The sequence below is a fragment of the Arcticibacterium sp. SM2516 genome, assembly GCF_057914865.1.
The window spans coordinates 1730146-2191518 of the sequence record NZ_CP195290.1 but is presented as its reverse complement, the minus strand read 5'-3'; the positions used below and the strand labels follow the sequence as shown (position 1 = coordinate 2191518).

The following is a 461373-nucleotide window of genomic DNA, read 5'->3' as shown; positions in this document are numbered from 1 at the left end:
ATTATGTTTTTGACCAAAAATATAAATTGTCGCCTTTATATGAACTGGAAAAATATATAAAAGAACACCGTCACCTGCCTAATATTCCCTCGGCCATAGAAATTGAAAAAGAAGGAATAGAAGTAGGTGAAATGCAAAGAAGAACCATGGAGAAAGTGGAAGAACTTACGCTATATATCATTGAGCTAAAAAAGGAAATTGACGAACTAAAAGCCTCTCAGAAATGAAAAAAATTATCATATTTTTCGCAGCAATCGCTTTTAACGCCGAAGCCCAGCAAGATCAGTTTCAATGCTTTACTCCTGCTGAGCTAAAGGCTTTCAAGGAGCATATTGTTTCTTTAAAAAAAGCCTACCTAGAATCCAATTTGGGGTCTAATTCAAATTATCGAATGAGGAACACCAATGAGGGACATGTACTTTTGGGTTGGCCAATTCAAGCATCTTCTGACTATGATTTTACATATGATAGTTTTGTGATTAGTAACTTTGTAGATCAAAATAGCGTTTCAGATCCCGAAGGGGATGATGACGTGCGAGAGCCTGAATTTATAGAGGATTATAACTGTGGCAAACGTACTTATGATAGGCATGATGCCGAGGATATCGCATTATTTCCATTTTCATGGCGAATGATGGCAAATGAATCGGTGCAAATAGTAGCTGCTGCTCCAGGAACTATAATTGAAAAAGTCAATGGGAATGATGACATGAGCTGTGAAGTGAATGGAGCAGGTAGTGCCAATTATGTTAGTATTTTACATGATGATGGAACTACCACCAACTACCTTCACATGAAAAATGGCAGCCTAACTTCAAAACCTAAATTTTCTAGGGTAGCTGAAGGCGACTATTTGGGTCTAGTTGGAAGCTCAGGCCGATCTACAGGGCCTCATCTTCATTTTTCCGTGTATGATATCAATGACGATCTCATAGACCCATTTACTGGCGACTGTAATCTTTTAAATAACGATAGCTGGTGGAAAAATCAAAGGCCATACAGAGAGGCAGGAATAAACAGAATCATGACTCACATAGCTACACCTGTTATTGGTAACTGTTATGGCAGGGAATCTGCAGGCTTTACAGCTGAAAATGTTAATGAATTTAATCAATTTCCATCAGGAGCCAGTTTTAAAGTTTCGGTGGCATTCAAAGATATTCAAAGTTTCGATGAAGTAACTTTCCAGCTTATTAAGCCCAATGGCGATTCCTATAGTTCTTGGTCCCATCAATTTGTTCAGGAAAGAACCTCTTATTTACACATAAGTAGCCATCAGTTGCCCAATGGCAATACGGGTACTTGGATTGTGAAGGTGGTTTATAGGAACAAGAATTATTATCACTTTTTTACGGTAGGTTGTAATAGCAACGAAATCGTATTTGGCAATGCTACAGGAAGCAAAGGTTATATTGCTGGAAGTGCAATTACCTCCTCGGTAGAACACTTTACCAATGACCAAACAAGAGTACTTTATCAAGCAAATGAAGAAATTGTTTTTACCCCTGGTTTTGAAATTAAATCAGGTGCTACTATGAAAGCCCGCATAAAAGCCTGTGATTATGTAGAATAAAATCAGTGAAAGCGGACTCAAAAACACTGATTTAAGTTTAAATTTGGTAGTATATGTAATCAGCCATTGGGGAAATGTAATATACTAATATGCTATTTCTTATTAATGCTTTTTTTTAGCATCAAACTAGAACTGTGTGCTCAGAATAATGTCAACGAAAGCATTAGTAATCGAAAAGCTATAGATTCCTTATATCAGGAAGCTTCTGCTTTACGCAAGAATTCGGATTGGATAGGCTTGATTGAGTTTGGGGATAAAAACTTAGCCTATTTAGAAAATCCGAAACATAATTTCACAGCTTATCAAAAAAGTATGATAACTGATGAAGTGGTTTATGCTTATATATTTCTATCCGATTTATATCAAGTAAAAAAAATCTGTTTAACAGCAATCGAAGAATTAAAAAAGGAAAATAATTCTCAGGTTTACAAGGAGCAAATCGCTCAGGTTTATCTTAGTTTGGCTCGCGGATATGGCTACAATGAAGCGTTCAAAGAAAGCATGAAATATTTAGACTCCGCCAGCTTTTATCTGCTAAATTCCAACGATGAAATAAAAAAGTTCTATGTGAAAAATGATATTGTAAGCATATACATAGAACTATCCGAGATTGATAAAGCTTTTGAATTGGCAAAAAAATGCTTTGATTTTTTCGAAGGAAGGCCAAGTTACAGAGGATTAGCAGAAGTTGAAATGTTGTTGGGGAGAATTTATTTAAGAAAGAAAGATTACTCAAAAAGCATTTATTTTTCTAATTCGTCTGTAACGAAAACGGAAGATCCAAGAATACTGTATCGTAGTCACCAAAACTTGTATGAATCTAATAAATCAATAAAGGAAGAGGGTTTGGCACTCTATCATTTTGAATTGTATCACAAATATTTGGGTCAAATATTCAATGTCAAAATAGCCAATGATAAATTGGCATTTGAGAAAAGGATATTAGAACAAAAATCTGAAGCTGATTTACAGATACAAAAGCAAAAAGCGGAAGTTCAAAAGGCATTAAAAAATTATTTTCTTGTGGCTAGCTTCCTAATTACACTGGTGGCCCTAACCCTGTTTAGAAGTAGGCATATTTTACACAGAAAAAATAAAGAAATAGCGATACAAAAAACTAAAATAGAGGATCTTAATTCTGGGTTGGAACAAAAAATTATAGATCGAACATCCGAGTTGCAGACAGCCTACGATGATATAAAAAATGCTATGCAAAAGGGGCAAAATATTGAACGAAAAAGAATAGCGGTTGACTTGCACGACAATCTCGGTAGCTTACTATCTGCGGTCTCGATTAGCTTAGAAACTTTAGATATTGCAGGATTAAACCCCCATGAAAAACAATTGTATCGTAAAATTGCCTTATTGATAGATGATGCATATGCTGAGGTTCGGAGTTTGTCACATAATCTACAACCAGCCGATATAGAAAAAGGACTATTGGGCGAAGCTCTGAATAAGTTAGTAGATAAACTCAATGCACAAAGTCGCCTTTATATACATATCAATAACGAATTAGGGAGTCGTGTTTTTCCGAAAGGTATTTCCTTGAATGTTTATGCCGTAGTACTTGAGCTATGCAACAATATGTTAAAGTATTCTGGTGCTGAGGAAGGCCAAGTTCAGGCTTATTTACAAAACCAGGAACTTGTGATTAAGGTCTCAGATGAAGGGAAAGGCTTAATTATAGCGAAGAAAGGCCAGGGACTTCAAAATGTAGAGCAAAGAATCGAAGAAATAAATGGGCAAATCACCCTTGTGCATGGACCACAGCAAAATACGGAATATGAAATCCGCATACCTTTAGATTATAATTCAATAAGTTGATTTAGTAAAGCGTATTTCAAAAGGCCAAAGGAATTTTTAACACCTGTTTTTTTGAAAATATTTTTTCTATGGGTTTCTACTGTATTTAATGAAATGCAAAGTTTATCAGCAATCTTGAGAGAACTGTATTCTTCCGCTATTAATTTGATCACTTCAATCTCTCTAGTACTTAATGAATCATGCGACAGTTGGTCATGTTTTTTTAATTTTTGATGTACCGAAGGGAAATAATATTTATCGCCCTTCGCTATCGTATTTATGGCTTGTTCAAAATCAACTTTTTTTGCATTTTTTAGCAAGTAACCCTTTGCTCCAGCTTTGAAGGCTGCTTTTATAGTTTCAATATTTTCAACCATGGTGAGGATCAAAACGGAAATTTCGGAATGTTTTTCAAGAACCTTTTTGGTCAATTCCAAACCGCTCATTTCGGGCATTTGATAGTCCGTAATTAATATATCACAAGGATAGAATGGTAGATTTCGTAAGGTTTCAGAGGGGGAGTCTGATTTAAAAACGAGCTCTACACCATCGATGCATTGTATTAAAAGAGCCAAACTCTCTAAAAAAAGGGAGTGGTCATCAACGATACTTATTCTTATCTTCATTGATTTGCAATTTGGTCGGAAACCATGAATATTCAATCACCATTTACCGTGATTGTTTTAATCGGGCAAATTGGATTTCATAGCATTTGAATTTTCTTATTTCTAATATTTTGATTTCAAACAGCTCTGTTTTCGATGAATATTTGTAAATATAATAGTATGTCTAGCACAATTTAGAGCAATTGAATCTGAAACTTCAGGCTTCATAGGCTTATAATATAGTTGAAGTATCTGAGGTCTTTCTGGTGCTTTAGTTAACGTGACTCATTTTAAATTGGATGTATAAAATCCTATTTAAGTCAGGCATTCATTGTGATTTATTGCCTGAATGACGAGGAAAGTATTGCGGAATTTTGTAGTATCCATTTTGCGAGGAACAATTTAGAAGAAATTAAACTTAATGTAGTATCTGTGTTATCAATGAGAACAAATCGGGCTTTTTAATTTATAGAAATACCAACATTCCCAAAAAACCTTTTTCTTTGCATAGAATTTAGGTGTCGGTGAGCCGACATTAAACATCTGATTTAACAAGAAAAGCTAAAATCATAGACAATTAAAAAACAAACATGTCAAAAGTAATCATCATAGGTGCGGGCGGGGTAGGAACAGTAGTTGCTCATAAATGTGCCATGAATAATTCGGTTTTTACAGATATTATGTTGGCGAGTCGTACTAAATCAAAGTGCAATAAAATAGCGGCAGATATCAAAGAAATGCATGGTGTGGAAATTTCAACAGCCAGTGTAGATGCCGATAACGTGCCTGAATTGGTGGCTTTAATTAAGTCATTCGGTCCTAAAATGATCATCAATGTGGCATTGCCATATCAAGATTTGACTATTATGGATGCCTGCTTGGAAACAGGTGTACATTACATGGATACGGCTAATTATGAGCCTAAAGATGTAGCCAAATTTGAATACAGCTGGCAGTGGGCATATCAAGAGCGTTTTAAAGAAGCGGGGTTGATGGCACTTTTGGGCTGTGGTTTTGATCCAGGTGTTACGCAAGTATTTACGGCTTATGCCAATAAGCATTACTTTGACGAAATGCATTACTTGGATATTATCGACTGTAATGCAGGTGACCATGGAAAAGCTTTTGCTACCAATTTTAATCCTGAAATAAACATCAGAGAGATTACCCAGCCAGGAAGATACTGGGAAAACGGCGAATGGAAAGAAATAGAAGCTTTAAGTGTTCATAAGCCTATAGATTATCCAAATATTGGTGAAAAGGAATCTTACGTACTTTATCATGAAGAGTTGGAGTCTTTAGTAAAAAACTTCCCAACACTTAAGAGAGCTCGTTTTTGGATGACTTTTGGTCAAGCTTATATTACGCATTTACAAGTATTAGAAAATATAGGAATGACGAGCATAGCTCCAATCAATTTTCAGGGACAACAAATAATACCTTTAGAATTTTTGAAAGCAGTACTTCCGCCACCGGAGTCTTTAGGTGAGAATTATACGGGTCAAACGTCTATCGGATGTCAAATAAAAGGTATCAAAGACGGTAAAGACAGAACGTATTATGTCTGGAATAATAGTGACCATGCCTTGGCTTACAAAGAAGTGCGTTCGCAGGCGGTTTCTTATACCACTGGTGTGCCAGCTATGATAGGTGCCATGCTGATGCTAACTAACGAAGAATGGATGAAACCAGGGGTTTATAACTGCGAAGAACTAAACCCAGACCCTTTCATGGAAAAGTTAAACATTCACGGTTTACCATGGAATGAGAAGGTAGATATAGAATTACCGCATACGTATTAACTAGAACTATTAGTTTTATTTGAAAAAGACGCTTCCATAAGGGGCGTCATTTTTTGTTATGCAGAAGTTTAATGAATGTCTAAAATATCAATTTTCTCTACGGTCAATCCTCCGTTTGCCGTGTAGCCTAGACAAGGGCTCGTTATGGGATGTGGAGTTTAAAAATGTCAAAGTGTAAGACCGTTCTCGACGGCAAAGGTCGTTGCTTGGCTCCCCACCTGCTGTGTGGGCAGGGAACTGACAATAGTTATAAGGTTCAAACTAGAAGGGTATGACAATTAACTGTCAGTCCCGCCCATTGCGGGCAGGAAGCGACAGGCGAGGTCTTGTTATCATACATGGAGTTTAGAGTTGGAATATGAATTAAGATTTATTGATATTCAAAACCCAAAAGAAATGGTTTTTAAACGGTAATTTTGGACTATAAACTTCAACCCAAAAGTCCTTTCTATGATAAACAAACTACTTTTACCGCTATTCTTTTTTATTGCTTTGAGCACAACTGCCCAAAAAAAAACCAAATGGGATGTAACAGAACCTGTTCTTCCATATTCAGAAGTAAAAATAGAAACCGATGAAGGCACTTGGATGAACGTAGATGTCAGTCCTGATGGTCAGCAGCTGGTATTTGACCTCTTAGGAGATATTTATACAATGCCAGTTAAAGGTGGAGAAGCGAAATTAATAAGTGGCGGACATGCTTTTGAGGTGCAGCCTAGGTTTAGCCCAGATGGTAAGAAAATAAGTTTTACCAGCGATAGAGACGGAGCAGATAATATCTGGATGATGAATACAGATGGCTCAAATGCTAAGCAGATTACCAAAGAAGATTTTAGATTGGTTAATAATGCGGTTTGGAGTTTAGATGGCGATTACATTTTCTGTAAAAAGCATTTTAGCTCTGGACGTTCTTTAGGAGCAGGGGAAATTTGGATGTACCATACCTCAGGAGGGAAGGGGATTCAATTGACGAAAAGAAAGAACGACCAACAAGACGTAGGAGAGCCTTGGTTATCGCCCGATGGGAAATATGTTTATTTTAGTGAAGACATGTACCCAGGGGGTAGTTTTCAATACAACAAAGACCCCAACAGCCAGATATATGTCATTAAGAGATATGGTTTAGAAGATGGGAAAACAGAAACGGTCACAGGCGGTTCGGGTGGAGCTATTCGTCCAGTTATTTCGCATAATGGGGAGTTGATGGCATTTGTGAGACGCATCAGAGAGAAATCTGTTTTGTTTTTACACGACCTCAAAACGGGCAGAGAGTGGCCTATTTATGGAAAGTTAAGTCAAGACCAGCAAGAAACATGGGCCATTTTTGGAGCCTTTACAGGGTTTAACTGGACACCAGACGATAAACATATCATTGTCTGGGCTGAGGGTAAGATTAGAAAAATAGATGTGAGTTCTGGAGAAGCAAGTGTCATTCCTTTTAAAGCGAGTGCCAATCATAAAATAGTGAACGCTTTAAGGTTTAAAAACGAAGTAGCTCCAGACCAATTTACGACTAAAGCAATCAGACATGCTGTTACATCACCAGATGGGAAACTTTTAGTTTTCAATGCGGCGGGTTATCTATGGAAAAAGCAATTGCCAGATGGCAAACCAACGAGGGTCACCAATGGCGAAGACTTGGAGTTTGACCCTTCTTTTTCAAAAGATGGTACAAAGCTACTTTATGTCAGTTGGAATGATGAAAATATGGGAGCAATTCAGTTACTAGACTTGTCTAGTATTAATGCTCGGTCGCAAAAAATAAGCACAGAAAATGGTATTTATAGAATGCCTGCCTTTTCACCTTTAGAAGAAAATTTGGTTGTTTTTCAAAAGGAAGGCTCCAGTAGGGAGTTGGGTTATGAGAACACGAAGTACCCTGGTATTTACCTCTTAAATACCAATACCAAGGAAATAGAAAAGGTGACAGACGAAGGTGATTTTCCGTCTTTTAGCCAAAATGGAAAACGAATTTATTATCAATCTGGCGGTCTGACCAAAACCTTATGTTCTGTAAACTTGGCAGGCGAAGACAAGAAGGAATTAGTAAAGTCAAAATATGCTTTCAGGCTGCTACCAAGTCCTGATGAGAAATGGGTGGCCTTTACAAACTATTTTAAGCTATACGTAGCTGCAATGCCTCAAACGGGTCAAACGATTGAAATAGATAATGATGCCAAGAATTTACCTATAGCCCAACTAGCGAAAGACGCCGGAATTAACATACACTGGTCGGCTAATAGTGAAAAGCTCCATTGGACGCTGGGAGATGAATATTTCAGTAAAGAAATTAAGGAACGTTTTGCTTTTTTACCCGGTGCTCCAGATTCCATTGCAGGGCTAGATTCTGTAGGTTTAAGAATAGAACTTCTACTAAAAGCAGATAAACCAGAAGGGAAAATAGCCTTCACAAATGCCCGAATTATCACCATGAAAAATGACAAGGTCATTGAAAACGGTACAGTGCTTATAGAAGGAAATAAAATATTGGGTGTAGGACGAGTTTCTATTCCAAAAGATGCTAAGATTATTGATGTCACTGGCAAAACCATCATGCCTGGTTTTATTGATGCACATGCTCACTTAGGGCAGTTTGGAACCGGTCTTAACCCTCAAAAGCATTGGGAGTATTATGCTAATTTAGCCTATGGAGTCACCACTACACATGACCCTTCATCGAGTTCAGAGTTGGCTTTTTCACAATCTGAAATGGTCAAGGCCGGGAATATGGTTGGGCCTAGAATTTTTACAACCGGTACTATTTTGTACGGAGCAGATGCTCTTTTTAAAGCCAATATCAATGATTTTGAAGATGCCAAATCGGCCGTTTATAGAACTAAGGCTTTTGGTGCATTTACGGTGAAAAGTTATAACCAACCCCGTAGAAATCAACGCCAGCAGGTCATTAAAGCTGCTCACGATTTAAAAGTGGGTGTGGTTCCAGAAGGAGGTTCCACTTTCTATCATAATTTGAGTATGATATTGGACGGGCACTCCAGCATTGAACATAATATTCCGGTGGCACCCTTGTACAAAGATGTTATTCAGCTTTGGGGAGCTAGCAAAACTTCTTATACGCCTACCTTAATTGTGAATTATGGTGCCATCAATGGGGAGTATTATTGGTATCAAAATACCAATGTTTGGGAAGACAAGAAACTGTTAACTTTTACACCGAGAGAGGTCATAGATGCTAGGGCAAGACATAGAACCATGATTCCGATGCAAGAATATGAAAATGGCTATATCAAAGTCTCAAAAAGTGCCAAGAAGTTAAATGACGCTGGGGTTAGGGTGAATCTTGGAGCTCATGGGCAGCTTCAAGGGCTCGGAGTGCACTGGGAATTATGGATGCTAGCACAAGGTGGCATGACCAATTTGGAGGCCTTAAAAGCGGCAACTACAAACGGTGCTTTACTCTTAGGAATGGAAGATGAAATAGGTTCCCTAGAAAAAGGAAAACTAGCCGATCTGATAGTTTTGGATAAAAACCCTTTGGAAAATATCCGAAACTCAAATTCTGTTATATGGACAATGATAAATGGCAGACTTTATGATGCCAATACCATGCATGAAAAAGGTAACTATGATAAACCCAAAGGTGTTTTCTTTTGGGAGGAGGAAAATGCTGTTTTAAACTTTGATAAATAGGGTTTAAGCATCTTATTGGCACTCCTGGGGTAAAACAAAGCCTATAACTAAATATTTAGTTATAGGCTTTGTTTCTTGAAATATTCCATCTACATTAGGTCTAAGAAGGGCCGGCTTCCTGTATTATACTAGTTAATTTCTTATTAAATATTCCAGAATTTCTGGCAGGAGATTTCTTTGACCAAAAAACAAATTTCAATAATGAAAAACTTACAAACACTGGATGATATAATATTTGAAAATAGGAATAAAGCATATGGTGCTTATGACCTTCGTAAGAAGTATAGTTCACATTTATCAAAAGCTTTTGTCCTTGGGGTTTCTGGTGTATTATTTATATCATTGAGTAGCTTTTTTGTGGTGAAGTCTCAAAAGGCACCAAAGGTTATAGATGACGCCCCGTATAGAGTACACGATATAGAAAACTGGTACGAACCACCGATAGAAATACCCAAAGAAAAAGAGGTGGCACTTCCAGTAAAACAGGAAGTATTAAAACAGGTAGTTATTCCGGAATTAGTAGAACCAGTACCGGACACTAAGGAAATTGTAGAAGCGGAGGTTCCTACGGACGAAGAAATAGAAACTGCTGTAATCAGTACCATTAAACAAGAAGGAAAGCCTTCTGAGTATGTTTTTGAGCTCTCTGGGCCTATAGTTCTGGAAGGTTTAGCGATTAAAGCACCCGAACCTCCAAAAGAGTCCAAAGAAGAAGTAGCGTTTTCTAGGTCGGAGATCATGCCGGAATTTAATGGTGGCCTGAAGAAAATGTATAAATGGTTAGGGAATAATCTGCAATACCCCAGAAACGCCTCGGTAAATGGGATAGAAGGTAAGGTTATTGTCACCTTTATTGTGGAAAAAGATGGAAGCATCTCAGATGTTAAAGTCTTAAAAGGGATAGGTTTCGGCTGCGACGAAGAAGCGGAACGGGTTATTAAAAAAATGCCAAAATGGAAAGCAGGTATTCAAAATGGGAAGACTGTGAGAGTGAAGTACACTATTCCATTAAATTTTCAAATCAATAATTAACTATAAGTGCCCCAAATGTCGAGTTTGGGGCACTTTTTTGTTCTGAAGTAGACAAGGCAGAATTTTAGGAATTATGTCTTAATAATTGTATTATTGCTAGATATAGTTTAAACATTAGGTTTTTAGGATATGAGTATGAAAAAGTGGGCTTTTGGGATAAAGGGCAAAGTGAAAATTGCGGCAGTGATGACTGTTGTATTGTCTTTGTTGTTATGGAACAACCTTATGGATAGAAAAAGAATAGGTCAGTTGCAGTCCTCTTTTTCGGCTATCTATGAGGATAGGCTTATGGTAGAGAGTTTTATTTTTGAACTGTCTTCTATTTTGCATGAAAGAGAAGAGTTAGTCAATAACCTTATTTCAGAGGGTGTAAACAGTCAAAAAAAAGCACACCTGAATGCTTTGGACCAAAAGATGGATGGTTTAATTACAAATTATTCTGAAACTAAATTTACGGATTTAGAAGCCAGTGTTTTTCAAGAATTCCGTTTATTGATCCCATCTATTTCTGTCATTGGAAACCAATTAGACCTAAATGCCAATGGTGTATCTCAGAAGAATAAGTCACTTACCAGTAAGGCTTTGGCTAATTTGGCGGTGCTGTCTAATATTCAGACCGCCGAAGGGCAGCGTCTCATTGAGGAGTCCAACGGTATCATGCTACAGAAGAAATCTTCTGCTCAGTTTGAAATCATTTCTTTGATAGCCTTGGCTGTTATCATCCAAGTTTTGCTATTCTCTTCTGCTTCTTTATTAGAAAAAATCCAACATAAACCGCACTTGAACTAAGAGAAATTGCAAATTTGCAGGAAAATAAACTAAATCTAAATGGATTTTTCTCAAATACCTTCTCCATGTTATGTTTTGGAGGAAGTTAAATTAGTTGATAATTTGAAGCTTATCAGCTCAGTTCAGAATGAAAGTGGCGGCAAAATTATACTGGCCTTGAAGGGCTTTTCTATGTATAAAATGTTTCCACTTGTTAAAAAGTATTTGAGCGGAGCTACTGCCAGTAGTTTAAATGAAGCTCGCCTGATATTTGAGGAAATGCATTGCAAAGCCCATACTTACGCTCCTGTATATAAGGAGGAAGAGTTCGAAGAATTAATGGGATATAGTTCGCACATTACTTTCAATTCCCTGAATCAATTTGAGCGTTTTAAAGATAAAGTAGATGCTCACAAAGAACCTATATCAATGGGTTTGCGAATTAATCCACAATATGCCGAGGTAGAAACGGACATGTATAATCCGTGCATTGTGGGTAGTCGACTAGGTATTACCAGAGCGGCATTGGGAGAAAAGTTGCCAGAGGGAATTGAAGGTTTACATTTTCATTCCTTATGCGAAAACGACTCCTTTGTTTTGGAGAGAACCTTGGTTCATGTAGAAGAGAAATTTGGAGATTTGCTGCATCAAGTAAAATGGCTAAATATGGGCGGAGGTCATTTAATGACACGTTCTGGTTATAATATTGGACATGTAGCAAAGCAAATTGAAAGACTAAGAAAGACCTATAATATTGAAGTGATTTTGGAGCCAGGTTCAGCCATAGCATGGGAAACAGGTGTGCTGATTTCTACGGTTCAAGACATCGTGGATGCTCAGGGCGTTAATGTCGCCATATTAGATGTCAGTTTTGCAGCTCATATGCCCGATACCTTAGAGATGCCTTATAAACCGAGAATTATAGGGTCTTATCCAACAGCATTAGAAGGGAAACATAATTACCGTATGGGTGGAACCACCTGCTTGGCAGGAGATTTTATGGGCGATTATGCTTTTGACGAGCCGCTAAAAGTAGGGGATAGGGTCATTTTTGAAGATATGATTCATTATACCATGGTCAAAACCACAACTTTTAATGGTGTCGGTTTGCCTTCTATTGGTGTTTTGAAATCTGACGGTAGTTTTGAATTGCACAAGAGCTTTGGTTACGAAACCTTCAAAGAAAAATTGTAATATTTAAAAATAGTTGACAGGCTTTTGATTTAATCAAAGGCCTGTTTTTGTATAAATAGAGGGTATTTTTCCCGTTGAGGTTCAAAGGAAAATATCCTTATTTTTGTGATACAAAATTTGACCCTTTAATGAAAAAAATCTTCTGCGTACTTTTTCTATTATCCAACCTTCAAGGTTTTTCGCAGCTAACTGCGAATAATATTATCAATAAAATCAAAGCGGAGGTCAATTGCGATTGGGCAGAGCAAACCGTTGATAACATAAAGGCTGGAGATGGGAATACGGAAGTTAAGGGTATTGCCACCACTTTTATGGCCACTTTGGAAGTTTTACAAAAGGCAAATGCCCAAGGTCTGAATTTTGTAATTACCCATGAACCTACTTTTTATTCGCATACAGATGATTTGAAACTGCATGAATCCTCTCCAATTCAACAGGCTAAACTGAAGTTTATCAAAGACAATAACATGGTGGTTTGGCGTTTTCACGACCATATTCATAGGAACAATCCGGATATGATTTATGAGGGTGTGGTGGACGTATTTCAATGGCAGCAGTACAGAAAAGACAACGTTTACTTTGAAATTCCAGCGATGAGCTTGGAAGATATTGTGGCACACATAGAAAAGCAATTTGGAGCTAAGACGCTAAGAATAGTAGGAAATCCTAAAGAGAAATTTACCAAAGTGGGTATGGCTTTGGGAGCTTCAGGTTCTGGGAGTCATTTTGCTAGACTAGATAATCCCAACACAGAGCTATTGATAGTGGGGGAGAGCAACGAATGGGAAACAATACCATACGTACAAGATGCCATCACATTAGGACAAAAGAAGGCTGTAATCGTTATGGGACATGCAGATTCAGAGGAGGCGGGAATGAATTACTTTGCGAAATGGCTGAAAAGCCTTTATGGAGGTCTACCTATTGCGTTTATTGAGGCTAAAAACCCCTATTGGAGAAGCAAATAAGAGAAGCATGTGTGATAATAGTGTATTGATAAAACCGTTTCAATAAGAACCCCAAATTTGTTTTATTTGCTTAAGTCTATTTCCCATAAAACTGTTCTTTCAAAGTGCCATTTAAATCTATACTTTCTATAAAGCGTTTTACTCTGACCGTCTTAGGACTTTTTCTTTTCTTTTTTGCTCAAGGCCAAATGGAAATTCATTTTCCCACAGAAAGAGCCGTTTTTCAGAGAGATTTAAAAAATGAGGGCACGATATACATCAGTGGGAGCATTGGGGAGCGTGTAGACAAGTTGGAAGTGCGTCTTAAAGAGTATAAGAATGGTGTGTTGGTGGATTTTAAAGATTGGGAAGAAATTCAGAATAACTCACAAGTTGGTGGTTTTAAAGGGGCTGTAAAAGTAAAGGGTGGTTGGTATCAGCTACAAATAAGGGCCATTAAAGGAGAACAAGAATTATATCTACGTGTTCTTAATAAAGTAGGGGTAGGGGAAGTCTTTGTGATTTGTGGTCAATCAAACGCCCAAGGAATCTCTGGCTTAGGTGCTACAGGAGCAAAAGATGACAGAGTAAATTGTGCCAATTTTTTAAATGAAAACTATAGCAAAGAACCCAATACATCCCTTGTGTTTAGTCAGCTAAAGGATAATACTAATATTGGCCCAATTGGACTCTCCCCATGGTGTTGGGGGCAGGTGGGAGATAGTTTGGCGAGTCAATTGGGGGTGCCAATCATGTTTTTTAATGCGGCTTTAACACGTACGCTGAGTAGTAATTGGTATCAAAGTTCTGTTGGAGAACCTACCAAAGATGCTATTTTTCAAGGGCTATTTCAGCCAGGTTTCCCTTATCAATATCTTAAAACCACGATGCAATATTATGGTTCCCTGTTTGGGGTAAGGGCTGTTTTATGGCATCAAGGAGAAACGGATACATATCCGGGTGTACCCGTGGAAGAGGAGATTTTTGGGTATTATAAAGGCCTTATTGAGAATATAAGAAAGGATTTTGGTCAGAATATGGCATGGATGTTCTCGCGAGTTTCTTATAGTGAAGGCAGAACATCTCAGGTGGTTCTTAAATCTCATGATAGAATAATTAAGGAGCCGAACTTTAATATTTTTGAGGGACCTTCTACAGATAGTTTAATGATTCCGCGGTACGACGAAGTGCATTTTGGCAATAAAGAAAATATCAAGGGTTTAGAGATTTTGGCAGGTGCTTGGATAGAAAAGCTGAACACCAGTTTTTTTGGTGCTTGTCAGCCTATTTTAAGTAATCCTTTGGTTGATTTAGGGGTTATGTGTGTGAATGAAAACCAAGCAAGGATATTATTGCCCAGTAAACATAGTTTGTATCAATGGGCAGACGGAGATGACAATGTAGATAAAGTGGCTACATCTGGTGTTTTTAATGCAGACTTGAGAGACAGTCTAGGCAATTATAAAATAAGTTCTTCTATAAATTTAAATGCCGTCATTTTTGAAAGGCCTACAGTTTTTTCTGAGAAAAGTACCCTTTGCAAGGACGAAAAGTTGATTTTGTCAAGTAACGATGGCTTCGAAAACTTGGTTTGGAATAATGGCATTGAAGCCAGAACACTAGAGGTCTCTGAAGGTGGACTTTATACCTATTCTGCTCAAAATGCGGTTGGTTGTACTTTTTTGTCCACCGAAAAAATAATAACAGCTATTCCCGAACCAGAGTTTGCCAAAGAACTGGGTGTAGGAATTAATGGAAACATCACAAAAGCTGACGCTATATTGGGCATTTGTGAAGGAGATGTAGTGAATGCAAAAGCCGTAGATGGTTTTGATGGATATATATGGTCTGACGGACAAATAGATAAAGAAAGAGAACTAGCAACAGATACGGAATTGACTTATAAAGGGTTATATGGTCCAAACTGTATTTCAGACGCCTCCTCTAAAATTACCGTGAATGTCTATGCCTTGCCCCCTAAACCGTCTTTGGTCTCTGAGGCTTTGTTTGAAATAAATGTGGTTAATGTAGAGGACTTTGATGGTTTTGTCTGGGAGAGAGATTTGGTGGTCTTAGATAAAGAAACCGCAATTATAAAATTTAGAGAAAGTGGTAATTATGCGGTAGTAGGTTATAAAGATTATGACGGTAAAGCCTTTTGCCTTTCTGAAAAGTCAGAAGTGATCTTTAAGGACCTGCCAGAGGTGGAAATGAATTTGGCTTACCCTAATCCTGCTATAGATTTTGTGCATATAGAGTCACCCGAAATTCAGAAAAATGTAAAAATTAGACTTTATAATGATCTGGGTAAGCTGGTCAGTGAAATTCCCTTAATACGTTCATGGGAAACCAAAATCTCCATACCCCTTAGGGGATTACCTGCTGGGGTCTACATCTTACTTTTAGAAAGCAAGGAAAGTTTACTTCGAAAGAAAATAATCATTCTATAAGCTTATTTTATCTATTCTTATAAAGTAAACAAGAGAAACTTGTATTTATTGGCGAAAAGAGTCTAATTAATCCTGCTTTTCGATAGAACGATCTTAACCCTATAGAAGTATTATGAAGTTAGCCTTTATTGATATCGCTATTATTCTGCTGTATTTAGCATCAACCGTAGTGATTGGTTTAGTATTAAAAAAGAAAGCAGAACGCTCTAAAAGCGACTATTTGCTTGGTGGAAATAAAATCCCATGGTATTTGCTCGGTTTATCAAACGCCTCTGGTATGTTTGATATTTCTGGTACCATGTGGCTGGTTACTTTACTTTTTGTCTACGGACTTAAATCTGCTTGGATTCCTTTTCTATGGCCCGTTTTCAATCAGATATTTTTGATGGTTTTCCTTTCCATGTGGTTAAGGAAATCTAATGTAACCACAGGTGCCGAGTGGATAAATACCCGTTTTAGTGGCAGAGGGGCTTCTATGTCACATTCAGTGATAGTAGTTTTTGCTATTATCTTAGGCTTAGGTTATCTGGCCTATGGCTTTATTGGCATTGGAAAGTTTGTTGAAATCTTTGTGCCTTGGGAGGTGGTTTCTGCCTACATCCCTTTTGATATTCCTTTAGAATATGTGCCGCATTTTTACGGAATCATTTTTACTTGTTTTGCCGTGTTTTACTCGCTTTTAGGAGGGATGATGAGTATTGTTTGGGCTGATGTGATGCAATATAGCTTGATGGCCGTTTCTGGAATAGTAATAGGCGTAATTGCGATGAATGCGGTGGCTACCAATGGTCTTAATGTACCCGATGGCTGGATGAGTCCATTTTTTGGAACACATCTAGATTTAGATTGGACTAACATTATTCCTGAAGTAAACGATAAGATAGCGAGTGATGGCTATAGCTTATTTACCGTCTTTTTTATGATGATGCTCATGAAGGGCTTGTTGGTGTCTTTTGCTGGGCCGGCACCTACCTATGACATGCAGAAAATATTATCAACAAAGTCGCCTAGAGAAGCCGCCTTAATGAGTGGCTCAGTTAGTGCTATTTTGATGCCTTTGAGATATTTCATGATTGCTGGTTTTGGGGCTTTAGCTTTGGTGTTTTATGATAAGCTTGATTTGGTCGTAGGAGGTGCTATTGATTTTGAACAAATATTACCTTCAGCTATTAATGAATTTGTACCGGTAGGTTTATTGGGTTTATTATTGGCTGGTTTACTGGCTGCTTTTATGTCTACGTTTGCTGGTACGCTAAATGCCACACAGGCTTACATTGTGAATGATATTTATCTCAAACATATTAATCCCACGGCAGATAATGATACCATAAAGAAGACCAACTGGGCGGCTGGTATCATCATGGTGCTTATCAGTATTGTAATGGGTTTTTATGCCAAAGATGTCAATGATGTTTTACAATGGATTGTGTCTGGTCTTTATGGCTCTTATGTGGCTTCTAATATGCTAAAATGGTACTGGTGGAGGTTTAACGGAAGTGGCTTTTTCTGGGGTATGGTTGGGGGCTTAGTGCCTGCTTTATCGTTTCGATTTATTTTCGATGGCGTTTTAGATTTATACACGTTTCCGTTGATGCTATTGATAGCTCTGATAGGAGCCATAGCTGGAACCTATGCCGCCCCTCCTACGGATGAGGCAACGCTGAAATCATTTTATAAAAACGTAACTCCATGGGGTTTCTGGGGACCAATACGTGAGAAAGTAATGGCTGAAGATCCGTCCTGGACAGGAAAGACATTCTTCAAAAGAGATATGTTTAATGTGGCTGTCGGAATTGTATGGCAAACCTCCTTAGTGATATTCCCTATTTATCTGGTTTTCTTAGAAACACTGCCTATGCTCGTTACACTTGGCATAGCCATTTTGTGCACCCTGATTTTGAAAAGAACTTGGTTTGATAATTTACCAAAAGATAATTAATTAAGATACTTCCTTTTTGAAACCATATTTAGCTTGGCGTTTAAACCAAGTCTAGTAAGGAGGTGTGTTTTACAAAACAAAAGAAATGAAAAAATTCCCAAAAAATTTTACATGGGGTGGAGCCACTTCTGCGTATCAAATAGAAGGAGGCTGGAACGAAGATGGTAAAGGACCTTCTATCTGGGATGTGTTTTGTATGACGCCAGGTAAAATAGCCAAGGGAGATACTGGAAATATAGCCTGCGACCATTATCATAGGATAGAAGAAGATGTGGCTCTAATGAAAAAATTAGGATTAAAAGCTTATAGGTTTTCTATTTCTTGGTCGCGTATTTTACCAGCCGGTGTAGGAAAAGTAGAACAAAGGGGAATTGATTTCTATTGTAGATTGATAGACGAACTGCTTAAAAATGACATAGAGCCATGGGTAACGCTTTATCATTGGGATTTACCTGCATCTTTGCAATTTGAGATGGATGGTTGGATTGGGGATGATATTTCTGATGCTTTTGCGGCTTATGCAGATGTCTGTTTCGAGGCTTTTGGCGAAAACGTGAAGCATTGGATTACCATAAATGAAGCTTGGGTGGTGGCTATTTTAGGCTATGGACATGGTGTTTTTGCTCCAGGGAAAAAGTCTGGTGATTTGCCATATATTGCAGGGCACAATCTACTAAAGGCACATGGTAAGGCCGTAGATGTTTATAATAGGAAATATAGAGCTACGCAAAAAGGAAGAATAGGAATTACGAACAATTGTGATTGGCGTGAGCCACTAACAAACTCAAAAGAGGATAAGGAAGCTGCAGAAAGGGCTTTGGAGTTTTTTCTTTCTTGGTTTGCAGACCCAATTTATAAAGGCGATTATCCGGAATCAATGAAAGAGAGGCTGGGAGATAGATTACCAACATTTACAGTAGAGGAGAAGGCATTACTAAAAAACTCCTCCGACTTTTTTGGACTGAATCACTACACCACCATGTTTGCCTCAGATGCCACAGACATTACGGACAAAGGAAGTGTTTATGGTAATGGAGGACTTTCGGAAGATCAGAATGTGAATCTGAGTGTAGACCCTCACTGGAAACTGACAGATATGAAATGGGCCATAGTGCCTTGGGGCTGCCAGAAGTTACTGGAATGGATAGCCGCCAGATACGACAATCCAGAAATCTATATCACAGAAAATGGCTGTGCCTTTGATGATAAACTGGTGAATGGAAAAGTGGAGGACAAAGACCGAATAGCCTTCTTTGATGGTTATCTTTCTGCTGTTCATGGTGCCATAGAAAATGGTGTGCATATGGGTGGTTATTTTATATGGTCGTTGATGGATAATTTCGAATGGGCTTCGGGTTATGATAAGAAGTTTGGCATAACTTACATAGAAGAGGAAACGCTAAACCGTGTGCCGAAAGACTCGGCACTGTGGTATGCGGAGGTTATTAAAAACGCGGGATTATAGGCCATTTGTCGTTAAACAAAGGTTTTATGATGGGTAATTCGGGTTTCTGCCGAAAAAGTTTTGAGCAATTAGAATTTTTTCAACTTATTTAGGGCGTGAAAACTTTAAAATTATCCATACTTCTTTTGCTGGGAAGTAATCTCGGCTTTGCCCAGAATGCCTTTATTGAGGGCGTTATTGTCACCATAAGTAATGATACTATTCTTTGTAAGGTTCCAAGCGAAAGGTCTTTCGGTAAAAGAATACCAATTTATAGGAATGAAACGGGTAAAAAAGAAAGCATAAAGACCAGCGATGTACAGTACCTGGTTACTGAGTCAGTAGGTTATCAAAATATTCGATTCAAACAAGGTAATAAAGAAGTTCAGAAATTAATGGAAATATTTGCCTTAGGAGCCATTAACTTATACATTGAACATAAGATTTTGGACGCCCCCACGCCAACAGTCTTTGTGGTGGCGAACAAAGCGAGGAGAAGAATTAGGGTGAAAGCAACTATTTATGCTAAGAAGTTTTCGGTTATTTATGTCTTGAATAAGAAAGGAATGGTCTACTTTCTTTCTGAAGAGAATTTTCTGCAAACCATTGTTCCGTTGATTGCTGATAACAAGGATTTAAAGCGAAAAATTGAAAAGGAATACTATCGATACGAACATATCAAAAAGATTATTGATACCTATAATAAATATCATTCACTGGAACAATAATCTTTACGCTCCCTTCTTCAATAATTCTGGAAACTTAGCTTTAAACTTATTCAATCTCGGTATAGAAACCGACCTCACATAAGGCTGATTTGGATTAAGCTTCTCATAGTTTTGGTGATAATCCTCTGCTTTCCAAAACTTCTCAAAAGGTATTATTTCAGTTACAATTGGTTTTTTGTAGTCTTTCGCTATGGCTGCTTTAGCGGCATCTGCAATCGCTTTTTCTTCGGCATTTTTATAGAAAATTACGGAGCGGTAAGAGTCTCCAAAATCGGGCTGCTGACCTACAGTAGTAGGGTCTTGCGAACCGTAAAATACTTTTACTAAGGTCGCATAACTTATCACGGCTGGGTCGTAAAATACTTCTACTGCTTCTGCATGACCTGTTCTGTGTGAACCAACTTGTTGATAGGTCGGGTTTTTCTCTTTACCTCCAGAATAGCCAGAAACTACTTCCTTTACGCCTTCTAAGCTTTCATAAATGGCTTCTACGCACCAGAAACAACCAGAGGCAAAGTAGGCGGTTTCATATTTGGCAAGTTCTGCTGCTGGTGTTTCTACCACGTTTTGTGTTTGATTGGTGCTTTCACATTCTTGAAGGTTGAATAAGAACAGCATCGCGATTAATACACTTTTCATAATTTATTCTTTTTAGATAACACCTGTTTTTACAGGCGAATGATTTTCAAATTCTTTGGAGTCCACTATTTCTACTAACCTTATTACAGCTTCACAGAGTTCCGAAAAACTTAAATATAAAGGCGTAAGAGCTATTCTAATGATGTCTGGTGGACGATGGTCAGTAATGATGGTCTTTCTATTTATACGTGGATGAATCAGAGAAAGATTTATTCGGTAGGCTTCTTTATGTGTTAAAGCGATGTGTGATCCTCTTTCAGCAGCTGCTATTGGGCTTGCTATTTTGTAATTCCTTTCTTTCAGAAATAATTGAAATAACTGTATGAATAATTCAAATAATAATTCCGATTTGTTTTGAATGTTTTGAATTCCTGCTTTTAAGAAGATATCAACACCAGGCTCAATCGCTTTGGTAGACAATATTGGAGGTGTGCCTACGGCAAAGTTTTGTATGCCATCTGAGGCTCTAAAAGTAGGACTAAAGTCAAAGGGAGCAGCATGTGAAAACCAACCCGTAATCGGGTTTTGAAGTCGACTTTGCCATGCTTTTGAAACGTAAAGAAAAGCAGGAGCACCAGGTCCGCCATTCAGGTATTTATAGGTGCAGCCTATGGCCATTTCCATTTTTAAAGCTTTGACATCAATAGGCACCGCACCAACAGAATGGCTCAAGTCCCAAAGGTTGAGAGCTCCGTTTACAGTCGCTTTCTCATTGATAAGCTTCACGTCATATCGGAAGGCATTTTGAAAAGTGACATGGCTTAAACTTACCAGAGCAGTGTTTTCAGAAATGGCATTTAAAATATTCTTATTGGCTTGCTCAAAGTTCTCCTGATTTACCACATGGGATGTTTTATCTTTAAAAGATTGTTGACATAATTCATGAAGGATATATAGATCGCTGGGGAAGTTGAAACTATCTGTAACTATCTCACTTTTGTGGCTTTGATAAGACAGACTAGCGAAAGCCAGTTTATACAAGTTAACAGAAACACTGTCGGTTATAATGACTTCGTCGGGTTCTGCATTAATAAGTTTGGCTATTTTTCCGGCTATCCTTTGATGGCTTTTTAGCCAGTCTTGATTCCAGCTTCTTATCAAACTGGAGCCCCATTCTTGATTGATGGTTTCTTCTAAAACTTGCTTTGTTTTCTTAGGCAAAACCCCCAAAGAGTTACCATCCAGATAGATTGTTTTTGCGTCTAAAACAAAGTCGTTTCTGAATGCCTTTAGTGGGTCTTCTTCGTCTAATCGAGCTACTTTGGCTTTGATGTTTGTCATGGTTTTACCAAAGATAGAACATCATTTAGCATTAAATCAACCCACTGACCATACATTTTAGCAGAAGGATGTAGTCCGTCGCCGGCTACTAAATCAGTATCTTGAAGTCCTTTCCTAGAAATGGGGGTAATGTCAAAAAACGCAATGTTTCTTGCCGTACAAATGTCTTTCTGAATTTGGTTATATTCATTTATCTCTTGTGTTATTTTTTGAGGGTTTCTGCCTTGACCAAAAGGCGTAAAACCATAATCTGGAATAGAAACCACAAATACTTTTGATTTGTCCCCTCCTGCAAAACCTATCGCTCTATCTAATAAAGGTTCAAATTCTCTTTTAAAATCTGTAGCCGATCTACCTCTGAATTGATTATTGACCCCGATAAGCAAGGATACCAAATCGTAATTATTCTTGGGAGCACTGTGGTTAATGGCTTTATCGAGTTCATCTGTAGTCCATCCGGTTTGAGCTATTATTTTTGGGTCATCCATTTCTAAACCTTTTCTGGTGAGCTGTTCTGCAAGCTGAACTGGCCATCTGCCAGACGGGCTAACGCTTTCACCGATAGTGTAAGAATCTCCCAAAGCTAAATATTTTATGGAAGAGCCGGAGCTTTCTGTTGAGGCGGGCACGGTATTTTTTTTGGTACATTGAGCCATCAAGGCAACGGTAACGAGGAGTAATATGCTTTTCAATTTTCTATGTTTAATATTTTAATGCTCAAAGTTCTTTCAGCAGGCATTGGGCCTCTTCAAGGAATGCTTAATCAGATACGTTCAAATGGTTTATTTTGTCTATTTGGCCTGTATTTTTCCTAAATTGAACTATTATATATAAAACCTTATTAAAAGACATGAAAAAAACACTACTTATTTTACTAAGCTTTTTTGCTTTTCAGGTTTCTGCTCAAGATTTTGAACCCATAGATAAAAGTATCATGGATGTGGCTTATTATCCAAATGGGGCACATAGAGCTGCTTTTGCTAAAACGGCAAAAGAGAAAGCGGCTATAATGCCGAGAATTAGAATTACATATTCTAGACCATTGGCCAATGGAAGAGAGATTTTTGGAGGTTTGGTGAAGTTTGAGGAGCCATGGAGAATGGGAGCGAATGAATCTACCGAAATTATTTTCTATTCGCCCGTTATGATAGGACAAACCGTTTTATCCGCTGGTAGATATTCGCTTTACTGTGTACCAACTAAAGATAGTTGGACTTTAAAAGTACATCCTACTGTAGACGGTTGGGGAAGTTACGGTTACGACTATTCCAAGGATTTGGCAAGTGTAACAGCAAACGTTATTAATGTTCGCCAAACTATTGAGGCTTTATCTATAGCCATGTATAAAGCTGAATCTGGTCAAGTAATGATAAAAGTTGGTTGGGGAGATTCAATGGCGGAGTTTCCTATTACCGTACTGTAATTAGTTTTTTAAGTCATCTTTAGAGCCACTTGTGAAATGAAATCAAGTGGCTCTTCTTTTTGATCTAAATCACATTTCCGGCAGCCAAAGCTTTGGCATCCATATTTCGACCTATTATTAAACCAACTATCATTCCTATAGAAATACCAAGAGCTATACCGATAGACCTTTCAAAGCTGGATAAGACTGCTATTCCAAAGACAACTCCAAAAGACATCCCTAAACCTAAACCAATATTGGTATAATGGCCTTTTGAGATTAAGGAAAGACTCTCTTTTAAGAATTTTTCAAAATCGATTAGTGCCTTTTTGAAGAATTTGATACTTTGATTTTGCTCAGATGTAAAATTCAAATTGGTAAGTTTGTTTTCCACCGATTTTAGCTCCTCGCTTGAAAGTGCTCGGGTATTTAATTCGCTTAGAATATGAATTAACTTGTCATATATCTTGATTTCGGACTTTTTGCTTGCTTCGTCTTTTAAGTTTTCAAAAAAGTTTCTGGCTTCTTGTAATGTCATGATTGTTTGTTTTTTTCTTGGTTAGTGGCTCACAGCTTGAATTATTACACCTTGAGGCAAATTATTTTTTAATAATAGTGATTTTTTATGCCCTCAAGGTTTCCAAATCGGCCAATAGTTCTTCCAGTTTTTTGAATACCCTTCCGTAAATCAGATTTAAGTCCCATTTATAAATTCTGCCACCGAAGATTGCCAATATGCCCATAATTAAAATGATTGCTGCTATTCCTATCAGCGGAATTCCAAATATTAGGTAGAGGTCAGGGAAGTGTTCTAAGGTTTTGGTGACTAACCTTTCTCCTAAAAAAACGCCATGAGCATCCTTAAACCAAAGACCTAGAATAATGGACAAGAATATGATAGGGTACAGAAATGTTGCAATGCTTTTATTAATAGTCACTTGTTTGTTAAGCCATTCGTTAAATGCTTTTAAATAGTGGTAGCTGCTTTCTCCTTTGTCTATTTTATATAATCCATTCAGTAATTGCTTATTGATTACTACCAGCACACTCAGCGTTACAAAAAAGATAAGACCCATTACTGGTATGCCTACCAAAAATGATATAAGCAAGAAAACAAGAGAGAAGGCTACTATCGCAATCAGGTTTATTCTAAACATCCTTGTAAACTTGTCAATGATGTGAATTGACTTTTTATTATACAGGTTATTGACTTTTGGAGCTATCAAGGCATCACTTTTAAGAAAGCCTTCTTTCCATATATTTTCAATTGATTTTTCCATCGAGAAGTTTTTTTAATCTTGTTTTAATTCTTGTCACACGTACACCAATGTTGTTTGGGTTGGTGCCTATAATATCTGCGATTTCTTGATAGGTTTTTTCTTCCAAATAAAGCATAATGATGGCCCTATCAATCTCGGATAACTTTCTAATGGCATCATAAAGTAGGTTTAATGATTCGTCTGAAAACGCAAAATTATTTTCTGTTTCTTCGCTGGGTATGGAGTCGGAAACAAAATGTTGTGTCTTGCTTTTCTTCTTTTTAAGTAAGGTCAAACAAACATTTAATGAAATACGGTAAACCCATGTGCTCCATTCTGACTCCTCACGAAAGTTTCCCTTACTCCTCCAAATTTGTAAACAAACCTCCTGAAAATAATCTTCAAAGTCTTCTTGGGAGTTGGTATAAGCCCGACATAACTTGATAATTATTCCTGAGAATGGTAGAATAGATATTTTATAAAAGTCGCTACTCAATATTTCTTTTTCTTACTTAGTGGCAAAAATCCCAAATCATTACACCTTTGTTTAAATTTATTAAAAGAAAAGGGTTTCAGCATTAAAAGCTGAACTAAAACCAAACCTTGGGCATTATGAATTCGTAACTCTAAATCAATAAAAAACTAATCAATGAGAAAACTAACCTTTGTGCTTTTTGCACTTATTTCGATTCAACTTTCCGCTCAAGACTTCCCTAAGCTAGACGCCAGCCCTTTAGATGCGTCTTACTATCCTAATAATGCGGCACATGACCTTACTTTTGCGGAAACCGCAGACGAAAAGGCGGCTTTAATGACGCAAATTAAAATCGTTTATTCTCGTCCTCAGGCCAAAGGAAGAGAAGTTTTTGGAGGATTGGTGAAGTTTGGAAAAGAATGGAGAATTGGTGCCAATGAAACTACCGAAGTTACCTTCTATTCTCCAGTAAGAATAGGCGATGTTATGCTTTTTCCAGGAACTTACGCAATGTACATTATTCCTCAGGAAGACAGTTGGACACTGAAATTTCACCCAACAGTAAATGGCTGGGGTGTTTATAATTTTGATTTATCAAAAGAGTTGGCAAGTGTGACCAGCAAAGTGTCAAAAACCACAGAAAATGTAGAAGCCTTATCCATCACGATGTATAAAGCTACTACTGGAGCTGTACATATTAAGATTGGATGGGCAGACAGCTTTGCGGAGTTTCCTGTGAGCTTATTATAAAAAAACAAAAAGCCGTCTGTTGGATTCAGACGGCTTTTTTATGCATTTCTCTTGAACTACACCGCTTCTCTCTTCCCCAACTTCCACATTAGAATACCTCCAGTTACAAACATCCAGATAGAATACGCTCCTGTAGGAATTCCTAATTCAACATTATTAAGGATGGTTGTAGCTATCACAAAAGCCAGCGTGCCGTTTTGAATACCACTTTCTATCGTAATGGAAATAGCACTTTTAAAATCAAGTTTGAAGATTTTCGCGGTCATAAAGCCAATGCCCATGGTCGCTAGGTTAAGGAGTAAGGTGACGATGCCAACTCTTTTTAGAGCTTCTCCTAAAAGGTTAAAATTAGCAGCGATGACGGCTAAAAATATAATGATGAAAATTACGGTCGAGGCTGTACGCATTGGTTTTTCCATTCTATCAGCGAAGTTCTCTTTATATTTCCTGATTATCATACCTATCGAAATTGGAATGACGGTAATCACCATGATTTGAAGTATGGTATCTAGTATCGGTAGTTTAATGGTTTGACCAGTACTTGAACCAAAATACTCAAGAGCATTGGAAAGGATAAATGGAATAGTAAGCATGCTTACAAAACTTGCTAAGGCCGTTAAAGTAACCGAGAGGGCAATATTTCCTTTACACACTTGGCTAATTAAATTACTGGTAGGCCCGCCAGGTGCAGAAGCCAAAATCATGATTCCTACCGCCATGGTTGGGTCAAGGTCAAAGGCAATAGCTAACAAGAAACCAATAATAGGTAGAAAAATAAGTTGATTGGTAAGGCCAATGATGACGGCTTTTGGGTATTTGATAATTCTACCAAAATCGCCTGGAACTAGGGTCATGCCCATTCCGAGCATGATGATGGCAAGAGAAAGAGGCAAAAAGACTTTGCTTAAAAGGGTGGCTATCATGGGTTATTTTTATAGTTTTCAATAGGGTATTAATTTAAAGATATTCATAATAAGTGAATTGCAATCCATGTTTTAAAAAAGAATTATTTCTTAACGGAGGAAAAGTAAACCCAAGCAATAAAGAGCAACTGTAGCGGTATTCTGAACCATAGGTAGGAGAGGCCGTGTCCGTCCAGTTTTCCTGTTTGGTAGTTTAAACCATCCAGAGAAGCGTTGATATTGGCAGGTAAAATTAGCACGAAAAATATAATCAGAATTATGCCTGTTAAGTAGCTGTATTTGGGATAAAGTAAACCTATGGCAAAGAGAATTTCCATTAAACCTGTTGCGTAAACAAGTTCAGTTTTAAAAGGAATGGCTTCTGGAATCATCCCTGCCATGCCTTTGGTAAACATAAAATGCCCCAAAGCTGTAAAAAGCAACATGATAGCCATGCTTATTTTACCCGCCAACTGAACGTCAACTTGTTTGTTTATTAGTTTTAAAACGAGCAGGCTAATCAGAAAAGAACCGATAAGAATAAAGAGTGGCTTCATATTGTTTGATTTTTTAACAAAGGTCATGCTTTGCAAAACACAAGACAATGAACCCAAGTTAAGAAATCCTTTTTCTGATACGGCTTAAAGCTTGGGGCGTAATCCCAATATAGGAGGCAATATACCGAAGCGGTATTTGACGGATTAACTCAGGTCGTTCTGTAAAAAGGTTGAGGTATCTTTCTTCGGCAGTTTCGTTTAAGAGCGATAATTCTCTATTCGCTTTCTTTAGAAATAAGGCTTCACTGGCTTTTCTACCTATAGTATTTCCGGCTGCTGTGTTTTTATAAATATCTTCTAGGTCTTGATAGGTTAATTGCCAAAGGATGCTATCTGAAATGGTTTCTACAGTGTATTTGGAGGGAGATTGGCACAGAAAAGAGTCGTAGGCACAGCTAAATGAGTTTTCAAAAACAAATGCAAATGTGAGGTCAGACTCTACATTAGGAATATAATACCGGATAATACCACTTTGAACAAAAGAGAGGTGGTTCTCTACATTTCTAGCGTTTAAAAGTACTGTTTTTTTAGGAACTTCTAGACGCTTTAGCTTTGACAAAAAGTAAGTCCAGTCTTCGTCAGAGAGCTTTGTGTTTTCCTCAAAAATCTTACGTATCTCTTCCAACTGCTATAAAGTTTTGCTGATTCAAATGTAAAAAAAGAATCCGCTCAGTATAAACCAAGCGGACCAATTTTTTGAAAGCTTTAATAACTATACTTATACTTTCTTTAGTTCGTAAACGTCTTTCCTTCTATCTCTTAAATTTCTTACTGCACCAAACTGGTTCAGCTCACGAAGCATATCAATATCCACATCTGCTATCAAAATCATTTCCGTATTTGGGGTAGCTTCTGCTTTTATACCATTGGCAGGGAAAGCGAAATCGCAAGGTGTAAATACCATAGATTGAGCGTATTGGATATCCATGTTATGCACTTTTGGCAAGTTTCCTACACTTCCGGCAATAACCACATAGCATTCGTTTTCAATGGCTCGGGCCTGAGCACAGTAACGAACTCTGGAGTAGCCATTCTGAGTATCTGTTAAAAACGGAACGAAAAGGATATCCATGCCTTCGTCTGCCAGTAATCTACTTAGCTCAGGGAATTCGGAATCGTAACAAATTAGGATACCAATTTTTCCGCAATCAGTGTCAAAAGCCTTTAGACCAGTTCCGCCTTGCATACCCCATACTTTGGCTTCATCTGGCGTTACGTGAATTTTCTCATAACGCTCCACGGTACCGTCTCTTCTGCAGAGATAACCCACATTATAGAGTTGCTCATCTTTCATTTCGGGCATACTCCCCGAGATGATGTTGATATTATAGGAAATAGACAGTTCAGAGAATTTTTTAACTATTTCTTCGGTGTATTTCGCCAATTCTCTAATGGCATCAGGCTCAGACATGTGATTGTTGGCTGCCATTAAAGGTGCATTGAAAAACTCTGGAAATAATGCAAAATCTGAACGATATCCAGATACCGCATCCACAAAGTATTCCACCTGTTCCAGAAGCTCCTCTAAATTATCATAAGGACGCATTTGCCACTGAATAAGACCAATTCTTACAACTTTTTTCTTTGTAGTTGCCTTTTTAGATGGTTTCTCGTAATAAACGTTGTCCCATTCCAGCAATACCGCAAATTCGTTTGAAGCCTCATCTCCCTCTAAATAACCTCTTAAAATTCTTGCAGGGTGAAAGTCATTTGATATTTGAAAGTTTAAAACGGGATCATGGATTTCCTTTCTTTTTACTTTCTCAATATATTGTAAAGGTGTGAGCTCAGTGGCATATTTGTGATAATTCGGTATTCTACCTCCAAAGGCTATACTCTTTAAGTTTAATTTTTCGCACAGTTCCTTTCTGTAATCATAAAGTCTTCTTCCCAGTCTTAATCCTCTGAATTCAGGTTTAATGAAAACATCAATACCGTATAATACATTTCCGGCATTTGTGTGAGAATCAAAAGTATAATTCTGCGTAATTTCTTTATAAGTATGGTTACCTTGAAGAATTTCGTCGTCTATAATAATGGATAAAGCACATCCAGCTAATTCGCCATTTATTTTCATAACCACCTGTCCTGCAGGGAATTTGGAAATTAAAGATTTAATGTGATGTCTTTTCCAGTAAGAATCTGGCATAGAATTATACGACGTTATCATGGCAGCTTTAAGCTCCTCGTAGTCGTCTTCTGATAGATATTCTAATTCAATATTATCTATGTCTATTTTGCTCATTTTATTGGTTATCGTCTGTAAATTAAGTTCTTCTGTAAAAGGTGTTATTTTGGTTTGTAAATGTACTGGTTTTGAGACTGTCATAAACTTCAGTGCATGCCAAAATCATGCGAAAGATATGTTCTTTTTTTCTTTACTTTTCTTAAAAAGTATCTCATTGAATGAAAGATTTTTTTTATCCTAATTTGTCTTTCTTTATAACCATAGTTTTGATGCTAGAAGATATCTCTTAAACCTATTCAAGCTCGCTTTAAAGTACATGAATAGTTTGACTTTGGTTTATAAAATCTTCTTTTATTGTTTTAATAGTAGCTTAGAGATGAGCTAATCTTGTTGATTTTTTTTATAGTCTCATTTAGTTTTACCCAGTTACCATACAACCTTCAGAACGAGTTATGAGTTTTAAAAGCAGTTAAAATATCAAATATGAAAATCTTATTATTAATCAGTGCAATTTTAGGTACGGTGTATTCTTGTGGTTCAGGAAATACCACAAGCCCAAAGAAGGATCTCATTGGAAAATGGGATAACGCTTATGAAGTTAAAACCAAGGATGAATCAGGGAAGTGGACAGAATGGACCACCATCAATACCTTAGTGGCACTTCCTCAATTAGAATTCACCAGTGATGGGAAAGTATTATGGGATGGAAAACCATCTGAATTTTGTTGTAACTATTTGAATTATGAACTGTTTAATGACAGCATTAAATTCAATACTTCTGCAGGAATACCAGAAGAGTGTGCTTTGGTATTCTGTGCTGGTTGTGATGCATGGACTATTGAAAAGTTAACAGATACAGCCTTGGAAGTTAATATTTGTGACAATTCAATGATTAAATATCGTAGGGGTAAATAAAGGTTTAGAATTTATAGAAAGGAAGCTTATGAAAACGGTACTTGGTATTTTGTTGGTGGTTTTGGTGGGAGCTTGTGGGAAAAACAATATCAAACCGAAAGAACTGGTAGGGAAATGGGAAAACGCCTATGAGAAAAAAACAAAGGATGAAAAAGGAGAGTGGACAGATTGGACTCCTGTGACCAACTATATTCTGCTTCCATCTTTAGAATTTACCAGTGACGGTGATATTTTATGGGCTGGGGAAACTCCAACTGTCTGCTGCACTTTCACAAAATACGTTCTTAAAGGATAGACAATAAAACTAAGTGTACCACCTTTAAATGCGAGCTGTGCAGCTATTAATTGTTTATCATGCAGTGACTGGTCCATTGTGTCGCTTTCAGATTCAGTGCTTGAATTAAATAAGTGTGATGTGATAATTGAAAGATACCGCAGAGCGGATTAAGATTCTTTAGTAGAAAGGCATCAGAAATCGTAAGAAAAGTATCAAAGCCTTATTTATCTAGTTTTAAGCCTTTGATACAGGCTGAGTTTTAGCAAAAGTCTGATTAATTTGCATTCATAAATACTCAACCCTCTCTGAAATGAAAATAAAAATATCCTCTTTTCTTGCACTTGGCCTTTTGGCATTTTGCGGCGTATTAAATGCTCAAAGTTTACCAGAAGTAGAACTGAATAATGCATGGCTTAAAGAAATTAAAGACAAGGCCCCTGCCAAACTTACATATCCAAGTAAGGAAACGCGTAAAGTTTTAGTTTTTTCGCTACATACAGGGTTCAATCATTGGGTTATTCCTCACACTGAGGCAATGATTAAAACTATAGCGGAAAAAGCTGGTGGTTTTGATATGACCTATACCAAAGACATATTCGCTTTAGAGAAAGAAAACTTGAAGCAGTACGACGCCGTTGTGATGAATAATAACTGTAGCGTAGGAGACCACCGAGATATGTTCTGGGACGTACTTAAAAATAAGGCCGGTTTAGACTCTGTTCAGGCGATGAAAAAGGCACACCAAATGGAGAAAGACTTTATAACTTATGTGAAAAAAGGTGGTGGAGTAATGAGTTTGCATGGTGGTATAGTGATGCAGAATAAGTCCATGGCTTTCAGTGAAATGATGGGTGGTAGTTTTGAATACCATCCTAAACAACAGAAAATTGATGTTGAATTGGTGGATGCCAATCACCCTTTAGTTGCGGCATTTAATGGTAAAGGTTTTACACATAAAGATGAACCTTATATTTTCGACAAAGCGTATACAAAAAAGAACTTTAGGCCTCTTCTATATTTTGAAGCTTCGAAAATAGAAGGATTAAGAAATCCTGATGGAGATGCTATTCGTTACGTTTCTTGGATTAAAAATCATGGTAAGGGACGTATCTTTTATTCTTCTCCATCTCATAATGCACAAAGCTTTACGCCAGAATTATTGCAGTTTTTCTTAGACGGCTTACAATATGCTGTAGGCGATGTGGATTGTGATGCTTCGCCAATGGGTAAATAGCGTTATTACTCGTTTTATAAGAAGAAGACCTTCCTTTTGGGAGGTCTTTTTTTTGGTTAATACCCGATGGTAGATTATTTTCTGCCTTTGGTAGAGGAAGCTGCTTGATAGGTAGAATACGCTAAAAAAGAGACTAAACCTTTTCATGCCGATTGGGTCAAAGAAGCAGATTATTTAAAACAATTAGAAACAATTTTATGAAAAAGCTAACAGCATCAATCGTTCTTATTTTAGGTTTAACTACCTTTTCTTTTCAATCTAAAGCCGCTAACAATATAGATTTGGGTGGAACGGAAATCAAAATGGAAAACCCATGGCACACATTTCAAGAAGTAGTGGGAAAATATAATACTGCCAGTGGTAGTTTCTTGAATTTGAGTATAGCGGAGCAAACTCAGTTTCTGAATGCAGCGGAGGTGATGAAAGGAAGAATATTAGAGCACCCTAGAAGGGATAGTGAAAAACATTTGAATAGGATTGATGTTACGGTTAACGTATTCAAGTTTGTATGGGATAGCAAATCTCATCTTGAAACAATAGAAACTATTACTGAAATTCCGGTAGCTCCAGCACTAGGTTAGGAAAAAAGGTATTTTTAAAGAGGCTGTCTCACATTTGTGGGGCAGCCTCTCTTTTTGTCCTATGATTAATGCATGACATGAATTTTAAGCATGTTCTTACGAAATTGTAGCACAAACGCTTGTCAATCCAGCTCCTTATTTGGGATATCATTAATCATTAAGAAAACCCCATTCTTGTTGGAGATAATGATATCCGTTTTGAAATCATTATTCATATCTGCCACGGCTAAATTTAATCCTGAACCAGAGTCATTGTCAATTAAATGCTCTTTATAGTATGGAGCGGTATCCGGGGTAAATTCAAACCACATTAAAAGAGGTGCGTCTCCATCTCCAGGGTCATTTCCATTATGAGCGAGGTACCTTTTCCCGGTAAGAAAGTCTTCTTTACCATCATTATTGAGGTCCACCATTATAGAGGAGTGCGTTTGCGAGGTCGTTTCGCTCATTAAATGTTTCTTGAAATTGCCATCTTCTAACTGTTCAAACCACCAAATGCCCAGTTTGTGAGCAGAAGCTGTAACAATATCGTTTCGGCCGTCTTTATTGATGTCTAAAACCTGCATATGAGAACAATCTTCGCTAAGTTTAATTAAATGGAAACGCCAGTCTCCAGAAGATTTATCGGCTTTACCTTCAAACCAACCATCTTTAATAACTACATCTTTAATTCCGTCGCCATTAATGTCTCCATAACCAAGTCCGTGAGCAAATCTTTCTGTACCATAAACTTTTTCGGCCGTGAGGGCGTGCCGTGTCCATGAAGTTTCACCTTTTTTTGTAGGAGCCTGAAGCCAAATTATCTGATTCGTCTTTACGTCGCCACAGAGTAAGTCTATTCTGCCATCACCGTCTATGTCAACAAAACCAGGCGATTCATTTCCTATACCTATGGAGTCGCCAATGATATGTTTGGTCCAATACCCTCCTTCATTCTTTGGGTTTTCAAACCAATAGGCTGGAGTGCCCGGGTAGTCAATATTCACGACATCTTCCCAACCATCAAGGTTGACGTCAAGCGTAAAATTCAAAAAAGACTTACTGTATTCTTTTCGTGGGTCAAATGCCCTTGCTGGAGCCATTTCATGTTTGGTCCAGTTTGGTGCTTCAAACCAGTAATAGCCGGCCACGATATCTTTTAAGCCATCTTTGTTTAAGTCGGCCACGCCTACACCTTCAGAGAGGAACTCTCTGGTGATAACTGTTTTTTGAAAGGTCTTTGGTTGGGCTAATTCTGTTTGACAATTGGATAAAAAAGGTAAGAGTATGATTGCCAGAATTACGCCAGTTTTGTTTCTCATTATTTCTATATTTTGGGCTATACAAAGTGCCACTAAAAAAGAACTTTGTTTAAGGGAGATGAATTTACGCACTTATAAGAAAGGAGATGATGAAAACTTAGATTTATTTCTTGTTAACGAACAAGGGATCGATTTTCATTTATTAGGACAGGTTTATTTATTATTAGAGCAAGCGAGCAAAGGATTTTTCGGTCTGTCTTTGCATAAAGCAATCATTTGCACAATACCACAGTTCCTTGTGAGTAAGAGTTTTAGGCATTTGATAAAAGATTGGATCTACCGTTATCTCTTTGTCGCAGGTTTAACAGTAAAAACCTATGAATCAATAGTTTTATCTTTGAATTTAATTTTAGCATTCATCCCATCTATTAACAATGTCCAATAAATACTTAGCCCTTCTAAGCCTTTTAACGCTGTTTTCTTGTTCCCAAAATCAAACTGCTGATGTACAGGAACTAACAGAATATTTCAACCCAGCGAGTTTTAACCCTGCTACTTTTGAGCCAGACAGCACGGCTTTGATCATGGAAAATATTGCAGGTCCAGATGTAGTACCCAGCCCGGCTTGTTTAGCTGTTTTACCTACAGGGGAGGTCTTTGTGGGCGTCGATATGATGGGTTCTTTAGGAAAAGATCCCGGTAAAGGAAGTATTGTAAAATTGATTGATGCCGACAATGACGGAATTTACGAGAAGCATATAGAATTTGCAAAAACGGATAACCCAAGAGGTATTATGGCCGTGGGTGATGAGGTTTTTGTGTTACATACAGTTTTTGACGCAACCACTGGAGAAGCTGCTAGAATGGATTTAGTGGTTTTTGAAGATCAAGATCAAGATGGCGTGGCCGATGGTCCTTCTAAGCCGATCATAAAAAACATTTGTTCGCCTGAATCGCTAAGAAGCAGAGGAACAGACCATGCTACCAACGGAATCCGAATGGGTATTGATGGTTGGATTTATGTTGCTGTTGGTGACTTTGGTTTCCACGAAGCAGAAGATGCCTCTGGCAATAAAATGACCATGTTAGGTGGTGGAATAGTACGTGTGAGGCCTGACGGTACAGAAATGGAGGTTTACGCTCATGGTACGCGTAATATTTATGATGTGGCTATTGACCCATTTATGAATATTTATACCCGGGGAAATACCAATGACGGCGGTGGTTGGAACATTCGTTTTATTCACTATCAGCAGAGTGCTGAATTAGGATATCCTACTTTATTCAAAAACTTTACAGACGAAATTATTCCTGCTCTAAAAGATTTAGGTGGCGGGTCTGGAACGGGTAGTTATTTTATGGACGACGACAGATGGCCAGTAGCGTATAATCATGTGCCTATGATGGCAGATTGGGGTAAAAGTCAGCTCTACATTCACAGAGTAACGATGGATGGTCCAACTTTCACACAAAGCGACGAGGAGTTTATTAAACTTGCCCAAATTTCTGATGTGGACGTAGACGGTTCTGGAAGAATGTTTTTAGCAGCATGGGACGGAGCAGGATATAAAGGGAATCCAGATAAAGGCTATGTGGTGAAAGTAGTTCCTAAAGGTTGGAAATATGAAGCCTTCCCGGATTTGAAGGCTGCTTCTGTAGATGAATTAGCGGAACTTTTAAAAGCTGGAAATTCTGTAACGCGTTTCCATGCCCAGCAAGCCTTATTGAAAAGACCAGCGGCCGAAGCTGCGGCTGCAGCCTTGAAAGTAGCAACCGACAAAACATTGTCATTGCAAGTACGTGTGGCAGGCGTATATACTTATGCTCAGGCCGCTTGCGGTAATGGCGTGTCAGAATTATTGAAATTAAGCGAAGAAGATAAGATGCGTGAGTTTGCTCTACGTGCCTTGGCAGATAGGAAAACTTGTTTGGATGCAGTGCCTGTGAAACCCTTTATAGCCGCGGTGGAAGATGCAAATCCTCGTGTTCAAGCTACTGCGATTATCGCTTTAGGAAGATTGGGCAACAAAGAAACGGCTAAAACTTTATTAGAAATTCAGGTTCCGGCATCTGCCAAAATACCAGAAACAGGAAAGGAAGGGCCACATGCTACACCAAATTCGGCGATTGTTTTACCCCATTTAGCAGTACGCTCTTTAATCGCATTGAATGCGGTCGATGAAACTATTGATGCCATTGATAACAATCCTAAACTGGCCCTATGGACTTTAAGATACATGCACGATACCAAAGTGGTTGATGGTCTTATTGCCGCTTATGAGGATGCTGAAGATAAAGATGCTGTACTTAGTACACTTGCTAGAATTTATACCAAAGAAGCCCCTTATGATGGTAGCTGGTGGTGGAGTACAAGACCAGACACGCACGGACCATATTATAAAGGAATCACTTGGGAAGGTTCGGATGCCATAAAGGATTTCTTGTTGAAAGAAATGGAAGCAGGTGGTGCTGAAAAAGCAGATTTCTTTGCTTGGTTAAACGACCGAAATAGAATGGACATAGCCGAACTAGGGACTGCTTTGGCGGAGGAAACAGAAGAAGTAGTGAACAAAGTAGATTTTAACGCCATTAAAAACAAGAAAGGTCAAGTAGGAGAGGCGTCCATAGAAGATGTGATTCTGGCCATGGGTGAGATTAAAGGAGATGCTTCAAAGGGTAAGGCATTATTCATGAGTCAAGGTTGTATTGCTTGTCATAGCATAGAAAAAGGGCAAGTGATGAAAGGACCGTTTATGGGTCAAATTGGTTCTATTATGAATAGAGACCAGATTACGGAGTCTATCTTGAAACCAAACGCTTCTATTTCTCAAGGTTTTGCCTCTTTCTTGATTGAAACCAAAGATGGTAAGTCGTTCATGGGTTTTGTGACTTCAGAATCTGCAGATGAACTAACGTTAAGAGACATCGGTGGTAATGCTTCTAAAATTGCCAAAAAGAACATCAAAAGCCGTGAAGAAATGGAAAACTCCATGATGCCAGCTGGCTTGGCAAATTCACTTTCATATGAAGAGTTAGCTTCTTTAGTGACTTATCTGCAAGGGAATAAATAAGCGTTTGTTTTTTTTGTAATTAAAGCCTCTGGGTAATTGTTTTTTTTAATTAATCAGAGGCTTTTTTCTTGGTTTTAGGCTACAGTATTGTCGTTAATCTAACACTACTTCAGCATTCATTTTTTCGTCATCTAATTCGCCCTCCCATCTGGCAATAACGGTAGTTGCTAAGCAATTGCCGAATACATTTACCGAGGTACGAGCCATATCCATTAATTCATCAATCCCGATAATTAAGAGTACAGGCCATTCTGGAAGACCGAAAGATGCCAACGTTCCTAGGAGTATGACTAAGGTAGCCCGTGGTACACCTGCCACTCCTTTACTCGTGAGCATGAGGGTGAAAATCATGATTAATTGCTGTTCTATAGGAAATGTTACATTGGCGGCTTGTGCGACAAATATTGCAGCCAGAGAAAGATACAATGTTGAACCGTCTAGGTTAAAACTATATCCAGTAGGCATTACAAAAGAAACAATATGCCTTGGCACGCCAAATTTCACCATTTGTTCCATGGCTTTAGGTAAAGCAGACTCTGAACTGGTTGTGGCAAACGCAATAGAAAGAGGTTCAGAAACGGTCTTTAAAAAATTTAAGATAGGGACTTTAATCAAAAGCATGACTGGCACCAAAATGATTAAAATAAATACAATTAATGCCAAGTAAAGGGACATCAAAAGCATTGCTAAGTTTTTTAAGACGTCAAAACCCATGTGACCTACGGTAACTGCAATGGCAGCACCAACCGCAAATGGAGCAAAATACATGACGATGGTTGTGAATTTAAACATCACCTCAGAAAGTAATTCAATACCGGCGACCATCTTCGCTCTTTTTTTATGCTCGAGCATGGCTAGAGCAATTCCAAAAAGAACAGAAAATACCACAATTTGAAGTGTAGAACCCTCCGCAATAGATTTCGCAATATTCTCGGGAAAAACGTGAAGTAAAACATCTTGCCACGTTTGGGCTTCAGCATGCGGAAGCTCTTCTGATATACCGGGCATCTGCATAATTCCGGCTCCTGGCTTCAACCAATTCGCAAAAAATAAACCTATAAATAGGGCAAATGTGGTAACTACTTCAAAGTAAAGCAGAGATTTCCATCCCATTCTTCCAACCTGCTTTAAATCTGAATGCCCAGCAATTCCCGAAACTAGTGTGGCAAAAAGTAATGGGCCAATAATAGTCTTGATTAACTTGATGAATATTTTACTAATCACTTTGAGTTCCACAGCAAAAGCTGGAAAGTCATTTCCTATTTCTGCACCAATGATCATACTTATTAATATCCAGGCGGTCAAAGACTTTTTCTGAAAACCAAAATAGATCATGGACAGTATAAACAACCATCTGCTTAATGTAGGAACTAGTTCGGGTAATGTGATATAGTTTAAATTTTGTAAAACGTTAATTATGGAGGCTATTGCAAGGGATATTGCAATGAAAAGAAAGGTATTCTTTTGTGATAGCATTATTTACTATTGTTAAATTTTGCTGCGAATTTGATTCTAAAAAAGTACATTCCAATACGTCAGCTGGGAATTAATTTTAGACTGATTTCTAGAAGAATTTAAATACACTTTTTAGCTTGTTTTTTGACATTAATTTGTGAGTTTGTGGTCATAAAATAGTACTGGATTTTTTTCCTGGTTTATGCATTGTAGAATCGCAATAAGTTTTAAAGTGGAATAAATGGGTTAACGTCTATACTGAGCTTGTCGAAATGTGCTGATTTTAAGCAATTTAGCTACGGTACTGATAAAATCGGGAGATTGTCTAATGCGGGTTAAATCAAGGTGAAAGTGTATTTGAATAGATTGATTGGAGGGTTGAAACGTAAATCTATACGTCAATGTTTTCTTTTGAGAACTGTCAAACTGTTTACTGATAGTTATTTATGATGTATTATACAATGTCTGAAACAAAAGTGTCGCCGTTAAATAATTAATTAGCCATATTTTAGTGTTATATGTGGTTTTTTCGTAGTCAAAAGACCAAATTGTGTAGAAAATAATTTCTTTTGACAAACCACACTACTTTAATGATGAAACATGGAAAACTGAATTTGCGTCAAAAACTGAATAGAAGGCCGTATGACAAACCATCTCTTTTAAAACTTGGAAGGGTGAGAAACCTAACATTGAAAACGGGCTCAGTCTCTGATTTTGGCTCTAATCAATTTCAAGCATAAATTTTAAGGCGATAAGTGGGAAACATGTAGTGATATTTTAAGGCATTGGCTCATTGAAATTAAATCCGCTTTATAGGCTTTTTTCAATTATAATAGTTCAACAAGATTAAACTTATTGAGACTATGAATATCCCCTCAAAACCGCTACCATGATGGCAAAGCCACATAGCAGTAAAATGAACATCAGAGGTTTTAGTGCAAAATTCAGCCATTTGTTATAAGGAATTCCTGCTATGGCCAAAATAGCCATTAATGCACCATTGGTGGGTACAATCATATCTGCCATAACCGCACCGTATTGATAAGCCAAAATACAGGTTTGTCTGCTAAGGCCTATTAAATCTGAAAGCGGTATTAAGATGGGCATGGTCATGACGGCCTGTCCAGAATAACTGGGGATAGGAAAATGCAAGACAAAATGAGAAACCATCATAATAACTGCCGAAACTGACGGAGAAAGCGATTTTAAAGGAGCAAAAAGTCCGAAGACAATAGAATCAATAATCATCCCTTCTTTTAAAACAAGGGAAATACCGTTTGCCAAACCTAAAATCATAGCAGCAAAAATCATTTCTTTAAAACCGGCTATATAGGATTCTGAAGTGCCGTTAAGTCCCATTTTTGCTATTAAACCTGCGGCAATTCCCAAGGCAAAAAAGCAAGCCGACATTTCATTAAAGCCCCAGTCGAGTTTTAATAAACCATAAATCACGACTATAAATGTAAGACAAAGTAAAATCAAAATGATTTTACTTCTAAGACTAATAGAGTTGCCATGAGACTCCATTTTCACTTTGGCTATCCTGTTTTTATTGGCATAATAAATCAGATAAGAAATCCATATTAGAAATGCTATGAACAGTACAATTAAACGGAATTGCCCTCCAGAAAGTAAAGGAAGTCCTGCCTCTTTCTGAGCAATAAATACAGCAAAAGGATTAGACGGACTTAGTGAACTTCCCAATACCGTGGAGCCGTAACTCATATAAACCACCGTAAAGGTATTATAGCCTAAACTCCGTCCAAAGAGCAATAAGATAGGCGTCATGGCAATGACTTCTTCTTGCATGCCAATTGTAGCTCCTGCAGCCACAAAAAGAGCGGTGACAATAAGCAAAGCCAGAACTTCCTTGCCGTTTAGAATCTGAACCAATTTGTTCAAACCTTCAGTTAAGGCTCCCGTTTTTTCAATGACATAAAAGCAGCCTCCGAGTAGTAAAATCAAAACGATAATATCTGCTCTGCCAAGAATACCACGAGGGATGGTCAGTAGCATATCAAAGGCTGAAAGCTTGTCGACTTTGATTTCTTGGTATGAATTATTAACCACCGTAGTTATGCCCGTTTCACTATTGGTCTGTCTTTCATATGTACCTTGTGGTATCACATAGGTAAGAAGCCAAGAAAGCAAAATGGCGGCTATGATAATGACTAAGGCGTTAGGGAACTTATTCATTTTACGGCTATAAGGGGCTGTTATTTGTTCAAATTACGCCGAATAGTCATGAAATGCTATTATTTTTATCGAGTGGTAAATTCTGCTTTAAGTGCCTTTTATAGCCAACTTTTATCAAGAGAAAGAAGCTTAGCTCCCGCTGTCTTAACCTTTGATTTGCCTGATTTTCCGTTGAGCCGCTTGTTTGAATTTGATTAGTCTTTTGAATTCTAAACTTTTTGTTCCAAAATTTATCAAGAGACCTACTTCTAAGTCATAGGCTTCTAAATAGTTTATGGCTTGAGCTAAATGAACATCTTCTGTTTTAATTACAGCTTTAAGTTCAACAGAAATAACATCTTCTACTAAAAAGTCCACTCACCTAGTTCCTATATGCTGCTCTTTATAGAAGATGGACATTTCGTATTCTCGGCTGAAACGTATTCCATTTTCCGCAAATTCTATTTGTAATGCTCTTTGATAAATAACCTCTTGAAAACCATTTCCCAAGGCACTGTGGACAGTCATTGCACATCCAATAACCTTAGATGTTAAATCAGAATATTTATATTTCTCATTTAATCAACTTAATCATAGTGCAGAAAGTTACTGCCAAACCATCACTCCAACTCCCTATTCGCCTTAACGTATTCTGTGATTTCTCCTACGGGTGCTACCCAAATAGCTTCTGTTTTGTTGAGGTATTTTAGGAGTTTTTCTAAGGTTTTTGTTTTGGTGGTTTGTAGTCCACCTTTGTTGATTTCATGACCAGCTAAAACAAGCCAAAGTCCATCTTTTCTTGCTGCATCAATGATGGCCAAGATTTCTTTAAAGCTTTTACCATCCATCTCTACACCCGTTAATTGATACAAATCGCAGTAAGCAGGGTCGTTTGGAACCTCGTCTAGCCATGTTCTGCCAGACAGGAATTTATTTGCTACAAGCGGAACATAACTTTTTGTTTCTGTACCTCGCTGAATAAACGTTTGTCCGCAAGGATAGGCAAATTGAGTAGGGGTAACACCCAGCATTTGGGCTATTTTCTCATTTGAAGCCTCAAATTCCAACTCCATTTTTGATTCGCTGTACTCTTCCAGTGCGTTTTTACGTGCCCATAAAAAATTACCAGAGCAAGGATGATTATAACTATGATTTCCTATTTCATGACCATCTTTTACGGCTTGCTTCCAGCCGCTAAGTTCATCATACACAGGGCTAGGTAAAACATAGAAGGTCGCTTTGGTATCATATTTATTCAAAATAGCTGTGCCAATTTGTACCTGACTTGGTCGGGCATCATCCCATGTAAGGCTCAGTGCCATTTGTTTGCCTTTTGGCCATTTGAATTCTTGTTCTTGAGCACTAATGTTAAAACTTAGTAATAGGAGGAATAAGGCAATAAGGTTTTTAGACATTTTCTAATTGGTTTGGGGCTTGTTTTAAAAGAAACAAGTTAAGTAGATTTTATTAGTTCAGAGCTTTATTCTGGTAGGAAATTAGTTTTTACTATGTTCCATTTCGCTTGATATGAAAGAGTCTATTGCTGAAAAAAATGAGACCTTATAAATTGGCTTTAAGGGATAATGAAATTTGTTTATAAAAGCGTTTTTATTCGCTCGCTTTCCAGCGGGGAGGCTTGCCGCCAGCGTTCATTTTTTTTCAAAAAAACGAACCAAAAAAAGTTACCCGGCAGCGGCCGACCGTCTGTAAACTCACACCTACAAAACTCTAACAAAGTAAGGGCGGAAAATCATTTGTCTAAAGAGTTTTGTACGTGCTCAGACAGTACAGGCGGAAATAAGGTAATCATTCTTTATGTTCATCTTAACTAGAAAATAGTAATTCGGCGTTACTTTTTCCCTTAATTAGCTCTTTAATCAACATCATTTCTTCATGATGCTCATGAGAACCAGATTTTGACCATTTTTCGCTTAGGTTTTTGAGGGCTTGTTTTGATGCTAGGGTATTAATAGCTCCAACACGTTGAATCATGTAATTTAGTATCTTAGGTACTTTGGACTTTTCGGCAAGAGCTAAGGCTTTGCTAGCATCTAATTCTGCTAAAGGTTCTGTAGCGTACCAATACATGAGTGGTAAATTTTGGTCCTCGGCGTCTTCTGTTTTTTGAACCAGAGTTTCCATCACTTTCCATCTTTGGCTTGGGTCTAGTCTTAGCATTCCTGATGTCAAATAAAGTCTGACCAAAGGAGATTTATCTTTTCTAGCCATGGTTTCAAAAAGTTCTAAAGTGGTTTTTGAAACCGTTTTTTCTTCTGTCAATAATTGAATAGCCCAACTTCTAAGGTTTTCATCTTTGTGCGTAAGCAGTGCATTTAACTCTTTTTCTGAAATGCCATTGGTCACATAAAGTGTCCATAAGGCTCTGAGTTTTTTTGCAGTATCTGGATTAGTTTTAAGCATGTTTTTTAATGCTTTATAAACCTCAGGACTTCCGCCACGCTCTTGCAAAATGGTGCGGGCCGTTCTTACATACCACTCGTTTTCGTGTAATTGATAGTTGACCAATTCCATGTCTGTGGCTTTTGACAAGTCCACTTGCACCCATTGGTCGCCTTCATAAGTTATTTTGAAAATTCGACCTAAACTTTTGTCGTGTACATCAGGGTTTGGGCTGTGACATTGATTTTGGTCATACCAGTCAATGGCCCAGACAGAGCCGCTGGCGTCGTATTTAAAATTGAGCCACTGAGACCAAGAATCGTTCATGGCCATAAAGTCTTTTTGATGCGAAGCCACATATCCAGAGCCTTTTCTGGTGAGCTCGTCCACATTCATTATAGCTCCATTAATGTTATTCATGAAGATGTTATTATGATATTTTTCTGGCCAATTGCTTCCACCAAGATATATCATAGCACCAGAGTGAGCGTGTCCTCCGCCAGCCGCTGCCGACCTAAAATTACCCGCATGTGGCCCTCTGTTTCCTAAATAATGAACATGGTCGCCAATGGTCTTGATGTCGTCATAAGTAAATGGGTTAAAGTGCTGGCCGCCTTGGCGATGATACCTGGCACCTTGTATGACATGAAACATGTGCGGAATCACACAAACGGTAATAAAAGGATGTCCGTAATTATTGAAATCCAAGCCCCAAGGGTTGCTGGTGCCGTGGGCAAATACCTCAAATTCATGACGAGTGGGATGATATCGCCAAACCCCGCCGTTTATTTTGACGCGTTCGGCATCTGGTATGTTTGGTTTTCCTACATTTGAGTGGGTAAACAAGCCATGTGTGCCATATAGCCAGCCATCTGGTCCCCATCTAAAGCTGTTTAGTACTTCGTGTGTGTCTTGCGTTCCCCATCCGTCTAGTAATACTTGTGGTGACCCTGCAGGTTTGTCAGTTTCAAAGTTTACAGGTACAAAAAGGAAATTAGGAGCAGCTCCTAACCAAAGTCCACCCATGCCTATTTCGATGCCACTAACCAAGTTTAGTCCTTCCATAAAGACCTTCTTTTTGTCCAAAGTGCCGTCTCCATTGGTATCTTCTAAAATCAATATTCGGTCTTTGCCTTCTCCTTCTGGTGCGGGAGTAGGGTAGGTGTGGCCTTCTACCACCCAAAGCCTGCCTTTAGGGTCAATGGTAAAACAGATAGGTCTGATGATTTCTGGTTCAGCTGCCGCCAAAGTAATAGTAAAACCCTCAGGAGGAGTCATAGCCTTAGTGGCTTCCATACCAGATAAACCCGAATTTAAAATGAGGTCTAGCGGTGGCATTATGATGATATCCTCTTTGTTAAGTTCGTTAGTGAAGTTTGGGCGTTCTGGATAAAAAAGGAAATTATCAAAGTTTATGTGAGCCCATTTATCTTTACCAATATAAGCGATTGGCGATACGCCAGTTTCATTATCAATGATTCGGATAAACATTTCTTCTCTGAAATATGACCGTAAATCCACCACTACAGGTTGTAAATTTGAGCGACCTTGACCAGTTGAACTGAAAACTATCTCGTTATTATCTTTCAAAACCAGTTCTACACGGGTATCTGCTAAAGCACCTCCAGAAATACTAAAAGCGGCATAAGGTGCGGTAACTGTAAAAGAAGTTGAGGTCAAAGTGCCCTTAAGGTCATGATGTAATGTGCCGCCACTGCTCAAGAAATATTTGCCTTCACCTCCGATACTCATGTCTTTGTCATGAACTGGAGAAGGATTTTGTAAGAAAACGGGGTTTATAAACGCATCTCCTTCTGCCGTCCAATCTTGTAGTGTCCCTGTTTCAAAGTTTAGGTTTAGCAGTCTGCCATCTTTGGTAGGCAGACTTCCTATAATTTTCGGAAGGTTTAAATCGCCTTCTACTACTTCAAATTTGCCCAGCATCCCCGCAGCCCTATGACCTGGCACGGTACAGTAATAGATGTCGCTCTCTACAGCCGTGAAAGTGATGCTGGTCCTACTTCCTTTTTCGTTTAAGGTGTTACTTTTTATGTCGCGTTTTTCCATGGCGATGTCGTGCGTCATGGTTTCGGTGTTTGTAATTGTGATTTTTACTACATCGCCTTTATTGGCTTTTAAAGTCGGGTTTCGAGTGCCGTCTTTAGAGAAGAAGCCTAGCATGGATGCTTCTAGAGTATATTCTCGGTCTATTTTTTCTTGGGCAAATGTTATTTGGCTTATAAGCAGGAATGACAATCCGAGTATCAGAATTTTCTTTTTTAGCATTTTTATCGGGTTGAAGCTTTTTGTCAATTAAAGATAATGGAAATGTTTTGATAGTGTTGGACAATTGCTTTACTCTGTTTCTAAATGTTTTATTGAAAACTTTTTCTTGTCAGAGAGGTCGTCATTCTACTAGAGCCGTCTGTCCGTTCAAAAAAACGAATCGTAGAGGAACTCCTTCAAGAAAAACAATTCACGCAAACTTAGAGATCTAAAATGCCTTAAGAACAGCTATTTATAATTCATTCAGTCTATTTGCACGTTAGCTGCATGGGAACAGTCGATTGTGATATAGAGGATGAATATTTTTTTGACACAAAATCTCATATTCATATCAACTTTTTATTTCTAAGGATTGAAGGTTAAATTAAATGTTAGCCATCTAGCAAATTGAATACAAGCGATGTTCAGAGAAATTATCTTAAGATTGTCTGGAAAAATAGGTAATGTTTTTTTTTTTGGTTTGTTTTATCACCCAATAGCCCTATTTAAAAAACTAAAAGTGCAATACTTGCCAAAATAAGTCATGGCCAAACTATTCGAAATTAATGAATTTTCTACTGGGAATGGTAACTTATCAGTACTTGAAAAGATTTTAACTGGCTCCATAAAAAGAGTTTATTATATTAAAAATGTTGATAATAAAGCAATTCGAGGAGGGCATAGGCATAAAAAAACAAGTCAGTTATTAGTAGCTATAAAAGGATCATGTGAGGTTTACTGCGATAATGGCAAAAACCAAAATTATTTTCTGCTAGAAAACAATAAACATGGATTGCTTTTATACCCGGAAGATTGGCATCAGATGAAAAATTTTACGGAAGATTGCATTTTGCTGGTTTTGGCAAACGAATATTATAATATTGAGGATTACATTGACGAGCCCTATGAGTTTTCTTTCGTTGATGAAATGTTTAAATAAGCTAATCAGCTTAAGCCTTGTTTTTAAGATTACGAATATTAATAATAGCTTAAATGACCATTCCTTTTCTAGATTTAAGCTTAATTAATCAGCCATACCTCGCTGAAATTAATGATAAAATTCAAGATGTTGTAAATTCGGGTTGGTATATTTTGGGTAAAGAGCTTATTGGTTTTGAAGAATCTTTTGCTCAGTATTGTAACTCAAAATATGCTATTGGTGTGGGCAATGGATTGGATGCAATTGAACTAATTTTGATGGCGTCTAATCTTCCAAATAACTCGGAAGTGATTGTTCCAGCCAATACTTACTTTGCCACAATTTTGGCTATTGTAAATGCTGGATTAATACCAGTTTTAGTAGAGCCCGATCCATACACCTATTTAATAGATGTCCATAAAATAGAGGCCGAAATAACGCCAAAAACAAGTGCAATATTTGCAGTGGAATTATACGGAAAATGTCCTGATTATGTCATTCTTAGAAATCTCTGCAATAAGTTTGGATTAAAATTATTCTCGGATAATGCACAATCGCATGGAGCAACTTTTAAGAATAGAAAATCTGCTACATTTTCTGATGCTTCTGCATATAGTTTTTATCCTACCAAGAACCTTGGTGCACTGGGTGATGCCGGGTGTGTTATTACTAATGATAAGGCACTTAATGATCAAATAAGAAAATTAAGAAACTACGGGTCAGATAAAAAGTATTCGTTTCAGCTCTTAGGAAGAAATAGCAGATTGGATGAAATACAAGCAGGAGTTTTAAATTTGAAACTAATGTATTTGGAGGAGATTACAACTAAAAGACGATTGATTGCGAAAAGGTATCTGTTAGAAATTAATAACAAAAAAATAAGCTTACCCAAAAGCGATACTATAGATGAAGACTCTTGGCATTTGTTTATTGTTACTTGTAGTCGTAGAGATGAATTGAAAACTTATTTATCTAATTGTGGGATTGGTACGGAAATTCACTACCCAATTCCCCCGAACAAACAAATGGCTTTAACTTTTTTATCAAACTTGTCACTTCCAATTACTGAAAAGTTACATAAAGAAACCTTAAGTATTCCGCTCAATCAAAGCCTTACAGATGCTCAGATTGACTATATTATTATGTCGGTGAATTTATTTTAATTCTTATGAAAGAACTTTCAGTTGTAATTCCCATTTATAATAGTGCATTAAGATTGGAGTCCTTGATTTCAGTTCTGGAACATGAGTTAAAAGACCTTGATTACGATATTGTTTTGGTGAATGATGGAAGTAAAGACAATTCAGAGACCGTTTGCTTAAATCTTGCAAAAAATAGACCTAGGATTAATGCTTTATCGCTTTCCAAGAATTTTGGCGAGTTCAATGCGGTTATGTGCGGGCTTAATTATGCAAAAGGCAAATTTGTTGTCATCATTGATGATGATTTTCAAAATCCACCCTCTGAAATTCTAAGGCTTATTGAATGTGCAAAAAACGAAGATCATGATGTGGTTTACAGCTATTATCCTGAAAAAAAACATTCATTTTTCCGAAAGTTAGGAAGTGTTATTGTAAATTATTGTGCTACATATTTACTCAAAAAACCTAAGGATTTATATTTATCTAGTTTCAAGCTTTTAAGTCAAGAAATGGTGAAAGAAATTATAAAATTTAAAACTCCTTACCCTTACTTAGATGGCATTATTTTCTTTTTAACAGATAGAATCGGTAAACAAGAAGTCATTCATAATGCAAGAGAAGACGGCCAATCTGGATACACTATTCGCAAATTAGTATCCTTAGTCTTTACCGTATTTTTTGGATATTCTCTTTTGCCTTTACGACTCATTATGAGCTTAGGAGTTTTGTCAATTTTCCTTTCTATATGCTATATGCTTCTTTATTTTTTAAGTGTTATTCCAGAATGGGGCTCACCTGTAATTATTTTTTTCTGCGGGGTAATTTTATGTTCCTTGGCTTTGGTAGGCGAATATGTTGGTAAAACATATATGTTGCTAAAAGGGAATCCACAGTATTTGGTCAGGAAAAAAATCATAAAATAGTATGCTTATTAACAGAAGCGAATACCAAAAAATGTTTGAAACTGAACAAACGCTATGGTGGTATAAAACACTTCACAATAAAGTATTAAGAGCCATTCAAGATGAATTTCCTAAGGACAAAAGCATCTCAATTTTAGATGCCGGGTGCGGAACCGGTGGCATGTTGGAAGTACTCAAATTGGAAGGATATACTAATATTCAAGGTTTTGATTTTTCAGAAGATGCCGTGGAGTTTTGTGGTTTAAGGGATATAACTGTAAATAAAAGAAATATCCTTGAATTGAAAGAGGACAAAGATTTAGGCCAATTTGATGTGGTCATATGCAATGATGTCTTGTATCAATTTGAAGATACGAGTTTTGAAACTGCTTTCAATGGTTTAATGTCTAAGGTGCTTAATGAAGGGGTGTTAATTGCTAATAACCAAGCCTTTGAAGTTTTAAGTGGGATACATGACATCGCAGTAGGTGCTAAAAGAAGATTTGTTTGGAATGATTTTAATCTATTAATATGCAAAATGGAAAAGGTACCCCAAATTAAGCAAAGCATTTATTGGAGTTTATTTCTTTCGCCTTTAATATTTTTTATACGTGCATTTCAGCGATTTAAATTGCGTTTTTTGAAAGTCGATTTTGAAAACATCCAATCAGACGTGGAAGTACCAGCTCCAATTCTTAATAAATTATTATACTATATTTCAGACTGGGAAGACCGATTTATCCCATCAACTATCTTCGGAAGTTCCTTGTTTATAGTTTTGAAAAAATGATTTATATAAAAACATTTAAATGAATTTAATATATTTTCAAATTTTCTTTTTTATAGGATTAATCTATTTTTCTTTCTTTTCTAAAGGTTTTGGAAAATGGAAATACGATCGGGCTTTTATATCTTTTGCACTATTATTATTTATTTCTTTCAAAATAGTATTTCTGTTTTACAACAGGCCTCTTAATGAAGACGAAGCCATTAATTTAAGTGAAGTTTTGGGGATTTTTAAACTTGACCCCGTCTTATGGCGAAGTATCGATTTTTTTACATTGGGTCCAATTCAAGTATTATCTTTTGCTATACCATCTGTTCTAGGATTTGAAACAGATTTTGCAAGCTCAAGAGTCGTTTGGATAATTTATTCGATCTTAATTCTTGCCTTTTTAATAGCAGCTTTCACTAATATTTTCAATAAAAAAATTGCCGCACTTTCATCTATTTACTTAATAGTTTTCTTTTCTGTAGCCCCTACGATTGAGATTAATCATTTTTATAATGAAGTTACCGGAATACTTTTTTTATCTATTGGTTTTTTCTTGTTATCGTTAAGTTATTCAACAGATTATAAGATAAATAGCTATTTACAAGCTCTTTTTTATTTCTTAATGGGATTGGTTCCATATACTAAGCTACAAGTGGTGCCAATTGCCTTAATTTTGGTGTTTTTTAGTTTCTATCTCTACCTCTTCAAAAATGAGAAGTTTTCATATAAAAAACTTCTATGGTTTTCCTTCTGGGGAATTTTGCCATCGATTATACTCCTGGTATATCTCTGGTATTATGATCAAATAAATAATTTCTTTCAGTTTTATATAGTGACTAATTTTTCCTACGGAAAACCAGCTTCTATTTGGAAAAACATTTATTTTTCCTTCTTATCTAGATCCAGCACTGGTGCTATAATGGGGTATTATTTCAAATACATCTTTGGAGTGATAGTGCTTATTAATACGGGTAAAGTTGTTTATAAACGAAGAATTACTGAATTAGAAATTTTCTTTTTTCTCATAACGATGGCTTCGGTTTATGCGGTCTCAAAACCAGGGATGGCTAATGGACATTACTATTCTATATTAATACTTCCTTTTATTTTTGGTATTGCTTTACTGTTTAATGGGCTCGATAAGAATGTTTTAAAAACAGCTAACTATATCTATTGCTTTCTAATTTGCTCCGTATTTTATTTCTTCATACAAATTTGGTATACATTCGAAACGACTAAACAAAATTCGGAAAACATAGACTTTAAATATCAGCCTATATATAAAAGTGAACTTTCAAAAAGATTAATATACATTGGAAATAAAAGCCCTGAAACCCCCAAGATGGTTGTATTTGGATGGCGACCACGGCTGCATGTAGAAACAGGTTTTTATCAAGCTGTCCATCAAAATGTTCCTGAAAGGTTATTTGGTAACCAAACGCAAGATGCCACAGTTTTTAGTGAGAATATATATTATTTAGATTTAGTAAGAAATAGACCTGAATTTTTCTTGGTTGAAAATAATAGGAGAGAAAGCTATTATGATTACACCTTAACGGCCATGGCCAAATTAAAAAATGTCTACCCTTATTTTAAGCAAAATTATATTTATGTAGAAAGCTTAGAAGAATATGATATTTTTTTAAGAAAAGATCTGGAAAATTGGATTGAAAAATAGCGGTATAATTGCCATTTTCCAGGCGATATTTTCAAGATTTTATATGACGTCATTTGGTCTCAAGAAACATAAGAATTCTGTGTGATTCACTTAATCATAATGCTTCAATAGAAATATCCTTAAATGCGGCCTCGGCTTTAGCTCCTCCATGAATCTGTAAACCTATTAAGCCTGACTGCGGAATGCTTTCGTCTTCTTCGGCGTAATCTATGGATTGGTGACCATTGATGTATAGTCTGATTCTTTTGCCTTCTGCTTTTATCTCGTAGTCGTTCCAGTCGTTTAATTTTATCCAAGTGAGCACTTCGATAGAATCTGGAGCTATGAGTGTTACATTCCTTCTAGATTCGTCGTAGAGGCCGGCCCAATATTTGTCACCCCAGTCTGCCTGATAGCCAGTCATTTCATAGGCTGGCTCTTTTAGTCTTTCGCTTCTAAACTGAATTCCTGAGTTGACGAAGCCTTCGCTTCCAGTAAGTTTTATTTTAAGCTTTAGGTGGAAATTGTCATACGCCTTTGTGGTACACAAAAAGTCATTATGAGGAACGGTTTCATTTAGGCTGCCACCAATAATTATCCCGTCTTCTATTCGCCAAGTGTTCAATGTGTCGCCTTCCCAACCATTAAACGTTTCACCATCAAAAAGTGAGACACTGCTTTCTGTTGATTGATTTTGACAAGAAATGGTCAATAAAGAAATGAAAAGTAGGCAGTAGAAAATTGACTTCATTGAGGCTTTACGTTTTGGGTTAGTTCAATAGAACCATACATTTAGCTAAAATATTTTCAGCGTCCACATACGGAAGGGTAGGTAAATTTAGCGAATTATACCTTTCAATTGGGAAGTTTTGAAGGAAAATAAGGACTAGCATAGCTAGTCCTATCAGTCTATTTATTGCCGTTTACTATTACATTTTTTAAATGAAACATCATTGATAATACTTTTGTCTTTTGCAGTATTCTAATCATGTCCTCTAGAAAGCTGGTGGAAAATAGGGAGATGGATTTTGACAGCTTGTGAAAGAGCAAAAACATCTACCCATCTTTTTAATATTTGAGATAAGTAGATGCTTTACTTTAGTAAAACTAAGTTTGATTTGGAGCTCAGGAAAGAGTTATTGTTACTTTACCTTCTCTTTTGGAACGCTTGATTCAATTACTGAGCTTGTACTAAGTACTTGACAAGGATTTATAATCTTAGCTGAGAAAACTGCTCCTGCCTCTACCTCAAATCCAGGGTTAAGTATGATGGCATTTCCTGCTCGATATTCTGCTTTTCCATTTGGTGCTAAAATATCATTGAGTCCCAAAATGTAGCCAACTGCCTGTGTTACACCATCATCAGTGATGATAGGAGAATGATATACGATGGATTGTGCCTCTGCGGAAACGCCTATACTAATGCTAGCAACTGCCGATGTGTCTGCCACGATATCGCACGAAGAGCTACCTGAGACTACACAGCGGTATTGATAATTATTGACAGCAGCAGATGGGAAGTTTAAACTCAAGTTTGCCGAAGTAGCTCCTTGATAAACCCCTCCATCTGTCAGGTTTGTAAAACCAGAACCGCTGTTTACTTGCCAACGATAAGTAAGCCCTTCACCTGCTGCCTGAATACTGAAGTTTGCGTTATTGCCCACACATATTTGCTGATTGACTGGATTTTGAGTGACATGAGCTACAGGAATTACATTTAAGGTTTTAGGAACTGTTTGGCAATAGTCGTTTATTAAACAGCGGTACTCGTAATTATTCCAGCTGGCAGGTGCATTATTGATGAGTAGGAGGGAGTCGTTTACAAGGTATCTGCCCCCTGTATTTATATCAATCCAAACGCCTAATTCTGCCTTTCTTTGCCATTGATAATTCAGAACTCCTGGTGTTAATTTAACTGCTTGAGCAATGAATTGGGCTGTACCAAATTCACAAACGGTTTGACCCATGGGTTGAGCTAAAATCGTGACATCGGTATTGATAGTGATGGTGGCTGGGTCTGATGGAATTTGGAAACAAGGGGTATAAACCAAACATCTAAAAGCTTTGCCACTTTTTGCATAATTAAAATTACTGATGATGAGTTTTTTGCTGTTTTGACCAAAATATTCTGTACCACTCACATTCACAAAACCACTGCCATTGTCAATTTGCCATTGGAATGAAATTCCAGCACCATTGACATCCACTTCCAAAATGGCCTCATTATTTGGGCAAATAATTTGACTTACAGGTTGCAAACTTATAAATGGTGTTGCATCCACCTTTAGTGTGAAGGTATCAGAAATAATGGTTTTGCAACCATTAGAAATCATAGCTCGGTATTGGTAACCGTCCAATGAAACCGATGAAGGATTAATAGACAGGCTATCATTTGTTACATGGCTATATGGTGTTGATTCCGTTAAGTCTGCGAATGTACCACCTGTGCTAAGCTGCCATTGGTAGGTGAAAGTACTACTGCTTATTCCTGAACTTAATTTTAGGCTTCCGTTCTCGCAAGCATAGATATTGTTAAATTCGGCGGCTATTGGGTTTCTGAAAACCAATTGTTTTTCTTGAAATTCGTAGGCTCCTACATCAATTCTATCTTCAAATACACGCACGTTTCCGTCCAAATCTAAAAGGCCTAAAGCAAGCCCCATAGTGTCTAATTTTCCGGTATTTATAGCTGGTGAGCAGGGTTGGAGCCTTAAATTTCCTTCTGTGGATGGTGCGGTTGGTACATTTTGAACAAAGAGTGGGTCTAAGTTATTTCCGTCGGTAATGTTATGTCCACCATCTGGGTCAAAAACTAAATTTCCACCATTATCTGTAAAGGTGCCGTCATATATATACACATCATTTCCAAAAAGGTCATCAGCATCATTCTTGGAGACAATGGTATTAGTTAAACTAGTAGTTCCGCCGTTCATGAAAATACCTCCTCCTTCCGCCCAAGTTGCGGAGGGGTCTTCTCGGTTAACTGCCTGGTTTCCTGTAATAGTAGAATTATAAATGGTAAGTGTACCTAATCTATTATTTATTCCTCCGCCATAAGATGACGTAGAATTAGTGCTTCCTACTAAATTACCACTTATAAGGCTGTTTTTAATTATTAGCTCTCCCAAAACATTATAAATGCCTCCGCCATAAGCTAACGAACCAGATAAGGCTTCAGATCTGTTTCCACTGATTTTACAATTAACTATTGAGAGGAAAGCAGGCGTTCCATTATTAGAAATCCCTCCGCCCCAACAAGATGCGGCTGACGCGACGTGGTTATTCAAAATTGCAACACTCGTAAGGTATAAACTCCCAGAATTATAAATACCTCCACCTTTATTCGTTCCACCGCCATTTTGGATGCTTAGCTTTTGAATGTAAACCGCTTTTCCCAAACCAATTTCAAAAACCCTGTCATTCGCCTGCCCATCTATTATTGTATTTTGTCTCCCATTTCCGAGAAACACTAAATCTTTGTCTATTAATATCTGACCAGTAGTAAGTTTGATGGTATCTCCATCAATTATATTATCAAAACGTATGGTATCTCCTGCGACAGCATTTTCTACTGCTAACCGTAGCGAACCGCAGCCATTGTCATTAGTATTGATTACCAATAAAGGTTCAAAAACAGGTACTGACTGAAGCTCAAAAGCTCCGATGTCTATTCTATTATTATAGACTCTGGTGTTTCCGGCAATATCTACCAAACCTAAGTTAAGACCTGTGGTGTCTGCCGTACCAGAATTAACAGCCTCTGAACAAAACTGTAGTCTAAAGTCTCCTAAGTTTGACGGGGCCGAAGAAACATTTTCTACAAAAAACGGATTCACATTAAGTGTGTTTGTTAGCGTATGATTTCCAACAATCTCATTGATTAGATTATACTCCCCTGAAAATACACTCGGATTATTATTTATGATATAAATGTCATTCCCGCTGGTGAAACTTTTATTTTGGGCAACTATACTATTACGTAAATCTACATTTGCATTATAAAAAACGGCTATTCCTCCGCCAGTACTGGCCTCATTACCACTAATAGTGCTATTGTATATTTTGACATCGGATTCATATATGTATATTGCTCCACCAGAACCATTGCCAGAACCATTGCCAGACTTGTTGCCAGAAATGATTGAATTAGTGATTTCAGTCTGGCAGTTTTTTATCAGTATGGCTCCACCATATCCTATATAAGCCTGATTTTCGATGCTGTTACCTCTTACGTGTACTGATTTTAATATAAGACTACCCGCTGTGCTATAAATGGCACCACCGCTACCTTGTGTTGTGGCAGGAACAGCATTATTTGTTAATGCCACTTCTATTAAACTCAAGTGTCCACTATTATAAATACCTCCACCCTTGGACTGGTTCCCAACTATTTTAGCCTTCCCATTTTGAATAAGTAGGCCTGCAATTAATACATTTTTGGTGGACGTTATCTCAAAAACCCTGTCATTGGCTTGCCCATCAATAATGGTGTTTTCCATCCCGTTACCCAGAATGACAAGATTTTTGTTTATTAAAATCTGCCCAGAGGTCAATTTTATGGAATCCATGTCAATTACATTATCAAAACGGATGGTATCACCCGGGCTGGCGTTTGCTACTACATACCGTAGTGAACCGCAGCCATCATCCTTCGTATTGTAAACTAACAGAGGGTTTGGAAGTATGCTTTGATACTCATAGGCTCCTATATCTAATCTGTTTTCAAAAACCCGTGGATTACCTGCCAAATCTTTGTTCCCAAGATTAAGGCCAATAGTATCTGCTAAAGCTGCATTTATGGCAGGTGAGCAGGCTTGTAGACGTAAATCACCTAAAATAGTAGAACTCGTAGTGGTTGTAGATGGCACATTTGATACAAACTCTGCACTTAATGGTGCACTAGTTGTTCCTACTAAATTACCATTTACTCCATTTTGTACTCCATTTCCTTCATCACTACCTATCAGGCTGTAAGCACTTGTTAAGCCAGATACATTAAATGTAGATATGTCTGGACCGAAATCAGAATAATTACCCGCAACAATGCTATTCTTTAAGTTAAAACCATTAGCAGCATAAATTCCGCCACCCTCTTGTGCTCTATTTCCACTTATTACGCAACTTTCAATTGAAACATTAGAATTTTGTAAATGAAGTCCCCCGCCAATTAAACCTGAAGAAGAACCACCACCTATATATGCAATATTCCCTGTTATTGAAGATTGTTTTAATACTAGGCTTCCCCTAAAGTGGAAAACCCCACCACCCGTGATGTCAGTTTTATTCCCTGAAATTGTGCTTCTTAAGACTTGCAGATTTCCCGTATTTAATATACCGCCGCCAGATACATTCGCTTGACAATTAATAATTTTAGAATTTCTAAAAACCAGATTACCGTAATTAATAATTCCACCACCAGACTCCCCGTGTGCTATTCCGTTTTGAATCCTGATACCTTCCATGATGACACTTTTAGCGGTTTTAATTCTAAAAATATTACTATTTATTTGTCCGTCAATAATTGTACTGCTTATATCGTTTCCAATTATGACCAAATTTTTATCAATCAAAATGTGCCCAGTAGTAAGCTTAATAGTATCGCCATCGATGGTAGGGGAGAAACGAATAGTGTCGCCAGAGAAGGCATTTTCTACAGCAAATCTTAGCGAGCCACAGCCATTGTCATTTGTGGTAGAAACTAACAATGGGTTATAATCTAGGTTGATATATTCATAAGCTCCCATATCTAGGAAGCATCCAATTAGTCTATCAGAGCCAATTAAATCTTCATTTATACCATCGGGGATAGCTGTATTTAGCCCCGCATCAATTGCTACTGAAATTGCCTGCAAACCAAAATTATTGTCCGCATTTATAAATAAAGGGTTTTGATTAAGGTTTCCAGTGCCCGTATATCCGTTTTCAATAATAGAATAGGAAACATTAAGTCCACTTGTAGGATAAATATCAGAGGCTGAAGTATTGAGATTGTTCCAAAAAATAGAATTTGTAATGGTGGGCGAAGTACCATCTACATAAACAGCGTCTCCTAAAGTCCCATTATTTTTACTAAAAGTGCTGTTCACAAAGGCCATATTGCTGTTTGAGCTATGAATAGCTCCGCCATTGGTACCAGCTGTGTTATTGACAAAAAGACAATTGGTAAATGAGCAAGAATTATTGGAGCCAGCTACTCCACCACCATCCGTTAAAGCAGCATTATTTTTAAAAATGCAATTGATAATCTTGGAGCGACTGGCACTGCTTAAAAATATTCCCGCTCCGCTAACAGCCGAATTAGATTCGACGGTACAATTTTGAATAATAGCCTTAGAGTTTAGTCCTAATATTCCGCCACCACTGGTAATAATTGCGGCGGTTTGTGCATTTCCATTCTTAACAATGAAGCCGTCTAAAATAGCGGTTTGGAGTATGTTTTCACTTTTAACTACATGGTAACTATTGTCTGAATTATCGTTTATAGTACCCAAATCACCACTTAATATGGTAGGATAGTTTGTGATATTTCTTTGAGAAAGGGCAGTTTCAGTACCTTCAAAACCTCCATAAATAGCCAAGTTGTTTTTGAGTTCGAAAGAAATGGCTTGGTCGGAACCTGAGGTAGGATAATAGGTTCCTTTGGCCACCCAAACTTGATAGTTAGCACAGTCTGACTGAAAAGTTTCTAAGACGGATTGAATATTTGAATATGCATTTATCCATGAGGTTCCATCTGCTAATCCACCCACTACAGCCGAGTCTACATAAATAATATTTTGAGCATTAAAATTTGTAAAACTTAAGGTCGCATTTGACTGTGCATGCAAGTAATTTGAGATATTCTCTACTGCACTACTTGAAATGTTAATATTCCTTTTGCTAGCATCAAATTCGGTACGGTTTGGTGCAACAGCCGGAAAACCATCCACCACTACGGCATTACTATAGACAGACTTAGGATTCTCTTCAGATGTTAAAAATCCTCCTGTATGATTAGATGGGTATGTGCCACCAGTATTAAAAACGGCATGAATTTGTGTAATGCCATTTGTTTGGTCTTCATCATCATCTTGATATACATGGTAACGCGTACCGATATCTAAAAAATCAAAGACATTTCCACTACCAATTATAGTAGCTGTACCGCATTCAGGGAGGTCAGAAGTATTGTTACAATTTACAGTTAAAGGCCCATTCAAGCCACCAGTAATAGTTAATACAGTTCCTTTAAGAATACAAGTATTAGGGGTAACCAGTTTGTATTTTCCGCCGCTTTCAAAAGTAAGGCTACTCTTGTCAAACTGATTTCTTAAAAAGTAGAATGTTGAATTGGCCGGAATATTATCCATAGCCACCAAAGACATGCTGGCGGGGCTTAAGTGATTAATGCCTATGATGGCTAGTTTTGACGTGGCATTATTAGTATCATCATTCAAAATATTTACACTTGCATTTCCAGGAGAACCACCGTCGTAAGCAATACCTGAAGTAATGCTTATTAAAATATTTTCGGTTTTTTCTAAGATGTCATCAGCTTCTGGATTTATGGTTAATTGTGCTGAAGAGGCTCCATTGGGAATGGTAATGCTGCCCACTGATGTAGTATAAGAATTGGCACCAGAAACGGTATAATCTGAAGGAAATGTGGCAGTACCTGCTACTGAAAAGTTTATTGTAATATGAGAAGTGGCCGTCTCATCTAAACTAAATGTATAAACAGATGTTTCTGAATCTTCTAAAATGGAAGCAGAAGAAATTGTTACTGTAGCTTTTGGATTTGCAGAGCCTTCGCTAACAATAATATTATTAAAGGGCACAGGAGATAAATCTTGCATTGCTTCTGCATACAACCAATTTGCTGGATTTTCAAAACCGGCTTGGTCTACCGTAGTGGCTGGTCTTAAAGTAGGTTTGTATTCTAACCTTTGCGGTGAAGTATTGGGAAATCCATCTACCAAAACCGACCCAGGGTATAGTGTTGATAGGTCTAAGGAAGCTGGCATATTTCCACCAAAATTGGGTGATGAATATGTGAAAATCTGACTATGTATAGCCGTAATGCCATTATATGGATTGTCATCTGTATCAGTATGAGCTCTGAAAAAGCCTTCATATTGAGAAATATAAAAGTTCTTTGAAGGGCTTAATTTTATTACTGTTCCAGCCGATGTAGCAGAACCATTTCTAGTTACTGTAAATGTATTGTGAGCGGTTTTTTTAACCACAATCACATCACCACGTGCTATGCCTCCTGTAGGAACTGTCCATTTTAATTCTGACGGGTAGGTGGAAACATTGGAAAAGAGTAGCGTACTTTTGTTAAAGGGATTGCTAGAGAATACATACGAAGCTCCCGCCGATAAACCTTTTAAGGCTGTAAAAGAGAATTCGCTAACACCATCTTCATTGTCTGTATAATGTCTGGTGCCTGTAATGGCAACATCAGGTACCACTGTTAATACATCATCATTCTTAATAATAGAGCTTGCTACACTTGGACTACCAGCCGTATATTCTGAGCCAGAAGTAATGCTCAGTTGAAGTGTTTCATCAGGTTCTAAAACAAAATCTCCTGTGGGATTTATGACTATGCTTTTTGACGTGGTTCCAGACGAAATAGTTACGGTGCCAGATGTGGAGTTCATTGAGGTAGCTCCTGTTTGGGTATAGTCTGTACCGAAATTTGCAATGCCGTTTGCTAAACTTCCATTTACTGAAAAATTGACAACTAAATTACTTGTGGGTGCTACATCTACTTCAAATGTATATGTGAAATTACTGGAGCTGTTTTCATTTAACTGGCTTAAATTTCGGGTAAGTGTAACAACAGGTTTTGAGCCTACAAGATTAAAGTTTGTAAATTTGGTGGTGGATAAATCTTGGTCACTGCCAAACATAACATAGTTGCTAGAGTTTTCTAAATCTACTTTTGTTACATCTGTTCTGTCTAAAACGGAGGTTTTATATTCTACTCTATTTAGTCCGTCATCATATGGCGAAACAGTATAATTTTGTTGAGGGAAATTATGTACCACTATAGCATTTGCAAAATCTGGGCTAGGGTTTTCTGAGGCGGGCATAGGGCCACCACTTAGGTTAGTGCTTGTTAAAGTTCCCGCGAAAAAAGCACCATGAATCTCCGTAACACCATCAGCAGGGTCTTCATTATTATCAGTATAAACGTATATAGACTCTCCAAATTTGCCTAAAGAGTAGGAGCCACTACTTCCAACATGTACCGCTGTAACAGCACCAGAACTAGGAGTAACAGATGCTGTAAAAACATTACTGGAACTCGGTGCTGATTCTTTGAAATAGATAACACTTCCCTTTGGAATAGCAGTTGTAACCGTAATTTTCACTACAGACTCTTTTATTGGACTGCCACCACCGTCTGATTCATAGACAAACTTGTCCGATGTATTATCATAATTATTATCTGTAAAATAGTAAACCTCTCCTATAGCCAAATCATCTAAGGCTAGAATTGAAACACCATCTTCAGTGCTATTTAAGTGTTTTGCCCCGATAATGGCCACTTTTTGGGCATTAGCGGTATAAAAAATTATGCTTAAAAGTAAACTCAGTATTACTTTTTTCATTTTAAGAATTATTAAAGTTCTGTACCAGAATTATTGAAGTATGCTGTCTTTTAGTGGGTAGGTCTTATTGGGAAAGTACCATTGATACAAATGAGATAATTGATACCTAGAAAAGGGTTTCGAATATCAATTTCTTCGCCCACAAATTCATGCTCTTTTATACCTGCTAAATAGGTGTTTTCAGATTCTTTGGTACTAAACATACCTGCATCTTTATTTAGAATACCATCTGAAATATTTACTCTTCTACCATCTGCCCCATGGTTAGCTGCTAATTGCACATTATGATTATGTGCAGGCAAGTTTTCAGAAGTTAGTTTTATAGCATTAGCTCCGCCAGATTTACCTACTTCAACAAGCTTAGAAACACAAAGTGGTATTTTATTTCTTAAATCAGGTAAATCAAAATTTGAACTTCCGTTTCCGCCATAAGAGGTGCCTAATAAACTAAACAAAGCCTGATTTGACGAAATACTTATTTTCTGCCCGCTACATAAAGTGTAGTTTGAAAATGGAGCTCGGAACCCCGCGAATAATATAATTTCACCTAATACACCCTCTCCACCTCCGTTCCTTCCTGCAGATGGGAAAATGCCTTCCGTACAAATAATGTAATTTAGCCCTAAAGAAGAATTTGTAACATCAATATCTTCATAACTCCCTTTGTCTTCTTGAGAGATTCCTCCCAGAGTGGCTAAAGCAGAAACTTCCTCGCTAAATGGTCCAGCATTACTATTTATAAATGCATTGTTAGGTAATTGTGTGTGGGGAGTACTATCTGTATTATTATTTACACCTAATTTTACAGAATGATTATGTGGAGGTAAATTATTTTTATCTAATCTAATGTTGGTTTTACCGCCAGTTGCACCTACTTTTTCAGAGTTTAATACTCCAGTAGCAAAATGGTTTCTGAAATCTGGTAGTTTGAATTCGTTTCTAGCTATACTTCCTCCATAATGGTAGCCAATTATACTATACAAAGCTGAATTTTGGGAACTTGCCAATAAATCTCCATTACAGAGTCTCCAGCCATTAGGTATTGCACCAAGGCTGCCATCTGTTTTGTCATTAGGCCAGATTTTAATTTCGCCAATAGTACCTTCATTAGGGTCATTTTGAATACACATGGCATATACCATTTTCACATGTGCATTTTTTATTTTTACAGGCTCAGAATTTCCTACATTGTTTTGAGAGATACCAGCCAAAAAGGTATCCGTAGAAGGTTCTGTACTAAAAACACCAGCTTGATTATTCAGAAAAGCACCTTTGGGCAAAATAACGGGCTCACTGCCTCCACTTATATTGTCTACTTCTAATGACACATTATGGTTGTGTTCTGGCATTTGTTCCATAGACAAAACAATTTCATCAGCCCCCTTTTTTACTCCCAACCCGTTACTAGTTTCAGGTTGAAGTACAAAACGATTTCTTAAATCAGGTATGGCAAAGGTAGTATCATCGCTATTGTCATAAGTGTATTTGTCACCTACAATAAGGTGTAGTTGATGATTACTTGTTTTCTTTAATCTTCTTCCATCACACAACACATAGTTAGTAGGGATAAAGTTAAAAGCTACTATTTTGATTTCTCCAAGATGTCCTGTCATGATTCTTTTAGTTTTATTATTGAAAAAAAAGTCTTTTTTGAATATGACTAAAACAATCAGCTAGACTTGACTATAGGTTTTCCTATAGTTTAAGAAGTAAATGTTTTATTCATGGCTATATAATTCCTATATCAATCTCGATGCAACCCATTTTACAGAATTATGAAAGAAAATGGTTTGACTTTATTGGTTAAGTCGTCTCGTTTTCTAAATATCGTTTTTGATATAGATTAAAGGTAGTAGGGCTATGCAGGAGGCAATAGAAAAACTGTGGGACAAATGTGACATTTCTCCGGAAATTTGTGACAGTTGGTTTAACTAGTTAGTAGTGAGTTAGATAAGGTGTGCTTGAGGAGGGGCGGATTCAATTTAGCTTTGTGCCAAATCGGTTAAAATAAAGTTTCTTGAAGTACCTTACTTCACGGAATCCCACTTTTTGAACTACATCTTCCAATTGCAAACTCTCGGTTTCTAGCAGTTGTCGAGCCACGTTTAGGCGTATCTCTGAAATGTATTCTTGTGGATTTAGACCAATCTCTTTTTTTACTAATCGTATAAAATGTCTTCGACTTAAATTCATTTTTTCTGCCAAGAATGTGGTTGAAAACTCTACGTTACCTAAATGAGTTTTAACCAAGAATTCCAAGTTTTGGGCAAAATCAAAGGTAGAGTCAGGCTCTTGGCTTTCATCTTCTTTGTGAGCAGCTAAGCGGTTTAAATAGTTTTTATAAACAGCTCGTAATCTAAAAACGAGCTCGTCTTCGTCAAAGGGTTTAGTCAAGTAGTCGTCTACACCTATACGGAAAGCTTCTAGCTTGCTTTGCTCATTATGCTTGGCAGTAAGAAAGACAAATGGAATGATACGCAGCTTAGGGTCTTTTCTTACGTGGTTTAACAGTCCAACACCGTCTAACTCTGGCATCATGATATCTGACAAAATACAATCTACCTGGACATTCTTTTCCAGAATTTTAATAGCTTTTGCTCCGTTTTCAGCCTCGATGATTTGATACTCTTTTTCTAGAATGCTTTTTACATAAGCTCTAAGTTGAGGATTGTCTTCCACCAATAGTAAATTCGGTTTTGACTGGTTCTTTACATGTTGTGGAGTTTCTTCAAGAGAGTTTTGAGAATGTTTCTCCTCTAAGGTTTCAAACTTTTCAAAATCAGTAAGTTCAACATTTAATAGAACTTCAAAAAAACTTCCTTTTCCTTCCTCACTTTCTATGTATAGTTGCCCATTCATCAAATCTAAATACTCTTTTACCATGGTTAGGCCTATTCCTGTTCCAGGATTAGCCATGGTGTTGTCTTGTTTTACTTGATAAAAACGGTCAAATATTTTCTCTTGATTTTCGTCACTTATCCCTATACCGTTATCCTTAACCGAAAAACGTAGTTCCGAATCCTTTAAAGTTGCTTTAAATCTCACGAGTCCATATTCTGGTGCAAATTTAAGTGCATTGGATAGCAGGTTCTGAATGATTTTGCCAAGTCGCCGTTCGTCTATTTTTAAGTAAACCTCGGGTACATCTATTTCTATTTGATAATCAATGTTCTTTTTTTCTGCTAGCGGAATGAATATTCGGCTATTCTTTTTTAGTAATTCTGGTAAAAAGACAGTTTGACGACTAAGTTTAACTTTGTTGGCTGTTAATCGGCTAAGTTCCAGCATTTCCGCAATCCTGTCTTTTAGGATTAGACCATTCTCATGCATGAGGGTCAAATGCTTTGGGATGTCCTTTTCCGGGATTTTTGATTTCAATAGTCTTTCCAGCGGGGATATAATAAGGGTTAATGGCGTGCGAAGCTCATGAGAAATGTTGGCAAAAAACTGATTTTTTAACTCATCTAATTCGCTAAGTTTCAGGGCTTGGCTTTCAATGGTCTCTTTGTCTTTTTTTAGTTCATCTGTACGTTCTGCTACCGTAATTTCTAGCCTTTTATTTTCCGTTTTTATTCTTTTGTACCAATAGTATATAACGCTGATAGCAATCAAAACTAGTATCAAAATAAACCACCATTTTTGATAATAAAAGGAATCTACGTTAATGCTAGCTTTAAGGATATTTGAGCTTTTAGTGTTTTCGGAGTTTTCGGCATATATCTCTATTTCATGCTTTCCAGATTCAAGAAAAGGGAATAATAGCTCGTTTTGTTTTCCATTGTCTATCCATGAGCCATTATTTATTCGATAAAAATAATTCAGATTTTTATTGTTTACAGCTGAGCTGGCCGAATACCGAAGTCTCAAATACCTTCGTTGTGCTGGTATTTCTAGGTTAATATTATCTTCAAAGTACGCACTTGATTCTGCATATTCCTCTTGGTCTTTTTGACTTTGTGAAATATTGCTGAAAAACAACTGAAAGGCTGAATTCTGGCTTTCAAATTTATCAGTTTGAATAATACTTAATCCGTCCACCGTTCCAATGTACATTTTGTGGTAGGCCTCATCGTAAAAAGATGAAAATCGGTTACTTTCTGGGTGACTTAAACTGGATTTATCCAGAAAGCTAAAACCTTTTGTGATGGGGTTAAAAACTGCAACACCTTCGAAAGTGGCAATCCAAAGTTTACCATCTGGTGACGGTGTGATGGTGGCTACTCCACTATTTAAGTTATAGGCCTCCAGTTCTTTTAAATCCTCCCCATTCCATTTATTCTGGCTAAGTTTTCCGTTTTCATACCCAAACCAGAATATATCATCACTTTCTTTATATCCAGAAATTACGTCTTTAGTAGTAGTGTCTATAATGCTTATGGAACCAGCCACATCATCGTATAACAAAAAACCACCATCGCCAAAAAGTAAAGCTTTGTTTTCATCTTTTAGTGTAATCTGGCTTTGAATATAGCCGTATGAAGGATAAACACTGGTGCCTTTTCTTGTCCTACTAATTGGGTTTATACTAAGCAAATAGTTTTTATCAATAACCGCTATAATAGACTTATTTGCCATACGGAATGCATTCCGTAAGTTCTCTAATGGTATGCTTTCTTTACTTTTAAATCCATCAGAGAATATTGTAAACCCCTTTAAACTACTAATCCAAATGTTTTCTTTTTGGTCTTTGTAAAAGCCTCTGTTCTGTGTGAAGATATCATCTTCCTTGAATTCCTCCAGAAACGCCTTAGCTTTTCCCGTTTGGCGGTCAATAAGAAAAAGGCCATCATGCTCAGAGCCCACCAAAACTTCTTGGTCGTTTAGTGGGTAAATAGCTCTTAAACTGGCACCTCGTAATAAAGTTGTAACGTAGTTATTCTTAAAACTAACTTTGAAAAGGCCACCTTCATGGCCTATCCAGACATTTTTATCAAAGTCCGTAGAGGCTAATGAAAGCGGAGTATTTGGCAGTTTATGTTCTACACATCTACCTTTCTCTGATTTGAAATAGAAGGTTAAGTCATTGTCACAAGCGTTTTTTCCTACGGTTTGACGAACAACGGAGTTTCCATGATTATCGGAGTACCATTGCCCATAATTTTCGCCTAGAGAAGCATTAAATGCTCCAAAATCCCCTGTTTCTGTATTTAGAACTTGTATAGAAGGAATAATATGTTCAAAGTTTATAACCAGTTTGCCTTCCACAATTTCTTTTGTTTCAAAAAAGAAATCCGGCATTTGATAGCGATGTGCATCTACTTGAATATTGCTACTATTGAATTCTCTGACCTTTTTTCCCATTAGGTCAAAAACCTCTAAACCGTTTTTGTTTTTGAAAGTGTAAATAAGTCCGTTGGCCTGTGCTATGTTTTGATATCGACCTGTTTTTTCAAACAACAAATGCTGTTGACCATCACGGTATTCATAAAAACTTGTCTTACCTGATTCTGAATTACCAATCGAAAAAAGGCCTTGGCTTGAAGGATGAATGGCATTGATATCCATCGTTTTTTCTCCTACTTCACTAAGGGAATTCGTTAGTATATCATAGATGTAGAGGTTTATAATTCCTTCTTTAGAAATGGCGGGATGGAAAATTAGCAGTTTGTTTTTTTTGTACGGATATATAGTAAAACGAACCGAGGAAGGGAATGAACCAGGTAAGTTTATAAGTTCGTAAGAATGGTACCCATCAAAAAGGTTTAAGGACGCTGTGATTTTATATTTTTTAAAAATCCTTTTTTCTAATCGGGTAATGTAATAGATTTTCCCTTCTTCGGTAGGATGAATAGCATATACCTGACTTTGGTCAATTAACTCCGTACTGACTTGTCCAAGAGCAGTTAGATTAAAGAAGACAAGACAAGCAAAAAGAGAAAGTTTTATAGGCATATAAATAGCTCTTTTTATTCTAAGTAAGAAATCTAGGGAAATTAGAGAATAAAATCCTAAATCAGATCAACTTTCTAAAGAGATTGGACTATTTGAAATATGCTGAATAAGGTATTTCAGTTATGATGGCAACGTATTCTGTCTATTACCAGTCCGTAGGCTTATAATCTTTCAGGAATTTGCCACACCAATGCTTGCCTGTATTAATACCGTCAAAGAGAGGGTCCAGCACTCTGGCGGCTCCGTCTACAATGTCTAATGGAGGTTGAAAATCATGCAGTTCTTGTTTTCTTTTTGCGAGTAAAGCAGGGTCTTCATCTGTTACCCACCCCGTATCTACCGCATTGGTATAGATGCCGTATTTGGCAAAATCGGAAGAAGAAGTAAGCGTCATCATGTTCAATGCCGCTTTGGCCATATTGGTATGTGGGTGCCTATCTTCCTTATGCCATTTGTGGAATTTACCTTCCATGGCAGATACATTGATAATATGTTTCATGCCTGTATTTTCTTTTTTCATGATATTGACCAAACGGTTGCAAAGCACAAAGGGAGCTACAGAATTAACCAACTGAACTTCCAACATTTCGTTGGTATGAATTTCACCGAGTTTCAGTCGCCAGCTATTTGTTTTTCTTAGGTCTACCTGCTGTAAATCGGCATCTAATTGCCCCACAGGGAAAACTTCATCCGTTGGCAAGGAATCATCAATACTATACGGAATTTGCGAAAGCTGAGCGGAAGCACTTAGGCCTATACCGAGTTGTTTTCCATGCCAACTTACGGGCAAATTCTTTTGTTCTTTGTCAGAGAAGCTACTGCTCAATGTTCTTAGTTCGCTTAGGCAAGATATATGGTCTGATAGTAGTTTCTGAGCCAAAAGCGGTAATTTATCTGTTGGCAAAAGCTCATTGGCCATCATGTGATGGTAAAAACCTGCTGGTCTTCTTACCGTTTGAGCCGCATTGTTAATCAGAATATCTAATCTAGGATAACGCTGTTCTATGAAATTACAGAATATCTCCACGCTAGGAATATGTCTAAGGTCTAGGCCATGAATTTTCAAACGGTCACCCCATTCCGCAAAATCAGGTTCTTTAGCAAAACGTATGGCAGAGTCTACAGGAAAACGGGTTGTGGCTATCACAGTGGCACCAGCACGAAGCATAATAAGCGTGATGTGATACCCTATTTTTAGTCTAGAGCCTGTGACTAAAGCAAATTGCCCAGTAAGGTCTGCCGTTTGAAAACGTTTGGCATAGTTGAAATCGCCGCAGTCAGGGCACATGGTGTCGTAAAAGTGATGAAGAACGTCAAATGACTCTTTGCAAACGTAGCATTGTCTGGGAGAATCTAATTTTACTTGCTGCGTTTCTTTACCCGTTAGGGCTACCATGGTAGGAGCCGTGAAAATACTGGCTTCCCTAGCCGAGCGTATTCCAGTGGTCTTTCTTGCTTCCTTGTCTTTTTGTTTTGACCGCTGTTTGTAAATCTTTTTGGCCTCTTTTTTTCTTCGAGAAAGCTCTTCTTTATCTGGCAGTGCAAATAAACCGGCAGCCTTAATTAGAGCAAGGCGTTTATCCTCAGGAATGTCAATAATCTGTGTAGTATTGGCATTTAGTTTTTGTAAAACTGCCAAACATTCATCCACCTGCTCCTGACTCACCTTTTCTGTATTGCCCATTTTCTAAATAAATTGAAAGGCAAAATTAGGGATAAATATCATTGTAACCTTTGAATGTTAAGGTACGATAAATTTATTCTGCTTAAAATACTTTTCCTACGGACAGGCTAATGGTGTCGCGGTTAAAATACCTGCATCACTCACTTGTATTCTAAAGCAAGAGCCATTTGGAGATTTCATGATTACACCTCTTGTGCTATCTTTTATAAAGAAATCGCCAGATGCCACTTCTAGTTCTTTGCTGGCAGCTGGAGGAGGTAGCGTTAAAGCCAGTTGACCTCTAATTTCACCACCGCCAAATGAACTGCTATGTAAATTGATGTATACGTTTCCAGCAATAAGATCAGCCTCATCAGATTCTGACACCGAAAATGTGCCAGCAATGGTACCTGAATAGTTTCCGGTGGTTGGATTAAGATTAATGATAACACCGCCATTTATGCCTGCTGCAGCTTTGTGCAAATGAGAAGCCGTGAGCGTTCCTGTTAAGTTAGCGTAGGAGGCATTGATGGTAATTTGATTGGTGGTAGCATCGTATGTTCCAGTCAAACTACCCGATCCTTCGGTCTCTGTAGGTGGCACTTCATTGTTTCCATTGATATTCGCTATTACAGAATAAGTCTGAGACTTGCCTAAAGAGCTTATAAATAGGAAAAAGAATAGTAGAGATAGTGATTTCATAAATTAATGTTGAATAAGTTTTATAACAAACGGAGTCAAAATATACATTTAATCGCTTGTTTAATGGTATACATAAACAGTTTTTACGGAGTGTTAAGTGTTTTCTTCTTGTTAGTCGCTCTAGATAAAGGTCTTATAAGCAGAAAGGCGACCTAGGTAAAACCTAAATCGCCTTTTTGTATACTGGAAGAGTAAACCTACTTTTGGGTAATTTCTTTCATTTTATTGAAGAAAGATTTCTTTCTTTCTGAGCTAATAGCCCAGTCAACTGGTACACTTTGGAAACCGTTTTCAAAGCCTTCATTTTCCATTCTGAAATCAAAATAACCCCAAGAAACATAGTTCTTAGTGGCAGTAACAAAATTGCAGGTATCAGACTCAAAGTTAAAATGGTCGTCTTCGTTTATCACGATTGGCTTAGGCGTTTTTACTATAGCCTTTACATTTTCAATAAAGCCAAGCATTTTGGTTTGTGTTGCCACTCCATTTCCGTGAATTAAAATAAAGTCGGCAATATCTGCTACTTCTTGACTCGGTACTTTCCCGCCAGAGAAAGAAGTACTTGCCAATAGTTTTTGTCCATTGATTTCGGTGTCTTGTACACGTTTTATCAATTCGTGAATTCTTGCTGTTTGCAAAATTTCGTGGTCGTATTGAATGTCCGTTTCATTATTAAGTTCAATGATAACATTGGTGTATCCATGCTCTAAAATCCATTTGGTAATATTATCTGTGGCATTTATTACTGCCGCTTCGTCTTCTAAAAATTGGTCTTGACCAAAGTAGAAGTAACCTAGAATAACGACCATGTTTAGTTCGTCAGCCTTGTTTAGAATACGCTCCAGTCTGGTAATATAATCTGCTTTTAGCTCACCTTTTGGATCAAAGGCGGTGTTTATCCAGCCTTTGTTTCCGTAACCTAATGGACTTCCGCCTTGTAAGTTTAGGGTGAATGCATCCAAGCCATGGTTTTTCCATGAAGGCATGGCGGCTATAAACTCATTGGTGTTTCTGTCAGCATCCCATGTTTTAGTATCTGGGTAAACAAAATTATCTTTTGTCTCAGGATTGGTGTCATTGAAAATTCCTTGCACCATGCGAGAGTTAAAAAGCAACCCTTCAATTTTTTGGTCTTGATATACGAGGCCCTTATGCGTAAGTTCACCATTAATTAGAAATTGATTCCCTGAGATACTTACTTTAGTACTCTTCTTAGCAATAGTACTGTTTTTGGAGTCGGCACAGGAAAAAATAATGAATGGAAGGAGAAGTATTAAAAGTGTTTTTTTCATTTGAATTATATTTAACTTGAGTTGAATTTATTTGGCGACTAGCACCTTTTTAAAAAGATTAATAGTTGATATGAGGTTTTATAAATGACTGGACGAAATATCAATTTCTTGTTTCGTTTTTGAGCTCAGATAAATGGCTTCTTGTACTTGCAGGTTTTTCAAATAGTCTTTGGCATTGGTTTCAAATTCTTTTCCTGACACTAAGGCATCAATGAAATGTTTTTGTGTCGCGTATACACAGTCTGAAGCGAAGTTTTTATCCTCATGCTTGTAGTCAATTTTGATTTCATCTTGACCCAATTTTTGAATAAAAATGGAACCATCGAGCTCAAGCCTTATAGAACCGCCATTTCCTTCAATAAGCATTTCGCCAAAAGTGTATCTGGGGTTTTTACTTGTTGATTCGTTAAAACGATTGCCATCAAAAACGCCTTGGCAGCCACTTTCAAAATCAAATAGAATTAAGCCGCAGTCTTCGCCAGCAATATGCTTGTTAAGTTTCCTAAGTCTTGAGTAAATGCTTTTAACATCACCCAACAGAAAACGGAAAACATCTACAAAGTGTATACCCGTTTCATGAATAAGCAGCCTTGGCATACTTCTGAAATAAGGTTGCCTTTCAGCATAAGCGTTTTCAGACCAGCCATCTCCCATCCGCATTCTATGGTTTAAAGAGAATAGCTCATCACCAATTGCCTGCTCATCTAACAGCTCTTTGATTTTTCTATACCATGGTTGAAACCTAAAGTTTTCATGAATCATGAATCTAGTCTTAGCAACATTCATGGCAGTAATAAGCTCCTGAGCTTCTGCAAAACTAGGGGATAAAGGCTTTTGACAAATGATATGCTTTCCTTTAGCCGAAGCTTCCATACACAGGTTTAGATGCGTGGCAGGAGGCGTAATAATATCCAGTATATCAAAAGCTAAATTTTCATAAAGCTCCTTTGTAGTTGAAAAAACCTGCTTTATGTCAAATTGTTCGGCGAGGCTCTGAGCCTTCGTAATGTCTAGGTCGCAGATAGCCACTAGCTCTACCTCTGGCATTCTCTTCCAAGCTTCTACGTGGTATTTTGAAAAATACCCTGCACCCACACATACTACTTTAAAACGTGTCATTTAATCTTAATTACTTTAATAAGCCAAACCTTGGTCTGCTTTGGTTTTTGACCATAGATACATGGCTATTACATTTAAAATGGCCGCTATGTAAAAGAAAGAATCTGATGAACCCGTCCATGCTGCCAAATATGGAAAAGCAAGAGCGGTAAGAAATGAGCCAATGTTTCCAGCCATATTCATGGTTGCAGAGGCTGCTCCAGAGCTTTTCTTGCCTATGTCTACACAGAGTGCCCAAGATGGAGATATGGTCATATCTACACCCAAAATGGCAATACTTAACATGATAACGGCCGAAAGGGGAGTGGTCATGAAACTACATCCTATTAAGCCGACAGCTGCCATTCCAAAACCTATAATAGCTGGTAGGCTACGCGACTTGTTCCAGTTTCCTTTTGAATAAATGCGGTCAATGGCGGCACCGGCTATCCAGTTGCCAAATGCACCGGCTATAAATGGAGCTATGGCATACCAACCCGCTTCCATGGTGTTTAGGGAATAGGTTTCTTTTAGATACGGGAAGAGCCACGTCAAAGCAAAGAAATTAGTGAAGTTGCTACTGAAATACTGCACGATGGCAATTTTCATATTCTTCGATTTTAGCAGCTCCCACAAAGGTACTTTTGACGATACTGTTTCGTCTACCTGCTGACGTCCTGCTAATATTTCGGCTTTTTCAGCATCGCTGATTTTAGCATGTTCTTCTGGTAAATCGCGGAAGGCCATCCACCATAATACGGCCCAAACGATACCCACCACTCCTAAAATAATAAAGGCGTTTCTCCAGCCGTAAGAGGTGATAAGCCATGCTACTAAAGGCAGGGCAAATGCAGCTCCAATTCGTGAGCCTGAAAAGTTAAGCCCTAAAACCAAGCCTCTTTCTTTTAGAGGCATCCAAGAAAAAACGGCTCTAGACATACTAGGGAAGGCTCCTGCTTCACCTGCACCAAATAGGAATCTTACCGTTAATAATGAAACAGCATTCCAAGCCATTCCCGTGAATGCTGTAAAGACAGACCAAATAGAAACGATACTGGTCAAAACTATTCTAGGCCCTAAACGGTCTACAAGCCTTCCAGATGGAATTTGGAAAAGTGCGTAGCCTAAAGCAAAGGAAGAAAGTACCCATCCCATGGTTTTGTCGCTTAAGCCAAGGTCTGAACCTATCGCGTCTTTTGCCACAGAAATGCATACACGGTCAATGTACAAAAGGAGGGATAAAATAAACATCCCTACCACCACATAATGCCTTCCTTTAAATTTCATGCTTACGTTTTTAATATTTCAATAACTTGACTAAGTCCAGATTCATCTCCTACGTTTCCTGGGTAAACTATAAATGGCATGTACGGAAACTTACTTCCTTCAAATGTCTTCCAAACGGGCACGCCAGGTATCATTTGCCCCATGACCAATGCTCGTTTTATTCCGAGACTTTTGACTGCTAAGTCGCTAGAGGTAATTCCACCTTTACCTATGACGTACTTTGGGGTAACTTTTAGTGCAGCTACTATGTCTGTTAAAAAAGTAGATACCACGGAGCCAATATTCAGATTATTCTCCTTTTCAGAAGAGCTTATCAGTTTACGACTGGTATATAAAATAACATCTTTACCTTCAGAGATAAGGCTATCAACTTGCTCCGCAAATTTCTGAATACTAGGTCCAGTTCCTTTCAAAAGCCTTTCGATGTCAACTTCGATAGATACTATTTTGACGTTTTCTAAAACATGAGCCAGTTGACTTGTGGATTTTGGTACGTAAGAGCCCAAAACAGTTAAACCACCATTTTTAGAATCTAGAGGCAAGTCTTTGCCTGCTATTAGTTTAGGTTTTTGACCAGCTAAAGCTGCAATTAATGAGGCCGCAGACCTAAAGAATGGATAAACATTGGATGAGAATATGCAATAGATGGCTTGATTAAGGTCATCATAAGAGACCGCATTGATAATACAAACATCGCCAGACTGAAATTGATTAATTTTCTTTATGGTTTGGCTACTTGATACGTTTTGTAATTCATCCAAAGAAATGGCGTGAATTTGAGAATCTTCTATTTTCGCGTTGTATTTCTCTTTTATCCATTCTTTAAGGTTGCTGGATTTAAAACCAAAGACTTTATCCTGAGCAAAGGGGGTATTTGCGGCAGGTATCATTTGTTCACCCTCGCGTACATAGTGAAAATTGTCAATGGTGTACCTTCCGCCTTCAAAAAAAGCAGGAACTATAAAATGAACACCCCTTTCTTTTTGGAATACCTGGCTTAAAATGTTTATTTCTAAAGGATAATGGCCTCTTAAAGTACTGTCTGACCTACTAATCACTAAACAGTTCTTGTTAAGCTCGTCTTGTACATGCTTTATGTTTCTGGCTATTTCTAAACCAAGTATTTTAGCCTTTTGAGCCGTTAATGCTCTAGAATTGGTCAGAATATAGAAAAGCTTTGTACCGTTTAAAAGTTCGTTTGCTATTAGGGTTTTAGACCATTCTGTCAGCACTGGAATGTCATGCACCGTCTGGGTACCCGTAGGGTCATCGTCTAAAACTATAATGGCATCAAATGCCTCATGAACTTTAGCACTCAATTCCTCTTTTGAATAAGAAAAGTGAGAAGTCTTAAGGCTTTTAGTGAGTTGATGATATGTAATATCGTTTTGTTTCAATTTATCTTTCTTCAAAAGCGATAACTCTGGCAGGAGCACCGTCTCCGTTTTTGATTTTTAAAGGCAATGCAATTAAAAAAACACTTTCCGATTTGATACTATCTAGCTTATTCAAACCCTCAATAATGGTGACATAACCACCCAAAAGGATTTGATGAATTTTGGTGACTTCGATTAGGTCTTCCACATCTGCTACAGATAAAGGTTCTACGCCTAGCATCTTTACTTTATGCTCTACGCACCAATTTGCCAGTTCTTCATTTATTCTAGGTAAGTCTGGTTTGAAATTGGTGTCCTCGTATTTTTTTGACCACAGTGTTCTGATGAGCAAACTATCACCGCTTTGAAAATTACTTAACTGACTGAGAACATCTTCCAAAACAATTAACTGTTTTGGCTGTGTTACCGAAACATCAATTATCCATGCCTTACCCATAAATTCGTCTGGACGATATTGGTCGATGGTATGCTCACTTACACCAAAATGAAAGGGAGCATCCATGTGAGTACCCGCATGAGAATAGATAGTCAGCGTTTTGGCATTCCATCCATCCTTAGAGAGCGTACGAGCAGGTTTCTCTGAATAGCCCGCTATTTTCTCGTCAAGCGTATGCGTGAGGTCATGGATAATATATTTGCTAGGGTCAAACATTTATGCGTTTAAAGCTGCTATCGTTGCTTTGGTCATTTCTTGGGTAGAGGTATTGCCTCCTAAGTCTTTGGTTTTTAAACCAGAGGCTGTCATCGTATGAATGGCTTTCATTAAGTCAGCCGCTGCATCCGCTTCTCCTAAATGCTCCAGCATTAAAGCTGCAGACCAAAACTGACCAATTGGGTTAGCGATGTTTTGTCCAGCGATATCTGGAGCAGAACCATGGATAGGCTCAAACATTGAAGGGAAATCTCCTTCTGGATTAATATTTCCAGAGCCTCCTAAACCTAAACTTCCCATGATGGCACCACCTAAATCAGAAAGAATATCCCCAATCATGTTGGTGGTAAGAATAACGTCAAAGTACTCAGGATGTAGCACGAAGCTAGCAGAAGCATTATCTACGTACATTTTTCTATACACCACATCTGGGTATTCCTTCGCCACTTCTTCAATAACTCTATCCCAATAAGCTAAGGAATGAATCAATGTGTTTGATTTGGTAACGTTAGTCAGGTGTTTTCTTCTTTTTTGAGCCAATTGGAATGCATAATGTGCTACTCTAGTGGTACCTGCTCTAGTGAAAATGCTGGTGTCTGTCGCAAAACCCTCTGGGCTGTCTGCATACATTTGACGACCACTCTGCACAAACTCACCTTCATTATTCTCACGGATAATTACAAAATCAATATCCTCTTTACCTTTATTAGCCAATGGACTAGCAATGCCATCCCAAAGGTGAACAGGTCTAAGGTTTACGTATTGTTTAAACTGCGTTCTGATGTAATTAGTAAACAATTTAAAAGGAAGTGTATCATCAACTTCTGGAAGTCCTACAGCCCCAAAATAAATGGCATCGTACTTTTTCATGGTCTCTAAACCATCTTCAGGTAAGAAACAACCATGTTTTTTATAGTGCTCCGCACCAAAATGATAAGTGTCTGAAGTGATAGTGAAACCATGCTTTTGAGCTACAGCTTGCAATAACTCCATTCCCGCAGGTACTATTTCGTTGCCAATACCGTCACCATTGACGGCAGCTATTTTGTAATTTTTCATTATTTAATTTGACATTTAGAACTTAAGAAGATGTTATCTCTTCCGGATATCGTGTGACAAACCTATGTTTTTGTATTTTGAATTCAAAATACAATTTGATATTTTTTGAAAAGATGTAATTTGCGTCCTTAATTAGAAACCGTACCTTTTAACGTGGAGCACTTAGAATTAGTAGACCGTATTTATTCGGAGGTGAAACAGATGATTTTTGACCAAAGGTTAAAGCCAGGTGAAAAAATCATTCAAGAGAAAATCTCTGCACAATTGGGTATAAGCAGGAGTCCTCTTTTGAAGGCATTACATAGATTGCAAAATGAAATGCTTGTGGAGAGTATTCCAAGGCGTGGGATTTTTGTAAAGTCTATTGATATTAATGAGCTGATTGATATTTTTGAATGCAGGGCTGTTTTGGAAGGTTTGTCTGCAAGACTGACTACAGAGCACATTGATGCATCGCAAATCCTAAAACTAAAGGCGTGTTTTAAACCTTTTATAGGAGTATCTAACATAGATTCGGAAACCTACGCTGAGGCGGATAGAAAATTTCATGCATACATTCTAGAATGGAGTGGTAATAAAGTCATAGCCCAATTGGAAATGCTTAGTAATGTGCATTTGAAGGCTTTTCAAGCAGGACTTTTACGGAAACCAGAGCAAACGCTAAAAGAACACTTGTCTATTATTGCGAGCATGGAAGAAAAGAATCCTGAAATGGCTGAGGTTCATATGCGAACTCACATTCTAAAATCACTAGAAGCGTTTAGGTCTAAAAATAGGGTGCAGGTCTAGTTGTACTTATTTTTAACTCGGATTATGGGTGAGGAGAATCGTTATGAGTTTTAAAATACAATAAATCAGACCATTAAAGGAAATGAGCATAGCGTTTACCCTGAGCTAATATAGAAGGCTATGGTGATTGAGTTTAAATCGGTTTACGCCTGCACTGAGTCTGACGGAGTGTGCTGATCTGAAGCAATTTAGCTACGCTCCCGATAAAATCGGGAGATTGCCTAATGCATAAAGTGGGTTTAATTATGGTGGTACTTAAAGCTTATTTGACTTTACATTTTAAAATCTCAATTGAAATGAGTTTCAAGTTTACTGGCTATTCTAGCTCTACCCTGGTTATTGCGGAATAGTCTTCAAAATCTGTATTATTCAGGGCTTGAACTATCACATCTTTGGCTATTTCAAAATCAATAACGATACAATTGACCGTCATAATTCCTGCTCCCATGTTTCCTAGACTTATTTGGCCTAATCCAGTAGTTTTTAATATTAGGCCTAGTTTTTTTTCTAGAGCGTGTTTCTTGTCTAAGTCATACTCGGTACCTAATCCTTCAATTTTGTATACGATTTCTAGATATGAAATATTGAATTCCGAAAACTCTATAAAACCCTCCTTAAGTTTTTCATCAATTTGTTTTCTAATTACTTTTTTGTAGTTGGTAAAAAGGGTGCTTTTTACCTCTTTTTGCTTTCCTTCTTCTCCTACTATACCCCAGTGAACAACGGCGGCATTAAAGTCGCTGTCCCATGTTTCCCAATAAAGCAATTGATCGTTGCTGCATTTATAAAGTGTTAGCATAGTTTTAGTTTTAGCCCATACCTTTGTGTGACAAAGGGCTTATTTACAGATTATTCCAATTTCCTCTGGGTCTAGAGAGAAACTAAAAATACTTTTTTTGTTGATTTTAAGTGTTGGTCATCAGGCTATAACGACCATGTAAATCTGGTCACTTTCTGAAAGATCTCAAAATGCTATTTATTATACGGTGAAAAATGAACCATAAAATACTTCTAAGTATTGAAATAATTATATATAAGAATATGCTATAAACGCCTTTTGGGGTTTAAAGTACTGATTGTGATGATGTGTTAGCCAAATGTAGTGTAAGCCATATGGCGGCTTTAGGTTATCTAAGTATCAGGCTAAAATTTCTATTTCAGGATTAATTTGTTTCAGATTCCTTAGGAATAAGGCTCGTTCTTTTGGCGAAATTAATACAGAACCATAGTTGCTGTAAGAAACTTCTAACCTGTCAAGCGAAAGGGCAGGGGAGCTTAATAGGCTTCTGCTCGGTTTGATACTTTTTATGGAGGCTATTGGAATGTCGATGTTTACTAGGAAACTTGATTTGATAATAAGGTTAGCTTCTGAAACGCGATAAGAAGTACTGGAGTAAATATGAAAAATGAAGGCACATGTCAGCAGCATGACAAGGATTGCTGGCCAATTTTTGACCATTATGGTCATTACCAGAGAGCCTAATAAAACTACTGCTAAGGGAACAGCCAGTCCCCAGCTAATTTCAGATTTGTATGTCTTCATGTTTGACTTTTATCTGATAAATCTACAAAATAAATGCTTGTTCCGAGATGAGTTTCGCTCACATGCTAGAGCATAAAAAAAACATGGTCTCCAAAAAGAAACCATGTTTTTTGTATAAAGTCTACTGTCTGATATCTAGATTTTAGTATCTAAAATCTAACACTAAATCTTGCTTAACTCAATAGCTCTGTCATAACAAGCAATAGCTCCTTTCTTAATGCCTTCTCTCACGTTTTCCTCATCAAATTTATTAAGAGCGGCACGGGTTGTTCCACCTTTAGAGGCCACTCTGTCCATCCATTCAGTAGGCGTGAAAGTCCCTTCTTTATATTGTTGCACAGCACCTTCAAAAGTCTGTGTAACTAACAATTTTGCGGTAGCTTCATCATAACCATAATGTTCTGCGGCATCCATCATGGCTTGCATGAAATAGAAAATATAGGCAGGCCCACTTCCGTGAATGGCTGTGGAGGTATTAATGCCGTCTTCTTTGTCTAGTTTTAAAGATTTACCTGTAGAGCCCAATAGTTTCCCCATGAGCTCTTGCTCTTCTTCAGAAACAGATTTGTCAGCGAAATAGGTGGTCATACCTAAACCTAGCTGTGCAGGCAAATTAGGCATAGCTCGCACCACTTTAGAAAGACCCAAAGCATTTTGCATGCTTTCAATGGTAACACCTGCCATCACGGATATAATCAAAGCGTCAGCTTTTAAAAGAGGTTTCATTTCTTCAAAAAGGCCATCTTTATGTTGCGGCTTTACGGCCACCATAATCATCTGTGCCTGTGGTACACAATCTGGCAATTCTTCGAAAACTTCAAAAACACCGTCTGCTCTTAGTTCCGCCAGTTTTTCTGGGCTTTTGTCCAGAATCATGATTTTGTCATCTCCTAAAATTCCGAAATCGTTTATGGCTTTGGCATAAGTCAAACCCATATTTCCGGCTCCAATCACTAGTAATTTCATATCATATTAATTTAGTCCAGGCCGAGTCTCATTTCTACAAGGAGTTTCTCAAAACCTGCTTTTTCATAAGCTTTTATAGCAGCTTCGTTTTCAGTATAAACGGTTAGTCTGGCCTCTGACAAGCCTTTGGCTTTCGCCCAATTTTTCAGCTCTGCTATAATGCCATTATTAAGACCCCTTCCTCTAAACGCTGGTTTTACAAACATGAAACCGAGGTAGGCATACTTTTCATGTTTAAGATATGGCTTGGCATCTTTAATTAAGACACTAGCCGAACAAACTATTTCCTTATCAATAGTTCCAACAATAACTTCAGAATCATCAGCTTCAATAATGGCTTTCAGGTCATAATAATTGATATGACCTTCTTTTAGCGTGCTATTGAACGGCCTTTCAGCTTTTACAATACCTTGCTCAAATTCCAAGAGCGTTTCAAGATCATCTGTATTAGCTGTCCTGAATTTAACGTCTTCCATTATTAAACAGATTTTACAGTATAAAACTTTTTGCTTTAGTTATTGCTTTATCTAATCCACCAACATCACTTCCACCGGCAGTAGCAAAATGTGGTTGACCACCACCACCGCCACGCATTTCTTTGGCTGCTTCTTTCACAATATTACCCGCATGTAAGCTTTTGGCTTTCATTAGCTCTTCATCAATGATGACAGCCAGTAAAGGCTTTTCGCTAATCTCTGCACCCAAAACGATGAATGCATTGTTCATTTTAGCTTTAAGGTCATAAGCCAGTTGTTTCAGTCCGTCTGCATTTGGGACATTCACTTTTGCGGCTATGACCTGAACTCCGTCAATAGTTTCAACTTTTTGAAGCAATGCTACTTTAACACCTTGAAGCTTCTCGTTTTCTAGACCATCTACTTTTTTCTGTAAAGCTGATTTTTCTTCCAATAATGTTTTTACAGAAGCTACCACGTCTGTAGAACCTTTCAATAATTCTTTCAAATTATTTATTGTGGCCTCTTGCTCCCGCATTTTCTCCAGGGCTCTAATACCCGTGATGGCCTCAATACGCCTTACTCCAGCAGATACAGAACCTTCCGTGGTGAATTTGAAAAGACCAATCTCCCCAGTAGAACTTACGTGAGAACCCCCACATAGTTCCAAGGAATATTTAGGGTCAAAGATGATGACTCTTACAAAATCGCCATATTTCTCACCAAAGGTAGCTGTGGCACCTAATTTCATGGCTTCGTCAATCGGCACATTTCTACGCTCATCTAGAGCAATGTTTTCTCTAATTTTTTGATTGACAATGTCTTCTACTTGTTTTAACTCTTCATCGGTCACTTTTGAAAAGTGTGAGAAGTCAAAACGAGTCAATTCATCATTTTGATAAGAACCACGCTGTACAATATGATCGCCCAAAACATGTTTAAGAGCAGAAAGCATCAAATGCGTAGCGGTATGGTTTTTTTTTATATTACTATGCCTTTCACTATTAATGCTAGCTGTAATTTCGGCTGCCTTTAGGTCTTCATGAGAAATGTCCTCAAAAGGAGCTTTTAATGCAATATGTACATGCAATCCAGCTTCTAATTGACAGTCAACAATATCAATTTTGAAAGCATGATGTGGTGTCCTTAGTTCTATAATACCTGTATCACCCACCTGGCCACCCATTTCGGCGTAGAAAGGTGTTTTTTCTAAAATTATCTGATACTCACTACCTTTCTTAGTTTTAACTTTTCTGTATTGAACTAACTTGGTTATAGCAGCTTCGTGGTCATAACCAATATATTCTGGATTATCCAGTTCGTTTACGGTTATCCAATCCGCCGCTTCCTTGGTGGCATCTTTACGGCTTCTTGCTTTTTGCTTTTCTAGTTCTGCTTTGAAACCGGCTTCGTCAATGTCAAAACCTTTTTCTTTGGCTATTAGAGCGGTTAAATCTACTGGAAAACCAAAGGTGTCTGACAGTTCAAATACAGTTTTACCTCCAATCGTTTTTTCATCAGAACCTTCGCTAAAAATAACATCGAGTCTTTTTAGTCCAAGTTCCAAAGTTCTTAAGAAGGTTTTCTCTTCTTCCTCAATCACTTTTTTGACAAATTCTTCCTGAGATTTTAGCTCAGGGAATACGTCTTCAAATTGCTTAGCCAAAACAGGCACCAGCTGACACATGAAAGGCTCTTTGAAGTTCAAATAAGAGTAACCATAACGAATGGCTCTTCTTAAAATCCTTCTTATAACATATCCAGCTCCAGTATTAGATGGCAACTGACCATCAGAAATAGCAAAAGCTACGGCTCTAATATGGTCGGCTATAACTCTCATGGCCACATCGCTGTAGCTGTCTGAATTCAAAGTGCCATTAACGCCATATTTCAGACCGCTCATTTCCTCTAAAACATGAATGGTATTTTGGAAAAGGTCGGTATCATAGTTGGATTGTTTTCCTTGAATGGCCATACAAAGACGCTCAAAGCCCATTCCGGTATCAATGCATTTGTTTTCCAAGGCAATAAGCGACCCGTCGGCTTTACGCTCAAACTGCATGAATACATTGTTCCAAATTTCCACTACTTGTGGATGGTCTGCATTCACCAATTCTTTACCTGAGATTTTATCTACTTCTGACTGCTCTCTCAAGTCTATGTGAATTTCAGAACATGGTCCGCAAGGTCCCACATCACCCATTTCCCAGAAGTTGTCCTTTTTATCTCCGAAGATAATTCTTTCGTCGGAGCCTAAAATCTCTTTCCAAATGTCAAAAGCTTCTTGGTCAAACGGAACACCGTCGGCTTCGTTTCCTTCAAAAACAGAAACGTATATTCTGTCTTTAGGCAGTTTATAAACTTCTGTCAAAAGCTCCCAACTCCAATTTAATGATTGCTTTTTGAAATAGTCTCCAAAAGACCAGTTTCCAAGCATCTCAAACATGGTGTGGTGGTAGGTGTCAAAACCTACTTCTTCCAAGTCGTTATGTTTTCCGCTAACACGCAAACACTTTTGAGTATCTGTGATTCTTTTTGACGGTGGTGTGGCGTTACCTAAAAAGTAGTCTTTAAACTGTGCCATTCCAGAATTATAGAACATTAAAGTAGGATCGTTCTTTGCCACCAATGGAGCAGAAGGAACCACCAAGTGTTCTCTAGAGCTAAAGAAGTCAAGAAATGCTTTTCTTATTTCGTGCGAGGTCATTCTAAAAGATTTTATTGCCTTAAACGGATATGTTTGAAAAATTCCTGCAAAAGTAGGGTTTATATAGGGCTTTTGGAAGGAAAAGGTGAACCTATTTCATTTGAAATTTGAGCCAAAGGCTGCGGAAGTCCGTACATTTTCGATTAAAAAGTCTGGGATAAAGAATAAATAAAAATAATTGAACTAAAATTATAGTTATACAACTAAAGTTTCCTTATTTAGAAGTATGAAACATATCCTAACACTTTTACTGCTGATTAGCATGCCCAGTTTAGGGCAAATACAAGTACTGTCTGAACTTGACTTTCAGAGTCAATATGGCAAAAGCCTAGCCGAAGTGCTCATGATGGAGGGTGCTACACCTCATTCTAATGATGGTGCAGTCATAGCTAGAAAACAAAGACTTCAGTATGTGCTAGAGGCTCAAATGAAAGATAACGGGCTGTTTTTAGCTGAGATAAATGGCAATTTAAGTATGACTTTTGGGTATATTAAGCAGCAAAATTTAAGTTTGGCGACCTTTACAGTTATGCGATTTAGTATCTTAAAAGAAACAGGAAGTTATGAAAGAATTATAGATACATTATCTCTTAAGTCCATTGCTCCTAAATTGAAGCCTATTATTGAGGCGTTTCATGTTAGTCATATGGATGAAATCAAAAGTTTTGGGGAAGGGCCTATTGGTTTTAGTTTTTTCAATGATGACAAACTAGGGAGTGCTAGCTTAGCCAATTTAGAGAATAAGGACTCGCTTGGCACTTTAAGAAGCTTAGATTTATCTAATCTAGGTCTTACTAAAATCCCTAAAGCAGTTTATAAATGTAAGAATTTGGAGAAACTTGACTTATCAAATAATGCCTTGAAGAAGGTTACAAGGAAGCTTTGGTCGCTTAAGAATTTAAAGACGGTGACTTTGACAAAAAACTTATTGACGGATAAGTCTATAAAAACCAAGCGACAGGATTCTTTGTCATTGCTAAATCTGCAGTTTAATAGAATTACAAAAATGCCCAAGTCATTGAGAAAGTTTGGTGGCTTAAATGACTTGTTTCTGGGTAATAATTATTTATCAAACTTTCATAATCAGAAATTTGAAAAGCTCCCACCTCTAAAGAATCTAAATCTATATAATGCTGGTTTAAAGTACTTTCCTGAAAATATAGGGGCTTTTGTTTACTTAGAGGAGCTGGATGTTTATTATAATGAGCTACATGCTTTATCAGGTACTATTGGCAAGTTGAAAAACCTTAAAACATTGGCGATAGCTAACAATGACTTATCGGATTTACCGCTGGAAATTAGTAAATTAGAAAAACTTGAAACGCTTTATGCCCATCATAATAAGCTAGAGAAATTACCTTTACTTCCGGTTTCCATAAAGTTATTTGACATAGGGTATAATCATTTTAAATTTCTTCCTGAGCAAATATTGAACTTAAAACAATTAAAGGAATTGGATGTTTCTAATAATTCTTTTGAGAAGCTACCGCAGAGCTTGTTGGAGATTCAAAATCTAGAAGTCCTTTTTATGACAAATTGTACTGTTCCGCTTAAAGAATCAGAAAAAGTAGACTTGCATAGCCTAAAGGAGAATTTAGAAAACAAGGGTGTGGATGTTCGCTAATTTTTTTAGCTAAATTGCTATAAGGATATTTGATACTTTTTTGAATGACAAATAGAACATACTTTTGAATCCACAATGAAAGATATTAAACTGTTTTACAGCACAGAAGAAGTAGCACAGCACTTTGAAGTAGCCCCTTCCAAAATTCGTTTCTACGAAAGAGAATTTAACCTAAAAATTCAAACTCGTGGAAAGAATAAGGCTTTTACCAAAAAGGATCTTGAGAAGCTAAGTGAAATTATAGCCCTGGCAGATGAAGAAAATTATACGCTTCAGGGCGTTAAAGAGCAACTTAAGACCAAGAAAGAGTCGAAAAATAGCAATAAGGAGGTGATTGAAAGGCTTAAGTACGTTAAAGAGGTATTGATAAAAATTAGAGGTTAATCCATGCAAGAGGACTTAATTTATAAATTGGCTCTAAAGGAAGTAGATGGCATTGGTGGTGTTCTTTTTAGGCATTTGATAAGTTATTTAGGCTCGGCTAAAATAGTTTTAGAGGCAGCAGATGGCAAATTGTTGAAAATACCAGGCATAGGGCCGAGTGTTATTTCTGGTATTAAAAAAGCTAAAAAAGGTCTCCCCGCTGCAGAAAAGCTATTACAAGATTCCGTAAAAAAGGGGTTTCAAATAATCTCTTTTCAAGATGCTAATTATCCCTTAAGGTTTAAAGGCATTTATGATGCTCCACCTGTTATCTTTTGTCAAGGTTCTACAGATTTGAATTATAAAAGGACCGTTGGTATTGTAGGAACAAGAAAGGCCACAGATTATGGGAAAGAGGTAACAGAAAAGATTGTATCAGAATTGGCAGCATATGATGTGGCGGTTATTAGTGGATTGGCATATGGGATAGATATAGCCGCTCATAAGGCCGCTTTGAAAAACAATCTACAAACGGTGGCGGTAATGGCAGGAGGTTTTGACCACATTTATCCAGCAGCTCATAAAAGATATGTAGGAGAGATTTTGGAAAAGGGAGCATTAGTAACGGAAAATAAAAATGATATCAAGCCCATTGGTCCGCAATTTATCGCTAGAAACAGGATTATTGCGGCTCTGAGCGATGCCATTATTATAGTGGAATCTGCCAAAAGGGGAGGAGGCTTAGTAACCGCAGAATATGGCAATAATTACCACAGGGAAGTTTACGCAGTGCCGGGTGCTTTGGGTATGACTTACTCAGAAGGCCCTAACACCCTTATTAGACTCAACAAAGCTAAAATATTTACATCACCCAAAAACATCATCGGAGATTTGGGCTGGACATTAAACGGGGAACCTTCTTATAGTAGTCATGTTTCTGAACTAGACCTATCAAGGTTTACCGATGACGAAAGCAAAGTGCTTTCACTATTAAAACAAAAAGGAGGCAGCCAAATTGACGATCTTAGCTTTGAGACCAATATCCCATTAAATAAACTGGCATCCCTTTTACTTAATCTTGAGTTTCAAGACCTCGTAAAAGCGATGCCAGGGAAGAAGTTTAAACTGAAATAGTTTATCTCTTTTTAATCTCCTGTATAACCACTTTCTTACTTTCCAAAACTTGAGTTGCTTTTTCCAACTCTAATCTGGCTGTAATAAGTTCGTCTGTCAAGTCTTCGAACTCATCTTCTCTACTTTTAAGTTTTTTAGAGTTTTTAACTTTAAGTTTCTTAGTCTGTACTATCTTCTTTTCCTGTTTAGAAAATTCCTTATCAAGCTCATCTGGCACATCGGAAGTAGTGGTATCAGCCACATCTCTTTTTAAGATTTCTTGATAAACCTCATCCTTACTTTTAATGATTTCTGCTAGTTTATCTGGACTTTCAGAAAGTTTTTTGCCAAGCTTTTCTTGAGCTTTTAAATTTGCTGACAAGGCTCTCTCCGCTCTTGATTTGCTTTTTTCTGCATTATCATGAAGCTTTTCTGCCAGTTCCAGATCTATTTCGGCCATTCTCTTCTCTTCAGCATAATAGGCCAAATCATAGAAGTCATAAAGTAATCTTTCCAATGCTTCAAGGTTAATTTGATTATCTAAAGACCTACCATTTCCGTCAAGCAAAATTAAATGTACAGCAGAAAAAGACTTATGGTCTTCTATATAGCTGATAATCTTATCTAAATCTCTGCTGATGTTAGAAGAATTTACTTTTACCGTTAGCTGACCTTTATCGTCAGAAACACTTCCTGTTTTAGATAAATAGGTTTTCCAATCTTTTTCTAGATCCTTAATGTCTGATCTGATAAAAATGTACTTTGTGGTATGTACTTCACCATCATAAATGGTGGAGCTTGTTAGGATATGCTGAGCAAAAACGCTGGAAGCAATACCTATAAGCACTAAAAGTGCTGTTATCTTTTTCATGTTTTTTGGTTAAAAAGTTCTAATGCAAGTTAAAATTATCTTTTCGTTTCTGAGATTCTGTGTGAATATTAAATACTTGTCTCCTCCTGTATTAAGATGGTGTTTCTTGCAAATAGTCACAGAATTTAGAGGGAAATTTCTTGCTAAAACGTTAAATCGCCGATTTTTTAATGGTTTTAACACTTTAGAGTTATAAGATTCTATTTTTTCAACTTTGAATGTCTTGCCTGGGAAATCCTGTACAAGGTTATCGGAAGTATAATAATGACTGTGCTGAGCTATTTTGAAAATATCAAACTTTACAGCCACCATGTTAAATGCCCCACTTTTCATAATAGCGGCATTGGGCTCATAAAGATAACATAGAGGTTCATGGTAGGTGGCCATGGTGTTTTTTTCCTCTTCAATAGTATGACTAAAGCTTTCCGTTTTCTCTTTGGTGATATTCGTGGAAATAATCAAAGGAGTGTCATTGGCATCCTCAGAAATAGTGAAAAGTAATTCTTTGACCTCATTTTTTAATGCTACTATCTCTACAGTTGACACATGGTCTATTTTCTTCAAGGCCAAGTGAATATCTAGGAGAGGCGAGTATTTAACCAAAACTTTTGGAGCTAGACTCAAAAGTTTAGATTGAATTTCTATAAGATTAGGACTGCACTCTTCTAGTAGCACCAGTTTTTTATTGGCTTTATTTCTTCTATCTGGGTCTAGATAAATGAAGTCAAACTTGGTTTCACAATCTTTCAGGAAGTCTTCAGCAGTTTTATTAACAAATTCAGTATTCTTGATATTTAACTTTTCAAAATTATACCTGACTACTTCTTGAAGCTCTTGATAAGATTCTACCGAAATTATTCTTTCAAATTTCCGACTCAAAAAATAACTGTCTACACCGAAACCACCCGTTAAGTCTATAGCCGTAACACCAGAATGGTTTCTAAATTTATGACTCCCTGTTTCATCAGAAGAGCACTGCTCTATATTTAAAAGTGAGGCTCCTATAATTTCCTTGTTAGTAGCCCATGAAGGGATTTTTATGGTTATTTTTTTTAAGATTTGATACTGGTTTAGGACCTCCCTTAGAAATTCAGATTCCCACTTCATTGGGTTTTTTAAAGCAAATGAACTTGGTTCTATTTCTTCTAAATTTCGTGCTTCTAAGTTCGCCTTAATTAGGTTTTTTATATGCATAGATTATTTATTTCTCTATTCGATGAAACTTTTTCTAACGTTTTTATCTTTATTTACATGAATTATGATGTCAAAACGCATTTGTAAAAATATTGCTTTACTTTTCTTTCTCCTCGCTTTTCTTGGCGGGCAGGTATATGTATTGCGTATGGTTACGATTAGTAATGCTACTACTTTTCTTCAAATTAATGAAGAACATGACAATGATGACGACTCTAGGGATGAATTAGATTCAAAAAAGTTGGCAAACGTAAGTTTAGTCGATGTTTTGGCTTTGTCTTTTCAGAAACCTAGTTTCTACAAATATTACTGTCCGTCATACTATGATGGAGACTTCTCGCCTATTTTTGGGCCACCACCCGACCTTTCATAAATTTTAATTAGTTTATCTTAGATCTGCTCTCTTTTCAAAGCTTTGGAGGAAGAAGGTCTGTATACATCTTAATTTTCAATTAATTATTTTTATGAAAAACGACTTTTCGTTTAAAAGTGTCGGTAGTGATATGTCGGCAGGTTTGGTAGTGTTTTTAGTAGCATTACCACTGTGTTTAGGGATTTCTCTGGCCTCAGAGGCCCCACTTTTTTCTGGCATTATAGCAGGTATAGTAGGAGGTATAGTGGTGGGAGCTATTAGTGGTTCTAAGCTAGGGGTCAGTGGACCCGCTGCTGGCTTAGCCGTAATTGTAGCCACAGCCATTAATGAGTTCCAGGTTTATGAAATCTTCTTAGCTGCCGTAGTTATTGGTGGCTTTATACAACTTATTTTAGGTTTAGTGGGAGCGGGTAAAATAGCCTTCTACTTTCCGTCTTCTGTCATAAAAGGAATGCTTGCCGCTATTGGTATAACCATTGTTTTAAAACAGATACCTCATGCCTTTGGCATTGATACAGACCCTGAGGGCGATTCTTCATTTGTACAAAGTGATGGGGAAAATACAATCTCAGAACTTTTTAACCTAGGTAATTTCAACACAGGAGCCTTAATTATTGGCGTGTTTTGTTTAGCCTTACTTATTCTTTGGGATAGGAAATGGATAAAAGAAAACAAGGTTTTAAACATTATTCCCGGACCATTATTGGCTGTATTTGCCGGTATTATTATTAATTATTTTTATCCAGAAAACCTTAACTTAGGAGGTGAGCACATGGTGCAACTGCCTGAAGTTGAGTCGACAGCTGGATTCTTAAATCTTTTTACCTTTCCCGACTTCTCAGCTTTTACCAATTTTAATGTTATAAAGACTGGTTTTCTAATCGCTATTATTGCCAGTTTAGAAACACTACTCTGTGTGGAAGCCACCGACAGATTAGATCCAAGGAAAAACGTAACCCCAACAAACAGAGAGCTTGTGGCTCAAGGTGCAGGTAATATGCTTGCTGGGCTTATAGGAGGTATTCCTATAACACAGGTAATTGTACGTAGTTCTGCCAATATTCAAGCCGGAGGTAAAACTAAAGTGTCTGCCATTTTTCATGGTATGTTACTTTTAATTTGTGTGGTTTTTATCCCGAATTTATTGAACATGATTCCGTTATCTGCTTTAGCGGCGGTTTTGATTATGGTAGGCTATAAGTTGGCAAAACCAGAAATGTTCAAAAGAATGTACGCTGAAGGGCATGATCAATTTATTCCCTTTATAGTAACCATTACAGCAGTTTTGTTCACAGACTTACTCGTGGGTATTTTAATTGGACTTATGGTAGGTATTGGATATGTATTGTATACGAACTTTAAGTCGGTTATTAAACCAACCAAGGTGGGTAATCATATGATTATAGACTTCCAGAAGGATGTTTTCTTTTATAACAGAGCAGAGTTAGTGAAGAACTTAAGTCAATTGGAAGAGGGTGATGAACTAACTTTAGATGGTAGAAATATCGATTTTATTGACCACGACATATTCTTAACCATTGAGGATTTTGTGCGTGATGCACCCAAAAAGAATATTACGGTTAATGTTCTGGACATTACAAGAACCAAACTTAAGTTTGGAAGAAATGATGAAAAAATAGGCTTAGAAAAAACAGTTTAAACGAAAAGAAATTAATTTAGTATAATGGAAACGTATCAAAAATTATTAGCCGATAATAAAGATTGGGCCAATGCTCAAAATATAGTAAATCCTGTTTTTTTTAATAAAATGGCCGAAGGGCAAAGTCCCGATTTCCTATGGATAGGCTGTGCAGATAGTCGGGCTCCTGCAGACAGGATTACCAATACACAGCCAGGTCAAATTTTTGTGCATAGAAATGTGGCGAATCTTGTGGTACATACAGACATCAATATGTTATCTGTACTTCAGTATGCCGTGGAGGTTTTAAAGGTGAAACATGTAATGGTGGTAGGACATTACGGATGTGGTGGTGTGAAAGCAGCCATGTCAAATGAGAATATAGGGATTATTAATAAATGGATAAGACACATAAAAGATGTCTATGTAAAAAATAATGATGAGTTAGCAGCTCTAAAGGACAAAGAAGCTAAGTTTGACAGGCTGTGTGAGTTGAATGCTATTGAGCAAGCTAAAAACTTGATTAAAACTTCGATTATTCAGAAGGCATGGAAAAATGGAGATGGCCCTCATATTCATGCTTGGATTTTAGAGTTAAAAACAGGTTTGATAAAGGAGCTTTTTGAAGCTCAAGCAGGTGATACATCTTCTATAGAAGATATTTACAAGTATAATCTGTAAAATCACAGAATTTAATATTTCCATAATTGGAAGGTTAATCTATGCAATGACTCCTGTAGTCATATCTGATAGATAGCCTTCCAATTTTTGTTTTTAGGCTAATCCCTATACTAAAACCAAGAAGAGTATAAAATGCCTGCCTTTAATGTTAAACCCAGTTTAACGAGCATGGCAATAATTCCACATAAATACTTACTCACTATTTTTTCGCGGCTTATCCATTTACCTAGTTTATTAAGTAAATGTTACCATTCCCGACAGCTGTTTTTCCCGCTCGGACTATTCTTTATGTTTGCAGCTCATTCTTAGAACAACTCCTTTAGTGACGACTTGCGTTAAATAAAATTATTTCGGAAAAATAAACCTTGAGGTATATTTCTAAGCCAAAGTATCATTATAAATAACTAGAAATATATACCAATAAAATTATAATAATTCATGCAATATTCATAAATTAATGGAACCTAAAAGACCCATACCTTATCAATATTTAACCATACTGGTTAGATTTTAACTAAACTGTAAATTTAATTACTATGAAAAAACTCTATTTTAAGCTCACACTGTACCTCGGGCTATTTGGATTGCTCATGTCCAACATGAGTCAAGCAGCCCCCTTGGTACTAAAGATTGGTGGACAGGTAACGGATGCCGCCGATGGTTCAGCAATGGTAGGATGTTCTATCGTTGAAAAAGGTACGACCAATGGCGTCTTGAGTGATGTCGATGGTAATTTTAGCATCAATGTCAAAGATCAAAATGCGGTCCTAGTTTTTGACTTTATTGGCTATGCCCAACAGGAAGTTATTGTTGGTAGTCAAACGAGTATTAATATTCAGCTGATGCAAGCAGTCAATCAACTAGATGATATTGTGGTATTAGGTTACGGCACACAAAAGAAATCTGATGTAACGGGATCTATAGGGACGTTAAAGAGTGAAGACTTTAACAAAGGTGTCGTTTCTAATCCTGGACAATTGCTTCAAGGGAAAGTGGCAGGTGTAAATGTGACTTCTGTAAGTGGAGAACCCGGTGCTGCCCAAGATGTGGTTATACGTGGAGTGGGTAGCCTGCGTTCTGGTACTACACCACTTTACGTGATTGACGGATTTGTGCTAGATAATTCATCCAATGGTTTTGCAAGTAATCCACTTAACTTCATTAACCCTCAAGACATTGAATCCATAAACGTTCTTAAGGATGCTTCGGCAGCGGCTATTTATGGAGCAAGGGCTGCAAATGGTGTCATTGTTATTACCACGAAAAAGGGGAAAGAGGGTAAAACAGAAGTCAACTTTTCGGTGTCTACTGCAACTTCTACTTTAGCGAATAAAATAGATGTTTTCAGTGCTGCTGATTTTCGGAAACAAGTGTTAAATGCGGGTGGAACGCTTTTTGACGCTGGTGGAAATACCAACTGGCAAGATGAACTGACAAGAACCGCTCATTCTACGGCCACCAATTTATCTATGAGTGGTGCAGCCAGCGAAAAATTCTCTTATTTCGCTTCCCTTGGTCTGGATAATCAAGAGGGGATTTTGAACAATAGTAATCTGAAACGTTATTCTGGGAGGCTAAACTTGAACCAAACGGCTTTAAATGGTAAAATGAAAATTGCCTATAATATTATAGGAGCACAAACAGAAAATGCCAGACCTGATGGTGGCAATATTGTAGTAGATATGCTTAGATTAAACCCTACTATTCCTGCATATACCAATGGACAGCCTACGCTTTTAGATGATATCTTAAGCCCAGTAGCAAGACAAAAATTGTATAAAGATGAGGCCGCCAATAGTCGTTTAATTGCCAACATCTCACCAAGTTTAGAACTATACAAAGGTCTTGTTTATAAGCTTAATCTTGGTGTAGATTTCTCATCAACAGACAGGGTGATTCAAACCATGCCTTACGCCTTATTAGAAGGTTTAGATTTGGGCTCATTGAATTCTATTTATGCAAAAAATAGTAATAGTTTGATTGAGAATACGCTGAACTATGTTTTTTCTAAAGATAAGCATAGCATGAACTTCTTAGCAGGTCATTCTTATCAAAAGTTTTTTGATAATCAAACGTCTTTTAGTCGTACTGGGTTTGCTAATAATGATATAGAACCTCGGTATCAAGACCAGTTAAGCACGCAGGAGCAGCCTACCATAGTTAATACTTATGCCACAAAAAATGAACTACAATCTTTCTTTGGTAGGGTAAATTATGGTTTTGCGGATAAATATATGGTAACTGCTACATTTAGAGCAGATGGCTCATCCAAGTTTGGAGCAAATAACAAATATGGTTATTTCCCATCTTTTGCAGGGGGCTGGAATATCACCAATGAGGATTTTATGGCAGGATCTAAAGTTACCAATCTGAAGCTTCGAGCCAGCTGGGGTCAAACAGGAAATCAAGAAATCCCATCTAAAATTACCCAAGCCAACTTTAACGATAGCCGAGCTGATAATGACACTTATCCATTAGATCCTAATGCCACCACCCTTGACGATTATCCTTATGGTACCATCTATACTAGGCTGGCAAACCCTAACATACAATGGGAAGTCTCTACCCAAAGTAATGTTGGTTTAGATTTTGGTTTGTTTAGGAATAAGTTAACTGGAACGATGGATTATTTTAATAAAATTTCCAGTAACATTCTTTTAGAGGCGGTGCCAGCAGACCCCATTCAGCCAACGCCTACTTTTTGGACCAATGTTCCCAATATGGAGATTAGCAACTCAGGACTTGAGTTGGCTCTAGACTATCAAAATGGAAACCAAAATGGGTTCTATTATAACTTTGGTGGTAACATTACTTTTATTAAAAACAGAGTGGTTGATTCACCTTATGCTGTGTTAACCACTGGTGCTGCACAAGGAGCAGGACAAACCGGAGCAACTATCAATGGTTATATCAATGGAGAGGCTATTGGCTCTTACTTTATGAAAGAATTTGTTGGGATTGGTGACGATGGTCTTAATGAATTCAAAGACCAAAATGGTGATGGTCAAGTGATAGAAAATGATAGAATTGTAGTTGGCACAGCTTTGCCTAGTACGCTCTATGCCTTCTATACCAACTTTGGATACAAAAACTTCGATTTGAGTCTTAATTTCAATGGCGTATCAGGGAATAAAATCTATAACCATACGGCCATGTCTATTTTCAATAGAGGTAATCTGGCGTCTTCCTTTAATACTACCGACTTTGCCGTTCAGTATCCGAATGAATCCATTACTAACTCAAACGAGGTTTCAACCAGATATTTAGAAAACGGAGCCTATTTAAGAATGAACAATGCCACCTTGTCCTATAAGCTTAGCCCTCAAAACGTAGGTTTAGACAAATGGATAAATAACATTCGTTTTTCAATAACAGGTCAAAACCTATTTGTTATAACCGAATATACCGGTTATGATCCAGAAATAAACTCTGGAAGTTCTATAGGTGGAGTTCAAACCTTTGGGATTGACCGCTTTACTTATCCTAAGCCTCGTACATTTCTATTGGGCTTAAATGTTTCATTCTAATTAAAATTAAAAGCTTGAATGGCTTAATGGATTTTATATCCAAAAGGACCAGAAAGGCTAAGAATATTAAAATATATACCGGCATGAAAAGAAATATCTTAATTGCAATTACAATCGGAATACTCACATTCATAGGGAGTTGTACCGATTTAAAAGAAGAAGTATTAGACGAATCCTTGTTTGGTCAGGGTCAGGCTGAGGTTATTAGTGGAGCCATTGCCCCTGCTTATGGTCAAGTATCTTGGACATGGAGGCATACGAATTATTACGGTTTACAACTTATAGCGGCAGATGAAGCCATTTTACCTTATCGCGGAGGTACTGATTGGTTTGATGGGGGAAAGTTTCTAGACACACACAGGCATACCATAACACCCGGGAATGACCTTGTGGGTAGTTCATGGAATGAGCTTACACTTAATATTTCAAGAGCTCTATCCGCTATTGAAGTACTTCGCCCCCTGGTGGCAGAGGGAAACACTGCAGCTCAAGGGCCCTTGAATGAAATGATTGCTCTAAGAGCTTACCTAAATATGCTCATGCTAGATAGTTGGGGATTAGTATTTAGAAAAGAGACATCCAATGAAATATCAGAAGTGATAAGGGGACAGGTGGCCATAGACTATATCAAGAGCGAATTGGAATCGGTGGTAGATCGAATAGGAAATACCGGTGGGCCAGGAAGAATTACTCAAGGTGCTGTATGGGGTTTATTGGCTAGGCTGCACTTAAATGTTGCCGTATATAGAGACCCTTATGGCACTCCTGATTTTGCCAAAGAAGATATGGACAAGGTCATTGACTATACAAATAAGATTATCAATTCGGGTAAGTATGCGTTATCTCCAGAGTACTTTGAATTGTTTAATGATGAAAATAATTCTAATGCGGAGTTGATTTTTGCTCTTGATCAAAGAGGTGTATTAGAAAGAGAGCATAGCCGATGGGCCTATTGGTCTATTGCGGGTTCTCAATGGGGAAGGTTGGAGTTCCCAAGCTCGGATGGTACAGATGGGCCTGCCATTACATCTGATTTTTACAAAACGTGGGTAGATGGTTATGGGACAACCGATCCTGCAGCAGATGCGAGGTTTTACCAGCATAATGTTCAAGTTTCAGCAGAACTGGCAAACCTTGATGGTAAGTCACCATTAAATGATGCGGACAATTACATTTGTGTGGCACCCGAAAATTTTGAAATGAATCGTGGAATTATTCGTGGAACACCTTGGGGCCCAAGAAAAAACGCTGACGGAGCTTTTATTACTTGTGAAGGTGGTTATAGGGTTTATCCTGTAAAACAAATTAAAGGAAATGGGCCAGATAAGAATGTAGGTTATGTAGACCATACTTTACAAGTTGATTTTACGAATGAAGGTAGACTGCATAAAACGGGTTATCGTGTAGCCAAATATCAATTTAGTCGTACTTCCCCTAATGCGAACAATTTTAGTAGTGTGGATCTTGTTTTGATGCGACTAGGTGAAATATACTTAATGCGTGCTGAGGCGAAGCTCCGAAATGGTGATAATGCAGGTGCACTTGCCGATGTGAATACTTTAAGAGCATCCAGAACTGCTCGTCCAGCTCAAATTCCGCCTGCATTAAAGTCTATAAATCTAGATGTCATGATTAGGGAAAGAGGCTTTGAGCTTTATTGGGAAGGATTCCGACGTGCAGACCAAATTCGTTTTGGTAAATACGAGGACTCTTGGACAGAGAAAACAAATTCTGATCCCAAAATGAGGTTATTTCCAATTCCTCAAAGTGCCATTGATGGAGCCTCTAATATAAAAGGTTACATCGTTCAAAACGACGGTTACTAATTTATAGAATAAGTTTAAAATGGGTGAGCGAACAGAATTGTTCTCTCACCCATTTTTGTTTGAATCAAAGCTCCCTCTAAGGGTTTTTAATTCAAAAAATGGATGTCATCCTTCCGTTCAGTAAAAATTATTGGTAGTTTGCTCTCTATAGTTAATCTATAATAATTAACCCTATATAATGACACCCAAAAAATTTGATAAAACCGCCTATTGGCGAAAAAACCTGAAGTACCTCGCTATACTTCTTAGTATTTGGTTTTTAGTTTCCTACGTCTTCGGAATTATTTTAGTAGACCAATTGAACACCATTAGAATGGGTGGTTTTAAACTTGGTTTTTGGTTTGCACAGCAAGGCTCCATTTATGTGTTTGTTATTCTGATTTTCGTCTATGTACGTCTTATGAATAAATTAGATAAGGAATTTAACGTAAACGAAGATTAATAGATGAGCATAACTACATGGACCTACATTATCGTAGGTATTTCTTTTGCATTATATATAGGTATAGCCATTTGGTCAAGAGCAGGATCAACCAAAGACTTTTACGTGGCTGGTGGTGGCGTTTCCCCTTTGGCAAACGGTATGGCCACAGCCGCCGACTGGATGTCAGCAGCATCGTTCATTTCTATGGCTGGTCTTATTTCTTTTATGGGATACGACGGCTCCATTTACCTCATGGGATGGACAGGTGGGTATGTTTTACTGGCCCTGTTATTAGCTCCTTATCTAAGGAAATTTGGCAAGTTTACGGTGCCAGACTTTATCGGCGATAGATATTATTCCAACACCGCCAGAACAGTGGCTGTGATATGTGCCTTGTTTGTTTCTTTCACCTATGTGGCAGGACAGATGCGTGGGGTAGGGGTAGTATTTTCAAGGTTTTTAGAAGTGGACATTAACACAGGTGTTATCATAGGAATGGCCATTGTGTTTTTCTATGCTGTTTTAGGTGGCATGAAAGGCATTACGTATACACAAGTAGCCCAGTTCTGTGTCTTAATATTTGCCTTTATGGTTCCTGCTTTTTTTATATCTATCCAGATGACCGATACCATTTTGCCGCAGCTAGGTTTTGGTGCTAAAATGTCGGATGGTGTTTACCTTTTAGACAAATTGGATGGTTTACATAAGGAGCTGGGTTTTGCAGAATACACTTCTGGAGTAAAATCCAAATTAGATGTTTTCTTTATTACTACTGCTTTAATGGTGGGCACGGCAGGTCTGCCGCACGTTATAGTGAGGTTTTTTACGGTTCCTAAGGTGAGTGATGCTCGTAAATCTGCAGGTTATGCTTTAGCCTTTATCGCTATTTTATATACCACGGCACCTGCAATTTCTGCTTTTGCCAGAACAAATTTAATTGAAACTGTTAGTAATGCGGAGTATAAAAGTTTACCTGCATGGTTTTCCAATTGGGAGAAAACAGGTTTGATTGGCTTTGAAGATAAGAATGGTGATGGTTTAGTACAATACGTTGCCGACCCTATTACCAATGAACTTAAGATTGATCAGGATATCATGGTATTAGCGAATCCTGAAATAGCCAGATTGCCTAATTGGGTCATTGCTTTAGTGGCTGCAGGAGGTTTAGCAGCAGCTCTAAGTACTGCGGCAGGACTTCTCTTGGTTATTTCTAGTTCTGTTTCGCACGATTTATTGAAGAAGCAGTACATGCCAAACATGAGCGATAAAGCAGAGCTATTAGCGGCTCGTCTGGCCTCATTTGTAGCAGTTTGCGTAGCCGGCTATTTTGGTATTTATCCGCCAGGTTTTGTTGCATCCGTGGTTTCACTAGCTTTTGGTTTAGCAGCAGCATCTTTCTTCCCGGCCATCATTCTTGGGATTTTTAATAAACGAATGAACAAAGAAGGAGCAATTACAGGAATGATAACAGGTCTTCTAATTACCATGTATTATATCGCTAGATTTAGATTGCACTGGATAGGAGATGAAGCTACAGCCACAGAAGCAGATTGGTGGTTTGGTATCTCACCAGAAGGCTTTGGTACGGTAGGTATGATGGTCAACTTTACGGTGTCTTTAATCATTTCAAGATTCACGCCTGCACCACCAGAAGATGTACAAGAAATGGTAGAAACTATTAGAATTCCTAGCGGAGCTGGAGAGGCTACGGGGCATTAGGTCAAATTGTAAGTATTATTAATATAAGAATGAAACTGTTCAAATATATTTTTGGCTCACTAGTTCTGTTAAGTCATTCGGTATATTCTCAAAAGTGGAATTATAAATTGGGAGGGAATGATTTCGACGGGAAGTATAGAACGGCTTGGGTAGTTGGAACGGGGGGGCAATTTCCTTATCAAAAGCCGGTACTTCATGTGAACTTTTTTATTGAAAGCCAAAGTTTGAATATATACTTTACAGAAGCTGGATATGCGGGATGTGATGGGAAGAGGATTTTGATAAAATTTGATGGGGACGATGAAAAATATTCTTTCTATGGTTCCACCAGCAATGAAAATGATACATGGTTTCTTGTATCCGATGGGGATATTTCCTTGGGAGCGGGGTTGCCAGTTTTAGATTTGTTAAACAAAATGAAGAAGCATTCAAAATTGTCAGTCCGACTTTTGAGCGAATGCAGAAAATCTGACTACAGCTTTTCACTATCTGGTTCTACTAAGGCTCTGGATTTTGTAGCTAGCGATTTCATTCAAAAAGAAATGAACTATAATGCTAAGGTAAAGCTGGCTATGGTGGAAAACGAAAAATTACGTAAAAAGGAAGAAGATGAACAAATAAGGTTACTAAGAGGAGGACAAGTTTTTACTTCTTTTACAGAAAATAGTTGCTTTGTTTTAAATGAAGCTGATGCTTCGGCTAAATTCAAGTCGCTGTTAAAAGGTGAGAGGGTTAAAGTTTCTTATTTCGATGAAGATTACTTTAAATTACATAGCACAGTTTCTTATAATTTAGCTAATGGGACTTTCTTTATTAAAAAGTCCTGTGTTAGTGATGAACATCTAATGCCATTTTCAGAATAATGAAATACTATGGGACCAAGAACAAAAGTTGGGGGATAGCTGTTAAATTCTGAATTTTGGAGAAATTTAACAGCTATAAAATTGGAAGAACTAGTAAAGCTATTGTTGCCCGAATTGTTAGTCGATAATTTCAATCTGATAAAGGTCGATAAGGATAAAAAGACTGAAATTCTGCGAATTTACTTAGAAGAGAAGTTGGATATTCCACAGGAATTATCAGAACTAAAACTTCATTCAAAAGGCTTCTATGATGAAATAACCATCCAAGACTTTCCGATTCGTAATTACAAAGTGTTCCTTCATGTCAAACGTCGTAAATGGAAGGATTTGGAAACAGGAAAGAACGTAACAAGGAATTGGGAAATAGTAGCTCAGGGAACTCGAATGACAACAGAGTTTGCTGCTTTTTTAAAAGAATTCAATAGATACACAGGCTATTGATGTCGAAACGGTTGGCAAGTTCTTCGGATTGAATGGGAAGAAACTACAGCGGCAGTATAAGAATCATTTAAGCGACTTCAAGAACTGGAAGCAGAAGCCAAGAGCCAAAGAATGGCTAGTTTATCCGCAAAATATGGGAGAATATCTGTCAATAGATGAAACTAGCCTTTCGGATGGAGAACTCTATACTATTCTGACCAATAAAGAAGCGAAAGGAAAAAAAGGGAGCATTGTTGCCATCATAGCAGGCACTAAGGCGGCTGATATTATAAAAGCCCTACGTAAAATACCAGAGCCTAAACGTAAGAAAGTCAAAGAAGTAACCCTTGACATGGCTCCTAATATGGAGTTGGCAATCAAGAAATCATTTCCTTGTGCAAAACGAGTTACCGATAGGTTTCATGTTCAAAAATTAGCCTGGGATGCGGTGCAAGAAATGAGAATTAAACATCGTTGGGAGGCTATAGACCAAGAAAGTGATGCCATCGAACTTGCAAAAGTAAAGGGAACTCCTTATAAACCTGAGATACTAAATAATGGCGATACACTCAAGCAGCTTTTAGCTAGAGGTAGATATGTACTTTATAAACGACCAGCAAACTGGTCTAAGTCGCAAGCCGAAAGAGCTGCTCTATTATTTGAACGCTATCCAGATATTGAAAAAGCCTTCGGACTGGGTATTAAACTAGCCGAGATTTATGACAAAACCACTGACCAAACTTATGGTTTAGCTCGACTAGCCAAATGGCATGAAGAAGTAAGACAAGCAGGCTTTAAATCCTTTAATTCAATTGCCCGAACATTTGAGCATCATTACAGAACTATTCTTAATTATTTTGATAACAGAAGTACCAATGCTTCAGCAGAATCTTTCAATGCGAAAATCAAAGCTTTTAGATCTAGGTTTAGAGGTGTCAGGAGTATTGAATTCTTCCTTTTTAGACTATGTCAAATTTATGCTTAAAGAACTCATCCCCCAGATTTTGCTCTTGACCCATACTATGATTAGTCTTTTGTCAATAGAAAATTTATTTTCTGATATCGAAATGCTCAAAGCTTGGCAGTTGCTGAATACTTTATCAATAGCCCTTTTTGTTTTTGCCGTATTTAGGATTATTAAAAGTTCTTTGGATTCTACTTCCAAAATCCTTTGGATAAAATTTGTTTTGGTTTTACCATTGATTGGGCCTTTATACTATCTTCTAAAGAGAAAGCATTTGCTGGAGAAATGAACTGGCATCGTTGAGAAATCGTAGCTTTGAGAGGATTCTTTAAGGAAAAATATGTACAAAGAGAAACTGAAGACTTACGACGAACTAGTTGCTAAATGCGACCGCTTTGAAAGAAAGGGCAAAACGATGCCTTATACCTCTTCAAATGGTTATATGTTTTCCTTATTTAATAAGCAGAGGAAATTGGGATTAGGTTTTCGAAAGAGACTCAGAGTAAATACTTGAAAGAGTTTAATACTACACTATATCACTCTTACGGTGCAGTAATGCAAGGTTACATCCTAATTCTAGAAAGCATGTGGTCTGATTTTGACCGAGTACTAGAATTGCTGAATGAGAGTTATGATTACGTAATGAGTCTGAAACCCAAATAGGCTTCTATCAATCTTGAGTATCCTCAAAAAATGATAGGACATGTCTCTGATTTTCAATCTGTATGTATTTTAGTAGGTGGCTGCCAAAGTGTTAAAAATTACTCTGCTTACGTTTTCTAATTTATTCAACCCAAATACCCATGAAATTCTTCCCTTATTCAGTTTTTTTAGTAGTACTAGCCTTTACTTCCTGCCAAAAGTCAGAACCCAATAGCCTTCAAAATCTAGATTTGGTTTACCAAGATTATCAACCGAATGACTCCGACATAAAGATTTCTAGAACAGCTTATAAGGACAAGCTCGAAGGTTTTTGGCTAGGGCAATGTATTGCCAATTTGACAGGTTTAGTGACAGAGATGGATAAGATAGGAAATATTGGAGCTATTAAAACAGGGAATTTCTACACAAGAGAAGATTGGGGTAAACCAGATTTGCCAAGTATTTTTTCAAAAAATGGAGAGATTAGCGAATGGTCCTCTACCATTGATTTTGTTTTTGAGGATGAAGGGAGTGTTTGGGGGGCAGACGATGATACCGACATTGAATACATCTATCAAGAACTTCTACTAGCAAATAAAACGAGTATTCTTTCTGGTGAGCAAATAAGAAATGGATGGTTAAAGCACATCAAAAAAGAAGAAGAGAACTATCTGTGGGTTTCAAATCAGAAAGCTTTGGATTTAATGTACGAAGGCCTAGTGCCTCCTGCTACTGGAAGTCCAGAAAATAATCCAGAGTATGATATGATAGATGCCCAATTGACCACCGAGATATTTGGCTTTTATGCACCGTCTCGTCCGGAGGTGGCACTGAAATTATCGCTGTTGCCGATACAAGCTGTGGCGAGAGAAAATGCCCAATTAGTTTCTGAGTTTAACGTGATCATGTATTCTTTGGCTTCCAGCATTGATGAGTCTAAACCAATAGCGGATAATATCAAATGGATGGCAGAGGAAGCTCGTAAACATTTACCAAATCATACTTATTCTGCCAAGATGTATGATTTTGTAAAAGCTCAATATATGTTAGGTAAAACGTGGGAAGAAACCAGAGACGAGGTATACGAAAGATACCAGGTTAATCAAGAAGATGGCTATGATAAGACTTCGAAAAACGTTTACTGCAATGCCTGCTTTGCCGCAGGAATAAACTTTGCATCCAGCATTATAAGTCTTTACTATGGAGAAGGAGACCTTAAAGAGACCATAAAAATAGGAGCACTTTGTGGCTGGGATTCTGATAACCCAACGGCCACTTGGGGTGGTTTGTTAGGTTTTATGATTGGTAAGAAGGGCGTAGAAGAAGCTTTTGGAAGAAAGTTTGCAGACAAGTTTAATATCCATAGAACTCGAGTAGGTTTTCCAAATAATGGCATCGACTCTTTTCCTAATATGGCTAATAAAGGAATCTATATTATAGACCGGGTGGTGCAAGAACAACTGGGTGGTGGCGTAGACCTTCAAAAGGATATATGGTACATCCCTCTTGTTAAGAAATAGGACTTTCGTTCAGATGTGAACGCAAGAAAGCAAACTTTTTGAGGTTATATGCCATTGAACTTTTAAGTCAATAATGCCAATTTTCTATCTTTTTCTGGCTTGAAAACACTAATTTCCTATATTTACAAACTAGTATAAATATAATTTGTGACCCTACAAAATGAGAATACATAATTTCGAAGAATACCAATTAGCATATAAAAAGAGTGTAGATAGTCCTGAAGAGTTTTGGGGAGATATAGCCAAGGAGTTCACGTGGCAGAAGCCTTGGGATAAGGTTTTGGAATGGGATTTTGATGAGCCTAATGTAAAATGGTTTGTTGGCGGTAAATTAAATATAACGGAGAACTGTCTTGATAGGCATTTGGAAGATAAAGGAGACCAAGTAGCCATTATTTGGGAGTCTAATGAAATTATAGACGAACCCGTTAAGTTTACTTTTAAAGAATTACATACCGAAGTGTGTAAGTTTTCTAATGTTTTAAAAAATAATGGCATTGGTAAAGGGGATCGTGTATGTCTTTATATGCCAATGATTCCAGAACTAGCTATTGCTGCTTTGGCTTGTGCCAGAATTGGTGCTATTCATTCTGTAGTTTTTGGTGGTTTCTCTGCAAAGGCCATTGCCGATAGAATAAACGATGCGGATTGTAAGGCTGTGGTCACTTCTGATGGAGCTTTTAGAGGATTAAAGAATATCCCAATGAAAGCCACGGTAGACGAGGCCATGAAAAGCTGTTCTTCTGTGGAGGTGGTATTGGTTAAGAAAAGAACCCATGAAGAAATAACCATGGTATCTGGTAGAGATAAGGACTGGGACGAGGAAATGGCTGAGGCTTCGGAAGTATGTGCTCCAGAGCAAATGGATTCAGAAGACCCATTGTTCATATTGTATACTTCTGGCTCCACAGGGCAGCCCAAAGGTGTGGTTCACACCTGCGGGGGCTATATGGTTTATACCACCTATTCGTTTCTCAATGTTTTCCAGTATAATCCTGGAGATGTATATTTCTGTACCGCAGATATTGGCTGGATAACGGGTCATTCGTATATAGTTTATGGTCCACTGGCAGCAGGTGCAACTACCCTAATGTTTGAAGGCGTTCCTATGTGCCCAGACGCGGGTCGTTTTTGGGATATTGTGAAGAGACATAAAGTCAATATTTTTTATACAGCACCTACGGCCATTAGAGCTTTAATGGCACAGGGAGATGAGTATGTAAATGATAAGGATTTATCCAGTTTAAGAGTGTTAGGTTCTGTGGGTGAGCCTATTAATGAAGAAGCGTGGCATTGGTATGACGAAAAAATAGGTAAAGGGAAATGTACGATTGTAGACACCTGGTGGCAAACCGAAACTGGAGGTATCATGATTTCTCCTTTGGCAGATATCACTAGAACTAAACCGACTTATGCCACTTTACCATTGCCGGGTATTCAGCCTATGCTGGTAGACGATAAAGGGGAAGAAATAAAAGGTAATGGTGTCAATGGAAACTTATGCATTAAGTTTCCGTGGCCTTCTATTATAAGAACTACTTGGGGTGACCACGAAAGATGTAAGAAAGTGTATTTTTCTGCATACCCAGGTAATTACTTTACAGGAGATGGCTGTGTAAGAGACAAAGACGGATACTACAGAATTACCGGTAGGGTAGATGATGTTATCAATGTTTCTGGACATAGAATAGGCACCGCAGAGGTAGAAGATGCTCTTGATTCTCATCATGGAGTGGTAGAATCTGCCGTGGTAGGATATCCTCATGACATTAAAGGCCAAGGTATTTTTGCATATATAATCATAGAGAAAAACGTTAGTGATGAGGACAAGACTAAAAAGGAGATTTTAGCCACTGTGACTAAACTGATTGGACCTATAGCTAAGCCAGATGAAATTCTCTTCGTGTCTGGTTTACCGAAGACTAGATCAGGGAAAATTATGAGAAGAATTTTAAGGAAAATAGCGGAGAAAGAAGTGTCAAACTTAGGTGATATATCAACACTTTTAGACCCTACTATAGTAGAGGAAATTATAGTGAAGGCAGGCTTAAGATAACTTATAAACGGTCGTTTTCGTTAATTTTTAATCAAAAATGACCGTTTATTAAAAAAAGGATACCAAGTATACACTTTTTGACTGCAAATAAATGCTTTGATGTAAATTGTGCCATTAGCATTCAATCATGATAAAAGTAGTAATAATTGACGATGAGCCTAAGGCTATTGAAGGTCTCAAATGGGAATTGGAAAACTTCTGTCCTGAGGTAGAGGTTGTGGCCACCTTTACAGACCCCAGAAAAGGATTGCTATTCTTTGATGATGAGCAAGAAATTGACTGTGTTTTTCTTGACATTGAAATGCCTCAAATGGATGGGTTTAGGTTTTTAGACCAATTGCCCGATAGGAATTTCGCAGTTATTATTACTACTGCATATGACCAATATGGTATCAATGCCATTAAAGAAAGGGCCTTAGATTATCTTCTCAAGCCTATTGATTCTGACGACTTAATGTTGGCTTGTAATAAAGTTAAGGATTTTCAAAGAGAGCATTCAATCAAAGATAAATTTGAGGAAACGCTGCTAAATGTGATGTCTAAAACAGGGGGAGGAAATCGGCGAATAGGCATAAACATTGATGGCAAAATTGTCTTTTTAAAACCCGAGGAAATCCTTTATTGCGAGGGCGACGGAAATTATACTTCTATCTTTTTGGGCAACGGCGAAAAGCTTTTTATCACACAAACATTGAAAAAGTTAAGTGAAAAACTTAATGAGATAGAATTCTTTAGAGTACACAACTCCTATATAATCAATCTTTCAAAGGTGAGGGAGTATTTAAAAACAGATGCTTATATCATCATGGAAGATGGTAAGCATATACCTGTTTCTAGGAACAGAAAATCTGAATTTCTTAATAAATTTTAGTGAGAAGTTTGCTTAAAATATTAATGGTCTTAATGGCTATATGGACTTTTCCAGAAAATACTTTTTCGCAAGGAATAGTCAACTTGGATGAAGTACTGAAAATCCATTCCACAGATTTTGCAGAAATAGACAGTTTACTAAAATCAGTAAGAAGAGATTCGGATATCCTTGAAGCTTTTATTATTAAGGCGAAAAATGAATCTTATAATGAGGGCTTAGCTTATGCCTATATTCAAAAGGGTATTAACAGTAGAAATATTTCAGAATATCCAAAGGCCTTGGTTGATCTTAAAATAGCATTGGGGTATGCCGAACAATGTGAAAACATAGACTTCAAAGTTATTAGTCTAAACATGATGGGCGTGGTTCATCGTCGGATGGAGGAGGTCAGAGAAGCCTTAGACCTACATAAAAAGGCTTTGGAGTTTGCGGAAGCTAGTGGTAAAGAAACCCTAACGGCACAGCGAAATATTGCTGTAGCACGAAATAGCATAGGGAATATTTACATTTCATTGCGTCAGCCAGAATTGGCTGAAACTGAGTTTTTGGCTTCCATTAAAATTGAAGAAAAAACAGATAATGCAATGGGTTTGGCTATTAATTATCAGAACCTTGGCAGCATTTATGAGGATAGGGGAGACTTAGAAACTGGACTAGCTTATTACCGGAAATCTCTAGCTTACAATAACAAAATAAATTCCACATTAGGTAAAGTAATTTGCAATAACAGTATTGGCCAGATCTATATAAAACAAAAGCGTTTTAAGGAAGCTTTGAAAATTATTCAACCTTCCATTAAAAAGGCGGAGGAAATAGGAGATTACTATTATTTGACCATGGCTAATTTAAACTATGGCTGGGCACTTTTGGAAGAAGGAAATTTAGCTTTAAGCGAGTCATATATACAAAAAGCCTTGACAGACGCCAAGGAAAGAAATATGGGCTATTTTGTTGCAGAGTCTTACCGAGTCTTGTCAGAAATTAATGAAAAAAAAGGGCAATATCAGGAGGCTATTCGCTTCATGAAATTATACAATGAAAACCAAGCCATTTATTTAAACGAATCTAATCAGCAATATGTAGCAGACCTGATTCTTAAATATGACTCTGACACCAAGAAGAATAAAATTGAAATATTAGAAAAGGAAAATGAAATAGTTCATCTTAAACTAGATGATAATCGTAAGGTTTTTGTTATTGGAAGTATATGCCTTACCCTTTTAATAGGGCTGTTTTATTTTATTTACAGGCAATTGCAGCTTAGGAGAGAAAAAGAGTACTTGGCTTTAGAACAAAAAATGATGCGTTCTCAAATGAATCCTCATTTTATTTTTAACTCCCTTAATTCCATCAAGTTGTATATTATTAGCAATGAGAAAGATAAGGCGGTTTATTATCTCAATAAGTTTTCAAAACTGATAAGAACCATTTTGGCAACTTCAAAAGAAAAGGATATTACATTGCAGGAAGAACTGGACACCATGGAGCTTTATTTAAACATAGAGAATATCAGGTTTTCAAACAAAATACATTTTGAGATGAATGTAGAAGATGGGATAGAAACTACTGGAATAAGGGTTCCTTCCCTCATTCTTCAACCTTTTTTAGAGAACTCTATTTGGCATGGATTATCGTCAAAAGAAGGATCGAAAGTGATTAAAATGAATGTGAGTCGATATTCAAATAAAGAGTTTTTAATAGAGATTGAAGACAATGGAATTGGTAGGAAAAAATCCAGAGAGATCAAGGCTCAGAAAACACTTAATAATTCATCTATTGGTTTATCTTTGACAAAGCAGCGACTTGATAATTACTTTAAAGACTCTTCCAACGAACATTCTTTAGAGATTGTAGATTTGGAAGATGCTAGGGGTGAAGCCACTGGAACTAAGATAGTTTTAAGAATGCCATTCAAAATCAAGTCAGATAAAGCCGCATGAAATTAATCGTTTGGGCCTTTTTATGGACAGCCGTTTTATCTTGTCAATCTCGTGAGCTTAAAGAGTTCTCGTGGTTATCAGGAGATTGGGTAAGATTAAATAATGCCGAAGGGAAAAAGACTTATGAGTATTGGAAACAAAATCATGAAGGTATTATGGCAGGTTTAGGGCTAACACTAAACAATGCGGATACGGTTTTTATAGAAAACATGACCATAGAAAACGACCGTGAAAAGTGGGCCTTAGTGGTAAGAGGTGTTAATGAAGAACCCACCTATTTTGATATTATTACTAAATCATCTCATGGCTTTGTAGCCGAAAATACTGCCAACGACTTTCCTAAGAAAATTGCCTACAATAGATTGGGAGATACGCTTAAAGCCACCATTTCCAACGAAGAAATGTCTATAGATTTCGTTTTTTTGAAAAGAGATTAAACCCGGTTTATTCATGAATCGTAATGAGTTTTAAAGTGTCATAAATCAGACATTTATACGAGAATAGCCTACCGGTTTACCCTGAGCTAATGTTCTGGAGATTGAGTTGAAATGGGTTTACGCCTGCACTGAGCCTGACGAAGTGAACTAATTTGTGTAACCCTCAGCTTGCCGATGGGAAGCAATTTAGCTACGGTCCCGATAAAATCGGGAGATTTTCTAATGAATAAAGCGGTTTAAAGCTTTCTTAGTTAAGAGAAAGCTTGTCTATAATATCTGTGACCACTTCAGAGAAATAATCTCCATTATAAGGCCCAAACCAACTCATGGTGAAGGTTTCGTAAGTTTCTGTATCAAAATGCTCGTCGGCCGTTATATAGCCAGCATAGGTGCCATTAAAGCTTGTTATGATTAGGTTGAGACCTTTTGATTGGGCATACAAATCTAGGTTTTCCATCAGTTCTCCAGAAAAATCGCATGGCAATCCTACTAAAAGATTATCGCCTATTTTCAAAACTTTCACAAAGGAAGGTGCGTCGCCAAAAAGCCATTTAAAAACCCATGGTCTTAGTGCATAATTATCAGAAATACGAGGAGATGGTTTTCTTAAAGGTAAATCTAATTGAAAAGATAAAATGTCAGGATTTAAAGACAAAGATTCAAATTCGTTTTCCGAGTTAAGCTCAAATAGAACACCCCTCGCTTGATTATTTAATTCGTCAAAATCGTCCAATCCTTTTTCTATGGGTGCCATACTTCCTACTGCACCTGCCATATACATGGCAAAATCGGCCTCTCCTTTTTCTAAGGAATCCACCAATACACCAGGATAATCTCTAGAAAGCTGAAGGGTAGCGGCATTAAGGACCGTGGAATGGGCAGCGTAAGTGGTTAAAATGGCTTGTTTATTATTTGTGGTTTTGAATCTTAAGGTTCTAATAAAAGGTTCTATTTTTCCTCCTTCTATAATTCTATTTTTGATGTCTTTTTCGTCTAAGTCTTTTTCGAAGCTAACTTCCGCTACGGTCAAATTGTCTGACGCCAGTTGAATGGATTTTAGAATACCATCACTTATTGAATTCTCTATGGCCTCATCATATTTTCCGGCAAATAAAGTTCCCACCAGCGTATTATACCAAGCTCCTATGCTGTTATGGCTATGAATGGCTCCAAAATAAATATGGTCAAAATCTATGTTTAACTCACTTAGTCCAGATTTAACTTTTTGGCTTACGGTAGGTGGGAGGATGAGTAAATCGGCAGATATAATGGCGGTTCTGATGTTGTTTTTCTCTAAAAGTATGGTTCTAACAAAAACAGAATCGTGAACGGCTTCATAAGCGGCTCCTCTTCTTTTTCCATATCCAGCTAGTGGAATTGGATTTTGAGGTGTAATGTTAACTTTTGCCCAGCCTACTTTAAGAGAATCAGTGGCCTTTTCGGAGGAAAGTACCAAGTTATTGATATTGCTTTTCCAGGCGGAATAATAATCCATGTCCTGATAAGGTGTTCTGTCAATTTTGGTTACCAAACAGATTACTAGAAACAGTAAAACTGTAAAGATACCAGCTAGGATTTTTAATATTACTTTAAGCATTTTCAATATCTTTCTAAGGGGTTAAGACATATTATGATTTACAACTTTTCTGTCAATTCACCTATTGAACGCCATTGGATGTTCAGATGATGGATGAATTACTTTAGATAAAGCTATATAATCTTTAATGAAGATAATAGGTTTTGCTTGTCATGTCTAGTTATCAATATGACCTTTTTATGATCTTTCTTGTTCTTACACGCTGTCCTGAAACCACTCTAATGATATAGCTTCCCTCACTAAGATTACTGATATCTATATCACTTACTTTTTCAGAAACTAAGCTGGACTTAAGAATCTCGCCCATTAGATTGTAGATTTTATAATCTGTTTTTGAAGAAGGTGTTTCTCTCAGTTCTAGTCTAATTTTATCAACTCCGGGATTAGGATAAACAGAAAGACCGTCTGTTTTACTTTCTTCATTCCCCAATACTAAAACATTGACGTCTGCCTCTCCAAAAGTTTCTCCAGATCCACATGGGTTGGTTACCGTGGTAAGCGAATAGCTGGTGTTTTCGGTTGGAGATACTTTCCAAGTAAATGGTGATTTAACTAACAAAAAGGTTTCACCAGAGGATGTTGTTAAATTCCACGGTGCAGAACCTGTCAACGCCACGTTTAAATCTGTTTTTTTACCAATTTCTATGGTTTCACCGCCGCTTAATGTTGCCGTAGGCGAGGCGTTGGTTCTTTTTACTACTTTGGTTTCGGAAAATCCAGAGCAGCCTTCTTTTTCCATCCAAACCTTATAGCTGCCAAGTTTATCAGCATAAATTTCAAATTCGGTAGACGTCGCATTAAGGCTGTCGTTAATCCACTGATAGCTGTCTGCTATACCTATAGCAGAAATAACCACCAAACCTCCTGCAGGGCATATAGAAAGCGTGTCTATCGATGGTGTAAGCTTCCTATTGAGTTCTAATAATTGAACCGAACTTTGTGGCGTATTTACAGTGCAAGTTTTATGATAAATATCAACACTGTATTTTCCAGATTTACTAATCGTTTGACTAGACTTCGTGCCTAAAGCAGCATTGTCTAAAAACCATTGATAGCTAACGTCATTGCTTAAAAGCAAGTCGCCGCCTATTTTCTGAGTCCTAATATTTTTATCACCAATTTGAACAAGTAATTCGTTCAAGTTAGCTGCACATAGAGCTTTTTCTGGCTTTTGTATTTTACCATTAAAGGACTTTAGACTTACTTTTAGGGGTGTGGATTCATAAACACAAGAACTATCCAGAGCAACACTTAGACTATATGTCCCACTTGATTTGGCATAAAGAGCCTTTTGGTTGCCATTTGATATGGATTGTCCGTCTTTCTTCCATAAAAATTGAACACTAGGGCTATCTAAACCAGTAAGATTTAAATTTTGTGCGATTAAAGTAGAGTCTGAGCAGCTTTGTATTTCATCTATACCCGCATAAAGCTGAAAAGGAACGGATGAATTGGAGATAGTCACATTTAGGGTGTCGGAGTATACAGTACAGTTATCAGAGCCATAGCGACCTTCTACATGGTATTTGCCCGTCTCTTTTATTTTTAGATAATCGAATAGAAACGGAACATCAGAAAGAAATTGCCCTCCTTTGTAGAGTTTGAAACTATATGCACTTTGGCTAATAACATTATTTTTTGAATTGATAATAAGCTCAACCGTCTTACCAGCACAAGAACTTGTACCAGATAAGCCTTTTAGGTCAAAGCCCCTCATACCTTTTGCTGTCTTTAAAATCAAAGGTTCTGAAAGAACTTCGCAACTGCCTTGTTTTAATAGATATCTGTAAATTCCAGCTTCTTTGACGTATATATTCTGGTCTGAATTCTGTTTTGCTAATTTGACACCGTCTTTAAGCCAAGTTATTGACATATTACTGGCAGACTGATAGTCTGATATGCTTAGGCCGGCACTGGTGCCTTCGCAAATGGTAACAGCACTATTGGTGGAGACTATAGGTTGAGTAATTATTTTACCCGGTTTGAGGTTTCCTGTTTTAACAGAGAATTTATCAGAAAGACTGGTACATTCTCCTTGACTTAATCTCAGTTGGTAGCTTCCAGATTTTGTTGCAAGGTAAGTACGCGTGTTGGCTGTAGAAATTTCTTCGCCATTGTAAAGCCACTGATAACTAAGGTCGGCTATTACTGGGATGCTCGCATCCAAAGGTACCGAAAAACCTTCACAGACTTCCGGAGGTTGTTTTGAACTTAAAACGGCTTTTCTGATGCTTCCAATTTCTACATTGGCGGTACCACCGACGGAATAAATACAAGCACCTCTTTTTACTTTGGCTTTATATGTGCCCGTTTCATTGGCTTGATAAATATTTTGTTTCGCTCCATCGATTTCTGCATTATTTTTTGTCCAGAAAATTTCATCACCGCTGGCTAAGCCTGTATAGATTTCTATTGGATTGGTATAACCATTACAGATAGCTTCTGAACTGTATTTTAAGAATAATCCTGTAAAAGGATCTACGCTCATACTTACTTTTGCAGAAGAGACTTTTGAAATGGAAGATGCTATGAATATTTCAGTCGAGAAAGTAGGAGAAATAGCTATGGAGTCTGATTTAGAACGAGCCATTTCCACTTTTAAACCTTGAAAATCTAACCTATATAGAATGAAATCTTCTCCAATAAACTGTCCTGTAGTGTCAAATTGTATATACGTTTTTTGACCATTACAGAGTGGAGACTTTAGATTTTTAATGGTAATAGTTTGAGAAAAGAGCTGAGAATTAGTGAAGACCGTAATAATGAGTAGTAAAAAGGAATATTTTATTTTCATAATTGGGCTCCACTAATTTACAAAATATCGAGTTATTCTTTGTTTGAAGAAAACGCCATCGCCGCCTTAACAAACGATATGAATAAGGGGTGCGGTTCCAATGCAGTACTCTTAAGTTCTGGATGAAACTGAACGCCAATAAAAAACGGATGTGTAGGAAGCTCTATAATTTCCACCAAGTTATTCTCAACATTCAAGCCAGAAAGTACTAAACCACTGTTTTCAAAATCTTTTATATATTGATTGTTGAATTCCCATCGGTGTCTGTGTCTTTCGGCGATTTTCTTTTTGCCATAAACGTTATACGCTAAGGTATTTTTTACGAGTTCGCAGTTATATGCTCCAAGTCTCATAGTACCTCCTTTATTTTCTACATCTTTTTGGTCTCTCATGAGATGTATGACAGGGTGCTTGGTATCAGGATTCATTTCTGTAGAGTGGGCGTCTGACCAGCCCAGTACGTTTCTGGCATATTCTATAACAGCCATTTGCATACCTAGGCATATTCCGAAAAAAGGAATATTGTTTTCTCTTACATATTTTACGGCAGCTATTTTTCCTTCAATGCCTCTTTCTCCAAATCCAGGAGCCACCAAAACACCATCTAAACCACCAAGTTTCTCCTTGATATTATCAAGCGTAAAGCTTTCTGAGTGTATCCACTCAATCTTTACTTTGCACTCATTTTCTGCTCCAGCATGAATAAAAGATTCAACAATAGATTTGTAAGCGTCAGGAAGCTCCACATATTTTCCTATTAAGCCAATGGTAACTTCGGCAGTAGGGTTTTTTAAACGACCAAGAAACTTCTTCCAATCGTTCATATTGGCGTCTTTGTCGTTATAAATATCTAGCATATAAAGTACCCTTTGGTCTAGCTTCTCTTTTTCCATCATAAGTGGTACATCGTAAATAGTGCCAGCATCTTTGGCTTCTATAACAGACTGCACCTGAACATTACAGAAAAGGGCAATTTTTCTTCTGATATCCATTGGAAGTGAATGCTCCGTTCTACAAACAAGAATATCGGGTTGTAAACCAGCCTCCTGAAGTTTCTTTACAGAGTGCTGCGTAGGTTTTGTTTTTAGTTCACCTGCAGACTTAAGATAAGGAATTAGCGTCAAATGTATGGTGAGCATATTATGCTCTCCTAAGTCCCACTTTAGTTGACGTACGGCCTCAATAAATGGTAAAGATTCAATATCACCAACGCAGCCGCCAATCTCAGTGATGATAATGTCGTATTTACCTTCTTCACCTAAATTGAGAATGTTTCTCTTGATTTCATCTGTAATATGCGGAATTACTTGAACAGTTTTACCTAAGAAATCTCCTTTTCGTTCTCTGCTGAGTACGTTATTGTAGATTCTACCGGTAGTAACATTGTTTATTTGAGAAGTTCTGACATTCAGAAATCTTTCATAGTGCCCTAAATCTAGATCTGTTTCTGCCCCGTCGTCCGTTACATAGCATTCGCCGTGTTCATAAGGATTTAAGGTTCCTGGATCAATATTTAAATAAGGATCTAATTTCTGAATGGTCACAGAAAGGCCTCTTGCTTGAAGCAGTTTTGCTAGCGACGACGCTATGATTCCCTTACCTAGTGATGAAGTGACACCTCCTGTAACGAAGATGTATTTTGGTGTTTTTTTCTGCCCGCTCATTGAAATTTGGTAAATTCCTAATTATGATTACGGGATACAAAAGTAGTGTTTTTTGTTTGAACGGGCTTTAAATATTTCGGGAATTTCTATTTTAATTCTTCTTAAATTTAACTGAGACTATTTTATTTTCAAATTAGGAGTGTTGAAATGCTAAGGGTCAATGTGCTACTTCAAAAATAGATTTATTCATTTCCGCGTTCTATTTAAAAGAAATTTTTTATTCACACTTATAGGTAAATGCCTCTGTACTTTGTTTTAGTCTACCTTGAAAGTTTTTGGCAATATCTGTTGAAGTTGGATAACCGCTGGTATTATACGCATATTCCATAGAGAGCTCAGTAACGCCATTGTCATTTGTAATGGTGGCGGAAGTAACATTGTTTTTATTTACGAAATAAGTATAATTTGCGTCACCTTGTAAAAGTGAGTATACCATAAAGTAGGATAAAATTTGTCCAAGTCTTTGGTCTAAAAATGGGGCTTTTTTAGTGTCAAAAGTATGATTTTCTAGAAGTACTTCGTCTTCAAAACCTGTTTTTCTTAATACTCTGGTAACGTTATCATTTGCATTATACTCTAATCTAACATTGGCTGGTTTCGAGAAGATGGGCAGATTTAGGGATAGATCCGTAAGTCTACTTTTGCCGTCATATGTCAAGGTGGTGGCATAATCGAATGGGCCTCTAGCATCTGATCCTTTGAAATTTATTTTAGATAAATTTCCTTTAGTATCAAAAGTAAATAGGATTTGAGATTTTGGGTCATTGCTTAGCTGAGCCCCTGTGAGAAGGTTTCCTGTATACAGAAATCGGTCAAAACTAGGTAAGTTTCCAGTAATGGTAATCGGCTTGTCTCCATCATATTCTACGCTAAAAGACAAACCATCAGATCTTGTGAGGTTTTGTACTTTACAGGTTTTGCCTAAGATAGTCTCTCCAATGTTTTCTTTAAGAGGTTTGATATCTAGATCAATTACTTTGTTGCAGCCTACTAATAAAATAAGCAGCAAAAATACCGTTGGTTTATACATCGTAAACAAGTGTACCTTTTTCATCAAAAGAATCTGTGCAAATATTGTGCTAAAGTATTACAGTATAATAAAAAAGGAGATTGCCCATTACAGACAATCTCCTTTTTGTAAATACAGGGTGAAGAATGAATTACATCATTCCGCCCATTCCACCACCTGGGTGACCATGGCCCATATCACCTTTCTCTTCAGGGATATCAGAAACTACAGCTTCCGTAGTTAATAACATGCCAGAAATAGAAGCAGCGTTCTCAAGAGCCAAACGAGTTACTTTCGTAGGGTCAATGATACCAGCTTTAATTAAATCTTCGTATATGTCTTCACGTGCATTGTAACCATAAGCTCCTTTGCCTTTTTTAACTTCCATAACCACTACAGAACCTTCTCCACCACAGTTGGCAACGATAGTTCTCAATGGAGACTCAATAGCTTGTCTGATGATAGCGATACCCGTTTTTTCATCGGCATTAGAACCTTCAAGGCCTTCTAGGGCTGCTTGAGCTCTAATAAGGGCAACTCCACCACCGGCTACTATACCTTCTTCTACTGCAGCACGAGTAGCATGAAGAGCATCGTCAACTCTGTCTTTCTTTTCTTTCATTTCTACCTCAGTAGCTGCACCAATATATATGATAGCAACACCACCAGATAATTTAGCTAAACGCTCTTGAAGTTTTTCTCTATCATAGTCAGAAGTAGTTGTTTCAATCTGAGCTTTGATCTGATTTACTCTTCCAGAAATAGCCGCTTTATCACCGCTTCCATTAACAATAGTTGTATTGTCTTTGTCCACTATGATTTTTTCTGCTTGACCTAATAAAGTAATGTCAGCATTTTCTAATTTAAATCCTCTTTCTTCAGAGATTACAGTTCCGCCAGTTAAAACAGCGATGTCTTCTAACATAGCTTTTCTTCTGTCACCAAAACCTGGAGCCTTAACAGCACAGATTTTCAATGAACCACGGATTTTGTTTACCACTAAAGTAGCAAGAGCCTCTCCGTCTACATCTTCAGCAATGATCATCAAAGGACGACCAGTCTGAGCTACAGCTTCAAGAACAGGAAGAAGTTCTTTCATAGAAGAAACTTTCTTCTCAGAAATTAAGATGAATGGGTTTTCCATTTCAGCATCCATTTTCTCTGCATTAGTTACAAAGTATGGAGAAAGGTAACCTCTGTCAAACTGCATACCTTCCACTGTTTTAACTTCAGTTTCAGTACCACGAGCTTCTTCTACCGTAATAACACCTTCTTTTCCTACTTTATCCATGGCATCAGAAATCATTTGACCGATTTCGAAATCATTGTTTGCAGAAATAGAAGCTACCTGCGTAACCTCTTTAGAAGTAGAGATGGTATTTGACTGCTCTCTTAGGTTAGCTACTACAGCAGTAACCGCTTTGTCAATACCTCTTTTAAGATCCATTGGGTTTGCACCAGCTGCTACGTTTTTAGCACCAATAGTGTAAATAGCTTGAGCCAAAACAGTGGCAGTAGTAGTACCATCACCAGCTTGGTCTGCAGTTTTAGAAGCAACTTCTTTAACCAACTGTGCTCCCATGTTTTCAATAACATCTCTAAGCTCAATTTCTTTGGCTACTGTTACACCATCTTTAGTGATAGCAGGAGAACCAAACTTCTTATCGATAATTACGTTTCTTCCTTTAGGGCCTAGAGTTACTTTGACAGCATTGGCAAGGGTGTCAATTCCTTTTTTCATTCTATCTCTAGCTTCGGTATCGAAGTGAATTTGTTTTGCCATGATTTCTTTTAAATTTTATATTTTCAATAATTTATTTTCCCAACAGTATGCTGTTGGGCTCGAGCAAACTCGATAATTAATTAAACAATTGCGAAAATGTCTGATTCACGCATGATTAAATACTCTTTACCTTCTACACTCAACTCAGTGCCAGAGTATTTTCCGTAAAGTACATTGTCACCAACTTTTACAGTAACTGGTTCATCTTTTTTTCCTGGGCCTACAGCCACTACCACTCCTTTTTGAGGTTTTTCTTTTGCAGTATCTGGTATAATGATTCCGAAGGCTGTTTTTTCTTCAGCTGGAGAAGCTTCTACCAATACTCTGTCCGCTAAGGGTTTCACGTTTACTGACATAGTTTTTATTAAGTTTTAAATTATTTTTTCGGTTATTAATATATGAGCAGATGAACAAACTATCTGCCAAAGGGTGACAAAGGTGTATAATCCTGACAATTTTTCAGGTTGGCTTGTTTCTTTTCAGACAAGCGGCAGATATCCGAAGTTTTAAGGCCGGATAGATTCGGTTAAACTGTCAGTTTGACCAAAAAAAAGAGCCTAAGAAATTTCTCAGGCTCTTCTTTATAAATGCTATTTGTCTTATTCTGCAGGTACTTCAATCGGAGCGGTCAAACCTGGAGAAGGAGTAGTGCTAGGAAGTGCAGGTGCAGCAGGAGCGGATTGGCTACTTTCTACATCTAAAGCACTATTCACAGTTGTAGTTTGGTCATTTTGTAAATACAAACCAGTGAATAATGAACCTAAAACAATGAATGTAAAAAATCCCCACGTTAACTTTTCTAAGATATCGCCGGTTTTCTGAACACCAAACATTTGAGAAGTGGCTCCACCGCCAAATTCACTTGATAGTCCACCACCTTTTGGGTTTTGAACTAAAATTACCACTATCAGCAATAAAGCTGCAATGACCATTAATATTAAGATTGTACTTATCATGAAATCAAAATTATTTTTCTCGAGTTTCTAAAGAGGGTGCAAAATAAATACTTTTTTCTTAAAGTAACAGTATTCCTATGCTATAACTTATTTGAAACGTACTAATATGGTGAAAGAACTGGCTGAAACTGCTTCATGAATTGACTTATTCTTTCAGAAGTAGTGTTTTTATTGACAGGATTAGCTTCTAATCTTTTATTTATTTTAGGAGTAGGCTCGTAAAAGACCTTCTTCCTTTTCCAAATATTTCTTTCTTCTTCAAAGTTTGGACCGCTGGCACCAAATTTCTCTCCAACCAACACAAACGCCTTTCTTAAAAGATCAAAGTCAGGCAATTCGTCTAGGTGTTTTGCCAACCACTCAAAATCTGCAGGACTAGCCTTTTGAGGCTCGTTAGAGAGGTTAATAAGCCGATATATATCTTTACTATCTACCATTGAGCTGCAGTGTCATTAAAAATATTAAGAACTAACTGTTCCAAAATTTTGGGCACTAATCGGGCTTCTACATCACTTAAGGATTGCTCCTGTGGGAAATCCTGATAAAAGGAAAATTCCTTTTCAAAACTCTCGTCTTCTGCCTGCGTATTTTGAAAAGTGACCTCTATACCTATCGTCAGGCGATTGGTAGCAGCTTTATCCGTAGCACTGGTAGCTACTGGTGTCATCTCATATTTAATTATGGAACCCGCCAAAAATAGATCGCCCTCGTTTGGGATAAGTTTTAAATTGGTGTTCCTCTGGTAATACTCCTTTAAGGCTTCATTAAAATCAATTGCCAAGTTTTGCGGCCCACCAGCTGAGGCAACGCCAAAATTTTGAATGGTAATGGTCTTCAAATCTGCCGATAACGATGTGCCAGTAAAAGAATATATATTACAGCTTTGCATTAAAATGATCAGTGGCAGAAAGAAAAAGGCAATATTTAGTTTCATAGGCTTCACTAATGGCACTTTATGTTTTTTAATCAATCTATTTTTCATCCTCAATGTCGTACTGCTTAATTTTTCGATACAACGTTCTTTCTGAAATGCCTAAATCCATTGCCGCATATTTTCTTTTGAAATTATTTTTACGCAGTGCCTTTAAAATCATCTCGTTTTCGTTTCTCTCTAAAGAAAGAGACTCCTCCTCGGTTTCATGAGTGATGTCTTCCACATTATCACGTTTTCCTTGAAGATTGTCAATAGTTACTACGGTTTTATCGTCTTCTTTAGTATATAAAGGGTAAGGACTTTCATCTTCTTCCTCTTGGTTTGAAGGCGTATAATTGCTTACAGATTCATGTAGCTCTTGAAAAAGTCTTGGGTTTTCATTGACAAAGTCTTCTCCTACATGCCCACCTTTAAGCATTCCTAATACCAGTTTCTTTAGCTCAGTGACGTCTTTTCTCATATCGAAAAGCACTTTGTAAAGAATTTCTCTTTCCGAAATATCGTTTCCTCCCACATCACCAAACTGACGAATAAGGGCAGGCAAGCCACTGGATTGGTTTCTAGGCAAATACTTTTCTAAAGCCTCTGCATTGATAATTCTAGCAGGCTCTAAAAGTGTAATTTGCTCTGCAATATTTTTTAATTGTCTGATATTTCCAGGAAACCTAAAAGACGTCAATATTTTCCTAGCTGCTTCAGTGAGTTCTACAGGCTCAATACGATTTTTTTCTGAAAAATCTGAGGTGAATTTTATAAACAGGAGCTCCATGTCAAAGCCTCTATCACGTAAAGGCGGAACGGAAATAGGTACAGTATTTAGCCTGTAGTATAAATCTTCTCTAAACCTTCCTCTTTCTACGGCCTCAAAAAGATTGACATTGGTGGCAGCTACCACTCTTACATTTGTCTTTTTTACCTTTGAAGAACCTACTTGAATATATTCACCATTTTCTAATACTCGGAGTAGCCTAGATTGAGTTCCTATTGGCATCTCTCCAATCTCATCTAAGAATATAGTACCCATATCGGTAGTTTCAAAATAGCCTTTTCTGTCATCTAAAGCACCAGTAAATGCTCCTTTGGTATGGCCAAAAAGCTCAGAATCGATGGTTCCTTCTGGAATGGCTCCACAGTTTATGGCAATAAAAGGTCCGTGTTTTCTTGGACTAAGGCCATGAATAATTTTAGAAAAGGATTCTTTTCCACTGCCACTTTCTCCACTAATTAGCACCGTAAGGTCTGTGGGAGCCACTTGTATCGCTATGCTTAAGGCATGGTTCAATGGTGCGGCATTCCCAATAATACCGAATCTATTTTTGACGGCTTGTATTTCTGGGCTGTTTGTCATTCTTTATACCAGTTCTTCTGTTACTACTTCTCCCTTTAAGGTGGCAGAAGTACATTCCGTGATTTTAACCATCACATAATCTCCTTTGACGTGCGAATCTTTAGGGATAATCACCATCTTATTGTCATCGGTTCTACCCTGTAAGAAGTCATCAGAACGCTTGCTGAAACCCTCAATAAGTACTTTTTTGACTTTACCGATAGATAATTCATTTCTTTCTAAAGCATGACCACGCTGTTTTTGGATCACTTCGTCTAATCTTCTCTTTTTAGTTGCTAGGTCTATGTCGTCTTCAAACTTCTTGGCAGCTGGAGTTCCTGGCCTTTCAGAATAGTAAAACATATAACCGTAGTCATACTTTACATAGTCCATTAAACTGAGTGTTTCTTGATGGTCTTCTTCTGTTTCTGTACAGAATCCCGTTATCATGTCATGTGATATACCGCATTCTTCGCCCAAAATATCCCTGATGCTGTCTATTCTATTGATATACCAGGATCTGTCATAAGTTCTATTCATTAATTCTAGAATTCTAGAACTTCCACTTTGTGCAGGCAGATGAATGTAATTACAGATATTGTCGTATTTCTTGATGGTATGAAGCACTTCGTCTGTTATATCCTTCGGGTGGGAAGTAGAAAATCGCACTCTAAGGTCTGGATTTATATCCGCTACTTTAGCTAGTAATTGAGCAAAGTTCGTTTCTATTTCGCCCTCCTCGTTTTTCCACTTAAAAGAATCTACGTTTTGCCCCAGTAGGGTGACTTCTTTATAGCCTTTTGAGAAAAGATCAATGGCCTCGTTAATAATAGTTTGTGGTTCACGGCTCCTTTCTCTACCTCTAGTATAAGGTACCACACAAAAGCTGCACATGTTGTCACAACCACGCATAATAGAAATATAGGCTGTAACACCGTTAGTGCCCAATCTTACAGGAGTAATATCTGCGTAAGTTTCTTCTCTAGAAAGAAAAACATTTACGGCTTTCTGACCTGATTCTACCTCATTGATAAGATTTGGTAAATCTCTGTAGGCATCGGGGCCTACTACCATGTCCACAATCTTCTCTTCTTCCAGAAGTTGTGTTTTTAGTCTTTCTGCCATGCAGCCTAAAACACCCACTTTTACATCTTTTCTGCCTTTGTTTCTGGCGTTTATAAGAGCTAGTCTTTTTCTGACTTTCTGCTCTGCATGGTCTCTAATAGAGCACGTATTGAGCAAAATCAGATTGGCCTCATACTCTTTAGAAGTGGTGGTATATCCTGCATCTCGTAGAATTGATGTCACAATTTCGCTATCTGCAAAATTCATTTGACAGCCATAACTTTCTATATATAGTTTTTTAGTGCTTGTTTTGTTCTCATCCACCGAAATTCTAGCTTCATCTAAGCTAGCTTTTTCTTCTTCTGATAGCACTTTCATTTTACCTTTTAAATCCTCCATTTATTTTTCTTTTCCAAATTCGGATACAAAGATACGAATGGCTGACAGAATGTCAGGCTTTGCAACCTAAATAATGTTTGAAAGGTTTATCATGTGGTTAACCGTAAAATATCGCGTCTTATGCATTTAAAGGCTATAGTTTTAAAAATTTAATCCTTTGTTACAGCTTTTTATTTTTCGCCTACGTACTTTTAAGGACTATTATCTACTATAAAATATGAACTATAAACTTTTACTAACTTTTCTAATACTACCATTTTACCAGGTCTTTAGTCAGAATCAGATTTCTGGAGAGGTAATAGCTGAAAGTGACGACTTTGGCCTTCCTGGTGTAACCGTTCAGATAAAGGGCACCCAAATAGGTACTCAAACAAATGCTGATGGGAAATATCAAATCAAAGCAAAAAAAGGACAGATATTAGTTTATTCATTCATTGGAATGGAAAAAAAGGAAGTTTTAATAGAGAATCAGTCTGTTATAGATGTGACTTTGAATGAATTGCCCAATCAGCTGAATGAAGTTGTTGTTTTAACGGCTTTAGGTTTAGAGCGAAAAAAAGATGATGATTTAAGTTCTTCTACGCTTGTAGATGCGGAAGCGGTCAAACGCTCTGGAGAATCGGGTGTTATTCAGGGCTTATCTGGTAAAACTTCGGGTTTAACTATTGTAAGAAACTCAGGAGACCCAGGAGCAGGAGCATATATTCAAATAAGAGGTCAGAATACCATATCTGGAAGTTCGTCTCCATTGATAATTTTAGATGGCGTCCCTATTTCGAATAGTAGCAGCGGTGGTGGTGTAGATGGTGTGGTAGGTCAGTCAAGATTAAATGATATTAATCCAGATGATATCGCCAATATTACGGTTTTAAAAGGAGCAGCAGCTGCTGCTGTTTGGGGAACAGGGGCTGCCAATGGTGTGATTGTGATCCAAACCAAAAGAGGAAACCCAAGAGGGAAGAAGGTGAGTGTGGAAGTGGGTAATATGGTCAGCTTTGATGTTGTCAATAGGGAGTTTGAAAAACAAGATAAGTTTGGGCAAGGTAATCCTCTTATACATGAAACCGGCCGAGCTAGAGATGCCTATACCTATATATGGAACCCTACTTCAAGTTTATCTTGGGGAGATAGAATAAGAGATAGGATAGGAGGTGAAGATGATGTTAGGTTGGGGAATAAGCGTTTTGAGTCTGCTACAGGGAATGTCTATTATCCTATTTTGACTAAAAACTCCAATAACACATATCTTCAAGAAAATAGAGACCAAGTTTTTCAAACGGGCTTTACCTGGAATAAATCTGTTAGTGTTAATATTAATTCTAACCTAGGGTCTACTTTTATGAGTTTTTCTAACTGGGATCAGAAAGGGATTTTAAAGGCAAATTCTGATTACAGTAGAACGACCGCAAGACTTAATAATGAGACTAAGCTTACTGAAAGAATAAAAATAAGGGTCAATTCAAGTGTGACACAGTCTACCTCAAATAGGATTCAGCAAGGTTCTAACCTGAATGGATTTTATTTAGGATATTTAAGAACACCAGCCGATTTTGACAATAGAGATTACATAGGAACATTTTATAATAGTGAAGGTACGGCTACTCAAAATGCCCAAAGGTCTTTTATTGGTAGAGATAGAAACTTAGGTTATTTAGGCGAAGAGGCTCCTTTTTATCCAAATCCTGGCTGGGTTATAAACCAGCAAGAGAATCCAAGTGAACTGCATCGTTTTCTTTTTAATCCTGAATTAAATTGGAATATCACTAAAGGAATAAACTTTACCGCCAGATATGGTTTTGATTATTATAATCAATCCAGAGATTCTTGGTTTCCAGTAAACTCTTCGGGAGATGTTTTTCAAGGTTCTTTTGGCCGCAGCGAAACCACAGAAAGAAATACATCTGTCAATGCTTTTTTAAGTGGAACTCACATGCTAAAACCTGAGCTTAACTTTTCTTGGATTTCTGGTATTCAATTTGACGATGGCTTTTATACCAGCTTTGGAGCTAATTCTACCATTTTTACCAATCCTTTCGTGGGTGACCTAAGAACATTTGGTAACGCAGAAGCTGCCAACGAAACTCCAGGTTTAACAAGGTTACGTCAGCGAAAGTCTGGTGCTTATGCTGTTTTAAATTCAGATTATAAAAATCAGTTCTTTTTTGAATTGACAGGGAGGTACGAGTTACCATCTACACTTACCTCTCCTGTGTTTTATCCTAGTGCCTCTTTAGGTTGGGTTTTTACCGAAATGTTTAAAAATAGGTTCGTGACCTTTGGTAAGGTGAGAGCATCTTATGGAGAAGTGGGTATTGAACCTATTTCTTATGCTTCGCAAACTGTTTATTCCGCTTTTGACAGGGGCACGTCTTGGGGAGATGCTCTTTCGGCCAGCGTTTACGGTAATCCATTTGGTAGAAGTTCTAATTCCGGAAATCCAGATTTAAAGCCAGAGCGAGTTAGAGAGTATGAAGTTGGTACAGATTTAAGGTTTTTCAATGATAAAATATCTCTTGGAGTAACTTATTATGATAGAAGAACGGACCAAGCACTTCTAGCGGTAGACTTAGCTCCTTCCACTGGGTTTTCAAGTGTTTGGGATAACGCAGCCGTAATCACAAACAAAGGTTTAGAAATAGACATGGGTTTTAGAGTTGTGAAATTCAAAGACATAAATTGGAGAATCGACGCCAACTTCTCTCAAAACAAAAACATGGTGGAATCTTTAAGCGGGGTGAAGTCTGTGACGCTGAATGGTTTTACGGGTACTTCATCTAGAGTGGTAGAAGGAGAGCCTTTTGCAGCATTATGGGGTGGTAAATGGGCCAGAGACGACAACGGCTATATTGTTCTGAATTCTAATGGTTTTCCAGAAGTAGCTACAGAGGAAGGGGTGATAGGAGACCCAAATGCAAAATGGAAGGGAGGTCTAGGTTCTAATATTACTTGGAAAGGTTTATCGTTTTCTTTTCAGTTTGAAACCTTTCAGGGAAATGATATTTGGGCAGGTACAGAAAGTATCTTAAAGTACTTTGGAGTTCATCCAGAAACAGCCAACGAGTTTATTACTGACAGCCAAATGCGTACGGTAGATGGTAGAATAGTGGCCGCTGGAACTTTGGTAAGAGGAAACGTAATGGACTTTGGCTCTGGTAACGTCTTATTAGATTCGGAATGGTATACAGGCGTAGGTGGAGGTTTTGGGACGGTGTCTGAGCAGTTTATAGTGGATGGTAGCTGGACTAAACTAAGAGAGGTCAGTATGGCTTACGACTTACCACAAAATTTGATTAACAAAGCCAAGTTTACCAGAGCTACTTTGACAGTTTCGGGTAGAAACTTATTTATTTGGTCACCACTTAAATATGTGGATCCAGAAGTAAACCTTACAGGAAGTTCAAAAGGAAGAGGATTAGAGTATTTTACAAACCCTGGAACGGGTTCGTACATTGTATCATTGAAATTAGGAATTTAAGAAGAAATGAAGAAAGTCATAATCGTACTACTTAGTTTATTTGCTTTTTCTTGTGAAAAGTATTCGGCGGGTTTAAATGTGGACCCCAATAACTTTACCGATGCACCAGGAGAATCTATCATTGGACAGGCTAATTTAACTTGGTTACTTATCACTGAAGGAGAAACCTCAAGAATGGCTGGAATATTTTCAGATCAGTTTACAGGTTTTAGTAATCAGTTTGTTAATTACAATGTTTATGATGTGAAATCGGTAGATTTTGATGGCATATGGTCAGGTAATTATTCTGGCGGCATAGCTCAAACGAGGATAGTCCAAGAAAAGGCTATTGCTGCAGGAAATACTACTTTGCTAGGTGTTTCTCAGATAGTGGAAGCTGTAATGGCGGGCGAGCTTTCTGCTCTTTTTGGAGATATACCTTTTTCGGAAAGTGCTCAGCCCGTAGCTTTTCCAAATCCAAAATATGATCCGCAGACTCAGGTTTTTGCGGCGGTACAGAGTTTATTGACTCAGGGTATAGCCAATGTCGGCAATGCCAAAGTAAGTGATTTTTATGGCAGCCCTGTTTTTGTTGCAAATAGTGCCACTTGGGCACAAGTAGCCCATACTTTGAAAGCTAGATATTATTTGATAACTAAAAACTATCAGGCCGCTAGAGACGAGGCCAAATTAGGGGTTTCTAGTAATGAGCATAGCTTAAAGGCTTTTCATTCAAGTCTATCTGGTCAAAGAAACCTTTATTATCAGTTTGGAATAGAGCAGCGTGGAGGTTATTTGACGGCTACAAGGTCTTATCTTAGAAAAATACTCAACTTATCAGATACCTCTGTAGACCGCGTTTTATATACTCCTGGTGATGAGGTTAGGTACAGCCATTATTTTTCGGGAAATGAATTAAATTATACTACAGGTGGGTATTTTGCTCAAGATGCGTCTTTCCCGATTGTGGATTGGTACGAAAACCTTTTCATTTTGGCGGAATCAGAGTTAAGGTTAGGAAATGAGGTAGAAGCTAGAAAAGCTTTCAATGCCGCTAGAGCTGGTCTGGCGAAGAAATATAATGCATCATTCCCAGAAGTGGCAATAGGTGGAAATACACTTTTGAAGGTTATTCTTGAAGAAAAGTATATTACGATGGTGGGTTCTCCTCAAGTTTATAATGACTTAAGAAGAACCAAAAATCTTTTAGGTATTCCTGTTAAAAGTAGTACGGCTACTAATATACCTCAGCGTTTTCTTTATCCAGCTGTAGAAATCAATACCAATAAAAGTTTCCCGGGGATTATAAGCTTATATACACCTACCACCGTTAATCAATAATAGTTTAAAGCTGGTATTTTGGGCTAAGATTAAAGCGGGCTTTTTATTACAGTTATGTCTAGCTACCTTTGCAGGCTCATTTCAAAATCAAAATTAGCGAATGTTAACCATTCACAATCTCTCCTTTTATTTCGGTGGTCGTGCCATCTTTGAAGACGCAAGTTTACAGGTCAAACCTAAAGACAAAATAGGTTTGATTGGTCTTAACGGAAAAGGCAAGTCCACATTACTAAAACTCATAGTAGGGGAGTATGAACCAGATGCCGGAAGCATATCAAAAGCGGGCGATGTCACTTTTGGCTTTTTGAATCAGGATTTGTTGTCCTACGAATCAGAAGAATCTATCTTACTGGTGGCCATGCAGGGTTTTGGACGAGAGTTGGAACTTCAAAGCCAGATTGATGAAACACTTCATGAAATGGAGGTCAATTATTCTGACAAGCTGGTAGAGAAGTTGGGTGATTTACAAGAAGAGTTTGATATCCTTGGAGGTTATACCATTCACGCTAGGGCAGAGGCCATATTGGAGGGTTTAGGTTTTAAAACAGCCGATTTAAATAAACCACTTAAAGAGTTTTCTGGAGGGTGGAGAATGCGTGTAATGCTAGCAAAGCTTCTCTTACAAAAGCCTTCGGTACTTCTTTTAGATGAGCCTACCAACCACTTGGATTTACCGACTATAGAGTGGATTGAAAAATATATTCTTAATTATGAGAATGCTGTTGTTGTGGTTTCTCATGATAGAGCATTTTTAGATAATGTTACTACTACTACGGTAGAAGTTTCTCAAGCAAAATTGATTCATTATCCAGGCAATTATTCCTTCTTTTTAGAGGAGAAAGAGCTCAGAAATGAGATTCAACAAGGAGCTTATGAAAACCAACAAGCTGAGATAAGACAAACGGAGCGTTTTATTGAAAGGTTTAAAGCCAAAGCTACCAAGTCAAGGCAAGTACAGTCAAGAGTAAAAGCTCTGGCAAGAATGGATGTGATTGACGAGGTGTTAAGTGATGACGCCAAAGTACATTTTAGGTTCAAATTTGGTACTCAGCCTGGCAGGCACGTCATGCGTTTAGATAATATTTCTAAAGCCTATGGCAATAAGGTTATTCTGAAAAACACCACGGCTCACATTGAAAGAGGGGATAAGATTGCACTTATAGGAGCCAATGGAAAAGGGAAGTCTACTTTACTTAGAATAATAGCTGGTACAGAAGAGCATGAAGGTCAAAGAGCTTTAGGTCATAACGTCAATTTCTCTTTTTATGCACAGCATCAACTAGAGTCGCTTCATATTAATGAAAGCATGCTGGAAGAGCTTAAATATGCTGACCCCTCTAAGTCGGAAACAGAGCTAAGGTCGGTTTTAGGTTGTTTCTTATTTGGTGGAGAAGACGTATTTAAAAAGATTAAAGTACTTTCTGGTGGGGAGAAATCTAGAGTAGCCTTGGCAAAAGTATTAATATCTGAAGCCAATTTCCTTTTATTAGATGAGCCTACCAATCACCTTGACATGCAGTCCGTGAATATTTTGGTGCAGGCTTTGGGGCAATACGAAGGTACTTATGTGGTAGTTTCTCACGATAGGCACTTTGTGTCTCAAGTAGCTAATAAGATCTGGTATATTGACAATCAGGAAATCAAAGTATACCCAGGTACACTGGCAGAGTATAACAGATGGATTGCAGAAAGAGAGGCTAACGGAATTACATCTGAGCCTACAGCTCCAGAGATAGAATCTGAACTATCTAAAAAAAAGAGCTCGCATAGAGATAAGTCAAAAGACGAGTTGAAACGGATAGAAAAGGAAGTAGCAACACTTGAAGAGAAAATTGAAGAGTTGGAAATCCAGAGGACAAAAATTGAAGTTAATCTTGCTTCTAAAGATGTTTTTGGCAATCCAGATAAGCTAGCTCAGGAAAATAAGAAATATGAGAAAGTCAAATTTAACCTTCTTCAAACCACAGAAAAGTGGGAGGCCAAGATGTTAGAGTTAGAGGATTAATTAACCATCAACTTCTTTGTTATTTTCTCTCCGTTTGAATTTTTGAAGTGCAAGAAATAGAGACCTTCCTTCAAATCCGAAAAGGCTTGGAAGTTTTGTCCCATAATATTTCTAATACTTTTCAATTCAAGCGACGCACTCTTTTGAATGTTTAAATCCTGTCCAGCCGATAAGGGGTTCGGATAAACGCTTACATAACTGGCATCCACGTCGTAAAAGACTTGAATGATTATTGAGAAGTCCTTAGTGCCGTCAAAGTCTTTCTGCTCAAGTCTATAATAGTTTGGGCCAGGAAATGGCCTTTCATCTATGAAAACGTAACTATTAATGTCGTTCGAGTCTCCCGCTCCATCAATACGGGCTATAGTCTCAAAGTTCACGGCATTTCTGCTTTTCTGAACTTCAAAACCTTGGTTATTAGTTTCTGTGGAGGTTTGCCAGTGTAAGCTGATTGCATCCGTCTTAGCTTTTCCCTCAAATGAAATATAGTTAACATCAAATGCTTCACTGGAGAGGTTGGAGTTTCTGGCAAAGTCTGTGGAATTGTTACCTGTATCTCCACCAGTTCTATACAGCACCGTACTATTTGAGTTCATGTCTGGAGCCGCTGCAGTTTCAAAGGCGTTTGCAGATCCATAGCCAAACATATCGGTAAGTAAAAGTCCAGTGACAGTAACTAAAGTTGGGTCGGAACCCGGATAAGGAGTGACTATCCCTCCAGGGTGTTCAAAAACGGCAAGCTTTCCACCACTTAGTGCAAGACCAAAGGCTCCACCCAAGGAGCCTGTACTGGTATCAAAGGAAGTTAGTGGTTTACCAATACTATTGGAAGTCTCTACCTTAATAAAATAGTAAGCTCCAGAATTTATGGTTACATCTGGTAGCTGAAAAACATCCCAAGGGCCCGAACCGGTATCACTTTCATATTGTAAAGACCAATTTGTTCCTGTATTTAAAGGCGTGCCTCCGTTATTATACAAAACCACATAATCATCTTGATAGGCTGCTCCTGAATTTCCACCACCGCCGTATACTTGATAAATGATTAGATTTGCCGAGGAGGACAATGAAAGAAAAATTAAAAAGAATGTTAAGCACTTTTTATAGGATAATGAGGTTTTTAAAAGCATGAGGATATTATTATTATTTCTGTTGTTTAAATTTACAACATTTGTTTCAGATGGCAAAATGTATGATATCATAGATGATATGGTCTTAGATGTCGATTTGAAGACCGTTCAACTTTACGCTTTCGGGAATGCCGCTAAACTTCCTGGGTTAAGTTCAAGGGTTTTAAATATGAATGCTAACGACAGAATGGTGCTGGAGTTTGATGACTTAAAAGCCTCATACCGTCAATTTCACGTTAAAATTCAGCATTGCAATAGGGATTGGACGCCTTCCAGATTAACAGATTTGGAATATCTATCTGATTATAATGATTTTATAATCAACGATTATCAAATTTCTCAAAACACCAAAATACCGTACTTTCACTATGGCTATATTCTACCAGAATTAAAAGCCTCTGGTAATTATGTGTTGTTTTTGTATGAAGATTACATTTCTGACTCTCCGTTGGCAAGCTTGAGATTCTCGGTAGTGAACGCACAAGTGGGTATTTCAGCCAATGTACAGCAATCGCAAGATCCTGCTTTATGGCAGACTCATGAACAGGTAAATTTCGAATTGAACTATAATAACTACTCAATAAGAGATCCTAGAAATGATTTTGAGATTTTAATCAGACAAAACTATAGAGATGAAACAACTAAAACGGGATTTAAGGCCTCATCGCTTAATGGTTCTCTGAGGACTTTGACCTATAGGTTTTTTAATAACGAGAATTTGTTTCCAGCTGGAAATGAATATAGATATTTAGATTTAAGAAGTAATTTCAACAAAGGGGATAACATTGCCGAGATAAAACAGGGTAGGGAAGATCAGGTTTGGCTCGTGCCTCAGAGTACAAGATCACAGAGAACTTATCTAGAATCTGTTGATTTGAATGGTAGGTTTGTGGTACAAACTTTAGATGGAGACGAGCCTGCCACCAGTGCAGATTACATGCATGTTCATGCTGGATTTAAAAGCCTCATGCTTAGCCCAAATGAAAAGCTGTGTATCTTGGGAGGATTTAATCGGTACAACTGTTCAGAGACAGGTGAAATGCATTATGATAATACTTTTCAAGGGTACACCACCACATTTTTATTAAAACAAGGAATGTATGATTTCCAGTTTGGTGTGGTCAATAGAGACGGTAAAACCAACTTTGAGCTTTTTGAAGGCAACTTCTCAAATACAAAAAACGCTTATGAAATCTTTGTGTATCATAAGGCTCCTTCATCAAAGTCGGATTTACTCGTAGGCTATGCTCTTATAGAAGAGTAAAATCAGTTTTTATCTGCAGCTTTATTTTGACGTTTATCTAAAGTCATCAGAAAAGATGGTAGTAGAATAAGATTTGAGATCATTCCAATTAGAAGCGTCATTGAAACTAAAAGACCCAAGAATACGGTGCCTTTAAATCCTGAAACTACATATATTCCAAAACCAAAGAAAAGAATGATAGCAGTATAGAACATACTGATTCCAGATAATTTTATGGTTTCACTAACGGCCTCTGGTATGCTCTTTCCACTTTCTATTTCCTCTTTGTATTTAGTGAGGAAGTAGATGGTACCATCTGAGGCTATACCAAATGCTATGCTAAAGATAAGGATAGTAGTAGGCTTAAGCGGAATTCCAGCAAAACCCATTACACCAGCAGTGATTATTAATGGAATGATACTCGGAATGGTGGAGATGAGTACTGTTCTAGCATTTAGAAACTGCGTAGCCATGACTAAACTCACCAAAATGATGGCTAGTATAGTGCTGTCTCTAAGGTTCCTTAAGAGATAATCATTTCCTTTTGTGAACACCACGCCATTTCCAGTAAGCTTGGCGTCTATTTGGTCTTCTTTCGGAAGCCATTCTTCAAACTCGCTGTCATAATTAAAAATAGTGTCTGTTCTGGCTTGTAAGTCTTCCACCATTTCTGCCATTCTTACAGTGCCTACATCGCCACTTTGATAACTAATACGCGTATATCTGTGCGTACTATCCATAAAAGAACTCATGAGCTCCGCTTTTCCATTTGCCATTCCAGAATAGGCCGCAAGCTTATTTAATTCCAGTGCTCCCGGCAGTCTGAAATATTTTGGGTCGCCGCCTCGAAATCCTTGATAGACAAATTTAATGGCTTCAACCACGGAAATAGGATTGGTAAGTTCTGGGTATTTGGCAAATTCCTTTTGGACTGAACTGATTTTGGCAAGTATTACAGGATCCAAAGCTCCATTTTCTGCTTTGGTGTCAATGCTTACTTCTATGGGTACTATACCTTTGAAGTTTTCTTCAATAAACTTAAGGTCTGTGAAAACGGGGTCGTTAGCAGGCAAATCGTCCACTAGATGGCCTACGCTTTTTATCTGAGTCATTCCAAAAACAGAGAGTACTACCAAAACGCCAATAATCCAGTAAAGTTTTGTTCTTCTATTGTGAACAATAAAATCTACAGATTCTAAAAATTTACTAATGTTCTTGTTTTCCAAATGCCTCACATGTTTGGCTTTGGGTTTTGGGTTATAGCTAAAGATAATGGGAATTAGAATTAAAGAAATGGCCCATGTAGCCATAACCGCAATTGAAGCGACTAAGCCAAACTCTAACAATAGAGGACTTCCTGTGAAATAGAAAACAAAAAATCCTATAAAAGTGGTCAGATTAGCTATGAAAGTAGTTTTACCTATTTTCTCAATGGATACTTTAAGGGCTTTTATCTGATCTTTACACTTTAAGAATTCCTCTTGATATTTATTGATCAAAAAGATGGAATTAGGAATTCCAATGACCACAATGATAGAAGGAATTAGGCCTGTCAGTAAAGTGATTTTATAACCAAAAATTTGAATCAAACCTACGGACCACAATACAGATATAGCAATAACCAAAAGAGCAAAGAAAACTACTCTGAAAGACCTGAAGAAAAGAAAAAGAATAATAGCGGTTACCAAGAACGCCAATATCATAAACTTGGCGACTTCTAGGCTTACTTTAGCCATGAAGTTGGTTCTTACAAATGGCATCCCAGAAAAATGTGGTTTTATACCTGTTTTTACTCCAAAAGCTTCTGCGAATTCTTCCACTCCCTGGGTGATAGACATGCGGCCCTTGGAATTCATTTTTTCCTGGTCAAATGTTACGGCCATTAAATGGGCTGTACCATCATCATTAAACAAGAAGCCTTTGAAAAAAGGAATTTTAGCAATCCTTGTTTTAATACTGTCAACCTCGGCTTGTGTGCTTGGTCTTTCGGGTGAAATTTTAATGAAATTGAATTTTTTCTCTATATCATCTGGTCTAATTTCAAACAGATTACAGATAGAAGCCACATTTTTAATGCCATCTATTGTTTTCAAGCTTTCGCCTAAATCATACCAGGCATTGAATGTTTCTAGGTCATATATGTTGTCAGATTTAACCGCAATCACCATCACGTTTCCATCTTCTCCGTATCTATCTTTGAAAGCTTCGTAACGTTGGTAATGCTGGTCTGATTGTGGTAAAATCTTGGGTAATTCGTAGGAAAGTTGCAGCTGAGTGGTCATGTATACCATGAAAGCAGTTAGAATGCTTATGATAACTATCCATGTGATCCGGTTATTAAGTATGATGTCTGCAACTTTCTCCCAGAAGTTTTGAAGAAATTGAAATTTCTTTTTTGACGGCATAAAAAGGCTTAGTGATTAGGTTTTTAAATGCGGACGCAAAAGTAAGGAAAAATGCCCAAAAATCACCTAACGGGCTGTTCGCTCAATTTAGTTCAGGCTTTTTGAAAGGAATTAAGGCGAAGATTACCGCGGGAATATAGAAGTTTTCTCTGTCAATAAGATTATCTGTTAATAGACCAGAGCTGCCCATTTTCTGCTTACTATTCTGGATACCATGAACTAGCTCATCGGCCTTGCCCAACTCATGCCCCTCATTTATCAGTTTTATGACTCTTTTAGGCAGAAAGAAACCTGCGGTTCTGGCTTTACCAAGGGTTTCCTTAGATAAAACAACAATCCATGCCATTACCTCCATTTCTTCGTTATGTCTAATATTTCCACCTTCTAAGCCTACCCAGTAATCGGCGTCTGGTCTTTCTTTTCTTGCGGCATTGGCTCTATTATAGGCTCCTTGATAGGTTTCGTCAGTACCCATAGGCTGGTCTGGGACACCAGAGGGTGTAGCAAAGTCTTCAAAAGAAAAGTCTTTTTCAGGAAATGCGAGTTGAAAACCTTTTTGAGTGGCAGATATTTTAACGGGATTTTTGGAGGCAACGATGACTTTCATTTTTTCATTAATACCTCTGCTACTGAAAGGTCTTCTTGCGTTGTGATTTTAATATTTCTATAGTCGCCCTCTATAAGATTTACCGCATGTCCTGCATTTTCAAAAACGGAGGCGTCGTCTGTGAAATATGCTTTTTCTCCATCAGCGTAAGCTTCTTTAATGAGTTTTAAATCAAATGTTTGCGGAGTTTGTATGAGTCGTAAATTATTTCTATCTACTATTTCTGACGAAGTATTGTTTCCTACTGACCTTACAGAGTCCTTAACGGGGACGGCAAGGATTGCGGATTTAAATTTGGCGGCCTGTTCAAAAGAAGTCATAATGTTTTCCACTCTAATGAGCGGCCTTACACCATCATGAATCGCTACTAAACCTTCCGTTTCTTCAATGGCTTTTAATCCATTGTTTACAGACTGAAATCTTGTTTCACCGCCAATCACACTTTTGATCCGACCGATATTCACAGCTTGTTTTAGCAGTTTATTGCTATCAATAATATCTTCCCAAAAACATATATCTTTTTCTGGAAGTACTACGATGATGGTATTTTCTGGAATTTTAAGAAACTTCTCAATGGTATGCGAAAGAATTGGCTTGTTAAACAATGGAAGGAATTGTTTGGCGATAACGCTATTCATTCGGCTTCCAGAGCCTCCTGCTACTATTATTGAATACTTGGATGTGTTCATGTTAGGCATAAAAAAATAGCCTACTTTAAAGGTAGGCTATCAAATATAAAAAGAAAATCTTCTTAAAGAATTAACATCACGTCTCCATAAGTAAAGAATTTATATTCTTCTTTTATGGCTTCTTGATAAGCCGATGTAATTAAGTCATAACCACCAAAAGCACAAGCCGACATCAATACGATAGATTGTGGTAAATGGAAGTTAGTTAATAAGGCATTACCAATTTTAAATTCATAAGGAGGAAAAATGAATTTATCCGTCCATGCATTATCAATTGGATTAAGTCTGTCTTTCGAAGACACAGACGACTCTAAGCTTTTTAATGACGTGCTACCAATAGCACAAACTCGCTTATTCGTATTCAGTGCATTGTTTACGATATCACAGGTGGCAGCGGAAATAGCAAAATTTTCAGAGTCTGTTTTATGTTTGGTTAAATCCTCTACATCTACACCTCTAAAAGTACCTATACCAATATGTAAAGTAATAGGGCAGAAGGTAACACCTTCAATCTCCATTCTTCTCATAACGTTTTTGGTAAAGTGCATACCAGCGGTAGGGGCTGAGATAGCACCTTCTTCTTCAGCAAAGATGGTTTGGAAACGCTCTCTGTCTAATTCCGTAACGTCTCTGTTAATCACTTCTTTAGGTATTGGAGTTTCGCCTAATTCGTGAATGGTTTGCATCATTTCTTCGTGGTCTCCATCAAATAAGAATCGGATAGTACGACCTCTAGAAGTAGTGTTATCAATAACTTCCGCGACAAGATCACTTTCACCAAAATATAATTTATTTCCAACACGGATTTTTCTAGCAGGATCAACCAAAACATCCCATAGTCTCATTTCCCTGTTTAACTCACGAAGAAGAAAAACTTCAATTTTTGCTCCGGTTTTTTCTTTAGAACCATAAAGTCTGGCAGGGAAAACTTTGGTGTTATTGGTCACCATTACATCGCCATCAACAAAATAGTCTACGATGTCTTTGAATTTCTTATGTTCTATTTTGCCACTATCTCTATGAACAACCATCATTCTGGCACCATCTCGCTCTTCTCCTGGGTGCATTGCAATTAAGTTTTGGGGAAGATCAAATTTAAATTGAGAAAGTTTCATATTAGATTTTTGAGATTGTCATCTTTATAAATAATCCAATTTTGGGATTCCAAAACCGATACTGTCTTAGTAAACAGCGTGCAAAGGTACGATATCGGAATAGCGGTTGTCAAGCAAAACAAGATATTTAAATAAATTAAATAAAAAAGTTTTTTAAATATAAATTTCCCCTTTGAGGTAGGAGACGGCTTCACCGCAAATTATAACCCTTGGATGCTGGTATTCGCAGGATAATTCGCCTTTTCTACTGGATAGCTGTTCGGCTATTAAAGTGTTCTTATTGAGTTTTTTAGCCCAATAAGGGATAAGTTTTGTGTGTGCAGAACCAGTTACGGGGTCTTCGTCAATACCAGCGGCGGGAGCAAAAAATCGACTCACAAAATCGACCTTTGTACCCGGAGAGGTACAGATAATTCCTCTGCTTTTAATCCTTTTTATGGCAGAGAAGTTTGGGGATAATGCCTTAATGTCTTCCTCGGATTGGTAAACAAACAAGTAATCTTCATTGGCTTTATAGGTTTCTGTAGGTTTTATGTTAAAACCCTCCATCAAACCCATAGGCATTTCTGATAAAACAATATCAGTGGCAGGGAAATCCATACACAGAAAACGGCCTTTTTGGGTAACTTCTAGAAGCCCACTTTTCGATAGGAATTTTATTGCATTTTGGCTAAAGTCCAAGTTATTGAAAATAACATGTGCGGACGCTAAAGTCGCATGTCCGCAAAGATCCACTTCGGTGACTGGCGTAAACCATCGGATATGAAAATGTTCTCCCTCTCTTACAAAGAAAGCCGTTTCAGAAAGGTTGTTTTCTGAGGCTATGGTTTGCATTAATTCGTCGGAAAGCCATTTCTCTAGCGGTATGATGGCCGCAGGATTCCCACCAAATAATTTAGAAGTAAAAGCATCTACTTGATAGATATCCAAGGTCATTTTTTCCTTAGATTAATGGAGGTCAAATAAATCATTAAAATAGCTAGAGATGCTAAATAAATAACATTCCTGGAATCTATTACCCCTCTTCCTAAAGAAGCGTAATGAAACTGCATGCTTATAAAGTCTATGAAATACTGGGTAGTTCCTCTAAATAATTGAGAAAGCTGGTGTATGCCATCATAAAGAAAATAACACACAAAGGCCCCAATAATAAAGGCAATAACCTGATTGTCTGTGAAAGAAGAAATAGCAATGCCAATGGCTGTAAAAACCCCAGAAAGAAGAAAGAGTCCAAAGTAAGAACCCATCACTGCTCCTGTGTCTATATTGCCCTGTGGGCTGCCTAAACTGGAAATGGAAAAGTAATAAACCAATGTAGGCAAAATAGCCAATGAAATAAGAAACCAAGCGGCCAAAAACTTACCTAAAACAATATCAAGTTTACTCAGTGGTTTGGTCATTAAAAATTCGATAGTACCTGTTTTGAATTCTTCTGAGAAAGAACGCATGGTTATGGCAGGAACCAGAATAATTAAAATTAACGGAGTGAGGTTAAAAAAAGAACCCATTTCGGCATAGCCATAATCCAAAATGTTGGATTCTGGGAAAACCCATAAAATAAGACCCGTAAAGACCAAAAAAAGCACAATGACTATGTACGCAATTAGCGAATTAAGATAACCATTGAGCTCCTTGCTGAAAATTGATAGCATAAATTAAAAAGCGGGTTTGTTTTTCTTTAGGATACCAGCCACAATAAGTGAGATGATGAAGGCTACAAATATGCTTCCCAGAAGACCCATAAGGAACATCATACCTCCACCAGAAAACTTTTCCGTAATCTGCATAGCTTGGTCTATTTGAGCTTCGGCCATGCCAGATTCTTCCATTTTTTCTATTTGATAATCTCTGATTTGTCCCATGAACGTAGGATCAATGATAGTGGTATAAATCATACCCCAAAGAGAGCTTAAAAGAGCAGAAATAGCTCCTGTAAGTAGTCCAAGACTTAAGCCTTCGCCAAAAGTCATAAAGCCAGTGTTGGCATCACGATACTCTTTCATGGCAAGATATAAGAAAAGGGCTAAAGGGATAATGGAAAGCATAGATGCTCCGGTGCTTTTCCACATTCCTGTAATATTAATGATTGTGCTTAGAATGATAGTAGCTAAAGCACAAATAACGCCCCATTTTAGGGCAATAGGAGCTGAAGAAGGTTTTTGTTCCATATGTGTTACGGGTTTAGTGTTTAAGAAATGGCGTCTCCTTGTTTTCTTAAAGCCATAGAAATAAGCATAATGGCTACAATTGAAAACTGTTTAAACATCAAATCATCTAGAATTATTTGATATGGCTTGGCATTATCCAAAGATTCTAATTGCAATTTAAAACTTTCTTCATTTAAAAATTTACTTACAGATTCTTTCTGATCAATTAGAAATGACTTTCCCTCTATGATCCAGTTTTGAAAAGGGACAGGATCTACAAATTTCACAAAAATGTAAATAGTAAATCCAGAAACGAAGGCAGCAATGAGGTTGGTTAAAAAGCCAATAGAGAAGCCTTCGTAAAAGTGTAAATAACCACCGTTCCGACTCTTATAGATATAGATGGCTAAGAATATGATAAGGATATTAATGACAATATCAGGCCTTCTGTTTGATAATGGATTGCTATCCCCGGAGTAAAGCATCAGGAAAAATAGAAAACAAAGCACACCAGCTATGGAGCCAAAAATTAAACTAAAGAGATAAACTTTTTTATTCAATTTGTTGATTATTAATATAATTTGGAGAAACCCTTATGGAAAGTGGCATATATTTTACCTGACAATTCCTTTCCGATAAATGGCGAGTTTTTAGAATTTGATACAATGTCTGCGACACCGAATGTAAAGGTTTCGGTGGGATTAAATACCGTTAGGTTGGCCAGCTCTCCTTCTTTTAGTTCTGGTAAAGGTCTTTTTAAGAGGGTTCTAGGCTTGTCTGTTAAGCAGGCAATTATCGTTTCCAGTGTTTGTTCAGAGTGCGTTATAGCTGCCGCAAAAGCCGTTTGAAGGCCAATAACACCAAAGTCTGCTAGATCAAACTCCATATTTTTATGTTCCTCGTCTAATGGATTATGGTCCGAAACGATGGCGTCTATGGTGCCATCTGCCAATCCTTTTTGCAAGGCTTTTATGTCTTTTTTAGACCTGAACGGTGGGCTTACCTTTAAGTTGGTATCAAAACCAACCAAATCTTCATCTGTAAAAGCCAGTTGGTGTGCCGCAATGTCGCAGCTCACAGGAAGTCCATTTTGTTTGGCTTTTCTGATGAGCCTTACCGCGGCGGATGTGGAAATACATGAAAAGTGTAGAAGGGAGTTGTCATGTTTTAAATCTGCATATTCCAGCAATTTTAAATCACGCATAACCATCAGCTCTTCTGCTTCAGATGGGATACCCTTTGTGCCCATCATGGTACTGGTAATGCCTTCATGCATTTGACCATAGGCTGCCAGCGTATGCTCCTCTGCTCTATTCATCAATAGGGCTTTCTTAGGATACAGATACTGCAAGGTTTTGTATAGGATATCCGAATTCCAGAGCGATTTAGAGCCATCAGTAAAAGCGGTGGCACCGGCTGCTAACAAATCCCACATTTCTGTAAAATCTTCTCCTTTAATATCTTTAGTTACCGCAGGTGCAGGAATTAAATCAGTTAGAGAATTGGCAGAAAAGTGCTGAAAAAAACGAATAGACTCCTTACTTTGAATAATGGGGGAGGTATTTGGCATAACCGTAACCTCTGTAAAGCCACCTCTGGCAGCAGCGTCAGAAAGACTCTCGAGACTTTCCATGGACTCATGACCGGGTTCCTTGCTAAAGGCCCTCATGTCCATAAATCCTGCAGAAACATAGAGGCCTTTGGCGTCTATTGTGTTCGTAACTTTGGTACTTATATCACCTATTTCTTTGATGACACCTTTATCAATCAGAATATCGACTACTTTTTGATGGTAGACGGAATTTGGAGCTATTACTTTGGCTTTCTTGATTAAAACCTTCATACTATTTCAAAAAAAAAGCCCTTGAGGGCTTCCTATTTATTGACCAATTAATTCTTTATATGCCTCACTATCCAGTAAGCCATCTAAGTCAGAGACGTTTTTAAGTTCCATCTTTATTATCCAGCCGTCACCGTATGGGTCTTCATTTACTTTTTCTGGTTCATCGTTTAATATATTGTTGAACGCTAAAATTTTTCCGTCTGCAGGAAGGAAAAGGTCTGACACCGTTTTTACAGCTTCAATGGTTCCGAAAACTTCTTCAGCAGCCAGTTCTTCGTCTACCGTTTCTACTTCCACAAAAACGATGTCGCCAAGTTCTCCTTGTGCAAACTCCGTAATTCCAATAATAGCGACGTTGCCATCTTCTATTTTAATCCATTCGTGGTCTTTCGTGTACTTTAAATCTGAAGGGAACTCCATATAATTTTGTTTTGGATGAATTTTCGTGCCGCAATTTACGCCAATTCCTGTTTTGAGCAAAGCAGTTTAAGTACTTATGTTTTCCACCTTTCTTTAAAGGCTATCTTATGGCTTTTTAAAGTCCAACCAAAGGAAGCCTTTTGTGCCTTAGCCATTAAGTCTGTGGAATGATAAACCTATCTCATTGAGAGTTTAGCATCCCCATCATTTCGTTCTTAATCTGCTAGGTTAAATTTCATATTCAGACCACCGACACTTCTTCTGGTTTCGAAAGAAAGAGAGGTGAAAGGCTTATTGACAAATCTTTCAAAATAGAAGCCCATGCTCAGTTTCTTATTAAACTGATATTGCACTTGAGGTTTTATTTGAAGATTATAGTTTCCTTGTATTGGTACGGCATCTCCGTCTAGTCTTCTTTGAAGAGAAGTAATATCTCTTATGGTGACGTCAAAACGGAAATTGAGGTCATTGGTTAAAATGATATTATTTCCATCACGCCCTCTAAATGGTAATTTAACGTTGTTCTTTTTGAACCCAAAACCAAGCACCACGTCATTAGAATTATATTCTGCCACCTGTGCGTTTGAAAGGTTTAGAGCAGCTCTTCTTTCTTTATTGAAATCTATTCTTCCACTAATTTTCGCTTTGGTGGTAAACTGTATACCAATTAATGGAGAGAAACGCTCTTCCATTGTGACGCTACTCATTATGAAAATAGGGGAGAAGATACTATAAGCTATGCCATCCAAAGAAAGCTGCGGTCCAAGTTGATATCCTAACCTGTAATCATTCTGACTTAAATTTACGTCGTAAGGATTTGTATATAAAAGAGAGCTGGTGAAGTTACCGACACTATAAGTGGAAGAATAGCTATGGCTCAAGGTCACATTGGTGAATAACTTATTAAATATTGGTAGTTTTTCCAATCCACCATAATCTACACGCCAGTTTGGTAATGGAAACTGTAAAAATGGATTGAATGTTTGTTGACCTTTTTTACTCACTTTGTTAAAAAGATTATCCAAGTCTTTACCACTGTACGCTGCGAAAAAGGCAGGGATTAATACATCTTGACTATTAAGAGCAAAAGTTTGATTCTCACCTGAACCGTTTATGGCATTCAATCTATCCACAACGTCAAAACGGTATTCTTTCATTTTTTCAAAGATTTCGTACCTGTAATTCTCTTCTGGTTTTTTGCTCATCTTTTTGAAACTGGTATTGAAAGACCAGAAAGACATACTGAAGGTACCATTTCTAAACGGGTTTTGACTTTCGAAAGCTCCGCCAGTTTCTGATGGTTTGTACAACTCTTGGTAAGAATCTCCCTTGCTATAGTTTCCTCTAATCTGCATTCTAAAACCTTTAAACGGCTCTAGGTTGGTACTGAAGTCAAATTTCTTCTGACGCGTCTGCGTAAAAGGATCGTTTCTAATAAGACTTTTTGATAACCAATCGTTATTGGCGGCGATCATATGAATATTTCTAGCTTGACTTCCTAATAAGGTGAATGGTAGACCCGGTGCATTTGAACCTTTTGCTAAACCCATCAAATTAGGTGTCAGTAAGAAACCCGGTAAAATAGTGGTTTCTTGAATGGAGTAATTAAAGTTAATTCCTCTCACAGTCATTAATAAGCGGGTAAAAGTCTTCAAGAAATCAGAGGTTGGTAATATCACTTCTTCATCATCTCCAGGAGCTCTCGTAAATCGTTCTTTAGCCTGATTAGGCGAGTTGGCAAACTTCAGATACTTGAGTTTATTATAAAGCTTTACTAAGTCTATTCGTCCTTGAATGGCTAGCTCTCTTCCATTTTCTAAGAAGTTTCCGAATTCAACACCGTTCTCATCTGTAAAACTTTGTCCTGTCGCATAATCGTAAGAGTTTGCTCTGTAATTATAATCTGTGCTAAATCTACTGTCGGCATTAATCCAATCTAAAAAGAAGAATTTATCGAGAGGTAGTTTATAAGTGAGCTGTAGACCTTGCGTATAATTCTTGGCTCGGCCAAACGAGGTGATTCCTTTCCAGATGCTTTCTTCTTCCTCGCCATATGGCTCGTCGATGATGGAGTTCATTTGAGCATTATAGGTCAGAGCTATGGACTTGGTCAAATCCCACTGTACATCGTAATATCTGTTGGTTAAGAAATACTTGATATAGTTCGGGTCAGAACCTGGTAATACTTCATTAGGATTTGTGGTTTGCTCAGCCGTTCGGTATTGAGTTCTGGTAAAGCTTCTATTGAAATCTGTACGGAATGCCACAAAACTAGGAATGGGGGAGAAGTTCAGGGCTTTAATCCAAGAATATTTCGGCTTACTCAGATTCTCTTTATCTTTAAAAGGCTCCCACAAAGTAGTTCTTGGCTGAAACTGATATGATAAACCACCTCTGGTCTGTTCCGCAGTATAATCTTGTATCAGGATGTTACTTCTATTGATACTGTTCTGAGCATAAGAGAAAGTGAAATTCTCAATGTCGTAAATATGATTTTTGGCGTTTGGGTCAGTTTTGATTTTTCTAACATTGGCCAGGTTAAAGCCTTTATTAACATTACGGTCGATCACCAAGTTTCTATAAGCATCCTGTTCTGCTTTAGTATCAAATCTAGCCAAGGCATTTTCAAGGACGATATCAGGGTCTAGAGGATTAAAGTGAGGTACCACTTCTTGGATATCATAATTTAAAAAAAGCGGTATGCTTAAACCCCAGTTTTGAGGAAAAAATCTGTCTAGTTCTAAAGTAGAAGCTATTCCGAATCCTTGAGAGGTTTCTCTAGAACGACTAGAAATTCTATCTTGAACACCACCGAAACCATAGGTATTTAGGTTTGCACTTAAAGAGATGGTTCCTATATCTGCCAGTTTTATGTCTGCGGCTAATACTGCGGCCTCACCCTTAGTGTCGTCAAATCCGTTGGCTCTTAATTCGTCCATCCAAACGGTGAATTTAGCTGGCATGGTATTTCCACCTTTAGGATTACTAATCCCAAGCATGGTTACCAATACATTACTAAGGTCGGGATTTCCAATGACTGTTATTTTATAGGTTCGGTCTATCATTTCTCCGTTTTCTGGCAATCCAGTCACGGTAATAATTTTAGAATAAGGTTTATCTACGGCAACAGAATCCTGACCTAATCTACTATTTCTTTCTACTTTTAAAGCTCTTAATTCATCGAGTGGAATGTCAAATTCATTTTTTGCAGGCCAAATTTCGGTATCAATTAAGCTTCCTTTAGGCGTGTTTTTTAGATTTTCAATCTCAACTTCGTAATAGTTTGTTTTGCTATCGGTCCCTAACCTCATGAAGGCACCAGAGTAGTTATCCTCATTCAAATCATTTTCGGTATGTACAAACATCTGAAGCCTTTTGTACATGTTAAGATCTAAATCGGTGTTTTTGAAAATGGCTCTCTTATCGCCATCTTTTAAAGACTCTACGGCTAAACTAACAGATTGCTCATTAAATTGACGGAAGATTTGCTGCGAGAAGTCTCTGTCTCTAGTAAAACCTGGAGGAACTACGTATGGCGTTTGACCGTCTTTTATATTACAGTCTCCATCTTCTGTACAGCCATTTTCTTCTATAGAAACAGTACTTACCTTGAATCCTGTAGTATTACTATTAGGCTCTGGTACATTCACAAAACTGTTATTATTCAAATCTTCTGTGTATGTACGATATTGATTGGCGACCAACTGCATGGTTGCAAAACGAAGAACCACGGGCTGCTTCCATTGAGACATCACCATACGCATAAATCGGATAGATTTAAAGCCTGTAATTCCGCCGACAGGTGTCGCTTTAGTGGTGTCGGCTCTCAAAGGAACTCTAAATAAGTACCAATCAGCTGGTTTATCAGCATCAGTAGAAGAAATCTTATCTATGATGTAACCATTGCCAACTACTAAATCCTTCTCGTTAAGTGCAATATCATATTTATAATAACTCTCTACATCGTTAATGGTGTTATCTTGGTTAATGTCTTCTTTATCAGCCGTTGCAGATGAGGCAGGCGTTAATACGTCCGTGTCATTAATGGGAGGAGAGTTGTTTTCCATTCCCAAATAATCTTTGAAACGCTCTACAATGAATTGGTTGGTAGTAAAATCAGCATCTAAAAAGAACTTAAAATCATCACCAGAGGGGTCTTTTAGTATCCTATCTAATGCCTCTTGATTAGAAACCGTACCTTTTACCTTTTCTAAATATGCCTTTATGTGTTGAAACTCTTGTTCTTCTTTATTACTCAAACCATCTAGACCAGTATCTTGCTTTCTTGTCGTATCTGAAGAGTTATCAAATGCATCTGTTACAAACTGAACTTTTGGGGCTTTTCCCCAGTTTGTAATGTCTGGTGGTGAAGCTGTGTTTTCAAAAGTTGGAATTCCATTTTCAAAATTAAAACGGCTATCTGGAATCACATCTTCAGAGACATCGCCCAAGTGAATACTTAATACACCACCAGTCGTATTTTTAGTGCCACTGGCTTCTCGTCCATCTCTCACCGCATCTTGGAATGGATTGAGTAGCCAAAATTCCAAATATTCCACATTTGAATTGTCAAAATCGGCATCGAAGGTGATACCACGCATCACCGCCCCAAAATTATTTTCAGGGTTTTGTAAATATCCATTAGAGGTCAACTTCGGATTATAATTATACATCCCTCTTTCTTCCGGGAAATAAGAAACGTCAAGAATGGCAGAAGGAAGGTTTTGGCCTAAAACTGCCCTAGATCTTCCAGGGAAGATATCCTGAATTTGAAAAGAACGTTCGTAAAGGTTATTTTGAGCTGCTGCGGTGACCTCTTCAGGAACAATTCCGTTACCAGCACCAAAATTAGAAGTAACGTAAGTGGACGTTTCAATGGTATATACCGACATTTTGGCCCTATTATAATTATAGCCATAAATAGGAACGGTGTTGTCTTTGAATTTATCAGGTGTAGAGCCTAATCTCCATTTTCTGGGTTGACGGGCTAAATCGTTGATGTTTCTGGCCGCCTCAAAGTCGTCAATCATGGCGTTACCATTGATTTTCTTGTTGTTGACACCCGGGATTAGCTGTGCAAACTCAGCACTTAAAAGTATAGCAGAAGGTTCTTTGGTTTGAATAAGTGGTAGCTTATCTAAAAGTCTCGTTAAACCATTTCCTTCTTTTTTATAATTAATGTCAAAGCCCCAAAGGGTGTTGTTCACAGGTTCGTTTCCAATAGCCGTTCGGGTTAAGAAACCTGGCGTATTTTCTTTCAAATCCATTAAAGTGGCTCCCAGTCTTAGAGATTTACTCACCGTATAGTCCATTCTAATACCGAAAAGTCTTCTTATCTGAGCTTGGAAAAGGTCTGGGCGTTCATAATCTATTCTTATAGACCTTCCAGATGCCAGAATGCTGGGGTTGGTTATCCTAATAATACCAATTTGGGCATCCACCATATAGTCCGTTCCTTGCTGTAGTTCTGTTCCTCCAGAGTAGACCCTTACAGAGGCACCAGAAGCACCCAGTGGTAGAGGTATTTCTGTGCTGTTACTTTGTACAGAACCATTGATGAAGAATTTGTTCTTGGTATTAACCTGCTGAGCATCGGTAATGGTTTTGTTGTATAGCTCACTAAAGACATACTTTAGTTTTAATCTTTCCTCTTCTTGGTCAAATTTGGTTTCCAAATAAGCACCGAATGGCTCTAATACAGGGAAGACGATGGTACCTCTATTCTCGTTTATGGTGACACCTTCTACATAATCGAAGTTTCCGTCGAACTGTTGGTCGTTATTGTAATTTAATTTATCTAGACCGAATACAGCGATAAGTGGTTTGTTTTTTAGATTATTGCCCTCCTGAAGGTTTGGTGTATCCATACCGGTGGCGTCATCCTTATAAACTATCCTTAACTGAAATCCTTCACGATTAATCTGACCTTGAGAAAGCGAATAAACGTTCTTCATCATCAAATCCCACATAGGATGGCTCAGCTTATTCCTGATGGTAGAAGATTTAAGGAGCTTCATCATAATGACTTCGTCCTCATTTCTGATGGAGTAGTCTTCTGTCATTTCTCCTACTTTATAGCTTTTACCCCTATAAGTATATTCATAAGAAACCGCAAGTATTTCGTCGTTTCTCAATGGGGTTAACAAAGAAATATAACCCAGCTGCGTATTGATGTCAAACTCTCGGTCGGTCAACCTTTTGGCTCCCCTTAAAATTTCAAAGTCAATGCCTTTGTTTAAACTTTTAGCTTCTAGTGCGGTGTTTGTGTTGTCTATTTGACGGAAATCGTTACCTTCTGTTTTGAGGAGATTACCTAAAGAGTTGGCTTCGTTTGCTGCAACTTTTATAGCTGGATTTGGAACAGCAGCAACAGCATTATATGGATTTACCTCTCCAAGGTCTGTTACGCCCACCAAGTTTCGCATGCTACTTACATTATTGGTTCTGTTAGTCACATAAACTTCCACTCTGGTAATGATAACCCCAGAAGTTATCATCGGGAGGCTCTTTAAACTTCCTTCATATTGGTCTCTAAAAAATTGAGATAAGAAGAAGTGTCTATTTTCATCGTATTCGTCAGATCTGATTTCAAAAGGTCTACTTCTGGCTCCACCACTGATTAAAATGGACTCCGTTCTAGAACGCTGTTGAGCCACAACGGTAGATACATTTAATTTTCCGAATCTTAATCCGGCTTTAACACCAAAAAGGTTTTCAACCCCCGGTATCAATTGGCTATTTACTGGGAAGCTGACATTTCCTGCCTCCAATGATTGCAGAATATCTTCAGGGTCAGATTTGAAATTAAGTTTAAACTGGTTTTCAAAGTTAAAAGCAGACTTCGTATCAAAGTTTCCTAGAATCCCCATTTTCTCTTTATATGGATTTCTGTCTTGTCCTCCTAAAGCACCGCTGCCTTGAGCTATCTTTTTAAGCTCACTTAGTCCACCGCCTTGATTGCTGTTATTGCCAAATCCACCTTGCCCGCCTTGAAGTTCTCCTTCTCCACTGTTGGCATTATTATTAAAGTTGATGGAAATCTGTTGGTCAAAATCAAAAATGGGTCTTTTCCGAAGGTAGATTGGTGTTTCTGGATTATTTAAAAATTGACTTCCAGCCCTTAAGTCTATAGAAATGAAACCGTTAGGTTTGAATTCAGGTACTTTTCCTCCAAAAATTTTATCTATTAATGGAGATTTTTGAAGCAGGGGAGAAAGTCCTCTACCACTCGTATTACTGTTTCCATCTTGAAGTCTTTCATAATCCCTTAAAATACTCTTTCGTACCATAGCATTCTGAATACTCGAGTATTCATTGAAACTCATAGAAGTTGGTATTTTGGCGGTGATGTCTTCGCCTATTTTTTCATCTATGTTGATATTGTCGTCTTCAGGTAGGTATAGGACGTTAGTGTGCAAAGACGAGGGATAAAGGTTAAATAAAGGAGACTTAGGAAGGTCAAAGTTAAATCTGTTTAAGTAACTATCTTTCCACCTAAAGCCCGGTTTAGTGCTCGTTTTATGAATGCTTGTGTCCGCCACGGCAGGGCTCCTGTTAATCTGCTGCGAAAAAGCAGAATTAGCTAAAGCTATAAATGCAATGGAAGTAATTAAAATTCTAAAGTATAAAGTAAAGTTATTTAGCATACAGAAATGGTCAGCCTGCTGGGTATTGTGTTTTAACGTCGAAAATCTTGCCATTATTCTTTCAAAACACGACTTTCAACACCGTTTTTTATCTAAGGGCTAATTTTATCAATTCTTCTAAGGAAACATCTCCACCAGTTCTTCTTAGAATGACATCAATATTTTTCTCAGCTGCTGCTTTAGGGATACCTAAAGTAACCAAAGCTGAAAGGGCCTCGCTTCTCAGCGTTAGGTTTTGCGAACCAAAAACAGAAGGATTTACACCTGTGGCCACAAGTTCTTTCTTCAGTTTATCTTTTAGCTCTATAATAGCCCTTTGTGCCGTTTTAACACCTATGCCTTTTACCCCCTGAATAACAGCCACGTTTTCAGAAACGATGGCTTGAGTAATTTCCTCAGAAGAAAGTGAAGAAAGCATTACAATAGCTATGCTTGGTCCGATTCCAGATACGGAGATTAAATGCTCAAACAGCTCTTTTTCCTCATGCTTATAAAAGCCGAAGAGCGTATGAGAGTCTTCTCTAACAATGAGTAATGTATGCAGTTTTACTAACTCGTCCGTTTCTTTTAGTGCTCCATACGTTTGTAATGAAATTTTAACGAAATAACCAACGCCTCCAACGTCAATTAAAACATGGGTGGGTTGTTTATGGGCTAGTTTACCGTTTAGGAAAGCAATCATTAATGGCAGTTATTGAGTAAAATACAAATATAAGTAAATTGTGGGGGCAAATTATCGGGTTGTTTTGAAGAGAATAGCTTGAAGATCTTTTTCCGATATAACGCCTTTATATTTCCATGTTTGTTTTCCATTCTGAAAATATATTAATGTAGGGGCTTCGGTAGCATTGAAATGCTCCGCTATTGTCAGTTCCTGCGTTAAATCTAATTTCAATAATTTGATATCATGCTGCATACCCGTATTATTTCTAATGACCGCTTCCAAATCTTTACATTCTTTGCAGGTAAGTGAATTTAAGAAAACAAAAACGTTTTGGTTAGACTTAACAATTCGCTCTAAATTTTCCACGGTAAAAGGGGCAATAGGCCTGGTCGTGGTTCTGCTGGAAACATAAGGCTTGCTATTGGCAGTCCATCTTGCAAAACCGCCTTCTAGAAAATAGACCTCTTTAAACCCTAAGTCTTTAAGAAAGACGCTGGCATTTTGAGCTTCTTTCCCAGTAAAGCAATATAAAAACAAAGCTCCGTTTTTATCCAAGTTAGCTTGTGCTGATTCCGTGAAATCATCTGAGAGATAGTCTAATGAAATGGCTCTTTTTATATGTCCTTCATTAAAATCATCCGTAGAACGTAAATCTACAAGCTGAGCATTATTATTTTCTCTTAGGGCCTTTTGGAAGGTAGAAGCGTCCAATGCTTTGATTTCTTGAGAAAACGAAAGCGTAGAGATAAGTAAAAGGGCGAAAACAGATAAATTTTTCATTTTGTCCTATTAAATAATTAATAACAAAGCTCTGGAATTCTTATTATCTAACGAGCATTGTAAAATATTTATTTACTTTGTACCGATTTAGGACGAAAGCTTCTCGCAGTAGAAGGTTTCTTATATAAAATTGTATTTGTTAAAGTAAATTAATAAAAATGAGTCAAATTGTAAGAGTACATGCCAGACAAATTCTGGATTCTAGAGGTAACCCAACTGTTGAGGTTGATGTTTTAACCGAACATGGTTTTCTTGGTCGTGCAGCTGTTCCATCTGGTGCTTCTACTGGTGTTCATGAGGCCGTAGAACTAAGAGATGAGGATGCTAAAGTTTATATGGGTAAAGGTGTTTTGAAAGCAGTAGCTAATGTTAATAATACTATTGCTGAAGAACTATTAGGCTTCAATGTATTCGAGCAAAATGCTATTGATAAATTGATGATTGACCTTGACGGTACTGCAAATAAGGGGAAATTAGGAGCTAACGCAATCTTAGGTGTTTCTTTGGCCGTAGCTAAAGCAGCGGCTCAAGAAGTAGGTTTACCATTATTCCGTTATTTAGGCGGTGTTAATGCCAATACACTTCCTGTACCTATGATGAATATCATCAACGGTGGTTCTCATGCAGATAACTCTATCGATTTTCAGGAGTTTATGGTTATGCCAGCAAAGGCAGACACTTTCTCTGAGTCTTTAAGAATGGGTGTTGAGGTTTTCCATAACCTTAAGAAAGTATTGAGCTCTAAAGGTTACTCTACTAATGTAGGTGACGAAGGAGGATTTGCTCCAAATATTGGTTCAAACGAAGAGGCTATTGAGACTATCTTAATAGCTATTGAAAAAGCAGGTTACAAGCCAGGTGAAGATGTATTCATTGCAATGGATGCTGCTTCTTCTGAGTTTTACGATAAGAAAACAGGTCTTTATACCTTCAAAAAATCTTCTGGTAAGCAATTGACATCTGAAGAGATGGCTGCATACTGGGATAGCTGGGCTGATAAATACCCAATTGTTTCCATTGAAGATGGTATGGACGAAGATGATTGGTCTGGATGGGCTGAGCACACAAGACTTTCTGGAAAGAAAATCCAACTAGTGGGTGACGATTTGTTCGTGACTAACGTTAACCGTCTTTCTAGAGGAATTGAGGAGAATATTGCCAACTCTATCTTAATTAAAGTAAACCAAATTGGTTCTTTAACAGAGACGATCAATGCCGTAAACTTGGCTCATAAGAACCAATATACATCAGTAATGTCTCACCGTTCTGGTGAAACTGAAGATGCTACAATTGCTGATTTAGCCGTAGCTCTTAATACAGGTCAAATCAAAACTGGTTCTGCTTCTCGTTCTGATAGAATGGCGAAATACAACCAATTATTGAGAATTGAGGAAGAATTGGGCGATTCAGCTGTTTTTCCAGGATTGAAGTTTAGAGGATAATTCGCTTAAACGAATTGCAAATTCAAATTGATAGAAAGCCATCTGAGAAATCAGGTGGCTTTTTTGTGGTTGAGGATTTATTTGGATTCTTCGATCAGGCTGTGGTCATTTTCTATATCGCTTTTTTTTACAATGGTTTTTCAGGAATCAAATTTTTTGAATAGAAGAATGGTTATTTTTGAAATAGCTTATAAAGCTTAATTTATTCAAAACAAGCATGTTTGAAAAATCACTATCAATAAAAGATATAATTATTTATCTTATTCCAGGTTTTGCGAATACCTGTTTAAGTTTGAATTTGTTTTATCAGTTGAACCTTAATAAAGAATTGTCTAATGATTTAGGAAATGTTAATGAGGTGATTTTATCCTTATTGATAGTTTCAATTTCATTTTTAATCGGCTTTGTGCTCTCGCAGTTTCAAATAATTTTCTTTAATAAGTTTTATAGATCTAAGTTTCGTGAACTTAGGACTATAAATGGTTCTATAGAGGACGAAGAATTAGCAAATAGGCTATCTGAAAAAATTAGGAATATTTTTGGAGTGTTTTCGAATGGAGATCTTTTGGACAATGATCAAATTATTTTTTATTGTTACAGCTATGTAGTGGCTAAAGCAGATGAACGCTCGATTGAATTGATAGATAGAGCAAAAAATATGGCATCTTTTGCCAAAAGTCTGTTCTTACCTTTCTTTCTACTATTTGCGAACGTATTTTTTTATCTCAAAGTAAATGGATGTATAAAAGTTCTTATGATTTTCCCTTTTGTTATTTTAACTCTTTTAACATGGATTGGATTGAAGAGGATTATGTTAAACTTTCAAAGTGAGTATTATAAAAATACTTACAGGACTTTTTATTTAATTGATAGTTAAAATAATTCTGTTTTATTATGTGTCCCTTAAAGAGCTTCAACATAGAAAATCAGGAGAATAATGTCTTTGATTTCATTGAAGATGAAGATAGACTTGAAATTAAATCAGGTGGCTTTACACATTTGTTATTCTTTATGTAAATTTGATTTCCTAATAAAACTTACGTGCAATGAATTTTAATTACAAAGAATTCGTAAAGAATAACAGTTTCTATGTTTACAGCTTTGCTTTTTTTGTGGTTTGGCTAACCTTTTTTGATGGTGCCAATCTCATCACTCAGTTTAAATACTGGCAAAAGCTTAAGGAGTACGAAAATCAGATAGAATATTATGATGAAGAACTCGTGAAAGTTAAGGCCAAAGAGAAGGGCATTCTAAATAATTTAGATGCTTTAGAAAAATATGGCCGAGAGAAATATCTAATGAAGAAAGAGGGCGAGACGGTGTTTGTGTTAGTGGATGGAGAGGGTGAACTCATGGAAGAAGTAGAATAGATATTTGTTTTTTTGATTATGCCATATTTTGACCTTGTCAAGTGTCTTTAAGATTTTACTTGACAAGGTTTTATTTTTTGCGGGTAGATAGGCTTATCTTTAAATATATTAAATTCAAATTATGGTAAAAGTACTTTTTGTGTGTTTGGGGAATATATGTAGGTCACCTTTGGGTGAAGCCTCATTTAGGGAAATTGTTAGGAAAAATGGCCTGTCTGATAAATTTGAAATTGACTCTGCAGGAACCGCTGGTTATCATATTGGTAAAAGCCCAGATAGGAGAACTTTGGAGGTGTTGGAAGCACATGATTTGGCAACTAAACACATTGGAAGGAAACTCTCGGTAGAAGATTTTGACAACTTTGATCATATTGCGGTTATGGACGAGGCCAATTTTGAATTTGTTCATAACATGTATCATAAGGCCAAAGGAACGCCTCCACCTCCAGAAAAGTTATTTTTAATTAGAGACTTTGACCCTGAGGTTAGAGGGGTGCAGGAAGTGCCAGATCCATATTACGAGAACAACGAGGCTTTTGAGGAGGTTTTCAAAATTTTATGGAGAAGTAATGAAGAACTGTTGGTTCATTTAATGGATTTGCATCATATTGAAATGCCTTCTAACGACGAGGAGGAGTGAGCATAAAGGAGACATTACTGAAAGATAGATCTAAGGCCACTTGCGAGAGAATAATGGAATTTATTGGTGATGACCCTCAAAAATGTAAAGAATGGACAGATTGTCTTTTAGTAGATGATTTTGAGCTGAATCAAAAGGCGGCTTGGGTGCTGCATTTTATTACGGATGTTAATCCAACTTTAGTAGACAGTTTTCAATATAGCTTTTTGGAGAAAATTAAGCATGGTAATCATCATGACGCAGTGCTAAGAGCTATTTTAAGGCATTGGGGAGATTACGGGTTTCCTGAAGCTATAGAAGGGGAGGTCTATGATTTATCGCTTCGATATCTTCAGAATAACTCATCAATAGGCATAAAGGCTCATGCCATGTTTGCGGCTTACCGTGTGGTGGAGCGTTATAAGGAACTGGCACCAGAGCTGAAGATTGTGTTAGAAGAAGCCATTCTTAAATATGGCGAAGAGTCCCCTGCTATAAGAAGCAGGGGTAATAAAATGCTTAAAAAGCTTGATAAAGTTCTTTTGAGGCCATAGCGGCACCAATAATTCCCGCTTCATTCTTAGTTTCTGCCACTACCAAATTTAGCTCATCAGAGAAAAGTGGATAAAGGTCATCCCATCTTTTACTAGCACCACCTCCCACAATAACCAAATCTGGAGAGCACACTCTATCTAAATACTGGAAGTAATAGTTAAGTCTTTCTCCCCAAGCTTCATTACTGAGATTTTTGTTTTTTCTGACAGAATCGGCAGCGTATTTCTCTACTGGAGAATTCTTTTTATAACGTAAATGCCCTAATTCAAAATTTGGGATTAACTGCCCATTATAAAACACCCCAGAACCTATTCCTGTGCCAAGGGTTATGGTTATCACTAAACCTTTCTTGTCTTTACCCGCTCCATAATTCATTTCGGCTAAACCAGCGGCATCTGCGTCATTAATTACTTTGAAATCGTTACCACACACTTCTTTGAAAAGCTTATCGATGTGAACGTTTATCCAGTCTTTATGAAGGTTGCTTTGAGACTTGCATTGTCCGTTTGCTACTATCGTTGGGAAACCTACGCCTACAGGCCCTTTCCAATTAAAGTGTTCTAAGATTTCTTTGACACATTTTGCCATAGCCTCAGGAGTCGCAGGTCTAGGAGTATCTACTCTAAAACGTTCTCCTATCAGTTCGCCAGTTTCCATATCAACAGGTGCACCTTTTATTCCTGATCCTCCAACGTCAATTCCGAATAACTCCATATTTGTTTTATTATTTCTTTAGTTTCTTACGCAATTTAAGATTTTTGAACGGGCTTCTTATGCTTCGCCTAATAAATTCCCATATCTATGGAAATTAAAAGAGAAGTTCTGTTCGGTGAGGTAATTAAGCAGTTCTAAGCGGCCATTTGGACTAGGTTTGCGGTCAAAAATATGAATGGCTTTTTGATGGCAGCTTTTCCTTAATTCTTCAATATCAGTAGTAACCAATGAACGAACAATCACATAGTAATTTATTTCTTTTTCTAGTTCTATCCAGCTATTTAGCTTTCTAGTAGCATTCTTACTGCCGTCTTTAGAAACTACTTCCGCTTTTATGTTTAAAACTTTACAGGCTTCTAATACCATAGCGATATCCGTAATTTTCGTTTGGTGGTCTATCAGGACGAAGACTTTAGATGCTTTAAGATATCTGTTAAAGTTATGCTGTCCACGAAGTTTGGAGTAGTCTATTTCCTTTTCAAAAAGCTCGTTAGCCCATTCTATGTAACTGGTTTGGGTATGGTCTAAAATAGCCTTGGTGGTCATAAACTGTAAAACATAGTTTCTACCTCCTGCTTTCATCCCAAAACCAAAGTTTGACGCTTTCATTCCTCCGAATGGCTGTCTTTCTACAATAGCACCCGTAGTGGGTCTATTGGCGTAAAGATTACCTGCTTTGATCTTACTTTTCCATAAAGCCACTTCATTAACATCTAAAGATTCTAAACCGCTGGTCAAACCATAAGCTACACCATTTACAAGGTCAATGGCGTGGTTTAGGTCTTGAGCTTTCATAACGGATAAAATCGGGCCGAATAACTCATTATTGTATTCGTAATCTGCCTGCGTCACACCCCATTTTATGCCTGGGCTTAAAAAGAATTGGCCGTCTAAAGTTGGTTTTAAAAGCCATTCATTATCCGCAGTGTTGTCCGAGACATGCTGAATCTTATCGGAAACGGGTACGGCTAAGGGACCTATCTGGGTTTCCAATTGCCACGGGTTGCCTTGAGTTTTACTTTTAACGGCATCTTTTAGCAAGGTCTTAAAATGTGAGTCGTTAAAAATTTCTTCCTCCAGAATTAAAATAGAAGTAGCGGAGCATTTTTGACCTGCGTTGCCAAAGGCACTTTGAACCACATTTTTAATGGCTTGTTCTCTATCTGCCAAAGCGGTTATTATGGTACAGTTTTTACCGCCAGTCTCCGCAAATAAATTCAGCTTAGGATTTCTATTCAATAAGAACTTAGCAGTATCTGTACCACCCGTCAAAATAACGGCATCAAAAACATTTCCATCTGAAAGATAGTCATCTAGATTGCTTTCTTCTGTTGGGAAAAAGGCAAATACATCTGAGGAAATACCGGCATCCCATAAACATTTGCTGGTAAGATAGGCTGTGGCAGCGGCATTAGTAGAGGGTTTTAAAATGGCTCTTTTTCCTGCAGCTAAGGAAGCTAAAACGCCTCCAATGGGTATGGCAACAGGGAAGTTCCAAGGTGACAGGATAAGATTTATACCTTCCTTCTCTTCAATTTGAACTTCATCTCTCAATTTCAAGATGGAATGTGCGTAGTAATTGGCAAAGTCTATAGCCTCCGATACTTCTACATCTACTTCTGCTATGGTTTTTCCTAGTTCACTCACCGCCACGGAGATTAAATCGCCTCTGTTTTTTTCAATTTCTACGGCTACTAATCTCAATAGCTCAGCTCTTTTTTCTACACTTTCTTGGTGCCAATTCGTTTGCTTTCCTAAAAAGCTTTCAAAATCGGGAAGTATGGCCAATTCATAGGACCATGCTGGCAACCCATTCCAACCTTCTATTTGAATGCTGTCTCTATCTTCCAGTTTTGGTAGAATAGGGATGATATTGGGTAGAGGCATTTCTGCGGATGCCCATTTTGCTTTATAAGTGTTAATCCAAGCTCTGTTTGACTCTAAAGTCCAATCGGTATTCGCCACATTATAAAACTTCGTTTGGGGAATAAAAGTCTCGGTGTTTCTGTTTTGTTGTCTTTTCGGAGTTATAGAAACCGTATCAATAATTTCTACTGAACTCAAGAATTGTCTTTTGATTTCATTCCATTTTTCAGAACCGGTGGTCAGTTCAAACCCTTCTTTTAGGAAATTGCCGTCTTGGGTGCCCTCATCCAGTCTTCTTACTAGATATGCCATGGCAGAGTTATAGTTTTCTCTTTCTACAATAGGGGTGTAAAGTAGGATATTGGCGTTTTGTTTGGCTAGGCTTCTTACGGTGTCATTGGCCATGCCTTCTAGCATTTCAAAATCTATTTGGTCGTATAAATTGTCCCTTTTAACCAAATATAGTGCAAATGCGATGTCAAAAATATTATGTGAAGCCACTCCCAGATTCAGATATTTTGACCTGTCCGGCGTAATGGCTTGGAGAATAAGTTTTTTGAAGTTAGCATCGGTATGTACTTTCTGAGTGTAGGAAGCCACTTCCCAATCTTCAAGCGAAGATTCGGTTTTTTCCATTTCCATGTTAGCCCCTTTTACCAGTCTTACTTTAATGGGTGCTCCTCCATTTTCTACCCTTACTTTAGCCCATTCTTGGAGATTTACGAGTTCATCAAAGGTGTCGGGGAGGTAGGCTTGTAATACTATACCTGCTCTTAGGTTTTTATATTTTTCTAAAGAAAGTGTTTGGGTAAAAGTGTCTAACGTCATGTGAAGGTCTCTATACTCCTCCATATCTAGGTTTACAAACTTCCAAATACCTGTTTCTTGGTGTATGGCGATAAGTTCATCATAAATTTCAGACAATTTCTCTACCAAAACATGAATTGAATGCTCATATGCCAATGATGTGATTTGAGAATAGATGGTGGAGATTTTGATGGAGATGTAATCCACATCGCTCTGGCGTAGCAAGTCTTTATACTGTTGGATCCTTTCCGACGCTTCCACTTCACCAATTAATGCTTCGCCAATAAGATTGACATTGAGGGCTATTCCTTCACTTTTACGTTTTGCCGCTTGGGCTTTAAATTTATGGCTACCAACAAAAAACACAATAGAATCCGTTACTTTTTGAACTTGACTCAGCATAAGCGGAATACTTATAGAAGGGAAATAATGCCCTATACTCAGGTAAAGTTTTACTAAAAGGCTTTCGAAGGAGTTGAAAAGGCCTTTGTATTCACTGCTAGAATTGAAAAGGTTTAAGACATAATGAGATACACGGCTGTTGTTCTTTGACCTAAAGGCCACATCCATGAGTCTAATTAAAAAGTGTTTTGAAGTCGGAGTCTTAATAATAGGCTCCATTCTGTCCGCGAAGTCAGTTTTCCCTTGCGAGATAGAACCATTTTGAAGCTCTTCAGCAAGGCTGATAACTTCTTCCATTTCTTTGTGAGTCAGCATTTTAGGTAAAAGACTACATCTTTTTAAAGACGTAAATTGATGATAGTGTAATAAATTGCAAAGCTAGATTAAATCTTCGAGATTTATAAACAGGCTATTAGGAGAAAATTATGACTTAAATTGTTTTCTACCTGGAACCCATTTTGACAAGAAAGCTGTCTAAAAAACTTTTAACCTCCGTGGTCATATCTGGCTCATATTTATTTACGACCACCATGAAAGAAAAGTTTTCGCCAGTTTTGTCCGTAAAGTATCCAGCATAAGCTCTGGTGCCTTCTATTGAGCCACTTTTGGCTCTCACTCTTCCTCCGGTTTTATGCTGCCTATCTTTATATTTAACACTTCCTTCTTGGCCTAAAACGGGAATGCTGTTTAAAAAGTACGGATAGTACTCATCTTTACTCATAGCCCCTAGGATATTGGTCATGTTCTGGGCAGTGATGAAACCAGAGGGAGAGAGACCACTGCCATCTTTTGGATTAAAACCGGACAGGTCTATAGTTCTGTTTTTCCAATGAGTTTTAAGCGTTTCTAATCCTTGATTAAAGCTTTCAAAGCCAGTATCATTTAATGATAAGGAGTGCAGAAATGCATCCGCGTAGATGTTAATACTTGAAAAATTGCAGTCCTCAGTTAACTCTCCCAGGGTTTGTGATTGAAATCTTTTGATGAGATGATGGTTTACTAATGTTGGTGGAAGGTCTTTTGCCAATGGCAACAACTCTTTTTGTGAAATTGAAATACCTTTCGTTGCTAAAAATTTAATTAATTCGGCTCTAAAGACCTTCGCGGGGTTAGGAATCGATCCTTTTACAGAGAAATTACTTTTTCCTAGAGGAACGGTTCCTTTTAAAACCAAGACGTCGGAGTTGGCTCCGCCATATATGTAAACTTGATCGCCACTGGTTGAGGTACCCGTTTTTACCAAGTTTATAATTTGCCAGTCGGCGTCAAAGGGCTTTATATAGTTTATAGCAGCTTCTGAGCCCACAGAATTCCCTGGCTCAAAATAAATGGTGTATAGGTTTTCATTGATGTTAAACTGATGAGGAATAGCTCCATAATAATTGCCCATATCACCCCATATCCAAGAATCTGGCGTGTCAAACTCAAAGACGGATGGATCATTGACGATAACATTGCCATCTATTTTTCCTATTCCTAGTGTTCTAAGGGTTTCATAAATGTCTTCCAATACTACATTGAAAGGATTCCTACCTCGTTCCGAGCCAAAACTAGGGTCACCGTTTCCATCAATAACTAGATTCCCTTCTAAAATGCCATTTTTGATTGCTCCAGAATAAAGTAGATCTGTTTTATATCTAAAGGCCGAACCAAGTTTACTCAAAGCGGTGGCAGTGGTAATTAACTTTAACGTGCTAGCGGAATTAACCGCTTTGTTACCATTAAAATCCAGTACGGTTTTATGGTCTGATACACGATGAATGGACGCCGCCACAGTTCCATGCTTAATGCCATTCGAATTTTGAAAACGATTAAGGTCGTTGAGTAATTCACTCTGAATAGCGGAGAACTGAAGGATAATAAGAGCGATTAGATTCATATTAGAAAGTTAGAATTTTAGGTGAAGCAAACGCATGTTTTGAAGGAATTTTAAAGATACAAAACAGGAAACTTATAATGTATAAACGTAACAAATAGAATAGCTTTTAGTGGATGATGTTGATAATACTTGCAGGTTTTACCCATTTGATATGGGTTAATTGAATAACTTTGCGGCTTTTATTTGGAATAATCTCTCTTATAGAGACAATATATTTAATGAAACTTTCCTTTTTTGGAGCGGCCAGACAGGTAACCGGAAGTATGTTTTTATTGGAGCTGCAAGACGACTATCGCATTTTGATAGATTGTGGAACAGACCTAAGTAATAATAGTTATTCTGATGATGATTCAGAAGAGTCATTTGGATTATTTCCATTTGATGCTAGCATGGTGAATCTGGTTTTATTAACGCACGCTCATATAGATCATAGTGGACAGATACCTAACCTTTATAGAGAAGGGTATGAGGGGCAAGTGCTTTGCACGGAGCCTACTTTAGAGTTGGCAGAGATTCTTTTGTATGATGCGGCCTCTTTATACCAAAGGAAACTCAAGGCTATTGAAAAGAATAAGAAATTTTCAAAGAAAAGAAAGTCTATAGCCTCTGGACCTTTTTATTTATCGAGCCAAGTGAATTATGCAGTCGATAACTTTGTGCCTTTGTCTTATAATAAGCGATTTAAGTTTAAGGATAACGGCTGGGTGACTTTTATCCCAGCAGGGCATTTATTAGGTGCCGCTCATATACTTTTAGAGGTAGAAAATAACGGAAAAATAGAAAGTATTTGTTTTTCGGGTGACATTGGTAGGGTAGATTATCCGCTATTACCTGATCCACAATTAGTGCCTGAGGTGGACTATTTAATCTGTGAAACCACTTATGGAAATAGGCAGCATGAAGACGAAATGGCAGCAGAAGAAAGGCTCAAGGGTATTATTCAGGAATGCTGTATTGATGTGCCTGGTAGGTTAATAATTCCTACTTTTAGCGTTGGAAGAACGCAAGCTTTACTTTATACGCTAAATAAGCTTTATGATAAGCATGAGATAGAGCCTATTAAGGTTTTTACCGATAGCCCACTGGCAAGAAAGAGCACTGAAATCCATGAAAAATATAGCAGGTATTTAAATGCGGAAGCTAAAGGAATAAAGGAACTGGACGATATGCTCTTTGATTTTGAGAATTTACATTATCTAAAAACAGCACAAGAATCTCAAAGTGTAGCCTATCATAATGAAGCTTGTATTATTATTTCGTCTTCAGGAATGATTAATGGGGGGAGGATAGAGCATCATATTGCTGAGAATATTGAAAATCCTTATGCGACCGTGCTTTTTATTGGTTATGCCACTGAAGGAACTTTGGGACATCGGTTGAGAAATAAAGAAATTTCTGAATTGACCATAAAAGGGGCAAAGAAGGAGGTAAATGCCAAAATTATGAGCACCGATGTGTTTAGTGGTCATGGTGATTTGGATGATTTAAAGCTTTTTGCAAAGCAACAAGACCCAGAAAAATTAAAAAAGGTGTTTCTAGTTCACGGTGAATTAGATTCCATGCTTAACTTTAAAAATGTTTTGGAAGAAGAGGGCTTCAAAAATATTGAAATCCCAGAAAAAGGTGAAGAATTTGAAATTTGATATAATTTTGAATTCGAAAAGCTGTAAAGCAACCTTTCGTTATTGAAATTACGTTTAGAAACTAAAGTGAATTTATATTAAGAATGAGAACATTGTTAGAGTTTGAAAAGCCTATTGCAGAGCTAGAGTCTAAACTAGAGGACATGAAAAATTTGGCCTCCAAAAATAATGTTGATGTAAGCTCGGCTGTTAGAAACCTTTCTAACAGTATAGAAGAGTTAAGAAAAGATACTTTTAGCAATTTGACAAGATGGCAGCGAGTACAGCTTTCACGCCATCCTGACAGACCATATTCCTTAGATTATATAGAACTTTTATGTGAAGAATTTCATGAGCTTCATGGAGATAGAAATGTAAGAGACGATCCGGCTATTGTTAGTGGATTAGGTAATATTGAGGGTAAGGCTGTTATGATTATTGGTCAGCAGAAGGGACGTAAAACTAAAGAAAGACAGCATAGGAATTTTGGTATGCCGAATCCAGAGGGCTATAGAAAAGCTCTTAGAATGATGAAGATGGCAGAGAAGTTTAACATTCCGATAGTTACGCTTATAGATACCCCTGGTGCTTTCCCTGGTTTAGAGGCAGAAGAGAGAGGTCAAGGTGAGGCTATTGCCAGAAACTTGAAGGAAATGATGACTTTGAAGGTGCCCGTAATCTGTATTGTAATAGGTGAGGGTGCTTCTGGTGGGGCTTTAGGGATAGGAATTGGAGATCGTGTGCTGATGTTGGAAAACTCATGGTACTCTGTAATTTCTCCAGAAAACTGCTCTACTATTCTTTGGAAAACATGGGACTTTAAGGAGCAAGCTGCAGACGCTTTAAAGCTGACCGCAGAAGATATGAAAGGGTTTGGTTTGGTAGACGATATCATCAAAGAGCCAAGAGGTGGAGCTCATTTAGATTTTGAAGCGATGGCTAAAAATCTTAAAAAGGCTATTCTTTCAGAAATCAGGACTTTAAGTAAAATGAAACCTGAAGAAAGAATAACCAAAAGAATTGATAAGTTTTGTTCCATGGGTGTAGTGGTAGAGTAAGACATGGGCGACTATAAGGCTGTTCTTTTTGACTTCGGCAATGTTATTATCAACATTGACCCTGAATTGACCATAAAAGCATTTGCTGAGTTTTCTGGGAAGTCCATTCCTCAGATTAAAGAGAAAATGGAAACCAGTCAGGTGAATCGCAGATATGAAAGCGGTATGTTCTCTGATGAAGAATTTAGAGAAATAATAAGGCAAACCATCGGTTATCCTTTTAGCGACAGAGAGGTGGATTTGGCATGGAATGCTCTTTTGCTAGATTTACCTCCTTACAGAATTAGCCTGATTTTAGAATTGAAAGATAAATACCCCGTGTATTTATTAAGCAATACCAACAATATTCACATTACAAAATGTAATGGCATTTTTAGAGATCAGTTTGGAATTCCAGACGTGAAAGCACTTTTTACGAAGGCTTTCTATTCTTACGAAATGGGTCTATGGAAACCTGATAAGGAAATTTATCGAACTGTTTTGGAGGATATTGAACAAAAAGCAGAGGATGTACTGTTTATTGATGACAACGCTGCCAATATTGCGTCAGCAGCGGAAATGGGATTCCAGACTATTTTAATGGATCCGATTAACGACGATGTCATCAATCACTTCAAAATTTAATGAAGCATAAAACGCTTATTATTCAAATCAGTTTATTTTTAGTAACTGTTCTTGTTACCACTTTTGCTGGAATGGAATGGGTCACGGGTAAATCTATTCTCTTTGAAGGAGTTGATTTAGAATTGCTAAAAAAGGGTTTTATCTGGTATGCTTTTCCATTTTTGGCTTTTCTTACCTTCCATGAATTTGGCCATTATTTTGTGGCTAAATGGCGTAAAGTCAATGTGACTTTACCCTATTATATCCCTTTATGGATTCCTGGGATTTCTTTTGGTACCATGGGTGCCTTCATAAGAATCAAGGAAGAAATAAAAACGAGGGTAAATTATTTCGATATTGGTATAGCTGGACCTTTAGCGGGATTTGTAGTAGCATTTGGCTTTTTGGCTTATGGGTATTCCAATTTGCCAAGCCAAGACTTCGTTTTTGAGATTCACCCAGAATACGAACAATACGGTGAAAACTATGGTGATTTTGCCTATGAACCTGTATATAGTAAAAATGCATTTGGAAGTATAGATAGTAGTCAGGTAGAAGTGGTAAGTGCTTTTAGGTTAGGTGATAGTATTTTGAGCCATTGGATAAAAGAGAACTTTGCAGAGAAGAAATTGCTGCCACATCCAAACGAATTACCACATTATCCGTTTATACTGGCGGGTTTTCTTGGTCTATTTTTTACGGCTTTAAATTTAATGCCCATCGGGCAACTAGACGGTGGTCATATTTTGTTTTCACTCATTGGAGAAAAGAATTTCAATAAAGTATCTCCATTGCTCTTTACCGGGTTTGTGTTTTATGCAGGTTTAGGGTTTTATAAAGTAGAAGAACTTCAAGAACTCTTTTTTAAGGAAGGCTTTAGGGCTTTACTAAATTTCCTTTTTTATTTGTTTGCTATTTTTCTTTGTTTTAGCAGAATAACTAAGAATAATCAAACCAATTGGATCATCGCTCTATCTGTTATTTTACTTCAGTTTGTTGTTTCTTATCTATTACCAGATGTAGAAGGCTATTCTGGATTTTTGGCATTTGCAGTACTTTTAGGAAGGTTTTTGGGTGTCTATCATCCGCCTGTTATGTATGATAAGCCCTTGAATAATGGTAGAGTGCTATTGGGTTGGATAAGTATTATTATCTTTATTCTATGTTTTAGTCCTTACCCATTTTATTGAAATAATTTGATAGCTAGATTTTTGTTCTATTTATTTGGTTGGAAGCTAATAGGCGAAATTCCTAAAGACCTTAAAAAGGGGGTTTTAGCTGTATGCCCTCATAACACATGGCTCGACTTCCCTGTGGGCATAATGGCCAGAGGAGCCATGAAACGCAAAATAGGTTACTTAGGAAAAGCAGAATTGTTTGATTCGCTGTTTGGGTTTCTGTTTAAATGGCTTGGAGGAACGCCCGTAATAAGAACTAAGAACCTTAATATGGTAGAAAGTTATGCCATGACCATCAAGAGTGCCGAGGACATGCTTTTTGCGATAGCACCGGAAGGAACTAGAAAAAATGTAAGCAAACTCAGGACAGGCTTTTATTATATGGCCGTAGGAGGCGAAATACCAATTCTTCCTGTAGGTTTTGATTTTAAGAAGAAAGAGGTGATTATAAGTGAGCCTTTTATGCCTTCTGGTGATTTTGAAAAGGATATGCAAATGTATTTTGTGCCATTCTTTAAAACGATGCATTATGTTAAAAAAGACTGGCTTACAAATTATGAAAATGGCATATTTGCCAAATAATTAATAATTGAACAATTTTAAGGAAGTCTTGAGGTAAAATTTCCTTGAGTCTTTTTTCTACTTTAATGAAAGACGTAACCAAATCAATCCGGATTCAAACAGAAAGAACACAGCATGGAGAGCACTCTACGCCAATGTTTTTGACTTCAAGTTTTACTTTTGAAGATGCTGGGCATGGCAAAGCACTTTTTAGTAACGAAGTAGCAGGAAACATTTATTCAAGATACTCTAACCCTTCGGTTCAAGAGTTTATTGATAAGGTTTGTATGCTGGAGGGATTAGAGGAAGGTTTTGCTACCGCATCAGGAATGGCAGCGGTTTTTGCAGGATTTGCTGCTCATTTAGAATCTGGTGATCATATCGTTTCTAGTAAGGCACTTTTTGGTTCTGCTCACCAGATTATCACGCAAATACTCCCGAAATGGGGTATCAGTCATACTTATTTGGAAGTGAGTGCTACAGAAGAAGACTGGAATAATGCCGTTCAAGAAAACACTAAAATGCTTTACTGCGAAACACCTTCTAATCCGGGTTTAGACCTTGTGGATTTAGAAATGTTAGGCAATGTGGCTAAAAAGCACGATTTGATTTATTATGTTGATAATTGTTTTGCTACGCCAGTCATTCAAAAGCCAGCAGATTTTGGGGCAGATTTGATAGTGCATTCGGCCACCAAGTTTATGGATGGGCAAGGAAGAGTAATGGGCGGAATTATAGTAGGAACCCCAGAACGCATGGAAAAAGTAGTCTTTTTCTGTAGACATACGGGACCAGCACTTTCTCCATTTAATGCTTGGGTACTTTCAAAAAGTTTAGAAACCTTACATTTAAGAGTAGAAAAGCATTGTGATAATGCAGCCAAACTGGCAGAAGCACTCCAAGGTTTGGAAGGTGTAACCAAAGTTAATTATCCTTTTTTAGATTCTCATCCACAGTCTGCTTTGGCTAAGAAACAAATGAAAAGTGGAGGTGCTTTGGTAACCATAGATTTGGACGGCGGTTTTGAACGAATTATTCGTTTTACCAAGTTGTTAACCATACCGAGCAAGACATCAAATTTGGGTGACACAAGAACAACCATCACCAATCCGAATACCACGACGCACTCTAAAGTAGCACAGGATATAAAGGATGAGTTGGGCATAACAGAAGGTTTGATGAGAATTTCGGTTGGTTTAGAAGATATTGACGATTTAATAGCTGACTTTAAGCAGGCTATAGCTGGAAGTAAATAGCACGAAAAATGAAAGTACAATTAACAAGAGTAGACGACGCCTTCCACTTAACTGGAAAAGGTTCTTCAGATAGTTTAGTTCATATAGATGCCTCTGAAAAAGTAGGTGGCCATAATTCCGGTAGCAGACCAATGGAGCTGCTTTTGATGGGTTTAGGCGGTTGTGCCTCTATAGATGTGGTAATCATTTTAAAGAAGCAAAAACAAGTTATAGAAGACTTTAACGTGATTATCTCTGGCGAAAGAGAAACCATAGAAGGAACTCAAATGTCTCCTTTTAGAAGTATCAATGTACACTTTGAGGTAAAAGGGCAAATTGACGCGAAAAAAATGAAGAGAGCCATTACCATGTCTATGGAAAAGTATTGCTCAGCTACTGCTCAATTTCAAGGTTCAGCGGAAATAACACATAGTTTTGAGATTTTGAGAGCTTAGTAGTTTGATGTCGGTTGTCTGGTGTTAGATCCTAGTTGTTGCGTGTTGGAGGTCGGTCAGACATTTTCAAAGCCTAAAATCTAACGTCTTATATTTGAATTAAGCCTTAATCAATTTTAAATTCTAGCATAAGAAATGATACAATACCAAAACCTTCTAAAACATATTTTGGCCGAAGGCACCATGAAAACCGACCGTACAGGTACGGGTACTAAAAGTGTTTTTGGTTATCAGATGCGTTTCAATTTGCAGGAGGGGTTTCCTTTGGTAACGACTAAAAAGATTCATATTCCGTCTGTGGTGCATGAATTACTTTGGTTTATAGATGGTGACACCAATATCAAATACCTGAATGATAATAAAGTCAGGATTTGGAATGAATGGGCAGATGAAAACGGAGATTTGGGGCCAGTTTATGGAAAACAATGGCGTTCTTGGCCTAAATCAACAGGCGAATCTATAGATCAATTAAAGACGGTTATAGATCAAATTAAAACTACGCCAGACTCCAGAAGAATCATTGTTTCGGCTTGGAATGTCGGTGAGCTTTCTGAGATGGCACTTATGCCATGCCATGCTTTATTTCAGTTTTATGTGGCGGATGGTAAATTGTCGTGCCAGCTTTATCAACGTAGCTCGGATGTGTTTTTGGGGGTACCTTTCAATATAGCGTCATACGCACTTTTAACTCATATGATAGCCCAAGAATGTAATTTACAGGTCGGTGATTTTGTATGGACCAGTGGCGACACACATATTTACACCAATCATTTTGAGCAAGTAAACGAGCAATTGGAAAGAACACCAAAAGCATTACCTAAATTGGTGCTTAATCCCGATGTTAAATCTATTTTTGATTATACAGCCGACGATATCAAAATAGAGGGTTACGACCCTTATCCATTAATTAAAGGCAAGGTGGCCGTTTAGGGTATGTTTGTCATGATTTTGGCGAAAGGCCAAAATCCCGCCAAACGAAATTCCATAATAGCTTTTTCCTATTAACATAAAGCTCCTCTGGAGCTAAAAAGGAAATCTAAAATATATTAATTCCATATCAACCAATTACTGTTCGAGGGACAATTGGAAATTGGTGGCTTATGTTATAATATTTTCATTATTATAAATTTCAATTGTACAAGTTTATTTGTTTTTTGGCGGTCCGCCGCTGCGGCTACTTTTTGCCTTAACAAAAAGTAGTGCGGTCTCTGTCTGCCGACAGGCAGGTGGCAAGACAGAAGCCAGATTGAGGAATTAAATTCGATATCTTGTAAAATTGTAATTAGAAGCCTCTAAAAGCCACCAATCAACTACCCGGAACATCTTATATTTATCCCTAGACCCTATTTATTTGGCGTTTGTCTATCTACCTTTGCGGCTTCAAAAGCAAAATATATGATTTCGGTAGATAACGTAGCGGTAGAATTCAGTGGAAGAACACTTTTTAGTGATGTCACATTTAATGTCAATGAAACAGACAGAATAGCCCTTATGGGTAAAAATGGAGCTGGAAAATCAACGCTACTCAAAATAATAGCAGGCGTTGATAAACCAACTCGTGGTAAAATTTCTACGCCAAATGATGCCGTAATAGCGTACCTGCCGCAGCATCTTCTAACAGATGATACCAGCACCGTTTTTGAAGAAACAGCTAAGGCTTTTTCGGCGGTGTTAAAGCTAAAAACGGAAATGGATGAGCTGAATCATCAGCTAGAAACTAGAACAGATTATGAGTCGGATGAATACATGACCATCATCGAAAAAGTTTCTGATATAAGTGAGAAGTATTATTCTATTGAAGAAGTTAACTACGATGCAGAAATAGAGAAGACGCTTCAAGGCTTAGGTTTTTTACGATCAGACTTTACCAGACCAACAAGCGAGTTTAGTGGGGGTTGGAGAATGCGAATAGAATTGGCCAAAATATTGCTTCAAAAACCAGACTTGATACTTTTAGATGAGCCTACTAACCACATGGACATTGAATCTATCCAATGGTTAGAAGATTTCTTGGTTAACAGTGCTAAAGGGGTTATCGTTATTTCTCACGATAGAGCTTTTGTAGATAACATTACCAACAGAACTATAGAGGTAACCATGGGTAAAATTTACGATTATAAAGTGAATTATAGCCATTACTTACAGTTAAGAAAAGAACGACTAGAGCAGCAGCAAAAGCAGTTTAGTGACCAGCAAAAGGAGATAGCGGATATACAAGGTTTTATTGATCGTTTTAAGGGAACATACTCTAAAACGCTTCAAGTACAGTCTAGGGTGAAAATGTTGGAGAAAATGGATATTGTTGAAGTCGATGAGATTGACACTTCTGGCATAAGTATCAAGTTCCCAGCGGCACCTCGATCAGGAAACTATCCTGTTATAGCGGACCGAGTGAGCAAGTCTTACGGTGATAATTTGATTTTCAAGGATGCCAATATTACTATTGAAAGAGGTCAGAAATTGGCTTTTGTTGGTAAGAATGGTGAAGGTAAATCCACCATGGTGAAAGCCATTATGGGGGAAATAGAATATGATGGAGAATTGAAAGTAGGTCATAATTGCCAAATAGGATATTTTGCACAAAATCAAGCTTCCATGCTAGATGGAGATTTGTCTGTTTTTGATACCGTAGATAATGTAGCAGTAGGGGAGATTCGCTCAAAAATCAAAGACCTTTTAGGAGCATTTTTGTTTAGTGGAGATGATTTGAACAAGAAAGTTAAAGCACTATCTGGTGGAGAGCGAACAAGGCTTGCCATGATAAAATTGCTTTTAGAACCTGTCAATCTTCTAATTCTCGATGAGCCTACCAACCACCTAGATTTACGTACTAAAGACATTCTAAAAGATGCTCTTTTGGCTTTTGAGGGTACGGTTATCCTTATTTCTCACGATAGAGATTTCTTAGTCGGACTGGCCACGAAGGTGTTTGAGTTTGGTAACAAACGCATCAAAGAACACTTTGAAGACATTAATGGCTTCTTAAGAAATAAGAAAATGGAAAACTTAAGCGATATCGAGCGTAAGAAGCAAGCTTAAAACTGTCTAGCTAAAATATAGAGAGTTTGTCATAAATACCCTAGGGGTATAACATTGGTAGAGACGGGTGAAACCCGTCTTAATTTAAAAATCGCGGTAAAGCATTTGGCGGAATTTTGGCCTATAAAAGCCAAAATTGTGACAAATAATTAAAGAGGTCAACAAGCACTCTATGAAGCATTGACGACTGTTGATTCTTATATCGAACTCACTTTAAATAGGAAGATAAAGTACCATTAGGATTTGAAGAACAAAGTATATCAAAAAAGGAAATACTAAATATCCCATCACATCTCTGGCCTGAATCTTTAATCCTGAACCCATAACAGGTAGCACTATCAATAAGAAAAATGGCTGTAGTAGATTAGTTAAAGCTTCGCCATAGGCCAAAGATAAAGAAGCTCTTGCGGTCATTTCTGACAATTGAGTATCTGGTAATCCAACCCCAAGTTGATTAACGGCCTCTATGATGGATGGTCCTATCACAGCAAATTCACCACCTCCAGAAGGTATAGCAAAATTGACAATGCCTCCCAATGCATATGCATAAAATGGGTAGCTATCTATCGTTGCGACATCTGCAATGGCCTGTCCCAAAGCATTTCCTAATCCAGAATAGGTCATAATGCCCATTATACCAGCATAAAAAGGGTATTGATACAAAATACCTGAAATATTAGTGGATGACCTTTTCATGGAGATGGTATATCGCATAGGTGTTTTATGTAATAACATGCCCAGCATTATGAAGAAGAATATCATGATGTTCAGATTGAGGTCTAAGCCTTTTGAATAAAAATGATAGCCAACATAGGAGAGTCCCATAAAAACAATGAGATATTGAAAGATATAGGTATTGTTCATGAAGTCCGATAAGGACTTTTCTGGCAATTTTAGGTCTTCTGCCTCTTCTGTAATGGTTTTGCTGGCTGTTAGGTTTTCTTTACCTAATTCATCAATTAAGTCTATACCCTTATCTCGTTTTGGTGCGAGCCAAAGCATTAAAAATGGACCTAGAATTATAAATAATCCTAACATACACATATTAATAGTGGAGCCTAGTGTTAATGAAGTTGGCAGTATGTTGTTCAATATTCCAGCTTCTATTAAAAAGTTTTTTTCTGTGTTTAGAAGTAGTGGGATGGAGCTAGATAATCCCGATACCCACGAAATAGAGGAAAAGTAGACGCATGCTATTAAATAGGCAAAATTTACGCCCTTCACCCTCAAAGCCAATTCCCTTCCCAGTAGAGCTGCTAGAACCACCCAGCCCCAACTTATTAGGGCGGCCAACATTCCAAAAAGTACTGTGATAAAGTAAACCTGATTGGGTGTTGAGATGTATTTGGCTATTTTATCTATTATTTTAGAAGAAAAAGGTGACAGGGCAATACTGTAACCTGTTATGATTAATAAAACCATTTGCATTCCAAAGGCAAGCATCGTCCAGAAACCTTCATACCAAGATTGAATGATTTTTAAAGGTGTGGCTCCCACCCAGAAAAAGGCTGTGATTGAAGTTATTAGTGTTAAAACCAATGCAAAGACAAAAGCATCTGGCATGTTCTTACGGAAAATATCCGTGAACTTTTCTCCTAGTCTTGAAATCATAATTCAATAGGTAATTCTCTTTTTTTAAGGGTATTACCTACTAAAGTACATATTTAAATTTATGAAGGTGACTAAGTTGTCAATATCGCCAAGCTAAAATTCTGCTTATTTTATTGCCAGTTGCCATTTCTATGACCTTAATTTCTTTAGCTTCTAACTTTGTTAAAAGCTTTTTTAATGGCCTGATATTGTCTTTTTTAGAAACCAAAGAAGTGAACCAACCACATTGTCTAGTGAAATGTCTGCTTTCATAAATCATGTTGGTCAAGAAAGCTTTTTCGCCACCTTCACACCAAAGTTCATTGCTTTGTCCGCCAAAGTTGAGTAAAGGATTTTTATTCCCAAGATTTTTAGTCTTTCTCAAACTCCCCAGTCTAGCTTCTTTTTCTGATGCATGAAAAGGAGGGTTGCAGATAGTTACATCAAAGTATTCATCAACACTCAGTATCTCTCTAAATATAAACCTTGGATTTATCTGACGTCTAAGTTCTATTTGACCTCGGAGTATGTCATTATTATTGACAATTTTAAAGGCAACCTCCAGAGCATTTTCGTCAATATCTGTTGCCACAAAATGCCATTTATATTCTGCTACGCCAATAATAGGGTAGATGCAATTTGCTCCTGTTCCTATATCAAGACATTTGATTTGCTTCTCATCATTAGCTCCGATTAAATCTGCTATATAATGTATGTAATCTGCTCTTCCAGGCACAGGAGGGCATAAGTAGCCTTCTGGTATGTCCCAGTAATCAACATGATAATGCGTATTAAGTAAAGCCTTATTGAGTAGTTTTACAGCCTCAGGATTAGAGAAGTCTATGGTTTCTGTACCGTATTTATTTACAAAAACATGCTTCCTTAATTCTGGGAGAACGTCTATTAAAACTGTAAAATTATATCCTTCGTTATGCTTGTTTCTGGGGTGTAGTTCAGATTTTACAGCAGGTTTTGTATTTGGCATATTTCTAATCTACGTCAATTTTAGCTTAAAGCCTTCGTGTGATTGGGCAAAACCCAATTTTTTATAAAATGAATGGGCTTGGTCTCTGTTTTTATTAGAGGTTAGTTCTATTAAATAAGCTCCTCTTTCCTTTGATTGAGCCACTGCCCATTGAATAAGTTTTGCTCCTATTCCTTCTCCTCTCCTTTCTTCTTTAACAATTACAGCTTCTAACAATGCCACTATTCTTGCATGCCTAAAAAGGTATTGAATGATAGTAAGATGCAAGCTGCCTACCACTTCTCCATTATTCGCCATAACCATCAAATATTGATTTTCATCTTTAGAAATAATGTTATATGCTTCCAGATACTTTGGTGATAATTCAGGCGTGTGTTTTTCTAATCCAATAGAGTTTTTATCAGAAGCCCACATTTCTATAATAGCCTTTATGTCTTCCTTATTTGCTCTCCTAATTTCCATTTTTCAAGGTTTTAAGAAGTTCCAAACTACTTTTTTTATATTCAAATCATGATTATGTTCCCTTTCTAGGCTTTATAAAAGAGATTTACTTTAAAAACACTTCATTACTTCGCTATCTAAAGAAAGTGAATAACTATGTATTTCATTATAAAATTGTTTGTTATCTGTGGTACTCAAAATACGAGGTCTAAGCCCTTTTAAGTAAGTATTACTTAAACAACCTAAAGAGTTTATATGTTCAATTGCATAATCTATTGTACCAACCATCCAAGTGTTATCATAACCTCCTATAGCTCCCATTTCTAACATGGCCACAAGTTTCCCTATACCTAATACATTTGGACATCCAGACGCCTTAGTTGAACTTCCTGACTCCACTGCTCCCATTCTTTTATAAGTTGACCTTACTCTTGTAGAACCTTCTGGATATGTTCTGAGAGTGTTATGGTCAAGAACTGCTCTCGATGCAGTTACCCAAGTAATGTTGCCTGCACTGTCTCTAGCCTTAAATATTCCTTCATAATTTGATTGGCCAGTATTCCTTAACTTAACAATCAATTCTCCAATATAATACCCATAATATTCATGAGTTCTTGCGTCCACAACAAACCCTTCTATTGCACCATCACTAGCCTGTTTATACTTTATAATAATTCCCCCCTTTGTATGATCCCATGTTCCAACTATAGGATCGACAGTTTGAGAAAACACAGAAACTGTAGAAATAAGCAAAAGGAGGAAAACGCTTACGTTAACTTTCATAACTATAATTATTTATTTATAACTCTCAAATTACAAGAGAATTATAAAATTTCAAAGTCATTAATGAAAACAGAACTCAAGTGACACCCATTAATAGGATTGGATCATTTAAAGAAACATATCATATTTGGAGGAAGAAAACAATGTGAAACCGAAAATAAAAATAACTTCTTTTAGATGTTTTAGGATACCCTGCTAAGGGAAAAAATCTTAATCATGTCGAACTATTAAGGGGCTAAAACAGAGATAAAAGAAAATCTGTGTTTAACCATCCGTGTCTCATCTGTGTTATCCGCATGCTATAAACCTTGGCACAATTCCAAATGAGTTTTTTTCAAAACAGGATGCATCATTTCGGGTGCAATCTCTACCAAAGGCTCTAAAACAAAAGTCCTTTCAGCAATATAAGGGTGAGGAACTATCAAGTTTGGCGTATTGAAATGCCAGTTATTGAAATACAGAATGTCAATGTCTATAAGGCGACTTGCCCATTTTTCAGTCCGGATACGTCCCAGGTTTACTTCCAATGCTAAGACTTTCTTAATTAATTCAAGAGGAAGGAGGTCTGTATGAATCTCAACAACAGTATTAAGGTAATCAGGAGAATCTGTTTTACCCCACGCTTTGGTAGAAATGGTAGGAGCTACTTTGATAACCTTGCCTAAACTCAGTCCTATGTTTTCAACAGCCTTTGAAATAGCTGTTTCTCTGTCGCCAAGGTTGGAACCTATGCCTAAAAATACCCTATGCATCAAATGGTCTTTTGGCTAGTAAGCTCTTTTTTTAAAGCACCTAATTCCATGATAAAATTGGGGTCTTTTTCAGTCGCATTACCCACCACTATCATATCTGCACCGGCTTCATAGGCTCGTTTGGCCTTTTGAATATTATTTATTCCACCTCCCACTATTAATGGCGTGTTGGTATTGGTTTTAACAGCAGTTATCATTTCGGTGCTTACAGGGCTCTGTGCTCCACTTCCAGCGTCAAGATAAGTTAGTTTTAAGCCCAACATTTCTCCAGCCATTGCCGTAGCTACCGCAATATCTGGTTTGTCGTTAGGCAAAGGAGTTGTATTACTGATATAGGAAGCTGTAGTTTGTTTACCTCCATCCACCAGCATATATGCGGTTGGAAGAATCTCTAAATTTGACCTTTTAAGAGCGGGAGCAGCCAAAACATGCTGTCCTATTAGGAAATCTGCATTTCTGCCCGAAAGTAAAGACAGAAGCAAAATACCGTCTGCCTTATTATTGATATGAAGGCTATTACCTGGGAATAGAACATTTGGAATGTTTTCTACACTATTAAGTTTAGAAAGTACCATATCCATTTTGTCAGAACTTATTAAACTTCCTCCTACCAAGAACAAATCCACATTGGCTCTTAGTGAATTTATAATAAGTTCATTAAGTGAAGATTCATCCACTTTGTCGGGGTCAATTAAAATGGCAAGCCCCTTATTTTTTAAACCTCTTATTTGATCAAGAATCTTGGTCATCCTTATTTTGGTTTAAACTTTCTAAATAGTCTGTTAGTTTAGACTTGGCTATACTCAATAAAATGGTAGTTGCAGCACCTTTTAGAGCTGTGGAAAAAATGGAATTCTCCTGCTGCGGCTGAGTTTCTTTAATTTCTAATATTTCAGGCTCATCATCTTCCGTTTCAGAAGTGAAAAGTCTCATAAGTGAATAGGCAGCCACTATTATCCCACCTATCACCAAGGCGTCTTTGCCAAGGTTTTTAAATTCTCCTGCCTTCGATTTCAATTCCTCCGTGAAGTCATTGATTTGCTTATTTAAAGCAATTTTCTTTTCGTTTCTGTTCACTGCCTTAGATGTTTCATTCCGAGGACAAAAATAGTAAAAAGCAGGTAGATGAGATTTATAAAAAATAATATTGATTGGTAATTGAATAATTATTCAGTGAGAATGTCAATTTATCTAAAATTTAGAGTGAAAGTCCTGCAAGTTGAGATTGGAGTCTTAATAAACAATTGGGGCTTAGCAGATACTTAGTTTGCCATCTTTTAGTTGCCATTTATTTTGGTCCACAAAATAATGGATAACTTCTTCCATTTTAATATCCGCGGTCTCTTTCTGAAGGACAAGCTCACTGAGGTTTATAGGAAATAAGTATTCTAAGCTTTTTCCAATCTCGTAGCATTTTTGATTTCTGAAATTTTGTTTAAGAAATTCCTGACAATTATCACATATACCGCAATTTTCAGCATTTTCCTCTCCAAAGTAATCTTGAAGTTGGGCCATTCGGCATCTTTTGGTTTTGGTAACGTAATAAATCATGCTTTCTATAGCGGACTCATCTTTTCGCTTTTTCTTTTTTATTTCTGCGTGTTTTAATGGGAGATGCTTGGCGTCAAACCTATTGCCCAGAAAGTTCAGGGTAGGCTTCCCAGATTGACAATAATAAGTTCCAATATTTAGCTTTTCCAACCTTCTGAGTAATTTTTCTACTTGAAGTTTGCTGGTTCCGTAGGCCTTGGCTATTTCCGTCTCGGAAATAATAATGGAATTGATGAAAATTTCTCCTCCATAAATTCTTAATAAGGTTTTGGTAAACTGGTCTAAGGCAGCGTTTTTTTCTTGAAGCTGACCTAATTCATAGTTGTTAAGAAGAAATTGAAATCGAGAAGGGGATTGAAAAGAGTCATTTAGTTCTATAAGCCCTTGGTTTTCGAGCATTTTTAATGCGTAATAAGTGGGAATAGCCTTTAAGCCAAAGGTGCTATGAAATTCAAAAACGTCAAACTCATAAAGGTCTTTAGGGCGAGAGCCATTGGCAATTTGGAAAAAATTGCACAGCGACTGATATACTTGGCTCAGCATATCTATTGTCGGATAAGCTTGCTCTAAGTTTATTCTCAGTTTTTCAATATCTTCTGCGTTGTAAATAAGATAAACCTGCGATGGCTGCCCATCCCTTCCCGCCCTTCCTATTTCTTGGTAATAAGATTCAGGACTTTCTGGTAAATGAAGATGAAAAACTGTTCTAACATCAGGCTTGTCAATACCCATTCCAAAGGCATTGGTACTTACTATAACTTGCGTTTTATTTTGGACCCATTCATCTTGTTTTTTAAAACGAAGCTCATTCGTAAGCCCAGCATGATAAAAATCAGCTGATAAGCCACATTTTTTGAGAAAATAAGCAATCTCCTGAGTCTCCTTTCTGGTTTTCACATAGACAATAGAAGATTCCTTAGTCCTAGAAATAAGATCCGCCAAACTTTTATTCTTATTGGAAGACTCAAAACAGCGAATGGCAAGGTTCTTCCTTTTAAAGCTCATTTTAAAAACCGCGGGTTTTTTAAGAGCTAATTGTTGAAGAATATCAGCTTGTGTTTCAGCTGTAGCTGTGGCGGTCAGAGCTAAGACATTGGCCTTTGGACAGTATTTTTTGAATTCAATTATTTTCAGATAGGATGGTCTAAAATCATGTCCCCATTTAGAAATACAATGAGCTTCGTCTATCACGAGAAGATCTACCTTCATTCTTTTAGTTCGCTCTATCATCATTTCTGTCAGAAGTCTTTCTGGAGAAACATAAAGGAACTTATAGTCACCAAGGACAAAGTTATCTAGGGTTCTATCAATGTCGCTTTTATGCATGCCAGAGTAGATAGCCGCGGCTAAAATACCTCGGTCTCGGAGCTGGCTAACTTGGTCCTTCATCAGTGCAATAAGCGGCGTGATAACAATGGTAACACCACCAAATATTAATCCTGGCACTTGAAAACAGATAGATTTTCCGCCGCCTGTTGGCAATAAAGCTAAAACATTATTTTTAGAGATGGTAGAATTTATTATTTCATCTTGAAGCGGCCGGAAGGATTCATAATGCCAATATTTTTCTAGAATTTCTAAAGGAGAAACCATACCTTTTAAGAACGAATTACGTATAAGAAATAAGGAAGTGACATAAATGTCTTTAAATAAAAGGCATTTCCACTATTCATCGGAATGATTTATCATTTATATTTACCAAAAACCTATCCTGTAGACAAATATGAAAAGAAAAGTTTTATCTGCTTTATTTGGATTTATAGCCCTCGCATCATTTGGACAAAAAAAGTTTGACCGAGGAGATTTCAAAGAAAAAATTGAGTGGAAAAAAGGGGTTGAAGTGGTATGCCCAGCTAGTCACATAGATGAAAATACTTTTAGAGATATTCCTATTGAAATTAAAGAAGCTATACAGGCTCAGAATAGGTTAAGACCGGCAGCTACTAACAAAGCCGAATTCGATGTTCTTTATGATCCGAGTATGCCGAAAGTGGCACAGGATGCATTTCAAAGAGCTGTGGATATTTGGGCAGAATTGCTGAAATCAGATGTGAAAATAAATGTCATTGCTCTTTGGCAAGAGTTAGGACCTAATGTTTTGGGTTCTGCAAGTCCAGGAACTTATTATAGAGGTTTTGCAGGTGCTACTAAACCAAATACATGGTATCCAATTGCCCTGGCAGAGAAGCTTTCTGGAACGCAACTTAACTCACCAGACGATTTTGATATTGTTGCAAGATTCAGTAGCACCCAAAATTGGTATTACGGAACTACCGGAAGTCCGGCCGTTGGGCAGTTTGACTTTACTTCCGTAGTGCTTCACGAATTATGTCATGGATTAGGTTTTGTAGGCTCCACTGGTGTAGAAGGTACACAAGGGTATTACGGTTTAGGAACATCTATTCCGGTAATCTTCGATACTTTTTTAGAAAACGAAAAGAAACAAAAAATAACGGATACCACATTATTCAAAAATCCTTCAACAGCTCTTAGAAATGAGTTAATTTCGGAAAACTTATTTTTCAATTCGCCAAGAGCTATTGCGAACAATAATGGGTCAAAAGTAAAATTATACGCCCCTACCATTTTTAATAGTGGCTCTAGTGTTTCTCATCTGGATGATAGAACTTATCCAGCTGGTACAGTTAATTCTTTGATGACACCCACTGCAGGTTTAAGAGAAATTAATTATGACGTAGGACCTATAGTGATGAATATGTTTACCGACATGGGATGGAAGGGTACTTCCATTATTCATGAAAGGATAAAGGACTTTGAAGCAGCTACAGAAGTATTAGTTAAGGCAAAAATATTTAGTGATACTACTATAGTAGCAGGAACGGCATTTTTAAATTATGTTGAACTTGATTCTGAAACAGGAACCATTGCACAAAGAGACGCAGGATTAAAAGATCCTACTAAAGTTCCTTTATTAAAAGGTGCGGATGGTTTGTACTCTGCTACTATTTCAATTAAAGACCCCACCTCAATTTTCTTTTATTACCTCTCTGTTAAAGATAATTTAGGGAACCTAGCAACAGCCCCAGCATCGGCACCGACATTGTATTATGCTTTTGAGGTAGGTTTAAAAGATATTTGGGGCCCAGTAATTGAGTATTATCCGCCTACCATAATAGTGTCCGGTTCTCCAGTCAATTTTGTTGCCAATGTGGAGGATGATTTTGCTGCAGGTATTGATACTGTTTATGTTGAATATGCTATAAATGGTATAGCTCAACCATCCTTTGGATTGCGTAAGTTTAATGCAGTTACAGACACTTCTTTTTCTCAAGGTGCATCGGATGATATAGCCTATATTAGACAAGGGGGTATTCCAGCATTGAATGAAAACGATGTGGTTACCCTAAGTATGACAGCCATAGATAAGGCAGGGAATATCACTACCATTCCTACTACCGCAGGTGGAACCAGCTTCGATTCCCCCGTGGTTGCAGATGTTTATGAGTTTGTAGCTACCACATTATTAGAAACGATTTCGGAAGATTTTATTGATTTTGAATCACCTACAGTAGCTTTTGCATCTACTGGTTTTAATATTCTAACACCTTCTGGCTTAGCGAATAATGCACTTCAAACCGAAAGTCCTTATAAAAATGGCCTTGGACTGTATGATCCAGTTTCTGGAGGTACTTACTTAGACTTTGATTATAATGCCATTGCCCTCTATAGACACCCTATTTTGATAAGTACAGATTCGGCTACCATTAGTTTTGATGAAATAGTTATGGTGGAGCCTGGCACAGATGGTGTTTCTTTTGGTGATGAGGGTTTTTGGGACTATGTTATCGTGGAAGGGTCCTTAGATTATGGTGGTTCTTGGTTTCAGTTGGCTGACGGTTATGATGCCAATGCAGATTCAGGATGGAAGCAATTATTTGAAAGTACGTTAACACCTGCAAATGCAGATAACCCTACTTCAAATGGAACGCCTTCTCCAGCATTATTTAGAAACAGAGAAATTAATATTTATGATGCTTTATTGCCTGCGGCGGCTGGCTCCGAGATGCTTTTAAGGTTTAGACTTTATGCAGACCAATGGGTGAGCGGTTGGGGATGGGCTATTGATAATTTAGCTATTCAAAAGCCTGCTCCTAAGCCTTTGGCTAGTGAGGCAGACTTATTTGATTTAAAACTATCTCCAAACCCTACCATAAACCATATTGATATAAGAGCTAAGTTGGCTTCTGCAAAGAATGCCCAAGTAGAGGTTTATCAAATTAATGGTGCAAAGGTTTTTGGAGAAAACTTAAAGCTTACAGAAAGTGCTCTAGATCTCCGTATAGATACGCACAATTATGATGCAGGTTCTTATATCGTAAAACTAAAAACAGAGCAAGGAGAACAATCTAAAAGGTTTGTAATTAATAGATAGTTTAACAGTTCTATTTGATTAAAGAAAAGAGGAGATTTGCAGTTAGCAAATCTCCTCTTTTCTTTAATACCAGATAAATATCAATTTATTATAATTCATATCTCAAATACAACATAGCGTTAAATCTGTTTCTTTTGCCAGCGATTACTTTTAAAATATAACACTGCCATAATTGCTAAAGCGGTATCACTAACTATAATAGACACAAACACCCCATTTTCTTCCCAACCAAGACCTTCTGCTAAATAATAGGCCAAGGGAATTTGGATTAACCAAAAACAGATCAGGTTAAATATAGTAGGAGGGAGGGTGTCTCCAGCACCATTAATAGCCTGTGTTATGACCATCCCTATGGCAAAAATGATATAACCAGCCGCTAAAATTTTCAAGCAGTTTACACCAGTTTCAACCACCTGTGGGGTGGAGTCAAAAAACATGATGAACTGTCTGGCAAACAAGAAGAAAAATAAGGCGATTAAAGTCATAAAACCCATATTAAGATAAGCAATGGTCCAGGCAGACTTAACAGCTCTGTCAGGTTTTCCCGCTCCTAAGTTTTGGCCTACCAAAGTAGCTCCAGAATTTGCCAGACCCCAAGACGGTAAAATGGTGAATATAATAATCCTTAAGGCGATAGTATAACCAGCAATAACTTCACTTCCATAAATGGATAAAATACGTACCATAAAAACCCAGCTGGCAGATTGAATAAGAAACTGACCTGTGCTTCCTGCGGCTATTTTGATAATATTCCAGATGATAGCCTTCTTAATCAGAAAGTCTCTAAAAAGTAACCTTAATTTACTATTGGCACTCGTAAGAATGTATAGCTGATATAGAACCCCTACAGCCCTACCGATTAATGTGGCTATGGCCGCACCTTTAATACCCATTCCCATTATTGGCACAAAAAGGTAATCTAATGCGATGTTTAAGACATTGGCTATGATGACCGATCGCATTGCTAATGATGCACTTCCAGCACCTCTCAGAGAACCACTTAAAGTAAAAAGAAGAATGATGATAGGGGAGCTAAGAAACTGGATTTTGGTATACCATTGACCTTCCTCAATTAATTCTGGCGAGCCACCCATAAACCGCAATATGTCTTGGGAGAAAAAATAACCAAAACATGCGATGACCATACCCAAGACAACCGAAATTACAATGACATTGGCAAGAGCTACTCCAGCTTGTTGGTTTTCTTTCTCGCCAATCCGTCTAGAAATAACAGCCGCCCCAGCGGCACTAAGGCCCCAAGCAATGGAGTAAATAAGTGTTAAAACAGACTCTGTTAAACCTACAGCAGCCACGCCAAGCGTACCTACATACCTGGCTACAAAAAAGGCATCTGCTAAAGCGAAAGATGCCTCAAAAAACATTTCGATAATCAAGGGTACCGATAAAAGGAAAATTCCTTTGTTTATACTTAGAGCCGTATAGTCTCTGTCTTCGTCGCCTTTTAGGGCGTCTTTAAATAATTTGAAAATATTTTTCATATAAAATGATTGTTCTTTCGATGTGAAAAGAATAATTAAGAATACGAAACACCCTAGTGGCAGGTGTTAAAGAACAATCATGTTAATCATCGGCATAAAAATTTGTACAAAATAAAGGGAATTTATGTAAAAACGGAAATAATGTTTTTGTTCTGGCTAATTTTTGAATTAGTTTGGAAGTTTATGAGATATCATTCAAGCCCTTTAAGGCTTAAAAATGTTTTATATTTGAATTTAATTTCAATCAGCATATAAATGACCAAAGAATCTTCTTCAATTTCAATCATTGAATCACTTATTCCCGTGGTTTTCCTTGTCGCTATTTTAGGTTTTAACGTTTACGTTTTCGGAGACAATGCCCTTTCTGGTTCAAATCAATTCGCATTATTGGTAGGCGGGGCGGTGGCAGCTTTAATTGGTTTTAGGAGAAAAATTTCGTTTGAAACGATGATAGCCAAAGTTGCAAACAATATAGAAACCACTTCCAGTGCCATATTGATTTTGCTGTTTGTTGGTGCTTTATCTGGAACATGGCTAATTAGTGGAATTATCCCTGCTATGATTTATTATGGGTTAGAGGTTTTAAGCCCTTCTATATTCCTTCCGGCATGTGTGGTCATCTGTTCTATTATTTCCATTGCCACAGGTAGCTCTTGGACTACTACGGCCACCGTAGGTATTGCTTTAATTGCCATAGGAAATTCCTTAGGTTTTGATTTGGGTATGGTGGCAGGGGCTGTTATTTCAGGAGCATATTTTGGAGATAAATTATCACCAATGTCTGATACCACCAATCTTGCACCAGCCATGGCAGGTACAGATTTATTTACGCACATTAAATACATGCTTTACACAACGGTTCCCAGTATTGTAATTACACTCATCATTTTTGTGGTGATTGGCCTGATGCAAAGTGGACAGGGAGATGTGGATGTCTCAGATATGCAAAATGCCATTTTGGCCACTTTTGATATCAACGGATGGCTCTTTATTGTTCCAGTATTAGTGATATTTCTAATTATTAAAAAGACAGAACCTTTAATAGCCTTGTTCATCGGAACTATTGGCGGTGCTGTTTTAGCGTTGGTTTTTCAGCCAGATATTGTTTTAAAAGTAGCCGGAGAACAAGAATTGAATTTCGTTGCTGCATATAAAGGAATTATTAACGCCATATCTGGCCCAGCTGGCATAGAAACAAGTAATGCCGAATTGGTAGATTTGTTTCAATCTAAAGGTATGGCAGGAATGTTAAATACCATTTGGCTAATAATATGTGCCATGACCTTTGGTGGCTTTATGGAGGCTATAGGAGCTTTAGATAAAATTTCACGCTCTCTATTGTCTATGGCCAAGAGTGTTTTTGGTCTTTTTGCAAGTACGGTAGCAAGCTGTTTAGCTTTAAATCTTACGGCTTCAGATCAATATTTGGCCATTGTAGTTCCAGGGAAAATGTTTAAAACGGCTTATAAGGATAAAGGACTAGCTCCTGAAAATTTGAGTAGAACATTAGAAGATAGTGGAACGGTTACATCGGTATTAGTTCCTTGGAATACTTGTGGAGCTTACCAGTCAAATGTACTAGGGGTAGATACAATGGCTTATTTGCCTTATGCTATTTTTAATATCATTAGCCCATTCATGACACTACTTTTTGCTTTATTTAGCATTAAGATAAGAATGATCATCGACAAAAAATAAGTTCGGAAAAGAGACCCTAGAAAAATGAGTAATAAAGAAATATCAGATGTCATAGAGCTTACTAGTAAACTCATGACATTGCACGGAGAAGATGAAACTCGAGCTAAAATTTACGGTAGTACTGCTTATAATCTGGATAGGTTAGAGGAAGACTTGGACACCATGTCTGAAGCCGAGTTAATGAAACTCAGAGGGGTAGGGAAGTCGATGGCCGACAACATTCTTCAAATAGTAGCCACTGGTGCTACAAAAGAACTTCAAGAACTTATCAATAAAACGCCGGAAGGGGTTTTGGAGATGTTTAGAGTAAAGGGTATCGGTGTTAAGAAGATAAAAACACTATGGGAGGAGTTAGGGATTGATAATTTGAATGAATTGCAAATAGCTTGCGAGAGTGGGAAAATTGCAGAAACCAAAGGTTTTGGTCAAAAGACACAAGAGAAAATATTAGAATCATTATTGTTCTTACGCCTGCAGTCAGGGAAGTTAAGAATGAACCAGGCCGCAGAGCTTTCTGGGGAAATATTGGAGAAATTAAGTTTAATATTTCCTAAAGTAGAGGAAGTGGGAGCTATCCCAAGAAAGCTGGAAACCGTAGATGGACTGTCTTTTTTAGTCAGCGGTGGTCTGGAAGGGAAGGCCAAATTGGAAGAAGCTTTTAGAGAAGATATGAAGGCGTCTTCCCCTTTTACTTGGAGAGGGTTTTATGGTGAAAATAATATATTGATAGAAATCCAATTTGTGCAGGATGATATTTTTGAGCAAGAAAAACTGATATCTAATTCGTCTGAAGAGCATCTTAAGACAGTTTTGCCTGAAATTGCTGGGAATTTTCATCACTTTATAAAATCCAATATTTTTGAGTCTTCAGAGGCTTATTATGCAGGTTTTGGTTCTAAATATATTCTCCCAGAAATGAGAGAAGGTTTGGCCGAGTTTGATTGGATAAAAGAGAATTCAAATGATGATTTGATTTCTTGGGAAGCTTTGAGAGGTAGTTTACACAATCACTCCAAGTATTCCGATGGCAAAAATACACTGAAAGAAATGTCTGAAGCTTGCAAAGCTTTAGGCTTAGATTATTTCGGGATTGCGGATCATTCTCAAACGGCCACCTATGCCAATGGATTACCAGCAGGAAAAGTGGTACAGCAGCAAACAGAAATAGACCAAATCAATAAGGAAATGGCACCTTTTAAAGTTTTAAAAGGCATAGAATCTGATATTCTTGGAGACGGTGACTTAGATTACGAAAATGAAATCTTAGCTACTTTTGATTTCGTTGTGGCTTCTGTTCATGCTAATTTAGATATGACCATAGAAAAGGCGACGGATAGAGTTATTAGAGCGGTAGAGAACCCTTATACGACCATTCTAGGACATCCTACCGGTAGATTATTGCTTTCTAGAAAAGGTTATCCTCTGGATTTTAAAAAGGTGATTGATGCCTGTGCTGCCAATAAGGTGATCATGGAAATTAATGCCAGTCCTTATAGATTAGATATAGATTGGAGATGGATTCCCTACTGTTTGGAGAAGGGTGTCATGCTTTCTATTAATCCTGATGCTCACAAGATAGAAGGCTTCCAGGATATGCATTATGGTGTGGCTGTGGCCAGAAAAGCGGGCTTAACCAAAGACATGACATTTAATGCCTTGCCTTTGGAGAAGTTGGAAACCTTTCTTAAAAGTAGAAAGGTTTAAAGCATTTTATTGATAATTGTTTCTATAGAAACACCTTCGGCTTCAGCCTTAAAATTTCTTACTAATCTGTGTCTAAGAACCGCGATAGCTACAGCTTTTACATCTTCAATGTCTGGAGAGTATTTGCCGTTTATTAAAGCATTGCATTTGGCGGCAAGAATTAGATTTTGCGAGGCCCTAGGTCCAGCACCCCAGTCTAAAAAGTTTGTAGCTTGTTCTGACGCTCGGTCTGTTAAGGGCCTGGTTTTGTGAACTAAACCTACCGCGTATTCTACTACGTTATCTGCCACTGGAACTCTTCTTACCAATTCTTGGAAATAGAGGATTTCCTCGGCCGAGATAACTTCGTTTACCTTGTTTTTCTTTCCAGAAGTAGTGCTTTTTACAATCGCAAGCTCTTGCTCATAAGACGGGTAGTCTAGATACACCATAAACATGAATCTATCTAACTGAGCCTCTGGAAGAGGGTAAGTACCTTCTTGCTCTATCGGATTTTGAGTTGCCAATACAAAGAAAGGCTTTTCTAATTCATGTTTCTGTCCAGCTACAGTAACAGCATATTCCTGCATAGACTCTAGAAGTGCAGACTGCGTTTTAGGTGGCGTTCTGTTAATCTCATCTGCTAAAATAATATTGGCAAAAACGGGACCTTTTATAAATCGGAAATTCCTTTCGTTATCTAAAGTCTCGGAGCCTACTATATCCGATGGCATCAAATCTGGCGTAAATTGAATTCTATTAAAATTTAGATCTAATGCATCTGCAATAGTCTGAATTAAGAGCGTTTTAGCTAAACCTGGCACACCCACTAAAAGACAATGTCCTTGACAGAATATAGCGGTTAAAAGAAGACGAACAGTCTCTTCTTGGCCAACAATAACCTGAGCTATTTCTTTACTTAGTTTTTCATAAGCCAGCTTTAATGCATCGGCCGCTTCTACATCAGATTTGAATTCTAATTTTGCCATTGTATGGGTTTATTGTTCGAATAGTTTACAAACGTTGTAATCAGGATCAATTTTAATATAAACTTCGGAAATCGCTTCACCAAACCATTTCTCAATTTCTATATTTCTCTTGTTCATTAGAGCAAACTCTCTAATTTTTTCATAATCGTCACTGATATTGATCTTATGAGGCGAATACTTCTTTTTTAGATATACAAGTCTCATACCAGTTTTTCCGTCAGGGGTTCTATAAGCAATTGGCGGGGTTATAGAACCTACTTTCATAGAATCTATCGTGAAGTATAAATTAGGCTCCATAGAAAGGTCTAGGGCCATCTTATCGCTTCCCGTGTTGGGGTCATTGAGTACACCACCTGTATATTTTGAATTTTCGTCTTCGCTGTGAAGTTTTACTGCTTTTTCGAACTTCAGGGTGTCTATCACAATTAAATTTCTCAAACTGTCAAGAAAGTGCGTAGCATCTGTCATGTCTAGTCTGCTATATTCTGGTCTAAGCAGAATATGTCTGGCATGATATTCTTGACCCCTAATTTCCAATAATTGAATAAGGTGAAATCCAAAATCACTTTCTACCACATCACTTAGCTCATTGGGTTTCAATCTCATGGCCGTGGCTTCAAATTGAGGCACCATTTGTCCTCTTTTTGCCCAGCCTAGGTCTCCGCCATAACTTTTAGAGCCTTGATCTTCTGAGAACTCTTCAGCTAAAGCCTCAAATTTCTCTCCCGATTCTATTTTTTTCTTGATATCTTTTAGTCTATCAACCAATTCGTCCTTTTGAGATATCGTAAGCTTCGCAAGTCGCACCAAATGGCCTACCTCGACTTCAGATGGAATGGTGGGTAAACTATCCTTTGGAATAGCTGAAATGAACTTTTTGACCTCGTGAGGAGTCACGGTTAGCCCATCCGTTATAGCATCTTGCATTTTCTGAGCCGTTAATTGTTCAGAAACTTGCTTTCTTACCTCACCTTTGAGGGTTTCTAAAGACTTATTGAATTGCTCTACAATATTTTTCTCATTTCCGTATATCCTAACCATTTCCGCCATTCTAGCATCAAGCTGATTTTCAACCATAGAAGGTTCTACAATGACAGAGTCAATCTCCGCTTTTGCGACTAAAAGTTTCTGAACGGCAAGCGATTCTAGAGCTTGACATTTGTCAATGGCCTGACCTTGTTCTTTGGAACGAACAATGAGCTGCTCAACCTCAGATCTTAAAATATAGTAATTGTCAATCTTAGCGATAATCTTGTCCACATTGGTTCCCACCATCTGTGATTGAGCCAAGAAAGGCAATATTAATAAGAGAAATACTTTCTTCAACATAAATGTAATTTTACAGATTCTTTTGCTTGTAATCAGTATAAAGTTTTAATAATTCTTTTCTATTTAGTTCGGCCGGATACTTAACGATTAAATCCTTTTTTAGTTGCTCTTTAAGCTGGGATTGATAATCTGATACAACGGTACCAAAAGCCTCTTTAAAAGTCTTTGCACGGGCTGGATTTATAGCCTCTATTTCAATTCTATAAAAATTGCCATCAGAAGCCGCTTCAAAAGAGCCTAGCTCCCAAGACGTAGCGTCTATAAGGGCGTTTTCTCCTTTGTAAAACTCGCCTATGGTAATTTTGAGGCTATCACTTTCCGTATTTAGCACATGAGCGACGTCCGTCTTTTGGGTGGTAAAAAACTGAAAACTAACTCTTTGATTCTGTGTCCAATCAAACCTATCCGATAGCCTTGATGTACCATAATCATATTCTCTAATTTTTGTAATACCAACCCCAATCTTCTTAAGGTAATTCACAACCTCCTGAATTCTTAAATAGGAAGTGTTGACCTCTTCATTGACATCTCTATGTCCTCCTATTTCAACCACATAATTTGAATTGTTATCCAATAAGATGGAGAGTCCTGTTAGCTTTTTCTTAATATCATCTGATAGCAGGCTTTCGTTCTTCTCAAAGAATATCGGAAGAATACCTCTTTTTAGTCTATACGGAGGTTCGCCTTTGGTTGTTTCAAAATATTTATCTAGTAACACTTTGTGATGTGTTTCTATAATAGTGGCCTTAGCTCTTTTTGGGAGTTGATATCTAGATAAGTTCTTTATGTAATATTGACGAATTCCAAGGCTATCAGAAACAGACTTCTCGTAAAGTTCCGTATTTAGAAAGTTGCTATTGACTAGGTTTTCTTTATAAGCACTGGCCATATAGGCAAAATCTTTATTCCATTTACCAAGATTTTTTAGAATAGCCTCTTCTACTTTAGCGGTTTTAAAGTCTTTATAGTAGAACCTTAAATACATTTCTGGCGTAAAATCTTCAAACTGCTTCTCAAAGGTTTGCTTGTCTTCTGCATACCTATAAAAATCTAAATTGGTGAAGCTCTCACTGGCAACCGTTAATAGCACCTGAAGTTTAATATTCGTTTTATTGATTTTCCAGTTTCGCTCAATAATATCTTTATTAGCGGTTTTTAGAATTTCATTGAATACCTCAAAATTCTCTTGCAACTGGAGCTGTTCCTCGTACTTTTTAAAACTCTGATCTTTAAGGTATTCACCTCTAGAATCGGTCGTGATTTTTTTTACAATAAATGGCTCTAGCTTGTCATAAGATTCTAAATCTTGTTTTTCAATTAGTTTTATCAAATGCCAACCCACATCTGTTCTGATAGGTCTTGATACTTCACCTATTTTTAACCCGAATGCTGCGTTTTCAAAACTCTTTTCCTTTCGGCTACCAATAGAAAATGATTCTAACAGACCACCATTACTTTTGGAGTAGGGGTCATCAGAATTTGCTTGGCATATCGCTTCAAAGCTGCCACCTCTTAAAAGTAGGGTGTACAAAGAGTCTATATGATTTTTTTGAAAAGTATCAAAATCTGGCTCTGAGTTTTTAGGAACGGCCTTAAGAATATGTTTTACGATCGCCTTGCCACTAAATGGTCTGGTATTGTTAACCTTTAAAATGTGGTAACCTGCTTTAGTTCGTACAGGTTGAGAAACTTGACCAATTTTGGTTTGATAAGCAGCGTTTTCCAATGGGAAAAGTAACTGAAGAGCGGAAAACCACCCCATTTCACCACCATTGTTTTTGGTATTGATATCACCAGAATGTACTTTAGCAAGAGAGTCAAAAGGCATGCCTTGCTCAGCCATAAGTTTGTAAGAAAGAATTCTCTTGTAAGCGGCATCAGTATCTTCTGGAGAAGCAAATTCTGAAATCGGTATAAGAATGTGAGAAGCGTTTACTTCTTTTTTCATTCTTTCGTAAGTAATTCTTGCCAGATTATTGACCAAGGAAGTATCTTGTGTAAAGCTTTGAGCTACAATGCTTAAGTAGGAGTTTATTTCCTCGTCTATAGCGTTATCATCAGCATAACCTTTATTAGAAGCTTCTAGATAAAGTCTCTTTTGAAATAATATCTCGTCAATGATTTCCTCAAACTTACTGGTATCTGTTAGTAAATAAGAGTCCAAAATGTGTTCGAAATTGGTGCTATCATATTTAATATTACCCAAAGTCAAAACGCTTTCAGCTTCAGGTATTTTGTCCGAAGAAATAGCTTTGTTAGTTGCTAGTTTTTCAGTTTTACATGAAATTATGACAGAAATAAGAAATACGAAATAAAAAAATCTTTGTATGGGCATAAATGTTTTGCCTAAGAATAAGTCTTTGTTAAATAAGCCGCAAAAGTCGGTATTTATTGCCAAAAAGAATCCTTTTTAACAAATATTATACTTCGGGCTCCTGCTGAGAAAGGCAATGCAAGCTGCCCAAACCCCAAATGATCTCTTTTGAATCTATGCCAATAATGTCTCGTTCTTTAAAGCATGATTGAATAATGTCTAAGGCTTTGTCGTCATTCTTGCATTGATAGGTAGGAACTAAAACCTTGCCATTGCAAATGTAAAAATTGGCATAGGATGCAGGAAGCCTGACTCCTTGATCAATGACGGGAGAAGGCATAGGCAATTCAATTATATTTAGTTTGCAGCCATTTTCCATTCTCATGGCTTTTAACTGTTCCAAATTTTCTGAAAGTATGGCATGGTTATCATCCAGTCTGTTTTCCTCCATGACCGTTAAAACCGTATCTTGGTTTACAAACCGTGTTGTGTCGTCCACGTGACCGTCAGTATCATCTCCTACGATGCCATCTTCTATCCAAAGTATCTGTTCTACGCCGTAATAGTTTCTAAGATACGATTCTATTTCTTTTTGGGAAAGATGGGGGTTTCTGTTTTTGTTTAATAAACAGGATTTACTGGTCAATAGTGCACCAGCTCCATTAACTTCAATAGATCCCCCTTCCATAATAATACCTGGCTCATATATTTTTAAACCTAATGTTTCAGCGACTCTCGAAGGAATTGCATTATCATCATTAAATGGAGGGTATTTGCCACCCCAAGAATTATATCCCCAGTTAATGATGGCCTTTTCTTTAAGGTCTTTATTAATCACGAAACTAGGCCCATGATCTCTACACCATGAATCGTTGGTAGGGAAATCATAGAGTTTAATATTTGTTTGAGGTATGTTCCTTTGGATTAATTCTTCCTCCACAATTTTTCTTACCGACGAATTAGCGACATTGATACAGACTTCTTCGTTTTCTGAAATTTCTTTAATAAACTGGAAATAAGAAGGGTATATTTTTGGTAGCCTATCCTCCCATGTTTCCACATTCCAGGGAAAGCTAAGCCATGTGGCCCTATGTGTGAGCCATTCGGCAGGGAAAACAAAATTTTCTTGTTTTGGAGTCATTATTTAAACGAAATTGAGAAGTATTTTTATGAAGCGACAAATTTAATTTTTTGAAATCTATAGTTTCTACAAAAATCTTTTATTTATTTTGCAAGTATTATGCATGCATAATACTTTGCATGGGCGTTTTGCGTCTGTGTAAGAGTGGTTGAATAAATGATTGGTAGAAAGGCGGAAGATTTTGTCTCCCGTCTTTTTTATTGTCCTGTGCTCGCCCATTGTAAGTTTTTCATTTAAACCTAGTATCTTGGTGCCCTTAATGGCGACCTCAACAAAAAACATACAGATAGAAGAGACCGAACTTCTGGCACTGCTACAAAAGAAGGATAAGACTGGTTTTGATATTCTTTATCAAAACTATTCCAATGCTATTTATGGTATCATAGTCAGGATGCTAAAAGATGAAAATGAATCTAATGACTTACTTCAGGAGACATTTGTTAAAATTTGGTCCAAAATAGATACCTACGACAGGAAAAAAGGTAAACTTTTCACTTGGATGGCTAATCTCACTAGAAACTTGGTGATTGACAGGATAAGATCTGCTGATTATAAAAACCACAATCTTAAAAATTTCGTAAGAGATAATAGCGTAGGGATTTTAGATTCTAAATATCAGGCTAACCAGTCCATAGATGTTATAGGGCTGAAAGGTCTGGTAGAAAAGTTGAAACCCGAATTAAAGGAAATAGTTAGTAAAATATATTTTGAAGGCTATACCCAAGTAGATCTGGCAGAGGAGTTAGGAATACCTTTAGGGACATTGAAAACAAGGCTTAGGGCAGCAATTAAGATGCTTAGAGAAAATTTTGATTAGATTATAATAATGAAGCAATATGAATTTGAAAAAGGAGATTTGGAGCTATTGGCTTTAGGTTTACTTTCGGAGGATATCGAACAAAAGGTGGTTGCTGCTATGGAAAACGATCTTGAGCTAAGATTGGAATATGAGGCAATAGAGGATTCTCTTCTAAATTTGGCACTGGAGAATGAAATTAAAACGCCAGAGAAATTGGGAGGTGAAATCTCGGATAAGATTTTTTCGAAGAAGAAACGGTCTGTTTTTTCAAAAGTCTTAAATTCCACCATCTTTAGGGTAGCGGCGTCTGTCTTGCTTATTGGAAGCGTTTTGGGCAACCTTTATTTTGTGAAAACTAAATCAGCTTCAAATGAGGTAAGCTCTTTAGATATTCCAGAAAAGTTGGTACTTGGTTCATTGCCCTTTGAACAAGATACATTTGAAGAGATGTTTGCCTTCCTTTCGTCTGAATTAGCAGAGAATCCTTGTGAAATGGATTTTAGAACGACAAAACATTTTTTGGAAATACATAATTTGAATACGCCAGAAAACATAAAGTTTCTTCAGGAGCATAATGGACACTGTGACTGCGAAGTGTTAATGAACGTGGCACAGTACTTTCCAGAGAGTAGATACCACCATGGTTCTGTGTTGCCAAAAACGCATATGCGTTCTAAAGAGATGCCGGTGTCTTTTCTTAGCGTCCCTTAAAAAGTGCCCTAAGAGTCAATCGCAGGCTTTTTTACATTTTTCGGATGAAGTTTCAAAATATATTGAAAATTTTATGGAATATGTTTTCTGAAATCGAAAAATGTTCTACCTTTGCGGTTCAATACGACGGAGAGTATCTCCTTTTAATGAATTAGGCGAAGTCGCATCCTCGCGAAACCGCTCTAATTCCGACTGTGAGAAAAAGATGTAAGAATTCTTTTTTAAGTATTTAAACAGTCTCCGATTCGCGTGTAAGAAAATTTGGGAAATCATCTCAAGGTAACAAGTTGTCACCCTTAAATGGCGGCTTACCTGAAAAGGTTTGAGATGCAAAGTTCATGTTGACTCGTTGTCAACCTCTGATATTATAATTTTTACTCATATTCGCTTGGATAAGAGGGCAGAAAGTATCATTTTTGCACCCCGTTTGAGAGAATAGAGAATTTTAAAGCGAAAATAAAATAAGACGATGTCTGGAATTATCGGAAAAAAAATTGGCATGATGACCATCTTTGAAGGTGGTGCTGCCGTTCCTTGTACACTTATTGAGGCTGGCCCATGTGTAGTCACTCAAATAAGAACTCAGGAAACTGATGGCTATAAAGCTATACAGTTGGGTTATGGAGAGAAGAAAGAGAAGCGTACTACTAAGGCTCTTCAAGGTCACTTCAAGAAAGCTAACACTACTCCTAAAAGAAAGTTAGTAGAATTCAAAGAATTTGAGGCTCAGTTTAATCTTGGTGATGTCATCAAGGTAGAAGACGTATTTGCTGAAGGTGAATTTTTGGATGTAAGCGGAAAGACAAAAGGACGTGGTTTCCAAGGTGTTGTTAAGAGACATGGTTTTGGTGGTGTGGGTCAATCAACTCACGGTCAGCATAACAGAGCTCGTCACCCTGGTTCTATTGGTGCTTGTTCTTATCCTGCAAGAGTTTTTAAAGGTTTGAAGATGGGTGGCAGAATGGGTAATACCAATATCACTATTCAAAACTTGAAAGTTCTTAAAGTTATGTCTGATAAGAATCTGATTTTAGTTTCTGGTTCAGTACCGGGTCCTAAAAATTCAGTAGTAACATTACATAAATAATAATAAGGTCGAATTCTAACGACATCGAAAAAATAGAAATCTAAAATGAAGTTAAAAGTAATAAGCAAAGAAGGTAAAGAAACCGGTAAGGAAGTAGAACTTTCTGATGAAGTTTTCGGAATTGAGCCTAATGAGCATGCCATTTGGATGGATGTTAAGCAATATCTTGCTAACCAACGCCAAGGAACTCACAAGTCAAAAGAAAGAGCTGAAATCAACTACACTGGTAAGAAATTACACAGACAAAAAGGTACTGGTGGAGCCCGTCATGGTTCTAAAAGATCGCCAATATTTGTAGGTGGTGGTAGAGCTTTCGGTCCTCGTCCTAAAGATTATGGTTTTAAGCTTAACAAGAAGGTTAAAACGTTAGCAAAAAGATCTATTCTTTCTGCAAGAGTAGCTGAGGGTAAAGTGATAGTAGTGGAAGATTTTTCTTTACCTGCTGCAAAAACTAAAGACTACGCAGCATTTTTAAATGCGGTAGGAGTGAATGGTAAGTCTCTTTTTGTAGTTGATGGTGGAGATAATAATCTTTACTTATCTGCAAGAAATTTACCTAAAACAATGGTAACAGAAAAAGGCCAAGTGAACATTTTTGATTTGGTAAATGCTGAGAGCATTTTGATTTCTGAAAATGCACTAAATCATTTAGAATCAATTTTGAAATAGAACCTTAGGGTTTTGAAACTTATAGTAAAATGAGTGTTTTAAAAAGACCATTAGTAACGGAAAAGTCTCAAGGACTAAATTCTCAAGGTAAATATACTTTTGAGGTATCCATGGGGTCAAATAAGATTGACATTGCTAGAGAGGTAGAAGCTATGTATGGTGTAACAGTGGATTCCGTATCTACAATACGTCAATATGGTAAAACGAAATCTAGAATGACTAAATCGAAGGTGTCTACAGGACGTACACCTACATTTAAAAAAGCAATTGTAACGGTGAAAGAAGGAGATTTGATTGACTTCTACGCTGATTTATAATAATATTTAATAATACGTATAGCTTTAGTTTAAAGCTGCAAAATTAAGAAGAATGGCTGTTAAGAAGTTAAAACCAACAACGCCTGGTCAGAGACAAAGGGTAGCCCCTGATTTCTCCGATATTACTACCAATAAACCTGAAAGGAGTTTAATAGGTGTAGTAAAGAAGACGGGTGGTAGAAATAATGAAGGACACAGAACCTCTAGATATATAGGTGGTGGTCACAAAAGAAGATATCGTATTATCGATTTCAAAAGAGATAAGAAAGATGTCATTGGAGAAGTTACTACAATAGAGTACGATCCAAACCGTTCGGCAAGAATTGCCTTGGTGAAATATCCTGATGGTGAGAAAAGATATGTGATTGCTCCTCAAGGGATGCAAGTAGGCCAGGAGATTGAGTCTGGTGATAATGTAGCTCCTGAAGTAGGGAACTGTTTGAAATTAGGTAATATGCCATTAGGTACTATTATCCACAATATTGAATTGACTCCAGGTAAAGGAGGTCAGTTATCTAGAAGTGCAGGAACTTATGCACAGCTTCTTGCAAAGGACGGTAAATACGTTACTTTGAAGATGCCTTCTGGTGAAATGAGACTTGTATTGAGTACTTGTGTTGCCACGGTAGGTTCGGTATCGAATCCTGATCACATGAACGTCAACCTAGGAAAAGCAGGTAGAAATAGATGGTTAGGAAAGCGTCCAAGAGTTCGTGGTGTAGCTATGAACCCAGTTGATCACCCTATGGGTGGTGGTGAAGGTCGTTCTTCTGGTGGTCATCCAAGATCTAGAAATGGATTGATGGCTAAAGGAAAGAAAACCAGATCTAAAAACAAGTATTCTAATCGTTTAATAATCTCCAAAAGAAATAAATAATGGCTCGTTCGCTAAAAAAAGGACCTTATATAGATTTTCGCCTAGAGAAGAAAGTAGTCGACATGGCTGACTCAGGCAAAAAATCAGTAATTAAGACATGGTCTAGAAGATCAATGATTTCGCCTGACTTTATAGGATTTACCTTCGCTGTACATAATGGTAATAAGTTTATTCCAGTTTATGTAACAGATAATATGGTAGGTCATAAACTAGGAGAATTTGCTCCTACAAGAAACTTTAGAGGGCACATTAATAAAAAAGATAAAGGGCGTAGATAATTGGATAACCTCCTGTTTAACGCTTGGGTAAAATAATATAAAAATGGAAGCAGTAGCAAAACTTAACAATTTTCCAACCTCGCCTCGTAAAGCCAGATTGGTGGCTGATTTAATCAGAGGAAAGAAAGTTAGTCTGGCACTTGGAATTCTAAGTCATCAGCCTCAAGCTGCAGCACCAGTACTTAAAAAAGTTCTGATGTCAGCAGTGGCCAATTGGCAAGAGAAAAACCAGGATATTACTATTGATGATGCGGAGTTAATAGTAAAGAGTGTTTTTGTGGATAGCGGTAGAATGTTGAAAAGACTTCGACCTGCACCTCAAGGTAGAGCACATAGAATTAGAAAACGTTCTCATCATGTAACGTTGGTTGTTGACAATATTGCAACACCAGTGGAAGCTACTGCTGAGGAAGTGAAAACAGAGGAATAATTTATACCCCAAAATTAATTTAGATTACAAAACATGGGACAAAAAGTAAATCCTATAGGTCTTAGACTTGGTTACATTAAAGGTTGGGAGTCTAGCTGGTACGGCGGAAAAGACTTTTCAGATAAACTAGTTGAAGACAACAAGATAAGAAAATACATAAAAGCCCGTATTCAAAAGGGTTCTATTTCTAAAGTTGTTATCGAGAGGACACTAAAAAGGATTACGTTAACAATACATACGGCTAGACCTGGTGTTGTTATTGGTAAAGCTGGTGCTGAAGTTGACAAACTAAGAGAGGAACTTAAAAAGCTTACTGGTAAGGATATTCAAATAAATATTTTTGAAATCAAGAGACCTGAACTAGATGCGAAGCTTATTGGTGAGACTATTGCACAGCAGTTGAAAGCAAGAATTTCTTACAGAAGAGCTATGAAGCAGTCTATTCAATCTGCTACTAGAGTAGGGGCTCAAGGTATAAAAATTAAACTTTCGGGTAGATTAGGTGGAGCTGAGATGGCAAGAACCGAAATGTACAAGGAAGGTAGAATTCCTCTTCATACTTTAAGAGCAGACATTGATTATGCTATTTCTGAAGCCTTAACAGTTTATGGAATTATAGGTATCAAAGTTTGGGTATTTAAGGGAGAAGTATATGGTAAAAGAGATTTAACTCCTGGAGCAGCTATAGAAGAAAGCAAAGAGAGTGGAAGAGGCGGCCGTGGTGGAAACGACAGAGGTGGTCGTGGAAAGAGAGAAGGCGGCAGAGGTAGAAAGGCTGACGGAGAAGGAAACAGAAATAGAAGATAAGAAAAGAGGGTTACCTCAGATAAAGACGAACAGTTATGTTACAACCGAGAAGAACCAAATTTCGTAAGCAGCAAAAAGGAAGAATAAAAGGCTTGGCCTCAAGAGGTCATCAAATTGCCTTCGGTTCTTTTGCAATAAAATCATTGGAGCCAGGTAGAATTACCTCACGCCAAATTGAAGCTGCTCGTATTGCCGTTACACGTGCTATGAAACGTGAAGGTCAAGTGTGGATTAGAATTTTTCCTGATAAGCCTATTACGGCTAAACCTCTAGAGGTTCGTATGGGTAAGGGTAAAGGAGCTCCAGAGTACTGGGTAGCAAATATCTTCCCAGGTACAGTGCTATTTGAAGCAGGTGGAGTACCTATTGAGGTGGCTAAGGAAGCTTTAAGATTGGCAGCTCAGAAATTACCGATGACTACAAAGTTTGTAGTTAGGAGAGATTATGTTGCTTAATTTAGAGATAAACTACAAAAGTATTCAGAATCAAAGGTTTCTGAGATAAATAAGATTAAGATGAAAAAAGTAGATTTGAAAGGTTTAAATGTTGAGCAGTTGAATCAGCAGTTAGCCGAGGAGAAACAAAGGTTGCAAAAGTTAAAATTTGCACACGCGATTACTCCTATTGAAAATCCGAAAAGAATTACTGAGGCAAGAAAAGTGATAGCTAGATTGTCAACTGAGTTAAGCGGTAGATAATTCAATTAATATTACAGAATAGGAATAACGTGGGTAGAACCACAAATCTGTTACCAAAAATGGAAAGAAAAGTTAGAAAAGAGCGTGTAGGTGTTGTTACTAGCAATAAGATGGATAAATCTGGCGTAATACAGGTTGTTCGTAAAGTAAAGCATGCGAAGTATGGTAAATTCATGCTTAAAACTAAAAAGATCATGTTTCATGATGAAAACAGCGAAGCCGGTATTGGTGACACTGTTAAAATAATGGAAACTAGACCTTTGAGTAAGACTAAGAACTGGAGACTTATTGAAGTTCTTGAGAAAGCTAAATAGTTGGCATATCTTATATATAGGTCGGTTTAAAATAAAGTTTAAATAATAGAATAATGTTACAGCAAGAATCAAGAGCGAATGTAGCTGATAATAGCGGTGCCAAAGAGGTTTTAGTAATACGCGTTTTAGGCGGTACTAGAAAGAGATATGCAGGTATTGGCGACAAAGTGGTGGTTACAGTTAAGCAAGCACTTTCCTCTTCTAGTATGAAGAAAGGTACTGTTTCTAGAGCCGTTGTGGTAAGAACTAAGAAAGAAGTAAGACGTAAAGACGGTACTTATATACGTTTTGAAGAGAATGCAGTGGTTCTTTTGAATAATAACGATGAGCCAAGAGGTACACGTATTTTTGGACCTGTAGCTCGTGAACTTCGTGAGAAGCAATTCATGAAAATAGTTTCATTAGCACCGGAGGTACTTTAAGAGTCTTTTGGAGATAAATTAGTAAAAGAAAGAAAAATGAATACTCAAAAAAAACGTCATGTACGCACTGGAGACACAGTGAAGGTAATTGCGGGTAATTCTAAAGGAAAAGAAGGTAAAGTTACGGAAGTGATTTTAGCTAAAGATAGAGTTATTGTAGAAGGGGTTAATATGATTAAGAAGCATATTAAACCTAATGCACAGAATCCTCAAGGTGAAATCCAAGAAAGAGAGGGTACTATTCACATTAGTAACATAATGGTTGTGGATCCATCAAGTGGAGATGCAAGTAGGACTGGAAGAAAATTAAACGAAAAAGGGAAATTGCAACGCTTTTCAAAATCTAGCGGCAAATTCATTTAAAAGATAAACGTGGGTCGGAAATCCACTTTTCAAAATGGCAAGATTAAAAGAACAATATTTAAAGGAAGTTGTACCTGCTTTAAGAGAAAAATTCTCTTATAAATCAATTATGCAGGTACCTGCTCTTAAGAAAATCGTAGTAAACAGAGGAGTTGGTGAAGCTACTGGTGATAAGAAGCTGGTAGATTCAAGTGTAGAAGAACTTAGCATTATTACGGGTCAGAAAGCAGTTCCAACCTTATCTAAGAAGGCAGTTTCCAACTTTAAGTTGAGAGAAAATATGCCGATTGGTGCTAAAGTAACTTTACGTGGAGAAATCATGTATGAGTTTCTTGACAGATTAACTGCGGTAGCACTTCCTAGGGTAAGAGATTTTCAAGGTATAAGTGATAAAGGATTTGATGGTAGAGGTAATTACACTTTTGGTGTAACAGAACAAATTATCTTTCCTGAAATTTCAATAGATAAAATTGCGAAAATACAAGGGATGGATATAACTTTTGTGACTTCTGCAGGAACAGACGCAGAGAGTTATGAGTTGTTGAAAGCTTTAGGTATGCCTTTCGCAAGTTCTAAAAAAACTAATAATTAATTTCTATCAAAGATGGCAAGAGAGTCGATAAAAGCAAGAGAACGTAAAAGAGAGAAACTGGTAGCACGTTATGCAGATAAAAGAGCTGCATTAAAAGCTGCTGGAGATTGGAAGGGTTTAGATGCCTTACCGAAAAACTCTTCACCAGTTCGTCTTCATAATAGATGTAAGTTAACTGGTAGACCAAAGGGCTATATGCGTAAATTTGGTATTAACCGTGTAACTTTTAGAGAAATGGCCAGTGCGGGTCTAATACCAGGAGTTACAAAAGCTTCTTGGTAATAATTTTGAAATTAATTTAGAATAAACTATCTTTGCAGCCCAATTAAGAAAGTCACGCCCGTGAAACTCCTTAATGTTGGCTTAGGTATCCAAAATATATATTAAACAGAATGGTAACAACGGATCCAATAGCGGATTTTCTAACTAGGATTAGAAACGCTATCAGTGCAAGACATAGAGTTGTGGAAATTCCTGCTTCAAACATGAAAAAGGAAATCACAAAAGTACTTTATGATAAAGGATATATACAGAGTTATAAATTTGAGGACTTAGGTCCACAAGGTCAAATTAAAATAGCTTTGAAATATAATTCTCAAACAAAGGAATCAGCAATAGTTGATCTTAGAAGAGCTTCAAAACCAGGTTTAAGAAAGTATGCTAAGGCTACTGCTTTACCAAGAGTTTTGAACGGATTAGGTATCGCCGTGATGTCAACTTCAAAAGGTATTATTACCGATAAAGAAGCTAGAACATTAAATGTAGGCGGTGAAGTACTTTGTTATATTTACTAAAATCAAAAATGTTGACCGCTTAGAAATAAGCCTTAAACAAAATTATAATGTCAAGAATAGGTAACAAAACTATAGTAATTCCAGCTGGTGTTACAATCACAGTAGACGATAGTAATATCGTTACAGTTAAAGGACCAAAAGGAGAACTGAAGCAAGCTATTGAGAAGGATATGAAAATATCTATTGAAGGTAGTGAGTTGAAGGTTGTTCGTCCTACTGAACAAAAAAGGCACAAAGCTTTACATGGTCTTTCAAGATCTTTAATTAACAACCAAGTAGTGGGTGTTACAGAGGGTTTTAAGAAAGAACTGGAGTTAGTAGGTGTAGGTTATAAAGCCACTAATGAAGGTAACATACTGGATTTATCTTTAGGTTACTCTCACAATATTTACTTCGCTATTCCATCAGAAATAGTAGTAGTTACTGAGATGGTTAAGGGTAAAAACCCAAAAATCACTTTAGAAGGAATAGATAAGCAGTTGATTGGACTTGTTGCTGCAAAGCTTAAGTCTCTAAGAAAAATTGAACCTTACAAAGGTAAAGGTGTTCGCTTTATTGGTGAGCAGGTACGTAGAAAAGCAGGTAAGACAGCTGCTAAGAAGTAATTTATTGATTTAACGATTTAAAGAATATATAATGTCAACTTTTAAAACGAAAAGAAGGCAAAGGATTAAGTGGAGTATAAGAAGAAAGGTTAACGGCACTGCCGAAAGACCAAGATTATCTGTATTCCGTTCCAACAAAGATATTTACGCTCAATTAATTGATGATGTAAAAGGTCAAACGCTAGCTTCAGCTTCGGCTAAAGCTTTAGGTTTGAGTGGACTTAATCTTGAGAATGCCAAGAAAGTAGGAGAAGGTTTAGCTAAGTTAGCTATTGATAATGGAGTTACTGCTTGTGTTTTTGATAGAAGTGGTTATTTGTATCATGGTAATGTAAAAGCATTAGCAGAGGGTGCTAGAGCTGGTGGCCTTAAATTTTAATATCAGAACTATATCAAAATGAGCAAAGGAGTAAAAGTAAACGAGTCAGAGCTTAAAGAGAAAGTTGTTGCGATAAATCGTGTTGCCAAGGTTGTTAAAGGTGGACGTAGATTTAGTTTTTCAGCAATTGTTGTTTTAGGTGACGGTGAAGGTTCTGTTGGACAAGGTTTAGGTAAAGCAAACGAGGTGGTTGATGCAATTGCAAAAGCAATTGACGATGCTAAGAAGAATATGGTCACTATTCCTATAGTGAATGACACGGTACCTCATGAGATGCACGGTAAATATTCTGGAGGATACGTATTCGTTAAACCAGCTGCACCTGGAACAGGAGTAATTGCAGGTGGAGCTATGCGTGCCGTTCTAGAGGCCGCTGGTATTCATAATGTACTTGCAAAGTCTAAAGGTTCGTCTAATCCACATAACGTGGTTAAGGCAACAATCGCAGCTTTACAGAAAATGAGAGCACCTCATCAAGTAGCTGTTCAAAGAAGAATTAAACTTAGCAAAGTTTATAACGGATAATTAGAAATTCATTTTAAGAATATATAAAATGGCAACTGTAAAAATTACTCAAGTTAAGAGTACGATTGATAGACCTATGAGGCAAAAGCTTACTATTAAAGCTTTGGGTTTAGGTAAAATAAATCGTACGGTAGAGGTTGAACTTAATCCTGCTATTCAAGGTATGATTAATAAGGTTCAGCATTTAGTAAGAGTAGAAAATTAATAGGGAAAACCGAGTGATTCATTTATAATGGATTGCGTAAAGAATTAAAAAATGATAAACTTAAGTAATTTAAAACCTGCCAAAGGTGCTGTAAAAAATAACAGTAGAGTAGGTAGAGGTCAAGGTTCTGGTGGTGGTGGAACTGCTAAGAGAGGACACAAAGGAGCGAAATCTCGTTCTGGTTATTCTCAGAAAAGAGGTTTTGAAGGTGGTCAAATGCCGCTTCAAAGACGTGTTCCTAAGTTTGGTTTTAATAATATTAATAGAGTAGCTTATAAGGCTATTAACTTAGATACTTTACAAAACTTAGCTGACGGTACTGGTGTAACTGTAGTGGATTTAGGTGTTTTATATAACACTGGCCTTACTCAAAAGACGGATGTTGTTAAGATTTTAGGTAGAGGAGAATTGAAATCTGCACTAGAAGTTAAAGTAAACGGATTTTCTAAATCAGCTGTAGAGGCGATAGAAAAAGCTGGTGGTACTGCAGTAGTAGATGCTACATTTAACCCTGAAGCTTCAATAGAATTAAAAGGTAAAAAGAAGTCTGTTAAAAGTGAAGCGGTTGTAGTTAAGGAGAAAGCTAAAGCTCCTAAAGTAACTAAAGCTAAGAAAGAGTCAAAAGGTGATGACCTTAAGAAAATAGAAGGAGTTGGTCCTAAAATAGCCGAGTTGCTTTCTAACGGAGGTTTCGGTACCTTTGCGGAAATAGCGGCAGCGAAGGTGGAGGATCTTCAGTCAATTTTAACTGAAGCCGGCTCTAGATATGCTTCTCATAATCCTACTACTTGGCCTGAGCAGGCTTCACTTGCTGCAGCCGGAAACTGGGATGAATTGAAAGAATTACAAGATAAATTGAACGGCGGAAGGCCAGAATAAGCTAGCAGAGTACTCTGACAATGAATAAATTTATAACCACCCTTAAGAATATTTGGTCCATTGAGGAATTAAGAAATAGAATTCTTAATACCGTAATGATAATTGTAATTTTCAGAATAGGATCATTTATTGTTTTACCAGGGGTAGATCCTTCGCGTTTGCAAGATCTTACAGGTGGGAATGGATTATTAGGCTTACTTGATACTTTGGTTGGAGGTGCTTTTAGCAACGCCTCCATCATGGCATTGGGTATCATGCCTTATATTTCTGCTTCCATTGCTATCCAGTTAATGGGTTTAGCTTTACCTTATTTTAGCAAATTGCAAAAGGAAGGAGAATCTGGAAGAAAGAAAATTAATCAAATCACCAGATGGTTGACCATTGCGGTTACTGCCATGCAAGGATTTACTTATTTGAGAACTACTATTCCTACTGAAGCCATTACGGTTAGTCAGGGATTATTTTATTTCTCTTCTGTAATAATGCTTGTAGCAGGTACAATGATGTGTGTTTGGTTAGGCGAGCGTATGACTGAAAAGGGAGTAGGTAATGGTATATCAATGATTATTATGATTGGTATTATCTCAAGACTTCCTGCAGGTTTGGTTCAAGAGTTTAGTTCAAGAACAAATGCAGGACAGGTGTTGTTTTTTGTAATAGAAATGATTATTCTGTTTATGGTTGTTGTTTTTGCAGTAGCAGTTACTCAAGCAGTCAGAAGAGTGCCTGTTCAATATGCTAAACAGATTGTAGGTAATAAGATGGTTTCGGGTCAAAGACAGTATTTGCCTTTAAAAGTGAATATATCTGGTGTGATGCCTATCATTTTTGGTCAAGCTTTAATGTTTGTGCCAGCAGCTTTAGCAAGTGCTTTTGCTGATAAGAGTGATTTTTGGGCAAACATTCAAACTGTATTTTCAGACTTTACGTCTTGGCAATACAATGCTCTTTACGCATTCTTGATTATTGCTTTTACTTTTTTCTACACTGCCATTACGATTAATCCTAATCAAATGGCGGATGATATGAAGAGAGGTGGTGGTTTTATTCCTGGTGTAAAACCTGGTTTAAATACTGCAAATTATATAGCAGCTATTTTGGATAGAATTACCTTACCGGGCTCTATTTTGTTGGCCGCCATAGCTGTATTCCCAGCAGTAGCTAGTTTGTTTGGAGTGAGTAATGTTTTTGCTCAGTTTTTCGGAGGAACATCTTTACTTATCTTAGTAGGTGTTGTTTTAGATACGCTTCAGCAAATTGAAAGTTATTTATTAATGAAGAGATATGAAGGCTTAATGCAGTCAGGTCGTCTTCAGAATAGACAAACAGGCGTAGTTGCTCAATAATATTGAATGGGTAGTAGTAGAGTTGTTCAGATTAAGTCAGAAAGTGAGGCCAATATTATTAGAGAGAATGGTGTCATTTTAGGTAAAACACATGCGGAAGTAGCCAAAGTCCTTAATGAAGGAATGACTACAAAGCAATTGGATGAAGTTGCGGAACAATATATAAGAGATAATAAAGGAATACCTTCCTTTAAAGGTTATGGAGGATTTCCAGCATCATTGTGTATTTCAGTTAATGATGTAGTAGTGCACGGGATTCCGAGCAATAGAGTTCTTAAAAGTGGTGATATAGTATCCATAGATTGTGGAGTTTATAAGAATGGTTTTCACGCAGATAGTGCCTATACCTATGTAATTGGTGAGCCTTCTAAAGAAGACATAAAGCTTTTAAAATCTACCAAAGAATCTCTTTTTAAGGGAATTGAGCAAGTAAAACAAGGTAATCGAATTGGTGACCTTAGTTATGCAGTTCAATCTTATAATGAGGACAATGGATTTGGTTTAGTAAGAGAATTGGTTGGTCATGGAGTAGGTAAAGATCTTCATGAATCTCCTGAGGTACCGAATTATGGGAAGAGAGGCAATGGACCAAGAATGCAAAAAGGAATGGTCATTGCTATTGAACCAATGGTTACGTTAGGTAAAAGATTTATAGTTCAAGAGGAAGATGGTTGGACTATAAGGACTGAGGATAGAAAAACTGCCGCACACTATGAGCATACCGTTTTGGTTACTAAAGAAGGGTATGATATTTTAACAACGTTTGAATACCTGGAAGAGGTACTTGAACAAAGAAAAATGTTTTATGTATAATTATGGCAAAACAAGCTAATATACAAGTAGATGGTATTATAAGTGAAGCGTTATCTAATGCTATGTTTAGAGTAGAGTTAGAGAATAAACACGAAGTAGTAGCACATATTTCTGGGAAGATGAGGATGCATTACATCCGTATTCTACCTGGAGATAAAGTCAAATTGGAGATGTCTCCTTATGACTTAACAAAAGCAAGAATTGTTTACAGATATAAATAATATCGAGGTTGAATTCCTCTAATTTTTGAGAACATGAAAGTCAAAGCATCAGTAAAAAAGCGTAGTGTTGATTGCAAAATAATCCGCCGTCATGGTAAGGTTTATGTGATTAACAAAAAGAATCCAAAATTTAAACAAAGACAAGGATAAATAGATATGAGGATTTCAGGTGTAGATATTCCGGATAACAAAAGAGGTGAAATTTCCTTGACCTATATATATGGTCTTGGTCGTAGTACATCTCAAAAAATACTAACTAAAGCCGAGGTTTCTTTTGATAAGAAAGCTGGTGAGTGGTCAGATGATGAAGCTAACGCTATTCGTGCCGTCATTACAAATGAGTACATGGTAGAAGGAGCTTTAAGATCAGACGTTCAGTTAAGTATTAAGCGTTTGATGGATATAGGTTGTTACAGAGGTCTTAGACATCGTAAAGGTCTTCCTTTAAGAGGTCAGAGAACTAAAAACAATTCTAGAACCCGTAAAGGGAGACGTAAGACAGTAGCCAACAAGAAGAAAGCTACTAAGTAAAAAATTGTAGAACAGGGATTATAGTTTGTAATCCGCCGAATAGCTTAAAATAAAATAATGGCTAAAGCAAAAAGAAAAGACAAAGCAAAAAAGAGAGTTGTTGTCATTGAACCACATGGTCAGGTTCATGTAAAGGCATCTTTCAACAATATTATTATTTCAGTTACTAACAGTACTGGTCAAGTTATATCTTGGGCGTCTGCTGGTAAGATGGGATTTAGAGGTTCTAAAAAGAATACACCTTACGCAGCCTTAACTGCATCTCAAGACTGCTGTCAAGTGGCTTATGATGCTGGTATGAGAAAAGCGGATGTATTTGTTAAAGGACCGGGTTCAGGAAGAGAGTCTGCTATTCGTACCATTCAAAGTGTAGGTATTGAAGTAGTAAGTATTACTGACGTTACTCCGTTACCTCATAACGGTTGTCGCCCTCCAAAAAGAAGAAGAGTTTAATTTTATCAATTTGTTTTCTAAATGCTGGTTTGGACATTGGGGCCGTGCATTTCTTAGACACTAATATTTAATAATGGCAAGATACACAGGTCCAAAGGCAAAGATTTCTAGAAAGTTTGGTGAACCGATCATGGGACCAAGCAAAGCCTTACAAAAAAAGAACTATCCTCCTGGCCAACATGGCAAAGGAAGAAGAAGTAAAAAATCTGAATACGCACTTCAGCTTCAAGAAAAGCAAAAAGTTAAGTATACTTATGGTATGTTGGAGAAGCAATTCGCTCGTTTTTTCCACATGGCTGCAGTTAAACCAGGTAGAACAGGTACTAACTTGATTCAATTATGTGAATCTAGATTAGATAACGTTGTTTACAGAATGGGAATAGCTCCTACAAGAAGAGCTGCAAGACAATTGGTGTCGCACAAGCATATTGTAGTGGATGGTGATGTCTTAAACGTACCATCTTATACTGTTAAACCAGGTCAATCTATCGGTGTTAGAGAAAAAGCTAAAGCAATGGATGCTATTACAGAAAGCTTAAGTATCAATACAGCTTCTAAATATAGTTGGATAGAGTGGAACGCAGCAGACATGACTGGAAGATTTATATCTTATCCAGAAAGAGAGCTTGTTCCTGAGAACTTCAATGACCAAGCGGTTGTCGAGTTATACAATAAATAAAATAATTAGCTAGTCGTCTGTCTAAGGCGACTAGCATTCTTGATTTAGGAAATTCCTAAATCTTCTTTCGTTAACGAAAAAAGAACACCATAGTATGTCAATATTAGCATTTCAAATGCCCGATAAAGTCGTGATGGAAAAAGCAGACGACTTCCATGGATTTTTTGAGTTTAAACCGCTTGAGAGAGGTTATGGAGTAACAATCGGAAATGCTTTGCGTCGTATCTTATTATCTTCTTTAGAAGGGTATGCGATTACTGCCGTAAGATTTCCTGGAGTACTTCATGAGTTTTCATCAATTGAAGGTGTTGTTGACGATGTAACAGAAATTATCTTAAATCTTAAGCAAGTTAGATTTAAGAAAGTGTCTGATTATGTTGATAACAAAATTACGGTTAAGGTTAAAAACCAAACTGAACTTACAGCTGGTGATATTTCTAAATTTACTCAGAGTTTTGAAATTTTGAATCCGGAAATGGTAATAGCCCGTTTGGATTCTAAAAAGGAATTAGAGTTTGAGATAGTTGTAGATAAAGGTAGAGGTTACGTTCCTTCTGAGGAGCAAACTAATCCTGATTTACCGATTGGTTTTATAGCTGTAGATTCTATTTACACACCAATCAAAAATGTAAAGTTTACTGTTGAGAATACAAGAGTAGAACAAAGAACTGACTTTGAAAAACTTTTATTAGAAATTAAATCTGATGGCTCTATTCATCCAGAGATAGCGTTACAGGATGCTTCTAATATTTTGATTCAGCATTTCTTGAAATTCACTGATGAGAACATGGTATTTGATACCAAAGGTGATGAAGATAATGATATGGTGGATGAAGAATTCTTACATATGAGAAAACTTCTTAAAACATCTCTTCAAGATCTTGATTTATCTGTAAGAGCATATAACTGTCTGAAATCAGCGGAAATTAGAACTTTAGGTGACTTAGCTAGATTAGAAGTTGCGGACATGATGAAATTTAGAAACTTCGGTAAGAAGTCTTTAACGGAGTTAGAGCAACTGGTAGCAGAAAAAGGTTTACACTTCGGTATGGATATAGTGAAGTATAAATTAGATGAAGAATAAGAATATCGCAAATTTTAAATAAAACAAAAGTAATAGGTGGGGTTGGCTTTGCGATATACAGCCCTTACCGGTACTTACTAAATTAGAAAAATGAGACACGGAAAGAAAATTAATCATTTAGGTAGAACAAAATCTCACAGAGTTGCTATGCTTAGCAACATGTCGGTTTCTTTGGTACTTAATAAGAGAATTACGACTACTTTAGCAAAAGCTAAGGCTTTGAGAAAGTATGCAGAGCCTCTGATTACTAAAGCTAAGAATGATACAACACACTCTAGAAGAGTTGTATTCTCTTACTTACAAGACAAAGAAGCGTTAAAAGAGCTTTTTGGTACTATCAGTGAGAAAGTGGCTGAGAGAAATGGTGGTTATACCCGTATTATCAAGTTAGGAACGCGTTATGGTGATAACGCTGAAATGGCTTTGGTAGAACTGGTAGACTTCAATGATAACTTAGCTGTTGACGCAACTGATTCATCTGCTTCTGAAGGTACAACCAAAAGAAGAAGAAGAGGTGGTAAAAAGACTACTACAGACACTGAAGCAACTGTTGTTGATGAATCATCAGTTGAAGAGGTTGTTGAAAATGATGAAGCTGAGTCTACTTCGGAAGAAGAAAAGGCTTAAGACGAACTTTATTTTTTTAGAAGGAGACCAGGAATGGTCTCCTTTTTGCGTATAGGAGTAGTATTTCTTAAAGGATTTCTTAGCTGCATTTAAATAGTAAGAAAAAATCTTTTAACTTTACGCTCCGATAATTCATTCTACTCATCGGAAATCACAAAAACATTGATGGAAAAATCTCAAGTGCGTGAAGCATATCTTATGCTGGAAGACGGAACCGTGTTTAAAGGGAAAGCCCTTGGTAAATTAGGGACGTCGACTGGAGAAATATGCTTTAATACTGGTATGACTGGCTACCAAGAAATCTATACCGACCCTTCTTATTCTGGGCAGATTATTGTAAATACGACCTCTCACATTGGAAATTATGGAGTAAAGTTGGAAAGTGAAGAAGAATCTTCTAGTGTGAAAATAAAAGGTGTGGTATGTAATGCATATGCAGATACGTATTATTCTAGAAACACAGCGGACTCTTCACTTCAAGAATACTTTGAGAATGCTGGAGTAGTTGGCATTTGCGACGTCGACACAAGACAAATTGTGCGTCATATTAGAAATGCCGGCGTAATGAATTGTATTATATCTTCTGAAATAGACGATATAGATGCACTCAAGAAAGAGCTAGAATTATGTCCATCCATGGAAGGTTTGGAGCTTTCTAGTACTGTAAGCACATCAGAACCATACTTCTATGGAGATGAATCTGCGTCTTTTAAGTTGGCTGTGTTGGACTTAGGATGCAAAAGGAATATTCTGAGGTCATTTGCGGAAAGAGACTGCTATATGCAGGTTTATAATGCTAAAACTCCGCTGTCTGAAATTTTGAAATGGAATCCTGATGGTTTTTTTATATCAAATGGACCAGGAGATCCTGCCGCAATGGATTATGCAGTGGATACCATAAAGGAAATGCTTGAGACCAACAAACCCTTATTTGGGATTTGTTTAGGACATCAAATATTAGGCAGAGCTTGTGGCATCGGGACTTATAAGATGCATAGCGGACACAGAGGTTTAAATCATCCTGTAAAGAACTTAGTTACTGGGAAATCTGAAATTACCTCTCAGAATCATGGGTTTTCTGTAAACACGGATGATGTTAAATCAACCCCGGATGTGGAAATTACCCATATGAATTTAAATGATAATACGGTAGAGGGTATTAAATTGAAAAGTAAGCCTGCGTTCTCTGTTCAATATCATCCAGAGGCTGCCCCAGGACCTCATGATTCAAGATACTTATTTGACGACTTCGTAGCTTTATTAGGAAAGTAATCCTAATAAAGCTTATAGTGATTAAGCTTGCATTCTAGGCCACCATTAAACATTTGGTGCCTAGATTCAGGCTTAAGTCCAAAATACTTTAATGCTTCTAAATTGGAGCTTATAATCCAAGCTTCGCAATTGCGGTATTGTTTCTTGAGTTGGTCTCCAATATTCTTGTAAAAGGCATTTATCTCATCAATTTCTAATCTTTCTCCGTAAGGCGGATTTAGGAAAACTATCCCGCTTTCACCTATTTTAGAAGAAAGAAAGAAATCCTCCCTTTTCACTCTGATGATGTCGTCCAGTCCTATTTTTTCAACATTAACAGATATGTTATCTATATTCTCTGTGAGCAAATCTCTGCAGTAAATATTTGTATCAGAGTACGTCCTACTTTTCTCTAGATCATTTTTAATGTTATGAAACATTTCTCTGTTATAATCTACCCATTTTTGGAAGCCAAAACTCCGATTAAGTCCTGGAGCTATATTATTGGCAATAAGTGCTGCTTCAATACTAAAGGTTCCTGAACCCGACATAGGATCATAAAAATCATCTTTGCCATTCCAGCCCGACTTTAGAATTATACCTGCGGCTAAAACTTCGTTTAATGGGGCCTCATTTGAAAATTCCCTGTATCCTCTCTTGTTTAGCGTATCGCCAGAGGAGTTTAGAGAAATAGTACAGGCATTATACTGAATATGAACGTTGAATTGATAATCGGCATTAAAAGTATCTACATCTGGCCTACTGCCGAACTTTTTTCTAAACCGGTCAACTATCGCATCTTTTGTTTTTAACGCTACATACTTAGAGTGTGTGAAGATTTCTCCACTTACGGTAGCGGTAAGAGAAAAGGTGTCTTTTAATCCAAATATTTCCTCCCATTGCACAGCAAACACTTGATCATATAATTCGTATTCGTCATTAACTTCAAATTCTATAATAGGAATTAAAATACTAATAGAAGTTCTTAAAGACATATTGGCCTTCATCATCAATTCGTCATTGCCTTCAAAGGCTACGGCTCTTTTCCTTTTAGAAATATTCACACCTCCAAGGTTTTCAATTTCTTCAAAAAGTACATTCTCTAAGCCAGCCAAAGTCTTGGCTATCATTTGGTAATTCTCCATGGTGCAAAGCTAAATTTAAAATCCTCATTTTGGTCAATTCTCTAGTCTCTTGCTGATATTTTTCATAAAATTGCGGCGAATTAAAGCAGTTGAACGGAAATAGATGAAACTTTACAGTACAAATAACATAAGCCCATCGGTTGGAATTGAAGAAGCTATCTTTCAAGGTTTGCCTCCAGATAACGGACTTTATCTTCCACTGGAGATTCCAGTCTTACCAGATACCTTCTGGGAAACTTGTGATAGTTTAACCTTTACTGATATTGCTTTTGTAATAGCCAATGCTTTTTTTCAAGATGAAATACCTGCAGAAGATCTAGAAAATATTTTGCTTGACTCGATGGATTTTGACGCACCATCTGTTAAGATAGAAGAAGATCTGTATTGTCTGGAGCTTTTTCACGGGCCTTCTATGGCTTTTAAGGACTTTGGAGCAAGGTTTATGGCGGCCGTGATGTCATATTTCCTAGAAAAAAGGAATAGGAAGGTTCATATACTTGTAGCTACCTCTGGAGACACGGGTGGGGCAGTGGCACAAGGATTCTTTGGGCAAGAAAATATTGATGTACATATACTTTACCCTAGCGGAAAGGTCAGTGATATTCAAGAGAAGCAATTAACCACGCTAGGTGAAAATGTTTCTGCTATTGAAGTTGATGGTACTTTTGACGATTGTCAAAAATTAGTTAAACAGGCATTTTTAGATGAGGAATTGAGAGAAAAGCTAAATTTAGCTTCTGCCAACTCTATTAATATAGCTCGTTTAATACCTCAAGCATTTTATTACGTTTACGCTTATTCTAGACTGTATAAAAAGGGGTTTCCTGTTGTATTTAGTATACCTAGCGGAAATTTTGGGAATCTTAGTGCTGGAGTGATAGCCTATAAAATGGGCATGCCTGTTCACCGATTTATAGCTGCCACTAATGTTAATAAAGTAGTTCCTGAGTATTTAAAGTCGGGTGAGTATACACTAATTGACCCGTCAATTAGTACTATTTCGAACGCCATGGATGTAGGTAATCCTAGTAATTTTCCTAGGCTGATTGCTTTGTTTGGTAATAAATTCGCAGAATTGACAGATAAGGTTGTTGGATACTCCTATACGGATGAAGAAACGAGAGCCGCTATAAAAGAAGTAAAAGATAGATTTGATTATGTGGTGTGTCCACATACAGCTATTGCATATTTAGGCTTAAAGGATTATATGAATTCTGAGAAACAAAGGGTTTCTGGCGTGTTTTTATCAACAGCACATTATGCTAAATTCTTACCAGATGTAGAGGGTGTTTTAGGGGCTGGTTTACCTATTCCAGAAAGATTAGAAGAACTCTTAGAAAGGGCTAAGGTAGCAGAGAGAATGATGCCTGATTATGGACTTTTTAGAAGCTATCTAGACAATCTGTCTTAAGCGAAAGAATTACTTTCCTATTATAAAAATAGCACTGTTAATTTTAGGATTAGGCTCAATACTTTGAATATCTGTTGTAGTGGTTGGAATACCATTCAAAATTAACTTGGAATTAAAGGGAAAGATAATACCACCTTTCTCTTTAAAGTTAGAGAAAAGGGTTTCCATTTTTCCGTTTCCGTTATGAGCTACGCTTTTTACTAACAAGAAGCTGTTTTTTTCAATATAAAAGTCCACTTCTCCTTTGATAGTTGTTTCCATAAAAGTGTAATCAGGTTTTAAAAGAGTTAATTTAAAACACGGGTTTCCATTTACAGTCTCGTCGTCTTTTTTTATAATTTGATATCTGTTTTTGGATGCCTTAAAAAGCGGGTCTGGGAAGTCTTTACCCTGTTCTATCAGATCGTGTGCATCTTCTTCTGTAAGCGGCTCACTCTTCATGGTCATGGGATTGGTAGCCCAAGCCATTTTACCATCGTAAGAGGCTATGATTTCCATTCCTTCGTAACTGAAAATAGCTTTATAGGCCAAGCCTTTATAGAAGGAAACTGTTTGATAATTGGTAGATTCTGCTTTAATGCTTTCAACTTGCTTTAGACTACTAAGTTTTGTTAATAGTAAAGTGCCCCCTCGCTTTTCTACATACTTCTTAACGATTTCTTCCGCAGTTTGAGCTAAAGATATGGATGAAATAAATAATGAGAACAATACAAGCGTTGAGAGGAATCTCATGGTCAAAATTTGAAGTTATTTAAAAACTTAAACTTCAAATTTTGATCCAATATTTTGTTATGAAATGTTAATGTTATTTTCTCTTGAAAATTAAACCTGCCAAAGGTGGTATATTCAATGAAATAGAATACGGAAGTCCATGATAAGGTTCTTTAATGGCCTTGAAATCGGCATTCCCAATTCCTGCTCCACCATAGTTTTCTTGATCGCTGTTGAGAATTTCAGTATAACTTCCTGCATTATCTACACCTAGCTTATAATTGTTTCTTGGAACAGGGGTAAGGTTTAGAATGATATAGATTTCTTCTGTGTCTGTTAGTCTTTTATAATACAAAACAGAGTTTTCTTCATCCATGGTGTCTATCCATCTAAATGAAGTTTCTTTAAACTGATTTAATGTTAAAGACTGCTCGTTTCTATAAAGAGCATTTAGGCTTTTGACCAGTTCTGAGACTCCTTTATTGAAATGGTTGTCCAATTCGTGCCAATCCAAACTGTTTTTAAAATCCCATTCTCCTCTTTGGCCAAACTCTCCTCCCATAAAGAGTAGTTTGGCTCCTGGATGCGTAAACATATAGGTATATAGCAATCTGAGATTGGCAAATTTCTGCCATTCATCGCCGGGCATTTTATCCCATAAAGAACCCTTTCCATAAACCACCTCGTCATGAGAAAGTGGTAACATGAAGTTCTCTGTGAAGGCATAAACTGTACTGAATGTCAAATCTTTTTGATGGTATTTCCTAAAAGCAGGGTCCTTTTCAAAATAAGATAGGGTGTCGTTCATCCAACCCATCATCCATTTCATGCCGAAACCTAAACCGCCGGTGTATGTTGGTCTAGAAACCCCCGGAAATGCCGTAGATTCCTCGGCAATGGTTTGAGTACCTGGATAAGAAGCATATATTTCTTCGTTAATTTCTTTTAACAGTGATATGACCTCTAGATTTTCTCTACCACCATGAATATTAGGAATCCATTCGCCATCTTCTCTAGAGTAATCTCTGTAAAGCATAGAAGCCACAGCGTCCACTCTTAATCCGTCTACATGGAAACGTTCTAACCAAAATAGGGCATTGCTAATCAAGAAAGATCTTACTTCAAATCTCCCATAATTAAAAATATAACTTTTCCAGTCTGGGTGATATCCCTCAAATGGATTCTCGTGTTCGTAAAGTGCCGTTCCGTCAAACCTAAATAAACCATTAGCATCTCCAGGGAAATGTGATGGAACCCAGTCTAAAATGACACCTATGTCGTTTTTATGAAGCTCCTCTATAAGGTACATGAGGTCTTGAGGGTTACCGAAAATACTACTAGCGGCAAAATACCCCGTTATTTGATATCCCCAGCTTGGCTCATATGGATGATGCATGATAGGCATAAACTCCACATGGGTAAAGCCCATTTCTTTAACATAAGGTACCAAATCCCTTGCAACTTCTCTGTAAGAAAGTCTGCGGTCGTTATTTTCAGGGTCTCTTTTCCATGAACCTAAATGGACTTCATAAACGGAATATGGAGCGTCTAATGAATTCTTTTCGGGTCTGTCTTTCATCCATTTACTATCTGACCACTCATAATAAGTGTCCCAAATAACACTAGCCGTTTTTGGTGGCTTTTCCCACATTAGAGCAAATGGATCGGCCTTTTCTAATTCTTCGCCAGTATTGGATTTGATGAAATATTTATAAACCTCTCCATTTCCAATATTCGGTATAAAGGTTTCCCATATACCAGAATGATCCCATCTAGGACTTAAGTTATGTGATGTTTTATTCCAGCCGTTAAAATCTCCTATTACAGATATTTTTTCAGCGTTAGGTGCCCAAACAGCAAAATAAGTCCCTTTCTGACCATCATTATCTACTACATGGGAACCGAATTTCTCATAAAGCTTGTAATGTTTTCCCGCTTTAAAAAGATGGATGTCGAAATCGGAAAGAAGACTAAAGGACATATTTCAATGGTTTTATTTATAAAAAATCATAACTAAAGAAAATTACATTTTAAAACGTAACATTCTTTTTTCAATTAGTTGCCAAGAAAGATAAGCAACAGAAATAACTATGACACAAATTAATAGAAGTTTTTCCCAATTTATTTCAATTTGCCTATGATAAAAATAATTTATAATGGGCATATGAAATATATAAATACCGTAAGAAATGTCATTACCTTTTAATAATCTGGAGCTTAAAGCCGGTTTACTAAAAGTTAAGGCCATGGTGGTAAGCCCTAATAAAACCAAACCAATAACGCCTAGTACTGAGATTTCGTAAACGTTATCAAACAGCCCTAACCAGTTTCTGAAAACGAGCATGTAAATTATAAATAGCATAAACCAGATGTAGCCTTTTCCTTCAAGATACTTTCTCAGTACATCAAAGTTTAGATGTATTAATATGCCAATACAAAAAAAGTAGAGGTATTTGAATAGAATGACACCCATTAGTTTTCCCGTTAGCTCGCTTTCTAGAATTACAGTTTCTTGATTTACACTGTAAATAAGTGATAAGATAGCTAAGCCAATAATCACTAAATTTTGAAAACTCTTTTGACGTTTATTTTTGAATATCGTAACAAACAATATTGGAAGGAAGAAATAATACTGTAACTCTACAGATATAGACCATAGACTACCGTTTGGATGACCAACTCCCCAATTTGACACTAAAGGTGTTTTGTAGAATTGGAAAAAGCTCATTTGAGCCAAGATCCAAGTCCAAAATGAACCAGTTGCCAGATCGGACAATTGGAGTTGTTCAGAACTGAAAAGTAATATTATGGTGAAAACTAAACACACCCATAATGCCGGAAATATTCTGATTAGCCTGTTTTTGAAATATCGCTTCAGATCGTCGCTGTTTCTTTCCAAAGATCTATAAATCAAAAAACCACTGATGGTAAAGAAAATAGGTACACCGGGGAAATAGGAAATTATCTCTTTGATTTTTGGCTGCCAAAAATCGTCTATTCTAAAGAAGGTTAAAGCATGATAAAGCATGACTTGCAGGGATGCAACAAGTCTAATTAAATCAAAATTATTTATTCGGGATGAATTCAAACAGTTTCTGTTTTTTTGATTTTAATGTTATTTTGAATAGCTGGCATGAATCTACAAACTAAAGCAAAAAATGTCCATCTGTTATAATCGATAATAAGACCGTTGGTAAAGGTAAATACGAAAAAGTAAATAAACCCGTAAGCTGCAAATTCACCTATAATACTAGAAGGTTTTTTAAATTCTCGAATGGCGTACTTGAGCATTAAATAAAAGAAAACGCCGAAGAGTAAGAAACCAATAAGCCCATAGGAGTTAAATACTTCCACAATGGGCACATCAACGTAAAATGCGAAATATCCATTTCCGAAAAGAAGTTTTAAATACTTACCCTCTTTAAAATTATCAATGGCATTCTCTTTCATTAACTCTAGTAAGCCAACTCTGCCAGAAGCTGAGGCATCCACTTCAATCTCCTTCTTTCCATCAGAATCACCAGGGATGAAAGTATTTACCAGCTTCTCTAACCTTCGTTGAACTATTTTATAGCCTAGATCAAGGATAGCTTCGTTTTTTTGTATAAAGTCTATCCCTTTAATGGACATGAAAATGACAATAAGCCAAACGTACCATTTAGTGAAAAGGAACTTCGTTTTTTTCCAAATGGAGCGAGCATCATTATTAAACCAAATAAAACAAACAATAAATAGAAAGCCGGATAAAATGGCAGACATGGCTTGAGCTAAAATAAGGACAGCTAGAAATAATGCAAGAGCACCGTAAGTGACAAATCGCCAAAGTTTCTTCGTCTCATATTTCAAATAAATAAAGCCTGAAACAATACCAAAGAAAGCTCCTCTTCCGAAAATATGTGGGTTTCCCATGGAGTCCATTTCTGTGGCATCTCCATAGGCTATGGCGAATCTTTGACCATAAACATAATTGGGGTTTCGAATGACAAAATATATAAGGCCTATAGAACCAAGAATAGATATGACCATACAAATCTTCAGGAAGTTCATCCTTAGGTAGGACTCTCTTACAGTAGCCAGATAGAAATAAAAATACAGTACAATGCCAATGACGAAGTAGTCGTAAATGAATAATGAAAGGGACATATACCTATGTGCCGGGTATACAATCATGTATATGATAACCATTACAAGAAAAGAAATACCTAAGAAATTAAGCGGTGTGTCATTTCTATAAAGGGTCTTGAAATTCCGGAATGGTAATACCAAGAAAATACCCCCTAGCATAAATAAAGTAGAGAATGCGGTACTATTAGGTGCCAGACCTATGCCATCCCTTATGGCATAATTTAAAGGTCCACTACAGAAAACCATGCTAATGGCAAAGGCATCTCGATGTTTTAGAAATAGGTTTAATAGGTTCATTGAGCCAGATGCAGTTTCATAAAACCATTATACATTTCTTCTGCCACTTTTTCTGGCGAAAAAGTAGTAATTATTTCTTCCGATGATTTTCCGAAGGCTGCTATTTTCTCTGGATTGTCAACAAAAAATTGCATAGCATTCTGCAATTCATTTTCAGAAAAGGCGTCAAACGTAAAACCGTTGGCGTTATTCTTTACCAAGTCAGCCGAAGAACCAGACTGCTTGGATACTATTACGGGCATTCCACAAACCATAGCTTCATTGGTGACCAGACCCCATGGTTCTGAATAACTAGGCAGAATTAAGATATTAGCTAATGCCAGTTTTTCGGGAACACCATGCCATTCTTGAGGAGGGAGTATAAATAGATTTTTTAACGATTTATAATCCTCCTGAATGCCTTTTTTTAAAGGACCGTCGCCTACTAAAATTAAGCCCCAGTCATTTGCGTTTTCTAAATTCCGGAAGGATTCAATCAATCTTTTCAGGTTTTTGATGTCTAAAAATCTACCAACGAAAATGAAATTATACTTTGAATACTTACTTCTTTCTGTTTGAAATTCTTCAGAGGCTTTGAAATCAGCATGTATTTTAGCAACCAGATTATTGTTAACTGAATTTCGCCTCATTAATATTTTTCTCTCAGGAGCACCTAGTTTTAGCATGTAGTCGGCAGATTTTTTTCCATAACAGAAAAAACCATCAGCAAAAAACACTATGATTTTTTTAACAAGTTCTGCATACCATTTATTTGGATTGTCGCTTTCTGTGGAGTCTACGGCCAAAATTATTTTTATACCTAGAAGTTTAGCTATAAAATGTATGGTCACCATGGCAGGCTCATAGTACCCTGGAAGCACGATAACAGTAGGTTTAAAAGATTTTACTCTTGTAAAAACCTTCTTAACTCTATCAAAATACTTGGTGTTTTCGTAAACGTCATCGTAAAGGAGTTCATATTCATAAGTATGAATAGAGGTATCCGCTTCTCCAAAATCTAACCGAGCTTTTTCATATTTAGCCGTTTGGATAATTCGAAGTTCGTCTTTAGGATTATCCTTGACAATTTTTTCTAATTCTGTAAATATGCCTGCTTTGTAATGCGACCAAAGAAACTGATGAATCAGTAAAATCCTCATTTATGAAGTTTGAGTTTCGGTGTTTAGGCAAATTTAGGAATAAAAATATAGCTCTTTGAATGCTTTTGCGAAAAACAAAAAATTATCTTTGCCTCATGACTGAGATAGCTATTGCAAAGAAACTTCCCATTACAGCCGTCATTCTGACTTTCAACGAAGAGAAGAATATCAAAGATTGTATTGATAGTCTTTATTCATGGGTTGGGGAGATTTTCGTTGTAGATTCTTTTTCGACTGATCGTACCTTAGAATTGCTTAAGGAATACCCAGGAATAAAAGTAGTTCAAAACGCCTTTGAAAATTATAGTATTCAAAGAAATTGGGCATTTGACAATTTAGAGATTTCGAACGACTTTCTCCTTAATCTAGATGCGGATCACCGCGTTATGTTAGAACTGAAGGAGGAGTTAACCGAGCATTTTTCTAAAGGAATTCCTGAAGATGTAAATGGATTTATGGCTTCTAGAAGAACGATGTTTTTAGGGAAGTGGATTAAAAGAGGTGGGCATTTTCCTGTTTATCATGGCATTATTTTCAGAAAGGGTTTTGGGCAATGTGAATTGAAAAAGTACGACCAGCATTTTCTTATCACGGGAAAGTGCCTGGTGTTAAAGTCTAATGTGATTGATATCATTACGGAGTCTTTAACGGTATTTACCCAGCGGCATAATAAATGGTCAAGCTTGGAGGCCGAGGATGTAATGGCTTACCAACTTAATAAAGGAGAAGGTAGGGTACAGGCACTCAAAAATGGTAACGAAATGGAGAAAAGGCGTTATCAAAGGATGAAATACTATTCTTATCCGCCATTCTTAAGGGTTTTTCTTTATTTCTTCCATCGTTATATACTGAAGGGTGGTTTTAGAGAGGGCATTCCTGGTTTGATATTTCACTTTTTACAGGGGTTCTGGTTTAGATTTTTGGTGGATGCCAAAATTTGGGAATTGAAAAATATAAAAGAATAAGAGGAGCGATAGCTCAGAAATATATTAGTGAGCTTGATTTCTCCAATTTAGGAAAGAGTGGTCTGCAGTCGTTGTCATGACCCTAGTCGTCATATTTGCTGTGTAAAAAGAGTTTTTTTATACAAGTTAAATGGAATTAGTGCAGGTACATAAGTGTTGCATAAGTAGTTAGTCAATTAAAAATTTAATCCTGGAAATTTGAAATGGGCTTTAAAATAGAAGGAGTAGAAGAGATTATTACAGTGGTAGCAGAAGAGGGCGGCAAGTCTTTAGCTGCTTTGGCTTCTGACATTCAACTTGGAGCGTTGTCTTTAGTGGTAGATTATGGGGAGCACGCTTTTACACCGTCTGATATAGATATGCTTAAAAAGTGGGATGAAAGAATAAAGGATTATAAGGGACTGCTGGTGCTGACAGGTTCTAAGAATCCAGAAATAGAGCATGTTCTTTACCTGCCTACTTTCCATGAAGCCAAGGAAGCCATTTTTATGAATGATTTAGAAAACCAATTTCTGGAAGAAATGGGTGAATAATAGAAAATAAAAATTTTGAAATTAACAGTATTAGGTATTGGTTCAGCCTCGCCTCAGTTAGGTAAAAATCCTTCTGCATTCTTAGTATCATTTGATAATGAGCATATTCTAATAGATTGTGGAGAAGGTACGCAGCACAGACTTCTAGAAAAATCAGTAAAGATTAGTAGACTGAAAACCATCTGTATTAGTCATTTACACGGGGACCATTATTTTGGGTTAATAGGATTACTCTCAAGTATGAACCTGAGTGGTCGTGCTGAACCAATAACGCTTATTGGGCCACCTGCACTTCAAGAAATATTGAATATCCAATTTTTAGCAGCGAATACCCAATTAAATTTTGAACTGAATTTTATAGCAACGGACAATTCAAAATCGGAAGTCCTTTTTGAAAAGAAGGATTTTGTTATAGAGAGTATTCCACTTATTCATCGGGTGCCATGCACAGGTTTTAAGTTATCTTCAAAAGCTGGAAAGAGACATATAAGGGCCGAAAAACTTCCAGAGGGATTTCCTATCCCTTTTATTCATCAGTTAAGAGAAGGTTTAGATGTAGTGGATCCGCTTACAGACGAAGTTTACAAATCCAAGGAATATACAAAGCCAGGAGAGCCTTCTAGGTCTTTTTCTTACTGCTCAGATACGGCCTACAATCCTGAGATTATTCCTATTATAGCAGGTTCGGATTTGGTCTATCATGAAGCTACTTTTACAAAAGAATTGGAAGACCGAGCAGAAAAAACACAACATAGTACCGCAGAGCAAGCGGCTAAAATAGGCAGAGACGCAGGTGTTAAAAAAATGATTTTAGGACACCTTTCTTCAAGGTATAAGACTGAAGAAGGTCATCTTTCCGAAGCTCGAAGTATCTATAAAAACGTTGAAATGGCTATCCAGGGAGCGATTTATCAAATTAATTAGAAGTTTTTTGAACTTTTAATCTACTAAGTCTATTAGTTTAGTAGATTATTAATAAATTTGCAGTCAGTTCTCACAAAAGGAAATCATATTATAATGCAAAGCTTTAGAACAGAATTAGAAAACCCAATAGTAGAAAAGGACATATTGGATCTTGGTAGAAAAATCCAATTGTTTAAGGAAGGGAAGATTGATGATGATAAATTCAGAAGTCTCCGTTTAGCCAGAGGAGTATATGGTCAGCGTCAGGAAGGCGTTCAGATGATAAGGATTAAGCTTCCATACGGAAAGATGACTTTTGACCAGTGGAGAAGGATTTGTGCGGTTTCTGATGAATATTCTACTGGAATGATGCATTTCACTACCAGACAAGATATTCAGATTCACTATGTGAGTTTGGACAGAACGCCTGAGTTGTGGGCAGAACTAGAAAAAGATAATGTAACCCTAAGAGAGGCTTGTGGTAATACGGTTCGTAATGTCACGGGTTCTGTTACTTCTGGCGTGGATAAAAATGAACCTTTTGATTTAACGTCTCATGCTCACGCTACTTTCGAATATTTCTTGAGAAACCCTATCTGTCAAGAGATGGGTCGTAAGATGAAATTCTCTTTCTCAAATACTGATGAGGATACTTCTTTGGCCTATATGCATGATATTGGGTTCATTGCCAAAGTGAAAGATGGTCAGAGGGGGTTTAAGGTTGTTGTAGGGGGTGGACTTGGTGCACAGCCGAGAATGGCGGATGTCGCTTATGAGTTTCTTCCAGAAAATATGATAATTCCATTGGCTGAGTCTATTCTTCGTGTTTTTGATCGCCATGGCGAAAGAAATAGTAGAAACAAGGCAAGAATGAAATTCTTAATTGCCAAGATTGGTTTTGAAGCTTTCATGGAGCTTTTAGAAGAAGAAAGAGCTGCTTTGAAATCGAAAGTATTTGAAATAAATACCATAACGGATGCCCCAGAATTAGCGTATAAGACGGTTGAGGGTACTGTTGAAATTGAAGATAAAAAGAAATACGAAAACTGGAAGGCTACCAATGTTATTTCCCAGAAACAGGAAGGCCTTTTTGGCGTTTTTGTTAGAGTTCCTTTAGGTAATATCAATACCACAGAAACTAGAAACCTTTTGGATCAACTTGAAGGATATATTGGTAACGATATGAGGGTCACTATCAATCAAGGTCTTTTCTTTAGAAATATACCTGAAGGTAATCTTGATTATGTGTTTAGTGTTTTGGCTCAGTTCGGTTATGCAGAGGCTGGAGCTAACAGCGTCGTAAATATTACAGCGTGTCCGGGTACAGATACTTGTAACTTGGCTATTTCAGACAGTACAGCTGTTACTAAAGTATTAGAAGAGGTTATTGAAAATGAATTTCCTGCCCTTATCAATAATAACGACATCCTCATTAAAATTTCAGGGTGTATGAATTCTTGTGGTCAACATGGTGTGGCCAACATCGGATTTCATGGTAGTAGCATGCGTGCCACAGATAAGAGGGTGTTGCCTGCATTACAGGTTTTATTGGGTGGTGGAACCATTGGAAATGGTGAAGGGAGAGCCGCAGATAAAGTCATTAAAGTTCCTAGTAAAAAGGGACCAGATGTATTAAGGTACGTGTTGAAAGACTATGCAGATAATGCCAATCAAGGAGAGCGTTTTAATGATTATTATGACCGTCAGGGTAAGATTTATTTCTATGACATCTTAAAACCTCTAGCAGATTTAGATAAACTTCAAGAAACCGATTTTGTAGACTGGGGACGTGAAGAGCAATTTAAAACAGAAATTGGTGTAGGAGAATGTGCTTCTGTGATTGTGGATTTAGTAGGGATATTATTCTTAGAATCCGAAGAGAAATTGGATAACGCTCAAGCGGCCATTAATGAAAATAGATATGCAGATGCTATCTACCATACTTATGCATCTCAGGTTAACGCTGCCAAAGGTCTTTTGATAGATAAAGGTGTTAAAACCAATACACAAATGGGTGTTATTGCAGATTTTGACGAAAATTATAAAGAAGAGTTTGGTGGATTGGTTGCAGAGCAAATACTACAAATTAAAAAGAACGAGCCTTCTTTAGATTTTGCAAATACATACTTAGCGGAAGGTAAAGCCTTCTTAGAAAAAGCAATGTCATACAGAAACGCACTAAATTTAAAACTGGCCTAATGATTTCGCCGAAACTTACATTAGTGGGGGCGGGTCCAGGAGACCCTGAATTAATTACCTTAAAAGCCATTAAAGCACTTCAAAGTGCAGATGTGGTTTTATATGATCAATTGGCATCTAAAGATCTTTTGGAATATGCCTCTTCTGCAGAATTAATTTATGTGGGAAAAAGAGGTCATAAAAGAGGGATTTCTCAAGATCAAATCAATGACTTAATTGTAGCAAAGGCTATTGAGAAGGGTCACGTGGTAAGATTGAAAGGTGGAGACCCCTTTGTTTTTGGAAGGGGAGTGGAAGAAATTAATTTTGCCACAGATAGAGGCATTCCAACGGCATATATCCCCGGGGTTTCTTCTGTAAACTCTATTGGTTTATCTGGAATACCTCTTACAGATAGAAATCATGCCGATGGATATTGGGTAATTACCGGTCATAAATCGGATGGCAGCCTAAGCTCGGATGTGAAATTGGCAGCGATGTCAAATTCTACCTTGGTTATATTAATGGGCATGAGCAAATTGAATGAAATTCAAGAGATTTATTCTTCTTTAGAAAGAAGTCATGTACCGGCCGCTATTATTCAAAACGTAAGCTCGGATAGCGAGAAAATGGCAATTGGCTTAGCTGGAAATCTTGAAAACTTGGCAGGAGAAAACGGTCTGAGTAATCCAGCTGTCATTGTTATAGGAGAGGTGGTCAATGCTCTTAAAAATGGATTTGGTACCGCATTAAAACAACAAATCTCCTTATATCAAAGAGTGGCTTAATTTAGATGAAAAAACTAGCTCTTTCGCTAAGCGACCTTATTAACTTCAAAACCATCGCGGTTTTTATGGTTATCATGAAGTTGGCTTTAGCTGCCGTTTTGATTTATCGCGTATATGTTGATTTTGATACCAATACTTTTGTTTTAGATTCTAACTTTTACTTTTTCATTTTTATCGGTTTTCTGGCTCAGCTAATTGATGGTTCTTTAGGTATGGCCTATGGTGCAACCTGCAGTTCTATGATGATGACCGTGGGCGTGCCGCCTGCTTATGCCACAGCGGGCGTACACACCGCCAAAGTTTTCACAGCAGGAGTTTCGGGTCTTTCACATATTTTTTTAGGAAACATTGATAAGAAAATGTTTTTCAGAATAGTACTGACGGGGGTTGTTGGAGCCATGGTAGGAGCATATGTTATTTCTGAAGTGATTGATGGTGACTTCATTAAACCATACATTTCGGCATATCTGGTTTTTCTTGGGGTTATGATTTTCATGAAAGCCTTTAAGGCAAAGCCCATAGCACCCGTGAATAAAAACCTTGGTTTCTTAGGCCTTTATGGTGGTTTTTTTGACGCGATAGGTGGTGGTGGATGGGGGCCTTTAGTGACCTCTAATCTTTTAAGTAAAGGTAATCCAGCCAAAGAAACAATTGGGACTGTGAATACCGCAGAGTTTTTTGTCGCTTTCTTTAGTACAGGTATTTTTATGCTTTTTGTAGATACTCAGGCATGGCAACTTATTGCCGCCTTAATAATTGGTGGTATTTTTGCCGCTCCTTTAGGAGCCTACCTCGTAAAGTTCATTCCACAAAAAGTATTAATGGTAACAGTGGCAGTGGTGGTGATGTTGGTGAGTTTAATAAATGTTGTAGGGGTTTTCTTTTAAGGATTTAGATTATGGAAGAATTATTAAATAAAAGTTTGGAGGAAAGATTAGCTTGGGTGGTAGAAAACCATTCAAACATCGTTTTTTCTAGCTCTTTTGGACAAGAGGATCAGGCTATTACGCATGCCATCTTTTCCAAAGATTTACCAATAGAAGTTTTTACCCTGGATACTGGAAGACATTTCCAGGAAACTTATGAGGTGATGGATAAAACTAAAGCCAGATATAAAAAGGAGTTTACGACTTACTTTCCTGAAACGGCTGCCATAGAAAATTTAGTTAAAACCAAGGGCTTCAATAGTTTTTATAATTCTGTAGAAGACAGAAAGGAATGTTGTTTTTTGAGAAAAATAGTTCCTTTAAAGAGGGCATTGGAAAATGCGGATGTCTGGATTACAGGTCTAAGAGCAGACCAGTCTGACAATCGCAACGATATGAAGATTTGGGAATGGGATGAGGCCAATCAAGTGCATAAGTTCAATCCTTTGATAGATTGGTCTTTTGATGACATGGAGGATTATTTAAAAGAGCATAAAGTACCTCAGAACAGTTTGCATAAAAAGGGTTTTGTGAGTATAGGCTGTGCACCATGTACCAGGGCTATTGCAGAAGGAGAGCATCCTAGAGCAGGTAGATGGTACTGGGAGGAGTCGCAAAAAGAATGTGGTTTACATGCTGTGAAATAGCATACGCCATTTGAATAAAATAGAATTTAGTTTTTAATAGTATAGTAATACGATGATTTTAGAAGATAGCAATAGGAGTTTTCCTAGACAGTTAGAAGACGAAGCAATTTACATCATGAGAGAAGTGGCTGCTCAGTTTGAGAAGCCTGTTTTACTTTTTTCTTGTGGTAAAGATTCTATCACCTTGGTAAGATTGGCTCAAAAAGCCTTTTATCCGGGTAAAATTCCATTTCCTCTTTTACATGTGGATACGGGTCATAATTTCCCAGAAACCATCGAGTTTAGAGATAAATTGGTGGCGGAATTAGGTCTTGACCTTCAAATTGGTAGTGTACAGCAGTCTATAGATGAAGGTAAGGTAAAAGAAGAAACTGGTAAATACGCGAGTAGAAATGCTTTGCAAACGGTGACGCTCTTAGAGGCTATTGAAAATGGCAAATACGACGCCTGTATGGGAGGTGCCAGAAGAGACGAAGAGAAAGCCAGAGCCAAAGAAAGAATCTTCTCAGTAAGAGATGATTTTGGTCAATGGGATGCTAAGAAGCAAAGACCAGAAATGTTTGATATGCTTAATGGGAAGATAGACATGGGTGAAAATGTAAGAGTTTTTCCTATTTCTAACTGGACAGAATTAGACGTTTGGAATTATATCAAAGAAGAGCAGATTGAAATACCTTCTGTATACTTTGCTCACAAAAGAAGAGTATTTGATAGAGATGGTTTGATATGGTCTGAGTCCGAATTTGTGAATAAATCGGACGATGAGGAGGTTTACGAAGACTCCGTAAGATTTAGAACCTTGGGAGATATGAGCTGTACAGCTGCAGTTAGGTCTACTGCGGATAATATAGATTCTATCATTGACGAGATTCTGAGTGCAGAAATTTCAGAAAGAGGTGCTCGAATAGACGATAAACGTTCTGAAGCGGCAATGGAGAAACGTAAGCAACAAGGTTATTTCTAAAGTCCGTCCGAACGAAGTCCCTGCCTGTAGGCGGACTGGGAGGACAATGATATAAACACAAAATTCAAAAGTAGGTCTTTTCTATGATAGGCCTGCAAAAGATTATTAAGAAGAAACAAATGGATATTTTAAAAATAGCAACGGCAGGTTCTGTAGATGATGGTAAAAGCACATTGATTGGCCGTTTACTGTATGAAACAAAATCTATCACTAAAGATAAAATAGAGGCTCTAGAAACTGCTTCAAAGAGAAAGGGCTTAGACTTTACAGACCTATCTTTATTGACGGACGGTTTGATTGCCGAGCGTGAGCAAGGTATTACCATTGATGTAGCTCATATTTACTTTAATACACCTACTCGTAAGTATATTATAGCAGATACACCTGGTCACTTTGAATATACTAGAAACATGATTACTGGTGCCAGTAACGCATCCGTTTCTATTATTTTGATAGACTCTAGAAATGGTATTTCTGAGCAAACCAAAAGGCATTATTACATCAGTCAGCTGTTGAGGATTGAAAACGTCATAGTGGCGGTCAACAAAATGGACTTGGTAAATTATAGCCACGAGTCTTTTGAGACCATAAAGAAAGATTTTGAAACCACGGTGGGTAAGGCTGGCTTTGAGGGTCAAAAAATCACTTTCATTCCTTTATCTTCTTTGTACGGAGAAAATATTACCACCAAGTCTGAAAAAATGGATTGGTATGATGGTGCTTCCTTATTGGGTATTTTAGAAAGTATAGAAAATAAGCAAGTAAGAACAGGTGCTGACGCCATCCCTGCCAGAATGGGTGTGCAGTATGTGGTAAGACCCAAAACAGAAGAATATCACGATTATAGAGGTTATGCAGGTAGAATAAGCAGTGGAGAGTTTGAGGTAGGAGATGAGATAACGGCTTTACCAAGTGGTCAAAGTTCTACTATTAAGAGTATTCAAAAGTTTGAAACTAATCTGGATAAAGCTATCGCTGGAGATTCCGTGGTTATAACATTGGATACCGATATTGATATCAGCAGAGGAAATATGTTGACCAGGTCTAATGTATTACCGGATGGTAAAAAAGCGATTAAAGCTAAGATATGTTGGATGGATAGCACACCGCTATCTGCCGGTAAAACTTACCTTTTGCAACACGGTGTTAATATTCAGAAGGCTAAATCAATATCAATTGATTCTGTTTTGGATGTTCAGCATCTCGTAGAATCTGAAGATAGAAATGATATTAAATTGAATGAGATTGGCGTGGTTAATTTGAAAACGGCAGGAGAAATCTTTGCAGATAGTTATGAAACGAATCCATCAAACGGTGCATTTATACTTATAGATCCTATGAGTAATACTACAGCTGGCTTAGGCTTTGTCTTGTAGTTTAAGTAGGCATTTAGAATTCGTAAAAAAGGCGAGCAGAAATGCTTGCCTTTTTTGTTTTTAGTTACGTTTCTATCCATCTTTTCTCGAAAATGAAGAATAAATAGAGACTTATAGTTGTTAAGACAAGTAGATTTCTTTGATATTTTGCTGGTGAATTGTATTATTCTAATGTTAAATTTTGATTAAGGTATTTTATTATTATTACAGCCTTAAAATTGGAGAATACCTGACAATCTCAATTTTTTTTGTTATTATATTGCAAGGCAGAGCCAAAAATATAACCACTATTTTTGCTCTATCGGGTTAACTAATTTTTGTCTAATAAAGACGGTTTTACTCAGCATACATTTTTATAACAGGAGTACTATAAGGAATGATTGAAACAGAACAAAATTCAGGCTTATATAACAGTGAGTTTGAGCATGACGCATGCGGAATTGGCTTCAGAGCACATCTGAAAGGCCGTAAATCTCATGGAATAGTAACAGATGCCATTCAAATGCTAGAAAGAATGGATCATAGAGGAGCATGCGGATGCGATCCCAATACGGGTGACGGTGCAGGGCTGTTGTTACAAATTCCTCACGAGTTTTTTGTGTCCGAATGTCGAAACAAAGGATTTAAGTTGCCATCTGCTGGAGAATACGGTGTTGGTCAAATTTTCTTCCCTTATCAAGAAATTGCCAGAGAAGAGTGCCGAGAAATTCTAAATAGAAAAATAGAAGAGCTAGGCTTTGATCTTTTGGGCTATAGGAAAGTTCCTACGCTCAACGAGACGCTTGGAGAAGGTTCATTAAAAGTGGAGCCGTGGGTAGAACAAGTTTTTGTTAAAATGCCTGAAACGGTTGAGGATGACCTGATTTTTGAGCGTAAGCTTTATGTTTTAAGACAATTTGCTTCTGCGGTTATTAGAGACTCGGTTAAAAGTGTAAGAGAGTCCTTTTATATTTCTAGCTTGTCTTGTCGTACCATTTCTTATAAAGGTCAATTAACTACAGACCAACTAAAATATTACTTCCCAGATTTACAAGATTCAAGAGTGGTTTCGGCCTTTGCTATTGTTCACTCTCGTTTCTCTACCAATACTTTCCCATCTTGGAAATTGGCTCAGCCGTTTAGGTTCATTGCTCATAATGGTGAAATCAACACCGTTAAAGGTAATGTAAACTGGATTAGAGCTGCAGAAAAGTCTTTCTATTCCGAATTCTTCACGAAGGAAGAAATGGAAATGATTATGCCTATCTGTGATAAAGGCAATTCTGATTCTGCCATGTTAGATAACGCCATAGAGCTGCTTTATCTTTCAGGAAGATCTCTTCCGCATGTTATGATGATGATGGTTCCAGAGGCGTGGGACGGAAACGAAGCCATGGATCCAGTAAGAAAGGCATTTTATGAGTACCATGCTACTATTATGGAGCCATGGGATGGCCCTGCATCTATTTCATTTACGGATGGAAAGATGGTAGGAGCGACATTGGATAGAAATGGTTTAAGACCTTCTAGATACTGGGTGCTGAATGACGATACCGTTGTGATGGCTTCAGAAGCAGGGGTTTTAGATATAGACCAATCAACGGTAGTTTCTAAAGGTCGTTTACAGCCAGGTAGAATGTTTGTGGTAGATATGGAGCAGGGAAGAATTATCCCTGACGAAGAATTAAAAGCTGATATCTGCTCAAGGCAACCATATGGTGAGTGGATTGATAAGCATAAAATCAATATTAAGAAACTTCCTAAATCTATAAGACCATATACGCATTATAGCCCTGAGAAACTTCTTAAGAGGCAAATAACAGCGGGATATACATCTGAAGATTTAAGATTGATTTTAGGACCCATGGCATCTTTAGGTAAAGAGGCAATTGGTTCTATGGGGATTGACATACCATTGGCCATTTTGTCAAGCCAAAGTCAGCACCTTTCTTCTTACTTTAAACAACTATTTGCTCAGGTAACTAACCCACCGATTGACTCTATTAGAGAGCGGTCAATCATGTCATTGATATCTTTTGTAGGTACAGCAGACAATATTTTAACGGAGTCACCAAGACATTGCCGTCAGGTGCAGTTACAGCAACCTGTGTTAACACCGAAAGAATTTGATAGGCTGAGATTTGTGGATCGTGATGGCTTCCAAGCTAAAACCATCAATACTTATTTCTATACCAGCACAGAAAACCCAGGCGAAGCTTTGGCTTTTGGTATAGAAAGGATTTGTAGATATGCCGAAGATGCCATAAGAGATGGTTTTGAGATTTTGGTTTTATCTGATAGAGCAGTAGATTCAGAGCACGCTGCTATTCCTTCACTATTGGCGACATCTGCAATCCACCACCACTTAATCCGTAAAGGTTTGAGAGGAAAGGCGAGTATTGTAGTAGAAGCGGCTGATGTTTGGGAAACGCATCATTATGCAGCATTAATAGGTTATGGTGCATCAGCGATATGTTCTTATTTGGCTTTTGAGACATTGACAAAAATGAACGCTTCTGGTCAGATTGACGGGGAGTTTACAGACAAAGAATTATATTATAACTATATCAAGGCTGTAGATAAGGAGTTATTGAAGATTTTCTCGAAAATGGGGATTTCGACATTACAGTCTTATCAAGGAGCTCAAATCTTTGAGTGCTTAGGTCTTAATCAAAAGGTTGTTGATAAGTATTTTACAGGCACTGTTTCAAGAATTGGAGGTTTAGGTATTGACGAAATCGCTAAGGAGGTTATCGTAAGACATCTAGTGGCTTATCCTAATGAGGAGAAGGAATCTGTCAATAGGTTAGAAGTAGGTGGTGTTTATCAATGGAAACAACGTGGCGAAAAGCACATGTTCAATCCAGACTCTATACATTTACTACAACAGTCTACTAGGGTAGGTGAAAAGGACATTAACGAAGGGTATAAGATTTTTAAAAAATATTCTAAGCTCATAAACGACCAATCTAAAGAAGCCTTAACACTTCGAGGATTAATGCGTTTCAAGCAATCGGAATCTATTTCAATTGATGAAGTAGAATCTGTAGAAGAAATATTCAAACGCTTTGCTACTGGAGCCATGTCATTTGGTTCTATTTCATGGGAAGCTCACACCACATTGGCTATAGCGATGAACCGTATTGGTGGTCGTTCAAACTCTGGTGAGGGTGGAGAAGATGAATCAAGATACACACCTATGGAAAACGGAGACAGTATGTCTTCTAATATCAAGCAGGTGGCTTCTGGAAGATTTGGTGTAACAAGTTATTACTTGTCTAACGCCAAAGAACTTCAAATTAAGATGGCTCAAGGTGCCAAGCCTGGAGAAGGCGGTCAGCTTCCTGGTCATAAAGTGGATGATTGGATTGGACGTACGCGTCATAGTACGCCTGGTGTAGGTTTAATATCCCCACCTCCTCACCACGATATCTATTCAATTGAAGATTTGGCTCAGTTAATTTATGACTTAAAAAATGCCAACGAAGAAGCTAGAATTTCTGTGAAATTAGTTTCAGAAGCTGGTGTGGGTACCATTGCAACGGGTGTGGCTAAAGCTCACTCAGATGTGGTATTGATAGCAGGTTATGACGGGGGTACTGGAGCTTCTCCTTTATCTTCATTAAGACATGCAGGTCTTCCTTGGGAACTAGGTTTGGCAGAGACGCATCAGACCCTTGTTAAAAACAAGTTGAGAGGCAGAATCGTAGTGCAGACGGATGGACAGTTAAGAACTGGTAGAGACATAGCCATTGCTACTTTATTAGGAGCAGAGGAGTTTGGTGTGGCAACAGCGGCCTTAGTGGCAGCAGGATGTATCTTAATGAGAAAATGTCATTTAAATACTTGTCCGGTCGGCATTGCTACGCAAAGAAAAGAGCTAAGAGCTTTATTCAGCGGTAAGCCAGAACATGTTGTGAATATGTTTACATACCTCGCCATGGAAATGCGTGAGATTATGGCTGAATTAGGTTTCAAAACGGTCAACGAGATGGTTGGTCAGGTTCAGAAATTAGAAAAGAGAAGCGACATCAAGCATTGGAAATATAAAGACTTAGACCTTTCTAAGATTCTCTATAAAGAGCCTATTTCTGCGGAGGTGGCAGAATATAAGCAAGAAGAGCAAGACCATGGAATTGAGTTTGTTCTAGACAGGAAAATGATTAAGGACGCTAAGGCAGCTTTAGAAAATGGAGAAGCTGTATCTGCTGAATATCCTATTAATAACTTGGATAGAACAGTGGGAGCCATGCTTTCTCATAAGATTTCTAAACTTTATAAAGGAGAAGGATTACCAGCAGGTACTATTCACTTTAAATATAGAGGAACAGCAGGGCAATCTTTCGGTGCATTCTCTACAAAAGGTTTGAAGTTAGAACTCGAAGGAGACTCTAATGACTATTTTGGGAAAGGATTATGCGGTGCTGAGCTGATAGTCTACCCAGATAGAAAAGCTACATTCAAAGCAGAAGAAAATATGGCAGTTGGTAATGTTTCTTTCTATGGTGCTACCTCTGGTGAGGCATTTATAAGAGGGCTAGCAGGTGAACGTTTTGCGGTTAGAAACTCTGGTGCTAGAGTAGTCGTAGAAGGAATAGGTGACCATGGCTGTGAGTACATGACTGGTGGTACAGTAATTGTTTTAGGGCCAACTGGTGAGAACTTTGCCGCGGGTATGAGTGGTGGAATAGCCTATGTTTACGACAAGGACAAAGTGTTTGATCGTAAGTGCAATAAAGAAATGGTAGATTTAGAAGGCTTGACGGCTGATGATGAAGCTATTTTGGAAGGCATGATTACCAAACACATGGAAGCCACGGGTAGCGAAGTAGCGAAGGTTATCTTGGCTGACTTGAAGTCAGAGTTGGAAAACTTTGTAAAAGTTTATCCACGTGATTACAAACGTATCTTGGCGGAAAGAAGTAAGGCAGAAGCCACAAAAGCGGCATAAGGAAATCAATTTTAAAAAGTACAACGGCAATAAAATGGGTAAACCAACGGGTTTTTTAGAATTCGAAAGAGAAGCTTCTAAATATAGGAGTATTGAAGAACGTAAAAAAGACTACCAAGAGGTAGAACAAAAATATAATTCTGAGCAAACGCATGAGCAGGCTGCTCGCTGTATGGACTGTGGCATTCCTTTTTGTCATAATGGTTGCCCATTGGGTAACATTATTCCAGAATTTAACGATGCAGTTTATGAGGAAAACTGGAAGCAGGCATATCAAATTTTGGCGAGTACAAATAACTTTCCAGAATTCACAGGAAGAATTTGCCCTGCACCCTGTGAATCTTCATGTGTATTAGGAATTAACAAACCTCCTGTGGCTATCGAGTATATTGAGAAATCAATTATCGAGAAGGCTTACGAAGAGGGATGGGTTGTTGCAAATCCGCCATCTTCAAGAACAGGAAAAACGGTAGCGGTAGTTGGTTCTGGTCCTGCTGGAATGGCAACGGCTGCTCAGTTGAATAAAGCAGGTCATACGGTTACTTTGTTTGAAAGAGCTGACCAAATTGGTGGCTTGGTGCGTTATGGTATTCCAGATTTCAAGCTTAATAAAGACATCATTGATAGAAGAATAGCAGTGATGGCTGAAGAAGGTGTAATATTCAAAACAAGTACCAATGTAGGGGTTGATATTAAAGCAGAACAATTGGAGAGAGATTTTGATGCTGTTGTTTTAACCGGTGGTTCTACTGTACCTAGAGATTTAAGTATTCCTGGAAGGGAACTTAAAGGGGTGCATTATGCAATGGAGTTTTTAAGTCAGCAAAACAAGAGAGTGGCCGATGGTAAAGGTATCAAGGTCGATTTCTCAGTAGATCATCAAGGTGCTAAATATCAAAATGGCGATTTGTCTGCAAAAGGTAAGAACGTCGTGGTTATTGGTGGAGGAGATACTGGTTCTGACTGTGTAGGTACTTCTAACAGACACGGTGCCAATGCTATTTATCAAATAGAAATTATGCCAATGCCTCCTGCAGAGAGAGCAGAAAGCACGCCTTGGCCGCTTTGGCCTATGCAGCTTCGTACCAGTACTTCCCATAAAGAAGGCTGTGATAGAGATTGGCAAATAAACACGAAAGAGTTTGTAGGTGACGAAAACGGAAACCTGAAAGGCTTAAAGTTGGTGAATATTGAATGGATAAGAGATAATGACAGAATGGTCATGAAGGAAATTCCAGGAACCGAAAAAGAGGTGCCTTGTGAATTGGCTCTGCTTGCTGCAGGATTCTTACATCCACAGCACGAAGGTCTATTAAATGACTTAGGCGTAGATTATGACCAAAGAGGAAATATTAATGCTCCAAAATATCAAACTAGCAACGAAAAGGTTTTTGCTGCTGGTGACATGAGAAGAGGTCAATCTTTAGTGGTTTGGGCTATATCTGAAGGTCGTGAGGCCGCAAGAGCGGTAGATGGATACTTAATGGGTCAGTCTTTCTTAGAAGCAAAATCTGTTTCTATGATTTCTCCAGCTTATTTAGGTGTTTAAATTATAAAAATCTTTGAGCTTTATGGGTTCAAGTTTTCAATGAAAGAGCAGTCCTAGTTTTCTAGGGCTGTTTTTTTATGAATTTACTTTTCCCTGACTTTTTAACTCGGTTTATGCATTGGAGATTCGTAATGAATAGTTAAAGTGTAATAATCAGACATTTAAACAATATTAGCATAGCGGTCTACCCTGAGCTTTTTGTCGAAGGGTTCTGGTGATTGAGTTTAAATGAGTTTATGAACTGATTTGAAGTAATTTAACTACGGTCCCGATAAGTATCGGGAGATTTTCTAATGAATAAAGCGGGTTTAATTGAGATATTATGCCCTAGATATTAACTTGCCATCATGCTGAAACCCTATTTTAATAAAGAATGTATAGAGGCTGGATTAGACGAGGCTGGTAGAGGATGCCTAGCGGGTCCCGTGGTAGCTGCGGCTGTTATCCTACCAAAGGATTATGATAATCTAGAACTTAATGATTCTAAGCAGCTCGATAAGGCTGCAAGAGAACGTTTGGCAGAAATTATAAAAAAGGATGCTCTGGCTTTTGCCATAGGAATTTGTTCCCAAACGGAGATAGACGAAATCAATATTTTACAGGCTAGTATCTTAGCCATGCATAAAGCGGTGGCTTTATTAGAAATAGCTCCTGAACATTTACTGGTAGATGGAAATAGATTTGTTCCTTATTTATCAATTCCCCATACTTGCATTATTAAAGGCGATGGCAAATATCAGAATATAGCGGCAGCTAGTATTTTGGCCAAAACGTATAGAGATAATCTTATGGAGAGCTATGCCAAAGAGTTTCCTCATTACGGTTGGCATACCAACGCTGGTTATCCAACAATTAAGCATAGAGCCGCCATAAAGGAGTATGGTGTAACTTATTTGCATCGCATGACTTTTAGACTTTTAAAACCCGAAATTGAATAAAAAAAATTAGATGAAAATTATCTTAAGTTTCGTACTGCTACTTTCTAGCTTACTTTTTATACCACAAGAATTCAAAGATTACAGACAGGAGATTCCAAACACAAAACAGGGGTTTGATATGATCGCCATTCCTGGGGGAGCGTTTCTCTTTGGAAGTCCGGAAACTGACAAAGACAGAGATGAAGACGAAGGACCTCAAAAAAAGGTGGCTTTAAGTTCCTTTTGGATGGCCAAATATGAAACCACCTGGGATTTGTACCTTATCTATCAGAATAGCGAATTGGAAATAGATAAAAAGTTGGTGTTGGATGGCATTTCAAGACCCACCAAACCTTATGTGGAAATGTCTTTTGGGCAGGGTAAAAATGGCGGTTTCCCAGTATGTAACGTAACGCAGTATGCCGCAAGATCGTTTTGTAAATGGCTATATAAAAAAACAGGCGTATTTTACCGCTTGCCAACTGAGGCAGAATGGGAATATGCTGCTAAAGCAGGAAGTACCACACCTTGGCATTTTGGAGAAGATAAAGGGCAATTAGAAGATTACGCATGGTTATATACCAATTCCAACGGTGCTTATAGCATAGTTGGAGAGAAGAAGCCAAACAAATGGGGACTTTATGATATGTATGGGAATGTGGCAGAGTGGACTTCAGATGCCTATTTACCGAATGTACATCAAGTTTTAGAAGATGGTGTGAAGGATCCGTCTTTTGAACCTGTAAAACTTTACCCTCATACCATCAAAGGTGGACATTGGGACGATGACCCAGAGGCTCTTCGCTCTGCCGCTAGGGTAGGTTCTACACAAAGATTGAAACAACAAGACCCTCAAATTCCTAAGTCAGATTGGTGGCTTACGGATGCTCCTTTTTTAGGTTTCAGATTGGTAAGACCTTCGGTTCAACCTTCGGAGGCTGAGATTGAAAGATATTTTGCCCCACCACCAAAAGATAAGTAATACTCCTATTGACGTGAGAAAATGCCTTACGCCCTATATTTCCTGGAATTGGTTTAGGCCAATTCTTTATCGGAAATTAAGGTAATCCTTAAAGAATGAGTGGGACGTTGGCAGAAACAGGGTATTTAGCTATTGTTTAAAGACTCCTGTTTATTTTATCGTCAGTTTTTTTTAGCTTTAGTCATTCAACCGTTTTGTAAATAATATATCCCTTAGAAATAATATGAAAGATTTAAATCGCCGTTCTTTTATTAGAAACTCGGCCATGTTTGCTGGTGGAGCGGCATTGGTAGCTAATCCTCTTATGTCTTCTGCATTTTATGCCGGAGCAGATGAAATCAAAGTAGCCTTAATAGGTTGTGGAGGTAGAGGTTCTGGAGCTGCCTTTCAAGCATTGTCTGTAAAAGAAAATGTGAAATTAGTGGCCATGGCAGACGCTTTTAGAGATAGGCTAGACAGTTGTTATACCAACTTAACTACTGGAAGAGCATTAGAAGGCGAGGTAGCTGGGCGTGTTCAGGTAGCTGAAGAAAACAAATTTGTGGGTTTTGATGGATATAAAAAAGCCATAGCATTGGCAGATGTGGTTATCCTTACCACACCTCCAGGTTTTAGGCCAATTCATTTTGAAGAAGCGGTACGTCAAAATAAGCATGTATTTATGGAGAAGCCTGTAGCTACAGACGCTCCAGGCATTAGAAGAGTTTTGGATGCAGCTGAGGCCGCAAAAAAGAAGAATCTTAAAGTGGTGGTGGGGCTTCAGCGTCATTATCAGAAATCGTATTTAGAGACATATAAGCGGGTAGTAGATGAAGGAATGATAGGAGATATTGTTTCAGCTCGTTGTTATTGGAATAATGATGGTGTTTGGGTGAAAAAGCGTGAAGACAGCATGACAGAAATGGAATACCAAATGAGAAACTGGTATTACTTCGTTTGGTTATGTGGCGATCATATCTCTGAGCAGCACATTCATAATATAGATGTTATCAACTGGTTTAAAGGAGGGTATCCTACTGAGGCCATTGGTATTGGTGGAAGGGAAGTAAGAAAAGGGAAAGAATACGGAGAAATATTTGACCACCATGTGGTAGAATTTGAATATGCCGACGGAATGATATTAAATAGCCAATGCCGTCACCAACCTGGAACAGTGGCTAATGTGTCTGAGCATTTGATAGGAACAAAAGGCCGTGCCACAGAGGGCAAAATCACAGACTTAAAAGGGAATAGTCTTTTCCGTCATAGAGGCAGAGAAGACAAAAACGCTTATCAAGTAGAGCATGATGTGTTATTCCATAATATTGCCAATAATATAGCGGTAAATGATGCCTATAATGGAGCGATGAGTACCATGACGTCTATTCTAGGTAGAATGGCTACTTATTCGGGTCAAAAAGTGACTATGGAAGAGGCTCTTAAATCAGAGATTTCTTTAGCTCCAGATAGTTTCACATGGGATACGATGCCAAAATCGTTGCCAGATGCTAATGGTTTTTATCCAATTCCTGTTCCTGGGAAATTCAGAGCGGTATAACATTTATAGAAAGGTTTTAAAAATAAAAGGTCTCGCTTACACCATCTAAATGGTTTATTCGAGACCTTTTTCTATATATCAACCTTAACTTAATTCCATTTAAAGTTTAACCCGGTTTATGCATTGGGCAATCTCCCGATTTTATCGGGGCCGTAGCTAAATTGCTTCAATTTAGTACAAATCGTCAAACTCAGCACAGGCTACACCCAATTAAAGGAAATCACCATAGCCCTTTGACATTAGCTAAGGGTAAACGCTATGCTAATTCCCTTTAATTGTCTGATTTATTGTACTTTAAAATACATAAAGATTCCCCATTACATAATTCGGGTTTAAATACACTTGATTTTATTCCCAAATGGTGTGATAAGACTTGCCACTTTCGTCATCTACACGTTTATAGGTATGTGCACCAAAGAAGTCTCTCTGAGCTTGAATAATATTGGCGGTAGGATGATGATATAAACTGGCGTTCAAATAATCCAAAGCAGAAAGGTGACATGGTATAGAAACTCCAGTTTGAATACCAGAAATTGCGACAGTTCTTAAAGAGCCTAATTGAGCGTTTAAGCTCTGCTTTTCGCTATTAAGAATAAGTGAAGTGGAAGTTCTTAGTGTATCAATTAACGTTTCCATTAGTCCAGAACGAATGATACAGCCATTGGTCCATATTCTAGCTATTTCAGATAGGTTTAACGTCCATTCGTATTTGTTAGAAGCTTCTTCTATCAATTGAAAACCCTGTTGGTGATTAACGAGTCTGGCTAATTGATAGGCACTTTTAAGGTCTGTTATTCTAATATTCCCTGTGATAGCTTCCAATTTAAAAGTATTGGTAAGCTCGGTTCTTTTGGTTTTAAATGCAGAAATGTATCTTGCAAATAAGGCTGAAGAAATCATGGTAGCTGGTATGCCCAGCTCTGCCATAGATTCCGTGGTCCAGCTTCCTGTACCTTTGTTGCCAGCTTGGTCTAATATGATATCCACCATGTACTGGTCACCTTCTTTCTTAGTCAAAAGTTTATAAGTGATTTCTAGTAGGTAGCTGCTCAATTCGCCATCATTCCATTCTTTTAAAATATCTGAGATTTCTATAGGAGATAGTCCGTTGACATATCTTAAAAGAGCAAAAACTTCCGCTAATAGCTGCATTTCAGCATATTCTATGCCATTATGCACCATTTTAATATAGTGTCCAGAGCCGCCTTTGCCTACATATGTACAGCAAGCATTTCCTTTTTTGTCTCTAGCTGCTATAGCTTCTAAATAGGGTGCTATTTTCTCATAAGCGGTTTTATCGCCACTAGGCATAATAGAGGGACCTTTGAGTGCTCCCTCTTCGCCACCAGACACACCCGTCCCAATAAACTGAATACCTTTTTTAGATAATTCGATTCCTCTTTTTTCTGTATTGGTAAAGTGTGAGTTTCCACCGTCGATAATCACGTCTCCTTCGTCTAAAAGAGAAGAAAGTTCATCAATGACTAAATCGGTTACTTTCCCTGCATTCACCATCAAAAATACTTTTCTAGGAGTTTGCAAAGCTTGAACAAAAGCTCTCATATCTTCAAAACCTTTGGCTTCGCTTAATTCGTCAAATTCGGTGATGAACGTCTCCGCAACTTGCTCCTCAGTACCTTTTGAAAATCTGTTGTAAAGGGCTAATTTAAAACCATTGTTGGCGAGGTTTCTGGCGAGGCTTTTACCCATAACGCCTAGTCCTACGAGTCCAAATTCTTGTGTTGGTATTGGTATTTGTTTCACAATGTCTGCAATTATGTTTTCTGGTTCTTGGTCTATAGAAACGTGTAAGCCATAAGGTGGAATCTCAAGGGTTTCAAATTGAGATTTTAGAAGACCCGGTGGCATAAAGTGATTTTTACGGGCTTTCATTCTTGCGTCAATGAGTTCATAGCTACCTTCCAAATAAACAAAGGTGGCTTGACCACCAATTCCTTTAAAGAGAAGTGCTCTGTATACTTCTTTCAGTGCAGAGCAAGCAAATACACCACCTTCTTTGGAGGTTTTTGCCTTTTTATTGATGGATTCCAGCCAGCCCTGACGGTCGTCGTCATTGAGCGGAATGCCTTCACTCATTTTGTCGATATTGGCTTGTGGATGAAAATCATCACCATCATAAAATGGAATTTGTAGTTCTTTTGCCAATAATTCGCCAACAGTAGATTTCCCACTGCCGCTCACACCCATTATATATATAATCATCTAAAACGCTAAATTTGAGCAAAGAAAGCAAAACCTACATTTTTTAACTAAGAATATGCCAATAGATTCTTGAAGGAAGAGAAAACCAGTAGTTTTGCACAGCAATAAATAAGAAATTATGAGTCTGATTGATAAAATAAAAACTTTAGCCGCAGAGCAATTTGAAAATTCTGTGGCCATTAGAAGGCATTTGCATGCTAATCCTGAATTATCTTTTGAAGAGCATGAGACTTCGGCTTTTGTGGTGAAGACTTTGGAAGAAATGGGTTTGAAACCAGAGCATGGTATCGCGGGTACGGGTGTGGTGGCTTTAATAGAAGGAAAAAATCCATCGAAAAAAGTTGTTGGACTTCGAGCAGATATGGATGCCTTACCCATTTTTGAAGCTAATGATATTTCTTATAAATCAAAAAACGAAGGGGTGATGCATGCCTGTGGGCATGATGTGCACACCACTTCTTTACTAGGAACAGCTAAAATTCTAAATAGCCTGAAAGATGAGTTTGAAGGTACGGTGAAGCTTGTTTTTCAACCAGCGGAGGAGAAAGCACCAGGTGGGGCTTCTATTATGATTAAAGAAGGAGTGTTGGAAAATCCTAAACTTCAGGCTATGCTGGGCCAGCATGTGGCACCTAATATTCCTGTAGGTAAAATAGGTTTTAGAGAAGGGATGTACATGGCAAGCACGGATGAAATTTATTTAACTGTAAAAGGTAAAGGAGGGCATGGAGCGGCTCCAGATGCATGTATTGACCCTATTTTAGTAGCCTCTCACATCATTGTGGCCTTGCAGCAAATTATTTCTAGAAATAGAAAACCTACCAATCCCTCCGTTTTAACCTTTGGTAAAATAGTAGGTCTGGGTGCTACCAATGTTATACCCAACGAAGTGAAGATTGATGGTACCTTTAGAAATATGGATGAAGAGTGGCGTGAAAGAGGGCTACAATTAATCCAAAAAATGGCTGAAACTATGGCGGAGTCTATGGGTGCTGTTTGTGAGTTTGAAGTTATTAGAGGGTATCCTTATTTGGAAAATAATCCAGCATTGACAAAGAAGGTAAGAAAAGCTGCTGAGGCCTATATGGGTAAAGAGAATGTGGTTGATTTAGACTTATGGATGGCAGGAGAAGATTTTGCCTTTTATTCTCAGGTGGTGGATTCTTGCTTTTACAGGCTAGGGACTAGAAATGAGGCCAAAGGAATAGTTTCTGGCGTACATACACCTACTTTTAATATTGACGAAGGAGCCATAGAAATAGGTATGGGACTCATGGCCTGGAATGCCATAAGCGAATTGGCTAATCATTAACAATTTTTTGAAAAATTTTATTAGAGGCTCGACGTCGGTAAGTTGAGCCTCTTTTTTTTTGGTCTATTGCTAATATTTATTCAGTTCAGCATCATATATTTCATCAATTTTTCCCAAGTCTAGCACATACGCTTTATCTACGGCTTCCAGCATGGATGTGAATTTAGCTCCCCACATAAGTTCATTATAGAGGTAAGATTTTCTTGAATGAACAGGGTCAATCATGGTGTCATTGATGGCTTCAATGGATACAATAAATTCACCATCACATTTTTGAAGACTTTCTGCAGCTTCGCCATAGAGTATGCTTTCCTTGGTAATAGGATGAACCACGGTCCAGGCCGTGGGTAAGTAAAGTACTTTTGAACGCTCAGTGTCTAAAGTATAGTATTTTCTAATGGTTTCGTTCCGATCGGTTTCGTTCCGAGAGAAAATGAAAGTTACTTTTACATTCATGAGCTGGTTATGTTTTTCGTTGGCTACTCTAAACATTAACCCATTTATGTCTAAGTAGGGGCTTATAATAGCCTTGGAAGAGAACATAAGCTTAGGATTAGGTCTAGAAAATCTACCATAAAGCAAACCTGTCATGATGGAGAAGATAATCAAGCCAAACATGGCTTCTGCCGCCGCCACAGAACTTGTAAGATATCCGGCGGGACTAATTTTACCGTAACCCACGGTGGTTAAGGTTTGACTTGAAAAGAAAAATGCTTCCCAAAAATCTGATAAACCATCTGATTCTGAAATTCCATGTAGTTTTTCTACACCAACAACATAATAAATGGCACCGAAAATAAGATTTACAAAGAGGTAAAAGAGAATAATCAATATGCCAAACTTTAACTAGTGCATTCTAATTAGCCTATGGTAAATATTACTTTTGGCTTCAAAAGACTGATTGAGTTTTCTGACATTAAACTGGCCATCAGGGTTTACCAGACGTGCATTTTCGCTGGTTACTTTAGTCCCAAAGCCTAGGTCTTCTCTGCTTTTTTCTTTCTCTACAAGTGATTCTTTAGAACGTCTCATAAACGCAAATTAATCATTGAAATGGAAGTATGTGTGCATCAACAAAATAAAAATGTGAAAATTTTCATTTAAGAAAATTAAAAATTTCATAAGAAAAAGTGCGTAATTAGTTTATTCTGTTTAATAAATTGTAAATTTGGTTAAACAAAGCAAATTTCAATGTCAAGTTTTCTTGTAATTGGTGGTTCTTCGGGTATTGGTCTAGCATTAGTTAAAAAACTAAGCCTAGAAGGTCATGATATTTACAGTACCTACAAAACCCATATTAAAGCGGATTTTGAAAATGTTCGTTATCAGAAATTAGATGTTTTAAAGGAGTCTTTACATCCAGATTTCTTACCCGAGCGTATTGATGGCTTCGTTTATTGCCCTGGCAGTATTAACCTTAAACCTTTCAGCCGCTTCAGTGCAAATGATTTTTTGGAAGACTATATGCTTCAAGTAGTTGGTGCCACAGAACTACTTAAATCGGTATTACCTCACCTGAAAAAGTCGGACAACGCGTCCGTTTTGTTTTTTTCCACCATTGCGGTTCAGCAAGGTTTTAGTTTTCATAGTCAGGTATCTGCCTCAAAAGGAGCTTTGGAAGGATTGACAAGAGCTTTGGCTGCGGAGTTAGCTCCTACTATTAGAGTAAATGCTATTGCTCCTTCGTTAACAGTAACACCATTGGCCGAGAAGCTAATTAATTCGGACGCTAAAAAGGAAGCTCAATCAGAGAAAAATCCCTTAAAGAGACTAGGTTCTGTGGATGATATAGCGGAAGCAGCAACTTTTTTATTAAGTGATAAATCTAGTTGGATTACGGGTCAAATTTTACACATAGACGGCGGCTTGTCTGCCATTAAATTTTAATATTATGATTACATTTTTTAAAAGAAAGACGGAATCGGATAAACTTTATGACAAGTATAAATCTCTTTTAGAAGAGGCACATTCCTTGTCTACCAGAAATCGCAGATTGAGTGATGGCAAATTTTCTGAAGCGGAGGGTGTGTTACGTCGAATAGATGAATTGAGTGAATTGAAAAAGTAATACTGAACAGAAAATAAGCTGTTCAGTATTATTCATATGTTTGGGAATGACTATTTGTGCTCTAATGAAAACGGTCTTGAAAGTTTGTCCACACCCCAGTCATAATTAGGTGTATCGCTCATTTCAAAATTTAATTCACCACCTTTCATAAGGTCAAAATGATTGAGGAAGTTTTTGTCTGTGGCCTTACCGTTAAAAGATAAACTCTTAATGTAAATTTTACCTTGGCTTGCTCCTTTAGCATTAATTCTGAGTTGCTTACCGTTATCTAAGCTGAGTGTTAGCTTGTCAAAACGTGGCCCAGAGATTACGTATTCTGGAACTGATGGACTTACGGGGTAAAAACCCATAGCCGCAAAAACGTACCATGCTGACATTTGACCTGCATCGTCATTTCCACTTAATCCACCTATTTCCGCACTGTATTCTTTTTTCATAATTTCTGATACTAGTTTTTGGGTTTTCCAAGGCTGTCCAGAGAAGTTGTACATGAAAGGAATCTGATGGCCGGGCTCATTTCCATGCCAGTATTGACCTTTAGCATGAAAGCTATCCATATTACGGTTGAAGTCAGCCTCGCCACCCATTATTTTCATTAAGCCTGCTACATCATGAGGTACATACCAAGTGTATTGATAAGGCGTGCCTTCGGTGATATAGGGCATTCTGGTCAATTTATTATAGTTGCTGGTAAAAGTACCATCCGCAAATCTTCCCTTAACGGTTGAGTCCGAAGGGCTATATACGTTCACATAATTCAAAGCTCTTTTACGCAATATTTCGGCATAGTTAAGGTCTCCTTTTTTCTCCGCTATCTGGCTTAATGAGAAGTCGTCAAAAGCGTATTCTAAAGTTCTTGATACTTGCTCTCCTTTATGGAAAGAGTCCATGACTTTGTCTTCAAGAGGTATGTAGCCATATTTTAAGTACGATTCTAAAGCCCTTCTACCTTTGCCATTTTTGTATTCTTCTATTGTTGCTGGCGATTCAAAAGCATTTTTTAGCAAATAGCCATATTGCTTGTCGTTAAGACCAATAATGTCTTTCATGTAGGCATCCGCAATGGCCGTGATGGCGTGATCTCCTATCATAGCACTGGTGTAGCTATTCCAACATGGGAAAATTGGCAGCCAGTCGCCTTGTTCCGCCATCAAGAAAAGACTCTGCATCATGTCGGCATTGGCTTTAGGCTTTAATATGCCAAACAAAGGATGAGAAGCACGGTAGGTGTCCCACATGGAAAAATCGCTATAGTAATCGCTTTTACCACTATTAAGAATTTCCTTTCCGCCAGCAAAACTAGGGTAGGAGCCATCGATATCATTATAAGTTCTAGGTTGTAAAAAGCTATGGTAAAGTGCGGTATAAAACTTTACCTTATCATTTTTTACCGTAGTTTCAACCTCAATTTTGGACAACAATTTTTCCCAAGTATTTTTAAGCTCTGCTTTTACATCGTCAAAATCCAAGTTGGTGGTTTCTGCATCCAAGTTCTTTCTAGCCTGTGCTATACTCGTGAAGGAAGTACCAATTTTGACATAGACCACCTCGCCTTTTTGTGCTTTAAAAGAGACGTAGGCACCTATGTTTTTTTCATTGGCTATTTCTAATTGACCATCTAGATTCTCTGCACCTTTATAAACGCCTTCGGATTCAAAGTCTCGGCTTATTTGAGCCACAAAATATCCACTAAAACCTGCTGATTCCCCCGATCCTTGGTAAATTCGATGTACAGGATTGTAACCTACAATTTCGTTAGCTTCTTTATTGATTTTTATATAACCCATACCTTCATCAGAGTTTGGGTTGAGAACTAAATGTGCCTGGTCCGCTTTATTAAAGGTAAATTTGAAAAGCCCCGCTCTTTTGGTAGCCGTCATTTCAGCTTTTATACCGTATTCTTCTAAAACAACCTCATAAGCATGAGGACTAGCTTTTTCGGAAGCGTGTTTAAACGGTGTGGCTCTTTCTTCAGGTAAGCATTTTAGAGCTCCAGTCAGTGGCATTATGGTCATGCTCCCGTAGTCTTGAACACAAGAGCCACTTAACCAGTGGCTACCTCTAAATCCCTGAAAAAGTGAATCTGTATAATAATATGGAGCCAAACATTTTTTCTCGGTGTCTTTGGTTTGCGGTGTCCAATTGGTCATACCAAATGGTGTGGTGACGTAAGGAACTACCTGTGCATTATTTTCTTTGTTTTCGCCATGTTCTAAAGCACTTTCTGTGGTGGCAGTTGCCGTTCCAATGAGTGGATTTACATATCTGACTAAATCAGTTGTTCTTTCTGAGGTTTTACAAGAGAGCATTGTTACCACTAAAAAGAGGCTTAGGTATTTCATGAAAATGTGATTCGGGTTAAATTTAGAATTAGGGTTTGACTTTAAAATCATGACTACTTTTTTGGGCTATTGAAGTGGTTGCAAGATTTGATTCCAAAGTTATTTACAATAATGCTTTACTAATATTTATTTGACTTAAAAAAGATGAAAAAAATCATAATAAGTCGTATTGTGTGGATTTAAACCAATCAGAAAGGCGAAAAAAAACTCTATATTATTATATAGAGCCTTTCCAAAACAAACAATTTAACATAACAAGTCTTAAATCTTGGTAGCCAACTCGGCAGCTTCTTTGATGGCCAGTTTAGCGTCTAATTGTGCAGCAATATGTGCTCCACCTATCAAATGCACACTTTTATTAAGGGATTTTAGCTCGTCGAACATAGCTCTTAGCGGTTCTTGACCAGCACAAATCACCACGTTATCTACGGCTAATATCTGCTCTTTATCGTCTATTAAAATATGCAAGCCGGCGTCGTCTACCTTTAAGTATTGAGCTCCAGCTATCAAATTCACTTTTTTCAAGGCCAAACTAGACCTATGAATCCAACCGGTGGTTTTACCTAGGTCTTTACCGTGTTTTCCTGTAGAACGTTTCAATAAGAAAATCTCTCTAGGAGAGGGAAGTGGTTTGGCGGTTTCTGCCAAGGCCCCTGCATGAGTATAGTTCATATCTACGCCCCATTCTTGCATATAGTTAGCCACATTAAGGCTAATAGACTCGTGAGACATGTCGTGAGCCAGATACTCTGCCATGTCAAAACCTATACCACCTGCACCCAAAATAGCCACGCTTTTGCCTACAGCTTTTTTCCTATATAGTACGTCGGCATAATCCATAACTTTTGGATGATCAACACCATCTATATTTATTTTTCGAGGTGTTACACCTGTGGCTAAAATAATTTCATCAAAATTACCTTCACTTAATAAGGCTACGGTGGCTTTTGTGTTCAGATTAACGGAAACACCATGTTTTTTTAGCATCACCTCAAAGTATCTGATAGTCTGGGCATATTCTTCTTTTCCCGGAATTTCTTTAGCCATATTAAACTGACCACCTATTTGAGGCTCTGCCTCGAATAAATGGACTTCATGGCCACGCTGAGCGGCAGTGTTAGAAAACTCTAAACCTGCGGGTCCAGCACCTACCACGGCTATTTTCTTTTTCAGTGTGGTGGGCAAATGGTTAAGTTCTGTTTCATGACAAGCTCTTGGATTAACAATGCAGGAGCAAATTTGCATGGTAAAAGTATGGTCTAAACAGGCCTGATTACAGGCGATACAGGTGTTTATTTCCAGAGAACGGCCCTCTATGGCTTTCAGAACCAATTCTGGATCAGCCAAAAATGGGCGGGCCATGGATACCATATCCGCACAGCCATCTTCTAGTATTTTTTCTGCCACCTCTGGCATATTGATTCGGTTTGTGGCTATGAGGGGAATGTTTACTTCGCCCATCATTCTTTTCGTAACCCAGGCAAAACCACCTTTAGGAACGATGGTTCCGATGGTAGGTATGCGAGCCTCATGCCAGCCAATGCCCGTATTTATGATGGTGGCACCCGCCTTTTCTACTTCTTTGGCCAACTGAACCACCTCTTCCCAAGTGCTACCACCTTTTACCAAGTCTAGCATAGATAGGCGATAAATGATAATGAAATTTTCGCCTACCGCTGCCCTGGTTCTTTTAATGATTTCCAATGGAAACTGAATTCTGTTTTCGTATGAGCCACCCCATTTATCGGTTCTTCTGTTTACTTTACTGACTATAAATTGATTTATCAGATAGCCTTCCGAACCCATGATTTCCACGCCGTCGTAGTTAGCGTATTGAGCCATTTTGGCACAATTAACGTAATCTTCTATGGTTTTCTCTACTTCTTCTCCTGTTAAACCCCTTGCTGGGAAAGGAGAAATTGGTGCTTTGGTATCACTGGCAGATACATTATTTTCTGTATAACCGTAACGGCCTACATGAAGTATCTGCATGCATATTTTACCACCTTCTTCATGCACTGCGGCGGTAACTATTTTATGCTTTTCCGCCTTTTCTTGAGTATCTAGGGGTTCCCCAAAAGGCAAAGCCATGCCCTCTTTGCTAGGGGCTATGCCTCCTGTTACAATTAAACCAACCTGGCCTTTTGCTCTTTCTCTATAAAATGCCGCTAATTTTTCATGCCCATCTGGTATATCTTCCAGCATGGTGTGCATGGAGCCCATTAAGACTCTGTTTTTCAGTGTTGTAAAGCCTAAATCTAAGGGTTCTAGGAGTTTAGGGTACTTTGTCATTTGTTGATGTTTGTTATAAGAAGGCAAAATTTAGCAAGAAGATTTCACTCGGAGCGAATGAATCGTATGATTCTTTGATTTTTTATGAAGATTTTGGCTTCGAGAGCCGCAGCCAGCAATGAAGAGACTCAGGCGGCAAGTCCAGACCCCTCAGCCAACAATCGGGAGCCTCAGCGATCAAATGGAGTGTATCAGCGAGCAATGGAGTAGTGCCTCAGCTATTACTCGAATGAGTCCGTCAACTGAGCGAGATGCTCGGTTGACGGAATGGCAGTATCTAAAGGAGGTCTAAGTATGTCATTTAAACAAAATCAGGCCAATACGATTTTATTTTCTTACGCAAGAAGCTAACGCTTCTGGCCAATTGGTCCATGCCATCTACGCCGTCTTCGATGCTGATCCAACCATCAAAGCCTACACGTTTTAGTTCTGTAAAAATAGCATCGTAGTCATTGAGCCCTTTTCCTATTTCTCCATGTCTTAATCTTTTAGCGTAGCCCATAGCACCACCTTCTTCTTTTCTTAAATCTTCAATGGTACCTTCTATTAAGTAGCGGTCGCTAGCATGCATCGTTACCACACGGTCAGACACGCGATATAATAGCTCTAAAGGTTCTTCTCCAGCTAAAAAAGTATTACTTGGGTCATAATTGACCCCAAAGTTGGGATGCTTTATGCGGTCAACCAAGGCACAGAAAACGTCCATTTGTTGAGCAAATTCTGGATACTCCCAAAAGTCATCTTTATAGTGATTTTCCAAAATTAAGGTAATGCCATATTTCTCTGCCAATGGCAAACACGCCTCTATACATTCTGCTGCAAAGCCAATGCCCTCTTCCATGGAAAGTTCAGGTCTTCGCTGACCGGATAAAACACGGCAGTATTGACCACCCAATACATGGGTCATTTCTATCCAGCTTTTTTGTTTCGCTATTTCGTTCATCCGAAACGCTTTGTCTGGGTGTGTAAAGTCTGGCGAGCAGCAAAGCATGGGAATTACTTTACCATGGCTTTCCACTTGTGTTCTAAATTTTGGCCAATTGTTGGCATCCGCCATTTCTAGAAAACCTGCGTACCATTCTATGCCATCTATTTCTAGTTTGGCTGCTAACTCTATCCATTCAGATACCTTCATGGTACCATCTTTACAGAGTTCTTGCATATAGGCTTTTGGGAATACGGCTAGTTTAGGCATATTAATTATTTTTATTGATGAGAGCCCTCCCAGCTTTTAGGGAGATTGCGACCTACTAAAGGGAATTGTTCTAAATCTAATACTTGAGCACTGACCGGACCACATTCGTCTGAAATTAAAAATGTGGCGGCGGCGGCTATTTCTTCAGGAGAAAAAAGGCGTTTCGCAGGGGCAAAAATGGATGGTATATCTTTATACCAATCATCTTTCATGCCTTCGGCACTTTTCTTATTTTGTTCATTTTCTGTTAGCACCCAACCAGGGTTAATTTGATTAACACGGACCCCATTTTCTCTAAAAAGGCTGTCGCCCAAATTTCTAGTCATGGTCATCAAAGCACCTTTTGAAATACTGTAGGCCAATAAATCAGGCTCGCCGCCCCAAGCATTGATGGAGCCTATGTTTAAAACGCAGCCTTTTGTCTTTTCAAGATAGGGCAGTGCCTCTCTAATAATGGCCAATGGAGCTACGGTATTGGTTTTAAGAATTTCAATGAGGAATTCAGAATCGGTGTTTTGTATGGTGGAAGACACAATTTGAGCGGCATTATTCACAATACAATCCAACTTCCCAAATTTCTGAATGACGCGTTCAATCAGCCGTTTGGGAGCTTCTTTTTTTGTGATGTCTATCGTTAGCATCGTGACGTTTTTTGCTCCTAAAGTTTCCACTAGTTTAAGGCCGAGAGGTTCGTCTAAGCCATTCACTAAAACCTGAGCACCTTCTTTTACTGCTTTTTGGGCAATAGCCTTACCAATACCTGTGTAGCCACCAGTTATTAAAATTACTTTGTTTGCTAAACGCATAAATTTATTCTGGTTTTAAAACACTTTTGATAACGGCACCACTGTGCATTTTTTCAAAAGCTTCATGCCAATTAGAGGTAGTCCAAACGCCACCGATGATAGGTCTTACATCCAACTTTCCACTGGATAATAAAGCTAGAACCTTCTCCCAGATAGGCCAGTTATGACTGAAGCTACCTTGTAGTCTTACATTTTTTTGAACCAATTGGTCTATAGAAAAATTTAAAGGGGTTGGTCCCCAACCAACTTTGGTGATTTGCCCATTAGGGCGTATCCAATCCAGTGCAAGTTTGAGCGTGGCACTTGCTCCAGAGGCATCAATGACCACATCTGCTCCTAGTCCATCTGCCGAAAGTGCCCAAGGAAGAGCATCGCCCATGATGGTTTCAAAACCATATTGCTTGGCTATGGCCAACCTTTTAGCGTCGGAAGGTAAGCCTACGAGAGCTACGTCCGCACCACTTAAATGAGCCATTACCGCACATAGAATACCTATAGTACCAGGGCCGATAACGATTACACGGTCTCCAGGTCTTATGGTGGAGTTCATAATAACAGCATTATAAGCTACCGAACAAGGCTCCGTTAAACAAGCCTGTTCAAAAGGCAAATTGTCTGGAACCACGTGCAGACACCTGGCTGGAACCTTAACATATTTTGTCATGGCTCCATTTACGCCATAACCAAAACCTTTTCTGTCTGGGTCTAGATTATAAAGTCCTTGTCTGGAAAGGGGGCTAGCGGCATTGATGACGGCGGCTGTTTCACTCACCACACGTGCACCTTCTTGCCAGCCTTTGACATTTTTTCCTACTTCTATAATGTGTCCTCCGAATTCATGTCCCAATACCACGGGATAGTTAACATGCCAGCTATGGTCTGCCGTCCATTGATGTAAATCGCTACCGCAAACACCAACGTTTGCTACCTCTAGTAGTACGTCGTCTTCGCCAATGATAGGTTTAGGTACTTCTCTAATTTCAACACTTCCTTTTTTGGAAGAATAATTAACAACTGCAATAGCATTCATAGGATTCAATGGGCTTGTATTATATTTTAAAGTATTTTAAACGTTGCCGTAGGCATGTATTTTTTGGCATATGAGCCTTAAGGAGCTTTCTAAGTCTCCTTCGGCGGTTTTGAAGGAATCTGCATCAATGGTTAAGGGAGCACCCAAAACTACGAGCGGGGCACCATATTGTGGGCATAGAATGGCTTGTTCAAGTGAAAGACCACCAACGGCTTGAACTGGGACTTTAACGGCATTCACTACTTCTTTTAATTGGTCTAAAGGACTTGGCATTCTTAAACCATTGGCCGCAATACCTCTGCGTTCGTCATAACCAATGTGGTGAATCACAAAATCGCAGCCCAAATCTTCTAACCATTTGGCTCCTGCCACCATATCGGGGCAGCCAAGATTATCACCCATGACTTTTATGCCATAATCCTTTCCGGCCTGCACCACTACTTTAATGGTTTCTTCATGTGCTCTTGCCATCACCACCACATGAGTGGCTCCGGCCTTTGCCATCATTTCTGCTTCTAAATAGCCGCCGTCCATGGTTTTTAAGTCAGCCACGATAGGGACATTGGGAAAGGCTTCACGGAGTTTTCTTACACCGTGTAAACCTTCTGCTAAAATAAGGGGTGTACCAGCTTCTAGCCAATCTACACCGGCTCGCATGGCCATGGCAGCTGTTTCTAGGGCTTCGTCAATGTTTGTAAGATCTAAGGAGATTTGTACTATAGGTTTCATGGGCTAGGGCTGAATTTTTAATTGGGTTTGCTAAAATTAGTAATCTTTTCTAGAAATAATATCATTATTTGACGCAAAAACCTGCTGCTAGAAAACTTAGGTTTTCTGAATTTTAGCCTTTGAGATGATTCTCAACATCTTAGCATTTAAAGTTGAGATGTTTAATTTTTGTGAATACCTATTTGTTGGCAGACTGGGCTTACAAAATTCTGAAATTGGAGATGGTTCTCAACTCGCAACAGATATAGGAAATTCAGGTTCTTGTTGTGAATACCTTTCAATATTCTAACTTTAGAGCTTATTCTCAACAAACTCATTCAAATATTTTCATGTCAAAATTCATGAATAATCCGGCAGGAAATAAAATAGGTGGTAAAACAGGTTTTAAAAGGCACTTAGTCTTACTCATTGCATTTATGCCTTTGCTTTTTTCTTGCGTAAATGACGAAGAGGACACTTCAGCTGAAATAGCCACAACAGGTTTTTCTGGAAAGGAATTGGCAGAAATACACTGCAGCAGTTGCCATGCTTTTGTGCCTCCCAGCTTCTTGTCAAAAACTATTTGGATGGAAGATGTACTTCCTGCCATGGGGCATAGATTGGGCATTTACAATGGAACCAACCAGCCCGATAATATTTTTGGGCCACCGGAAAACAGAGCAATCATTGAAAAAGCACATATTTTTCCTGAAAAAGCTGTCCTTGCTAAAGAAGATTGGGCTAAAATTGTATCCTATTACACAGAAAATGCACCACATGCTGATGAGTCGCCGAGTCGCAATCATTCTATAAAAATGGGTCTAAAACATTTCAAGTATAAGGAAGCAAACTTTGCCAATCGCCCTGCGATTACTGTTCTGGTGAAAATATTACCTGAGCATCGAGGACTGGTTTTTGGCGACGGAAAAAACGGGAGAAACGTATTAACTTTTCTGGATACAAAATTAGAACACCAACGCACTATTTCCTTGGAACATACCCCTGTTCATTACCGAGAAAAATCGGGAACAGCATATTTGTCTACCATAGGCAGAAACTTTTATCCCAACGATTTGAGTCATGGTGCCGTACAGAAAATTGATTTCAATAAAAACGACCATAGAACTGCACTAATTTCCAACTTACAACGTCCCGTTTCCATGGAATACGGTGACCTGAATAGTGATGGTCTTGAGGATATTGTGGCCTGTGAATTTGGCGATTTAACAGGAAAACTTGTTTGGTATGAAAATAAAGGGAATGACAGGTATGAAGCCAGAATTTTAAATGCTAGACCAGGTGCTATAAAAGCAATCATTAAAGATTCCAATGGAGATGGCTTGAACGATATATTTGCACTGATGGCCCAAGGAGATGAAGGTATTTTCTATTATGAAAACCAAGGCAATGGCAAGTTCAAGGAAAAAAGGCTGCTGTCTTTTCTACCTCTAAATGGTTCCCAATACATGGAGCTGGCAGATTTTAACAATGATGGCTATGATGATATCATGTATGTATGTGGAGATAATGCCGACAAAACGCCAATTCTAAAGGCATATCATGGTGTATATATTTTTCTTAATGATGGGAAATTCAATTTTCGTCAAAGCTATTTCTATCATCAAAATGGTGCCTACAAAGCCATACCTAGAGATTATGACCAAGACGGCGATCTAGATATTGCATCAATTTCTTATTTCCCAGATTATCTTGATAATCCTCAGGAAAGCTTTGTGTATTTAGAAAACAAAGGAAATTTAACGTTTAAAGCCTTTTCATTTCCCGAAGCATCTAAAGGAAGATGGATGGTTATGGATGCCGAAGACATGGATGGCGATGGTGATATTGACATAGTACTGGGTTCAAATGTTCAGTTTCTTGCCCAAGGCGATACCACTGGACTCAGTAAAAAATGGCTGACCGAAAGTCCGTCAGTCATCGTATTAGAAAACACCTTGAAGTAAAATGTGCTGCTTGAGGAAAGTTGTCTTAATCATGAATGAAATTTTGGTATTCGCTCTCCAACTGTTCCCTACTATAATGACCATTCAATATTTCTATCCGATAGGTAAATGTAACTGAGGAATTCGGTTTGAGCGAAAAATTCATGGATGCCTCTTTACCGTCTGTAAATGCTTTTTGCCCAAACGGATTAGCAGAAAATAAACCGTAACTACGGGCGTGCCAATAGGTAGGATGCCCTACATTTTGTGGGCCATCCATAATGACAAGCGTAACATCTTCCTTATTTATGGTTCCAGAAAGTGCCATCCATTTGGCCCTTGTTCCCCAAACATCGGTTCCTTCCATTCCCTCGCTACTCATATAATTTCCGCTCACACCAGTATTGTCTACCACCCTTACCGTAGTTTTATGGCCATTTTCGTCACTTAAGTTAACTGGGCTATCACTTGGGTGTTCCAGTTCCCTAGCTGTTCTTATGGCAAACATGCCCTCTTTGGTGTCATTAAATGAAACTATCTCACTTTGAGCCTCTAAGGTGGTAATTCTATCAATAATCCTTTTGCCTTTCTCGGCATAGAAAACAAATTTGGTTTCTTCCTTCAATAGCACAGAACCATCTGGATTTAACCAATTGGCTCGCACTTCCATAGAAGCTTTTTTTTCTCCATTTTCTAAAGCGACTATTTTTTCATGCCTAATGGTACCTAGCTTTTCTTTTGGGGTTGTAATTTCATCGGAATTGCCCCAAAAATCAAGGCCGTTTACATCTCCAAAATTAAACCAAGCTCCAATATGATGTGGGTGATCAGTTCTTTCATTTGGGCGGGTATTCAGTGGGTATCCACGCGTAACAATCTGGCCGTTTGCGGCAATAATTGGATAAAGGACATTTTTTTTAAGCACCGAAATTTCATCTGAATATAAATAGGAGGTAAACAGATTTTTATCAATCAAAACATCTACCTTTTTCTCGGTTTCAATGTTAACCAATGTTATATGATTTTCTAAAGCTTCTGTATTCGGTACATTCTTTTTATTGACTTTACAACCACTCCCGATTACTAGGAGTATTAAAATTGAGAATATTAGCTTCATAGGGTTCATGATTTATAAGGGTTGGTTATATATAATGGCTTTAAAAAATGCTGGCTTTCCGGAGTGTCAATAAATCCTTTTCCTTTCCATTTTAATACTTACCATTCGACAGGCTGGGCTATTTTACTGGAACGAAATTAGAGATTATTTTCAGCTATGAATCAATATAAACTCATAGATTCTGATTGTGAATAGATACCAGTCCTCTTGGCGATTGATAAAACGGCAAACTAAGCTTCCTTCTGATAGTTTTTTGAACTAAATTGAAGAGGATTCTCAAATGAAGTGATTTCTAAGTCATCATAGAATTTTGTGCGTTCATTGATCCAACAGGCGTCCCTGTATGATAATAGGGTATTTATACCAAATCAAGTTTTTGGGTAGGAGCAGGCCTACATTGTTGTTGGCTTTCAAAATTCTAAATTAGAGATGATTCTCACCATGATTCCTTATATATTAACATGCCTATCTAATTAATATTCCGAGAGAATTGTATAATTTCATTCTGTATATTTTATTTAACCCTATGAAAAAACAATTCTTACTTTATATTTTAATGCTTTTATGCATTAACTCGATTGTGGCACAGGACAAACCACTTCAGATAATTATGATTGGTGCACACCCTGACGATTGTGACATTAAATCAGGAGGTACGGCTGCACTTTTTGTTGCTATGGGACATAAGGTTAAATTTTTATCAGTCACTAACGGAGATGCCGGTCATATGAGCGAAGGTGGTGGGATGCTTGCACAGAGAAGACTTCTCGAAACCAAAGAAGTTTCAAAAAGACTCGGGGTTACTTATGAAGTCTTGGATAATCATGATGGAGAATTACTTCCTACTTTAGCCATTCGTCTGGAAATTATCAAAAGAATCAGAGATTGGAATGCGGACGTAGTTATTGCACCAAGGTCAAATGATTATCATCCAGATCATCGCTATACAGGAATTTTAGTTCAGGATGCCGCCTTTATGGTTGGAGTACCCAATATTGCCCCCGACACCCCTCCCCTGAATAAAAACCCGGTATTTCTTTATTTTCAGGATAATTTCAAAAAGCCAAACCCTTTTCAAGCGGATATAGCCATTGACATTTCCAGTGTCATTGATAAAAAAGTTTATAGTTTGGATGCTCATCAATCTCAGTTCTATGAATGGCTGCCTTGGATTGGCCAATACGCTGATAAAGTACCCAAAGGTCAGGCAGAAAGACTGGAGTGGTTGAAAAAACTAAGAGGAAATGGCATATCTCCCTCCGTAAAAGCCAGTCTTGAAAAATGGTATGGAAAAAGCAAATCCGAGAAAGTAAGTTTTGCGGAATCCTTTGAAATATGCGAATATGGTAGCCAACCCAATGAAGAGGATATCAAAAGGCTATTCCCTATGTTAGGGAGATAAATCTTCAATAAGATTAATTTATTCCGGCTTCGGCCCCCTTTTATAAATAATCAAGCCATTTAGAAAATTTCGCAGAGCCCGGTCGCCGCATGGTTTAAATTTTTTATGATCCTTATTACGGAAGATGGCTCCTAATTCGCTCTGGTGATTGAGAAATCAACCAGTTTAAGTATTTCAACAATTTCCTGATAGTTAAGCTTAAGAGATACACGAAGCTTTTCCATAATGTCATTGTTGCTCCTATTATTTATCGCGAAACTTCAATTTTTATTGGTCTCAGAAATAGTTAAAACTATGCAATTTATTGCATTTCGCTTTCAGCTTCTAAAAATGTGCTATTATTGGTATATGGATTTTCAAAGATCAAACGGGCATAGTATTTCAAGACTTACAGTTCATAATAGTATGGTCGACTAAATATCGTCATGCCGTTCTAGGGGGAGATATCAAGTTACGGTGTCGCACTTTGTTAATACAAATTTGTGAGGCAGAGGGAGTTCAAATATTGAAGGGAGTAGTATCAAAAGATCATGTACACATGCATCTGGAATACCGCCCTTCTCAATCGATAAGTCAATGGGTTAAACTACTAAAGGGGCGTTCATCGAGGAAATTGCAAATGGAGTTCCCTGAATTGAAGAAGCGTTATTGGGGTCGCCATTTCTGGGCAATAGGCTTTGGCTGATGGAGTACGGTTAATATTACGGATGAAATGGTCAACGGATATTTGGAGCATCATATAAATCCAAATGAAAGTAATAATACTAATTTTATCGTCGAATAGGCAGACTTTCAGTCTGAACTAAAACTATGGACTTTGAGTCCATAGTGGTTTATTTGGAAAATAGCGTTTCCTTAGCTAGAAATATAGAAAAAATGACATTTGAGATAAGGTTCCTTTAAGTTAGGTGAACCCTTATTTGTTTCTATTTAGTCCTACTTCCACTATGATAATTTAAGACGAAGCTTTATTTAATCATAAATAAAAATATGTCCCAAATTAGTTTTGCAGACATGCTCCAGCTTTGGTTACGAGAATGTACTTTCTCCTTAATCTGATTTATGTTATCACTATCGATATATCGTCCATTAGAAATTATTCCATCTACAGCCTTTAGATTTGAAGCTTTATCGAGTGGATTTTTAGATAGGATTACCAGGTCAGCAGTTTTGTTTTCGTTTACAGTACCAAGTTTGTCTTGAACCTTAAAGTACTCTGCAGGATAAAGCGTAGCTGTTTTTAAAACGTCAAAGCCAGAAAGTCCTGCGGCCGAAAGTTCTTGAAGTTCGTCAATCAATGAGCTTCCTGGTAACTCAGGAACGTCGGCTCCTGCAAGAATCTTAACTTCTTTTTTGTTCGCTGTTTTAGTTATTTCTAGTCCTTTTGAGTAGAAATCTTTATAAACCAGCCGGCCTAGTGAACTGGTGTCTTCTTGTATAGTGGCATCTAAATCTTCAAATGATAAAAAACGTAAAATGGGGTTTATATTATCATATCTTGCCCTAAATGTTAAATCATCGGCAAAGGCATCAGACTTTCTAGTGAGGTGGGTGGGGCAGTAATACGTCTTATTGTTTTTCATTACTGCTAGATTTTTATGCAAGAGCAATGTATCATGCTCCACAAGCATTTTCTTTCTCAGTGCTGTATTATCATGTTGTTTTGGATTTGGATCATTTCTTAATTCATCAGAACCTTTAAAGCTATCCCAGAGTAAAAATCTTGCGTGCTCCAAACTCTTGATGCCTGCATTACTAGCTTCCATTGTACTAACTCTAACAGGTTTATGGCCTGCCACATCAATTCCAGCTAACTGTGCCTCTTTCATAAGAGCGAAAAATGCCTCACGAGGAATGTTATTATAGGTCTTAATTAAATCAATTTCATGTTTCTTAAAATAACGGATTAGCTCTTTAGCTTCTTTTTCATTAGAGCAGTTATAAAATTCTGGAAAGCCATCAAACATAGAACTCGGACCCTCAACGGCGAAACTGGGAAGGCTATGAACTTTAGGACCCAAGAGTTCATTAGCGTGAACCATCTTATTCCATTTCTTAATTTTTTCTGGTGTAGAGGCAAAAGAGTCTTTGCTGTCATAAGCACCTCGCATATCTCTTAAATGCATAACTCCATTTATTACATATTCTGGGTAGGCACTATTTGGAGATTGTTTAATCAAATGAGCGTGCATGTCCCAAAGTGCTGGAATGAGGTATTTATCCTTGCCATTTACAATGTGGAGGTTCTTTAAATCATGAGAAATAGCACTATCTGAAATGCTTTTTATGGTATTGTTAGAAATGAGTACGTGTTGGCTTTTTAGAAGTGAGTCATTTTCTACATCAATGATGTTAATGTTTTCTAACAGTAGGTTGTCATACGTTTTTGCTTCAAAATCTATAGAAGGAAATGGAAAAAAAACGAAGCTGAAGAATACGATCAGCAAAGAGAATAAACCTATCCCCATAAATTTTAAAAATCTGAGTAGTTTCAACATGGATTTCTATTTTTTGATTACTTAGTAAGTCGGATATACTAAGCGTAAAAGTGCACAAATTAATATAATTGAAAGTATAGTGAGGCTGGCGTTTAATGAGAAAAACCACCTCAAAAGGTGGTTTTTAAAAAGAATATTTTAAGTCAGTTTTAAATCTCAGTCAGCTTAATACTTCTATAGTTTATACCCATTTCGTTTTTTGGGTGTAGCTGAATGCCTACTGGGCCCTTAGCAGGAATATCCTCAGAGGTGTAGTTCATCACTTCTTTACCATTTAGCCATACCATATAGGTATTGCCAGTTACTTTTACTTTCATGGTGTTCCAATCGTCGGCTTTAAGGCCACTGATGTCGGCTTCTTTAGGGTAACCTTTTCCAGGGATATAGGGAGAGCCGGTAAGGTCTCTTTTCTTTGAGCCAGAGATACCAATCTGAATCTGGTCTTTATCAGACCTTAGGAAAATGCCAGAGTCTACAATACCAAAAGTGTTTTTGTATTCCACTTCTATCACAAAGTCGGTATATGATTTTTCTGTCCATAAAATACTGCCTTTACGGTCGTCTGAACTTTTTACTACCAGCAGGCCGTCTGATACGCTCCAGTTGTCATGGTTAGGATTGGGCACGACCCAGCCGTCAAGGTTTTTGCCATTAAAGATTTTTTTCAGCTTTTGAGCTGAACTTTCTGTCAGAGAAAATGTAAGCAGAATGCTTAATAGGATTGTTATTTTTTTCATTTCAATAAGTTTATGCGGTAAAGCTAGTAGAAAAATATTTTTATGGGCTATTGCCCATTGAGCTTTTTGGTTTTTTTCAGGAAAGATGATTTTTTAAAGAATAAAATGCACAAAAGGATTATGTATGTTGATATGTTTTTTGCTAAATTTATTCCGTTTTACAAATAAATTTGTTTTGGAAATGAAGAAAATACCTATGAAATACCGGTATATCATGCCGGATATCATGCTCCTCATGGCTGCTTTAGAGGTGTTTAAGAAGGTTTTTATGTAAATCTCAACTTTATAAAGCTTACTCTTGAAAAACGTTGATTTTATTAAAAACTATCTTAGTTGGATAGTTTAGATTACTGGTTTAAGACTTAAATTCTAGTGTTTTATTAGATTTTATCTCTTCCTAAGAAGTACTTTTTAAAATAGTATTTTAAAGGATTAGAATATTTTTCCATTTTCCATGGTCTACTAGAATGGGGAAGGTGAATTACAGAAAGGTCATTTGAAAGGTAATTAAGGAAGCCCAGTTTACGAGACATTTTGGAGATGCTTACATCAAACCAATCTTTCTCGGGGTTTAAGGTGTGGAAGTCGTATGCTTTTAGAAATCTATGGCACAATACGGTGCAGCAGAAACTTAAGCTTCTTTTGGTGATAAATAAATCGCCATTTGATTTGCTGATGTTTTTATACGGAAAGTTTATGGTGCCATCTATATCTGTAGTTACAGAGCCTATCATTCCCACATTGTCTAGTTCGTCGGCTAATTTGTTTAGCTCCGCAATGGTCTCTTTTTTTACCAGTACATCGGACTCTATAATGAGCAAATGCGTGTTTTGTTCTAAGGCCATTTTCTGAGCCATTCTCAAAACCGTGATGTAATTCGGCGAAGGTGTATCTACTATTTCCGCCAGATTGATATGCTTGTAATTGAATTCATTCTGGTTTTTCTCCAAGAAGTCCGTTGTTTCAGAACTACTGAAATCATTGAAAACAAAGTATTGGAAACGGCCTTTGGCCTGAGCAATATTAGCAATAGTTTGTTTGGAAGTACCTAAAGAATCTTTAACAGGAGTAATAACAATCATAAAAGGGTATTAGCTGTAGCAAAGATAGGGGATTAAAAGGATGCTATTCCCTTTTTTGGAAGCGGAATAATCCTAAAAGTAAAAGTATTCCTAATCCACAAAACTTTGGAAACCACTCTGGATGCTTACTGAAAAAACTTTTCTTAGAAACCATTTCTACCTCTTGCGTACCAAAAGTAGCGGTGTACCATGGGAGTTTACCATAAATTCTACCAAACGGGTCTATAAAACAAGAAATGCCGCCATTAGAGCTTCTGACAATACTTCGGCGGTTTTCAATGGCTCTTATTCTTGTAAAACTTTGTAATTGAAATGAGCCTGGTGTTTTGCCAAACCATGCGTCATTATTCATGAGGGCTATAAACTGAGCTCCGTTATCTACCAGACTAGCTATTTTCTCAGGGAATAATTGCTCCCAACAAATAGAAAGTGCCACTTGGAATTGGTCTCCGTCAAAATTTCCATATTTAAAAGTATAAGGTTTGTTTCCTTTAAGCATTGCCTGGCCTCGTGATGTAGGCAGATCATTAAAGTAAGGTGTAATTTCCGCAAATGGCAGTCCATGTTCCTTTTGATACACTTTTACGTCTTCTGCCTGAATATTTAAAGTATCCCAATTTGTGGCGAGTTGTGGTGTAAAAACTAGAGCATTGTTCTGATAAAAATGTTGGTTATTGCTGTTAGGATGTTCTACAAAACCTATGGCCACTGAAGTTTGCCAATTGGCTATAGCCTCTTTTGTAAAATTTAATATGTTCTTGTCCTGCAAAAGGGCGTACGGAATGGTAGCCTCGGGCAAAACCAGCAGGTCGGGTCCATCTCTACGAACGGCAGAATCAGAGAGGCTAAAGATTTCGTCTAACAGCATTTGACCATTTTTTTTGCCAGGTGTAGCGTAGCTGTCCTGATTGGTCTGTATAATGGTGACTTTACTTTTAAGATTACCCAAACCCGTGATACCTTTAGGGTTTATTTCCATTGACCAAAAGGAATATATAAGAGGAACGGCTAAGGCCAAACCCGGTTTCAAATAGGCAATTTTAGTCTTTTTATCAATGGCCATGGCTAAAAGAACGTTCAGTAGAATGAGCCAAAAACTGATGCCGTACATACCGAAGATATCTACAAACTGAATAAGCCAGATATTATTAGACTGAGAATAGGGTAGTAGATAAACTTGCATGCTGTGGGGTATAAGATGCAAACCCCAATCGTTTATGGTCCAAAGGAAAGGGAGAGAAAAAGCAGCTATTTGCCATGTATATCTCTTTTTGATGAGATAGAATGCAATAAATGGGATTAAATAAAATGGGGCTATATCCAAAACCCCCATGATCATATAATGAATTTTATAATAGCCTACCCACCAAACATCTAAAAATAAGTAAATGAGGATTAACAGAAAGGATTCTAGCATGAATTTGCCAAAAGTCTTTTCCTTTCGGACATCAAGGAGAAAAGGCACAAAAGCAAACCATGTTAAAATTCCATTAGGAAGACCTTCAATAATTGGAAAGGAAAGTCCTAATAGAATTCCAGAAATAAGCCAAGCTGGGATTTTTCTAATAATGGACATCTTCAATTTTCTTTTTCAAACCCTCAATCTCCCTCTGCTGTTGTATGGTATACAGCGTCAGTTCTTCTACTTTTTCTAACAGTTTAGAAACCATCTCGTGCATAGAAACGCCTTCTTTTACCACTTCTTTAGCAGAAGGGATATTTGGCAAATGCTCATTGACTTTAATGAAATCTGAAACTTCCTTTAATGACATTAAAGGATAGTCTTTTTCAAAAACTTTATCAGACCAGAGGCCTTCATTCGCATATTTAATTTTGAACTCATTTAAGACAAATTGACCTTCATTGTCCAATTCCAAGAAATTACGGTCATTAATCTTCATAGAAGGAGCATTATAGGCCACTCGCATATTGAATACCCCTTTTACATCTAGACGATATTGTGGATTCGACATGCCGATTCCTACTTTTACTAATGTGGTGTCGCCTAAGACTAAACCATCATTGACAGAAACACGGGCATTATAGCCCAAAGCGGAAGCTCTTTGCAAATTGTCGGCATTTTGACCAGCACCACCAGCGAAAACGCCAAAGTAGGAGACCGACTGAGCAAAGGCAGTTGAGGTAGATATAATCAGCGTTAAAATGAGGCTTAATTTTTTCATATTGATTGCTTTTAGATTTCGTTAAGGTTCCATCCAAATTTTACATTGGCTGTACCATTATTTAGTTCTTTCACTTCAAAGTAAGTAGGTGTTTTTTTAGAAATATAGAGACCATTGCAATTGCCCTCTGGCTGTAGGTTTATTAAGAATTCGTCCGCACTCAAGTTTCCAAGTTCTCCAATTTCGACTTTTGCATAACCATTTATTAATGCCCCAAGTCCTCTTTTGGCTAGTTTGGTTATCTCTTGTGAGTTCGTGGCAGCTTTTCTGGCTGAAGGTGTAGGCGTAGTATTGTCAAGCCTTGTCCAGTCATACCCATCGTAGTAATAGAATCCAGGGTCATTGTCAATTTGGTAAATCAAAAGCCCTTCATTTGGATCAAGAGGGCGGTTATATTCTTCCAATCTTGGAATCATGATCCCTTTATCATCGCTTTCTATATCCAGAATAGCGTCTGGGTCAGCAGTCTTGGTAAGTACGTCTATATATACACCGGTATTACTTATCAAAACGCCATCTCCATCATTATTAATTTGCACCGTTTCCACGGGACTTAATATACCTGTAGGAGCTATCACCCTAAATTCAATTTCACTTAGGGTTACATTTCCTGCTTTTCCAGAAACATTTGCGGAGATGTAATGTCCACTTTTAGTAACAAATGCGACTGATTTATAACTTTTATTAAAAGTGTAGGAACTTGAGATATCCGGTCTTGAATATAAATCTGTTATAAAACTTATTCTTAAACACTCGAAAGTGCCATAGGGCGTTTCTATAGTGCCAAAAGCATCAACTGTTTTTGTTCTGTTGTAGTAGCGTAATCCAATGAAAGGCTGAGAAACCTCATCTTCTATGTACGAATAAGTGTCTCCCAGAGCTAGCGGTATATCTGTAAATTTATAATCTACGGCATCAAAGGCGTCTTCGCCACCATCCAAATAGTAGTAATAACTATTGCCTAAAAAATTAAGGGCATCATCCCCAATGAAATAATGTTCAAATAAGTCAATCTCATTATTAGCAACATCTAGATAGGTGGACTTTACAACCTTATTAGCCCCCGGAAATTGGAGGTCAAGTGGAACTTCTTCTGTAGGAATAAAATCTTCATTATAGTATGATTGGAAAATATCTAGAATATTATTGGGAAGGATCCAGTTTTGAGCGTTTGAGGCATCTTCAATCCCAATATCCATACTTATATTGATGTCGTTGTCAAGAAAGGTCAGCCATGAGTTTCTTGGGGCGGAAATCCGAGCAATGTCGTCTTTTTCCAGCATCATAGGCAGGCCTAAAGTAGAAACTGATTTGGAGATGTTGGACACCGCACTTTTGGTCAAGACCAATGCCGCTTTGTTTTTTAAGTTTAAGAATTCTGTATTATTACTCTGAAGCTTTCCATTTATAAATGTCCCTAAGGATTTTGGGGCATTAGAGTCAGGACTAACTCCAGCAACGGGGACAGCCAATACAAAAAAAGGCAGCAGTGACATTAGAATTATTATCCCATGCTTTTTTAAATTAATTTTCATGTTTAAAGTATTTAGAGCGTTTAGTTTTCCCATCATGAATGCATGATGCCTCCATACATTTGTACTAGGCAAAATTGAGAAAGACTTAAGCTTCGCTCATATCAATATCCTATCAATTGATATAAGAATCCGTGCATGGAGCGGCTTAGAATTGCTTTTTGTATTCACCTGGCGGCATACCAAAGCGTTTTTTGAAAGTAGAAACAAAATAAGCAGTGCTTCCAAAGCCAGTTTGAAAAGCAATTTCAGAAACGTTACCAGTTTTTTTTTGGAGTAATTCTGCGGCTCTTTCTAATCTCACAGATTGGATGAATTCATTGGTAGATTGGCTTATTAATGACCTGAGCTTTCTGTTTAAATGTGGACTACTTATGCCAATTTCTTCTGCCAAAATTGCCACTGAAAAGTCTTCATTCGGAATGTTTTCTTCAACAATGGCCATTAGCTTTTCTATGAATTCCTGGTCAACAGAATTGACGGAAACTTCGGTAGGTTTTATTTGAACTGTTCCAGCAAAACGGGTACGTAGTTCTTTTCTTAACTTAATGAGGTTGTCAATCCGTACTTCAAGTTCGTCTTGTGAAAATGGCTTAGTAAGATAGGCGTCTGCACCCATGTCTAAACCTTCCATTTTTTCAGTTTGGTTTGCCTTGGCAGTCAACAAAATGATGGGAATATGGCTTGTTTTTATGTCATTTTTCAAAATGGACGTTACCTCATAGCCATTTTTACCAGGCATCATTACGTCAGAAATGATTAAATCTGGTTGAATCTTCTTTGCTATTTTAATGCCCTCTGTTCCATTTTCTGCTTCTGCCACTTTGTATTTTTTCAACAATTGTGACTTAATAAAAGAACGGACTTCCAGATTATCTTCAATCAATAGTAGGCTATATTCCTGTGCAATATGCTCTTCAGCACTTTCAATGATAAATTCTGTAAGATGTTCTGTATTGATTTCATGTAAATCTGTTTCTTTTTCAAAACCTGCGGTAATAAGAGGCAATTTTACTTCAAAAGTGCTTCCTTTTCCTACTTTTGATTTTACTGAAATTTGTCCTTTATGAAGCAAAACCAGTTCTTTTACCAAAGCCAAACCAATTCCAAAATTTGTGTTTTCCTGACTTGAAATATCTTTTTGGTAAAACCTGTCAAAAATATTGCCTATATCTTCCGTTGCTATTCCGTTTCCTGTATCTATAACATTGAAAAAAACATGTTGCTTTTGTTTTGAAATTTGGAAAATAATAAGCCCTTGTTTATCGGAGTATTTTATGGCATTGAAAATGAGGTTAACGAAAATGGTTTCCATTTTTTGCATATCCACAGCCATCTCCAAAACATCCTCGCTAGTCTCAAAATTTAAAGTGATGCCTTTTTTTAAAGCCAGTGACTCGAAGGAATAAAACATACTTTTCAGGGCAGGGACAACATTGACTAATTTCCTGTCTAATTTCATTTTATTAGCATCCAACTTCGAAAGATCCAATATCTGATTGATCATGCTCAATAATCTATCTGAATTGGATTGTGCTAATTCCACTAGATTTATATCCGCCTTGGATTCCATTTTTTTACGCAACTGTTCCAGTGGCCCTTTTATCAACATTAGCGGTGTGCGAAACTCATGGGAAATATTGGTGAAAAAATTGCTTTTCAAAGCATCCAAATCTTCAAAGTGCTGCTTATCCTTTTTTAATTGACGTGTTCTAAACCCTAAGCCCAATGCGAAAATGACCATTTCGAGTACTGTACCCAATTGCAGAAAGCTGAAAGAACCCATAAAAGAAGGAGTTCCATAAATAGAATCAGGATGAAACAATTCGTAGACATAATTTGGCAATATGCAAAGCAACAAAATACCTATGCCGGCCAAAAGGAACTTATCATGGACTTCTTTGCTTTTTAAAACCATGATTACTTGAACTACATAAAGAAGTCCTAAAAGAACCATAAACGAAGAAAACGGAATGTTAGGCATAAACTGCCTACCCGTTTGAATGAAATTTATTCCAGATAAGAGTGTTGTAAAAAGAATCCAGAAAATAAGAAAAACTAAGATTTTGTCGAGTCTCGGGAAGCGTTTTTTGGTTTGTAGAAAAGACCTTGAAAACTGTGTGTAAAGTGCTGGGCTTAAAACACCAGCAAATACGTAAACCCAAGGCTGTATAAAAGTATTGTTTTGATAGAAAAGCTGGTACATAAAAAGGCAGTACTTGTCCATAACAGTGGCTGCAAAAATCACAGAAAAACCATATAGGGAGTAATACAAATAAGCTTCGTCTCTTAGTATAAAAAAGTAAAGCAGATTGAATAAGGACAGTACAGCAATCATGGCCATAAAAGCAGCGGTTACCCAATTGTCTTTACTTTCCTTAACCTGTAGATTTGCAGACTCCAATATAGAAAGAAGCCTCAGATCGATTTTTAGGAAAGGTCTATATACCTTGGTGAACTTTATATAATACTCCCTAGTTTCATGTGGTTCTAAACTTATGGCAACTTGATCTGGTCGATTTAGTAAAACTAGTTTGTCTTTTTTTATCACACTTCCCAGCGAATCTAGCGGGTACATCATACCAGCCAACTGAATTTTCCAAGAATCCTTTGATGCTATTGGTCTGCTGTAAACTTCAACTTTTTCACACCATTCTTCGAAAAGCTTGAGTTTACATATCGTTTTTGAATCGCTGGAGTTTTCTAATTTAAACTTTACCCAAACTGTCTTAAATGGTTCGCTCACAACGTTTTTGGCAAACGTTTCAAAATGTTCCTTTTGGATTTTCTCGAAGCTAAGATTGCTGCCTTTCTCGTAAAAGTATAATGATGAGGGATTTAAGTCACTTGATTGAAAGCCTTGCTCAGGCAAAACAAACGTTTCTTGAGCACTGAGTTGGTGTAAGGTTAAAAGAGCTAGAAGTACTTTTTTAATCATTCTGGCGGCTATCTCGTTTCCTAAAAGTAAGAAGCCTTATCCAATTCTTTTGAAGTGTTTTGAATTATTTCCGATTAAGAAAAGTAGCTTTAAAATAAGACCTTAAATTTGTTAACTTTGGTTTTATTTGAACCGAGGACATTTACTAGTCAAAGATTTTTAGCTTATGAAAAACCTCATCCTTATTTTTGCTGCAATAACAGCCTGTACACCAAAACCTGAAAGAATGTCTTACAACTGGCCTGATGCCAAAGCTCCCATAGCAGATAAAAAAGAACATATTAGAACAATTCATGGAGATGCTGTGGCAGATCCATATTACTGGATGTATGACTTTTTTGGCAAGGGACCTGATAGCACCCATGTGATAAATTATCTGGAAGCAGAGAATGCTTATTTAAAGTTAAAAATGAGCAAAACCGAAGCCGTGCAAGAAGCTCTGTTTACTGAAATGAAGAGTAAGATTAAGGAGAAGGATGAAAGTGTACCTTATCTTAAAAACGGTTATTACTATTATTCCAGAACAGAAGAGGGCAAGCAGTATTATAAGTATTGTAGAAGAAAGGACTCCATGGAAAATCCAGAGGAAATACTGTTGGATGTGGATGCCATGGCAGAAGGAAAGGCTTACTATGCTGTAAGCGGCATGAGTATTAGTGAAGATAATAAGCTTTTGGCTTTTGGGGTAGATGAAGTTTCCAGAAGGCAATACACCATTTATGTAAAGAACTTGGAAACGGGTGAGTTGCTGTCAGATAAGATAGTAAACACAGAAGGCGATGCCGTTTGGGCCAATGATAACCTTACTTTCTTTTACACCTCCAAAAATCCAGTTACGCTTCTTTCCGAGAAGATATACAGACATAGGTTGGGAACAGGGGTTTCTAAAGACCATTTGGTATACGAAGAGAAAGATAAGTCTAACTATATCGGTATTCATAAAAGTAAGAATGGGAAATGGGTTTGGATTTATTCCATGGCTACGCTTTCTTCTGAATTTAGGTACATCAATGCAGATAAAGCCAATGATGTTTTTGCGGTTTTCCAACCAAGAATAAAGGATGTACTTTACAGTGTTTCTGCTTTAGACGACAAATTTATTATAAGAACGAATGCAGATGGAGCGGAAAACTTCAAACTGATGTCAACCCCCTTAAACGCCACTTCTAAAGAAAATTGGAAAGAATACAGAGCACACGACGCCAAAGTGCTGATTGAAGAAGTGGACGAATTTAAGAATTTTCTAGTTGTTCAGCAGCGGAAAGACGGCTTGACAGAGCTGAGTATCCAGGATCTGAAAACGGGTAAAGTACACTCTATTTCTTTTGAAGAAGCTGCTTACGATGCCAGTATTAGCACCAATGAAAATTACGAGAGTAAGCTGTTAAGGTATCGGTATACTTCTATGATTACTCCGAGCTCTGTTTATGATTATGACATGCTGTCTACAGAAAAGACTTTACTGAAGCAGCAAGAGGTACTAGGAGGTTATAATAAAGAGGAATACGTTACAGAAAGATTGTATGCTACGGCCAGAGACGGCGTAAAAGTGCCTATTTCCATCGTATATAAGAAAGGATTTAAGAAAGACGGCAAATCGCCTGTGTTGGAATATGCCTATGGTTCCTATGGCTATAGCATGGACGCATCTTTCAGTAGTTCTAGATTAAGTTTATTAGATAGAGGTTTCGCTTTTGCCATAGCCCATATAAGGGGTGGTCAAGAAATGGGCAGGCAGTGGTATTTGAATGGAAAGTTGATGAAAAAGATGAATACATTCAATGATTTTATCGACTGTGGAAAGTTTTTAATTGCCGAAGGTTATACTTCCTCTGAGCATCTTTATGCCAATGGTGGTTCTGCAGGAGGTCTTTTAATGGGAGCGGTGGCTAATCTTGCTCCAGATTTATATCATGGACTTATAGCCGATGTACCTTTTGTGGATGTGGTAAACACCATGTTAGATGAGAGTATACCTTTAACCACCAACGAGTATGATGAGTGGGGCAACCCCAACGATAAGGCAGCTTATGAGTATATGAAGAGTTACTCTCCCTATGAGAACATACAAGCTAAAGCTTATCCAAATATCCTAGTTACTACTGGCTTGCATGATTCTCAGGTGCAGTATTTTGAACCCGCTAAATGGGTAGCAAAATTAAGAGATACAAAAACGGATGGCAATATTGTTTTGTTGAAAACTAATATGGAATTTGGTCATGGTGGAGCTTCAGGTAGATTTGATTATCTGAAAGATGTGGCATTAAGATGGGCATTTTTATTAGCTTTGGAGAAGAAAATAGATTAAAAGGCTAGCTATTAGTATATCGGTTCAAAAAACTATTAAGATTCAGTGAAACTAAAAAGTATTATTGTTGAAGATGATTTGTTATCTAGAAAGACATTGGAGCATTTATGCAAAAACCATGAATCTTTGGATCACTTAGAGTCTTTTGAATCCGCAGAGGAGGCTTTACTCTTCTTAGAAACAGTGGAGGTTGATTTGATTTGGTTAGATGTTCAAATGAAAGGTCTAAGTGGTTTTGATTTACTAAACAGGTTAACCACTTCTCCTTCGGTTATTATGACTACCTCTAGTGCGGAGTATGCTTTTCAGGCTTATCAATATGATATAATAGATTATATACAAAAGCCTATCAACCTGACACGGTTTAAAGGTGCTGTTCAGAAGGTTTTATCCTTAGAGAAGTTCAGTGAAAGACCAAAAGGAATGCCTAAAAACGAGAATATTTTTGTTAAGGTTGATAAGAAATATATTCGCTTGGTGGTGGGTGATATTAACTATGTAGAGAACCTAAGTGATTACGTAAAGATATATAGCAAGTCAAATGTTTATATAGTGCATTCTACCCTAAAAGATTTAGATAAGAAGTTGGGTGATGGTTTTTTTAGGGTTCATCGTTCTTTTTTGGTCAATTTGTCCAAGATTCAAGATGTGGATGAAAGTAATCTTATCGTCGAAGGTAAAGTGATTCCGGTAAGTAGGAGAAGCCGGACTGAATTTTTGGAAAAATTAAATATTATATAGCAAAGAAGCCACGAAAATTTCGTGGCTTCTTCATTTAAACAAGATTCAAAAAAGGGGATTTATTATTAAGCTGCGTTAAGGACTAAAGTGTTATTAAGGAAATGAGTTTTTGACAAACCGAAAGTGTCTTTTTTATCTACTTTCTTAGTTGGTGCAGCGGGTGTGTTTTTTACCTCGCGGTATCCTACAGAAATTACTTCAGAGTAAGTAAAGCTTCCGTCTTTCTTCACCATTTTAAGTCTGTAGTTGTTTTCACCTGTTACTGGGTTAGTGTCCATAGTGATATATCTTAAGGCCTGATTTGAATTAAAACCTTTCAAAGTTTTGATGGTTTTGAATTCCTCAATGTTCTCGGCTTTTTCTAATTCAATTGTTTCGAAGTCGGTACCTTCTACAGAGAACCAAGATATTTTAATCTTGTCTTCCATTTTATTCAGAGAGAATTGAGAAACAACTATGGAAGCAGCCGTATTAGCCTCTGTAGAAGCACCATCTTTTCCGTCGCCAGCAAAAGCTGAAATAGTGATGAAACTTAAAACAGAAATAAATGTGATTGCCTTTTTCATTCTTGGTCGGGAGTTTTTTTTTGATTCCTGTTTGCTGATTCAAATATAGTAGGCTGAAATAGGCTAGGAGGCTGTTTTTCGATGAGTGGCTATGTCTTTTCGATAAACGGATGAATTTCGGGGAAGTGTGAAAATGACTTTCGTCAGGTTTAAATATGATTTTGTATATACGAACTAAATCCTAACGTTTTCACAAAGAAAGAGCCGCAGATGTTTTTATATCCACGGCTCCGTTTTTTAAGCAATTTGTATAGCGAGCGTTTAATCTTTTTTAAGCAGCGTTAAGTATTAAAGTGTTATTAAGGAAATGAGTTTTTGACAAACCGAAAGTGTCTTTTTTCTCTACATTGTTAGTTGGGGCAGCAGGTGTGTTTTTTACCTCGCGGTATCCTACAGAAATTATTTCAGAGTAAGAAAAGCTTCCGTCTTTCTTCACCATTTTAAGTCTGTAGTTGTTTTCACCTGTTACTGGGTTAGTGTCAATAGAAATATATCTTAAGGCCTGATTTGAATTAAAACCTTTCAAAGTTTTGATGGTTTTGAATTCCTCAATGTTCTCGGCTTTTTCTAATTCAATTGTTTCGAAGTCGGTACCTTCTACAGAAAACCAAGAGATTTTAATCTTGTCATCCATTTTATTCAGAGAGAAGTCAGAAACAGCAATTGAAGCAGTTGAATTAGCCTCTTTAGAAGCACCATCTTTTCTGTCGCCAGCAAAAGCTGAAATAGTGATGAAACTCAAAACAGAAATTAATGTGATTGCCTTTTTCATTGTTCGTCGGGGTTTTTTTTTATTTCCCGTTTGCTAATTCAAATATAGTAGGCTGAAATAGGCTAGGAGGCTGTTTTTCGATGAGTGGCTATGTCTTTTCGATAAACGGATGAATTTCGGGGAAGTGTGAAAATGACTTTCGTCAGGTTTAAATATGATTTTGTATATACGAACTAATTCATAACGTTTTTACAAAGAAAGAGCCGCAGATGTTTTTACATCCACGGCTCTGTTTTTTAAGCAATTTGTATAGCGAGCGTTTAATCTTTTTTAAGCAGCGTTAAGCACTAAAGTTTTACTAAGGAAATTAGTTTTTGACAAACCGAAAGTGTCTTTTTTATTTACTTTCTTAGTTGGAGCAGCGGGTGTGTTTTTTACCTCGCGATATCCTACAGAAATTATTTCAGAGTAAGTAAAGCTTCCGTCTTTCTTTACTAGTTTAAGTCTGTAATTGTTTTGACCAGTTACCGGGTTAGTGTCAATAGAAATGTATCTTAAGGCCTGATTTGAATTAAAACCTTTCAACGTTTTGATGGTTTTGAATTCCTCAATGTTCTCGGCTTTTTCTAATTCAATTGTTTCGAAGTCGGCACCTTCTACAGAAAACCAAGAGATTTTAATCTTGTTTTCCATTTTATTCAGAGAGAAGTCAGAAACAGCAATGGAAGCAGTTGAATTAGCCTCTGTAGAAGCACCATCTTTTTTGTCTCCAGCGAAAGCTGAAACAGCGATGAAGCTCAGTACAGAAATTAATGTGATTAGCTTATGCATTTATTCTTTTCTCTTAATTGGGAATCAAAGTTTTTTTGCCCCCGATTTAGTAATTCAAATATAGAGGCAATAGGTGAGTGAACGGTGACATTTTTCGATAAGCGGTCAATACTTTTCGATAAACGGAAATGTTTTCAGAAAAATGGCCACTTTTTTACCATATTTCAGGGTGAACTTTACTTTTCGATATACTTAATCTTCTTTTATAGGGATGAATAGTCGTGCCATTCTCTACGTATTTGGTCTTAGTTTGGCATTATTGAAGAGGTCTAAAAACCATTTTAAACTTTGAGGTGTTTATTATAAGTAACGTTGGTTTTACATTTATACAGGCAATAAAATTATAAGCATGAAGGGATTCCGTTTTACAGATTATAAACCTGAAATGAAAGGGGGGGCAAACTTTGAAAAGCTCCTTGATATTTTTCAGCAGCTGCTTTTGATATTTGCTGGTGATGTGAGTGAGGCTCTTAATTATATGAATGAGCTAGACCGTAGGTATAATCTTACAGACGACACCTATGCCATGGCAGACTTTATTCAGGACCTGAAAGACAATGGCTATATCAAGGAAGAGGAGCAGGAAGGTGGAGGAATGACCATGACACCTAAGAGTGAGCAAAGCATAAGGAAACGAAGTTTAAATGAAATATTTGGTAAGCTAAAAAGAACTAAAGGGGGAGGAAATCATAAATCAAAGTTCCCCGGCCAAGGAGGAGAAAAGAGTAGTGATATAAGACCTTTTCAGTTTGGCGATAGTCTAGAGCAAATTAGCATGACCGAGAGTCTGAAAAATGCTCAGGTCAATAGTGGTTTGGGCGACAACTTTAGACTGACCGAGAAAGATCTAGAGGTGATGGACACCGAAACCAACCTCAATACCTCTACGGTTTTGATGATTGACATTAGTCATTCCATGATTCTTTATGGTGAAGACCGTATAACTCCGGCTAAAAAAGTAGCATTGGCTATGGCAGAGCTAATAAAAACAAGATACCCTAAAGATAATCTTGATATCCTGGTTTTCGGAAATGACGCTTGGACCATTAAATTAAAAGATATTCCATATTTAGAAGTAGGACCCTATCATACCAATACCGTAGCTGGTTTAGAACTGGCGATGGATTTATTGAGAAGAAGGAAAACCAAAAACAAGCAGATTTTCATGATTACCGACGGTAAGCCTACCTGTCTAAAAGAAGGTATCAATTACTATAAAAATGCTTTCGGTTTAGACCGTAAGATTGTCAATAAGACATTAACCATTGCTGCTCAGGCCAGAAGGCTAAGTATTCCTATAACCACTTTTATGATTGCCTCAGACCCTTATTTGAAACAATTTGTAAGAGATTTTACCAAGGTAAATAATGGCAGGGCTTATTATTCTAATTTAGATGGTTTAGGTGGCTTTGTTTTAGAAGACTTTGAGCGAAATAGAAGAAAGAATGTGAGATAATGGTTGTTATAACAAAAACAGACTTCATTAGTGGATGAATCCTCTTCTATGTATTTCGCTAGATATTAAATTATCTTCTCTATTATTGTCAAAAGGCTCGCCTTTCAAAACCCTATATTTAAAATGACAAAAAAAGAACGCTACGCAGGCATTATAGATTATTTTTCTACCAACCAACCAAACCCTGAGACCGAGTTACAATACACTAATCCCTTTGAGCTTATAGTAGCTGTAGTGCTTTCTGCACAGTGTACAGACAAAAGGGTGAATATGGTAACACCCTATCTTTTTGATGTTTTTCCTAATGCACATGCTTTGGCGGCGGCTTCTCAGGAAGAAGTTTTTGATCAGATTAGAAGCATTTCTTATCCAAATAACAAAGCCAAACATTTAGTGGGTTTGGGGAAAATGTTAGTTCAGGATTTTAATAATGTAGTGCCAGGAACCATTGAGGAGCTGGTGAGACTGCCAGGGGTGGGAAGAAAAACGGCTAATGTGATTGCTTCTGTCATTCATAATATGCCAACGATGGCCGTAGATACACATGTATTTAGGGTATCACATAGGCTGGGATTGGTTTCACTGAAAGCCAAAACGCCTTTAACGGTAGAAAAAGAGTTAGTCAAAGAGTTTTCTGACGACATTATCCCTAAGGCACATCATTGGTTGATTCTGCATGGAAGGTACACCTGTTTAGCACGTACTCCCAAATGTGGAGCGTGTGGTATAACAGCATTGTGTAAATCTTACACTAAAATTCAAAAGTATGGCCATAAAGCTGTGGATGAAAAACTCCCTAAAATAAACTAGCAAGGATGTTTAATAATAAGGATGACATAAAATCTTTAATGCAGCATTTTGTACAACCGGGGTTCATTGAATGGATAGGAATTAGAACAGAAAGGGTAGTGGCTTTAAAAGAAGTGGTGGAGGTTAATGTCAGCGTTTTAAGCGGATTGCCAGGAGACCACTACAAGGGGACAAATAAAAAGAGACAGCTAACGCTAATTCAAAAAGAACATTTACAGGTCGTAGGAAGCATGCTGGGTAGGGAAGAGATTAATCCGCAAGAAGTTAGAAGAAATGTGGTGGTTTCGGGAATAAATCTTTTAGCACTAAAGGATGCAACCTTTAGCCTAGGAACTGCCGTTTTAAAAATGACAGGTTTATGCCATCCTTGTACACGGATGGAGAAAAACCTTGGTAAGGGTGGCTATAATGCCATGAGAGGACATGGAGGTATCACTTGCGAAATCTTAAAAGATGGCTCTTTTAAGATTGGTGATGCTTTAACCGTTTTAAGTCAAGATTAGCGATGTTTTCCTAAATTGTATTTAGCATTAATTTTTTCAAATATGAATTACTGGTTGGTTAAAACGGAGCCTGAGACCTATTCTTGGGACGATTTTGTAAAATTGGGTAGAGATAAATGGGATGGTGTAAGAAATTATGCCGCCAGGAATCACATGAAAGCCATGCAGGTCAATGATTTGGTTCTTTTTTATCATTCTAATGCCGGGAAAGAGGTAATGGGTATAGCCAAAGTGGTGAAAGAGCATTATCCAGACCCTACTACAGATGACGATAGATGGGTGGTGGTAGAACTAGAACCCGTCAAAAAACTTCAAAGAGGCGTTACTTTACAAGAAATAAAGGAAGATGATCGTTTGAGAGATATTGCTTTAGTTAAACTTCAAAGATTATCTGTTCAGCCGGTGCCCAAAGAAGCATACGATATTATCATAGAGAAGTCTGAAAATTAACCTTTTGAGCAATCTTTGTTCCTTCATAAATAGAAGTGTTTTTCAAAATATATGAAATACCTGTTTTTAATTTTACTCTTATCCTGCACGAATCTTTTTGCCCAATTACAGAAAAATGTGGAAATAGAGGTTGTAGGAAGACCCACATGGCAGATGCTTATTCCGTTAAAAGAGCAGGGCTTAGTCCTCATGGTAAAAACCGACATCACAAAAGCGAAGGTTTTCAGACTAGACACAGATTTAAACACGATCTGGGAGAAAGAAATATTCCTTGATGCCGAAGATGCTCCCAAGGCCTACACCATAGCCAATAATCACATTAGTTTACTTTTTTCAGAAACCAGTGGAATGTATTACCAGGTTTTTGAATTCAATCTTGAAAGCGGGGTCATTAAGCAAGATGGTTTTGAATTAAGAGCGTTTTTTGTGGATCAAGATTACGTTTTTTTGGATAACAAAGTCTTAATGGCTGGTGCAAACGAAAAAGGTGCCGCTTTCTTCTCACATAATTTTGACACGGAAATAGGTCAACTAAGAGAAGAAAGTGAAATAACAGGAAAAGTGGCTGTTAACTTATTTGAATATTTGCCAGAGAAAAATCAAATTGAAAGTCTTTGGTCTGTAAAAACGAAGGGGTACGCCAACGAAAAAAAGAAAAAAGGAGAGTTTATTAAGGATGCTTTTATAACGCACGCCATTTTAGACACCACCGGAACAATTTTATTTAAAAAGGATATCAAACAAACTGGAGGCAAATTTCCGATGGATGCCAGTTTAGTAAGACTGCGGTCGGGTAAAAAAGTGGTTTTAGGTACCTATCAATCGAATCTAGGTGATAAGGGGATTTATGTTTATGATTTGACCGAAGGTGGTAGTATGAAAACCTATTCTTTCACCACACTTTTAAAAGGAAATCGTAGTCTTTCTGTTGAGGATTTACAGGAAATATTAAAGTCGTATAATTTCCTTTCTAATGCCCCCATAGAGGGTGATGATAGTATTATCTTTGGAGGTGTATTTCTAAAGGCTCAATATCAGTCTATTACAGAGCAGAATCCTAATGCCTATTATAATTCTTCTCCCTACGGTGGAGCCTATGGAAGCAGGTATAATAATAGGTATGGTTATTATAACCAAAGAAGCAATTCTACGACCAGGCAGGTTTTTAGAGGGTTTCACTATCCTACGGGTTTTGTGATGGAGTTAACGCCGGAAGGAGAACTATTAAGTTCTAATAGGATTGACATCAATAACCTTTCTAATGAAATTCAGCCAGCTTTGGCCTATAATGAAAAAGGTGCAGTATCTTATTGTTTGAGAGGAGACTTAGCGGCAAACAACTTTAATATAGGTACCAAGCCATTGCTTTATAAACTTTCAAATGAAGTGAGAGACCCCAAAGCCACTAAAAATCTAGCCTTTTTGCCCTCTTATAACGAGGTTAAGTTCTGGTATGGTAATTATTTTATAGCGAATGGTAGTAAAAATAAAATGGAGGCCATGTCTGTCAATGATAATCAAACTAAGACCCCAAAAAGAGGGCTTTTTGGGAAAAGAAAAAGAGATACTCCAGCCACATATACCCAGGTTAGAAAGACCATTTATCTCACTAAAATAGCGAGTGGAGGTTAATTCTTCTTTTTGTTTAAAGGTTTTTTGAAATATCTTTATCTTGATTCAAAAAATTCAGATCTTTACGGCTCATTCTAAGAACCTCAAGTGCGGTATTTTCTATTTTTTACTGTTTTATTACTCGCTTCCTGTGCCAAAAATCAAAGAGATGGCACGGCTTTGCCCAAAATTGGTGAAGTGGACTTTGACGCTTTGCAGCTCAAAAGTTTGGCTAGGCTGAATGAAATTATCACAAATAATCCCATTTCTGATGAGGCTCTTTATAAAAGAGCAAAGATTCTGGCTTCGCTAGGAAGAAATTCGGAAGCTTTTAAGGATATAGAGCAGGCTTTAACCTTGGAGCCTAATAGGCAAGATTATATATTCCTGAAATCTGAAATTCAGTATAACCTCAAATTGTTAAAAGAAGCCATTCAAACCGCAGAAATCGCGGCGGGAGCAGGATTGGAGTCTCCGCTATTTTATTTGCATCTGTCTAAGCTTTATCTTGAGGTTGACAGCCTTAAATTAGCAGAGCAGTATATAGATGAGACCTTAATGATGGTGCCGGAGTTCGCTCAAGCTTGGCAGCTAAAGGGTAGCTTATTGATGAAATATGATAGTTTGAATGCTGCATTCCGATTACTGAATAAGGCTTTGGCCCTAGATGAAGAAAATCCTGACGCTTATGACTATTTGGCTAAAGCATATTTAAAGGAGGGTAAGTTAGACTCGGCGGGTAGAATTAACGAAAAAGGGTTTAAGTATTTAAGAAAAAATCAAACGCACGTTGGGCTCTTATATAATAGAGGTAAAGTGGTGGAGCGTCTTGGGAAACAGGATAGTGCATTGAAAATCTATGATGAAATATTGACCATTTCACCTTCTGCTTCTTTTGTGAATGAAGATATAGGTGATATCAATATGAAAAATGGCAATTTTACCAAAGCTTATGAAAGCTTTAAACTGGAGATAGATAAATCTTCCAAGAAAAAAAATATTTACCTTCGTGCGGGATATTGTCTAGAACGATTGTACAGAAATAAAGAGGCACAAGAATTGTATTTAAAAGCCCAAAAGGTTTTCCCCCAGGATGAGGAAGTGAAGGCGGCCTTTGATAGAATTACGAATTTAATTGAGCGAGAGTATCGTTCTACAGGAATATAATAACAGATTTATGATTAATATTTCGCTGCCAGACGGGAGTGTAAGAGCGTTTGAACAAGGAGTTACAGCCATGGATGTAGCTCTTTCTATTTCGGAAGGTTTAGCCAGAAATGTGCTGTCGGCTAAGGTTAATGGAGAAGTTTGGGATGCCAATAGACCCATATCTACGGACGCCAAGGTTCAGTTGTTGACATGGAAAGACACAGACGGGAAGTCAACTTTTTGGCACTCGTCTGCTCACCTTATGGCGGAGGCCTTAGAAGAGCTTTATCCTGGTATTAAGTTTTGGATAGGGCCACCCGTTGAAAACGGCTTCTATTATGATGTGGATGCTGGAGAGCAGGCTATTTCTTCTAATGATTTTGGAAAAATAGAGGATAAAATGATTGAATTGGCTAGACAAAAGAATGAGTTTGAACGCATTCCGATGACAAAAGCTGACGCTATAGCTTATTTCCAAGAGAAAAATGATGAATATAAGCTAGACTTATTAGAAGGTCTAGAAGACGGTAATATTACGTTCTATAAGCAAGGTAACTTTACTGATTTATGTAGAGGACCGCATATTCCAAACACGGGTTTTATTAAAGCTGCCAAAATTACGAATGTGGCAGGTGCTTTTTTTAAGGGTGACCAATCTAAGAAGCAACTTACCCGTATTTATGGTATTACTTTTCCTAAGCAAGGAGAGTTGAAAGAGTACCTCACTATGATGGAGGAAGCTAAAAAAAGAGACCATAGGAAGCTAGGGCAAGAGTTAGATCTTTTTGCGTTTTCTGAGAAAGTAGGTAAAGGTTTGCCTTTATGGCTTCCTAAAGGTGCTATGTTAAGAGAGCGTCTTGAAAACTTCCTAAAGAAAGCTCAGCTTAAGGCTGGATACTTACCGGTGGTAACCCCTCATATTGGTAGCAAAAAGCTTTACGAAACATCTGGTCACTGGGAAAAATACGGAGAAGATTCTTTTCAACCGATAAAGACACCAGAAGAAGGAGAGGAGTTCATGCTTAAACCTATGAACTGTCCGCATCACTGTGAAATTTTCAAAACTAGACCTCGAAGTTATAAGGATTTACCATTGAGGTTGGCAGAATTTGGAACGGTTTACCGTTATGAGCAATCAGGTGAGTTACATGGTTTAACCAGAGTTAGAGGTTTTACGCAAGATGATGCTCATATTTTCTGTGCCAACCATCAGGTAGAAGAAGAATTTAAAAAAGTGATAGACTTGGTTCTCTATGTTTTTAAGTCTTTGGGCTTTGATGACTATAGTGCTCAGATTTCATTAAGAAGTCAGGAAGACAGAAGTAAGTATATAGGAAGTGATGAGGACTGGGATAGGGCAGAACAGGCCATTATTAACGCCGCTGGCGAGAAAGAACTTGACACGGTTATAGAATATGGTGAAGCCGCTTTTTATGGCCCTAAATTGGATTTTATGGTAAAAGATGCTTTGGGTCGTAAATGGCAACTTGGAACTATACAAGTAGATTATCAGTTACCTAATAGATTCGAGTTGGAATATGTGGGCTCTGATAATCAGAAGCACAGACCAGTTATGATTCACAGAGCACCTTTTGGCTCCATGGAGCGATTTATTGCTATTTTGATTGAAAACACTGCAGGAAACTTTCCGCTTTGGCTTTCTCCGGAGCAAATTGCCATATTACCGATTTCTGAAAAGTATGAGGATTATGCCAATGAGCTTTATTTAGACTTACAAGAACACGATTTTCGTGGATATGTAGATCATAGAGACGAGAAGATAGGACGTAAGATTAGAGATGCAGAAATCAACAAGATTCCTTTGATGCTCATAGTAGGAGAGAAGGAACAAGAGGAAGGAAAAGTCTCTGTAAGAAAGAAAGGCGAAGGTGATATGGGACAGATGACTGTAGAGGAATTTGCAGCTTATGCCAAAATAGAAATAAATAAAAATATTCCTAAGTTTGGTGCAAAGTAACACAAAGCCTATTTTTGGTAAAATTTAAGCAATTTTAGGAAACGGAGGGTTTCTCCGTTTAAATATTAAATCTCAATTATATATACTGCTGAATGGCAAAACACTTTAAGAAAAATTTTAGAAGACCTGTAAGGCAAGAAGAACTCCACCGTATTAATGAACGTATCCGTGTACCGGAAGTTAGGTTAGTAGGAGAAAACATAGAACAGGGCGTATACCCAATAGATAAAGCCAGGGAACTAGCCAGAGAGCAAGGTTTAGATTTAATTGAGATTGTACCTAATTCAAAGCCTCCAGTTTGTAGAGTATTAGATTATTCTAAATTCAAATATGAGCAGAAAAAGAAGCAAAAGGAATTAAAAGCCAAGCAGCAGAAAACTGTAATAAAGGAAATTAGATTCGGTCCTAATACGGACGACCATGATTTTGATTTTAAATTGAAGCATGCTCAGAACTTCCTTCAGGAGGGCTCTAAGGTTAAAGCTTTTGTTCACTTCGTAGGAAGGCAAATAGTTTTTAAGGATAGAGGGTATGAGTTGATAGGAAGGTTTCTAGAGTCTGTAGAGGAATTTGGTAAAGCAGAAGCTCCACCAAAACTTGAAGGTAAGAGATTGACCATTATTATAGCTCCAAAAGCACAAAAGAAATAAAACCCGATTAGGGTTTTATTTTTGTCTAATATTTAGCGAAAAACGCATAGCAGTGCACTATACTATGAACTCTGTGGGATTTTAAGACACACGAAAAAGCCCGTTAAAATTTAATTTTAACGGGCTTTTTAATATAACCTTAATGCGATGATAGAACTAGGCTTGCTCAGTTAAGCTAGAAGAACTTTCTGTTTTATCTCTGAATATAACTTCGTCGTTTTCGAATTCTTCTAAAGACATGCTCGTAGGCTTAGGCTGACGCTCATAGAACTTAGAAATTTCAATCTGCTCTCTATTTTCAAAAATCTCTTCCAGATTATCTACAGTAGAGGCAAATTCCGCCAATTTAGACGTTAATTCATCTTTTGTTTTCACCGCAATCTGTCTAGCTCTTTGAGAAGCGATGTAAACAGACTTATAAATATTATTAGTTTTGGCCGCCAATTTGTCGGTATCTCTTGTAATAATTGAAGGATTAACTGCCATCTTTTGGTTTTTTAATTTTAAAATGATTTGCAAATGTACACTTTTTATTGCAGATGTCTTAGGCAATATTGTTTAATTTTTGCCTAGAATAGCTTCTTCTTTGGCTTGGGCTGCTGCTTTTATGCGTCTTTCTAACTCTTCGGCTTTAAGTTTCTCTATCTCAGCTTCTTGTTTGATTATTTTAGCTAGTTCCGTCTGAGCTTCTTTGTAGATGCCTGCTAACTCTTTATTGTAGTTACTAGAGGGGTATTGGTCCACAAAAACTTCGTGTAGCGTGATAGCCTTTGCGTAACGCTCATGCTGTCTTATGAAAAAAGAATTTTCAGCCAATTCAAATTGTGATTTAATTTGAATGTAACCCAATTCCTCGTTATATCTCGAATCTGGAAATTCTCTCCTGAAATTATCAATTGTAACGACAGCGGCCTTATAATTTGCTATGGTTACACCACTTGTATTATAATAAAGCACCGCTTTCTCGTAAGCTTTCCTCTCCAGTCGCTCTCTAAGGTCAATGAGGTTTTGACTACAACTTTCTGCGTACTTACTTTTCGGGAAAGTATTAATAAATGTTTGTAAGGCGTCTATCGCTGTAAGTGTGCTCTCTTGGTCTAGGTTATAGGCTGGAGCGTCTTTAAACATAGAATAAGCATACATATAAAAGGCCTCTTCCGCATAAGGACTATTGGCATAGGTAGCATAAAAGGTCTTAAAAAGATAAGAGCTTAATTGATGCTGACTTTGGTAATAGTTGCAGTAGGCGTTATAAAACTGAGATTTTTCCGCGGTAGAATCTCCTTTTAATAATGGGATAATTTCATCGAATAATAATCCAGCATGGAAGTAATCTGCTTCGTTATAGTATTTGATGGCTGCTTTATATTTGCTATCTGTAGTTCCTGACTTTTGTAACTGAGTAAATTGTCTGTTACAAGCGGTAAATAAACCTAGGATAGTAAAGAAAAGTAGCGGTTTCAGAAGGTTTTTGAAATTCATTCGGCAAAGGTAATAAAAGGCGTCGATAGTGAAACGGATTATAATTCTTATAATTACGTTTACTCGAGATTTTAAGGAGAATTAACAGATTAGTTATGTCTTACAAGAAGTTTTTTGGTAGCCACTTTTTTGCCATCTATAATGAGTTGGTAAAAGTAAACGCCATTATCCCAAGACCTTGTATGTATGGTTAGGGAATTGTCATATGAATCTAAATTGTAGTCAGCCACAGAGCCGCCCAATATATTATAAAACGAAACCTTGGCGTTTTTTCTTGAACTATTTAGTTTGTAGTCTAAATGAGCAATGTCATTTGCAGGATTAGGATAGATGTTTGATATGTTAATATCTTCATCAATAAAAAGCTTTTCTTTCAAAACACTTTCCGTGACATACACTACTTTAGGTGTTACCACTTTATTACTGTTTTTCAATAATAGATCTTTATAAAATTCGTTAATGACAGAGTTACTGTTTACGGAAATCTCAGAGGGTAAGTTTACTTTACTAATATAATTACTTACTGGCTTAGTAGAAACTTTACTAGGATTCGCATTTTTTCCAATATCAAGTCTGGACTTACTGCCCTGCACTTGAGCTATGGCTATAGATGCTGTGAGCAAAAATGCCAAGAAGGAAAACAATATTTTACGTGAGTTTAGCATTTCCTTTGTAAATCTTAAATCATTCAGTAATAATTAGTTTTAACAAAAATATACAATAATATTTCAATGTTTGTCTAATAGACGTAGAAAACTGTAAAAAGGTTGTTCGGAGACTGTTTTTTTTACTTTTTTAACAATAAATCTTAAAATATGGAGTTCCCTTCTTCAATTTCTTGACGCTTATCCATAGAACTATCAGCAAAATTTGAGCCAAGAACCTCTTTTTTAGTAGGTTTTAAGTTGATATCCCATGAAAAATTAAGCAGTTTATTCTGGCCCTCTTTTATTTCAAATGGAGGAATAAGCTTTGATTCTGGACTCCCCATAAAGGATATCCTTTTAACTTTTTTCTCTATAAATGATAATCGCATTTTACTGCATTGCACCCGGTTTATTCCTATAAGCTTATTATAATCATCTAGGGCATAGTAAATGCTTTCACCGTTACCATCCACTTCCACCTGTCTAATACTGCTGTTATCGTCAAAAAGAGCAACAATTTGGCGGCCTTTAATTTGATTAAAGTTTTTTACCGAATCCTGAGCAATTACAAAGCTGTTTTGGTTTAAAAACATACGCTTGATTTTGTTATGAACCATAATCGTGGTGATTGTATCTCCTTCCAGCTGGTTATCACCACTCCAAATCATCGGATTACCAATAAACGTAATGACAGAATCTAGCAGGTTATAATTTAAAGAGTCGCAGGTGGATTGGAAATCTTCTCTAAAGATTTTGACCGTACCATGAGCTATGATAAATTGTATTTTATCTACTTCGCTTTCGGGTTCTTTTATAGCTAAAGAATCTTTACGGGTCACATTTATAGTAAGCGAATCGGAAATTTCTAGGGCGGTGGGTGTACCGGGGATAGGATTTATTTCTCCTACAAAAACACTGTCTTTCGAAATTTGCAATCTATCCGTCAGTAAATCGAGATTTTTAAGACTGTCTGAAAGTGTCGTGTCGGTGGATACCAATGGATAAACATCTGCTATGTTTTGATACGCATAAATAAAATCTGCCCTTAAGAAAAGAGTATCACCAGAACTAATGGATCTCATTAGGGTATTCCCTATCATTTTAGTGATACCTTTTGATGAAAGTTTCTCGCCATAATCTCCATTTAAATAGAGACTATCCTTTTTACTAAAAAAGGCTACATTTCCAACGCCAAAACCCTCTTCGGTGGTCATGTTAAAGTCTAGCGTGTCTGCTGCTAAAGTGTATTCTTCGTTTTCTACCAAAGACCTACCGTAAAATTTAGACTTTTTGGTGTCTGTAAAATAATAACCCTTGTTGGCTGAAAGAATTCCGTCTGGTGAGTTAATGGTGGTATAGGAGTTGAAATCGGCCCTTTTCGTGTTACTGTTATAATCGAGCGTATCTGTACAAAGTGTAAAATCGGGGTGTAATATTTCTACGTCGCCGTAGTAATTGAAAATCTTTGATTGGGTGTTATAGAAACCTGTTTTGCTGGTCAACTGTACGGAATCCTGATGAATAATTCCAGGTGTAGAATAATAAGCTAAATCGGTATTAAGATTGTAGTTCATTCTGGTGGATTCTAGCGTCATGTCGTCATCAGTCATGATTACTCGTTTTCCATGAATTCTGGCAAATCTAGTGTCACCATCGTAGTAAAGCGTATCTCCTGTGATGGTTAAGGTATCTCCTTGGTTGATTCTGATCTTACCATAAGCCACCAAGTTATTGGAGCCAGAATTATGAATGGCTTTTTTACAACTCAGATAAACCCCCCTATGAAAAAACTTAACATCTCCATAAAATGTCCTGATTTCACTCTCTCCAGAATTGACTACCAGTGAGTCGGCTTTAATAAGCTCAATTCTTGATTTTGGCCCTCTGTCAACTGTAGGGTTAAGTGGCTTTTGTGCCGTAACCTTTATGGATATAAGGAGTGGCAGCAGTAGAAGAATATATTGAAGAGGTTTCAAGAACACTGTTTGTTAAAATTACGGGGCAAAATTAGCGTATTTTTGTGGCATTATGGCCTATAAAAGATTGGATATTGCCTTTTTAACATACCTTAAGAAAACAGTAAATGTTACCGAAGAATCGGGTATTCTATTGGCTGTTAGTGGTGGAGTAGACTCTATGGTCATGCTTCGTTTATTTGAATCTACATCCTATAGAATAGTAGTGGCTCATTGCAACTTTTCTTTAAGGGGAGAGGCATCTGAAGGGGATGAAAGTATGATAAGAAACTATTGCCAAGAAAGGGGTTTGGTTTTTGAAACTATTCAATTTGAAACCTTGAAAGTAGCCAGTGAGGAGAAAATTTCAACACAAATGGCCGCTAGAGTTTTAAGGTATCCTTGGTTTGATAGTTTGCTTGTGAAACATAATTTGGATTTTGTAGCGACTGCTCATCACGCCAGTGATTCTTTAGAAACCGCACTTTTAAACCTTACACGAGGTACAGGAATAAATGGTTTAAAAGGAATTTTACCTAAAAGTAAAAATCTAATAAGACCGATTCTTTTTGCTCGAAAAGAGGAATTATTAGCCTTTGCAAAAGAGCATCATATACCATGGAGAGAAGACAGTTCAAACTCGTCGGATAAATACCATAGGAACTTTGTTCGACACCAAGTGGTCCCACTTTTAGAGAAATTGAACCCCAAACTGATAGAAAATTTTTCTCATACGAGTGCTAGGGTAAATCACGCACTGGATTTCATAAAAAGTCAATTGGTAATTTTTAAAGAACAAAGTGTTAAAAGCAATGGCCCTGATTTTGAGATATCCCAAAAGGTTTTTTTTGAAGGTTCTAGCAGGACTTTAGTGGAGTTCTGGTTAGAGGAATTGAACTTTAATTATGCCAGTGTTCTTTCCATTTTTGAAGAGGAGCAGTATCATTCTGGGCGTCAATTTTTGAGTTCAACACACCGCTTATTGTTTGATAGAGATAAAGTATTGATAACACCTGTGGTTTTAAATACGGAGGTAGACTTACGTATAGAGAAAGATCTGACGGAAATAAGTTTTGCATTTGGTCAATTGAATTTCAAAGAAGTTGAGGGTTTTCCTGGGCTAGAGGCGTTGAAAAATGTCAATAAAGCTTTTTTAAATGCCCAAAAATTGAGGTTCCCCTTAGTGTTAAGAAATTGGAGGAATGGCGACATTTTTCAGCCCTTTGGCATGAAAGGCAATAAGCGTGTCTCCGATTATCTTATCAATCAGAAAGTACCCGTTTATGATAAGGAAAAGACCTTGGTTTTATGCTCTGGAAATGAAATTGTATGGCTGGTGGGACATAGAATCTCAGAAAAATTTAAAATCGAAAAATCTTCTGAAACTATATTAGAGGTAGTTTTTACGCTGAAATAGCTTCAATTTCAAGCATTCTGAATTCTTCAGAAATGTTTTGGCATGGCTTTTGGTAACTTATTAGTGTGCAAATCCTAATAAGGAAAATGAATATAAAAATGTCCATGTTTAAAAAATGTGCTGGACTATTAACCCTCTTTACTCTAATAGTTTTACAGTCATTTTCGCAAGCCAGTTTGAAGGCGGGAAACCGTGACTTCGAGAGATTAAGTTATGTGGAAGCCGTAAAGCATTATGAGGCTTTTGTAGAAAGTGCTAAAGCCAATGACCAAGACCTGGCAGAAGCATTGTCTAAGTTAGCTTTTTGTTATAAAAAGCTTCAAGACCATACCAATGCGGAGCGGGTCTATAGAAGTCTTTTTAAAAATCATGAAAGCGTTTTAGATAGCAAAGAGTACTTATACTTCGCACAAGTATTGGCTAGTAACTCTAAATATCGTGAGTCTCAGAAATACTATTCTATGTATGGAGAGCGACAAACTACCGACTTAAGGGCCAAGAACTTTACAGTGGCTTATATGGATAGGTCAAATTTTGCTAGAGATTCTTCCTTGTACAGAATTAAATATTTGGATGCCATTAACTCAAGACAGGCAGATTTTAGTCCGATGTATTTTGGCAAGGGTTTGGTTTTTGTATCGGCTAGAGAGGAAGACACTTTTATTAAGCGGGTGTTTATGAACAGCCAAACTCCTTTTTTAGATCTTTTTCAATATCCAGATACCACTTCTCTATCTGTGAATTGGGGTGATAAGCCCACCGCATCGCTATCAAGTAGCAAAAAAAGTGGTGAATTGGCAGCCTTAGAGGATTTAGAGGTATTTAGTAAGAAATTGAATTCCAAGTATCACGAAGGGCCGGTGACATTCTTTAGTGACCAGAAACAAGTGATTTTTACAAGAAATAATCATTTAGGAAACAAAACACAGAAAAGTGCAGAGGGGATAAATAAACTCAAATTATATTCTGCCAAGTTTGATGGAAAGAAGTGGGATCATATAGACGAATTGCCATTTAACTCTGACGAATATTCTTGTGGGCATCCTACGCTGAACATGGCCAATACCAAAATGTATTTTGTATCTGATATGCCCGGCGGGTATGGTGGTACAGATTTATATGTGGTGGAATATAATGAAGGCAACTGGGGTAATCCGGTAAACCTGGGGCGTGATATTAATTCCGAAGGAAACGAGATGTTTCCGTTTATGGATGAGTTTGACAATTTATACTTTGCTTCTGATGGTCACGCAGGCTTGGGTGGATTAGATGTGTTTTTTGTAGAATTAGACAAGGATAAACCTGTAACACTTCCAGAAAATTTAGGAGCACCTATTAATTCGGAAAAAGACGATTTTAGTTTAATTACCGATGGAAATAGAAATTCAGGATTCTTCGCATCCAATAGGAAAAAGGGGTACTCTGATGATAATATTTATGCGTTTAGTAGAAAGTGCAGAGAACTGAAAGTACTGGTTTACGATGCAGGTACCAATCAGCTTCTTTCGGGTGCGGAAGTAAGGCTGATAAAAAATGGTGTTAATCAAGATTTGTTTACTACGGATAATTCTGGTTCAGTGACTATATGTATGGCTACTGGTTTAGAATTTGAGTTCAAAGCTTTTAAAGAAGGTTACGAGGCCAATGCCGTAGGTTATGGCAGTATGGCCACTTCACAAAACGCTGGAGCGGAGATAAAAATTTATTTACAGTCTTCTAAATTACCATTGGTAAAAGGGACTATTAGGTCCGAATTGACCAATGAGCCTATAGCCGGAGCAACGGTGGTATTGACCAACGAAAAAGATGAGAGTACAGAAACAGTAATTACTGGAAAAGATGGGAAATACGAGTTTCAGCCTACTAAAAAGGGTAAGTATGTGGTATCTGCTGTGAAAGACAATTATGCTACAAATACCGAAGAAATAGGTAAAGTAAAAGCCAAAAGAAACGATAATGTTACCTATGAACAAAATCTTGGCATGATTGCTGAAGGTGATATATTTAGAATCGAAAACATTTACTATAACTACGGTAAATCAGAAATTCGAAGAGACGCTAGAAAGGAATTGGATAACACGGTTTTACCGATACTCAAAAAATATCCAAGTCTAGCCATCGAGATAAGATCGCATACAGATAGCAGGTCGAGTACAGACTTCAACCAAGAGTTATCAGACAGCAGGGCCAAAGCTGTAGTAGAGTATTTAGCAAAGAAAGGGATAGGGGAGGAAAGATTATTAGCCAGCGGTTTTGGAGAGTCCATGCTGGTTAATGGATGTGCAGACGGCGTTGATTGTAGTGAAAACAAACATCAACTAAACAGGCGTACCGAGTTCAAGGTGTTGAACGTTAAGGGGCCAACAGTTCAAAGAGATTAAAGACATATTTTTTCATAGTTTAGGGTTAAGGTTTATTGTTAGAATCGGCAGAGATATTATTTCTCTGCCGATTTTTTTATGCCGGTTATAACATTAATGGCATATTTTGAAAAAAGCGGCATTATTGTATTCTTGTTATTTTAAATAGGACAAACTTTTTTAATTACTATAATTGCCACTTAGCGTTAACACTTTTAAGTTTTTGTCCTTTATATTGTAGAGGTTCTTTTTTTGTTACTCCTAACGCACTATATGAAGAAGTATATTCTGCCTTCCCTTGTAATTGTTTTAACTATGTTTTCTTTTGATGGTTATTCTCAGAATAAAAGATTGAGAGATTATGGTATTGAAGTCGGTGTTTTAAAGCCGGGTGAAAACAATGCCATTACCGACGTATCTGGTGTGAAAGTAGGGCATACCACTTTAGCGATTGGCGATAGCATAAGAACAGGTGTTACCGCCATAATGCCTCATGATGGTAATATTTACCAATGGAAAGTCCCTGCGGCCATATATATTGGCAATGGCTATGGGAAACTAGCGGGTTACAGTCAGGTAAAAGAACTCGGTAACCTAGAAACACCTATCGTTTTGACTAACACACTGAGTGTGCCAGCTGCTTCTGATGCCTTAATTTCGTATACCTTGGCTCAGCCAGGAAATGAAAACGTAAGGTCTGTGAATACGGTGGTTGGTGAAACCAACGATGGTTGGCTCAACGATATAAGAGGCAGACATGTGAAAGAGTCCCATGTTTTAAGTGCCATAGAAAATGCTAAATCTGGAAAGGTAGAGGAGGGCAGCATAGGTGCAGGAACAGGAACGGTCTGTTTTCAATATAAAGGAGGGATAGGTACTTCCTCTAGGGTAATTCCAGAAAAATTAGGAGGGTATACCGTAGGCGTTTTGGTACAAACCAACTTCGGTGGGGTATTTGAACTCAATGGGGTACCTATAGCTAAAGAATTAGACAATTACCCAAGGGCTTACACCTATGACGTAGACGGCTCCTGTATGATAGTGGTGATGACAGATGCTCCCGTAGACGCTAGAAATCTAGAAAGAATGGCGAAAAGAGCCATCATGGGACTGGCTAAGACAGGAGGGATAGCCTCAAATGGAAGTGGAGATTACGTGATAGCGGTGTCTACCGCCAAAGAAAACTTTATACCTAATAGCAGTTCATCTGCCGTATCTGAAAATAAATACTTGACAAATGATGCCGTGACACCCTTGTTTTTGGCCACCATAGAGGCCACTCAAGAGGCTATTTATAACTCACTTTTTGCTGCAAAAACAATTAAAGGGCAGGATGGGCATGAAATGCCATCTTTACCGATTGAGCGGGTAATAGGGATTATGGAAAAGTATAATGGTGTTAAGAAGTAAAAATGAAGATAACCGAAATTGAGATTTTCAAATCACCTATAAAGCTGATAGAGCCTTTTGTGATTTCTTTAGGTATTATGGAATACGCAGAGAATGTGATAGTGCGTATCTACACCGATCAAGGGCTGGTAGGGCTAGGAGAGTGCAGTCCCTTTTTACCGATTAATGGTGAAAGTATGGACACCTGTTTTGTGGTGGCTCAGTATTTGGCCAAAGGCTTAAAAGGGCTTGACCCCACGGATATAGCAACGTGTTCTGGCCAGATGGATAGGACCATTTTTGGAAATACCAGCATCAAGAGTGCCTTTGATATCGCTCTTTTCGACATCGCGGCTCAGGCCGCAAAACTTCCACTGTATCAATTTTTAGGAGGAGAGAACAACAAAACACTCCTAACAGACTATACGGTAAGCATAGGAGAGCCGACTAAGATGGCGGCCGATGCTCTTAAAATAAAAGAAAGGGGCTTTCAGATTATTAAAGTAAAACTTGGAAAGGGTGGAGAAAAGGATGTGCAACGCATCAAAGCCATAAGAGAAAGTATAGGAATGGATATTCCGTTAAGGATAGATGCCAACCAAGGTTGGTGTGTTTCTGAGGCTATTTCCACTTTAAAGGCACTAGAGCCCTTTTATATTCAACACTGCGAAGAACCCATACCCAGATGGGACTTTATGGAACTGTCGAAAGTGAAAGATCAGAGCCCCATTATTATTATGGCAGATGAGTCTTGTTTAGACCATCATGATGCCAAAAGACTGATAAGACTAAATGCCTGTGATGCAATCAATATCAAATTGGGGAAATCTTCTGGAATATTTAATGCACTCAAGATTATAGCATTGGCAGAAAAGGCAAACCTGAGTCTTCAGGTGGGTGGTTTTCTAGAATCTAGGATTGGTTTTACGGCTTCAGCTCATCTGGCTTTAGTGAGTGATAGTGTTCAATTCTTTGATTTTGATACGCCACTTATGTTTGAGGAAGATCCGGTTATTGGAGGTATTACTTATGCTAAAGATGGGAAAGTAAGCATGCCGAAAGGCAATGGTTTGGGAGCTTTTGTGGATGAGAATTATTTGAAAACTTTAAGTAAAGTCACTGTTTAAAATACGTTTTAGAATTAAATTTTATAAAAATGAAATTATTGTATCTGCCTTTTTTAGTCCTTTTATTTTCTTGTCAAGAAACAGAGCAAGAAACTGCTGATTATTATCAAACCGAAGCGTTTGCCAAATTAAATAGACCTTATTCTCAAGCGGTAAAATACGATAACATCATATATGTGTCTGGACAGATAGGGGCTTTGCCAGATGGTACAATAGTGGAAGGTGGTATAGCGGCAGAGACTGTCCAGACGATGGAAAATATCAAGACTATTTTAGAAGCCAATGGCTCTTCTATGGATAAAGTGATAAAATGCACCTGTATGCTTGCCGAAATGTCTGAATTTGGAGCCATGAGTGCTGCCTATGTCAAATATTTCCCAGAAAACAAACCAGCCAGAAGTGCCCTACAAGGAGCGTTACCACTAGGGGTTAAGGTGGAGATAGAGTGTATGGCTGCGGTAAATTAGTTTTCCATGTTTTAACCTTTTATTGAGGTTTTCTGAAAGTTGATTTCAAAAGAAATGCCGAAAAGTATTTTACGAAGTGTAAGCTTTGGATTGCTGACAACCATAAGGCTCATTTCTGACTGCCATTCGTATACCTAGGCAAAATTTGAAATGAGTCTTATAGTTCGTTTATTAAACTCCACTTTCATGTGCATTTATTTCTCAAAATTAGACCTTTTTTTAGCGACGCTTTAAAGCTTCGTGTTCCTTCAGCTACATTAAGATTCAGTTTCCTGCCCATTATTCTTGACCTCTTGATTTTGTTATTACCATCTTACACACGGTAATGATGGATCTGCCTATTCCATTACCTTGTCAAAATAGGGTGTTTTTCTCGTATGACAGCTTTTAATTAAGGATTAGCTTTATTGTTCAAAACTTGAACGTTTTAAATAATCTTAATAAATAAGATATGAGCAACCCTATAAAAATTAAAGTCGTTGGCCAAGATAATACTCAACAAGCTCCTCAGAGTATAGGTGAATATAAGATTGAAAAATCATATGAAATACTAGCGAATAGAGATGGGGGTAACGTCGTAGTAGTAGAGGCACATGACGACGATATTGTATGTCTGGAATTCGATGACGGAATAGAATGGATAGGTTATCTTGGAGACACTAAAGAATTGAAAGGTGATCATACGGATAGGTCTGCAGATGAATTTGATCTTGTATTTGATGGAGTAGGGTATTCCGCAAGCGAAAGAGGCATTGGTATAGCCATTCCTCGCTTTTTAAGGTTTCTTTTTAAACCTGCGGCAAGTACTGCTGCAGGAATACTAGTGAAAAAGCTGGATGAAAAAATAATGACCAATCCAGGTCTTTTTTTAGTGACAAAAAGCATGGAGCTCGTTAAGTTGGATGCTTTAGAAATAGATACTAGCAGAAAATACCTTTTGCTTCTTCATGGTCTGTTTAATAAGACGCAAGGTAGTTTCGGTGGGTTAAAAGGAGATTTGTGGAGTGAAATATTTGAATTATATGAAGGCAGGGTATTGGCATTGGAACACTATACGGCTTCCGAGACACCAATTAAGAATGCTCTGGACTTCCTAAAATTGATTCCCGATAACCTTACTATCGATATTTTATCTCAATCTCGAGGAGGAATGGTTGGCGAGGCCTTAGCACGGTGTAATCACAATAATAAAGTCATAGGGTATGACCCACCTGAATTATCGGTATTTGACAAGTATCGAGATTTGATAGCTGATATAAAGGAATTGAATCATCTAGCACCCGGTAAGTTTCTGACCATAGATAATCATGTGAGGGTAGCGTGTGCAGCTGGAGGAACTACCTTACTTAGTAGACGTTTAGATCATTTTTTGAATTTCGTTCTTGGTGCGGTTGGGATGCTGGCAGGAGGAAAGCTAAATCCTATTTACGGATTCCTTAAAGAATTCATTCTACAGGTTGTTAAGAATCGGTCTAATGCAAATGAAATGCCTGGTATCTGGTGCCATATGCCAGATGGTGAATATCAGAAAGTGGGAAACCCTAGGGATAAATATGTGGCATCAAGAATTTATATGATAGCGGGTGATGCAAAATTTGGAGGATCTTTAAAAAACTCATTATTAGTTTTGATTACCAATTTATACTATAAAGAGGATAATGATTTTGTAGTCAATACCAGATCTGCAAAAAAAGGACTAGTAAGAAGAAATGGAATGTTCTACTTTCTTTCAAGAGATACGGATACCAATCATTTCAATTATTATAAGAGCGACATTTCAAGGAAAGCCATTAAAGCTGCACTAGAAAATAGACCAAGCGAAAGCAAACATTTATTTAAACTACTTTCACATGAAGAATTAGACCGTGGCGTCGATATCAATATTTCATTCAAAACCACTTCTTACCTTCATGTTTCTGGTAAAAAGCCCATATTGATTTTACTGCCCGGCATCATGGGTAGTACTTTAAGTACAAGCGATAAAGTTTGGCTAAACTTCAGTAGTATTAAAAGAGGTATGCTGGTGGATGACTTAGATATTAACGCTACTAATGTAAATGCGGACGGATTGATCTATAAGTTCTATGAGGATTTCTGTAGACATTTTATGAAGGGTTATGATGTATATACTTTACCGTTCGATTGGAGAAAGCCTCTGTCAGTTTCTTCACAAAATTTAATTGACACGATTAAGGATTTAGAAAAACATAATCAACCCATCAAGATAGTGGCTCACTCCATGGGTGGTTTGGTAGTAAGAGAGGCTATGTTTAGAAATCCAGAGGAATGGAATGATTATATATCCAATGAAGCCGCTCAGTTTATCATGCTAGGCACTCCTTGGAAGGGCTCGCATCTTATTATGCAAGTACTTACCGGACATGCGAAAAAAGTTAAATTATTGAATTTGATAGATTTAAAGCATAAGAAAATTGAAATAATGTCTACGATTTCTAAGTTTCCTGGTGTTATGGAATTATTGCCATTGGATGACACGCCTTTTGAAACTAAAGCATTTTGGGATAAAATTGAAAAGGTGGTTGGTGCCGAAAATATGTCTAAACCATCACAGAATGAGCTAGATAATTTTGCTATTTATAAAAAGGAAAAGCTTGAGAAGCAATGGAGCAAAGAAGATTTTAGTAAGATATTTTACATAGCGGGTTATGATGAAACCGTCTGCGACTATGAAGAGGTATCAAGTATTTTTGGAGGTAAAAAAATCAGATATAGAAGTACTTTAAGAGGTGATGGTTCTGTCACCTGGGATAGTGGTATCCCTACAGCCTTACATCGCGGGAATCTATATTACAGCGGTATTACTCATGGAGAACTGGCAAATGAAAAGATAATTTTCAATGCTCTGGAAGATATTTTTAGCAGAAATTCAACGATTAAATTACCGCAACTGCCACCGATTGAAAGGTCTACCAACATTGAAAATACTTATATATCTGAAGAGGTAGAGACAGACGATGACAATGATATCTTAGACTATATTTTCTCTGAAAAATCTGGTCAAAGTTCCGTAGAGCCATTATTGTCTAAATTAAAAGTTAGTGTGCTTAATGCCGATCTCAGGTTTGCTTCATACCCAATAATGGTAGGTCATTTTAAGAATGATGGACTTTATAGTGCAGAAAAAGCCCTTAATTATTATCTAGACAATAAACTTAAGGAAAGGCATGATGTTGGTTTTTATCCAGGTGAAATTGGTGAAAATGAAATTGTTTTTCAAAAAAGCAAACAGCCTAAAGGTGCTTTAATCGTAGGCATGGGTTCTCAATCAAAACTGACCTCACAATTATTATCTGAGAGCATCAGTAAAGCAATATTAAGATATGCCTTCTTTTTTAGAGATAATTATGAGAGCACTGATATAAGAAACAGTAGCAGTAAATTAAGCAGTATTATTATAGGGAGTGCATTTGCTGGTCTCAATTTAAGAGATAGCCTCAAAGCTATTGTTTCGGCTGCTCAAAAGGCTAATAAACAAATCGAAATATTGAATATTGGGTTGAATGAAATCACTCATATAGAAATTGTAGATTATTATGAGGACCTTTCTCAAGAGGCATTTGCAATACTAAAGAGAATGGAACGTGAGGTGAATAATTATAATATTGAAGTTGAGAGTTTTAAAAAAGGAAATGGTAGTAGGAAAAATACTCAGGTTACAGATAGAAATAGCTGGTGGCATACATTTAGTACTGAACTGATTAACGAAAATTCAGAGAAAAAAGGTCTGGTTTTTACAAGCTCCTCCGGTTTAGCACGTGTAGAAGAACAGGAAGTAAGAATTGATTTGAAATTGGCAGAGGTTTTTTCAAATTCATTTTCGCATGAAAAAAGTTTGGACAAAAAGCTGTCTAAAACTTTGTTTGAATTATTGATTCCAAATGACTTTAAAGACACTTTTAGAAATCAAAATAATATTGTCTGGAGAATGGACAAATACGCTGCCCAATTTCCATGGGAAATGTTACATGACTATACAACCAGTGAGCAACCGACCTTTATCAATACAGGTTTAGTTCGTCAATTAACAACGAACGAATACCGTGAAAACCCAGAAATAGTAACGGCAACAAAAGCCATAATAATTGGCAATCCAGATTATAGTAATGACGGTTTTTCACAGCTACCTGCTGCAGAACTGGAAGCTATTGATGTAGCTTCACTGCTGGAGAAAAGGGATTATAATATAAATATGCTCTTGTTTAAGGATGCCGGGAATATCATAAAAGAACTGTTTTCTGAAAATTATAAAGTGATTCATATCGCAGCTCATGGAATTTACAATGATGATAAATCAGGTGTGGTGCTTGGCGATGGAATAATTCTTACACCGGGGATGATTGAACAACTTCCAAATATTCCAGAATTTGTTTTTATAAACTGTTGTTATTCGGGTGCATTGAATGAAGATTCGGAGATGGTAAAACATCGGAATAAGTTAGCTTCAAACATAGGCCCACAATTAATAAGAATGGGGGTTAAAGCTGTGGTAGTGGCTGGATGGGCCGTAAATGATGGAGCGGCCAAAGTTTATGCCAATGAATTATATAAACTACTACTTGAAGGGTTTGATTTTGGTCTTGCCACCACGAAAGCCAGGAAAAAATGCTATGATTATAACCCAAATTCTACTACTTGGGGGGCATATCAATGCTATGGTGACCACTACTATAAATTGGTGAATGAAAATCCCAATTTTGATGAGAAAAAGACTTACGTCATGGAAAGCCAAGCCATAGTTGATTTGGAAAACTTACTTTCTAAAATCAAAGGTCAAAAAGTCAATATCGACAACACCTTAAAACAACTGAATGAAATCAAAAAAACTGTCGTTGAAGCTGATTTTGATTCTGCTGAAATATTAGAATTGTATGCTTTTATTTTGACGGAAATTGGAGAATACAAAGAGGCTATTGAGTTACTATCTTCTCTTAGGAAAAAGGAAAGAGCTACTTTCTCTGTAAGTGCTCTTGAACAATTTTTCAGTTTGACAAGTAAACAAATGGTGAGGGATTTTAAGGAAAATAATCAATTTGAGAATCTCCAATTAGAAAAATTACTAGGAGATTTAGAGTTAATAAAACAAATTGGTGAGACTTCAGAAAGGCTAGCTTTAATAGGTTCTGCCAATAAAAGAGCTGCCATTATTGATGGCTCAAAGAGGTCGACTTATCTAAAACAAATGAAAGATAGTTTCCTTAAGTCCTATGAAATAATCAAAGAACAAAAGTTAGTGGATACTATTTATCCATTAAGTAATTATTTGATTGCAAATTATTTTCTAAATGGAAATAAAGATTTTCAAGAAATAAAACCAGTTTTAAACACCAAGAAACAGTCTTTCAAAAGTTATTTTGGGTGGGTTTTAAAAGAATTAGAAAAAGATAAGAAGAGTTTTGATAATTACTACAGACAGAACGCAACAGCTAAAATACTCCTTTGCCAAATGCTTTATGAAGATAAAACGCCAGAAACATATTTGCCGAGATATAGTGAATGTTTGATACATTCCGTTGATAATTATGCCAACATGAAGCACGTTTTAGGTGAAGCAGAACATTTGGAGTTTATTATGGATTTATTGCCAGAAGGTAACCATAAAAAAATGTTGAAGAAGTTATATAAACAACTTAAATATCGGATGATATATCATGAATAGTTTGCCTTAGAAAATCTCCCGATTTTATCGGGAGCGTAGCTAAATTGCGTTCATCGGTAAGCTCAAGGTAAACCGCTAAGCTAATCTCGTTTATATGCCTGATTTATTACACTTTGACAACTCATTACGATTCCCCAATGCAAAACCTGGGTTCAATTTTAGATGATGGCCATTGTAGCATTCAACAGTCTTTTTATAGCCTGATTATCATAAGCGTCTGGGTGTGCCTTTCCGAAAAGTCCCTTTTCTTCACCCTTGTCATTATCAAAGTATTGGCCAGAAGATGCTTTATATTCCGCTGAAACGGCCAAGTCATATAAGATGTTAGCACCTTTGTCGGCCGGTGACCAATGATTTCCATAGGCCTCTCTTACCATATTCGTGTTTAGTAGAGAACCTGGATTTACCGCAATTACCACGATTCCGGGTTCCTTTTTTGCCAGATCAAAACTCCACATGGTGAGAGCCAGTTTGCTTTGTGCATAAGAACCCTGAGCAGGAATCTCGCTTTGCCCAGAAAGTGCTCGCATTGAAACCAGAGCTTGTGCTGCCGAACTCAAATTGATAATGCGTGGGTTTGAGCCCGCTTGAAGTAGCGGTAATAAGGCTTCCGTTAAAATATAAGGGGCCAAGTAATTGACCGCAAAACGGATGTCTAAACCATCTTTGGTTTTATGAATTGGGCTAGTGAAAACGCCAGCATTATTGATGAGGACATCTAGTTTTGAAATTTCTTCTTTTACCTGAGTTGCCATCATTTTGACAGCAGACAAATCAGAGAAATCTGCTACAAAGCCTTTAATGTTTTCATTATTGCTCAATGTTTTGATTTCAGAAATAACCATATCCAGTTTCTCAGAATTTCTGCCATGCAGATAAATCTGGTGGCCGTCTTTTGCCAGTTTTATTGCGGCTAGTTTTCCGATGCCGTCTGTGCTTCCTGTAATTAATATCGATTTACTCATGTCTTTATTTTATTAGGATGATAGGTCAAACCCATTTAGCTCTTTCTTATCTATAGGGTGTAGTGACGCTTTCTTACCTACTAAAACAATACTATAAATATTATAGTTGCAAAACTAAGTATAGTATTTTATCTTCGCAATAACGGTCAAAAAGGATAGTTGAATCAATCGGTAGAATCATGTACAATTTTAAAGGAAAAGAATACCCTTGCTGTGCCAGCTTAACCATGGGCATGATTGGTGGAAAGTGGAAAACAGTGATTCTATTTCATTTGATAGACGGGAAACTTCGTTATAACGAGCTTAGGAAAGAAATGCCTACGGTAACGGAACGTACCTTAAGTTTGCAGTTAAAAACCTTAGAAGAGGATGGCATAATAGAGCGGAAAGTCTTTACTTTAAAACCGCCGCTGAAAGTAGAGTATTCGCTAACGGATTTTGGAAAAACATTGATTCCTGTCGTTCAATCTATTGCCCAATGGGGCGTTTCGGTAGTGGAGAAACATCCAGAAATGATATAGTTTTTTTAGGAATGGCAGTGGCACTCATACCCATTCAAACTAGTGTACCAATAGGATTAGGCAATTCCAACGATGAAATGCCATGGCCACTTGTCAATGGAGCTAGGAGATAAATGTGCTGTGTGAAGAGTGTAATTGATTGGCTCGTCAGACACCTTTCTGGTTGCGTAAAATTCTTTGGCGGTATGACGAAATTGGAAGGCTTTTATAATAACTATTTGTGCAATATTGTAAGGGTAAATTATGTATCGTACTTTCTCTATGCCCTAACGCTCAAAAAGGATGGTATAAAATATATTTGAAATGAATCGTTTTTAGCGTTAAATAGCCTTTTTTACAGCAATAATATCCTTATTTATTAAACTTCCATGCCTCAAACTTTTTAGAAACTTCTTCTGAGGTCATAGGGTAAAGTCCAATAATAGTGTCTCCTGCTAAGACTCGTTCTGTGACAAATTCCTCATATAATTCCATACTTTTTGCTTGCTCGGCAACGGTATCAGCCAAATTTGCGGGAATGACCATAACGCCATCAGCATCGCCCACAATGACGTCACCTGGAAAAACGGCTACATTGCCACAGCCAATAGGAACATTGATATCTAATGCCTGATTTAAGGTCAAATTAGTAGGTGCGGAAGGTGCTTTATGGAAGGAAGGGAAATCTAAATTGGCAATAATCTGGGAATCTCTAAATCCGCCATCGGTTACCACTCCTGCGGCTCCACGCACCATGAGTCTCGTAATTAATATGGAACCAGCTGATGCCGCTCTAGCAGACTTACGGCTATCCATGATCAATACGGCTCCCTCCGGGCAGGTTTCTATGGCTACCCGCTGCGGATGCTTAGGATCTCTAAAAACCGACATCTCATTTAAATCCTCCCTTGCTGGAATATATCTTAAAGTAAAAGCTTCTCCCACCATATTTTCTTTGAGGGCAGACAATGGTCTGACGTCTTGAATGAATTGAAATTTTAAACCGAGTTTGAATAAAATCGACGCTATGGTAGGTGTACTTGTTTTCTTCAGCTGTTCTCTGGTTGAAGCTTTCATTTTATGGTTTTCCATAAGACTTTCTTTCGTTTTAGTATCTTTTAGGGTTCAAACTAAAGCTTTTTTGTGAAAGCTTACCGCATTATTTGTTGATATTCTTTTTTTCCTCCCGTCCAAAAATAAAACTACCATACTTAATGATGTTTACATTGGTAGCTGGGATACAAGTTTGGAAGAACTTAAATCCAAGATCGTACATCAAGAGCCGTATGAATCGAGAGGTTTACGACTACGTGTCTCGGACTACGCGTCTCGGACTAAGCGTCTCGGACTACGCGTCGCGGACTACGCGTCTCGGACTACGCGTCGCGGAACTGTTTGTGAGAGGTAAGGGGGGAAACTCCCCTTATCTACTGGACTAGCTTCCGTTTTATTTTTTATACTATTTCTTTCATTTAAAGTTTTCTCAAAAAAAAATGCTTCTCTACAAATTTATTAAACCTTCAAATAATTGCCTGAGCTTCTATTTCTATCATGAATTCTTCGTTTGCCAATCCTTTTACATTTATCCATGTACTTGATGGAGGGTTTTGTGTTCCAAAATTATTTCTTAAAACTTGGCTTATTATTAAACCATCACCACTTTGGTAGTTTACCTTATAAATTCTTAACATTACTATATCTTCTAAATTACCACCAGCCGATTCCACTGCAATCCTAAGGTTCTCAATTGATTTTTCAGTTTGTTTGGCCAGGTCATTTTTACCAACAATTTTTAAGTTTTTATCCCACGCAACCTGTCCAGATATAAATACCATTTTCCCAGGGTTTGTTACTACAACTTGGGAAAATCCATATTGCCTAGAATCAAATAACGTTTTCGGATTTATACATTCTCTTTTCATTTCAAGGTCTTTTGCTTATTGTTGACTAAGGTTCATCATTCATTAACTTTCAATACCTATAATTTAAAATTTTTCTTCAAAATCTATCAAACCTATTCTTTTTAACCCGCATAATGCCATAGGCAATCTCCCGATTTTATCGGGACCGTAGCTAAATTGCTTCAAATGAGTTCGTAAACACATTTAAACTCAATCATCAGAACCCTACGACAAAAAGCTCAGGGTAAACCGCTATGCTAATCTCGTTTAAATGTATGATTTATTCCACTTTAAAACTCATTACGATTCTCCAATGCTTAAACCGGGTTGAATATTTTTTTTCTTAACAAATCATTTTTCAAATTGTTTTCGTCAGCGTACTTTCGGCACATGTTGCCTATAACGATTGGGCTTTAAGTAGTGCGACTTAATAGCTGTGCCGCTCGCATACCTTGTAGCCAAATCGTTGATTTGGTTTCTTTTATTTTCTTCTATCAAATGTGCCAATTCAAAGATTTGGCGGTCTTTTGCAAATAAGCAAGAAGCCATAGATTTAGGACTTATTAGCTTTTTTATATTAATTTTGTTAAGCACTGTTTTTTTTATTAACGGCCAATAAATATCAAAATATTGTCAACGCTCTTTGCTCCAATCACCTTCTAGAAATTCCGATGTCTTTCTGATAAAATCAGTTCCATTCGCATCACCAATATGAGGCATATGCCAACCGTTTGGTACAATCCAAAGATGAGCATTCGGAATGCTCCTATATATTTCCCAGGCTTGTGTAACAGGCACAAAATCATTGTCACCATGAATTACGAGTGTTCTAGCTGTGATAGTGTTAAGTTGGGCGATAGTGATGGAAGGATCACCGTAGAGTTCTTGAAAATGATAAAACTGACTAGCAATTAACCTTCCTTTGATTTCGCCATGCTGTTTTTCAAGTTCATTGAATTCATAATAAGCTTCAGGTATTGCGTTATTTTTTATAAACTCACGAACTTGTGCACTGAAGTAGATTTGTGCACTTATCGGAACAATGGCTTCAAACATATTTGGCTCTTTGAATGCAGCATATAGCATGGTTATACCTCCTGAACTATGTCCAATAGCCTTTACTTTTTTTAGATTAAGTTGTTCTACGAATGCAACCAAATCTTTTGCGGCTGTGGTGTGAAGAAAAGTTTTGCTCGTGTCGGGATTTGTTGATCTACCATGTCCTCTCATGTCCCAAGCAATTACATGATACCTTTTTGAAAATTCAGGTATATAGGGTTTCCAGTCCACTAGTGTTCTACCAAATCCATGCAGTAGAATCAATGGCTCACCCTGCCCATATTCTTCAAAGTATATTTTTGCACCATTAACATCAATAAATTTACCGTTTGATGCGGCAGGCTCTTGTGCTCTAACTATAGCGTGAGATAGAAATGTTACACAAATTAAAAAAGTGAAGAGATGTCCTAGTTTCATATATGTTTCGACTTATTAGGTAAATAAACATTTCTTTCAATGACGGTGAGCTTCTTCCAAGATTGTGCACAACGATAGCGTATCTGAACAAAAGGTGCAGATACTATTCTTATATATTCATTTGTAAGTTGTTGTTTTCGGATAGTTGTATCCGTTCAATAAGTGAAATTGGAGAAATTACTTGGTACCGCCAAAAGCGTTTATTTTTCGGTGCACTTAAATTTATTGTTTTAGAAAGAAGGGTCTCTCTGATTGGCTATAGGGAAGGTTTTTGTCAGGTCTTCTTCAAGTTCTCGTTTGAACTATTGCTCTCCAAAACCATCGAAATTGAACATGAAAACAAGAAACTTGTTCTAAGCTAAAAAAGGATAATTAAAAGGGACTCATTTTCTAAAATGGAGAAGTGTGGGCTTTTCTTGGAAATGTCATTTCATGTCAAGTCTGGGGCTTTTAAGCAGCTAAGCTGCTAGCTTAGAAGATCGGTGTATGTCATTCGTCCGACATGTTGTTCCATTTTACAATATGCTTAGTGTTCCGCCCAAAAGTCCTACCATCTTTCCCATTGGAGGGTAAACAAAAGTTTCGGATTTTAATGGCGTTTTAATATGCTTCATTTGTATAAACACGGGATAGTTATTTTCTCTAATGAGCTGATGTCATTTTAGTTTTAAAATAGTCTTTATCCTATCCCTCTGTCTTAAATGATGGCGAAAATGCATTTCTATAAACTGTTGCCATTCCATAGCATTAAAATAATTTAAACCTGGATGCTTTGTTTTACCATAGAACTTACTGTTTAAAATTTGACTGTCATAATATATAATTGTCTCTTTTAATTTAGCAAGCGAACTCAAAATTTCTTCTTTGCTATTGGGCTGACAGGTGTTATTATTAGAAGGGGGACCTTCAATTAAATCATTAGGAAATTCATTATTGAAAAACATCGTTTTGGCATTTTCTGTCATTTCTTCCGTTGCATTTTCATTATTAGAAAGGCAAATGGTAATCTGTTCAAGAAAATAATTCGTGGAGTCTATTAGATGAACACAAACTTGCCCTAGTGACCAACTATTTTGTGAATATTTAGAGCATATTTGTTCAAAGCTGTATTGTTCTATATCATTTATCCAAACATCAATTGTATTTTTAATTTCTCCGCTTGTCATTTTTTTATCCTTAGTATTCTGATAGATTTTGCGAATCACTTCTCAATGACCACTCGTATTGGTGTTTATCCGCCTTAATGGCTTAAGTTGCGTCTATATCTCTTATATATTCGTTTGTAAGTGTTTGTTTTCGGATAGTTGTATCCGTTCAATAAGTGAAATTGGAGAAATTTCTTGGTACCACCAAAAGCATTTATTTTTCGGCAATTAGGGGTTGTTAATACAGAAAGAAGAATCTAGTTTAGTAAAAGTTTGATGCTTATTTAAAGCTAAGCAAATGATAAGCCTGTGTCGCTATCTCTAACTCTTCATTTGTAGCTATGACTAGCGTTTTAACCTTAGCCGTTTTAGAGCTTATGTCTAGGAAGTCATCCAACTTTTGGTGGTTAGTTTCCAGGTTTATCTCCATGCCTAGATAGTCCATATCCTTACAGATTTTGGCCCTCAAAACACTAGAATTTTCTCCGATTCCAGCCGTGAAAACGATGGCATCAAGACCATTCATGGCAGCCGCATAAGCTCCAATGTACTTTTTGATGCGGTAAGCGTTCATTTCTAGTGCCAAAATACTATTCTCGTCACCAGCTTCGGCGGCTTTTTGTATATCTCTGAGATCCATAAAACCCGTTAAGCCAAGCATGCCGCTTTCTTTGGTCAGCAGATGGTTTACTTTATCTAAATCATAACCTAGCGTGTTAACCATATAAAATATGAGGCTGTGGTCTATATCACCACTTCTGGTTCCCATGATCAATCCAGCCGACGGCGTAAATCCCATACTGTGATCTATACTTTTTCCATTTTCTATCGCCGTCATACTGCAGCCGTTGCCAAGATGAATCGTAATGATTTTGCTCTTGGCTGTGCCTAAATAATCTTGGGCTTTTTTAGCCACATATTTATGACTTGTCCCATGAAAACCATACAGCCTTATTCCCTCTGGCAAGAGCATATTGGGGATAGCATATTTAAAGGCTTTCTCTGGAATAGTTTGATGAAATGCCGTGTCAAATACCACCACTTGAGTAGCTTTAGGGAAAATTTGCTCTGCAATTTCAATGCCTTCTAAATTGGCAGGATTATGCAATGGAGCTAAAGAAAAGAGGGATTTAATCTCTTTTTTTACTTCCTCATTCACCACCGTGGTATCCGCATATTTGCTTCCACCATGAACGACCCTATGTCCCACTGCCATTATTTCATCGGCATGTTTTATGGCACCTACTTCTTTATCAACGATGAGCTCGGCTATCAGTTTTAGGCCTGTTTTATGGTCTTTGATTTCTTTTTCTACCAGTCTCCTTCCTTTGAAAGATTTGTGGCTTAGTTGTGCGTCTTTTTCACCTACTCTTTCCAATATGCCAGAGCAAAGGACCTTTTCTGTGGGCATTTGAATCAGCTGATATTTAATAGAGGAACTGCCAGAATTTAAAACTAAAATATTCATAATTACTGACCTTGAGCCTGAATTGCGGTTATGATGACGGTATTGAAAATGTCATTGACTGTACAGCCTCTACTGAGGTCGTTTACAGGTTTATTTAAGCCTTGTAAAATTGGGCCTATGGCCAATGCTCCAGTTTCTCGCTGTACTGCTTTGTATGTATTATTTCCAGTGTTTAAATCTGGGAATATGAAGATACTGGCCTGCCCAGCCACTTCTGAGTTAGGCAACTTGCTTTTACCAATTTTCATGTCCACTGCGGCATCATATTGAATAGGCCCTTCTATTTTTAGATCTGGTCTCTTGCTCTTCACTATTTCCGTAGCTTTCCGCACCACATCTACATCCGCCCCTACACCAGAAGCCCCAGATGAATAAGATAGCATCGCTATTTTAGGCTCAATGCCGAAAGAAATACTGGTTTCTGCGGAGGAAATGGCTATTTCGGCAAGTTCTTCTGCAGAAGGATTAGGGTTGATAGCACAATCGCCATAGACGGTAACTCTGTCTGGCAGACACATAAAAAACACAGAAGAAACGACGGAAACGCCTGGCTTAGTTTTCACAAACTGCAAAGCTGGCCTGATGGTGTGCTGCGTAGTATGAGCAGCACCAGAAACCATTCCGTCTGCATCACCTTTGAAAACCATCATAGTTCCAAAGTAAGACACATCTTCCATCAAGTCTCTCGACATTGCTTGATTCAGACCCTTATGCTTACGCATTTCATAGAGCGAATTTGCATACGCATCAAAATCTGGAGAGTCCGTAGGATTTATGATACTAACTTTTGAAAGATCCAACTGTATGTCAAGACTTGCTAGAAGTTGGGCTATTTTACTAGGCTGCCCTAATATGGTTAAGTCCACCACATCTAGATCAATCAATTGTTTAGCCGCTTTCAGGATTCTTTCATCATAGCCCTCTGGAAGTACAATGTGTTTCTTATGCCTTTGGGCTCTTTTAAGCAGATTGTATTGGAACATCCTTGGTGTGATTCCATTTTGCTCAAAAGTGATGAGCTTATTGGAAAGGCTTTCTACATCCACATTTTGCTCAAAAACTTGCATTGAAACTCTGATCTTCTCCGTGTTTTCTGCATATACTTTAGGCCTGATATCGCCAATTCTGTTGGTGACCGAAAAAGTACCTTCATTTACAGAAATGATAGGAACGACTTCGCTTAAGCCTTCAATAAGTTTCAAAATAGACTCTTCGGGGATTAAACCGCCTGTAAGGATAATGCCAGATATGGCTGGATAATTGGCCGAAAGATTAGCTTGAAGTGCTCCAAGGATAATGTCTGCCCGGTCTCCAGGAGTGATCACCAGACTGCTTTCTTTAAGATGGGTGAGGTAATTTCGGAGCTGCATGGCTCCCACACTAAAGAAACCGGCTAGGTTATTTAAGTATTGCTCTCCAAATAACACTTTACCATGAAGTTCATCCACAATTTCCTTTACCGAGGGTTGTGACAGACTTGTGATTTTTGGGATGACCTCAATTAAAACACTTTTTGGCAACTTTTCTTTCAAAACCTTTTTTACAGCTTCTTGGTTTTCGGGTAACACCTTATTGGCAATGGCCATTAAAACAGACACACCGTTTCCTTTAAAAGAGTCTGTAGCCATTTGTAAATTACCTGCAAGCTCATCTATGGTCTTTCCTGTTTCCGTAGCTAAAATAATGGCTGGAATACCAAGGTTTTTGGCAATCAAAACATTCATATCCCACTCGATGATGGAGCTTTCGCCTGAGAAGTCGGAACCCTCTACTAAGATAAAATCAAACTGTTCTTCAAGTGTTTTATACTTGTCAATAATTTGACTGATTATTTGGTCTTCTTTGCCCTTATTTAAAAGGTCAATAAGTTCATTTCGGGTGAAAACATAAGCATCTTTTGCTGCAATAAGCAATTCAAAATGATTGATCATTGTTCTAATATGATTATCCATTTTGCCATCCTTGAGGTTATCAATAATAGGTCTGAAGTAACCCACCTTGGCAGTCTTACCCAGTAGCATTTGCATTAAGCCAAGTGAAACAACGGACTTACCACTATTTGGGCCAGTTGTAGTAATATATATTCCTTTGCTCATGTATCTTATATTCGTTTGTAAATACCCAATAAGGTAAAAACAGTTGTCGTTATTTTTTTAAATGCAAAAGTCTAAAAAGAACAGCAATCACCTTATGAGCATTGTCATATAACGCATTTACAAAACTCAGTTCCCAAGCTCTCAAAAAGTAGTATAAAGGCTAATTGGAGGAGTTTTCTACGGTTTTGGCATTAGTTATCGCATTTAACATGCCATTGAAAATTAAGCCATGAAAGGGCAAGACGGCATACCAATATAATCTGCCTGCTACGCCCAAGGGCCTGAACGTGGCGGTTTGTATAAGCTTGTTGCCTTCTATTTTAAATTCTAACCAAGCTTCTCCTGGTAGTTTCATTTCAGCAAATAGCAGTAATCGTCCTTCTTCTTTGTCGGCATATAACACTCGCCAAAAATCTATGGTATCGCCCACATTAATGCTTGTAGGACTGGTTCTACCTCTTCTGAGACCTACACCGCCAGATAATTTGTCCATAAAACCTCTGATTCTCCACAGCCAATTTCCATAATACCAACCCGTGCTGCCGCCTATGGCCCATATTTTGGCTACGGCTAAAGCACGGTTTTCCATGGTCTTACTTCTGCTGTCTTTAAAACAACCGAAAGAGGGGACTTTGATAAACTCCGAGATATTGAAATTTATGCCACTGCTTGCATAGGAGTCTTTCCAGCTAGAAAGTATTTCGTTGTTTTCAATTTTGCTGAAAGCCCGATTTAAGGCTTCTTTATAACTTAAAGGATTAATGCCTAGGATATCTGCTAGTCGCCTATCGCGGCATACCACCTCTACTTTCATGCTGTTTACCAAAGAGGTGGCTAGTTTATAAGAGGTAGAGGTAACAAAATAAAGCCAGTAGGAAGAGAGCTTGGGCGTCATTACGGGTACCACAAAAATCTTACGTTTCAGGTTTCGGCTTTTACCAAAATCTAAGAGCATATTTTTATAGGTCAAAACATCTGGACCACCAATATCAAAGTTCTGATTGAAAGTTTCAGTATGGAAAATGGTTTTGGAAAGGAAAGCTATGACATCCGAAATTCCAATAGGCTGGCATTTGGTGTTGAGCCATTTTGGGGTAATCATGACCGGCAGTTTTTCCACCAAATCTCTGATGATTTCAAAAGAAGCACTGCCAGAACCTATGATAATACCGGCCCTTAAAGCCGTGAAATTATAATCGCCTTTGCTCAGCTCTGTTTCCACATTTTTTCTGGAAGATAGATGTTTCGATAGCTCTGTGTCATTTACGATACCCCCTAAATAAACCACATGTTTGACCTGCGTTCTTTTAAGGGCATTTCGGAAATTGATGGCAGACAGCTCCTCTAAAGATTGATAATCGCCGGAGGCCGACATGGAATGCACCAGATAATAGGCACCATCAATATCGGTAGGGATATTTTCTAAAGAAACTTCATCTAGCAGGTCTAATTTCAGAACTGAAATACTTTTTCTAAGGGATTCGGGCGGATTAAACCTTTTGGGGTCTCTCACGCAGCAAACCACCTCATGTCCGGCATCAATAAGCACTGGAAGCAGCCTTTTGCCAATGTAGCCTGTAGAACCTGTAAGAAGTATTTTCATTTAAATGGCATATGCTTTAGACGAATTACGAAGGATGGTGTAGTGGGGTTTATAGGTGAATTTTAATTATGCTATTTTCTTCCCTTTAATACCACTGGCACAGCCAAAGAAATATGCTACGTATTCTACCTCAAAATTTGGTCTATTGAATATCTGAAGCACTTTTTTAGCGTTCTTAAACTCCTGCGTGTAAATTCCAAGCATTCTATAGGCTTCAGGACTACCAAGAAATAATTTACCTAAAATAGGAATGACGTTTTTTAGATAGAACATATAAAAACTTTTTAAAAACTTGCCATCTGGAACAGAAACATCAACCAGAGAGAACTGGCCATTTAGTTTTAACAATCGGTCAATTTCATCTGCCAGTAAGGCCAGCTGTTCTTCATTAAAGGTTTTTAAACCAAAGCCGGAAATAACAACATCGGCAGTTTGGGCTGGGATGGAGTTGTCAAAGACATTCTCTTTAAGAACTTCTATATTGCTTTTTTTAAACTTAGACTTGTTTTTATTAGCTCGGTTAATCATCTCTGTAGAGAAATCAAGACCGATAAGTTTAGCGTTTTTGTCACTTTTTTTAAGAATGTATTTCCAGCATTCACCCATTCCTGTCAATAGGTCCACAACCGTACTTCCTGGCTCAATTTCTATTTCCTTAACACACTGCCGTCTCCACCTTTCGCTAAAGCCAAATGAGGTGATGTAGTTCATTCTTGAATACGAGCCACTCATTTTATCAAATAGCTTTTCAACAAACTTAGGCTCGTATATTTCTTTCATGGTTCTTTTTTATGGTTTCAGCAATGATGCAATAATAGACAATATTAAACCTGCTTTATGCATAAGGCAATCTCCTGATTTTATCGGGACCGGAGCTAAATTGCTTCAAATTAGTATACTTCGTTAAACTCAGCACAGGCTACACCCATTTAAACTCAATCACCAGAACCCTTCGACATTATCTCAGGGTAAACGCTATGCGAATCGCGTTTAATTGTCTGATTTATTGTACTTTAAAGCTCGTAACGATTCCCCAACGCATAATCCGGGTTTAAGGGTGGCCCACTATTTTGCTAAAGCTTTAGAACGATATATTTTTTTTGCTTGTGAGGGTTTATAGCCACCATCATACAGTTTTCCAATGTTAGTTTTTAATTTTTCAGGGAAATCTTCTTTTGAGTTTATTCCATTTTTTTCAAATGCTTTAATCGTAAGTTCAGCGGTAGCTCTACTGTCAGCTTCTGCTCTATGGTGATTAAAGGAGATTTTGTTATGATTGCATAAGGTTTTCAAGTCGTATGCAGGAAGCCCTTCCCAAACCTTTTTGGAAAATATGTAACTACAAGAATATTCTAATTCGGGAAATGGAAGATTATACGCTTCAAGGGTTCTTCTTAAAACACTGAAGTCAAACGCCGCATTATGGGCTATCAAAAATTTATTTTCGATTAGGGGTTTTATTTCATGCCATAATTCGTTGAATTCTGGTTTGTTAGCTACATCTGTTGGTCTAATGCCGTGAATGGCAATGTTGAAATAGTTAAACTCTTCATACTTTGGTTTTATTAGCCAAGACTTACTCCCAACGATTTTGAAATTTTCAACAAATGTCAGTCCAATTTCACAAGGGCTGTCTCTTTGTGCTGTAGCTGTTTCAAAATCTATCGTTATAAAATCCATATCTTAATGTCTATTTTTAATTGGGTGGAGCATTAATATAAACGGAGTATTCGTTTAAGTAAGCTATCTTTTATACCCATGCGTAAAAGTAGTTTGTCATGGCTTGCTTATACTCTTGGCAAATCGAAATTGTAGAATTAATTCCACACTACCAAAAGCGTTTATTTTTATGGTAAGGTACGTAGCAAAAAACTCCACCAGATAAACTGATGGAGTTTTTAAATGTAGCTTAAAACTATGTTTTAGACTTAAACCGTTGCTGGTTCCCAAGCAAACTTTTGGAATGGAGCGTCCACAGGGGTATTTGCAATATGGTTGGTGTAGTTACTAATCACTTTCTGAGATACACCAAGTATCACTTCTAGTAATTGTCTTTCTTCATAACCTACCGCATAAAAATTTGCCAAATCTTCATCTGTTAAACGTCCACGATTTCTAACAATTTTTAATGTTGTGTCATGCAATACCTGTAATTTCTCTGTTGGCATAGCCGTACTGTTTCTTAATGCTTCCGAAAGGGATGAATCCACTTTCATCATACCCGCAATGGCAGTATGTGCAGGCACACAATAGTGACATTCGTGCTCTACGTTTACAGTTTGCCAAACTACGGTTTGCTCCTCTGCGTTAAGTGAAGATTCTAAAAATAATTTACCTACAGTTTGGTAGGCTTCCAATAAGCCTGGAGCTCCGGCCAATACACCATGTAAACCAGGAATCATTCCATTGGTTTTAAGCGATTTCTCTAATTTTCCTTTGCTCTCTTCTGGAGCTGTTTCGATGTTATGAATGGTTAATGTTGTCATAATTTGTTGTTTTATCAATTGTTGATAAACTAAACATTCGTTTAGTTATTGGTTAAAAAAAAGTTAAAGCTCTTTGAAAATGTGTTCTATATAATTGTCCAGTTGTGTTTTACTAAATAACCTGGTGGCAGATGATAATCCAAACATGGAAATAATCAGAAAGTCTGCCTGCTGTTCTATGATTTCTGGTGCCTTGGTTTCATCTTGCTTTAAGCTCGTGGTAAATACTTGTCTTACTTCAGCGGTAAATTTTGATAAAACTTCCTTTATTTTCTCGTCTGCATCTTGTCTTAATTCATTGGCAGTGTTGGTCACTAAACAGCCTTTACCAAATTCGGTTTCTTTGGTGAATTCAATAAAGTCATAGAAGTATTGTTTAATACCTGCTATGCCGTCTGTAGAAGCTTTCAGCTTGCTCATGAGCTTGTTTAGCTCCTTTTTATAACATTTTATGCTTTCAAGGAAAACACCATTTTTACTGCCAAAGCTAGCATAGATAGAAAACTTATTAATGCCCATTTCTTTTTCTAGCATGTGCATAGAGGTTGTTTCATAACCGTTTCGCCAGAATAAATTCATGGCTTTCTCGATAACCTCTTCTTCTATATATTCTTTTTTTCGTGCCATTGTTTCTTAAGTGTCACAAAACTAAACAATCGGTTAGATATAAAAAAGTAAACGTTGATTTAATATTTTTACAACCATATAAATTCCGTGATTATTAGTTTAAATTATTCCATTGAAATAATGGAATCTCGCTTATTCAAGCTGTTCCAGAGCGTACATTAAACGATTTTGAGCACCGTCTTGTGAGCCAAATATGGAGCGAGAAAGATGCCCGTCTTTTGTAATTAAAACCCATTGTGGCGTTCCTTCGGAATCAAATTGGTCATAGACCGCATGCCTGTCATCTAAGAAAATAGGAAAAGGAAGCTCGTCAATAGTGAAAATGCTTTTAATGTCATTTTCGGTGACTTGTATGTTTTTAAAGTTGGTATGAATGCCCACCACCTGAATGCCGACATTTTCTTTTTGGAGTTGGTACGCCAGCGGAATTGCTCTGCCTGTACAGCCCAAACATTGGTTATTATAGATAATAGCCAAAAGCGGTTTTCCTTTATAAAGTTTTATTAAATCAATTTGTTGTTGATTGAATTCCTGAACCATTATGGATGCCACTAATTCATTCTCCTTAATCATGTCTTTTAGTTTTACTACTGTGCTATTAACGTCATTTAATAACTAACTGTTCATACATTTCTGTAAACGTACCAAGCAATTTATAACCCTATTGTATGATGTATTGGAGAATCGTAATGGATTTTATCAGAGATTTAAACTTAATCATCATAGCTGTGCTAATTTCCTTTAATTGTCTAATTTATTGTACTTTAAAACTTATAACGATTTCCCAACATATAATCCGGGTTAAATATCAATACAGTGAGTCGCTAGGTGGACATACATGGATGGTTTGGCGAAAGAATTTATGGGATTTGGTTCCTTTACTTTTCAAATAGAAATATCATATGAAAAAACATACAATCATTATGGTAATGCTTCTGATGTCTATGGCATCAGCATCATTAGCTCAAACGTCACAAGTCTTAGAATATCTTAAGGGTATTTCTGGCGAGAGTACACTTGCTGGACAGCATAATAGAGAGCCGAATGCTAAGCCTGCCAGATGGACAGCATTTATAAAAGAGACTACAGGAACGTATCCTGCACTATGGAGTGGTGACTTTTTATTTCAACAAGGAAATATAGATAATAGATGGACGATGGTGCATGAAGCCAAAAAGCAATGGGATAATGGAGCCGTCATTAACATAATGTGGCATGCTTGCCCGCCAGACCAAGGTGAGCCATGCGGATGGGATCCAGGTTTACTCAATGCTCAGCTAGATGATGCCCAATGGAAGGAATTGCTAACGGATGGATCTGCCCTAAATGAAACTTGGAAAGCTAGAATGGACGACATTGCGGTTTATCTACAGTACCTAGAAGACAACGACGTAGAAGTCCTTTTCAGGCCATTGCATGAAATGAATCAAGGTAAGTTTTGGTGGGGTGGGAGACCAGGCCCAGAGGGTACAGCTCAGCTTTACCGTCTTATTCATGATTACTTTACCAATGTAAAAGAGCTCTCTAATTTGATTTGGGTGTGGGATATGCAAGATATGAGTAGAGATTTTGAGGCATATAATCCAGGACGAGCATATTGGGATGTGTTTGCTTTTGATGTTTATGATAAGGGATTTGATGCTTCATGGTATAATTATATACTACCAATAATAGGAGATAAACCAATGGCCATAGGGGAATGTTCCGTTTTGCCCAGCCCTGAAATGTTATCTGCTCAGCCCAAATGGGTTTTCTTTATGAGTTGGGCAGAACTGGTGAAGGAATCGAATACGGTAGACGAGATAAAAACTTTATATAAACATCCACGTATTATTACCCGTGATGAAATGCCTGGTTGGAAATAATTAGGCTATTAAAAGGCTTATTCTTAGCTTTTTTGTATTGACGGAAAACGATAGTAAAACCCTTACATTATTTACCATACTGTAGGGTTTTCTTTATATAAACGTTCCCGTGAAAGGATGTCTCAAAATTGAATTGCTGATGACAAGCATTTTGCTTCATTTTAAAGTAAATAAAAGATACAATATATCATCCCTAAATTAAACCCCGAATGGCATAATACGGCTCCCCATATAGTGCCTGTACGTTTTCTCATTTGGAAAAATAGTAGGCTGACCAAAAACATGGATACCGTCCAAAGTAGGGCTGGAATGGCATAGAAATCCCAAGCTTCGTTGATGAATACCAAACCAAAGTGAGAAATATGTGTAAGAGCAAAAGCGGAACTGTCAATGATGGAGGCTTTGGTATCTCCTAAAGATTTGGCGAAGCTGGTGTGAATCAAACCTCTGAAAAATAATTCTTCACCTATTGGGCTGACGAGCATCCCCGTAGCAGCCATGATAAGAAACAAGGTTTTTTTGTCTGGAGCAGAGATAACTTCAGGGATTTTGTAAGATTTGCCTATGTAGGCGTACCAGTTTTCATAGGAGTTGCCGTATAAACTTATTCCTAAATAGTGCAGAAGAAGGCTAAATACAAGACCAAGAATTAGTGCGATAAATAGGTAGTGAAGTTTCTTAGGTGCTTTTATGCCAATCGCCTTTCTTCCATGTTTGTTTAGAAAAACGAACGGCACTATAGCCGAAATGAGCATCACTAAACCGATTAAACTATAGTTGCCAGTTTCATTGGCTTGAAGCACAAGTATAAATCTTGGAATACAAATAAGTAGCATTAAGAATAGACCAAATTTCCAGTCGAACTTAAAAAGTCTGCTCCAAAATGGTTTTAAGGCTGGATTCATGCGGATGGAATTTTAAAGTCCTTTTCTTGTTCTTTTTTTCAATTGGAGAATTCTTTCTTCGTAGTAATATTTCAATTCATCCGCAAAAGTTAATGGGTTTTCATACTCCTTTAGGATCTTATAAAGTTGTTCGTTCTTGGCCAAATCAATAGCATCTTCTAGACGTTCTTTTTCTTGTTGCAAGTAATTATTCTTAGAAAAGACCTTCACTGAAGCAGCGGCATCACCTAAAATGATCTGGGTATTTCCTTCAAAAATATGAGCATGAAACGCCTGTAAGGATTCCAGACTCTCCGTCTTATAAATTTCAATGAGTTTGGTGGTCAGTTCGGTAGCGATATCCGTTTCATTTTCTTTCATGAAGAATTTGTCTGGATGAACATGTAACATCGCTTCTCGGTATAATCTTTTTTTCTCCTTTTGATCTTCGGTAGAGTCAAGATTTGCCGCTGTCTTTTTGGTAGTAATTAAGCCAAGTGGTTCCTGATAATTCTTACCACGTTTTTTCTGCTCTAGTCGTTTTTCCTTTTTCTTCTTCTTAATCTCTTTGTATAAAACATAGAGTTCCTGTGCTTCTATAATCAAATCACCGAGACGAGAACGTAGTAAAGCTTCAAAAGATTGGGTTTCTTTTTCGATTGCTTCCAGCTCCTGCCGGAGCAGTTCAATATCCTCTTCTAGTTTAATGTGGCTTAGCCTTGTTTCCGACATGGACTATTTTAGTGTTAGCTAATAATTGTTTAAGTATTTGAGCCCTCTTTTATTATTTGTTCAATGCCACAGGATTAAGTTTTACACAGATACTATAGCAGGCGTAAAAATAGAGAAAATTAGGGATGAATGAATGCCAAAAGGGAATAGGGAGGGTAATAAACCAGAGGCTGTTTCACCAAGCCAGATGCTTAGAGAAACAGCAATATTAACCAGCGATTTAGTGAATCATCGAGGAAAGTAAAATGGTGGAGACAAACTCCATTGCAAGGCTTTATAGCAAATTATTTTCGGTTTATTTAGCCAACTTAACTTGCTTTTTGCCAAACAAATATATCTTGATTTGTAGCAAGAGAACCATTAAAAATAGACTCACAAACATGATCCATAAAAGCATATTTATTTCGGGTTTGACAGCCGATAAATCACCGCCATAAAAAGCTATTTTTCTAAAGGCACTTAAAAATTGAGTCAAAGGAATATACTGGGCTACTTGGCTGACAGCATGCGGAAAAGCAAGGGTAGGCCAAGTAAATCCGCTCAAGATAAAAGCTGGCGTAGAGATAACCATCAAGAGCTCTGTGGCTTTTAATTGACTCGGAATAGCAATAGAAAACAACATCCCAATAAACATAGAAGCTAAAGACAAGAGTGCGACTAAAACCAACATAGGCGTATTATATATGTCCGCATCAATTTTAAAATAGGGGATAAACAAACTCACAATGGCCCACATGATAGGTATCATCACTAAAAAAGGAATGGATTTAAGCACAATGTGATACAAAGAAAACTTGCTCTTTTTTACCAGGGTTCCAAAATATCCGTCTTCAAAGTCTCGTGCAAAAACCAATGCTAATGCTAAAAATATCACTTGCTGCATAATGGCACCAAGTATCCCTGGGAGCATAAACGTAACATAGTTTCCAGAGGAATTGTAAAGCTTATTAAAATTGATTTTAAAGCTTTCATAGCTATCCAAAGCCTGTGTAGCTGGCATGCCTTGTTTTTTCAATCCTTCTATCTCAATTCCGGCATTGAGTGTCATTAAAACCGATTGAATATTTTTACTGGCCGTATTGGCATTCAGCATATTTGCCATATTCAGATCTACACGTATTTCAGGATGTCTTTTTTGCAGGATATCTGCCTCAAAATGGCTAGGAATGGTCACCACGGCTGCATATTGCTTTACAGGCATTTCATGGATGAGATTGCCTGAAGAATAACGTACATCACTAACTGATAAGCCTTCATTATCTGAGAAAGCATCGATTATCTTATCAGAAATGGGGCTGTTGTCCTCGTCAATGATTACTATGGGTAAACCCACCACTTTGGCTCCTTCATACACATAGCCAAGCAAAAGTCCATAAAATATAGGTGCTCCAATGAAAATGGCGAGTAATACGTTATTAGAGAAAATTCGCTGGAACTCTACTTTAATTAAGTCTAAATACGCTTTCATAATAATTATTGTTTAATTAAAACAGTGGCATTTAGAAAAAAGGATTGATGAGATACATCAGAAGTTGGTACCATTTTCAATTCATAAATTGACTCTGACAGCTCATATAAGGGCGACGTACTGGTGATGTCGGCGTACTGTGCCAGCTGCTTTATCGCGATGATTTTAACCGTGGTTACTTGCTCTATGTATGGGTTCACTAAGGTCAGCTGTTGGCCGACTTTGAAATCGTATATTTTAGATTCTGGAACGGTAAATCGGAAGAAGGTGCTGTTCTTTTGATATCCGTTAAAAAGAGCATAACCGGGCGTAAGTAATTCTCCCACTTGAAGACTGATGGTTTCAATGGTCATGTCTACGGGTGCAGTCATCACTTTTTCGTCGGCTGCAGAAAGTACTTCTTGTTTGGCACCAATAGCTCTATTGAGTTGCCCTTTGGCTTGGTCTATCTGCTCTGTTCTTGCACTTTGACTTACTTCCTTTCGTTTAGCCTTTAAAGCAGAAATTTGAGCTTTAGCCATGTCACGTTTCATTTTTACTTCATCAAATTGCTGTAAACTGATCAAGGAATCTTGGTACATGGCTTGCAGTCTCTGATAAGATTCTTGTGCAAAATTGAGTTGTGCAGCAGCGGCATCAATTTGACCGTCAATCTGACCTAATTGCTCTAAAGTGGCACCTTTTAATGCCATATTTAATTGACCTTTAGCGGCTGTAATTGCTCCTTCTGATTGCATCATTTTAGCATTGACTTCTGGAATGTATATGATGGCCAGCGTGTCTCCTTGCTTTACTGTTTGTCCTTCTTGAACATAAATTTTGCTAATTCTTCCAGCCAGTTTATTACTAACCGAAATGGTTTCAAATTTTACTTGACCTCTAAAGTCTGTTATTGGTGTTTCGTTTTCACAGGAGCTTAGGTAAGCCATGGCCATAAAACCGATACATATATTTACTAGTGATTTCATTTTCGTTATTTGTTTATTAATAGTGGAGTATTCCTTTGGCATGCAGTAAAGCTGTGGCAGCCTTACGCTGTTTGAAAAAAGACTCTTGTAATTTGAAATTAGATTTTTCTAACTCGTTTAAAGCATCCAGAACATCGTTTATAGAAGCCATACTATTCTTGTATTGCTTATTAATCATATCATAAGTATCACTGGCTAGTTCAATTTCTTTTTGAACCATCTTTATGTTCTGAAGGCTAGATTGATAAGTTAATTCGGCATTGATGACGCCAAGAGCTATCATTTCTTCGGCTTCTGCTTTTTGTTCGCCATATTTCAGACCTTCTATTTTACTTTTTTCGCTTTTTAAACGCGATTCAAAGCCGTCAAAAACATGCCATTTTAAGCCCACGCCAACGTACCATTTTGGATCTAGTAGCGACAAACCACTTTCCACAAATTCGTAGTGTCCTTTAACCGCCACCTTGGGTATGAAGTTATTCTTTTCCATTTGTGCTTTAAAAAGCGTGGCTTGTTCGGCTTCTTCCAAAGCCATTATTTCATTGCGTTTTTCAGTATCTGATAAGGTGTTTATGGCATAGGGCTGTAATTCAGGACTTAGTGACCTTAAATGCTCTCTATCGTCATTTGTGAGCTGATGAAGCACCTCTATGAGTAAGGTTTTATTTTGCTCAAACTCCAGTAGTTTTCCCTCTAATTGCTGTTTAGCAAGCTCTATCTTTTTACGGTCAATAGGCGTTGTTAAACCGTTTTCTATGGCCTTTCTTACAAAATATTCTTGTTCATTTAGGAAATCTTGTGAAGTTGTGAGTACGCTTTTTGATGCATAAACTAAGGCTAGTTTATCGTAAGTTTCTATAATTTTTAAAGCTACTTTCTCCTTTTCTACCTCGGTAAGGTGGTTTAGAGAAGCTTCTTTGTGTTTACTAGCTTCTATAGCATTATCTACCGCAAACCCACTAAACACCACCCAGTCCAAATCCATATTTGATTTTAAAATGTTTTTGTTCTGCAAATTTGGGACGGCCGTTAATGGAATGGAAGGTGGAAATGGATCATTGAAAGGTATTCCTACCGCCTCTTTAATCAAAAGCTTTTGTGTAGAGATTAAAAGATTTTGGGTGTCGTCATCAAAAGTGATATCATCATTTAGCCTCGTATAACTACCATTGAGTGTCAGCTTAGGAAGCAACACAGATTTTGCTATTTTTTGATCAACTTTAGCCTGTTCTTTATCAAAATTATAGCTATTAACACTATGGCTTTTATCCAGCCCTTGATGTATGAGTGTTCTAAGGTTTGGATCCAAAAGCTGTGCTATAGACGTTGCCGGTAAGAACCATACAAGGGCTAGTAGTAGGACGCTTAATTTGGATTTGGTGTTTTGCATTGTAAATCGTTTGTTATTACAATGCAAAATTGACGAGACAGGAAATCGAATCCTTTGATCTAAATCAAAAAGCGAGAATCAGGTTGATTTAATTTAATCTTTTCTTCTTATTCGGCTTAAGGTTTCTTGTGTTATTCCAAGATAAGAGGCTATGTGCCCTAACGAAACACGCTGGGCAATGTCAGGGAAATCTGCGAGCATATAATTATATCTCTCTTTGGCCGTCTGAAACTGGATAGCGTTGAGTTTTTGGACCATTTGGTTTAAGATTTCAATCGTTACAAGCCTCGCAAGGGTTTCCATCTTGTGATATTTAGCTAACAGTAAATCCATTTTATCTTTAGTAATACTAAAGAGTATGGTATCTTCTAAAATCTCCAGATAGTATAAGCTATGACTTTGTTGAAAGAAGCTATCTGCACTCGTCATGAAGTTACGATCTCCAAAAAACCACTGCGTTACATCTTTTCCATCTTCTTTTAGGTAATAACTTCTGCCAATGCCCTGCTCTATAAAATATAGCTTATGGCAAACTTGACCTTCTCTCACTAACACTTGGTCTTTAGTGACATGTTCTTTTTCAAAATGGGAAACGATGTCGTTCAATTCATCTTGAGAAAATGGCACAAGCTTTAATAGAAATTCAGAAATCATATTTATGTCATTACAAAGTTAAAACATTTCATATAGCTGCTTGGAGGCCCTTGAAAGGCGAATGTCGGGCTTTAAGAGAATAATCCAAAAGATGAATCCTGAGCAATAGAAGCCTTATTCTTCATCACTTCTGCCAGAGCCTTCTACTTCACAAGTATTCGTTTTATCTTCTTCTTATAAAATGATTTTGAACCACTTTCTCCAAATATATTTTAGTATCAAGGCATTCGAAATCCAAGCGGTTATGCATTTTCGAAAATAAAGGAATGCCGCCACCCAACAAAAATGGAATGATGGTAATCGTCATTTCGTCCATTAAATCTTCTCTCAAGAAACTTTGGATGGTTCTGCCTCCATCTATATAAAGCCTATGATATCCTTTGCCATGAATTTGTCTTAGAATGTCTTTTAAAGTACCGTTAAGCAGTTCGGCTTTTCCTTCATATGCTTGGGGGATCTCTGTCAAACTATTGCTCAGTACAAAAACAGGCTTTTCATAAGGCCAATCTATATCAAAGCCACATACGGTTTCAAAAGTGGTTCTTCCCATAACAAGGGCATCTATTTGGGACATAAATGCACCATATCCCATGTCAATATTATCAGGATTTGGAATGGCATGAAGCCAGTCTATTCCACCGTTTTTGTCGGCAATATATCCGTCAATGCTTGTTGCAATAAATATTTTGTTTTCTGACGCCATTTTTTTTCGTGTCTTGAACAAAGATATTGGTTTTTTAGGAGAATAAAGCATGGGTTTAGACGGTCCGTTGTGTACGTGAGAGAAGCTAATTAATCCCGCTTTATGCATTAGAAAATCTCCCGATTTTATTGGGACAGTAAAAAAAAGCTTCAAATCATTTCGTATACCCATTTAAACTCAATCAGCAGAACCCTTCGACAAAAAGCTCAGGGTAAACGCGATGCAAATTTCGTTTAAATGCCTGATTTATTACACTTAAACACTCATTGCGATGCTACAATGCATAAACCACTTCAAAGGCATAAATTAATACGAAGGCTGTTGAAGTTGAAAGCTATGAATTTGGTTTCAATTCCCATTTTTAGCTCATATTTCCTACTGTCTTTTCTTCAAATTCAGGACAATCCAATCGGATATCAGAAGTCAATAATTCTTTTTTTATAAGCTTACAGTAACTCTTGTTGTCAGATTTATCGTAAAATGTACAACCATAGCAGGTTCGCTGAACGGTTAAGATGCCATTCTTTTGCAATTGATAGATCAACTTAGATAATGTTTCAAACATATTTTCTAAATCGGCTGTTTCATTTTTCTTTAATTGCGTTTCTATGGGGTTCGCAAAATTTTCTGTTTCTGCTACTGTTTTTCTACCCAAGTCGGATAATAAAATCGAGTAACTGCGACTGTCGGATAAAGAATAATCTTTAATGATGTATTTCTTTTTATCCAACATTTTTATAGCGTCACTTACGGTTGGTTTTGTAATATTAAATTCTTTGGCTAGATGGCTAACATTACAAAGTTCGGATTTATGATACGCAAGAAAAATGAGTATTTGAATCTGAATAGGGCTTAAACCTATCACTTTGGCGTGTTCCCATAGTAAAACTTTAAAGACTTCAGATACCCGCTCCAAAGCAACCACAATTTTACTCGATACACTTTCCTGCTGAAAGTTGATATTGAAAGCACTTTTTTCCATGGATGAACATACCTTGATTAATGTGATAGGTAAAGTTAGCAATCCTAATTACGCTAGTCTCATAATTGGTTGAAATTTGCTTGGTAAGGGAAGGGATTCAAATAATTTGGGTTAAAGTTAGGAGCTCTTAAGGGAAGGACTCCTAACTAAGTGTGTTAAATTTTTAACCTTTAACATCTGCCATAGATGCCCCAAAATTAATGTGAAGCACATTCCCATTTGGTGTAACTAAAGCTGGAACGGATTTTACACCCAACTTTTCTGCCTCCGAGATACGAGATTTTGTATCCTGAAAATTTACAACTTCTACATCCGATGGATTGATAAGGTTTAAGATGTCTTGCTCTGCACTGAGGCAAACGGGACACCCTGCGTGATAAAAGATGGACTTACTCATAACTATTGGTTTTAAATCTTCTAGCAATATTGCCGATATAAATATAGTAAGGAATCCTAACAAATTAGATTGTTTTCTTTTTATTTATGGCATGGCTATGCTCGAGTAAGGAAGAGCGGAACTAATACGAGCTGTACTTTTAGAAAGGTTTTAGTTCCTAAATTAGGACAGGTTAAAGAGGGGTAAATCCTTGGTGGAGGTCTGGCTTCAAGCAGAATGTTAGGCTTTTACAAAATGCATTCCTTTTAAAGTTCATAACCTGCAAAGCGGTTCATTAAAGAAATCCACCACGCCCAATCACCCGCAAAGTACATGAGAGCATGCAAAGTGGCTATGGCCATAAAAACGGGGACGTAGGTATATCTTATTTCCCTATATTTCCGCTCTTTAAAAATAATGATGAGCAGAATCAGCTCTATCAATACATAGGAATAAGTCAGGGATTGGTGGAAATTAGAGGCTAATTGAAAGGAGAAAAATACCCTTGTTAATGCGGGTACCAGAGGTGCAAATATGGTGCAGACCATAAACCGAGCATGGAGCTTGATGTTTTTTCGATAATAAATGCCTAAAGCATAAAGTGCAAGGAAACCGATTAGGGTAAATGCGTCAATAAAAGCTAAATTATAAACAATATTGGGAGGATAACTGGCTTGTCTCAGAATCATGAGTTTCATCATTTCAAAGCCCGCAAGTACCAATACAGGCACCACAATCAGAGAAACCCAACCTAATTTTCTGTGAATTTTGAGCTTTCCTAAAGTGTATAATAAGGGTTGAATAATCAACAATGTCATCCAAAGTGTGGCTGAGATTCCATGGATGTGATATATGAAGGTTGTTTCCTTTAACTTGAAGAAATACGACTCGGAAAATCCAAGGTAAATAATGATTAAACCGAAAATGAGATAAAGATATGCTCTATCGTAGAACCTTTGTTTTTTCATCTTCTTATCACTTTAGTAAATGAAGCATTACACTATAAAAATAAGGCTAGTTATTTATAATCTGGATAACAGGCTATCCCCAAACGGGACATTTACAACAAAACATGATTTAGCAAACAAAACCGCTTCATGATTTCATATACGAATTTAATGCTTTAAGTTAAAGCTCTTAAAAACCGTTGATTCATTTTATTCTGTGGTCTGTAACAAAGATCTAAGTCACGTTTCAGCAGGCTTGCATTCAAACGCTAATAAGTCGCCGTGTTGGTAGTCAAAGGCTAGTGCAAGTGCTCACAAGCTTTGATAGCATAAACTTGGTTTCAATCTATTTTTGGAGGTAGAGCGAATGTTATAAAACTTGGACTTATCGATAGTTGTCCATAACGAGGGTAAAAAATACTATGATTTACCCTCGTTCATGTTTCGAAGGTAAACATTACCCTCGTTTGTGATTGCTTAGTTTTTTTAAGTAATAAAACCACAAGAAACCTCTAGACAAGTTCACCTACACCTGCTCCCAATCATTCTTAAGATAATCCATTGCTTCCAATAAGGCGGTTTTAGATGGCTTCGGATTAAAGCCTAGTTCTTCTCTAGATTTGCTGATGTCATAGTCTTGTTTCAAACCATAAAACATGTCCACATAATGACGTTGAAGTTGTGGTTCTTTGCCCGTTATTTTACTTCCAAACTCCATCAAGCCAGCTACGGTGTAAAGCAGACATTTAGGCACTTTTTTAGGTGTTTTTAGTTTTAATTCTGGATAGCTTTCAGCGGCTATTTTTACACTTTCTTGTAAAGAAGTATGCTGTTCGTTGGCAAGAATATAGCGTTCGCCATTTCTACCTTTTAGCATGGCTTGGTATGCACCCAAAGCCACATCTTTAACGTCTATCCAATTCAAGGTAACATTGGTATCTACAGGAATTTCACCATCTAATATTTGTTTCACGAGGCCATTGGTGTAGCTAAGTTTATGAGCCACGCGGCCTATCATGGCCGATGGTAATACTATCACGGTTCTGATGCCATATTTTTCCCCTAATTCTATCGCAAGTTTATCCGAATCATTTTTGGAGTTGTAATACCAGTTTCTGCGGTCTTGGTTATATCCATTATCCACATTTGCTGGTAATTTGGTGAAATCTAATGAGGCTACCGAACTTACATATACTATGTTTTTAATGCCGCATTCTTTGGCTATATCAAACACATTTTGAGTGCCTTGTACATTATTATCATATATTTCAACCTTGGGGTTTTTAGCCCACATACTAAAATTTGCTCCTACCGCGTATAAGTTTGTCACGCCTTTAAATGCCTTTTTTAGGGATAATCTGTCGGTAATGTCGGCCTGCACTACTTCACAGTCTAAACCTTTAAAGGCACCTTGATTGTTTATGTTTCTGACGCTTGCTCTTACTTCATGATTTTTTGAAAGTAATAATCGGACTAAATTGTTTCCTAAATGTCCGTTTGCACCTGTGACTAATGATATTTCTTTGCTCATATTTTTGTTTTCTGTTTAGCAAATTTCAAGAGGAATTGAGCATTTTAAAATAACATTTGTTAGAAAGCGATTTGCTTGCGGATTCTACTCAAAGACTGTGGTTCCATGCCTAAGAAAGAAGCGATGTTTTCTACCGAAACATTTAAGGCTAAATTAGGATGCTGATTCATAAACTTTACATACCGCTCTTTAGCCGTTAAAACCTGAAAGTCTTTAACGCGTTCCAGTTTGCAACTCAAATGTTCATTGGTCACTGTATTTACTAATTCACTAAAGAAGCTGCTGCTTTCTTGTAAGAGGTCAAAATCAGGCTTAGAAATCTTAATAAGATTACAGTCTGAAACCGTTTCATAATATTCTACGGATGGCGTTTCACTCATAAAACTATCCAAAGCTGTGAAAAAGTCCTGTTCAGGAACTAGATGCTGAATGACTAATTTACCATCCACGTTTTGATATCCTTTTACTATTCCCTTATTCAAAAAATATAGATACCGCTCTACATTCCCTGCTTCTAAAAGTTTGCTATGTGCCGGAACATTTTCCACAATCACACATTTTTCCAATAAACTGATGTCGTCAGGGGTGATAGGAAATCGTGCTGTAATAAATTTTAGAAGGCTTTTCATGGAAATCGTCTGTTAAGTAGCGATGGTTTTTGCTTTAACAGCTCAAAGTAGGAATAAATTCGGAAGGACTTAAAAAGCATAGCTTATCGCAAGAAATGTTAATCCTCACTTGTGAATTCCAAAAGGTCACCAGGCTGACAGTCTAGGGCTTCGCAGATGGATTCTAAAGTGCTGAATCTAATGGCTTTTGCTTTGCCAGTCTTTAAGATGGAAAGATTAGATAATGTCAAACCAACCCGTTCTGAAAGTTCGTTCAGGGAGATTTTACGCTTTGCCATCATCACGTCTAAGTTTACAATGATTGGCATAGTTTATACGGTTAAATCGTTCTCGTCTTGAATGGTTATGCCTCTTTTGAAAATATTGGCTATAATATAGACTACAGCTGCCATTAAAATGAATGCTTGACTGTCTGCCCAAAATGGATTTAGGTTATCCGTAACAAAACCTTGATGCATTAAGTTTTTGGCTGACTGCCTGCCTATGTAACTTAATAATCCAATGGAAAAGGTGTAGTAACTAATTTGTGATATTTGCTCCGATACAAACTGGTTGAAGGGTTTTAATAGATCGAAATGGCTAACAAGTTTTATGACCACATAAAATAGGTATGCTTTTAAAAGGGATATGACTAAGATAAAACTATACATACCGTAAAATGCCCATTTGCTCTCCGTATATATGCTGCTTAGGTCGAGCTTCTGATATAAGTTTTGAACAAATTCGGGTTTATAGATGCTGAAAACAAAATTGACCAGCAAACCTCCGGCCTCAATGCATAAGCCAACGAAGATAATCCAAGCCACAATTTTAAGAGCCGTAAATACAAAATTATCTGTTTTTGACATAATTGATAAATGTTAAATTATGTCGAAAGGTAATATATATTTATTGATAAGCAATAAAAATATATTCTTTTGCAATGATTATTTTCTTCTCTTATGTGAGTTGATAAGTGGAACAATTCTCTACAAAAAAAAACACCCCACCAGAAACCCGATAAGGTGCATTAAAAAGAGATTAAGAAGAATCTAAAACTTATAACTATACCCCAATCTAATCACCTGCGTTTCGTAATAGTTTTTGCTGGTATAGTTGAAGTTGTTTCCTGTCACTTTGGTTTTGATGACCATGGTGTTTAAGAGGTCGGTGGCGTTTAAGAATAGCTCGCCTTTACCGTTTTGTATGCGTTTTTTCACACCTGCATCAAGCGAAAACCTAGCGTCTATGGTTCCCTGAGGAATAATATCTGGGCTAAGGTATATGGCGGTTAGCTGTGCTTCTGTGTTTTTTATAAACTTGAAATTGGTGTTTAGTTTTACATTACCTGCAAATATTTCTTGCTGCTCCGCTGTAAAGGTATTGACTACAGGATATTGATTGGTCACCGTAAATGCAGCTATCTGATTATGATAACCATTCAAATTCAGATTCATGCTGACCTTCTCGCTCAGCTCTCTGCTGAGTACCACTTCTAGCCCAGTATTATAGCTTTTTCCTGCGTTCTGAGAGATATTATATATCAGGTTACTGGCGTCTACCGTAGTCGCTATTCTGGTAATGGTACCATCTGAAATTCTATGATACAGGGCACTGTAGAAATAGCCTTTGTTCCAGTCGTTTTTAAAGCCCAACTCAAAACTATTGGTAAACTGCGGCTGCAAACCAGGGTTACCCACTTTTATAATTTCAGCGTCGTCGTATTTCGGAAAAATCCTGATGTCACCCTCATCTGGTCGGCCCACTCTGCGGTTATAAAATGCAGAGAGTTTGTTACGGTCGTTCAGTTTATAAGAGATTCTGGCATTAGGGAAGGGTTGCAAATAGTTGTAACCGTTACTCTTATATGTATTGTGATTTGGGTCTACTTTGTAGCTTAAATTCACATACTCCATTCTTAGCCCCAGCTCGGCTTCCAATTTTTTGACCTCGTAGGTATAATTACCATAAAGTGCGGGTATGGTTTCGGTATAGGTCGCTTTGCCGTCGGCACCGGTATCTAGGACAGAGTTGGTGACGGCAGGGTTAAACTGCATATCCGTAGGGATAGTTCTTCTTCTAAATTTAACACCCGTTTCCAGTAGACCATGTTTCATGGGTCTGGTATAGTCCAACGTAAAATCGGCTACTTTTTGGTCGGCTATCAGGAAGAAAGACTCTTTATTACTGAAAGTGGGCTGGGTGTTGGTGAAGAAATATTTTTCGTCTTCGCGGTCAAAAGTATAATTGAATCCTATGTTTAATTTGCGTCCTGGCTGCTCAAATTTATGTTCGTAAGCCACCGAAGCCATGGCAGCGGTAAGCACTTCATCTTCTAAGAATTGCCAAAGTCTTAAACGCTCTCCTGTGTTTCCGCTAAAAAATGGCTGGTCGCCATAATCTTTAATGGTTTCTTGAGAGAATAAACCTGAAATGGTCAAGGTGTTTTGCTCATTTATAAACCAATCTAAACCCGCTTTAGATGTGAAAAAGTTGGTGTCTCTGTTTCGTTTCATTTGCTGATTAACCACGGTGCCGTCGGCATAAGTTCTGGTGATAAACTCATTTTTATTGAGCGTTTGGGTATACAGGTTATCAGCTTGTAAAAATAAATTGACTTTCTTTTTTCTATAGTTGAGAGCCACCGAAGGGTTAATTTTTGGTGTAGCCTGATATTGCGGACGTATGCCGGGCAGGTTTTCTCTACGAACCCACAAGGCTCCCAATCCTGTAGATAAACCCACTTTTCCGTTCAGTCCATTTTGTTCTTCTTTTTTGAGAATGATATTGATAATACCCGCATTTCCGTTGGCGTCATATTTTGCCGAAGGGTTATTAATGATTTCAATTTTGGCTACGGCAGAGGCAGGAATATTGTCTAAACCATTTTGGTTTCCAAAACCCGTGATAGCCGTTTGTTTGCCATCAATCAATATGGTGACTTGGCTATTTCCTCTCAGCTGCACTTGGCCGTTTGTGGTGGTAAGTCCAGGCAAATTGTTCATAGACTGCAGCACGCTACCACCGCCTTGGCTAATGTTATCGTCTACAGTGTAGGTTTTTTTATCCATGGTGGTAGCCACAGCATCTTGGCTGGCAGTCACCACTACTTCGTTGAGTTGCTGGGCGTTTTCTTGTAACATAATGATTCCGATGTCAATAAACTCAGAATTGGAACCTACAAAGAGCGGAGCGGTATGTTTCGTATAACCCATATAGGTCATTTCAATGACGTAGTCGGCAGGTTTTACATGTTCCAGCGTAAAGAGTCCTTTGTCGTTTGTGATGGTTCCAGATACAAAAGATAGGTCAGCGGCGTTTTTCAAAACCACATTGACAAAGGGTAGGGGTTCAGAGCTTACTTTATCTTTCAAAGTTCCGGATACGCTTACCGATGTTTTCTGTGCCAAGAGCCCAAAGGGCGATAGCAGGATGCACGCGAATAGAATATGCTTAATCATTTGTTTTTGTTTGGCTTAATTGTCCTTTTGAGTTTATTGTTACTTCGAGTTTTTCTTCTCCTACTTCAATCTGAAACTCGTATGATTGGTCTAAAGAAGTTTCCGAGATCTCCGCTTCTTCTATCTTGTAATCGTTGAAGTTTTGATCTAAAATAGCACGTATTTCTGCGGGGATTTCAGACGTATTAATCTCAAATTCTGTTTCTTTCCAGTCGCCAATGGTAGAGAAGTTGGCAGAATAAGCTTTGTCACTGACTTTGAACTCCGCTTCCCATTCTGTTTGGTTTTCCATTTCCCATGATACTTTTTTAGCATCTGGAAATTTTTCATTGAAAGCGGTCAGTACTTTTTCAGGAGCTGTTTCAGACAGGCTACACGATGGCAGCGTGAGCGTACCTAAAAGTAATGTCAACCCTATTAAATTTTTCATGTTTGAATTTTATATGGCACAAAAATCAGATAGGAATTAGAAGAAATTTGGAATTTTTAGAATACTACAGAAAAAGTGTGAAATTCGTTTTCAAAACGATAGTCCACTTGCCAATTATTTTTATTGGCAATCTCCTTAATGATGGCAAGACCTAATCCACTACTGACTTTATCTTTTGATGCAGAGGCAAATCGCTCAAACAAATGTTTTTGGTCTAAAGCATTCTTTCCTGAGTTGGCCATGGAAATCGATCTTTTTTCCAGTTTGATGAGGATTTCGCCTTCGGAAAAAGTATGCCTGATGGCATTAGAAAGTAAGTTTTGGAGAAGCGTTTCTAGTAAAAAGCCGTTGGCATTTATGGAAATGGTGTCTTTCATATTGGTCACCACTTTCAGTTGTTTGGCATTCATATAATCTTCAAAAAGGACTAAGGCGGAATCCATATATTGTCCTACATCCAGTTTTTCTTGCTCTCTGTATTGATGGTTTTCCACTTTTGCCAGCAGCAGCAGGTTCTTATTGATGCGAGATAGACGAGTAAGCGGAGCTTCAATACTGCTTAATAACTGCGATATTTCTGGCGTTACAGCCTTTTCCTGAATCAGTAAATCAAGTTTTGATTTCAGCAGAGCAATGGGTGTTTGAAGCTCATGGGAAGCATTTTCTATGAATGATTTTTGCTGCTGATAGGCCGCAATATTGTTTTGGACCAAATCTTGAATGGATTGGTTCAGTTCCACAAATTCTTGAATGTCGGTAGGAGCTAGGTTTAGTTCTTGGTCTTTACGGAGATCAAAAGATTGTAAAGAACGCAGGGTTTGATAGAATGGCCGCCAACTATTTGCCGCTATTTTTCGATTGAGTAAAATGAAACCGATTATCAATATCACAAAAAACATAAATGTAACGATTGTGACCGCTAGCAATGTTTGGTCTGCTTCTTCTACATTGGTTTCTATGGTGACTTGATAGGGCTGCCCGCTGATGTCTAGATAAGATATAAGTCCACGAAAACGGTCTTCACCATCGTCTACGTCATATTCGTTAGGTCTGATAACCTCATAAACGCTATCTGCTCGACTTTGAAGTTTGTCTGTTTTAGCAATGGATACACCGGGCTGTAACTGACCCCAAATTTGATTTATCTTTTCTATGTCGTCGGGTGTAAATGTATTTGATTGAAGTCGTTTTTTCGTGTGTTGTAGCGTAAGCCAATTGTTTTCGTCCAGCTCATTGACCCAAATGCGGTCTACCACTACCACATAAACAGGAATGCTGATGAGTAGCACCAGCAAGGCGTAAAGGATAAAGGCTTTAAGGGGTCTGTTAAGTAACTTATTCATAGTTCCCATTTATATCCGGTTCCGTATATGGTTTTGATGTAATCGCCGTAACCACTTTCCTTTAATTTTCTTTTGAGGTTTTTGAGGTGTGCGTATACAAAATCGTGGTTGTCAAACATATCGGCAAAATCTCCAGAAAGGTGTTCAGCGATGGCACTTTTAGAAAGCACTCTGTTTTTGTTTCCTATAAAGAAGAGGAGCAGGTCAAATTCTTTTTTTGTGAGGATAACGGGAGTCTGGTTTACAGTAACAGTTTTAGAATGAATGTCAATGGATAATTCGTTTTGAGAAATGACATTATGGTTATCAAATTGTTTTCTTCTTATTAGCGATTCTATGCGTGCCGCTAACTCTGCCTGATGAAAGGGCTTGGCGAGGTAATCATCTGCTCCTAGTTTCAGGCCTTTCACTTTGTCGTCTAGCGAATTTTTAGCAGAAATGATAATGACGCCCTCTTGTTTGTTTTGCTTTTTTAGTTCATCCAGAATGCTTAATCCATCGCCCCCAGGAAGCATAAGGTCTAGAAGAATGCAATCGTATTCATGCGTGAAAATCCGTTCCATAGCAGACGGGTAATCAGAAACCCATTCACAACGGTATTGCTCATTGGTGAGGAATTTTACCATGTCTTGAGCCAACTCTGTTTCATCTTCGATAATCAGGATTTTCATGGTGTCAAAGAAACGAACAGATTTGGAAGAAATTTAGAATACTTCTTTTGTGCATTGAAATTTAGTATTTCTGGCGTTTTAATGAAGCCCAAAAACGTCAATCTGTTAAACCTTTTCCATCCAATATTTGAGGTATATATTTCTCCACTCTGCTCGTTCGTGTTTTGGATTGCTTGGCTTGCGAAAAATTATAAATATATCCCCTTTGCCTACCCGGAGTCAGTGCTTCAAAAGCTTTTTTGAGAGCGGGGTTTTCATCCAGTTTTACTTGAAACTCTTCTGGTATTTCGTATTCAGAGGTCTTTTTAAGCACCACTTTTGCACCAGAGTCTTCCACTTCACAGGCTTCAAAAACATAATCTGTGATCAGGTCTTTCATCTCGAATATGTCGGGAACACTTTTAAACCTCATTTGCCTAGCCGACTGTACGCTTTCTGTTTGCTGAATTAAAACACCCTTGCTGTCTTTTAATAAAACGCCTTTAGGAAAGAGTATGGCACAGTATTCTTTAAAAGTATGTATCAAAACCACATTATTTTTCTTATAAGTGTAAGTAGGCACACCCCATTTAAGTTTTTCCACCAGTTGGCAGTCGAGTATAATGGTTCTTAATGCTTTGATTTCTTCCTGCCATTTTTCGGCTTTGGTAAAGTACCAATCTACTTTCGGGTTCATAGTTTATTCCATTAAGAATTATAAGTAAGGATCAGTTTTCTCGATGCTGGTCTTAAATACCAAGATGCCACGGCAAGGCAAACGATAACCAAGGGTACTATGATATGAATCACTTCACTGCCCGACATGATGTGAGAGATGGAAGCTCCGGTCATGGCAAAGACTATTCCTGCATAAGCCCACTCTTTCAGTAATGCGAATTTAGGAAGGAGTACGGCGATGATGGCCAGCAGTTTCCAGAAGCCAATGATAGACAAGAAATATAAGGGGTAGCCCAATGGAGCAAAACCTTCCACCACCTCTTTGATTTGTAACAGTTGGCCTAAACCACCAATCATTGTAAAACACAGCAATCCTGTGCTTATCCAGTATGCTATTTTTCTTCTTTTTTCCATTGTCTTAAAGTTTTTTCTAGTCGGTTATGAGCCATATTTAGGCCGATGGCAAATGGCAATTTTAATTGTTCTGCTCTATGTGTGGCGGACTGATAAATGATATGCATCTTTAATTTACTAGTCTGGTTTGTAAGTGGCTCAAACTCCAGAAATTCTAACTGAGTGCCAAAAGGCATATCCTCAAATTCAAATGTCCTTGTAATGTTTTTATTAGGCTTGAAAGCATGAATGACGCCGTGGAAACGGTAGGTATTGCCATTTGGACCGCTTGTTTCAAAGAGGAAACTGCCATGTTTTTTACTTTCCAGTTTCAACACTTTTGTGCCCATCCATTGTTCCAAAAGATCGGCCTCGGCATGGGCTTTGAAAAGCAAGGCTACAGGTATATCAAATTCTCTTGTTATCCATAAATCTTGCTCGCCTTCTTTGGCTTGAATGCTCGTTTTTCGTTCCATGGTTTGTTAAGTAAAGTTTTTCATGAGGGTCTCTAATTTATTGAATCTGTCGTCCCACATTTGTCTGAAAGGCTCAATGAATTCGGCCACTTCCTTCATTTGTTTTGCATTGGTTTGATAGTACACTTCTCTGCCGTTTTGCTCTTGATGAAGCAACTCACATGCGGTCAGGATTTGTAAGTGCTTTGAAACGGTGGGTCTAGAGGTATTGAAATTTGATGCGATAGCACCAGCAGTCATAGATTGCGATGCCACCAACAGCAGTATGCCCCTTCTTGTTGGGTCTGCAATGGCCTGGAAAACATCTCGTCTTAAATTCATTATGAAGTCATTTGGCTACGAATATATATGTAGTTATTCGGCTACGCAAATCTTATTGATTTATTTTCAGTGGTATATGCGTGTTAAACTATTTTTCTCATGGAGTAGAGAAAGTGTAGGATTTAGGACATTAAAAAAATAGGTATACACCTAAGTCAAGCGTAAGGCGGCTTGCTTCGCCCAGTTTTTAGGCCGTGTTCCAAAACACTCCGCAATAGCGTCTACACCAATAATGGTTCCTCTGGCCAATCGTCCTAGTAAAGCTATGGGAATTTGCGTATTGACATTTTTAGATTTTACATAGCCGTTTTCATCGGTGTCAACACCGTGTTCGTCATGAACCGCTTCTATTAAATCACTGGAAAGTAAATTTTCTATTATAGGTGAATTGACCATTTCAATTTTAGGTGGGTCCAAAACAGAATTAATCATTATTTCGGCGGTTAAGGTCTTGTTTTTACCGATAAACTGCCATCCTGTGGGACTCAACTTGAACGTTGGGTTTTGCAGCATTTCCAAGTTCATAATGCCCGATTTTACAAGGGCTAGCATTTGCTGTATGCTTTCCACTGGTGGGCCATAAGAATACCTTTTTGTGCTTTCATCTAGAGCAATGATATCCGAAAAAACGTTTATAGAACACGCATTAAATGAAAGGTGCATATAAAGGGATGGCTGACAGAATCGCCAAACTTGACCTACGCAGTAATCTAGGCTAATGGCTTCTTTTCCGCTGGCCATTGCCACAAAGTCATCCATGATTTTGCTGGCCGACTGCTTTTGCGAAAGCAGTGCTTCATGTTGAAATTCTTGGTTTAATAAATATTCTTTAATCACCTGTTCGGCCTCTACCAAGGTTAATTTTTCCGCCATCCAAGCATTTGGTAGACCCAAGTAGATTTTAGCGGCTATTGGAGCAAAGGCTTCTATCAGAAAAAGGGTGTTCACGGCCTCCCGCTGCGTTTTTTTGTTTCCTATCTGGGTTTCAAAAGTTAATAGCTGGTTTGCTGAAGGTCTAAACCACTCATTTATTTTTTCATTTAGCGGTTTGGGAGCGAGTGGTAAACCGTCTAATGAAAAAGGGATAATCATGTCAGAAATATCAAAAGAAGTGGTGTAATGGCATGCTCTGGTATAGGCATCATCTGTTATGAAATCACCATACTTTTCGGCGATGCCCCTTATCACATCTACCATCGACAAGCCAAAACCACGAATACCGATTTTGCTTTTTTCTGTGAGCAAGGGGTGGTTTAAAAAGTCCTGAACAGGGTATGGAGCTTTGAAAAGTTTGGTTTTACAATGGGCTGAAGAAAAACGATCCCAATCCAGCATTTGTTCTCCATGCTCTGTGGGTTGATGACCTATCGTTAAAAGCACTTCGTCTACATTATCAAAGGTACTTTCACTGCTTTTAATACAGAGTTTTCCATCGTCTTTGAGTTGAATATCTACCACTTTCTCTGTCCATAAAGTAATGATGCCAGCACGTATAAGTGGTGCTACAAAAGCCTGAAAGCGTTCGTGTAAATATTTTCCAATTTTGCTTCTAGGTGGATAGTAGTCTGCTTTAAGGGGTGATATTTCCTTATAATCTTCTTTTATCCAATCTTTATAGGTTGGGAACGATGGCAGATGAATTGTATCAATTTGCTGTGTTTCTCGCATTTCAAGAGATAGAACACGATCAGAAACGTTCATCCAATTGGTTTTGGGCTGGTTTATGTCATACACCTGTCCATTTCCGAAATGGCCAGTTTCTTCAAAAAGTAATATGTCCACCTTACGCAAATCTCGAATTTCCAAGACGAAATTCTCTAAAGCATAAAGTCCTCTAGGACCTACACCGATAATTCCTAAAACTTTTTTCTCCGGCATACTTGATGTTAAATGAACGGAACTAGCAGATCTAATTTCATGCACTAAAATACGCCAGAAAAATATTTTGGATTATCAGTTTGCTGCACTTTAAACCTAGTTTGCATGGAAGGAAACCTCGATTCTTAACGCTCTCCTCGAATCAATTTATAACACTACAATCCGTTTCTATTCAAATATTCTTGGTTTAAATAGTTCTTTCATTTTCGAGAAATCTTGTTTTGGCTTGCGGCAAATGTAAATTCTCTGATATAGTTCTTCTTCTGTATCGGCAAAGGGATTATAGATTGATTTAATCAGGGTGACTTCCTCAAAATAGGGGTTGAAATAGTCCCCAATTTGATAGCTTAAAGCTATAACGGTACCAGGCATTGTACTTTTTTCAGGAGCCCAGTTGTAAAAGCTGCCATGATAGGAAAATGCTTTAGGAATATTATAAGGTGCTCCAAACAAACCGACCGCTCCAGCTTGTGCGTAGTGCTTAGCCCAGATTAAACAATCTTGTTTTTCATTATTTGGTAAACTATCGTAAATGTCAGCCACCTCTTGCATGGTTGTTTTCCATTTCTCTTGTGTATAATATTCATCGTATTTAACACCAAATTCCCCACCAATAATGTCGTTTTTTTCAAAAGGATATATTCTTTCCAGATAGCGGTTAAAATTATAAACAGGCATCCCAAAAGGGATTAAAAGGGCACCTGAAATCATTAAAGCTGAAACTGGGTAAATTATCCATTTGCGATTCACAAAAACAATTTGCTCCCAAAACATAGCTCCAAATGGGAGTAATGTTAAGGATATTGGATAAAAATAATAAGCCTTTCCGTTTTTAAATACAAGCAAGAAAAAGGAAATGCCAATGGCGGCGAACAGCACAGGAACTACGATACTCCTGTTTTTTGACCAGAAAAGATAAAACAATGCTGGGGCCACCAATAATATAGAAACTACGGGATTAAGGGATATTAATAAATCCCTGAAATTCTCAAACCTACTTATTTTGTCTAGCTGTGTTTCGTAAAGCCTGCTGGTCATTTGAAGTAAGGGGAAGTCATTCATGTATTGCCAAATAGTATTGGGTGTAATACATAAAAGAAACACCATAACATTAATCCAAAATTTGTGTTTTACTAAGGCCGTCCGAGTTCTTTTGAAATACAAAAGCGATGATAAACCAAAAAGGAAAAAGAAGCTATCATATTTTGTCAGTAAGCCCAAAATACAAAACGTGGTAAGATACCATAAGGATTTTTTGTCGAGATGATTTACGAAACGTGTCAACTGATAAAAACCTAAAACCCAAAATAGCTGACTGAAAATTACGGGTTGAAAAAGCTGCTGTGACCTGCCAAAACTTGGTGCAATTATAATAGCCAGTAAAACTAAAAATACAGCCTTGTTTTTTCCTCCCAATTCAAGGGTTGTTTTTGCTACGAAAATAATAATGAGTAGTGATGCCGCGTGTGAGAAAAGGTGGTGAATAAATACGGAATTGGATTGAAATAAATTTTGTATAAATGCAAGGGCACCAATTAACGGAGGGAATTCCATGTAGCCAAAGGCAAGGTGTTTACCTGCTTCAATATGTAATAACTCATCTCCTTGAAACCCCGAATGGCTGTCTGCAATGAGATGTAAAGTGAGCTTTACTATACAGAAAAATGAGATAATCAACTTGGTTTTTCTATTCATTTCATTTGAATCGAGATATATCAGTTTTAGGAGCGGTGGCGTAGGCTTTCGTGATTTTAAAACACTTTAAAAATACACTTAAATTTAAGCGGATAATGGAAAAGTATGTATAATGATAATGACTTTTGGTATACGCCCTATCCTTACTAATGAGGTGCTACATAGCTGTCTTTGCCATTTGTTAGCCAATCTAAAGAAACACGGGTAAATACATTTTTCTGATAGTCGTCTTTTTCAAAGAACAAACCAATATCACCGTTTGAAAGTATTGTCATGGAAGGGTAGGCAGAACTTTCGGCGTAGATGGTTTTCCCTGCGGCCCAGGTTTTACCTTCGTCATAACTAATTCTGATGGTCATGTTTTTACGATCATCCTTACTATTTGCATTAGCAAACAGCAGTCTGTTTTTGTCATGACCCTCTTTTATGGAGGTATACCTAATGAAACTGGCATTACAGGCTGGATCAATAAGGGAGGTATCTGGTTCAGAAAGCCATGTTTTGCCCTGATTGGTGGAGGTATGGACATATCTAAATCCCTTATCTGGCACGCGGCTATTAATCATCCAGGTGCCATCCGCTAGCTCGACAATTTTGGATTCATCCGCTGGTTTGATTGGTGTATCAATGAAGTGCCAATTTTCGCCGTGATCGTCACTTCCAAAAAGGAATAAACCCTTCTCTAAATTAACTAAGGTATGGATCAATTTGCCATTGCTGGTCTGTATCCCTCTTCCGGAAGTGATAAACTTAAAATCATGATGCCAGTCTGGTTTGGTGATTTGTGTGGTAATGTCGCGGGGAGAACTCCAAGTTTTTCCATTATCAATGCTCTTTATCACTTTCAAATAATAGACATCTTTTTCAAGGTCTAAATCCATGTAGTTGAAGAATAGAAAAATGGCTCCCGTTACTTTATCAAGGATCAAGGACGGGTCGGAAGCTGATTTCCCAAATGGGTAATCCACTATCGTTTCAATTTCAGACCATGTGTCGCCATTATCGACACTGCGACGCAAAACGATGTTGATGTCTTTACTCCATTTTAAGTCACCGCAAGAAGGAACTCTCTGGTCAATAACCGCCAGCAAGTTCCCGTTTGGAGCAGTAATTAGTGCCGGTATCCTATAGCATGACACACCATGTTGCATATTGGTATAAAACAAATCCTTGAAATCAGGCTCTGACTGAGGATAAGCTATGAAAGATATCACTGAAAAGAGTATTAAAAAGAACAATTTCATAATAGTCTGACAGCTAGTGAATAATAATAGAAATTCGGCAGTTATACCGTTTGTGAAAATCTAATCTAACTGATTTTTTATTGCTTTGAAATAATTTAACGCAAGATGTGCTTAAGTCTCCTTTTTGATGAATCAAGCATTTGACTTGGCTTAGCTAGAAGAAGAAAAGGAGAACTAAAATGATCGCATCTAATTGACCATGTTTCTCATCGTTGATAGGATTGGCTTAAAATAGCGTTGGCTTACAAACAGTATTTTATAAACCTTTCGCACAGCCTAGCGAATTCTTGAGGATATCCACGCTAAGCCCTTTTCTATGATGCATGAAACTCTGATGGTTACTTAATGCCTTAAAAGCACATGGTTTTAGAGATATTACTATCTGTCCTCAGACCAGACCGTAGGGTTAGGGAAGAGTTTTTAACCCCGGTTTATGCATTGGAGAATCGTAATGATTTTTAAAGTGGAATAAATCAAACATTTAAACGAGATTAGCATAGCGGTTTACCCTCAGCTAATGTCGAAGGGTTCTGTTGATTGAGTTTAAATGGGTTTACAAACTAATTTGAAGCAATTTAGCTACGGCTCCGATAAAATCGAGATATTTTCTAATGCATAAAGCGGGTTTAATTATAGAGGTAAGTTGTGACCGAGGTATGGGCTTTTACTTTAAAAAATTCACTACTTTCAAAATCCAAAATTAGATATTGATAAGATAGACTACCATGCTGTAGAGTATAAATGAAGTTACTTTTGGGCGAGTGTTTCTAGGTCTATTTCTGCAGTTTTATTGCTACATCTTCCATCAGGCGTTTAAGGTTAGAATGAAAGTACTACGATAAAAAATGCTAGTAAAATAGAAAAAGGGTATTCTTAAATTCCAAAATAGAAAGGCCTTGTATCCCCATCAGAATAGGAATAAAAAGGTAACTTTTTCAGAAATGCCATAATGCATCGCTTTTATCTGTATTCTGGGTTTTCAAATTCCCAACGTTCTCCGTTATCCCAGTCTTTCCTTGAGTTACCATAATTTGGATAACCCTTATTGGCTTTAAACATGGCGGCTAAATGAAGCAAATTATAGGTCATAAATGTCGTATTTCGGTTGGTGAAATCGCTGTCAAAACCAACAGGCTTGTCTAACTTTTTACCTTTCCATTCTTTGTCGCCGTAACTAGGACCAGGTCCTACTTCGCCAATCCAACCAGCGTCTGCCTGTGGACATATGGTATAACCAACGTGTTGAAGTGAATACAATATGCCCATGGCACAGTGTTTTACGCCATCCTCATTCCCTGTAACGATGCATCCACCAGCTTTGCCATAATATATGTATTGACCTTGGTCGTTGGTTTTACTACTCATGGCGTATAGGCGTTCAATAAGTTTTTGTGCAACAGAAGATTTCTCTCCAAGCCAAATGGGCGTTCCCACGATAAGTATATCGGCTTCAATAATTCTTTTAAACAGGGAAGGCCACTCGTCTTTTTTCCAGCCATATTCCGTCATGTCTGGATATATACCACTGGCTACATCATGGTCTACCAAACGAATCTCGTCAATCTTCACCTTCTCTTTAAGCATAATGGCCTTGGAGACGTCCATCAGAGAAGCGGTATGACTCTTGCCTGGCGACTTTGTCAAGGTACAATTGACGTAAACAACGCTTAACTGACTAAAATCTGGCTTTTTCATGTTTCGTATAATTAAGTGAATCTCTTATACTACAGTTACGATGTTCTTGTGTTTTGGTTTATTTAATTATGTTTTTTATCTAAGGTTTAGGGTATTCTCTTTCTTCCAGCAGTAGATAAATTTAGGCTTTTGAAGTAATACTTAATAAGTTAAAAGACTAATGACTTAATTGGTGATAATCTTCACAGTCTTAAACATAACGGGATTCTCACTAATTCTCACCGGTTTGCCACTTGCTGTTGTCACATTTTTAAGAATCACTTCCTTTGTTAACACATAAGGATATTCCTCTTTATAAGTGTCATCAGTTCTATCAGAATTGAAAATGGAGAAGATAGCGGGTCCTTCGTAATCATCTGGATGGTTAGAATCGTCTATTTTTAGATTTTCAATGGTGATTGTTTCAGGCATATAACAAGTGTAACCAAAATCATGCAACCCAGTATAGTAACCATTTATTAAACTGGCTTGAGATGATTGACCACCGTTAGGGACAAAAATGCAATCGCGGATTATAAATTCTCCCTGCCAAGTGCTGCCATAGTCGGATCGTAGGTTAATTAGGCTCCTTCCTCTTATGGTGGAGTTTTCCACTATAAACTTCCCACTACCAATGGCATTGATACCCATGTGTCCTAGCGTAGAATTTCTAATGGTAGCATTGGCAACACCCATGTGGGCATCAAACCTTGATAGCACACAATGGTCATAAAGGAGATTTTTGCAGAAGTTAGAACCCAATATTCCCCAATATACCTTATCGTCAATGTCGTTTGTTTGACTACAATTCACAAAAGACACATTCAGTGCCCTGTTCACCAAAAGGTCATAGGTGCCCATGGTTACTGGTTTACCGGCCGACCCTATGGTGGTGTAAGTTTTATGACCTGTCAGGATAGTGTTCTTAACGATGACATAGGAGCAGTCGCTGATATGAATAAAACCGCCATAAGGGGCACCCTGCTCCCCTTCGCCAATAACACGGTGTTCTAGTCCATCCAAAATCACATTGGAACGTTTTATTGCGATGTTTCGACTGTAATAGTTGTATTTAGATTCCTCCTTATTGGCTATCGTGGTAAAATTTCCTCCCTTAATGTTTAGTGTTTTATCGTCAATAGGAAGTGCTGTAATCTCTGTTATTTCGTCGAAATCCCAAATTACGGGAGCATCCATATCTACATGACCGTTTTTGTCTACCACAAAGATGTCCGTTTGCGGGGCTCCGTTATTTTGGTTCAAACCAAATCGGATGTAGTGTTTGATGTTGGAATTGGTGACGGTGATCAAACTGGTTTGAGGTAAAGAAGCGGCTATTTTTTCTTGATTCCTTTTAAGCGAGTGGATGGCATCCAATTTAAACGCTTTTAGCTCAGAGCTCACTTTGAATACCGATGCATTTCTATTTTCGACTTCGGTATCATCAATGATGAATGACGCCTTACCGAAATCCGTGTCGGTCTGGATAATGGCGGTACGCTCTTTTCCGCTGATATAATAGGTAGCTCCCTCATCGGCTTTTACTAAAAGCCCATGCTGATTTGCAAAGGCATGCGTAGCAGCAATAGCTTCTATATCATCGGTTTTACCGTCGCCCTTGGCACCAAAATCACTATACTTAAGCACACCCAGCGTTTTAAACTTACGGATAGCCTGAGGTGAAACATTTAAATGTAATTCTCCTTTTTTATTTGTGAAAAGCTCAGTTTTGCCCTTAGTGGAGCTAATGAATACATTTTCATGGATGTCAATGTTTTGTGCTTGTGCGAACATAGAAAAGCATAAAAAGGAGCATAGAAATAGAAAGGTATTCATGATTTGTGTATTTGAATTTTGGCAGAGAAAAGTCTGCTGTTTTTTTTATGGTGTTGTCTTTAATTCCTGAATCGCTTAAAAGACATTATCATAGTATATTGATTGTCCAAACCGATTGTTTTTTGAAAGAAGGCATCACTGGCTCTTTAGTGAACTAAAGAGAAAGCTTTCTTGCGATTAAGATTTAATCATTAATGATGGATTATTTTTCACCTTCTCTATTTGTTCTTTTTTCCACTCTTCAATTGCAACTTTGGCGATTGAAGACTGGGCATCAGCGATAGATTGTAATAAGTCTTTATTTCCAAGCAATTCTGCATTTAACTTTTGAGCGTTTTTATCAGCATGTACTTTGACGGCGATATTGATGTCTTCATTAATATTTGACTGCAATAGAAGTTGTTGGACTTTAGCCTCATGTTTGATTCTATCCAATATGTCATCATAAGTTCCTCTCTCAGTCATCATTTTGAACATGATTGGGGCAATCTCAATAAAAATAAAGAGTAGTGTAATTAACCATTTTGCGTACCAAACTACTGTTTTTTCTTTTTTAGTATCTACTAGAGTTTTTACTCCTTCTTTGACTTCATAATAGGGAACTTCTTCATACATCAAATTATCTAAAGCTTTTAATCTTGCAATTAACCCATCATTTTGAGCTTGTATAGTTTTTTGATTTTCTATATCGTTTTGAGTTACATCTTCTCTTGTTTTTATTTTAACATCAATTTCATCAATCGTTGTGTAGTCTTTCTTGTTTAAGTTTGTGAAACTATTTTTAGTAGACGTGTATTGTTTTTCTGCATCGTCTGCTACATTTTTTAAATCTTCATAATATCCACCACGCCCTGTTTTCCCACTAAATTTTCCAAGATTCCATTCGTCATTTTTATCTTTATTTGCAGTTTCCCAAAAGCTTCTTTTATCTTCAATAATATTAATACGATTCTCAATATTATCTTGTAATTCAATTCGTTCACTTTTTAGTCGAACTAAAATTGGATCATTTTCACCAGACTTGATGATTGTGTTATTGGTTATGGCTATTTGAGTGCTTATTTCGGCATTAATTTCTCTTTCAAAGAGCTTTAGTTCCAAAGGAGTTGCAATTACAAAACCAAGCAACATGGCCATAACTAATCGAGGAGCGGCTTCAATTAATTCTTGTTTCGAAATTGTTTTTTTGCCGTCACCAACTCCAAAAGTTGAAACGATATATCTATCTAAATTAAAAATTAAAGCCCCCCAAAAAAGGCCAAAAAATACTGAAAGTGTCGGGTTTTTAAATGCAGTAAAAAAAGCATACCCGCCGGCAAATGATGCCATTAATGAAGTAAAGATAATTGTCCCACCGATACCGAAATATTTGTTTACATCAGTTGGTGCTTTTTCCAAAATCTCTAAATCAGACCCCGAAGACCATAGGAAAAATTTGTACAATTTCTTCAAAGAGTATTTAATCAACTTTTTCATTTGTTTAATCTGTCTTTTATTTTTTCTAGAACAATATCATAAATGTCTGATAATGTAATTTTTTGTTTTTTAAACTTATTAATTAAGACATTTTCATTTTCAAATTCAGGAAAATGAAGTGCATTCTTCAATTCTGTAGAATCTATTTCGAGATTATTAAAAACTACATTGTTGGAGAATTGAATGTTATTTATGTTAAATAAGTCGGAAGGAAGGTTTGCCTTTGAATAATCAATGTTTGCATTTATTTCAATCTTTGGAGACTCTGCAAAGATCTGCTGAACTATGGGAACTGGAAATGGATAGGCAGTAAGTTCCTTTTCAGCATCCAAGAATAGACCCTTTGCAATCAGTTTGAAAACCGTTTTTTCACTAATTGCTACATGTTCTAGACCATTCTTAATGCTAGATTGAACATTTGGGCTAATTAGTACATACTCTGTATCTTCGGTTTCCCATTTTAGGTCGATATTGTCAATACCTTCGTTTAGGTTAACCTCCCATGTAAAAGACTTAATAGTAGGTGTAATTACATCAATAGTTAATTCTTTGGTAACAGTCTGATCAAAAAAACCATGGGCGGTTAAATAGTAAGTTGTTTTGACTGTTGGCTCAACTTCAACAGTATGGTTATCTGGAAATGATGTTTTTATGTTCGATAGAAAAACGTCCTTGGTGTTCTCTGCCGTCCAAATTAAATTTATCGGTGAGAGCGAATCTCTCAATACTTTTGACGCCTCAAATGATATAATTTCAGGTTGTATTTTTATAGCATTAATCTCAATAAATTCTTCAACGATACCGAAATCATTTACTGCTTTTAGTACAACTTTTGTACTATCTTGAAGGTAGTGAGATAACGAATTTTTATGAAGAGGAATAAGTATATTATTAAGATATAAGGAGTTATATTTCAAAGAATCAAAGGAAAATACTAACGCTTCATTTTTGTATTGGATGGATTTTTTACTAGAGTCAAAACTTTTTATTAATGGGTAATTATTTAGTGATTTATTTAGGCTAAAAAGTAATTCTTTCCATTCCTTTGAGGTTAATCGTTTTCTTTCATTTCTATATCCTTTATTAAATACTGTTTTAAAAGCACTAATTAAATCTTCAGCACCAGCATTTTCTAATTGCTCCATAAAAGATATTATTGCATGATGCTGTTGCGAGTTAGCTTTATTAAATAAAGGGGAAGAATGGTCAATGTTTGGCCATTCAAATTCCCTTAAATATTCTTGTTTAGTTGAATCTTCTTCGTCATGTAAAAAGAAAAATGGCATAACTCCGAATGTTACTTCGAAGGTGGCAGATGCAAGCTGCCAATAATCTTCATAAAGTCTATCAAGTGTTGTTAAATTTGTAGTGTCTTTTTTTTGACCGATAATATTTCGCCATTTCCCACTTAACCAATGACCGATTTTACCAATTGTAGTTGGTTTGTCTTGCGAATCAAAATGATAACCGCTGTCATAATCAATAATCGAGAGTTGTACTATTTTGGAGTTGAACCATAGCGAGTTCTCACTTAAGTCTGCATGAACAAATTCAATTTGATGGAGAAATTCAATTGTTTTAGTTAATTGATAAGCTAGATATAATTTATCAGGAATTCTTAAAAATTTGTATTCTGATAATTTAGCTGTATCACTACCATAATCTTCATAATTTAATTTTTCAAGATTATACATTAGAAATGCAACACAATGCTTTTCTGAAATATTATCATATCCTTTGAAAACTAAAAATGGAAGTCCTAATAATTCAGGAATATCATGATATACAGGTATACCTGTTTTTAATTGACGTTTTTTTAACTTTTGATGTAAAAGCTTTATTACCTCATGAGCATGCTGTTTATGCTCGTCATCCGTAAATATTTTTAAGACGAATTCTGATTTTGAAATACCATCTATTGATTGAACTTTATGAACCGAACCAAAACCACCCGAACCTATTACCTTGTCATCAAATTCTATTTTGGAAAAAGATAAAATATCATTTTCTTGATTTTGGTCAATAACTGATATGTCAGTAATATTTGAAAGTGACTTAATCATTGAACTTTCCTCTGTAATGATTTAATACATTTTCTGTAATAATTATTCCTAATGAAGCGTCATCTTCCAAATAATTTCCATCTTTCAATCTCTTTAAAATTTTATTATTAAATTCAATTAAATCATCTTGAAATGTATCAAGGCTATTGTGAAGCTGTAATAAGATGTCTAATTCCTTTAAAATAAATTGAATGGCAGGATTCTCATTTCTCCAAAACCTGTTTTCATTATCTCTTAAAATGACTTTATCTTCAAGAGAAGAAATACCATCACTAAATAATAAAAGTATATCTCCAGTCATATAATCAAGATTGAGTTCTATTGTTGAAGAAGCCAATTCAATCTTTTCACTATTGTGTGAAATATGTTTTGTTAATGCTCCATTAGGGGAAATATGTGGAATCATTATTTCACCATATCGGTATGGTTCTTCTGAATTTACATTGGTTGAAAAATCACCATGGAAATGAAGAATACCTCCATTTCCAAGATATTCTAGCTGAATCTTATGGGAATTCTTTATATTAATGGCACTAATAAAAGTTGTACCTCCAATAAAACCACCTGTTACAAGTTTTTTAAATTCATTATCTTTAACTAAATCACATAATTTGGTGTATTCTTTTTTTATAAATTGTTCCACGACTAGTTTTGATACTTCTCCAGAATTAGAAAATTCGCCAATGCCATCACAAATAATTAATGAATTTTCGTTAAAATCAGCATAGTCCTGCTTAAGCTTTACATCTATATGGGTTACTGTAAAATACATTAATCAATTTTTGAAACTGTTGAGATACTTTTAATCATATGTTTTCTTATTTCTTCTGGGTTGACTTTTGACTCGAAAAAATTGATACCATTTGCATCTGTGCTTGACATTTCTCTAATATTGTATTTTAAGCTATCTAGTTCTTCTTTCGATAAGTCTTCAATCCATGTTTTATCTTCTAATAAATAGCTTAGGATAGTTGCTTTTTTATTATTTTTCAACCTAAGACATATTTCATTCACTTTTGGGTAATCATAAATATCACCGTCCCCCAAAAAAACTATCATTGCCTGAGAATTCTTATCTTTATTTTTTGTCAGGTAACTTTCTATTTTTCTTTCTACTTCTAAAAATACAGGTTCAGCATAAGTTTGATAATTTCCAACATGATCGCATGGATTAAAATTAACACTGGCAAGATCAATATCTTTTGGTGTCGTCATAGGAATAAATTCTTTATGGCTTTGTGAAAAGGCGTACATACTGATATCAAAACTATTTGAATTTTTGCTGTTTCTTAATCGCTCAATTATTGGTGTGATTTGATTATGAATTTCATTCCCTTTCGTTTTACCTGTTATACCTTCGCGAGTCATAGATTCTGATGCGTCAAGCACAAAAACAACTAATTGATAAAATAATCTAGGGAGTTCAGTAATGGCCATTGTTTTTGCAAATGAGTCCATGTTGAAAGTTGCGAAATCTAATTTTCCTGTTTTATTTTTGTTAAGTGTGTTATTACAAGTTTTTTGTAAATCTTTACTCATGTTTTGCATATTTTTCTGTTAAGCTTTCATGTTGTTGTTTCAAAAGTAGTTTTTGAGTTTCGAAATATTCGGTCCAATCATTAATTTTTAAAATGCTTTGATACGTTTCTGATGCTTGAATTATAGATAGTTCGTTAGATAAGTAATTATATTTAACTTTTAAAGTTTCTAATTTTACCCGTAAATACTCTAATTCATTAAATTGGTCAATGTCAGATAAAGGATTTCCTAACTTTAATTCGTTCCAAATGTATCTTACTTTTTCAATGTCATTCGTTTTTACGGCATTTGTCAATTCTCCGAATACTTTTGCAGCTTCTATTTTATCTTCATAGATACAACTAGGCGAATCGGGGTGACACAATTTCACCGACTCTCGGTGCATTTTTTTTATTTCCGTTGTGTCTTCGTCATTTAATTCAGGAATTTCAATTTTAATTTCTTTTTGATATTCTTTGTTTTTCTCTCTGAATTCTTCTTCTATTTTCTCAAAAGTATCATCTACAATTCCATGTTTTTTTAATTTTTCATAAATTTTCTTTTTAAGGGCTAGGATTTTGGAAATCAGTGGGTTTAATTCTATTATATACCTGTGATTGAATTGTTCAATTTTAGCTTCAATTTCAGTCTTTTCAATTTCAAGAGCTTCAATTTGATATGAAGTAAGTTTAATTTGTGATAGAATTTGTTCTTTTTCTATAGCACATACATCGACAAGTTGGGTGTGATTTTTCTCAAACTTCTCTATCTCAATAAATGCCAAATCATATTTTCCAGCTAAAAGCAGATTTGTAATTGGAGTAAGTTCTTTGATTACTTTAAGCTCATGTATATAGGATTGGATGTTTGAGGTTTCGCCTAGGGAGACAAATGCCTTAATTAGTTTGAAGTATTTAAAGGCTTTAGAAATGTCAAGTGCTTCTTGATATTTTTGAATTTTCCCAGAAAGTTCTTTCAAACGATCAAACTCTTCTATAAAGTCATTTGTTCGCTGTTGGTTTCCTGAAACTATAGTTACTTCTTCATTATTTACTGTAAATGCTCTATTCGACCAATTTGCTGAACCACTAATAATAGTGTCATAGTCAATAATACAAAACTTCATATGCATTAATTGGTCATCATTACCAATTTCAGCAAAGAATCCACCATTCTGTTCTATTATATTGTAGTCAAGTCTATTAAAATCATGGTTGGTAATTATAACCTCTACCGTAACTCCTCTATTTTGCAATTCAAGAAGTTTGTCAAATAGGTTGGTCTCGGTAAACCATGCTACAGCTACGCATACCTTTTTAGTGGCAGTATCAAGATGTTTAAGAATTATTTCTCTAACATCTGTTTGTTTTGTAAAGTAACTATTAATATTCATTTTTGAGTTAATGAACCTAGCTGTTTCAAATTAGATAGCTTGAGTGAATTTATAGGCAAGAGAATACTGATTAATCGGTGGCATTTATTTAAGTCTGCGAATCTACTAAAAAAAAGTCGTAACCAGATAACATCAAATAAAAGTGATGCAGTAATCAAGATGTGCCACTTCAAAAGGATAATAAAAGAAAGGTTTAACCCTTCATATCTTGCATTAAAGAGAGTGTGTCTATCCAATCTTCTGTTAACAGACCGGGGTAGAGTCCCAGCTTCTTAATTATCCTACTTTCACCTAAGTAAAAGTCATCTTTTTGGGTGATGAAATAAGCTTGGTAAAAAGGGGCTAGTTTTACCCTAAATCAGTATAGCACGTGAGTAAATTTCGTTTTTGTAGTGGCATTTCATAATCCCTAAACAGAAACAGAGCCTCTTGTGGAGACTCTGTTGAGACATTGTTTATTCTGACAAATTTAGTGATAACTCACCGCATATTACGGCAAGAACGCTTTAAAGCGTTTTGGTACTTTTTCTTTTTCTAATAAAGTAAAACAACAAACCAGCCAACAGTGGAATCAAAAGATAGAGCAAGTATTTTAGATTAAAACCCGCTTTCTTAGCTTTCCAAGTATCGCCGTCTAGTGCTATATTGAATTCGTGGTTATTCTCATTATCCAGCGTATACTTTTCTTTTGGAAATCCATCTAGTAGAAATATGACGACAGACTGATTATGGTGTATATCCTTAAACAATTCATTTTTAAAATGGATAGTATTTACGTTTCTAGGCAGTCCAATAATTTCTGCCACTAATTTGGTTTCATGGCCTAAAAACACCTTTGGATCCTTAAACTGTAAGATGTCATTCTCATTTAAGATAATGGAAAAGTTTTTCTTAAAATGGCTTATCACCAGGTCTTGAAATTCTTCGGGTGATTGGTAAGCACCTTCACCATTGATGTAATTAACTTCTTCTTGAAAAGCCGTTAAAGAACTATTGATTTGTAATATGATTTGCCCATTATCGGTTTTAGAAATAATGATATTAGAAAAATCAGGGTTGTGGGCAAAGGCTACATTTGCTAACGACATTAGGCTTAAAATAAACAATTTCATTGCAGATTTTTTATAATGCATATTCTCCTCGTAAACCATTTATAAAATTGTTGTTTCCGGCTTTATCTACATGGTAATGATAACCTCTGGTTTCGTCGTAATGACCTCTTGATGCATCTAAGTCCGTGTACTCATTTCCGTTATTATCTGTGTTTGCAAAGATGCCATATCCGTCAAAGGCATAACCTATCATAGCTGCATGGCTATCTACCTGTTCTATTTGTTTAGAAACTCCTGTGGCTGCATGATAATGATAACCTGCGGCTAAGTTTATATGCCCACCAGCATCATCGAATGGAGCCAAAGTATAGGCACCTAAAATATTGTCGACAGGTGCTGGAGCATCAAAAACAACTCCGTTAAATGCTAAGCCTCTGCTTGAAGGTAAAGTACTAGCACCACCACCAGGACCCGTAGCAAATGTATAAGCAGAACTTGCTTTTTGGGGCGTTACAGGAATATAATAGGTATGCGTTATATCGCTGACATAAGAAGGTAAACACTCTACACAGTAATTTTTGTATGCTGCACCTACATTTGGGTTTGCAGCCTCTTCGCACTCTTGTTTGGTTGTGGTTTTAGTTATTGCCCCTGTGCTATTATTATAAAGCATCCAAGTGTTATCTTTATAAAATGTAGCTAAGTTTTTTACAAAAGCTCCGTCTACATCATACACTTCTCCGCCTTCTAACCAAATACCACCCGCTGAGGCATCATCAGAAATATTACCCGGACACCAAGGTCCCATTTCATGATCTGTAGGTGTTGAGTTAACTATTATTTTATAACATTCGGCAGTGGTACCATCAGAAAGTGTTCTGCTTTCAATGGTAATGGCTTCAACCAATCCTCCAGATAGGAAGTTAGCACTTTCTACTGAAACACTTACTTCGCCATCTGTTAGTGGATCTAATTCATCATCCCCCTGACAAGAACTTATTGTTGCAGATAAAGCCAAAAGGCTCAGTCCCCATATTGAGATCTTTGCTTTGTTCATTTATTTTTTTGTTTACCGTACTTTCTAAAAATAGAAGTAGTAATCAGTTAGATAATTATTTCTTATAAAACTTGCGGTGCATATGTTTTTTATTGAAATATTATTCTTAATTATCTTTTATTCAATGTTTTGTAGTAAGAAACTATTTTTGATCTTCTATAATGCATATTCCCCTCGTAAACCATTGATAAAATTGTTGTTTCCGGCCTTATCGACATGGTAATGATAACCTCTGGTTTCGTCGTAATGTCCTCTTGATTCGTCTAAGTCGGTATATTCATTTCCGCTATTATCTGTGTTTGCAAAGATGCCATATCCGTCAAATGCATAGCCAATCATGGGGGCATGATTATCTGCCTGTGCTATTTTTTTAGAAACCCCTGTTGCAGCATGATAATGATAGCCAGCGGCTAAATTTATATGTCCACCTGCATCATCGAATGGAGCCAAAGTATAAGCGGCTAAAATATGGTCTGTAGGTGCTGGGGCATCAAAAACTACGCCGTTGAATGCTAGTCCTCTACTAGAGGGTAAGGTAGAACGGCTTTCAGGTCCTCTAGGTCTTTCATTTTCTACTGGTCTTTCAGGTCTTGCGTTCCCATCTGGCCTGCCACCAGGACCTCTTGAAAAGGAATAGGGAGTTGCAGCCTTTTTAGGTGTAACAGGGATATAATAAGTGTGTTTTACATCCGCTACATAAGATGGTAAACATTCTACACAGTAATTTTGGTATTCTGCTCCTACATTAGGATTTGCTGCTTCTTGGCACTCTTGCTTTGTTTTTGTTTTTGTGATTTCACCCGTTTGGCTGTTGTATAACATCCAAGTGTCGTCTTTATAAAAAGTGGCTAAGTTTTTCACAAAGGCACCATCCACATCGTACACTTCTCCATTTTCTAACCAAATTCCACCGGCCGAGGCATCGTCGGCAATATTACCTGGACACCAAGGTCCCATTTCGTGATCACTTGGGTTTGAGGTAACTACGATTTTATAACAATCGGCAGTAGAACCATCAGAAAGTGTTCTGGTTTCAACGGTGATAGGCTCTGCTAATCCACCGGTTAGGAAGTTTTCACTTTTTACGGAGATGCTTACTTTGTCTTCCGTTACCGTTTTGGTATTTGATTTATTGTTTTTACAAGCTGTAAAAGCCACCAATAGTAGGCTTAATAGTAGTGTTTTGTGTTTGTTTTTCATCATGATGATTGACTTAATTGATGCCCATGTTTCTTGAAAAAATAGATTGTTTTATTTCTTAGACGCCTTTTTTTTTGAAATCTTGCGGTAGGATGTCATGGAAGAATTCCTAGAATTCTAAAGCATTCAAACTGAAGCCAGTGTTTTCCTCAATGTTCTATTTTAGTCAAGATGATGGTTTGAAAACTTAGTCTATAAGCCCAGTTTATCCATTTCAGGTTTTTCATACTGGCTATCTTCAGCCGGGTATCTTAAGGAATCTTCATAATTGCCAGATTCTTTAGCAAGCGACCATATTAAGCTTTCTCCTGCGAATTTTGAGCTAGGAATTTGTTTGAAAACCTTGTCTTGATATGCTTTTTCAGCGTCAATGATATCCCAACCTTCGGCTTTAAATCTTTGAATGAGGTCGCCTAAAAATAGGGCAGAGGTCAAGTTGTGATGAAGTAGAAGTGTATGCTTAATATGCCTGCCATTTATCTCATATGAGAGTTTTTCGTAGTATTTGGCTCTTTCTAAAATGTGGTTTAAATAGAAGTTTCTGAACTTCTGGATTACCTCCTCGTTTTGTCCAACTTCTTTAAGTCTTGCAATTAATCTTTGATTAATATACCAGTCAGAGGCATCAATAGTGACATAGCCATTCGCGTAATTATTTTCAGAAAGGATTTGCCTTAGGCTGTCCACTTTGGCTGCGTTTTGACCTTCTTTTAAATATGGAAAACGGAACAGGTTGATTTTGTTATCAAATTTTGAAATGATAGCATCTGTTTTACTTAATTCCTCAGTGAAAACTTTCGCCGTGTTTTTGTCTGAATTGTAATAAGCATGCGTGAAGGTGTGATTGCCAAGTTTATGCCCTCTATCGTTCCAGCTTTGGAGTAAAAACTGTCCTTTCTTATTCAGTTTATTATCTCCACGAATAAAAAATATGGCCTTTAGTTGATTACTGTCTAATTGAGATAATATCATCTCATTCCAATCTTCAAACTTATAACCAGCTATATCTGATGTGATTCCGTCATCAAATGTAAAACTCATGACAGGCTTGTCTTGCGTTACGGAATCTTCAACGACCTCAGCATCTGAAGTCTTAGGTGATTGACAAGCACTTGAAAGTGCCGCTAAAGAAAGAAGTACGGATAAATAAACGGTCATATTATTTAGCGGAAGTTGTTCAAGTTTTCTTAAGCTAACGCTACCAAGGTCCATTTTGTTTAACTTGATAAAAGCGTTTGCCATCAAAACGATAAAGGCCCTGACCGGTTCCCCACCACATATTTCCTGCTCTGTCTTGATACATGCTTTGCACACAGCAGTTAATACCGTCATCCAAGGTATATACGGTAAATGCTTTTGGATCTGATTCTGGCAGTGAAGGGTCAAATCTGGTAGTGCTGCCTCTTGCGGTAATCCAGATAATGCCAGATTGTTCTATATAAAGTCCCCAAATTTCACTTGTGCCTATTTTGTCTTTGATTATAAAGTCTGTAAAGGTTTTTCCATCATATCGGCAAATGCCACCATTAATGTTAAACCATATATTTCCTGCTTTATCTTTTGCAAGTCCTCCAGCATAATTATTACCCAAACCTGCTTTAGGTGCAATGCTTTCTATCGATTCTCCATTGTATCGAAAGACTCCAAGGTCTTTTGAAGTAAACCATATATTTCCATCCTTATCCTCCATGATGTCTGTGATGTTAACAGAAGGTATCTTTTCAAAAGCTGAAAAACTTTGACCACCGTTACTTTCGGCTAGTGGATTATACGTGAAAACACCCTCCCCAGTGCCGACCCAAACCGTGCCAGCTTGATCAACTAAAATTCCTTTTCGGCTGACACTGGTATTACTCAGTCCATTCTTTTGGGTATAACTCTTAAAGGTTTTTCCCTGTCCGACCGGCAGGCGGGCATCATACTTAACAACTCCTTGATATGTTCCAAACCAAATATTGCCATTTTGGTCTTCCGCGATAGCATGTACGCTATTGCCGTTAACGCTCTCAACAGTCTCATTTCCTTCAAAAAACGCAGTTTTACTAAAGTAATTTAAAGTCCTGCCATCGAATCTAGCTACACTTTGACCCGCGGGGCCAAACCAATAGTTTCCTTTTGAGTCTTGAAAAATAGTTCTGATATACTGACTTACCAGTCCCGAGTCATTGTAGGGGTTATGTTGAGGAAATGGAGAAGGTGGCGTTCCTATAACTTGGATTGGTTTTGAGTTCTCAATGAAATTGTCTGTAGGTGAGTTTGAATTCACTTGCCCATTGCAAGCAGTGCTAAAAAGTAAAAGGGAAAGTAAGTAGCCAACTATCTTCATGATTTGTTTTTTGTTTTCTCAAAGGTATATGTAGGTATTTGCTTTGAGTTATTTCAATTGTAAAATCATGTAAAAGGATTGTAAAAGTTTGAAAAGATTGCTTTGGTGATTTCTTTTGAGATTATAAAAATGTAAATTATCTCGTTGCCATTTAGCTCTAAGATTTAAAGGCTTTATTTGGGGCATTTTTAAGGTGAATCATCGCAGTGTTCGGTTCAGAGATACTGAGTTGGAGGGATATCGGTCTGAAGACCGCCTGTCATAAGTACAAGGTCGGAAGACCTTGTACAGCGAGGACACGGTGGCAGCAGAATAGTCTATTCTTCCTGCATCTGTAACTCTCTCAAACCCTCAATGTCACTTTCTTCAATTTCAAAAATTAACATACGAGATACTTTTTTTCGATTTATTTTAATGGGTTTATCTAAATCAACTACCTCAGCACCGCGAGGACCTGGATGAGCTAAAAGGAAATCAAATTCTGGAAAAGGAATACGGCAGGTATTCCCAAACGTTGGCGAATCACAGTATATATTAAACATTTCGTTTCCATCCAGTTTCAATACTAACGAATCATTGTCATAGGGTGAAAAGAAATTATAATAGTACCTACCGAACTCAATACTTGCTACAAAATCAAAAGATTCTCCACTGTTTAGAAAAAAGCTATTGTTATCGATTATCCTCCCACTTTGATATGTAATAAACTCAAGATCATGTTCAGTTTTGTTTTCGACACGTATGCTTTGAAAGGAAGGGAAAATCCCATCGGTACAGGAAATGATTATCAAACTAATAAAAAGAAGAGAGGTTATTATTGAAAGGTTACTATATTTCATTTATCTATTTACTTTACTAAGACCTATATATAAGAAAAATATTTGAATTCCCCTCCGTCAGAGTCTCACAAAGTGGACTCTGATGTTTTTCGATGAGGAGAAACGAAAAAGTGACACACAATGAAGCGTACTACTTCAAAAAAGTTAGGCTTCTGTGTCTTTTGGGAAATTATTCAGAAAAATCAAGTAGATTTAATTCTAAATAAATAGCCCTATAATGAAAATATTTCCATTCGTATTATTTCTATTTTCTGTTAAATTACTTAGTGCTCAGGAGTCTATGCTTTGTCAAGGGGCGTATTGGACTGAGGATGAAGCTAATCTCAAAATGAAAGAATTTGGAAATACTTGGAATGACCTTGCCTCTTGGGAAGCTAGAGCTTACAAAATTAAGCAACAGATAATAAGTGGAATGAAGCTGGATGAAATGCCCAAAATTGAAGGCAATTTTAATCCTATCATTCATGGAGAGCAAATAATGGATGGTTATAAAGTTCAAAATATTGCTATTGAGAGTTTCCCAGGATTTTACATAACAGGTAATCTATATTTACCACTAGATGATAAGAAAACCCATGCAGCCATTTTAAGTCCACATGGACATTTGGCGGATAAGCGATACACGCATTACATTCAAAAAAGGTGTGCAGTATTGGCAAGAATGGGTGCTGTAGTATTTGCTTATGACATGATTGGCTATGCCGATAGCAAACAAGTGGAACATAAAATGCCAATCGCGTTGACCTTACAAACCTATAATAGTAAGCGAGTTTTGAATTATCTTATCAGTAGACCAGATGTTGATGGCGATCGTATAGGAATGACTGGCGGCTCTGGTGGAGGAACTCAAACGTTCGTATTATCTGCAATTGATGACCGAATAAAAGTGAGCATACCTGTAGTACAAGTTTCAGCACATTTTTTTGGTGGTTGTGTTTGCGAGAGTGGCATGCCAATTCATAAGACCAATGATTTTCAAACCAACAATGTGGAAATTGCCGCTATGACAGCTCCTCGTGCCCAGCTTATAATTTCCGATGGCGTAGATTGGACTAGCAATACCCCACGTGTTGAGTTTCCTTATATTTCAAAGGTTTATGAGCAATACAATGCCGAGCATATGGTTCAAAACGTACACCTTGCCGGGGAAAAACACGATTACGGTTACTCTAAGAGAGTCGCAGCTTATAATTTCTTTGCCAAGCACTTGAGCCTCAATTACCGAGCAATTCCTTATGACGACGCTTATGATGAGCGTTTTGTGGAAATTGTGCCCAAGGAAAGTTTACAAGTTTTCAATGGAGAGCATCCACTTCCAGCAAATTCCTTAGTGGGAAATAAAGCTGTAATGGATTATTTGGGATTTTAGTAAATTATTTTTTAAAGGCAAAGTTAAGCTCGTTTTAATAGGTCTTTCTCTATTGATTTTAAGAGATTATCAAAATGTAAATTCTCACGCTGTTTGTCAGCTCTAAAGTTTAAAAGCTTAATTTGAAGGTCAAATTACTAGCATCATGAAACTAAAGAATAATTTACTTCTAATGGCCTCACTTGTCTGTTTGTTGATATGTGGCTTAGAAGCCTTTTCTCAAAAAAATAATACCCCTGAGCTTTACTTGGAGCCCATTTTTAAGGTGAATTATGCCGACGCTACGGCAGATAAGCCTCAGTCAAAGTCATGGACAAACGAGTATGGGCAGTGGGTATTAATAGGAGACGAGGATGGTCCAAAACTTTTGAAAAAAGATGCTTTAGGATGGACGAGTCAAACTGAACTTAATCATGCATTGCAAAATTTACCGAGTAGGGCAGATGTTTGGAGCAAAGGCGACCAGTGTTATATAGTTTTGGTGGAAGACTGTGTCTTAAAGGTAGTTCAAATAGCTTATTCAAAGAATAGTGAAAAATATGAATATCAATGGAAGGCAGACCTTCCAATTCCAGCCGATTGTAACTCCATAGAAACCGCTACCATTACGCAGGACTCAAAAGGCGAATTTTGGGTTTGTTCAGATATCAATGAAAAAATCATGGTTTGGCATTCTTCCGATGGTAAAGCTTGGTCAGAACCTTTCACATTAACTGAATGTATCAATGAAGATGATATCTCCTTAATTGTCGGTCTGAAAGGCCAAGTATCGGTCATATGGTCCAACCAAAATACGGAAACTATCAATGAGCGAATTCACCATGACGGGGATGATCCTCATCAATGGTCAGAGCCCATCATTGTTCAGCAGGGAGATAAAAACGCAGACGACCATCTGAATGCGACGGTGTTTAAAAATGGAAAAATGGCTTTGGTCACAAAGAACAGTGTGGATGAAATGAATCAAGCCCAGTTTGTGCTGCGTGTAAGAGACAAAAAGGGTAAATGGACCAACATTCCGTATGAAAACCTTACTGCTCAAAGAACCCCCAGTCGTCCTATTATTAATCATGTGGAATCAGGGAGGATATTTGAAATTCATGCCGTAAGAAATAGAGTTGATAATCGATATTTTATATCAGTCAATGAAATCATTGAGCGGAAAGACGGCTGGGCGTTTAAAGAACTCATCCAGTTAAAAACCAAAATAAATGGAAAAAACGGTGACGTAACTTCCAGCAAAGCCAGTTTTTTACTCAATGAACCTAAACTTATATTTTTCTCTGATGAGCTAGGGAATATTTATTCCTTTGATCTGGATACTTTATAGGTTTAGCTTTTTACTGATTTGTGGATAGCTTACTATTTAAAGGCAGCCTATCGTCCAGTGAACGCTGCTGAGGGGAACTGAATACTTCTGCCTCTTTTTTGGAAAAGCCTACTTCGCTATGCGATGCCCGATTTCGTTAGCAACATTTTTTGTCCTGCTGAATAGATGGACAAGGTACATTTCCATAACTGCAAAATACGCAACAATCCCCTGACATAGGTTTCAGCCTTGTTTTGCAGTTTTCGCATTCGTAGAAGAATTGACAAGCATCCGTTGGCATTACTTCCTCTTTTTGGTGTCCACAACTCGGGCAAGTTATGGTTGAATTTAAGGTAACATCCATTTTTAAACTTTTATGCTGTTAGTCACTTTATAGCCCGTCGAGTTGATGGCTTTTTCAATGTTGCTCATGGTGGTTCTTGATTGGTCAAATTTCACAATAGCATTTCCCTTTTCGTAAGAAACTTTGACCTCAATTATTCCTTTTAGTTTGTTAATTTCAGTGCTGACATGATGTTCACAACCGGTGCAAGTCATTCCACTTATTTTAAATTCTACCGTTTGAATATCTGCTTTGTCCACGATAATAATTTCTTTTTCAGTCTTTGGGAAGAAAATACCGGAATACGCTGGAAAGGCAAGCATAACGATGGCAAATGCTGTTATGATTCCTAAAAATGTTTTGGTCTGCATAAAATTTGGTTTTGGGTTATTTTCACAATTACAGTCAATTTGTTTTTGAGGTTTTAGTTTTTGATACCAAGCGAAACTCAGAACCAAAAAAGTGGAACCGATAAAATAAGGTCTAAAGGGTTCAAGCCACGAAAATGTTGAAGCAAGTCCGCTGGTTCCGGCCAGAAGTGCTAAAACTGGCGTAATGCAACATAATGAAGCAGAAATCGCCGTCAAAAGTCCAACTCCTGCGAGTCTATTATCTGTTTTCATATTGTTTCTAAAATTTTATTTTCATTAAGGATCATGAAAAATGGATTTAACATTTTTTCATATTCATCTGTCAATGCGTAAAAAATAGTTTGTGCTTCTTTCTCCGAATGAATAAGTTTTCGGTCTCTCAGTTTTCGTAAATGTTGAGAAACAGCTGAAATGGTCATACCCAAAATGTCACTTAAGTCACAAACACAAAGCCGCTTCTCCTCGTAAAGCATAAAAAGTATTTTCAGTCTGACGTTGTTCCCCGCCAATTCAAGGCCATTCGATAAATAATCAAAAGAGTCATTAAGTGCTAAAACCCTGTCTTTACAACGGGTTATTTGATTAACGTCGGCTTGCTGTCGAATACAAGTGATAGATTCCATAATTCAAATATAGTTAATTTGCTTATTAAAGCAATTGCTTAAATACATAATTCTACAAAATGACTTACTTGTTGTGTTTTCTCAAACCGAGATACGCATGGCGAAAGCTGAAGTGTTAGAAGACTTATTATTATGCTGAAAGCTCTTTGATGGGGCTTATTGATGGAGGGGAGAGCGTAAAATCCATCAATTGTTTAAAATCTTCGCAATTTCAGATGTCTTTTCTCCGGCTTCTTAAGGCTTCAAACTTAGAATTTCAAATTAATACCCCCTTCTAAGCCTAGTCAAAGCAATGAAAATCTTTGTATTACTATATGTTGGTCTTTAGATATGTTTTAGGGTTTTCGACAGCTATCAAATTAAAAAGTTCTTCTCCCAAGTAACTTCTTATTCCTTGATACAGATCTTTATCTAAGCCCTTTTGTGATACGACGTAAAAATCGGTTCCGAATAAAATACGGTTTCTAACCTTGCAATCATTCAGAAGGTACTTTAGCATTGGAAATAATTCCTGATTATAGAGAATGAAACTGATGTCAGAATAAACGTTTTCATATTTAACTATTAGATCATAAATTATCGAAAGCCAACTCGCGTTCCACCATATCGTTCTCATGCTGCCATGGTTTAAGGTATTTTTGAATTTACTTTTTAAGTAATCTTCCCTTGAGGTGGGAGAGATGTTATTATTGTAATTGTTCCAAGCGTCTTTTCCATTTTTCTCCCATTCTTCACTTCCTCCAAAATGTGCAAGACATATTTTTAACTTACTCAAATCACAAGCCTCTCCTAAATACTCCGAGAGTAGTTCTTTGTTGAGCAAGCACTCATAATTTAAAGGATGAGTGAAGTTTGATGAAAACTCATAATTGTCTTTTTGAGGAAGCGGAATGGGCGTCAAGATTTGACCGTTTGCAGGGTATTTCAATATTTCGTGTTGATTCCATTCTTCATTTTTCTTACCACGATAAAACACGGTCCCTTTGGTACAATGTGACATTACTGGGATTTGTTTTTCCTGAGCGAATTTGAAAAGTTCTATGAGGCTTTTGTCAAAAGGGAAGTAGCCAAGTGCGGGATATATCTTAATTCCTGAAAATGCTTTACTCGAAAGGTGTTGAAATAAATAGTTGGAATAGTTATTTAACCCTTCTAATTCAGTACTGGCCTTAATTCTTCGAGGGTCTGCAAAAACGAACGGTTTTAACTCAGGCCGTCTAGCTCCCAACGCTTTGAGATCTTCTATTTGAGTTAGGTAAGGGATTTTTGCTTGACCAGCTGCCATATAATCCATATCCATACTCAGAATAACTTGATTTGAACCAGACGGATAATTCATCAATAAGTAATTATAGATCTTTGATTGAGTTTTATATTTGGCAGCGTATCTACCCATCGTGAGATATCTGTAATACAATTCTTTTACCTCTTTGCTGAAGAGGGCGTCAATCACCAGAAACTTAGTGATTATGGCAAAAAGCCATTTTATAAGAAAGTATACTATTTTGTAAATAGGCCATAGAATAACGGTAAACTTCAGAACACGGAAAATGAAGAATTTTATCTTTTTTATGTTGTGTTTAAACCCTCTAAATCTTTTACTACCCCTTTCTGTCAAATTATTATAGTACCACTTGACAAAATTTATGGTTATCAAATGGTAGAAAGGAAAAGGTAAAATGCTTTTTCCAAATTTATCGGGTACGTGGTCAATCGTAAATAGGTGTGCGTGGCAGTTAGTTAGAACATCCTTCTGTTTCATAAGTTTTATACATAAAAACAAGAATAATGTTTAGCTACTCGAATTTGACTCCAATGGGCAGATTATAGTATTTAAAAGGAGTTTAAATTGTTCATTCCCGTTTTGACCTTATAAAGTTAACATTAATAAATCACTGTCAAAATAGGATTTCTAAGGTGTAAACTGCCATTTCTTCAAACCGATTTTCTCACAGTGGACCTTGGAATATTTTTAAGGATTTAAGGAATGCCGAAGCGTTTTTAAGAGGAAAATAAGTTATAGCAATTTTTTGTGATTTTGTGACTAGCAGGTATAAAAATGTGGCAGCAACTAAGGTGTGCTCTTTTGTCATCATGTTATGTCAAGCAGCAGATCTTTAGAGAAAATGATCTTCTTTTCATGTTCTCGTATGGCTATAATGATGATGAGTTGCTCGAAATTACTGTCAAAAATTCTTTACTCAGAACTTTATTTTACTATGTTTGAGTATTCTAATTTAATTATCTGAAAAATAAAAATATAATGAAATTTAATATTGTTAAAGTGAAAAAAATCAGCATATTGTTAATATTCGTGTGTTTTTTTACTAATAAGGTTTCTGGGCAGTTGGCAATTTTAAAAGGACCAGAATGGTCTATTATTTCTAGAACTGCTGAGCTACCTTCAGGAGCTTCACTTTTCTTTACGAGCGGGATGACGGCTTCCGCACTAAATGCAGATTTGGCAGACGGCATTTATGAAAAATATGGTAATACAGAGACTCAATCTTTAAACATTCTGGAGCAAATTAAGAGCACCATAGAAGAGGAAGGTTTAGAGATGTCTGATGTGTTTGCCATGAAGGTTTACGTTTCTGCAGATTCTAAAACTGGTCAGTACGATTTTTCTGGTTGGAACAACGCCTATAATCGTTTTTTCGGGACAGATGATAATCCTTCAAAGCCAGTTAGGGCTACGGTGGGTGTATCTACTTTAGTCAACCCTCATAAATTCATAGAAATAGAGGTTATCGCCTCGAAAAAGCAAATGTAGATTTTGCTTTAAGACCTGTCAAAACGCTTAAGAAACTAGGCGATAGGCTTATGCGATAAAGCTTGTCATTTTTTGATAAGCTAAATGCCCATCTTTTAATTAAAAACTTCGCCCTTTATGAGCATCTGGAGGTTTCTCCGGATGCTTTATTTTAAATAAACCCTATTAAAACGGATCAGTTGGAATAAATCACATTGGTTCTTAGGCTATTGAACGGCAGAATTTGACAAATCATAAGCATATTGGCTCCGAAGTAACTAAAGACCCTCGCTTCGCTTATGCCTCATTTGAAGCGTTCGCTAATCCTCATAAAAACATAAAACCTTTTATGACTCTTTTAAAGGAGGTTAGTCACTTGATCCGATGGTGTTTTTTTTAAGTATATAATTCCTTTCGAACCTCAGCAATATATTATGATTGAAAAATAGCTTTCCCTAAACAAAAAGTGACACACCTAAGCCAAGATGTGCCACTTTAAAAAGAAGATTCAAAAAAGGATTAACCTTTCATCTCTCTCATAACTTCAGAAAGTACGTCTACCCATTCTTCGGTTAATTGACGGTTTGGGGTGGTGTCCCAGCTTTTCTCTATACCGCTTCCGCCTAAGTAAATACCATCTTTTCTGGTGATGAAATAAGCTCCATCTGTGGCAAGTTTATAGTTTACTTCTGTTTGAGGTACCAAACAAGACAGCTGGCCAGAGATTGGATAAAGCTCTTCATCATTAAAAATTGCTTTGGCACCTAAGCCCATACAGTTTACCACTACTTTCTGGCTAAGGGCATCTATATCTTCTAACGATTTGATAGCCTTTATTTCAAGCTTTCCACCTCTTACCAAAAAGTTATTCAGATGAAAGTTCAAGTAGCTAGGGATATTGAAGATCATATTACTCCTTCTTCTCACATAATCAGCTTTAAAAGGATGGTCTTTAGACGAAAGTGTTTTCCAATCTGGTGATAAGCCATCCATATGAAACATCTCGTGTCCGCCACTAAGGCTGGTTTCAGAAGGTTTGGTTTTCCTAATGGTATATTCGTCTCCCCAATCTACGATATCGTTCAGCCCTAAGCTCATTTGCATTCTTTTAAAAGAAAAAGCACAAGCATCTTCCCAGTTTGCTTTGATAGTAGGATTTATTTTATTTTCAGCACATACCCTTGAGGCTGGAGACCAAGTTCCTGTAGCCAAGTTAGAAGTGACATTTGGCGGTACGTCTTTGGCGTAGATGGTGACATTATAACCACTTTCTTGTAGTAAAGTGGCAGTGGCTATCCCCACAGTGCCGCATCCTAGCAAAGCTATATTTTTTTCGTTGGTGGTTTGTACCAACTTCCTTGCTTGATTTCCGGTACCCCATGAAAGCGACCAGCCACTTCCGCCATGTCCATAATTATGAACAATGGTTTTATGATTAAGCATCTCTTTTTCTACCCTTGGACCAGACTCTCTAAAAGGTCTCAAACCTACAGTTTCTTTGATGATTCGGTCTGTAGACAGTTTCAGTTTTGGAATGTGGTTGAACCCTTTATTAATATAGAAATTTTTGTCTCCATATAATTTAGGACCGGGAGCACAGGATGTTAATCCTTGCTGGCCCAAAACCAATCCTGTTAGTCCTGCCTTTAGAAAAAATGATCTTCTTTTCATGTTATAGTATTGCTTTAATGATTACGAATTGGTCGAAATTACTGCCAATGATGGCTTATTCAAAAGTATATTTCATAATATGTTGATTACTCAGATTTATTATCTGATAAATAATAATATACTGAAACTTAATATTGTTAAAGTGAAAAAGTGCAATATTGTGTCGATGTCAGTGTGCTATTTTTGTAGCTAAATATTGACTATTCTTAAAGAACTAGAATGGTCTATTATTTTCAGAATTGGCGATCTGAAAGCTGGTTAGTATCATTTATCTGCTTGCAGTAAAACCGATAAACCTTTTTTCGGCACAGATGATAATCCTTCAAAGCCGGTTAGGGTGATGTACACCCTCATAAATTCAAGGGAATAGCGGTTATAGTACAAAAAAAGCCAAGTTAGGTTTTGCTAAAAACTTTGGCCTAAACTATTAAGAAATTAGGCTATAAGCTTTTGTTATCGAGCTTGTCAATGACTAGTTTTGCAGACAAGTAAAATGTGTCATGCTAGCTCACCTTCTAATAAAAAATTACGCCCTTATTGAGCATCTGGAAATTTCTCCTGATGCCCATTTAAATATTATTACTGGAGAAACGGGTGCCGGTAAATCTATCATGCTAGGAGCGTTGGGCTTACTCATGGGTAACAGGGCAGACTCTAAAGCTCTTTACAGTGAGGAAAGAAAGTGTTTCATAGAAGGTACCTTTGATATAGGAGCCTATAAGCTTTCAGAGTTGTTTAAATCTGCAGATTTAGATTACGAAAACCCTTGTATTATAAGAAGGGAAATAGCTCCATCTGGTAAGTCCAGAGCATTTATTAATGACTCTCCTGTTACACTGGATGTGCTAAAAAAAATAAGTGAAAAACTTCTGGACGTTCACTCTCAGCACGATTCCATCCTTTTAGGAGATTCCGATTACCAGTTGGATTTGATTGATGCTTATGCAGGCAATGAAGCTCTCTTACAAGCCTATGCCACAGACTTTAAGGCATATAGGAAGGCGAAAAAAGAACTGAACTTATTGGAAGAGGAGTCTATTAACCTGAAAAAGGAATTTGATTATAATAATTTCCTTTTTGAAGAATTGGTAGAAGCTAAACTAAAGGAAGACGAGTTAGAAATAGCAGAAGAGCAGTTGGCTGTCTTAGAAAACGCAGAGGAGGTCAAACTCAAATTAAGCCAGGTTTCTGCCATTTTAAATCACCCAGAGCAGTCTCTCATTTCTGCCATTCAAGATGCCGGAACACAGCTGACGGGCATTGTGAAATATGCAGGAGCCTACGGAGAATTAAAGAAGAGGCTTCAAAGTGTTCAAGTAGAACTTTCTGATATCGCGGAAGAGATAGAGAAGTTTGAAGAGGAGGTGGAGTATAATCCAGAGCAGATAGAACTACTTAAAGGTAGATTAGACTTGATTTTTAGGCTACAGCAGAAGCATGGTGTCAAAACCATTTTGGAGCTTGTTGCCATCAAAAATAGTCTAGAGGAGAAAGTTCAAGATGTACTCAACTTTGACGACAAGTTGGGTCAACTTAAAAAGATTTTAGAAGCGGCCGAAAAAGAGGTTTTAAAAAGTGGTGCCTTGCTGTCTAAGAAGAGGCTCTCGATAAAACCAGAATTGGAGAAAAGAGTGGTGGCCCTTTTGCAAGAGCTAGGTATTCCCAATGCTGACTTTAACATAGAAAGGGAAGAGCAGGCCGTAGATAAAAGTGGACTAGATAAAGTTCAATTTTTGTTTTCTGCCAACAAAGGTTTTGCCCTTCAGGGTTTAAGAAAAGTAGCTTCAGGAGGCGAGTTTTCTAGACTAATGCTGGTTTTGAAATATATTTTGGCAGAGAAAACAGCCATGCCTTCCATCATCTTTGATGAAATAGACACGGGTATTTCTGGCGAAGTGGCCATGAAAATGGGTCAAATGATGCGTCAAATGAGCCAAAACATGCAAGTGATGGCCATTACACACTTGCATCAAATTGCAGGAAAAGGTACCAGCCATTTCTTTGTGTATAAAAACGACACGGCCGAAAGAACCGTAAGTAGTATTAAGAAATTAGAAGAAAACGAGCGTATTCTGGAGATAGCTAAAATGATAGGCGGAGAGAATCCGTCTGATAGCTCTATTCAAAGTGCCTTAGAATTATTACAACAATAGTATATAAAAATGATGAAAAACTTTTTTGGATTTGTGGCTTTATTTAGTCTTTTGGTAGCTTGCGGTCCAAGTCAGCAAGATGTAAAAATAGAGTCGCTTTATACGGAGCTCATGGAAGGTCATGATGCGATAATGCCTCAAAGCATGCAATTGCCTAAGTTAAAAGCTAAGGTTTTAGAAAGTGTAGCGGGTTTGGAGGATTCAGATTCTCTAAAAATTACAGCGACAGAAATAGGACGAACGCTTATGGTAGCTAATGAAGACATGTATACTTGGATGGAGGATTTTGGTACAGCCATGAACGACGTGGAAGATAAAGCGGAGAAAATTAAGCTATATGAAGGTTTAAACGACAAAATAAAAGCGATTGAAACGGATACAAAGTCTTCCATGGAAACAGCCAAAACATTTATAGCAGAGCATGAGTAAATTATTGGTTTTAGCCTTTTTAGCCGTCGGTTTATTGTCTTGTAATGTAGAGGAAGCCTCTTTACCTGTTTTAGGAAGAACTACGGTGGACGACGCCGGAAACGAAGTACCTCATCAAATCGCAGACTTTAAGTTTACCAATCAATACGGTGAGCCTGTGACCAATGAGAATTTGGATGGGAAAGTATATGTTTCAGACTTCTTTTTTACTTCTTGCCCAACCATCTGTCCAGTCATGAAATCCCAAATGTTGAGGATTTATGAGCATTTTGAAGGGAACGACCGTGTGGCCATTCTTTCTCACACCATAGACCCTTACCATGATTCTGTTCAGGTATTGCACGACTATGCAGTGGCTTTAGGCGTGACAGGTAAAAAATGGCAGTTTGTCACAGGCGATCAAGAGGAAATATATAGTATGGCTGAAAAATCTTATATGGTGACAGCAGCGGAAGATACGCTGGCACCTGAAGAAACGGGAGGCTTTATTCACTCTGGAGCTTTTATGCTGGTAGATGGAAAAAGGCATGTGAGAGGCGTTTATGATGGTACTGTAGCGGATCAGGTCAGTCAGCTTATCAGAGATATAGAATTACTTTTAAAAGAAGAAGATTGAGGAAAATAGTCGGTTTAGTTGCAGTTTTAGGTGGTTTGGTTTCTTGTACAGATTCAGATACCATGGAGTATGAAAAATACTTGGTCAATGGTGAGTTAATGTATCAGCAAAACTGTGCCAATTGCCACGGTGCTCAAGGTGAAGGTTTAAGGAATTTATATCCGCCGTTGGCGAACAATGAGCATTTGAAAGATACCGAACAAATAATTTGCATTATTAAAAACGGAGCATCTGGCAAAGTGGAGGTTAATGGGCAAACTTATGACCAAGCCATGCCAGCCAATCCTAAAATTTATAATCTAGATTTGGCTCAACTAAGTACATATCTTAAAAAAGCTTTCTTAAACAGCGATGAAATGGTTAAGGTGTCGATGGTAGAGCAGAGTTTAGAAAACTGCAAGTAGGTTTACTTTAAAACTCTTGATTGTGTGGTGTCTGGCTGGGTTATAAGGGAATCTACTTTGAAAAAGCCTGTAATTCCTCCAATAAATTTATAGGTGCTAAAATCTTGTGCGGCTTCCATGCCATTGCCAATCAGCTGGTCGGTAGGCGTGTTTACCTGCACTTTTTTATTACTGTAGACTTTTTTCTTCTTAGGGTTCCAGATCAGTTCATTGGTAGAAAGACTTTGTTGTTCTTCTCTATTATAGAAAAAAACATTGCCCATGATTACGTAGTGGTCTTCACTTTTAATGTATCGAGCACTATCTCCTCTTAAAGAACTGTATTCTACGGCGTCTTTATTTATAAAATTGACATACACGGCTTTAGGATAGTATTCGTCCTCGTTTTGCATTTTTTCCTGTACAGCAGTTGACATTTTAACCGCCACCCTTCCAGAGTCCGAATAGGCTATGGCCATGTCGTTTACGACCATAATGGGGCCGGTATAAAGAAAAGGCGTCTTTTCTTCCTCTTCTTGTTGGCATGAAGCCAATAAGCCCAATAAGAAAGGAAACATTAGCCAACGCATAAGCAAAACAGTTAATTAGTCAATTCTAGGCTTAATAAACCACGGGCTTAATAAACTCATACTGGCAGAAAAACGCACATATTTTTCCTGTACCAAGTTATTAGCGGTAGTTCCTCTACTTCCTAAGGCAATGCCTAAATTCACGTAACTTGGGTTTCTAAAGCCCATAGGAAGAGATAGACCCATTGTGAATCTATTATCCTTTACTTTGATGTTATTAATGAAATAAGGCGTATCTCCAGTAGCAAAACCCACTCGATAGAAAACTTGATTATAGTATTTGGTTGAAGAAGAGTTTGGAAGCCACTCTATACCAAATTTATATTCTTGAGTGTTTGTCAAATATTTAGCTGATTCTTTATCTAAAGCAGTATGCTTCGACCACTGTGTGGTGTGATAATCTGCCGCAAAAACCCAATTGAAAGGACTTTCAAAGCTAATTCCAACCCTGTATTGTGGTGGGGTAGAAGCACTAATGTTGGTTAAAGAAATGGTGTCAGGAACACTGACTAAAACGGCACCGTCTCCGGTGTCGGCGTAGTTACCAAAGGTTTTAAGTAAATCACCTTTAAGCGTACTTGATAATTCAGCAGAACCACCTACGTTAAATCGCCATTTCTCAGAAATTTTAGTTTGGTATGCAGCTCCAACTTTTAGAGATGCCCCTTTAAGTGTAATTCTAGAACTATTACGTAATTGGTTTGAAGCTAAGCCGAAAAGGTAACTGCTGCTGTCTTTCGTTATGGTTCCAAAATTATATGCTCCTTCGACACCTAGATAGAATTTTTCTTTAATTCTAAAGGAGTTGACATAGGATATTCTAGAAATACCGCCTGAGTTGGAATTGATATAATTCACGGTCTCATTAGGAGAACCCGTTATGCTCTCTGTGTATTGAGAACTATAGTCAACCATGCTGTACGGTCTAAGAGCCACAGCCATGGCCCAGTTGGCATTAATAGGTGTGGTTAAAGAAAGGTGACTTAAGTTCATCCCTAAATCGTACTGCGTAGCATTAGAAGTATTAATGGTTCTTGAGTTTCCTTTTAAACCCAAGTCAAAAGCCACATATTTTAAGCCCGAAGCTACCCTGTTCTTAACCAGAAGAGCCGGGTTAATTAGGTTTACATAAAAAGCATTTGAGAAAGAAGCACCTGTGCCTCCCATCATATCTTGTGATGCTGAACTTGGTTCTGACAGTTCTCCATATCCAAATACCGAGTAAGGTGTATTACCTTGACCTTGGGAAAATACGTTCTGAATAGTGAAAAGTAAAATGAGACTACTTAGTAAAGTTTTTGTTCTCAGCATTATGTATTAATATTCTGTTTAGTCCTTCAAGGACCAGATTTGAAGCCGCAAATGTCGTATAATTAATCTGACTTTCAAAAAAAACGGCATCTCCTCCGCCTATTATAATTTTTAATCCTTCCTTTTCTTGATACCTAGAAATAAGTCCGTTTATCTCTGCCGCCATTCCATTTACCACGCCACTCTTCATACAGCTCTCTGTGGAAGTGCCTATTAAGTCTGGAATGCCATCTGCATTAATTAACGGCAGTTTTTTAGTGAAAGTGTGTAGAGCTTTAAACCGCATCTGCAAACCTGGAGAAATTATTCCTCCCTTAAAAACGCCCTCCTTTGTTAAGTAATCGTACTTTATGGCGGTTCCCATTTCAATAATCAAACAGTTTTCGTTTGGAAAAAGATAGAAAGCACCCACTGCGGCCGCTATTCTGTCATATCCCAATGTGCTCGGCGTTTCATATCCATTTTTAATTGGAATTTCACTGTGATGCGAAAGAATATGCTTAGACTCAAAGTCTTTAAAAATGAACTCTAATTCTTCCGTAGATTTGGTAACCGAGCAAATGATAATTTTTTCAGGTTTAACTTTATTTAAGGTTTGAGCAATCTTTTTAACACTTAAGCCTCTTTCCAAAGAGGTCATCTTAAGGCCGTCAAAAAAGGCTAGTTTCCCTAAAGTATTTCCTAAATCAATTATCGCGTTCATTTACATTACGTCTTTAAAGAAATAAAAGCACCCTAACTTTTAAAAGAAAGGGTGCTTTTGTTTAAAATGCTTTCGTATTTATATTAAGCATCAACTGTTTTAGAGCTGCTTTTTTGCCAGAAAAATAATATCGTAAAAGCGACTATCAATATAATTGGGAAAGTCATCATTGTAGTTAATGTGGCTTGTCCGGCAGCTAAATCAAGCTCTGCTCCTGTAAGACCAAGTGCACTTTGCTCTGCAATGTCACTGTCTATCCAGCCACCTATAAATGGTTGGAATATAGCAGTTGAGAACATACCTATACCACCGATGATCGACATGCCTAAAGCTCCACTTTTTGGTATTTTGGCTGCTACAAAACCAATCATAGTTGGCCAGAAGAAAGCCACACCTAAAGCAAAGAAAATAGCCGCAACATAAGCCATTGCACCAGTTTGCGTGCTGAATAAGTAGATTCCTAATGTAGCTAACACCGCTCCACCTAGTAAAACACCTGTTTGCCCAAGAACTTTTGTAACTGGACCTCCAAAAAACCTTAAAACAGCCATAAGTCCTGCGGTTAAAGCAAGAATTAACATTGGCTTAGCTCCAGAGCTCTCCATAATTAAACCTGTCCATTTTTGTGGACCAAATTCTGTAATTGCTGTTAAAGCCATACAAGCAAATATGAAGACGAATAACCAACTCCACATGGCCTTAAAGTTTCCGGTCAACGAACCAGCTTGCTCACTTTTACTTTCTGGGAATGCTTGACCTCTAAATAGGAAGAAATAGATAAGAGCAGGAATTGGAATTAACCAAAACTGACTCTGCCAAGATAATCCCAGGTTAGTCATTAATTCTGAAATTAAAGCCCCTAAGAAAATTCCACCAGGGAACCACATATGAAAACGGTTTAGCATCTTGTTTCTAGTGTCTCCTTCATAGGTATCTGCAATCATAGGATTACAGGCAGCCTCAGTACATCCACAACCTATACCCATAAGAAGATTAGAGAAAAGAAGCATAGCGTAACTAGCGTCAGTAACAAAGTAAATAGCATATAATGTAAGTGCAGCACCTACAAAGTGACTGACAAACGCAATTTGCATGATTTTTTTAGGCCCGATAGAGTGGTAAATTAAACCACCAATAATCATAGCGATAGGAAAACCAAAAAACCATAAAGAGTTTATGTAACCTAGATTTTCGGCTGTGTAGCCAAGGTCTGTACCTAATTGTTTAAGTGTACCAGCACTAATGCTGAAAGAGAATGCCGTAGTAATCAGGGCAAAACAGCTGGCTAAAAAGAGTTTTTTATCATTTACCATTTTGTGATATTAGATTAGGGTTGATTATATGAGTCGTAAAAATAGTTTTTTTGGCTTTCCATCAAAAGATAATTGTCAAAATTGTACAAATCAATTTTCCTTATCAAAAATAGCTTTAAGCTGTTTGTATGAAATATTTCCTTTTGTTTTTTGAATCGATGGGATAAATATTTTACAGTTTAATTTGCCCGTATTTTGGAGAAAAAATTTGGACTGTTTAATTTGAGGTGTCGTTATGATTTTCCTTAAATTGCAACGCGATTTTATCAATTGAAACCCTAAAAAGGAATAAATGAATAGAAAAATAAGGATGGGTATGATAGGTGGCTCATTGGAGGCATTTATTGGTGCGGTACATAGAAGAGGAGCTGCGTTAGATGGAGAGGTGGAGTTGGTGTGTGGAGCTTTTAGCTCCAATCCAGAAAAGTCAAAAGCTACGGGAGAGGCTTTGTATTTAGATGAAAGCCGAGTTTATGGCTCTTATGAGGAGATGATTTTGAAGGAAAAAGAACTTCCAGAAGGTGAAAGAATGGACTTTGTGTCTATTGTAGTTCCTAATCATGTTCATTTTCCTGCGGCAAAATTTGCCCTAGAAAACGGTTTTCCAGTATTGATGGATAAACCAGTTACTTTAACCACTCAAGAGGCCAAAGATTTAAAAGTAATATTGGAAGAAACAAAACTTCCTTTTGCCCTTACTCATAATTATACGGCCTATCCCATGGTGAAGGAAGCCAAACATCTCGTTAAAACAGGTGTTATTGGTGAAATCAGAAAGGTGATAGTAGAGTATCCACAGGGTTGGTTGTACCATTTATTAGAAGGTTCTGGTAATAAACAAGCCGACTGGAGAACAGACCCAGAACGATGTGGTGCTGCAGGTGGCGTGGGTGACATAGGAACGCATGCCGAAAACTTGGCAGAGTATATCACGGGTTTAGAGATTACAGAACTTTGTGCAGACCTTACTATTTTTGTGGAAGGAAGAAGGTTAGACGATGACGCCAATATTCTGTTAAGGTTTAATAATGGAGCAAAAGGTGTGCTGCATAATTCTCAAATCTGTCATGGAGAAGAGAATGACCTTAATATTCGTATTTACGGTACGAAGGGTGGTTTAAAGTGGAGACAAATGGAGCCAAATACCTTGGAGCTAACCAATCAAGATACCGGATCAAGAATAATAAGAACTGGAGTAGGCCAGCTTTCTGAACATGCACAGGCACATACACGTCAGCCGGCTGGGCATCCAGAGGGTTATATTGAAACTTTTGCCAGCATTTACAGAAATTTCGCGAAGGCTTTAAGGCATAGAGCAGGACAAGAAGCAGATAAATCTGTTACAGGTGGACTAGGAGGTGGTGCAGCCACAGGTTCTTATAATCCTGAGATATATGATTACCCTGGTATAGAAGAAGGCTTAAGGGGGATGGGTTTCATTCAAACGGTAGTGAAATCGGCAAATGATGATACCATTAAATGGACTAAGTTTGAAATCTAAGTGACTCGCATTAGAAATGGATATTGAAATTAGACAAGCTGAGATTTTAGATTTACCAGATATTAAAGCTTTGTTTGTCAATACAGTTAAGAAATGCTGTTCGAAGGATTATAGTGAGCGTGAAATTCAAATTTGGTGTGATGCTGTAAATCATGAAGAAAGGTGGGAGAGTGCCATCAAAGACCAGTATTTTGTTTTAGCATGGCATAACGACGACTTATTAGGTTTTGCATCTCTGGAAAAGACAAACTTAGATAATAAAGGATACTTAGATTTTATGTTTGTTCATGCCGAACATCAAAGAAAAGGTATAGCCAAGAGGCTTTTGAAGGAAATAAATGATGAGGCAAAGTCACGAGGATTAACGCAGATTGAGAGTGACGTGAGTGTTTCTGCATTTATGTTTTTTAAAAGAAATGGCTTTTTAAGTTTTAGAAAAAACTCGAATACTAAAGAAGACGGAGTTGAATTACTCAACTATCGAATGACCAAGAATTTATAAATAACCATAACCGGCCTAGGGGCCTTAGTTAAAAATGTCAAAAATTAAAGTAGGAGTAGTAGGTACGGGGTTCATAGGGCCTGCACATATAGAAGCTTTGAGGAGATTGCCAAACGTAGAAGTGGTGGCTTTGTGCGAAGTGACCCAAGAATTAGCAGATAAGAAAGCCGCAGAATTAGGGATAGCTGTAGGTTGCACTTTTGAGAACCTTCTTAAAATGGACGAAATTCAGTGTATTCATATCTGTACACCAAATTTCCTTCACTATTCACAGTCAAAAGCCGCTTTAGAGGCTGGTAAGCATGTGGTATGTGAGAAGCCATTAGCAAAAGATTTACATGAGGCAGAAGAATTGGTAGAAATAGCGGCTAAATCTGGTCTTGTAAATGCGGTTCATTTTAATTTGAGATATTACCCTATGGTACGTCAAATGAAAGTGTTGCGTGAGAAAGGGGAGTTAGGAGAGGTGTTTTCTATCATCGGTTCTTATTTGCAAGATTGGCTGTACTTTAATACGGATTATAACTGGAGATTGGAGCCAGATAAGTCTGGTGACTCTAGGGCCATTGCCGACATTGGGTCGCATTTAATGGATATCATTGAATATGTGACTGGTCTAAAGACAGTAGAACTTATGGCAGACTTTAACACGGTGCACGATGTAAGAAAGAAGCCGAAAAAAGCCATTGCTACCTATTCTGGTGAAGCGTTAGGACCAGATGATTATGAAGATGTAAACATTACTACCGAAGATCACGCCAATGTATTACTTCGTTTTGATAACGGAAATGCAGGTTGTATCACGGTATCTCAGGTTTCTGCAGGTCGTAAGAACCAATTGAAAGTAGAAATATCTGGTTCTAAGAAAACCTTTGCTTTCAATTCTGAAAGACCAAATGAACTTTGGTTGGGGCATAGAGAAAAAGCAAACGAGGTATTGATGAAAGACCCTTCTTTGGTAGCCGATGGTGTACAGAGTGTGGTTTCTTTCCCTGGAGGACATAATGAAGGTTTTCCGGATACCTCGAAGCAACTTTTTAAGGAAGTATATGCGGCTATTGAAGCTGGGAAACAGCCGGAAAATCCTACTTTCCCAACGTTTGCTGATGGTTACAGAGAGCTATTGATTTGTGAAAGAATCTTAGAGAGTCACAGATCTAGAACCTGGACAAAGGTTTAATGGTGCGTAAAGAAGGAAATTATTCAATACTAACATTTAAAAGACATTAAAATGAAAACCATAAAAGGACCTGGTGTTTTTCTTGCACAGTTTCTAGGAGATGATGCTCCGTTTAACTCATTAGACACCCTAGCAGACTACATGGCTGGTAAAGGCTATAAAGGGATTCAGTTGCCAACATGGGATCCTAGAATAATGGATTTGGCCAAAGCTGCGGAATCTAAAACTTACTGCGATGAACTAAAAGGTAAAATGAAGGATAAAGGATTAGAAATCACGGAACTGAGCACGCATTTGCAGGGTCAGTTGGTTGCTTCTCATCCTACTTATAATGCCATGTATGATGCTTTTGGTCCGGCAGAATTAAGTAATAATGAGCCCGCTAGAAGAGCGTGGGCTATACAGCAATGTAAACTAGGAGCCTTGGCTTCTAAAAACTTAGGTTTGACTTCTCATGTAGGTTTTACAGGTGCATTGGCTTGGCCGTTTTTGTACCCATGGCCACAGCGACCATCTGGTCTGATAGAAACTGCTTTCAAAGAATTGGCAGCGAGATGGAAGCCCATTTTAGATGTTTATGACGAGTGTGGCGTAGATTATTGTTATGAGTTGCACCCAGGAGAGGATGTTCATGATGGTACCACTTTTGAAATGTTTTTAGAAGCTTTGGATGGTCATCCTAGGGCTAATATCAACTATGACCCGAGTCATTTTGTGCTTCAAGCCTTAGATTATGTTCAGTTTATTGATTTCTATCACGAAAGGATAAAAGCTTTTCATGTGAAAGATGCGGAATTTAATCCAACAGGTAAGCAAGGTGTTTATAGTGCTTATGCAGGCTGGGCAGATAGAGCAGGACGTTTTCGTTCTTTAGGAGACGGTCAAGTGGATTTCAAAGCCATTTTCAGTAAACTGTCTCAATATGGTTATGATGGCTGGGCGGTTTTAGAATGGGAGTGCTGTATCAAAGATTCTGATCAGGGAGCCACCGAAGGAGCACCATTTATTCAGAGCCATATTATAGAAGTTGTGACTAGAGCTTTTGATGATTTTGCCTCTACAGGGGCAGATGAGGCTGTAAATCGTAGAATTTTAGGTTTAGATTAAAAAAAATATTCTTTCACTAATTAGTTGGTTTTAGGTTTAAAAATTGGCTTACATAAGAAGTGCTTTCTTTTAGGAAGTGCTTCTTTGTATTTTAAGTAGATAATTCTTAATTATTCGAATTTTGATGAGCCGCTATCTTTTGGTAATATCACCATTCTTCTTAATCTTTGCTAGTGAAGAAAACATATAAAATACTGGAAATAAGTGATGTGTGTGTGATATCTTTTGCTTGTTTTGATAATTAGATCAAATGCAGAACATTCTTTCGTTTTTGGCTCAAAGGCAATAATTGTTATTGTAAAATAGGGGTTTACTTCTCGGTATTTCAATTGAACATATCAGATTATAAATTGTATTTTTCATAGCAAATGGTAATCGAATTTAAATTTGCCAAATTGTTTTAATTCCCTTTGAATATTTTTTCTTTACATTTAAAACCAAAATATAATTTTACATTAATTTCAAAATCATAACAAAAATGAAAAAAATAGAAGCCATTGTTCGTAAGTCTAAGTTTTCAGAAGTTCGTGATGCTTTACATGCTGTAGAAGTTAACTTTTTTAGCTACTGGGACGTAACGGGCGTAGGAAACGAAAAAGAAGGCCACATTTATAGAACTATCAGTTATAGCACCACAGACATTCAAAGAAGATATGTGTCTATTGTAGTTTCAGATGAATTCTTGGATAGAACTATTGAGGCTATCACGAAGGCCGCTTATACTGGAAACGTTGGAGATGGTAAAATCTTTGTTTCTGATATGATTGAAACCATTAGAATTCGTACAGGCGAAAAAGGAAAGCCTGCGATTAACTAATTAGGGTAAAATGACTTTTATAAAGAGTAGCTTAGGCTACTCTTTTTTTTTGCAGAATTTTAAATCTAAAAAGTTCGATTTCTTAGAATATTATACTTTTGGGAATTATTTTTTTATTTTTTTTTCTTTCTTAAGGAACCACAATGAGTTGTTAAAGAGGGCTTTAAGTTAGCTATGAAGAGCCATTTCAGGAAATAGTCCAATTTTTAATACTTAAAATAATGTAAGCATAAAATCAATAAAAGTAGAATAAAATTTGGTCAATAATGATTAATGCCATATTATTGCATCACTATTTCGAATTTGAAAGTTTAAAGATAAAGTTCAGTTAGATGTACTTGATTCCAAAAAATATCTTAAATGTTCAAGTTTCGAAAGTGTACAACAAAAGGAGTATCTAAAAATATTAACAATTAACTTAAACTGAATCACTAGTTATGGATGGATTATTTACCGCCAATAATGTATGGATGATGATCTGTACGGCCCTCGTGTTTTTTATGCACTTAGGCTTCTCTTTTTTAGAAATAGGTTTGACCCGTTCTAAAAATACTGTTAACATCTTATTTAAAAATGTATTCATTATCTGTATCGGTCTTTTATTATATGCACTTTGTGGGTTTAATTTAATGTACCCAGGCGAATTTAACGGTTACTTTGGTTTCGCTGGATTTGGAATAGCTCTTCCAGAGAATGGTTTAACCCCAGAATATGCAAGTGGTGGTTACACATACTGGACAGATTTCTTATTCCAAGGTATGTTTGCTGCCACAGCCGCCACGATTGTGTCTGGTGCTGTAGCTGAGCGTATTAAGCTTGGAAGCTTCATGATATTTACAGTTATATATGTAGGAATTGTTTACCCAATAGCCGGTTCTTGGCAGTGGGGTGGTGGTTTCCTAAGCGAAATGGGTTTTTATGATTTCGCAGGTTCTACGCTAGTTCACTCTGTAGGTGGATGGGCTGCTTTAGTAGCTATTTATTTATTAGGTTCAAGAATTGGTAAATTCGGTGAAGATGGTACTTCTAAGCCAATCCCTGGTCATAGTTTACCATTGGCTGCGGCTGGTGTTCTTATTCTTTGGTTAGGTTGGTTTGGTTTTAACGGTGGTTCTGTATTGTCTGCAGACCCAGCTGGAACTTCACTTACTTTAGTTACTACTTGTTTAGCTGCTGCTGCTGGTGGAATGGGAGCGTTTGTTTTTGATTTATTGAAAAACAAGCAATATGATTTAACAATGATGTTGAATGGTATTCTTGCTGGTCTTGTAGGTATTACTGCAGGTGCTGACCAAATGATGCCACTTGATGCTATCTTAATAGGTTTAATTGCCGGTGTAATTGTAGTCATATCAGTAACACTGATTGATAAAGTTAAACTGGACGATCCTGTTGGAGCGGTTGCGGTACACTTAATCTGTGGTATTTTCGGTACCCTTGCAGTAGGTATATTTGGAGCCAAAGGTTTCATCACTACTGGAAGTTTTGAGCAATTAGGAATTCAAGCCATAGGCGTAGCTTGTTATGCAGTCTTCTGTCTTTTGACCTCTGGTCTTATTCTTTTCGCCTTGAAATCTACATTAGGCTTGAGAGTAAGTAAAGAAGAAGAAATAGATGGCTTAGATGACCATGAGCATGGTATGTCTGCTTATGGAGATTTTGCTACTAATTAATTCGGTTATTATAGATTTTAAAAAGGGTGCCTTCTGGCACCCTTTTTTTTGTTTCAAACCAAATTTAAAAAAGGAGTTCTAAGTGTGTAAACGTAAGACTGGATGAGCATGTTAAAGCGTAATCCTGATTTATATAGCTCAAAAAAAGTCTTAAAGATTGTCTTAGTTCTAATAAGTAGAGCAACGAAATGTTACTCGATTTAATGGTCTAAACGGTGACCATTTATCCATGTATTAAGATGCTCTCAAAAAAAACATTCGAGTGAAGGGAGCTGGAAAGAGATAATGTTTTCAAACTTGTGGTAGAAGTGTTAAAGTTTTGTCATTGTGTAATTTACCCAAATAATATCCTGTGCACTATGTAAATAGAATTATTCTAAGTTTAAATGGTTAATATTTGGAAAATATGAATTTAGTGAGAATAAAATTTTGTCAAATATTAATAATGGCGAATATTTGTGTCGGAACAAGTACGACAAATCAATTAAAATCTTAAAGAATAAAAGAATGAAAAAAGTTTATTTCGCAATAGTATCTATCTTAACTGCATTTTCGGTTTCGGCTCAAGAAGGAGGTCCATTAACACTTTCTGGATATGTTGATACTTATTATTTCGCCAATATGAATGGCGTAAGTGGAGCAGGGGCTAATTTAGGAGTTTCCGGTTTTGAAAGAATTTTTGATCATAATGCTAACTCGTTTCAAGTAGGTTTAGCTCAGTTAATGACTACTTACGAAGCAGGTGCGGTTACTGGGGTAATCGATTTGACTTTTGGTAATCATGGTGACTTGGGTAACTATGTATGGGTTTCAGGTTCTACTACGGGAATGGCCATTAAGCAAGCATATTTAAGTTGGGCCATGAATGATGTATTCAGCCTTACTGCGGGTACTTTCGGTACCAATGTTGGATATGAGGTTATTGATGCACCTGCAAACTTTAACTACTCTTTATCTAACTTATTTGGTAATGGTCCATTTTACCATACAGGTATTAAGTTAGATATCGCTCCTTCTGAGAAGTTTGCATTTATGTTAGGAATTAATAATGGTCTTGACAGCAAAGATGATTTTAACAAGGCAAAGGGTGTGATGGCTCAGATATATACGGCTCCAGTTGAAGGATGGGACTTATACCTAAACTACTACGCTTCTGATGAAGGATTGGGCGGTGCAACTGAGAAATACAAATGGTTTGATATCACTACATCATACCAAGTGACTGATAATTTCTTAATAGGTTTAAATGCAGTTCCTTATGGTTCTTTGAACAATGGTGTTGATACCAAGAAATGGTCTGGTGCTGCTTTATACTTAAACGGTAATCTAACAGAGAAATTTGGTCTTGGTGTAAGAGCTGAACGTTTTGATAACTCTGAAGGCGGTATGTATTTAGTTGACGAAAACGGTGATGGTTCTGCTGTTACTTCATTAACGCTTACTGGTAATGTAAATATTACGGACCATTTGATGTTCAAGCCGGAAGTTAGATTTGATACTTACTCTCCAACTTCAGGCTTTCAATTAGTAGATGGTGATGGTGCTGGCAAAAATAATCAAACGACTATTGGTGCTGCAATGATATTCCATTTCTAATAGAGGGATATATGCTATACTTAGAGCCTGAAATGATTTTCAGGCTCTTTTTTTGTTTCAAGGCTTAATATTTAGGTTATAAACTGTAGCGTTTATTAACGTGGGCTTTTGTTATCTTTGTTCCAAAATCAGCAAAGAGCAGCGTATTATGAATTTTGAATTAACCAACGAATTTCTTGACCAAATAAAATCTGGTATCGAAAATAAATCGGAGGAGTTTATTAAAAAGGAGCTGAATGATCTCTTTCCTGCTGATATAGCCAGTATTCTCTATGAGTTAAATGGAGAAGATGCACATTACCTTATTCAGTTTTTAGATACCGAAACAGGAGCAGATGTACTGTCGAGTATTGATACAGACGACCGTAAGAAATTCATTGCCGAGCAATTTACGGTTGAAGAAATAGCCACTTATGTCAATCTATTTGACTCCGATGATGCGGTGGATTTGCTGAATGAGCAGCCCATTGAAGTCAGAGAAAAGGTAATTGCATTATTAGAAGATAGAGAGCACGCTAGATTCATTTTGGATTTGTTACATTATCCAGACGACGTGGCGGGTGGATTGATGCAAAAAGAACTTATTAAGGTATATGAAAATCAGAACGTTAATGAGTGCATTGAAGAAATAAGGAATCAACTGGAAAACGTAGATAAAGTATACGCCGTATATGTGGTTGACGAAGACAACAGACTGAAGGGAATTGTATCTTTAAAGGAAATTGTACTGGCTAGAAAGAATACGAAGATTGCCAACTTGGTAGAAACAGACATCGTTTCTGTGGACACTACACTGCCTGGAGAAGAAGTAGCGGAGCTTATGCAGCGATATGATTTGGAGGCTCTTCCTGTTGTAAACGCTATAGGTCGTTTATTAGGAAGAATCACTATTGATGACGTGGTCGACTTTATCACTGAAAGGGCAGAAGAAGATTTTCAAGCCGTTACCGGTATTACAGGAGAAGTAGAAGAAGATGACACTGTCTGGAAATTGGCCAAATCTAGATTACCATGGCTGGTGGTAGGGGTACTAGGAAGCTTGATGGCCGCTACGGTCATTAAAGGTTTTGAAGATCAGTTGATTAAAGTTACCGCCTTGGCTCTGTTTATTCCTATTATGGGCTCTACAGGCGGAAATGTTGGTATCCAAACCTCATCATTGATAGTGCAGAGTTTAGCGGAGAAATCAGCTATGAGCTTAAGTCTTTCTGAAAGATTGATAAAAATAGCTCAGGTTGCTCTCATTAATGGTTTTGTGATAGGCGTATTGGCAGGTGTTTATCTTTATGTTATCGGTGAACCGCAGTTGTTTTTGGTAGTTTGTTTGGCATTGTTTGCCGTTGTGTTTTTAGCGTCGTTTATGGGTACTGTGACGCCATTGCTCTTAGATAAATTCGGAATTAACCCCGCTGTGGCATCTGGACCATTTATTACCACAGCCAATGATTTAGTAGGTATTGGAACCTATTTCTTGATTGCCAATTGGCTTTTATAAAAGTAGAAATTTAATGATTGCAGTTATTCAACGTGTTACCGAGGCTTCGGTAAAAATTAACGATATAGTTAAAGGAGAGATTGGCATTGGTTTTATGGTTTTGCTGGGCATAGCCCAAGAGGATACTCAAGAAGATGCCGAATGGCTTTGTAAGAAAATAATTGGAATGAGAATATTCTCTGACCAAGACGACAAGCTTAATTTGGATATTTCTCAAGTAGAAGGAAATATCCTGCTGATTAGTCAGTTTAGTTTACAGTCTTCCACAAAAAAAGGGAATAGACCCTCTTTTATTTCTGCCGCTAGGCCAGAACAGGCTATTCCCCTTTATGAATATGTATTAAGTCTTTTAGGTGCTTCTTTGTCAAAAGAAATTCAGTCTGGGGAGTTTGGAGCAGATATGAATGTAGCACTCACAAATGACGGACCCATGACTATTGTTCTTGATAGTAAAGATAAAAAGTAAGCTTTAAAGCTCTCTAAAAGCTAAAATTCCTCCTATAACGTTATGTACGTTTTCATAGCCTTCCATTTCTAGATATTGCTTTGCTCTACCACTTCTGGCACCGCTTCTGCAATGGATGTAAATGTGCTCTCCCTTTATAGCTTCTAGCTCGTCCACTCTTTCTTGAAGTTCTCCTAAAGGAATTAGTTTAGCACCCAAGTTGTCTTCTTCGTACTCGTCTTCGTTTCTAACATCATAAAAGTGGAATGACTCGCCACTTTCTATCATTTCTTTTAGCTCTTTTACGCTAATGTCGTTATTGTCGTCCATTGTAATTTTTACTGGTTTAAGTTTTCTCCTTCACTTCCCGAAATCCAAATGTTTACAGCATCCCCAGTTCTGAGGTTAACTCCGGCATCTGGCCTTTGCCTTACCACTGTGCCAGCGGGGGCATTGCTCGTGTTGTCGTATAAAATACTGCCTATATTTAAAGAAGAGCCGTTTATTAAGATATCAGCTTCATCATAAGTCAGTCCGCTTAGTTCAGGTACCATGACAGTGGTGTTTCCGTATCCATCTCCCACCACAAGCGTGATTTTAGACCCTTTTGCAAGACTTGTGCCCACTACCAATTCTTTTCCATCCGCCTTCATTCTTAAGACCGTATTCTTTTCTATGGCCGGAATAAATTCTGTAGTGGCTATTAAAAAGCCTATACTGGTCAAAAGGTTTTTTGCAGAGTTTTCACTTCTATTAATCACGTTAGGCACCTGAATTTTCGGAGCCTTATTGGTGATAATGGTCAAATATATTTTTCTGCCGTCTTTAACGCCTGAATGCTCTTTTGGATACTGAGAAAACACGGTAAGTGGTTGTTTTCCATTCACAAAAGTGCAATCTGAAACTTCAAAATCTAGATTTCTTGAATCCAATACCTTTTCTGTTTCTTCCAATGTAAGTCCTTTAAGGTCAGGAACTTCTATCTCTTCATTATGATTTGTGGTCCACGGTAAATACAAGAAAAAGAAGGCGAAGAAAAGTACAAGACCAGCCGCCAAAATGATTCCAATATGAACCATAATGTCAGTTTTCGAACCGGTGCTAAGTTTTGGCATAGAAATGATTTAGTTTCAAAACAAAATAATGGCTTTTGAATTCAATTAACAAGCCAACTTTCGATTAACGTTAAAATTGATAAAGAAGTGCTAACTTTTATAGTTTAAACGCTAAGTTTATTTTGGAGTATTTTCTGCATATACTTCCCAAGAATATCAAATTCCAAATTAACTGTGCTACCGATGAGCAAATCTCCAAGGTTAGTATGATCCCATGTATAAGGTATCAATGCTACAGAAAAAGTGCTTTCTGTGGAGTTAAAAACGGTTAGACTAACACCATTGATGCAAATCGAGCCTTTTTCCACGGTAATGTTTCCTAATGAAGGGTCAAAAGAGAAACTCAAGATATAACTTCCGTCTTTATTTTCTATAGTAGTTAAATGAGCTACTTGGTCCACATGTCCTTGTACGATATGTCCATCAAATCTTCCATCTGCTTTAAGACATCGCTCTAAGTTGACCTTGTCGTTTACACTAAGGCTTCCAAGATTGGTTATATTCAAGGTTTCTTCTATAGCGGTGACTTCATAGGTGTTACCCGCTGTTTTTTCTACCGTAAGGCAAACACCATTATGAGATACGCTTTGGTCAACTTTGAGTTCTTTGGCCAAATCACTTTCAAAAATAAAAGTCTTATTACTTCCATTTTGACTTATCGCAATAACACGAGATTGGCTTTCTACTATTCCAGTAAACATAATTTCAAGATACATTAGGATATGAATTGGCAAATTAAAAAGGTATAATGCTTAATTTTGCTCAAAAGTTTAGAATATATGTTTAAAAATAAATTTGTGAGGTGGGGTATAGCATTGGTTTTCGTTTTGGCGGCCATTTATTCTCTTACCATGAGCCCGAAGGATTATGCTTCTGAACTTAAAAGTAATAGAGCGTCTTACAAGAACAATATGCTCAGAATGGAGAATTCTCCTGTAGCAGACATAAAAGATTTTAACGATTTTAGATACTTTGATGCCAAGGAGCATTGGCAGCTATTTGTAGATTTTGAATCTAGTCCTTCAGAGCAGACTTTCCCGATGGTGATGACAGACCAAAGTATCTCTCCAATACAAATGATAGGCTATGCTGTTTTCAAAGTGGAAGGAAAGGAATATCGTTTAATGCTTTTTGACGAAGGCGAGCATTACCTGTTGCCATTTACTGATAACACCAATGGCGAAGAAACTTATGGTGGAGGAAGGTACATTAATGTTGAGAAAACGAGCAATAATAAGCTGATGATAGATTTCAACAAAGCTCATAATTTCTATTGTGTTTATAATGTGAACTTCGTTTGCCCTGTGCCTCCTTCTGAAAACGATATAGACGCCCGAGTGGATGCAGGAGAAAAGGTTTTATTTTTAGATTAAAACTTATAATGGTATTTCGGTCGTGTTCTTTACTTCGGACATTACGAAATAGCTGTTAATTAAAGACACCCCAGGAATAACAGACAGCTTTAGCTGGTGAAACTTATGATAGGTTTCCATGTCAGGTACGATGATTTTTAACAGGTAATCAAAGCCTCCAGAAACGAAATGACATTCTACCACTTCTGGAAGTTTTGCAACAGCCTCATCAAACTTCTGTGAAATTTCAAGGGTCTGCTTGGTCATGGTGACCTGATTAAAAACAGTGAGGGAAGTGCCTACTTTCTTCCTGTTTAGTATGGTGACATATTTTTCAATAATGCCACTAATTTCCATTCTTTTTATACGGTCAAAAACGGGAGTTTGCGTAAGATTTATTTCTTCCGCAATCTCTTTGTAGGTCATTTGAGCATTCTTTTGAAGAAGCTTTAAGATTTTAATGTCTGTGCTGTCCATTTTTAGCCATTTGTTTTCAGAAAAAAAATCTTTTTAGGATATTAAAAACCTTCTGAAAAAGTATATTATTCTTTCTTTAAGGTCTCAAAAATAAAAATATTCTTTAATTATTAACTAATGAAAAAAATAATTCTCCTCACTTATCTTTGTGGCACAATTACACTTCATCAAAAACTTCTTAATTCTAAAAACTAAATTCAGCACATGCTAGTCGGCGTTCCAATAGAAATCAAAAACAATGAAAACAGGGTAGCATTAACTCCTGCGGGTGTTGTTGAACTAGTGAAACGTGGGCATCGGGTATTGATTCAAACCCTTGCAGGAATGGGTAGCGGTTTTGAAGATGCGGAATATTTATCTGCAGGTGCGGAGATTCTACCAACTATAGAAGATGTTTACGCTAAGGCGGAAATGATTCTAAAAGTGAAAGAACCGATAGCCCAAGAATATGATCTTATAAGAGAAGGTCAACTGTTATTTACCTATTTCCATTTTGCCAGTTCTAAAACACTCACCAGTGCAATGCTTAAAAGCAAGGCCGTGTGTTTAGCGTATGAAACCGTAGAAAGTGCCGATGGTTCTTTGCCTTTACTTATTCCAATGTCAGAAGTAGCTGGAAGGATGGCGGTTCAGGAAGGAGCCAAATATCTGGAGAAGCCTTTAAAAGGAAGAGGGATTTTATTAGGCGGAGTGGCCGGTACACCTAGAGGCAAGGTTTTGATTCTGGGAGGTGGTGTGGTAGGAACAGAAGCCGCAAAAATGGCAGCAGGTTTAGGAGCAGAAGTCACCATCATGGATATCAGTCTTAAGAGATTGAGATACCTTGCTGATGTGCTTCCAGCCAATGTGAGTACACTTATATCTAATCAGCTGAACATTGAACAGGCAATAAAAGATGCCGATCTTATCATCGGGGCTGTTTTAATTCCAGGTGCCAAGGCTCCCAATCTTATTACTAGAGCGATGTTAAAGCAGATGCGTCCTGGTACGGTGTTGATAGACGTGGCTGTAGATCAAGGAGGCTGTATAGAAACTTGTGTACCTACAACTCACGAGGATCCTACTTTTGTGATAGATGATGTGGTGCATTACTGCGTGGCTAATATGCCAGGTGCGGTACCATATACTTCTACCTGTGCTTTAACAAATGCCACCTTACCTTATGCCATTCAATTGGCCAATAAGGGTTGGAAAAAAGCGACGGAAGAAAATGCGGAGCTTAGAAAGGGCTTAAATATTGTAAACGGAGAAATATTACATGAGGGTGTGGCTCAAGCATACGCTCAATAGATATAAAGATTTTAGATTTCCTTAAAACTGTTATGATTATGTATACCCCGGAGATTTCTGGGGTTTTACTTTTTATAAGCTTTGGGTTTGAAATGGTGGAATTGCTAATGGGTTTATGGACAAATTACTTATTTTAGTAAACTAAAAACAAATTCAACCCTAGCCATGATTAACAACGACTCAAGAAGAGCATTTATTAAAAAAGCATCTCTGTCTGCTTTTGCATTTACATATATACCAGATTTATTTAGCAGGACGGCTCCCAGTGATAGGGTGAGGGTGGCACATATTGGAGTAAACGGCATGGGAACCAATCACTTAAATTGGTTTGCCAAACTTCCAAATGTGGATACTGCGGCTCTTTGCGATGTAGATGCAAATCATCTTGCCACGGCAAAAGAGGTCTTATTAAAACTCAAGCCTAATAAAACGGTTGATACGTATGATGATTTTAGAAGGATACTAGATAGGAAAGACATTGACGCCATTACCTGTGCCACACCAGACCATTGGCATGCCCAAGTAGCCATTATGGCTTTTCAGGCGGGTAAAGATGTTTATGGAGAAAAGCCACTTTCTTATAGTGTTAAAGAAGGGCAAATGATGCTTGCTTCTATGAATGAGCATAAGCGAATTTTTCAGCTTGGCAATCAAATACATGCCGGAGATAATTATCACAGGGTGGTGGAGCTGATTCAAGGTGGAGCTATAGGAAAGGTGAAGAAAGTGAAACTCTGGAAAGCAGGAGAGCCACCGATGATTGAAAAAGCAAATTATCAAAAAGTCCCGAAGGAATTAAATTGGGATATGTGGCAGGGACCAGCCCCAGAAAGAGACTACCATCCAGAAAGATGTCATTTTACTTACAGATATTTTATGGATTACTCTGGAGGCATATTTCAAGATTTTTGGTGCCACATAGCAGATATAGTCTGGTGGAGTATTTCTCCTGAGAAACTGAAATCTATTTCCGCTTATGGAAGAGTAAGTCCAGGCATTGGAGATACACCGCTTGGTATTACCATCGATTATAAATTTAAAGGCTTGGATATTCAATGGACCTCCAAAGCTCCAAATGTGCCGGGAGCAGAAGGCAAGCATATTGGAGCTTATTTTGAAGGAACCAAAGGTACTCTATTGTGCGATTACGGTAGTAGAGAATTAATAATAAATGGCGAGAAACTAAAAGATATAGAAGCCATTCCAATGAGCATCACTCGCTCTCCCGGCCACCAACAAAACTTTATAGACAGTGTGAAAAGCAGAATGCAACCGGAATCAAATCTGGCCTATGCTCGTCAAATGACTTTACCCATGCACTTAGGACTCATTTCCTGGAAACTAGGAAGAAAGTTAAAATGGGACGCCAAAAAAGAAGTGTTTAAAGGAGATGAAGAAGCTAATGGCCTACTTTTCAGACCATATCGCTCATCGTATAACTGGATTTGAGCAGCGTGTATTAACGGTACTGCTGTACCAGTTCTTCCCATTCTTGGTCTAAGGAGATAGTAGGGTAGGGTAAATTTAAGCGTCGGTACCACCAGCCAGCATTAAATTTATCTCCTTCTTTTCTGTGCAGGTAAGCGTGTATTCTGTCATAGTCTGTATCTCCTTCTTTCTTTTGAGCTATTTCATGAGCCCTTTCCCAGTTTCCTTGATGGTCTTGCCACAGACTTTTAAGCATATCAGAGGATAGGTCATTCTCAGATTTAATGGCTTTGAAACTTTCTATATTCATGGCTAGTTGTAATTATATAAATTGAATTTTCAATAATAAATGAAAGATGTTTATTTTCCTCTACTTTTTTTATAAGCTTTGGCAATAAGGAATAAGACAAAGCCAAAGGCCATCACGCCAAGAAAGAGATAAAGAAAGTTCATAACATCCTTAACGACGGCTAATAGTACAATGGAAACAAGGAAAAGCGTTGGTAATTCGTTCAATAAACGAAACTGGAAAGAGGAATAAGTGGTTAAGCCCAATTCTTGCTTCTTGATGATGCCTTTGCAGTATAAATGATAGCCAGTCAGTAGAACCAAAAGCACTAGCTTTACTTTAATCCAATTTTGATTCAAAATGGCCGGATTACTTATTAACATCAGCAAACCGAAGGTCCAAGTAATCATCATGGCCGGATTACAAATGATTTTATAAACTCTCCAAGACATTTGTGTAAATTGAGCTTTCCAGTCTGCTCTTAAATGTTCTGGCTTTTCGTCGGCCTCTGTATGGTAAACAAAAATTCTTACCAGATAGAACATTCCCGCAAACCAAGAAACGAAACCAATAATATGGAAAGCTTTAAAAAATTGATAAAAGTGCATCATGCCTAGGTATGGTGTTTGCATAAAAAAATAAAAACAAAATTACAGCGTTAGCCTTCAATAGAGCTATATGAAATCAAAAATTATACTTTTTCTTTTAATTTTTCTGGCAGTTTTCGGTGCCAATGCACAAGATAAAAGGGCACAGGGCTTTTTTGAAAGGGGAGAAGAGGCTTTCAAGAAAAGAGATTATGCCAATGCAGAGGATTACTATCTCAAAACCTTAGAAAGAGCACCAGACTACACTTTAGCATATTATAAACTAGGGCAGATGGCCTATGCATCTAGAGATTTGCCAAAAGCAAAGACTTATTACCAAAAACTATTGGAGTTAGAACCAGAAAACAAAGACTATGTTTTGGCCTATACTTTCTTGGGAAACGAGTTTCTTAAGTCCAGCGAATATAAAAAAGCAAAAGCTTATTTGTCTGTGGCTTTGGAAAGGACCAGAGAAGGGACTAGAGCTTATGACCAGTTGAAAAGCCAAATCGTAAACTGTGAGTTTGCTCTTGATATTTTGGATAACCCTTTGACAATAAAAGCTACCCCAATGCCTGATGTACTAAACTTTAAAGACAAACAGTATTTTCCGGCGTTTACGGCAGATGGTTTATCCATTTACTATACCGCTAGAACCAATGGAGGCGACGAAGATATCTATGTTTCAAATAAAGTGGGCGACCAGTGGTCTATCCCCAAGGGGCTTTCTGAAGTTATCAATACAGCCTATAACGAGGGCACCTGTACCATTTCTGCAGATGGTAAAACCATGGTTTTTACAAGCTGCGAAGGTAGGGAGAGTTTAGGAAGTTGCGACCTCTTTATCACCAGACTTGGGGATAATGGCTGGTCTGTACCTCAAAATATGGGAGGAAATGTCAACTCTCCTTTTTGGGATTCGCAAGCCTCTTTATCTTCTGATGGTACCTTATTGGTTTTTTCTTCTGATAGATATGGCGGAGCAGGAGGAAAGGACCTTTATGTCAGTAAACTGGGAGAAATGAATGTTTGGGGGCAAGCCCAAAATCTAGGGAATATTATCAATACCGCTAAAGACGAAATATCTCCTTTCTTACATGCCAATGGAAGCAGCTTGTTTTTCGCTTCTCAAGGGCATTCTGGATTGGGTGGTTTTGATCTTTTCTTGACCAATAAAGAGCAAAAGACTTTCACAGAGCCTTTTAATTTAGGGTACCCTATAAACGATGGTTCAGACCAGTTTGCTTTGGTCATCTCGGCAGATGGTAAGCAGGCTTTTTATTCCGAAGAATCAGGCGAGAATGTTCGTTTATTTCAATTTGACCTTCCTAAAGAGCTCAAGGAGAAATTTGACCCTACTTTTTATCTGAAGGGGCATGTATTTGATGCAAAAACTAAAAAACCTTTAGGAGCATCTATTCAACTCATAGATTTAAAAACGAAAGAGATTATATCCACCTTTTCTGCTAATCCAGAAACAGGAGCGTATTTGGCCGTGTTGCCTTTTTCTGGCAATTTTGGTCTTTATGTGGAGCAAGCACAGTACTTTTTCAAGAGCATGTCTTTTAGTTTTAGTTCAGACGAGAAAAGGAATAATAAGGAGTTGGAAGTGGGTTTAGAGAAAATTGACAAGGAAAAAATAGAGATATTGAATAACATCTATTTTGATGAAGCTAGCTGGGAATTAAAACCAGAATCTATGGTGGAACTGAGCAAATTATCGGAGCTAATTTGGCTAAACCCAAGTTTGAAAGTGGAAATTTCTGGTCATACAGATGACGTGGGCACAAAGGAGAGTAATGCAGAGCTTTCTAGAAAACGTGCTCAGTCTGTGGTGGATTACCTCATTATGCAAGGATTAAGTAAAGATAATGTAAAGGCTAAGGGTTTTGGTGAGGATAAACCTATTGCCAGTAATGATACCGATGAAGGCAGAAGTAAAAACAGAAGAATAGAGTTGCGGTTTTATTAGGGATAGGAAGGCTTACAATAAGGAAATTTTCAGATTTGAGCATGATAATTTGATAGCGAAAGCTTTATTATACTTCTGAAAAATAGGGTATTACCTTTAAATAAAACCTTTCAAAATCAAGGATATTTGTGGGATTGAATTTTTATTTTTGGAATAGGCACTTTAACCTGGTTTATGCATTGGAGAATTGTAATGAGTTTTAAAGTGTAATAAATCAGACATTTAAACAAGATTAGCATAGCGTTTACCCTGAACTTATGTCGAAGGGCTCTGGTGGTTGAGTTTAAATGGGTTTACGAAATGATTTGAAGCAATTTAGTTACGGTCTCGATAGCTAGCGGGAGATTTCCTAATGCATAAAGCGGGTTTAAGGTCTAAGTGAAATTAATTATTTCATGAAAGGTCTTTTTTTATGCTAAAAAATAAATATTTTCTATGAGAAATTTCCTAATTATCACTGCATTTTATCTGATTTGTTTAACGGTACAGGCTCAAATACAATCCTATTCAAATACCCCCATCGATGGCTCCATTACCATTACACCAGATGGATTGAAATCTAAGAAAAGTGGAAATGACTCCGATTCGAGCAATGTAGCTCTTGGTCCAAATACTTTGGCAAATACAGTATCAAGCCCTTATAATGGTATTCTTAATACAGCTGTTGGTTCGTCATCCTTACAAAACAATACTACCGGATCTCGTAATACAGCAGTTGGAAGTACCTCTCTTTTGCATAACACTTATGGTTCCAGAAACTCAGCATTTGGTGTGTATGCATTGGGCGATAACACCACAGGAAGTAATAACACTGCTTTGGGTTCTGGAGCTATGTATTATAACACTGTAGGCGAAGGGAATGTAGCAGTCGGTGTTGATGCTTTAGAGGGTAATATTGATGGAGTTTATAACACGGTAATTGGCACGGCAGCTTTAATAACAAACAGTTCTGGGAGTAATAATATAGCCATAGGCCTACTGGCATTAGAAAATAATATTTCAGGTCATGGAAATGTAGCCACGGGTTCAGTGGCTCTTAGTCAAAATATTAGCGGAGGCTATAACACAGCCATTGGAGACAGTGCATTATTTAATAACAGTATTGGAAATAATAATGTAGCGAGTGGACGTAATGCTCTATATACTAACATAAAAGGAAGTAACCATACGGCAATAGGTAATCAAGCAGATGTCACTTCTGGTTTCCTATCTAATACCATCGCCATAGGATTTGACGCAAAGGTTAATTTTAGCAATAAAATAAGAATGGGCAACACCTCCATTTCAGCAGCCGAAACACAGGTGGCTTGGAGTATCACTTCAGACAAAAGATGGAAAGAGGAAGTGAAACCTCTTCCACTGGGCTTAAACTTTATAAATGAGCTCAAGCCCGTGAGCTACCATCGCAAAAACAACGAATATCAGGATGTTGAGTTTGGCCTAATTGCTCAAGAACTGGAAGTGACTCTTCTAAAATATGGCTTCTCAGAGGAAGAAATAGGCTTGCTAAATAAGGGTCCCGATGGTTACTATTCCGTTAGATATAATGACCTTTTCGCTCCGCTCATCAAAGCTTTGCAAGAGCAGCAAAGCATGATCAGTAAACAGAAGGAAGAATTATCGCATTATAAAGTTGCACTTGGAGCCATATTAATGCGTGTTGAAAACTTGGAACAAAATGAAAGTGCAAGCTTAAAATAAAACATGTTCAAGTTCCGCTGCTTTTTATTGAAATACACTCCCCAGTGTCTAGCATAAGGTCTTTGTACTTCATATGTCGATTAAGACTATCAAATGCTCATTCAGAAATTATTGGAACGGTGAAAAGTATTTTACCTTTTACGCATCTTGCTGAAGAGATAAAAAATAACCCCGAGGGCAATAAATACAAGTAGAATACCGAACTGCATTCCGGTTTTAAAAATACCTCCAATAATTTCACAACCCGTTAAAAGAGTCATAAGAGGCAATAGAAGGGCTAATAATTGGGCTGAATTCTTCATGAGTATATTTGATTAAATTAAATGTATAAAATTTAATTTATCCTAAAAAAGAATATTCCACGTTGGATTGGAAGTCAAACAAGCCTATGAATATCAAGAATTTGAGGTATAGTATGTTTGTGATTGTAGACTGTGTAATTTATTCCTCGGCGACTATAGGTCAAAATCCACGATAGAATCAGAAATTGTTAGGAAACGACTCAAAAAGATTCAAAGTGGGTAAGCTTTGACAATTTAGCCGGTTGATTACATATAAGATTATTAATAAAATCACTTCATGGTTGGTCCGCAGGCCCGTGTGCTAAGTTTTTTTTACCCTTAGAAATCCTTTAAACAAACAATATCTTCATCTCCAGAAGGAGTCTTATACATTGCAACTCTTTCAGGATTTGCGAAAAATCTCACGCAAGGTGTATCAAACTCGTTACTGGTTAAACTATCCTCTAGAAACTTTAAAATTAAGTCATTGAAGTAATCCTTAGCAAAGAAAACGTAAACGTCTTGTTTTTTTTCTTTCAACATACTTAAAAGTAAACTGCTGCATTCTTTCTCCGGAAGAATATGGATTTCATTACTTAGTCCAGGAATGATTTCTAACACTTGTTTTTTATAGACTTCAAGTTCATTGGTGTTTGTTGCTTCTGAAGACTTTATAATATGATGGTTAACCTGCAAAAATTAAATTGTAAAAAGTTCGCATATCTCCGTATCAGGTATAAATAATCGATATGCTCTTTATCTAAAAGGATTGCAAACCGATTGTCTATGCTTTGAGTTCGCTTAGGAGGAACCACAATAACATCTTCTCCAACTTGCGTATAAATAGATTTAATAAAACCACCTAATCCTTTTCTTTGGCTTTTCCCTTTCAAACCTAGTTCCACGTAAATATATCTGTCCGAATTTAAGTGCTCTAAAAGTTTATCCTTTTCATTGGCTTTAAAAACAAAAAAAGGGATGTGTCCATTATGGTCCTCGTGGTGTTTTAAACTTTCCCGTAATTCCTCAATTTTTTGCAGGGATTCTTCTTCATTATCTTCTATCTGATGAATAATATCCACGCCCAAATTATAATTCCAAATACTAAAAAGTAAACTTTCTAAAGCCGTTGTGGCGTTGGGTGAGAAATCCGTACAGAAGGCAATTCTATGTTCTTGATTCATTCCGAAAAAGATGGTTAAAGCCCCAAATAGACAAACATTTTCCGAAGGTATTTTAAAAACATAAAATTGTTTTTCTTTTGTCACAATTTTAGCTGCTAGTTTGAATTAGCAATGTTTTGCTCTCCTATTATATCAGTTTTCTTTTGGCTTAATTTTTTACTATAATAATCAGATTATAAAAACTTTGCTTTTTTTATAGAGTTCTAGATTTAAATAAACACCGCTAACATTTAACATTTGTATTCTGTTTTCTAAGACTATAAAATCAATAAAAGTGATATCAAATTGTTGCAATGGTCTGGAAGTAAAACAAGAGCTGCCATTTGTTGCCAGAAAACACGCCTATTAAGTGCCTCAAGTCTACCTCTTTTTCCTTTGCACGTTTTAGAACACAAACGTACCTTTATAGTCTCCGATATCGCGTTACCGGATATTCATTTGAAACTAAAATAATGAAAACTTATTGGAAGAAAAAATCACAAGAAGAAATTAAAACGAGGGTATTTGGTGCTTTAGCCCAAAACATCAATTTCAAAGAGGCCAACCTTTTAGGGATGCCTGCCACGCACCTCGATGAAAAAGTCTTTAACCAAGACGCCACATTTCTTAAAGATGCTCCCTTCATAACCAGTTTAGTTCAAAACCCCAATCATATTGGCTGTCATACTTTGGGTAAATCAGAAACGGCCTTTGCGGGCACACATGAAATAGAAAAAGAATTGATAGAAATATGTTCTGTAGATATTCTCCAAGGAGAGCCCCTACAGAATGATGGCTATATAGCCTCAGGTGGGACGGAAGGAAATATTCAAGCCATCTGGATTTATCGTAATTACTTCATGGCGGAAGAAAATGCTGATAGAGACGAAATCTGTATTGTATGCAGTGAAGACAGCCACTATTCCATGTATAAGGCTGGTAACCTTTTAGGGATTCCCGTCTATAAGATACCTGTTGGTGAAAACGACCGTCAGGTTTTAGATGAAGGCTTGAGCAAGGTGCTCCAACAGGCTCAAAAGGATGGAAAGAAATATTTCATCGTAGTATGTAATATGATGACAACCATGTTTGGTTCTGTGGATGAAGTAAATGATTTTGTTAAACCATTAGAGTCTTTAGGTTGTGTTTATAAGCTGCATGTAGATGGAGCTTATGGCGGTTTCTATTATCCTTTTTCGGATGAGAACAGTCAACTGACCTTTAAAAATGAGAAGATTACTTCGTTCTCTTTAGACGCCCATAAGATGGCTCAGGCTCCATATGGAACTGGCGTTTTTATGATTCGTAAAGGATTTATGAAGTACGCGAATACCGAGGAAGCCAGTTATGTAGAAGGAGAAGACTTTACCCTCATAGGTAGTCGTTCTGGAGCAAATGTGATTGCCACTTGGATGATCCTAAGCAGACATGGGCCGTACGGTTGGTCGGAAAAAATATATATCCTTCAAAGAAGAACGCAATGGCTTTGTGAGCATTTAGCCGATTTAGGAATTGAATACTATCGCCATCCCATGTCTAATATTGTGACCATTAAAAATCATTGTATTGACCATGAAGTAGCCAAACGATTCGGTCTGGTACCAGACAGCCATAAAAACCCGAAATGGTGGAAAATTGTAGTGATGGATCATGTTACCATTGAAAAACTCATGCTACTATCTGATGCCATCAAAAATTCTTAAGCAGCATGAGTTTATGGAAGAAAAGGCTCAAGAATTAATTAAAAGAATTTCGTTTGTCTTGTGACATGATGTTTTCAACATTTACAGTGTTTTGCATTTAAGTCACCCGTATTTGAGATCTTGCGGTCTGTATAGCTATGTCTTGTAGGAGGTGCTTGTCTGTTGTTCAAACTGACATTAGCTGCTTAATTCCGGATTATGCGTCAGGAATCGTTATGAGTTTTATAGTGCAATTAATCAGATAATTAAACAAAATTAGCATAGCGTTTACCCTGAGCTTGCCGATGGGAAGCAATTTAGCTACGGTCCCGATAAAATCGGGAGATTGCTTTATGCATAAAGCGGGTTAATATTAGTTTTTTCTTTCAAAGTGACATGGTTGGAGTCGTTAACTGTCACTTGGGGCGAGGCTAAGAACATTATCATTTATTTTCATCGTTTCACCCTCAAAGAATACAGACATTAAGGTTTTCATTAGTTCGAAATAGTACGCTTATTTCTATTAATAATTATTAACATTCTTCTTAAATTATAAGAAGTCTTTTTGGGCTACTTTTGTATTCGGTATTGGCTTTGTATTCCTTATTTATTTGGCGAACTTTGCGGTCAAATGGACTGTTGAGAATTAGTAAAACTGTCAATTACTAAAAATAAGAGAATGACTGAAGAGAACGTAGAAGTTTTGATTTTGGGCTCTGGCCCTGCAGGATATACTGCTGCTATTTATGCTGGAAGAGCTGGTTTGAAGCCTGTTATGTTTCAAGGAGGGCAGCCAGGAGGTCAGCTTACTATTACAAATGATGTAGAAAACTATCCTGGATACCCAGAAGGAGTTCAAGGACCTGCCATGATGGAAGAGTTTAGAGCTCAGGCAGAGCGTTTCGGATTAGACAATAGATATGGTATGGCTACGGCAGTAGATTTTTCTACGCCACTGGCTCATAAGGTTATAATTGATGAAAATAAAGTAATTATTGCTAAGTCTGTCATCATCGCGACGGGTGCTTCTGCCAAATGGCTTGGATTAGAATCTGAGACAAGATTAAATGGAATGGGTGTTTCGGCGTGTGCTGTTTGTGACGGTTTCTTTTATCGTGGACAAGAGGTTGTAGTGGTAGGAGCTGGTGATACTGCGTGCGAAGAAGCTCACTATTTGTCTAAACTTTGTAAAAAAGTGACGATGTTAGTAAGACGTGATGAGTTCAGAGCATCTACTATCATGCAAAACCGTGTTTTAAACACAGCCAATATTGAAGTTTTGTTTAATACATCGACCGTAGAGATTCTAGGAAAAGACGAGGTAGAAGGAGTGAAGGTGGTTAATAATAAAACTAAGGAAGAGTCAGTTATTACTGCTACTGGGTTCTTTGTGGCTATTGGTCATAAGCCAAATACTGATATCTTTAAGGGATGGATTGATTTGGACGAAACGGGCTATATTAACGCAGAAAAAGGTAGTTCAAAAACAAACGTTGAAGGAGTTTTTGCTTCCGGAGATGCTATGGATAAGATTTATCGCCAGGCGGTTACTGCAGCCGGAACGGGATGTATGGCAGCTTTGGATGCCGAAAGATATTTAGCAGGTCACGAATAAAATATGATGTATAGAGTTTTTTTGGTTTTGGTTTTTCTTTTTGCTGTGACATCTACGTATGCCCAGCGAGAGCATGGAAAAGTAATTAAAGCCCCCAAAATTTTCCAAAAGAAACAAGGCGAAGAACCTCCCAAGGTGGAAGAATCTGATGCCACAGAAACTTTTGAGAACGAGGTTGACTTTCAATTTGAAGAAGAACCAAAACTGAGATTCTCAAATTCATTTGAGAAAAAAGAAACAAAATACCAAGCTCCTTCAGACTATCAAGGAAACCAGTCATTTAGTGGTGGCATGGTAGAAATAGAGCCCATAAAAAGACTGAATAAAAACATTCATGAAGACACCAGTTCAATAGACGAAGGTGAACTTATGATTGTGGAAATAGAAGAAGAGGCTCGTTTTCCTGGAACGGATGAAATGGTGAAGATTGCCAGTTATTTCTCCATCTGGGACAATGAATATGTCAACCCTTATGGTATTAATCCAAAGGAGTTTACAGACGTAGTGCAGATTAAGCTGTACGATCTTACCAAAGGGAGATATTGGGCTCCACCATTAGACCACTGTCCGGTTACTTCACATTTTAAATTTAGATGGGGTAGGTGGCACAGGGGAACAGATATTGATTTGGAAACAGGCGATCCCGTTTATGCTGCTTTTGATGGTGTCATCAGGATCTCGTCTTATAAAGGAGCCTTTGGTAGAGCTGTCGTGATTCGTCACTATAATGGTTTAGAGACCGTTTATGGTCACATGTCTAAACTGAATTTCCCTATCAATACTGTAGTGAAAGCGGGTGACGAAATAGGCCGCGGAGGAAATACAGGAAGAAGTTCTGGTTCTCATTTACATTTTGAAACAAGATATGAAGGCACCCCTTTTGATGCTGGAAATATTTTTGATTTTAAAAGAGACGACACGCAGATTAGAATGCAAGAGTTTTTGATGACCTCAAAAATGTATAATTATCTAAGAGGAGGCTCTCCAAGAGTGGCTTTAGGAGATGTGGACGCTTCCCAAGTGGATGAAGAAATGGAGCCTACCATTGATGTGGATGGAGCTGCTGAAGATTTTGCCGACGACTTTGAAGATGAAACCCCAGTAGAAATTGTACAAAAAGTGTGGTACAGAGTAAAGCCGGGTGATAATCTCTCTAAAATAGCAAGAAGCTACGGTACTACCGTGTCTGAGATTTGTAGTCTTAATAAAATTAGCTCCTACAAAAAACTATATGTGGGCGTAAGAATTAGAGTAAAATAAGAATGGCCGTAAAACTGGATATTTTGGTAATGGCGGTGCATCCAGACGATGCAGAGTTAGGATGTAGCGGAACTATCGTCAAGCACATTGCCGCAGGTTATAAAGTCGGAATTGTAGATTTTACAAGAGGCGAACTAGGAACCAGAGGTTCTGCCGAAATAAGAGACCAAGAAGCTGCAGATTCTGCAGTAATTATGGGACTTTCTGCCAGAGAAAACCTACGCTTTAGAGATGGCTTTTTTAAGAATGACGAAGAGCATCAGTTAAAATTGATGCAGGTTATAAGAAAATACCAACCAGAAATAGTATTTGCAAATGCCATTGAAGACAGACATCCAGATCATGGAAGGTCTAGTGCATTGGCTGTAGATGCTTGTTTTTATTCTGGTTTAAGAATGGTGCCTACTTTTAATGAGGACGGCTCGCTGCAAAAAGAGTGGAGACCAAAACATCTTTATCATTATATTCAGGATAAATACATTGAGCCTGATTTTGTGGTAGATATCACCGACTTTTGGGATATTAAGGATAAGGCTATAAGGGCTTTTGGAAGTCAGTTTTACGACCCTAATAGTGCGGATCCTCAAAGCTATATCTCTTCACCAGACTTCTTGGACTTTCTGGAAGCCAGATCTAGAGAGATGGGGCATAAAATAGGCGTCAAATATGGTGAAGGTTTTACCTCTTATAAGACTATCGCTGTTCCAGATATCATGATGCTCGGCTAACTACCAGTATTTACCTTTGTTGGTGGCTATTTTTTTCAATCCCCTTAAAAGAATGAACAGGTGATGATAAAGGGTAGGGAAAAGACCAAAGTGATTTTTTAATACTTTAAATCTATCATGTAACGACTTTTCTAGTTGCTGATTTGAGATACCACCCTCTAAGAACCTTGAAATGGCTTTATCTATAAAAAGCTGTTTTTTGGATGCTTTAAAGCAGTTTATTTCCCAGTCAACATCAGCACTAAGATTTCTTAAAATGTATTTTGGTGCAATGTTTTTATGTACCAATAAAGATTGATGCGACACCAGCATTCCGAATCGGAGATCTTTCCAGCTAATTTCAGGTTTAAGTTTGTGAGGGGTGAGGTCAGACCTTAAACCTCTAATTGTTCCTTGATCATTTACAAAGTAAGAATCACCGTAAATGAGGTCCGTTTGAGGGGTGGTTTTAGAAAATATATGATCCAGCGTATTGTCTTCAGCTATTTCATCCCCAGCGTTGATAAACCATACGAAATCGCCATTTGCTAGAGATAGACCTTTATTCATGGCATCGTATATACCTTTATCTTTTTCAGACTGAAAAATGTCTATAACAGAGGTGTATTGTTTACATATAGCAGGTGTACTGTCTTTAGACGCTCCGTCTACAATGATATACTCAAAATCGAGAAAAGACTGTCTTAAAACGCTTTTAATAGTTCGTTCTAAGACAGCCTCTGCATTATAAGTAACCGTAATGATGGATACTCTAGCCATTACTTATTCACTTCTCTGGGCATCTACTACCGCCAAAGATACCATGTTAACAATCTCTCTTACTGATGCTCCCATTTGCAATATTTTTACAGGTTTTTTTAGTCCCATTATTATCGGTCCTATCTTTTCAATATTGGCAATTTCTTTCACCATATTATAAGCGATGTTTGCAGCAGAAAGGTTAGGAAAAATAAACGTATTGGCACTACCGTTGGCCAAATCGCTAAAAGGATGATTGGTTTTTAGCAGCTCATGGTCGAAGGCCAGGTGAGCTTGCATTTCGCCATCCACTATCCAATCAGGATATTTTTTCTTTAATTCTGCTACCGCAGTTCGCATCCTAATAGGAGCAGGGCCATTTGCTACCGAACCGAAATTAGAATAAGTTAGGAAGGCGATTCTAGGCGTAATATTGAATTTTCTTACTTCTTCTGCCGCCAATTCTGCTATTTCTACCAGTTCTTCCACGGAAGGGTCAAAATTAATCGTGGTATCTGCTAAGAATAATGGACCAAAACGGCTCATTAAAATATACATTCCAGACACTTTCCTTAAACCTGGGCGTTTTCCTATGATTTGAAGAGCAGGTCTAATGGTTTCTGGATAGTTTCTGGTTTGACCACCAATCATAGCATCTGCCGCACCGTTTTTAACCATCATAGCCCCAAAATAACTTCGACGTTTCATGATGCTATGAGCTTCATCATGCGTAAAACCTTTTCTTTTTCTTAGATCGTAAAACTGCTGACCGTATTCATTTAATATTTTAGGATCCGCATTGGTAGGATCTAATATTTCAACACCTCCTAAATCAAGACTATTGTTTTCTATTATTTGGCGAATAGTCTCTTTGTTTCCTAAGAGAATAGGAATGGCTAAACCTTCGTTTACAACTTCTTGAGCAGCCTTTAAAACTGAAAGGTCTTCAGCGTCTGCAAAAACAACACGTTTTGGGTTCTGTTTTGCTTTATTATGAATGATTTTGGTTAAACTGTTATCTTGTCCAAGTCTTTTGGATAGTTGTAGTTCATATTCATCCCAGTCCTTAATGGGGCTTTTAGCTACACCTGAATCCATAGCGGCTTTCGCCACTGCGGGAGCCACAGAGGTTAACAGTCTTGGGTCCACGGGTTTTGGAATAATATAGTCTTTCCCAAAAATCAAGTTGTCTGTTCCGTAGGCTAGATTCACCATTTCAGGTACTTGCTTTTTGGCCAAATCAGCCAATGCATGAACTGCCGCCAGTTTCATGGCCTCGTTAATTTCTTTAGCCCTTACGTCCAGTGCTCCTCTAAATATATAAGGAAAGCCCAATACATTATTAACTTGGTTTGGATAATCTGAACGACCTGTAGCCATGATAATATCTTCTCTTACACTAGTGGCGTCTTCGTAAGTAATTTCTGGGTCTGGGTTTGCCATAGCGAAAACGATACAGTCTTTAGCCATGGTTTTAACCATTTCTTTGCTTAAAACGCCGCCTCTAGAAAGTCCAATAAATACGTCTGCTCCATTTACGGCTTCGCTTAGTGTGGTAGAAGCATCCATATTGTCGTTTACAAAATCGATTTTTTTACCGGTTAGGTTTTCTCTGGAAGGGTGAATAAGGCCTTTACTGTCAAACATAAAGACGTTCTCCTTAGATGCACCTAAAGACATGTATAACTTACTACAAGAAACTGCCGAAGCTCCTGCTCCGTTTACAATAATCTTTACTTTGGAAATATCTTTATTTACAATTTCCAAAGCATTTTTTAATGCTGCTGCTGAAATAATCGCTGTGCCATGTTGGTCGTCATGCATCACAGGAATATCTAATTCTTCTTTTAATCTTTCTTCTATTTCAAAACAGTCCGGAGCAGAAATATCTTCCAGGTTTACACCGCCAAAAGTAGGCTCCATGATTTTAACGGTCCTGATAAACTCTTCTACGTTTGTTGTATTAAGTTCTATATCAAAAACATCAATATCTGCATAAATTTTAAAGAGAAGACCCTTTCCTTCCATGACGGGCTTACTGGCCTCAGGGCCAATATCTCCAAGTCCTAAAACGGCTGTACCATTACTTATAACAGCCACAAGATTTCCCTTGGCAGTATATTTATAGACGTCTTCTTTATTTTCGGCGATGGCCAAACAAGGAACTGCTACTCCTGGAGAGTATGCCAAAGACAAGTCTCTTTGATTTGCATATTCCTTTGTAGGTATTACCTCGATCTTACCAGGTTTCCCTTTAGAATGATATAATAAAGCTTCGTTTTTTAAATTTTGATTTTTGTCCATTTATTATAAGGATGAATTTGGAAGCAAGTTATACATTCAAAGTTTGTCAATACTAAAAGAAGCTAAAAATTGAGTCATTTTGCATAGGATTTGCTTTCTGACCCACCCAGATTTTGACATTAAAACCTAAGTTCTGTGCCTCTGCTTTACAGATTTCTATGGAGCCTTAAGATTTTTGGTTCAAAGACTGAACCTACAAATAAGTCATTTTTGCCATCTTTTTTGAGGTAAAAAGCTCCAACACTACTTCCTGAGAGCGGGTCTCCATTATTAAGATAAAGTTCTTCTTGTAGAAATTTATAATCGGTTTCTGGAAGATAGACTATTTTAAGAATTTGTGAGGGACTTCTATTGGCTTTACTTTTTTTGTGGCTTAGAAATTTCAAAAGTTTCGGGTGTGCCCCTATGATTAAATTACCATCTATGTCCATTTCAATGTTATCCAAACCCGTTGCTGCGAATTTAGAATCCACCATTTTTAGAGGCTCACCTGTTGGACTGTTTTCGTAAATATAGAGCATCCCTTCTGAGGTGCTGGAGACATAAAGATACTTGCCATTTGGAGATACATTGATACCATTGGCGTAGGCCATTTTTTGACTGACTTGATGTGCTTCACCATTTTTATAAAGCACTACATAGCCATTTTTATCTAATAATAAGTCTTTGATTTTACTTTCCAAACCATTTTTCATGCCATGGTCGTTAGTTAAATAAAACGTGGCCGTGTCTATGGCTACCAAGTCGTTTGGACTAATAAACATTTCTGGATGTGAAAACTTTCTTTGATTCAATATACTATCGCCTTCAATCTGGAAGCGATAAACAAAACTGTCGGCTCCTTCATGCGAAATGGCAAACAAATAGTTATTTCCATATTTCTGAAGCAAGGAAATACCATGTGGTCTGAAATCTGGGTTTTTCTCCGAAGCACGTAAAGAAACCAATTCGACGCCTTCGTCATTTGCATTGCAAGTATAAAGTTCACCCGTTTTTAGGGGTTCTCTTCTATCTGAAGCAGAAAAGTAAACTTGACCGTTAGACTGGTCAATGGTGAGGTCTTCCACGCCAGCTGGTGAACTTATTTCTTCCACCCTACCATCAAAATGAGGTTTTATTGTCCTGAAAAAACCGCTTGAATTTAAAATATAAAGAAAACAAAGGCCAACTAAAATAAGTAAGACACAGAAAGACTTTATCGCGGTTTTCATGACATGTTAATTGTTCAGGTTATCTTTAAATATATCTTCGGTTTCGTCTAAATGGCCAAAAGCATAAAGCATTTTGTCTCGGTCAAATTCCTTTTCATTATTGGCTAAGAATATTGTGGCTACACCATTGCCTATAAAATTAGTGATGGCTCTAGCTTCAGACATAAATCTATCTACACCTAAAAGGAGGGCTAATCCTTCTAATGGAATTACTTTTAAGGCCGTTAAGGTAGAGGCCAATACTACAAAACCACTTCCTGTTACACCTGCGGCCCCTTTCGATGTTACCATCAAAATTCCGATCACGGTGAGCATCTGCTCAATAGATAAATGAACATCATAAACTTGGGCTAGAAACAAAGTGGCCATGGATAAGTATATGGTGGTGCCGTCCAAATTAAAAGAATACCCTGCTGGTACAACCAAGCCCACTACGGGCTTAGAACAGCCCATTCTTTCCAGCTTTTCCATGAGAGAAGGTAAGGCGGCTTCGGAAGAAGATGTTCCTAAAACAATCAGTAATTCTTCTCTGATGTATTTCAAAAATCCCCACAAGCTAATTTTATAATATCTTAGAATTTGACCCAGAATCACAAATATAAAAATGGCCATAGTGACATAAACGGAAATCATCAATTTGCCCAAAGGAATGAGGGAATCTAAACCGTATTTTCCGATGGTATAAGCCATTCCACCAAAAGCTCCAATCGGAGCAAAAAGCATAACCCAGTGCAAAGCCTTAAATACCACTTTGGATATTTTAGTTAAGAAATCAGTAATGGGTTTGCTGTTTTTATATTTACTCAAGAAAACGCCAAAGAGAATTGAAAAGAGTAAAACCTGAATGGTTTTATTGTCTTGGAAGAAAGCCATCCAGCTAAACCCTGCTTCCGCCTTATCTGCAAACTGCTGCACATTAGCACCAGTGGTTTCACCTGTTACGCCAGAACCAGGCTCAATGAGATAGGCGACAACGATACCAATAACAAGGGCAAATGTGGTTACTATTTCAAAGTATAATAAGGCTTTCCCACCTACTTTTCCTACTTTTTTTAAGTCTCCCATTCCACTGATTCCCAGAGAAATGGTTAAAAAAATAATGGGTAAAATAAACAGTTTTACTATTTGGATAAATCCGTCGCCGAGTACTTTGGCTTGAATTCCAGAATCAGGTGAAAAGTGACCTAAAAGAGCTCCTGAAGCAATAGCAGTCAATACCCAGAAGGTAAGGTTAGAGAAGAGTTTTTTCATTATTTAAAACTAGAGAATAATATTGTTTTCATGAAGGACTGCCAGAAAAGTACTAAGAGATTTTCATTAAGTAAGGCTATTTACTGTTAAAAGGCTAATTTTGTTATCATAGAATAAAAGAAAATTGTTAGAAGGTAAAAAAATATTATTAGGAGTAACAGGCAGTATATCAGCCTATAAGTCTGCTTTTTTGGTGAGATTACTTACCAAATCTGGGGCGGAAGTTAAAGTGATAATGACGGCTGCCGCCAAAGAATTTATTTCCTCATTAACTTTAAGTACTTTATCTAAAAATCCAGTCCTTACCGATTTTACAGCAGGAAAGGAAGGGGAATGGAATAACCATGTGGAATTGGCCTTATGGGCAGATATCATGGTGGTGGCTCCGGTTTCAGCCAATACCCTAGCAAAATGTGCTCATGGAATTTGTGATAATTTATTAGTGGCTACGTATTTGTCAGCCAAATGCCCTGTAATTTTTGCTCCCGCCATGGATTTGGATATGTATAAACATGGCAGCACACTAAAAAATCTTAAGCTTCTAGCATCTTATGGAAATGCCATAATTGAAGCAGAAAGTGGTGAGCTAGCCAGTGGCTTAGAAGGTCAGGGAAGATTGGCAGAGCCAGAACATATTTATGAGTTTATAGAAAGCCAGTTTGGTTTAGATGAAGCCCTTAAAAACAAAAGGGTTTTAATTACTGCAGGTCCTACACAAGAGGCTATAGACCCTGTGCGGTTTATTAGTAATCATTCTTCTGGAAAAATGGGGTATGCCATTGCTAAAGCCTTCAGAAATGCGGGTGCCATGGTTAATTTGGTTTCTGGGCCCGTAAATATTCCAGTTCCATTGAATATTGAAACTACACAAGTTAAATCTGCCCAACAAATGTATGAGGTTACTAAAGGGCTTTTTGGTGGGGCAGATATCATCATTTATGTGGCCGCTGTAGCAGATTATGCCGCAAAAGAAATATCGGACATTAAGCTTAAGAAAAAAGAAGATGACCTTTCCATAGCCTTAGAAAGAACGCTGGATATCGCAGGAAGTTTGGCTTCGCTCAAAAAGAGCCATCAAGTAACGGTTGGTTTCGCTTTGGAAACCAATGATGCCCTAGAAAATGCCTCAAAAAAACTAGAGAAAAAGAATTTTGACTTTATCGTGCTTAATTCTTTACAAGATAAGGGTGCAGGATTCCGTTATGATACCAATAAAATCAAGGTGGTGCATAGGAATGGGGAGATTAAGGATTTCGAATTGAAATCAAAAGATGCCGTTGCGTTAGATATTTTAAACGAAGTAAAAGCTGTTTTAACTAATATAAGATGTTGAAAAAAATACTCTTTCTTTTTTTAGTCAGTATGTCTTCCATGGCTCAAGAACTTGATGCTAGGGTGGAGATAAACTTTCAACAAATGAAATCTACGGTGCAGTACGATCCGAGCTTGTTTCAAGATATGCAAACGCAGATTCAGCAGTTTATGAATAACACCAGGTGGACTACAGATAATTTCAACATGAACGAGAAGGTGGAATGCAGTCTTATAATCACATTGATGCAGTCTACGACACAGAACTTTTTTAGTGGTAATGCTCAGTTTCAGGTAACTAGACCTATTTATGGTACAGAATATAAGTCGGTTACTTTACAATATGTAGACCAAGAATTCAGCTTTTCTTATCAGCCGACAGAACGTCAAATGGTTTTTAATGAGCAGTCATATACCAGTAATATTACGGCTTTGGCCGCTTATTATAGTCTAATGGCTCTTGCGGTAGATTATGATTCTTTCAGTGAGATGGGGGGCTCTCCTTATATTCAGCGTTTGTATAACTTAGTAACGCTTTCGGCCAATGCAGGATCGGGTTGGTCACAAACTCAGAATTCGAAAAGGAATAGATATTTTCTAGTAGAAAACCTTCAAAATCAACAGTTAAGTCAATACAGAGAAAGCTTTTATAAGTACCACAGATTGGTCTTAGACGATTTTGGCAGAGAACCAGAAAAGGGTAGGGAAGAGGTCTTAAAGCTTTTAGAAATCATTCAAAATATTGTAACACTTAGGCCTAACTCTGTACTTATCAATGCTTTTTTTGATGCAAAAGCATTAGAGTTTGTCAATATATTTTCTGAAGGAAGTAGAGAAAATAAACAAAAGGCATTTTTGTTACTCTCCGGCTTAGACCCAGACAAAACGGAAGTCTATAGAAAGATTATCAATGGGTAAACTTACCTGAAAATATTTCTTCGTAAGGTTTTACTGATTTATTATAATAATAAATCCAGCATTCTTTCTCTTTTTCACTTTCTAAAAGGCTTACCATGTTTCTCTCCCGGAGATATAAAGAATCGTCTAAATTCTCCGGACGAAAGTCTTCGTATTCGTCAAGTTTTGGTAATGAAAGTGTGGGTTCTTGTAGCTGATAAACTTCGCCATAAACAGTTCCGTCTGCTTTGATCAAACCGGGATAAAAATCAATGCGATATAGTTTTCCTTTTACAATGGCTTCGCCTACATATGTGGCGTTTTCTTGAAGAAATCGAGACCATTCATTGGGTTTGCATTTTTTCATCAAAGTACCGTAAACGAATAGGAGAGACATGAAGGTGTTTTTTAACTTGTTAATGCGGTGTTGTACTTTTAGCTCTGATTTGGAGTACCCCGGTCGTCGCTTCGAGTTGCTTTAGTCAGTGAATACGTAAGGGCAAAAGTCCTTTTACCGATATTTCGTCCCTACGGTACTTTTGAGATTAATGAAAGTGAAATTGGGAATTTGAACCAAAGCTCATACGGATGAGCTCTATTGTCAAATATCCAACATCAGCTCACAAGGCTTCCAACTCCGCCTGAACCTTTTTTGTGAGACCAGCTACCACCAAATCATAAGAATCATCCACACTTTCAATAAGCACTTTAGAAGGAACGCCCTCTATCATTAAAAACATGCTCCAATGCTTCTTATTCATGTGAAATGCACCTTGAATACCCGGATGTTCTGCTCTTAATTCGAGGTTTTTTTCGGGGGTGTTTTTTAGACTTATACGTAAATCTAGTTCGTCTAAGGGGCTCAATGCAAATACTTTTCCCATGACTTTAAAAACAAGTGTATCAGGTCCAAAGGGCAACTCTTCTGTCACTCCTTTTTTCGCCAAACAGTATGCTCTGAAAGATTCTAAATCCATGGCAATGATTCGTTTTTAATACCCTCTAAAGAAATAGCGATAAATCAACACGATCACACATACACCGAACATCACAATGGAAATCTTATTGATGCCATGCATCATTTTAAGATTGGTGCTCGTTGGATATTTACCGTCTTTGTCCTTCTTAAAAACGCGTAAGAAATAACCAAACGCCGGTGCTACTTTTAAATAATCTTTAATCTTGCTCATATCTTTTTATGCTGTTAAAGTTTCTTCTATGGTTGACGGTTCCGTCCAGATTCCGTCTTCTTTAATTAATTCTATCAATTCGTCTACGGCATTGTCGGAATGCACAGAACGTTTTACCACAGTTTGACCTCTGTACAAAGAGATTTTATCTTTTCCTATGCCCACATAACCGTAATCGGCATCGGCCATTTCTCCAGGCCCGTTTACGATGCATCCCATAATTCCAATCTTAACACCCTTAAGGTGATCCGTTCTTTTTCTAATCATAGCCGTAGTTTCTTGCAAGTCGAACAAGGTTCTTCCACAAGATGGACAGCTGATATATTCCGTTTTCGTAATTCTTGTTCTGGCGGCTTGTAACACACCAAAAGCGGTGGAGTTGATAAGCTCTGGTTTCCCTCCCTCATAGTTCAATGTGATGCCATCTCCCAAGCCATCTAGCAATAATCCGCCGCAATCTGTAGCAGTATAAAGCTGGAAGTTACTCTCACTGATATTACCGTATTTGGCCTCTAAAACCACGGGTATATCAACGTTAAGATTTAGAAGTGCCACAAAGAATCTTCGCATATCTGCCATAGCATGGGCATTTTGAGAAGAAAGTTGGAGCACTACATTCTTTTTCTCTCGAACATTGTCAAAGAAAGCCTTATTGATAAATGAAGCGTCAACCTTGACCAAATTTAGTTTTGAATGTAATTTTTCTGCCTTTAAATATTCTTCCACTGTCAAACACGGAATCTTATTGTTTTGGTCAGCAGCTGTGAGCCAGAACTCATAATTCAAGATTTCCTTTAAGCCGTTCGGTAACATGAAATTAATCGACTTGTCTCCTGTGAAAATATAATCGGCACCCAGGTCATTCATACCCCACTTGTCGATGGCAGGTAAATAATAATGACCAATACTTTTCAAGGATTCAACAGCATTTACACCTGTTTTTGAGAAATCCGCTATCACTCTTGGGACATTACTGCCGCCAAAGTTTGCCACTTCAATACTCTTTCTTTTAGTATAAGAAAACGGGTCTATTGGATAATTTTCTATAGGTAAAATAGGAGAAGCCTTAGCCGCTCTATTGGCATATCTGTCAATGAGCGATTGAGCCACAGGCGATTCAAACTCTGGGTCTTCGGTAAGCGAAACCCTGACGGTATCACCCAAACCATCTTCCAGAAGTGTCCCTATGCCCATGGCAGACTTTATTCTGCCGTCTTCTCCTTCTCCTGCTTCTGTTACTCCTAAGTGCAGGGGATATGGCTTCAAACCTTCCTCATCCAGTCTGGTAGCAAGCATTCTGTAAGCTTGCACCATCACTTGAGGGTTGGAAGATTTCATGGAAATTACAATATCATAATATCCCTCATCTTCACAAATTCTCAAAAACTCTAAGGCGGACTCCACCATTCCAAGAGGCGTGTCGCCATAGCGGCTCAAAATCCTATCAGAAAGTGAACCGTGATTGGTTCCTATTCGCATGGCAGTACCATGTTCCTTACAGATTTTTACCAAAGGTGTAAATCTTTCACGAATACGTGCGAGCTCATCTTGATAGGTAGCATCGGTATATTCAATATGCTGAAAACGTTTTTTATCAGCATAGTTGCCAGGGTTTACCCTAACCTTTTCTACTATCCTTGCGGCCAGCTCAGCAGCGTTTGGCGTAAAATGTATGTCTGCTACCAGCGGTTGGTTAAAGCCTCTTGCTCGCAGTGCCTTCTTAATGTTTTCCAGATTCTGAGCTTCTTTAACAGACGGAGCTGTTATTCGCACTATTTCGCAGCCCGTTTCTATCATCCTGATACTTTGCTCCACAGAGCCTTCCGTGTCCATGGTATCTATGGTGGTCATAGATTGAACCCGAATTGGGAAGTCAGAACCCAGCATAAGTTCACCAATTTTGACTTGATTGGTCTCGCGTCGCGAGTAGGAAGTTAAGGAATTGCAGTAATCAGTCTTTTGAATGCTCATTCTTTTATTATGATTGCAGATTTACAAATTTACTATTTTATGAATTGACTTTTATTCATAGACGAGATTCTATTTCAGAAAGCTTAATTTTGTGGAAATTTCATCAACGAAACCAATATGGATTCTAGTCAGACAGCTATTTCTTTACCCATCATGGAGTCTTTTTACACCATTCAGGGAGAAGGTGTGCATAATGGCAAAGCCGCTTACTTTATTCGCCTTGGCGGCTGTGATGTGGGCTGCGTCTGGTGTGATGTAAAAGAAAGTTGGGATGCCGAAAAACATCCACTTACTTCTATAGAAACGTTGGTTACTGAGGCTCAAGAGCATCCAGGAAGATTGGTCGTGATTACTGGTGGCGAACCATTGATGTATGACATGCTTCCTTTGACAGAAGCTTTACGTTTGGCGGGTTTTGAAACCAATATTGAAACTTCTGGGGCTTACGAAATGAGTGGTACGTGGGATTGGGTTTGTTTCTCTCCAAAGAAATTTAAAGAACCACATGAAAGTATTTTTCCGGTAGCCCACGAGCTAAAAGCCATCATATTTAATAAATCTGACTTTGCTTTTGCAGAGAAATACGCTGAACTCGTCAATGATGACTGCCAATTATTACTTCAACCAGAATGGGATAAGCAGGAGCAAATGCTGCCTTTAATTATAGACTACGTGAAAGCAAATCCAAAATGGAAAATCAGCTTACAGACCCATAAGTTTATGGATATTCCTTAGTTTTTTCTATGTGTTAATGATTCAATGAGTTAATTTTTTAATGCTCCAATGTGTTAATGATTCAATGCTCCAGTGCTCCAATGAGTTAATGCTCCAATGCTGGAATGGTTCATTTTTGGATGCTCCAATGCTTTAATGCTCCAATGCTCCAATGTGTTAATGATTCAATGCTCCAGTGCTCCAATGAGTTAATGATTCAATGCTCCAATGCTGGAATGGTTCATTTTTTAATGCTTTAATGCTCCAATGTGTTAATGATTCAATGCTCTAATGCTGGAATGGTTCATTTTTTAATGCTCCAATGTGTTATTGATTCAATGCTCCAGTGCTCCAATGAGTTAATGATTCAATGCTCTAATGCTGGAATGGTTCATTTTTTAATGCTTCAATACTCTAATGTTTCAATGATTTAATGCTCCTCGTAAGGAATCACTTTCAAAATATGTTTTACCGCTGCCAATCTTGCTAACGTTTTTTTATCTGCATCTAGGATGGTCCATGGGGCCATTTCGGTGTTAGTTTTATCAAACATCACCTGTTTATATTTGGTGTACTCGTCCCACAAACCCTGGGCTTTTTCATCTAAAGGAGACATCTTCCACTTTTTCAATTCACTTTTCTTTATATCCTCAAACCTTTTGGCTTGTTCTACTTTGGTGATAGAGAAGTAAAATTTGATAAAGTAAGTATCCGATTGAATAACCATTTTTTCAAACTCATTGACCGAAGACATGAAAATTTCATATTCTTTTGGTGTACAAAAACCATTCACAGGCTCCACGACGGCCCTGTTATACCAGCTTCTGTCAAAAAAAACAATTTCTCCAGGTTTCGGCAGCTGATTGACATAACGTTGAAAATACCATTGACCGCGTTCGTCGTCCGTCGGTTTATTAAGAGCCACAATCCTAAAGTGTCTTGGGTTTATATGAGCTGTTATTCTTCTAATAGCTCCACCTTTACCAGCGGCATCTCGACCTTCAAAAAGGATAACAATCTTTTTCTTGTTCTCAATGACCCAAGTCTGTAGTTTCACTAGCTCTGCCTGGAGTTCTCTAAGTTCTTTTTCGTATTTAGAATAGCGTAAAGCCTTAGTTAGATTGGTTTTTTCTTCCGCAAAAACCAATCTAAGACCTATTTTAGAATTTAAGAGTTCTAAATCTTTTTCTGTTAATTTCATTTCTACTTTAGATCTTAAATATCAATTTGATTTACGTTTCTATAAAATCGTTGAATCACGTTTGGGTCTGGCGGAAGACTTATTTGAGCTTGTGCTTTTTCTGGATATTCAAATCGAGAAAGTACGTGCCTGATACTTTCTAATCTAGCTCGTTTTTTGCTGTTGGTTTTAACGATAATCCACGGACTAAAAGCGGTATGTGTCTTGCTGAACATTTGCTCTTTATAGTACGTATATTTACCCCACAGTTCTTGTCCTTTCTGGTCTACTGGGCTAAACTTCCATTGTTTTAGAGGATTCGCTAGTCTTTCGTTAAACCTTTCGCTTTGCTCTTCTTTAGATATAGAAAACCAGAATTTTATAATAATAACGCCATCTTCATATAGCATGTGCTCAAATTCCGGCACCTGCACCATAAACTGATTGTATTGCTTATCGTCACAGAAACCCATTACCGGCTCCACCACGGCTCTGTTATACCAGCTTCTATCAAAGAAAACTATTTGGCCAGGCTCAGGAAGCTCCTTAATATATCTTCTGAAATACCACTGACCTCTTTCGTCTTCTGTGGGTTTGGTAAGAGCTACCACACGCATAGAACGCGGATTTAGATGCTCTTTGAATCTTTTAATAGATCCACCCTTACCGGCAGCATCTCTACCTTCAAAAATAACCGCGACTCTCAGCTTTTTCTCAATGATCCAATTTTGCAGATTTACCAATTCCGCTTGTAGGAGGCCCAGCTCTTTTTCGTAAATCAGGTTTTTGACTGTTTTACTTATATCAATACCCTTTTCTTCGGCTATCGCAATAAGCTCTTTTCTTGTTTTTGATTCCAGTAAATCTTCTGCAGTAAAAGGCATGTTTGTCTTAAAAGTAAATTTGAAAAAATCTTGAGCTTTAGTATCTCATATTCAACAGCCCAAAGTCTGATAAATCTGGCTCTTTTAAAAGCAAATACTGAAATATTATTCTTCTTTTAGAAACTTTAATTTCAATATGTTTTGACCTACCAGTTTTCCCATGTCTTGACCTTGGTCAAGTGCATCCATGTAATGAATTCCTCCATAAAACCTTGAAATGCTGGTTTCATTGGCCGCCTCCCAGAATGAAGCAAATTTTCTAGGTTCACCCACCCAGAATTTAGAATAATCAGTAAACCCAATGTCGCTACCGATAGTTTCTGAAAGCACAGTGGCCATGGCGGCAGATTGCACAGAGTGCCCAGAAGGAAACTCAGGAAATGGAGGTGTAAGCAGTTTTGGTTCCCAAGCACTATCAATATATCTATTGATATAAGCTACTGGTCGTATTAAATTATGCTTCATTTTTCCCATCCACGAGCAGATAATAGCGTCGTTTAAAGCCAAACCTAAACGGCAATAAAGTTCTGCCGATTTTGCCAAGCTAACGGGTGACTTCCTTAAAACCATAGTCAAAACAGCTGCGGAATGTCCTGTGGCGGTATATGTGAAACCAGCAGCATCGTCCCAAAAGTTGGCTATCACATATTTCTTGTTTCCGGGGTTGACCGTTTTGGATTCTTCATAAACATCCATGGCCATTTTATAGAAAGGAGACTTAGGATACTTTGAAAAAACCACTTTTGGTTTTATGCCAAAATCTGTGGCGTTGTCTTTCATGAAAGACCTGTTATACTGCCATCCTGGATGCATAGGGCCTGTGTTTTCTAAATCTGCCGAACGATGAATTTCGAAACAAGACTCACAGGCCGGAAGTCGGTAGTTCATGTCGTAGCTTCTCAAATAGGCTTGGTGGCCGCCGTCAGATTTGGAATATTCATAAATCATTTTGCCTACGGCCAATCCATAATTTCTTGATTTTTGGAAAGTATCTGCATCCATATCCTGGCTAAGTGTGGTATTAACAGAATCTTTAAAAGCCCAAACACCCTCCATCCAAACATAAGGTGCAGGAGTAAAAAGCTGATCTACCATGTAGAAAACTGCATTGTTAATGGCAATGGCACTGGAAAACTGCTCCGAGCTGACATCATAATCTCTACTCCTTTTGTATTCTTGAATCTGACCACTTAAACTTTGATAGTCCGGTTGCCCTGGAAGCATGGCTTCATAGGCAGCAAGATTGACATAAGCTAAAGTTCGTGCAGCCACATTGGGCGTATAGCCATTGGTTTGCTCCAAAAGATCAAATAAGATGACATGCCATTTTACTAGTAAATCGGAAGTGTTAAAGTCATATTGTTTTTCGGGAAGTACAAATTCAAATTCTACCAAATCTCCTTCGTCCCTGGCTTGATAGTTCTGAGAAGTAATTTGCTGCCCAAAACTCAAAGTGGATACCAGGCTAAGTGTAAGAAGGAAGGTGGACTTTTTAAGCATTTATCTGACGGAATGGTTTTAATAAAGCGTAAAAATAGCGAATATTACAAACATTTTGTCAATCAAAAACGCACCAAATGCCCTCAAAAAAACTATTCCTTCTAGATGCAATGGCCTTAATCTATAGAGCACATTTTGCATTTATTAAAAATCCAAGAGTAAACACCAGCGGAATGAACACTTCTGCTGTTTTCGGTTTTACCAACACACTTTTGGAGGTTTTAAAAAAGGAGAAACCAACGCATCTTGCTATCGTTTTTGATACCAAAGAACCAACTTTTAGGCATGTACAATTTCCAGAGTATAAGGCCAACAGAGAAGAAATGCCAGAGGATATCGGCATTGCCATTCCATTGATTAAACGCTTGGCAAAATGCATGAACATTGCCCTTTTAGAACTACCCGGTTTTGAGGCAGATGATATCATTGGTACCATGGCAAAAAGGGAGTCTAAAAATGATTTTGAGGTATTTATGTACACGCCAGATAAAGACTATGGTCAGCTGGTGGAAGAACATATTTTCTTGTATAAACCAGCCTTTCTAGGCAATAGTGTTGAAGTACAAGGTGTACCCGAAATATTAGCCAAATGGGATATTGAAAGAATAGACCAGGTGGTAGACATGTTGGGACTGATGGGCGATAAGGTGGATAATATTCCTGGTATCATGGGTGTGGGAGAGAAAACCGCAGTCAAATTTTTGAAGGAATACGGGACCATCGAAGGGCTGTTGGAAAATGCGGATGAAATCAAAGGAAAAATAGGGGAGAAAGTGAGAGCCGGAAAGGCTGATGCTCTATTATCTAAGGAGCTGGCTACCATTGATATCAATGTTCCTATAAGCTATACATCGGAAGATTTGATCTTGGAGGAATATAACAAAGAGGATTTGGCTGCATTTTTAGACGAAATGGAGTTTAGAACGCTTAAGCGTAGAATGATGCCTGATGCAGAAGATAACTCTACCGCGGCTCCCAAAGAAAAAGCCACCAGTAAAAAGGCAGCCAAAAAACCTGCTGATGCCTCTCAAATGGGACTATTTGATACTTATTCTGAAGAGCCAGAGGTTATAAAAGAGCCTTCGGAAAAGGAGACTATTCATACCAAGAAGCACCAATATTACTGTATGGATACGCCTGAAAAAAGGGCGGAATTGATAAAATATCTGTTGGCTCAGGACGAAATCTGTTTCGATACAGAAACGACAGATGTAGATGCCTTTGATGCAGAATTAGTAGGTATGTCTTTCTCTTACAGAGCTGGTGAGGGCTATTATGTGCCTACGCCGCCAAATAAAGAGGAAACATTAAAGATTTTAGAGGAATTTAGACCTGTTTTTGAAAGTGAAACGGTCATGAAGATTGCTCAAAATCTAAAATATGATGTTTCGGTTTTGAAAAATTACGGCGTAGAAGTGTACGGGCCAAAGTATGATACCATGCTAGCCCATTATCTTCTGGAACCAGATTTACGTCATGGTATGGATTTCTTATCCAACCTGTATCTGAATTACGAACCCGTCCATATTGAAGAGTTGATAGGGAAAAAGGGCAAAAAGCAAGGCAACATGCGTGATGTGCCTGTGGAAGAGGCAAGTAAATATGCCGCAGAAGATGCCGATGTCACTTGGCAACTAAAGCAAATTTTGGACAAAGAGCTTAAAGAAAGGGAACAAGACGACTTGCTCCAAAGGGTAGAAATACCACTTGTCAATGTGCTTTCTGAAATGGAAATGGAAGGTATAAAAGTAGACGTTCATGCTCTTTACGAACTATCGGAAGTATTGGGGAAAGATATAGCAGCAGCCCAAAAGGATATTTTTGAAATGGCAGGAACAGAATTTAATGTGGGCTCGCCTAAACAACTCGGTGAGGTACTTTTTGACCTCTTGAAGATAGATTTAAAGCCTAAGAAAACACCTAGTGGTCAATATGCTACAGGAGAAGAAATATTGAGTAAATATGAAAACGAGCACGCGATAGCTAGGCGGATTTTGGACTTTAGAGAGTTAAGTAAACTCAAAAGCACGTATGTGGATGCTCTGCCATTACTTATCAATAAGCGAACGGGTAGAATTCATACTTCCTATAATCAAGCAGTGGCAGCTACGGGTAGATTAAGTTCTACCAACCCCAACTTACAGAACATCCCGATTAGAACAGAACGCGGAAGGGAAATTAGAAAGGCGTTTATTCCTAGAGATGAAAACTTTAAGATTTTATCTGCCGATTATAGCCAGATAGAGTTGAGGATTATGGCCGCATTTTCTGAGGATGAATCTATGGTGGCGGCCTTTAATAATGATGTGGATATTCACTCCACTACGGCGTCTAAAGTCTTTGGCGTGGAACTGGCTGACGTTACTTCTGACATGCGTAGAAAAGCCAAAATGGTCAACTTCGGTATTATCTACGGTATTTCTGCCTTTGGATTAGCACAACGATTAGGCATTTCAAGAACAGAAGCCAAAGAGATTATCGACAACTATTTTGAGCAGTTTCCAAGAGTGAAAGCTTATATGGACGAGTGCATTAATAAGGCCCGAGAAATGGAATATGTAGAGACGGTTTTGGGTAGAAGAAGGTATCTAAGGGACATCAATTCCAGAAACCAGACCAACAGAGGTTATGCCGAACGAAATGCCATAAATGCTCCGATTCAGGGTTCTGCGGCGGATATGATAAAGCTGGCCATGATTAATGTGCATGACTGGATGAAAAAGGAAAACCTAAAGTCTAAAATGCTGCTTCAGGTGCATGATGAACTTATTTTTGATGCTCATGTGGATGAAATAGAACTGCTAAAAACCAAAGTGCATGATCTCATGGTGAACGCCATTCCATTAAAAGTAAAATTGGATACCGGTCTTGGTGTAGGAGACAACTGGTTGGAGGCTCATTAAATTGAAGTAATGTTTTGTCACACTTTTTGTATAAAAGGCAAAAAGTCCTCCAAAACAAAGGTTATGGTTTTTCTAATAGCTCAGGGTTTTACCCTGAGCTATTAATATTTCGCCCCGTTGGGGCTTTTTTTAGCCTGCGGAACTTCATTTAAAGACTGTTTCATTATTGGTCCAGCTTTGTTGAAGCGGTATGCAGCTTCTGTATGATATGGGCGGTTTAGTGAAATTTAAGTACTAAGAATTGAACACAGTGAAAGCCATAGGCTTGAGAACAGGGTAGCTAGCTTTCATTCATAGGTGAGCAAACCCATGTTTTAAACATTTCGTCTTCCCTCTGGTTTCCAAATATGATAAAAGAGAAGAGCGTTTTACTTCCCCAATCGCTCAAGAAGTTCCCCCTTTAATTCCTTAACCACATCAGGGTATTTGTCAGCTACATTAACGGTTTCGCTATCTTCGTCATATAGTTCAATAAACCCATCTGGATGCTGTATCATTCTGTGGGTATTTGTTTTGACTGTTTTAAGCTGGTTAGATTGGGTATAAGCAAAGGCAGAATGCCCAGCTAGGGAAGGTTTTTCTAATATAGGTCTTAAGGATTCTCCTTGAGCAAATTTTGGTATTTCTACCCCTGCCAAATCACAGAGTGTTGGGAAAATGTCAAGTGTTTCTACAATGGCATTGGTATTTTGATTCTTGTTTTTCATACCTGGGTAGTGAATGATCAAAGGTGAGTGGAGCGACTCTTCAAACAAACTATGTTTGCCCCATATAGCATGCTCACCCAAATGATAGCCATGGTCTCCCCATAGAATCACAATCGTGTTTTTGTCTGCTCCCGTACGTTTTAGCTCCGCCAAAATTTTGCCTACTTGGGCATCCGCATAGCTTACGCAGGCTGCGTAATGTCTTCTTACCTCATCGGCAAATTGGGCATCCGTATTACCATCTTTACCCCAATTATTGTATTGATTAAATTCTCCCGAACCATGCCAGGTGGTTTTACCCTCAGGCTTTTGAGGATGTGGAATGGGTGGGAGTGTCATGCCTTTGTATTGTTCATAATAAGACGATGGAGCACCAAAAGGAAGGTGTGGTTTAATTAATCCCACAGCCAAGAAAAAAGGCTTGTGACTATCGGTGCTGAGCTCGCACAACTGTTTTAGGGCCTCGTCCGTAATGAGGCCATCGGGGTAAATGTTGTCGTCACCTTCTGCCGATTGGAAAACATCCATTTCGGATGAAACTTCGCGAATTTCTCCATTCGCCAATCCATGCATGACACCTCTAGGATGCTTCCATTCTCCTACTGGAAGAAGATGCTTGTCCCACGCTCCTGGCATTTCTATCATGTTATTGTCGTCCCAATCATCTCCGCCTCTACCGCCAGGGTGATGCGACACTTTACCCACCGATACTGTAGTATAGCCGTTGGCTCTAAACCATTCCGGCATGCTGGGTTTGACTTCTTCGCCTTTCGCTATTTTTTCTGCTCTCTTAAATAAAGCGTAATTATCAGATGGGCCATAAAGTCCCGTCAAGAGTGTATATCTAGAAGGACCGCAACTTGGAGCATTGACGTAGTGTCTTTGAAAAGCAACTCCATTTTCAGCCAACCGGTCGATGTTTGGAGAAGAGATATACTCCTTACCAAAACTGTTTAATTCTGGACGCAAATCGTCTACAGCTATAATTAAGATGTTAGGCCTCTTAAGCTTTGGCTTTTGACAACCTATCAATAGTACAGTACCTAAAAATAGAGCGTATGATTTCCAAATGTTCATTTAATATGATGGCTAAGCGTAAGGTTTTTCAACAGGAATTATATTCAATGATATGACATATTGCTGAGAATCTAAACGGTTTTAAGTTTTCCGTCGAAGAAACTTAGGTTTGCAACCTACATTATTAAGAATTAGCGTTTGTCAAAAATCGGGTTCAATGAATTGACCTCTTTTTTAAAGCCCATAGTCCTAAAACTGGGCCAATGGCCAGTACCAAATAAATGCTATTGGAGTTGCTATGGTTTTTCATTTCATTGAGCAGTTGAATGCTGAAAATACTGATAGCAAAACCTATGCTATTCACAAGGGTGAGTGCCGTTCCTTTTAACTCAGGAAGGGCATTCTGTGCCACCATAGTAGAAAAAAGTGGGGAGTCTGCGGTAATGACTAAACCCCAGAAGAGTAAAAAACTTAGGAAGACTATCTCAGAATTTACAGTGAGCATAAAAGGAGAAACCAAACAACATAAACCCGATAAGCGTAAACTGAGTGAAGCTATTTTTTTAGCACCAAAACGTTGAGATAAATAACCACCAAGTATACAACCCACACCTCCAATGGCAATAATAAGGAAAGCATAAAACGGGACATTAAGTGATGATGCTGGATTGGAAAGGTTGTAAGCCATTAGGATTACTGGTGTAAAAGCCCAAAAGGCATATAACTCCCACATATGTCCAAAGTAACCGAAAGCGGCAGCACGAAAATCACGATTACTGAAAAAGTTTTTAAAAGACGATAATGCCATTTTTTGACCTGGTTTTCTGAACGGGCCATCGGGCACGAGGGTAACCACAGACATTCCTCCAAATACCGCCAAACCAGAAGTCCAAAGGATTACCGATTTCCAAGGAGCCATATCTTTTAAAAGATGAGGAAAAGCGGTACCTATCACCAAAGCACCCACCAAAAATCCCAGCGATTTACCCAGTCCTTTTTCATAATGGTCTGCGGCTATTTTCATGCCAACAGGATAAATTCCTGCTAAGAAAAAGCCTGTGAAAAAGCGTAGAGCAAGGATACTGGAGAAAGTGTTTCCTTCCCAAATAATACCCAAGTTAAATATCGCCCCGAAGATGGCACAGACCAAGAAGACTTTGGAAGGAGAAAATCTGTCTGATATGGCCAATATGGCAAAAAGCAGCGTTCCTGTAATAAAACCCAACTGCACAGAAGAAGTCAAAGGGCCTAAAGCGGAAGCTTCAAAACCAAAATTTCTTACCAAGTCGCTCATGATGCTATTACCCGCAAACCACATTGAGGTACCACAGAACTGTGATACGACAATGACAGGTAAAATTATCTTGGATTGTTTCAAATGTTCAGATTGCGAATTTCCCTATCTAAACCTTGAATTGGGTGGTTTAGTTTCTTTTTCGGACTGGTAACTTTTTGTCCTTACAACAATTTTCAGCAGAGAAAAGCTTTAATAATTGGCTAGAGCATTGAGTATAAGAACTCAATCCTCAAAAAATCAATACCTTGAACTTCTCCTCTGGCAGAGCCGCTAGCTTTACGATGTAAATGCCTGGCATCCAGGCTGAAGTTTCCATATTAAGTAAATAGTATTTCAAATAATCATTTCCAACCAGTTTTCCATTTATACCAAATACTTCCACTCCTGTCGGCTTACTTGATTTTATAACCAACTGATTTCTTTCTTGGTCAAAATAGACAAAGGCTCCTTTCTCCGGAATATCTCTTAGTGTTTCTAAATCAATTTCAAGCACATTGGAAACAGCATTATTATCGCCTTTCTGTATCATCCTAGCCATAAACTGATTATAGATAATCTCAGAATCCATAAACTTCATAAAGAAGTCTCCATGTGCATTTGCAAAACCTATATTTTGCCAAGTCACTCCCTTATCATTGCTTATTTCTAAAACAAAATTGTCTTGTTCACTTACCAAATCCGCACTCCAAGAAAAGACTAAACCGTCTCTTTCATCTTCCCAGCCCAAATAAACCTTTGGGCAACGGTCTATTACATTAAGACTAGCCACTTTATTAACCGCCAAATTTATAGAATCTATATGGTTTGGAATCCATGTTTTAGATGGGTTGATAGTAGGTGACATTATGCTTTGTGGTCTACTGTGACCTAGACCAAAGACATGCCCAAATTCATGTGCCAATAGAAATTTGGTAGCATCTTCCGGAAGGCTTTCTACTATTTTTTCTTCATCAACATATCCACGAATTACAATAGCTCCGGTATTAAACATATTGAAAAATGAAGTGCCTTTGCCTAAAACTATATTTTTTGAACCGGGGGGCTGCCCAGGTAAATTCTCATCATTATTAATAAAGTGAATCCCTGTGACTGAAATGATGGTAAGGTACTCCACATCCCACTCCGTTGGTTTGTTCCAAAACTCAACTAAATAGGCGAGTCTTCCCCACATATCAGAAGTTGGGTCTCTGCTCCAGAACAAGTTGGTATCATCGGTCTCAATAGTTTGACCTAAAGCTTTAAATCGTATTTCCGATTGGAGAGAATTATGGAAATTCCATATCGCTTGAGCTCCTGCCAAATCAGAGAGGTTTTTGGCTTCTATCTCAGCCAGGCTTTTGTTTTTATTGTTAAGATAATGGTCATAGTCGTTTACAAAAACTACAGGGAATTCAAAACAGCCCAGAGAATTTATTGTACGTGCATTTTTGGGTAAGTCTAGTATTGGTTTTTCTGTATTATTAGTCAAACATGCTATCTCCAAATTCTCATCATTCAAAGTTCTATAGGTGTAAACACTTTTGGTTTTTTTTCTGAGTTCATAGATCTCATTTTCAGTAGACTCAATAAAAGAATAAACTTCGTTTTGGATGGTGATTAAATAGTTGCTGCCATGCTCTCCTTTAGACTCATATACATCGACGTCTGTAAAGACCTCGCCATCTGAAGTTTTAACAACATTATACTTTTTTATAGAGCTTGCTCTGAAATCTAGTTTTAAACTTTTGTCAGGTAGTTCAATATTGACTTGGCCATCAAAAGTATTTCCAAACTGTTCAATAGTGCCTATCTCTAAATTTGATTTGTACTTTCTAAAAGATTGGTTTGGGGAGAATTTAATGGAAGTCTGTGCCAAGCTCGGCAATAGCACGAGGCCACTCAGTAAAATGATAAGTGAGATTAAAGTAATACGTTTAAATTTCATGGCTAGGGAATTGTAGTACCGGATAGTCTTAGGGCATAATCAACTAGTGTTACAATAAATTTATGGTTTTAAACCCGGATTATGCATTAGAAAATCTCCCGATTTTATCGGGACCGTAACTAAATTGCTTCAAATCAGTTCGTAAACCCATTTAAACTCAATCACCTGAACGTTGCTATGCTAATCTCGTTTAAATGTCTGATTTATTACACTTTATCTACTCATTACAATTCTCCAATGCATAAACCTGGTTAAAGAATGCGATTGGCCTGATATGAACGATAGTTTTATTTTATCCCGGTTTATGCAGAGATTTTATCTCTGAAATGGATTTTCAGCCAGTTTTTACAAAAAGAATGGGGAAGCAATCGAATTCTTCCCCATAAGCACTTTAATAGGTAGCCTTTAAAGACTAGTTTTTATCAATCAAGAGTTCATCTACCACTTTGCCTTCTTTGTTATAAGTGGTGTATTTCAAGACCTTATCCTTAATATCCATGTGTTGGTAAAATTGTCCGTCTTTATATCTTGTTACGGCGTATGGTTCTTCGCCTATATCGTCGTGATTGCCATGGGTTCCTATAGAAACAGCATAAACGGTTCCCTCTTTGAAGGAGTTCACTGCTTTGCCAGCATTCATCGGTTTGGTACGCATATAATAATGAATATGCCCAGACATCACCATGTCTACATGGTAAGTATCAAAAATGCCACCCCATGCTTCTTGAATATCTAAATAAGGTTCTTCAAAATTGTATGGCGGAAAATGAAACATCACAAACTTCCAAGTAGCTTTGGAGTTTTTCAACTGTTTCTCAATCCACGCCGTTTGTGCTTCATTTGGTTGTGTGGCGTCAATCATGACATAGAGTGCATTCCCATATTCAAACGTATACGTACTTTCTTTATCTACTTTTTCTGGGCCATTTTCAGGTAAACTAAAAAAATCGTAGTACATCCAAGCACCCAATCCATCTTGCCTGTCGTGATTGCCAGGAACAGGCATTAAGGGTTTATACGCAAAAACATCCTTGGCATATCCAAAAAACTCATCCCATTCGTCTCTATAAAGTCCTGTGGAAACAATATCTCCGGCAATGGAATAAAATGCTATTTCTGGATGGCGTACATAGGAGTCTTGTAAGAGCTCTGCCCATTTTGGGTCTTTATGCGTATCGCCAAACCATATAAAAGAGAATGTATTGATGTTTTTGGCTTCTGTCTTGAAATTTCTGACCTCAGACCATGAATTTGTTACAGCTGAACCCACGCTGTATTCATAAGTCGTATTTGCTTCCAATTGACTCAGCATTGCCGTATGCCTATGAATGTAGCGGTCGTTATAAAGCATTCTGTCCTCCATTACTTTCACTGTAGCTTCCGTAGAAAGGCTGTCCGTGCTGCCCTGTTTCCAATACTTCACGGTTCCTTCTTTTACCGCTGTATTGGTTCTCCATTGCAGGTTTACGGAATTGGTAGGGTCTGCACTCCAGGTTAGCATGACTTGGTCTGGTGCGGCAGAAGAAGGGAAAATGGTTTTACGGAAAGCTCCTTCCACGTGTGCTTCTCTGGCTCTTCCTCTTACGGTGGTGAAAAGTGTTTGGCCTTCAAACTCTTCTGGCAATTCGGTGATTTTTAGGTCAGACCAGTCGTGATAGGTAAAAGCCCCTTTTTCCATTCTTTCTAAACTGTATTCCGAAGGGTACTGTTCGGTTATTTTTAATTCGTCGCCCTTATTTTGGGCTCCTACAGATATAAAATAGACCACCCTATCTTTATCAAAACCTGGGATACCTAAGTTCACCCAGCCAGCGTCAAAGTCCTTTTGCCAGACTTCATATTCGTATTGGACATTTTTAACTTTCTTGTCTGTTTTAACAAAACCACTTTCCTCTAACCAAAATGGCACTATAGGCTGCTGCACATGACGCATTAAAGAAACGGTTACGGGTACATTAACTTTAAAATACTGGTACTTGGTGGCTAGGACTGCCTTTTCTTTTTCGGTCAAAAAATCCAGCATAAAGCTGGTATTCACAGTCTCAAAATCTTCTGGAGAGACTTCACCATAGAGTCTAGTGATGACCTCATCCATTACATTTTTGACCGAAAGGCTTTCTTCCTGTGGTGTGGAACAGGAGAAGAGAATGACAAACAAGAAGGTGGTTACGAATAGATTACGCATGAAGTTTATTGTTTTAATGGCTGATTGAACGGTACAAATTTGCTCTTTTTAAGAGTATGTTTCAAGTTCTATTTCGGGGATTATGAAATGACGCCAAAATTACCGAGATGTTAGCGAAAGGAGAAGGATTTGATATGATGTAATTGTTAGGAAATGGATGGCCTAATATGTCTTAAGCCAAGTCTATGGAGCTAGTGCATATGCTCTGTAAAGCCTTTAGCTTTTTTGGAACGCTGTTCTGAATTTAGTTGATTTTGTGCAATGTGTCGCTATTAATAGTTCGAAAGAAGACTAGCATCAAAACGATTACTTCATAAAAGCCCCTAAAGCACATTACTATAGTTTTTCTTTATCCAGTTTATGAAGACAAATTCAGGCTTTTATAGGAAAAGAAGGGTAGTTCCTAAACAGAAACTGGGTTTACACTAATCTGTCCTCCAATAGCTTTTAAAACTTTCATTACAGTGGCAAATTGAGGTTTGGATCCATCCGAAAGGGCTTTATACAAACTTGGTCTGCTTAATCCTGTTTCTTCGGCTATTTTGGTCATGCCAATTGCTTTAGCAACATTTCCAATGGCGTTTATTATATCAGTGTTATCACCTTCTTCTAAAACAGTATTTAGGTACTCAGCAATCATTTCTTTGCTGTCGAGATAATCAGCTATATCAAATTTTGAAGTTTTCATTTTTTATTATACCAAATTGTATCTACTTGGATACAATTTAGTATTTGTCTTTGACTTAATTCAAGTTTGTGAAAATTAATTAAACCTTTGGCTTTGTATAAATTATGGAATCTTCGACTACGCTGTAGTCGGGGAGAGGGGTTGCGTGGTTTCTGTTAACATAATATGACCACGCGGTGGTCAAAAACACGTAAAATAGTGACCTCAGGGAGATCAAAGTATGTTTGAAAAATAGAGAGAAGTGAAGGCTGACCACAGCGTGGTCACATAGGGCTAGTTATATAAATCGGTAGAACTTACTATTGATTTTTATAAGACAAAGGGTTTGAACTGTTCGGAAATTCCGAACAGTTGTGGCTCTGCAAAGCTTCCTTCAAAGACGGATAAATCCAGCTTTGTTGCAGTGTTTACCACCCTCTGGCTGATATTGGAGGTTTTTGATACTAAAGTAGGAATAACTGGTACAAGCCAGAGGCTTGTGAACGCCTCGCCTAAGCTGAAAGCCTAGGTGAGCAAAGTGATTTTGTAAAATTCCTAAGGATTAAATTACTTTCAAGCTAGAGACTTGAGAACGCCACCTTTAAGCTTCAAGCTTAGCGGAGCTGAACTTAATTAATTACCTATAATTATTCCAGATAATTTAGCTTTTTCTTTATCGTATTCTTCTTGACTTATCAATTCTAGGTTTAATAATTCTTTTTTCTTTTTTAAAACCTCTATAGCCTCATCTTTTGTCATTTTCGCATTTGGATTTATTACCTCACCAAAGCGAATAGCCTTTTCTATATTGTCAATATAAACATAACTAGCAACCCCCACTTTATTTTCTAGTAAACACTGCAAACTTAATTCTAAAGGAGTTTTACGAAGGACGCCCGTATGATAAACATGAATGTCGCCTATTTTACATTTTTCTTCAGAAAATATTTTTTCAGCTGTTAGTATTAATGTTTTCTCTTTTCGTATAAAAGTAAAGTTTCCAACATTTGTACCGAATAAGGCGGTGGATTGAATCGATTGAGGATTGCTTGGAGAACCCAATATTAATTCCATGCCTTTTTTGTATTCAAAGCCGTCTGAACTAATATATTTATCAAAATTTTGATAATTTTTTATTTGCTTAAAATAGGACTCATTACTTAATTGGTCATTAGAAATCGCGGACTGTCCATGTGCTGTAATAGCTAGGAAAAAGAATATTATTTTTTTCATAAGAGAATTGAGGTATGGAATTTAAAATTAAGAGTAACAAAAAAAAGAAATTATTGTTTCATAATATTCAAACCTTGATTTTTAATTGATATTCTTTTGTGAAACATAGATTATCTAAGAAAAGTAAGACCTATCTGAGCAAAACCTTATAAAGCATTTGTTTTCCTAAAGCAGAGTCTCGCCAGAGCGGACTCTGCTTATCTTTATGTTAATATTACAATCTGAGGATTAGGATAAATTATTTATCGGAATGCCGCTGAGTCCGCAAGCGAGACCATGTGAAGTGGAAAAACCATGACAGCTCAACTTCTTACGCACAAAAAAAACAGAGCCCCAAAAAGAAGCCCTGCCTAATTAATGCTAACTTAAAAAAACTACGCCAAACTAGCCATCAGTTTCTCATGATAGTCTGGGACCACATCATAACAGTAAGTTACAGGGAAACCGCTAGGATTATCGTTGCATAGTAAATACTGTTTGAAGGCCTTTCTTTCGGTGTCTTTTACGGTGTCGTCTGGGTGCAGTTCTAGGCGGGCGTATAGCTCCTCAGAAATGATGTCTTCTGGGCTGATGATATAATGACTCGCCAAAACATCAAAAGGGTTAAAACCTGCTGCTCCCATGCCTATCCACTGTGCTAGCCACGCTTCTGAGGCTTTTGAAATCCATTTGTTGGCAGCGTCTCCTTCTGCTAGTTTTTCTAAGTCGGTTTGTTTGAGGCATACCTTATTAGAGATTTCGAAAGGGCATAAAACCGTTTTCACACCAGATTCTAGCAAGATTCTAAAAGCGTCATTGTCCAAATCAAAATTGAGATCTCTGGCATGATTTCCTTTGTTTCCTATCTCAAAATAATCGCTTGGTTTTCTTCTTCCTGCCACCAGTACCACGGCCTCTATTTGGTCCTTGAGTTCTGGGTGTTTTAAGAGTAAAATGCCCACATTTGTGGCTGGCCCTATGGCCATTATCGATATTTTGTCTTTTTTAAGAGCCGCTGCCAGGGCTTCCACGGCGTCGTTTGTGGCCAAGTCGGTATAGTCTAGGGCTTTTGACGCTCCCTTGTAAATAGGGATTTTATCGTCGGCAAATTCCTTGCTCATGAATTGACTTAGTTCTAAAGCGTTTTCTAAAGTGGTGTTTCCAAAAACCGCCGAAATACCTAAGATGTCTACTTTGTTAGATTTCATAAGTTGGAGTACGGCGTAGCCGTCATCCACATCGCAGTAGCCTTCTCTAGTCTCTCTTTTCATGCCTACGGAGAGGTCGGTGTCAATCCAAACTTTTTTCATTTTTGTGTTTTATTTATTGAATTCGTTTAAAAGAATTCTTATTCTACGAGTACTTATTCTTTGGTTCACCTTCCGCCTGCCTTTCCTCCTAACGGCGGATAAATCGGCAAACAGGGTGGGGACTTCATTTTTTACCAGTCGTGGCACCGTTCTAAAAATCGAACGGCAGCGGCCGATCGTCCAAAAACTATGCTATGTAAACTTACACATTCAAAATTCCTCTAGTTTTAGTGCTATTTAAATAGCTATTAGTCATTGAATTTTTCAAGTGCTCAGACTGTACATAGCTTTATAAGGTATTTTTATTTTATATAATTCTGGTTCATTCATAAATAGTAATCAGCAGCTCCTTCTGAGCGAAATATTAATAGGAAGTCATGTCCATAACGTTGTAATTTGTTTGGCGGGATTTTGGCCTTCGAAGCCGAAATCATGACAAACAGTTTTTCCTTCTCTATAAGCTTAAAACTTCGTTCCGATGTTTAAATTTACTTCAAGCTGCCCCAAAAATCAATTTCATTTTGGACGCCGGTGCTTGGGTCGTTGATGAAATCCTTTTTGTTGGCGTATACTTTTAGGTTTCCTTTTTGCATAAAACCGATGCTGTCTCCCATGAGTACGGCCTCTTTTAGGTCGTGGGTTACAAAAATTGAAGTAATGCCAAACTCGGCTGTTAAGGCTTTGAAAAGCTTTTGCATTCTTTCTCTCGTCACCGTGTCCAAACTCCCGAAAGGTTCGTCTAGTAGCAGTAACGAAGGATTTGTGATGATGGCTCTGCCAAAAGAAACCCTTTGTCTTTGTCCGCCAGATAACTGGTTTGGCATCTTTTTTTCTTGTCCATTGAGCTCCAAACTCGCTACCATCTTCATGACTTTTTCTTGTACTTCGGTTTCCGGTGTTTTTCTTAATCTGAGTCCAAATGCTATGTTTTCAAAGGCGGTCAGGTGTGGGAAAAGTAAATCCTCTTGATATAGATATACAACATTTCTTTTTTCCGGAATGACGTCATTGATAATTTCACCATTTAGCATTATCTCGCCTTGGTCTGGTGCTAAAAGCCCACTAATGGTTTTCAGCATGGTGGTTTTACCGCAACCAGATTTACCCAAAATGCTTAGGGTTTTATGAGCGTTTAGCTCAAAATTAAGCGAGCTCACCACCGCTTCATGATTAAAACTCTTATGTAAGTCTTTGACTTTTAAAAACATTATAATAGGCTTTTGAAAACGTATTTTTTATTGAAATAGAGCAGTAATACCGGCGGAAATATCAGCAAACAGCAGCTTAAAGCACCATAATAGTAATTGGCTTCTTTGATGTACATGAATACTTTAATGGTCAGGGTTTGCACTTTGCCTAGTCCTATCACCGAAGTCAGTCCATATTCAAACCAGGAAATAAGGAAGGTTTGAAAGAAGCATATCAAGAGTAATCCTTTTGCCAAGGGCAGTAAAACCATCACATACGTTTGGAAGGAATTTCCCCCCAAGGTCCTCACCAGTTCTTCATAACTTTTGATTTTTTTGTTCCAAAAACTACTAAAGAATATCAATGAAAACGGATAGGTAATAAGAAACTGTGCTGCCACCACGCCAAAGGCATTTCCAAACAAACCCATTTTGATAAAGAAATAGCTAAAACAAGCGGCAAAAACCACTGGGGCTAATATGTAAGGAAAATAGGTGAGGAGCGTTAAAAGTTTATTATTGGGGTGATTATAAACGGCTCTGCTGCCCCAAAAACCACATAGAGTAGAGACAAAAGCCACAGAAAGAGAGATAAGAACCGACTCGAAAAAGCTGGTCAGGAGTCCCATTTCGGAACCTAAAATGGTTTCCCAGTTTTTTAAACCCAAATACCCTGGTAAGATGTTGGGGTATTGCCATTCGGAAGCCAACGAAAGCATCACCAAATACACAAAGGGGAAGATGATGAGCACTCCCGCTATGGCCAGCAATATGGCTTTTATGCTACGTTTCATGCAAGTTTTTTTTTCTTGATAAGAATAAGAAAACCACACAGGCGGTCACCATCAATGTATAAATCACGGCCACCACATAACCTTCCGACATCTTGGTGAGGTCGTACTGTCTAATCTCTCTCAGTATCAAAATAGAGAGCATTTCTGGAGACTGCCGTCCAAGGATAATGGGTACTTCATAAGCTCCAAGCGTGGCTATAAAGTTTAGGACTATCAATATCCAGCTTTTTCTTAAGAGTAGCGGCAGGAAAATCTTGTTGGTAATTTGTTGTTTACTGGCTCCTAAAGACTGAGCCAAAATAGAAAGCTCTTCCACCCTTTCGTTTTTATAAATGTTTAAAAACAGTAAGAGAAAGAAGGGGAGGGCAAGGGTAATAAATGAGAGTACCATACCTATGGCATAAGTGTCGTTTACCATTTCTGGAAACTGATTGGCTTCTGATATAATGCCCAGCTCATAGGCTATTCTAGAGAAAAAACCACCTTTAGAAAGCAGCTGAAAAGTGAAGAAACCCGTCACAATTCCAGGCACCGCCAGAGGCAAATAAATCAAAAAGGAGAAAATGCCTTTTTCTAGTTCCTTTCGGAATTTGAGGGTAATCCATAGGGCACCCGAAATAGAAAGGAAGGTGGATACCGCGGCTATGCTAGCACTATAAAGAAAAGAGCGAAAAAACTCGCCTGAGCCCAGCACCGACTGCCAGAATTTTAGCGTAAAGCCATTATTAACCACCCCTATGATGCCAAAACTATATAATAAAGCATACAAAAAGGCAGATAGAAATGGCAGTATCACAAATACCGCAAAGAACAAGATGCCGATATTAAAGCGTTTATTTTTCAATCACCTCTGTTCTAAAGTCTTCAAAAAGCTTAATCATGTATTGTGCTGCTGGCTCTGCCATAGCGTGGTCTTTTAGGTCGTTCATGGTAGGGCCATATTCTCTTTGCATGGCTTCCTTAAATTTGGTTTGAAATTCGGGTGTTAATCGCTCCATATCCAAAATAGTATTAGAGTCCATACCCTCTTTACTCGCTTTTTTAAGTTGTGCCTCTGGCGACATCAAGAAATTAATAACCTGCATGGCACCTGCTTTTTGCGGAGCATTATGCAAAATGCCTAAGTAATTGGCGTTTTTAACTGTTCCGTTTTTCCATGGATAACCCACCGTTGATTTTGGGTAAAGCCCACTGTTGACTTTGTTTTCTATGCCACCCTCACCGAAACCATAAAGTATGTTTAATTCACCAATAGCATATAGCTGATTCATTTTAGACTGCTCGTTCGGAAAGGTTTCCCCTTTTTTCCAAAAGTACTTTTTGTTGGCATTGATGTAGTCCCAAAGCTTTTTGGAAAGGGTCATATACTTCTTTTCGTCAAATTCCCCATCCAAAACTTTACTTCCACCTCCCAGCTCTGCCATGAAACTTTTGAGCAAGGTCATGCCCGTAAAGTCGTTTGAAATGGTAAAAGTACCTGGATTGGCTTTTACGTAAGCGGCTAGCTGATCTAAATTGGCAGGAGGAGGTGTTTTTAATCTTGTGCTATCATAAATCATGGCAAACTGGCTGACCGTCCACGGAGCTTCCATGTAACCTACGGGCTGCTGAAAGTCCATACCAATGTAGGGGTCATTAAAGTTCACCAATTTGGCATTTGGTAGTTGTTCCACAAACGGTCCCCAAAGCCCTTTTACCTGTCTAAGCTGAAAGAAGGTTTCACCGTTTATCCAGACCATGTCAACTTGCCCTTGGTCAATGGAAGCGTCTCTTTCGCTCATCACCAACTGTACTATTTCAGGGCCTTGTCCACTACTGATTTTAAGGTCAATGTTGAATTGTTTTTTGACCTCAGGTATCACATAGTTATTCATGTAATTATTAATGGTGTTGCTGCCCTGCCACATCATAAAGTTTACGGTGGTACCGTCTGCTTCTTTTGAAATTTCTTCCCATGAAGCCTTTTTAAGGTATTCTTTATCTTCTTTTGGCTTCTGATTACAGCCTATAAGTACTGTAAAAAGAAGACCAATACTTAAGTTTATTTTCCAAATGGTCATTAAAAAAGGGGGTGTTGGTTTTACAAATATGGGATATTTTTTTGCTGGCGTTTTAATAAGGTTTGAAACAAGTTTAAAATTGGTCTTATGATTTAATTTTTAACGGTTTCAGCTGTTCTTCGGCTGCCTTTCCTCCTTACGGCGGATAAATCGGCAGACAGGTCAGAGAGTTCATTTTTGCCAAGCGAGGCACCGTTTGTAAAAAACGAACAGGGGAGGCGTTCCTCCAAAAAAAAACTACAGCGGCCGACCGTCTGTAAACTCGCACATAAAAAGTGCTATGACTTGGTAATTGTAAAATAGCATTTATCATGAAGAACTTTTTACGTGCTCAAACAGTACAGGGCTTTATAAGGAAGTCATGATTTCTTGAAATTATTGTTATTGATTTTTACTGTTTTTCCCACCAACCTTTGCTGTTGATATTGTCACCACCCATCTTGTCGGCGGCGGTTCTGTAATTGGCATTATTAGTGGCTTGTTCAGATTCAGGGTATAAATATCGCACTGGATATTTGCCGTCGTTTAAGTTATCTGGTCCAGCGGTTAGCATGGGAATGCCTGTTCTTCTGATGTTAAACCATGCCTCATGACCTACGTTTATCAAGCTCATCCATTTTTGGGTCAAGATTTTTGTCAAATCATTGGTGCCGTTTAGGGCAATGGCGTCTGCACTTAAGTAAGCTGCAGGTAGAACAACTTTATAATAGTCAAAACTCGCTTTGATGCCGTTTTGGTAATAGGTTGCTACATCGCCAGAGATATAACCTTTTTGGGCAGCTTCTGCTAAAGCAAATTGCAGTTCGGCATATTGCATAAACTGAGCGTCAACACCATTTGGCATATCTCTGAAAATGGAACCGAATAATGAAACGTCGTTGAGGTTGATGCCTTTAGTACCTATAGTTTCACGGCTTAGACCATTTTGAAGGCCTCTGTAAGCTGGTGAACCACTATTTACACTCAACTGTGAAGGTTTGTATAAAACAATCACACGAGGGTCATTCCACAGTGTTAAGACAGAATCCACAGTTTGGGTCATTCTGTGTTCTTGGTAGAGTCCAAGACTCGCAGAAGCCATAGGGAATTGATTTGGAGCGGAGCTTAAATAGGCTATTACGGCATTATCAGCATTTGACTGCATCAATTTTCCTGAGTTTGCAAGAGCTTGCATTTCGGAGAAGTCGGATAGTCTGTTACTGGCTCTTAATAAATATCTAAAACGAAGCGAATTAGCAAAACGAACCCATTTCTGTAAGTTTCCATTAAACATGATGTCGCCTTGGATTTTGTCACCTGTAGTCTCCAAAATAACTGCAGATTCCTTCAAAACAGCCAAAATGCCTGTTTGTGGATCCATATAAATACTTTCTTGACTGTCGTAAACAGGGGTGTAATTACCATCTAAAGATCCCACCGCATCGGTATATGGTATATCGCCCCACATATCTGTCAGCTGAGAGAAAAGGTAACACTTCATGATGTTCCCCACTGCCAAATAAGCTTTATTGTCGCCAGCCAGTTCTTGCATGGAGCGGATGTCTGAAAGGAGTTTATAGGTGGAATTCCAGTATCCACTGTTTGATCCCATTTCGTAGCGGTCAATTCTTTCAAATTCTACACTGGCAGCAAAGTGCGACAAATAGTTTGATAGTCTAAAGCCTTGTTCATAAGCGTTTTTGTCAGAGGATATAGAAAGGACATTGGTCAGTAAAAACTGAGGACCCACATTTTGTGGAGCGTTGGGGTTTTGATTGAGTGCCTCAAACCCGTCTGTACAACTCAGTGATGAGATGGCCAGAGCAAATATTGTTAGGAGTATATTCTTCATATTCTTAAAATTGGGTTTTTAAACTTAGACCGTAACTTCTGGTAGATGGGTAAGAGAAATCTTCCACACCGGCAATGATGTTGGTTTCCTGAAGGGCATTTAACTCTGGGTCAAAATGCGGGTTCTCGGTGAATAAGAAAAGATTACTTCCTATTAGACCTACTTTCAGATTTTGCAAACCAATGGCAGTGACGGCTTTAGCTGGCAGGTTAAAATATAAACCCACTTGTCTCACTTTTACATAAGAGGCTTCGTATAGAGCACTGGCTTCGTTTCCTCGGTCAAAGAAGTTATTATAAAAGGCACTGGCCGGTACCTTGGTGGTATTGGTCACATAGTTAGGAGCATCTGCTGTTCCTATGTTCATAAGGCCATAGCCCACTACACCACCTTCTCTGCCTATCAACGTTTCTGCCAATACACCTGAAGTGCTTCCCAGTGCTTTGGTTCTGGAAACTATGGTGCCACCTTGTCTCCAATCTACCAGTACTTTTAGCTCTAGGTATTTGTATTTGAAACTGTTGTTAAAGCCCATGGCAAAATTTGGGTTATAATTACCGAGCAGCCTCAATTTACCGTCTTGCACAGGAAGACCGTTGGCACCAAAAAGTGTTTTACCGTCAATCTCTACAAAACCGCTGCCGTACATATCGCCAACTCTTCCGCCTTCTTTAGCAATGTAGAAAACGGTATTTGAGCCTCCTGATCCACCAAAAACATTGGCAACACCCGTTACAAACTGGTCTACACCTTCTGGTAATCTGGTTACATTACTCCTGTAGGTGGAATAGTTCACAGAAGAATTCCATTTAAAACCGCCATTGTTTAAGATTTCGGCACTTAACATGGCTTCAAAACCTCTGGTTCTTACTGCTCCACCGTTGACATTAAAATTGGCAAATCCAGTAGCATTAGAGATAGGACGAGAGATAATTTGATTGATGCTTACGTTTTGATACCCTGCCACATCCAGTTGGATTTTGTTTTTAAACATCCACAGCTCTAAGCCTATTTCTGAGGCATTCAATCTTTCTGGTTTAAGGTTGGCGTTTTTCAGGACGTTCTCGTTTGTTACTCTAAACTGTGAACCATAATTCTGGTTGAAAAGGTAGTTCTGCGTGTTTTGGTAAGGGTTTGTGTCGTTTCCGACACTGGCAGAACTCAACCTCAAGTTAAGAAAGGAGATGTTTTCTGGCAGGTTAAACATGTTAGAAATGACATAGCTAAGTCCAGCGGAATAGTACCCAAAAGAATTATTATTGGAAGGCAAAGTACTTGACCAGTCGTTTCTGTAGGTCAAGTCTAGGTAAAGCGAATTTCTATACGTCACATTGCCGGTAGCATACACACTGTTAATTCTCTTTTCAAACTTCAAACTCTCCCCTTTTAGTGGCGTTCTGGAGTTGGTCAAGGTATAAATACCTGGAATGGCCAGTTGAGAAGCTTCTGAATATTGGTAGCCTATTTTCTGGTCAAATCTATTGGCACCAGTAGAAATGGTGTATTTGAAATCTTCGTTTATTCGGTCTTTGTAGGAAAGAAGCACATCTGTATTTAGCTCTGTAAATGTGACGAGGTCTTCTCTGTAAGTTCCAAAAGGGTTACTATTGGTACTCACGGCTCTTCTGATGGTTCGCTTGTCGTCATAAGTATCTAAACCGTTTCTTACGCTCAGATTGAGTTTGTCTGTGATTTCATAATTGGCAGACACATTTCCTAAAATTCTGTTTTTGTCAAAACCATTGGTGTTTTCATACAAGGTCAAATATGGGTTTGTGAGCCATAGATAATTAAAATCATAGTGCTGAATGCCTTCTTGACCAGCCTGCCAGTAGTTTCTCAAAGAGGCTAAATCTGTTTGACGTCCTGTCCAGTTAAATCCGTAAAGTACGTTTTCATAACCATATCCTAGGTTTGGCCTGTTTTTGCTTCTGGTGTTGATATAGTTCATGTAGGTATTAACACTCAACTTTTTTCCCACGGCTTGGTCTAAACTGATAGAAAGGCCATCTCTTTTTAAGTCTGTATTTGGTAAAATACCTTTGTTTCTCAGGTTACTATAGGAAATTCTGCTGCTTCCGTTTTTTCCAGATGAGCTAATGGCTATGTTGTTTTGAGAGGTAACACCTGTTTCAAAAAAGTCTTTGACGTTGTTTGGTCTTGAAATCCATGGCGTGGGTGTGATTTCCGTAAAAGAGCCATCAGGGAAAGTTCTAGAGATAACGTCTCCACCACGTACAGGATTTCCGTTGACATCTACAGATGGGCTATCAAATTGTTTGACCATTAAACCTTGGTCTAAAAGAGGGCCGTAGCTACTGATGCCGCCATCATTTACACCTGCACCTATGCCGTTTTCGAAGGCATATTTCCCATTAGAACCACCGCCATAAATATTTTGGTAATCAGGAAGGGTGAGTAGGTTTTCTACCGTTACGGAGCTGCTTAGGTTTATGCCCAATCCTTTAATGTCGTTTCCTCTTTTCGTGCTTATCAAAATAACGCCGTTAGCTGCTCTTGCTCCATAAAGGGCTGCAGAACCTGCTCCTTTTAGAACGGATATAGAGGCGATGTCGTCTGCACTAAAATCTGACCCTCCGTTTCCATAATCTATTTCCTGTAGTCTGCCATCATTCGTTAAGCTGCTTGTTATTTGGTCGTTACTGATAGGTACACCATCTACCACAAATAGTGGTTGATTGGTGCCGCTTAAGGAGTTTTCGCCCCGTATGGTAATTTTAGAGGACGAACCCACACCAGAAGAGCCGTTGGTGATTTGCACGCCGGCCACTTGCCCTGCAAGACTATTCACCAAATTGGTGAGTGGAACAGCTGTTAATTCTTTGGCACTCACGGTCGTAATAGAAGAGGCCAAAGACTGCCTTTCTCTTTCTATACCTAGTGCGGTGACCACGATTTCTTCTAGTTCTTCAGAGCTAGATTCCATTCTTATCATATTAGGAATGTTGCCGTCTTTAATACTTAAAGTAAGTTTTTCAAAACCAATAGAACTTATGTTTAAAACAAAATTTGGACTGTTAAATGGAATGGAAAAAACACCGTTGACATCTGTGGAGCTTATTATTTGCGAGTTTTCAATACTAACCGTAGCGAAGGGGATGGGTTCGTTTTGCCTATTGGTCACCTTTGATTTATAGGTTGACATTTGACCATAAGAAACGGTCAAACATAGCTGCAGAACAGCTAATAAAAATATTCTCATATTCGATTTATAATTTACTAAATGGTAAAATGAAGAAACATGGAATTCATGTACTTCCTAAAGGATATTATTTAGTAAACAGGCGAGGAGGACCTCTCAATTGAAAACCCTGAAGTGTGGGTATAGCGAAGGTGTGTTGAAAGTTGTGCGGTCGCGAGAAAGTGACGGTGGTAAGAAATTTAAGTATGTATCTTACTAATTCGGTTAAAGCGGCATCCCGCGTGAGCGTGTATAGGTCAGTTTTATGATCTAAATCTAATAAGCTTCCAAGGACATGACATACAATGTTTCCAGAACTAGCATAGCCCAATAAGTCATCAAAAAGTTTTGTTTGTGCCCAAGAGAGATTTTTGAATTTTTCAAAAACGAATGCTTCTTGGCTGATACCAATAAGATAAACACCGCCATCTCTTGAAGGTCCTAAAATTAAATCTTGATGCTTGAGTTGTTGAATGGCTTCCGTTAAAATCTCAGCGTTTAGGTCAGGAGTGTCGTTTCCTATGGAGATGACTTTGTGATAACCTTGATTGAAAATGTGCTGAAAAGAGTTGGTATACTTTTCACCGAAGGTTTCACCAATCTGATTTTTTTCATCAAACCAAAAAACATCGAGACCACTTTCTTTGGCAAGCCTTTGCGTCTTATGAATAAGCTGATGGAATAAACCAAGGGATGCGAAGTTCTTAGCTTTTCCAAATATGGGTTTCCGCTCTGCTTCGGCCTGGGCCGTCAGGGAGAAAACGAGTAAAGCGGTATTGGAAGCTTTAAGTTTCAAGCGTGAGCCAATGAGTTTTGGTTTATAATCAAGGTCACTTACGGGAAAAAAGAGAGATAGGACTTAAAGAGCCATACTTTTTTAAAAGATGAAAGATTAAAGGGTTGGTAATGAGGCGATAAATCACTGGAATTTTGTAAATCTAAGAACCTTTTTTGTAAGCCGTATCTAATAGAACTGCTGTAGTTTTGTATTTGAAGGTTGAATTGGAACAATTTATTAGCCTTTTAATTCAGTTGTTAGACACAAATTATCTCTTATGCGAATATTATTATTACTTATCAGTTGTTTTTTATCTTTTCAATTTTCAGTATTCGGTCAAAGCGATACGACCACTTATGAACTCAGCATAAGCAATGTGATGGTTAATAAAACCGGTAAAAGCCAAATGGCCATGGCCATAAATGGGAGTATTCCTGGGCCTACGCTTAAATTTAGGGAAGGTGGCTATGCGGTAATTTATGTCACGAATCATATGGATGTAGAAACTTCTCTACACTGGCATGGCCTACTGTTGCCAAATTTCTACGATGGTGTCCCGTATCTTACTACGCCACCCATAATGCCTGGTAAAACGCAGAAATATGAGTTTCCTCTAGTCCAATCTGGTACTTACTGGTATCACTCGCATACCATGCTTCAGGAGCAGAGTGGACTTTTTGGGTCTATAGTGATAGAGCCTAAAGAAAAGACCTTGGATTATGATAAAGAATTGGTCTTGGTATTGTCCGACTGGACAAATGAGAAGCCAAAGAATGTATTAAGAAACTTAAAGCGAGGAAATGAATGGTATGGCATTAAGAAAGGAACAGCCACGCCTTTAAATCAAGTCATAGCAAGAAAAGGTTTAGGTGCTCAAGTTAACTTTTGGAAACAAAGAATGGAAGGTGCCGACATCGCAGATATTTATTATCCAGCGTTTTTATCCAATGGAGAAATCACAAGAGATTATCCTGAGTTTAAGCCAGGAGAAAAAATCAGGCTCCGTATTATCAATGGCTCGGCATCCTCACAGTTTTGGATGACTTTTGGTGGAGTAGACCCACTTTTGGTGTCTTCGGATGGTATGGATGTGGTGCCAGTAAGGAGAAACAAAACCTTCATTGCCATAGCAGAAACCTATGATTTTATAGTGGAGGTTCCCGAAAATGGGAAAATGGAATTTAGAGCGACGGCTCAAGACGGTTCAGGCAAAACCTCTGTCTATTTAGGACAGGGAGAGGTCATAGCTGCACCAGAAGTGATGAGGCCAGATAAGATCGGAATGATGAAGACTATGGCAAAAATGGATATGAAAATGGGTGCTCCGGCCATGAAAGCTAAGCCAAGTTTAGAAGAACCCGAAAAGATGAAGAACGAATGGGGAATGCGAATGGATGATTCCAAAATGAAGATGGATCACGCTAAAATGGATCATTCCAAGATGGATATGTCAAAAGAAGGGGACAAGAAGGTGCCAGCAGGCGATTCCAAAATGAAGATGGATCACACTAAAATGGATCATTCCAAGATGGATATGTCAAAAGATGTTGACAAGAAGATGCCAGAAGGCGATTCCAAAATGAAGATGGATCACACTAAAATGGATCATTCCAAGATGGATATGTCAAAAGATGTTGACAAGAAGATGCCAGAAGGCGATTCCAAAATGAAGATGGATCACGCTAAAATGGATCATTCCAAGATGGATATGTCAAAAGAAGGGGACAAGAAGATGCCTGCAGGTGATTCCAAAATGGAGATGGATCACACTAAAAAGGAAAGTGCTATGGATATGGACATGTCGATGAATGATGACTATACGTACGATTATCTGAAGTCGCCAGTTCCGACGACTTATGATGCTGACAAACCCGTAAAAGAAGTTTTGCTGAATTTAACGGGAAATATGTGGCGATATATATGGAGTTTGAATGGAGTGCCGCTTTCTGAGGCAGATTTGATAAAAATAGAAAAAGGGGAGGTGGTAAGAATCACCTTGAACAACTTAACCATGATGCATCATCCTATGCATTTGCATGGGCATTTCTTTAGAGTGTTAAATACTAATGGTGATTATTCTCCTTTAAAACACACGGTCAATGTGCCACCCATGCAGCAGGTGACCATTGAGTTTGATGCCAGCGAAGATGGCGATTGGTTTTTTCATTGCCACGTTTTATACCATATGATGAGCGGCATGGCAAGGGTTTACAGCTATGGCACACCTAGAGATAGCCGATTAGCTCCCAATAGCCTAAATAAAATATTGAAAGAAGGTAGCCACTATTATAACTGGGGTATGTTGGACTTCACATCGCATATGACAGAATTAAACTTGGTAAGTTCTAATATAAGAAATCAATGGAATTTGGGATTGGAGTATGGATGGAATAAAAATATGGAAGCGGAGGTCAGTTATGAACGCTATGTGTCAGACTACTTCAGAGTTTTCGTTGGCGTCAATGCAGAAAACGAAAGTGAAAATAGTCTGGACGAAATCTCGACAACTGCTGTAGCTGGTATAAGGTATTTTACGCCCTATATGTTTAATCTGGACGTCAGGTTAGACAATCAACTAAGACCAGAGATTAGAATTAGTCGTGAAATAATGATTTTCCCTAGAACCAGCATTTTTGGAAATTATGAATACAAGGCAGATTTGGGTTTTGTGAATGACTTAAATAATGAAATGGGTCAAAAGAAATCTTATTTAGGCGAAACGACATGGTCTGTAGGTCTAGACTACCTCATCTCTAGAAATTTTTCTGCCACTGCCAGTTATGATAACCGATTTGGTGCTGGTGCAGGTTTAATGGTAAGGTTTTAACTATTATTGAAAGAAGATGAAAATGAATAATTATTTAAAATTTGGATTGATGTTATGCGTGTCTTTTGTAACCATGTATGTCATCATGTTTTTGAATGCAGATGTGTTTGAGCACGTTATGCTGAGTAATACACGTACCTACATGACTGTTTTAATGATTGCCCCCATGGCTGTTTCCATGTTACTCTTTATGTGGGGAATGTATAAGAATAAGAAGGCCAATTATGCCATTATTGCAGGGGCAATCATCGTTTTTACGGTGGTGTTGAGTATGCTAAGACAGCAATCTTATATTTCGGATGTGCAATGGATGAAAGCCATGATTCCACATCATTCTTCGGCTATAATGGTAAGTCAAAAAGCCGACTTAAAAGATCCAGAAGCTCAAAAGTTGGCTTTAGATATCATAGAAGCCCAGAAGAAGGAAATTGCCCAAATGCAGGCTATGATTGATAGGCTGGAAAAAGACTAAACTGGAGGTAGTCCATTTTTTATAAAGTATGGAATACCTAAGTGGGTCAAAGTGCTAAAACGAAAAAAGCCCATCACTCCTATGAGAGACGGGCTTTCGGTTGACTCGCTAGAGTCGTGGCTTCTTAAAGCCTAACATGTCTAAATTTTCTTTCTATCGAATCGGGTAAACTGACGTCCGAAAGAGCTATAGTGCCATAGGCATTACGCATAATAAATGCTTTTGCTCGGGTAATCCATCCAGGATTTTCCCCAAAATGACTTCTAGTTTTGTAGTAGAGCACCCTATACTTTACAAAAGGGTTTACTATTTGCTCTGCAAAATAAAAGCTATTCGCATGCTTTACATCGTCAATTGTTAAAATACCGTCTTGTTTAACGCCAATAATAGCTTCAAAAGCTTTTATGTTGGCGTTGTTCTTACCGGAGCCTGCATTTATGATATGATCTATAAACACTTCGGCTACTTCTTGGCTCCTAAAAAGGTCTCCATGGAAGCGATCCCAGTAGTTTTTACGGTGAATATTCAGGGCTTCAGATTTTGTAAAATCTTTTTCGCCCCAAATCGGCTTATGGATACCATATCCAGCACCTTCAAAATGCAACAATTTTGGAGCATATTTCTCGAAGGAGGCCGCGTTAACGTTAATACAAAAAAATAAAGAACTAACTGTTAAAAGAAAAACGTTTATACGTCTTTGATTCATACAATTTATTTGGTTGGTATAACCTTACCACCGCAATACTTAACTCGCGGTTCGACAGTCTCTGACTGCAAATGTTTTTGTTGTGTTTGGATTATTCTAATGCCTTTAAAACGATACAAAGATACTGATATATTGCATGGTATACAAGAAAAATTATAAGTAAACGGAGTTGAAATGTCTATAGTATACTTGTAATAAGTGTGTTATGTCGAATATGGGTGTACCTCCAATCTGTGAATAATATAATTATAACTGGAATATCTCTATTGGAAACAGAGCTTTAAAATCTGTTTCCGATGATATTATTTTAATATTGACTGTTTTTTATGTAACGTATGGGAAGAATGGGCAAATTTCCTCACATGTTTCGAATAAAGGGTCTTTGTAAGAATAATATTTGGCGATGAAAGCTATAATTCTGTCTTTTGAGCTATTATTGAGCCCTAAATTGTAAGTGGAATGTAAAAATTGTTGTCCTTTATTGACTTACAAGCCTTTTAGATATCATAAGGAAATTAATATTGAAAATGTGCAAATTTTATACGATAACTTTCAGGAAGAAATGATACTTACAGCTTATGATAGTTCAAATGAATCCGAGAGCACAAAAGCAGCAATTCCTTAGCAATAAATAAGGTACTTTGAGCCACCACTAGAGCCAGACAAGTATATAGGTGGATATATGACTAGATTTCAGGTAGTTTGAATGGGTAATAAGCTATCTGATCCTACATTTGGGATGAAAGAAGCTCACTATTTTCTACAGACTTTTAATTAAAGCTTATAGGCTTAAGATGATCGACCTTTAACTCAAACTTATAGAAGAGCCTAATGAGTGACTTTTTAGGTTCAGATTAAGCCGTCACCATTTCCTCTTTGTCTTCTACAAGTGTGGTGGCTAGTGCGGCAAGGAGAAAACAAATACCACCTAAAACTAGACTGTATATGGCTTGATTATCGAAAAAGGTTTTCAGGATAGGTCCACCAGATAAGGCATTGACGATCTGTGGAAACGTGATAAAGAAATTGAAAATCCCCATATAAATACCCATCTTTTTCGGAGGAATAGAGCCCCCTAAAATAGCATAGGGCATAGCCAAAATGCTGGCCCAAGCTATACCAATACCTATCATAGGTATGATAAGGAAGTTTGGATTACTGATAAAGTAAATGGATATCAGACCTATTGCTCCGCAGATTAAAGATAGGGCATGGGTATTTTTCCTGCCAAATCTTTTAGCAATGCCAGGAAGCAAAAAGGCATAAAAAGCCGATACTAGATTATAAACACCAAAAAGTACACTAACCCAATCGGCAGCTTCATTAAAAATAAGGGAGTTTTTGTCGTCGATAGGCAAACCATAGGTATGCTGAGCAATAGCAGGTGTGGCAAAAACCCACATAGAAAAAAGACCAAACCAAGAGAAAAACTGCACCAAACCAAGCTGACGCATGGTTTTAGGCATATTTTTAAAATCAACGAAAATGTCTGATATGCTGGATGTTGTTTCTTTAGTTATTTCCTTTGTTTCAAAACTGGCCATTTGCTCTGGCGTATACTCAGAAGTTTTTACGACCGTCCAGATAATGCTACCCAATAAAAATATGGCTCCTATCACAAAAGACCATATCACATTTACCGCTACACCACCCTCCGTATTTCCTGTAATGTCAAACCAATTGGCCAATACGTAAGGTAGCCAAGAACCAATAACAGCTCCGATGCCTATAATAACCGTTTGTATGGCATAGCCTTGTGTTCTTTGGTCGGAGTTAAGTTTGTCAGCCACCAAAGCCCTAAAAGGCTCCATGGATATATTAAAGGAGGCATCCATGATCATTAAGAAACCGGCTCCCACCCAAAGTGCCGGAAGATATTTTACAAACAAATCTGCATTAGGCATTAATAGAAGACCTGCAGATGCGATAATGGCTCCTACCAAAAAGAAGGGTCTCCTTCGACCGAGTTTTGTCCAAGTTTTATCTGAAAAATAACCAACCACCGGCTGAACCAACATTCCCGTTAGCGGTGCTACGATCCAAAACCAAGAGAGCTCCTCTACATCTGCACCAAAATTTAAAAGAATTCTACTGGCATTCCCGTTTTGAAGGGCAAAGCCCATTTGAATTCCCAAAAAGCCAATACTCATATTCCATATTTGAGCAATGCTTAGATTTGGTTTGTTGATTTTCATTAGGTTTAGATGGGGGTTAGTTTCACTGCTTTAAATATATGCTTAAAAAATGCACTTTACTTTATTTCGAATATTTGCCAGCTATTTTCTTTTAATGAAAGTTTTATGGCCTTTTTAGTATCGATTTCTTTAGCTTTAGTTTTTACGTCTAGTTGTTTCAAAGGCTGAAGCTTTATTTTATCTTGGTTCAGTCCCATCATGCCATAGGCTAAGTCAGGAACTTTTAAATCAATATTATAAGAGTTATTTAAATCGAAATTAAAGACGAAGAGGAGTTTTTGCCCTTCACTATATCTCAAAAATGAGTAAACCTTGGTATCGTTATATTTAGGGTTCCCTTGGTTAACGTATTGCAAATCGAAGAACTTTCCTTTCGCAATGGCTGGGTTCTCTTTGGCTGTTTCGTTAATGAGCGTATATGCTTTTCTAAGGGCCTTTTCTTCAGAAGTTAATTTATCTAGATTCCACTTGCCTTTGTTATTCCATCTTGCCATTTCTTCTAAACCCCAGTAATCGAAGATGCTGGTTCTCCCATCATCGCCTTGAAAACCTTCGGCACCATTGGGTTTAATTCCTATCTCTTGACCGGCATATAGCATCAGCGGGCCATCATGTAAATAAGCCGAAAGAGCCATGGCTGGTAAGCCTATTTTGGCATCTTTCGCAAATTCTTTTGAGGTAATACGCTGTTCGTCATGGTTTTCAAGAAAACGAAGCATGTGATTGGCATATTCACCAGATTCATTTTGCCAAACTTTGGTGATGTCATTGGCATTTCCATGCCCTTCCATGAGTCTTCTTAAGGTATCATACAGACCCACCTTATCGTAGAGGTAATCAAAGCCCCCCTTAAAAATATAATCTTCATAAAGGGCTACATCATAAATTTCGGCAATGAAAATAACCTCCGGAAATACCTTTTTCACTTCTGAGATAGCGTAAGTCCAAAACTCAAGGGGTACCATTTGAGCCATATCACATCTAAAAGCGTCAATGCCTTTTTCCGCCCAAAATAAAAGCACTTCTTTCATTTTCAGCCAAGTGTCTGGTATTGGGTCAAAATGAGTTTGTTTGCCTTTTTGATAATCTACACCATAATTTAATTTAATGGTTTCAAACCAATCGTTGATAGTCGGCTCGGCAGAAAATACGTCATTTCCAGTGGCCTTTGCTGGGCTTTCCACATAGGCATTATCTGCCTTTACTGGAGATTTGACCTCAGAAGGAACTTTGAATTTAGTTTTTGGCAGATAGTAGAAGTTGTTATTTGGGTCAAAGCTTTTCGTATCGTCGTCATCAGAGCCAAAATCAACAATGCCTTTTGGCTTACTGTCCGAGTGATATTCTCTGGCGACATGATTAGGTATAAAATCAATAACCACCTTAAGGCTTTGTTCGTGGGTTCTTTTAATCAAATCCTCATATTCAGCCATTCTGTTCGGCACAAAGGTTGCCAAGTCTGGGTCTATGTCGAAATAGTCTTTTATAGCATAAGGTGAGCCTGCTTTTCCCTTTACTACCAGCGGGTTGTCTTTTTTTATACCAAACTTAGTATAGTCAGTCATGGTGGCGTGTTCTATAACGCCCGTATACCATACATGAGTTATTCCTAATCCTTTAATGCTTTTTAAAGCATTTGTATTGATATCCTCAAACTTTCCAACGCCGTTTTCTTCAATATCTCCGTAAAACTTGTTTGTAATATTGCTATTGCCGAATGTTCTGGTAAATATCTGGTAGATAGTTAGTTTGTCGGTATTTTTTCCCTTTAAGCCTTTGGCCATTTTAGTCTCTAATGTTTATGCAAATAAACCTACAGCGGGTTTATGTTATTAAAAAATTTTAATTAGTGGCTTTTCGCCAAAGTTAAGATTTCATTTTATGTATGAAAAGTTTAACCCCAAATATGTATTTGAACAGGGTTAATGAGTTTTTTGAAGGGAAATAAATCAGCCATATTAATCAAAAAGCTCGGCCCAACATATGATGACGGAATAAGAAATGGATTTATACTACCTGTATCTTGTGGAATGATAGTCATATAGATTCTATGAAATATTGCTTGTAATTAAACATTGACGTGATAATTATAGACCGAGAATAATTAAAATAAATTAATAATGGGTCTTAAAATTGGCGTTTAAAAGCGTGATTATATAATAATTAGAGTAAAATATATCATAATTCTACATTCTATCGAAACATAATATTGCAAAAGAATCTTTTTACAGAGAAATTCAGTTTTAATTGTATCTTAGGATAAGTAGTAAATAACTACGATAACATTAAATGAAGTGAACAACATTTAACATGATAAAGGGAATACTATTTGATTTAGATGGTGTAATAGTAGATACGGCGGTTTATCACTATGGTGCATGGAAAAGAATGGCTAATGAGCTAGGGTTTGATATTGACGAAGCGTTTAACGAAACGCTAAAAGGCATCAGTAGAATGGATTCTATTGATAGAATATTGGCCAAAGGCAATATAGCGTTGAGCGAAACAGAAATACTGGACTTGGCTGCTAAAAAGAATGTGTGGTACGTAGAAAACGTCAATGAAATGACCTCTGCCAACATTATACCTGGAATAGAAGGTATTATTGACCAAATAAAATCTCTTGGTATGGGTATGGCTTTGGGCTCTGCCAGTAAAAATGCACCGGTTATATTAGAGAAAGTAGGCCTAATTAATAAGTTTGACGCTTTAGTGGACGGAAATTCGGTGTCAAAGTCAAAGCCAGATCCTGAAGTTTTTATTAAAGGAGCTAAGGCTTTAGGTCTTAAAAATGAAGAGTGTCTGGTCGTGGAAGATGCATTTGCGGGCATAGAAGCCGCTCATGCCGCAGGAATGAAAGCCATAGGAATTGGGCAAAAAGAAAATTTGCCCAATGCAGATCTTATCTTGGAGTCTTTTGTTGGCCAAGATTTGCAGGAATTGTTAAAAACTTTACAAGCATAGTTCTATTATTTGCTGAAAATGAGTAAACTCTGATTAAATTAGAATTTTATTCAGCTTAATAGCGTTTAGGTCGATGAAACACGAATTACGAATTGGAAAAAGCAAAATGAGATTATTTTTAGGGTCATTTTCGAATCTTTTTTAAAAAAGATTCGTCTAAATCTCATCTTAATTTAAAACTAAAATGAAAAATTATATAAAACACGACGAGTGGTGTGTCATAGAAGAAGGGTTTCACCCAGAATTCAATGAAATCACGGAGTCACTGATGAGCCTCGGAAACGGCCGCATGGGTCAGAGGGGAAGTTTTGAAGAAACATATACAGGAAAGAGCTTACAAGGTAATTATATAGCAGGAGTTTGGTTTCCAGATAAAACGAGAGTAGGGTGGTGGAAAAACGGATACCCAAACTATTTTGCCAAAGTTATAAATGCCACCAATTGGAACGGATTATCCATCCAGATAGAAGGTGTTGAATTAGATTTAGCCGAATGCGAGATACTTTCTTTCTGGCGAACATTGAACATGAAAGATGGTACACTTAAAAGGGTGTGTACGGTTAGGATGGAAAATGGAAATGAGGTACGGATAGAGTCGGTTCGTTTCTGTAGTATGTCTCATGACGAGGCTGCAGTTTTAAGCTATTCTATTACGCCTTTAAACTTTGCAGGAACTGCTAAGATTACCACTTTCTTAGATGGTGATGTCACGAATAGAGACGCCAATCATGGCGAGCAGTTTTGGGATGAGATTCATAAGGAAATTATTGGTTCCGAGGCTTATTTGACCTTAAAAACCAAGGAGTCTCCTTGGGACAATGTTCCAAGGTTTACCATCACCACGGGAATGAGTGTTAAACTCTTTCAAGGGGATAAACCAGTGGAATTAAAATCTTTACCTGTAAAAAAAGAAAAATATGTTGGGGCCACTTATGAGGTACCTTTGGTACTGGATAAGAAGACCACTATTCAGAAGTACGTTTGTAATCTTTCTTCTGAAAACCATGCTCCTGAAGATCAGCTAGATAAAGCACAGAAATATTTAAATGAGATTTCTCATTTGGGATTTGAGGTTTTGCTTGGCGACCATAAGAAAGCATGGGAAAATAAATGGAAACAGAACGATATCCAGATAAAGGGTGATATTGCGGCCCAACAGGGAATTAGGTTTAATATTTTCCACTTACAGCAAACTTATACAGGCGAAGACTCCCGATTGAATATTGGGCCAAAAGGCTTTACGGGAGAGAAGTACGGTGGTGTGACCTATTGGGATACGGAAGCCTATTGTATACCGTTTTACCTGGCTACGGCGGACCCAGAAGTTTCAAGGAACTTACTTGTTTATAGACATAATCAGCTTCAGAAAGCGATAGAAAATGCCGCTTTACTTGGTTTTAAAAATGGTGCCGCACTGTATCCGATGGTGACCATGAATGGTGAAGAATGTCATAACGAATGGGAGATAACTTTTGAAGAGATTCATAGGAATGGAGCAATAGCTTATGCCATTTATGATTATATCAACTATACAGATGACAAAGCGTATTTGTCGGAATATGGTTTGGATGTATTGATTGGTATTTCACGTTTTTGGGCTCAACGCGTAAATTGGTCAGAGAATAAGCAAAAATATGTAATGCTTGGTGTTACAGGCCCTAATGAGTATGAAAATAACGTCAATAATAACTGGTATACCAATTATATGGCAAAGTGGACTTTAAAGTACACTTTGGAAGCTATTGATTATGTCAAAGAAAATGGTGCCATAAAACCAGAACTTAACTTTGATGAAGCCTCCGAGACAGCCCTTTGGAAAGATATCATTGAAAAAATGCATTTTCCTTATGATCAAGGAAGAGAAGTGTTTTTGCAGCAAGATGGCTTTTTAGACAAAGAGTTGCTATCTGTGAACGACATTGAGGAACACAGACCAATTAACCAAAAATGGAGTTGGGATAGGATCTTGAGGTCTTGTTTTATTAAGCAAGCAGATGTTCTTCAAGGAATGTATTTTCATGAAGATGACTTCACCAAAGAGGAATTAGAAAGGAATTTTGACTTTTACGAGCCAATGACGGTTCATGAGAGTTCGCTTTCTCCATGTGTGCATACTATTCTGGCTTGTAGATTAGGAAGGATAGATAAGGCGTATGAAATGTACGTACGTACAGCTAGGTTAGATATAGATGACTATAATAACGACACAGAAGACGGTCTTCATATTACTTCTATGGCAGGAACGTGGATGGCAGTAGTTAAAGGATTTGGTGGAATGAGAGTGAAAAATGGTGAGCTTTCTTTTAATCCGGTGTTACCAAAGGGCTGGGAGTCGTACTCGTTTAGAATAGGCTTTAAGGGTGAGCTGAAAGAAGTAAATGTTACCAAATCTGGGGTAGAGATAAAAGATTTGTAAAAGAATCAATTCCAGTTTAAACAAAAAATCTGTCAAGCTTGCTTGGCAGATTTTTTTATGCCAAACCATTTCAAATTTTATTGGCAGCCATCACCTTTTGCTTCCTTTTTCTCTTCCACAAAAGTCTTTTTGTATTCGGATATGGTTTGCCCCAAAACCTTCAAGCCATAACCTCCTTCCACCACCATTTTTACATAACCACTTTTACAGAGTGGTCCCCAATTTAGACTAGAGCCCGTTGTAAAGCCGGTATGCACATAGGCGAGTTCTTGGCCCGCTATGTTTAGGCTTACCCTTGGAAAGGCTACGCCAAACTGCACGTCAATAGGCAGTCCGATATTGGCAGCGGAGTCAAAAGTGCCATCCGTGATATCTTTATTGCCCAGCTGGGCGGTAGTGTTTACGGTAGTTCCTTGGTATTCAAAGCCCGCATCGGCAGATATGCTGAGATTACTTTCTGCTGTGGCTGAAGATTGTGCATCTGGAATGGTTAACTGAGAAACGAATTGAATTCCGATATCGATGGAGACGGGTATGGGTAAAGGGACTGGGCCACTAGGCGTAGGAATAAATCTTATGGGTATACTTAAGGCCACTCCAGGCAGTTCTAAACTATGTGACCCAGAAGTACCTCCGGCAGCAGAAAGGCTTAGTTTAAGGTCGGCCGTAATGCCTTTATTGTCTGCAGTGAAAGTTGCTAGTTTACCATCTTTAATGGTAATCTTTGTTTTTTGATTAGGAAGTTTAGCGACACCTTCTGCTGTAAAAACGACCTTGGAACTTCCTCCAACTTTCTTTACCATTTGCATGGTAAATCGACAAGCATTTATTTTTCCGTTTTCTAAAATCGGTTCAATGATGACTTTATGGTCTATGCCTCCATGGCTAATTGAAAATTCCAATGGGTTTTCTGTAAGTCCATCTAAGGTAGAAACACTTTTTCCTCCAATTCTCAAAGAAGAAGCTTGGTTCCATTCCGGCGTGATATCCCATGCTATGGTACCATTCTTTATAACGTCTGTGAGTGCGGCGTCTTCCGTTTTTATGGAATAGTTTCCGCTATTTTTTTGAATACCACTTACTTTTCTCATGACCTGACCAGTCACAATAATCACTTCACCTACTTTGGGTTCTTTTTGGAACTTACTGGCATCAAAAGTATACGTTTGAGAGGCGGTGTCTATCGCTAAAAGAGCATGAGTATCTTCTAGAAGTATAGCTTTTTCGGTATATTCTACGTTATATCCTAGGTCGTCTGACAAAACGGGTCCGACTTCTTTTTTGTCACCACAACTGGCTATAAAAAGGAATAGAAAAACAATAGAAATTTTGATGAGATGTTGCATTTTGAAGTATATGATTCGTTGTTTGGAGCCCATAATCTAAAACGATTACATAGATTTATATACCAATGTAGATAGGCTTTGAGCAGGCTCAAAATATGTGTCAGTTTAAACAATGAATGTTTTATTTTAAGGTATTCGAGGAGCTCAAGTGGGTATAAATATAAAAGACAAATAGCTGCCCGATATCTGCTATATGAAATCGGTTTTGGGGTTTTATACCGGTTTGAGATTAGAAAATAAAATAGTTTTGTAGGTATGGAAGTTGATCAGGTGATAGACTTATGGGAAATTGCTAATTTAACGGTTCAATCATTATTACATAACCAATTTCAAAATGAAAAAACAGGTTTTCTTAGGCTTAGCTTTACTAATAGGAGCTCAGTCTTTTGCTCAAAAAGGTAAATGGGTAAAATTAACGGATGGTAAAACTTTCAATAATTGGCATATTTATAACCATCCAGGTGAGCCAGTAAGCGGAAAATGGACCATCAGCGAAAAAGCATTTGTATTTGACCCAAAAGGAACAAGCGAATGGAAAGTGAACGATTTAGTTACAGACAAAAACTATGAAAACTTTGAGCTGGAATTAGAGTGGAAAATAGAGAAGGGTGGTAACAGCGGTATTTTTTACAGCGTTAAAGAAGACGAAAAAATGCGTACACCTTATGTAAGCGGTCCAGAAATTCAAGTACTTGACGACGAGAATCACCCAGATTCTAAAAATGGTAAGAATGGAAACAGAAAGGCGGGTTCGCTTTATGATATGATCCCTTCTAAATCTAAAGCAAAACCTTATGATAACTGGAATAAGGTAAGAGTTGTAAGAAATAATAATACCGTTTCCATATGGCAGAACGGCGAATTTGCGGTAAGCTATCCTACTTCTGGTAAAGAATGGGATGCCATGGTAGAGGATAGCAAGTTTAAAGGCTGGAGTGATTTTGGAAAGTACGCCTCTGGAAAAATTGGTTTACAAGACCATGGTAATGTCGTTTCTTTCAAAAATATTAAAATCAAAGAGCTTTAACCCGGTTTAAGATTTCCTGAAACGATATAGAATTGAGAAGCCTTTTATGAAAGGCTTCTTATTTTTTGATAATTTAATCCGTCATTATAGATCAAGATAACTCCGAATTATGATAACACTAATAGCCACTATTACAGCCAAAGAAGATTGTATTGAAGAATTAAAAGCAGAGCTTTTAAATTTGGTAAAGCATACTACCCAAGAGCCAGGCTGTATTCAGTATGTTTTACATCAAGAAATAGAGCAGCCAAACATTTTCAGGTTTTATGAGCAGTTTAAAGACCAGTCAGCTTTTGAATTCCATGGCAGTCAGCCATATATTAAGGCTATGGCCTCGAAATCTCATTTGAATGCGAAACCAACGGTTTTAACTTTTTTGAATTTGGTTTAAAACGTGGTCCATCCATAAAGAAGCCCTTCATTCCTATGACGAATGAAGGGCTTCTTTATAAGATAAAGTTTATTTTTTTGTCATTTTGTTACCAAAGAAATCTCCTGCGTTCCAAGTGGGAGGTTTGATTTCATTGGCCACTAAAAAACCAATTAGAAAATCAACTTTAACATGAGTGGCTGCGGCATTAAAATCGAAATCTTGATTCATGTCATCTTGAGGTGTATGATAATGGGTTCTTCTCCACATCACATCAGTAACAGACCTATCCACAGTATCAGAAGGTACCGTCATAAAGCCACTTTTGATGAATAGGGCAGGGATTCCCTTTCTGATGAAACTATAATGGTCACTTCTAATAAAGATAACTTGCTCAGGAAATGGGTCTGGACTGATTTTTAATCCGAGAATGTCTGCTGCCTTTTTAGTCTGTACACCTAAACTAGAGTGAACTGCTCCGTAGGGTACAATATCCAAAACCGGATGGAAGAAGAAAGGCATGTCCATCGCTATGTTGGCCACCATTTTTTCTTTACCTTTTGGTGGGTTATTGGCTAAATAATCAGAACCCAGTAAACCAGATTCTTCGCCGGTTACTATCGCAAATAATATAGAACGTTTTGGCTTTTCTTTTAAAGCTTGATAAGTTTTGGCTATTTCTAATAAAATGGCCACGCCCGAGGCATTATCATGGGCTCCGTTATAAATAGAATCTCCATTAATGGCTCTGCCAATTCCTAAATGATCCACATGTGCTGCATACACCACATATTCCTCCTTAAGTTTGGGGTCTGTTCCTTCAATTTCTGCTAATAGATTATGACTTATGATAAGTTCGGTTTCCGTTACCACTTTCATATTGGCAGAAAGATTTAAAGGAAATGAGATAGACTTACCTTCATCAAATAATCTTAACACTTCATTGAATTTCTCGGAAGTGTTGGCAAAAATCTTATCCAGGTTCTGATTGTTAAATAAGGCTGTGACTTTTATTTCTGAATTTGAACGGGCTGCTTTTCCATCGCTTTCTTGCCATTTGTATCCACCGTTTCTAGATCTACTAACAGAGGATGCCCAGGTTCTACGGGTATTGCTAGGATGCATAAAATTAATAACACCCACAGCTCCATTTTCAATGGCCACTTGGTATTTAGCTTCTCCTCCGGCATAGTATGCTCTTTCGCTATTAGGGAAAGTGGATGGAGCGTCATTTATAAAAACCACAATTTTGCCTTTAACATCAATGCCTTTATAATCGTCGTAATCAAATTCTGGAGCAGTTATGCCAAAACCAACAAAAACTAAAGGGGCGGTAACTTCTGAAATGGATTGGTCATAATAAGGGGATAGGAGAAAATCTTCTTCAATGGTGAGTTCCTCTTCTATTCCTTTGTTTGTTATACTCATGCGGCTTTTACTCGCATTTTGAGTGGCATGAAGCAGTGGAACCTCTTGATAATAGCTTTTGTCATTAGAAGCTGGTTTTAATCCCAAGGAGATAAGTTGAGACTTGACGTAGTTAGAAGCTATTTCAAAACCTGGCGTTCCAGGGCTACGACCCAATAATGCATCTTCCGAAAGGAAGGTCATGTGAGCCTTTATAGCGTTTGGATTAATGGTTTCTAGGACAGGATAATCTTTGACAGAACGCTGGGCTAAGGCCGTTTTCTGTAAAGCCAATAAAGCTAAACAAAACAAGAATACATTTTTCATAAATTTGGGTTAAGAGTTTCTCGATTAATGACAGTTTAAAATAAAGTCTTTAGTCTTTTTAACCCAAACATTAATTTGTTATATATTGTTTTAGTGCAATTTCTGACTGGTATTGTGGCACAAATTGAAATTAAAGTTCTTTTTAGTTAGAAGCTACTATTTTTTAGAAACCTTTTCCCATGTTCTTTCTGCCAGTGCTCTCGTTTTTAAAATACCTTCTCTGGATGAAAGGTTTTTTCCTTCGAATTCTATTCCAAAATATCCATTATAACCAGAATCCTTAATCACTTCGAAAAACTTTCGGAAGTCCATGGTAGATTCGTTTCCTAGAGCATCGAAGTCAAAGGCTTTAACACTTATTCCCTCTGCCGAACTTATTAGCTCTGAGAAACCTTGGTAGTAGTCATATTCTTTAATGCATGGGCTACTCCATAAATCACCCTGCTCTCTTTGGTAGCACCAATTATGAAAATCGTCGAGGCTTCCAACATTCTTATCCGAAAGTTTTAAAATAAGCTCTGATAACCATATCCCGTGACTTGAAATACCACCATGGTTTTCAATAATGATCTGTACTCCTTGAGTGTTAGCATAATCTGCTAGAGCTCCAATCCCTGCTATACTTTGAGTCATCATCTCCTCTGGGGTTCCATCTCCATGTGCGTTCACACGCATAATAGGACAGCCCAAATATTTTGTGGCGTCTACCCATTTTTTTCCTAAGGCCACTGCTTCATTTCTTTCTTGAGGATCAGAGGCACTTAAGTTCCCAATATTATCAACTTGAATCATTAAGTTTTTCACGCCAGCACTTTTGGCAGCAAGATTAAGGCTGTCTAAAAAAGCAAAGTCTTCAACTTTGTTTTGAAAAAACTGACTCACATATTCTACAGCTTCAAAATTCATTTCACCAGCCGCTTTAACAAAGTCAACGGTTGTCATCTCACCACCGAAAAGTTCTCTATTGAAGGACCACTGAGCTAAAGAATATCTGGGTTTTACCGTTTCCTTAGTTTCTGATTGACAGGAAATTAGACCTAAAATAGTTATAAAAAGAAGAGATAAAAGCCTTAAGATATGCATTACTTTTTGGGTAGTTTTCTGAAATCTACATGCTTTTTCCTTGGTATCAAATCTATGGAAGAACTTCTTAGAATTACAAGTATGAAGTTAAAGCTCATCTGGAAATCACATGGTCTTTCAAATTTCAAATTTTACATTTAAATCTAAAGCTCAACGACCTCTTTTATAGAAGGTTTTCCTAGCGTAAAGACAAACATTGCCCCTCCATCGAGTTTGGGTTCCATGGCTACTTTGCCACCATTCCTTTCCACAATTTTATGAACCGTTGAAAGGCCAAAGCCACTTCCAATCTTACTGTAAGAATCTTTTTTTGCAAGACTATTCATTATTTTTTTAATGCGTTCCGGACTTTTCGGTTCAATCTTCAGTCCCATGCTAGTTGAACTAAATCTATAGCTAGTTTCATCTTCTGAAATTAATATTTCAATCTTAGTTACTTTCTTTTCTGTTTGCTTTAATGTGCTTGCTATTAAGTTAATAATAAGTTGATTAGTGGCTGTTTTATTGGCAAATATTTCAATTAATTCAGAATTTAAGATGATTGATAATTCGTCTGAATAGTCAAACAAATCTTCTATTTCACTGACTAATCTACTCAGATTTACCCAAGATTTTTCTTCTTGATTTAGACTTTCCTTTTGATTGTACTCCAATAGACCCGAAATTAAGTTCTTAAGTTTATTACTTGTATTTCTTATACTGTCAAGCATATCTATCCCATCTTTACCTATTTGTATACCAAACTGTTGAGATAAGATCTGGGTCATTGATGAAATACTAACCAGCGGTGTTTTTAGGTCTTGGACAGAAATGAATTCGTATCGTTCTAGCTCCTCATTTCTTTCTTTAAGGTCTTCTAATGCTGCTTCTAACAACCTTTCCTTTTTTCTAAGCTCCATTAATACCATAATTTGTCTAGAAAGAGCTTGCAAAGAACTCAACTGGTACGGTGTTAAAACTTTGGGTTTAGTATCTATGACACATAAGGTACCAAGAGGCAGTCCACTTTCAGATAACAAAGGAACTCCAGTATAAAATATGATGTTGGGTTCTCCCGTTACCAAGGGATTGTTTTTAAATCGTTCGTCTTTTCTGGCATCTTCTACCATCAAGAAATTTTTCGAATCATTGATTACATGAGCACAAAAAGCCACTTCCCTTGGCGTTTCTGAAATATCTGTACCATGGTGAGATTTAAACCATTGTCTATTTTCATCAATTAAACTAACTAGGGAAATAGGTGTGTCACAAATTTGAGAGGCTATAGCCGTTAAGTTGTCGTAATCCTGCTCTGGCATAGAATCCAAAATAGAATACGACGATAGTTCTGCTAGTCTTTCCTTTTCTCTGATATGCTTTTCTGGAACTTCCATCTTGATTCAATTATTTTTTTTAGGCTATGAGTTACTCAGGTTCCAATCCCAAGAATCACGCCACTGTAAGTGGTATTGGACGTACATAGCTTTTTGACGTACGTATTATATTGTTGTCTTTCCGAAGGCAAATCTATGATTTATTGAATTTGCTGGATAAAACCCACTTTATACAATAGAAAATCTCCCGATAGCTATCGAGACCGTAGCTAAATTGCTTCAAATCAGTTTACTTCGTCAAGCTCAGCACAGGCTACACCCATTTAAACTCAATCATCATAGCGGTGCTATGCTAATCTCGTTTAAATGTCTGATTTATTACACTTGAGCTACTCATTACGATTCTCCAATGCATAAAGCGGGTTAAACCATTTTGTTGTTTAAATAAAATTGTAATGACTAAGATTTTAACTTATTCCAGTTATAGGTGCAGTTGTTTTGGAGATTTTGGGTATAAAAAGGAGGAGGTCTCATAAGTGAAAAGTAACTCTGAGAATTGCTTGTTAGAAAATATTCTCAGACAGGAATGCAAATAAAAAAAGAGGCTGTCTCACAATTTGGAGACAGCCTCTTTTACTCATTGAATTTATGCTAAAAGCTTTGCTAATTATTTAGCATCACTTTCCTTTACTTCTTCAAAGTTTACATCAGTAACACCTTCATCATCAGAAGGGGCTGCATCCGCTGCGTCTGCTCCAGCACTACCCATAGGGTCAGCACCATCAGCAGCTTGCTGAGCGGCGTATATCTCCTGAGAAGCAGCCTGCCAAGCAGTATTGATTTTCTCCATAGAAGCATCAATTGCCACTAAATCGGCTGTTCCATGAGCAGCTTTAAGCTCAGTTAATGCAGCTTCAATCGCCGTTTTATTTGGCTCAGAAAGTTTATCGCCATATTCTTTCAATTGTTTCTCCGTAGAGAATACCATTGCGTCTGCAGCGTTTATTTTTTCAATTTTCTCTTTCTCAGCTTTGTCAGACTCCTCGTTGGCTTTGGCTTCGTCACGCATCTTTTGAATTTCTTCGTCAGATAATCCAGAAGAAGCTTCAATGCGAATATTTTGCTCTTTACCTGTTCCTTTATCTTTGGCTGTAACATTTAAGATACCATTAGCATCTACATCAAAAGTTACCTCAATCTGAGGAATTCCTCTACCTGCTGGTGGGATACCATCCAAATGGAATCTTCCTAAAGACTTATTTTGATTGGCCAACGGTCTTTCACCTTGAAGAACGTGAAGCTCTACAGAAGGCTGGTTTTCGGCAGCCGTAGAGAATACTTCTACTTTCTTAGTAGGGATAGTGGTGTTAGACTCAATCATTTTAGTAAATACACTTCCCATGGTTTCAATACCCAAAGAAAGAGGAATAACATCTAATAAAAGAATGTCTTTCACTTCACCTGTTAATACACCACCTTGAATAGCGGCACCAACAGCTACAGCTTCGTCAGGGTTTACACCTTTAGAAGGTTTTTTACCCCAGAATTTCTCTACTTCTTCTTGAACTTTAGGGATTCTAGTAGAACCACCCACAAGTATAATTTCAGAAATTTGGCTATTTGAGATACCTGCATTCTTCATGGCTCTTTTGCAAGGTTCCATCATTCTCGTAAAAAGAGAATCTGCTAGTTGCTCAAACTTGGCTCTTGATAAAGAACGTACTAAGTGCTTAGGCACACCATCCACAGGGAATATATATGGAAGGTTAATTTCTGCCTGAGAAGAGCTAGAAAGCTCCATTTTAGCTTTTTCAGCAGCTTCTTTCAAACGTTGAAGAGCCATAGCGTCATGACGTAAGTCTACGCCCTCGTCTTTCTTAAATTCATCTGCTAACCACTCAATGATTACTTGGTCAAAGTCATCACCACCTAAATGCGTGTCACCGTCAGTAGATTTCACTTCAAACACACCATCTCCTAAATCTAGGATAGATACATCAAAAGTACCACCACCAAGGTCAAACACCGCAATTGTGGCATCTTTGTCTTGCTTGTCAAGACCATAAGCCAATGCAGCGGCTGTAGGCTCATTGATAATTCTTTTCACTTCAAGTCCAGCTATTAAACCAGCTTCTTTTGTCGCTTGTCTTTCAGCATCGTTAAAGTATGCTGGTACTGTAATTACAGCCTCAGTTACTTCTTGCCCTAAATAATCTTCTGCCGTTTGCTTCATTTTTTGAAGAATGAAAGCAGAGATCTCTTGGGGAGTATAGTGTCTATCACCAATTCTTACTCTTGGCGTATCGTTATTTCCTTTTTCTACATCGTAAGCTATGGTTTTCAGTTCTGAACTTACGTCAGAATATTGTTTACCCATGAAACGCTTAACCGAAGCAATTGTGTTTTTCGGATTAGTAATGGCTTGACGTTTGGCAGGAGCACCCACTTTCTTTTCACCATTTTCTAGAAATGCCACAATAGAAGGCGTTGTTCTTGCTCCTTCACTGTTGGCAATAACAACAGGCTCACTTCCCTCCATTACTGCCACACAGGAGTTAGTCGTTCCTAAGTCAATTCCTATGATTTTTCCCATGTTATATTTATCGTTTTTTTTAATTAAAATTCATTATGCCAAGAAATGAACAATCAATATGCCAAGGGCGTAATGCTCAAAGATTTGTGACAGTTTGTCAGGAATCGTATTTTTTTGGCAGTAATATTTTATGGGCAGCCGCCAATTGTTGCCGAAAAGACAGACCCAGGTTTAATTTCAAAACCAGGTGTCAGTAATATCTTTTGACCCGCCTTGTAAGCTGCTCCAGTGGGATTGGTCAATTTATTTGAGGCAGTTATCGTTTGGGAGGCAGAAAAATTAAAAGATTTTGAGCCATAGCTCAAATCATCAACAGTAGATTTTAATAGAAAGCTGTTTGGGCAATCCGGTATTACTTTCAGTTTTATTTTATTAGAAGCGTTGCTATAACAGGTTGAATTTTTACAATATGCAAAGTATGTGCTGGTATCGGTGGGTGTAACAGTGATGCTAGGGTTATTACTTTGATTATACCATTCAAGCGTATAACTGCTTGCACAGGCTGAGGCATTATATGTTACAGAAGTTCCTTTATTTATTAAGCTATCTATGACATTGCTTATTACTGGTGCGTTAGGCTTAACTAAACCTCCCACATAGAAAGTTCTATTGCCTTCACAAGTTGTTCCCACACCCCAAGTATATTTTAATTGTACAAAACCATCGGAACCAAATAGTATTTCTCCCGTATTTGCATTGAGGCTGAAAGTAACAGAGTCTGGCTTGTTATTAATGGAGAAAGTACCTCCTAGGGGTGAGAAGCTAGGAATAGATGGGCTGCCAATACATACTTGATTGTTGGCAGAATAGGAAACGGTAATATCGCTAGTTAGTATGGTACTATCTATTTTCGGACTTTCATAGCCATTTGTATCAATAGCCTTAACGCTAAACTTATAGGAAGTAGATTGGCTCAGTCCCGTGAAAGTGTATTTCAATGTGCCGGCAGGAACGTTGGATTGTAAAATGTCATTTTTGAAAACTTGATAAGATGCTATACCATTCATATCATTTTCGGATGTCCAATTGAGTTCCACACAGGTCGGAAATATTTTTGGGAAAGTTAAGTTCTTAGGTTTGTCGAAGATAATACGAGCATTCCCCCAATCCGCCTGATTCGCAGCTACCGATCCTCCACTATTTTCTACCACCAGTTTAATGCTGGTATATGCTGCAATATTTACATTAATGTTTAGGGCATCAGATAGGTTTGTAAGCGTAGGGCTGGTGTATATCAGGGTATTTTCGCCATAAACTTTAAAAATAACGCCAGCACCACTAAAAGAATCGTCGTCAATCCCTATGGAAGCCTTGAATCTAGCATGTAGACCCGTTTTCATTTTATAGATGAGCTCAGAGCCAGAATGCGTTCCTATTCCTTTAGTGAAAGATTTACCTTTGATTTCCATGATACTACCGTCCCCTTCATTGGCCGTACTTCCAACGCTTTGGTCGAAAGAAACTGGACCTAAACCATTTTGAATACTATACGGCGTGTAATTCGACAAATAAAGACTATCTACATAGGTACTAGAAAGGCTTTGCTGACTAAGAATGTTGCTGATGTTTACAGCTTGGCTCATGGTCACATTACCATTTCCGTCTGTTAAATAGCATCTGTAAGTACCGCTCGAGTTAGAATAACTCGCACTGGTTCCTTCTGCATTTCCATTGATATTATTCCCTGAAACCCATTTATAGCTGCTATAGCCTCCTGGAGCCGTTAAGGTAACCGAGCCATTTAAAACACTGATGGAAGTCTCTGGTACTGTTTTAGAAGGTATAGGTGTAGAGGATGAGAGAAATGTTCCGACGGTTATTGAGTTATATAGGTCACCCGCAAATTTGCTCATCCCAGATGCATTGAAGTGAATATTATCTGTTCTGTCTGCGGAAGTGTATCCGTCTGTTATGGGGCCTGCAAACACTTGATTTGATGGGTTGATTTGAGCGTTTTGGCCATTAATTACATTGACAGAAGTATTACCTTCAAAATAACTAGCACGACTCACCATCCATGGGATGATAGCACCAAAGTCTGTCCTAGTTTTAGTGATAAAAGAAGTCAATTTATTCTGATAATCAGATTGAGAGGTATTTATAGCCTGATCCGTTTCACCTTGATGCCAAATAATGGCCCTAACACCGTAAAGATTAGGGTAATATTTTAAGGCTTTTGTGAAAATATTATATGGTGCACCTACAGAATTACAATATTGACTACCATTATAAGGCTGATGCACTCCATTGGTGGGTAAACCATTTGAACTTGCAAGCCAATTTTCTATACTAGTTCCACCAGCTGCTCCGTTAAAAAAAGCGACGGGTACGTTTAAATTAGTCACTAAATTGTTTCCAAGAACACTATATGCCCAAGGGCTTTCGCCAGATACTGAGATTTTATGACCTGTATTTATGGCAGAAAGTTGAGCAAAGTCTGGATATGTTGCGAAACAACCTTGAACCGAATTATGACTGAGACTTCTCTCGTTATTCATCACTGGAGGATCTACGTAAGCACTTGCATCTAATGGATCAATACCCGCCGCATTTGATTGCCCAGAAATAAGGTAAACATCCCCAACCCCTAATTTAGCTACTGAGGTGGTGCTTAAAGTGACATTCGTATTGACCAGTTTAACCTCTAAAGTGTACCATCCAGCCGGAACGGCGTTCAATTGCCCATAATACTTCCCTTTAGTGGGATTGGATTGAATGATCTGCCAGTCGAAACCTGAAATAGGCGTAGTAGTGCCTGGGTTAAGTAATCTGGCTTGAATTGAGGTGACTATTGGATTTTGGTAGGTTCCTGCAATGTATACAGTGGCGTTATTACTGCTGTTCCTTTGAAAAACCGACATGTTTATAGGCAAATCAATACTAATCTGTGATAATCCAGGCAGAGAGGAAGTAAGAACAAAAAGTAATATCTTAAGGATTCTAATCTTCAAAATATTCGTTGAGTTTTTAATGGAATTATGATAGCAAGCTATTTAAGTTACGCAAAGCTACCAATTATAGACTTTCTAAGTCTGCATTAGTCACATACTTTATTTTTCGGTAGACTTAAAGCAAAAAAAAGACCCCCAAAAGGAGGTCTCATTTTCCAAGCGAAATGAATTTCGCTATTATTTCACTTTTTCTACTATCGCTTTGAAAGTCTCTGGGTGATTCATTGCTAAATCAGCCAATACTTTACGATTTAAATCAATACCAGCAGTAGATAACTTATTCATAAAAACAGAATAAGATAACCCGTGCTGTCTAGCACCTGCATTGATACGGACAATCCACAACTTGCGGAAGTTTCTTTTCTTTTGCTTACGGCCAATATAGGCGTAACATAATGCTTTTTCAACAGCGTTTTTCGCTACTGTCCAAACATTCTTTCTTCTACCAAAAAATCCTTTGGCAAGTTTAAGCACTTTTTTTCGTCTTGCTCTCGACGCTACATGATTGACACTACGTGGCATAATCTTTAAGTTTTTTGACTGGAGGCGATACGCTTAAAACGTATTCTTTCTTAGCCTTTTGTCGGGTGAAACAATTGAACCAATAATTAATTAATGTTGATTAAAGAGCCAATAGGCTTTTAATACGATTTTCATCTGTTGGATGAACAAGCGTGGAACCTGCAAGTATAGACTTACGCTTTTTAGACTTCTTAGTCAAAATATGACTATGAAATGCATGTTTACGTACAATCTTACCTGTTCCAGTAATTTTGAAACGCTTCTTCGCTCCAGAATTTGTTTTTTGTTTTGGCATCGATTTAAACAGTTTTAGTACAAAAAAGTAAATTGGGCTGCAAAGATAGTTAAAAGTAGGTCATTTTCAAATCAAAAGTTTTTTTTCTTCTTTAGCCCGAAATGAGCTCCTAAATCGGCTAATTTTGTAAACCATTTTCAGTGAATTTTAACTCTTAAAAAAGAATCAAAGTTATTAAAACTATTGCTTCTCTTGATAAACAAGCCTATAAGGTCCGTTTATTGAAGTGGAATGCTTTTATATAGTTTTTAAAGACTCCCATAAGACCGCCAATGCAGTTTTCCCACCTTCATAATCACACTCAGTTTTCTCTTCTAGACGGTGCATCTAGTATTAAAAAGATTTTTCAGAAAGCGAAAGACGACAATATGCCAGCCGTGGCCATTACAGATCATGGCAATATGTTTGGCGTTTTTGACTTTGTGGCCAACGCAGGGAAATTCGGGATAAAGCCTATTGTAGGTTGTGAGTTGTATGTGGTAGATGATCACACTATAAAACAATTTACCAAAGACAAAAAAGATAAAAGGTATCACCAACTTCTCTTGGCAAAGTCGCCAAAAGGTTATCAAAACCTTATCAAGTTGTGTTCTTTGGGTTACATGGATGGCTTATATAGTAAGTATCCTAGGGTTACAAAGGCCTTAATAGAGAAATATAAGGAAGGGCTGATTGCTACCACTTGCTGTTTGGGTGCTAGAGTTCCTCAGGAGATACTAAGACACGGAGAGAAAGCTGGTTTAGAGGAATTTAAATGGTGGCTGGATAGATTTGGCGAAGATTATTATATAGAAATTCAAAGGCACGATATACCCGACCAGAACACGGTAAATAAGGTGTTACTTAAATGGGCGAAAGAGTATAATGTAAACGTGATAGCTTCTAATGATTCACATTATGTAGATCAAGAAGACTGGGTAGCCCATGATATTTTGTTGTGTGTAAACACCAACGAAAAACTCGCTACGCCAAAGATGAAAGACTATGACGATGAAAGTGAGGGAGGAAATAGAGCGGGTAGATTTGCCTTTTATAACGACCAGTTTTATTTTAAAACTACGGCAGAAATGACTCAGCTATTTAGCGACATTCCTGCGGCTATTGACAACACCAATGAGATCGTTGGAAAAGTAGAAACCTTGGAGCTGAAGCAGGATATCATGCTTCCTAATTTTCCTATTCCAGAGGAATTTAAAAAGCATGCTGACGATAAGTTAAATCAATGGGAATATCTGCAACATTTGACCTATGAGGGAGCTAAGAAACGGTATGGGGAAATTACGGAAGAAGTAAAGGAACGTATTGACTTTGAACTTTTTACCATTAAAACCATGGGTTTTGCTGGATATTTCCTCATTGTGATGGATTTTATTGATGCAGGAAGAAAGCTAGATGTGATGATAGGCCCAGGAAGAGGGTCGGCGGCGGGTTCTGTGGTAGCTTATTGTATTGAAATTACCAATATTGACCCGATAAAGTATAATTTACTTTTTGAGCGTTTTCTAAATCCGGATAGAAAGTCAATGCCCGATATTGATACCGATTTTGATGATGAAGGCCGTCAGAAAGTGATTGATTATGTGGTGCAAAAGTATGGTAAAAACCAAGTGGCTCAGATCATTACCTATGGTACCATGGCCACAAAATCTGCCATTAAGGATGTATCTAGGGTAATGGACTTACCGCTGGCAGATGCCAACTATATTGCCAAAATGGTACCCGATAAGCCCTCATACGGGATAAATTTTGAGAAACTTATTCACTATCCTGAAAACGGCCCTAAAAGTTTACATTCTATGGGCCTAAGCCCAGAAGAAGTGGCCAATGTTCAGAAAATTAGAGACCTTTATCATGGTAATGGACTGGAAGCTAAGGTTTTAAAGCAAGCTGAAAAACTGGAGGGAACTGTGAGAAATACAGGTATACACGCTGCCGGTATTATCATTGCACCGCATGATCTTTCAGATATTGTTCCTGTGAGTACTTCTAAAGACTCCGAACTGCTTGTTACGCAGTATGAAGGAAAGATAATAGAAGATGCTGGGGTCATTAAAATGGACTTTTTGGGTCTTCGAAATCTTACCATTATTAAGGAAGCCCTTAGAATGATCAAGGAGAATCATGGTCAAGGGATAGATAAGGATAACGCCACAGAAAAGCAGAAAAGAACACTGGACTTGATGGAAAACGGGATAGATTATATTCCGTTGGATGACCCAGAAACCTATGCTCTTTTTCAAAGAGGGGAGACCAATGCCATTTTCCAGTTTGAATCTGATGGTATGAAAAAGTACATGAAGGAGCTTAAGCCCGATCAGTTTGGTGACTTGATTGCGATGAATGCCCTTTATAGACCGGGTCCAATAGCCTATATCCCTAAGTTTATTGATAGAAAGCATGGGAGAGAAGCGATTACTTATGATTTACCGGACATGGAGGAGCATTTGGCTGAAACCTACGGTATCACGGTTTATCAAGAGCAAGTAATGCTTTTGTCTCAGAAGCTTGCCAATTTTACCAAAGGAGATGCCGATGTGCTTAGAAAAGCCATGGGTAAAAAGCAGATAGAAGTCCTAAATAAGCTTAAAAGTAAGTTTTTGGAAGGTGGAGCCGAAAATGGTCACGCTGAAAAGGTTTTGGAGAAAGTCTGGAAAGACTGGGAGGCCTTTGCCCAATATGCCTTTAATAAATCACACTCTACGTGTTATGCTTTTGTGGCTTATCAAACAGCCTATTTAAAGACGCACTATCCCTCAGAATACATGGCAGGGGTATTGACCTCTCAGCTGGGTAATATTGACAAAATCACCTTCTTTATGGAGGAGTGTAGGGCACTCGGTTTGCCTGTTTTAGGACCAGACGTTAATGAGTCTGCCAAGCGTTTTGGTGTGAACGAAAATGGAGAGATAAGGTTTGGACTGGCAGGAATAAAAGGAAGTGGAGATGCTGCCGTCGATGATATTATCGCTAAAAGAGTGGATGGTCCTTATAAAGATATTTATGATTTTATGACCAGGATAACACTGAGGACGGTCAATAAAAAAACTTTAGAATCTCTGGTTTACGCCGGAGCATTTGACTGTTTTGAAGATGTTTATAGAAGCCAGTATTTCGCTCAATATCAGCAAGGTGGGAATTTCATTGAAATGCTGATTCGCTATGCCAATAAGATTCAAGACGATAAAAACTCTGCACAAGCCTCTCTTTTTGGTGAGGCCGCAGGTGGTGGAGCTGTGGCCAATCCAGTACCCGAAAAGGTAGAGCCATGGGGAAATATTGAACGATTAAAGTATGAAAAAGATGTAGTCGGTTTTTACATCTCTGGGCATCCGCTAGACCAATTTTCAATAGAAATGAGTCTTTGTAAACCCTTAGATACCCTGATTGCTCCCGAAAATAGAGATAGAGATTTTAGCATTGGAGGAGTGATAACCATGGTGCAGCATAGGCAATCTAAAAATGGTAACCCTTTTGCTATTTTCAAACTGGAAGACTACGCAGGTTCCTTAGAAATGATGCTTTTCGGAAAAGACCATGTGGCTTTCAATAACTATCTGATGGAAGGTCAGTTTATATTTATAAGAGGGAAAATTCAAGCCAGGTGGAATAGAGAGGATGAATTAGAATTTAAGCCCAAAGAAATGCAGCTCCTTTCTGAAATTAAGCAACAACGTTTTAAAGAAGTGAACCTTAAAATAGAGTTGAATAAAATAAATGAAGCCTTTATCCAAGATTTGAGAGCGGTAAGCAATGCTCATCCTGGAAATTTTGAGCTAAAATTCAACATTTTTGATAATGCCGAACAATTGAACTTGAACTTATTCAGTAGAAATTCAAAAATCGACATTAACAAAAAAGTTTATCAAGAGCTTTTAGAACTCTGTGGTGATGGGAATGTAAGTTTTGCTTAAGCTGGTTTTATACCACCTTTTAGTTCTTCTTTAAGTGCTTTTAAACCTTCCATATCACCTTTAGCGGCCAAGGCTGCTTGCTCTGGCCATGTTCTAGGATTGTTTGCATTGTATCTTGTACCTCCTTTTTCTACCATCATTTTTTTGATATCGTCAGCGTTTGCTTTTGATAATTTTTCAAAAGTATCGGTACCATCTTCCTTTAAAAAGGACTCTATTTTTGGACCAATACCTTCTA

386 protein-coding genes and 4 pseudogenes (2 of these 390 cut by a window edge) are annotated in these 461373 nt (G+C 37.6%); 176 read left to right on the top strand and 214 right to left on the bottom strand.

Annotated features, from left to right (window positions below):
- The 3 genes from ACSBFT_RS09130 to ACSBFT_RS09120 form a co-directional block, all read left to right on the top strand.
- A protein-coding gene (locus tag ACSBFT_RS09130; protein ID WP_489604363.1) for a hypothetical protein crosses the window boundary here: on the top strand, window positions 1-227 show its 3' end. The gene continues 1399 nt to the left of window position 1, outside the view; 227 of the gene's 1626 nt are visible here — the last part of the coding sequence; its start codon lies off the left edge, out of view; it ends in the stop codon at window positions 225-227.
- Window positions 224-1573 carry a M23 family metallopeptidase gene (locus ACSBFT_RS09125; protein ID WP_489604362.1) on the top strand — a complete coding sequence of 450 codons (1350 nt, stop codon included), beginning with the start codon at window positions 224-226 and terminating at the stop codon, window positions 1571-1573. The genes ACSBFT_RS09130 and ACSBFT_RS09125 overlap by 4 nt, the downstream gene beginning before the upstream one ends.
- Window positions 1574-1678: 105 nt before the next feature.
- Entirely contained in the window at window positions 1679-3400 is a 1722-nt protein-coding gene (locus ACSBFT_RS09120) for a sensor histidine kinase (RefSeq protein ID WP_489604361.1), read from the top strand.
- On the opposite strand, the gene ACSBFT_RS09115 is transcribed toward ACSBFT_RS09120, so the two are convergent.
- On the bottom strand, window positions 3382-4005 hold the full coding sequence (locus ACSBFT_RS09115; RefSeq protein WP_489604360.1) for a response regulator: 624 nt from the start codon (window positions 4003-4005) through the stop codon (window positions 3382-3384). The two genes, ACSBFT_RS09120 and ACSBFT_RS09115, sit on opposite strands and share 19 nt — an antisense overlap.
- 569 nt (window positions 4006-4574) lie before the next feature.
- Here ACSBFT_RS09115 and ACSBFT_RS09110 point away from each other — a divergent pair.
- From ACSBFT_RS09110 to ACSBFT_RS09065, 10 genes are all read left to right on the top strand, one after another.
- Window positions 4575-5786, top strand: a complete 1212-nt coding sequence (locus tag ACSBFT_RS09110; RefSeq protein WP_463047445.1) for a saccharopine dehydrogenase family protein — start codon at window positions 4575-4577, stop codon at window positions 5784-5786.
- Window positions 5787-6236: 450 nt separating this feature from the next.
- Window positions 6237-9437, top strand: a complete 3201-nt coding sequence (locus ACSBFT_RS09105) for an amidohydrolase family protein (RefSeq protein WP_489604359.1) — start codon at window positions 6237-6239, stop codon at window positions 9435-9437.
- 201 nt (window positions 9438-9638) lie between these two features.
- Window positions 9639-10469 carry an energy transducer TonB gene (locus ACSBFT_RS09100; protein ID WP_489604358.1) on the top strand — a complete coding sequence of 277 codons (831 nt, stop codon included), beginning with the start codon at window positions 9639-9641 and terminating at the stop codon, window positions 10467-10469.
- A 129-nt stretch (window positions 10470-10598) separates the two neighbouring features.
- The gene (locus tag ACSBFT_RS09095) at window positions 10599-11258 is read left to right on the top strand and encodes an MCP four helix bundle domain-containing protein (protein WP_463047448.1); all 660 of its coding nucleotides are present in this window, start codon (window positions 10599-10601) and stop codon (window positions 11256-11258) included.
- Window positions 11259-11297: 39 nt separating this feature from the next.
- Complete coding sequence (nspC, locus tag ACSBFT_RS09090) at window positions 11298-12431, top strand: carboxynorspermidine decarboxylase (RefSeq protein ID WP_463047449.1); 1134 nt, start codon at window positions 11298-11300, stop codon at window positions 12429-12431.
- 128 nt (window positions 12432-12559) lie between these two features.
- Window positions 12560-13399 (top strand): Nif3-like dinuclear metal center hexameric protein, encoded by an 840-nt coding sequence (locus tag ACSBFT_RS09085; RefSeq protein ID WP_489604357.1) that lies wholly within the window; start codon window positions 12560-12562, stop codon window positions 13397-13399.
- A 188-nt stretch (window positions 13400-13587) separates the two neighbouring features.
- On the top strand, window positions 13588-15828 hold the full coding sequence (locus tag ACSBFT_RS09080) for a T9SS type A sorting domain-containing protein (RefSeq protein ID WP_489604356.1): 2241 nt from the start codon (window positions 13588-13590) through the stop codon (window positions 15826-15828).
- 112 nt (window positions 15829-15940) lie between these two features.
- On the top strand, window positions 15941-17767 hold the full coding sequence (locus ACSBFT_RS09075) for a sodium:solute symporter family protein (protein ID WP_463047452.1): 1827 nt from the start codon (window positions 15941-15943) through the stop codon (window positions 17765-17767).
- Window positions 17768-17852: 85 nt separating this feature from the next.
- Window positions 17853-19232 (top strand): GH1 family beta-glucosidase, encoded by a 1380-nt coding sequence (locus ACSBFT_RS09070; protein WP_489604355.1) that lies wholly within the window; start codon window positions 17853-17855, stop codon window positions 19230-19232.
- 95 nt (window positions 19233-19327) lie between these two features.
- Entirely contained in the window at window positions 19328-19939 is a 612-nt protein-coding gene (locus tag ACSBFT_RS09065; protein ID WP_463047454.1) for a hypothetical protein, read from the top strand.
- Window positions 19940-19942: 3 nt separating this feature from the next.
- Here the strand turns inward: ACSBFT_RS09065 and msrA are convergent, their stop codons facing one another.
- Genes msrA through ACSBFT_RS09050 form a run of 3 tightly spaced genes read right to left on the bottom strand, consistent with a single transcriptional unit; the run spans window position 19943 to window position 22551 of the window.
- Entirely contained in the window at window positions 19943-20578 is a 636-nt protein-coding gene (msrA, locus tag ACSBFT_RS09060) for a peptide-methionine (S)-S-oxide reductase MsrA (RefSeq protein WP_463047455.1), read from the bottom strand.
- A gap of 12 nt (window positions 20579-20590) precedes the next feature.
- Complete coding sequence (kynU, locus tag ACSBFT_RS09055) at window positions 20591-21859, bottom strand: kynureninase (protein WP_463047456.1); 1269 nt, start codon at window positions 21857-21859, stop codon at window positions 20591-20593.
- Window positions 21856-22551 carry an SGNH/GDSL hydrolase family protein gene (locus ACSBFT_RS09050; RefSeq protein WP_463047457.1) on the bottom strand — a complete coding sequence of 232 codons (696 nt, stop codon included), beginning with the start codon at window positions 22549-22551 and terminating at the stop codon, window positions 21856-21858. The genes kynU and ACSBFT_RS09050 overlap by 4 nt, the downstream gene beginning before the upstream one ends.
- Before the next feature lie 158 nt (window positions 22552-22709).
- Here ACSBFT_RS09050 and ACSBFT_RS09045 point away from each other — a divergent pair, with 158 nt between their 5' ends.
- On the top strand, window positions 22710-23282 hold the full coding sequence (locus ACSBFT_RS09045; protein ID WP_489604354.1) for a DUF2911 domain-containing protein: 573 nt from the start codon (window positions 22710-22712) through the stop codon (window positions 23280-23282).
- Between the two features lie 64 nt (window positions 23283-23346).
- Here the strand turns inward: ACSBFT_RS09045 and ACSBFT_RS09040 are convergent, their stop codons facing one another.
- The 3 genes from ACSBFT_RS09040 to ACSBFT_RS09030 form a co-directional block, all read right to left on the bottom strand.
- Window positions 23347-23799, bottom strand: coding sequence for a hypothetical protein (locus ACSBFT_RS09040; RefSeq protein ID WP_489604353.1), 453 nt, complete (start codon window positions 23797-23799; stop codon window positions 23347-23349).
- A gap of 85 nt (window positions 23800-23884) precedes the next feature.
- Window positions 23885-24541 (bottom strand): hypothetical protein, encoded by a 657-nt coding sequence (locus tag ACSBFT_RS09035; RefSeq protein ID WP_489604352.1) that lies wholly within the window; start codon window positions 24539-24541, stop codon window positions 23885-23887.
- Complete coding sequence (locus ACSBFT_RS09030) at window positions 24525-25016, bottom strand: RNA polymerase sigma factor (RefSeq protein ID WP_463045838.1); 492 nt, start codon at window positions 25014-25016, stop codon at window positions 24525-24527. Before ACSBFT_RS09030 ends, ACSBFT_RS09035 begins: the two co-directional genes overlap by 17 nt.
- Before the next feature lie 153 nt (window positions 25017-25169).
- Between ACSBFT_RS09030 and ACSBFT_RS09025 the strand changes: the two genes are divergently transcribed.
- Window positions 25170-25745: a DUF2911 domain-containing protein gene (locus ACSBFT_RS09025; protein WP_489604351.1), complete on the top strand. Its 576-nt coding sequence runs from the start codon at window positions 25170-25172 to the stop codon at window positions 25743-25745.
- Between the two features lie 56 nt (window positions 25746-25801).
- On the opposite strand, the gene ACSBFT_RS09020 is transcribed toward ACSBFT_RS09025, so the two are convergent.
- The 4 genes from ACSBFT_RS09020 to ACSBFT_RS09005 form a co-directional block, all read right to left on the bottom strand.
- The gene (locus tag ACSBFT_RS09020; protein ID WP_489604350.1) at window positions 25802-26668 is read right to left on the bottom strand and encodes a bile acid:sodium symporter family protein; all 867 of its coding nucleotides are present in this window, start codon (window positions 26666-26668) and stop codon (window positions 25802-25804) included.
- Window positions 26669-26751: 83 nt separating this feature from the next.
- The gene (locus ACSBFT_RS09015; RefSeq protein ID WP_463045835.1) at window positions 26752-27204 is read right to left on the bottom strand and encodes a DoxX family protein; all 453 of its coding nucleotides are present in this window, start codon (window positions 27202-27204) and stop codon (window positions 26752-26754) included.
- 58 nt (window positions 27205-27262) lie between these two features.
- The gene (locus tag ACSBFT_RS09010) at window positions 27263-27829 is read right to left on the bottom strand and encodes a Crp/Fnr family transcriptional regulator (protein ID WP_489604349.1); all 567 of its coding nucleotides are present in this window, start codon (window positions 27827-27829) and stop codon (window positions 27263-27265) included.
- Window positions 27830-27922: 93 nt separating this feature from the next.
- Window positions 27923-29449, bottom strand: a complete 1527-nt coding sequence (locus tag ACSBFT_RS09005) for a bifunctional GNAT family N-acetyltransferase/carbon-nitrogen hydrolase family protein (protein ID WP_489604348.1) — start codon at window positions 29447-29449, stop codon at window positions 27923-27925.
- A gap of 426 nt (window positions 29450-29875) precedes the next feature.
- On the opposite strand from ACSBFT_RS09005, the gene ACSBFT_RS09000 reads away from it, so the two are divergent.
- From ACSBFT_RS09000 to ACSBFT_RS08985, 4 genes are all read left to right on the top strand, one after another.
- Window positions 29876-30307, top strand: a complete 432-nt coding sequence (locus tag ACSBFT_RS09000) for a hypothetical protein (RefSeq protein WP_463045832.1) — start codon at window positions 29876-29878, stop codon at window positions 30305-30307.
- A 28-nt stretch (window positions 30308-30335) separates the two neighbouring features.
- Window positions 30336-30602, top strand: a complete 267-nt coding sequence (locus tag ACSBFT_RS08995) for a hypothetical protein (protein WP_489604347.1) — start codon at window positions 30336-30338, stop codon at window positions 30600-30602.
- A 292-nt stretch (window positions 30603-30894) separates the two neighbouring features.
- Entirely contained in the window at window positions 30895-31818 is a 924-nt protein-coding gene (locus ACSBFT_RS08990) for a ThuA domain-containing protein (RefSeq protein ID WP_489604346.1), read from the top strand.
- A 197-nt stretch (window positions 31819-32015) separates the two neighbouring features.
- Entirely contained in the window at window positions 32016-32399 is a 384-nt protein-coding gene (locus tag ACSBFT_RS08985) for a hypothetical protein (protein WP_463045828.1), read from the top strand.
- Window positions 32400-32521: 122 nt separating this feature from the next.
- Here the strand turns inward: ACSBFT_RS08985 and ACSBFT_RS08980 are convergent, their stop codons facing one another.
- On the bottom strand, window positions 32522-33700 hold the full coding sequence (locus ACSBFT_RS08980; RefSeq protein WP_489604345.1) for an FG-GAP repeat domain-containing protein: 1179 nt from the start codon (window positions 33698-33700) through the stop codon (window positions 32522-32524).
- Here ACSBFT_RS08980 and ACSBFT_RS08975 point away from each other — a divergent pair.
- Both ACSBFT_RS08975 and ACSBFT_RS08970 read left to right on the top strand, forming a co-directional pair.
- Window positions 33666-34085, top strand: coding sequence for a hypothetical protein (locus tag ACSBFT_RS08975; protein WP_489604344.1), 420 nt, complete (start codon window positions 33666-33668; stop codon window positions 34083-34085). The genes ACSBFT_RS08980 and ACSBFT_RS08975 overlap by 35 nt on opposite strands.
- Window positions 34075-36711: a DUF7133 domain-containing protein gene (locus tag ACSBFT_RS08970; protein WP_489604343.1), complete on the top strand. Its 2637-nt coding sequence runs from the start codon at window positions 34075-34077 to the stop codon at window positions 36709-36711. Before ACSBFT_RS08975 ends, ACSBFT_RS08970 begins: the two co-directional genes overlap by 11 nt.
- A 93-nt stretch (window positions 36712-36804) precedes the next feature.
- On the opposite strand, the gene ACSBFT_RS08965 is transcribed toward ACSBFT_RS08970, so the two are convergent.
- From ACSBFT_RS08965 to ACSBFT_RS08945, 5 genes and pseudogenes are all read right to left on the bottom strand, one after another.
- The gene (locus ACSBFT_RS08965) at window positions 36805-38187 is read right to left on the bottom strand and encodes a dicarboxylate/amino acid:cation symporter (RefSeq protein ID WP_489604342.1); all 1383 of its coding nucleotides are present in this window, start codon (window positions 38185-38187) and stop codon (window positions 36805-36807) included.
- Between the two features lie 840 nt (window positions 38188-39027).
- Window positions 39028-40362 carry a YfcC family protein gene (locus tag ACSBFT_RS08960; RefSeq protein ID WP_489604341.1) on the bottom strand — a complete coding sequence of 445 codons (1335 nt, stop codon included), beginning with the start codon at window positions 40360-40362 and terminating at the stop codon, window positions 39028-39030.
- A gap of 144 nt (window positions 40363-40506) precedes the next feature.
- Window positions 40507-40908, bottom strand: a pseudogene (locus ACSBFT_RS08955) (GxxExxY protein); the annotation flags it as partial.
- A 53-nt stretch (window positions 40909-40961) separates the two neighbouring features.
- Window positions 40962-41756 (bottom strand): polysaccharide deacetylase family protein, encoded by a 795-nt coding sequence (locus ACSBFT_RS08950; protein ID WP_489604340.1) that lies wholly within the window; start codon window positions 41754-41756, stop codon window positions 40962-40964.
- 409 nt (window positions 41757-42165) lie between these two features.
- On the bottom strand, window positions 42166-45027 hold the full coding sequence (locus tag ACSBFT_RS08945) for a PVC-type heme-binding CxxCH protein (RefSeq protein WP_489604339.1): 2862 nt from the start codon (window positions 45025-45027) through the stop codon (window positions 42166-42168).
- A gap of 523 nt (window positions 45028-45550) precedes the next feature.
- On the opposite strand from ACSBFT_RS08945, the gene ACSBFT_RS08940 reads away from it, so the two are divergent.
- From ACSBFT_RS08940 to ACSBFT_RS08920, 5 genes are read left to right on the top strand one after another with little or no spacing between them, the layout of a single operon-like run.
- Window positions 45551-45946, top strand: coding sequence for a sugar 3,4-ketoisomerase (locus ACSBFT_RS08940; RefSeq protein ID WP_463046895.1), 396 nt, complete (start codon window positions 45551-45553; stop codon window positions 45944-45946).
- Between the two features lie 53 nt (window positions 45947-45999).
- Window positions 46000-47088, top strand: coding sequence for a DegT/DnrJ/EryC1/StrS family aminotransferase (locus ACSBFT_RS08935; protein ID WP_463046896.1), 1089 nt, complete (start codon window positions 46000-46002; stop codon window positions 47086-47088).
- Between the two features lie 5 nt (window positions 47089-47093).
- Window positions 47094-47990 carry a glycosyltransferase family 2 protein gene (locus tag ACSBFT_RS08930; RefSeq protein ID WP_463046897.1) on the top strand — a complete coding sequence of 299 codons (897 nt, stop codon included), beginning with the start codon at window positions 47094-47096 and terminating at the stop codon, window positions 47988-47990.
- Window position 47991: 1 nt separating this feature from the next.
- Window positions 47992-48759, top strand: a complete 768-nt coding sequence (locus tag ACSBFT_RS08925; RefSeq protein ID WP_489604338.1) for a class I SAM-dependent methyltransferase — start codon at window positions 47992-47994, stop codon at window positions 48757-48759.
- 19 nt (window positions 48760-48778) lie between these two features.
- Window positions 48779-50422 (top strand): hypothetical protein, encoded by a 1644-nt coding sequence (locus ACSBFT_RS08920; RefSeq protein ID WP_489604337.1) that lies wholly within the window; start codon window positions 48779-48781, stop codon window positions 50420-50422.
- A 94-nt stretch (window positions 50423-50516) separates the two neighbouring features.
- Here the strand turns inward: ACSBFT_RS08920 and ACSBFT_RS08915 are convergent, their stop codons facing one another.
- From ACSBFT_RS08915 to ACSBFT_RS08860, 12 genes are all read right to left on the bottom strand, one after another.
- Window positions 50517-51152 carry a 3-keto-disaccharide hydrolase gene (locus ACSBFT_RS08915; RefSeq protein WP_489604336.1) on the bottom strand — a complete coding sequence of 212 codons (636 nt, stop codon included), beginning with the start codon at window positions 51150-51152 and terminating at the stop codon, window positions 50517-50519.
- 391 nt (window positions 51153-51543) lie between these two features.
- Complete coding sequence (locus tag ACSBFT_RS08910) at window positions 51544-60003, bottom strand: choice-of-anchor Q domain-containing protein (RefSeq protein ID WP_489604335.1); 8460 nt, start codon at window positions 60001-60003, stop codon at window positions 51544-51546.
- Between the two features lie 50 nt (window positions 60004-60053).
- Window positions 60054-61616 carry a phage tail protein gene (locus tag ACSBFT_RS08905; RefSeq protein WP_489604334.1) on the bottom strand — a complete coding sequence of 521 codons (1563 nt, stop codon included), beginning with the start codon at window positions 61614-61616 and terminating at the stop codon, window positions 60054-60056.
- 364 nt (window positions 61617-61980) lie between these two features.
- The gene (locus ACSBFT_RS08900) at window positions 61981-65895 is read right to left on the bottom strand and encodes an ATP-binding protein (RefSeq protein WP_489604333.1); all 3915 of its coding nucleotides are present in this window, start codon (window positions 65893-65895) and stop codon (window positions 61981-61983) included.
- 145 nt (window positions 65896-66040) lie between these two features.
- Window positions 66041-67579 carry an SDR family NAD(P)-dependent oxidoreductase gene (locus ACSBFT_RS08895; RefSeq protein ID WP_489604332.1) on the bottom strand — a complete coding sequence of 513 codons (1539 nt, stop codon included), beginning with the start codon at window positions 67577-67579 and terminating at the stop codon, window positions 66041-66043.
- Between the two features lie 96 nt (window positions 67580-67675).
- Window positions 67676-68260: a CHRD domain-containing protein gene (locus ACSBFT_RS08890; protein ID WP_489604331.1), complete on the bottom strand. Its 585-nt coding sequence runs from the start codon at window positions 68258-68260 to the stop codon at window positions 67676-67678.
- Window positions 68261-68457: 197 nt separating this feature from the next.
- Complete coding sequence (locus ACSBFT_RS08885) at window positions 68458-69552, bottom strand: hypothetical protein (protein ID WP_489604330.1); 1095 nt, start codon at window positions 69550-69552, stop codon at window positions 68458-68460.
- A gap of 78 nt (window positions 69553-69630) precedes the next feature.
- Entirely contained in the window at window positions 69631-70671 is a 1041-nt protein-coding gene (locus ACSBFT_RS08880) for a Gfo/Idh/MocA family protein (protein ID WP_489604329.1), read from the bottom strand.
- A 15-nt stretch (window positions 70672-70686) separates the two neighbouring features.
- Window positions 70687-71937 carry an MFS transporter gene (locus ACSBFT_RS08875; protein WP_489604328.1) on the bottom strand — a complete coding sequence of 417 codons (1251 nt, stop codon included), beginning with the start codon at window positions 71935-71937 and terminating at the stop codon, window positions 70687-70689.
- Window positions 71938-71939: 2 nt separating this feature from the next.
- Window positions 71940-73334: a four-carbon acid sugar kinase family protein gene (locus tag ACSBFT_RS08870; RefSeq protein WP_489604327.1), complete on the bottom strand. Its 1395-nt coding sequence runs from the start codon at window positions 73332-73334 to the stop codon at window positions 71940-71942.
- 1 nt (window position 73335) lies between these two features.
- Window positions 73336-73986 carry a cyclase family protein gene (locus ACSBFT_RS08865; RefSeq protein WP_489604326.1) on the bottom strand — a complete coding sequence of 217 codons (651 nt, stop codon included), beginning with the start codon at window positions 73984-73986 and terminating at the stop codon, window positions 73336-73338.
- Window positions 73987-75045, bottom strand: coding sequence for a tartrate dehydrogenase (locus ACSBFT_RS08860; RefSeq protein WP_489604325.1), 1059 nt, complete (start codon window positions 75043-75045; stop codon window positions 73987-73989).
- Window positions 75046-75198: 153 nt separating this feature from the next.
- Here ACSBFT_RS08860 and ACSBFT_RS08855 point away from each other — a divergent pair, with 153 nt between their 5' ends.
- On the top strand, window positions 75199-75834 hold the full coding sequence (locus tag ACSBFT_RS08855) for a GntR family transcriptional regulator (RefSeq protein WP_489604324.1): 636 nt from the start codon (window positions 75199-75201) through the stop codon (window positions 75832-75834).
- Between the two features lie 316 nt (window positions 75835-76150).
- On the opposite strand, the gene ACSBFT_RS08850 is transcribed toward ACSBFT_RS08855, so the two are convergent.
- The 5 genes from ACSBFT_RS08850 to alaS form a co-directional block, all read right to left on the bottom strand.
- On the bottom strand, window positions 76151-76633 hold the full coding sequence (locus tag ACSBFT_RS08850) for a hypothetical protein (protein ID WP_463047517.1): 483 nt from the start codon (window positions 76631-76633) through the stop codon (window positions 76151-76153).
- Between the two features lie 339 nt (window positions 76634-76972).
- Window positions 76973-77377: a PH domain-containing protein gene (locus ACSBFT_RS08845; protein ID WP_489604323.1), complete on the bottom strand. Its 405-nt coding sequence runs from the start codon at window positions 77375-77377 to the stop codon at window positions 76973-76975.
- A 162-nt stretch (window positions 77378-77539) separates the two neighbouring features.
- Window positions 77540-78343, bottom strand: coding sequence for a pyrroline-5-carboxylate reductase (gene proC, locus ACSBFT_RS08840; protein WP_489604322.1), 804 nt, complete (start codon window positions 78341-78343; stop codon window positions 77540-77542).
- 11 nt (window positions 78344-78354) lie between these two features.
- Window positions 78355-78819 (bottom strand): GNAT family N-acetyltransferase, encoded by a 465-nt coding sequence (locus ACSBFT_RS08835; protein WP_463047514.1) that lies wholly within the window; start codon window positions 78817-78819, stop codon window positions 78355-78357.
- A 13-nt stretch (window positions 78820-78832) separates the two neighbouring features.
- On the bottom strand, window positions 78833-81505 hold the full coding sequence (gene alaS, locus ACSBFT_RS08830) for an alanine--tRNA ligase (RefSeq protein WP_489604321.1): 2673 nt from the start codon (window positions 81503-81505) through the stop codon (window positions 78833-78835).
- A gap of 226 nt (window positions 81506-81731) precedes the next feature.
- Here alaS and ACSBFT_RS08825 point away from each other — a divergent pair, with 226 nt between their 5' ends.
- The 3 genes from ACSBFT_RS08825 (at window position 81732) to dprA (ending at window position 84626) form a co-directional block, all read left to right on the top strand.
- Window positions 81732-83129, top strand: coding sequence for a leucine-rich repeat domain-containing protein (locus ACSBFT_RS08825; RefSeq protein ID WP_489604320.1), 1398 nt, complete (start codon window positions 81732-81734; stop codon window positions 83127-83129).
- A 75-nt stretch (window positions 83130-83204) separates the two neighbouring features.
- Entirely contained in the window at window positions 83205-83513 is a 309-nt protein-coding gene (locus ACSBFT_RS08820; RefSeq protein ID WP_463047511.1) for a MerR family transcriptional regulator, read from the top strand.
- 3 nt (window positions 83514-83516) lie between these two features.
- Window positions 83517-84626: a DNA-processing protein DprA gene (dprA, locus tag ACSBFT_RS08815; protein ID WP_489604319.1), complete on the top strand. Its 1110-nt coding sequence runs from the start codon at window positions 83517-83519 to the stop codon at window positions 84624-84626.
- 1 nt (window position 84627) lies between these two features.
- Here dprA and ACSBFT_RS08810 read toward each other — a convergent pair whose 3' ends face one another.
- Window positions 84628-85476 (bottom strand): hypothetical protein, encoded by an 849-nt coding sequence (locus tag ACSBFT_RS08810; protein ID WP_489604318.1) that lies wholly within the window; start codon window positions 85474-85476, stop codon window positions 84628-84630.
- 9 nt (window positions 85477-85485) lie between these two features.
- Window positions 85486-86670, bottom strand: a complete 1185-nt coding sequence (locus ACSBFT_RS08805; protein ID WP_489604317.1) for a THUMP-like domain-containing protein — start codon at window positions 86668-86670, stop codon at window positions 85486-85488.
- A 64-nt stretch (window positions 86671-86734) separates the two neighbouring features.
- Between ACSBFT_RS08805 and ACSBFT_RS08800 the strand changes: the two genes are divergently transcribed.
- The 16 genes from ACSBFT_RS08800 to ACSBFT_RS08725 all read left to right on the top strand — a co-directional run bounded on the left by ACSBFT_RS08800 (window position 86735) and on the right by ACSBFT_RS08725 (window position 106572).
- The gene (locus tag ACSBFT_RS08800; RefSeq protein ID WP_489604316.1) at window positions 86735-87043 is read left to right on the top strand and encodes a hypothetical protein; all 309 of its coding nucleotides are present in this window, start codon (window positions 86735-86737) and stop codon (window positions 87041-87043) included.
- A gap of 91 nt (window positions 87044-87134) precedes the next feature.
- Complete coding sequence (locus ACSBFT_RS08795; protein ID WP_489604315.1) at window positions 87135-88703, top strand: SulP family inorganic anion transporter; 1569 nt, start codon at window positions 87135-87137, stop codon at window positions 88701-88703.
- A gap of 24 nt (window positions 88704-88727) precedes the next feature.
- A complete protein-coding gene (locus ACSBFT_RS08790; protein WP_489604314.1) occupies window positions 88728-89363 on the top strand; it encodes a carbonic anhydrase in 636 nt (211 codons plus the stop codon).
- A gap of 536 nt (window positions 89364-89899) precedes the next feature.
- On the top strand, window positions 89900-92890 hold the full coding sequence (locus tag ACSBFT_RS08785; RefSeq protein WP_489604313.1) for a SusC/RagA family TonB-linked outer membrane protein: 2991 nt from the start codon (window positions 89900-89902) through the stop codon (window positions 92888-92890).
- A gap of 83 nt (window positions 92891-92973) precedes the next feature.
- Window positions 92974-94716 carry a RagB/SusD family nutrient uptake outer membrane protein gene (locus ACSBFT_RS08780; protein ID WP_489604312.1) on the top strand — a complete coding sequence of 581 codons (1743 nt, stop codon included), beginning with the start codon at window positions 92974-92976 and terminating at the stop codon, window positions 94714-94716.
- Window positions 94717-94894: 178 nt separating this feature from the next.
- Window positions 94895-95158 carry a DUF4212 domain-containing protein gene (locus ACSBFT_RS08775; protein ID WP_463047502.1) on the top strand — a complete coding sequence of 88 codons (264 nt, stop codon included), beginning with the start codon at window positions 94895-94897 and terminating at the stop codon, window positions 95156-95158.
- A gap of 3 nt (window positions 95159-95161) precedes the next feature.
- On the top strand, window positions 95162-96859 hold the full coding sequence (locus ACSBFT_RS08770) for a sodium:solute symporter family protein (RefSeq protein WP_489604311.1): 1698 nt from the start codon (window positions 95162-95164) through the stop codon (window positions 96857-96859).
- A gap of 29 nt (window positions 96860-96888) precedes the next feature.
- The gene (locus ACSBFT_RS08765) at window positions 96889-97722 is read left to right on the top strand and encodes a hypothetical protein (protein WP_489604310.1); all 834 of its coding nucleotides are present in this window, start codon (window positions 96889-96891) and stop codon (window positions 97720-97722) included.
- A gap of 81 nt (window positions 97723-97803) precedes the next feature.
- Window positions 97804-98163, top strand: a complete 360-nt coding sequence (locus ACSBFT_RS08760) for an ISAon1 family transposase N-terminal region protein (protein WP_489601691.1) — start codon at window positions 97804-97806, stop codon at window positions 98161-98163.
- 28 nt (window positions 98164-98191) lie between these two features.
- Window positions 98192-99127 (top strand): ISAon1 family transposase, encoded by a 936-nt coding sequence (locus tag ACSBFT_RS08755; RefSeq protein ID WP_489601568.1) that lies wholly within the window; start codon window positions 98192-98194, stop codon window positions 99125-99127.
- Window positions 99018-99395 (top strand): PLD nuclease N-terminal domain-containing protein, encoded by a 378-nt coding sequence (locus tag ACSBFT_RS08750; protein WP_489604309.1) that lies wholly within the window; start codon window positions 99018-99020, stop codon window positions 99393-99395. The genes ACSBFT_RS08755 and ACSBFT_RS08750 overlap by 110 nt, the downstream gene beginning before the upstream one ends.
- A 514-nt stretch (window positions 99396-99909) precedes the next feature.
- Window positions 99910-101268, top strand: coding sequence for an ADP-ribosylglycohydrolase family protein (locus ACSBFT_RS08745; protein WP_489604308.1), 1359 nt, complete (start codon window positions 99910-99912; stop codon window positions 101266-101268).
- A gap of 160 nt (window positions 101269-101428) precedes the next feature.
- A complete protein-coding gene (gene acs / locus ACSBFT_RS08740; protein WP_489604307.1) occupies window positions 101429-103324 on the top strand; it encodes an acetate--CoA ligase in 1896 nt (631 codons plus the stop codon).
- Between the two features lie 127 nt (window positions 103325-103451).
- Entirely contained in the window at window positions 103452-104195 is a 744-nt protein-coding gene (locus tag ACSBFT_RS08735) for a LytR/AlgR family response regulator transcription factor (protein ID WP_463047497.1), read from the top strand.
- 8 nt (window positions 104196-104203) lie between these two features.
- Window positions 104204-106135, top strand: a complete 1932-nt coding sequence (locus ACSBFT_RS08730) for a tetratricopeptide repeat-containing sensor histidine kinase (protein WP_463047496.1) — start codon at window positions 104204-104206, stop codon at window positions 106133-106135.
- The gene (locus tag ACSBFT_RS08725; RefSeq protein ID WP_489604306.1) at window positions 106132-106572 is read left to right on the top strand and encodes a DUF6265 family protein; all 441 of its coding nucleotides are present in this window, start codon (window positions 106132-106134) and stop codon (window positions 106570-106572) included. The genes ACSBFT_RS08730 and ACSBFT_RS08725 overlap by 4 nt, the downstream gene beginning before the upstream one ends.
- A gap of 247 nt (window positions 106573-106819) precedes the next feature.
- Here the strand turns inward: ACSBFT_RS08725 and ACSBFT_RS08720 are convergent, their stop codons facing one another.
- From ACSBFT_RS08720 to miaB, 11 genes are all read right to left on the bottom strand, one after another.
- Window positions 106820-108169, bottom strand: a complete 1350-nt coding sequence (locus ACSBFT_RS08720; protein ID WP_489604305.1) for a neutral/alkaline non-lysosomal ceramidase N-terminal domain-containing protein — start codon at window positions 108167-108169, stop codon at window positions 106820-106822.
- Between the two features lie 163 nt (window positions 108170-108332).
- Window positions 108333-110963: a T9SS type A sorting domain-containing protein gene (locus ACSBFT_RS08715; RefSeq protein WP_489604304.1), complete on the bottom strand. Its 2631-nt coding sequence runs from the start codon at window positions 110961-110963 to the stop codon at window positions 108333-108335.
- Window positions 110964-110995: 32 nt separating this feature from the next.
- Window positions 110996-112627, bottom strand: a complete 1632-nt coding sequence (pyrG, locus tag ACSBFT_RS08710; protein WP_489604303.1) for a CTP synthase — start codon at window positions 112625-112627, stop codon at window positions 110996-110998.
- 217 nt (window positions 112628-112844) lie between these two features.
- On the bottom strand, window positions 112845-113681 hold the full coding sequence (locus ACSBFT_RS08705) for a hypothetical protein (protein ID WP_463047491.1): 837 nt from the start codon (window positions 113679-113681) through the stop codon (window positions 112845-112847).
- A 106-nt stretch (window positions 113682-113787) separates the two neighbouring features.
- A complete protein-coding gene (gene groL / locus ACSBFT_RS08700) occupies window positions 113788-115419 on the bottom strand; it encodes a chaperonin GroEL (RefSeq protein ID WP_463047490.1) in 1632 nt (543 codons plus the stop codon).
- A gap of 80 nt (window positions 115420-115499) precedes the next feature.
- Window positions 115500-115775: a co-chaperone GroES gene (locus ACSBFT_RS08695; protein ID WP_463047489.1), complete on the bottom strand. Its 276-nt coding sequence runs from the start codon at window positions 115773-115775 to the stop codon at window positions 115500-115502.
- A 243-nt stretch (window positions 115776-116018) separates the two neighbouring features.
- Window positions 116019-116375: a preprotein translocase subunit SecG gene (gene secG / locus ACSBFT_RS08690; RefSeq protein WP_463047488.1), complete on the bottom strand. Its 357-nt coding sequence runs from the start codon at window positions 116373-116375 to the stop codon at window positions 116019-116021.
- 101 nt (window positions 116376-116476) lie between these two features.
- On the bottom strand, window positions 116477-116812 hold the full coding sequence (locus ACSBFT_RS08685) for a hypothetical protein (protein ID WP_489604302.1): 336 nt from the start codon (window positions 116810-116812) through the stop codon (window positions 116477-116479).
- Window positions 116806-117357, bottom strand: coding sequence for an LPS assembly lipoprotein LptE (lptE, locus tag ACSBFT_RS08680; protein ID WP_489604301.1), 552 nt, complete (start codon window positions 117355-117357; stop codon window positions 116806-116808). Before lptE ends, ACSBFT_RS08685 begins: the two co-directional genes overlap by 7 nt.
- Entirely contained in the window at window positions 117347-118657 is a 1311-nt protein-coding gene (locus ACSBFT_RS08675) for a sigma 54-interacting transcriptional regulator (RefSeq protein WP_489604300.1), read from the bottom strand. Before ACSBFT_RS08675 ends, lptE begins: the two co-directional genes overlap by 11 nt.
- A 3-nt stretch (window positions 118658-118660) precedes the next feature.
- Window positions 118661-120100 (bottom strand): tRNA (N6-isopentenyl adenosine(37)-C2)-methylthiotransferase MiaB, encoded by a 1440-nt coding sequence (gene miaB, locus ACSBFT_RS08670; protein ID WP_489604299.1) that lies wholly within the window; start codon window positions 120098-120100, stop codon window positions 118661-118663.
- 217 nt (window positions 120101-120317) lie between these two features.
- Here miaB and ACSBFT_RS08665 point away from each other — a divergent pair, with 217 nt between their 5' ends.
- The 3 genes from ACSBFT_RS08665 (at window position 120318) to ACSBFT_RS08655 (ending at window position 126900) form a co-directional block, all read left to right on the top strand.
- On the top strand, window positions 120318-123575 hold the full coding sequence (locus ACSBFT_RS08665; RefSeq protein WP_489604298.1) for a SusC/RagA family TonB-linked outer membrane protein: 3258 nt from the start codon (window positions 120318-120320) through the stop codon (window positions 123573-123575).
- Window positions 123576-123581: 6 nt separating this feature from the next.
- Window positions 123582-124895 (top strand): SusD/RagB family nutrient-binding outer membrane lipoprotein, encoded by a 1314-nt coding sequence (locus tag ACSBFT_RS08660; RefSeq protein WP_463046673.1) that lies wholly within the window; start codon window positions 123582-123584, stop codon window positions 124893-124895.
- Window positions 124896-124995: 100 nt separating this feature from the next.
- Complete coding sequence (locus ACSBFT_RS08655) at window positions 124996-126900, top strand: ABC-F family ATP-binding cassette domain-containing protein (RefSeq protein WP_489604297.1); 1905 nt, start codon at window positions 124996-124998, stop codon at window positions 126898-126900.
- Here the strand turns inward: ACSBFT_RS08655 and ACSBFT_RS08650 are convergent.
- Window positions 126897-128030 (bottom strand): T9SS type A sorting domain-containing protein, encoded by a 1134-nt coding sequence (locus ACSBFT_RS08650; RefSeq protein WP_489604296.1) that lies wholly within the window; start codon window positions 128028-128030, stop codon window positions 126897-126899. The two genes, ACSBFT_RS08655 and ACSBFT_RS08650, sit on opposite strands and share 4 nt — an antisense overlap.
- Between ACSBFT_RS08650 and ACSBFT_RS08645 the strand changes: the two genes are divergently transcribed.
- Complete coding sequence (locus tag ACSBFT_RS08645; RefSeq protein ID WP_489604295.1) at window positions 128029-129294, top strand: type IX secretion system plug protein; 1266 nt, start codon at window positions 128029-128031, stop codon at window positions 129292-129294. The two genes, ACSBFT_RS08650 and ACSBFT_RS08645, sit on opposite strands and share 2 nt — an antisense overlap.
- 2 nt (window positions 129295-129296) lie before the next feature.
- Here ACSBFT_RS08645 and ACSBFT_RS08640 read toward each other — a convergent pair whose 3' ends face one another.
- The 13 genes from ACSBFT_RS08640 to ACSBFT_RS08580 all read right to left on the bottom strand — a co-directional run bounded on the left by ACSBFT_RS08640 (window position 129297) and on the right by ACSBFT_RS08580 (window position 147589).
- Window positions 129297-131678, bottom strand: a complete 2382-nt coding sequence (locus tag ACSBFT_RS08640; RefSeq protein WP_489604294.1) for an efflux RND transporter permease subunit — start codon at window positions 131676-131678, stop codon at window positions 129297-129299.
- A gap of 82 nt (window positions 131679-131760) precedes the next feature.
- The gene (gene yjjX / locus ACSBFT_RS08635; RefSeq protein WP_489604293.1) at window positions 131761-132285 is read right to left on the bottom strand and encodes an inosine/xanthosine triphosphatase; all 525 of its coding nucleotides are present in this window, start codon (window positions 132283-132285) and stop codon (window positions 131761-131763) included.
- Entirely contained in the window at window positions 132282-132974 is a 693-nt protein-coding gene (locus ACSBFT_RS08630; RefSeq protein WP_489604292.1) for a 2-C-methyl-D-erythritol 4-phosphate cytidylyltransferase, read from the bottom strand. Before ACSBFT_RS08630 ends, yjjX begins: the two co-directional genes overlap by 4 nt.
- Window positions 132975-133036: 62 nt before the next feature.
- Window positions 133037-134089 (bottom strand): tRNA preQ1(34) S-adenosylmethionine ribosyltransferase-isomerase QueA, encoded by a 1053-nt coding sequence (gene queA / locus ACSBFT_RS08625; protein ID WP_489604291.1) that lies wholly within the window; start codon window positions 134087-134089, stop codon window positions 133037-133039.
- 153 nt (window positions 134090-134242) lie between these two features.
- Window positions 134243-135025 (bottom strand): PhzF family phenazine biosynthesis protein, encoded by a 783-nt coding sequence (locus ACSBFT_RS08620; RefSeq protein WP_489604290.1) that lies wholly within the window; start codon window positions 135023-135025, stop codon window positions 134243-134245.
- A complete protein-coding gene (gldF, locus tag ACSBFT_RS08615; protein WP_489604289.1) occupies window positions 135022-135741 on the bottom strand; it encodes a gliding motility-associated ABC transporter permease subunit GldF in 720 nt (239 codons plus the stop codon). The genes ACSBFT_RS08620 and gldF overlap by 4 nt, the downstream gene beginning before the upstream one ends.
- A gap of 3 nt (window positions 135742-135744) precedes the next feature.
- Window positions 135745-136257, bottom strand: coding sequence for a DUF4199 domain-containing protein (locus ACSBFT_RS08610; RefSeq protein WP_463046663.1), 513 nt, complete (start codon window positions 136255-136257; stop codon window positions 135745-135747).
- Window positions 136258-136277: 20 nt separating this feature from the next.
- Window positions 136278-136796, bottom strand: a complete 519-nt coding sequence (locus ACSBFT_RS08605) for a DUF4199 domain-containing protein (protein WP_463046662.1) — start codon at window positions 136794-136796, stop codon at window positions 136278-136280.
- An 11-nt stretch (window positions 136797-136807) separates the two neighbouring features.
- Entirely contained in the window at window positions 136808-138079 is a 1272-nt protein-coding gene (locus tag ACSBFT_RS08600; protein ID WP_489604288.1) for a dihydroorotase, read from the bottom strand.
- Window positions 138080-138115: 36 nt separating this feature from the next.
- The gene (gcvH, locus tag ACSBFT_RS08595) at window positions 138116-138499 is read right to left on the bottom strand and encodes a glycine cleavage system protein GcvH (protein WP_489604287.1); all 384 of its coding nucleotides are present in this window, start codon (window positions 138497-138499) and stop codon (window positions 138116-138118) included.
- Window positions 138500-138714: 215 nt separating this feature from the next.
- A complete protein-coding gene (gene sov, locus ACSBFT_RS08590) occupies window positions 138715-146199 on the bottom strand; it encodes a T9SS outer membrane translocon Sov/SprA (RefSeq protein ID WP_489604286.1) in 7485 nt (2494 codons plus the stop codon).
- 34 nt (window positions 146200-146233) lie between these two features.
- Window positions 146234-146827 carry a Holliday junction branch migration protein RuvA gene (gene ruvA / locus ACSBFT_RS08585; RefSeq protein ID WP_489604285.1) on the bottom strand — a complete coding sequence of 198 codons (594 nt, stop codon included), beginning with the start codon at window positions 146825-146827 and terminating at the stop codon, window positions 146234-146236.
- A gap of 51 nt (window positions 146828-146878) precedes the next feature.
- A complete protein-coding gene (locus tag ACSBFT_RS08580) occupies window positions 146879-147589 on the bottom strand; it encodes a rhodanese-like domain-containing protein (RefSeq protein ID WP_489604284.1) in 711 nt (236 codons plus the stop codon).
- Window positions 147590-147747: 158 nt separating this feature from the next.
- Here ACSBFT_RS08580 and eno point away from each other — a divergent pair, with 158 nt between their 5' ends.
- The 5 genes from eno to ACSBFT_RS08555 all read left to right on the top strand — a co-directional run bounded on the left by eno (window position 147748) and on the right by ACSBFT_RS08555 (window position 151574).
- Window positions 147748-149031 carry a phosphopyruvate hydratase gene (gene eno / locus ACSBFT_RS08575; protein ID WP_489604283.1) on the top strand — a complete coding sequence of 428 codons (1284 nt, stop codon included), beginning with the start codon at window positions 147748-147750 and terminating at the stop codon, window positions 149029-149031.
- 217 nt (window positions 149032-149248) lie between these two features.
- A complete protein-coding gene (locus ACSBFT_RS08570; RefSeq protein WP_489604282.1) occupies window positions 149249-149908 on the top strand; it encodes a hypothetical protein in 660 nt (219 codons plus the stop codon).
- Between the two features lie 169 nt (window positions 149909-150077).
- The gene (locus tag ACSBFT_RS08565) at window positions 150078-150401 is read left to right on the top strand and encodes an FtsB family cell division protein (RefSeq protein ID WP_463046652.1); all 324 of its coding nucleotides are present in this window, start codon (window positions 150078-150080) and stop codon (window positions 150399-150401) included.
- 121 nt (window positions 150402-150522) lie between these two features.
- Window positions 150523-151041, top strand: a complete 519-nt coding sequence (locus ACSBFT_RS08560; protein ID WP_489604281.1) for a low molecular weight protein-tyrosine-phosphatase — start codon at window positions 150523-150525, stop codon at window positions 151039-151041.
- Complete coding sequence (locus ACSBFT_RS08555) at window positions 151038-151574, top strand: hypothetical protein (RefSeq protein WP_489604280.1); 537 nt, start codon at window positions 151038-151040, stop codon at window positions 151572-151574. The genes ACSBFT_RS08560 and ACSBFT_RS08555 overlap by 4 nt, the downstream gene beginning before the upstream one ends.
- Here ACSBFT_RS08555 and ppgK read toward each other — a convergent pair.
- From ppgK to dacB, 3 genes are all read right to left on the bottom strand, one after another.
- Complete coding sequence (gene ppgK, locus ACSBFT_RS08550) at window positions 151540-152289, bottom strand: polyphosphate--glucose phosphotransferase (RefSeq protein ID WP_489604279.1); 750 nt, start codon at window positions 152287-152289, stop codon at window positions 151540-151542. The two genes, ACSBFT_RS08555 and ppgK, sit on opposite strands and share 35 nt — an antisense overlap.
- Before the next feature lie 57 nt (window positions 152290-152346).
- Window positions 152347-155679, bottom strand: coding sequence for a proline dehydrogenase family protein (locus ACSBFT_RS08545; RefSeq protein ID WP_489604278.1), 3333 nt, complete (start codon window positions 155677-155679; stop codon window positions 152347-152349).
- Window positions 155680-155806: 127 nt separating this feature from the next.
- On the bottom strand, window positions 155807-157243 hold the full coding sequence (gene dacB, locus ACSBFT_RS08540) for a D-alanyl-D-alanine carboxypeptidase/D-alanyl-D-alanine endopeptidase (RefSeq protein WP_463046647.1): 1437 nt from the start codon (window positions 157241-157243) through the stop codon (window positions 155807-155809).
- Between the two features lie 218 nt (window positions 157244-157461).
- Between dacB and ACSBFT_RS08535 the strand changes: the two genes are divergently transcribed.
- From ACSBFT_RS08535 to ACSBFT_RS08495, 9 genes are all read left to right on the top strand, one after another.
- Window positions 157462-158886 (top strand): MBL fold metallo-hydrolase RNA specificity domain-containing protein, encoded by a 1425-nt coding sequence (locus ACSBFT_RS08535; RefSeq protein ID WP_489604277.1) that lies wholly within the window; start codon window positions 157462-157464, stop codon window positions 158884-158886.
- A gap of 83 nt (window positions 158887-158969) precedes the next feature.
- A complete protein-coding gene (locus ACSBFT_RS08530) occupies window positions 158970-159923 on the top strand; it encodes an acetyl-CoA carboxylase carboxyltransferase subunit alpha (RefSeq protein ID WP_463046645.1) in 954 nt (317 codons plus the stop codon).
- A gap of 3 nt (window positions 159924-159926) precedes the next feature.
- Window positions 159927-160547: an HAD family hydrolase gene (locus ACSBFT_RS08525; protein WP_489604276.1), complete on the top strand. Its 621-nt coding sequence runs from the start codon at window positions 159927-159929 to the stop codon at window positions 160545-160547.
- Window positions 160547-161716, top strand: a complete 1170-nt coding sequence (locus ACSBFT_RS08520) for a site-2 protease family protein (RefSeq protein WP_463046643.1) — start codon at window positions 160547-160549, stop codon at window positions 161714-161716. Before ACSBFT_RS08525 ends, ACSBFT_RS08520 begins: the two co-directional genes overlap by 1 nt.
- Before the next feature lie 6 nt (window positions 161717-161722).
- A complete protein-coding gene (locus tag ACSBFT_RS08515; RefSeq protein ID WP_489604275.1) occupies window positions 161723-162286 on the top strand; it encodes a 1-acyl-sn-glycerol-3-phosphate acyltransferase in 564 nt (187 codons plus the stop codon).
- 65 nt (window positions 162287-162351) lie between these two features.
- Window positions 162352-163521, top strand: a complete 1170-nt coding sequence (locus ACSBFT_RS08510; RefSeq protein ID WP_489604274.1) for a trans-sulfuration enzyme family protein — start codon at window positions 162352-162354, stop codon at window positions 163519-163521.
- 8 nt (window positions 163522-163529) lie between these two features.
- Window positions 163530-163955 carry an OsmC family protein gene (locus tag ACSBFT_RS08505; protein WP_489604273.1) on the top strand — a complete coding sequence of 142 codons (426 nt, stop codon included), beginning with the start codon at window positions 163530-163532 and terminating at the stop codon, window positions 163953-163955.
- Between the two features lie 135 nt (window positions 163956-164090).
- A complete protein-coding gene (locus ACSBFT_RS08500; RefSeq protein ID WP_489604272.1) occupies window positions 164091-164885 on the top strand; it encodes a thymidylate synthase in 795 nt (264 codons plus the stop codon).
- A gap of 465 nt (window positions 164886-165350) precedes the next feature.
- Window positions 165351-166994: an ABC-F family ATP-binding cassette domain-containing protein gene (locus tag ACSBFT_RS08495; RefSeq protein ID WP_489604271.1), complete on the top strand. Its 1644-nt coding sequence runs from the start codon at window positions 165351-165353 to the stop codon at window positions 166992-166994.
- Window positions 166995-167207: 213 nt separating this feature from the next.
- Here ACSBFT_RS08495 and ACSBFT_RS08490 read toward each other — a convergent pair whose 3' ends face one another.
- From ACSBFT_RS08490 to ACSBFT_RS08455, 8 genes are all read right to left on the bottom strand, one after another.
- Window positions 167208-168605 (bottom strand): short-chain fatty acid transporter, encoded by a 1398-nt coding sequence (locus ACSBFT_RS08490; protein ID WP_463046637.1) that lies wholly within the window; start codon window positions 168603-168605, stop codon window positions 167208-167210.
- Window positions 168606-168684: 79 nt separating this feature from the next.
- Window positions 168685-169569: a 23S rRNA (adenine(1618)-N(6))-methyltransferase RlmF gene (gene rlmF, locus ACSBFT_RS08485; RefSeq protein ID WP_489604270.1), complete on the bottom strand. Its 885-nt coding sequence runs from the start codon at window positions 169567-169569 to the stop codon at window positions 168685-168687.
- 9 nt (window positions 169570-169578) lie between these two features.
- A complete protein-coding gene (locus tag ACSBFT_RS08480; RefSeq protein ID WP_489604269.1) occupies window positions 169579-170031 on the bottom strand; it encodes a GNAT family N-acetyltransferase in 453 nt (150 codons plus the stop codon).
- A gap of 90 nt (window positions 170032-170121) precedes the next feature.
- Entirely contained in the window at window positions 170122-170793 is a 672-nt protein-coding gene (locus ACSBFT_RS08475) for a hypothetical protein (RefSeq protein ID WP_489604268.1), read from the bottom strand.
- A gap of 299 nt (window positions 170794-171092) precedes the next feature.
- Entirely contained in the window at window positions 171093-171545 is a 453-nt protein-coding gene (folK, locus tag ACSBFT_RS08470) for a 2-amino-4-hydroxy-6-hydroxymethyldihydropteridine diphosphokinase (RefSeq protein ID WP_489604267.1), read from the bottom strand.
- On the bottom strand, window positions 171545-172294 hold the full coding sequence (locus ACSBFT_RS08465; protein ID WP_489604266.1) for a phosphoglycerol geranylgeranyltransferase: 750 nt from the start codon (window positions 172292-172294) through the stop codon (window positions 171545-171547). The genes folK and ACSBFT_RS08465 overlap by 1 nt, the downstream gene beginning before the upstream one ends.
- On the bottom strand, window positions 172278-172622 hold the full coding sequence (locus ACSBFT_RS08460) for a hypothetical protein (protein WP_489604265.1): 345 nt from the start codon (window positions 172620-172622) through the stop codon (window positions 172278-172280). Before ACSBFT_RS08460 ends, ACSBFT_RS08465 begins: the two co-directional genes overlap by 17 nt.
- Before the next feature lie 174 nt (window positions 172623-172796).
- Window positions 172797-174689 (bottom strand): RecQ family ATP-dependent DNA helicase, encoded by a 1893-nt coding sequence (locus tag ACSBFT_RS08455; RefSeq protein ID WP_489604264.1) that lies wholly within the window; start codon window positions 174687-174689, stop codon window positions 172797-172799.
- 130 nt (window positions 174690-174819) lie between these two features.
- On the opposite strand from ACSBFT_RS08455, the gene ACSBFT_RS08450 reads away from it, so the two are divergent.
- Window positions 174820-177489 carry a T9SS type A sorting domain-containing protein gene (locus tag ACSBFT_RS08450; RefSeq protein ID WP_489604263.1) on the top strand — a complete coding sequence of 890 codons (2670 nt, stop codon included), beginning with the start codon at window positions 174820-174822 and terminating at the stop codon, window positions 177487-177489.
- A 119-nt stretch (window positions 177490-177608) separates the two neighbouring features.
- Here ACSBFT_RS08450 and ACSBFT_RS08445 read toward each other — a convergent pair whose 3' ends face one another.
- Window positions 177609-178988: an MATE family efflux transporter gene (locus tag ACSBFT_RS08445; protein WP_489604262.1), complete on the bottom strand. Its 1380-nt coding sequence runs from the start codon at window positions 178986-178988 to the stop codon at window positions 177609-177611.
- Window positions 178989-179243: 255 nt separating this feature from the next.
- Here ACSBFT_RS08445 and nhaC point away from each other — a divergent pair, with 255 nt between their 5' ends.
- Both nhaC and ACSBFT_RS08435 read left to right on the top strand, forming a co-directional pair.
- Window positions 179244-180686, top strand: coding sequence for a Na+/H+ antiporter NhaC (gene nhaC / locus ACSBFT_RS08440; RefSeq protein ID WP_463048082.1), 1443 nt, complete (start codon window positions 179244-179246; stop codon window positions 180684-180686).
- Between the two features lie 24 nt (window positions 180687-180710).
- Complete coding sequence (locus ACSBFT_RS08435) at window positions 180711-182390, top strand: DNA polymerase/3'-5' exonuclease PolX (RefSeq protein ID WP_489604261.1); 1680 nt, start codon at window positions 180711-180713, stop codon at window positions 182388-182390.
- On the opposite strand, the gene ACSBFT_RS08430 is transcribed toward ACSBFT_RS08435, so the two are convergent.
- Genes ACSBFT_RS08430 through ACSBFT_RS08415 form a run of 4 tightly spaced genes read right to left on the bottom strand, consistent with a single transcriptional unit; the run spans window position 182387 to window position 188142 of the window.
- On the bottom strand, window positions 182387-183358 hold the full coding sequence (locus ACSBFT_RS08430) for an AAA family ATPase (protein WP_463046883.1): 972 nt from the start codon (window positions 183356-183358) through the stop codon (window positions 182387-182389). The two genes, ACSBFT_RS08435 and ACSBFT_RS08430, sit on opposite strands and share 4 nt — an antisense overlap.
- A 9-nt stretch (window positions 183359-183367) precedes the next feature.
- A complete protein-coding gene (locus ACSBFT_RS08425) occupies window positions 183368-184687 on the bottom strand; it encodes a peptidylprolyl isomerase (protein WP_489604260.1) in 1320 nt (439 codons plus the stop codon).
- A 10-nt stretch (window positions 184688-184697) separates the two neighbouring features.
- Window positions 184698-187085, bottom strand: coding sequence for a peptidylprolyl isomerase (locus ACSBFT_RS08420; RefSeq protein WP_489604259.1), 2388 nt, complete (start codon window positions 187083-187085; stop codon window positions 184698-184700).
- 22 nt (window positions 187086-187107) lie between these two features.
- On the bottom strand, window positions 187108-188142 hold the full coding sequence (locus tag ACSBFT_RS08415; protein WP_489604258.1) for an agmatine deiminase family protein: 1035 nt from the start codon (window positions 188140-188142) through the stop codon (window positions 187108-187110).
- Between the two features lie 259 nt (window positions 188143-188401).
- Between ACSBFT_RS08415 and ACSBFT_RS08410 the strand changes: the two genes are divergently transcribed.
- The 33 genes and pseudogenes from ACSBFT_RS08410 (at window position 188402) to carA (ending at window position 206919) form a co-directional block, all read left to right on the top strand.
- On the top strand, window positions 188402-188959 hold the full coding sequence (locus tag ACSBFT_RS08410) for an RNA polymerase sigma factor (protein ID WP_463046887.1): 558 nt from the start codon (window positions 188402-188404) through the stop codon (window positions 188957-188959).
- Window positions 188960-188968: 9 nt separating this feature from the next.
- A complete protein-coding gene (locus ACSBFT_RS08405; RefSeq protein ID WP_489604257.1) occupies window positions 188969-189652 on the top strand; it encodes a DUF2695 domain-containing protein in 684 nt (227 codons plus the stop codon).
- Window positions 189653-190121: 469 nt separating this feature from the next.
- Complete coding sequence (rplC, locus tag ACSBFT_RS08400) at window positions 190122-190739, top strand: 50S ribosomal protein L3 (RefSeq protein ID WP_463046889.1); 618 nt, start codon at window positions 190122-190124, stop codon at window positions 190737-190739.
- 45 nt (window positions 190740-190784) lie between these two features.
- Window positions 190785-191408, top strand: coding sequence for a 50S ribosomal protein L4 (rplD, locus tag ACSBFT_RS08395; RefSeq protein WP_489604256.1), 624 nt, complete (start codon window positions 190785-190787; stop codon window positions 191406-191408).
- Between the two features lie 29 nt (window positions 191409-191437).
- Complete coding sequence (gene rplW, locus ACSBFT_RS08390) at window positions 191438-191725, top strand: 50S ribosomal protein L23 (protein ID WP_489604255.1); 288 nt, start codon at window positions 191438-191440, stop codon at window positions 191723-191725.
- Window positions 191726-191777: 52 nt separating this feature from the next.
- Window positions 191778-192602, top strand: a complete 825-nt coding sequence (gene rplB / locus ACSBFT_RS08385) for a 50S ribosomal protein L2 (RefSeq protein ID WP_489604254.1) — start codon at window positions 191778-191780, stop codon at window positions 192600-192602.
- Window positions 192602-192880, top strand: a complete 279-nt coding sequence (gene rpsS / locus ACSBFT_RS08380) for a 30S ribosomal protein S19 (RefSeq protein WP_489604253.1) — start codon at window positions 192602-192604, stop codon at window positions 192878-192880. The genes rplB and rpsS overlap by 1 nt, the downstream gene beginning before the upstream one ends.
- A gap of 43 nt (window positions 192881-192923) precedes the next feature.
- Entirely contained in the window at window positions 192924-193310 is a 387-nt protein-coding gene (gene rplV, locus ACSBFT_RS08375) for a 50S ribosomal protein L22 (protein WP_489604252.1), read from the top strand.
- A 33-nt stretch (window positions 193311-193343) separates the two neighbouring features.
- Entirely contained in the window at window positions 193344-194117 is a 774-nt protein-coding gene (gene rpsC / locus ACSBFT_RS08370) for a 30S ribosomal protein S3 (RefSeq protein WP_489604251.1), read from the top strand.
- Between the two features lie 35 nt (window positions 194118-194152).
- Window positions 194153-194572 (top strand): 50S ribosomal protein L16, encoded by a 420-nt coding sequence (gene rplP / locus ACSBFT_RS08365; RefSeq protein ID WP_489604250.1) that lies wholly within the window; start codon window positions 194153-194155, stop codon window positions 194570-194572.
- 60 nt (window positions 194573-194632) lie between these two features.
- Window positions 194633-194815, top strand: a complete 183-nt coding sequence (gene rpmC / locus ACSBFT_RS08360; RefSeq protein WP_489604249.1) for a 50S ribosomal protein L29 — start codon at window positions 194633-194635, stop codon at window positions 194813-194815.
- A 59-nt stretch (window positions 194816-194874) separates the two neighbouring features.
- On the top strand, window positions 194875-195129 hold the full coding sequence (rpsQ, locus tag ACSBFT_RS08355; RefSeq protein WP_489604248.1) for a 30S ribosomal protein S17: 255 nt from the start codon (window positions 194875-194877) through the stop codon (window positions 195127-195129).
- A gap of 53 nt (window positions 195130-195182) precedes the next feature.
- Window positions 195183-195551: a 50S ribosomal protein L14 gene (gene rplN, locus ACSBFT_RS08350; protein ID WP_489604247.1), complete on the top strand. Its 369-nt coding sequence runs from the start codon at window positions 195183-195185 to the stop codon at window positions 195549-195551.
- 36 nt (window positions 195552-195587) lie between these two features.
- Window positions 195588-195914, top strand: coding sequence for a 50S ribosomal protein L24 (gene rplX, locus ACSBFT_RS08345; RefSeq protein WP_489604246.1), 327 nt, complete (start codon window positions 195588-195590; stop codon window positions 195912-195914).
- A gap of 34 nt (window positions 195915-195948) precedes the next feature.
- Window positions 195949-196506 (top strand): 50S ribosomal protein L5, encoded by a 558-nt coding sequence (gene rplE, locus ACSBFT_RS08340; protein ID WP_489604245.1) that lies wholly within the window; start codon window positions 195949-195951, stop codon window positions 196504-196506.
- A 12-nt stretch (window positions 196507-196518) separates the two neighbouring features.
- Window positions 196519-196788, top strand: a complete 270-nt coding sequence (gene rpsN / locus ACSBFT_RS08335) for a 30S ribosomal protein S14 (RefSeq protein WP_489604244.1) — start codon at window positions 196519-196521, stop codon at window positions 196786-196788.
- A 110-nt stretch (window positions 196789-196898) separates the two neighbouring features.
- Window positions 196899-197300: a 30S ribosomal protein S8 gene (gene rpsH, locus ACSBFT_RS08330; RefSeq protein WP_489604243.1), complete on the top strand. Its 402-nt coding sequence runs from the start codon at window positions 196899-196901 to the stop codon at window positions 197298-197300.
- 47 nt (window positions 197301-197347) lie between these two features.
- Entirely contained in the window at window positions 197348-197905 is a 558-nt protein-coding gene (gene rplF / locus ACSBFT_RS08325) for a 50S ribosomal protein L6 (protein ID WP_489604242.1), read from the top strand.
- Window positions 197906-197936: 31 nt separating this feature from the next.
- Window positions 197937-198284, top strand: a complete 348-nt coding sequence (gene rplR, locus ACSBFT_RS08320) for a 50S ribosomal protein L18 (protein WP_489604241.1) — start codon at window positions 197937-197939, stop codon at window positions 198282-198284.
- A gap of 18 nt (window positions 198285-198302) precedes the next feature.
- Window positions 198303-198809: a 30S ribosomal protein S5 gene (rpsE, locus tag ACSBFT_RS08315; RefSeq protein ID WP_489604240.1), complete on the top strand. Its 507-nt coding sequence runs from the start codon at window positions 198303-198305 to the stop codon at window positions 198807-198809.
- Between the two features lie 28 nt (window positions 198810-198837).
- Window positions 198838-199014 (top strand): 50S ribosomal protein L30, encoded by a 177-nt coding sequence (gene rpmD / locus ACSBFT_RS08310; protein WP_489604239.1) that lies wholly within the window; start codon window positions 198838-198840, stop codon window positions 199012-199014.
- A 54-nt stretch (window positions 199015-199068) separates the two neighbouring features.
- Window positions 199069-199506, top strand: a pseudogene (gene rplO / locus ACSBFT_RS08305) (50S ribosomal protein L15); the annotation flags it as partial.
- Window positions 199480-199893, top strand: a complete 414-nt coding sequence (locus ACSBFT_RS08300) for a helix-hairpin-helix domain-containing protein (RefSeq protein WP_489604827.1) — start codon at window positions 199480-199482, stop codon at window positions 199891-199893. The pseudogene rplO and the gene ACSBFT_RS08300, both read left to right, overlap by 27 nt.
- A gap of 20 nt (window positions 199894-199913) precedes the next feature.
- Window positions 199914-201239 (top strand): preprotein translocase subunit SecY, encoded by a 1326-nt coding sequence (gene secY, locus ACSBFT_RS08295; RefSeq protein ID WP_489604238.1) that lies wholly within the window; start codon window positions 199914-199916, stop codon window positions 201237-201239.
- Between the two features lie 6 nt (window positions 201240-201245).
- Window positions 201246-202052: a type I methionyl aminopeptidase gene (map, locus tag ACSBFT_RS08290; RefSeq protein WP_489604237.1), complete on the top strand. Its 807-nt coding sequence runs from the start codon at window positions 201246-201248 to the stop codon at window positions 202050-202052.
- A gap of 2 nt (window positions 202053-202054) precedes the next feature.
- On the top strand, window positions 202055-202273 hold the full coding sequence (gene infA, locus ACSBFT_RS08285) for a translation initiation factor IF-1 (protein ID WP_111371812.1): 219 nt from the start codon (window positions 202055-202057) through the stop codon (window positions 202271-202273).
- 33 nt (window positions 202274-202306) lie between these two features.
- Window positions 202307-202423, top strand: coding sequence for a 50S ribosomal protein L36 (gene rpmJ / locus ACSBFT_RS08280; RefSeq protein ID WP_489604236.1), 117 nt, complete (start codon window positions 202307-202309; stop codon window positions 202421-202423).
- A gap of 6 nt (window positions 202424-202429) precedes the next feature.
- On the top strand, window positions 202430-202804 hold the full coding sequence (gene rpsM / locus ACSBFT_RS08275) for a 30S ribosomal protein S13 (protein ID WP_489604235.1): 375 nt from the start codon (window positions 202430-202432) through the stop codon (window positions 202802-202804).
- A 57-nt stretch (window positions 202805-202861) separates the two neighbouring features.
- Window positions 202862-203257, top strand: a complete 396-nt coding sequence (rpsK, locus tag ACSBFT_RS08270; protein ID WP_489604234.1) for a 30S ribosomal protein S11 — start codon at window positions 202862-202864, stop codon at window positions 203255-203257.
- A 73-nt stretch (window positions 203258-203330) separates the two neighbouring features.
- On the top strand, window positions 203331-203936 hold the full coding sequence (gene rpsD / locus ACSBFT_RS08265) for a 30S ribosomal protein S4 (protein ID WP_489604233.1): 606 nt from the start codon (window positions 203331-203333) through the stop codon (window positions 203934-203936).
- Window positions 203937-204030: 94 nt separating this feature from the next.
- Entirely contained in the window at window positions 204031-205020 is a 990-nt protein-coding gene (locus ACSBFT_RS08260; RefSeq protein ID WP_489604232.1) for a DNA-directed RNA polymerase subunit alpha, read from the top strand.
- A gap of 90 nt (window positions 205021-205110) precedes the next feature.
- Complete coding sequence (gene rplQ, locus ACSBFT_RS08255; RefSeq protein ID WP_489604231.1) at window positions 205111-205647, top strand: 50S ribosomal protein L17; 537 nt, start codon at window positions 205111-205113, stop codon at window positions 205645-205647.
- 165 nt (window positions 205648-205812) lie between these two features.
- Window positions 205813-206919, top strand: a complete 1107-nt coding sequence (gene carA, locus ACSBFT_RS08250) for a glutamine-hydrolyzing carbamoyl-phosphate synthase small subunit (protein WP_489604230.1) — start codon at window positions 205813-205815, stop codon at window positions 206917-206919.
- A gap of 2 nt (window positions 206920-206921) precedes the next feature.
- Here carA and ACSBFT_RS08245 read toward each other — a convergent pair whose 3' ends face one another.
- The gene (locus ACSBFT_RS08245; protein ID WP_489604229.1) at window positions 206922-208043 is read right to left on the bottom strand and encodes a THUMP domain-containing class I SAM-dependent RNA methyltransferase; all 1122 of its coding nucleotides are present in this window, start codon (window positions 208041-208043) and stop codon (window positions 206922-206924) included.
- A gap of 103 nt (window positions 208044-208146) precedes the next feature.
- Here ACSBFT_RS08245 and thrC point away from each other — a divergent pair, with 103 nt between their 5' ends.
- Window positions 208147-209454, top strand: coding sequence for a threonine synthase (thrC, locus tag ACSBFT_RS08240; RefSeq protein WP_489604228.1), 1308 nt, complete (start codon window positions 208147-208149; stop codon window positions 209452-209454).
- A 9-nt stretch (window positions 209455-209463) separates the two neighbouring features.
- Here thrC and ACSBFT_RS08235 read toward each other — a convergent pair whose 3' ends face one another.
- The 5 genes from ACSBFT_RS08235 to ACSBFT_RS08215 form a co-directional block, all read right to left on the bottom strand.
- A complete protein-coding gene (locus ACSBFT_RS08235) occupies window positions 209464-210186 on the bottom strand; it encodes a LolA-like protein (protein ID WP_489604227.1) in 723 nt (240 codons plus the stop codon).
- A 73-nt stretch (window positions 210187-210259) separates the two neighbouring features.
- Window positions 210260-212146 (bottom strand): 1,4-alpha-glucan branching protein GlgB, encoded by a 1887-nt coding sequence (gene glgB / locus ACSBFT_RS08230; protein WP_489604226.1) that lies wholly within the window; start codon window positions 212144-212146, stop codon window positions 210260-210262.
- 42 nt (window positions 212147-212188) lie between these two features.
- Window positions 212189-213253: an acyltransferase family protein gene (locus tag ACSBFT_RS08225; protein WP_489604225.1), complete on the bottom strand. Its 1065-nt coding sequence runs from the start codon at window positions 213251-213253 to the stop codon at window positions 212189-212191.
- Complete coding sequence (locus tag ACSBFT_RS08220) at window positions 213250-214587, bottom strand: hypothetical protein (protein ID WP_489604224.1); 1338 nt, start codon at window positions 214585-214587, stop codon at window positions 213250-213252. Before ACSBFT_RS08220 ends, ACSBFT_RS08225 begins: the two co-directional genes overlap by 4 nt.
- Window positions 214584-215726: a glycosyltransferase family 4 protein gene (locus ACSBFT_RS08215; RefSeq protein WP_489604223.1), complete on the bottom strand. Its 1143-nt coding sequence runs from the start codon at window positions 215724-215726 to the stop codon at window positions 214584-214586. The genes ACSBFT_RS08220 and ACSBFT_RS08215 overlap by 4 nt, the downstream gene beginning before the upstream one ends.
- 95 nt (window positions 215727-215821) lie before the next feature.
- Between ACSBFT_RS08215 and ACSBFT_RS08210 the strand changes: the two genes are divergently transcribed.
- The 14 genes from ACSBFT_RS08210 to ACSBFT_RS08145 all read left to right on the top strand — a co-directional run bounded on the left by ACSBFT_RS08210 (window position 215822) and on the right by ACSBFT_RS08145 (window position 234921).
- Complete coding sequence (locus ACSBFT_RS08210; protein WP_489604222.1) at window positions 215822-216691, top strand: glycosyltransferase family 2 protein; 870 nt, start codon at window positions 215822-215824, stop codon at window positions 216689-216691.
- Between the two features lie 203 nt (window positions 216692-216894).
- A complete protein-coding gene (locus ACSBFT_RS08205) occupies window positions 216895-217224 on the top strand; it encodes a hypothetical protein (protein WP_463044262.1) in 330 nt (109 codons plus the stop codon).
- A gap of 15 nt (window positions 217225-217239) precedes the next feature.
- On the top strand, window positions 217240-218148 hold the full coding sequence (locus ACSBFT_RS08200; RefSeq protein WP_463044263.1) for a ribonuclease Z: 909 nt from the start codon (window positions 217240-217242) through the stop codon (window positions 218146-218148).
- A gap of 93 nt (window positions 218149-218241) precedes the next feature.
- Window positions 218242-220326 carry a HEPN domain-containing protein gene (locus tag ACSBFT_RS08195; RefSeq protein WP_489604221.1) on the top strand — a complete coding sequence of 695 codons (2085 nt, stop codon included), beginning with the start codon at window positions 218242-218244 and terminating at the stop codon, window positions 220324-220326.
- The gene (gene cobA, locus ACSBFT_RS08190) at window positions 220326-221093 is read left to right on the top strand and encodes a uroporphyrinogen-III C-methyltransferase (RefSeq protein WP_489604220.1); all 768 of its coding nucleotides are present in this window, start codon (window positions 220326-220328) and stop codon (window positions 221091-221093) included. Before ACSBFT_RS08195 ends, cobA begins: the two co-directional genes overlap by 1 nt.
- A 5-nt stretch (window positions 221094-221098) precedes the next feature.
- Window positions 221099-221980, top strand: a complete 882-nt coding sequence (locus ACSBFT_RS08185) for a sulfite exporter TauE/SafE family protein (RefSeq protein WP_489604219.1) — start codon at window positions 221099-221101, stop codon at window positions 221978-221980.
- An 11-nt stretch (window positions 221981-221991) separates the two neighbouring features.
- A complete protein-coding gene (locus ACSBFT_RS08180; RefSeq protein ID WP_489604218.1) occupies window positions 221992-222666 on the top strand; it encodes a phosphoadenylyl-sulfate reductase in 675 nt (224 codons plus the stop codon).
- Between the two features lie 52 nt (window positions 222667-222718).
- Window positions 222719-223630 (top strand): sulfate adenylyltransferase subunit CysD, encoded by a 912-nt coding sequence (gene cysD, locus ACSBFT_RS08175; RefSeq protein WP_463044268.1) that lies wholly within the window; start codon window positions 222719-222721, stop codon window positions 223628-223630.
- A gap of 119 nt (window positions 223631-223749) precedes the next feature.
- A complete protein-coding gene (locus ACSBFT_RS08170; RefSeq protein WP_463044269.1) occupies window positions 223750-225006 on the top strand; it encodes a sulfate adenylyltransferase subunit 1 in 1257 nt (418 codons plus the stop codon).
- 376 nt (window positions 225007-225382) lie between these two features.
- On the top strand, window positions 225383-229936 hold the full coding sequence (gene gltB / locus ACSBFT_RS08165; RefSeq protein WP_463044270.1) for a glutamate synthase large subunit: 4554 nt from the start codon (window positions 225383-225385) through the stop codon (window positions 229934-229936).
- Window positions 229937-229970: 34 nt separating this feature from the next.
- Complete coding sequence (locus ACSBFT_RS08160; RefSeq protein ID WP_463044271.1) at window positions 229971-231485, top strand: glutamate synthase subunit beta; 1515 nt, start codon at window positions 229971-229973, stop codon at window positions 231483-231485.
- Between the two features lie 347 nt (window positions 231486-231832).
- Entirely contained in the window at window positions 231833-232423 is a 591-nt protein-coding gene (gene rnhB / locus ACSBFT_RS08155) for a ribonuclease HII (RefSeq protein WP_463044272.1), read from the top strand.
- A 10-nt stretch (window positions 232424-232433) separates the two neighbouring features.
- On the top strand, window positions 232434-233384 hold the full coding sequence (locus tag ACSBFT_RS08150) for a formylglycine-generating enzyme family protein (RefSeq protein ID WP_463044273.1): 951 nt from the start codon (window positions 232434-232436) through the stop codon (window positions 233382-233384).
- A gap of 223 nt (window positions 233385-233607) precedes the next feature.
- Window positions 233608-234921: a Gfo/Idh/MocA family protein gene (locus tag ACSBFT_RS08145; RefSeq protein WP_489604217.1), complete on the top strand. Its 1314-nt coding sequence runs from the start codon at window positions 233608-233610 to the stop codon at window positions 234919-234921.
- Window positions 234922-235269: 348 nt separating this feature from the next.
- On the opposite strand, the gene gndA is transcribed toward ACSBFT_RS08145, so the two are convergent.
- Window positions 235270-237144 (bottom strand): NADP-dependent phosphogluconate dehydrogenase, encoded by a 1875-nt coding sequence (gene gndA / locus ACSBFT_RS08140; RefSeq protein ID WP_489604216.1) that lies wholly within the window; start codon window positions 237142-237144, stop codon window positions 235270-235272.
- A gap of 118 nt (window positions 237145-237262) precedes the next feature.
- Here gndA and ACSBFT_RS08135 point away from each other — a divergent pair, with 118 nt between their 5' ends.
- Window positions 237263-238456, top strand: a complete 1194-nt coding sequence (locus tag ACSBFT_RS08135) for a M20 metallopeptidase family protein (RefSeq protein ID WP_463044276.1) — start codon at window positions 237263-237265, stop codon at window positions 238454-238456.
- A gap of 69 nt (window positions 238457-238525) precedes the next feature.
- On the opposite strand, the gene ACSBFT_RS08130 is transcribed toward ACSBFT_RS08135, so the two are convergent.
- Together ACSBFT_RS08130 and ACSBFT_RS08125 are read right to left on the bottom strand one after the other, a co-directional pair.
- Entirely contained in the window at window positions 238526-239287 is a 762-nt protein-coding gene (locus ACSBFT_RS08130) for an ion channel (protein ID WP_489604215.1), read from the bottom strand.
- A 15-nt stretch (window positions 239288-239302) separates the two neighbouring features.
- Window positions 239303-239488 (bottom strand): hypothetical protein, encoded by a 186-nt coding sequence (locus tag ACSBFT_RS08125; protein WP_489604214.1) that lies wholly within the window; start codon window positions 239486-239488, stop codon window positions 239303-239305.
- Window positions 239489-239647: 159 nt separating this feature from the next.
- On the opposite strand from ACSBFT_RS08125, the gene ACSBFT_RS08120 reads away from it, so the two are divergent.
- Together ACSBFT_RS08120 and ACSBFT_RS08115 are read left to right on the top strand one after the other, a co-directional pair.
- Window positions 239648-240343: an SDR family NAD(P)-dependent oxidoreductase gene (locus ACSBFT_RS08120; protein WP_463045745.1), complete on the top strand. Its 696-nt coding sequence runs from the start codon at window positions 239648-239650 to the stop codon at window positions 240341-240343.
- Between the two features lie 4 nt (window positions 240344-240347).
- On the top strand, window positions 240348-240524 hold the full coding sequence (locus tag ACSBFT_RS08115) for a Lacal_2735 family protein (RefSeq protein ID WP_463045746.1): 177 nt from the start codon (window positions 240348-240350) through the stop codon (window positions 240522-240524).
- A 50-nt stretch (window positions 240525-240574) separates the two neighbouring features.
- On the opposite strand, the gene ACSBFT_RS08110 is transcribed toward ACSBFT_RS08115, so the two are convergent.
- Window positions 240575-242866: a GH92 family glycosyl hydrolase gene (locus tag ACSBFT_RS08110; protein ID WP_489604213.1), complete on the bottom strand. Its 2292-nt coding sequence runs from the start codon at window positions 242864-242866 to the stop codon at window positions 240575-240577.
- Between the two features lie 261 nt (window positions 242867-243127).
- Window positions 243128-245158: a 2,4-dienoyl-CoA reductase FMN-binding domain-containing protein gene (locus tag ACSBFT_RS08105; RefSeq protein WP_489604212.1), complete on the bottom strand. Its 2031-nt coding sequence runs from the start codon at window positions 245156-245158 to the stop codon at window positions 243128-243130.
- Window positions 245159-245242: 84 nt separating this feature from the next.
- On the opposite strand from ACSBFT_RS08105, the gene ACSBFT_RS08100 reads away from it, so the two are divergent.
- Window positions 245243-245368 (top strand): hypothetical protein, encoded by a 126-nt coding sequence (locus ACSBFT_RS08100; protein ID WP_489604211.1) that lies wholly within the window; start codon window positions 245243-245245, stop codon window positions 245366-245368.
- Window positions 245369-245459: 91 nt separating this feature from the next.
- Here the strand turns inward: ACSBFT_RS08100 and ACSBFT_RS08095 are convergent, their stop codons facing one another.
- From ACSBFT_RS08095 to ACSBFT_RS08080, 4 genes are read right to left on the bottom strand one after another with little or no spacing between them, the layout of a single operon-like run.
- Window positions 245460-246353, bottom strand: coding sequence for a sugar phosphate isomerase/epimerase family protein (locus ACSBFT_RS08095; protein ID WP_463045749.1), 894 nt, complete (start codon window positions 246351-246353; stop codon window positions 245460-245462).
- A gap of 11 nt (window positions 246354-246364) precedes the next feature.
- A complete protein-coding gene (locus tag ACSBFT_RS08090) occupies window positions 246365-247159 on the bottom strand; it encodes an SDR family NAD(P)-dependent oxidoreductase (RefSeq protein ID WP_463045750.1) in 795 nt (264 codons plus the stop codon).
- Window positions 247160-247163: 4 nt separating this feature from the next.
- Entirely contained in the window at window positions 247164-248189 is a 1026-nt protein-coding gene (locus ACSBFT_RS08085) for a zinc-binding dehydrogenase (RefSeq protein WP_463045751.1), read from the bottom strand.
- A gap of 36 nt (window positions 248190-248225) precedes the next feature.
- Complete coding sequence (locus ACSBFT_RS08080) at window positions 248226-248918, bottom strand: orotidine 5'-phosphate decarboxylase / HUMPS family protein (RefSeq protein ID WP_463045752.1); 693 nt, start codon at window positions 248916-248918, stop codon at window positions 248226-248228.
- Between the two features lie 329 nt (window positions 248919-249247).
- On the opposite strand from ACSBFT_RS08080, the gene ACSBFT_RS08075 reads away from it, so the two are divergent.
- Window positions 249248-250861 carry an FG-GAP repeat domain-containing protein gene (locus tag ACSBFT_RS08075; protein ID WP_489604210.1) on the top strand — a complete coding sequence of 538 codons (1614 nt, stop codon included), beginning with the start codon at window positions 249248-249250 and terminating at the stop codon, window positions 250859-250861.
- 25 nt (window positions 250862-250886) lie between these two features.
- Here ACSBFT_RS08075 and ACSBFT_RS08070 read toward each other — a convergent pair whose 3' ends face one another.
- Window positions 250887-251957 (bottom strand): DUF6807 domain-containing protein, encoded by a 1071-nt coding sequence (locus tag ACSBFT_RS08070; RefSeq protein WP_489604209.1) that lies wholly within the window; start codon window positions 251955-251957, stop codon window positions 250887-250889.
- Window positions 251958-252483: 526 nt separating this feature from the next.
- Here ACSBFT_RS08070 and ACSBFT_RS08065 point away from each other — a divergent pair.
- Window positions 252484-253359 carry a DUF2610 domain-containing protein gene (locus ACSBFT_RS08065; RefSeq protein ID WP_489604208.1) on the top strand — a complete coding sequence of 292 codons (876 nt, stop codon included), beginning with the start codon at window positions 252484-252486 and terminating at the stop codon, window positions 253357-253359.
- An 18-nt stretch (window positions 253360-253377) separates the two neighbouring features.
- Here ACSBFT_RS08065 and ACSBFT_RS08060 read toward each other — a convergent pair.
- Window positions 253378-253583, bottom strand: a pseudogene (locus ACSBFT_RS08060) (DUF1456 family protein).
- A 124-nt stretch (window positions 253584-253707) separates the two neighbouring features.
- Here ACSBFT_RS08060 and tnpA point away from each other — a divergent pair.
- Window positions 253708-254143: pseudogene (gene tnpA / locus ACSBFT_RS08055) on the top strand (IS200/IS605 family transposase).
- Window positions 254144-254327: 184 nt separating this feature from the next.
- Here tnpA and ACSBFT_RS08050 read toward each other — a convergent pair.
- From ACSBFT_RS08050 to ACSBFT_RS08020, 7 genes are all read right to left on the bottom strand, one after another.
- Window positions 254328-255857, bottom strand: coding sequence for an amidohydrolase family protein (locus tag ACSBFT_RS08050; RefSeq protein WP_489604207.1), 1530 nt, complete (start codon window positions 255855-255857; stop codon window positions 254328-254330).
- A 149-nt stretch (window positions 255858-256006) separates the two neighbouring features.
- The gene (locus ACSBFT_RS08045; protein ID WP_489604206.1) at window positions 256007-256594 is read right to left on the bottom strand and encodes a 3-keto-disaccharide hydrolase; all 588 of its coding nucleotides are present in this window, start codon (window positions 256592-256594) and stop codon (window positions 256007-256009) included.
- A 380-nt stretch (window positions 256595-256974) separates the two neighbouring features.
- Window positions 256975-257676 (bottom strand): glycosyltransferase family 2 protein, encoded by a 702-nt coding sequence (locus ACSBFT_RS08040; RefSeq protein WP_489604205.1) that lies wholly within the window; start codon window positions 257674-257676, stop codon window positions 256975-256977.
- 43 nt (window positions 257677-257719) lie between these two features.
- Window positions 257720-259252 (bottom strand): apolipoprotein N-acyltransferase, encoded by a 1533-nt coding sequence (gene lnt, locus ACSBFT_RS08035; protein ID WP_489604204.1) that lies wholly within the window; start codon window positions 259250-259252, stop codon window positions 257720-257722.
- The gene (locus ACSBFT_RS08030; protein WP_489604203.1) at window positions 259239-259859 is read right to left on the bottom strand and encodes a hypothetical protein; all 621 of its coding nucleotides are present in this window, start codon (window positions 259857-259859) and stop codon (window positions 259239-259241) included. The genes lnt and ACSBFT_RS08030 overlap by 14 nt, the downstream gene beginning before the upstream one ends.
- An 11-nt stretch (window positions 259860-259870) precedes the next feature.
- The gene (locus tag ACSBFT_RS08025) at window positions 259871-261394 is read right to left on the bottom strand and encodes a hypothetical protein (protein WP_489604202.1); all 1524 of its coding nucleotides are present in this window, start codon (window positions 261392-261394) and stop codon (window positions 259871-259873) included.
- Window positions 261395-261539: 145 nt separating this feature from the next.
- Window positions 261540-264329, bottom strand: a complete 2790-nt coding sequence (locus ACSBFT_RS08020) for a response regulator (RefSeq protein ID WP_489604201.1) — start codon at window positions 264327-264329, stop codon at window positions 261540-261542.
- 166 nt (window positions 264330-264495) lie between these two features.
- Here ACSBFT_RS08020 and ACSBFT_RS08015 point away from each other — a divergent pair, with 166 nt between their 5' ends.
- Window positions 264496-266637 carry a S9 family peptidase gene (locus ACSBFT_RS08015; RefSeq protein ID WP_489604200.1) on the top strand — a complete coding sequence of 714 codons (2142 nt, stop codon included), beginning with the start codon at window positions 264496-264498 and terminating at the stop codon, window positions 266635-266637.
- A gap of 45 nt (window positions 266638-266682) precedes the next feature.
- On the top strand, window positions 266683-267378 hold the full coding sequence (locus ACSBFT_RS08010; protein WP_463047461.1) for a LytR/AlgR family response regulator transcription factor: 696 nt from the start codon (window positions 266683-266685) through the stop codon (window positions 267376-267378).
- A gap of 65 nt (window positions 267379-267443) precedes the next feature.
- On the opposite strand, the gene ACSBFT_RS08005 is transcribed toward ACSBFT_RS08010, so the two are convergent.
- The 3 genes from ACSBFT_RS08005 to ACSBFT_RS07995 form a co-directional block, all read right to left on the bottom strand.
- Window positions 267444-267944: a hypothetical protein gene (locus tag ACSBFT_RS08005; protein WP_489604199.1), complete on the bottom strand. Its 501-nt coding sequence runs from the start codon at window positions 267942-267944 to the stop codon at window positions 267444-267446.
- A gap of 271 nt (window positions 267945-268215) precedes the next feature.
- Window positions 268216-268716: a hypothetical protein gene (locus ACSBFT_RS08000; protein ID WP_489604198.1), complete on the bottom strand. Its 501-nt coding sequence runs from the start codon at window positions 268714-268716 to the stop codon at window positions 268216-268218.
- Window positions 268717-268986: 270 nt separating this feature from the next.
- Window positions 268987-269487 (bottom strand): hypothetical protein, encoded by a 501-nt coding sequence (locus tag ACSBFT_RS07995; protein ID WP_489604197.1) that lies wholly within the window; start codon window positions 269485-269487, stop codon window positions 268987-268989.
- A gap of 349 nt (window positions 269488-269836) precedes the next feature.
- Between ACSBFT_RS07995 and ACSBFT_RS07990 the strand changes: the two genes are divergently transcribed.
- The 8 genes from ACSBFT_RS07990 to infC all read left to right on the top strand — a co-directional run bounded on the left by ACSBFT_RS07990 (window position 269837) and on the right by infC (window position 278094).
- Window positions 269837-270943, top strand: coding sequence for a vWA domain-containing protein (locus ACSBFT_RS07990; RefSeq protein ID WP_489604196.1), 1107 nt, complete (start codon window positions 269837-269839; stop codon window positions 270941-270943).
- 123 nt (window positions 270944-271066) lie between these two features.
- Window positions 271067-271753, top strand: a complete 687-nt coding sequence (gene nth, locus ACSBFT_RS07985) for an endonuclease III (protein ID WP_489604195.1) — start codon at window positions 271067-271069, stop codon at window positions 271751-271753.
- A gap of 5 nt (window positions 271754-271758) precedes the next feature.
- Window positions 271759-272256: an MOSC domain-containing protein gene (locus ACSBFT_RS07980; protein WP_463044817.1), complete on the top strand. Its 498-nt coding sequence runs from the start codon at window positions 271759-271761 to the stop codon at window positions 272254-272256.
- 42 nt (window positions 272257-272298) lie between these two features.
- Window positions 272299-272706, top strand: a complete 408-nt coding sequence (locus ACSBFT_RS07975) for an EVE domain-containing protein (RefSeq protein WP_489604194.1) — start codon at window positions 272299-272301, stop codon at window positions 272704-272706.
- 51 nt (window positions 272707-272757) lie between these two features.
- A complete protein-coding gene (locus ACSBFT_RS07970) occupies window positions 272758-274338 on the top strand; it encodes a hypothetical protein (RefSeq protein WP_463044819.1) in 1581 nt (526 codons plus the stop codon).
- Between the two features lie 87 nt (window positions 274339-274425).
- A complete protein-coding gene (locus ACSBFT_RS07965; RefSeq protein WP_489604193.1) occupies window positions 274426-275484 on the top strand; it encodes a tetratricopeptide repeat protein in 1059 nt (352 codons plus the stop codon).
- Window positions 275485-275494: 10 nt separating this feature from the next.
- Entirely contained in the window at window positions 275495-277444 is a 1950-nt protein-coding gene (gene thrS, locus ACSBFT_RS07960; RefSeq protein ID WP_489604192.1) for a threonine--tRNA ligase, read from the top strand.
- A gap of 92 nt (window positions 277445-277536) precedes the next feature.
- A complete protein-coding gene (gene infC / locus ACSBFT_RS07955) occupies window positions 277537-278094 on the top strand; it encodes a translation initiation factor IF-3 (RefSeq protein WP_463044822.1) in 558 nt (185 codons plus the stop codon).
- A gap of 156 nt (window positions 278095-278250) precedes the next feature.
- On the opposite strand, the gene ACSBFT_RS07950 is transcribed toward infC, so the two are convergent.
- From ACSBFT_RS07950 to ACSBFT_RS07935, 4 genes are all read right to left on the bottom strand, one after another.
- Window positions 278251-278580, bottom strand: coding sequence for a DNA-directed RNA polymerase subunit omega (locus tag ACSBFT_RS07950; protein WP_463044823.1), 330 nt, complete (start codon window positions 278578-278580; stop codon window positions 278251-278253).
- 72 nt (window positions 278581-278652) lie between these two features.
- The gene (locus tag ACSBFT_RS07945; protein ID WP_463044824.1) at window positions 278653-279576 is read right to left on the bottom strand and encodes an outer membrane protein assembly factor BamD; all 924 of its coding nucleotides are present in this window, start codon (window positions 279574-279576) and stop codon (window positions 278653-278655) included.
- A gap of 89 nt (window positions 279577-279665) precedes the next feature.
- Window positions 279666-280241, bottom strand: coding sequence for a T9SS type A sorting domain-containing protein (locus tag ACSBFT_RS07940; RefSeq protein ID WP_489604191.1), 576 nt, complete (start codon window positions 280239-280241; stop codon window positions 279666-279668).
- 143 nt (window positions 280242-280384) lie between these two features.
- Window positions 280385-282199: an OstA-like protein gene (locus ACSBFT_RS07935; RefSeq protein ID WP_489604190.1), complete on the bottom strand. Its 1815-nt coding sequence runs from the start codon at window positions 282197-282199 to the stop codon at window positions 280385-280387.
- Window positions 282200-282251: 52 nt separating this feature from the next.
- On the opposite strand from ACSBFT_RS07935, the gene tilS reads away from it, so the two are divergent.
- The 6 genes from tilS (at window position 282252) to ACSBFT_RS07905 (ending at window position 294615) form a co-directional block, all read left to right on the top strand.
- Window positions 282252-283595 (top strand): tRNA lysidine(34) synthetase TilS, encoded by a 1344-nt coding sequence (gene tilS, locus ACSBFT_RS07930; protein WP_489604189.1) that lies wholly within the window; start codon window positions 282252-282254, stop codon window positions 283593-283595.
- An 86-nt stretch (window positions 283596-283681) separates the two neighbouring features.
- Window positions 283682-285976 (top strand): carboxypeptidase regulatory-like domain-containing protein, encoded by a 2295-nt coding sequence (locus tag ACSBFT_RS07925; RefSeq protein WP_463044828.1) that lies wholly within the window; start codon window positions 283682-283684, stop codon window positions 285974-285976.
- A 252-nt stretch (window positions 285977-286228) separates the two neighbouring features.
- Window positions 286229-287365, top strand: a complete 1137-nt coding sequence (locus ACSBFT_RS07920) for a DmpA family aminopeptidase (RefSeq protein WP_489604188.1) — start codon at window positions 286229-286231, stop codon at window positions 287363-287365.
- A gap of 2 nt (window positions 287366-287367) precedes the next feature.
- Window positions 287368-288471, top strand: a complete 1104-nt coding sequence (locus ACSBFT_RS07915) for a mandelate racemase/muconate lactonizing enzyme family protein (RefSeq protein WP_489604187.1) — start codon at window positions 287368-287370, stop codon at window positions 288469-288471.
- A 29-nt stretch (window positions 288472-288500) separates the two neighbouring features.
- On the top strand, window positions 288501-288938 hold the full coding sequence (locus ACSBFT_RS07910) for a RidA family protein (protein ID WP_489604186.1): 438 nt from the start codon (window positions 288501-288503) through the stop codon (window positions 288936-288938).
- Window positions 288939-289389: 451 nt separating this feature from the next.
- Complete coding sequence (locus tag ACSBFT_RS07905) at window positions 289390-294615, top strand: DUF7379 domain-containing protein (RefSeq protein ID WP_489604185.1); 5226 nt, start codon at window positions 289390-289392, stop codon at window positions 294613-294615.
- Window positions 294616-294773: 158 nt separating this feature from the next.
- Here ACSBFT_RS07905 and ACSBFT_RS07900 read toward each other — a convergent pair whose 3' ends face one another.
- Window positions 294774-295580: an SDR family NAD(P)-dependent oxidoreductase gene (locus ACSBFT_RS07900; RefSeq protein WP_463044832.1), complete on the bottom strand. Its 807-nt coding sequence runs from the start codon at window positions 295578-295580 to the stop codon at window positions 294774-294776.
- A 179-nt stretch (window positions 295581-295759) separates the two neighbouring features.
- On the opposite strand from ACSBFT_RS07900, the gene ACSBFT_RS07895 reads away from it, so the two are divergent.
- Window positions 295760-296101: a winged helix-turn-helix transcriptional regulator gene (locus tag ACSBFT_RS07895; protein WP_463044833.1), complete on the top strand. Its 342-nt coding sequence runs from the start codon at window positions 295760-295762 to the stop codon at window positions 296099-296101.
- 351 nt (window positions 296102-296452) lie between these two features.
- Here ACSBFT_RS07895 and ACSBFT_RS07890 read toward each other — a convergent pair whose 3' ends face one another.
- From ACSBFT_RS07890 to ACSBFT_RS07835, 12 genes are all read right to left on the bottom strand, one after another.
- Window positions 296453-297157 (bottom strand): ribonuclease activity regulator RraA, encoded by a 705-nt coding sequence (locus ACSBFT_RS07890; protein WP_489604184.1) that lies wholly within the window; start codon window positions 297155-297157, stop codon window positions 296453-296455.
- 443 nt (window positions 297158-297600) lie between these two features.
- The gene (locus ACSBFT_RS07885) at window positions 297601-298002 is read right to left on the bottom strand and encodes a RidA family protein (RefSeq protein ID WP_489604183.1); all 402 of its coding nucleotides are present in this window, start codon (window positions 298000-298002) and stop codon (window positions 297601-297603) included.
- A 612-nt stretch (window positions 298003-298614) separates the two neighbouring features.
- Complete coding sequence (locus ACSBFT_RS07880; protein WP_489604182.1) at window positions 298615-299457, bottom strand: alpha/beta fold hydrolase; 843 nt, start codon at window positions 299455-299457, stop codon at window positions 298615-298617.
- Window positions 299458-300113: 656 nt separating this feature from the next.
- Window positions 300114-300623, bottom strand: a complete 510-nt coding sequence (locus tag ACSBFT_RS07875; protein ID WP_489604181.1) for a DinB family protein — start codon at window positions 300621-300623, stop codon at window positions 300114-300116.
- A 259-nt stretch (window positions 300624-300882) separates the two neighbouring features.
- Window positions 300883-302070: an acetate/propionate family kinase gene (locus ACSBFT_RS07870; RefSeq protein WP_489604180.1), complete on the bottom strand. Its 1188-nt coding sequence runs from the start codon at window positions 302068-302070 to the stop codon at window positions 300883-300885.
- 2 nt (window positions 302071-302072) lie between these two features.
- The gene (gene pta, locus ACSBFT_RS07865; protein WP_489604179.1) at window positions 302073-304166 is read right to left on the bottom strand and encodes a phosphate acetyltransferase; all 2094 of its coding nucleotides are present in this window, start codon (window positions 304164-304166) and stop codon (window positions 302073-302075) included.
- A 160-nt stretch (window positions 304167-304326) separates the two neighbouring features.
- Window positions 304327-305769, bottom strand: coding sequence for an SDR family oxidoreductase (locus ACSBFT_RS07860; protein ID WP_489604178.1), 1443 nt, complete (start codon window positions 305767-305769; stop codon window positions 304327-304329).
- Window positions 305770-305835: 66 nt separating this feature from the next.
- Window positions 305836-306549: a class I SAM-dependent methyltransferase gene (locus ACSBFT_RS07855; RefSeq protein ID WP_489604177.1), complete on the bottom strand. Its 714-nt coding sequence runs from the start codon at window positions 306547-306549 to the stop codon at window positions 305836-305838.
- A gap of 285 nt (window positions 306550-306834) precedes the next feature.
- The gene (locus tag ACSBFT_RS07850; RefSeq protein ID WP_489604176.1) at window positions 306835-307449 is read right to left on the bottom strand and encodes a 3'-5' exonuclease; all 615 of its coding nucleotides are present in this window, start codon (window positions 307447-307449) and stop codon (window positions 306835-306837) included.
- Between the two features lie 248 nt (window positions 307450-307697).
- Entirely contained in the window at window positions 307698-308255 is a 558-nt protein-coding gene (locus ACSBFT_RS07845; RefSeq protein ID WP_463046130.1) for a carboxymuconolactone decarboxylase family protein, read from the bottom strand.
- A 63-nt stretch (window positions 308256-308318) separates the two neighbouring features.
- Window positions 308319-308882: a TetR/AcrR family transcriptional regulator gene (locus ACSBFT_RS07840; RefSeq protein WP_489604175.1), complete on the bottom strand. Its 564-nt coding sequence runs from the start codon at window positions 308880-308882 to the stop codon at window positions 308319-308321.
- 132 nt (window positions 308883-309014) lie between these two features.
- Window positions 309015-309455: a TlpA family protein disulfide reductase gene (locus ACSBFT_RS07835; RefSeq protein ID WP_489604174.1), complete on the bottom strand. Its 441-nt coding sequence runs from the start codon at window positions 309453-309455 to the stop codon at window positions 309015-309017.
- Between the two features lie 329 nt (window positions 309456-309784).
- Here ACSBFT_RS07835 and ACSBFT_RS07830 point away from each other — a divergent pair, with 329 nt between their 5' ends.
- On the top strand, window positions 309785-310747 hold the full coding sequence (locus ACSBFT_RS07830; protein WP_489604173.1) for a glycosyl hydrolase: 963 nt from the start codon (window positions 309785-309787) through the stop codon (window positions 310745-310747).
- 161 nt (window positions 310748-310908) lie between these two features.
- Here the strand turns inward: ACSBFT_RS07830 and ACSBFT_RS07825 are convergent, their stop codons facing one another.
- The 38 genes from ACSBFT_RS07825 to ACSBFT_RS07640 all read right to left on the bottom strand — a co-directional run bounded on the left by ACSBFT_RS07825 (window position 310909) and on the right by ACSBFT_RS07640 (window position 350993).
- Entirely contained in the window at window positions 310909-311652 is a 744-nt protein-coding gene (locus ACSBFT_RS07825; protein ID WP_463045667.1) for a CPBP family intramembrane glutamic endopeptidase, read from the bottom strand.
- Between the two features lie 12 nt (window positions 311653-311664).
- Window positions 311665-312363: a hypothetical protein gene (locus tag ACSBFT_RS07820; protein ID WP_489604172.1), complete on the bottom strand. Its 699-nt coding sequence runs from the start codon at window positions 312361-312363 to the stop codon at window positions 311665-311667.
- A gap of 295 nt (window positions 312364-312658) precedes the next feature.
- Entirely contained in the window at window positions 312659-313831 is a 1173-nt protein-coding gene (locus tag ACSBFT_RS07815) for an ABC transporter permease (protein WP_489604171.1), read from the bottom strand.
- A 5-nt stretch (window positions 313832-313836) separates the two neighbouring features.
- Entirely contained in the window at window positions 313837-314799 is a 963-nt protein-coding gene (locus tag ACSBFT_RS07810; RefSeq protein WP_463045664.1) for an HlyD family secretion protein, read from the bottom strand.
- Window positions 314800-314815: 16 nt separating this feature from the next.
- Entirely contained in the window at window positions 314816-316189 is a 1374-nt protein-coding gene (locus ACSBFT_RS07805) for a TolC family protein (RefSeq protein WP_489604170.1), read from the bottom strand.
- Between the two features lie 93 nt (window positions 316190-316282).
- Window positions 316283-316843 (bottom strand): Crp/Fnr family transcriptional regulator, encoded by a 561-nt coding sequence (locus ACSBFT_RS07800; protein ID WP_489604169.1) that lies wholly within the window; start codon window positions 316841-316843, stop codon window positions 316283-316285.
- A 163-nt stretch (window positions 316844-317006) separates the two neighbouring features.
- Window positions 317007-317546, bottom strand: coding sequence for a dihydrofolate reductase family protein (locus ACSBFT_RS07795; protein WP_489604168.1), 540 nt, complete (start codon window positions 317544-317546; stop codon window positions 317007-317009).
- A 361-nt stretch (window positions 317547-317907) separates the two neighbouring features.
- Window positions 317908-318528 (bottom strand): MarR family winged helix-turn-helix transcriptional regulator, encoded by a 621-nt coding sequence (locus ACSBFT_RS07790; protein WP_489604167.1) that lies wholly within the window; start codon window positions 318526-318528, stop codon window positions 317908-317910.
- A gap of 163 nt (window positions 318529-318691) precedes the next feature.
- Window positions 318692-318925 carry a thioredoxin family protein gene (locus ACSBFT_RS07785; protein WP_489604166.1) on the bottom strand — a complete coding sequence of 78 codons (234 nt, stop codon included), beginning with the start codon at window positions 318923-318925 and terminating at the stop codon, window positions 318692-318694.
- A gap of 245 nt (window positions 318926-319170) precedes the next feature.
- Entirely contained in the window at window positions 319171-319872 is a 702-nt protein-coding gene (locus ACSBFT_RS07780; protein WP_489604165.1) for a hypothetical protein, read from the bottom strand.
- Window positions 319873-320377: 505 nt separating this feature from the next.
- Window positions 320378-321382: an NAD-dependent epimerase/dehydratase family protein gene (locus tag ACSBFT_RS07775; protein ID WP_489604164.1), complete on the bottom strand. Its 1005-nt coding sequence runs from the start codon at window positions 321380-321382 to the stop codon at window positions 320378-320380.
- A gap of 59 nt (window positions 321383-321441) precedes the next feature.
- The gene (locus ACSBFT_RS07770; RefSeq protein WP_463048899.1) at window positions 321442-322011 is read right to left on the bottom strand and encodes a Crp/Fnr family transcriptional regulator; all 570 of its coding nucleotides are present in this window, start codon (window positions 322009-322011) and stop codon (window positions 321442-321444) included.
- A gap of 98 nt (window positions 322012-322109) precedes the next feature.
- Window positions 322110-322319: a helix-turn-helix domain-containing protein gene (locus tag ACSBFT_RS07765; RefSeq protein ID WP_463048898.1), complete on the bottom strand. Its 210-nt coding sequence runs from the start codon at window positions 322317-322319 to the stop codon at window positions 322110-322112.
- A gap of 3 nt (window positions 322320-322322) precedes the next feature.
- Window positions 322323-322859, bottom strand: a complete 537-nt coding sequence (locus tag ACSBFT_RS07760; RefSeq protein WP_489604163.1) for a DUF2975 domain-containing protein — start codon at window positions 322857-322859, stop codon at window positions 322323-322325.
- Window positions 322860-323042: 183 nt separating this feature from the next.
- A complete protein-coding gene (locus tag ACSBFT_RS07755) occupies window positions 323043-325451 on the bottom strand; it encodes a TonB-dependent receptor (protein ID WP_489604162.1) in 2409 nt (802 codons plus the stop codon).
- A complete protein-coding gene (locus ACSBFT_RS07750) occupies window positions 325444-325881 on the bottom strand; it encodes a PepSY-like domain-containing protein (protein ID WP_489604161.1) in 438 nt (145 codons plus the stop codon). The genes ACSBFT_RS07755 and ACSBFT_RS07750 overlap by 8 nt, the downstream gene beginning before the upstream one ends.
- Window positions 325882-325937: 56 nt before the next feature.
- Window positions 325938-327224, bottom strand: a complete 1287-nt coding sequence (locus tag ACSBFT_RS07745) for a sensor histidine kinase (protein WP_489604160.1) — start codon at window positions 327222-327224, stop codon at window positions 325938-325940.
- Window positions 327221-327895, bottom strand: a complete 675-nt coding sequence (locus ACSBFT_RS07740; protein WP_489604159.1) for a response regulator transcription factor — start codon at window positions 327893-327895, stop codon at window positions 327221-327223. The genes ACSBFT_RS07745 and ACSBFT_RS07740 overlap by 4 nt, the downstream gene beginning before the upstream one ends.
- Window positions 327896-327992: 97 nt before the next feature.
- On the bottom strand, window positions 327993-328571 hold the full coding sequence (locus tag ACSBFT_RS07735; RefSeq protein WP_489604158.1) for a YdeI/OmpD-associated family protein: 579 nt from the start codon (window positions 328569-328571) through the stop codon (window positions 327993-327995).
- Window positions 328572-328582: 11 nt separating this feature from the next.
- Window positions 328583-328966, bottom strand: a complete 384-nt coding sequence (locus ACSBFT_RS07730) for a DoxX family protein (protein WP_463048891.1) — start codon at window positions 328964-328966, stop codon at window positions 328583-328585.
- Window positions 328945-329421 carry an SRPBCC family protein gene (locus ACSBFT_RS07725; protein WP_489604157.1) on the bottom strand — a complete coding sequence of 159 codons (477 nt, stop codon included), beginning with the start codon at window positions 329419-329421 and terminating at the stop codon, window positions 328945-328947. Before ACSBFT_RS07725 ends, ACSBFT_RS07730 begins: the two co-directional genes overlap by 22 nt.
- Window positions 329422-329427: 6 nt before the next feature.
- Complete coding sequence (locus ACSBFT_RS07720; protein WP_489604156.1) at window positions 329428-329742, bottom strand: ArsR/SmtB family transcription factor; 315 nt, start codon at window positions 329740-329742, stop codon at window positions 329428-329430.
- Window positions 329743-329892: 150 nt separating this feature from the next.
- Window positions 329893-331620 (bottom strand): FAD/NAD(P)-binding protein, encoded by a 1728-nt coding sequence (locus ACSBFT_RS07715; RefSeq protein ID WP_489604155.1) that lies wholly within the window; start codon window positions 331618-331620, stop codon window positions 329893-329895.
- 168 nt (window positions 331621-331788) lie between these two features.
- On the bottom strand, window positions 331789-333315 hold the full coding sequence (locus ACSBFT_RS07710; RefSeq protein WP_489604154.1) for an ArnT family glycosyltransferase: 1527 nt from the start codon (window positions 333313-333315) through the stop codon (window positions 331789-331791).
- A 146-nt stretch (window positions 333316-333461) separates the two neighbouring features.
- Entirely contained in the window at window positions 333462-334529 is a 1068-nt protein-coding gene (locus ACSBFT_RS07705) for a sialidase family protein (protein ID WP_489604153.1), read from the bottom strand.
- 990 nt (window positions 334530-335519) lie between these two features.
- Complete coding sequence (locus tag ACSBFT_RS07700) at window positions 335520-336254, bottom strand: flavodoxin family protein (RefSeq protein ID WP_489604152.1); 735 nt, start codon at window positions 336252-336254, stop codon at window positions 335520-335522.
- A 165-nt stretch (window positions 336255-336419) separates the two neighbouring features.
- Window positions 336420-338069: a hypothetical protein gene (locus ACSBFT_RS07695; protein ID WP_489604151.1), complete on the bottom strand. Its 1650-nt coding sequence runs from the start codon at window positions 338067-338069 to the stop codon at window positions 336420-336422.
- 177 nt (window positions 338070-338246) lie between these two features.
- Entirely contained in the window at window positions 338247-339545 is a 1299-nt protein-coding gene (locus tag ACSBFT_RS07690; protein ID WP_489604150.1) for a DUF4407 domain-containing protein, read from the bottom strand.
- Window positions 339542-341608, bottom strand: coding sequence for a protein kinase family protein (locus ACSBFT_RS07685; RefSeq protein ID WP_489604149.1), 2067 nt, complete (start codon window positions 341606-341608; stop codon window positions 339542-339544). Before ACSBFT_RS07685 ends, ACSBFT_RS07690 begins: the two co-directional genes overlap by 4 nt.
- Window positions 341601-342380: a PP2C family serine/threonine-protein phosphatase gene (locus ACSBFT_RS07680; protein WP_489604148.1), complete on the bottom strand. Its 780-nt coding sequence runs from the start codon at window positions 342378-342380 to the stop codon at window positions 341601-341603. Before ACSBFT_RS07680 ends, ACSBFT_RS07685 begins: the two co-directional genes overlap by 8 nt.
- Window positions 342380-343147, bottom strand: coding sequence for a vWA domain-containing protein (locus ACSBFT_RS07675; RefSeq protein WP_489604147.1), 768 nt, complete (start codon window positions 343145-343147; stop codon window positions 342380-342382). The genes ACSBFT_RS07680 and ACSBFT_RS07675 overlap by 1 nt, the downstream gene beginning before the upstream one ends.
- Entirely contained in the window at window positions 343140-344519 is a 1380-nt protein-coding gene (locus ACSBFT_RS07670) for a phospholipase D-like domain-containing protein (protein WP_489604146.1), read from the bottom strand. The genes ACSBFT_RS07675 and ACSBFT_RS07670 overlap by 8 nt, the downstream gene beginning before the upstream one ends.
- Window positions 344520-345025: 506 nt before the next feature.
- Window positions 345026-345631: a hypothetical protein gene (locus tag ACSBFT_RS07665; RefSeq protein WP_489604145.1), complete on the bottom strand. Its 606-nt coding sequence runs from the start codon at window positions 345629-345631 to the stop codon at window positions 345026-345028.
- Window positions 345632-345641: 10 nt separating this feature from the next.
- Window positions 345642-346628: a YHYH protein gene (locus ACSBFT_RS07660; protein ID WP_489604144.1), complete on the bottom strand. Its 987-nt coding sequence runs from the start codon at window positions 346626-346628 to the stop codon at window positions 345642-345644.
- A gap of 156 nt (window positions 346629-346784) precedes the next feature.
- A complete protein-coding gene (locus ACSBFT_RS07655; RefSeq protein WP_489604143.1) occupies window positions 346785-347831 on the bottom strand; it encodes a YHYH protein in 1047 nt (348 codons plus the stop codon).
- A gap of 189 nt (window positions 347832-348020) precedes the next feature.
- Complete coding sequence (locus tag ACSBFT_RS07650; protein ID WP_489604142.1) at window positions 348021-349040, bottom strand: polysaccharide deacetylase family protein; 1020 nt, start codon at window positions 349038-349040, stop codon at window positions 348021-348023.
- Window positions 349027-350154 (bottom strand): ligand-binding sensor domain-containing protein, encoded by a 1128-nt coding sequence (locus ACSBFT_RS07645; RefSeq protein ID WP_489604141.1) that lies wholly within the window; start codon window positions 350152-350154, stop codon window positions 349027-349029. Before ACSBFT_RS07645 ends, ACSBFT_RS07650 begins: the two co-directional genes overlap by 14 nt.
- A 317-nt stretch (window positions 350155-350471) precedes the next feature.
- Entirely contained in the window at window positions 350472-350993 is a 522-nt protein-coding gene (locus tag ACSBFT_RS07640) for a hypothetical protein (protein ID WP_489604140.1), read from the bottom strand.
- A gap of 217 nt (window positions 350994-351210) precedes the next feature.
- Here ACSBFT_RS07640 and ACSBFT_RS07635 point away from each other — a divergent pair, with 217 nt between their 5' ends.
- Both ACSBFT_RS07635 and ACSBFT_RS07630 read left to right on the top strand, forming a co-directional pair.
- A complete protein-coding gene (locus tag ACSBFT_RS07635; protein WP_489604139.1) occupies window positions 351211-352362 on the top strand; it encodes an alpha/beta hydrolase family protein in 1152 nt (383 codons plus the stop codon).
- Between the two features lie 145 nt (window positions 352363-352507).
- Window positions 352508-353692, top strand: a complete 1185-nt coding sequence (locus tag ACSBFT_RS07630; protein WP_489604138.1) for a glycoside hydrolase family protein — start codon at window positions 352508-352510, stop codon at window positions 353690-353692.
- Window positions 353693-353828: 136 nt separating this feature from the next.
- On the opposite strand, the gene ACSBFT_RS07625 is transcribed toward ACSBFT_RS07630, so the two are convergent.
- The 4 genes from ACSBFT_RS07625 to ACSBFT_RS07610 form a co-directional block, all read right to left on the bottom strand.
- A complete protein-coding gene (locus tag ACSBFT_RS07625) occupies window positions 353829-354035 on the bottom strand; it encodes a GDCCVxC domain-containing (seleno)protein (RefSeq protein ID WP_463044504.1) in 207 nt (68 codons plus the stop codon).
- Between the two features lie 2 nt (window positions 354036-354037).
- A complete protein-coding gene (gene merTP / locus ACSBFT_RS07620; protein WP_463044505.1) occupies window positions 354038-354637 on the bottom strand; it encodes a mercuric transport protein MerTP in 600 nt (199 codons plus the stop codon).
- A complete protein-coding gene (locus tag ACSBFT_RS07615; protein WP_463044506.1) occupies window positions 354634-355008 on the bottom strand; it encodes an ArsR/SmtB family transcription factor in 375 nt (124 codons plus the stop codon). Before ACSBFT_RS07615 ends, merTP begins: the two co-directional genes overlap by 4 nt.
- Window positions 355009-355318: 310 nt before the next feature.
- Window positions 355319-356770 carry an amidohydrolase family protein gene (locus tag ACSBFT_RS07610; protein WP_489604137.1) on the bottom strand — a complete coding sequence of 484 codons (1452 nt, stop codon included), beginning with the start codon at window positions 356768-356770 and terminating at the stop codon, window positions 355319-355321.
- A 501-nt stretch (window positions 356771-357271) separates the two neighbouring features.
- Between ACSBFT_RS07610 and ACSBFT_RS07605 the strand changes: the two genes are divergently transcribed.
- On the top strand, window positions 357272-357781 hold the full coding sequence (locus ACSBFT_RS07605; protein ID WP_489604136.1) for a Rid family hydrolase: 510 nt from the start codon (window positions 357272-357274) through the stop codon (window positions 357779-357781).
- Between the two features lie 498 nt (window positions 357782-358279).
- Here the strand turns inward: ACSBFT_RS07605 and ACSBFT_RS07600 are convergent, their stop codons facing one another.
- Window positions 358280-359431, bottom strand: a complete 1152-nt coding sequence (locus tag ACSBFT_RS07600) for an FAD-dependent oxidoreductase (protein ID WP_463046776.1) — start codon at window positions 359429-359431, stop codon at window positions 358280-358282.
- 500 nt (window positions 359432-359931) lie between these two features.
- On the opposite strand from ACSBFT_RS07600, the gene recN reads away from it, so the two are divergent.
- The 4 genes from recN to ACSBFT_RS07580 are packed head-to-tail and all read left to right on the top strand — an operon-like array spanning window position 359932 to window position 363033.
- A complete protein-coding gene (gene recN / locus ACSBFT_RS07595) occupies window positions 359932-361584 on the top strand; it encodes a DNA repair protein RecN (protein WP_489604135.1) in 1653 nt (550 codons plus the stop codon).
- Window positions 361585-361593: 9 nt separating this feature from the next.
- Complete coding sequence (locus ACSBFT_RS07590) at window positions 361594-362013, top strand: hypothetical protein (RefSeq protein WP_489604134.1); 420 nt, start codon at window positions 361594-361596, stop codon at window positions 362011-362013.
- Complete coding sequence (locus ACSBFT_RS07585) at window positions 362006-362629, top strand: SCO family protein (protein ID WP_463046779.1); 624 nt, start codon at window positions 362006-362008, stop codon at window positions 362627-362629. The genes ACSBFT_RS07590 and ACSBFT_RS07585 overlap by 8 nt, the downstream gene beginning before the upstream one ends.
- Complete coding sequence (locus ACSBFT_RS07580; RefSeq protein WP_489604133.1) at window positions 362626-363033, top strand: c-type cytochrome; 408 nt, start codon at window positions 362626-362628, stop codon at window positions 363031-363033. The genes ACSBFT_RS07585 and ACSBFT_RS07580 overlap by 4 nt, the downstream gene beginning before the upstream one ends.
- Before the next feature lie 2 nt (window positions 363034-363035).
- On the opposite strand, the gene lptC is transcribed toward ACSBFT_RS07580, so the two are convergent.
- The 4 genes from lptC to ACSBFT_RS07560 form a co-directional block, all read right to left on the bottom strand.
- Entirely contained in the window at window positions 363036-363602 is a 567-nt protein-coding gene (gene lptC, locus ACSBFT_RS07575) for an LPS export ABC transporter periplasmic protein LptC (protein ID WP_463046781.1), read from the bottom strand.
- A 15-nt stretch (window positions 363603-363617) separates the two neighbouring features.
- On the bottom strand, window positions 363618-364913 hold the full coding sequence (gene bamG, locus ACSBFT_RS07570) for a BamG family beta-barrel-assembly machinery protein (RefSeq protein ID WP_463046782.1): 1296 nt from the start codon (window positions 364911-364913) through the stop codon (window positions 363618-363620).
- Window positions 364885-365616, bottom strand: a complete 732-nt coding sequence (locus ACSBFT_RS07565; protein WP_489604132.1) for a type III pantothenate kinase — start codon at window positions 365614-365616, stop codon at window positions 364885-364887. The genes bamG and ACSBFT_RS07565 overlap by 29 nt, the downstream gene beginning before the upstream one ends.
- A gap of 83 nt (window positions 365617-365699) precedes the next feature.
- Window positions 365700-366929: an MFS transporter gene (locus ACSBFT_RS07560; protein ID WP_489604131.1), complete on the bottom strand. Its 1230-nt coding sequence runs from the start codon at window positions 366927-366929 to the stop codon at window positions 365700-365702.
- 292 nt (window positions 366930-367221) lie between these two features.
- Here ACSBFT_RS07560 and ACSBFT_RS07555 point away from each other — a divergent pair, with 292 nt between their 5' ends.
- The 9 genes from ACSBFT_RS07555 (at window position 367222) to dtd (ending at window position 377266) form a co-directional block, all read left to right on the top strand.
- Complete coding sequence (locus ACSBFT_RS07555) at window positions 367222-368430, top strand: Gfo/Idh/MocA family protein (RefSeq protein ID WP_489604130.1); 1209 nt, start codon at window positions 367222-367224, stop codon at window positions 368428-368430.
- Window positions 368431-368446: 16 nt separating this feature from the next.
- Window positions 368447-368932, top strand: a complete 486-nt coding sequence (locus ACSBFT_RS07550) for a GNAT family N-acetyltransferase (protein ID WP_463046785.1) — start codon at window positions 368447-368449, stop codon at window positions 368930-368932.
- Between the two features lie 34 nt (window positions 368933-368966).
- Window positions 368967-370112 carry a Gfo/Idh/MocA family protein gene (locus ACSBFT_RS07545; protein ID WP_489604129.1) on the top strand — a complete coding sequence of 382 codons (1146 nt, stop codon included), beginning with the start codon at window positions 368967-368969 and terminating at the stop codon, window positions 370110-370112.
- A gap of 51 nt (window positions 370113-370163) precedes the next feature.
- A complete protein-coding gene (locus ACSBFT_RS07540; protein ID WP_489604128.1) occupies window positions 370164-371219 on the top strand; it encodes a sugar phosphate isomerase/epimerase family protein in 1056 nt (351 codons plus the stop codon).
- A gap of 478 nt (window positions 371220-371697) precedes the next feature.
- Complete coding sequence (locus ACSBFT_RS07535; RefSeq protein ID WP_489604127.1) at window positions 371698-372036, top strand: P-II family nitrogen regulator; 339 nt, start codon at window positions 371698-371700, stop codon at window positions 372034-372036.
- A gap of 437 nt (window positions 372037-372473) precedes the next feature.
- Window positions 372474-373709, top strand: a complete 1236-nt coding sequence (locus ACSBFT_RS07530) for an ammonium transporter (RefSeq protein WP_463044390.1) — start codon at window positions 372474-372476, stop codon at window positions 373707-373709.
- A gap of 507 nt (window positions 373710-374216) precedes the next feature.
- Window positions 374217-375305, top strand: coding sequence for an outer membrane beta-barrel protein (locus tag ACSBFT_RS07525; RefSeq protein ID WP_463044391.1), 1089 nt, complete (start codon window positions 374217-374219; stop codon window positions 375303-375305).
- Between the two features lie 148 nt (window positions 375306-375453).
- Complete coding sequence (gene mgtE / locus ACSBFT_RS07520) at window positions 375454-376800, top strand: magnesium transporter (protein ID WP_463044392.1); 1347 nt, start codon at window positions 375454-375456, stop codon at window positions 376798-376800.
- A gap of 13 nt (window positions 376801-376813) precedes the next feature.
- The gene (gene dtd, locus ACSBFT_RS07515; protein WP_489604126.1) at window positions 376814-377266 is read left to right on the top strand and encodes a D-aminoacyl-tRNA deacylase; all 453 of its coding nucleotides are present in this window, start codon (window positions 376814-376816) and stop codon (window positions 377264-377266) included.
- Between the two features lie 3 nt (window positions 377267-377269).
- On the opposite strand, the gene ACSBFT_RS07510 is transcribed toward dtd, so the two are convergent.
- The 3 genes from ACSBFT_RS07510 to ACSBFT_RS07500 form a co-directional block, all read right to left on the bottom strand.
- Entirely contained in the window at window positions 377270-377575 is a 306-nt protein-coding gene (locus ACSBFT_RS07510; protein WP_463044394.1) for a rhodanese-like domain-containing protein, read from the bottom strand.
- Between the two features lie 8 nt (window positions 377576-377583).
- Window positions 377584-378360, bottom strand: a complete 777-nt coding sequence (locus ACSBFT_RS07505; RefSeq protein ID WP_463044395.1) for a PASTA domain-containing protein — start codon at window positions 378358-378360, stop codon at window positions 377584-377586.
- A gap of 104 nt (window positions 378361-378464) precedes the next feature.
- Window positions 378465-379061, bottom strand: coding sequence for a riboflavin synthase (locus ACSBFT_RS07500; RefSeq protein WP_489604125.1), 597 nt, complete (start codon window positions 379059-379061; stop codon window positions 378465-378467).
- 78 nt (window positions 379062-379139) lie between these two features.
- On the opposite strand from ACSBFT_RS07500, the gene ACSBFT_RS07495 reads away from it, so the two are divergent.
- Window positions 379140-379733, top strand: a complete 594-nt coding sequence (locus tag ACSBFT_RS07495; protein ID WP_489604124.1) for a DUF1684 domain-containing protein — start codon at window positions 379140-379142, stop codon at window positions 379731-379733.
- A 3-nt stretch (window positions 379734-379736) separates the two neighbouring features.
- Here ACSBFT_RS07495 and ACSBFT_RS07490 read toward each other — a convergent pair whose 3' ends face one another.
- Window positions 379737-380189 (bottom strand): Lrp/AsnC family transcriptional regulator, encoded by a 453-nt coding sequence (locus ACSBFT_RS07490; RefSeq protein WP_463044397.1) that lies wholly within the window; start codon window positions 380187-380189, stop codon window positions 379737-379739.
- 204 nt (window positions 380190-380393) lie between these two features.
- On the opposite strand from ACSBFT_RS07490, the gene ald reads away from it, so the two are divergent.
- Entirely contained in the window at window positions 380394-381479 is a 1086-nt protein-coding gene (gene ald / locus ACSBFT_RS07485) for an alanine dehydrogenase (protein ID WP_489604123.1), read from the top strand.
- A gap of 165 nt (window positions 381480-381644) precedes the next feature.
- Entirely contained in the window at window positions 381645-382928 is a 1284-nt protein-coding gene (locus tag ACSBFT_RS07480) for a Gfo/Idh/MocA family protein (RefSeq protein ID WP_489604122.1), read from the top strand.
- Window positions 382929-382938: 10 nt separating this feature from the next.
- Here the strand turns inward: ACSBFT_RS07480 and ACSBFT_RS07475 are convergent, their stop codons facing one another.
- Window positions 382939-383217 carry a hypothetical protein gene (locus ACSBFT_RS07475; protein ID WP_489604121.1) on the bottom strand — a complete coding sequence of 93 codons (279 nt, stop codon included), beginning with the start codon at window positions 383215-383217 and terminating at the stop codon, window positions 382939-382941.
- Window positions 383218-383267: 50 nt separating this feature from the next.
- Complete coding sequence (gene hemJ / locus ACSBFT_RS07470) at window positions 383268-383828, bottom strand: protoporphyrinogen oxidase HemJ (protein WP_489604120.1); 561 nt, start codon at window positions 383826-383828, stop codon at window positions 383268-383270.
- Window positions 383829-383874: 46 nt separating this feature from the next.
- On the opposite strand from hemJ, the gene ACSBFT_RS07465 reads away from it, so the two are divergent.
- Window positions 383875-385755, top strand: a complete 1881-nt coding sequence (locus ACSBFT_RS07465; RefSeq protein ID WP_489604119.1) for an OmpA family protein — start codon at window positions 383875-383877, stop codon at window positions 385753-385755.
- Window positions 385756-386190: 435 nt separating this feature from the next.
- Window positions 386191-387456 carry a tail fiber domain-containing protein gene (locus ACSBFT_RS07460; protein WP_489604118.1) on the top strand — a complete coding sequence of 422 codons (1266 nt, stop codon included), beginning with the start codon at window positions 386191-386193 and terminating at the stop codon, window positions 387454-387456.
- Between the two features lie 131 nt (window positions 387457-387587).
- Here the strand turns inward: ACSBFT_RS07460 and ACSBFT_RS07455 are convergent, their stop codons facing one another.
- From ACSBFT_RS07455 to ACSBFT_RS07445, 3 genes are all read right to left on the bottom strand, one after another.
- Window positions 387588-387758 (bottom strand): hypothetical protein, encoded by a 171-nt coding sequence (locus ACSBFT_RS07455; RefSeq protein ID WP_463044404.1) that lies wholly within the window; start codon window positions 387756-387758, stop codon window positions 387588-387590.
- A gap of 318 nt (window positions 387759-388076) precedes the next feature.
- Window positions 388077-388433 carry a hypothetical protein gene (locus ACSBFT_RS07450; RefSeq protein WP_489604117.1) on the bottom strand — a complete coding sequence of 119 codons (357 nt, stop codon included), beginning with the start codon at window positions 388431-388433 and terminating at the stop codon, window positions 388077-388079.
- Window positions 388409-389005, bottom strand: coding sequence for a hypothetical protein (locus ACSBFT_RS07445; RefSeq protein WP_489604116.1), 597 nt, complete (start codon window positions 389003-389005; stop codon window positions 388409-388411). Before ACSBFT_RS07445 ends, ACSBFT_RS07450 begins: the two co-directional genes overlap by 25 nt.
- Before the next feature lie 368 nt (window positions 389006-389373).
- Between ACSBFT_RS07445 and ACSBFT_RS07440 the strand changes: the two genes are divergently transcribed.
- The 4 genes from ACSBFT_RS07440 to bshB1 all read left to right on the top strand — a co-directional run bounded on the left by ACSBFT_RS07440 (window position 389374) and on the right by bshB1 (window position 394185).
- Window positions 389374-390603, top strand: coding sequence for a pyridoxal phosphate-dependent decarboxylase family protein (locus tag ACSBFT_RS07440; protein WP_489604115.1), 1230 nt, complete (start codon window positions 389374-389376; stop codon window positions 390601-390603).
- 658 nt (window positions 390604-391261) lie between these two features.
- Window positions 391262-392197, top strand: a complete 936-nt coding sequence (gene trxB, locus ACSBFT_RS07435; protein WP_489604114.1) for a thioredoxin-disulfide reductase — start codon at window positions 391262-391264, stop codon at window positions 392195-392197.
- Window positions 392198-392200: 3 nt separating this feature from the next.
- On the top strand, window positions 392201-393457 hold the full coding sequence (locus ACSBFT_RS07430; protein WP_489604113.1) for a peptidoglycan DD-metalloendopeptidase family protein: 1257 nt from the start codon (window positions 392201-392203) through the stop codon (window positions 393455-393457).
- A gap of 2 nt (window positions 393458-393459) precedes the next feature.
- The gene (gene bshB1, locus ACSBFT_RS07425) at window positions 393460-394185 is read left to right on the top strand and encodes a bacillithiol biosynthesis deacetylase BshB1 (protein ID WP_489604112.1); all 726 of its coding nucleotides are present in this window, start codon (window positions 393460-393462) and stop codon (window positions 394183-394185) included.
- Here bshB1 and ACSBFT_RS07420 read toward each other — a convergent pair whose 3' ends face one another.
- The 4 genes from ACSBFT_RS07420 to dctA form a co-directional block, all read right to left on the bottom strand.
- Entirely contained in the window at window positions 394186-394944 is a 759-nt protein-coding gene (locus ACSBFT_RS07420) for a glycosyltransferase family 2 protein (RefSeq protein WP_489604111.1), read from the bottom strand. It abuts the gene before it with no gap.
- A gap of 3 nt (window positions 394945-394947) precedes the next feature.
- Complete coding sequence (locus ACSBFT_RS07415) at window positions 394948-397227, bottom strand: NADP-dependent malic enzyme (protein ID WP_489604110.1); 2280 nt, start codon at window positions 397225-397227, stop codon at window positions 394948-394950.
- A 146-nt stretch (window positions 397228-397373) separates the two neighbouring features.
- On the bottom strand, window positions 397374-398438 hold the full coding sequence (locus ACSBFT_RS07410) for an SMP-30/gluconolactonase/LRE family protein (RefSeq protein ID WP_489604109.1): 1065 nt from the start codon (window positions 398436-398438) through the stop codon (window positions 397374-397376).
- A gap of 6 nt (window positions 398439-398444) precedes the next feature.
- Complete coding sequence (gene dctA, locus ACSBFT_RS07405) at window positions 398445-399689, bottom strand: C4-dicarboxylate transporter DctA (RefSeq protein ID WP_463046216.1); 1245 nt, start codon at window positions 399687-399689, stop codon at window positions 398445-398447.
- Window positions 399690-399813: 124 nt separating this feature from the next.
- Here dctA and coaBC point away from each other — a divergent pair, with 124 nt between their 5' ends.
- Window positions 399814-401022 carry a bifunctional phosphopantothenoylcysteine decarboxylase/phosphopantothenate--cysteine ligase CoaBC gene (gene coaBC / locus ACSBFT_RS07400; RefSeq protein WP_489604108.1) on the top strand — a complete coding sequence of 403 codons (1209 nt, stop codon included), beginning with the start codon at window positions 399814-399816 and terminating at the stop codon, window positions 401020-401022.
- On the top strand, window positions 401016-401918 hold the full coding sequence (gene porD, locus ACSBFT_RS07395; RefSeq protein ID WP_463046214.1) for a type IX secretion system protein PorD: 903 nt from the start codon (window positions 401016-401018) through the stop codon (window positions 401916-401918). Before coaBC ends, porD begins: the two co-directional genes overlap by 7 nt.
- On the opposite strand, the gene ACSBFT_RS07390 is transcribed toward porD, so the two are convergent.
- The 4 genes from ACSBFT_RS07390 to ispG all read right to left on the bottom strand — a co-directional run bounded on the left by ACSBFT_RS07390 (window position 401908) and on the right by ispG (window position 405058).
- Window positions 401908-402294, bottom strand: coding sequence for a gamma-glutamylcyclotransferase family protein (locus ACSBFT_RS07390; protein ID WP_489604107.1), 387 nt, complete (start codon window positions 402292-402294; stop codon window positions 401908-401910). The genes porD and ACSBFT_RS07390 overlap by 11 nt on opposite strands.
- Before the next feature lie 223 nt (window positions 402295-402517).
- Entirely contained in the window at window positions 402518-402874 is a 357-nt protein-coding gene (locus tag ACSBFT_RS07385) for an MmcQ/YjbR family DNA-binding protein (RefSeq protein ID WP_489604106.1), read from the bottom strand.
- Window positions 402875-402889: 15 nt separating this feature from the next.
- Window positions 402890-403087 carry a DUF6728 family protein gene (locus ACSBFT_RS07380; RefSeq protein WP_463046211.1) on the bottom strand — a complete coding sequence of 66 codons (198 nt, stop codon included), beginning with the start codon at window positions 403085-403087 and terminating at the stop codon, window positions 402890-402892.
- Window positions 403088-403093: 6 nt separating this feature from the next.
- Entirely contained in the window at window positions 403094-405058 is a 1965-nt protein-coding gene (gene ispG, locus ACSBFT_RS07375) for a (E)-4-hydroxy-3-methylbut-2-enyl-diphosphate synthase (protein ID WP_489604105.1), read from the bottom strand.
- 117 nt (window positions 405059-405175) lie between these two features.
- Between ispG and ACSBFT_RS07370 the strand changes: the two genes are divergently transcribed.
- On the top strand, window positions 405176-405793 hold the full coding sequence (locus ACSBFT_RS07370) for a 7-carboxy-7-deazaguanine synthase QueE (RefSeq protein WP_463046209.1): 618 nt from the start codon (window positions 405176-405178) through the stop codon (window positions 405791-405793).
- Window positions 405794-406202: 409 nt separating this feature from the next.
- Here ACSBFT_RS07370 and ppk2 (ACSBFT_RS07365) read toward each other — a convergent pair whose 3' ends face one another.
- The 3 genes from ppk2 (ACSBFT_RS07365) to ACSBFT_RS07355 form a co-directional block, all read right to left on the bottom strand.
- Window positions 406203-406973 carry a polyphosphate kinase 2 gene (gene ppk2, locus ACSBFT_RS07365; RefSeq protein ID WP_489604104.1) on the bottom strand — a complete coding sequence of 257 codons (771 nt, stop codon included), beginning with the start codon at window positions 406971-406973 and terminating at the stop codon, window positions 406203-406205.
- A 14-nt stretch (window positions 406974-406987) separates the two neighbouring features.
- Window positions 406988-407836 carry a polyphosphate kinase 2 gene (gene ppk2 / locus ACSBFT_RS07360; RefSeq protein ID WP_463046206.1) on the bottom strand — a complete coding sequence of 283 codons (849 nt, stop codon included), beginning with the start codon at window positions 407834-407836 and terminating at the stop codon, window positions 406988-406990.
- A 105-nt stretch (window positions 407837-407941) separates the two neighbouring features.
- Window positions 407942-409336, bottom strand: coding sequence for a vanadium-dependent haloperoxidase (locus ACSBFT_RS07355; protein WP_463046205.1), 1395 nt, complete (start codon window positions 409334-409336; stop codon window positions 407942-407944).
- A gap of 77 nt (window positions 409337-409413) precedes the next feature.
- On the opposite strand from ACSBFT_RS07355, the gene polA reads away from it, so the two are divergent.
- The gene (polA, locus tag ACSBFT_RS07350) at window positions 409414-412239 is read left to right on the top strand and encodes a DNA polymerase I (RefSeq protein WP_489604103.1); all 2826 of its coding nucleotides are present in this window, start codon (window positions 409414-409416) and stop codon (window positions 412237-412239) included.
- A 368-nt stretch (window positions 412240-412607) separates the two neighbouring features.
- On the opposite strand, the gene ACSBFT_RS07345 is transcribed toward polA, so the two are convergent.
- The 14 genes from ACSBFT_RS07345 to ACSBFT_RS07280 all read right to left on the bottom strand — a co-directional run bounded on the left by ACSBFT_RS07345 (window position 412608) and on the right by ACSBFT_RS07280 (window position 432428).
- A complete protein-coding gene (locus ACSBFT_RS07345) occupies window positions 412608-414023 on the bottom strand; it encodes a sulfatase (protein WP_489604102.1) in 1416 nt (471 codons plus the stop codon).
- Between the two features lie 154 nt (window positions 414024-414177).
- Window positions 414178-415341, bottom strand: coding sequence for an MFS transporter (locus ACSBFT_RS07340; RefSeq protein WP_489604101.1), 1164 nt, complete (start codon window positions 415339-415341; stop codon window positions 414178-414180).
- Between the two features lie 148 nt (window positions 415342-415489).
- Window positions 415490-417184 (bottom strand): matrixin family metalloprotease, encoded by a 1695-nt coding sequence (locus tag ACSBFT_RS07335; protein WP_489604100.1) that lies wholly within the window; start codon window positions 417182-417184, stop codon window positions 415490-415492.
- A gap of 412 nt (window positions 417185-417596) precedes the next feature.
- Window positions 417597-419369: a purple acid phosphatase family protein gene (locus tag ACSBFT_RS07330; protein WP_489604099.1), complete on the bottom strand. Its 1773-nt coding sequence runs from the start codon at window positions 419367-419369 to the stop codon at window positions 417597-417599.
- A gap of 403 nt (window positions 419370-419772) precedes the next feature.
- Window positions 419773-420057 carry an addiction module antidote protein gene (locus tag ACSBFT_RS07325; RefSeq protein WP_489604098.1) on the bottom strand — a complete coding sequence of 95 codons (285 nt, stop codon included), beginning with the start codon at window positions 420055-420057 and terminating at the stop codon, window positions 419773-419775.
- A 612-nt stretch (window positions 420058-420669) separates the two neighbouring features.
- Window positions 420670-421269 carry a hypothetical protein gene (locus ACSBFT_RS07320; RefSeq protein ID WP_489604097.1) on the bottom strand — a complete coding sequence of 200 codons (600 nt, stop codon included), beginning with the start codon at window positions 421267-421269 and terminating at the stop codon, window positions 420670-420672.
- Between the two features lie 374 nt (window positions 421270-421643).
- A complete protein-coding gene (locus ACSBFT_RS07315) occupies window positions 421644-422558 on the bottom strand; it encodes a nucleoside hydrolase (RefSeq protein ID WP_489604096.1) in 915 nt (304 codons plus the stop codon).
- 488 nt (window positions 422559-423046) lie between these two features.
- Complete coding sequence (locus ACSBFT_RS07310; protein ID WP_489604095.1) at window positions 423047-423766, bottom strand: ABC transporter ATP-binding protein; 720 nt, start codon at window positions 423764-423766, stop codon at window positions 423047-423049.
- Window positions 423766-424539, bottom strand: a complete 774-nt coding sequence (locus ACSBFT_RS07305; RefSeq protein ID WP_489604094.1) for an ABC transporter permease — start codon at window positions 424537-424539, stop codon at window positions 423766-423768. The genes ACSBFT_RS07310 and ACSBFT_RS07305 overlap by 1 nt, the downstream gene beginning before the upstream one ends.
- Complete coding sequence (locus ACSBFT_RS07300) at window positions 424529-425383, bottom strand: ABC transporter permease subunit (protein ID WP_489604093.1); 855 nt, start codon at window positions 425381-425383, stop codon at window positions 424529-424531. Before ACSBFT_RS07300 ends, ACSBFT_RS07305 begins: the two co-directional genes overlap by 11 nt.
- Window positions 425373-426599, bottom strand: a complete 1227-nt coding sequence (locus ACSBFT_RS07295; RefSeq protein ID WP_489604092.1) for an ABC transporter substrate-binding protein — start codon at window positions 426597-426599, stop codon at window positions 425373-425375. Before ACSBFT_RS07295 ends, ACSBFT_RS07300 begins: the two co-directional genes overlap by 11 nt.
- A 391-nt stretch (window positions 426600-426990) precedes the next feature.
- Entirely contained in the window at window positions 426991-428430 is a 1440-nt protein-coding gene (locus ACSBFT_RS07290) for a SusD/RagB family nutrient-binding outer membrane lipoprotein (RefSeq protein ID WP_489604091.1), read from the bottom strand.
- Window positions 428431-428434: 4 nt separating this feature from the next.
- Window positions 428435-431653 carry a SusC/RagA family TonB-linked outer membrane protein gene (locus tag ACSBFT_RS07285; protein WP_489604090.1) on the bottom strand — a complete coding sequence of 1073 codons (3219 nt, stop codon included), beginning with the start codon at window positions 431651-431653 and terminating at the stop codon, window positions 428435-428437.
- A 67-nt stretch (window positions 431654-431720) separates the two neighbouring features.
- The gene (locus ACSBFT_RS07280; protein WP_489604089.1) at window positions 431721-432428 is read right to left on the bottom strand and encodes a TIGR04282 family arsenosugar biosynthesis glycosyltransferase; all 708 of its coding nucleotides are present in this window, start codon (window positions 432426-432428) and stop codon (window positions 431721-431723) included.
- 259 nt (window positions 432429-432687) lie between these two features.
- Here ACSBFT_RS07280 and ACSBFT_RS07275 point away from each other — a divergent pair, with 259 nt between their 5' ends.
- Together ACSBFT_RS07275 and ACSBFT_RS07270 are read left to right on the top strand one after the other, a co-directional pair.
- Window positions 432688-435237, top strand: coding sequence for a multicopper oxidase domain-containing protein (locus tag ACSBFT_RS07275; protein WP_489604088.1), 2550 nt, complete (start codon window positions 432688-432690; stop codon window positions 435235-435237).
- 22 nt (window positions 435238-435259) lie between these two features.
- Window positions 435260-435709, top strand: a complete 450-nt coding sequence (locus tag ACSBFT_RS07270) for a DUF305 domain-containing protein (RefSeq protein ID WP_489604087.1) — start codon at window positions 435260-435262, stop codon at window positions 435707-435709.
- A gap of 124 nt (window positions 435710-435833) precedes the next feature.
- Here the strand turns inward: ACSBFT_RS07270 and ACSBFT_RS07265 are convergent, their stop codons facing one another.
- The 3 genes from ACSBFT_RS07265 to ACSBFT_RS07255 form a co-directional block, all read right to left on the bottom strand.
- Complete coding sequence (locus tag ACSBFT_RS07265; protein ID WP_463047235.1) at window positions 435834-436415, bottom strand: glycosyl hydrolase 108 family protein; 582 nt, start codon at window positions 436413-436415, stop codon at window positions 435834-435836.
- Window positions 436416-437269: 854 nt separating this feature from the next.
- Window positions 437270-438610: an MFS transporter gene (locus tag ACSBFT_RS07260; RefSeq protein ID WP_489604086.1), complete on the bottom strand. Its 1341-nt coding sequence runs from the start codon at window positions 438608-438610 to the stop codon at window positions 437270-437272.
- Between the two features lie 56 nt (window positions 438611-438666).
- Window positions 438667-440394 (bottom strand): alpha-amylase family glycosyl hydrolase, encoded by a 1728-nt coding sequence (locus ACSBFT_RS07255; RefSeq protein WP_489604085.1) that lies wholly within the window; start codon window positions 440392-440394, stop codon window positions 438667-438669.
- A gap of 526 nt (window positions 440395-440920) precedes the next feature.
- Between ACSBFT_RS07255 and pgmB the strand changes: the two genes are divergently transcribed.
- Both pgmB and ACSBFT_RS07245 read left to right on the top strand, forming a co-directional pair.
- A complete protein-coding gene (gene pgmB / locus ACSBFT_RS07250) occupies window positions 440921-441574 on the top strand; it encodes a beta-phosphoglucomutase (protein ID WP_463047232.1) in 654 nt (217 codons plus the stop codon).
- 184 nt (window positions 441575-441758) lie between these two features.
- A complete protein-coding gene (locus tag ACSBFT_RS07245; protein WP_489604084.1) occupies window positions 441759-443990 on the top strand; it encodes a family 65 glycosyl hydrolase domain-containing protein in 2232 nt (743 codons plus the stop codon).
- A 77-nt stretch (window positions 443991-444067) separates the two neighbouring features.
- Here the strand turns inward: ACSBFT_RS07245 and ACSBFT_RS07240 are convergent, their stop codons facing one another.
- Window positions 444068-445336, bottom strand: coding sequence for a hypothetical protein (locus tag ACSBFT_RS07240; protein ID WP_489604083.1), 1269 nt, complete (start codon window positions 445334-445336; stop codon window positions 444068-444070).
- A gap of 334 nt (window positions 445337-445670) precedes the next feature.
- On the opposite strand from ACSBFT_RS07240, the gene ACSBFT_RS07235 reads away from it, so the two are divergent.
- Together ACSBFT_RS07235 and ACSBFT_RS07230 are read left to right on the top strand one after the other, a co-directional pair.
- The gene (locus tag ACSBFT_RS07235) at window positions 445671-446363 is read left to right on the top strand and encodes a 3-keto-disaccharide hydrolase (protein WP_463047229.1); all 693 of its coding nucleotides are present in this window, start codon (window positions 445671-445673) and stop codon (window positions 446361-446363) included.
- A 109-nt stretch (window positions 446364-446472) separates the two neighbouring features.
- Window positions 446473-446754 carry a putative quinol monooxygenase gene (locus ACSBFT_RS07230; protein WP_489604082.1) on the top strand — a complete coding sequence of 94 codons (282 nt, stop codon included), beginning with the start codon at window positions 446473-446475 and terminating at the stop codon, window positions 446752-446754.
- A gap of 69 nt (window positions 446755-446823) precedes the next feature.
- On the opposite strand, the gene ACSBFT_RS07225 is transcribed toward ACSBFT_RS07230, so the two are convergent.
- The 7 genes from ACSBFT_RS07225 to rpmI all read right to left on the bottom strand — a co-directional run bounded on the left by ACSBFT_RS07225 (window position 446824) and on the right by rpmI (window position 457224).
- A complete protein-coding gene (locus ACSBFT_RS07225; protein WP_489604081.1) occupies window positions 446824-448467 on the bottom strand; it encodes a M28 family metallopeptidase in 1644 nt (547 codons plus the stop codon).
- Window positions 448468-448623: 156 nt separating this feature from the next.
- Entirely contained in the window at window positions 448624-449550 is a 927-nt protein-coding gene (locus ACSBFT_RS07220; RefSeq protein WP_463047226.1) for a sugar phosphate isomerase/epimerase family protein, read from the bottom strand.
- Between the two features lie 143 nt (window positions 449551-449693).
- Window positions 449694-450923: a GAF domain-containing sensor histidine kinase gene (locus ACSBFT_RS07215; protein WP_489604080.1), complete on the bottom strand. Its 1230-nt coding sequence runs from the start codon at window positions 450921-450923 to the stop codon at window positions 449694-449696.
- A gap of 607 nt (window positions 450924-451530) precedes the next feature.
- The gene (gene dnaK, locus ACSBFT_RS07210; RefSeq protein WP_463044864.1) at window positions 451531-453456 is read right to left on the bottom strand and encodes a molecular chaperone DnaK; all 1926 of its coding nucleotides are present in this window, start codon (window positions 453454-453456) and stop codon (window positions 451531-451533) included.
- Between the two features lie 128 nt (window positions 453457-453584).
- Window positions 453585-456407: an NPCBM/NEW2 domain-containing protein gene (locus ACSBFT_RS07205; RefSeq protein WP_489604079.1), complete on the bottom strand. Its 2823-nt coding sequence runs from the start codon at window positions 456405-456407 to the stop codon at window positions 453585-453587.
- A gap of 177 nt (window positions 456408-456584) precedes the next feature.
- Complete coding sequence (gene rplT / locus ACSBFT_RS07200; protein ID WP_463044866.1) at window positions 456585-456929, bottom strand: 50S ribosomal protein L20; 345 nt, start codon at window positions 456927-456929, stop codon at window positions 456585-456587.
- Between the two features lie 100 nt (window positions 456930-457029).
- The gene (gene rpmI / locus ACSBFT_RS07195) at window positions 457030-457224 is read right to left on the bottom strand and encodes a 50S ribosomal protein L35 (RefSeq protein WP_463044867.1); all 195 of its coding nucleotides are present in this window, start codon (window positions 457222-457224) and stop codon (window positions 457030-457032) included.
- A 272-nt stretch (window positions 457225-457496) separates the two neighbouring features.
- Between rpmI and dnaE the strand changes: the two genes are divergently transcribed.
- Complete coding sequence (gene dnaE / locus ACSBFT_RS07190) at window positions 457497-461135, top strand: DNA polymerase III subunit alpha (protein WP_489604078.1); 3639 nt, start codon at window positions 457497-457499, stop codon at window positions 461133-461135.
- On the opposite strand, the gene ACSBFT_RS07185 is transcribed toward dnaE, so the two are convergent.
- Window positions 461132-461373: the 3' portion of a hypothetical protein gene (locus ACSBFT_RS07185; protein ID WP_489604077.1), read on the bottom strand. The gene runs 556 nt beyond the window's last position; only the last 242 of its 798 coding nucleotides appear in the window; its start codon lies off the right edge, out of view — the gene reads right to left on this strand; the stop codon is at window positions 461132-461134. The two genes, dnaE and ACSBFT_RS07185, sit on opposite strands and share 4 nt — an antisense overlap.

What these genes read in the sequence shown, in the direction of transcription:
- ACSBFT_RS07695 (WP_489604151.1), bottom strand. Translation starts at nt 338,069, where the DNA reads ATGAATACCTTTCTATTTCTATGCTCCTTTTTATGCTTTTCTATGTTC.
- ACSBFT_RS08825 (WP_489604320.1), top strand. Translation starts at nt 81,732, where the DNA reads ATGAAACATATCCTAACACTTTTACTGCTGATTAGCATGCCCAGTTTA.
- ACSBFT_RS09025 (WP_489604351.1), top strand. Translation starts at nt 25,170, where the DNA reads ATGAGAAAACTAACCTTTGTGCTTTTTGCACTTATTTCGATTCAACTT.
- ACSBFT_RS08620 (WP_489604290.1), bottom strand. Translation starts at nt 135,025, where the DNA reads ATGACCTTGGATATCTATCAAGTAGATGCTTTTACTTCTAAATTATTT.
- pyrG (WP_489604303.1), bottom strand. Translation starts at nt 112,627, where the DNA reads ATGAGCGGGCAGAAAAAAACACCAAAATACATCTTCGTTACAGGAGGT.
- ACSBFT_RS08735 (WP_463047497.1), top strand. Translation starts at nt 103,452, where the DNA reads ATGATAAAAGTAGTAATAATTGACGATGAGCCTAAGGCTATTGAAGGT.
- ACSBFT_RS08810 (WP_489604318.1), bottom strand. Translation starts at nt 85,476, where the DNA reads ATGAAAAAGATAACAGCACTTTTAGTGCTTATAGGTATTGCTTCCAGC.
- ACSBFT_RS07990 (WP_489604196.1), top strand. Translation starts at nt 269,837, where the DNA reads ATGAAGGGATTCCGTTTTACAGATTATAAACCTGAAATGAAAGGGGGG.
- ACSBFT_RS07845 (WP_463046130.1), bottom strand. Translation starts at nt 308,255, where the DNA reads ATGACAACATTAACCATTCATAACATCGAAACAGCTCCAGAAGAGAGC.
- ACSBFT_RS07925 (WP_463044828.1), top strand. Translation starts at nt 283,682, where the DNA reads ATGAATATAAAAATGTCCATGTTTAAAAAATGTGCTGGACTATTAACC.
- sov (WP_489604286.1), bottom strand. Translation starts at nt 146,199, where the DNA reads ATGGCAAGATTTTCGACGTTAAAACACAATACCCAGCAGGCTGACCAT.
- ACSBFT_RS07720 (WP_489604156.1), bottom strand. Translation starts at nt 329,742, where the DNA reads ATGAATTTAAGACGAGATGTTTTCCAGGCCATTGCAGACCCAACAAGA.
- ACSBFT_RS08235 (WP_489604227.1), bottom strand. Translation starts at nt 210,186, where the DNA reads ATGAGATTCCTCTCAACGCTTGTATTGTTCTCATTATTTATTTCATCC.
- ACSBFT_RS08900 (WP_489604333.1), bottom strand. Translation starts at nt 65,895, where the DNA reads ATGCCTATAAAACTTTCTCTTTTTGCTTGTCTTGTCTTCTTTAATCTA.
- ACSBFT_RS08745 (WP_489604308.1), top strand. Translation starts at nt 99,910, where the DNA reads ATGAAATTCTTCCCTTATTCAGTTTTTTTAGTAGTACTAGCCTTTACT.
- ACSBFT_RS07430 (WP_489604113.1), top strand. Translation starts at nt 392,201, where the DNA reads ATGATGTATAGAGTTTTTTTGGTTTTGGTTTTTCTTTTTGCTGTGACA.
- pgmB (WP_463047232.1), top strand. Translation starts at nt 440,921, where the DNA reads ATGATAAAGGGAATACTATTTGATTTAGATGGTGTAATAGTAGATACG.
- ppk2 (WP_463046206.1), bottom strand. Translation starts at nt 407,836, where the DNA reads ATGCCTTTTACTGCAGAAGATTTACTGGAATCAAAAACAAGAAAAGAG.
- ACSBFT_RS07225 (WP_489604081.1), bottom strand. Translation starts at nt 448,467, where the DNA reads ATGAAAAATGTATTCTTGTTTTGTTTAGCTTTATTGGCTTTACAGAAA.
- ACSBFT_RS07850 (WP_489604176.1), bottom strand. Translation starts at nt 307,449, where the DNA reads ATGGATTTTATAACGATAGATTTTGAAACAGCTACAGCACAAAGAGAC.
- lptE (WP_489604301.1), bottom strand. Translation starts at nt 117,357, where the DNA reads ATGAAAAATAGATTGATTAAAAAACATAAAGTGCCATTAGTGAAGCCT.
- ACSBFT_RS07415 (WP_489604110.1), bottom strand. Translation starts at nt 397,227, where the DNA reads ATGGACAAAAATCAAAATTTAAAAAACGAAGCTTTATTATATCATTCT.
- ACSBFT_RS08080 (WP_463045752.1), bottom strand. Translation starts at nt 248,918, where the DNA reads ATGAAACCTATAGTACAAATCTCCTTAGATCTTACAAACATTGACGAA.
- ACSBFT_RS08925 (WP_489604338.1), top strand. Translation starts at nt 47,992, where the DNA reads ATGCTTATTAACAGAAGCGAATACCAAAAAATGTTTGAAACTGAACAA.
- ACSBFT_RS08985 (WP_463045828.1), top strand. Translation starts at nt 32,016, where the DNA reads ATGAAAAAGCTAACAGCATCAATCGTTCTTATTTTAGGTTTAACTACC.
- ACSBFT_RS09125 (WP_489604362.1), top strand. Translation starts at nt 224, where the DNA reads ATGAAAAAAATTATCATATTTTTCGCAGCAATCGCTTTTAACGCCGAA.
- ACSBFT_RS08610 (WP_463046663.1), bottom strand. Translation starts at nt 136,257, where the DNA reads ATGGAACAAAAACCTTCTTCAGCTCCTATTGCCCTAAAATGGGGCGTT.
- ACSBFT_RS08185 (WP_489604219.1), top strand. Translation starts at nt 221,099, where the DNA reads ATGAAAAAACTAGCTCTTTCGCTAAGCGACCTTATTAACTTCAAAACC.
- ACSBFT_RS07490 (WP_463044397.1), bottom strand. Translation starts at nt 380,189, where the DNA reads ATGGACAGCACAGACATTAAAATCTTAAAGCTTCTTCAAAAGAATGCT.
- bamG (WP_463046782.1), bottom strand. Translation starts at nt 364,913, where the DNA reads ATGCTGAGAACAAAAACTTTACTAAGTAGTCTCATTTTACTTTTCACT.
- ACSBFT_RS08910 (WP_489604335.1), bottom strand. Translation starts at nt 60,003, where the DNA reads ATGAAAAAAGTAATACTGAGTTTACTTTTAAGCATAATTTTTTATACC.
- ACSBFT_RS08000 (WP_489604198.1), bottom strand. Translation starts at nt 268,716, where the DNA reads ATGAAAAAGGCAATCACATTAATTTCTGTTTTGAGTTTCATCACTATT.
- pta (WP_489604179.1), bottom strand. Translation starts at nt 304,166, where the DNA reads ATGAGCAAAGGAATATATATTACTACAACTGGCCCAAATAGTGGTAAG.
- folK (WP_489604267.1), bottom strand. Translation starts at nt 171,545, where the DNA reads ATGCATAGGGTATTTTTAGGCATAGGTTCCAACCTTGGCGACAGAGAA.
- ACSBFT_RS08570 (WP_489604282.1), top strand. Translation starts at nt 149,249, where the DNA reads ATGTTTGAAAAATCACTATCAATAAAAGATATAATTATTTATCTTATT.
- ACSBFT_RS07700 (WP_489604152.1), bottom strand. Translation starts at nt 336,254, where the DNA reads ATGAAAAAGCCAGATTTTAGTCAGTTAAGCGTTGTTTACGTCAATTGT.
- ACSBFT_RS08920 (WP_489604337.1), top strand. Translation starts at nt 48,779, where the DNA reads ATGAATTTAATATATTTTCAAATTTTCTTTTTTATAGGATTAATCTAT.
- ACSBFT_RS07755 (WP_489604162.1), bottom strand. Translation starts at nt 325,451, where the DNA reads ATGATTAAGCATATTCTATTCGCGTGCATCCTGCTATCGCCCTTTGGG.
- ACSBFT_RS08115 (WP_463045746.1), top strand. Translation starts at nt 240,348, where the DNA reads ATGATTACATTTTTTAAAAGAAAGACGGAATCGGATAAACTTTATGAC.
- ACSBFT_RS07805 (WP_489604170.1), bottom strand. Translation starts at nt 316,189, where the DNA reads ATGCAAAACACCAAATCCAAATTAAGCGTCCTACTACTAGCCCTTGTA.
- rpsQ (WP_489604248.1), top strand. Translation starts at nt 194,875, where the DNA reads ATGGAAAGAAAAGTTAGAAAAGAGCGTGTAGGTGTTGTTACTAGCAAT.
- ACSBFT_RS08915 (WP_489604336.1), bottom strand. Translation starts at nt 51,152, where the DNA reads ATGAAGTCAATTTTCTACTGCCTACTTTTCATTTCTTTATTGACCATT.
- ACSBFT_RS07455 (WP_463044404.1), bottom strand. Translation starts at nt 387,758, where the DNA reads ATGAAGAATTCAGCCCAATTATTAGCCCTTCTATTGCCTCTTATGACT.
- ACSBFT_RS08950 (WP_489604340.1), bottom strand. Translation starts at nt 41,756, where the DNA reads ATGTCTAAAAACCTTATTGCCTTATTCCTCCTATTACTAAGTTTTAAC.
- ACSBFT_RS07905 (WP_489604185.1), top strand. Translation starts at nt 289,390, where the DNA reads ATGAGCAACCCTATAAAAATTAAAGTCGTTGGCCAAGATAATACTCAA.
- ACSBFT_RS07305 (WP_489604094.1), bottom strand. Translation starts at nt 424,539, where the DNA reads ATGAAACGTAGCATAAAAGCCATATTGCTGGCCATAGCGGGAGTGCTC.
- rpsN (WP_489604244.1), top strand. Translation starts at nt 196,519, where the DNA reads ATGGCAAGAGAGTCGATAAAAGCAAGAGAACGTAAAAGAGAGAAACTG.
- ACSBFT_RS08565 (WP_463046652.1), top strand. Translation starts at nt 150,078, where the DNA reads ATGAATTTTAATTACAAAGAATTCGTAAAGAATAACAGTTTCTATGTT.
- ACSBFT_RS07590 (WP_489604134.1), top strand. Translation starts at nt 361,594, where the DNA reads ATGATGAAAAACTTTTTTGGATTTGTGGCTTTATTTAGTCTTTTGGTA.
- ACSBFT_RS07255 (WP_489604085.1), bottom strand. Translation starts at nt 440,394, where the DNA reads ATGGCCAAAGGCTTAAAGGGAAAAAATACCGACAAACTAACTATCTAC.
- ACSBFT_RS08990 (WP_489604346.1), top strand. Translation starts at nt 30,895, where the DNA reads ATGAAAATAAAAATATCCTCTTTTCTTGCACTTGGCCTTTTGGCATTT.
- secY (WP_489604238.1), top strand. Translation starts at nt 199,914, where the DNA reads ATGAATAAATTTATAACCACCCTTAAGAATATTTGGTCCATTGAGGAA.
- ACSBFT_RS07545 (WP_489604129.1), top strand. Translation starts at nt 368,967, where the DNA reads ATGTCAAAAATTAAAGTAGGAGTAGTAGGTACGGGGTTCATAGGGCCT.
- ACSBFT_RS08650 (WP_489604296.1), bottom strand. Translation starts at nt 128,030, where the DNA reads ATGCTTTTAAAAACCTCATTATCCTATAAAAAGTGCTTAACATTCTTT.
- ACSBFT_RS07615 (WP_463044506.1), bottom strand. Translation starts at nt 355,008, where the DNA reads ATGGAATCTATCACTTGTATTCGACAGCAAGCCGACGTTAATCAAATA.
- rpsM (WP_489604235.1), top strand. Translation starts at nt 202,430, where the DNA reads ATGAGGATTTCAGGTGTAGATATTCCGGATAACAAAAGAGGTGAAATT.
- ACSBFT_RS08780 (WP_489604312.1), top strand. Translation starts at nt 92,974, where the DNA reads ATGAAAAGAAATATCTTAATTGCAATTACAATCGGAATACTCACATTC.
- ACSBFT_RS08110 (WP_489604213.1), bottom strand. Translation starts at nt 242,866, where the DNA reads ATGAAATACCTAAGCCTCTTTTTAGTGGTAACAATGCTCTCTTGTAAA.
- ACSBFT_RS09080 (WP_489604356.1), top strand. Translation starts at nt 13,588, where the DNA reads ATGGAAATTCATTTTCCCACAGAAAGAGCCGTTTTTCAGAGAGATTTA.
- ACSBFT_RS09000 (WP_463045832.1), top strand. Translation starts at nt 29,876, where the DNA reads ATGAAAATCTTATTATTAATCAGTGCAATTTTAGGTACGGTGTATTCT.
- ACSBFT_RS07980 (WP_463044817.1), top strand. Translation starts at nt 271,759, where the DNA reads ATGTTTAATAATAAGGATGACATAAAATCTTTAATGCAGCATTTTGTA.
- ACSBFT_RS07555 (WP_489604130.1), top strand. Translation starts at nt 367,222, where the DNA reads ATGAATAGAAAAATAAGGATGGGTATGATAGGTGGCTCATTGGAGGCA.
- ACSBFT_RS07730 (WP_463048891.1), bottom strand. Translation starts at nt 328,966, where the DNA reads ATGGAAAAAAGAAGAAAAATAGCATACTGGATAAGCACAGGATTGCTG.
- ACSBFT_RS07795 (WP_489604168.1), bottom strand. Translation starts at nt 317,546, where the DNA reads ATGGCGTCAGAAAACAAAATATTTATTGCAACAAGCATTGACGGATAT.
- ACSBFT_RS07530 (WP_463044390.1), top strand. Translation starts at nt 372,474, where the DNA reads ATGGATGGATTATTTACCGCCAATAATGTATGGATGATGATCTGTACG.
- ACSBFT_RS08425 (WP_489604260.1), bottom strand. Translation starts at nt 184,687, where the DNA reads ATGTTGAAGAAAGTATTTCTCTTATTAATATTGCCTTTCTTGGCTCAA.
- ACSBFT_RS07285 (WP_489604090.1), bottom strand. Translation starts at nt 431,653, where the DNA reads ATGAGAATATTTTTATTAGCTGTTCTGCAGCTATGTTTGACCGTTTCT.
- ACSBFT_RS08695 (WP_463047489.1), bottom strand. Translation starts at nt 115,775, where the DNA reads ATGTCAGTAAACGTGAAACCCTTAGCGGACAGAGTATTGGTAGAAGCT.
- ACSBFT_RS09040 (WP_489604353.1), bottom strand. Translation starts at nt 23,799, where the DNA reads ATGACATTACAAGAAGCCAGAAACTTTTTTGAAAACTTAAAAGACGAA.
- lptC (WP_463046781.1), bottom strand. Translation starts at nt 363,602, where the DNA reads ATGCGTTGGCTAATGTTTCCTTTCTTATTGGGCTTATTGGCTTCATGC.
- ACSBFT_RS08245 (WP_489604229.1), bottom strand. Translation starts at nt 208,043, where the DNA reads ATGGAGAATTACCAAATGATAGCCAAGACTTTGGCTGGCTTAGAGAAT.
- rplD (WP_489604256.1), top strand. Translation starts at nt 190,785, where the DNA reads ATGAAGTTAAAAGTAATAAGCAAAGAAGGTAAAGAAACCGGTAAGGAA.
- ACSBFT_RS07830 (WP_489604173.1), top strand. Translation starts at nt 309,785, where the DNA reads ATGAAAAAACATACAATCATTATGGTAATGCTTCTGATGTCTATGGCA.
- ACSBFT_RS09045 (WP_489604354.1), top strand. Translation starts at nt 22,710, where the DNA reads ATGAAAAAAACACTACTTATTTTACTAAGCTTTTTTGCTTTTCAGGTT.
- ACSBFT_RS08800 (WP_489604316.1), top strand. Translation starts at nt 86,735, where the DNA reads ATGATGTCAAAACGCATTTGTAAAAATATTGCTTTACTTTTCTTTCTC.
- ACSBFT_RS07320 (WP_489604097.1), bottom strand. Translation starts at nt 421,269, where the DNA reads ATGAAAAAAATAATATTCTTTTTCCTAGCTATTACAGCACATGGACAG.
- ACSBFT_RS08445 (WP_489604262.1), bottom strand. Translation starts at nt 178,988, where the DNA reads ATGAAAAATATTTTCAAATTATTTAAAGACGCCCTAAAAGGCGACGAA.
- ACSBFT_RS07460 (WP_489604118.1), top strand. Translation starts at nt 386,191, where the DNA reads ATGAGAAATTTCCTAATTATCACTGCATTTTATCTGATTTGTTTAACG.
- carA (WP_489604230.1), top strand. Translation starts at nt 205,813, where the DNA reads ATGGAAAAATCTCAAGTGCGTGAAGCATATCTTATGCTGGAAGACGGA.
- ACSBFT_RS07760 (WP_489604163.1), bottom strand. Translation starts at nt 322,859, where the DNA reads ATGTCAAAAACAGATAATTTTGTATTTACGGCTCTTAAAATTGTGGCT.
- ACSBFT_RS08790 (WP_489604314.1), top strand. Translation starts at nt 88,728, where the DNA reads ATGGAAACGTATCAAAAATTATTAGCCGATAATAAAGATTGGGCCAAT.
- ACSBFT_RS07685 (WP_489604149.1), bottom strand. Translation starts at nt 341,608, where the DNA reads ATGATTAAGTCACTTTCAAATATTACTGACATATCAGTTATTGACCAA.
- ACSBFT_RS07840 (WP_489604175.1), bottom strand. Translation starts at nt 308,882, where the DNA reads ATGGCACGAAAAAAAGAATATATAGAAGAAGAGGTTATCGAGAAAGCC.
- ACSBFT_RS07680 (WP_489604148.1), bottom strand. Translation starts at nt 342,380, where the DNA reads ATGTATTTTACAGTAACCCATATAGATGTAAAGCTTAAGCAGGACTAT.
- ACSBFT_RS08135 (WP_463044276.1), top strand. Translation starts at nt 237,263, where the DNA reads ATGAGTCTGATTGATAAAATAAAAACTTTAGCCGCAGAGCAATTTGAA.
- ACSBFT_RS08560 (WP_489604281.1), top strand. Translation starts at nt 150,523, where the DNA reads ATGGTAAAAGTACTTTTTGTGTGTTTGGGGAATATATGTAGGTCACCT.
- ACSBFT_RS07835 (WP_489604174.1), bottom strand. Translation starts at nt 309,455, where the DNA reads ATGATTAAGGAGAATGAATTAGTGGCATCCATAATGGTTCAGGAATTC.
- ACSBFT_RS08765 (WP_489604310.1), top strand. Translation starts at nt 96,889, where the DNA reads ATGAAACTGTTCAAATATATTTTTGGCTCACTAGTTCTGTTAAGTCAT.
- rpmI (WP_463044867.1), bottom strand. Translation starts at nt 457,224, where the DNA reads ATGCCAAAACAAAAAACAAATTCTGGAGCGAAGAAGCGTTTCAAAATT.
- ACSBFT_RS08025 (WP_489604202.1), bottom strand. Translation starts at nt 261,394, where the DNA reads ATGAAAATTAATTTAAAAAAGCATGGGATAATAATTCTAATGTCACTG.
- ACSBFT_RS07325 (WP_489604098.1), bottom strand. Translation starts at nt 420,057, where the DNA reads ATGAAAACTTCAAAATTTGATATAGCTGATTATCTCGACAGCAAAGAA.
- ACSBFT_RS07315 (WP_489604096.1), bottom strand. Translation starts at nt 422,558, where the DNA reads ATGAAAAAAGTTTGGATTGACACCGACCTCTCCGTAGGCATGAAAAGA.
- rnhB (WP_463044272.1), top strand. Translation starts at nt 231,833, where the DNA reads ATGCTGAAACCCTATTTTAATAAAGAATGTATAGAGGCTGGATTAGAC.
- ACSBFT_RS07390 (WP_489604107.1), bottom strand. Translation starts at nt 402,294, where the DNA reads ATGTCTCTCCTATTCGTTTACGGTACTTTGATGAAAAAATGCAAACCC.
- ACSBFT_RS08975 (WP_489604344.1), top strand. Translation starts at nt 33,666, where the DNA reads ATGATTGCCAGAATTACGCCAGTTTTGTTTCTCATTATTTCTATATTT.
- ACSBFT_RS08860 (WP_489604325.1), bottom strand. Translation starts at nt 75,045, where the DNA reads ATGAAAAATTACAAAATAGCTGCCGTCAATGGTGACGGTATTGGCAAC.
- ACSBFT_RS07270 (WP_489604087.1), top strand. Translation starts at nt 435,260, where the DNA reads ATGAATAATTATTTAAAATTTGGATTGATGTTATGCGTGTCTTTTGTA.
- rlmF (WP_489604270.1), bottom strand. Translation starts at nt 169,569, where the DNA reads ATGCCAAATACAAAACCTGCTGTAAAATCTGAACTACACCCCAGAAAC.
- ACSBFT_RS08850 (WP_463047517.1), bottom strand. Translation starts at nt 76,633, where the DNA reads ATGCTAACACTTTATAAATGCAGCAACGATCAATTGCTTTATTGGGAA.
- ACSBFT_RS07810 (WP_463045664.1), bottom strand. Translation starts at nt 314,799, where the DNA reads ATGAAATCACTAGTAAATATATGTATCGGTTTTATGGCCATGGCTTAC.
- ACSBFT_RS08845 (WP_489604323.1), bottom strand. Translation starts at nt 77,377, where the DNA reads ATGAAGACATACAAATCTGAAATTAGCTGGGGACTGGCTGTTCCCTTA.
- ACSBFT_RS08805 (WP_489604317.1), bottom strand. Translation starts at nt 86,670, where the DNA reads ATGCATATAAAAAACCTAATTAAGGCGAACTTAGAAGCACGAAATTTA.
- ACSBFT_RS07380 (WP_463046211.1), bottom strand. Translation starts at nt 403,087, where the DNA reads ATGAGCAAGATTAAAGATTATTTAAAAGTAGCACCGGCGTTTGGTTAT.
- ACSBFT_RS07215 (WP_489604080.1), bottom strand. Translation starts at nt 450,923, where the DNA reads ATGGAAGTTCCAGAAAAGCATATCAGAGAAAAGGAAAGACTAGCAGAA.
- rplR (WP_489604241.1), top strand. Translation starts at nt 197,937, where the DNA reads ATGTCAACTTTTAAAACGAAAAGAAGGCAAAGGATTAAGTGGAGTATA.
- ACSBFT_RS07745 (WP_489604160.1), bottom strand. Translation starts at nt 327,224, where the DNA reads ATGAATAAGTTACTTAACAGACCCCTTAAAGCCTTTATCCTTTACGCC.
- ACSBFT_RS08070 (WP_489604209.1), bottom strand. Translation starts at nt 251,957, where the DNA reads ATGAAGCTAATATTCTCAATTTTAATACTCCTAGTAATCGGGAGTGGT.
- ACSBFT_RS08875 (WP_489604328.1), bottom strand. Translation starts at nt 71,937, where the DNA reads ATGAAATTTAAAGGAAGGCATTATGTGGTGGTAGGGATGTTTATTTTA.
- ACSBFT_RS07890 (WP_489604184.1), bottom strand. Translation starts at nt 297,157, where the DNA reads ATGAAAGCTTCAACCAGAGAACAGCTGAAGAAAACAAGTACACCTACC.
- ACSBFT_RS07660 (WP_489604144.1), bottom strand. Translation starts at nt 346,628, where the DNA reads ATGAACAAAGCAAAGATCTCAATATGGGGACTGAGCCTTTTGGCTTTA.
- queA (WP_489604291.1), bottom strand. Translation starts at nt 134,089, where the DNA reads ATGAAACTTTCTCAATTTAAATTTGATCTTCCCCAAAACTTAATTGCA.
- ACSBFT_RS08045 (WP_489604206.1), bottom strand. Translation starts at nt 256,594, where the DNA reads ATGAAAAAAATAACAATCCTATTAAGCATTCTGCTTACATTTTCTCTG.
- ACSBFT_RS09115 (WP_489604360.1), bottom strand. Translation starts at nt 4,005, where the DNA reads ATGAAGATAAGAATAAGTATCGTTGATGACCACTCCCTTTTTTTAGAG.
- ACSBFT_RS08015 (WP_489604200.1), top strand. Translation starts at nt 264,496, where the DNA reads ATGAAAAACCTCATCCTTATTTTTGCTGCAATAACAGCCTGTACACCA.
- ACSBFT_RS07220 (WP_463047226.1), bottom strand. Translation starts at nt 449,550, where the DNA reads ATGCATATCTTAAGGCTTTTATCTCTTCTTTTTATAACTATTTTAGGT.
- ACSBFT_RS07640 (WP_489604140.1), bottom strand. Translation starts at nt 350,993, where the DNA reads ATGAAATATAGTAACCTTTCAATAATAACCTCTCTTCTTTTTATTAGT.
- ACSBFT_RS08905 (WP_489604334.1), bottom strand. Translation starts at nt 61,616, where the DNA reads ATGACAGGACATCTTGGAGAAATCAAAATAGTAGCTTTTAACTTTATC.
- ACSBFT_RS08195 (WP_489604221.1), top strand. Translation starts at nt 218,242, where the DNA reads ATGCAAAGCTTTAGAACAGAATTAGAAAACCCAATAGTAGAAAAGGAC.
- ACSBFT_RS08495 (WP_489604271.1), top strand. Translation starts at nt 165,351, where the DNA reads ATGATTTCGGTAGATAACGTAGCGGTAGAATTCAGTGGAAGAACACTT.
- cobA (WP_489604220.1), top strand. Translation starts at nt 220,326, where the DNA reads ATGATTTCGCCGAAACTTACATTAGTGGGGGCGGGTCCAGGAGACCCT.
- ACSBFT_RS07385 (WP_489604106.1), bottom strand. Translation starts at nt 402,874, where the DNA reads ATGGATTTAGAATCTTTCAGAGCATACTGTTTGGCGAAAAAAGGAGTG.
- ruvA (WP_489604285.1), bottom strand. Translation starts at nt 146,827, where the DNA reads ATGATTGCTTTCCTAAACGGTAAACTAGCCCATAAACAACCCACCCAT.
- ACSBFT_RS07235 (WP_463047229.1), top strand. Translation starts at nt 445,671, where the DNA reads ATGAAAAAACAGGTTTTCTTAGGCTTAGCTTTACTAATAGGAGCTCAG.
- ppk2 (WP_489604104.1), bottom strand. Translation starts at nt 406,973, where the DNA reads ATGAAATTAACAGAAAAAGATTTAGAACTCTTAAATTCTAAAATAGGT.
- ACSBFT_RS07475 (WP_489604121.1), bottom strand. Translation starts at nt 383,217, where the DNA reads ATGAATATAGAAAGTTTCAAAGCCATTAAATCTGAGAATGACCTATCC.
- ald (WP_489604123.1), top strand. Translation starts at nt 380,394, where the DNA reads ATGCTAGTCGGCGTTCCAATAGAAATCAAAAACAATGAAAACAGGGTA.
- ACSBFT_RS08995 (WP_489604347.1), top strand. Translation starts at nt 30,336, where the DNA reads ATGAAAACGGTACTTGGTATTTTGTTGGTGGTTTTGGTGGGAGCTTGT.
- ACSBFT_RS07330 (WP_489604099.1), bottom strand. Translation starts at nt 419,369, where the DNA reads ATGCGTAATCTATTCGTAACCACCTTCTTGTTTGTCATTCTCTTCTCC.
- ACSBFT_RS08965 (WP_489604342.1), bottom strand. Translation starts at nt 38,187, where the DNA reads ATGCTATCACAAAAGAATACCTTTCTTTTCATTGCAATATCCCTTGCA.
- acs (WP_489604307.1), top strand. Translation starts at nt 101,429, where the DNA reads ATGAGAATACATAATTTCGAAGAATACCAATTAGCATATAAAAAGAGT.
- ACSBFT_RS07610 (WP_489604137.1), bottom strand. Translation starts at nt 356,770, where the DNA reads ATGAAACAGAAGGATGTTCTAACTAACTGCCACGCACACCTATTTACG.
- ACSBFT_RS07275 (WP_489604088.1), top strand. Translation starts at nt 432,688, where the DNA reads ATGCGAATATTATTATTACTTATCAGTTGTTTTTTATCTTTTCAATTT.
- ACSBFT_RS07500 (WP_489604125.1), bottom strand. Translation starts at nt 379,061, where the DNA reads ATGTTTACTGGAATAGTAGAAAGCCAATCTCGTGTTATTGCGATAAGT.
- ACSBFT_RS08665 (WP_489604298.1), top strand. Translation starts at nt 120,318, where the DNA reads ATGAACTATAAACTTTTACTAACTTTTCTAATACTACCATTTTACCAG.
- ACSBFT_RS08645 (WP_489604295.1), top strand. Translation starts at nt 128,029, where the DNA reads ATGAGGATATTATTATTATTTCTGTTGTTTAAATTTACAACATTTGTT.
- ACSBFT_RS08720 (WP_489604305.1), bottom strand. Translation starts at nt 108,169, where the DNA reads ATGCTTAAAGTAATATTAAAAATCCTAGCTGGTATCTTTACAGTTTTA.
- rplE (WP_489604245.1), top strand. Translation starts at nt 195,949, where the DNA reads ATGGCAAGATTAAAAGAACAATATTTAAAGGAAGTTGTACCTGCTTTA.
- ACSBFT_RS07310 (WP_489604095.1), bottom strand. Translation starts at nt 423,766, where the DNA reads ATGTTTTTAAAAGTCAAAGACTTACATAAGAGTTTTAATCATGAAGCG.
- rpmC (WP_489604249.1), top strand. Translation starts at nt 194,633, where the DNA reads ATGAAAAAAGTAGATTTGAAAGGTTTAAATGTTGAGCAGTTGAATCAG.
- ACSBFT_RS07645 (WP_489604141.1), bottom strand. Translation starts at nt 350,154, where the DNA reads ATGAAGATAGTTGGCTACTTACTTTCCCTTTTACTTTTTAGCACTGCT.
- ACSBFT_RS08435 (WP_489604261.1), top strand. Translation starts at nt 180,711, where the DNA reads ATGAGTAATAAAGAAATATCAGATGTCATAGAGCTTACTAGTAAACTC.
- ACSBFT_RS08430 (WP_463046883.1), bottom strand. Translation starts at nt 183,358, where the DNA reads ATGGCAAAATTAGAATTCAAATCTGATGTAGAAGCGGCCGATGCATTA.
- ACSBFT_RS08455 (WP_489604264.1), bottom strand. Translation starts at nt 174,689, where the DNA reads ATGGTTTCTCCTTTAGAAATTCTAGAAAAATATTGGCATTATGAATCC.
- ACSBFT_RS08705 (WP_463047491.1), bottom strand. Translation starts at nt 113,681, where the DNA reads ATGAAAAAGGTACACTTGTTTACGATGTATAAACCAACGGTATTTTTG.
- miaB (WP_489604299.1), bottom strand. Translation starts at nt 120,100, where the DNA reads ATGGAGGATTTAAAAGGTAAAATGAAAGTGCTATCAGAAGAAGAAAAA.
- ACSBFT_RS07775 (WP_489604164.1), bottom strand. Translation starts at nt 321,382, where the DNA reads ATGAGCAAAGAAATATCATTAGTCACAGGTGCAAACGGACATTTAGGA.
- ACSBFT_RS09120 (WP_489604361.1), top strand. Translation starts at nt 1,679, where the DNA reads ATGCTTTTTTTTAGCATCAAACTAGAACTGTGTGCTCAGAATAATGTC.
- ACSBFT_RS08405 (WP_489604257.1), top strand. Translation starts at nt 188,969, where the DNA reads ATGAAGCAATATGAATTTGAAAAAGGAGATTTGGAGCTATTGGCTTTA.
- ACSBFT_RS09005 (WP_489604348.1), bottom strand. Translation starts at nt 29,449, where the DNA reads ATGAGCAAAATAGACATAGATAATATTGAATTAGAATATCTATCAGAA.
- ACSBFT_RS07650 (WP_489604142.1), bottom strand. Translation starts at nt 349,040, where the DNA reads ATGGACCTTGGTAGCGTTAGCTTAAGAAAACTTGAACAACTTCCGCTA.
- ACSBFT_RS07345 (WP_489604102.1), bottom strand. Translation starts at nt 414,023, where the DNA reads ATGAACATTTGGAAATCATACGCTCTATTTTTAGGTACTGTACTATTG.
- dnaK (WP_463044864.1), bottom strand. Translation starts at nt 453,456, where the DNA reads ATGGGAAAAATCATAGGAATTGACTTAGGAACGACTAACTCCTGTGTG.
- ACSBFT_RS08835 (WP_463047514.1), bottom strand. Translation starts at nt 78,819, where the DNA reads ATGGAAGACGTTAAATTCAGGACAGCTAATACAGATGATCTTGAAACG.
- ACSBFT_RS08215 (WP_489604223.1), bottom strand. Translation starts at nt 215,726, where the DNA reads ATGAGGATTTTACTGATTCATCAGTTTCTTTGGTCGCATTACAAAGCA.
- ACSBFT_RS08100 (WP_489604211.1), top strand. Translation starts at nt 245,243, where the DNA reads ATGAAGATTTTGGCTTCGAGAGCCGCAGCCAGCAATGAAGAGACTCAG.
- ACSBFT_RS07765 (WP_463048898.1), bottom strand. Translation starts at nt 322,319, where the DNA reads ATGCCAATCATTGTAAACTTAGACGTGATGATGGCAAAGCGTAAAATC.
- ACSBFT_RS08770 (WP_489604311.1), top strand. Translation starts at nt 95,162, where the DNA reads ATGAGCATAACTACATGGACCTACATTATCGTAGGTATTTCTTTTGCA.
- ACSBFT_RS07495 (WP_489604124.1), top strand. Translation starts at nt 379,140, where the DNA reads ATGTTTAAAAATAAATTTGTGAGGTGGGGTATAGCATTGGTTTTCGTT.
- ACSBFT_RS07950 (WP_463044823.1), bottom strand. Translation starts at nt 278,580, where the DNA reads ATGGCAGTTAATCCTTCAATTATTACAAGAGATACCGACAAATTGGCG.
- ACSBFT_RS09020 (WP_489604350.1), bottom strand. Translation starts at nt 26,668, where the DNA reads ATGATAGCCACCCTTTTAAGCAAAGTCTTTTTGCCTCTTTCTCTTGCC.
- ACSBFT_RS07880 (WP_489604182.1), bottom strand. Translation starts at nt 299,457, where the DNA reads ATGAAACTAGGACATCTCTTCACTTTTTTAATTTGTGTAACATTTCTA.
- ACSBFT_RS08150 (WP_463044273.1), top strand. Translation starts at nt 232,434, where the DNA reads ATGAAAATTATCTTAAGTTTCGTACTGCTACTTTCTAGCTTACTTTTT.
- ACSBFT_RS07770 (WP_463048899.1), bottom strand. Translation starts at nt 322,011, where the DNA reads ATGAAAAGCCTTCTAAAATTTATTACAGCACGATTTCCTATCACCCCT.
- ACSBFT_RS07535 (WP_489604127.1), top strand. Translation starts at nt 371,698, where the DNA reads ATGAAAAAAATAGAAGCCATTGTTCGTAAGTCTAAGTTTTCAGAAGTT.
- ACSBFT_RS08180 (WP_489604218.1), top strand. Translation starts at nt 221,992, where the DNA reads ATGGAAGAATTATTAAATAAAAGTTTGGAGGAAAGATTAGCTTGGGTG.
- ACSBFT_RS08675 (WP_489604300.1), bottom strand. Translation starts at nt 118,657, where the DNA reads ATGACAAACAGCCCAGAAATACAAGCCGTCAAAAATAGATTCGGTATT.
- rplT (WP_463044866.1), bottom strand. Translation starts at nt 456,929, where the DNA reads ATGCCACGTAGTGTCAATCATGTAGCGTCGAGAGCAAGACGAAAAAAA.
- ACSBFT_RS07885 (WP_489604183.1), bottom strand. Translation starts at nt 298,002, where the DNA reads ATGAAAAGAGAATGTATAAATCCGAAAACGTTATTTGATTCTAGGCAA.
- ACSBFT_RS09070 (WP_489604355.1), top strand. Translation starts at nt 17,853, where the DNA reads ATGAAAAAATTCCCAAAAAATTTTACATGGGGTGGAGCCACTTCTGCG.
- ACSBFT_RS08090 (WP_463045750.1), bottom strand. Translation starts at nt 247,159, where the DNA reads ATGCGTTTAGCAAACAAAGTAATTTTAATAACTGGTGGCTACACAGGT.
- msrA (WP_463047455.1), bottom strand. Translation starts at nt 20,578, where the DNA reads ATGAAAAGTGTATTAATCGCGATGCTGTTCTTATTCAACCTTCAAGAA.
- thrC (WP_489604228.1), top strand. Translation starts at nt 208,147, where the DNA reads ATGAAACTTTACAGTACAAATAACATAAGCCCATCGGTTGGAATTGAA.
- rplC (WP_463046889.1), top strand. Translation starts at nt 190,122, where the DNA reads ATGTCTGGAATTATCGGAAAAAAAATTGGCATGATGACCATCTTTGAA.
- ACSBFT_RS08410 (WP_463046887.1), top strand. Translation starts at nt 188,402, where the DNA reads ATGGCGACCTCAACAAAAAACATACAGATAGAAGAGACCGAACTTCTG.
- ACSBFT_RS07440 (WP_489604115.1), top strand. Translation starts at nt 389,374, where the DNA reads ATGAAAACTTATTGGAAGAAAAAATCACAAGAAGAAATTAAAACGAGG.
- ACSBFT_RS07860 (WP_489604178.1), bottom strand. Translation starts at nt 305,769, where the DNA reads ATGAAAATACTTCTTACAGGTTCTACAGGCTACATTGGCAAAAGGCTG.
- ACSBFT_RS09035 (WP_489604352.1), bottom strand. Translation starts at nt 24,541, where the DNA reads ATGGAAAAATCAATTGAAAATATATGGAAAGAAGGCTTTCTTAAAAGT.
- ACSBFT_RS08960 (WP_489604341.1), bottom strand. Translation starts at nt 40,362, where the DNA reads ATGAATAAGTTCCCTAACGCCTTAGTCATTATCATAGCCGCCATTTTG.
- ACSBFT_RS08935 (WP_463046896.1), top strand. Translation starts at nt 46,000, where the DNA reads ATGACCATTCCTTTTCTAGATTTAAGCTTAATTAATCAGCCATACCTC.
- ACSBFT_RS07245 (WP_489604084.1), top strand. Translation starts at nt 441,759, where the DNA reads ATGAAAAATTATATAAAACACGACGAGTGGTGTGTCATAGAAGAAGGG.
- ACSBFT_RS07465 (WP_489604119.1), top strand. Translation starts at nt 383,875, where the DNA reads ATGAAATCAAAAATTATACTTTTTCTTTTAATTTTTCTGGCAGTTTTC.
- gndA (WP_489604216.1), bottom strand. Translation starts at nt 237,144, where the DNA reads ATGATTATATATATAATGGGTGTGAGCGGCAGTGGGAAATCTACTGTT.
- ACSBFT_RS07335 (WP_489604100.1), bottom strand. Translation starts at nt 417,184, where the DNA reads ATGAAATTTAAACGTATTACTTTAATCTCACTTATCATTTTACTGAGT.
- ACSBFT_RS08260 (WP_489604232.1), top strand. Translation starts at nt 204,031, where the DNA reads ATGTCAATATTAGCATTTCAAATGCCCGATAAAGTCGTGATGGAAAAA.
- ACSBFT_RS08125 (WP_489604214.1), bottom strand. Translation starts at nt 239,488, where the DNA reads ATGAGACGTTCTAAAGAATCACTTGTAGAGAAAGAAAAAAGCAGAGAA.
- lnt (WP_489604204.1), bottom strand. Translation starts at nt 259,252, where the DNA reads ATGTCCATTATTAGAAAAATCCCAGCTTGGCTTATTTCTGGAATTCTA.
- infA (WP_111371812.1), top strand. Translation starts at nt 202,055, where the DNA reads ATGGCAAAACAAGCTAATATACAAGTAGATGGTATTATAAGTGAAGCG.
- ACSBFT_RS07600 (WP_463046776.1), bottom strand. Translation starts at nt 359,431, where the DNA reads ATGAAAAGAAGATCATTTTTTCTAAAGGCAGGACTAACAGGATTGGTT.
- ACSBFT_RS09085 (WP_489604357.1), top strand. Translation starts at nt 12,560, where the DNA reads ATGAAAAAAATCTTCTGCGTACTTTTTCTATTATCCAACCTTCAAGGT.
- ACSBFT_RS08160 (WP_463044271.1), top strand. Translation starts at nt 229,971, where the DNA reads ATGGGTAAACCAACGGGTTTTTTAGAATTCGAAAGAGAAGCTTCTAAA.
- ACSBFT_RS08075 (WP_489604210.1), top strand. Translation starts at nt 249,248, where the DNA reads ATGTCAAAATTCATGAATAATCCGGCAGGAAATAAAATAGGTGGTAAA.
- dacB (WP_463046647.1), bottom strand. Translation starts at nt 157,243, where the DNA reads ATGAATCTAATCGCTCTTATTATCCTTCAGTTCTCCGCTATTCAGAGT.
- nhaC (WP_463048082.1), top strand. Translation starts at nt 179,244, where the DNA reads ATGACCAAAGAATCTTCTTCAATTTCAATCATTGAATCACTTATTCCC.
- ACSBFT_RS07920 (WP_489604188.1), top strand. Translation starts at nt 286,229, where the DNA reads ATGAAGAAGTATATTCTGCCTTCCCTTGTAATTGTTTTAACTATGTTT.
- ACSBFT_RS08030 (WP_489604203.1), bottom strand. Translation starts at nt 259,859, where the DNA reads ATGAAAAAATTAAGCCTCATTTTAACGCTGATTATATCTACCTCAACT.
- eno (WP_489604283.1), top strand. Translation starts at nt 147,748, where the DNA reads ATGAGTCAAATTGTAAGAGTACATGCCAGACAAATTCTGGATTCTAGA.
- ACSBFT_RS07670 (WP_489604146.1), bottom strand. Translation starts at nt 344,519, where the DNA reads ATGAATATTAATAGTTACTTTACAAAACAAACAGATGTTAGAGAAATA.
- ACSBFT_RS07370 (WP_463046209.1), top strand. Translation starts at nt 405,176, where the DNA reads ATGGATTCTAGTCAGACAGCTATTTCTTTACCCATCATGGAGTCTTTT.
- ACSBFT_RS08890 (WP_489604331.1), bottom strand. Translation starts at nt 68,260, where the DNA reads ATGAAATCACTATCTCTACTATTCTTTTTCCTATTTATAAGCTCTTTA.
- ACSBFT_RS07975 (WP_489604194.1), top strand. Translation starts at nt 272,299, where the DNA reads ATGAATTACTGGTTGGTTAAAACGGAGCCTGAGACCTATTCTTGGGAC.
- ACSBFT_RS07945 (WP_463044824.1), bottom strand. Translation starts at nt 279,576, where the DNA reads ATGAATTTCAAAAACCTTCTGAAACCGCTACTTTTCTTTACTATCCTA.
- dctA (WP_463046216.1), bottom strand. Translation starts at nt 399,689, where the DNA reads ATGAAAAAACTCTTCTCTAACCTTACCTTCTGGGTATTGACTGCTATT.
- rplX (WP_489604246.1), top strand. Translation starts at nt 195,588, where the DNA reads ATGAATACTCAAAAAAAACGTCATGTACGCACTGGAGACACAGTGAAG.
- ACSBFT_RS08490 (WP_463046637.1), bottom strand. Translation starts at nt 168,605, where the DNA reads ATGATTTCAAGACTAGGAGAAAAGTTCACGGATATTTTCCGTAAGAAC.
- ACSBFT_RS07800 (WP_489604169.1), bottom strand. Translation starts at nt 316,843, where the DNA reads ATGATTTCTGAATTTCTATTAAAGCTTGTGCCATTTTCTCAAGATGAA.
- mgtE (WP_463044392.1), top strand. Translation starts at nt 375,454, where the DNA reads ATGAATTTTGAATTAACCAACGAATTTCTTGACCAAATAAAATCTGGT.
- ACSBFT_RS08205 (WP_463044262.1), top strand. Translation starts at nt 216,895, where the DNA reads ATGGGCTTTAAAATAGAAGGAGTAGAAGAGATTATTACAGTGGTAGCA.
- ACSBFT_RS07560 (WP_489604131.1), bottom strand. Translation starts at nt 366,929, where the DNA reads ATGGTAAATGATAAAAAACTCTTTTTAGCCAGCTGTTTTGCCCTGATT.
- ACSBFT_RS07355 (WP_463046205.1), bottom strand. Translation starts at nt 409,336, where the DNA reads ATGCTTAAAAAGTCCACCTTCCTTCTTACACTTAGCCTGGTATCCACT.
- ACSBFT_RS08220 (WP_489604224.1), bottom strand. Translation starts at nt 214,587, where the DNA reads ATGAACCTATTAAACCTATTTCTAAAACATCGAGATGCCTTTGCCATT.
- rpmJ (WP_489604236.1), top strand. Translation starts at nt 202,307, where the DNA reads ATGAAAGTCAAAGCATCAGTAAAAAAGCGTAGTGTTGATTGCAAAATA.
- ACSBFT_RS07675 (WP_489604147.1), bottom strand. Translation starts at nt 343,147, where the DNA reads ATGAGTAAAGATTTACAAAAAACTTGTAATAACACACTTAACAAAAAT.
- ACSBFT_RS07625 (WP_463044504.1), bottom strand. Translation starts at nt 354,035, where the DNA reads ATGGATGTTACCTTAAATTCAACCATAACTTGCCCGAGTTGTGGACAC.
- ACSBFT_RS07995 (WP_489604197.1), bottom strand. Translation starts at nt 269,487, where the DNA reads ATGCATAAGCTAATCACATTAATTTCTGTACTGAGCTTCATCGCTGTT.
- ACSBFT_RS08795 (WP_489604315.1), top strand. Translation starts at nt 87,135, where the DNA reads ATGAAAAACGACTTTTCGTTTAAAAGTGTCGGTAGTGATATGTCGGCA.
- dprA (WP_489604319.1), top strand. Translation starts at nt 83,517, where the DNA reads ATGCAAGAGGACTTAATTTATAAATTGGCTCTAAAGGAAGTAGATGGC.
- ACSBFT_RS08630 (WP_489604292.1), bottom strand. Translation starts at nt 132,974, where the DNA reads ATGAACACATCCAAGTATTCAATAATAGTAGCAGGAGGCTCTGGAAGC.
- ACSBFT_RS07870 (WP_489604180.1), bottom strand. Translation starts at nt 302,070, where the DNA reads ATGAATATTTTAGTTTTAAATTCTGGCAGTTCCTCTATTAAATATCAG.
- secG (WP_463047488.1), bottom strand. Translation starts at nt 116,375, where the DNA reads ATGATAAGTACAATCTTAATATTAATGGTCATTGCAGCTTTATTGCTG.
- nspC (WP_463047449.1), top strand. Translation starts at nt 11,298, where the DNA reads ATGGATTTTTCTCAAATACCTTCTCCATGTTATGTTTTGGAGGAAGTT.
- ACSBFT_RS07910 (WP_489604186.1), top strand. Translation starts at nt 288,501, where the DNA reads ATGAAATTATTGTATCTGCCTTTTTTAGTCCTTTTATTTTCTTGTCAA.
- ACSBFT_RS07825 (WP_463045667.1), bottom strand. Translation starts at nt 311,652, where the DNA reads ATGAATCCAGCCTTAAAACCATTTTGGAGCAGACTTTTTAAGTTCGAC.
- ACSBFT_RS07895 (WP_463044833.1), top strand. Translation starts at nt 295,760, where the DNA reads ATGTACAATTTTAAAGGAAAAGAATACCCTTGCTGTGCCAGCTTAACC.
- ACSBFT_RS08880 (WP_489604329.1), bottom strand. Translation starts at nt 70,671, where the DNA reads ATGACACGTTTTAAAGTAGTATGTGTGGGTGCAGGGTATTTTTCAAAA.
- ACSBFT_RS08170 (WP_463044269.1), top strand. Translation starts at nt 223,750, where the DNA reads ATGGATATTTTAAAAATAGCAACGGCAGGTTCTGTAGATGATGGTAAA.
- ACSBFT_RS07635 (WP_489604139.1), top strand. Translation starts at nt 351,211, where the DNA reads ATGAAAATATTTCCATTCGTATTATTTCTATTTTCTGTTAAATTACTT.
- ACSBFT_RS08865 (WP_489604326.1), bottom strand. Translation starts at nt 73,986, where the DNA reads ATGTTTGACCCTAGCAAATATATTATCCATGACCTCACGCATACGCTT.
- ACSBFT_RS07790 (WP_489604167.1), bottom strand. Translation starts at nt 318,528, where the DNA reads ATGGAAAAAAGTGCTTTCAATATCAACTTTCAGCAGGAAAGTGTATCG.
- dnaE (WP_489604078.1), top strand. Translation starts at nt 457,497, where the DNA reads ATGCAGTTTTCCCACCTTCATAATCACACTCAGTTTTCTCTTCTAGAC.
- ACSBFT_RS08040 (WP_489604205.1), bottom strand. Translation starts at nt 257,676, where the DNA reads ATGATTGTTATTACTCCTGTTAAAGATTCTTTAGGTACTTCCAAACAA.
- polA (WP_489604103.1), top strand. Translation starts at nt 409,414, where the DNA reads ATGCCCTCAAAAAAACTATTCCTTCTAGATGCAATGGCCTTAATCTAT.
- ACSBFT_RS07900 (WP_463044832.1), bottom strand. Translation starts at nt 295,580, where the DNA reads ATGAGTAAATCGATATTAATTACAGGAAGCACAGACGGCATCGGAAAA.
- ACSBFT_RS08655 (WP_489604297.1), top strand. Translation starts at nt 124,996, where the DNA reads ATGTTAACCATTCACAATCTCTCCTTTTATTTCGGTGGTCGTGCCATC.
- ACSBFT_RS08005 (WP_489604199.1), bottom strand. Translation starts at nt 267,944, where the DNA reads ATGAAAAAGGCAATCACATTTATTTCTGTTTTAAGTTTCATCACTATT.
- ACSBFT_RS08600 (WP_489604288.1), bottom strand. Translation starts at nt 138,079, where the DNA reads ATGAAGGTTTTAATCAAGAAAGCCAAAGTAATAGCTCCAAATTCCGTC.
- ACSBFT_RS08970 (WP_489604343.1), top strand. Translation starts at nt 34,075, where the DNA reads ATGTCCAATAAATACTTAGCCCTTCTAAGCCTTTTAACGCTGTTTTCT.
- bshB1 (WP_489604112.1), top strand. Translation starts at nt 393,460, where the DNA reads ATGGCCGTAAAACTGGATATTTTGGTAATGGCGGTGCATCCAGACGAT.
- ACSBFT_RS07710 (WP_489604154.1), bottom strand. Translation starts at nt 333,315, where the DNA reads ATGAATAGAAAAACCAAGTTGATTATCTCATTTTTCTGTATAGTAAAG.
- ACSBFT_RS08660 (WP_463046673.1), top strand. Translation starts at nt 123,582, where the DNA reads ATGAAGAAAGTCATAATCGTACTACTTAGTTTATTTGCTTTTTCTTGT.
- ACSBFT_RS07815 (WP_489604171.1), bottom strand. Translation starts at nt 313,831, where the DNA reads ATGAAAGCGTATTTAGACTTAATTAAAGTAGAGTTCCAGCGAATTTTC.
- ACSBFT_RS07420 (WP_489604111.1), bottom strand. Translation starts at nt 394,944, where the DNA reads ATGGCTAGAGTATCCATCATTACGGTTACTTATAATGCAGAGGCTGTC.
- ispG (WP_489604105.1), bottom strand. Translation starts at nt 405,058, where the DNA reads ATGAGCATTCAAAAGACTGATTACTGCAATTCCTTAACTTCCTACTCG.
- ACSBFT_RS08415 (WP_489604258.1), bottom strand. Translation starts at nt 188,142, where the DNA reads ATGACTCCAAAACAAGAAAATTTTGTTTTCCCTGCCGAATGGCTCACA.
- recN (WP_489604135.1), top strand. Translation starts at nt 359,932, where the DNA reads ATGCTAGCTCACCTTCTAATAAAAAATTACGCCCTTATTGAGCATCTG.
- ACSBFT_RS08105 (WP_489604212.1), bottom strand. Translation starts at nt 245,158, where the DNA reads ATGACAAAGTACCCTAAACTCCTAGAACCCTTAGATTTAGGCTTTACA.
- rplW (WP_489604255.1), top strand. Translation starts at nt 191,438, where the DNA reads ATGAGTGTTTTAAAAAGACCATTAGTAACGGAAAAGTCTCAAGGACTA.
- ACSBFT_RS07240 (WP_489604083.1), bottom strand. Translation starts at nt 445,336, where the DNA reads ATGCAACATCTCATCAAAATTTCTATTGTTTTTCTATTCCTTTTTATA.
- ACSBFT_RS07525 (WP_463044391.1), top strand. Translation starts at nt 374,217, where the DNA reads ATGAAAAAAGTTTATTTCGCAATAGTATCTATCTTAACTGCATTTTCG.
- porD (WP_463046214.1), top strand. Translation starts at nt 401,016, where the DNA reads ATGTTGAAAAAAATACTCTTTCTTTTTTTAGTCAGTATGTCTTCCATG.
- merTP (WP_463044505.1), bottom strand. Translation starts at nt 354,637, where the DNA reads ATGAAAACAGATAATAGACTCGCAGGAGTTGGACTTTTGACGGCGATT.
- rpmD (WP_489604239.1), top strand. Translation starts at nt 198,838, where the DNA reads ATGGCAACTGTAAAAATTACTCAAGTTAAGAGTACGATTGATAGACCT.
- ACSBFT_RS08065 (WP_489604208.1), top strand. Translation starts at nt 252,484, where the DNA reads ATGAAAAAACAATTCTTACTTTATATTTTAATGCTTTTATGCATTAAC.
- ACSBFT_RS07505 (WP_463044395.1), bottom strand. Translation starts at nt 378,360, where the DNA reads ATGCCAAAACTTAGCACCGGTTCGAAAACTGACATTATGGTTCATATT.
- ACSBFT_RS07655 (WP_489604143.1), bottom strand. Translation starts at nt 347,831, where the DNA reads ATGATGAAAAACAAACACAAAACACTACTATTAAGCCTACTATTGGTG.
- ACSBFT_RS08930 (WP_463046897.1), top strand. Translation starts at nt 47,094, where the DNA reads ATGAAAGAACTTTCAGTTGTAATTCCCATTTATAATAGTGCATTAAGA.
- rpsH (WP_489604243.1), top strand. Translation starts at nt 196,899, where the DNA reads ATGGTAACAACGGATCCAATAGCGGATTTTCTAACTAGGATTAGAAAC.
- tilS (WP_489604189.1), top strand. Translation starts at nt 282,252, where the DNA reads ATGGCCTATAAAAGATTGGATATTGCCTTTTTAACATACCTTAAGAAA.
- proC (WP_489604322.1), bottom strand. Translation starts at nt 78,343, where the DNA reads ATGAAATTACTAGTGATTGGAGCCGGAAATATGGGTTTGACTTATGCC.
- dtd (WP_489604126.1), top strand. Translation starts at nt 376,814, where the DNA reads ATGATTGCAGTTATTCAACGTGTTACCGAGGCTTCGGTAAAAATTAAC.
- rpsS (WP_489604253.1), top strand. Translation starts at nt 192,602, where the DNA reads ATGGCTCGTTCGCTAAAAAAAGGACCTTATATAGATTTTCGCCTAGAG.
- ACSBFT_RS08725 (WP_489604306.1), top strand. Translation starts at nt 106,132, where the DNA reads ATGAAATTAATCGTTTGGGCCTTTTTATGGACAGCCGTTTTATCTTGT.
- alaS (WP_489604321.1), bottom strand. Translation starts at nt 81,505, where the DNA reads ATGACCTCGCACGAAATAAGAAAAGCATTTCTTGACTTCTTTAGCTCT.
- ACSBFT_RS08820 (WP_463047511.1), top strand. Translation starts at nt 83,205, where the DNA reads ATGAAAGATATTAAACTGTTTTACAGCACAGAAGAAGTAGCACAGCAC.
- ACSBFT_RS07740 (WP_489604159.1), bottom strand. Translation starts at nt 327,895, where the DNA reads ATGAAAATCCTGATTATCGAAGATGAAACAGAGTTGGCTCAAGACATG.
- ACSBFT_RS07260 (WP_489604086.1), bottom strand. Translation starts at nt 438,610, where the DNA reads ATGAAAATCAACAAACCAAATCTAAGCATTGCTCAAATATGGAATATG.
- kynU (WP_463047456.1), bottom strand. Translation starts at nt 21,859, where the DNA reads ATGACAAACATCAAAGCCAAAGTAGCTCGATTAGACGAAGAAGACCCA.
- ACSBFT_RS08885 (WP_489604330.1), bottom strand. Translation starts at nt 69,552, where the DNA reads ATGAAAAAAACACTTTTAATACTTCTCCTTCCATTCATTATTTTTTCC.
- ACSBFT_RS07780 (WP_489604165.1), bottom strand. Translation starts at nt 319,872, where the DNA reads ATGAAAAAACAAAGGTTCTACGATAGAGCATATCTTTATCTCATTTTC.
- ACSBFT_RS09015 (WP_463045835.1), bottom strand. Translation starts at nt 27,204, where the DNA reads ATGAAGCCACTCTTTATTCTTATCGGTTCTTTTCTGATTAGCCTGCTC.
- ACSBFT_RS08520 (WP_463046643.1), top strand. Translation starts at nt 160,547, where the DNA reads ATGAAGCATAAAACGCTTATTATTCAAATCAGTTTATTTTTAGTAACT.
- rpsK (WP_489604234.1), top strand. Translation starts at nt 202,862, where the DNA reads ATGGCTAAAGCAAAAAGAAAAGACAAAGCAAAAAAGAGAGTTGTTGTC.
- ACSBFT_RS09100 (WP_489604358.1), top strand. Translation starts at nt 9,639, where the DNA reads ATGAAAAACTTACAAACACTGGATGATATAATATTTGAAAATAGGAAT.
- yjjX (WP_489604293.1), bottom strand. Translation starts at nt 132,285, where the DNA reads ATGAAAGTCATCGTTGCCTCCAAAAATCCCGTTAAAATATCTGCCACT.
- ACSBFT_RS07410 (WP_489604109.1), bottom strand. Translation starts at nt 398,438, where the DNA reads ATGAAAACCGCGATAAAGTCTTTCTGTGTCTTACTTATTTTAGTTGGC.
- nth (WP_489604195.1), top strand. Translation starts at nt 271,067, where the DNA reads ATGACAAAAAAAGAACGCTACGCAGGCATTATAGATTATTTTTCTACC.
- ACSBFT_RS07265 (WP_463047235.1), bottom strand. Translation starts at nt 436,415, where the DNA reads ATGAATCAAAGACGTATAAACGTTTTTCTTTTAACAGTTAGTTCTTTA.
- ACSBFT_RS08450 (WP_489604263.1), top strand. Translation starts at nt 174,820, where the DNA reads ATGAAAAGAAAAGTTTTATCTGCTTTATTTGGATTTATAGCCCTCGCA.
- rplQ (WP_489604231.1), top strand. Translation starts at nt 205,111, where the DNA reads ATGAGACACGGAAAGAAAATTAATCATTTAGGTAGAACAAAATCTCAC.
- ACSBFT_RS07565 (WP_489604132.1), bottom strand. Translation starts at nt 365,616, where the DNA reads ATGAACGCGATAATTGATTTAGGAAATACTTTAGGGAAACTAGCCTTT.
- ACSBFT_RS07855 (WP_489604177.1), bottom strand. Translation starts at nt 306,549, where the DNA reads ATGAAAGAAATATACGAGCCTAAGTTTGTTGAAAAGCTATTTGATAAA.
- thrS (WP_489604192.1), top strand. Translation starts at nt 275,495, where the DNA reads ATGATTAATATTTCGCTGCCAGACGGGAGTGTAAGAGCGTTTGAACAA.
- ACSBFT_RS08475 (WP_489604268.1), bottom strand. Translation starts at nt 170,793, where the DNA reads ATGAAAGTTAACGTAAGCGTTTTCCTCCTTTTGCTTATTTCTACAGTT.
- rpsC (WP_489604251.1), top strand. Translation starts at nt 193,344, where the DNA reads ATGGGACAAAAAGTAAATCCTATAGGTCTTAGACTTGGTTACATTAAA.
- ACSBFT_RS08715 (WP_489604304.1), bottom strand. Translation starts at nt 110,963, where the DNA reads ATGAAAATAAAATATTCCTTTTTACTACTCATTATTACGGTCTTCACT.
- rplN (WP_489604247.1), top strand. Translation starts at nt 195,183, where the DNA reads ATGTTACAGCAAGAATCAAGAGCGAATGTAGCTGATAATAGCGGTGCC.
- rplF (WP_489604242.1), top strand. Translation starts at nt 197,348, where the DNA reads ATGTCAAGAATAGGTAACAAAACTATAGTAATTCCAGCTGGTGTTACA.
- ACSBFT_RS07290 (WP_489604091.1), bottom strand. Translation starts at nt 428,430, where the DNA reads ATGAAGAATATACTCCTAACAATATTTGCTCTGGCCATCTCATCACTG.
- ACSBFT_RS08580 (WP_489604284.1), bottom strand. Translation starts at nt 147,589, where the DNA reads ATGAAAAATTTATCTGTTTTCGCCCTTTTACTTATCTCTACGCTTTCG.
- ACSBFT_RS08465 (WP_489604266.1), bottom strand. Translation starts at nt 172,294, where the DNA reads ATGACCAAGATTCTTGATCAAATAAGAGGTTTAAAAAATAAGGGGCTT.
- ACSBFT_RS08775 (WP_463047502.1), top strand. Translation starts at nt 94,895, where the DNA reads ATGACACCCAAAAAATTTGATAAAACCGCCTATTGGCGAAAAAACCTG.
- ACSBFT_RS07480 (WP_489604122.1), top strand. Translation starts at nt 381,645, where the DNA reads ATGATTAACAACGACTCAAGAAGAGCATTTATTAAAAAAGCATCTCTG.
- ACSBFT_RS07715 (WP_489604155.1), bottom strand. Translation starts at nt 331,620, where the DNA reads ATGCCGGAGAAAAAAGTTTTAGGAATTATCGGTGTAGGTCCTAGAGGA.
- ACSBFT_RS08530 (WP_463046645.1), top strand. Translation starts at nt 158,970, where the DNA reads ATGAGAACATTGTTAGAGTTTGAAAAGCCTATTGCAGAGCTAGAGTCT.
- ACSBFT_RS08785 (WP_489604313.1), top strand. Translation starts at nt 89,900, where the DNA reads ATGAAAAAACTCTATTTTAAGCTCACACTGTACCTCGGGCTATTTGGA.
- ACSBFT_RS08510 (WP_489604274.1), top strand. Translation starts at nt 162,352, where the DNA reads ATGAAAGACGTAACCAAATCAATCCGGATTCAAACAGAAAGAACACAG.
- ACSBFT_RS07750 (WP_489604161.1), bottom strand. Translation starts at nt 325,881, where the DNA reads ATGAAAAATTTAATAGGGTTGACATTACTTTTAGGTACGCTCACGCTG.
- ACSBFT_RS08945 (WP_489604339.1), bottom strand. Translation starts at nt 45,027, where the DNA reads ATGCTAAAAAAGAAAATTCTGATACTCGGATTGTCATTCCTGCTTATA.
- ACSBFT_RS08535 (WP_489604277.1), top strand. Translation starts at nt 157,462, where the DNA reads ATGAAACTTTCCTTTTTTGGAGCGGCCAGACAGGTAACCGGAAGTATG.
- rpsE (WP_489604240.1), top strand. Translation starts at nt 198,303, where the DNA reads ATGAGCAAAGGAGTAAAAGTAAACGAGTCAGAGCTTAAAGAGAAAGTT.
- ACSBFT_RS09110 (WP_463047445.1), top strand. Translation starts at nt 4,575, where the DNA reads ATGTCAAAAGTAATCATCATAGGTGCGGGCGGGGTAGGAACAGTAGTT.
- ACSBFT_RS07875 (WP_489604181.1), bottom strand. Translation starts at nt 300,623, where the DNA reads ATGACAAGCGGAGAAATTAAAAATACAATTGATGTTTGGATAAATGAT.
- glgB (WP_489604226.1), bottom strand. Translation starts at nt 212,146, where the DNA reads ATGTCCTTTAGTCTTCTTTCCGATTTCGACATCCATCTTTTTAAAGCG.
- infC (WP_463044822.1), top strand. Translation starts at nt 277,537, where the DNA reads ATGGCAAAACACTTTAAGAAAAATTTTAGAAGACCTGTAAGGCAAGAA.
- ACSBFT_RS08940 (WP_463046895.1), top strand. Translation starts at nt 45,551, where the DNA reads ATGGCCAAACTATTCGAAATTAATGAATTTTCTACTGGGAATGGTAAC.
- ACSBFT_RS08685 (WP_489604302.1), bottom strand. Translation starts at nt 116,812, where the DNA reads ATGGTAGATAGTAAAGATATATATCGGCTTATTAACCTCTCTAACGAG.
- ppgK (WP_489604279.1), bottom strand. Translation starts at nt 152,289, where the DNA reads ATGGAGTTATTCGGAATTGACGTTGGAGGATCAGGAATAAAAGGTGCA.
- ACSBFT_RS08980 (WP_489604345.1), bottom strand. Translation starts at nt 33,700, where the DNA reads ATGAGAAACAAAACTGGCGTAATTCTGGCAATCATACTCTTACCTTTT.
- cysD (WP_463044268.1), top strand. Translation starts at nt 222,719, where the DNA reads ATGATTTTAGAAGATAGCAATAGGAGTTTTCCTAGACAGTTAGAAGAC.
- rplV (WP_489604252.1), top strand. Translation starts at nt 192,924, where the DNA reads ATGGAAGCAGTAGCAAAACTTAACAATTTTCCAACCTCGCCTCGTAAA.
- ACSBFT_RS07940 (WP_489604191.1), bottom strand. Translation starts at nt 280,241, where the DNA reads ATGCTAAACTCACGTAAAATATTGTTTTCCTTCTTGGCATTTTTGCTC.
- map (WP_489604237.1), top strand. Translation starts at nt 201,246, where the DNA reads ATGGGTAGTAGTAGAGTTGTTCAGATTAAGTCAGAAAGTGAGGCCAAT.
- ACSBFT_RS07970 (WP_463044819.1), top strand. Translation starts at nt 272,758, where the DNA reads ATGAAATACCTGTTTTTAATTTTACTCTTATCCTGCACGAATCTTTTT.
- ACSBFT_RS07295 (WP_489604092.1), bottom strand. Translation starts at nt 426,599, where the DNA reads ATGACCATTTGGAAAATAAACTTAAGTATTGGTCTTCTTTTTACAGTA.
- gldF (WP_489604289.1), bottom strand. Translation starts at nt 135,741, where the DNA reads ATGCTATCAATTTTCAGCAAGGAGCTCAATGGTTATCTTAATTCGCTA.
- ACSBFT_RS08640 (WP_489604294.1), bottom strand. Translation starts at nt 131,678, where the DNA reads ATGCCGTCAAAAAAGAAATTTCAATTTCTTCAAAACTTCTGGGAGAAA.
- ACSBFT_RS08210 (WP_489604222.1), top strand. Translation starts at nt 215,822, where the DNA reads ATGACTGAGATAGCTATTGCAAAGAAACTTCCCATTACAGCCGTCATT.
- ACSBFT_RS07630 (WP_489604138.1), top strand. Translation starts at nt 352,508, where the DNA reads ATGAAACTAAAGAATAATTTACTTCTAATGGCCTCACTTGTCTGTTTG.
- groL (WP_463047490.1), bottom strand. Translation starts at nt 115,419, where the DNA reads ATGGCAAAACAAATTCACTTCGATACCGAAGCTAGAGATAGAATGAAA.
- ACSBFT_RS07540 (WP_489604128.1), top strand. Translation starts at nt 370,164, where the DNA reads ATGAAAACCATAAAAGGACCTGGTGTTTTTCTTGCACAGTTTCTAGGA.
- ACSBFT_RS07820 (WP_489604172.1), bottom strand. Translation starts at nt 312,363, where the DNA reads ATGTCGGAAACAAGGCTAAGCCACATTAAACTAGAAGAGGATATTGAA.
- ACSBFT_RS07690 (WP_489604150.1), bottom strand. Translation starts at nt 339,545, where the DNA reads ATGAAAAAGTTGATTAAATACTCTTTGAAGAAATTGTACAAATTTTTC.
- ACSBFT_RS09075 (WP_463047452.1), top strand. Translation starts at nt 15,941, where the DNA reads ATGAAGTTAGCCTTTATTGATATCGCTATTATTCTGCTGTATTTAGCA.
- ACSBFT_RS08750 (WP_489604309.1), top strand. Translation starts at nt 99,018, where the DNA reads ATGCTTCAGCAGAATCTTTCAATGCGAAAATCAAAGCTTTTAGATCTA.
- ACSBFT_RS08095 (WP_463045749.1), bottom strand. Translation starts at nt 246,353, where the DNA reads ATGCCTAAACTAGCCGTATTCCCAAAAGCCTATATGCAAGAACTCTGT.
- ACSBFT_RS07725 (WP_489604157.1), bottom strand. Translation starts at nt 329,421, where the DNA reads ATGGAACGAAAAACGAGCATTCAAGCCAAAGAAGGCGAGCAAGATTTA.
- ACSBFT_RS07735 (WP_489604158.1), bottom strand. Translation starts at nt 328,571, where the DNA reads ATGAACCCGAAAGTAGATTGGTACTTTACCAAAGCCGAAAAATGGCAG.
- ACSBFT_RS08505 (WP_489604273.1), top strand. Translation starts at nt 163,530, where the DNA reads ATGAAAGTACAATTAACAAGAGTAGACGACGCCTTCCACTTAACTGGA.
- ACSBFT_RS07230 (WP_489604082.1), top strand. Translation starts at nt 446,473, where the DNA reads ATGATAACACTAATAGCCACTATTACAGCCAAAGAAGATTGTATTGAA.
- rplP (WP_489604250.1), top strand. Translation starts at nt 194,153, where the DNA reads ATGTTACAACCGAGAAGAACCAAATTTCGTAAGCAGCAAAAAGGAAGA.
- ACSBFT_RS08050 (WP_489604207.1), bottom strand. Translation starts at nt 255,857, where the DNA reads ATGTTGAAACTACTCAGATTTTTAAAATTTATGGGGATAGGTTTATTC.
- hemJ (WP_489604120.1), bottom strand. Translation starts at nt 383,828, where the DNA reads ATGCAAACACCATACCTAGGCATGATGCACTTTTATCAATTTTTTAAA.
- ACSBFT_RS08020 (WP_489604201.1), bottom strand. Translation starts at nt 264,329, where the DNA reads ATGATTAAAAAAGTACTTCTAGCTCTTTTAACCTTACACCAACTCAGT.
- ACSBFT_RS07585 (WP_463046779.1), top strand. Translation starts at nt 362,006, where the DNA reads ATGAGTAAATTATTGGTTTTAGCCTTTTTAGCCGTCGGTTTATTGTCT.
- ACSBFT_RS08895 (WP_489604332.1), bottom strand. Translation starts at nt 67,579, where the DNA reads ATGGGCAATACAGAAAAGGTGAGTCAGGAGCAGGTGGATGAATGTTTG.
- ACSBFT_RS07665 (WP_489604145.1), bottom strand. Translation starts at nt 345,631, where the DNA reads ATGAAATTGTTTATTTTAAGCCTAATGTCGTTAGCAAATGTAGCCTTT.
- ACSBFT_RS08085 (WP_463045751.1), bottom strand. Translation starts at nt 248,189, where the DNA reads ATGAATGCTATTGCAGTTGTTAATTATTCTTCCAAAAAAGGAAGTGTT.
- ACSBFT_RS08480 (WP_489604269.1), bottom strand. Translation starts at nt 170,031, where the DNA reads ATGGAAATTAGGAGAGCAAATAAGGAAGACATAAAGGCTATTATAGAA.
- ACSBFT_RS08545 (WP_489604278.1), bottom strand. Translation starts at nt 155,679, where the DNA reads ATGCTGACTCACAAAGAAATGGAAGAAGTTATCAGCCTTGCTGAAGAG.
- ACSBFT_RS07785 (WP_489604166.1), bottom strand. Translation starts at nt 318,925, where the DNA reads ATGAGTAAGTCCATCTTTTATCACGCAGGGTGTCCCGTTTGCCTCAGT.
- rpsD (WP_489604233.1), top strand. Translation starts at nt 203,331, where the DNA reads ATGGCAAGATACACAGGTCCAAAGGCAAAGATTTCTAGAAAGTTTGGT.
- ACSBFT_RS09105 (WP_489604359.1), top strand. Translation starts at nt 6,237, where the DNA reads ATGATAAACAAACTACTTTTACCGCTATTCTTTTTTATTGCTTTGAGC.
- ACSBFT_RS07550 (WP_463046785.1), top strand. Translation starts at nt 368,447, where the DNA reads ATGGATATTGAAATTAGACAAGCTGAGATTTTAGATTTACCAGATATT.
- ACSBFT_RS08120 (WP_463045745.1), top strand. Translation starts at nt 239,648, where the DNA reads ATGTCAAGTTTTCTTGTAATTGGTGGTTCTTCGGGTATTGGTCTAGCA.
- ACSBFT_RS08145 (WP_489604217.1), top strand. Translation starts at nt 233,608, where the DNA reads ATGAAAGATTTAAATCGCCGTTCTTTTATTAGAAACTCGGCCATGTTT.
- ACSBFT_RS07915 (WP_489604187.1), top strand. Translation starts at nt 287,368, where the DNA reads ATGAAGATAACCGAAATTGAGATTTTCAAATCACCTATAAAGCTGATA.
- ACSBFT_RS07605 (WP_489604136.1), top strand. Translation starts at nt 357,272, where the DNA reads ATGAAATTTAATATTGTTAAAGTGAAAAAAATCAGCATATTGTTAATA.
- trxB (WP_489604114.1), top strand. Translation starts at nt 391,262, where the DNA reads ATGACTGAAGAGAACGTAGAAGTTTTGATTTTGGGCTCTGGCCCTGCA.
- ACSBFT_RS09095 (WP_463047448.1), top strand. Translation starts at nt 10,599, where the DNA reads ATGAGTATGAAAAAGTGGGCTTTTGGGATAAAGGGCAAAGTGAAAATT.
- ACSBFT_RS08500 (WP_489604272.1), top strand. Translation starts at nt 164,091, where the DNA reads ATGATACAATACCAAAACCTTCTAAAACATATTTTGGCCGAAGGCACC.
- ACSBFT_RS08525 (WP_489604276.1), top strand. Translation starts at nt 159,927, where the DNA reads ATGGGCGACTATAAGGCTGTTCTTTTTGACTTCGGCAATGTTATTATC.
- gcvH (WP_489604287.1), bottom strand. Translation starts at nt 138,499, where the DNA reads ATGGAGTTCCCTTCAGATTTAAAGTACACGAAAGACCACGAATGGATT.
- gltB (WP_463044270.1), top strand. Translation starts at nt 225,383, where the DNA reads ATGATTGAAACAGAACAAAATTCAGGCTTATATAACAGTGAGTTTGAG.
- rplB (WP_489604254.1), top strand. Translation starts at nt 191,778, where the DNA reads ATGGCTGTTAAGAAGTTAAAACCAACAACGCCTGGTCAGAGACAAAGG.
- ACSBFT_RS07510 (WP_463044394.1), bottom strand. Translation starts at nt 377,575, where the DNA reads ATGGACGACAATAACGACATTAGCGTAAAAGAGCTAAAAGAAATGATA.